The sequence below is a fragment of the Rhodoferax sp. GT1R46 genome, from assembly GCF_056521285.1.
This window is the reverse complement of record NZ_JBWMBC010000001.1, coordinates 284653-741457: the sequence shown is the minus strand read 5'-3', so window position 1 is coordinate 741457 and position 456805 is coordinate 284653. Positions and strand designations below refer to the sequence as shown.

General features: G+C 60.0%; 414 protein-coding genes, 1 tRNA gene and 4 pseudogenes (2 of these 419 running past the window's edge). 215 read left to right on the top strand and 204 right to left on the bottom strand.

Going from position 1 to position 456805, the window contains the following annotated elements:
- From speB to AC097W_RS03460, 3 genes are all read left to right on the top strand, one after another.
- Positions 1 to 316: the 3' end of an agmatinase gene (gene speB / locus AC097W_RS03470; RefSeq protein ID WP_479600921.1), read on the top strand. Its footprint begins 629 nt before the window's first position; the window shows 316 of its 945 coding nt (coding positions 630-945); the start codon falls outside the window, past its left edge; the stop codon is at positions 314 to 316.
- 45 nt (positions 317 to 361) lie between these two features.
- Positions 362 to 1840 (top strand): NAD-dependent succinate-semialdehyde dehydrogenase, encoded by a 1479-nt coding sequence (locus AC097W_RS03465; RefSeq protein WP_479600920.1) that lies wholly within the window; start codon positions 362 to 364, stop codon positions 1838 to 1840.
- A 133-nt stretch (positions 1841 to 1973) separates the two neighbouring features.
- On the top strand, positions 1974 to 2606 hold the full coding sequence (locus AC097W_RS03460; RefSeq protein WP_479600919.1) for a flavin reductase family protein: 633 nt from the start codon (positions 1974 to 1976) through the stop codon (positions 2604 to 2606).
- 10 nt (positions 2607 to 2616) lie between these two features.
- On the opposite strand, the gene AC097W_RS03455 is transcribed toward AC097W_RS03460, so the two are convergent.
- The 3 genes from AC097W_RS03455 to AC097W_RS03445 form a co-directional block, all read right to left on the bottom strand.
- Entirely contained in the window at positions 2617 to 3048 is a 432-nt protein-coding gene (locus AC097W_RS03455) for a hypothetical protein (RefSeq protein WP_479600918.1), read from the bottom strand.
- Between the two features lie 72 nt (positions 3049 to 3120).
- Complete coding sequence (locus tag AC097W_RS03450; protein ID WP_479600917.1) at positions 3121 to 3759, bottom strand: 3-oxoacid CoA-transferase subunit B; 639 nt, start codon at positions 3757 to 3759, stop codon at positions 3121 to 3123.
- Between the two features lie 2 nt (positions 3760 to 3761).
- Positions 3762 to 4469 carry a CoA transferase subunit A gene (locus AC097W_RS03445; RefSeq protein WP_479600916.1) on the bottom strand — a complete coding sequence of 236 codons (708 nt, stop codon included), beginning with the start codon at positions 4467 to 4469 and terminating at the stop codon, positions 3762 to 3764.
- Between the two features lie 80 nt (positions 4470 to 4549).
- Here AC097W_RS03445 and AC097W_RS03440 point away from each other — a divergent pair, with 80 nt between their 5' ends.
- From AC097W_RS03440 to AC097W_RS03415, 6 genes are all read left to right on the top strand, one after another.
- Entirely contained in the window at positions 4550 to 5110 is a 561-nt protein-coding gene (locus tag AC097W_RS03440) for a helix-turn-helix transcriptional regulator (RefSeq protein WP_479600915.1), read from the top strand.
- A 72-nt stretch (positions 5111 to 5182) separates the two neighbouring features.
- Positions 5183 to 5893: a CerR family C-terminal domain-containing protein gene (locus AC097W_RS03435; protein ID WP_479600914.1), complete on the top strand. Its 711-nt coding sequence runs from the start codon at positions 5183 to 5185 to the stop codon at positions 5891 to 5893.
- Positions 5890 to 7290, top strand: a complete 1401-nt coding sequence (locus tag AC097W_RS03430) for an efflux transporter outer membrane subunit (RefSeq protein WP_479600913.1) — start codon at positions 5890 to 5892, stop codon at positions 7288 to 7290. Before AC097W_RS03435 ends, AC097W_RS03430 begins: the two co-directional genes overlap by 4 nt.
- Before the next feature lie 49 nt (positions 7291 to 7339).
- The gene (locus AC097W_RS03425) at positions 7340 to 8542 is read left to right on the top strand and encodes an efflux RND transporter periplasmic adaptor subunit (RefSeq protein ID WP_479600912.1); all 1203 of its coding nucleotides are present in this window, start codon (positions 7340 to 7342) and stop codon (positions 8540 to 8542) included.
- Between the two features lie 12 nt (positions 8543 to 8554).
- On the top strand, positions 8555 to 11611 hold the full coding sequence (locus tag AC097W_RS03420; RefSeq protein ID WP_479600911.1) for an efflux RND transporter permease subunit: 3057 nt from the start codon (positions 8555 to 8557) through the stop codon (positions 11609 to 11611).
- 77 nt (positions 11612 to 11688) lie between these two features.
- Positions 11689 to 12210 (top strand): hypothetical protein, encoded by a 522-nt coding sequence (locus AC097W_RS03415; protein ID WP_479600910.1) that lies wholly within the window; start codon positions 11689 to 11691, stop codon positions 12208 to 12210.
- Between the two features lie 8 nt (positions 12211 to 12218).
- Here the strand turns inward: AC097W_RS03415 and AC097W_RS03410 are convergent, their stop codons facing one another.
- The gene (locus tag AC097W_RS03410) at positions 12219 to 12635 is read right to left on the bottom strand and encodes a carboxymuconolactone decarboxylase family protein (RefSeq protein ID WP_479600909.1); all 417 of its coding nucleotides are present in this window, start codon (positions 12633 to 12635) and stop codon (positions 12219 to 12221) included.
- Between the two features lie 192 nt (positions 12636 to 12827).
- Between AC097W_RS03410 and katG the strand changes: the two genes are divergently transcribed.
- Positions 12828 to 15026 carry a catalase/peroxidase HPI gene (gene katG / locus AC097W_RS03405; RefSeq protein WP_479600908.1) on the top strand — a complete coding sequence of 733 codons (2199 nt, stop codon included), beginning with the start codon at positions 12828 to 12830 and terminating at the stop codon, positions 15024 to 15026.
- A 14-nt stretch (positions 15027 to 15040) separates the two neighbouring features.
- Positions 15041 to 15622 (top strand): peroxidase-related enzyme, encoded by a 582-nt coding sequence (locus AC097W_RS03400; RefSeq protein WP_479600907.1) that lies wholly within the window; start codon positions 15041 to 15043, stop codon positions 15620 to 15622.
- Positions 15623 to 15647: 25 nt separating this feature from the next.
- Here the strand turns inward: AC097W_RS03400 and AC097W_RS03395 are convergent, their stop codons facing one another.
- Both AC097W_RS03395 and ggt read right to left on the bottom strand, forming a co-directional pair.
- Positions 15648 to 16460 carry a phytochelatin synthase family protein gene (locus tag AC097W_RS03395; RefSeq protein WP_479600906.1) on the bottom strand — a complete coding sequence of 271 codons (813 nt, stop codon included), beginning with the start codon at positions 16458 to 16460 and terminating at the stop codon, positions 15648 to 15650.
- Between the two features lie 14 nt (positions 16461 to 16474).
- A complete protein-coding gene (gene ggt / locus AC097W_RS03390) occupies positions 16475 to 18154 on the bottom strand; it encodes a gamma-glutamyltransferase (RefSeq protein WP_479601290.1) in 1680 nt (559 codons plus the stop codon).
- A gap of 349 nt (positions 18155 to 18503) precedes the next feature.
- On the opposite strand from ggt, the gene dnaG reads away from it, so the two are divergent.
- The gene (gene dnaG / locus AC097W_RS03385; RefSeq protein WP_479600905.1) at positions 18504 to 20414 is read left to right on the top strand and encodes a DNA primase; all 1911 of its coding nucleotides are present in this window, start codon (positions 18504 to 18506) and stop codon (positions 20412 to 20414) included.
- A 250-nt stretch (positions 20415 to 20664) separates the two neighbouring features.
- Positions 20665 to 22965: an RNA polymerase sigma factor RpoD gene (gene rpoD / locus AC097W_RS03380; RefSeq protein WP_479600904.1), complete on the top strand. Its 2301-nt coding sequence runs from the start codon at positions 20665 to 20667 to the stop codon at positions 22963 to 22965.
- A 168-nt stretch (positions 22966 to 23133) separates the two neighbouring features.
- Here rpoD and AC097W_RS03375 read toward each other — a convergent pair whose 3' ends face one another.
- On the bottom strand, positions 23134 to 23415 hold the full coding sequence (locus tag AC097W_RS03375) for a late competence development ComFB family protein (RefSeq protein ID WP_479600903.1): 282 nt from the start codon (positions 23413 to 23415) through the stop codon (positions 23134 to 23136).
- A gap of 227 nt (positions 23416 to 23642) precedes the next feature.
- On the opposite strand from AC097W_RS03375, the gene AC097W_RS03370 reads away from it, so the two are divergent.
- From AC097W_RS03370 to AC097W_RS03335, 8 genes are all read left to right on the top strand, one after another.
- A complete protein-coding gene (locus AC097W_RS03370; RefSeq protein ID WP_479600902.1) occupies positions 23643 to 23954 on the top strand; it encodes a winged helix-turn-helix transcriptional regulator in 312 nt (103 codons plus the stop codon).
- 153 nt (positions 23955 to 24107) lie between these two features.
- Positions 24108 to 24461: an FKBP-type peptidyl-prolyl cis-trans isomerase gene (locus AC097W_RS03365; RefSeq protein WP_479600901.1), complete on the top strand. Its 354-nt coding sequence runs from the start codon at positions 24108 to 24110 to the stop codon at positions 24459 to 24461.
- 120 nt (positions 24462 to 24581) lie between these two features.
- Positions 24582 to 25148, top strand: a complete 567-nt coding sequence (gene grpE, locus AC097W_RS03360; protein ID WP_479600900.1) for a nucleotide exchange factor GrpE — start codon at positions 24582 to 24584, stop codon at positions 25146 to 25148.
- 129 nt (positions 25149 to 25277) lie between these two features.
- Positions 25278 to 27230, top strand: a complete 1953-nt coding sequence (dnaK, locus tag AC097W_RS03355) for a molecular chaperone DnaK (RefSeq protein ID WP_479600899.1) — start codon at positions 25278 to 25280, stop codon at positions 27228 to 27230.
- Between the two features lie 121 nt (positions 27231 to 27351).
- Complete coding sequence (gene dnaJ, locus AC097W_RS03350; protein WP_479600898.1) at positions 27352 to 28488, top strand: molecular chaperone DnaJ; 1137 nt, start codon at positions 27352 to 27354, stop codon at positions 28486 to 28488.
- A gap of 117 nt (positions 28489 to 28605) precedes the next feature.
- Positions 28606 to 29970 (top strand): MBL fold metallo-hydrolase RNA specificity domain-containing protein, encoded by a 1365-nt coding sequence (locus AC097W_RS03345; RefSeq protein WP_479600897.1) that lies wholly within the window; start codon positions 28606 to 28608, stop codon positions 29968 to 29970.
- Positions 29971 to 29986: 16 nt separating this feature from the next.
- Positions 29987 to 30937: an oxygen-dependent tRNA uridine(34) hydroxylase TrhO gene (trhO, locus tag AC097W_RS03340; RefSeq protein ID WP_479600896.1), complete on the top strand. Its 951-nt coding sequence runs from the start codon at positions 29987 to 29989 to the stop codon at positions 30935 to 30937.
- On the top strand, positions 30937 to 31611 hold the full coding sequence (locus tag AC097W_RS03335) for a glutathione S-transferase (RefSeq protein WP_479600895.1): 675 nt from the start codon (positions 30937 to 30939) through the stop codon (positions 31609 to 31611). Before trhO ends, AC097W_RS03335 begins: the two co-directional genes overlap by 1 nt.
- Before the next feature lie 35 nt (positions 31612 to 31646).
- Here the strand turns inward: AC097W_RS03335 and AC097W_RS03330 are convergent, their stop codons facing one another.
- The 6 genes from AC097W_RS03330 to AC097W_RS03305 form a co-directional block, all read right to left on the bottom strand.
- Positions 31647 to 32612 carry an NAD(P)H-dependent flavin oxidoreductase gene (locus AC097W_RS03330; RefSeq protein WP_479600894.1) on the bottom strand — a complete coding sequence of 322 codons (966 nt, stop codon included), beginning with the start codon at positions 32610 to 32612 and terminating at the stop codon, positions 31647 to 31649.
- A 12-nt stretch (positions 32613 to 32624) separates the two neighbouring features.
- Positions 32625 to 34415 (bottom strand): acyl-CoA dehydrogenase, encoded by a 1791-nt coding sequence (locus tag AC097W_RS03325; RefSeq protein WP_479600893.1) that lies wholly within the window; start codon positions 34413 to 34415, stop codon positions 32625 to 32627.
- A 120-nt stretch (positions 34416 to 34535) separates the two neighbouring features.
- Positions 34536 to 35468, bottom strand: coding sequence for an electron transfer flavoprotein subunit alpha/FixB family protein (locus AC097W_RS03320; RefSeq protein WP_479600892.1), 933 nt, complete (start codon positions 35466 to 35468; stop codon positions 34536 to 34538).
- A 2-nt stretch (positions 35469 to 35470) separates the two neighbouring features.
- Positions 35471 to 36220, bottom strand: coding sequence for an electron transfer flavoprotein subunit beta/FixA family protein (locus AC097W_RS03315; RefSeq protein WP_479600891.1), 750 nt, complete (start codon positions 36218 to 36220; stop codon positions 35471 to 35473).
- A gap of 194 nt (positions 36221 to 36414) precedes the next feature.
- The gene (locus AC097W_RS03310) at positions 36415 to 37695 is read right to left on the bottom strand and encodes a mechanosensitive ion channel family protein (RefSeq protein WP_479600890.1); all 1281 of its coding nucleotides are present in this window, start codon (positions 37693 to 37695) and stop codon (positions 36415 to 36417) included.
- Complete coding sequence (locus tag AC097W_RS03305; protein WP_479600889.1) at positions 37695 to 38648, bottom strand: histone deacetylase family protein; 954 nt, start codon at positions 38646 to 38648, stop codon at positions 37695 to 37697. Before AC097W_RS03305 ends, AC097W_RS03310 begins: the two co-directional genes overlap by 1 nt.
- Before the next feature lie 51 nt (positions 38649 to 38699).
- Between AC097W_RS03305 and AC097W_RS03300 the strand changes: the two genes are divergently transcribed.
- Genes AC097W_RS03300 through AC097W_RS03280 form a run of 5 tightly spaced genes read left to right on the top strand, consistent with a single transcriptional unit; the run spans position 38700 to position 44709 of the window.
- Positions 38700 to 39620, top strand: coding sequence for an AAA family ATPase (locus AC097W_RS03300; protein ID WP_479600888.1), 921 nt, complete (start codon positions 38700 to 38702; stop codon positions 39618 to 39620).
- The gene (locus AC097W_RS03295) at positions 39620 to 40585 is read left to right on the top strand and encodes a DUF58 domain-containing protein (RefSeq protein ID WP_479600887.1); all 966 of its coding nucleotides are present in this window, start codon (positions 39620 to 39622) and stop codon (positions 40583 to 40585) included. The genes AC097W_RS03300 and AC097W_RS03295 overlap by 1 nt, the downstream gene beginning before the upstream one ends.
- 30 nt (positions 40586 to 40615) lie before the next feature.
- On the top strand, positions 40616 to 42658 hold the full coding sequence (locus AC097W_RS03290; protein ID WP_479600886.1) for a transglutaminase TgpA family protein: 2043 nt from the start codon (positions 40616 to 40618) through the stop codon (positions 42656 to 42658).
- Between the two features lie 47 nt (positions 42659 to 42705).
- Complete coding sequence (gene mltB / locus AC097W_RS03285; RefSeq protein WP_479600885.1) at positions 42706 to 43755, top strand: lytic murein transglycosylase B; 1050 nt, start codon at positions 42706 to 42708, stop codon at positions 43753 to 43755.
- Positions 43756 to 43758: 3 nt separating this feature from the next.
- Positions 43759 to 44709, top strand: coding sequence for an SPOR domain-containing protein (locus tag AC097W_RS03280; protein WP_479600884.1), 951 nt, complete (start codon positions 43759 to 43761; stop codon positions 44707 to 44709).
- Here AC097W_RS03280 and AC097W_RS03275 read toward each other — a convergent pair.
- The 7 genes from AC097W_RS03275 to AC097W_RS03245 all read right to left on the bottom strand — a co-directional run bounded on the left by AC097W_RS03275 (position 44696) and on the right by AC097W_RS03245 (position 57706).
- Positions 44696 to 46384 (bottom strand): sensor domain-containing protein, encoded by a 1689-nt coding sequence (locus AC097W_RS03275; protein ID WP_479600883.1) that lies wholly within the window; start codon positions 46382 to 46384, stop codon positions 44696 to 44698. The genes AC097W_RS03280 and AC097W_RS03275 overlap by 14 nt on opposite strands.
- A gap of 5 nt (positions 46385 to 46389) precedes the next feature.
- Positions 46390 to 47283: an HDOD domain-containing protein gene (locus AC097W_RS03270; protein WP_479600882.1), complete on the bottom strand. Its 894-nt coding sequence runs from the start codon at positions 47281 to 47283 to the stop codon at positions 46390 to 46392.
- A gap of 22 nt (positions 47284 to 47305) precedes the next feature.
- Complete coding sequence (locus tag AC097W_RS03265) at positions 47306 to 49396, bottom strand: putative bifunctional diguanylate cyclase/phosphodiesterase (RefSeq protein ID WP_479600881.1); 2091 nt, start codon at positions 49394 to 49396, stop codon at positions 47306 to 47308.
- A gap of 67 nt (positions 49397 to 49463) precedes the next feature.
- Positions 49464 to 52685 carry a bifunctional diguanylate cyclase/phosphodiesterase gene (locus AC097W_RS03260; protein WP_479600880.1) on the bottom strand — a complete coding sequence of 1074 codons (3222 nt, stop codon included), beginning with the start codon at positions 52683 to 52685 and terminating at the stop codon, positions 49464 to 49466.
- A gap of 31 nt (positions 52686 to 52716) precedes the next feature.
- Entirely contained in the window at positions 52717 to 53676 is a 960-nt protein-coding gene (locus AC097W_RS03255) for an alpha-E domain-containing protein (protein WP_479600879.1), read from the bottom strand.
- Positions 53677 to 53688: 12 nt separating this feature from the next.
- Positions 53689 to 55212 (bottom strand): circularly permuted type 2 ATP-grasp protein, encoded by a 1524-nt coding sequence (locus AC097W_RS03250; protein ID WP_479600878.1) that lies wholly within the window; start codon positions 55210 to 55212, stop codon positions 53689 to 53691.
- A 130-nt stretch (positions 55213 to 55342) separates the two neighbouring features.
- Positions 55343 to 57706, bottom strand: a complete 2364-nt coding sequence (locus AC097W_RS03245) for a DNA internalization-related competence protein ComEC/Rec2 (RefSeq protein ID WP_479601289.1) — start codon at positions 57704 to 57706, stop codon at positions 55343 to 55345.
- A gap of 214 nt (positions 57707 to 57920) precedes the next feature.
- Between AC097W_RS03245 and AC097W_RS03240 the strand changes: the two genes are divergently transcribed.
- Together AC097W_RS03240 and AC097W_RS03235 are read left to right on the top strand one after the other, a co-directional pair.
- Complete coding sequence (locus AC097W_RS03240) at positions 57921 to 61556, top strand: transglutaminase family protein (RefSeq protein ID WP_479600877.1); 3636 nt, start codon at positions 57921 to 57923, stop codon at positions 61554 to 61556.
- Between the two features lie 111 nt (positions 61557 to 61667).
- On the top strand, positions 61668 to 63284 hold the full coding sequence (locus AC097W_RS03235) for an STAS domain-containing protein (RefSeq protein WP_479600876.1): 1617 nt from the start codon (positions 61668 to 61670) through the stop codon (positions 63282 to 63284).
- A 17-nt stretch (positions 63285 to 63301) separates the two neighbouring features.
- Here the strand turns inward: AC097W_RS03235 and AC097W_RS03230 are convergent, their stop codons facing one another.
- The gene (locus tag AC097W_RS03230; protein WP_479600875.1) at positions 63302 to 65110 is read right to left on the bottom strand and encodes a sensor domain-containing diguanylate cyclase; all 1809 of its coding nucleotides are present in this window, start codon (positions 65108 to 65110) and stop codon (positions 63302 to 63304) included.
- Between the two features lie 64 nt (positions 65111 to 65174).
- Here AC097W_RS03230 and AC097W_RS03225 point away from each other — a divergent pair, with 64 nt between their 5' ends.
- From AC097W_RS03225 to AC097W_RS03215, 3 genes are all read left to right on the top strand, one after another.
- Complete coding sequence (locus tag AC097W_RS03225) at positions 65175 to 67826, top strand: circularly permuted type 2 ATP-grasp protein (RefSeq protein ID WP_479600874.1); 2652 nt, start codon at positions 65175 to 65177, stop codon at positions 67824 to 67826.
- Positions 67826 to 68788: a transglutaminase family protein gene (locus AC097W_RS03220; RefSeq protein ID WP_479600873.1), complete on the top strand. Its 963-nt coding sequence runs from the start codon at positions 67826 to 67828 to the stop codon at positions 68786 to 68788. The genes AC097W_RS03225 and AC097W_RS03220 overlap by 1 nt, the downstream gene beginning before the upstream one ends.
- A 73-nt stretch (positions 68789 to 68861) precedes the next feature.
- Entirely contained in the window at positions 68862 to 69320 is a 459-nt protein-coding gene (locus tag AC097W_RS03215; protein ID WP_479600872.1) for a RidA family protein, read from the top strand.
- Here AC097W_RS03215 and AC097W_RS03210 read toward each other — a convergent pair.
- Positions 69317 to 69649 (bottom strand): sensor histidine kinase, encoded by a 333-nt coding sequence (locus AC097W_RS03210; RefSeq protein WP_479600871.1) that lies wholly within the window; start codon positions 69647 to 69649, stop codon positions 69317 to 69319. The two genes, AC097W_RS03215 and AC097W_RS03210, sit on opposite strands and share 4 nt — an antisense overlap.
- On the opposite strand from AC097W_RS03210, the gene AC097W_RS03205 reads away from it, so the two are divergent.
- Positions 69650 to 69958 (top strand): winged helix-turn-helix domain-containing protein, encoded by a 309-nt coding sequence (locus AC097W_RS03205; RefSeq protein WP_479600870.1) that lies wholly within the window; start codon positions 69650 to 69652, stop codon positions 69956 to 69958. It begins immediately after the preceding gene.
- Here AC097W_RS03205 and folK read toward each other — a convergent pair.
- From folK to AC097W_RS03180, 5 genes are read right to left on the bottom strand one after another with little or no spacing between them, the layout of a single operon-like run.
- Positions 69947 to 70417: a 2-amino-4-hydroxy-6-hydroxymethyldihydropteridine diphosphokinase gene (folK, locus tag AC097W_RS03200; protein ID WP_479600869.1), complete on the bottom strand. Its 471-nt coding sequence runs from the start codon at positions 70415 to 70417 to the stop codon at positions 69947 to 69949. The genes AC097W_RS03205 and folK overlap by 12 nt on opposite strands.
- Positions 70418 to 70433: 16 nt before the next feature.
- Positions 70434 to 72008, bottom strand: a complete 1575-nt coding sequence (pcnB, locus tag AC097W_RS03195) for a polynucleotide adenylyltransferase PcnB (RefSeq protein WP_479600868.1) — start codon at positions 72006 to 72008, stop codon at positions 70434 to 70436.
- A 53-nt stretch (positions 72009 to 72061) separates the two neighbouring features.
- Positions 72062 to 72760 (bottom strand): HAD family hydrolase, encoded by a 699-nt coding sequence (locus tag AC097W_RS03190; protein WP_479600867.1) that lies wholly within the window; start codon positions 72758 to 72760, stop codon positions 72062 to 72064.
- Entirely contained in the window at positions 72760 to 73458 is a 699-nt protein-coding gene (gene hda, locus AC097W_RS03185; protein WP_479601288.1) for a DnaA regulatory inactivator Hda, read from the bottom strand. Before hda ends, AC097W_RS03190 begins: the two co-directional genes overlap by 1 nt.
- Before the next feature lie 2 nt (positions 73459 to 73460).
- Positions 73461 to 74552, bottom strand: a complete 1092-nt coding sequence (locus AC097W_RS03180; RefSeq protein ID WP_479600866.1) for an AI-2E family transporter — start codon at positions 74550 to 74552, stop codon at positions 73461 to 73463.
- 81 nt (positions 74553 to 74633) lie between these two features.
- Between AC097W_RS03180 and purM the strand changes: the two genes are divergently transcribed.
- Entirely contained in the window at positions 74634 to 75677 is a 1044-nt protein-coding gene (purM, locus tag AC097W_RS03175; RefSeq protein WP_479600865.1) for a phosphoribosylformylglycinamidine cyclo-ligase, read from the top strand.
- Positions 75678 to 75889: 212 nt separating this feature from the next.
- On the opposite strand, the gene AC097W_RS03170 is transcribed toward purM, so the two are convergent.
- The gene (locus AC097W_RS03170) at positions 75890 to 77125 is read right to left on the bottom strand and encodes a helix-turn-helix domain-containing protein (protein WP_479600864.1); all 1236 of its coding nucleotides are present in this window, start codon (positions 77123 to 77125) and stop codon (positions 75890 to 75892) included.
- Positions 77126 to 77359: 234 nt separating this feature from the next.
- Between AC097W_RS03170 and AC097W_RS03165 the strand changes: the two genes are divergently transcribed.
- The 3 genes from AC097W_RS03165 to AC097W_RS03155 are packed head-to-tail and all read left to right on the top strand — an operon-like array spanning position 77360 to position 80320.
- The gene (locus AC097W_RS03165) at positions 77360 to 79027 is read left to right on the top strand and encodes a PQQ-dependent dehydrogenase, methanol/ethanol family (RefSeq protein ID WP_479600863.1); all 1668 of its coding nucleotides are present in this window, start codon (positions 77360 to 77362) and stop codon (positions 79025 to 79027) included.
- On the top strand, positions 79027 to 79386 hold the full coding sequence (locus AC097W_RS03160; RefSeq protein ID WP_479600862.1) for a c-type cytochrome: 360 nt from the start codon (positions 79027 to 79029) through the stop codon (positions 79384 to 79386). The genes AC097W_RS03165 and AC097W_RS03160 overlap by 1 nt, the downstream gene beginning before the upstream one ends.
- A gap of 1 nt (position 79387) precedes the next feature.
- On the top strand, positions 79388 to 80320 hold the full coding sequence (locus AC097W_RS03155) for a substrate-binding periplasmic protein (protein WP_479600861.1): 933 nt from the start codon (positions 79388 to 79390) through the stop codon (positions 80318 to 80320).
- Between the two features lie 606 nt (positions 80321 to 80926).
- On the opposite strand, the gene AC097W_RS03150 is transcribed toward AC097W_RS03155, so the two are convergent.
- On the bottom strand, positions 80927 to 81802 hold the full coding sequence (locus tag AC097W_RS03150; protein ID WP_479600860.1) for an alpha/beta fold hydrolase: 876 nt from the start codon (positions 81800 to 81802) through the stop codon (positions 80927 to 80929).
- A gap of 158 nt (positions 81803 to 81960) precedes the next feature.
- Between AC097W_RS03150 and pqqA the strand changes: the two genes are divergently transcribed.
- The 5 genes from pqqA to pqqE all read left to right on the top strand — a co-directional run bounded on the left by pqqA (position 81961) and on the right by pqqE (position 85233).
- The gene (gene pqqA, locus AC097W_RS03145) at positions 81961 to 82035 is read left to right on the top strand and encodes a pyrroloquinoline quinone precursor peptide PqqA (RefSeq protein ID WP_479601287.1); all 75 of its coding nucleotides are present in this window, start codon (positions 81961 to 81963) and stop codon (positions 82033 to 82035) included.
- A 112-nt stretch (positions 82036 to 82147) separates the two neighbouring features.
- Positions 82148 to 83068, top strand: a complete 921-nt coding sequence (pqqB, locus tag AC097W_RS03140) for a pyrroloquinoline quinone biosynthesis protein PqqB (protein WP_479600859.1) — start codon at positions 82148 to 82150, stop codon at positions 83066 to 83068.
- Positions 83065 to 83820 carry a pyrroloquinoline-quinone synthase PqqC gene (gene pqqC / locus AC097W_RS03135; protein ID WP_479600858.1) on the top strand — a complete coding sequence of 252 codons (756 nt, stop codon included), beginning with the start codon at positions 83065 to 83067 and terminating at the stop codon, positions 83818 to 83820. The genes pqqB and pqqC overlap by 4 nt, the downstream gene beginning before the upstream one ends.
- Positions 83817 to 84092, top strand: coding sequence for a pyrroloquinoline quinone biosynthesis peptide chaperone PqqD (gene pqqD, locus AC097W_RS03130; protein WP_479600857.1), 276 nt, complete (start codon positions 83817 to 83819; stop codon positions 84090 to 84092). The genes pqqC and pqqD overlap by 4 nt, the downstream gene beginning before the upstream one ends.
- A 4-nt stretch (positions 84093 to 84096) precedes the next feature.
- Positions 84097 to 85233 carry a pyrroloquinoline quinone biosynthesis protein PqqE gene (gene pqqE, locus AC097W_RS03125; RefSeq protein ID WP_479600856.1) on the top strand — a complete coding sequence of 379 codons (1137 nt, stop codon included), beginning with the start codon at positions 84097 to 84099 and terminating at the stop codon, positions 85231 to 85233.
- Between the two features lie 118 nt (positions 85234 to 85351).
- Here pqqE and AC097W_RS03120 read toward each other — a convergent pair whose 3' ends face one another.
- Together AC097W_RS03120 and murJ are read right to left on the bottom strand one after the other, a co-directional pair.
- Complete coding sequence (locus AC097W_RS03120) at positions 85352 to 86203, bottom strand: SirB1 family protein (RefSeq protein ID WP_479600855.1); 852 nt, start codon at positions 86201 to 86203, stop codon at positions 85352 to 85354.
- 19 nt (positions 86204 to 86222) lie between these two features.
- Positions 86223 to 87788 (bottom strand): murein biosynthesis integral membrane protein MurJ, encoded by a 1566-nt coding sequence (gene murJ / locus AC097W_RS03115; protein WP_479600854.1) that lies wholly within the window; start codon positions 87786 to 87788, stop codon positions 86223 to 86225.
- Positions 87789 to 87856: 68 nt separating this feature from the next.
- On the opposite strand from murJ, the gene rpsT reads away from it, so the two are divergent.
- Complete coding sequence (rpsT, locus tag AC097W_RS03110) at positions 87857 to 88156, top strand: 30S ribosomal protein S20 (RefSeq protein ID WP_479600853.1); 300 nt, start codon at positions 87857 to 87859, stop codon at positions 88154 to 88156.
- Between the two features lie 113 nt (positions 88157 to 88269).
- On the opposite strand, the gene AC097W_RS03105 is transcribed toward rpsT, so the two are convergent.
- The gene (locus tag AC097W_RS03105; protein ID WP_479600852.1) at positions 88270 to 88575 is read right to left on the bottom strand and encodes a DUF3579 domain-containing protein; all 306 of its coding nucleotides are present in this window, start codon (positions 88573 to 88575) and stop codon (positions 88270 to 88272) included.
- A gap of 114 nt (positions 88576 to 88689) precedes the next feature.
- Complete coding sequence (locus tag AC097W_RS03100; protein ID WP_479600851.1) at positions 88690 to 89415, bottom strand: hypothetical protein; 726 nt, start codon at positions 89413 to 89415, stop codon at positions 88690 to 88692.
- A 192-nt stretch (positions 89416 to 89607) separates the two neighbouring features.
- Between AC097W_RS03100 and AC097W_RS03095 the strand changes: the two genes are divergently transcribed.
- Together AC097W_RS03095 and argF (AC097W_RS03090) are read left to right on the top strand one after the other, a co-directional pair.
- Positions 89608 to 90828 (top strand): acetylornithine/succinylornithine family transaminase, encoded by a 1221-nt coding sequence (locus AC097W_RS03095; protein WP_479600850.1) that lies wholly within the window; start codon positions 89608 to 89610, stop codon positions 90826 to 90828.
- Positions 90825 to 91823, top strand: a complete 999-nt coding sequence (argF, locus tag AC097W_RS03090) for an ornithine carbamoyltransferase (protein WP_479600849.1) — start codon at positions 90825 to 90827, stop codon at positions 91821 to 91823. The genes AC097W_RS03095 and argF (AC097W_RS03090) overlap by 4 nt, the downstream gene beginning before the upstream one ends.
- Here argF (AC097W_RS03090) and AC097W_RS03085 read toward each other — a convergent pair.
- The 4 genes from AC097W_RS03085 to AC097W_RS03070 are packed head-to-tail and all read right to left on the bottom strand — an operon-like array spanning position 91814 to position 95110.
- A complete protein-coding gene (locus tag AC097W_RS03085; protein ID WP_479600848.1) occupies positions 91814 to 92566 on the bottom strand; it encodes an ABC transporter ATP-binding protein in 753 nt (250 codons plus the stop codon). The genes argF (AC097W_RS03090) and AC097W_RS03085 overlap by 10 nt on opposite strands.
- Entirely contained in the window at positions 92563 to 93273 is a 711-nt protein-coding gene (locus tag AC097W_RS03080) for an ABC transporter permease (RefSeq protein ID WP_479600847.1), read from the bottom strand. The genes AC097W_RS03085 and AC097W_RS03080 overlap by 4 nt, the downstream gene beginning before the upstream one ends.
- Before the next feature lie 53 nt (positions 93274 to 93326).
- On the bottom strand, positions 93327 to 94376 hold the full coding sequence (locus tag AC097W_RS03075; RefSeq protein WP_479600846.1) for an ABC transporter substrate-binding protein: 1050 nt from the start codon (positions 94374 to 94376) through the stop codon (positions 93327 to 93329).
- A 2-nt stretch (positions 94377 to 94378) separates the two neighbouring features.
- Complete coding sequence (locus AC097W_RS03070; RefSeq protein ID WP_479600845.1) at positions 94379 to 95110, bottom strand: ATP-binding cassette domain-containing protein; 732 nt, start codon at positions 95108 to 95110, stop codon at positions 94379 to 94381.
- Positions 95111 to 95241: 131 nt separating this feature from the next.
- Here AC097W_RS03070 and AC097W_RS03065 point away from each other — a divergent pair, with 131 nt between their 5' ends.
- The 6 genes from AC097W_RS03065 to kynA all read left to right on the top strand — a co-directional run bounded on the left by AC097W_RS03065 (position 95242) and on the right by kynA (position 100919).
- The gene (locus AC097W_RS03065; protein WP_479600844.1) at positions 95242 to 96279 is read left to right on the top strand and encodes a YVTN family beta-propeller repeat protein; all 1038 of its coding nucleotides are present in this window, start codon (positions 95242 to 95244) and stop codon (positions 96277 to 96279) included.
- Positions 96280 to 96293: 14 nt separating this feature from the next.
- The gene (locus AC097W_RS03060; RefSeq protein ID WP_479600843.1) at positions 96294 to 97511 is read left to right on the top strand and encodes a type 1 periplasmic-binding domain-containing protein; all 1218 of its coding nucleotides are present in this window, start codon (positions 96294 to 96296) and stop codon (positions 97509 to 97511) included.
- The gene (locus tag AC097W_RS03055) at positions 97493 to 98311 is read left to right on the top strand and encodes an ABC transporter permease (RefSeq protein WP_479600842.1); all 819 of its coding nucleotides are present in this window, start codon (positions 97493 to 97495) and stop codon (positions 98309 to 98311) included. Before AC097W_RS03060 ends, AC097W_RS03055 begins: the two co-directional genes overlap by 19 nt.
- A 178-nt stretch (positions 98312 to 98489) precedes the next feature.
- Positions 98490 to 98684 carry a hypothetical protein gene (locus AC097W_RS03050; protein WP_479600841.1) on the top strand — a complete coding sequence of 65 codons (195 nt, stop codon included), beginning with the start codon at positions 98490 to 98492 and terminating at the stop codon, positions 98682 to 98684.
- A 90-nt stretch (positions 98685 to 98774) separates the two neighbouring features.
- Positions 98775 to 100064: a kynureninase gene (gene kynU, locus AC097W_RS03045; RefSeq protein WP_479600840.1), complete on the top strand. Its 1290-nt coding sequence runs from the start codon at positions 98775 to 98777 to the stop codon at positions 100062 to 100064.
- Between the two features lie 15 nt (positions 100065 to 100079).
- The gene (gene kynA, locus AC097W_RS03040; RefSeq protein ID WP_479600839.1) at positions 100080 to 100919 is read left to right on the top strand and encodes a tryptophan 2,3-dioxygenase; all 840 of its coding nucleotides are present in this window, start codon (positions 100080 to 100082) and stop codon (positions 100917 to 100919) included.
- 5 nt (positions 100920 to 100924) lie between these two features.
- Here kynA and AC097W_RS03035 read toward each other — a convergent pair whose 3' ends face one another.
- From AC097W_RS03035 to AC097W_RS03025, 3 genes are all read right to left on the bottom strand, one after another.
- The gene (locus tag AC097W_RS03035; RefSeq protein WP_479600838.1) at positions 100925 to 101362 is read right to left on the bottom strand and encodes a DUF302 domain-containing protein; all 438 of its coding nucleotides are present in this window, start codon (positions 101360 to 101362) and stop codon (positions 100925 to 100927) included.
- A gap of 81 nt (positions 101363 to 101443) precedes the next feature.
- On the bottom strand, positions 101444 to 102439 hold the full coding sequence (locus tag AC097W_RS03030; RefSeq protein ID WP_479600837.1) for a Bug family tripartite tricarboxylate transporter substrate binding protein: 996 nt from the start codon (positions 102437 to 102439) through the stop codon (positions 101444 to 101446).
- A gap of 14 nt (positions 102440 to 102453) precedes the next feature.
- Positions 102454 to 103647, bottom strand: coding sequence for an FAD-dependent monooxygenase (locus AC097W_RS03025; protein WP_479600836.1), 1194 nt, complete (start codon positions 103645 to 103647; stop codon positions 102454 to 102456).
- A gap of 102 nt (positions 103648 to 103749) precedes the next feature.
- Between AC097W_RS03025 and trhP the strand changes: the two genes are divergently transcribed.
- Complete coding sequence (gene trhP / locus AC097W_RS03020) at positions 103750 to 105135, top strand: prephenate-dependent tRNA uridine(34) hydroxylase TrhP (protein ID WP_479600835.1); 1386 nt, start codon at positions 103750 to 103752, stop codon at positions 105133 to 105135.
- A gap of 1 nt (position 105136) precedes the next feature.
- Here the strand turns inward: trhP and AC097W_RS03015 are convergent, their stop codons facing one another.
- Complete coding sequence (locus tag AC097W_RS03015) at positions 105137 to 105448, bottom strand: hypothetical protein (RefSeq protein ID WP_479600834.1); 312 nt, start codon at positions 105446 to 105448, stop codon at positions 105137 to 105139.
- A 163-nt stretch (positions 105449 to 105611) separates the two neighbouring features.
- On the opposite strand from AC097W_RS03015, the gene AC097W_RS03010 reads away from it, so the two are divergent.
- On the top strand, positions 105612 to 107360 hold the full coding sequence (locus tag AC097W_RS03010; RefSeq protein ID WP_479600833.1) for a sensor domain-containing diguanylate cyclase: 1749 nt from the start codon (positions 105612 to 105614) through the stop codon (positions 107358 to 107360).
- A gap of 10 nt (positions 107361 to 107370) precedes the next feature.
- On the opposite strand, the gene AC097W_RS03005 is transcribed toward AC097W_RS03010, so the two are convergent.
- Together AC097W_RS03005 and AC097W_RS03000 are read right to left on the bottom strand one after the other, a co-directional pair.
- Positions 107371 to 110283 (bottom strand): aconitate hydratase, encoded by a 2913-nt coding sequence (locus AC097W_RS03005; RefSeq protein ID WP_479600832.1) that lies wholly within the window; start codon positions 110281 to 110283, stop codon positions 107371 to 107373.
- 106 nt (positions 110284 to 110389) lie between these two features.
- The gene (locus tag AC097W_RS03000) at positions 110390 to 111754 is read right to left on the bottom strand and encodes a class I SAM-dependent methyltransferase (protein WP_479600831.1); all 1365 of its coding nucleotides are present in this window, start codon (positions 111752 to 111754) and stop codon (positions 110390 to 110392) included.
- Positions 111755 to 112005: 251 nt separating this feature from the next.
- Here AC097W_RS03000 and AC097W_RS02995 point away from each other — a divergent pair, with 251 nt between their 5' ends.
- From AC097W_RS02995 to AC097W_RS02970, 6 genes are all read left to right on the top strand, one after another.
- On the top strand, positions 112006 to 112410 hold the full coding sequence (locus AC097W_RS02995) for an Hsp20/alpha crystallin family protein (protein ID WP_479600830.1): 405 nt from the start codon (positions 112006 to 112008) through the stop codon (positions 112408 to 112410).
- A complete protein-coding gene (gene lon / locus AC097W_RS02990; RefSeq protein ID WP_479600829.1) occupies positions 112407 to 114848 on the top strand; it encodes an endopeptidase La in 2442 nt (813 codons plus the stop codon). The genes AC097W_RS02995 and lon overlap by 4 nt, the downstream gene beginning before the upstream one ends.
- A gap of 24 nt (positions 114849 to 114872) precedes the next feature.
- Positions 114873 to 115331, top strand: a complete 459-nt coding sequence (locus tag AC097W_RS02985; RefSeq protein WP_479600828.1) for a host attachment protein — start codon at positions 114873 to 114875, stop codon at positions 115329 to 115331.
- A 70-nt stretch (positions 115332 to 115401) separates the two neighbouring features.
- A complete protein-coding gene (locus AC097W_RS02980; protein ID WP_479600827.1) occupies positions 115402 to 115830 on the top strand; it encodes a universal stress protein in 429 nt (142 codons plus the stop codon).
- Positions 115831 to 115940: 110 nt separating this feature from the next.
- On the top strand, positions 115941 to 118160 hold the full coding sequence (locus tag AC097W_RS02975; protein ID WP_479600826.1) for a molybdopterin-dependent oxidoreductase: 2220 nt from the start codon (positions 115941 to 115943) through the stop codon (positions 118158 to 118160).
- Positions 118161 to 118343: 183 nt separating this feature from the next.
- Positions 118344 to 119924, top strand: a complete 1581-nt coding sequence (locus AC097W_RS02970) for a hypothetical protein (RefSeq protein WP_479600825.1) — start codon at positions 118344 to 118346, stop codon at positions 119922 to 119924.
- Positions 119925 to 119940: 16 nt separating this feature from the next.
- Here AC097W_RS02970 and AC097W_RS02965 read toward each other — a convergent pair whose 3' ends face one another.
- Positions 119941 to 121104: a DUF5666 domain-containing protein gene (locus AC097W_RS02965; protein WP_479600824.1), complete on the bottom strand. Its 1164-nt coding sequence runs from the start codon at positions 121102 to 121104 to the stop codon at positions 119941 to 119943.
- Positions 121101 to 121982, bottom strand: coding sequence for a DUF6502 family protein (locus AC097W_RS02960; RefSeq protein ID WP_479600823.1), 882 nt, complete (start codon positions 121980 to 121982; stop codon positions 121101 to 121103). Before AC097W_RS02960 ends, AC097W_RS02965 begins: the two co-directional genes overlap by 4 nt.
- Before the next feature lie 241 nt (positions 121983 to 122223).
- On the opposite strand from AC097W_RS02960, the gene AC097W_RS02955 reads away from it, so the two are divergent.
- Together AC097W_RS02955 and AC097W_RS02950 are read left to right on the top strand one after the other, a co-directional pair.
- Positions 122224 to 122706, top strand: a complete 483-nt coding sequence (locus tag AC097W_RS02955) for a hypothetical protein (protein ID WP_479600822.1) — start codon at positions 122224 to 122226, stop codon at positions 122704 to 122706.
- A gap of 118 nt (positions 122707 to 122824) precedes the next feature.
- Positions 122825 to 123139: a hypothetical protein gene (locus AC097W_RS02950; RefSeq protein WP_479600821.1), complete on the top strand. Its 315-nt coding sequence runs from the start codon at positions 122825 to 122827 to the stop codon at positions 123137 to 123139.
- Positions 123140 to 123227: 88 nt separating this feature from the next.
- On the opposite strand, the gene AC097W_RS02945 is transcribed toward AC097W_RS02950, so the two are convergent.
- A complete protein-coding gene (locus AC097W_RS02945; RefSeq protein WP_479600820.1) occupies positions 123228 to 123869 on the bottom strand; it encodes a TetR family transcriptional regulator in 642 nt (213 codons plus the stop codon).
- Between the two features lie 160 nt (positions 123870 to 124029).
- On the opposite strand from AC097W_RS02945, the gene AC097W_RS02940 reads away from it, so the two are divergent.
- The 4 genes from AC097W_RS02940 to AC097W_RS02925 all read left to right on the top strand — a co-directional run bounded on the left by AC097W_RS02940 (position 124030) and on the right by AC097W_RS02925 (position 130803).
- The gene (locus tag AC097W_RS02940) at positions 124030 to 125259 is read left to right on the top strand and encodes an efflux RND transporter periplasmic adaptor subunit (RefSeq protein ID WP_479600819.1); all 1230 of its coding nucleotides are present in this window, start codon (positions 124030 to 124032) and stop codon (positions 125257 to 125259) included.
- Positions 125260 to 125271: 12 nt separating this feature from the next.
- Positions 125272 to 128427, top strand: coding sequence for an efflux RND transporter permease subunit (locus tag AC097W_RS02935; RefSeq protein WP_479600818.1), 3156 nt, complete (start codon positions 125272 to 125274; stop codon positions 128425 to 128427).
- Complete coding sequence (locus AC097W_RS02930) at positions 128420 to 129844, top strand: efflux transporter outer membrane subunit (protein ID WP_479600817.1); 1425 nt, start codon at positions 128420 to 128422, stop codon at positions 129842 to 129844. Before AC097W_RS02935 ends, AC097W_RS02930 begins: the two co-directional genes overlap by 8 nt.
- Before the next feature lie 101 nt (positions 129845 to 129945).
- On the top strand, positions 129946 to 130803 hold the full coding sequence (locus AC097W_RS02925) for a DMT family transporter (protein ID WP_479600816.1): 858 nt from the start codon (positions 129946 to 129948) through the stop codon (positions 130801 to 130803).
- 25 nt (positions 130804 to 130828) lie between these two features.
- Here AC097W_RS02925 and parC read toward each other — a convergent pair whose 3' ends face one another.
- Together parC and AC097W_RS02915 are read right to left on the bottom strand one after the other, a co-directional pair.
- Positions 130829 to 133216, bottom strand: coding sequence for a DNA topoisomerase IV subunit A (gene parC / locus AC097W_RS02920; protein WP_479600815.1), 2388 nt, complete (start codon positions 133214 to 133216; stop codon positions 130829 to 130831).
- Positions 133217 to 133387: 171 nt separating this feature from the next.
- Positions 133388 to 135358 (bottom strand): DNA topoisomerase IV subunit B, encoded by a 1971-nt coding sequence (locus AC097W_RS02915; RefSeq protein ID WP_479600814.1) that lies wholly within the window; start codon positions 135356 to 135358, stop codon positions 133388 to 133390.
- A 114-nt stretch (positions 135359 to 135472) separates the two neighbouring features.
- Between AC097W_RS02915 and AC097W_RS02910 the strand changes: the two genes are divergently transcribed.
- The 4 genes from AC097W_RS02910 (at position 135473) to bamC (ending at position 139410) form a co-directional block, all read left to right on the top strand.
- Complete coding sequence (locus AC097W_RS02910) at positions 135473 to 136693, top strand: MFS transporter (protein ID WP_479601286.1); 1221 nt, start codon at positions 135473 to 135475, stop codon at positions 136691 to 136693.
- Positions 136694 to 136813: 120 nt separating this feature from the next.
- Complete coding sequence (locus AC097W_RS02905; RefSeq protein ID WP_479600813.1) at positions 136814 to 137368, top strand: class I SAM-dependent methyltransferase; 555 nt, start codon at positions 136814 to 136816, stop codon at positions 137366 to 137368.
- Positions 137369 to 137401: 33 nt separating this feature from the next.
- Positions 137402 to 138295, top strand: coding sequence for a 4-hydroxy-tetrahydrodipicolinate synthase (dapA, locus tag AC097W_RS02900; RefSeq protein ID WP_479600812.1), 894 nt, complete (start codon positions 137402 to 137404; stop codon positions 138293 to 138295).
- A gap of 26 nt (positions 138296 to 138321) precedes the next feature.
- A complete protein-coding gene (bamC, locus tag AC097W_RS02895; protein ID WP_479600811.1) occupies positions 138322 to 139410 on the top strand; it encodes an outer membrane protein assembly factor BamC in 1089 nt (362 codons plus the stop codon).
- Positions 139411 to 139493: 83 nt separating this feature from the next.
- On the opposite strand, the gene AC097W_RS02890 is transcribed toward bamC, so the two are convergent.
- From AC097W_RS02890 to AC097W_RS02880, 3 genes are all read right to left on the bottom strand, one after another.
- Positions 139494 to 139736 (bottom strand): hypothetical protein, encoded by a 243-nt coding sequence (locus AC097W_RS02890; protein ID WP_479600810.1) that lies wholly within the window; start codon positions 139734 to 139736, stop codon positions 139494 to 139496.
- A gap of 187 nt (positions 139737 to 139923) precedes the next feature.
- Positions 139924 to 140427: a hypothetical protein gene (locus AC097W_RS02885; protein WP_479600809.1), complete on the bottom strand. Its 504-nt coding sequence runs from the start codon at positions 140425 to 140427 to the stop codon at positions 139924 to 139926.
- A complete protein-coding gene (locus tag AC097W_RS02880; RefSeq protein ID WP_479600808.1) occupies positions 140414 to 141550 on the bottom strand; it encodes a JmjC domain-containing protein in 1137 nt (378 codons plus the stop codon). Before AC097W_RS02880 ends, AC097W_RS02885 begins: the two co-directional genes overlap by 14 nt.
- Positions 141551 to 141564: 14 nt before the next feature.
- On the opposite strand from AC097W_RS02880, the gene AC097W_RS02875 reads away from it, so the two are divergent.
- Entirely contained in the window at positions 141565 to 142101 is a 537-nt protein-coding gene (locus AC097W_RS02875) for an FKBP-type peptidyl-prolyl cis-trans isomerase (RefSeq protein ID WP_479600807.1), read from the top strand.
- 3 nt (positions 142102 to 142104) lie between these two features.
- Here AC097W_RS02875 and dut read toward each other — a convergent pair whose 3' ends face one another.
- Both dut and coaBC read right to left on the bottom strand, forming a co-directional pair.
- Positions 142105 to 142551 (bottom strand): dUTP diphosphatase, encoded by a 447-nt coding sequence (gene dut, locus AC097W_RS02870; RefSeq protein WP_479600806.1) that lies wholly within the window; start codon positions 142549 to 142551, stop codon positions 142105 to 142107.
- A 27-nt stretch (positions 142552 to 142578) separates the two neighbouring features.
- Positions 142579 to 143802 (bottom strand): bifunctional phosphopantothenoylcysteine decarboxylase/phosphopantothenate--cysteine ligase CoaBC, encoded by a 1224-nt coding sequence (coaBC, locus tag AC097W_RS02865; protein WP_479600805.1) that lies wholly within the window; start codon positions 143800 to 143802, stop codon positions 142579 to 142581.
- A gap of 76 nt (positions 143803 to 143878) precedes the next feature.
- Between coaBC and AC097W_RS02860 the strand changes: the two genes are divergently transcribed.
- Genes AC097W_RS02860 through AC097W_RS02840 form a run of 5 tightly spaced genes read left to right on the top strand, consistent with a single transcriptional unit; the run spans position 143879 to position 148573 of the window.
- Entirely contained in the window at positions 143879 to 145546 is a 1668-nt protein-coding gene (locus tag AC097W_RS02860; protein WP_479600804.1) for a CTP synthase, read from the top strand.
- 1 nt (position 145547) lies between these two features.
- Positions 145548 to 146405: a 3-deoxy-8-phosphooctulonate synthase gene (gene kdsA / locus AC097W_RS02855; RefSeq protein ID WP_479600803.1), complete on the top strand. Its 858-nt coding sequence runs from the start codon at positions 145548 to 145550 to the stop codon at positions 146403 to 146405.
- A gap of 59 nt (positions 146406 to 146464) precedes the next feature.
- Complete coding sequence (gene eno, locus AC097W_RS02850) at positions 146465 to 147748, top strand: phosphopyruvate hydratase (protein ID WP_479600802.1); 1284 nt, start codon at positions 146465 to 146467, stop codon at positions 147746 to 147748.
- Positions 147749 to 147756: 8 nt separating this feature from the next.
- Positions 147757 to 148032, top strand: a complete 276-nt coding sequence (locus tag AC097W_RS02845; protein ID WP_479600801.1) for a septum formation initiator family protein — start codon at positions 147757 to 147759, stop codon at positions 148030 to 148032.
- Positions 148033 to 148051: 19 nt separating this feature from the next.
- Positions 148052 to 148573 carry a hypothetical protein gene (locus AC097W_RS02840; protein WP_479600800.1) on the top strand — a complete coding sequence of 174 codons (522 nt, stop codon included), beginning with the start codon at positions 148052 to 148054 and terminating at the stop codon, positions 148571 to 148573.
- 8 nt (positions 148574 to 148581) lie between these two features.
- Here the strand turns inward: AC097W_RS02840 and hslO are convergent, their stop codons facing one another.
- Complete coding sequence (gene hslO, locus AC097W_RS02835; protein ID WP_479600799.1) at positions 148582 to 149571, bottom strand: Hsp33 family molecular chaperone HslO; 990 nt, start codon at positions 149569 to 149571, stop codon at positions 148582 to 148584.
- A 13-nt stretch (positions 149572 to 149584) separates the two neighbouring features.
- Positions 149585 to 150109, bottom strand: a complete 525-nt coding sequence (locus tag AC097W_RS02830) for a gamma carbonic anhydrase family protein (protein WP_479600798.1) — start codon at positions 150107 to 150109, stop codon at positions 149585 to 149587.
- Between the two features lie 38 nt (positions 150110 to 150147).
- On the opposite strand from AC097W_RS02830, the gene AC097W_RS02825 reads away from it, so the two are divergent.
- From AC097W_RS02825 to AC097W_RS02775, 11 genes are all read left to right on the top strand, one after another.
- Positions 150148 to 150945, top strand: coding sequence for a ferritin-like domain-containing protein (locus AC097W_RS02825; protein WP_479600797.1), 798 nt, complete (start codon positions 150148 to 150150; stop codon positions 150943 to 150945).
- A 124-nt stretch (positions 150946 to 151069) separates the two neighbouring features.
- Positions 151070 to 152812: a methyl-accepting chemotaxis protein gene (locus AC097W_RS02820; RefSeq protein WP_479600796.1), complete on the top strand. Its 1743-nt coding sequence runs from the start codon at positions 151070 to 151072 to the stop codon at positions 152810 to 152812.
- 16 nt (positions 152813 to 152828) lie between these two features.
- Complete coding sequence (locus AC097W_RS02815) at positions 152829 to 154394, top strand: methyl-accepting chemotaxis protein (protein WP_479600795.1); 1566 nt, start codon at positions 152829 to 152831, stop codon at positions 154392 to 154394.
- A 34-nt stretch (positions 154395 to 154428) separates the two neighbouring features.
- Positions 154429 to 154851, top strand: coding sequence for a hypothetical protein (locus AC097W_RS02810; RefSeq protein WP_479600794.1), 423 nt, complete (start codon positions 154429 to 154431; stop codon positions 154849 to 154851).
- 56 nt (positions 154852 to 154907) lie between these two features.
- Positions 154908 to 155318 carry a hypothetical protein gene (locus AC097W_RS02805; RefSeq protein WP_479600793.1) on the top strand — a complete coding sequence of 137 codons (411 nt, stop codon included), beginning with the start codon at positions 154908 to 154910 and terminating at the stop codon, positions 155316 to 155318.
- Entirely contained in the window at positions 155315 to 156676 is a 1362-nt protein-coding gene (locus AC097W_RS02800) for a TolC family protein (RefSeq protein ID WP_479600792.1), read from the top strand. The genes AC097W_RS02805 and AC097W_RS02800 overlap by 4 nt, the downstream gene beginning before the upstream one ends.
- On the top strand, positions 156673 to 158094 hold the full coding sequence (locus AC097W_RS02795; protein WP_479600791.1) for a multicopper oxidase family protein: 1422 nt from the start codon (positions 156673 to 156675) through the stop codon (positions 158092 to 158094). The genes AC097W_RS02800 and AC097W_RS02795 overlap by 4 nt, the downstream gene beginning before the upstream one ends.
- A gap of 21 nt (positions 158095 to 158115) precedes the next feature.
- Positions 158116 to 158634 carry a cupredoxin domain-containing protein gene (locus AC097W_RS02790; protein ID WP_479600790.1) on the top strand — a complete coding sequence of 173 codons (519 nt, stop codon included), beginning with the start codon at positions 158116 to 158118 and terminating at the stop codon, positions 158632 to 158634.
- A 19-nt stretch (positions 158635 to 158653) separates the two neighbouring features.
- Entirely contained in the window at positions 158654 to 158962 is a 309-nt protein-coding gene (locus AC097W_RS02785) for a copper-binding protein (RefSeq protein WP_479600789.1), read from the top strand.
- A gap of 22 nt (positions 158963 to 158984) precedes the next feature.
- A complete protein-coding gene (locus AC097W_RS02780; RefSeq protein WP_479600788.1) occupies positions 158985 to 159452 on the top strand; it encodes a DUF411 domain-containing protein in 468 nt (155 codons plus the stop codon).
- Positions 159453 to 159456: 4 nt separating this feature from the next.
- Complete coding sequence (locus tag AC097W_RS02775) at positions 159457 to 159918, top strand: hypothetical protein (protein ID WP_479600787.1); 462 nt, start codon at positions 159457 to 159459, stop codon at positions 159916 to 159918.
- Here the strand turns inward: AC097W_RS02775 and AC097W_RS02770 are convergent.
- Positions 159900 to 160943, bottom strand: coding sequence for a DMT family transporter (locus AC097W_RS02770; RefSeq protein ID WP_479600786.1), 1044 nt, complete (start codon positions 160941 to 160943; stop codon positions 159900 to 159902). The genes AC097W_RS02775 and AC097W_RS02770 overlap by 19 nt on opposite strands.
- 65 nt (positions 160944 to 161008) lie before the next feature.
- Between AC097W_RS02770 and AC097W_RS02765 the strand changes: the two genes are divergently transcribed.
- On the top strand, positions 161009 to 163969 hold the full coding sequence (locus AC097W_RS02765; protein WP_479600785.1) for a bifunctional diguanylate cyclase/phosphodiesterase: 2961 nt from the start codon (positions 161009 to 161011) through the stop codon (positions 163967 to 163969).
- Between the two features lie 12 nt (positions 163970 to 163981).
- A complete protein-coding gene (locus AC097W_RS02760; RefSeq protein WP_479600784.1) occupies positions 163982 to 165232 on the top strand; it encodes an EAL and HDOD domain-containing protein in 1251 nt (416 codons plus the stop codon).
- Positions 165233 to 165247: 15 nt separating this feature from the next.
- Here AC097W_RS02760 and xerD read toward each other — a convergent pair whose 3' ends face one another.
- The gene (xerD, locus tag AC097W_RS02755; protein ID WP_479601285.1) at positions 165248 to 166153 is read right to left on the bottom strand and encodes a site-specific tyrosine recombinase XerD; all 906 of its coding nucleotides are present in this window, start codon (positions 166151 to 166153) and stop codon (positions 165248 to 165250) included.
- 14 nt (positions 166154 to 166167) lie between these two features.
- Positions 166168 to 167130 carry a tripartite tricarboxylate transporter substrate binding protein BugE gene (locus AC097W_RS02750; protein ID WP_479600783.1) on the bottom strand — a complete coding sequence of 321 codons (963 nt, stop codon included), beginning with the start codon at positions 167128 to 167130 and terminating at the stop codon, positions 166168 to 166170.
- A 70-nt stretch (positions 167131 to 167200) separates the two neighbouring features.
- Between AC097W_RS02750 and AC097W_RS02745 the strand changes: the two genes are divergently transcribed.
- The 3 genes from AC097W_RS02745 (at position 167201) to AC097W_RS02735 (ending at position 168881) form a co-directional block, all read left to right on the top strand.
- On the top strand, positions 167201 to 168112 hold the full coding sequence (locus tag AC097W_RS02745; RefSeq protein ID WP_479600782.1) for an AEC family transporter: 912 nt from the start codon (positions 167201 to 167203) through the stop codon (positions 168110 to 168112).
- A 156-nt stretch (positions 168113 to 168268) separates the two neighbouring features.
- Positions 168269 to 168472 (top strand): hypothetical protein, encoded by a 204-nt coding sequence (locus tag AC097W_RS02740; protein WP_479600781.1) that lies wholly within the window; start codon positions 168269 to 168271, stop codon positions 168470 to 168472.
- Positions 168453 to 168881, top strand: a complete 429-nt coding sequence (locus AC097W_RS02735) for a hypothetical protein (RefSeq protein ID WP_479600780.1) — start codon at positions 168453 to 168455, stop codon at positions 168879 to 168881. Before AC097W_RS02740 ends, AC097W_RS02735 begins: the two co-directional genes overlap by 20 nt.
- Before the next feature lie 5 nt (positions 168882 to 168886).
- On the opposite strand, the gene queG is transcribed toward AC097W_RS02735, so the two are convergent.
- On the bottom strand, positions 168887 to 169957 hold the full coding sequence (queG, locus tag AC097W_RS02730; RefSeq protein WP_479601284.1) for a tRNA epoxyqueuosine(34) reductase QueG: 1071 nt from the start codon (positions 169955 to 169957) through the stop codon (positions 168887 to 168889).
- A 27-nt stretch (positions 169958 to 169984) separates the two neighbouring features.
- Between queG and tsaE the strand changes: the two genes are divergently transcribed.
- Both tsaE and AC097W_RS02720 read left to right on the top strand, forming a co-directional pair.
- Entirely contained in the window at positions 169985 to 170491 is a 507-nt protein-coding gene (gene tsaE / locus AC097W_RS02725) for a tRNA (adenosine(37)-N6)-threonylcarbamoyltransferase complex ATPase subunit type 1 TsaE (protein ID WP_479600779.1), read from the top strand.
- Positions 170488 to 171825, top strand: a complete 1338-nt coding sequence (locus AC097W_RS02720) for an N-acetylmuramoyl-L-alanine amidase (RefSeq protein ID WP_479600778.1) — start codon at positions 170488 to 170490, stop codon at positions 171823 to 171825. Before tsaE ends, AC097W_RS02720 begins: the two co-directional genes overlap by 4 nt.
- Here the strand turns inward: AC097W_RS02720 and AC097W_RS02715 are convergent.
- From AC097W_RS02715 to AC097W_RS02655, 13 genes are all read right to left on the bottom strand, one after another.
- Complete coding sequence (locus AC097W_RS02715; RefSeq protein ID WP_479600777.1) at positions 171815 to 172414, bottom strand: chemotaxis protein CheB; 600 nt, start codon at positions 172412 to 172414, stop codon at positions 171815 to 171817. The two genes, AC097W_RS02720 and AC097W_RS02715, sit on opposite strands and share 11 nt — an antisense overlap.
- Positions 172411 to 174249 (bottom strand): hybrid sensor histidine kinase/response regulator, encoded by a 1839-nt coding sequence (locus tag AC097W_RS02710; protein WP_479600776.1) that lies wholly within the window; start codon positions 174247 to 174249, stop codon positions 172411 to 172413. Before AC097W_RS02710 ends, AC097W_RS02715 begins: the two co-directional genes overlap by 4 nt.
- 148 nt (positions 174250 to 174397) lie before the next feature.
- On the bottom strand, positions 174398 to 176635 hold the full coding sequence (locus AC097W_RS02705; RefSeq protein ID WP_479600775.1) for a putative bifunctional diguanylate cyclase/phosphodiesterase: 2238 nt from the start codon (positions 176633 to 176635) through the stop codon (positions 174398 to 174400).
- Between the two features lie 32 nt (positions 176636 to 176667).
- On the bottom strand, positions 176668 to 179685 hold the full coding sequence (locus tag AC097W_RS02700; protein WP_479600774.1) for a chemotaxis protein CheB: 3018 nt from the start codon (positions 179683 to 179685) through the stop codon (positions 176668 to 176670).
- A 53-nt stretch (positions 179686 to 179738) separates the two neighbouring features.
- Entirely contained in the window at positions 179739 to 180395 is a 657-nt protein-coding gene (locus tag AC097W_RS02695) for a VTT domain-containing protein (protein WP_479600773.1), read from the bottom strand.
- Between the two features lie 30 nt (positions 180396 to 180425).
- On the bottom strand, positions 180426 to 181130 hold the full coding sequence (locus AC097W_RS02690) for an ABC transporter ATP-binding protein (protein WP_479600772.1): 705 nt from the start codon (positions 181128 to 181130) through the stop codon (positions 180426 to 180428).
- Between the two features lie 9 nt (positions 181131 to 181139).
- Positions 181140 to 181886: an ABC transporter ATP-binding protein gene (locus AC097W_RS02685; protein WP_479600771.1), complete on the bottom strand. Its 747-nt coding sequence runs from the start codon at positions 181884 to 181886 to the stop codon at positions 181140 to 181142.
- The gene (locus AC097W_RS02680) at positions 181883 to 182866 is read right to left on the bottom strand and encodes a branched-chain amino acid ABC transporter permease (RefSeq protein WP_479600770.1); all 984 of its coding nucleotides are present in this window, start codon (positions 182864 to 182866) and stop codon (positions 181883 to 181885) included. The genes AC097W_RS02685 and AC097W_RS02680 overlap by 4 nt, the downstream gene beginning before the upstream one ends.
- A 9-nt stretch (positions 182867 to 182875) precedes the next feature.
- Positions 182876 to 183760, bottom strand: a complete 885-nt coding sequence (locus tag AC097W_RS02675; protein WP_479600769.1) for a branched-chain amino acid ABC transporter permease — start codon at positions 183758 to 183760, stop codon at positions 182876 to 182878.
- Between the two features lie 14 nt (positions 183761 to 183774).
- Positions 183775 to 185022 carry an ABC transporter substrate-binding protein gene (locus AC097W_RS02670; protein WP_479600768.1) on the bottom strand — a complete coding sequence of 416 codons (1248 nt, stop codon included), beginning with the start codon at positions 185020 to 185022 and terminating at the stop codon, positions 183775 to 183777.
- A gap of 19 nt (positions 185023 to 185041) precedes the next feature.
- A complete protein-coding gene (locus AC097W_RS02665; protein ID WP_479600767.1) occupies positions 185042 to 186286 on the bottom strand; it encodes an FAD binding domain-containing protein in 1245 nt (414 codons plus the stop codon).
- Position 186287: 1 nt separating this feature from the next.
- Positions 186288 to 186755 (bottom strand): VOC family protein, encoded by a 468-nt coding sequence (locus AC097W_RS02660; RefSeq protein WP_479600766.1) that lies wholly within the window; start codon positions 186753 to 186755, stop codon positions 186288 to 186290.
- Complete coding sequence (locus AC097W_RS02655; protein ID WP_479600765.1) at positions 186740 to 187489, bottom strand: TetR/AcrR family transcriptional regulator; 750 nt, start codon at positions 187487 to 187489, stop codon at positions 186740 to 186742. Before AC097W_RS02655 ends, AC097W_RS02660 begins: the two co-directional genes overlap by 16 nt.
- Before the next feature lie 106 nt (positions 187490 to 187595).
- On the opposite strand from AC097W_RS02655, the gene AC097W_RS02650 reads away from it, so the two are divergent.
- From AC097W_RS02650 to AC097W_RS02635, 4 genes are read left to right on the top strand one after another with little or no spacing between them, the layout of a single operon-like run.
- Complete coding sequence (locus tag AC097W_RS02650) at positions 187596 to 188231, top strand: SRPBCC family protein (protein WP_479600764.1); 636 nt, start codon at positions 187596 to 187598, stop codon at positions 188229 to 188231.
- A gap of 43 nt (positions 188232 to 188274) precedes the next feature.
- Positions 188275 to 189165 (top strand): FAD binding domain-containing protein, encoded by an 891-nt coding sequence (locus tag AC097W_RS02645; protein ID WP_479600763.1) that lies wholly within the window; start codon positions 188275 to 188277, stop codon positions 189163 to 189165.
- A 27-nt stretch (positions 189166 to 189192) separates the two neighbouring features.
- A complete protein-coding gene (locus AC097W_RS02640) occupies positions 189193 to 189726 on the top strand; it encodes a (2Fe-2S)-binding protein (protein ID WP_479600762.1) in 534 nt (177 codons plus the stop codon).
- Positions 189723 to 192137, top strand: a complete 2415-nt coding sequence (locus AC097W_RS02635; RefSeq protein WP_479600761.1) for a xanthine dehydrogenase family protein molybdopterin-binding subunit — start codon at positions 189723 to 189725, stop codon at positions 192135 to 192137. The genes AC097W_RS02640 and AC097W_RS02635 overlap by 4 nt, the downstream gene beginning before the upstream one ends.
- A gap of 14 nt (positions 192138 to 192151) precedes the next feature.
- Here AC097W_RS02635 and AC097W_RS02630 read toward each other — a convergent pair whose 3' ends face one another.
- Positions 192152 to 193030, bottom strand: a complete 879-nt coding sequence (locus AC097W_RS02630) for a transglutaminase-like domain-containing protein (RefSeq protein ID WP_479600760.1) — start codon at positions 193028 to 193030, stop codon at positions 192152 to 192154.
- 128 nt (positions 193031 to 193158) lie between these two features.
- On the opposite strand from AC097W_RS02630, the gene AC097W_RS02625 reads away from it, so the two are divergent.
- Positions 193159 to 193377, top strand: coding sequence for a hypothetical protein (locus AC097W_RS02625; protein ID WP_479600759.1), 219 nt, complete (start codon positions 193159 to 193161; stop codon positions 193375 to 193377).
- A gap of 26 nt (positions 193378 to 193403) precedes the next feature.
- On the opposite strand, the gene AC097W_RS02620 is transcribed toward AC097W_RS02625, so the two are convergent.
- Positions 193404 to 194624 carry a polyhydroxyalkanoate depolymerase gene (locus AC097W_RS02620; RefSeq protein ID WP_479600758.1) on the bottom strand — a complete coding sequence of 407 codons (1221 nt, stop codon included), beginning with the start codon at positions 194622 to 194624 and terminating at the stop codon, positions 193404 to 193406.
- Positions 194625 to 194765: 141 nt separating this feature from the next.
- On the opposite strand from AC097W_RS02620, the gene AC097W_RS02615 reads away from it, so the two are divergent.
- Positions 194766 to 195422 (top strand): glutathione S-transferase, encoded by a 657-nt coding sequence (locus AC097W_RS02615; protein WP_479600757.1) that lies wholly within the window; start codon positions 194766 to 194768, stop codon positions 195420 to 195422.
- On the opposite strand, the gene AC097W_RS02610 is transcribed toward AC097W_RS02615, so the two are convergent.
- A complete protein-coding gene (locus AC097W_RS02610) occupies positions 195323 to 195742 on the bottom strand; it encodes a cupin domain-containing protein (protein WP_479600756.1) in 420 nt (139 codons plus the stop codon). The genes AC097W_RS02615 and AC097W_RS02610 overlap by 100 nt on opposite strands.
- 123 nt (positions 195743 to 195865) lie before the next feature.
- Between AC097W_RS02610 and mutL the strand changes: the two genes are divergently transcribed.
- The 9 genes from mutL to AC097W_RS02565 all read left to right on the top strand — a co-directional run bounded on the left by mutL (position 195866) and on the right by AC097W_RS02565 (position 206269).
- Entirely contained in the window at positions 195866 to 197866 is a 2001-nt protein-coding gene (gene mutL / locus AC097W_RS02605) for a DNA mismatch repair endonuclease MutL (RefSeq protein ID WP_479600755.1), read from the top strand.
- Positions 197867 to 197918: 52 nt separating this feature from the next.
- Positions 197919 to 198731 carry an MlaE family ABC transporter permease gene (locus AC097W_RS02600; RefSeq protein WP_479600754.1) on the top strand — a complete coding sequence of 271 codons (813 nt, stop codon included), beginning with the start codon at positions 197919 to 197921 and terminating at the stop codon, positions 198729 to 198731.
- 31 nt (positions 198732 to 198762) lie between these two features.
- A complete protein-coding gene (locus AC097W_RS02595) occupies positions 198763 to 199734 on the top strand; it encodes an MlaD family protein (protein ID WP_479600753.1) in 972 nt (323 codons plus the stop codon).
- 101 nt (positions 199735 to 199835) lie between these two features.
- A complete protein-coding gene (locus tag AC097W_RS02590) occupies positions 199836 to 200519 on the top strand; it encodes a hypothetical protein (RefSeq protein ID WP_479601283.1) in 684 nt (227 codons plus the stop codon).
- Positions 200516 to 201409, top strand: coding sequence for a DMT family transporter (locus AC097W_RS02585; RefSeq protein WP_479600752.1), 894 nt, complete (start codon positions 200516 to 200518; stop codon positions 201407 to 201409). Before AC097W_RS02590 ends, AC097W_RS02585 begins: the two co-directional genes overlap by 4 nt.
- Before the next feature lie 24 nt (positions 201410 to 201433).
- Positions 201434 to 202864: an MATE family efflux transporter gene (locus tag AC097W_RS02580; protein WP_479600751.1), complete on the top strand. Its 1431-nt coding sequence runs from the start codon at positions 201434 to 201436 to the stop codon at positions 202862 to 202864.
- Positions 202865 to 202867: 3 nt separating this feature from the next.
- Positions 202868 to 204085 (top strand): multidrug effflux MFS transporter, encoded by a 1218-nt coding sequence (locus tag AC097W_RS02575; protein ID WP_479600750.1) that lies wholly within the window; start codon positions 202868 to 202870, stop codon positions 204083 to 204085.
- Position 204086: 1 nt separating this feature from the next.
- Positions 204087 to 205052, top strand: a complete 966-nt coding sequence (gene miaA / locus AC097W_RS02570) for a tRNA (adenosine(37)-N6)-dimethylallyltransferase MiaA (protein ID WP_479600749.1) — start codon at positions 204087 to 204089, stop codon at positions 205050 to 205052.
- Positions 205053 to 205405: 353 nt separating this feature from the next.
- The gene (locus tag AC097W_RS02565) at positions 205406 to 206269 is read left to right on the top strand and encodes a class I SAM-dependent methyltransferase (RefSeq protein ID WP_479600748.1); all 864 of its coding nucleotides are present in this window, start codon (positions 205406 to 205408) and stop codon (positions 206267 to 206269) included.
- Between the two features lie 115 nt (positions 206270 to 206384).
- On the opposite strand, the gene AC097W_RS02560 is transcribed toward AC097W_RS02565, so the two are convergent.
- Complete coding sequence (locus AC097W_RS02560; protein WP_479600747.1) at positions 206385 to 207320, bottom strand: LysR family transcriptional regulator; 936 nt, start codon at positions 207318 to 207320, stop codon at positions 206385 to 206387.
- Between the two features lie 134 nt (positions 207321 to 207454).
- Here AC097W_RS02560 and AC097W_RS02555 point away from each other — a divergent pair, with 134 nt between their 5' ends.
- A complete protein-coding gene (locus AC097W_RS02555; protein ID WP_479600746.1) occupies positions 207455 to 208351 on the top strand; it encodes a DMT family transporter in 897 nt (298 codons plus the stop codon).
- A gap of 312 nt (positions 208352 to 208663) precedes the next feature.
- On the opposite strand, the gene AC097W_RS02550 is transcribed toward AC097W_RS02555, so the two are convergent.
- From AC097W_RS02550 to AC097W_RS02535, 4 genes are all read right to left on the bottom strand, one after another.
- On the bottom strand, positions 208664 to 209284 hold the full coding sequence (locus AC097W_RS02550; RefSeq protein WP_479600745.1) for a DUF3313 family protein: 621 nt from the start codon (positions 209282 to 209284) through the stop codon (positions 208664 to 208666).
- A 39-nt stretch (positions 209285 to 209323) separates the two neighbouring features.
- On the bottom strand, positions 209324 to 209761 hold the full coding sequence (locus AC097W_RS02545) for a hypothetical protein (protein ID WP_479600744.1): 438 nt from the start codon (positions 209759 to 209761) through the stop codon (positions 209324 to 209326).
- Between the two features lie 20 nt (positions 209762 to 209781).
- On the bottom strand, positions 209782 to 210417 hold the full coding sequence (locus tag AC097W_RS02540; RefSeq protein ID WP_479600743.1) for a DUF2306 domain-containing protein: 636 nt from the start codon (positions 210415 to 210417) through the stop codon (positions 209782 to 209784).
- A 129-nt stretch (positions 210418 to 210546) separates the two neighbouring features.
- Positions 210547 to 213189, bottom strand: a complete 2643-nt coding sequence (locus AC097W_RS02535) for a winged helix-turn-helix domain-containing protein (RefSeq protein WP_479600742.1) — start codon at positions 213187 to 213189, stop codon at positions 210547 to 210549.
- A 232-nt stretch (positions 213190 to 213421) separates the two neighbouring features.
- Here AC097W_RS02535 and AC097W_RS02530 point away from each other — a divergent pair.
- A pseudogene (locus tag AC097W_RS02530) lies at positions 213422 to 213697 on the top strand (tRNA (adenosine(37)-N6)-dimethylallyltransferase MiaA); the annotation flags it as partial.
- Positions 213698 to 213831: 134 nt separating this feature from the next.
- Entirely contained in the window at positions 213832 to 214224 is a 393-nt protein-coding gene (locus AC097W_RS02525; RefSeq protein ID WP_479600741.1) for a cupin domain-containing protein, read from the top strand.
- A 131-nt stretch (positions 214225 to 214355) separates the two neighbouring features.
- On the opposite strand, the gene AC097W_RS02520 is transcribed toward AC097W_RS02525, so the two are convergent.
- Complete coding sequence (locus AC097W_RS02520; protein WP_479600740.1) at positions 214356 to 216524, bottom strand: multiheme c-type cytochrome; 2169 nt, start codon at positions 216522 to 216524, stop codon at positions 214356 to 214358.
- 981 nt (positions 216525 to 217505) lie between these two features.
- Here AC097W_RS02520 and AC097W_RS02515 point away from each other — a divergent pair.
- From AC097W_RS02515 to AC097W_RS02505, 3 genes are all read left to right on the top strand, one after another.
- The gene (locus AC097W_RS02515) at positions 217506 to 218165 is read left to right on the top strand and encodes an ABC transporter ATP-binding protein (protein ID WP_479601282.1); all 660 of its coding nucleotides are present in this window, start codon (positions 217506 to 217508) and stop codon (positions 218163 to 218165) included.
- A gap of 10 nt (positions 218166 to 218175) precedes the next feature.
- Positions 218176 to 220539, top strand: coding sequence for an ABC transporter permease (locus AC097W_RS02510; RefSeq protein ID WP_479600739.1), 2364 nt, complete (start codon positions 218176 to 218178; stop codon positions 220537 to 220539).
- 199 nt (positions 220540 to 220738) lie between these two features.
- Positions 220739 to 221845, top strand: coding sequence for an efflux RND transporter periplasmic adaptor subunit (locus tag AC097W_RS02505; RefSeq protein WP_479600738.1), 1107 nt, complete (start codon positions 220739 to 220741; stop codon positions 221843 to 221845).
- Positions 221846 to 222205: 360 nt separating this feature from the next.
- On the opposite strand, the gene fghA is transcribed toward AC097W_RS02505, so the two are convergent.
- Both fghA and AC097W_RS02495 read right to left on the bottom strand, forming a co-directional pair.
- A complete protein-coding gene (fghA, locus tag AC097W_RS02500) occupies positions 222206 to 223072 on the bottom strand; it encodes an S-formylglutathione hydrolase (protein WP_479600737.1) in 867 nt (288 codons plus the stop codon).
- 59 nt (positions 223073 to 223131) lie between these two features.
- Entirely contained in the window at positions 223132 to 224250 is a 1119-nt protein-coding gene (locus AC097W_RS02495) for an S-(hydroxymethyl)glutathione dehydrogenase/class III alcohol dehydrogenase (protein WP_479600736.1), read from the bottom strand.
- 65 nt (positions 224251 to 224315) lie between these two features.
- On the opposite strand from AC097W_RS02495, the gene AC097W_RS02490 reads away from it, so the two are divergent.
- Positions 224316 to 224966, top strand: a complete 651-nt coding sequence (locus AC097W_RS02490; RefSeq protein WP_479600735.1) for an ABC transporter ATP-binding protein — start codon at positions 224316 to 224318, stop codon at positions 224964 to 224966.
- On the opposite strand, the gene eutC is transcribed toward AC097W_RS02490, so the two are convergent.
- From eutC to AC097W_RS02475, 3 genes are all read right to left on the bottom strand, one after another.
- Entirely contained in the window at positions 224932 to 225741 is an 810-nt protein-coding gene (gene eutC / locus AC097W_RS02485) for an ethanolamine ammonia-lyase subunit EutC (protein WP_479600734.1), read from the bottom strand. The genes AC097W_RS02490 and eutC overlap by 35 nt on opposite strands.
- Positions 225738 to 227153, bottom strand: coding sequence for an ethanolamine ammonia-lyase subunit EutB (locus tag AC097W_RS02480; RefSeq protein ID WP_479600733.1), 1416 nt, complete (start codon positions 227151 to 227153; stop codon positions 225738 to 225740). The genes eutC and AC097W_RS02480 overlap by 4 nt, the downstream gene beginning before the upstream one ends.
- Positions 227154 to 227429: 276 nt before the next feature.
- Positions 227430 to 228950 (bottom strand): APC family permease, encoded by a 1521-nt coding sequence (locus AC097W_RS02475; RefSeq protein ID WP_479600732.1) that lies wholly within the window; start codon positions 228948 to 228950, stop codon positions 227430 to 227432.
- 146 nt (positions 228951 to 229096) lie between these two features.
- On the opposite strand from AC097W_RS02475, the gene AC097W_RS02470 reads away from it, so the two are divergent.
- The 7 genes from AC097W_RS02470 (at position 229097) to AC097W_RS02440 (ending at position 238939) form a co-directional block, all read left to right on the top strand.
- Positions 229097 to 230146, top strand: coding sequence for a helix-turn-helix domain-containing protein (locus AC097W_RS02470; protein WP_479600731.1), 1050 nt, complete (start codon positions 229097 to 229099; stop codon positions 230144 to 230146).
- Positions 230147 to 230254: 108 nt separating this feature from the next.
- Positions 230255 to 231322, top strand: coding sequence for an extracellular solute-binding protein (locus AC097W_RS02465; protein ID WP_479600730.1), 1068 nt, complete (start codon positions 230255 to 230257; stop codon positions 231320 to 231322).
- A gap of 8 nt (positions 231323 to 231330) precedes the next feature.
- A complete protein-coding gene (locus AC097W_RS02460) occupies positions 231331 to 232470 on the top strand; it encodes an ABC transporter ATP-binding protein (RefSeq protein WP_479600729.1) in 1140 nt (379 codons plus the stop codon).
- On the top strand, positions 232460 to 233338 hold the full coding sequence (locus AC097W_RS02455; protein WP_479600728.1) for an ABC transporter permease: 879 nt from the start codon (positions 232460 to 232462) through the stop codon (positions 233336 to 233338). Before AC097W_RS02460 ends, AC097W_RS02455 begins: the two co-directional genes overlap by 11 nt.
- Entirely contained in the window at positions 233335 to 234207 is an 873-nt protein-coding gene (locus AC097W_RS02450) for an ABC transporter permease (protein ID WP_479600727.1), read from the top strand. Before AC097W_RS02455 ends, AC097W_RS02450 begins: the two co-directional genes overlap by 4 nt.
- Before the next feature lie 30 nt (positions 234208 to 234237).
- A complete protein-coding gene (locus AC097W_RS02445; protein WP_479600726.1) occupies positions 234238 to 236865 on the top strand; it encodes an FtsX-like permease family protein in 2628 nt (875 codons plus the stop codon).
- A gap of 13 nt (positions 236866 to 236878) precedes the next feature.
- Positions 236879 to 238939, top strand: a complete 2061-nt coding sequence (locus AC097W_RS02440) for a putative bifunctional diguanylate cyclase/phosphodiesterase (protein ID WP_479600725.1) — start codon at positions 236879 to 236881, stop codon at positions 238937 to 238939.
- 15 nt (positions 238940 to 238954) lie between these two features.
- Here the strand turns inward: AC097W_RS02440 and AC097W_RS02435 are convergent, their stop codons facing one another.
- Genes AC097W_RS02435 through AC097W_RS02420 form a run of 4 tightly spaced genes read right to left on the bottom strand, consistent with a single transcriptional unit; the run spans position 238955 to position 243760 of the window.
- Complete coding sequence (locus AC097W_RS02435) at positions 238955 to 240163, bottom strand: ABC transporter permease (protein ID WP_479600724.1); 1209 nt, start codon at positions 240161 to 240163, stop codon at positions 238955 to 238957.
- Entirely contained in the window at positions 240163 to 240921 is a 759-nt protein-coding gene (locus AC097W_RS02430) for an ABC transporter ATP-binding protein (protein ID WP_479600723.1), read from the bottom strand. Before AC097W_RS02430 ends, AC097W_RS02435 begins: the two co-directional genes overlap by 1 nt.
- Positions 240918 to 242246 (bottom strand): efflux RND transporter periplasmic adaptor subunit, encoded by a 1329-nt coding sequence (locus AC097W_RS02425; protein ID WP_479600722.1) that lies wholly within the window; start codon positions 242244 to 242246, stop codon positions 240918 to 240920. The genes AC097W_RS02430 and AC097W_RS02425 overlap by 4 nt, the downstream gene beginning before the upstream one ends.
- 44 nt (positions 242247 to 242290) lie before the next feature.
- Positions 242291 to 243760 carry an efflux transporter outer membrane subunit gene (locus tag AC097W_RS02420; RefSeq protein WP_479600721.1) on the bottom strand — a complete coding sequence of 490 codons (1470 nt, stop codon included), beginning with the start codon at positions 243758 to 243760 and terminating at the stop codon, positions 242291 to 242293.
- Between the two features lie 152 nt (positions 243761 to 243912).
- Here AC097W_RS02420 and AC097W_RS02415 point away from each other — a divergent pair, with 152 nt between their 5' ends.
- A complete protein-coding gene (locus tag AC097W_RS02415; protein WP_479600720.1) occupies positions 243913 to 245007 on the top strand; it encodes a lipocalin-like domain-containing protein in 1095 nt (364 codons plus the stop codon).
- A gap of 50 nt (positions 245008 to 245057) precedes the next feature.
- On the opposite strand, the gene AC097W_RS02410 is transcribed toward AC097W_RS02415, so the two are convergent.
- Positions 245058 to 245372, bottom strand: a complete 315-nt coding sequence (locus AC097W_RS02410; protein WP_479600719.1) for a c-type cytochrome — start codon at positions 245370 to 245372, stop codon at positions 245058 to 245060.
- 218 nt (positions 245373 to 245590) lie between these two features.
- Here AC097W_RS02410 and AC097W_RS02405 point away from each other — a divergent pair, with 218 nt between their 5' ends.
- Positions 245591 to 247366, top strand: a complete 1776-nt coding sequence (locus AC097W_RS02405; protein ID WP_479600718.1) for an ABC transporter transmembrane domain-containing protein — start codon at positions 245591 to 245593, stop codon at positions 247364 to 247366.
- Positions 247367 to 247511: 145 nt separating this feature from the next.
- Positions 247512 to 248843: a Glu/Leu/Phe/Val family dehydrogenase gene (locus tag AC097W_RS02400; RefSeq protein ID WP_479600717.1), complete on the top strand. Its 1332-nt coding sequence runs from the start codon at positions 247512 to 247514 to the stop codon at positions 248841 to 248843.
- 7 nt (positions 248844 to 248850) lie between these two features.
- Here AC097W_RS02400 and AC097W_RS02395 read toward each other — a convergent pair whose 3' ends face one another.
- The 24 genes from AC097W_RS02395 to AC097W_RS02280 all read right to left on the bottom strand — a co-directional run bounded on the left by AC097W_RS02395 (position 248851) and on the right by AC097W_RS02280 (position 271184).
- Positions 248851 to 249300, bottom strand: coding sequence for a DUF1178 family protein (locus AC097W_RS02395; RefSeq protein WP_479600716.1), 450 nt, complete (start codon positions 249298 to 249300; stop codon positions 248851 to 248853).
- On the bottom strand, positions 249297 to 249914 hold the full coding sequence (locus AC097W_RS02390) for an NUDIX domain-containing protein (RefSeq protein ID WP_479600715.1): 618 nt from the start codon (positions 249912 to 249914) through the stop codon (positions 249297 to 249299). The genes AC097W_RS02395 and AC097W_RS02390 overlap by 4 nt, the downstream gene beginning before the upstream one ends.
- Positions 249915 to 249929: 15 nt before the next feature.
- Positions 249930 to 250232 carry a DUF2818 family protein gene (locus tag AC097W_RS02385; RefSeq protein WP_479600714.1) on the bottom strand — a complete coding sequence of 101 codons (303 nt, stop codon included), beginning with the start codon at positions 250230 to 250232 and terminating at the stop codon, positions 249930 to 249932.
- Between the two features lie 5 nt (positions 250233 to 250237).
- Entirely contained in the window at positions 250238 to 251728 is a 1491-nt protein-coding gene (gene nuoN, locus AC097W_RS02380; protein WP_479600712.1) for an NADH-quinone oxidoreductase subunit NuoN, read from the bottom strand.
- A 24-nt stretch (positions 251729 to 251752) separates the two neighbouring features.
- Complete coding sequence (locus AC097W_RS02375; protein WP_479600709.1) at positions 251753 to 253228, bottom strand: NADH-quinone oxidoreductase subunit M; 1476 nt, start codon at positions 253226 to 253228, stop codon at positions 251753 to 251755.
- Positions 253229 to 253240: 12 nt separating this feature from the next.
- Complete coding sequence (gene nuoL, locus AC097W_RS02370; protein ID WP_479600707.1) at positions 253241 to 255259, bottom strand: NADH-quinone oxidoreductase subunit L; 2019 nt, start codon at positions 255257 to 255259, stop codon at positions 253241 to 253243.
- A gap of 5 nt (positions 255260 to 255264) precedes the next feature.
- The gene (gene nuoK, locus AC097W_RS02365; RefSeq protein ID WP_479600703.1) at positions 255265 to 255573 is read right to left on the bottom strand and encodes an NADH-quinone oxidoreductase subunit NuoK; all 309 of its coding nucleotides are present in this window, start codon (positions 255571 to 255573) and stop codon (positions 255265 to 255267) included.
- Complete coding sequence (locus AC097W_RS02360) at positions 255570 to 256229, bottom strand: NADH-quinone oxidoreductase subunit J (protein WP_479600700.1); 660 nt, start codon at positions 256227 to 256229, stop codon at positions 255570 to 255572. Before AC097W_RS02360 ends, nuoK begins: the two co-directional genes overlap by 4 nt.
- A gap of 25 nt (positions 256230 to 256254) precedes the next feature.
- Positions 256255 to 256752 carry an NADH-quinone oxidoreductase subunit NuoI gene (nuoI, locus tag AC097W_RS02355; RefSeq protein WP_479601281.1) on the bottom strand — a complete coding sequence of 166 codons (498 nt, stop codon included), beginning with the start codon at positions 256750 to 256752 and terminating at the stop codon, positions 256255 to 256257.
- A gap of 36 nt (positions 256753 to 256788) precedes the next feature.
- Positions 256789 to 257871, bottom strand: a complete 1083-nt coding sequence (nuoH, locus tag AC097W_RS02350; protein WP_479600697.1) for an NADH-quinone oxidoreductase subunit NuoH — start codon at positions 257869 to 257871, stop codon at positions 256789 to 256791.
- Positions 257868 to 260012 (bottom strand): NADH-quinone oxidoreductase subunit NuoG, encoded by a 2145-nt coding sequence (gene nuoG, locus AC097W_RS02345; RefSeq protein ID WP_479600694.1) that lies wholly within the window; start codon positions 260010 to 260012, stop codon positions 257868 to 257870. Before nuoG ends, nuoH begins: the two co-directional genes overlap by 4 nt.
- Positions 260013 to 260024: 12 nt before the next feature.
- Positions 260025 to 261398, bottom strand: coding sequence for an NADH-quinone oxidoreductase subunit NuoF (gene nuoF, locus AC097W_RS02340; RefSeq protein ID WP_479600691.1), 1374 nt, complete (start codon positions 261396 to 261398; stop codon positions 260025 to 260027).
- Positions 261395 to 261886 (bottom strand): NADH-quinone oxidoreductase subunit NuoE, encoded by a 492-nt coding sequence (nuoE, locus tag AC097W_RS02335; RefSeq protein ID WP_479600689.1) that lies wholly within the window; start codon positions 261884 to 261886, stop codon positions 261395 to 261397. Before nuoE ends, nuoF begins: the two co-directional genes overlap by 4 nt.
- Complete coding sequence (locus AC097W_RS02330; protein WP_479600686.1) at positions 261883 to 263136, bottom strand: NADH-quinone oxidoreductase subunit D; 1254 nt, start codon at positions 263134 to 263136, stop codon at positions 261883 to 261885. The genes nuoE and AC097W_RS02330 overlap by 4 nt, the downstream gene beginning before the upstream one ends.
- Positions 263137 to 263148: 12 nt before the next feature.
- On the bottom strand, positions 263149 to 263757 hold the full coding sequence (locus AC097W_RS02325) for an NADH-quinone oxidoreductase subunit C (protein ID WP_479600684.1): 609 nt from the start codon (positions 263755 to 263757) through the stop codon (positions 263149 to 263151).
- A gap of 10 nt (positions 263758 to 263767) precedes the next feature.
- Complete coding sequence (locus tag AC097W_RS02320) at positions 263768 to 264247, bottom strand: NuoB/complex I 20 kDa subunit family protein (protein WP_094478019.1); 480 nt, start codon at positions 264245 to 264247, stop codon at positions 263768 to 263770.
- A gap of 4 nt (positions 264248 to 264251) precedes the next feature.
- Entirely contained in the window at positions 264252 to 264611 is a 360-nt protein-coding gene (locus AC097W_RS02315) for an NADH-quinone oxidoreductase subunit A (protein ID WP_479600682.1), read from the bottom strand.
- Positions 264612 to 264672: 61 nt separating this feature from the next.
- A tRNA-Leu gene (locus AC097W_RS02310) sits at positions 264673 to 264757 on the bottom strand.
- A 117-nt stretch (positions 264758 to 264874) separates the two neighbouring features.
- Entirely contained in the window at positions 264875 to 265231 is a 357-nt protein-coding gene (gene secG / locus AC097W_RS02305; RefSeq protein WP_479600680.1) for a preprotein translocase subunit SecG, read from the bottom strand.
- Positions 265232 to 265268: 37 nt separating this feature from the next.
- Entirely contained in the window at positions 265269 to 266012 is a 744-nt protein-coding gene (gene tpiA / locus AC097W_RS02300) for a triose-phosphate isomerase (RefSeq protein ID WP_479600678.1), read from the bottom strand.
- Entirely contained in the window at positions 266009 to 267028 is a 1020-nt protein-coding gene (locus AC097W_RS02295) for an NAD(P)H-quinone oxidoreductase (protein WP_479600676.1), read from the bottom strand. Before AC097W_RS02295 ends, tpiA begins: the two co-directional genes overlap by 4 nt.
- 70 nt (positions 267029 to 267098) lie before the next feature.
- A complete protein-coding gene (pnp, locus tag AC097W_RS02290; protein ID WP_479600673.1) occupies positions 267099 to 269216 on the bottom strand; it encodes a polyribonucleotide nucleotidyltransferase in 2118 nt (705 codons plus the stop codon).
- A gap of 220 nt (positions 269217 to 269436) precedes the next feature.
- Positions 269437 to 269703, bottom strand: a complete 267-nt coding sequence (gene rpsO, locus AC097W_RS02285; protein ID WP_479600670.1) for a 30S ribosomal protein S15 — start codon at positions 269701 to 269703, stop codon at positions 269437 to 269439.
- Positions 269704 to 269867: 164 nt separating this feature from the next.
- Positions 269868 to 271184, bottom strand: coding sequence for a branched-chain amino acid ABC transporter substrate-binding protein (locus AC097W_RS02280; protein ID WP_479600668.1), 1317 nt, complete (start codon positions 271182 to 271184; stop codon positions 269868 to 269870).
- Between the two features lie 94 nt (positions 271185 to 271278).
- On the opposite strand from AC097W_RS02280, the gene AC097W_RS02275 reads away from it, so the two are divergent.
- Entirely contained in the window at positions 271279 to 271659 is a 381-nt protein-coding gene (locus AC097W_RS02275) for an Hsp20/alpha crystallin family protein (protein WP_479600666.1), read from the top strand.
- On the opposite strand, the gene tsaD is transcribed toward AC097W_RS02275, so the two are convergent.
- Complete coding sequence (tsaD, locus tag AC097W_RS02270; protein ID WP_479601280.1) at positions 271653 to 272753, bottom strand: tRNA (adenosine(37)-N6)-threonylcarbamoyltransferase complex transferase subunit TsaD; 1101 nt, start codon at positions 272751 to 272753, stop codon at positions 271653 to 271655. The genes AC097W_RS02275 and tsaD overlap by 7 nt on opposite strands.
- An 89-nt stretch (positions 272754 to 272842) precedes the next feature.
- On the opposite strand from tsaD, the gene AC097W_RS02265 reads away from it, so the two are divergent.
- From AC097W_RS02265 to AC097W_RS02240, 6 genes are all read left to right on the top strand, one after another.
- Entirely contained in the window at positions 272843 to 273490 is a 648-nt protein-coding gene (locus AC097W_RS02265) for an ANTAR domain-containing response regulator (RefSeq protein WP_479600662.1), read from the top strand.
- A 10-nt stretch (positions 273491 to 273500) separates the two neighbouring features.
- Positions 273501 to 273899, top strand: coding sequence for a phage holin family protein (locus tag AC097W_RS02260; RefSeq protein ID WP_479600658.1), 399 nt, complete (start codon positions 273501 to 273503; stop codon positions 273897 to 273899).
- A 29-nt stretch (positions 273900 to 273928) separates the two neighbouring features.
- On the top strand, positions 273929 to 275332 hold the full coding sequence (locus AC097W_RS02255) for a phospholipase D-like domain-containing protein (protein ID WP_479600655.1): 1404 nt from the start codon (positions 273929 to 273931) through the stop codon (positions 275330 to 275332).
- A gap of 412 nt (positions 275333 to 275744) precedes the next feature.
- On the top strand, positions 275745 to 276989 hold the full coding sequence (locus AC097W_RS02250; protein ID WP_479600651.1) for a CmpA/NrtA family ABC transporter substrate-binding protein: 1245 nt from the start codon (positions 275745 to 275747) through the stop codon (positions 276987 to 276989).
- A 24-nt stretch (positions 276990 to 277013) separates the two neighbouring features.
- Complete coding sequence (gene ntrB, locus AC097W_RS02245) at positions 277014 to 277946, top strand: nitrate ABC transporter permease (RefSeq protein WP_479600647.1); 933 nt, start codon at positions 277014 to 277016, stop codon at positions 277944 to 277946.
- On the top strand, positions 277943 to 278779 hold the full coding sequence (locus AC097W_RS02240; protein WP_479600645.1) for an ABC transporter ATP-binding protein: 837 nt from the start codon (positions 277943 to 277945) through the stop codon (positions 278777 to 278779). Before ntrB ends, AC097W_RS02240 begins: the two co-directional genes overlap by 4 nt.
- A 3-nt stretch (positions 278780 to 278782) precedes the next feature.
- Here the strand turns inward: AC097W_RS02240 and arsA are convergent, their stop codons facing one another.
- The 4 genes and pseudogenes from arsA to AC097W_RS02220 all read right to left on the bottom strand — a co-directional run.
- Complete coding sequence (gene arsA, locus AC097W_RS02235; protein ID WP_479600640.1) at positions 278783 to 280783, bottom strand: arsenical pump-driving ATPase; 2001 nt, start codon at positions 280781 to 280783, stop codon at positions 278783 to 278785.
- Positions 280784 to 280886: 103 nt separating this feature from the next.
- Positions 280887 to 281906 (bottom strand): ACR3 family arsenite efflux transporter, encoded by a 1020-nt coding sequence (arsB, locus tag AC097W_RS02230; RefSeq protein WP_479600637.1) that lies wholly within the window; start codon positions 281904 to 281906, stop codon positions 280887 to 280889.
- 12 nt (positions 281907 to 281918) lie between these two features.
- Positions 281919 to 282467 (bottom strand): arsenate reductase ArsC, encoded by a 549-nt coding sequence (locus AC097W_RS02225; protein WP_479601279.1) that lies wholly within the window; start codon positions 282465 to 282467, stop codon positions 281919 to 281921.
- A gap of 66 nt (positions 282468 to 282533) precedes the next feature.
- Positions 282534 to 282716 (bottom strand): annotated as a pseudogene (locus tag AC097W_RS02220) (ArsR/SmtB family transcription factor); the annotation flags it as partial.
- A 68-nt stretch (positions 282717 to 282784) separates the two neighbouring features.
- Here AC097W_RS02220 and arsC point away from each other — a divergent pair.
- Together arsC and arsH are read left to right on the top strand one after the other, a co-directional pair.
- Complete coding sequence (gene arsC, locus AC097W_RS02215; protein ID WP_479600632.1) at positions 282785 to 283240, top strand: arsenate reductase (glutaredoxin); 456 nt, start codon at positions 282785 to 282787, stop codon at positions 283238 to 283240.
- Positions 283237 to 283947: an arsenical resistance protein ArsH gene (arsH, locus tag AC097W_RS02210; RefSeq protein WP_479600628.1), complete on the top strand. Its 711-nt coding sequence runs from the start codon at positions 283237 to 283239 to the stop codon at positions 283945 to 283947. The genes arsC and arsH overlap by 4 nt, the downstream gene beginning before the upstream one ends.
- Before the next feature lie 49 nt (positions 283948 to 283996).
- On the opposite strand, the gene AC097W_RS02205 is transcribed toward arsH, so the two are convergent.
- Entirely contained in the window at positions 283997 to 284443 is a 447-nt protein-coding gene (locus AC097W_RS02205; RefSeq protein WP_479600623.1) for an SRPBCC family protein, read from the bottom strand.
- 154 nt (positions 284444 to 284597) lie between these two features.
- Here AC097W_RS02205 and AC097W_RS02200 point away from each other — a divergent pair, with 154 nt between their 5' ends.
- The 5 genes from AC097W_RS02200 to AC097W_RS02180 all read left to right on the top strand — a co-directional run bounded on the left by AC097W_RS02200 (position 284598) and on the right by AC097W_RS02180 (position 287762).
- Positions 284598 to 285341, top strand: a complete 744-nt coding sequence (locus AC097W_RS02200) for a sulfurtransferase (protein ID WP_479600619.1) — start codon at positions 284598 to 284600, stop codon at positions 285339 to 285341.
- The gene (locus AC097W_RS02195; protein ID WP_479600617.1) at positions 285331 to 285543 is read left to right on the top strand and encodes a sulfurtransferase; all 213 of its coding nucleotides are present in this window, start codon (positions 285331 to 285333) and stop codon (positions 285541 to 285543) included. Before AC097W_RS02200 ends, AC097W_RS02195 begins: the two co-directional genes overlap by 11 nt.
- Positions 285544 to 285655: 112 nt before the next feature.
- Complete coding sequence (locus AC097W_RS02190; protein ID WP_479600616.1) at positions 285656 to 286393, top strand: hypothetical protein; 738 nt, start codon at positions 285656 to 285658, stop codon at positions 286391 to 286393.
- Between the two features lie 107 nt (positions 286394 to 286500).
- Positions 286501 to 287109, top strand: coding sequence for a methyltransferase (locus tag AC097W_RS02185; RefSeq protein ID WP_479600615.1), 609 nt, complete (start codon positions 286501 to 286503; stop codon positions 287107 to 287109).
- Between the two features lie 263 nt (positions 287110 to 287372).
- On the top strand, positions 287373 to 287762 hold the full coding sequence (locus AC097W_RS02180; RefSeq protein WP_479600614.1) for an RNA recognition motif domain-containing protein: 390 nt from the start codon (positions 287373 to 287375) through the stop codon (positions 287760 to 287762).
- A 67-nt stretch (positions 287763 to 287829) separates the two neighbouring features.
- Here AC097W_RS02180 and AC097W_RS02175 read toward each other — a convergent pair.
- The 3 genes and pseudogenes from AC097W_RS02175 to AC097W_RS02165 all read right to left on the bottom strand — a co-directional run.
- Positions 287830 to 288213, bottom strand: a pseudogene (locus AC097W_RS02175) (bifunctional protein-serine/threonine kinase/phosphatase); the annotation flags it as partial.
- 192 nt (positions 288214 to 288405) lie between these two features.
- On the bottom strand, positions 288406 to 289026 hold the full coding sequence (locus tag AC097W_RS02170) for a PP2C family protein-serine/threonine phosphatase (RefSeq protein ID WP_479600613.1): 621 nt from the start codon (positions 289024 to 289026) through the stop codon (positions 288406 to 288408).
- A gap of 69 nt (positions 289027 to 289095) precedes the next feature.
- Positions 289096 to 290424 (bottom strand): type IV pili methyl-accepting chemotaxis transducer N-terminal domain-containing protein, encoded by a 1329-nt coding sequence (locus AC097W_RS02165; protein ID WP_479600612.1) that lies wholly within the window; start codon positions 290422 to 290424, stop codon positions 289096 to 289098.
- 344 nt (positions 290425 to 290768) lie between these two features.
- On the opposite strand from AC097W_RS02165, the gene nirB reads away from it, so the two are divergent.
- From nirB to AC097W_RS02115, 10 genes are all read left to right on the top strand, one after another.
- The gene (nirB, locus tag AC097W_RS02160) at positions 290769 to 293225 is read left to right on the top strand and encodes a nitrite reductase large subunit NirB (protein ID WP_479600611.1); all 2457 of its coding nucleotides are present in this window, start codon (positions 290769 to 290771) and stop codon (positions 293223 to 293225) included.
- Between the two features lie 83 nt (positions 293226 to 293308).
- Positions 293309 to 293695, top strand: a complete 387-nt coding sequence (gene nirD, locus AC097W_RS02155) for a nitrite reductase small subunit NirD (protein WP_479600610.1) — start codon at positions 293309 to 293311, stop codon at positions 293693 to 293695.
- A gap of 34 nt (positions 293696 to 293729) precedes the next feature.
- Positions 293730 to 296543, top strand: coding sequence for a nitrate reductase (locus tag AC097W_RS02150; protein WP_479600609.1), 2814 nt, complete (start codon positions 293730 to 293732; stop codon positions 296541 to 296543).
- A 42-nt stretch (positions 296544 to 296585) separates the two neighbouring features.
- The gene (gene ybiB / locus AC097W_RS02145; RefSeq protein ID WP_479600608.1) at positions 296586 to 297491 is read left to right on the top strand and encodes a DNA-binding protein YbiB; all 906 of its coding nucleotides are present in this window, start codon (positions 296586 to 296588) and stop codon (positions 297489 to 297491) included.
- Positions 297488 to 298285 (top strand): uroporphyrinogen-III C-methyltransferase, encoded by a 798-nt coding sequence (gene cobA, locus AC097W_RS02140; RefSeq protein ID WP_479600607.1) that lies wholly within the window; start codon positions 297488 to 297490, stop codon positions 298283 to 298285. The genes ybiB and cobA overlap by 4 nt, the downstream gene beginning before the upstream one ends.
- 102 nt (positions 298286 to 298387) lie before the next feature.
- On the top strand, positions 298388 to 300805 hold the full coding sequence (locus AC097W_RS02135) for a penicillin acylase family protein (protein ID WP_479600606.1): 2418 nt from the start codon (positions 298388 to 298390) through the stop codon (positions 300803 to 300805).
- A gap of 67 nt (positions 300806 to 300872) precedes the next feature.
- The gene (locus tag AC097W_RS02130; protein ID WP_479600605.1) at positions 300873 to 301904 is read left to right on the top strand and encodes a potassium channel family protein; all 1032 of its coding nucleotides are present in this window, start codon (positions 300873 to 300875) and stop codon (positions 301902 to 301904) included.
- 31 nt (positions 301905 to 301935) lie between these two features.
- Positions 301936 to 303183: a BaiN/RdsA family NAD(P)/FAD-dependent oxidoreductase gene (locus AC097W_RS02125; RefSeq protein WP_479600604.1), complete on the top strand. Its 1248-nt coding sequence runs from the start codon at positions 301936 to 301938 to the stop codon at positions 303181 to 303183.
- 159 nt (positions 303184 to 303342) lie between these two features.
- A complete protein-coding gene (gene rpsU, locus AC097W_RS02120; protein ID WP_105262375.1) occupies positions 303343 to 303555 on the top strand; it encodes a 30S ribosomal protein S21 in 213 nt (70 codons plus the stop codon).
- A gap of 101 nt (positions 303556 to 303656) precedes the next feature.
- Positions 303657 to 304118, top strand: a complete 462-nt coding sequence (locus AC097W_RS02115) for a GatB/YqeY domain-containing protein (RefSeq protein WP_479600603.1) — start codon at positions 303657 to 303659, stop codon at positions 304116 to 304118.
- 24 nt (positions 304119 to 304142) lie between these two features.
- Here the strand turns inward: AC097W_RS02115 and pmbA are convergent, their stop codons facing one another.
- Complete coding sequence (pmbA, locus tag AC097W_RS02110) at positions 304143 to 305561, bottom strand: metalloprotease PmbA (protein ID WP_479600602.1); 1419 nt, start codon at positions 305559 to 305561, stop codon at positions 304143 to 304145.
- Between the two features lie 25 nt (positions 305562 to 305586).
- Between pmbA and yjgA the strand changes: the two genes are divergently transcribed.
- Positions 305587 to 306249 (top strand): ribosome biogenesis factor YjgA, encoded by a 663-nt coding sequence (gene yjgA / locus AC097W_RS02105; protein WP_479600601.1) that lies wholly within the window; start codon positions 305587 to 305589, stop codon positions 306247 to 306249.
- Positions 306246 to 306857 carry a molybdopterin adenylyltransferase gene (gene mog, locus AC097W_RS02100; protein ID WP_479600600.1) on the top strand — a complete coding sequence of 204 codons (612 nt, stop codon included), beginning with the start codon at positions 306246 to 306248 and terminating at the stop codon, positions 306855 to 306857. Before yjgA ends, mog begins: the two co-directional genes overlap by 4 nt.
- 2 nt (positions 306858 to 306859) lie before the next feature.
- Here the strand turns inward: mog and cysE are convergent, their stop codons facing one another.
- Entirely contained in the window at positions 306860 to 307633 is a 774-nt protein-coding gene (gene cysE, locus AC097W_RS02095; RefSeq protein ID WP_479600599.1) for a serine O-acetyltransferase, read from the bottom strand.
- A 10-nt stretch (positions 307634 to 307643) separates the two neighbouring features.
- Positions 307644 to 308432, bottom strand: a complete 789-nt coding sequence (locus tag AC097W_RS02090; protein WP_479600598.1) for an RNA methyltransferase — start codon at positions 308430 to 308432, stop codon at positions 307644 to 307646.
- A gap of 74 nt (positions 308433 to 308506) precedes the next feature.
- On the opposite strand from AC097W_RS02090, the gene AC097W_RS02085 reads away from it, so the two are divergent.
- Positions 308507 to 309439 (top strand): inositol monophosphatase family protein, encoded by a 933-nt coding sequence (locus AC097W_RS02085; protein ID WP_479600597.1) that lies wholly within the window; start codon positions 308507 to 308509, stop codon positions 309437 to 309439.
- Between the two features lie 17 nt (positions 309440 to 309456).
- On the opposite strand, the gene AC097W_RS02080 is transcribed toward AC097W_RS02085, so the two are convergent.
- From AC097W_RS02080 to AC097W_RS02055, 6 genes are all read right to left on the bottom strand, one after another.
- A complete protein-coding gene (locus tag AC097W_RS02080; RefSeq protein ID WP_479600596.1) occupies positions 309457 to 311925 on the bottom strand; it encodes a sensor domain-containing protein in 2469 nt (822 codons plus the stop codon).
- A 115-nt stretch (positions 311926 to 312040) separates the two neighbouring features.
- Positions 312041 to 312691, bottom strand: coding sequence for a tRNA-uridine aminocarboxypropyltransferase (locus AC097W_RS02075; RefSeq protein ID WP_479600595.1), 651 nt, complete (start codon positions 312689 to 312691; stop codon positions 312041 to 312043).
- A gap of 12 nt (positions 312692 to 312703) precedes the next feature.
- Complete coding sequence (locus AC097W_RS02070; RefSeq protein WP_479600594.1) at positions 312704 to 313279, bottom strand: BON domain-containing protein; 576 nt, start codon at positions 313277 to 313279, stop codon at positions 312704 to 312706.
- Between the two features lie 235 nt (positions 313280 to 313514).
- Positions 313515 to 313976, bottom strand: coding sequence for a glycine zipper 2TM domain-containing protein (locus AC097W_RS02065; protein ID WP_479600593.1), 462 nt, complete (start codon positions 313974 to 313976; stop codon positions 313515 to 313517).
- Positions 313977 to 314104: 128 nt separating this feature from the next.
- The gene (locus AC097W_RS02060) at positions 314105 to 314947 is read right to left on the bottom strand and encodes an OmpA family protein (protein ID WP_479600592.1); all 843 of its coding nucleotides are present in this window, start codon (positions 314945 to 314947) and stop codon (positions 314105 to 314107) included.
- Between the two features lie 18 nt (positions 314948 to 314965).
- Positions 314966 to 315361: a DUF4398 domain-containing protein gene (locus AC097W_RS02055; RefSeq protein WP_479600591.1), complete on the bottom strand. Its 396-nt coding sequence runs from the start codon at positions 315359 to 315361 to the stop codon at positions 314966 to 314968.
- Between the two features lie 212 nt (positions 315362 to 315573).
- Between AC097W_RS02055 and arcD the strand changes: the two genes are divergently transcribed.
- Genes arcD through arcC form a run of 4 tightly spaced genes read left to right on the top strand, consistent with a single transcriptional unit; the run spans position 315574 to position 320197 of the window.
- Positions 315574 to 317010 (top strand): arginine-ornithine antiporter, encoded by a 1437-nt coding sequence (gene arcD / locus AC097W_RS02050; protein WP_479600590.1) that lies wholly within the window; start codon positions 315574 to 315576, stop codon positions 317008 to 317010.
- Positions 317011 to 317026: 16 nt separating this feature from the next.
- Positions 317027 to 318244: an arginine deiminase gene (gene arcA, locus AC097W_RS02045; RefSeq protein ID WP_479600589.1), complete on the top strand. Its 1218-nt coding sequence runs from the start codon at positions 317027 to 317029 to the stop codon at positions 318242 to 318244.
- Between the two features lie 24 nt (positions 318245 to 318268).
- On the top strand, positions 318269 to 319267 hold the full coding sequence (argF, locus tag AC097W_RS02040; RefSeq protein WP_479600588.1) for an ornithine carbamoyltransferase: 999 nt from the start codon (positions 318269 to 318271) through the stop codon (positions 319265 to 319267).
- 18 nt (positions 319268 to 319285) lie between these two features.
- Positions 319286 to 320197 (top strand): carbamate kinase, encoded by a 912-nt coding sequence (gene arcC / locus AC097W_RS02035; protein WP_479600587.1) that lies wholly within the window; start codon positions 319286 to 319288, stop codon positions 320195 to 320197.
- A 43-nt stretch (positions 320198 to 320240) separates the two neighbouring features.
- On the opposite strand, the gene AC097W_RS02030 is transcribed toward arcC, so the two are convergent.
- Positions 320241 to 320717: a hypothetical protein gene (locus AC097W_RS02030; RefSeq protein ID WP_479600586.1), complete on the bottom strand. Its 477-nt coding sequence runs from the start codon at positions 320715 to 320717 to the stop codon at positions 320241 to 320243.
- Between the two features lie 381 nt (positions 320718 to 321098).
- Between AC097W_RS02030 and AC097W_RS02025 the strand changes: the two genes are divergently transcribed.
- The 5 genes from AC097W_RS02025 to AC097W_RS02005 all read left to right on the top strand — a co-directional run bounded on the left by AC097W_RS02025 (position 321099) and on the right by AC097W_RS02005 (position 334884).
- Positions 321099 to 323708 carry a cation-translocating P-type ATPase gene (locus AC097W_RS02025; protein WP_479600585.1) on the top strand — a complete coding sequence of 870 codons (2610 nt, stop codon included), beginning with the start codon at positions 321099 to 321101 and terminating at the stop codon, positions 323706 to 323708.
- A gap of 150 nt (positions 323709 to 323858) precedes the next feature.
- On the top strand, positions 323859 to 324914 hold the full coding sequence (locus AC097W_RS02020) for an OmpA family protein (protein WP_479600584.1): 1056 nt from the start codon (positions 323859 to 323861) through the stop codon (positions 324912 to 324914).
- Positions 324915 to 325099: 185 nt separating this feature from the next.
- Positions 325100 to 325384 carry a sll1863 family stress response protein gene (locus tag AC097W_RS02015; RefSeq protein WP_479600583.1) on the top strand — a complete coding sequence of 95 codons (285 nt, stop codon included), beginning with the start codon at positions 325100 to 325102 and terminating at the stop codon, positions 325382 to 325384.
- A 191-nt stretch (positions 325385 to 325575) separates the two neighbouring features.
- Entirely contained in the window at positions 325576 to 334428 is an 8853-nt protein-coding gene (locus AC097W_RS02010; protein WP_479600582.1) for a glycoside hydrolase family 94 protein, read from the top strand.
- Between the two features lie 153 nt (positions 334429 to 334581).
- Positions 334582 to 334884 carry a collagen-like protein gene (locus AC097W_RS02005; RefSeq protein WP_479600581.1) on the top strand — a complete coding sequence of 101 codons (303 nt, stop codon included), beginning with the start codon at positions 334582 to 334584 and terminating at the stop codon, positions 334882 to 334884.
- An 18-nt stretch (positions 334885 to 334902) separates the two neighbouring features.
- On the opposite strand, the gene AC097W_RS02000 is transcribed toward AC097W_RS02005, so the two are convergent.
- Both AC097W_RS02000 and AC097W_RS01995 read right to left on the bottom strand, forming a co-directional pair.
- Positions 334903 to 336855 carry an AsmA family protein gene (locus AC097W_RS02000; RefSeq protein WP_479600580.1) on the bottom strand — a complete coding sequence of 651 codons (1953 nt, stop codon included), beginning with the start codon at positions 336853 to 336855 and terminating at the stop codon, positions 334903 to 334905.
- A 15-nt stretch (positions 336856 to 336870) separates the two neighbouring features.
- On the bottom strand, positions 336871 to 337317 hold the full coding sequence (locus tag AC097W_RS01995) for a hypothetical protein (RefSeq protein WP_479600579.1): 447 nt from the start codon (positions 337315 to 337317) through the stop codon (positions 336871 to 336873).
- 255 nt (positions 337318 to 337572) lie between these two features.
- Here AC097W_RS01995 and AC097W_RS01990 point away from each other — a divergent pair, with 255 nt between their 5' ends.
- On the top strand, positions 337573 to 338511 hold the full coding sequence (locus tag AC097W_RS01990; RefSeq protein WP_479600578.1) for a hypothetical protein: 939 nt from the start codon (positions 337573 to 337575) through the stop codon (positions 338509 to 338511).
- Positions 338512 to 338936: 425 nt separating this feature from the next.
- On the opposite strand, the gene AC097W_RS01985 is transcribed toward AC097W_RS01990, so the two are convergent.
- The 3 genes from AC097W_RS01985 to AC097W_RS01975 form a co-directional block, all read right to left on the bottom strand.
- Positions 338937 to 339467: a response regulator gene (locus AC097W_RS01985; protein ID WP_479600577.1), complete on the bottom strand. Its 531-nt coding sequence runs from the start codon at positions 339465 to 339467 to the stop codon at positions 338937 to 338939.
- A gap of 148 nt (positions 339468 to 339615) precedes the next feature.
- The gene (locus AC097W_RS01980) at positions 339616 to 339774 is read right to left on the bottom strand and encodes a DUF3309 domain-containing protein (protein ID WP_479600576.1); all 159 of its coding nucleotides are present in this window, start codon (positions 339772 to 339774) and stop codon (positions 339616 to 339618) included.
- 40 nt (positions 339775 to 339814) lie between these two features.
- Positions 339815 to 340396: a ferritin-like domain-containing protein gene (locus tag AC097W_RS01975; protein WP_479600575.1), complete on the bottom strand. Its 582-nt coding sequence runs from the start codon at positions 340394 to 340396 to the stop codon at positions 339815 to 339817.
- A 260-nt stretch (positions 340397 to 340656) separates the two neighbouring features.
- On the opposite strand from AC097W_RS01975, the gene AC097W_RS01970 reads away from it, so the two are divergent.
- Complete coding sequence (locus AC097W_RS01970; RefSeq protein ID WP_479601278.1) at positions 340657 to 340872, top strand: lipocalin family protein; 216 nt, start codon at positions 340657 to 340659, stop codon at positions 340870 to 340872.
- A 28-nt stretch (positions 340873 to 340900) separates the two neighbouring features.
- Entirely contained in the window at positions 340901 to 342286 is a 1386-nt protein-coding gene (gene fumC, locus AC097W_RS01965; protein WP_479600574.1) for a class II fumarate hydratase, read from the top strand.
- A gap of 22 nt (positions 342287 to 342308) precedes the next feature.
- Here fumC and AC097W_RS01960 read toward each other — a convergent pair whose 3' ends face one another.
- On the bottom strand, positions 342309 to 343016 hold the full coding sequence (locus tag AC097W_RS01960; protein ID WP_479600573.1) for a diguanylate cyclase domain-containing protein: 708 nt from the start codon (positions 343014 to 343016) through the stop codon (positions 342309 to 342311).
- 193 nt (positions 343017 to 343209) lie between these two features.
- On the opposite strand from AC097W_RS01960, the gene AC097W_RS01955 reads away from it, so the two are divergent.
- On the top strand, positions 343210 to 343488 hold the full coding sequence (locus AC097W_RS01955) for a hypothetical protein (protein WP_479600572.1): 279 nt from the start codon (positions 343210 to 343212) through the stop codon (positions 343486 to 343488).
- On the top strand, positions 343472 to 344068 hold the full coding sequence (locus AC097W_RS01950) for a hypothetical protein (protein ID WP_479600571.1): 597 nt from the start codon (positions 343472 to 343474) through the stop codon (positions 344066 to 344068). Before AC097W_RS01955 ends, AC097W_RS01950 begins: the two co-directional genes overlap by 17 nt.
- 108 nt (positions 344069 to 344176) lie before the next feature.
- On the opposite strand, the gene AC097W_RS01945 is transcribed toward AC097W_RS01950, so the two are convergent.
- The 3 genes from AC097W_RS01945 to AC097W_RS01935 form a co-directional block, all read right to left on the bottom strand.
- Positions 344177 to 344314, bottom strand: coding sequence for a hypothetical protein (locus AC097W_RS01945; RefSeq protein ID WP_479600570.1), 138 nt, complete (start codon positions 344312 to 344314; stop codon positions 344177 to 344179).
- 161 nt (positions 344315 to 344475) lie between these two features.
- The gene (locus AC097W_RS01940) at positions 344476 to 345546 is read right to left on the bottom strand and encodes a flavodoxin family protein (protein WP_479600569.1); all 1071 of its coding nucleotides are present in this window, start codon (positions 345544 to 345546) and stop codon (positions 344476 to 344478) included.
- 30 nt (positions 345547 to 345576) lie between these two features.
- Positions 345577 to 346923, bottom strand: coding sequence for a PQQ-dependent sugar dehydrogenase (locus AC097W_RS01935; protein WP_479600568.1), 1347 nt, complete (start codon positions 346921 to 346923; stop codon positions 345577 to 345579).
- A 135-nt stretch (positions 346924 to 347058) separates the two neighbouring features.
- Here AC097W_RS01935 and AC097W_RS01930 point away from each other — a divergent pair, with 135 nt between their 5' ends.
- Positions 347059 to 347310 (top strand): hypothetical protein, encoded by a 252-nt coding sequence (locus tag AC097W_RS01930; RefSeq protein ID WP_479600567.1) that lies wholly within the window; start codon positions 347059 to 347061, stop codon positions 347308 to 347310.
- An 18-nt stretch (positions 347311 to 347328) separates the two neighbouring features.
- Here AC097W_RS01930 and AC097W_RS01925 read toward each other — a convergent pair whose 3' ends face one another.
- The 4 genes from AC097W_RS01925 to AC097W_RS01910 are packed head-to-tail and all read right to left on the bottom strand — an operon-like array spanning position 347329 to position 350888.
- The gene (locus AC097W_RS01925; protein WP_479600566.1) at positions 347329 to 347973 is read right to left on the bottom strand and encodes an ABC-type transport auxiliary lipoprotein family protein; all 645 of its coding nucleotides are present in this window, start codon (positions 347971 to 347973) and stop codon (positions 347329 to 347331) included.
- Entirely contained in the window at positions 347970 to 348854 is an 885-nt protein-coding gene (locus AC097W_RS01920) for an MlaD family protein (RefSeq protein ID WP_479600565.1), read from the bottom strand. The genes AC097W_RS01925 and AC097W_RS01920 overlap by 4 nt, the downstream gene beginning before the upstream one ends.
- A 41-nt stretch (positions 348855 to 348895) precedes the next feature.
- Entirely contained in the window at positions 348896 to 349750 is an 855-nt protein-coding gene (locus AC097W_RS01915; protein ID WP_479600564.1) for an ABC transporter ATP-binding protein, read from the bottom strand.
- Between the two features lies 1 nt (position 349751).
- Positions 349752 to 350888 (bottom strand): ABC transporter permease, encoded by a 1137-nt coding sequence (locus tag AC097W_RS01910; protein ID WP_479600563.1) that lies wholly within the window; start codon positions 350886 to 350888, stop codon positions 349752 to 349754.
- 131 nt (positions 350889 to 351019) lie between these two features.
- On the opposite strand from AC097W_RS01910, the gene AC097W_RS01905 reads away from it, so the two are divergent.
- The 3 genes from AC097W_RS01905 to AC097W_RS01895 all read left to right on the top strand — a co-directional run bounded on the left by AC097W_RS01905 (position 351020) and on the right by AC097W_RS01895 (position 354534).
- Positions 351020 to 351412 carry a hypothetical protein gene (locus tag AC097W_RS01905; protein ID WP_479600562.1) on the top strand — a complete coding sequence of 131 codons (393 nt, stop codon included), beginning with the start codon at positions 351020 to 351022 and terminating at the stop codon, positions 351410 to 351412.
- A 21-nt stretch (positions 351413 to 351433) separates the two neighbouring features.
- On the top strand, positions 351434 to 353518 hold the full coding sequence (locus tag AC097W_RS01900; protein WP_479600561.1) for a putative bifunctional diguanylate cyclase/phosphodiesterase: 2085 nt from the start codon (positions 351434 to 351436) through the stop codon (positions 353516 to 353518).
- 116 nt (positions 353519 to 353634) lie between these two features.
- Complete coding sequence (locus tag AC097W_RS01895) at positions 353635 to 354534, top strand: tetratricopeptide repeat protein (protein WP_479600560.1); 900 nt, start codon at positions 353635 to 353637, stop codon at positions 354532 to 354534.
- 21 nt (positions 354535 to 354555) lie between these two features.
- On the opposite strand, the gene rsmH is transcribed toward AC097W_RS01895, so the two are convergent.
- Positions 354556 to 355614: a 16S rRNA (cytosine(1402)-N(4))-methyltransferase RsmH gene (gene rsmH / locus AC097W_RS01890; RefSeq protein ID WP_479600559.1), complete on the bottom strand. Its 1059-nt coding sequence runs from the start codon at positions 355612 to 355614 to the stop codon at positions 354556 to 354558.
- 77 nt (positions 355615 to 355691) lie between these two features.
- Between rsmH and AC097W_RS01885 the strand changes: the two genes are divergently transcribed.
- The 7 genes and pseudogenes from AC097W_RS01885 to AC097W_RS01855 all read left to right on the top strand — a co-directional run bounded on the left by AC097W_RS01885 (position 355692) and on the right by AC097W_RS01855 (position 363373).
- Positions 355692 to 355940, top strand: a complete 249-nt coding sequence (locus tag AC097W_RS01885; protein WP_479600558.1) for a DUF3297 family protein — start codon at positions 355692 to 355694, stop codon at positions 355938 to 355940.
- Between the two features lie 18 nt (positions 355941 to 355958).
- The gene (gene otnI / locus AC097W_RS01880; RefSeq protein ID WP_479600557.1) at positions 355959 to 356756 is read left to right on the top strand and encodes a 2-oxo-tetronate isomerase; all 798 of its coding nucleotides are present in this window, start codon (positions 355959 to 355961) and stop codon (positions 356754 to 356756) included.
- A 209-nt stretch (positions 356757 to 356965) separates the two neighbouring features.
- Positions 356966 to 358081: an HPP family protein gene (locus AC097W_RS01875; RefSeq protein ID WP_479600556.1), complete on the top strand. Its 1116-nt coding sequence runs from the start codon at positions 356966 to 356968 to the stop codon at positions 358079 to 358081.
- A 170-nt stretch (positions 358082 to 358251) separates the two neighbouring features.
- A pseudogene (locus AC097W_RS01870) lies at positions 358252 to 358539 on the top strand (transposase); the annotation flags it as partial.
- A gap of 427 nt (positions 358540 to 358966) precedes the next feature.
- Positions 358967 to 361573 (top strand): DNA mismatch repair protein MutS, encoded by a 2607-nt coding sequence (gene mutS, locus AC097W_RS01865; protein ID WP_479600555.1) that lies wholly within the window; start codon positions 358967 to 358969, stop codon positions 361571 to 361573.
- Positions 361574 to 361718: 145 nt separating this feature from the next.
- Positions 361719 to 362546 (top strand): proteasome-type protease, encoded by an 828-nt coding sequence (locus AC097W_RS01860; protein WP_479600554.1) that lies wholly within the window; start codon positions 361719 to 361721, stop codon positions 362544 to 362546.
- 11 nt (positions 362547 to 362557) lie between these two features.
- Complete coding sequence (locus AC097W_RS01855) at positions 362558 to 363373, top strand: alpha/beta fold hydrolase (protein ID WP_479600553.1); 816 nt, start codon at positions 362558 to 362560, stop codon at positions 363371 to 363373.
- A 6-nt stretch (positions 363374 to 363379) separates the two neighbouring features.
- On the opposite strand, the gene AC097W_RS01850 is transcribed toward AC097W_RS01855, so the two are convergent.
- From AC097W_RS01850 to AC097W_RS01815, 8 genes are all read right to left on the bottom strand, one after another.
- Positions 363380 to 364213 (bottom strand): undecaprenyl-diphosphate phosphatase, encoded by an 834-nt coding sequence (locus AC097W_RS01850; protein WP_479600552.1) that lies wholly within the window; start codon positions 364211 to 364213, stop codon positions 363380 to 363382.
- Positions 364214 to 364273: 60 nt separating this feature from the next.
- The gene (locus AC097W_RS01845; protein WP_479600551.1) at positions 364274 to 365509 is read right to left on the bottom strand and encodes an ABC transporter permease; all 1236 of its coding nucleotides are present in this window, start codon (positions 365507 to 365509) and stop codon (positions 364274 to 364276) included.
- Complete coding sequence (locus tag AC097W_RS01840) at positions 365506 to 366228, bottom strand: ABC transporter ATP-binding protein (RefSeq protein WP_479600550.1); 723 nt, start codon at positions 366226 to 366228, stop codon at positions 365506 to 365508. Before AC097W_RS01840 ends, AC097W_RS01845 begins: the two co-directional genes overlap by 4 nt.
- A gap of 6 nt (positions 366229 to 366234) precedes the next feature.
- Complete coding sequence (locus tag AC097W_RS01835; protein WP_479600549.1) at positions 366235 to 367590, bottom strand: efflux RND transporter periplasmic adaptor subunit; 1356 nt, start codon at positions 367588 to 367590, stop codon at positions 366235 to 366237.
- Positions 367591 to 367608: 18 nt separating this feature from the next.
- Complete coding sequence (locus AC097W_RS01830) at positions 367609 to 367992, bottom strand: hypothetical protein (RefSeq protein ID WP_479600548.1); 384 nt, start codon at positions 367990 to 367992, stop codon at positions 367609 to 367611.
- A gap of 64 nt (positions 367993 to 368056) precedes the next feature.
- Positions 368057 to 368659: a DUF4337 domain-containing protein gene (locus tag AC097W_RS01825; RefSeq protein ID WP_479600547.1), complete on the bottom strand. Its 603-nt coding sequence runs from the start codon at positions 368657 to 368659 to the stop codon at positions 368057 to 368059.
- 134 nt (positions 368660 to 368793) lie between these two features.
- Positions 368794 to 369213 carry a hypothetical protein gene (locus AC097W_RS01820; protein ID WP_479600546.1) on the bottom strand — a complete coding sequence of 140 codons (420 nt, stop codon included), beginning with the start codon at positions 369211 to 369213 and terminating at the stop codon, positions 368794 to 368796.
- A 36-nt stretch (positions 369214 to 369249) separates the two neighbouring features.
- Positions 369250 to 370527: an NRAMP family divalent metal transporter gene (locus AC097W_RS01815; RefSeq protein WP_479600545.1), complete on the bottom strand. Its 1278-nt coding sequence runs from the start codon at positions 370525 to 370527 to the stop codon at positions 369250 to 369252.
- Between the two features lie 368 nt (positions 370528 to 370895).
- On the opposite strand from AC097W_RS01815, the gene AC097W_RS01810 reads away from it, so the two are divergent.
- Complete coding sequence (locus tag AC097W_RS01810) at positions 370896 to 371066, top strand: hypothetical protein (RefSeq protein ID WP_479600544.1); 171 nt, start codon at positions 370896 to 370898, stop codon at positions 371064 to 371066.
- 24 nt (positions 371067 to 371090) lie between these two features.
- On the opposite strand, the gene AC097W_RS01805 is transcribed toward AC097W_RS01810, so the two are convergent.
- The 10 genes from AC097W_RS01805 to AC097W_RS01760 all read right to left on the bottom strand — a co-directional run bounded on the left by AC097W_RS01805 (position 371091) and on the right by AC097W_RS01760 (position 379880).
- Positions 371091 to 371639, bottom strand: coding sequence for a DUF2059 domain-containing protein (locus AC097W_RS01805; protein ID WP_479600543.1), 549 nt, complete (start codon positions 371637 to 371639; stop codon positions 371091 to 371093).
- Between the two features lie 13 nt (positions 371640 to 371652).
- Positions 371653 to 373284 carry an OmpP1/FadL family transporter gene (locus AC097W_RS01800; protein WP_479600542.1) on the bottom strand — a complete coding sequence of 544 codons (1632 nt, stop codon included), beginning with the start codon at positions 373282 to 373284 and terminating at the stop codon, positions 371653 to 371655.
- A 10-nt stretch (positions 373285 to 373294) separates the two neighbouring features.
- Positions 373295 to 374341, bottom strand: coding sequence for a transporter (locus tag AC097W_RS01795; protein WP_479600541.1), 1047 nt, complete (start codon positions 374339 to 374341; stop codon positions 373295 to 373297).
- Between the two features lie 32 nt (positions 374342 to 374373).
- On the bottom strand, positions 374374 to 375135 hold the full coding sequence (locus tag AC097W_RS01790) for a C39 family peptidase (protein ID WP_479600540.1): 762 nt from the start codon (positions 375133 to 375135) through the stop codon (positions 374374 to 374376).
- 23 nt (positions 375136 to 375158) lie between these two features.
- Positions 375159 to 375641: a hypothetical protein gene (locus tag AC097W_RS01785; protein ID WP_479600539.1), complete on the bottom strand. Its 483-nt coding sequence runs from the start codon at positions 375639 to 375641 to the stop codon at positions 375159 to 375161.
- Between the two features lies 1 nt (position 375642).
- Entirely contained in the window at positions 375643 to 376569 is a 927-nt protein-coding gene (locus AC097W_RS01780; protein ID WP_479600538.1) for a hypothetical protein, read from the bottom strand.
- 5 nt (positions 376570 to 376574) lie between these two features.
- On the bottom strand, positions 376575 to 377369 hold the full coding sequence (locus AC097W_RS01775; RefSeq protein ID WP_479600537.1) for a hypothetical protein: 795 nt from the start codon (positions 377367 to 377369) through the stop codon (positions 376575 to 376577).
- Positions 377370 to 377479: 110 nt separating this feature from the next.
- On the bottom strand, positions 377480 to 377998 hold the full coding sequence (locus tag AC097W_RS01770; protein WP_479600536.1) for a DUF6160 family protein: 519 nt from the start codon (positions 377996 to 377998) through the stop codon (positions 377480 to 377482).
- Between the two features lie 213 nt (positions 377999 to 378211).
- Positions 378212 to 379198, bottom strand: coding sequence for an AraC family transcriptional regulator (locus tag AC097W_RS01765; RefSeq protein ID WP_479600535.1), 987 nt, complete (start codon positions 379196 to 379198; stop codon positions 378212 to 378214).
- Between the two features lie 220 nt (positions 379199 to 379418).
- The gene (locus tag AC097W_RS01760; RefSeq protein WP_479600534.1) at positions 379419 to 379880 is read right to left on the bottom strand and encodes a YidB family protein; all 462 of its coding nucleotides are present in this window, start codon (positions 379878 to 379880) and stop codon (positions 379419 to 379421) included.
- Positions 379881 to 380122: 242 nt separating this feature from the next.
- On the opposite strand from AC097W_RS01760, the gene AC097W_RS01755 reads away from it, so the two are divergent.
- From AC097W_RS01755 to AC097W_RS01740, 4 genes are all read left to right on the top strand, one after another.
- A complete protein-coding gene (locus tag AC097W_RS01755) occupies positions 380123 to 380419 on the top strand; it encodes a 2TM domain-containing protein (RefSeq protein ID WP_479600533.1) in 297 nt (98 codons plus the stop codon).
- 6 nt (positions 380420 to 380425) lie between these two features.
- Positions 380426 to 381475: a sensor histidine kinase gene (locus tag AC097W_RS01750; RefSeq protein WP_479600532.1), complete on the top strand. Its 1050-nt coding sequence runs from the start codon at positions 380426 to 380428 to the stop codon at positions 381473 to 381475.
- Positions 381472 to 382290 (top strand): LytR/AlgR family response regulator transcription factor, encoded by an 819-nt coding sequence (locus tag AC097W_RS01745; RefSeq protein ID WP_479600531.1) that lies wholly within the window; start codon positions 381472 to 381474, stop codon positions 382288 to 382290. The genes AC097W_RS01750 and AC097W_RS01745 overlap by 4 nt, the downstream gene beginning before the upstream one ends.
- Before the next feature lie 89 nt (positions 382291 to 382379).
- Complete coding sequence (locus AC097W_RS01740; RefSeq protein ID WP_479600530.1) at positions 382380 to 382970, top strand: hypothetical protein; 591 nt, start codon at positions 382380 to 382382, stop codon at positions 382968 to 382970.
- On the opposite strand, the gene AC097W_RS01735 is transcribed toward AC097W_RS01740, so the two are convergent.
- On the bottom strand, positions 382939 to 384090 hold the full coding sequence (locus tag AC097W_RS01735) for a DUF2157 domain-containing protein (RefSeq protein ID WP_479600529.1): 1152 nt from the start codon (positions 384088 to 384090) through the stop codon (positions 382939 to 382941). The genes AC097W_RS01740 and AC097W_RS01735 overlap by 32 nt on opposite strands.
- Positions 384091 to 384168: 78 nt before the next feature.
- On the opposite strand from AC097W_RS01735, the gene AC097W_RS01730 reads away from it, so the two are divergent.
- The 5 genes from AC097W_RS01730 to AC097W_RS01710 all read left to right on the top strand — a co-directional run bounded on the left by AC097W_RS01730 (position 384169) and on the right by AC097W_RS01710 (position 389132).
- On the top strand, positions 384169 to 385983 hold the full coding sequence (locus tag AC097W_RS01730) for a glutamine--tRNA ligase/YqeY domain fusion protein (RefSeq protein WP_479600528.1): 1815 nt from the start codon (positions 384169 to 384171) through the stop codon (positions 385981 to 385983).
- A gap of 131 nt (positions 385984 to 386114) precedes the next feature.
- Positions 386115 to 387374, top strand: coding sequence for an AAA family ATPase (locus tag AC097W_RS01725; protein WP_479600527.1), 1260 nt, complete (start codon positions 386115 to 386117; stop codon positions 387372 to 387374).
- Between the two features lie 29 nt (positions 387375 to 387403).
- On the top strand, positions 387404 to 388273 hold the full coding sequence (locus AC097W_RS01720; protein ID WP_479600526.1) for a GIY-YIG nuclease family protein: 870 nt from the start codon (positions 387404 to 387406) through the stop codon (positions 388271 to 388273).
- 163 nt (positions 388274 to 388436) lie between these two features.
- Complete coding sequence (locus tag AC097W_RS01715; RefSeq protein ID WP_479600525.1) at positions 388437 to 388652, top strand: hypothetical protein; 216 nt, start codon at positions 388437 to 388439, stop codon at positions 388650 to 388652.
- 153 nt (positions 388653 to 388805) lie between these two features.
- Positions 388806 to 389132: a hypothetical protein gene (locus tag AC097W_RS01710; protein ID WP_479600524.1), complete on the top strand. Its 327-nt coding sequence runs from the start codon at positions 388806 to 388808 to the stop codon at positions 389130 to 389132.
- A 43-nt stretch (positions 389133 to 389175) separates the two neighbouring features.
- On the opposite strand, the gene gorA is transcribed toward AC097W_RS01710, so the two are convergent.
- Positions 389176 to 390540: a glutathione-disulfide reductase gene (gene gorA / locus AC097W_RS01705; RefSeq protein WP_479600523.1), complete on the bottom strand. Its 1365-nt coding sequence runs from the start codon at positions 390538 to 390540 to the stop codon at positions 389176 to 389178.
- Between the two features lie 354 nt (positions 390541 to 390894).
- Between gorA and AC097W_RS01700 the strand changes: the two genes are divergently transcribed.
- Entirely contained in the window at positions 390895 to 391794 is a 900-nt protein-coding gene (locus AC097W_RS01700; RefSeq protein ID WP_479600522.1) for a radical SAM protein, read from the top strand.
- Between the two features lie 12 nt (positions 391795 to 391806).
- Here AC097W_RS01700 and AC097W_RS01695 read toward each other — a convergent pair whose 3' ends face one another.
- Together AC097W_RS01695 and AC097W_RS01690 are read right to left on the bottom strand one after the other, a co-directional pair.
- Entirely contained in the window at positions 391807 to 392745 is a 939-nt protein-coding gene (locus AC097W_RS01695) for a DUF6910 family protein (RefSeq protein ID WP_479600521.1), read from the bottom strand.
- A gap of 58 nt (positions 392746 to 392803) precedes the next feature.
- Positions 392804 to 393223, bottom strand: coding sequence for a cold-shock protein (locus tag AC097W_RS01690; RefSeq protein WP_479600520.1), 420 nt, complete (start codon positions 393221 to 393223; stop codon positions 392804 to 392806).
- 123 nt (positions 393224 to 393346) lie between these two features.
- Between AC097W_RS01690 and AC097W_RS01685 the strand changes: the two genes are divergently transcribed.
- Positions 393347 to 393970 carry a glutathione S-transferase gene (locus AC097W_RS01685; protein WP_479600519.1) on the top strand — a complete coding sequence of 208 codons (624 nt, stop codon included), beginning with the start codon at positions 393347 to 393349 and terminating at the stop codon, positions 393968 to 393970.
- A 266-nt stretch (positions 393971 to 394236) separates the two neighbouring features.
- A complete protein-coding gene (locus AC097W_RS01680) occupies positions 394237 to 395292 on the top strand; it encodes an alkene reductase (RefSeq protein ID WP_479600518.1) in 1056 nt (351 codons plus the stop codon).
- An 8-nt stretch (positions 395293 to 395300) separates the two neighbouring features.
- Here AC097W_RS01680 and AC097W_RS01675 read toward each other — a convergent pair whose 3' ends face one another.
- Entirely contained in the window at positions 395301 to 396224 is a 924-nt protein-coding gene (locus AC097W_RS01675; protein ID WP_479600517.1) for a hypothetical protein, read from the bottom strand.
- Between the two features lie 161 nt (positions 396225 to 396385).
- Here AC097W_RS01675 and AC097W_RS01670 point away from each other — a divergent pair, with 161 nt between their 5' ends.
- A complete protein-coding gene (locus AC097W_RS01670) occupies positions 396386 to 396634 on the top strand; it encodes a hypothetical protein (protein WP_479600516.1) in 249 nt (82 codons plus the stop codon).
- Here AC097W_RS01670 and AC097W_RS01665 read toward each other — a convergent pair.
- The 3 genes from AC097W_RS01665 to AC097W_RS01655 all read right to left on the bottom strand — a co-directional run bounded on the left by AC097W_RS01665 (position 396621) and on the right by AC097W_RS01655 (position 399219).
- A complete protein-coding gene (locus tag AC097W_RS01665; protein WP_479600515.1) occupies positions 396621 to 397304 on the bottom strand; it encodes a type 1 glutamine amidotransferase domain-containing protein in 684 nt (227 codons plus the stop codon). The genes AC097W_RS01670 and AC097W_RS01665 overlap by 14 nt on opposite strands.
- A 41-nt stretch (positions 397305 to 397345) precedes the next feature.
- Positions 397346 to 398506, bottom strand: a complete 1161-nt coding sequence (locus AC097W_RS01660) for an iron-containing alcohol dehydrogenase (RefSeq protein WP_479600514.1) — start codon at positions 398504 to 398506, stop codon at positions 397346 to 397348.
- A 104-nt stretch (positions 398507 to 398610) separates the two neighbouring features.
- On the bottom strand, positions 398611 to 399219 hold the full coding sequence (locus AC097W_RS01655) for a TetR/AcrR family transcriptional regulator (RefSeq protein WP_479600513.1): 609 nt from the start codon (positions 399217 to 399219) through the stop codon (positions 398611 to 398613).
- 551 nt (positions 399220 to 399770) lie between these two features.
- On the opposite strand from AC097W_RS01655, the gene AC097W_RS01650 reads away from it, so the two are divergent.
- The 7 genes from AC097W_RS01650 (at position 399771) to AC097W_RS01620 (ending at position 405766) form a co-directional block, all read left to right on the top strand.
- Positions 399771 to 400358 carry a restriction endonuclease gene (locus AC097W_RS01650; RefSeq protein ID WP_479600512.1) on the top strand — a complete coding sequence of 196 codons (588 nt, stop codon included), beginning with the start codon at positions 399771 to 399773 and terminating at the stop codon, positions 400356 to 400358.
- A gap of 80 nt (positions 400359 to 400438) precedes the next feature.
- A complete protein-coding gene (locus AC097W_RS01645) occupies positions 400439 to 401554 on the top strand; it encodes a phage tail sheath family protein (RefSeq protein WP_479600511.1) in 1116 nt (371 codons plus the stop codon).
- A gap of 50 nt (positions 401555 to 401604) precedes the next feature.
- Positions 401605 to 401853 carry a hypothetical protein gene (locus AC097W_RS01640; RefSeq protein WP_479600510.1) on the top strand — a complete coding sequence of 83 codons (249 nt, stop codon included), beginning with the start codon at positions 401605 to 401607 and terminating at the stop codon, positions 401851 to 401853.
- A 33-nt stretch (positions 401854 to 401886) separates the two neighbouring features.
- Complete coding sequence (locus tag AC097W_RS01635; RefSeq protein ID WP_479600509.1) at positions 401887 to 402426, top strand: DUF924 family protein; 540 nt, start codon at positions 401887 to 401889, stop codon at positions 402424 to 402426.
- 34 nt (positions 402427 to 402460) lie between these two features.
- Positions 402461 to 402883: a DsrE family protein gene (locus tag AC097W_RS01630; RefSeq protein ID WP_479600508.1), complete on the top strand. Its 423-nt coding sequence runs from the start codon at positions 402461 to 402463 to the stop codon at positions 402881 to 402883.
- Positions 402883 to 403734 carry a DMT family transporter gene (locus AC097W_RS01625; protein WP_479600507.1) on the top strand — a complete coding sequence of 284 codons (852 nt, stop codon included), beginning with the start codon at positions 402883 to 402885 and terminating at the stop codon, positions 403732 to 403734. Before AC097W_RS01630 ends, AC097W_RS01625 begins: the two co-directional genes overlap by 1 nt.
- A gap of 73 nt (positions 403735 to 403807) precedes the next feature.
- Complete coding sequence (locus tag AC097W_RS01620) at positions 403808 to 405766, top strand: pyruvate kinase (protein ID WP_479600506.1); 1959 nt, start codon at positions 403808 to 403810, stop codon at positions 405764 to 405766.
- Here the strand turns inward: AC097W_RS01620 and AC097W_RS01615 are convergent.
- A complete protein-coding gene (locus tag AC097W_RS01615) occupies positions 405763 to 407064 on the bottom strand; it encodes a leucine-rich repeat-containing protein kinase family protein (RefSeq protein WP_479600505.1) in 1302 nt (433 codons plus the stop codon). The genes AC097W_RS01620 and AC097W_RS01615 overlap by 4 nt on opposite strands.
- Before the next feature lie 443 nt (positions 407065 to 407507).
- On the bottom strand, positions 407508 to 408722 hold the full coding sequence (locus tag AC097W_RS01610; protein WP_479600504.1) for a 6-phosphofructokinase: 1215 nt from the start codon (positions 408720 to 408722) through the stop codon (positions 407508 to 407510).
- A gap of 202 nt (positions 408723 to 408924) precedes the next feature.
- On the opposite strand from AC097W_RS01610, the gene AC097W_RS01605 reads away from it, so the two are divergent.
- Positions 408925 to 409548, top strand: a complete 624-nt coding sequence (locus tag AC097W_RS01605; protein WP_479600503.1) for a DUF938 domain-containing protein — start codon at positions 408925 to 408927, stop codon at positions 409546 to 409548.
- 14 nt (positions 409549 to 409562) lie between these two features.
- Here AC097W_RS01605 and AC097W_RS01600 read toward each other — a convergent pair whose 3' ends face one another.
- On the bottom strand, positions 409563 to 410945 hold the full coding sequence (locus tag AC097W_RS01600; RefSeq protein ID WP_479600502.1) for a GGDEF domain-containing protein: 1383 nt from the start codon (positions 410943 to 410945) through the stop codon (positions 409563 to 409565).
- A 231-nt stretch (positions 410946 to 411176) separates the two neighbouring features.
- Between AC097W_RS01600 and AC097W_RS01595 the strand changes: the two genes are divergently transcribed.
- On the top strand, positions 411177 to 411590 hold the full coding sequence (locus AC097W_RS01595; protein WP_479600501.1) for an RcnB family protein: 414 nt from the start codon (positions 411177 to 411179) through the stop codon (positions 411588 to 411590).
- Between the two features lie 417 nt (positions 411591 to 412007).
- Positions 412008 to 413276: a cation:proton antiporter gene (locus tag AC097W_RS01590; protein WP_479600500.1), complete on the top strand. Its 1269-nt coding sequence runs from the start codon at positions 412008 to 412010 to the stop codon at positions 413274 to 413276.
- A gap of 22 nt (positions 413277 to 413298) precedes the next feature.
- On the opposite strand, the gene AC097W_RS01585 is transcribed toward AC097W_RS01590, so the two are convergent.
- Complete coding sequence (locus tag AC097W_RS01585; protein WP_479600499.1) at positions 413299 to 413739, bottom strand: universal stress protein; 441 nt, start codon at positions 413737 to 413739, stop codon at positions 413299 to 413301.
- Between the two features lie 193 nt (positions 413740 to 413932).
- Between AC097W_RS01585 and AC097W_RS01580 the strand changes: the two genes are divergently transcribed.
- Together AC097W_RS01580 and AC097W_RS01575 are read left to right on the top strand one after the other, a co-directional pair.
- Positions 413933 to 414073 carry a hypothetical protein gene (locus AC097W_RS01580; protein WP_479600498.1) on the top strand — a complete coding sequence of 47 codons (141 nt, stop codon included), beginning with the start codon at positions 413933 to 413935 and terminating at the stop codon, positions 414071 to 414073.
- A gap of 43 nt (positions 414074 to 414116) precedes the next feature.
- Complete coding sequence (locus AC097W_RS01575) at positions 414117 to 414752, top strand: class I SAM-dependent methyltransferase (RefSeq protein WP_479600497.1); 636 nt, start codon at positions 414117 to 414119, stop codon at positions 414750 to 414752.
- Here AC097W_RS01575 and AC097W_RS01570 read toward each other — a convergent pair.
- The 3 genes from AC097W_RS01570 to ylqF form a co-directional block, all read right to left on the bottom strand.
- The gene (locus AC097W_RS01570) at positions 414749 to 415672 is read right to left on the bottom strand and encodes a DHH family phosphoesterase (protein WP_479600496.1); all 924 of its coding nucleotides are present in this window, start codon (positions 415670 to 415672) and stop codon (positions 414749 to 414751) included. The genes AC097W_RS01575 and AC097W_RS01570 overlap by 4 nt on opposite strands.
- Positions 415673 to 415708: 36 nt before the next feature.
- Positions 415709 to 416299 (bottom strand): NAD(P)H-dependent oxidoreductase, encoded by a 591-nt coding sequence (locus AC097W_RS01565; protein ID WP_479600495.1) that lies wholly within the window; start codon positions 416297 to 416299, stop codon positions 415709 to 415711.
- Between the two features lie 84 nt (positions 416300 to 416383).
- The gene (gene ylqF, locus AC097W_RS01560) at positions 416384 to 417361 is read right to left on the bottom strand and encodes a ribosome biogenesis GTPase YlqF (RefSeq protein ID WP_479600494.1); all 978 of its coding nucleotides are present in this window, start codon (positions 417359 to 417361) and stop codon (positions 416384 to 416386) included.
- A 191-nt stretch (positions 417362 to 417552) separates the two neighbouring features.
- On the opposite strand from ylqF, the gene AC097W_RS01555 reads away from it, so the two are divergent.
- Entirely contained in the window at positions 417553 to 418083 is a 531-nt protein-coding gene (locus tag AC097W_RS01555) for a hypothetical protein (RefSeq protein WP_479600493.1), read from the top strand.
- Between the two features lie 66 nt (positions 418084 to 418149).
- On the opposite strand, the gene AC097W_RS01550 is transcribed toward AC097W_RS01555, so the two are convergent.
- A complete protein-coding gene (locus tag AC097W_RS01550; RefSeq protein WP_479600492.1) occupies positions 418150 to 419121 on the bottom strand; it encodes a sodium-dependent bicarbonate transport family permease in 972 nt (323 codons plus the stop codon).
- Positions 419122 to 419195: 74 nt separating this feature from the next.
- On the opposite strand from AC097W_RS01550, the gene AC097W_RS01545 reads away from it, so the two are divergent.
- Positions 419196 to 420074 (top strand): LysR family transcriptional regulator, encoded by an 879-nt coding sequence (locus AC097W_RS01545; protein WP_479600491.1) that lies wholly within the window; start codon positions 419196 to 419198, stop codon positions 420072 to 420074.
- Positions 420075 to 420144: 70 nt separating this feature from the next.
- Here AC097W_RS01545 and gshA read toward each other — a convergent pair whose 3' ends face one another.
- The gene (gshA, locus tag AC097W_RS01540) at positions 420145 to 421677 is read right to left on the bottom strand and encodes a glutamate--cysteine ligase (RefSeq protein WP_479600490.1); all 1533 of its coding nucleotides are present in this window, start codon (positions 421675 to 421677) and stop codon (positions 420145 to 420147) included.
- Positions 421678 to 421764: 87 nt separating this feature from the next.
- Here gshA and AC097W_RS01535 point away from each other — a divergent pair, with 87 nt between their 5' ends.
- Entirely contained in the window at positions 421765 to 422946 is a 1182-nt protein-coding gene (locus AC097W_RS01535) for a diguanylate cyclase domain-containing protein (protein ID WP_479600489.1), read from the top strand.
- On the opposite strand, the gene AC097W_RS01530 is transcribed toward AC097W_RS01535, so the two are convergent.
- Positions 422938 to 423852 carry an SDR family oxidoreductase gene (locus AC097W_RS01530; RefSeq protein WP_479600488.1) on the bottom strand — a complete coding sequence of 305 codons (915 nt, stop codon included), beginning with the start codon at positions 423850 to 423852 and terminating at the stop codon, positions 422938 to 422940. The two genes, AC097W_RS01535 and AC097W_RS01530, sit on opposite strands and share 9 nt — an antisense overlap.
- A gap of 117 nt (positions 423853 to 423969) precedes the next feature.
- On the opposite strand from AC097W_RS01530, the gene AC097W_RS01525 reads away from it, so the two are divergent.
- Positions 423970 to 424836, top strand: coding sequence for an NUDIX hydrolase (locus AC097W_RS01525; RefSeq protein WP_479600487.1), 867 nt, complete (start codon positions 423970 to 423972; stop codon positions 424834 to 424836).
- Positions 424833 to 425834, top strand: a complete 1002-nt coding sequence (locus AC097W_RS01520; protein WP_479600486.1) for a 2-dehydropantoate 2-reductase — start codon at positions 424833 to 424835, stop codon at positions 425832 to 425834. Before AC097W_RS01525 ends, AC097W_RS01520 begins: the two co-directional genes overlap by 4 nt.
- On the opposite strand, the gene AC097W_RS01515 is transcribed toward AC097W_RS01520, so the two are convergent.
- The 10 genes from AC097W_RS01515 to AC097W_RS01470 form a co-directional block, all read right to left on the bottom strand.
- Positions 425789 to 426799, bottom strand: a complete 1011-nt coding sequence (locus tag AC097W_RS01515) for a tRNA-dihydrouridine synthase (RefSeq protein ID WP_479600485.1) — start codon at positions 426797 to 426799, stop codon at positions 425789 to 425791. The genes AC097W_RS01520 and AC097W_RS01515 overlap by 46 nt on opposite strands.
- Positions 426800 to 428374, bottom strand: a complete 1575-nt coding sequence (ahpF, locus tag AC097W_RS01510; RefSeq protein ID WP_479600484.1) for an alkyl hydroperoxide reductase subunit F — start codon at positions 428372 to 428374, stop codon at positions 426800 to 426802.
- 169 nt (positions 428375 to 428543) lie between these two features.
- Positions 428544 to 429107, bottom strand: coding sequence for an alkyl hydroperoxide reductase subunit C (gene ahpC, locus AC097W_RS01505; RefSeq protein WP_479600483.1), 564 nt, complete (start codon positions 429105 to 429107; stop codon positions 428544 to 428546).
- Between the two features lie 126 nt (positions 429108 to 429233).
- Positions 429234 to 430745 carry a tripartite tricarboxylate transporter permease gene (locus AC097W_RS01500; RefSeq protein ID WP_479600482.1) on the bottom strand — a complete coding sequence of 504 codons (1512 nt, stop codon included), beginning with the start codon at positions 430743 to 430745 and terminating at the stop codon, positions 429234 to 429236.
- 11 nt (positions 430746 to 430756) lie between these two features.
- Complete coding sequence (locus AC097W_RS01495) at positions 430757 to 431245, bottom strand: tripartite tricarboxylate transporter TctB family protein (protein WP_479600481.1); 489 nt, start codon at positions 431243 to 431245, stop codon at positions 430757 to 430759.
- Positions 431246 to 431313: 68 nt separating this feature from the next.
- Positions 431314 to 433101, bottom strand: coding sequence for a type IV pilus assembly ATPase TfpB (gene tfpB, locus AC097W_RS01490; RefSeq protein ID WP_479600480.1), 1788 nt, complete (start codon positions 433099 to 433101; stop codon positions 431314 to 431316).
- Complete coding sequence (locus tag AC097W_RS01485; protein ID WP_479600479.1) at positions 433098 to 433856, bottom strand: class I SAM-dependent methyltransferase; 759 nt, start codon at positions 433854 to 433856, stop codon at positions 433098 to 433100. Before AC097W_RS01485 ends, tfpB begins: the two co-directional genes overlap by 4 nt.
- A 6-nt stretch (positions 433857 to 433862) precedes the next feature.
- Positions 433863 to 434714 carry a TatD family hydrolase gene (locus AC097W_RS01480; protein WP_479600478.1) on the bottom strand — a complete coding sequence of 284 codons (852 nt, stop codon included), beginning with the start codon at positions 434712 to 434714 and terminating at the stop codon, positions 433863 to 433865.
- Positions 434715 to 434742: 28 nt separating this feature from the next.
- Positions 434743 to 435426, bottom strand: a complete 684-nt coding sequence (gene lolD, locus AC097W_RS01475) for a lipoprotein-releasing ABC transporter ATP-binding protein LolD (protein WP_479600477.1) — start codon at positions 435424 to 435426, stop codon at positions 434743 to 434745.
- Positions 435419 to 436687, bottom strand: a complete 1269-nt coding sequence (locus AC097W_RS01470; protein ID WP_479600476.1) for a lipoprotein-releasing ABC transporter permease subunit — start codon at positions 436685 to 436687, stop codon at positions 435419 to 435421. Before AC097W_RS01470 ends, lolD begins: the two co-directional genes overlap by 8 nt.
- Before the next feature lie 36 nt (positions 436688 to 436723).
- On the opposite strand from AC097W_RS01470, the gene AC097W_RS01465 reads away from it, so the two are divergent.
- From AC097W_RS01465 to bktB, 4 genes are all read left to right on the top strand, one after another.
- Positions 436724 to 437704 (top strand): hypothetical protein, encoded by a 981-nt coding sequence (locus AC097W_RS01465; RefSeq protein ID WP_479600475.1) that lies wholly within the window; start codon positions 436724 to 436726, stop codon positions 437702 to 437704.
- 7 nt (positions 437705 to 437711) lie between these two features.
- A complete protein-coding gene (recJ, locus tag AC097W_RS01460) occupies positions 437712 to 439421 on the top strand; it encodes a single-stranded-DNA-specific exonuclease RecJ (protein WP_479600474.1) in 1710 nt (569 codons plus the stop codon).
- Positions 439418 to 440173, top strand: a complete 756-nt coding sequence (locus AC097W_RS01455; RefSeq protein ID WP_479600473.1) for an SDR family NAD(P)-dependent oxidoreductase — start codon at positions 439418 to 439420, stop codon at positions 440171 to 440173. The genes recJ and AC097W_RS01455 overlap by 4 nt, the downstream gene beginning before the upstream one ends.
- A 110-nt stretch (positions 440174 to 440283) precedes the next feature.
- Complete coding sequence (gene bktB / locus AC097W_RS01450) at positions 440284 to 441468, top strand: beta-ketothiolase BktB (RefSeq protein ID WP_479600472.1); 1185 nt, start codon at positions 440284 to 440286, stop codon at positions 441466 to 441468.
- Here bktB and AC097W_RS01445 read toward each other — a convergent pair.
- The gene (locus tag AC097W_RS01445; RefSeq protein WP_479600471.1) at positions 441465 to 443003 is read right to left on the bottom strand and encodes an acetyl-CoA hydrolase/transferase family protein; all 1539 of its coding nucleotides are present in this window, start codon (positions 443001 to 443003) and stop codon (positions 441465 to 441467) included. The genes bktB and AC097W_RS01445 overlap by 4 nt on opposite strands.
- A gap of 232 nt (positions 443004 to 443235) precedes the next feature.
- On the opposite strand from AC097W_RS01445, the gene AC097W_RS01440 reads away from it, so the two are divergent.
- The 3 genes from AC097W_RS01440 to AC097W_RS01430 all read left to right on the top strand — a co-directional run bounded on the left by AC097W_RS01440 (position 443236) and on the right by AC097W_RS01430 (position 447468).
- Entirely contained in the window at positions 443236 to 444162 is a 927-nt protein-coding gene (locus AC097W_RS01440) for a histone deacetylase family protein (RefSeq protein WP_479600470.1), read from the top strand.
- Positions 444163 to 444169: 7 nt separating this feature from the next.
- Positions 444170 to 446860: a bifunctional acetate--CoA ligase family protein/GNAT family N-acetyltransferase gene (locus AC097W_RS01435; protein WP_479600469.1), complete on the top strand. Its 2691-nt coding sequence runs from the start codon at positions 444170 to 444172 to the stop codon at positions 446858 to 446860.
- Between the two features lie 86 nt (positions 446861 to 446946).
- Positions 446947 to 447468, top strand: coding sequence for a hemerythrin domain-containing protein (locus AC097W_RS01430; RefSeq protein WP_479600468.1), 522 nt, complete (start codon positions 446947 to 446949; stop codon positions 447466 to 447468).
- A gap of 26 nt (positions 447469 to 447494) precedes the next feature.
- Here AC097W_RS01430 and AC097W_RS01425 read toward each other — a convergent pair whose 3' ends face one another.
- The 5 genes from AC097W_RS01425 to AC097W_RS01405 are packed head-to-tail and all read right to left on the bottom strand — an operon-like array spanning position 447495 to position 452312.
- Entirely contained in the window at positions 447495 to 449105 is a 1611-nt protein-coding gene (locus tag AC097W_RS01425) for a GGDEF domain-containing response regulator (protein WP_479600467.1), read from the bottom strand.
- A gap of 36 nt (positions 449106 to 449141) precedes the next feature.
- Complete coding sequence (locus AC097W_RS01420; protein ID WP_479600466.1) at positions 449142 to 449900, bottom strand: 2OG-Fe dioxygenase family protein; 759 nt, start codon at positions 449898 to 449900, stop codon at positions 449142 to 449144.
- A gap of 36 nt (positions 449901 to 449936) precedes the next feature.
- Positions 449937 to 450218 (bottom strand): DUF427 domain-containing protein, encoded by a 282-nt coding sequence (locus AC097W_RS01415; RefSeq protein ID WP_479600465.1) that lies wholly within the window; start codon positions 450216 to 450218, stop codon positions 449937 to 449939.
- 27 nt (positions 450219 to 450245) lie between these two features.
- Positions 450246 to 451061, bottom strand: coding sequence for an SDR family NAD(P)-dependent oxidoreductase (locus AC097W_RS01410; RefSeq protein ID WP_479600464.1), 816 nt, complete (start codon positions 451059 to 451061; stop codon positions 450246 to 450248).
- Positions 451062 to 451067: 6 nt separating this feature from the next.
- A complete protein-coding gene (locus AC097W_RS01405; protein WP_479600463.1) occupies positions 451068 to 452312 on the bottom strand; it encodes a saccharopine dehydrogenase family protein in 1245 nt (414 codons plus the stop codon).
- 142 nt (positions 452313 to 452454) lie between these two features.
- Between AC097W_RS01405 and AC097W_RS01400 the strand changes: the two genes are divergently transcribed.
- The gene (locus AC097W_RS01400; RefSeq protein WP_479600462.1) at positions 452455 to 453504 is read left to right on the top strand and encodes an NADP-dependent oxidoreductase; all 1050 of its coding nucleotides are present in this window, start codon (positions 452455 to 452457) and stop codon (positions 453502 to 453504) included.
- A 92-nt stretch (positions 453505 to 453596) separates the two neighbouring features.
- Here AC097W_RS01400 and AC097W_RS01395 read toward each other — a convergent pair whose 3' ends face one another.
- The 4 genes in view from AC097W_RS01395 to AC097W_RS01380 are tightly spaced (each overlapping or abutting the next) and all read right to left on the bottom strand, a layout consistent with a single transcriptional unit that may run on beyond the window.
- Positions 453597 to 454814, bottom strand: coding sequence for a serine hydrolase domain-containing protein (locus AC097W_RS01395; RefSeq protein WP_479600461.1), 1218 nt, complete (start codon positions 454812 to 454814; stop codon positions 453597 to 453599).
- On the bottom strand, positions 454814 to 455851 hold the full coding sequence (locus tag AC097W_RS01390; protein ID WP_479600460.1) for a methionine synthase: 1038 nt from the start codon (positions 455849 to 455851) through the stop codon (positions 454814 to 454816). Before AC097W_RS01390 ends, AC097W_RS01395 begins: the two co-directional genes overlap by 1 nt.
- Positions 455844 to 456737, bottom strand: coding sequence for an ion transporter (locus tag AC097W_RS01385; RefSeq protein WP_479600459.1), 894 nt, complete (start codon positions 456735 to 456737; stop codon positions 455844 to 455846). The genes AC097W_RS01390 and AC097W_RS01385 overlap by 8 nt, the downstream gene beginning before the upstream one ends.
- On the bottom strand, positions 456737 to 456805 hold the 3' portion of the coding sequence (locus tag AC097W_RS01380; RefSeq protein WP_479600458.1) for a long-chain fatty acid--CoA ligase. 1620 nt of this gene lie beyond the right edge of the window; the window shows 69 of its 1689 coding nt (coding positions 1621-1689); its start codon lies off the right edge, out of view — the gene reads right to left on this strand; it ends in the stop codon at positions 456737 to 456739. Before AC097W_RS01380 ends, AC097W_RS01385 begins: the two co-directional genes overlap by 1 nt.

The window sequence follows — 456805 nt, the reverse complement described above, 5'->3', positions numbered from 1 at the left end:
CGAAGTCTGGTACCAGTCGCTGGCCCCACTGATGGCACAGATTCGTGAGGCCATCGGCCAAGCCCCCTGCTATTTAAGTTTTGATATTGACGGCATTGACCCCGCGTTCGCAGGAGGCACCGGCACCCCTGAAATTGGGGGTTTGACCGTGCCGCAGGCGCTGGAAATCATTCGCGGCTGCCGTGGTCTGAACCTGGTAGGCGGCGATCTTGTGGAAGTGTCACCTCCGTATGACCCCAATGGAAACACGGCTTTGCTAGGTGCTAACCTCCTGTTTGAAATGCTGTGCGTACTGCCTGGCGTACGCTACCGCTGATAGTCAACTTCACTTTTTCCTGCGCACTGATCTGGAGCCAATCCCATGGACATGAAAACATCCCCCCTCGCCCTGCTAAACGACCCGACCATTTTCAAAACCGATGCCCTGATCAACGGCCAATGGGTTGCGGGCGCCAGTCGCTTTGACGTGCTGGACCCCGCCACCGGACTCAAGCTGGCAGATGTAGCCAATCTGGGATCTGCCGAGGCCGAAGCTGCCATTGCCGCCGCCAATGCTGCCTGGCCGGCATGGCGCGCAAAGACCGCCAAAGAGCGCAGTCTTATTCTGCGCAAGTGGTTTGACCTGTTGATGGCCAACCAGGAGGACCTGGGACGCATCATGACCGCAGAGCAAGGCAAACCCTTTGCCGAAGCCAAAGGCGAAGTCGCCTACGGCGCCAGCTTTGTGGAATGGTTTGCCGAAGAAGCCAAGCGCTTGAACGGCGAAACCCTGCCCCAGTTTGACAACAACCGCCGGCTGATGGTCATCAAGCAACCCATCGGAGTGTGTGCCGCCATTACCCCATGGAACTTCCCATTGGCCATGATCACCCGTAAGGTCGCGCCTGCGCTGGCCGCTGGCTGCCCGGTCATCATCAAGCCTGCTGAGTTGACTCCCTTGACCGCTCTGGCGGCAGCAGAGCTGGCCATCCGTGCGGGCATTCCAGCGGGTGTGCTCAATATGCTGAGCGCCGACGGCAGCAATTCGATTGCGATTGGCAAAGTGCTGTGCGCCAGTGACGTGGTGCGCCACATCAGCTTCACCGGTTCCACCGAAGTGGGGCGCATTCTGATGGCCCAATCCGCCCCTACCGTCAAGAAGTTGTCTCTGGAACTGGGTGGCAACGCACCCTTCATCGTGTTTGATGATGCCGACATTGACAGCGCCGTGGAAGGTGCGTTTGCCAGCAAATACCGCAACGCCGGCCAGACCTGCGTGTGCTCCAACCGCTTCTACGTACAAGAAGGCGTGTACGACCAGTTCGTCGAAAAGTTTGCTGCAAAAGTACGCACGGCCAAGGTCGGCAATGGATTCGAAGACGGTGTCAACCAGGGCCCGCTGATTGAAGAAGCGGCCCTTGAAAAAGTGCAGCGCCATGTGGATGATGCAGTAGCCAAGGGCGGCCGCGTGCTGGTGGGTGGCAAACGCCTGGCCGGTCAGTTCTTCGAGCCCACCGTCGTGGCCGATGCCACGCCCGATATGCTCTGTGCCCGCGAAGAAACCTTTGGACCGTTTGCGCCAGTGTTCAAGTTCAAGACCGAGAAGGAAGCCATTGACGCGGCCAACGACACGGAGTTTGGCTTGGCCAGCTACTTCTACAGCCGCGATATCGGCCGCATCTACCGCGTGGGCGAGGCGCTGGAGTACGGCATGGTCGGCATCAACGTGGGCATTCTGGCCACCGAACACGTGCCGTTCGGCGGCGTCAAGCAATCCGGCCTGGGCCGCGAGGGTTCGCACTTTGGCATGGACGACTACGTTGAGATCAAGTACCTCTGCATTGGTGACATTCAGAAGTAGAAGCAATCGGGGGTTGACCCATGGCGGTGCAATTCAGAGCTTGAACCACTGCTGTCTGGCAAGCAGCATGGCTCCATTGGCTAGCAGCTGCGCTAAGTGAGCGATGATGTTGGCGCCGAATCAACTGAATCCCATGGAGCTACCCTTGTCTGACGAAATTCATTTCTACGAACCCCGCAACGGCCATGGCCTGCCGCATGACCCCTTTAACGCCATCGTGGGGCCACGCCCTATCGGCTGGATTTCTTCGCGTAGCGCGGCGGGCGCGTTGAACCTGGCGCCATACAGCTTTTTCAACGCTTTTAACTACACGCCACCTATCGTTGGCTTTGCCAGCATTGGCTACAAGGATACGGTCCGCAACATAGAAGAGACGGGCGAGTTCGGGTGGAACCTCACCACGCGCGCATTGGCCGAAGCCATGAACCAGACCTGCGCCCCGGTACCGCCCGATGTCAGCGAATTCACATTGGCAGGGCTTACGCCCGTCGCCTCTCGCGTCATTGCTGTGCCGCGGGTGGCCGAGAGCCCGGTGTCGTTTGAATGCCGCCTGACGCAAATTCTGCAGTTGCAGGGAGCCGATGGCGAAAAGGTGCCCACTTGGCTGGTGCTGGGCGAAGTGGTGGCGGTGCATATTGCCAAAGCCCTGCTGATAGGCGGGGTGTACAACACCGCCGGGGCCGGTCACGTGTTGCGCGGTGGCGGCCCGGCCGATTATTTTTCAGTGGGTCCGGAGCAATTGTTTCGCATGGTCCGGCCCGGCTGAAAAATCGAGCTTATTTGGAACTACCGCTGTTGTTCACCGACCAGGGAATGACCGTGGCAGCAACATCCAGAGGCTTGGCCTTGGTAAAAAGCGCCTGCCAGAAAAAGCCACTCTGAAAAGCAATGACTTCAAACAAGATGTAGCTTTGCGAGCTGCTGGAGAGCCACAGGTTATAGGTCGGGTAAAAAACAACGGGGGAAACCAGCAGAGGCAGCACGATACGCTCCACCTGCACCGATTCCAGCCCCCGGCCCATATTGAACAGATCCCAGTAGTAATTCGAGAACATGCCCATCGTCATCCAGCACGCCAGGTGCCACACGAACACGATGCCGTGGTTGCGGGCCAGCAGGCCAATCCAGTAAGGCGATGCCTCATCCGCGTTCACGATCAGTACCATGAACGCCCCCGTAGTGACGAACACCACGAAGTAGATGAACATTAAAACTTTGAGCGCTCTGGACATGTTTTCCCCGGGTAATGTCGAAGCATCTTACCCGCAGTGGGACGTCGGCTAAACCAGTTGTACGCCGGTTTTAGACTGCAGTTCTTCTGCGGTGACACCCGGTGCCATTTCAACCACTTTGAGTCCGTGCGGCGTCACGTCCAACACGGCCAGATCGGTGATGATGCGGTCCACCACACCCACGCCCGTCAATGGCAGCGTGCAGCTGGGCAGGATTTTGAGGTCGATGGTGCCGTCCTTCTTTTTGGCGACGTGCTCCATCAGCACCACTACGCTCTTGACGCCCGCCACCAGGTCCATGGCGCCGCCCATGCCCTTGACCATCTTGCCAGGAATCATCCAGTTGGCCAGATCGCCCTTTTCACTGACCTGCATGGCACCCAGAATGCTCAGGTTGATCTTGCCACCGCGAATCATGGCAAAGCTGTCATGGCTACCAAAAATGCTGGAGCCGGGAATGGTGGTGACGGTTTGCTTGCCGGCGTTGATAAGGTCGGCATCGACCGCGTCTTCGGTGGGGAACGGGCCAATGCCGAGCATGCCGTTTTCACTCTGCAGCCAGACTTCAATATCGGGATTCACAAAGTTGGCCACGAGGGTTGGCAAGCCAATACCCAGGTTGACGTAAAACCCGTCGTGCAGTTCGCGTGCAGCAATCGCTGCCATTTGGTCGTGTGTCCAGGCCATGATCAGACTCCTGCTTTTTCTGTGATGGTGCGCTTTTCAATGCGCTTTTCGGGGTTCGCGTTCAGCACGATCCGGTGCACATAGATACCGGGCAGGTGCACTGCGTCGGGATCAAAAGTACCGGTCTCCACGATTTCTTCCACCTCCACCACCGTCACCTTGCCGGCCATGGCAACGGCCGGGTTGAAGTTGCGCGCAGTGCGACGGAAGATCAGGTTGCCGCTCTTGTCGGCCTTCCAGGCCTTGACCAGCGACACATCAGGCAGCAGCGCAAGCTCCATGACGTGCACATGGCCATTGAACTCCCGTGTTTCCTTGCCTTCGGCCACCAGCGTGCCCACGCCCGTGCGGGTGTAGAACGCCGGAATGCCGGCACCGCCCGCACGCAGCTTTTCTGCCAGCGTGCCCTGAGGCGTGAATTCCAGCTGCAGTTCACCGGCCAGGTACTGGCGCTCAAACTCCTTGTTCTCGCCCACGTAGCTGGAAATCATTTTTTTGATCTGGCGGGTTTCCAGCAGCTTACCCAGGCCAAAGCCATCAACACCTGCGTTGTTGGAGATAACTGTCAGGTCCTTGACGCCGCTGTCACGCAGCGCATCGATCAGCGCTTCGGGAATGCCGCACAGGCCAAAACCACCCACCGCCATGAGCTGGCCGTCGTGGACAATGCCTTGCAGCGCCTGGGCTGCACTGGGAAAAATCTTGTTCATTGAAACAGTCTCCTGTGAAGAATCAATCGCCCTACGATACTACCTATCCCTGTACGTAGTTTTTCGTAAAGCCAAACCCTATGCCCACGGATATTGACTACCAGCTGGCGTTTGACCTGGCCCCGGTGGGCCTGGCGCTCTCGCGCAACCGCACCATCATGGACTGCAACCAGCGCCTGTGCGAGATGTTTGGCACGACACGGGAGCAGCTGATCGGCCAATCCTTTCAGGTGCTGTACCCCAGCGCGGACGAGTTCGAGCGCACCGGCGCACGCATCAGCCCCATCCTGAACCGCAGTGGCACCTATGCCGATGACCGCATCATGCGCCGCCTGGATGGTCGCCTCAGGGGCGAAGCCTTTTGGTGCCACGTGACGGGACGGGCGCTGAACCGCGAAGCGCCGCACGAAGCGGGCATCTGGTCATTTGAAGACCTGAGCGCGCGCCGCCCCGTCAAGGCCGAACTGACCCCGCGCGAGCGCGAAGTGGCGGCCCACCTGATGCAGGGCCTGACCTCCAAGCAAATCGGCAAGACGCTCGCCATCAGCCACCGCACCGTCGAAATCTACCGCGCACGCCTGATGCGCAAGTACAAATCGTCCACCACCGGGGATCTGGTTCACAAGCTGATGGCCGGATAGCCCGCCATAGCCCCACACTGCGTACGGCTTAGTTAAATCAAACGTTTGATTTAACTCGATAGAATCGTGCCCATGCCAACTTCAGTCTTATCCCCCACTGCGGCCAAGCCGCTGCGCAGCGATGGCGCCGAGGCGCGCAACCGCCTGCTGGAAGCAGCCCTGGCGTTATTCGCAGAAAAAGGATTCACCAAGACCTCCACCCGCGAGATTGCGCTGGCCGCACAAGTCAACATCGCCTCCATCAGCTACTATTTTGGCGACAAGGCCGGCCTGTACCGCGCGGTCTGGCTCGATCCGCGCTGCAATCCGGATGTATCGACCCAGATCATGGATGGCGCCGCCTTAAGCCTTGAGCAGGCCATTGCAGGCATGTTTCGGGGGTTTGTGGAGCCGCTCAAACAGGGGCAAGTGATGCAGCAGTGCATGAAACTGCACTTTCGCGAAATGCTGGAACCCACGGGGGTCTGGCAGGAAGAAATTGACACCCACATCAAGCCCGCACACATGGCACTGGTGGGCGTTCTGTGCCGCCACCTGAATGCCACTGAAGCGGACGACGACATCCACCGGCTGGCTTTCTCCATCGCGGGCCTGGGCATGATGCTGCACGTCGGCAGCGATGTGATCAACGCTGTTCGCCCGCAGCTGATGGCCGCACCCGGCGCCCTGGATCAGTATGGCGATCGGCTGGTGTCCTACGCGATGGCTTTGGTCGACGCCGAAACACGACGTCGCACGGCACAGATGCCCCCTTCCCACTCAACCCGCAAGTCCCTCCCATGATCTCGCACCCCTTTCACAAACTCGCATCCCTGGCAGCCATGCTGGCACTGTCCGCCTGCTCCACCCTGATGCCGCCCACCCGGGTGAGCCCGGTGGTTGCGCCGCAGTGGCAGGCGCCCTTGCCTCACCAGGGCACAGTCGGCGCACTGGCCCAGTGGTGGCAACAGCAAGGTGACCCCTTGCTGGCAGAACTGATCACCGCCGCCCAGGGCGTGAACCCTTCGGTGGCGCAGGCACTGTCGCGGATTGAGGCGGCCCGTTCACAGCAAGCCACGGCCCATGCCGCGCTGCTACCCGGCGTGAGTGCCCAGATGAGCGCCAGCCGCGGCGTCAGCCTGCCCAACGAGCCGGTGGCAACAACCCAGCAAATAGGATTGCAGGCCGCGTGGGAACTGGACCTGGTCGGCGCCAACCGCGCGGTCAGCAATGCAGCACAAGCCCAGGTGCAGGGCACGCAGGCCCAATGGCACGACGCACGGGTGTCGGTGGCCGCCGAGGTGGCCAACCTCTACTACAACCTGTCCACCTGCAACCAGCAGTTGGCTGTAGCGCAACGCGATGCGGCATCCCGCCAGGAGACTGCGCGGCTGACGGCCATCAACGCCCGGGTCGGATTTGTGGCGCCCTCGCTGGCCGCTATGGCACGCGCCAGCGCCGCTGACAGCAGCAGCCGCCTCACTCAGCAGGCCGGGCAGTGCGATCTGTTCACGAAAGGCCTGGTGGCGCTGACGGCCCTCCCCGAGCCAGAATTGCGGTCAAAACTGGCTGCAGCCCTCGTAAAACCTGCGCAGGCAGCTCCTGTTTCGATAGCAAGTGTGCCCGCCCAGACCATCTCCCAACGCCCTGATGTGTTTGCCGCCGAACGCGATGTGGTGGTGGCCAGCGCCCAGGTGGGCAGCGCGAAGGCACAGCGCTTGCCACGCCTGAGCCTTAACGGCTCCATTGGCGCGCTGCGGGTGAGCAGCGGCGCAGGCGAACAAAACCTGACCACCTGGTCGTTCGGACCCCTGTCACTGAGTGTTCCCCTGTTCGATGGCGGCCAGCGGGTGGCGGCCGTGCAGGCAGCCGAGGCCAACTACCAATCGGTGGTGGCGGTGTACCAGGGCAAGGTACGCCAGGCCGTACGGGAGGTGGAAGTGGCGCTGGTCAATCTGAATACGACCGACCTTCGCAGCGCGGATGCCACCATTTCATCGCAGGGCTATGCCGAATCACTGGCGGCCACCCAGGCGCGTTTTGGCCAGGGCTTGGCCAGCCTGATCGAGTTGGAGGACGCGCGCCGCAACGCACTGACTTTCGAGTCCACCGTGCTCACACTGGCACTGGAGCGCAATCTGGCATGGGTTGCCCTGTACCGCGCACTCGGTGGCGGCTTTGAACCCGACGCCACTCCCTGATTTTTGACACCGACCCCAACACCCCGGATCGACCCGACGCGAGCACACCATGAACCTTTTTATGAACCGATTTGCAATCAAACCCCTGACCCTGGGCCTGGCGTACGCCAGCCTGATCACGCTGGCCGCACTGGGTCTTTTTGTGACCCACTCCCAGGCGGCTGACACCGCCAAACAAGGGGCAGCAGCCCCCAAGGCAGCGCTGACGGTGACAGGGTCACACGCCACCGCCGGCTCGCTGCCCATCAAGCTGGCCGCCAACGGCGGCGTGGCAGCATGGCAGGAAGCCAGCGTGGGCTCCGAAGTCGCAGGCCTGCGGGTGCTGGAACTCAAAGCCCAGATCGGTGATGTGGTGCGGCGTGGCCAGGTTCTGGCGACGTTTGCCGCCGAAAGCGTGCAGGCCGATGTGGCTCTGGCCCGCGCGAGCTTTGCCGAAGCGCAAGCCAACGCCGCCGAGGCCACCGCCAACGCCGACCGCGCCCGCGCAGTGCAAGGCAGTGGTGCCATCAGTGCCCAGCAAGTCACCCAGTACCTGACCCAGGAACAAACCGCCCGGGCCCGGGTGGAGTCCGCCAAAGCGCAACTGGACTCCCAGTTGCTGCGCCTGAAACACACCCAGCTACTGGCCCCGGACAGCGGCATCATCTCCGCGCGCAATGCCACCGTGGGATCGGTGGTGGGCGCAGGGACCGAGATGTTCAAGCTCATCCGCCAGGGCCGGCTGGAGTGGCGCGGTGAGGTCACCTCCAGCGAGCTCGCCCGCGTGACCCCGGGCACCGTGGTCACCGTGACCGCGCCCGGCGGCGCGCAAACCAAAGGCCGCGTGCGCCTGGTGTCGCCCACGGTGGATGTGGCCACCCGCAACGGTTTGGTCTATGTGGATCTGGATACGCGGCAAGTGTCCGCCGGGTCGCTCCAGGGCAAAAGCGTCGGGGCCAGTTTCAAGCCAGGCATGTTTGCCCGCGGGGAGTTCGAGCTGGGCAGTTCGCAGGCCCTTACCGTGCCACAAACCGCAGTCGTGGTGCGTGACGGTTTCAGCTATGTCTATCGCATCGGCACCGACAACCGGGTGAACCAGCTCAAGGTCCAGACCGGCCGTGTGGTGGGTGACCAAGTTGAGGTGCTCAGCGGCGTAAAGCCCGAAGACACGCTGGTCACCAGCGGCGGCAGTTTTCTGAGCGATGGTGATCTGGTTCGTGTAGTCAATAGTGCTGTAGCCCCCGCAAAGCCTGCGCAAGCTGCTAGCAAATAAGGAGCACGCACCATGAATGTTTCCGCGTGGTCCATCAAAAACCCGATTCCGGCGGTGATGCTGTTTGTCCTGCTGACCTTTGCGGGTCTGCTGTCGTTTCAAGCCATGAAGGTGCAGCAATTCCCCGATCTGGAGTTGCCGACCGTCACCGTCAGCGCGTCCCTCCCCGGCGCGGCTCCCGCGCAATTGGAGACCGAAGTTGCCCGCAAGCTGGAGAACGCCATTGCTCCGCTGCAAGGGCTCAAGAATATCTACACCAAGGTGCAGGACGGTGGCGTCACCGTTACCGCGGAATTTCGTCTGGAGAAACCCACCCAGGAAGCCATCGACGATGTGCGCAGTGCCGTGCAGGGCGTGCGCAGCGACCTGCCCAGTGACGTGCGCGACCCGGTGGTCAGCAAGATCAATCTGTCGGGGGCACCGATTCTGGCGCTCACCATCCGGTCCACCCAAATGGACGACGAGGCCCTGAGCTGGTTTGTGGACAACACCGTGGCGCGCCGCCTGCTGGGCGTCAAGGGCGTGGGCTCGGTGGTACGCGTGGGCGGTGTGACCCGCCAGGTCGACGTGGCACTGGATCCGCTCAAGCTGCAATCCCTGGGGGCCAGCGCGGCAGATATTTCACGCCAGTTGCGCCAGGTACAAACCGAGAGCGCAGGCGGGCGGGCGGATCTGGGTGGCAGCGAGCAGCCCATGCGTACGCTGGCAACGGTCAAATCCGCGGACGAACTGGCCCGACTGGAACTGAACCTGAGCAACGGCCAGCGCGTGCGCCTGAGCGACGTCGCCACCATCAAGGACACGGTGGCCGAGCCGCGGGCCATTGCCCTGCTCAACGGCGTGCCCGTGGTGGGCTTTGAGATCACCCGCAGCAAGGGCGCCAGCGAAGTGGAGGTGGGCGCCGCTGTGAAAGTGGCTCTGGACGAGCTCAAAGCCCAGCACCCCGACATTGAACTCACCCAGGCGTTTGACTTTGTGGCACCGGTGGCCGAAGAGTTTGATGCCTCCATGACGATGCTGCTGGAAGGTGCGGTGCTGGCGGTGGTGGTGGTGTGGCTGTTTTTGCGCAACTGGCGCTCCACGCTGGTGTCAGCCGTGGCCCTGCCCCTGTCCGTGATTCCCGCCTTCATCGGCATTCACTACCTGGGCTTTTCAATCAACACGGTGACACTGCTGGCCTTGTCTTTGGTCATTGGCGTGCTGGTGGATGATGCCATCGTGGAAGTGGAGAACATCGAGCGTCACCTGAACATGGGCAAGACGCCCTACCAGGCGGCCATGGAAGCAGCCGACGAAATCGGGCTGGCCGTGGTGGCCACCACCTTCACGCTGATTGCCGTGTTTCTGCCCACCGCGTTCATGGCGGGCATTCCGGGCAAATTCTTCAAACAGTTTGGCTGGACTGCGGCGCTAGCCGTGTTTGCCTCGCTGGTGGTTGCCCGGGTGCTGACGCCCATGATGGCCGCCTACGTGATGAAACGCAGCCCCCGCGCGCACCAGGACCCTTTCTGGATGGGCATCTACCTCAAAGCCAGTCAGTGGGCGCTGAGCCACCGCTGGCTGACGGTGGCGGCCGCCGGTGTATTTTTTGTGGGCTCCATCCTGCTCATTCCGCTGTTGCCCCAGGGGTTTATTCCGCCAGACGACAACTCGCAGACGCAGGTCTACATCGAGTTGCCTCCGGGCTCCACGCTGACCCAGACCCGCGACGCAGCCGAACACGCGCGCCAGCTGCTGACCAAGGTGGACCATATCCGCAGCGTCTACACCACCGTGGGCGGCGGCGCGGCGGGTTCTGACCCCTTCGCCCCGGCGGGCACCACGGAAGTCCGCAAGGCCACCCTCACCGTGCTGCTGACCGAGCGCGGCCAGCGCCCGCGCAAGCAGGGCATCGAGAATGCGATTCGCACCGCCATGGCCGAGTTGCCCGGCGTGCGCAGCAAGGTGGGCCTGGGTGGGTCGGGTGAAAAATACCAGTTGGTGCTGACTGGCGAGGATCCAAACGCCCTTGCCACTGCCGCCGCCGCCGTGGAGAAAGACCTGCGAACCATCCCCAACCTGGGCAGCATCACGTCCAGCGCCAGCCTGATCCGCTCGGAGATTGCCGTACGACCCGACTTTGCGCGCGCGGCTGACCTGGGCGTTACCAGCTCGGCTATTGGTGAAACCTTGCGCATTGCCACGGTCGGCGACTACGACACCGCATTGGCCAAGCTCAACCTGAGCCAGCGGCAGGTGCCTATCGTGGTGAAGCTGGCTGACTCGGCCCGCCAGGACCTGGAGGTGCTCGGCCGCCTCGCCGTGCCCGGCGCGAAAGGCCCGGTGATGCTGAGCCAGGTTGCCACACTGGAAATGTCCGGCGGCCCGGCGGTGATTGACCGGCTTAACCGCGCGCGCAACATCACGTTCGAAGTGGAGCTATCGGGTGCCCCTCTGGGTGATGTGACCGCTGCCGTGCAGAAGCTCCCCAGCATCCAGAACCTGCCAGCGGGAGTAAAACAACTCGAACTCGGCGATGCCGAGGTGATGGGCGAGCTGTTTGCCAGCTTCGGCCTGGCGATGCTGACCGGAGTGATCTGCATCTACATCGTGCTGGTGCTGCTGTTCAAAAGCTTGTTGCACCCGGTGACCATTCTGGCCGCCCTGCCCTTGTCCCTCGGGGGGGCTTTTGTCGCGCTGCTGCTGACGGGGAAAAGCTTTTCAATGCCTTCGCTGATCGGCCTGATCATGCTGATGGGCATTGCCACCAAGAATTCCATTTTACTGGTGGAGTACGCCATCGTGGCGCGTCGGGACCATGGTCTGAGCCGCATGGACGCCCTGCTGGATGCCTGCCACAAGCGGGCCCGCCCCATCGTCATGACCACCCTGGCGATGGGCGCCGGCATGCTTCCGCTGGCCGTGGGCTGGGGCGCTGCCGACAGCAGCTTCCGAAGTCCCATGGCGGTGGCGGTTATTGGTGGACTGATCACATCGACGCTTTTGAGTCTGCTGGTGATTCCTGCCGTGTTCACCCTCATCGATGACATGGGCCAGTGGTTTGGCAGGCTGGTCAAACGTAAAACCTGACCCCCCTGCTTGGTGACCGATGGGTGTCAGCTACACTCGTGTTCACCAATTTTCCAGGCAAGACGGGAGCACACTGCATGTTTGAATTTTTTGGCCTTGGCCGTTCCAAGCCGGGGGTAGCGGATGGGGCGGCGGGACCGTCGGCGGAAACGGACCAGATCAGCTCTACCCAGCGCGAGATGGTGCGCCTGACCCTGCACAACGTCTTGCGGCGTCAGGGCATTCCGTCCAGCTGGATTGCGGGTGAAGTCGCCCCCATGCTGCTGTCGGACCAGCGCGAAGCACTGTTGCTGCAGCTGGTGGTTCTCAAATGGCATGACGGGCTGATGCAATACGCGCCGGCGATCCAGAAGGAACTGCTCGACGGCTTCCGGCGCATTGACCCTGCAGCAGACGCAAACAGGTACCAGTTTTCCTGGAAATTTGCGCCGGACTGTGGATGCCCGCATACCCAACTGCCGGGACCCAGCTTCTGGAGTGCGGGCGCAAAGGCAGACGGGAAGCAAGCTTCCAAAAAAGCCGCGCTGGTGCAACCTGAACTGGACGACGAGGATGAAGACACGGGATTTGCGCCCACGCAGATTCACGACAACCGCTAGACGCCTGTTTAGCCCTTTGCTGCGGCGCCTACCACCTCATTGGCGGTACGAAAGGCCTCGACCGCCGCAGGCACGCCGCAGTACACCGTGGCGTGCAGCAACACTTCCTGAATTTCTTCTACCGTGGCGCCGTTGTTGAGCGCGCCGCGCACGTGTCCTTTGAGCTCGTTTTGTTTGCCCAGGGCGGTCAGCATGGCCACGGTGATCAGACTGCGGGTCTTCAGATCCAGCCCCGGGCGCTGCCACACGTCGCCCCATGCCGCACGCGTGATGTGCTCCTGAATGGGCTGGGTAAATGGTGTGGCGTTGGCAAAGGCCGTTGCCACAAAGTCGTCGCCCATGACCAGTTTGCGCGTGGCCAGGCCCTTATCAAAGGCAGATTCGGGCGGGAGCTTGTGCGTATTAGCAGGCACGGGGGAGTTCATGGTTACGCCTTTCAGAAAAAAGCGTCATGTTAACCAGCTTGCCGCAGCCCCAAAGTAGTCGGCAGGCGCAGGGCTCCGGCGGCTTCATTGTTCCTCGCTATAGGTGCTATTGGCAGAATTGGCTTGTTCAATGGCGCCCCAAACTCTAGACTGGTATTCATTAGAAATAGTTGATAACCCAAGGAGAGATTCATGTCCAACGAAGCCCAATGCCCGTTCTCGGGTGACGCACGCAAACACACTGTGGCGGGTGCCCCGGGAAATGCCAACTGGTGGCCGAACCAGCTGAACCTGAAAATCCTGCACCAGCACTCTGCCAAGTCCGATCCCATGGGCACGGACTTCAACTACGCCGCCGAATTCAAGAGCCTTGACCTGAACGCCGTGGTCAAGGACCTGCATGCCCTGATGACGGACTCACAGGACTGGTGGCCCGCAGACTACGGCCACTACGGGCCCTTCTTTATCCGCCTGTCCTGGCATTCGGCGGGCACCTACCGCATTGCCGATGGGCGCGGGGGCGCAGGCAACGGCGCGCAGCGGTTCGCGCCCCTCAACAGCTGGCCAGACAATGTCAGCCTCGACAAGGCGCGTCGCCTGCTGTGGCCCATCAAGCAAAAATACGGCCGCAAGATTTCGTGGGCCGACCTGATCGTCCTGACCGGCACCGTCGCACTGGATTCGATGGGCTTCAAAACCTTCGGTTTCGCCGGTGGCCGCGAAGACATCTGGGAGCCCGAGGAAGACACGTACTGGGGCCCCGAGGGCAAGTGGCTGGACGACCAGCGCTACAGCGGTGACCGTGATCTTGACAACCCGCTCGCTGCCGTGCAGATGGGCCTGATTTACGTAAACCCAGAAGGCCCGAATGGCAAGCCGGATCCACTCGGGTCGGCGCGCGACATCCGCGAAACCTTCGCCCGCATGGCGATGGACGACGAGGAGACCGTGGCGCTGACCGCTGGCGGCCACACCTTTGGCAAGACCCACGGCGCGGCTGATCCGGGCCAGTACGTTGGCCCCGAGCCGGAAGCCGCAGGCATTGAGGAGCAGGGACTGGGCTGGAAGAACAGCTTTGGCAGCGGCAAGGGCGTCCACACGATCAGCAGCGGCCTGGAAGGCGCCTGGACCCCCACCCCCATCCAGTGGGACAACAGCTATTTCGAGACCCTGTTCGGATACGAGTGGGAGCTGACCAAGAGCCCCGCCGGCGCACAGCAATGGAAGCCCAAAGGCGGGGCAGGCGCCGGCACCGTGCCGGACGCGCATGACCCCACCCAGCGCCACGCGCCGATGATGTCCACCGCCGACATGGCGATGCGCATGGACCCGGTCTACGAAAAAATCTCGCGCCGCTTCATGGCCAACCCCGCGGAGTTCGCCGATGCGTTCGCCCGCGCCTGGTTCAAGCTGACGCACCGCGACATGGGCCCGCTCGCCCGCTACCTCGGCCCGTTGGTGCCACAAGAAGTGCTGATCTGGCAGGACCCGGTCCCCGAAGTGGACCATGCGCTGGTCAACGCGCAGGACATCGCAGACCTGAAAACCAAGGTTCTCGCGTCCGGCCTTTCCATCTCCCAACTGGTCACAACCGCTTGGGCTTCGGCAGCCACGTTCCGTGGCAGCGACAAACGCGGCGGAGCCAACGGGGCGCGCATCCGCCTGGCACCGCAAAAAGACTGGGAAGTCAACCAGCCAACCGAACTGGCCAAAGTGCTGACCCAGCTGGACGCGATCCAGCACGCATTCAACGGCGCGCAATCCAACGGCAAAAAGATCTCGCTGGCTGACCTGATCGTTCTGGGCGGCTGCGCCGCTGTCGAGGCTGCGGCAAAGAAAGCCGGTGTTTCGGTGACCGTTCCCTTTGCGCCGGGGCGCACGGACACGTCGCAAGAGCAGACCGATGTTCACGCGTTCGCGGTCCTGGAGCCGACCGCAGACGGCTTCCGCAACTACGTCCGCAAAGGGCTTGACGGTGCACAGGCCGAGTTGCTGGTGGACAAGGCGCAATTGATGACGTTGACGGCCCCCGAGATGACCGTATTGATTGGTGGCCTGCGCGTGCTGAACGCGAACGTCGGCCAGGTGCAGCACGGCGTGTTCACCCAACGCCCAGAGACCCTGAGCAATGACTTTTTTGTGAACCTGCTCGACATGAATACACAGTGGCAAAAGTCCGCCACGTCTGAGGGCATGATGGAAGGTCGCGACCGCAAGACGGGTGCGCCCCGGTGGACCGGTACCGTTATCGATCTCGTGTTTGGCTCAAACTCCCAGCTCCGGGCGCTGGCAGAAGTCTATGCCTGCGGCGACTCGCAAGAGGCCTTCGTGCGTGATTTTGTGGCGGCCTGGAACAAGGTGATGAATCTGGATCGCTTCGACTTGGCATAATTTCAGCCCATACCATGACCCAAACACCACGCTATCCCCTGCCCGACCTGAACACCTTGCCTGAGGACATTCGCACCAAGATTCTGGAGGTGCAAGAGAAGTCAGGCTTTGTGCCCAATGTGTTTCTGGCCTTTGCCCGCCGCCCGGCCGAGTGGCGCGCATTTTTTGCGTACCACGATGCGGTGATGCTGCGCGAGGGCTCCAGCCTTAGCAAGGGCGACCGCGAGATGATCGTCACCACCACCAGCGCTGCCAACCACTGCCTGTATTGCGTGGTGGCCCACGGTGCGATTCTGCGCATTTACGAGAAGAAACCGTTGGTCGCAGACCAGGTAAGCGTGAACTACCGCAAGGCCGACATCACGCCGCGCCAGCGCGCCATGCTGGACTTTGCGATGAAGGTATGCCTGCACTCCGACGAAATCGAAGAAGGTGACTTCACCGCCCTGCATGCGCATGGCTTTGACGACGAAGACATCTGGGACATCGGCGCCATCACCGCGTTCTTTGGCCTGTCCAACCGCATGGCCAATATGTCGGGCATGCTGCCCAACCCCGAGTTCTATTTGATGGGGCGCGTGCCGAAGCAGAAATAGTGTGCTGCGGGGTGTCGGCCGCGCATCAACGCGAATCGATCAGGATGTAGCCGCGGTTCTCCACCGTATCAAAGGTGCGCATGCCTTTGATCAGCGTGGCTGCGGGCATCCAGACCCAGCCCGCGCTGGCAGGGTTCACATCCAGCACCAGGAAGGAGTCAGACAGCGCGTCGTAGGCACCCAATGGGGAAATATGCCCGCCACCCGGCTGACCCACGGCCTCACGCCGGTAAGTCACGATGACGTAATCACCGGGGCGGGTGAGGTTCTCGATCAAATCCGTACGTATTTCTTGCTCGGGCTTGCCGTCGTCAACGATTTTCAGGCGCGTGACCAGCCCATTGGCACTGAGCATTTCGTCGAGTTGGCGGGTCTGATAGCCAAAATCCTTGATCTGCTTGCCGTTGATCGTTACCGGTTCCCCCAGCACTTGCGCACGGGTCTTTTTGCCTTGGGGAATCACGTTGTCCTGGGTAAAACGGGGAACGCTGAGATCGGCACTGGCCGGCATGAATTGCAGGTCTTCCGGGCGCAAGCGGCTGCGGTCACGGGGCAGTTCGCTGCTGCGCCCCCGGACCGTGTTCAGCACGATGGCCGCCGAGGTGGGGCCGCAGAAGGCACCGTTGGACTGGGCTTCAAACTGGTTGGCCAGCGCCCCAAAATCACTCCGGGCTGTGGACCGCGCCAAGCGGGCAAGCCCCTCGTCCGATGCGAAGGGAACCAACACCGGTGGCACCACTTGCACCGCGTTGGCGGGCGTGTCCGTCAAGGCGAACGCAGTAGGGAGTTGGGCTACCGACAGGACAAGGGCCAGAGCCCAGCGTTTGAAAAGTGACACGGTTAACTCCTGGTTCAGTAGCCCAGCGCCTGGCCCGTGTTGCGACGGGGATCATTGGCACCATAGAAGCGATTATTGCCAACCGGCTTGCCGCCGATGGATGGCGCACCGACCAGAATAGCTGCCAGGTGATTGGCTGGCTGCGGCGCGCCCAGCTTGTGGCCCATCTCCGTCAACCGTTGGGCCGTATCCGGTGACAGGGCATAGGGCTCGATATTGGTCACATCGGGCAGCCATTGCTGGTGAAACCGCGGCGCATCGACGGCCTCCTGCACATTCATCCGGTAGTCAATGGTGTTGATGATGGTTTGCAACACGGCGGTGATGATGCGGCTGCCACCGGGTGTGCCCAGTACCAGCACCGGTTTGCCGTCCTGGGTCACGATGGTCGGGCTCATGGAGGACAAGGGCCGCTTGCCGGGGGCAATGGCATTGGTGGCACCCTGCACCAAACCATAGAGGTTGGGCACGCCGGGCTTGACGGTGAAGTCGTCCATTTCGTTGTTGAGCAGCACCCCGGTTGTGGGCACCATGACTTTGGCGCCGAACCAGTCGTTCAAGGTGTAGGTGACGGACGCCGCATTGCCCCAGTGGTCGACGATCGAGTAGTGGGTGGTGTTGGAACCTTCATGCGGCGCGGTGCCGGGCCTGATCTCACTGGAGACGCCGGCTTTATGGGGATCAATCACCGCGCGGATCTGCTCGGCATATGCGCTACTGAGCAAACGCGCCAGCGGGTTCTGCACGAAGTCGGGGTCACCCAGGGTGCTGTTGCGGTCCACATAGGCATGGCGCATGGCCTCGATCTGGTAGTGCACAGCTTGCGCCGAGTGGTAACCCAACTCCGTCAGCGGATAGCCCTCGAGGATGTTGAGCATCTCGCAAATCACCACGCCGCCGGAACTGGGCGGCGGTGCAGACACTATATGAAACCCCCGGTAGTCGCATTCAACTGGCGCCAATTCGCGGGTCTGGTACTGGTCCAGATCAGCCTGGGTGATCAGACCATTGCCCGCGTGGCTGGACGCCACAAGGGAACGGCCGACCCAGCCTTTGTAAAAACCGTCCGCACCTCGTTGGCTGATCGTCCGGAGCGTCTTGGCCAAGTCCTTTTGCACCAATTTTTGCCCCACAGCAAAGGCTTCGCCTTTGTTCAGGAAGACACCAGCGCTGGCCGGGTCCTTTTTAAAGCTATCCGTAGCCGTGCGCAGAAGGTCGACATCGCCTTGCTCCAGCACAAAACCGCGGTCGGCCAACGCAATGGCGGGCGCCAGCAGGGCAGACCGCCCCATCGTGCCGTACTGCACACGGGCCCATTCCATTCCCGAGACCGTGCCGGGAACCCCCACCGCCAGGTGGCCGGTGGTGCTCAAACCCTTGATGACATTACCCGCCGGGTCCAGATACATGTTGGCACTGGCAGACAAGGGCGCCTTTTCCCGAAAATCGAGAAAGGTCTTGCGCCCATCCGCCAATTGCAGGGTCATGAACCCGCCACCGCCCAGGTTGCCCGCCGCGGGGTAGACCACGGCCAGCGCATAGCCCACCGCGACGGCCGCGTCGATGGCGTTGCCGCCCTTCTTCAGCACATCGACACCCACCCGGGAAGCCAGATGCTGCGCGGTGACCACCATGCCGCGCTCGGCGGCCACCGGGGCCAGCGAGGCAGCCCTGCACGGCACTTGCACCGTCATCGCGATTGCGCCGAGCAGCAGTGCGGCATGCAGGTTGGGGGTCCAAATCCGATGGCGCATGCGTGAAATCTCCTGTTTGAACCGGCGATGTTCCGCAGCCGGTTGGCTCAGTCTAACTGTGTGAAGTCGTCAATCGAATCAAGGTATCCGGTGGCTTTGGCAGGTCGACGCCCACTGAAGAAAAAATGCAGGAAAGCATTGGCGGCAAAAATTTTCGATCAAATGGGCCTGCAGCCCCCGTATTCATTGCGAAGGCAGCTATTCAATTCATAGCAAATCATACGCCGGTACTCCGTCACCTGCCCTGAAACCGTACGGACACGGGCACCCTTGTTTCTACAATCACCCCATGGCCATCCCCCAAACGTTCATCCAGGAACTGCTCGCCCGCACTGACGTGGTGGAGATAGTGGGTCGCTATGTGCAGCTCAAGAAGGGGGGCGCCAACTTCATGGGGCTATGCCCGTTTCATGGGGAAAAGTCACCCTCGTTCTCGGTCAGCCCTACCAAACAGTTCTACCACTGCTTTGGCTGCGGAAAGAACGGCAATGCCATCAGCTTTTTGATGGATCACGCGGGTATGACCTTTGTGGAAGCAGTCAAGGATCTGGCGCAGCAATACGGAATGCAGATTCCCGAGGACGATGCCTCGCCCGAAGACCGTGCCCGTGCACTAGAGCATCGCCAAAAGCAGAACACCCTCACTGACGTGCTGGAAAAGGCCGGGGAAGCCTACCGCCACCAGCTCAAAATTTCCCCAAAAGCGGTGCAATACCTGAAAGGGCGCGGCCTGTCGGGCGAGATTGCCAAGCAGTTTGGCCTGGGCTATGCGCCCGAAGGCTGGCGCAGTCTGGCCAGCGTGTTCCCCCACTACGACGACCCGCTGCTGGTGGAAAGCGGCCTGGTCATCGCCCATGCCGAAGAAGGCGTAACCGAAGAAAAGCGCTACGACCGGTTTCGTGACCGCGTCATGTTTCCCATTCGCAACATCAAGGGCGAATGCATCGGTTTTGGTGGCCGCGTGCTGGGCGACGAGAAGCCGAAGTACCTCAACTCGCCTGAAACCCCGGTGTTCAGCAAAGGGCGCGAGCTCTACGGCTTGTTTGAAGCGCGCAACGCCTTGCGTGAACAGGGTTATGCGCTGGTAACCGAAGGCTATATGGACGTGGTGGCGCTGGCGCAGCTGGGTTTCCCCAACGCCGTAGCCACGCTGGGCACCGCCTGCACCAATGACCATGTGCACAAGCTGTTCCGGTTTACGGATGCCGTCGTATTCAGCTTTGACGGCGACGCCGCCGGGCGGCGCGCCGCCCGCAAGGCGCTGGACGCGGCCCTGCCCTATGCCACCGATGTGCGCAGCATCAAGTTTCTTTTTTTGCCGGCTGAGCACGACCCCGACAGTTACATACGCGCCAACGGCAAAGAGGCTTTCGCACGCTACGTGAGCGAAGCCACTCCCTTAAGCCGTTTTTTGATCGACGCAGCACGCGAAGACTGTGACCTGACGACCGCCGAGGGTCGCGCCCACATGGCTGCTAACGCCAAGCCGCTATGGCTGCTGCTGCCCGAGGGTGCGCTGAAGATGCAGCTGCTGTCCGAATTGGCAACCCAGGTACAACTAGGCAGCCAGGAACTCACCGCACTGTGGATGCCTGCGGCACCCGTACCCAGAAGCAGTGGCAATGGCTTCGCCGCCGAGCCCACCTGGCACAAGGACGGTGCGCCCGAAGACGGGGGCAAGCCCAAGCGCTACGGTCAATGGAAGGACCGCGATAGCTACCGGGCCACGCGCCTGCGCGCACCCGGGCGCGCCCTGCCCGCCAGCCGCGCCGACCACGCCACACGTATCCTGCTGGGCCACACGGAGCTATGGGAGACGCTATCCAGTGAAGACCACAGCCTGCTGTGCGAGCTCCCAGCGCCCCACGGGCCTTTGTTTACCTGGCTGGAAAGCCAGTTGCATGAGCACGGTCCACTGACATGGTCGGCCTGGCGCGAAGCACTTCAGGGCCATCTGGCAGAAGAACTGGCCCTGCGGCTGATGTCGGACTCGGCACTCGCCGCGCAACCCGCCGGTGAACCTTCAAACGAGGCCGGCCCCGAGTTGCGGGACCTCCTCAACCGCATGCTGATGGACCGGATCAAGCTGCAGCAAAACGAAGCCATAGCGGCCTCCGGGACCGACCCGACAGCCCTGAAACGCTACCAGGAATTGAAGGAGCGCGGGCTTCAATTGGCGTTGCAGCTGGAAAAATCCTGATTCAACGCTATAATCCAAGGTTGTATAGGCAAGTGCGACAGCAGCACCTCCGGTCCAGGCCAAGCGTTGACAAGATCACAACCGGCCACCTTACCGCAAGGATTGCATTCCAAATGTTCGCCCTCACATCTTGCCAGTGGGAAATGTAATTCCCTGCCATGCCAGCAACATTCGCTAAGCAAGCGATGTTTGAGGCCTAAGTGGCACTTGTTCTGTTCGCCTGTTTTTTTTGATGTTCCGAGGTTTTCGCATGCCTGCTCAAAAGTCCGTCAAAGCTGTTCAGCCTCCGCCGAAGTCCGATAAGAAAGCCCATTCCGTGCCCGCATCCAAGCCACCTGTGACCAAATCAAAAGCCCAACAATTGAAGGAAGCGGCAGACGCCCTTTTGAATGCGGGTGCGACCGTCAAGAAGAAGCCAGGACGCCCACCCAAGGCAGCGGCGGCAGAATCTGATGCCCCGGCAAAAACTGGCGCCAAGCGTGGACGCAAGCCCAAGGGCGCGGTCGAGTCGACAGGTGACGATATGGACATGTCGGACATCGAGTCCGATTTGGTAGGCGAGCCGGAAGCAGTCGTGACCACGCCCACCGGCGAAAAGGTCAAACCCCTGCGCATGAAGATCAGCAAGGCGAAAGAACGCGCCTTGATGAAAGAGTTTGGCCTGGACGAAACCGTCCTCTCCGAAGAAGACATCGCCAAGCGCCGGGCGCGCCTCAAAGCCCTGATTACGCTGGGAAAAACCCGTGGCTACCTCACGCACGGCGAAATCTCCGACCACTTGCCCGACAAGCTGGTCGATGCGGAAACGCTGGAAGTGGTGATCTCCATGTTGAACGACATGGGCGTGGCGGTATACGAACAAACGCCTGACGCGGAAACCCTGTTGCTCAACAACAATGTCTCCACGGCGGCCACCGCCGAAGAAGCCGAAGAAGAAGCCGAAGCCGCGCTGTCCACGGTGGACAGCGAGTTTGGCCGCACCACGGACCCGGTGCGTATGTACATGCGCGAAATGGGCACGGTTGAACTGCTGACGCGTGAAGGCGAGATCGAGATTGCCAAGCGCATCGAAGGCGGCTTGATGGCGATGATGGAGGCCATCAGCGCGTCGCCTGCCACCATTGCTGAAATCTTGCGGCTGGGCGAAGACATCCGCGAAGGCAAGGTGGTTATCACTACCATTGTGGACGGATTCTCCAACCCCAACGAAGCCGATGACTACGTGGCGGAAGAGGACTTCGACGAATTCGACGAGGCCGATGACGACGACGGCAAGGGCGGCTCCAAAGCGCTGACCAAGAAGCTGGAAGAACTCAAAAAGCAAGCCCTAGAGCGTTTTGACCGCTTGCGCGAGTATTTTGAAAAGATCCACAAGATTTATGACAAGGAAGGCTACGGTACGCCGAGCTACACCAAAGCACAGAAGTCATTGAGCGAAGAGTTGATGTCCATCCGCTTCACGGCCAAGGCCATTGAGAAGCTGTGCGACATGGTTCGCGGCCAAGTGGACGACGTCCGCAAGAAAGAGCGCGAATTGCGTCGCATTATCGTGGACAAGTGCGGTTACCCCCAGGAAAACTTCATTGCGGACTTCAGCGGCCGCGACAAGAACGGCAACAAGGTTGCTTCGCAGTTGTTGAACCTGAAATGGATTGAGAAGCAAGCCGCAGCCGGCAAATCGTGGAGCGCGGTCATGGGCCGCAATATCCCGCCTGTGCAGGACTTGCAGCAAAAACTCACAGACCTGCAATCCCGCGTGGTGGTGCCGCTTGACCAGCTCAAGGACATCAACAAGCGCATGAATGCTGGCGAATACGCGTCACGTGCTGCCAAGAAGGAAATGATCGAGGCCAATTTGCGCCTGGTTATCTCCATTGCCAAGAAATACACGAACCGCGGTCTGCAGTTCCTGGATCTGATCCAGGAAGGCAATATCGGTTTGATGAAAGCGGTAGACAAGTTCGAATACCGTCGCGGCTACAAGTTCTCGACCTACGCCACCTGGTGGATTCGCCAGGCCATCACCCGCTCCATTGCAGACCAGGCCCGCACCATCCGTATCCCGGTGCATATGATCGAAACCATCAACAAGATGAACCGCATCAGCCGTCAGCACTTGCAGGAGTTTGGCTTTGAGCCCGACGCCAGCGTATTGGCCGAGCGCATGGAGATTCCGGAAGACAAGATCCGCAAGATCATGAAGATCGCCAAAGAGCCGATTTCCATGGAAACACCCATTGGTGATGATGACGACAGCCACTTGGGCGACTTCATTGAAGACGGTGCCAACACCGCGCCCATGGAAGCCGCAATGCAAGCGGGCCTGCGCGATGTGGTCAAGGACATTCTGGATAGCCTGACGCCACGCGAAGCCAAGGTACTGCGCATGCGCTTTGGTATCGAGATGACCAGCGACCACACACTGGAAGAAGTCGGAAAGCAGTTTGACGTGACGCGCGAGCGCATTCGCCAGATTGAGGCCAAGGCGCTGCGCAAACTCAAACACCCCAGCCGCTCGGACAAGCTGCGCAGCTTCACCGACAACCTGTAAGGGCGCCAAACCCGTGGCGACCACGCCTGGCATGCAGGTGCTGGCTGGGTCACGGGTTGGCCGGTGGCGCGTTGGCGCTCACAGGTTGCCACTTACCGTTGGAACGGGATGGGGCGGTACCGGACGTGCAGTAGTCGTTGGCCTGACGGCCAAATTGCACGCAACCTTTCAACGTCCCGCTTTGGTCGCCCGCTCCTTTACGAAGCCAAATGCGAACTGCAGAACCTCCTCCAGGGAGAGCTCAATGGCGTGGCGCTCCTGTTCAGTCAAATAGAACATCAGATCGACATCATGGCGCACGTACCGCGCGGGAAGACGATTGAGAGCAACGCAGGCCACATCTCCCAGCATATCGGCGGTGAAGTCAGGAAAGCCCTCAGCGCGGCGAGCCACCTCTTCAAATACGAGGCGCTCGTAGTAGTTGTGGACTTGCTCAAAATTAAACACCATGAAAGTCTCCAAAGGGCGCCACATGGCGCCGACCTGCGCAACCTTAGCATCTCCATCGTTTGCTGACAAGGCGCCAACGGCCAATAAAGTCAGCTATGAAACTTGTAGCATGAAGAAAACTGCGATATAGTTTCGACTGATTTAATATGCTGAGCGATAAACTGCCACAGCGGTCAGATGGGCCGCTCAGTTGGCCGGCCAGAAACCGCATTGAGGAGAGGTAGTTAATGAGTTTGAAAGAATCGGCCGTGATTGGCCAGTTGCTAAGTTTGCTGGAATCACGCTATGCCATGCGTGTCCTTTGGGCGCTACGCGATGGGCACGCCCAGACATTCCGTTTGCTTCAGGACAGCGTTGGAGGCATCACTCCCAACACCCTGAACACGCGAATCAAGGAACTGCGCGAAGCGGGCCTGATGACGCACGGTAGCGATGGCTACTCGGTAACCCCCATGGGCACAGATTTACTCAAGCGATTGGGCGACCTGCAGGCGTTTGCGGCCAAATGGGCGAGCGGGCAAGCCAAGAAAATCAAGTAACTCCTCCCATTAAGGCCATTCAGGCCTCACAGGAAGCAAAGACAGGCAGAGCCTGTCTTTTTTTGTCTGCGGCATAATTTAACGTTTTCGAGAATGCTGCTCGGCCATTCGCGTCGCCGCATTCCACCCCACTTTCAGCACAAAGGATCTGCAATGCAAACTACCGCCACTGGACTCCAGTACACAGACACCACCGAAGGCACGGGCCCAGTCGCGACCAAGGGGCAAAGCGTCACCGTGCATTACACCGGCTGGCTGTACAACAATGACGTACAAGGTGCCAAGTTTGATTCCAGCAAAGACCGCAATGATCCATTTGTGTTCAGCTTGGGTGCCGGCATGGTGATCCGTGGCTGGGACGAAGGTGTTGCGGGCATGAAGGTTGGCGGTGCACGTACCCTGATCATTCCGGCAGCGCTGGGTTACGGCGCGCGTGGCGCCGGTGGCGTGATTCCCCCTAACGCAACCTTGAAGTTCGACGTGGAATTGCTGGCCGTCGCGGGCTGATCCCTGACACATTCAGGATTGCCTGTGCAATCTGGCGCGACAAAAACGTCGCGCGCCCCTTGAACTGCATTTTTGAGCCCCCACTTCCAGTGGACAAGTTCAACACCCGACGCACCACGCATGTCTGACAACCAATCCCAACCCAATCAAGCCGCCGCTGGCGCAGCCCAGTACCAAAGCACTGAAGACCTGGCGGCCGCACAGGCCTCTCATGGCGTCGACGCATTGGTCGATGCCCAGGCGGAACTCGCCGCGCTAAAGGCCAAAAGCAGCGACTTGGCAGACCAGTATCTGCGTGCCAAAGCGGAAGCTGAGAACGCACGCCGACGCGCGGAGGAAGAAATATCCAAGGCGCGCAAGTTCGCCGTGGAAAGCTTCGCCGAAAGCCTGCTGCCCGTAGCCGACAGTCTGGAAGCGGGTCTCATCATCAAGGACGCGACGCCCGAGCAGATCCGTGAAGGTGCGCAAGCGACCCTTCGGCAGTTGACCGCCGCACTGGAGCGCAACAAGGTGGTTGCCATCAACCCGGCGGCAGGTACGAAATTTGACCCACACCAGCACCAGGCCATCAGCATGGTGCCGTCGGAGTTGGAAGCCAATACCGTTGTCAGCCTGCTGCAAAAGGGTTATTCAATCGCGGACCGCGTTCTGCGCCCCGCCTTGGTAACTGTTTCGGCCCCCAAATAAGCGGATCAGCCAGCTTGAGTGCCAACCCGCTTGGCCACAGGCAGTCTGTTACCCAATCGGTACTTGAAATCCACAAAACTGTCTTCAAGTTACCACCATCTGAATTTTTCAAAATAGCAGGAGTAAATCATGGGAAGAATCATCGGCATCGACCTCGGTACCACCAATTCGTGCGTAGCCATCATGGAGGGCAATACGCCCAAGGTTATTGAGAATTCTGAGGGCGCGCGCACGACGCCGTCCATCATTGCCTACCAGGAAAACGGTGAGGTTCTGGTTGGTGCGTCGGCCAAGCGCCAGTCGGTGACCAATCCCAAGAATACTTTGTACGCAGTCAAGCGCCTGATCGGCCGTAAATACGCGGAAAAAGAAGTACAAAAAGACATCGATCTGATGCCGTACAAGATTGCCGCTGCCGACAACGGCGACGCATGGGTTGAAGTGCGCGGTAACCGCATGGCGCCCCAGCAAGTTAGTGCGGACATTCTGCGCAAGATGAAGAAGACTGCGGAAGATTACCTCGGTGAAGAAGTGACCGAGGCCGTCATTACAGTGCCTGCGTACTTCAATGACGCACAACGTCAAGCCACGAAGGATGCAGGCCGCATTGCCGGTCTGGATGTCAAGCGCATCATCAACGAACCTACCGCTGCGGCCCTGGCGTTTGGCTTGGACAAAAACGAAAAAGGTGATCGCAAGATTGCTGTGTATGACTTGGGCGGCGGAACCTTTGACGTGTCCATCATCGAAATCGCCGATGTTGACGGCGAAAAGCAGTTCGAAGTGTTGTCTACCAACGGTGACACCTTCCTGGGCGGCGAAGACTTCGACCAGCGCATCATCGACTACATCATTGCCGAGTTCAAGAAGGAACAAGGCGTGGATCTGGGCAAAGACGTATTGGCACTGCAGCGTCTGAAAGAAGCCGCCGAGAAAGCCAAGATCGAACTCTCCAGCAGCGCGCAGACCGACATCAACCTGCCTTACGTGACAGCCGATGCGTCGGGTCCGAAGCACTTGAGCGTCAAGCTGACCCGTGCCAAGCTTGAATCCCTGGTGGAAGAACTGATTGAGCGCACCATTGCGCCGTGCCGCACAGCCATCAAGGATGCGGGTGTCAACGTGGCCGACATCCACGACGTGATTCTGGTCGGCGGCATGACCCGCATGCCCAAAGTGCAGGAGAAGGTCAAGGAGCTGTTCGGCAAGGAGCCACGCAAGGACGTGAACCCGGATGAAGCCGTTGCCGTAGGCGCTGCGATTCAGGGCCAGGTGCTGGCGGGTGACCGCAAGGACGTGTTGTTGCTGGACGTGACACCGCTGAGCCTGGGTATTGAGACCATGGGTGGCGTAATGACCAAGATGATCACCAAGAACACCACGATTCCCACCAAGTTTGCACAGACGTTCTCGACGGCTGACGATAACCAGCCTGCCGTGACGATCAAGGTGTTTCAGGGTGAGCGGGAGATTGCTGCCGGCAACAAAATGCTCGGTGAGTTCAACCTCGAAGGCATTCCACCGGCAGCCCGTGGCACGCCACAGATTGAAGTGTCGTTTGACATTGATGCCAACGGCATCCTGCATGTGGGCGCGAAGGACAAGGGCACAGGCAAAGAGAACAAGATCACGATCAAGGCCAACTCGGGTCTGACGGAAGCCGAGATTCAGCAGATGGTGAAAGATGCTGAACTCAATGCCGCTGATGACAAGAAAAAACTGGAACTCGTCCAGTCCAAGAACCAGGCAGATGCCAGCGTGCACAGTGTTCGCAAGAGCCTGACCGAGTACGGTGACAAGCTCGAAGCCGGCGAGAAGGAAAAAATCGAAACGGCCATCAAGGACCTGGAAGACGCCCTCAAGGGTGACGACAAGGCCTCGATTGATGAGAAGAACACCGCACTGATGACGGCCAGCCAGAAACTAGGCGAAAAGATGTACGCCGACATGCAGGCCAAGGAAGCCGCTGCGGGTGCATCTGCAGGCGGCGAGCAGCCGCAGGCAGGTGCTGGCGGGTCGGCAGCCCAGGCGGCCGACGACAATGTGGTGGACGCGGAAGTCAAGGAAGTCAAAAAAGGCTAAACGCACGCACTGCGGTGCTGTTTAGTCCCGCCGCGCCAGCAAGATTCTTACCGGATCTTCGGCGCGGCGTTTTACTTCAAGTTTGCGCAATTAATCAAAGACCAACAAATGTCTGGCAACCATGGCTAAAAGAGATTTTTACGAGATTCTTGGCGTTCCCAAAAATGCCTCCGACGAAGATATCAAAAAGTCTTATCGCAAACTTGCGATGAAGCACCACCCTGACCGCAATCAGGGAGAGCCCGGCAAAGTAGCCGAGGAAAAATTCAAGGAAGCCAAGGAAGCCTACGAAATGCTGTCGGACCCGCAGAAGCGCGCGGCCTATGACCAGCATGGCCACGCCGGCGTGGACCCCAACATGCGTGGCGGCGCCGGTGGTGAGGGCTACGGAGGCTTCGCTGAAGCCTTTGGCGACATTTTTGGTGACATGTTTGGCCAGCAGCGCGGCCGGCCTGGTGGTGGTGGGCGCCAGGTGTTCCGCGGCGCAGATCTGAGTTACGCCATGGACATCACGCTGGAAGAGGCGGCACGTGGCAAGGATGCCCAGATTCGGATTCCAAGCTGGGATTCCTGCGAAATTTGCCACGGCAGCGGTGCCAAACCCGGCACCCAGGCCAAAACTTGCACCACCTGCACAGGTTCTGGCTCGGTGCAGATGCGCCAAGGATTTTTCAGTGTGCAGCAGACCTGTCCCACGTGTCGCGGCACCGGCAAAGTGATTCCCGAGCCTTGCACTGCCTGCCATGGTCAAGGCAGAGTCAAGAAGCAGAAAACACTGGAAGTCAAAATCCCCAGCGGAATTGACGGCGGCATGCGCATACGCAGCGCGGGCAATGGCGAGCCTGGCACCAACGGCGGACCCGCAGGTGACCTGTACATCGAGATCCGCCTCAAGAAGCACGATATTTTTGAGCGTGATGGCGACGACCTGCATTGCTCCGTGCCCATCAGCATGGTGACAGCCGCGCTGGGGGGAGAAATCGATGTGCCCACCCTGGCAGGAAAGGCCGCCATTGACATCCCGGAAGGTACCCAAACGGGCAAGCAGTTCAGGCTGCGCGGCAAAGGCATCAAGGGTGTGCGGGCCAGCTACCCCGGCGATCTGTACTGCCACATTGCCATAGAAACGCCCGTCAAACTCACGGAACACCAGCGCCGTTTGCTGCGTGAACTCGACGAGTCGTTCAAAAAGGGGGGCAGCAAACACTCACCTTCCGGTGATAGCTGGGCGGACCGCCTCAAGAGCCTCTTTACTTGATGCACATCAACATGTGAGGATGGCTTCATCCAAATCATGCCGCTACGGTCTATAAATGGCCCAGCGGCATTTTTTTGTCCCGTATGTATTACGCCGCCAGGAACACGGAGTCACCGTATGAGCGTCACCATCACATTTCTGGGCGGAGCGGACACGGTCACCGGCTCCAAATATCTGATTCGCCACGACGGGCGCAGCCTGCTGGTGGATTGTGGGTTGTTCCAGGGCTACAAGCAGCTGCGTTTGCGCAACTGGGCACCACTACCGATTGCACCCCATGTTGTCGACGCCGTAGTCCTGACCCATGCCCACCTGGATCACAGTGGCTATTTGCCGCTTCTGGTCAAAGAGGGGTTTTCTGGCCACGTCTATGCATCGCCGGGCACCCAGGCGCTGTGCAAGATCCTGCTGCCTGACAGTGGCCACATCCAGGAAGAGGATGCTGCGTTTGCCAACCGCCACGGCTTTTCCAAGCATGCCCCCGCCCTGCCCCTCTACACCCGGCAAGATGCCCTGGACTGCCTGCCCCTGATTAAAGCGGTAGACATGGGAAAGACATTCCAGCCTATTCCCGGCTGGCGCATCACGTTCAGTTCTGCGGGCCACATTCTGGGCGCGTCGAGCGTGCTGCTGGAAGTGGCGGGCCGGCGTATCCTTTTCTCTGGCGACCTGGGCAGACCAGACGACTCCCTCATGTTCCCGCCTGACCGGCCACCGTCGGCGGACACGGTATTGATTGAATCCACTTACGGAGACCGTCTGCATCCTGCTGAAAATTTGCTAGCCGAGCTGGGGCCTGCGTTGCACAAGCTGGCTGGGCGAGGTGGCGTGGCAGTCGTGCCGGTATTTGCCGTGGGGCGGGCGCAGGCCTTGTTGCATGCGATTTCGCAACTCAAAGACCGCGGCGAGATACCGCGGTCGCTACCCGTGTTTCTGGACAGTCCGATGGCCGTACACACGACCCACCTTTTTGAGCACCATTTGGGGGAGCATCGACTGACCGCGAAAGAAGCGCATGCGCTGACCCGCACTGCAACCATGATCAACAGCCCCGAGGAATCCAAGGCTCTTGCGTCGCGACATGGGCCCATGGTGATCCTTTCGGCAAGCGGCATGGCCACGGGCGGCCGGGTGTTGCATCACATCGAGCAGCGTGCGGGCAACCACCGCAATATGATCATTCTGACCGGATACCAGGCGCCTGGTACCCGGGGTGCCACCCTGGCAAGCAAGGCCAAATCGGTCCGCATCCATGGGCACGACGTGGAAGTCAATGCGGAAGTGGTTCAACTGGAATCTGCTTCGGCGCATGCCGATGCGGAGCAACTGATGCAGTGGCTGCGCAGCATGCCGCACAGCCCGGATCAGGTCTACGTGGTGCATGGCGAGATGCAGGCCTCTGATGCCCTGCGCGCGCGCATCAAGCGCGATCTGGGCTGGAGGGCCCTGGTACCGGAACAAGGCTCCACGTGGCCTTGCTGAAAGGCACAATGGAGGCATGTCTGCCACCCCATTTTTAACCGCTGCCTTTTATAAATTTGTTGACCTGCCCGACTTCGAACTGCGCAAGGACCCCTTGCTCGCCTTGTGCCAGCAGCACCATGTCAAAGGCCTGATTCTGCTGGCCCGCGAAGGCATCAACAGCACGATTGCCGGCGCGCCGGACGACGTGCGTTCTGTGCTGGCCGCTCTGCGGCAAGACCCGCTTCTGGCTGACCTGCAACACAAGGAGTCCTTTTCCGACAAAGCGCCTTTCCATCGCATGAAAGTGCGCCTGAAAAAGGAAATTGTCACAATGGGCGTGCTTGGCATCAGCCCCACCCACATGGCAGGAACCTACGTCAAGTCGGCCGACTGGAATGCCCTGATCGCCGACCCGGATGTGGTGCTGGTTGACACGCGCAACGACTACGAAGTGGCGCTTGGCACCTTCACGGGGGCCATCAACCCGCATATCAAAAGCTTTTCCGAGTTGCCCGATTGGGTGGCGCATCGGCCAGAGCTGCATGGGGAGGCGGGCAAAAAACCCAAAGTAGCCATGTTTTGCACTGGCGGTATTCGCTGCGAAAAATCCACGGCGCTCATGCGCGCCCGTGGTTATGACGAGGTCTACCACCTGGAAGGCGGCATCCTCAAATACCTGGAAACGGTACTACCCGAGCAAAGTCAGTGGTCTGGAGAATGCTTTGTCTTTGACGAACGTGTGTCAGTCGGCCACGGCCTGGTACCCGGCCACCACGGCCTGTGCCGTGCGTGCCGGCAACCCCTCGAAGCGGGAGCGCAGGACTCACCCCTGTATGAAGCCGGTGTGAGTTGCCCCCGCTGCCATGGATCGACATCGGAAGTCCAGAAAAACAGTGCGCGTGAACGCCAGCGTCAATGGGAGCTGGCCAAGGCACGCAACCAGGTCCACATTGGAGCCCAGTTTCCCAAGCCTGCGGCGACCTGATGACAGACTCCTACCCGGTTCTGTATTCCTTTAGGCGTTGCCCCTTCGCCATGCGCGCCCGGTTGGCGCTGGCGGCGGGCGAACAGGTCTGTGACTTGCGTGAAGTGGTGCTGGCCAGCAAGCCTGCTGAACTGCTGCAAGCGTCACCCAAAGGAACGGTGCCTGTGCTGGTGCTGCCCCATGGCGCGGTGCTGGAGCAAAGCCTGGACATCATGCTGTGGGCTTTGCGCTGCAATGATCCACAGCATTGGTTGCCCGCAAACGCGGTTGATCTGGAAGTCGCCCTGGGTCTCATCGCACAATGCGACGCTGGCTTTAAACACAACCTGGACCGGTACAAGTACCCCCATCGGTACGCGCTGCCGGATGGGCTTGGCCACCGGGCGTTAGGCGCAAACTTTGTGGATGTGCTGAATCAGCAACTCACGGAAACTGCATATTTGCACGGTGAGCGCACCGGTCTGGCAGACGCCGCCATTGCGCCTTTTGTGCGGCAGTTTGCGCACACCGACCCCACCTGGTTTGCCGGCCAGCGGTGGCCTGCGCTACAAGCCTGGCTGGCTGCATTTGAGCACTCTGAAAGCTACCAGACGGTGATGGGCAAATATGCCGCTTGGACCCCAGGTCAAGCTAGGCAATTATTCCCACCCAGTCTGACGCTATCAATTAAATAGCTGCCTACGCATATTCTGCGGGGGCTAGAGGCCAATCAGGCGTAATTTTTCGCCATCAAGCCGGCTTTGGCCTCTGCATACTGCCGTTTGAGCTGAGCCACAAAGTCCGCGGTGGTTTGCACCTTCGTAATGGCGCCGATGCCCTGTCCACAGCCCCAGATTTCTTTCCACGCTTTGACTGAGTTGCCACCAAAATTCATTTTGCTCGGGTCACTCTCGGGCAGATTGGCGGGGTCCAGACCGGCCGCTCGGATACTGGGAGCCAGGTAGTTACCGTGCACTCCGGTGAACAGGTTGCTGTAAACGATTTCATCCGAATCTGCATCGACGATGGCCTGCTTGTAAGCGTCCACCGCACGGGCTTCTTCAGTCGCAATGAAAGCCGAACCGATGTAGGCAAAGTCGGCACCCATGGCCTGCGCAGCCAGCACCGCTGCGCCGGTGGCGATGGAGCCACTCAACGCGACCGGGCCGTCAAACCACTGGCGAATCTCCTGAATCAGTGCGAAGGGGCTCTTCACGCCGGCATGGCCGCCAGCGCCTGCCGCCACGGCGATCAGGCCATCCGCGCCCTTTTCAATCGCCTTGTGGGCATGCTTGTTGTTGATGACGTCATGCAGCACCACGCCGCCATAGCTGTGCGCAGCGGCGTTGATCTCTTCGCGCGCACCCAGGCTGGTGATGATGATGGGGACCTTGTACTTCACGCACATGGCCATATCGTGCTCCAGGCGGTCGTTGCTCTTGTGCACGATCTGGTTGATGGCAAACGGGGCAGCGGGCTTGTCGGGGTTCGCCTTGTTGTAGGCAGCCAGTGTTTCGGTGATTTCAATCAGCCATTCTTCCAACTGCTCGGCCGGGCGGGCGTTGAGCGCGGGCATGGCGCCCACCACACCGGCAATGCACTGGGCAATGACCAGTTTGGGGGTGCTGATGATGAACAGCGGTGAGCCGATGACCGGGAACGGCAAATGATCAAGAGGTGCAGGTAATTTGGACATGGTGTCTCCTGCTCAGAATGATTCGAGTGCCAGCGCAGTCACGCTGTCGGCACCTTCGACAATGCTGTCACGCATGCCGGGGGCCTTGCTCAGCAGATGGTCCGCATAGAAGCGGGCGGTGGTGATCTTGGCTTGCATGAAGGCGACATCGCTACCAGCGGCCAGTTGCTCCTGCGCAACCAGCAGGGCGCGCGCCATTTGCCAACCCGCCATGACATTGCCGGCGAGCATGAGATAGGGCACGCTGCCAGCAAACACCGCATTGGGGCTTGCTTTCGTGTTGCCAGCCACGAAATTGACCACATCGACAAATGCTTCACGTGCCGCTTTCAGGCGTTTGGCCATACCCAGCGCGTCAGGGGTTCCACTGGCCAGCAAGGCCGCTTCAGTGGTTTCAATTTGTGCAGCAATGCCCTTGGCGGTCTGACCACCGTCGCGCGCGGTCTTGCGACCCACCAGGTCATTGGCCTGGATGGCGGTAGTGCCTTCGTAAATGGTCAGGATCTTGGCGTCGCGGTAATACTGGGCCACGCCGGTTTCTTCAATGAATCCCATACCGCCGTGCACCTGCACGGCGAGCGAGGCCACTTCCAGGCTCATCTCGGTGCTGTAGCCCTTGATAAGCGGCACCAGAAATTCATAGAACGCCTGGTTGGGTTTACGCACCGCGGCGTCCGGATGGTGGTGGGCAGCGTCGTAGGCCGAAGCCGCCACGCTGGCCATGGCACGGCAGCCTTCCACATAGGCACGCATCGTCATCAGCATGCGGCGCACATCGGGATGGTGAATGATGGGCGCGCTGGCGGCAATGGAGCCATCCACCGGGCGGCTTTGCACGCGGTCTTTGGCAAACCGAACGGCTGTCTGGTAAGCGCGCTCGGCGATGGCAATGCCCTGCACGCCCACACCGTAGCGCGCGGCGTTCATCATGATGAACATGTACTCCAGACCCCGGTTTTCCTGACCGACCAGGTAACCCACGGCACCGCCATGGTCGCCATACTGCAGCACCGCCGTCGGGCTGGCCTTGATCCCCATCTTGTGCTCAATGCTCACGCAGTGCACATCGTTGCGGGCACCCAGAGAACCATCGGTGTTGACCATGAATTTCGGGACCACGAACAGGCTGATGCCCTTCACCCCCTCCGGCGCGCCCTGCACGCGGGCCAGCACCAGGTGGACGATGTTCTCGGCCATATCGTGCTCACCCCAGGTGATGTAGATTTTGGTGCCAAACACTTTATAGGTGCCGTCTGGCTGGGGTTCGGCACGCGTGCGCACGGCTGCCAGATCGCTGCCAGCCTGTGGCTCGGTCAGGTTCATGGTACCGGTCCATTTACCGCTCACCAGGTTCTCCAGATAGGTGGCCTTGAGTTCGTCCGACCCTGCGGTCAGCAAGGCTTCAATGGCGCCATCGCTCAGCAGCGGGCACAGCGCAAAGCTCATGTTGGCGGAGTTTTGCATCTCCCCCACGGCAGATCCAATCGTCTTGGGCAGGCCCTGGCCGCCAAAATCGGCGGGATGCTGCAAACCCTGCCAGCCTGCGTCGGTGAATTGCTTGAATGCTTCCTTGAAGCCGGGTGTGGCGGTGACCACGCCATCCTTCCAGCTCGATGGGTTTTTGTCGCCCTCCCAGTTCAGGGGGGCCAGCACGCCTTCGTTGAATTTGGCCGCCTCTTCCAGAACGGCTTGCGCGGTATCGAGACCGGCATCTTCAAAGCCCGGAATGTGTGCGATCTGGTCAATCTGGGCCAGATGCTGAATATTGAACAGCATGTCTTTGACGGGGGCGATGTAGCTCATGGGGATACTCCGGAGAAAGGCGTTAAATAGCGGGGGCGTTGTTCAATCAGTCGTGCACAGTGTGCAGCAAGAACACGAAAAAAAAGGGCATCGCAAGCGATGCCCTTTTTATCGTCTGCGTCAGAGTGCTGCGATCAGTTCAGGCACTGCCACAAACAAGTCAGCTTCCAGGCCGTAATCGGCCACGCTGAAAATCGGTGCCTCAGGGTCCTTGTTGATGGCCACGATGACCTTGCTGTCCTTCATGCCAGCCAAGTGCTGGATGGCACCGCTGATACCGACGGCCACGTACAACTGGGGGGCCACGATCTTGCCGGTCTGTCCCACTTGCCAGTCGTTGGGCGCATAACCGGCGTCCACCGCAGCGCGGGATGCACCCAATGCTGCACCGAGCTTGTCGGCCAGGGGCGTCATGACGTCCATGAACTTTTCGCTGGAACCCAGCGCACGACCACCGGACACGATGATCTTGGCGGCCGTCAACTCGGGGCGGTCGTTCTTGGCAATTTCGGATCCCATGAATGCCGATTGGGCGCTGGCGCCGACCGCTGCCAGCGTTTCCACTGCGGCGCTACCGCCGGTGGCTGCCGCAGGATCAAAACCGGTGGTGCGCACGGTCACGACCTTGGTGGCGTCCAGGCTTTGCACAGTCGCCATGGCGTTGCCGGCGTAGATGGGGCGCTCAAACGTGTCGGGGCTTTCCACTTTGGTGATATCGGAAATCTGGCCTACATCCAGCTTGGCGGCAACGCGGGGCGCCACGTTCTTGCCCGAAGCGGTAGCCGGGAACAGGATGTGGCTGTAGCTGGCAGCAACGGCCACCACCTGGGCGGTCACGTTTTCGGCCAGTCCGTGGGCGAAGCCTTCCCCGTCAGCATGCAGCACTTTGCTGACGCCGACAATTTGCGCTGCGGCAGCGGCAGCGGCGGCTGCATTGGAGCCCGCTACCAGCACATGCACGTCGCCGCCACACTGGAGCGCGGCAGTGACGGTGTTGAGGGTGGCACCCTTGATGGATGCGTTGTCGTGTTCTGCAATTACGAGAGCGGTCATGGTCAGATTACCTTTGCAACATTCTTCAGTTTTTCCACCAGCGTAGCCACATCGGGCACCTTGATACCCGCGCTGCGCTTGGGTGGCTCGACCACTTTGAGTGTCTTGATGCGGGGAGTGACATCCACGCCCAGTGCTTCGGGGGTGAAGGTGTCGAGCTGCTTCTTCTTGGCCTTCATGATGTTGGGCAGCGTCACATAACGCGGCTCATTCAGGCGCAAGTCGGTGGTAATGACAGCGGGAATGCTCAGCGACAGGGTCTCGGAACCGCCATCGACTTCACGGGTCACCACAGCCTTGCCGTCGACGATTTCCACCTTGCTGGCAAATGTTGCCTGGGGCAGATCGGTCAACGCCGCCAGCATCTGGCCGGTCTGGTTGCAGTCATCATCAATGGCTTGCTTGCCCAGAATGATCAGGCCGGGCTGCTCCTTGTCGACCAGTGCCTTGAGCAATTTGGCGACCGCCAGGGGCTGCAGTTCTTCGGTGGTTTCCACCAGAATGGCACGGTCCGCACCAATGGCCATGGCCGTGCGCAGGGTTTCCTGGCATTGGGCCACGCCGCAGGACACTGCGATGACCTCGGTGACCACGCCCTTTTCCCGCAGGCGCACCGCCTCTTCCACGGCGATCTCGTCAAAGGGGTTCATGCTCATCTTGACGTTGGCGATATCCACACCGCTGCCGTCCGACTTGACTCGAACCTTCACGTTGTAATCGACCACACGCTTAACGGGTACCAGGACTTTCATTACTGCCACTCCAGATAGTTATAAATTGGATTGTCTGACTTGACGTACACGTCAACTCAGCGATTCTATGCGGCAGCAAGCTCCAGGAAGCTGACTGCACGCAAACTCTGCATAAAACACAAAAAAGAACGACCGTGCTTTTTTTGAATTATACCGGCACAAATCAGAAGGGTGCAACGTGGTGTCACCCATGTTCAGCGGTTGTAGATGACCCTTTGCGGAAAGGGAATCTCGATATTGTGGGCACGCAGCGCCGCCAGGATAGCCAGGTTCACGAGCGACTTGAGGTTTCCCTGACCATTCTCGGGGTCGCCAAGCCAATACCCAACCGTCATTTCAAGGCCATCCGCACCAAAGGCAGACAGGGTTACTGCCGGTGCGGGGTCACGCAAAACACGCTCCTGCGCAAGAGCTGCATCCAGCAGCAACTTCATCACCAGCTCCACGTTGCTGTCGTAGCCAATGGACACGACCGTCGATTGCCAAATCTGCGTATCCGCCAACGACAAATTCTCGACGCGGCTGGTGATCAACAGTTCATTGGGGACAATGGACTCCCGCCCCACCAACGAGCGTATGACGGTGTAGCGTGCCTTGATGTCCGTGATCCGCCCTTCAAATCCATCGACCCGCACGTTGTCACCGATGCGCATGCTGCGTTCGGCCAGGATGACAAAGCCGCTGATGTAATTGGCCGCTAATTTTTGCAGACCAAAGCCGATTCCTACGCCGATCGCACCCCCCAATACGGACAGGGCGGTCAGGTCTATTCCCACCGCCGTCAAGGCCAGCATCAGCCCGACAAACATCAGCAGCGCGCGCGTGGCGTTGCTCACCGCCTTGCGCAACGACAACTCGCCGCCGGTGGCCGACCGCAGCAGGCGGGTCTCGAACGCAGAAGAGATCCAGAGGGTGATGATGAGCACGGCACCCGCCGTGAGCAGACCTTCAATCAGGGTACGCACTGACAGGGTGCTCCCTCCCACCTTCCAGGTAATCTGGTCCAGCTCATTCAGAATGACTGGCAGCAAGCCACTGACCCACAGCACCATCGCCAGCCAGGCCACCCAGGAAATGGTGTGCTCCAGGGTGCGGGCCCAGCGCGCCTGGGTGAACGCAGCCCTCAACACATTGACGCCGACACGGATGACCACCAGGGAAACCAGCACCGGAATGGCGACCCTGAAAGCCGCTATCGCGATGTATCGGTCCAGCAAGGCCCGCGCGCCATATCCCAGACACAGCAATACGAGCGGAAACAAGACACCATCCACTTCGCGGCGGCCAAACCAGATGGAGCGCTCATCCTGCTGTCCCAACGCCCTGCGCAGCAATCGGACCAGCCCCCAGGCCAAGCCCACGCACACCGCCAGCGAGAGCAACTCCAGCAATACCGTGGGCTGGGTCAGCGCCGACAGCCATCCTTCCAGGTCATCGATCGGCTGCGGGGCGGGAACATGGCTGAAAGATGCCATCAGAGATCCGCCAGCACGCGAATATGCGCTTCCACGCTGCGCGCCAGGGCATCCAGGTTGTAGCCGCCTTCGAGGCACGACACGATGCGCCCCTTGGCGTGGCGCAGCGCCACATCCTTGATGCGCTGGGTGATCCAGGTGTAGTCCAGCTCCGTCAGACCCATCTGACCCATGTCGTCATCGCGGTGGGCGTCGAAGCCCGCACTGATGAAGATCATCTCCGGCCGGTAGGCTTCCAGGCGTGGCAGCCAATGGGCCTCAATCAGCTCGCGCACGTGCGGACCCTTGGTATAGGCCGGCACCGGCATATTCACCAGGTTGCTGGCGTGCGAGCGCACACCGCCTTCGGGATAAAAAGGGTGCTGAAAGAAGCTCACCATCAGAACCCGCTGGTCGCCAGCGATGATATTTTCCGTGCCGTTGCCATGGTGCACATCAAAATCCACGATGGCGACCCGTTTGAGACCATGGCGCTCCAGGGCATAGCGTGCGGCAATGGCCACGTTATTGAAGAAACAAAAGCCCATGGCCTTGTCGCGGCAGGCGTGGTGACCGGGCGGGCGCACCGCGCAAAAGGCATTCTCCATTTCGCCGGCCATCACCGCGTCGGTGGCTGCCAGCGCGGCCCCGGCGGCGCGCAGGGCGGCGTCCCAAGTGTGCATATTGATGGACGTGTCCGGGTCAATCTGGGCGTGCTTCGGACCGCCAGCGGCTATTTCTTCGCGCAGACCGTCGGTCAAGCCGCGCAGCGCGGCCACATGCATGCGGCCGTGCGCCAGTTCAATATCGGTGATCGGTGCCTCCGGCGCTTCACGGCGGTCCAGCGCGTCGCCCACGCCACTGGTCAGCAGACGGTCTTCAATCGCGTCCAGCCGCTCGGGGCATTCGGGGTGACCCGCGCCCATTTCGTGTTTCCAGCAGTCGCGGTGGGTAAAGTATCCGGTCTTGTTCACCAAAGCACTCGCCTAACAAAATTATTGAAAATTTTCGGGTAACGTCCAGTCATGGACGCACAATACAAGCTTAAATCTTTGCTCAATCAGCTTAACACGGTGATTGTGGGCAAGCCATCGCAGATTCAGGATTGCGTGGCCTGCCTGCTGGCCGGTGGCCACCTGCTGATTGATGATGTTCCGGGTGTTGGCAAAACCACCCTTGCACACGCACTGGCCCGCACCTTTGGACTGCAGTTCTCCCGCGTGCAATTCACCTCGGACCTGATGCCCAGCGACCTCTCCGGCGTGTCCATTTACGAGCGCGGCAAAGAAGCCTTCGTCTTCCACCCTGGCCCCATCTTTGCCCAGGTGTTGCTGGCGGACGAAATCAACCGTGCCAGCCCCAAGACGCAGAGTGCCTTGCTCGAAGCCATGGAAGAGAAGCAGGTCACCATCGAAGGGGAGACCCGCCCCCTGCCCCAGCCCTTCTTTGTGATTGCCACGCAGAACCCGCTGGATCAGCTGGGCACCTACGCCCTGCCCGAGTCGCAACTGGATCGCTTCCTGATGCGCATCTCACTGGGCTACCCGGACCGCATCGCCGAGCGTGAGTTGCTGGCCGGGCACGACCGGCGCGAACTGGTGGAGCAGTTGCCCAGCCTGCTGTCACAGGTGGAACTGCACCAACTGCAACAGCAAGTGCTCAACGTTCATGCGGCGGGGCCCCTGCTGGACTACGTGCAGGACCTGATTGCCGCCACCCGCTCGGGCCAGTGGTTCCTGCAGGGCCTGAGCCCACGGGCCGGCATTGCGGTCGTGCGGGCGGCCAAGGCGCAGGCCCTGCTCAGCGGGCGCGACTATGTGGCCCCCGACGACGTGCAGGCCATCCTGCCGCAGACCATTGCCCACCGCCTCATTCCCGTGGGTGACTCGGGGCGCGGCGCGGTGGAACAAGTGCAGGCCCTGCTGCTGGCAGTGCCACTGCCTTGATGGGCCTTCGTCAACGTTTTCAGACGTGGTTTCAGTCGCGTATACCGCTGCGCGACAGCACCACGCTGACCCAGCGCAACGTCTACATCCTGCCCACAGCCCCGGGTTTCATGCTGGGAGCCACTTTGCTGGTGCTGCTGGTTGCGTCCATCAACTACCAGCTCAATCTGGGCTATGTGCTGACCTTCCTGCTCACCGGCAGCGCCGTCGTAGGCATGAATGTATGCCACGGCACCCTGCGTGGAATTACTATGAATTTGATAGCGCCTGACGCACAGTTCGCGGGGGCTAACGTCACTATTGGCATCAACGTTTTGAGCAAACGCCGTTCCGTTCGCCACGGCATTGGACTGGCGGTGCTGGGCACCGACCACTGGAGCTGGACCGATGTACCCGCCCAGGGCAGCGCCAAAGTGCAGATCGCCTTTCAGCCGCAACGCCGTGGTTTGCACCGGGTGCCGCCTCTCACCGCCGAAACCCGCTTTCCGCTGGGCACGTTTCGGGTCTGGACCGTGTGGCGCCCGGCGGCGCAAGTCCTGGTCTACCCGGCACCCGAGCTGCACCCGCCCCCCCTGCCGCCCGGTGAGCCCCGGGCGGGCGGCGCTGCCGCGACCCACCAGCAAAGCACAGGTGAATTTGATGGCGTGCGCGCCTACCGCCGGGGCGATCCACTCAAACTGGTGGTCTGGAAGAAGGCCGCCAAGGCGGATGAACTGGTCAGTCGTGATGCCCAGCAGGTGCAGCGGTTCGAGTTGTGGCTGGACCTGGCTCAGGCGGGCAAGGCCCGCACGGCGGGGGCAGGCAGTGCACCGCAGGAACATGCCTTGTCCCGCCTGTGTGCCTGGGTGCTACTGGCGGAGCGGCAGGGCCTGCAATACGGGCTGCGCCTGCCCGGGCAGGAAATCTTGCCTGGCAGTGGCGAAGCCCACAAAAAGAACTGCCTGCAAGCGCTGGCCATGGCCTGAGCCCATCCGGTCGCCCTAAACCCTTACCCCATGCTTGAACGCCTGCACAACCTGCCCCGCGACGCCCGCGACACGCTTTTTCTGTTGGCGGTCATCGCCTGGATCATCGCGCCACAGGTTCCCCACCTCCCGGTGTGGTGCAGTGCCATGGCCGCCGCCATTCTGTTGTGGCGCGGCATGATTGCGGTGCGCGGACACACCTTGCCGTCACGCTGGTGGCTCATGGCACTGTTGCTGCTGGCCACCGCGGCTACGTTTTACACCTACCGCACGTTGCTGGGACGGGATGCCGGTGTCACGTTTATCGTCGTGTTGCTTGCGCTCAAGACGCTGGAACTGCGGGCCCGGCGGGATGCCTTTGTGGTCTTCTTCCTGGGCTTCTTCACGCTGCTCAGCAACTTCTTTTTTTCACAAAGCCTGGTCACCGCCGCCGCCATGATGCTGGGCCTGCTGGGCTTGCTCACGGCGCTGGTCAACAGCCACATGCCGGTGGGTCGTCCACCGCTGATGCAGGCGGCCAAAACGGCGGGCAAGATGGCCCTTCTGGGGGCACCCATCATGGCCGTTTTATTTGTACTGTTTCCCCGTGTTGCCCCTCTCTGGGGCGTGCCATCGGATGCCATGACCGGGCGCAGTGGCCTGTCCGCCAGCATGCAGGTGGGCAGCATCGCCAGTCTGGCGCTGGACGACAGCATTGCCATGCGCATCCGCTTCGAGGGCCCGCCGCCACGCCAAAGCGACCTGTATTTCCGGGGGCCGGTTCTCTCCACTTTTGACGGCCGCGAGTGGCGCCCCCTGGTTTCGATCTTTCCGCCCCGCATGCAGCCGGCGGCCGACCTGCAGGTCCAGGGCGACCCCATCCGTTACCAAGTGACGCTGGAGGCCAACAACCGGCCGTGGTTGCTGCTGCTCGACGCCGGATCTGTGCCCCCCGTCCTCAGCGGCTACACACCCGGCATGACGCCCGACCTGCAATGGGTGGCCGACCGCCCCCTGGCCGATCTGGTGCGTTACAGCGCCCAAAGCCACACGGTGTTTCGCCACGGCCCAACGCGGCTGGTCACCGGGCTGCAAGACTATCTGGAGTTGCCCGCCAACTTCAACCCCCGCACCCTGCAACTGGCGGCCAACATGCGCCGCGACCCGCGCTACGCCAGGGCCGATGCCAGCACGCTGGTGGGTGCCGTGCTGGATCGTCTGCGCACGGGGGGCTACACCTACACGCTGGAACCCGGCGTGTATGGCACCCACACCGCCGACGAGTTCTGGTTTGACCGCAAAGAGGGGTTTTGCGAACACATTGCGTCGGGCTTCGTGCTGCTCATGCGTGCGCTCGACGTTCCGGCGCGGGTGGTCACGGGCTACCAGGGCGGCGAAGCCAACAGCGTGAACGGTTTCTGGACGGTACGCCAAAGCGACGCCCATGCCTGGGCCGAGGTCTGGATAGCAGGCCAGGGCTGGGTGCGGGTAGACCCCACGTCCGCCGTGGCGCCAGGGCGCACCGGCAGCCTGCAGCGGCTGCAAGCACCCCGTAATGCCATTGCCCAGGCGCTGGGCGCAGTGAGTCCGCAATTTGCCCTCAATCTGCGCGCCCTGTGGGATGCGGCCAACAACGGCTGGAACCAGTGGGTGCTGAACTACACGCAAAGCAAGCAGCTCAATCTGCTGCGCAATCTCGGGTTCGAATCCCCCAGTTGGGAGGACTTGAGCTATGTGCTCATTGGCATCATCGTCTTCGCCAGTCTCGTGGGCGCGGCATGGACCCTGTGGGAACGGCACCGCCAGGACCCCTGGCTGCGCCTGCTGCACCGGGCCACGCTTGCGCTGCAGCGCGCCGGGTTTGCGGTGCCCGCGCAGACGCCCCCCCGCCAGATGGCCGTGCTCCTGCGGAACCACGCACCACTAAACGATGCGGCCACTGCAGCCTTGAGTGACTGGCTTTTGCGGCTGGAAGCATGGCGCTACGCCCCCCGTCACGGATCGAACGCAGACCTGGCACTGGGTACACTGGCGCGAGAATTCAGACACCTGCCCTGGCCCCCACACATTCCCCAACGCCCCGACCCGACGTGACACCTTTCCATCTTTCAATTGCTACACTTTTTATAGCTGCCTGCGCAATGAATGCCGGGGCTACAGCCCATAAACACCATAAAAGCAAGAAGAAGGCGGCTCCGACGGCTTCGGAAAAATCCCCTGCAGAACCCACCGGACCGCTATACGCCATGCGCCCGGAAGTCATGCTGGTGGCCGACGACATTGCGACCCGACGCGATCTGGACCGTGACTGGGTGCGCCAGGCGATCGGCCAGGCGCACTACATGCCGTCTGTTGCCCGGGCGGTTACGCCACCCTCCGTGGGCACCGCCAAGAACTGGGCGGTTTACCGCAGCCGCTTCATTGACCCGGTGCGCATCCGTGCCGGTGTCAAGTTCTGGCAGACCAACCGCGAAACCCTGGAGCGGGCCGAGCGGGAGACGGGTGTGCCTGCTGCCATTATTGTGGGCGTCGTGGGCGTCGAGACCATTTACGGCCAGCAAACCGGCAACTACCGGGTCATCGACGCACTGTCCACTTTGGCTTTTGATTTTCCGGCCGTGCATCCCAAGGCCACCGCACGCGCCGCTTTTTTTCTGTCGGAGCTGGAAGCCTATCTGAGCCTGACCCACCGCACCAGCACCGACCCAATGGCGCTGCGTGGCAGCTACGCGGGCGCCATGGGCATGCCGCAATTCATGCCCTCGAGCTGGAGCAAATACGCGGTGGATTTTGATGGCGACAGCCGGGTTGACCTCTTCAACAGCCCTGCTGATGTAATTGGCTCCGTCGCCAACTACTTCAAGTCGTTTAATTGGCAGCGCAACATGCCCACCCATTACCCCGTGCGGCTGAGCGCTGAAGGCGCAGACAAGGCTGCACTTCTGGCCCCTGACATTCTGCCCACGTTCACGCCAGCGGCATTTGCGGCCCAGGGTGCCGAGCTGGATGGCGCAGCCCTGCAACACGCGGGCCCGCTGGCCCTGGTGGAACTGCAGAACGGCGATGCCCCGCCGCTGTATCTTGCTGGAACCGAGAATTTTTACGCCATAACACGCTACAACTGGAGCAGCTACTACGCCCTTTCGGTCATTGAACTGGGCCAGGAAATCGCCGCCGCCATGCCAAAATAAACCATGCCTGCTGAAACCACTGCCCCGAACGTAGAAAGCGACGTTACCTCCGCGCTCTACCGCGCGGCGATCGGCCCGATCAGAACGGACCATTACCTGCGCCTGTTCACGCACTTTGAAGCGGCGGACCGCCCCGGCATCCACTGGAATTGGGCGGCCAGCCTTTGCACACTGAACTGGATGGCCTTTCGCCGACTGTGGGGGGCCGCGCTAGCCTATATGGGCGCACTGGTGGGACTGGCCTTGCTCATTTTTGGCATTGGCCGCCTCGTATTTCAGTTGTCTGGCATGGCCGAATTCACGCTGATGCTGGTATTTTCCATACTGGCCTTTGTGGTGCCCGGCTTGTTTGGAGACGCTGCTTTCTACATCCATTGCAGAAAAAAGATGACACAGGCACTGCAAGCCAACGACCAGGTTGAAGACGCCTGCGCCCTTTTACAGCGCCGCGCAGGCACCAAGCGACGCCTGATCGGGCTGGCACTGGTCAATCTGGTGTTCCTGGGTGCGCTGGCTGGCCTCTACAGCGTGTTTACCGAAGTCAGCACCTTGGCGAACAGCGCCTTGCACCGGGACACACCCGGTAATCTGGCCATCGGCCGCGCGACGGAAGCCGTCCCGACACCGAATACGGCGCCGACACCCCTGGCTGCCGCGGTCTCGTCGCCCACCGTGCCGGCATCTGCACCCCAATTGCCGACAAAGGTACCGGCGAAAACTGCCGAGTCACACTATGTGATCAATGTCGGATTGTTCGCCAAAGACAACAACGCCCGCAACGCACACGCCAGGCTGGTGGATGCCGGACTGCCCTCTTTCACCCAGGTCCTGGAAACATCCAAAGGCAAACGCACCCGCGTGCGCGTGGGGCCCTTTGAAACCGAGGCACAAGCCCGGGAAGCGGTTGAAAAGATTCACGCGCTCAAGCTGGACGCCGTCATCATCCAGCAGTAGGCACTCCTGCGAGACCGTCGAAAAACTGGAAATTATTTTTCCCTTTTTCCTTGGCCGCGTACATCGCACGGTCGGCATTTTTCATGATGGACTGCTCGTCCCATGCTCCGGCCGAAACCATGCAGATTCCGATGCTGACTGACACACAGCAGGCGTGTCCGTTAAACGGCACAGGTTCGCTGGCCGCTGCCAGAATCTTGTGCGCCACCACGGCAACCTGATCCGAATCGCCCACATCCTGAATCAACACGACAAACTCGTCACCACCCAGGCGGGCTACCACGTCAGTGCCACGCAAACACTGATTCAAACGGCTGGCAAACTCCTTGAGCACAAGGTCGCCCGCATCGTGCCCCAAGGTGTCGTTGATCGCCTTGAAATGGTCCAGGTCAATGAAAAGAACGGCCAGCTTTCGGTCATTGCGGCGCGCTGATCGAACGGCAAGCCCAAGCATTTCATGAAACAGGACCCGGTTAGCCAAACCGGTCAGGCCGTCGTGTGTAGCCAGATGCTGAATGCGCTCTTCGGCCAGCTTCTCGCGCGTAATATCGCGTCCAACGCCACGGTAGCCGTTGAAGCCTCCATGGGCGTCCCGCAGTGTCTCTCCACTGACCCGTATCAGTCGCGCCGTGCCATCGGCACAGGTGCATCGCAACACCGCCTCCCGAAAAGGCTGGTGCTGTTGCAGCAGCGCGTTGTGAGCCGCTGCATCCCCGCTGACTTCAAACCCGAGCTCGCCAAACGTTTTGCCCATTTCGGAATCAAAGCTGGGCCCGTCACCGGTAATATGCTGCCCCTCCATGCGGGTGAAGCGCAGTTCGGCATCCTGCTCCCAAAACCAGTCCGACGATAACTCGGTCAAGCTGCGAAACCGTGCTTCGCTTTCCCGCAACGCACGCTCGGCACGCACGCGTTTCGTGACGTCGGTGTAAATGGTGACGAAGCCGCCGCCCGGAATGGGGCGTCCGCAGATGTCGATCACACTGCCATCGGGGCGATCGCGCTCAAACTGGTGCGCCTCGAACCGGCGCGCCAAGGCAACACGGCTACGCACCTGCTCTTCGACATCTCCTGGGCCGTAATCACCACGCTGGGCGTTGTAGAGAATGAAATCCGAGAAGTGGGCACCCGGAGCACACAACGCGAGCGGGAAATCCAGCAACTCCGCAAACCGGCGGTTGACGGCGAGCATATTCAGGTCACCGTCGACGATGCTGATGCCCTGATCCATGTGAGAGAAGGTGTTGTCCAGCAGGCTCTCGCTTTGCTGCAACGACAGCACCGCCTGTTTCGCGTCCGTGATGTCTTCAACCATCCATACTGTTCCACGGTCAGGGCGATTGGGTTCAACCGCCTTCGCGTAGACACTGCACCAGACCAGACTGCCGTCCCATTTGCGCAACTGGCAGTCGGCATGAAAAGAATCGCCTGCGTTGAGCAGCGCACCCGCATCGATTGCAAACCGTGCATAACTTTCCTCGTCCGCATGCATGATGCTCGCCGGTTTTCCCACCAGCTCGTCTGCCGCGCGGTAGCCAAAGATCTCTGCTGCACGCGGATTGCAGCGCAGGACGATCCGGTCGCGCGTAAAAACGATTCCAATGGAGGCGCTCTCCAGGATCGCAGTCAACTCATCGGCGCTGCGTTGAAGCGCTGCGATTGCAGCAGGGCCCATCTGGCTCATCCCAGGGCGACGTTCTCAAACAGTGTGTGCAGGGCGTCAGACCAGACTTCGACTTCAGCCTCCTCCACGCCCAGGTAGGCCAGACACGCCGCACCATGATCGGTCCACTCTTTTTGTGTATCCGCTTCCTCGTGCAAGGCCACCAGGTGCTCGGCCACCAAGCCCGCGCACACCAGCGTACGCACCTCGGCCGGGACGGTGTCGTCCCGCACGATGGTGAAGTCATGGTGCAGGCGCACCGCCTGATAGATCGGCGACGGCAAGCGCCAGGTCCGCGCGACAATGGCGCCCACCACGGCATGGTCGGTCTTGTGCGCTGCATTTTCAGTGGCCGTAAAGCTGCGATCCTGCCGCGCCAGCGCCTCTACCAGCGTGCCGGAATAGCCGCGAACGCCCTGCATCAAAATTGGAATGCCGACATGGCAAAACAGACCGCAGGTGTAGGCCAGCTCCGGATCCACGCCATACAACTGGCGTGCGATGTGCGCCATGGCCAGGGCCCTGCGGGTTGAGGTTTCCCAGAAATGCTCCAGCACCGGCGAGTTGATGCGAATGGCGGTACGCAGCAAAAAGGCCGTCAACAATTTCTCGGTCATGCGCACACCCAGCAGACCCAATGCCTCCGAAACCGAGGTAACGGGCCGGGAGCGGGCGTAAAAGGGGCTGTTGGCAGTCCGGATCAGCGATGCCGCCATGGCCACATCCCGACCGGCAATATCCGCAATGACCTGGGGATCAGGGTCTTCTTTATCCATCTCTGTACGCAGCGCCACCAGCAATTCAGGACACGAAGGAATATTGATATCACGCAACGAACCCGATGCAAGCGCCTGATCCAGCTCGCGGTCGGTGTCGTTGATGGAAAGCCTTGAAGGTGCCTTGGTGTGCATGCAGGTCCAGATTGGGGTGATGTCAATGGTCGCCGTTGGAACGGCGTAAAAAATCTTCAAACTCACTGAGCGGCATGGGCCTGGCATACAGGTAACCTTGGGCAAAGTCGCAATTTGCTGCGGACAGCAGGTCACGTTGCTCCACCGTTTCCACGCCTTCGGCAATTACTTTGAGGCCCAACTTGTGGGCCATGACAATGATGGCCTCTGCAATCGCCCGATCGCCTGCATCGGTGGTCATGTCGCGTATGAACGATCGATCAATTTTGAGATAGTCGATGTCAAACTTCTTCAGATAGGACATGGACGAGTAACCCGTACCAAAGTCGTCAAGGCTGATCTGAATCCCCACCTCGCGGAATTGAAAAAGCTTGTTTGCCACGTCCTGTCGGCTGTCCATCAACAGACCCTCCGTAATTTCGATACTGATCAGGCTGGGATGCAAATCGATCTCGCGCAAATACTCAATCCACTGCTCATGGGTACGTCCGGTCGCAAACTGCCGCGGCGACTTGTTCACCGCCACCTGGATACTTCCAACGCCCATGCCCTGCCACCGTTTGGCAGCTTGCGCGGCCTCGCGAAAAACCCAGTCACCGATCTGCTGGATAAGCCCCACTTCTTCTGCGATGGGAATAAAGTGGTCGGGTGGAACCATGCCGAGCACCGGATGCTTCCAACGCAGCAGGGCTTCAGCCTTCACCACCTGGCCATTGGTCATGTCAACAATGGGCTGAAAGTAGACTTCGAGTTGATGGGCAGCCAGCGCGCCGCGCAATTCGTTCGCCAGCTCCAAGCGATACCGTGATCGCTCCTGCAGGGCGGGTGTGAAATAGCTGAAGCAGGAGCGCCCCTGGGCCTTGGCGGCGTACATGGCCTGGTCGGCATACGACACCAGGGTGTCCATCTCCTGCGCATCATCAGGAAACAAGGCAATTCCGACACTGGCAGATACGTAGGCCATATGCCCGTTTACCTGAAAGGGCTGCATCAGCGATTCAATCACGTTCATCGCAACCTGTCCAAGCCCCGCAGGCTCGGTAATTTGCGGCAAGATCACCATGAACTCATCGCCACCCAGGCGTGACACACTGTCCGACTCGCGCACACTGGCGCTAATGCGTTTGGCGGCCTCCACGAGCAAGCGGTCGCCCGCCTCATGCCCCAGGGTGTCGTTGACTTCCTTGAAGCGATCCAGGTCCACCAGAAGCAGTGCGCAGCTTTCGCCCGTCCGATGGCTGCGTTTGATCTCCTCACTCAGGCGATTTCGGAACATGCGCCGGTTGGGCAACCCGGTGAGGGAGTCGTAGTTGGCCTCATCCCAAATGCGTTGCTCCATGCGCTTGCGCTCGGATATATCCAGCATGACGGTAACCAGGCCACCGACTGAGCCATCCGACTTGTTGAATGTGGCCTTGTAGAGCAGCATGTCACGCGCAGCTCCATCCATATGGGGCAATTGAGCCTCGGAAACCTCGATACCCGGGTTGTCCAGAAGCCGCTGGTCTGCTGCCTGCATTTTGTCGGCGACAGCACGATAGGTCGTGCCGTGCACCGTACGCCCCAGCAAGCGCTCGCGGGGCTTGCCAACCATTTCCTCAAATGCTTTATTGCAGCCCAGATACCGGCCGTGTTCGTCCTTGTAGGAAATCGGGCCGGGAATGGTGTCAATCAGCTGTTCAACAAAGTGCAATTGGTCGAGCAACTTGCGTTCAGCCGTCCTGCGGGCGGTAATATCAACCAGAGTGCCCACGATGGCAGGCTGGTCATCAATCGCCGTGGTCATGCCAAAGATTTCTACCTCAAATCGGGTCCCGTCTTTCTTCAGACCCAGAAACTTGTAGTGACCCGTTCTGGCTTCACCGCTGAGCCGGCTGGCGATACCCGCCGCGACGCGGGGCCAGTCTTCCGGTGCGACTACATCTCTGGGGCCGACCGGCCCGCACAAATCGGCCTGGGAATAGCCAAAAATCTCGGCGAACCGCGGATTGACGTACAAATATCTGTCGCCCTGAATCACATACAAGCCAACGATCTCATTGCTGGCGAAACCCCGTAGCAAGCTGCTGGCGGAGCCAAGAATACGATCGATATGGGCGTCGCCGTCAAGCATCAGTGGGGGCTGTGTTCATTTGATCGCCAGATGATAACCCGCGGCAACGGCTACGCCGGGACGGTCATTAAATCAGGTCTGCGGCACGCCGCCTGGGGTGCAACGCAGGCTCCTGCAACCACAATGCCAGTGCATCTGCGGTGAGGGGACGGGCAAACAGGTAGCCCTGCAGTTCGTCGCAACCCATATTCTTCAATTCGCGCGCTTCCTCTTCCCGCTCCACCCCTTCTGCAACCACCTGCAAACCCAGCGTATGCCCCAAGGCCACAATGGCGCGGGTAATGGCGAAATCGGTCGGATCCTCCAGCATGTCGTGCACAAACGACTTGTCAATTTTGAGCTTGTCGATGGAAAAGCGTTTGAGGTAGGCCAGACTCGAATAACCGGTTCCAAAATCATCAATGGACAACTTGACCCCCAGTGCCTTGAGGCTGGCCAGTTGCTGCTGCGCCGCATCCGCGTTGCCCATGAGCTGGGACTCGGTGATTTCCAGCTCAATACGGGCGGGATCAGCCGCACTGGACCGCAGACTCTCTTGCAGATGGGTACTCAGCGCCGGGTCCGCCAGCTGGGTCACCGACAGATTGATAGAGAGGTCCACCGGACCTATGGCACCATGGCTCCACCGAGACCACTGCGCACAGGCCTCATCAATGACCCATGCACCGATACCGCGAATCAGACCGGTTTCCTCAGCAATCGGAATGAACTGGTCGGGGCCGACCAACCCGAGCTCCTCGCTGTGCCAGCGCAGCAAGGCTTCGACGCCCAGAAACTCGCGGGTCTGCGCACTCACACGGGGCTGGTACAACAGCCTGAACTCGCCCCGCTCCAGCGCCCCGCGCAGACACCGCTCCATGGTCTGGCGCTGACGCACCACATCGTCGATTGCCGGCACGTAAAAACGGGCCCTGTCCCGCCCGGCTGATTTGGCTTCGTACATGGCGGCGTCCGCCCGGCGCATGAGTTCAGCCAGATCCGTACCGTCATCCGGACAAATGGCGACACCCACGCTGCAGGACACAGACAACTCATGGCCCTCCACATGATGACCCTGGCGAATGAGCGGTATCAGCCGGTTGTCCACCTGCTCGCGCACATCGTCGCCGTCTTTGACACCCCGCAAGAGAACGACGAACTCGTCCCCACCCAGCCGGCTGACCGTATCCCCTGCGCGTACCGCCTGGCTGAGCCGTGAGGCCACCGATCGCAGGAGGCCATCGCCAATGTGGTGGCCCAGCGTGTCGTTGATGATCTTGAAGCGATCCAGGTCGATGAACAGCACCGCCACCCGCTCCCCGCTGAGTTCGGCTGCCACCAGTGCGCTGCGCAGGTGCTCAACACACAAGGCGCGGTTGGGCAAGCCGGTGAGGACGTCGTGCTCTGCCAGGTACTGCACTCGGGCCTCGGTTCGCTTGCGGTCCGTGATATCAACCGAGATACCGATGTAATGCGAGATTGCGCCCTGGCGGGCCGACTCCCGCACCGCCGAAATCATGAGCCAGGCCGGATAGGTGTCACCCGAGCGCCGGCGCACCATCACCTCGCCCTGCCAGGCGTCCCGCTCCTGAATGGCCGCGCCGATACGGATTGTCAGCGCGCGGGCGTCCGGACTGTCCAGCAGCAGCGTCAACTGCTCACCGACCACTTCGTAATAGTCATACGACGTGCTGCGGCAAAACGCGCGGTTGACGCTCAGAATCCGTTGCGTCTCGTCCATGATGACGATGCTCTCGGACGATGCTTCAAACACTTTGGACCACAGTTCCAGGCGCTGCTCCATCAGCTTCAGCACATTGATGGGCGTGAAGGACGTCAGCACCGCGTCGCGCCCCTGGTACGTCAACCGCCGGGCAGAGAGTACGGCCCAGGACGGCTCCTCGCCACCCAGCCAGCGCACTTCGAATTCGTCGACCGAGTCCTTGTCTGCCAAGCGTTGAAAGAAGCGGTTGCGCACACCCGGCTCCAGACCGTTGCGCCAGGGGTCGCTGCGCTGCCCGCCCAGCCAGGGCATGGCCGGAGCGTTGGCGTGCAATACGTCGTGGTCGGGTACCGACGTCACCACCATGGCAATCGGCATGGACTCCAGCAGTTCCTGCTGCGCTACCGCTGCGCGGGCACTGGCGGCCATCTCCTGCTGGGTTAGTCGGTCCTGGTCCAGCTGTGCCAGCATGTCGTTGAAGGCGGTTACCAACTGCCCGATTTCGTCCTTGCTGTGCCATTGCGCGCGCCGGGTGTACTCGCCCGTCAGGCGCACAGCACTTGCCACCAACGCCAGACTCTTGAGCGGACGCGCTATTTGCTGTGCCACCACATAGACCAGGCTGAGAATGCAGCCCAGCAGCAGCAACGCGGTTCCCAAATGCAGCCACATGCGCGAAAATTGACCGTCCACCCGCGCCTGGAGCAGTTGATTCAGCTGCGTCAGGCCCGTGGTCCAGCTTGTGCCCAGAGCCTGCAACACACCGGTGTACGTCGCATCCAGCATGCGCGACTCGTCTGCTGTAGCCGGCTGGTCTACCATCTGGCGGATCACGGGTATGAATCTGCCCAGCTGCTCGTCCAGCTGCAATTGAACCGGCCTCAAAGCGGCTTGAAGCTGCGGAGACCCGGCCAGCGTGGCCTGGGCCGCGTCCGCACGCACACCCTCCGCCACCGCTTCGATGCGCCCCGCCAGAATCAGCAAACGGGTCCGCTGGTCCTGGCCTGGAAAGGCCTCTGAACGGTAGGTCTTTAGAAACTCCACCGTCTCGTGCATCACCTGCAGCAATTCCGGATAACGCAGCACCGTGAGGGACATCACGTAGTAGCTATCCAGATCGGGATCGAGAATCAGGTTGGACTGGTTGCCCACGGCCGTCACCAGCGTGCGTCCTTGCGCGAAAAGGGGTGACAGATCGGCCGAGCCCGCAGGGCGCGATGTACCGCTCTGTATCACCTGTACCGTCTCGATGATTTGCGGACTGACGGCCACGGTTCCCAAGTCCGGGTCCCATGCAGCGCGGGCCTGCGCCAGCCGCTGCAGAGACTGCCCACTCTCGCCCGGCTGGGCGGCGGCCGGCAGGGCACTGCCCATCATGACCTGGCGCACGGCATCGGTGTAATTGACACCCACAATTTCCTTGCGGGCGAAGTCAATCGCCAGGTATTTTTCGTGGATCAGAATGCCCGAGATGTAAATCACGGCCGTCAGATCCAGCAAGTAGATCAGGGTGAGCTTGCGGCTGACACTGAGCGTACCCAACCAGCCCAAGAACCGGCCCACCCAGCCTGGCGGCGCATTTTTCACACTGAAACCTGCCAACCCGGATAGTCAATAATCATGCGGTTGTGGCCACCAGAAACTCACGGCTGATGTGGGCACCCAGGTCGTTCACACGATCGAGGAACTGCGTCAGGTACGCATGCAAACCGGTGGCCAGAATTTCGTCAATGCGGCCATATTGAAGCTCTGCACGCAGCTTGCCTGCGCGGCGCAGTGTTTCACTGAGCGGGTCACTCGCCACCAGCCCCAGGTTGTTGACCACCTCGTTCAGGCTGGCGTGCAGGGAGCGCGGCATGTCGGGCCGCAAAATGAGCAAATCGGCCACGCGCTCGGGTTTGATGACATCGCGGTACACCTTGCGGTACACCTCAAAGCCCGAGACGCTGCGCAAAATGGCGCTCCAGTGGTAGAAGTCGTACTCCTGGTCTTTCCCGTTGGCCGTGCCAAAAAAGTCGCTTTGAACCGCGTGAAACTTCACATCGACCAGGCGAGCCGTGTTGTCGGCCCGCTCCAGGAAAGTGCCCAGGCGCATGAAGTGCAGTGCCTCGTCCATCAGCATGGTGCCTACGGTGACACCCCGTGAGAGATGCGAGCGAAACTTGACCCATTCAAAAAACTGCGCAGGGTCCTGCTCGAACTCGCCGGACTTGACCATGCGTTTGACTTCCAGCCAGGTCTGATTCTGGGTCTCCCACACCTCGGTCGTCAGCGTGCCGCGCACGGCGCGGGCGTTCTCTCGGGCAGCGCCCAGACACGACAGAATGGACGACGGATTGCTCTCGTCCTTGACCATGAAGTCCATCACATCGCGGGCTTCAATGGCACCAAAACGCTCGGTGTAAGTGGGCAACAGTTCGCTGATGCTCAGCAAACCTTGCCATCCCACTTGTGCCACCGCATCGGACTGGGGCAGCAGCGCGGTCTGGTAATTGACATCCAGCATCCGAGCGGTGTTTTCCGCGCGCTCGGTGTACCGGGACATCCAGAAGAGGTGATCGGCAGTGCGTGACAGCATGAATAGTCTCCTTCAGGATTGGGATTGCGTTGAAGTGGCAGCAAGAGCGATCGGGGCCACTGGGGCCACAGGCACTGCGTCGTCTTCAAGAATCCAGGTATCTTTGGTGCCGCCACCTTGTGAGGAATTCACCACCAACGAGCCGTCTTTCAGCGCCACACGGGTCAGGCCGCCCGGAACCATTTGCACCGTCTTGCCGCTGAGCACATAGGGGCGCAAATCGATATGGCGCGGTGCGATGCCGCTCTCCACAAACGTGGGGCAGGTTGACAGGCTGAGGGTTGGCTGGGCGATATAGCCGGCGGGGTTGGCCAGAATGGCTTTGCGGAAATCTTCAATCTCGGCGGTGGTGGAGGCCGGGCCCACCAGCATGCCGTAGCCACCCGCACCATGCACCTCTTTCACCACCAGGTCTTTCAGGTTGGCCAGGGTGTAGGCCAGGTCATCCTTGTTGCGGCACATGTAGGTGGGCACGTTGTTGAGGATGGGTTTTTCGCCCAGGTAGAACTCAATCATCTTGGGAACATAGGGGTAAATGGACTTGTCGTCCGCCACCCCGGTTCCCACGCCATTGCAGATGGTCACATGGCCTGCGCGGTAGGCGTTGAGCAGGCCGGCACAGCCCAGGGTAGATGTGGGCCGGAACGCAGTGGGGTCCAGAAAATCGTCGTCCACCCGGCGGTAAATCACATCCACACGCTTGGGGCCGCGCGTGGTGCGCATGTAGACAAAGTTGTCTTTGACGAAAAGGTCTTGCCCTTCCACCAGCTCCACGCCCATTTGCTGCGCCAAAAACGCGTGCTCAAAGTAGGCGCTGTTGTACATGCCGGGGGTGAGTACCACCACGGTGGGCTCAGCCGCAGTGGCCGGACTGCTGGCGCGCAGGGTCTCCAGCAACAAGTCGGGGTAGTGGGCGATGGGCGCCACGCGGTGCGCATTGAACAACCCGGGGAAAAGCCGCATCATCATTTTGCGGTCTTCCAGCATGTAGCTCACGCCGCTGGGCACGCGCAGGTTGTCTTCCAGCACGTAGTACTCGCCCTCCCCCTTGTCATTGGGGGCGCGCACGATGTCGATGCCCGAGATTTGCGAGTAGATGTTGTTGGGCACATCCACGCCCATCATCTCGGGGCGGAACTGGGCGTTTTGCTCAATCTGCTCTCGCGGAATGATGCCGGCCTTGAGGATTTCCTGATCGTGGTACACGTCATGAATGAAACGATTCAGTGCGGTGACCCGCTGCACCAGGCCTTTTTCCATGGTGGCCCACTCGTGCGCCGGGATGATGCGGGGAATCAGATCAAATGGAATCAGGCGTTCGGTGCCCGCGCCGTCTTCGTCTTTCTCGCCGTACACGGCAAAGGTGATGCCGACGCGGCGGAAGATCATCTCGGCTTCTTCGCGCCGCTTGGCCATCATGTCGCCGGGCTGGCGCGCCAGCCATTCGTCGTAAATCTTGTAGTGATCCCGAACCTGCTTGCCATGCGTAAAAAACGCGTACGGCAGGCTGGTGTACATCTCGTCAAATTTCCGCATACATCACCCTTTTGAAACTCTGCGGGACTGGCTGCTGCACAGCTCGGCCCCAGGTTGTTATTGACTTAGCAAGGTTCGCGCCACACCACGCAAATGACCACGGCACCAATAAGGCAACGGCACAGCACCACTATGGCACACGATGATGCCAGTACCGCTGCGCCTGAATCCGGGCGCACGCACTGTTTTGAGGCTTTTGAGGCTGCCACGACTGCCAGGTAAACGCACCACAATGAGGCGAATCCACCACCGCAATATTGCGCTCCAGGTAGCGCGCCAACACGGATGGCGCCGGGTGTCCAAAACGATTGCGGTAGCCCGACTGCACCACGGCCCGCTGCGGTGCCACGGCATCCAGAAAAGCGGCACTGCTGGACGTCTTGCTGCCGTGGTGCGGCACCAGCAATACGTTGGCTTTCAACGGCGCACCCGACGCCACCAGCCGCGCCTCTTGCGCCTGCTCAATATCGCCCACCAGCAAGGCCACCTGACCGGCCGCAGAAATACGCAGCACGCACGACATGGCGTTGGATTTGGCCCCCGCGTCATAGTCAGCGGCTTGTGGATGCAGCACCTCGAAGGCCACGCCATCCCACTCCCAGCGCTGCCCTGCCACACAGCGCTCGGCCGGACGCAGGGTCTGCAAGGCGTTGTCGGCCTCAATGGAACTGAGCAACACGGCCTGCGGCTGCATGGCCAGCACAGCGGACGCGCCGCCGACGTGATCCATATCCCGGTGGCTGAGCACCACCGTGTCCAGTCGGGTGTGCAGCGCCTGCAACAGCGGCACCAGCACGCGGTGGCCTGCATCACTCTCCAGACTGAAACGGGGGCCAGCGTCGTACAAAAGCGCATGGTGGGCGGTGCGCACCAGCACGGCGTTGCCCTGGCCGATATCCGCCGCCAGCAACTCAAACTGCCCGGGTGGTGGCAGCGGTGCTTGCCACAGCACAACCGGCAATAACAAAGGCAGGCCCAACACCCGCAGGGTCCAGGGCAGAGGCGCCACCAGCAACACGCCGCCCAGCACACCCGCCACGCCGGCCCATAGCGGCGGCATGGCCACGGAGATGGCAGCCCAGGGCCAGCTTGCGAGCCACTGCAAAACCCCCATCAACCAGCCGATGGCCCCAGCCGCCACATCCCACAGCACCGGTACCAGCACGCCCAGCATGGCCAGGGGCGTAACCACCAGCGTGATCCACGGTATGGCCAATGCGTTGGCCACCAGCCCCACGACCGACACCTGGCCGAACAACAACAGGGTCAATGGCGTCAGCGCCACCGTGATGACCCATTGCTCACGCAGGTTGGAGAGAATGTGACTCTTTAAGCCTTTTGTGCCTCTAGCCCCCGTGGCTACTGCGCTAGCCGCTCCTGAATCCGTAGCAAACAGCACGCCAACGGCGACAAAACTGAGCCAGAAACCCGGCTGCAGCAGGGCCCACGGGTCGCTGGCCACCACCACGGCGCAGGCCAGCATCCAGACGTGAGGCCAGGGCCAGCGCGCGCCCGACAGCCGCAGCACGGCCACCGTGGCCAGCATCAGGCAGGTGCGCTGCGCGGGCACGCCCCACCCCGAAAACACGGAATAGGCCGTGGCCAGCAAAACGCCGCCCAGCAAGGCTGCGCTGGGTGCCGGCAGCGCCAGGCACAAACGCCCGGAGCGCCGCCACAACCAGCCAATGGCCAAGGCCGCACCCCAGGCGAACATCGTGATGTGGAGGCCTGAAATGGAGACCAGATGTGCGACACCGGTGGCTCGGAACACATCCCAGTCGATGCGGTCGATGGCATTCTGGTCGCCCACTACCAAGGCCGCGATCATGCCGGCAAAGGGCCGCTGTGCCACGCGCGCAAAAATCCGGTCCCGCACCGTCTGGCGCGCCAGCGCAACCGGGTGGCGCCAGGTTTGCGCCAGCCGCACCGGCACCGGGTCCTTGGCGGTTGCCCGCACGTAGCCCGTGGCTTGCACGCCCTGCTCCCACAACCACAACTCGTAATCAAATCCATGGGGATTGCGGCTGCCGTGCGGCGCCTTGAAGCGCAGCGTCATTTGCCAGCGCTCACCCGCTTGGAGGTCGTCGGGCAACCGGTTCAGCCCCAGCAAGGCTTCGCCGGTTGCATAGGCACCGCCATACCAGCCCACATCCATCCGTGGCGGCACGCGCTGGGTTTGCCCATCCAACTGCGCCGACTCCACCTCCAGCCGGAACCGCAAACCCGCTTCATTGCGCTGCGGCAGGGTCGCCACCACGCCGGTCACCAGCAGGTCACTGCCCTCCAGCGCGGGGGCCAGCGCGTCGCTCTCGTAAAACGACGCACGCAAGCCCGTCACCCCGAAACCCAGCAGCGCAAACACCACCAACGCCATTCCAAGGCGTGCGGCGATTGCTATTTTTTTAGTAGCTATCAGCGCATAGAGCACGGGGGCTAGAAGCACAAATGATGCATAAACCAGCCAGGGTGACAGCTGCGATTGCTGCAACTGCATCGCGGTACCCGCCACAAAACCCAGCAAGGCCGGGAACAAAATCCGGGCCAATCCTGAGGGAAGGTAAGAAACAGCGTGCACTGAACCCATGCTAACCCGTCACCACGCCCCATTGACTCAGCAAAAACCCATGGCGCGGGAATTGCTTGTTACGATTCAAACCATGCGGCACCCGCCAGCTATTGAAATTTATTGAGCCCAACCGAGACAACCCATGTCCATTCATGCTGCGCTGAACCACGTTACCCACTACACCTACGACCGGCTGGTCAACCTGGGCCCCCAGGTGGTACGGCTGCGCCCCGCGCCGCATTGCCGCAGCCACATCATTTCGTACTCACTCAAGGTCGAGCCCGCCGCTGGACACTTCATCAACTGGCAGCAAGACCCGTTTGCCAACTACCAGGGCCGCCTCGTCTTCCCCAACAAGACCAAAGAATTCAAGGTCACTGTGGATCTGGTCGTGGAGATGGCGGTCTACAACCCATTCGACTTCTTTCTGGAGCCCTCGGCTGAAGAGTTTCCTTTTCAATACGCACCCCTGCTGCAGGAAGAGCTGTTGCCCTACCTGCTGGCCGATGCCCGCACGCCGCTGGTCGAGGCCTATCTGGCCAGAATCAACTACACCAAGCGCCGCACCATCGACTTTCTGGTGGACATCAACCAGATGCTCCACAACGACATCAAGTACCTGATCCGCATGGAGCCCGGCGTGCAAACGCCCGAAGAAACGCTGACCAAGGGCTCCGGCTCCTGTCGCGACTCGGGCTGGCTCCTGGTGCAGCTGCTGCGCCACTGCGGCCTGGCGGCGCGCTTTGTGTCGGGCTACCTGATTCAGCTCAAGCCCGACGTCAAGGCACTGGACGGCCCCAGCGGCACCGAAGTCGACTTCACCGACCTGCACGCCTGGTGCGAGGTCTATTTGCCCGGCGCGGGCTGGATCGGGCTGGACGCCACCTCGGGCCTGCTGGCCGGTGAGGGCCACATCCCGCTGGCCTGCACGCCGCAGCCCTCGGGCGCAGCCCCGATTGAAGGCAGCATGGACGAGTGCGAGGTGGAGTTCAGCCACCACATGGAAGTCACCCGCATTTTTGAGTCGCCCCGCGTCACCAAGCCCTATACCGAAGCGCAATGGCTTGACGTCATGGCGCTGGGCAATGCGGTCGACAAGGAACTGGTAGCCGGCGATGTGCGCCTGACCATGGGCGGCGAACCCACCTTTGTGGCCGTCAACGACCGCGACGCCGCCGAATGGAACACCGACGCGCTGGGCCCCACCAAGCGCGGCTTTGCCACGGCGCTGGTGCACAAGCTGCGCGCCGAATACGGCACCGGTGGCTTTTTGCACTTTGGCCAGGGCAAGTGGTACCCCGGTGAGCAATTACCCCGCTGGGCGCTCAACATCTACTGGCGCACCGACAAACAGCCCGTGTGGTCCGACCCCTCGTTGTTCACCGACGAGCGCGACCCCACCCACTACACCAGTGAAGACGCCCAGCGCTTCACCAAAACCCTGGCCAAACGCCTGGGCATGACCGACCAGTTTGTGCAGGCGGCTTTTGAGGACGCCTGGTACTACCTGTGGCGTGAACGCCGCCTGCCGGTCAACGTAGACCCGTTCAACTCCAAACTGGACGACGAAATGGAGCGCGCCCGCCTGCGCCGGGTGTTTGAGCAGAAGCTCGACACCGCCGTGGGTTACGTGCTACCCGTGAAGGCCGTTGAAAAGCCTGAGGTGTCGGGACCCAAATGGACCACTGGCCCCTGGTTCCTGCGCGACGAACGCATGTACCTCATGCCCGGCGACTCGCCTATGGGTTTGCGCCTGCCGCTGGACTCGCTGCCCTGGGTCAGCCAGGCTGATTTTCCGTACCTGATCGAGACGGACCCCAGCACGCCGCGGCAAGACTTGCCTGCGCACAGTGCCATGGCTGCACGGTACAGCGATCTTCCTGAAACCGGCGTATCGGCTCTGCCGGACTTTGGCGCAGCCGGCGGCGGCGTGCCTGCAAGCCCAGCCCCGACCCACACCCGCGGTGGCGTTCCCTACCTGAGCGGCAGCGGACGCGCACGGGAAGCGGCGCGCAAGTTTCAGAGTGCGCTCAAAAGCAAGAACGGCAAGTACAGCGCGAACGTGCTGGTGGCCGGGCCGGGACCTGTTCCGGTGCTCAGCGCCGCAACGGTGAAGGCGACGGTGAATCCAACCTACCCAGCCCAAATCGAGCCCGTGGATTTCGTGCGTGTGCCCGAGAAGCAGGAATCTGCCCATTGGGTGACCCGCACCGCCCTGTGCGTGGAAGTACGCGACCCGCGCCGTGCCAGTGGCCCCAAGGCCGAGGCCGTGGGCGAAAAATCTGGTGTGCTCTACATCTTCATGCCGCCGCTGGAAAAGCTGGAAGACTACCTGGACCTGCTGGCTGCCATTGAAGCCACCGCGAAGGAAACCGGGCTGAAGCTGGTGCTGGAGGGCTACCCGCCTCCCCGTGACCCACGCCTGAAATTGCTGCAAGTAACCCCGGACCCCGGCGTTATTGAAGTCAACATCCACCCCGTATCCACCTGGGTCGACTTGGTCAAAAACACCGAATTTTTGTACGACGCCGCGTTTGAATCGCGCTTGTCAGCCGAAAAATTCATGACCGACGGCCGCCACACTGGCACCGGTGGTGGCAACCATTTTGTAATGGGCGGCGCCACGCCGTCTGACAGCCCGTTTTTGCGCAAACCCGAGCTGCTGGCCAGCCTGCTGCTGTACTGGCACAACCACCCATCCTTGAGCTATTTGTTCAGCGGCATGTTTGTGGGCCCCACCAGCCAGGCCCCGCGCGTGGACGAAGCACGCAACGACCAGCTCTATGAGCTGGAAATTGCCATCGAGCAGATTTACGCCAACCGCGAACTCTACGGCGTGTCCATGCCGCCCTGGCTGGTGGACCGCACGCTGCGCAACATCCTGATTGACGCCACGGGCAACACGCACCGCAGTGAGTTTTCCATCGACAAGATGTACTCGCCCGATTCGGCTACCGGCCGCCTGGGCCTGCTGGAGCTGCGTGCGTTCGAGATGCCCCCGCACCCGCGCATGAGCATCGTGCAGCAACTGCTGCTGCGCGCACTGGTGGCCCGTTTCTGGAAAGCACCCTACAAAGCGCCCGCCACCCGCTGGGGCACCGAGCTGCACGACCGCTTCATGCTGCCCACCTTCATCAAGATGGACTTTGATGATGTGGTGGCCGACATGCAGACCGCAGGTTACGCCTTTGATCCGAGCTGGTTTGCGCCGCACGTGGAGTTCCGCTTCCCGATGGTGGGATCGGTCCAGTCCTGCGGCATTGAACTGACCCTGCGCAATGCGCTGGAACCCTGGCATGTGATGGGCGAAGAAGGCGCACCGGGCGGCACCGCACGCTATGTCGATTCATCGCTGGAGCGCATGGAGGTGCATGTGAAGGGCCTCAATGAGAGCCGCTACGTCATCACCTGCAACGGCAAGGCCCTGCCCCTGCAAAGCACCGGCACCGTGGGGGAGTTTGTGGCCGGTGTGCGCTACAAAGCCTGGAACCCGCCGAGCAGCCTGCACCCCACCATTGGCGTGCATGCACCCATCACCTTTGACATTGTGGACACCTGGATGAAGCGCTCGCTGGGCGGCTGCCAGTACCACGTCACCCACCCGGGTGGCCTGAGCTACGACAGCTTCCCGGTCAACTCGTACGAAGCCGAGAGCCGGCGCCTGACACGCTTCACCGCCATGGGCCACACCCCAGGGCTGATGAACATTCCTCCCGCCACCATCAACGTGGCGGGCAGCAAGGAGTTTCCGTTTACGCGGGATTTGCGACGGCTGTAGTACAGCCGCCCGCTGCCAACGCATGGAATCAGGCCCAGGTTCTGGCCGCTGCCGCACGTTGTAGACTGTGGCATGGAGCCAAAACAACCCACTTCCGGCTTGCTATCGAGGATGGCACGCCTTTTCCGCGAGTCCGAGTCGGGTCAGACTGACGCGCGCGAGTCCGTGCAGGGCCGCGGCGGCGAGGTAGAGAAGCACGCGCTGAAGACGCTAATTGAACGCAAGCGCAAGGATGACCATGTCCGGCGGCGTGAGTTCAACCATTTGCGCAAGGTGCGTGCACAGTCCCGGGGCGGCCGTGCGATTGGGACAGAGGCCTATGAGCGCACGTCGGTCTTTGCAGCAAGTTCGGGGTTCGATAGCAACGACCGTGCATCTACAGTGCAGAAGATTGACGCCATCGAAGCCCACATGATCCGAACTTGGGCAAAAGCCAGGGGCGCACCCGCCACTGTTCCACCGGTGCTGACGGAACGCTACACGGCACCAGGGGCGCTCCAGGCCGATGATGACCTTGATTTGGACTTCACCGCACTGTTGTCGAAGTCTGCCGCACTGGACACGGCTCCTGCAACGACGGTTCCCCCAGAATTGCCAGTCGCGCAGCCTGCGGTTCCGGAAACTGTGAACATCACAGAAGACGCTGCGGCAAGCCCCCTTGAAAGTGCCCTTCAAGACGCTGCCATGCGGTTTGCCGGGGGCGACAGTGTGTCAGCCGAGGCGGTGTTGCTGGGCTTGCTCCAGAGTGACAAAATTGATGCGGACGACGCCGATCGCCTCGCATTTGCGTTGTTTGACCTGTACCGTGCCACGGGGCAACAAGACGGTTTTGACGTGGTCGCCATGGACTACGCGGAACGCTTTGGCCGCTCGCCCGCCGAGTGGTTTTCTCTGCCGGAGATGCTGGGGCAACTTGCTGGGACGGCCGCGGTTACCGCGCCACCCCCGCCACTGGATGTGCAGGATCCGGACGCCGTTTGGGTCTGCCCAGCGGTTCTGGACGAAGCGGCGCTGGCCGCGCTCAGAGCCCGTTTTTCCGGCTCCAATAGTGCGTGGACGGTCGACTGGGGAGCGTTGTCGGAGATTGAACCGCTGGCCGCGTTGCCACTGTCTGACTTATTGGGCTACTGGAGTACCCATCCCGTCCATTTGCATTGGAGCAGTGTTGAGGCACTTTTGCGGGCTCTGGAATTGCACACGCCAGCCGACGACAACAGCGCAGACCCCTTGTGGTGGAGCCTTCGCCTGGATGCCTTGTGTATTCTCCAGCGCAGTGATGACTTTGAAAGTCTGGCGCTGGACTACTGTGTGGTCTACGAGGTATCGCCGCCCAGCTGGAAAGTCCCGCAATGCACTTTTGTTCAGGAAACTTCGCACAGCGCGTTCGCCAGCTTGGACGATGACCCCGCATCGGTGCTGCCATCGGACTCACCCGGCGTGCCAGCCCCCTATGTGACCTGTGAGCTAATCGGCATGCTGGAAGGCGAAGCCACCGAGGCGCTTGAGGGACTGCGCACGGCATCCCGTTCTGCCCCGCAGGTGATCGTGTCCTGCGCACTGCTGGGTCGGGTCGACTTCAGTGCAGCCAGTGCCATTCTGAATTGGGCCGCGGAGTGCGCCTCCGCGGGCTGCCAGATCCATTTCATTCAAACCCCCCACCTGGTAGCAGTATTTTTCAGGATGCTGGGGCTTGATCAGTACGCAAAAATATCCGTTCGGGCCAACTGACCCCGCCATGGGCGGGATCAGGGGAGAGGTTGCGCACCCGGATTGGCATTGAACAACTGGAACCGGTTGCGTCCGGCCTTTTTGGCCTGGTACATGGCATGGTCCGCATGACGCAGTAACTGCTGCGCGCACGCGCTATCACGGGGATACATCGCAACGCCCATACTGGCCGATACATAGAGCAGAGCGGCCCCCACCTTGACCGGATCTGCGGCAGCCTGCAATAGACGGTCCAGCACCGGTGCCGTGTCGTCCGCCTGTGCCAGATCCACCAGCACCGCCACGAACTCATCACCACCCACTCGCGCCAGTGTGTCGCCATCGCGCAGGGCGGCCTTCATGCGCTGCGACACGGCTATCAGCAATTCGTCCCCCACAGCGTGGCCGTGGTGGTCGTTGACGGCCTTGAAACCGTCCAGGTCCAGATACACCACTGCGATGGAGCCCGCACGCCGCTGCGCCTGGGCCATCGCCTGTTGCAGTCGGTCAGCCAGTAGCAACCGGTTGGGCAGTTGGGTCAGCGCATCAAAGTGGGCCATGCGTTCGAGGTGCTGCTGGTAATCCTTTATTTGCGTGATGTCACTGAACAGCGACACGTAATGCTGCAAGCGACCTTGCGCGTCTCTCACCTCGCTGATGTTCTGCAACTGGGCATACACCTCGCCGCTCTTGCGACGATTCCATATCTCGCCCACCCATTGGCCGTTGCGGGCCAGTTCGTCAAATAGCAAATCATAGAAGGACTTCTCTTGCCGCCCTGAACTCAGCATCCGCGGGTTGTGCCCCAGAACTTCCTCGCGGCCGTAGCCTGTTATCCGGCTGAACGCCGAATTGACATCGATGATCACTCCATCGGCAGTGGTCATCATGATGCCCTCCTGCGCATGCGTGAAGACGCTGGCGGCAAGCAGCGTGCTCCTTTCGGCCTGCTTGCGCCGGGTGATATCGCGGATGGAAACGTGAATGGCTGGCGCACCGTCGTAAACAATCGATGTACCCTGGACCTCCACGTCGATAGCGACCCCGTCCAGACGAAGAAACCGCGACTCCACCATGGGCTCGATGGCCAGGCTGGCGTTGATGCTGCGCATGCGCGCGGTCTGCTGGGCGCGGAAGTCCGGGTGAACGAGTTCGCTTGTCAGTTTGCCGACCAGTCCATGCGCGTCAGTCGCTCCAAAAACCTTGATCGCAGCCGAATTGACATACAGAATCGTCCCAAGCCGATGCACCAGAACCGGGTCAGGTGACCATTCCACCAAGGTCCGATACCGTTCCTCACTGTCCCTTAATTTCTGCGCTTCGGCGTCTTTTTCAATGGCAATGCTGGCCAGCGCAGCTGATTGGTCGATCAACGTCAGGTCCGCTGCAAGCGGCTCATGCCGGGTGCGGTGGTAGATGGCAAATGTGCCCAGAACTTTGCCGGAGGACGACCGAATCGGCTGTGACCAGCAAGCCCCCAGACTGGCTCTGGCGGCAAGGTCCCTGAAGTCCACCCAATAGGGATGGGTTGCAATATCTTCCACAATGACACATTCACCCGTGAACGCGGCGGTGCCGCAGGAGCCCACACCCGGTCCGATAGCAATGCCGACCAATGCAGAGTTATAAAAATCAGGGAGATGGGGAGCAAACGTTTTGCTGAAAGACGTGCCGTCCTCGCCCAGCAAAAGGATACTGCTCAACGCGTTCGGGCTGAGTTGCTCGACACCCGAGACGATGGATTCGAGGACCCTGGAGAGCGGCGCATTGCCTGCCAGCATTCCCAGAATGTGGCTGCGGAACTTTTCCGTTTGGTGGACCCGGTCCAGATCATCGTTGCCCCGCATCGTCGGCCTTGAAATGAATCGAGTCACGATGTTAGCCGATATGAACTCCAACAGGAATGGCGCAATGCCATTTGCGGCATACTTGACACCAGTGAAAAACGCCCCCGAATCCCCAATTTCCGAGACGGTTTTGCCCGTGACCGCGCAAGACCGGGCGCTGACTTCGCCTCTGGCCGTGGCAGGCCACTATGACGAGCTACGCGGACGAACCTCAACCGGTTCACCTCAGCCCGAATTTGCTACAAAGTTAATAGCGGACTACGCAAGTATTACGGGGGCTTGGGGTCAATTCTTTAAAAAATCAGAGGCCGACGGCCTGGGCGACCTGAACCAGCGCTCTGCCATTCTGGCGCGCCAGATCAGGGACAACGGCGTCACCTACAACGTGTATGCCGATGAAGGCGGTCCTCAGCGACCCTGGTCGCTGGGCCTTTTCCCACTCATCATCTCACCCCAAAACTGGCAAAAGATTGAGGCAGGTGTCACCCAGCGCGTGCGCTTGCTGGACAGGGTCATGGCGGACGTCTATGGCCCACAGGAATTACTGGTCCAGGGCCTGCTGCCTCCAGCGCTGGTGCAGGGTCACCCCGGCTACCTGCGCGCCATGCATGGCGTCGAGCCGGTGGGCGGCACCCACCTGCACATTGCTGCGTTTGACCTGGCCCATGGACCCGACGGCAACTGGTGGGTGGTGTCGCAGCGCACGCAGGCACCGTCCGGCCTGGGCTACCTGCTGGAGAACCGCCTGGCCGTGTCGCGGCTCTTTCCGCAGGCTTTCGAGAGCCTGCAGGTGCAGCGTCTGGGCGGCACCTACCGCGCGCTGATTGACAGCATGAAGCGCATGAGCCCGGCGGGTCAGGACGCGCACATCGCCCTGCTCACACCCGGCCCCTACAACGAAACCTATTTTGAGCATGCCTATCTGGCCCGCTACCTTGGCATCACGCTGGTGGAGGGCAATGATCTGATCGTACGCGATCAACGACTGTTCCTCAAGACACTGCGTGGACTGGTGCCTATTCACGGCCTGCTCAAACGATTGGACGACGAGTTTCTGGACCCACTGGAGCTGCGCGCCGACTCCACGCTGGGCGTTCCGGGGCTACTGCAAGTCATTCGCGCTGGCAACGTGCTGGTGGCCAACGCACCCGGCTCGGCGTTCCTGGAGTCGCCTGCGCTGTTGGGTTTTTTGCCCGCCTTGTCCAAACACTTGCTGGGCGAGGAACTGCAGCTTCCTGCGTTGCCAACCTGGTGGTGTGGTGAGCGTTCGGCGATGGAAGAGGTGTTGCCGCGGCTGGCCGACTGCGCCATCAAACCCACCTACCCCGGCTCTATAAACCATGGTAATTTTGATGCGGTGATGGGGCGCACGCTGAACCCGCGGGAGCTCGATGAATGGGCCGGACGCATCGTGCGGCAAAGCGACGACCACACGGTTCAGGCCTACGTGCCACTCTCCCAAATGCCAACCTGGCAAGACACAGGCATGGTGCCGCGCTCGGTCATCCTGCGGGTGTTTGCGGTGTCCGACGGTCCCCAGTCCTGGCGGGTGTTACCCGGCGGGCTGGCCCGTGTTGCCGGATCCACCGCCGAGATTGCATCCATGCAGTACGGTGGTAGCAGTGCCGACGTGTGGGCCATGACCACTGGCGCCGTGGACAAAACATCCTTGCTGCAACCGCCACTCACCCCGTCCGCGCTGGCCCAGCGCAAGCGACTGGTCACCAGTCGCGCGGCCGAAAACCTTTTCTGGCTGGGCCGCTACACCGAGCGGGCCGAAAACTCGGTGCGACTCGCACGATTGACACTGGAGTGTCTGAGTGGCGAAGACCAGTCGTCGCCTCCCTTGCTGGCCTGGTTGGGCCGCATGGCCCTGAACAACACGCTGGTGCTGCCTGGCGTGCCCGCCCTCACCCCCGTACCGCAGGCGCGCCGGGTGTTTGAGCGCTCGCTGATCGCCAGCCTGGGCAGCACCGACCAGGCTACCAGTGTGGGCTATATCCTGCGGGCAGTGCGCCTTGCCGGGGCATCGGTCCGCGAGCGGCTTTCCCAGGAACACTGGAATCTGATGCAACGGGCTGAAGAGAGTTTTTTCAGCAGCTGCTCGGCACATATGGACAGCGGCGACTATTCGTCGATGGAGGCCCTGGGCACCCTCAAAGCGGCGAGCGACCATCTGGCCGCCATCACCGGTTTGCAGACCGACCGAATGACCCGTGACGACGGTTGGCGCCTGCTGAGCATTGGTCGCCATATTGAACGCCTTGGTTTTCTGTCTACTGCGCTGCGGCTCGGTTTTGAGACCGGCTCCATCCACCACGACGGCGGGTTTGAGGCGATGGTGGCTTTGTTTGACAGCACCATTACCTTCCATGCGCAATACCAGCAGAGCCGGGATGTTGCCGCGCTCATCGACTTGCTGGTGCTGGACCGCGACAACCCCCGATCCCTTGGCTGGGTGGTGCATACGCTGCGTGGGCGGCTTGCCAAGCTTGCGGGGAGCCAGCCCGACCAACTCGGTTTGCTGTCGCACAGCGTACCCGACCCTGACCAGTGGCGCCTGGAGCCTCTGTGCGAAGCCGATGCTGACGTTACATTCAATGCGCTGGACCAATTGCTGGAAGACTGCGGCCAGGCGGCCTATCACGTCTCGGAAGAAATTGGTGCCACCTACTTCACCCATTCAGGCGATGCTGGCCTGAGTCTGGGGGCCTGATGAAGCTTCAGATCACCCACGAAACCTGCTACGACTACGTGCCCGCGGTAAGCATTGCCCAGCACGTGGCGTACCTGCAACCGCTCAATACAAACACCCAGCAGCTGCTGAGTCACAGCCTCTTGGTGCAACCCGAACCCGCGCAGCAAATTGCGATGCAGGACGTGTACGGCAACACGCGCCAGTTCTTCTCCCTGCAAACCGCCCATACCCAACTCAAGGTGGTGGCACGCAGCATCGTATCCACGCAAGCGCGACCCATGCCCGAGAGCTTGATGGCCTGGGAGGATGTGCGCGAGCGCTTTCGGTACTCCTCCAAAGGGACATTTGATGCGGCAGCCGAGTTTGTTTTTGCCTCACCCTACGTGCCACGCCACGCCGATTTCACCGCCTATGCACGACCCAGTTTTGCAGCCGGTGTTCCGTTGGTATCGGCCGCGCGGGACTTGATGCAGCGCATTCACCGTGATTTCACCTACGAGAGCCAAAGCACCCAGGTCAATACCCCGGCACTGGAGGCCCTGGCGCAGCGCAAGGGGGTGTGCCAGGACTTTGCCCACATCATGATTGCCTGCCTGCGGGCCTCTGGCCTGCCTGCCCGTTATGTAAGCGGTTACCTGCTCACCCACCCTGCTCCCGGTCAAGAGCGGCTGGTGGGCAGTGATGCATCCCATGCCTGGGTTTCGGTCTACCTGCCCGATTTGCCCGTGGGCAACCGCTGGTGCGACTTCGACCCTACTAACAACCGTGACGGCTGGGGCACACCTGGCGAAGACTACGTCACCCTGGCCCTTGGCCGGGACTATGCCGATGTGTCGCCCATTCGCGGCGTGATCCATGGTGGAACCAACCACACACTGAACGTGGGCGTCACCGTGGAACCGTTTCTCGACTACAGCTCGCCACGCCAGGGGATGAGCCAATCTCAAAGCCAATCACAAAGCCAGGGCGCTATCATTTAAATAGCTGCCTGCGCATTTTCCACGGGGGCTAGAGGCCTCTTCACCATAAATTTACTCCCAACCGAGCACCACCATGAATATCTACGAAACCCTCACCAGCCTCAACATCACCCTGCCCCCTGTGGCGATTCCGGCTGCCGCCTATGTGCCCTTTGTGCAGACCGGCAATCTGGTTTTTCTGAGCGGCCACATTGCCAAGAAAGACGGCAAACCGTGGGTGGGCCAGTTGGGCAAAGACACCACCACTGAAGAAGGCAAGGCCGCGGCCCGCGCCATCGCGATCGACCTGATGGGCACGCTGCATGCCGCCGTGGGCGACCTGAACCGCGTCAAACGCATCGTCAAGCTCATGTCGCTGGTCAACTCCACTGGCGACTTCACCGAGCAGCACCTGGTTACCAACGGCGCCAGCGAATTGATTGGTCAGGTGTTTGGCGCTGAAAAAGGCGCCCATGCACGCAGCGCCTTTGGTGTGGCGCAAATTCCGATGGGTGCCTGCGTTGAAATCGAGATGATTGCCGAGCTCGCCTAAGGGGTCGCGCTGGGCCGCTCACCCTTTAAGGACGGTATGGACAACGTGAATACGGCCCCACCGTGGGCGGCCTTGCCCAGCGTTACCGTGCCACCGTGCAGTGTGACAATGCGTTGAACCAAATAAAGCCCCAGACCGGCACCTGGGCGGTTCTGGGCGGAGCGCCCCCGAAAATACTTCTGAAAAACCTTCGCCCGCTCGTCCAAGGCAATGCGCAGCAGCGATGGATCGCAAACGAACGCGTCGGGCAAATCGTGCATTGTCAGCAACACACGCCCCTGCGGGCGCTCGGCTGCCGCTAGCTCCAGCACCTGGGCCAGATCACACACTTGCTTCTGCAAGCCTCGCCGCGACAACTCACCCCGCCTGGCTTTGCACCGATTGAACTTTCAGCCCAGGACTTTACCGTTCTGAAATCACTGTTTGATGCGCAGGTTGAATCCTCCGGTAGCGCCTCGCGCGAGGCCATTGTGGCGGCGCTGGGGGAAGACTTCTTTACCTGTGATCAACGCCGCCTGGACACCCAGATGCGGCGCTTGCGGCGCAAGGTAGAAGAAGCCTGTGGCATGAATCTACCGGTCAGCACGCTACGCGGCGTGGGCTACCACTTTCATGCAGAGATCACCTTACGGGTGTAGTTTTTCAAGCGCCTGCCCTTCCACCATTGCCAACTGTTCCGAACTTACCAAACCAGGGGCAATTTCTGCCAGGGGCATCAGTACAAAGGCACGCTGCGCCATGCGGGGGTGCGGCACGGTGAGATCAGGTTTGTCGATACGGGCGTTGCCAAAAAGCAGAATATCCAGATCCAGCGTGCGTGGTGCATTGCGGTAGGGCCGCTGGCGACCGGCAAGCAGCTCAATGGACTGCAATTGCGCCAGAAGCTGCGAGGCTTTCAGGCGGGTTCGCACCTCTACGACGGCATTAATGTAGTCTGGCCCACTGGAGTCCACAGGTGCCGTGGCATACAACGAAGACTGCCGGGTGAGCATCAGGCCATCGATATCGGCAATGGCTTGAATAGCCTGCAGGATGGCGGCGCGCGCATCCCCCAGATTGGCACCCAGACCGATGTAAGCGGTGACTGGGTCGCGCATGGCATCTACGCCCGGCTCAGGAGCCGGTATCGGCTCCGCCAGAAGAACCACCCTCTGCATTTCCCGCACCGCGGGCTGCACCGGACTTCCTGCGGCGACGGCGCTTGCGGGGGGCGCCATCGTCGCCCGCAGCCTCCAGTGCAGGCGCGTCGGCGTTTTCCTGTACGACCGCAGCGGGGGATGCGGCACGCGGCGCACGCGGTGCGCGCTGGCGCTTTTGCTGCTCTTCACGCACCTGGTCTACCAGATCCTGGCGCAAGGTGTCGTCCGCCATGCTGAACTCCTGCCACCAGTCGGCCAGAGCTTCGTCCACTTCTCCGATGTCAGCGCGCAGGCGCATGAAGTCGAAAGCGGCCCGAAAACGGGCCTGCTCAACCAGGCCAAACGGTGCACTGCCCACACGCTTCTCAAAGCGGGGCTGCATGACCCAGATTTCGCGCATGTCGCCCGCCAGCTTGCCGCCGCCTGACACATCACCGATGCGGGCATGGAAAACGTCGTCAATGGCATCCATCAACGCGGGGTGCGAATGATGGCGCTGCTCGATACGGCGTGCCCAGCCATCGCGCACGTCGGCCCACAGCACGCAGGCCAGCAGGAAGCTGGGTGCGACGGGTTTGCCTTCGCCTACACGGCGGTCGGTATCTTTCAAAGCGGCGTTGACAAAGGGCTGGTCGGCACGCTCCACCACCACATCCAGCAGCGGGTAGATGCCGGTGGACATACCCAGCTTCTTGAGTTGGGCGATGGATGCCAGCGCATGACCGGTCTGCAACAGCTTGAGCATTTCGTCAAACAGGCGGCTTTGCGGCACGTCCGCCAACAACTCTTGCGACTTGATCAGGGGTGCCGATGTTTTGGCTTCCAGCTCAAAGCCCAGCGGGCTGAGCTTGGCGGAAAACCGGATCGCACGGATGATGCGCACCGGGTCTTCACGGTAGCGCGTGGCGGCATCGCCAATCATGCGGATGGTGCGGTTTTTGACGTCCTTCATGCCGTTGTGGTAGTCCACCACCACCTGCGTGGTCGGGTCGTAATACATGGCGTTGATGGTGAAGTCGCGACGAACCGCGTCTTCTTCCTGCGGGCCCCAGACGTTATCGCGCAAAACCCGGCCGGTTGAGTCCACGGCGTGCTTCATGCCAGCGAGTTCGCTCTTGCTGGTCTTCTCGTTGCCCGCCACTTGCTCGGCAGCGGCATTGTCCAGGTAAGCGCGGAAGGTCGAGACCTCGATCACCTCATGCTCACGGCCGCGGCCATAGACCACGTGCACGATGCGAAAGCGCCGTCCGATGATGAAGGCACGGCGAAACAGGCCCTTGACCTGCTCGGGGGTGGCGTTGGTGGCCACGTCAAAGTCTTTGGGACGCAGGCCGACCAGCAAATCGCGCACTGCACCGCCCACCACATAGGCTTCAAACCCCGCTTGCTGCAGGGTGCGCACCACGTTGATTGCGCGTTCGTCCACCAGATTGGGATCAATGCCGTGAATCTGGACGGGTACGTCCACCCGTTTACCAAACTGGGGCTTTTTACGGGAAAGGGTGGTGCTGGATTTTCCCAGCAATTTATCGATGAATTTTTTAATCATTTTCTCTTTTGCGGGACCGTTGTTTGCGCCGAAGCGGAAAGCCCGGATCCCAACTAGCTAAACAGGTCAAGTATGCGCCATCCGCGGGTCTGGGCCAGCGCCCGCAAGCGGTCGTCCGGATTGGTTGCAACCGGCACGGCGGCTTTCTCCAGCAGCGGCAGGTCATTCATGGAATCGGAGTAGAAAGTGATCTCCACCGACTCCCAACCCAGGCCATGTGATTGCAACCACTGCTCCACCCGGGTGACCTTGCCTTCGCGAAACGAGGGGACACCGCGAATGGCGCCCGTAAACCAGCCCGAGCCGCCGGGCGTGGTGTCACGCTCCAGCTCCACGGCAATCAGCTCGGCCACACCGAAGGCCTCGGCAATGGGACGGGTGACAAACTCGTTGGTGGCCGTCACGATGGCCACCGCATCACCGGCCTGCTGGTGTTGGCGAACCAGCTCCAGCGCCTGCGGTTGTATGGCTTTTAGCACTACAGCCCGCATGAATTCTGCGTGGGCAGCTATGGATTTGGTAGCACCCTGACGGCAAACGGCTTCGGTAGCAAAGCGCACGTAGGATCTCACATCCAGTGTTCCTGCCGTGTATTGCGCATAAAACGCATCGTTCTGCTGTTTGAAAACCTGCGGATCGGTCCAGCCCAGCGCCGTGGTGAATTCACCCCAGGCGTAGTCCGAATCGATAGGTATCAGCGTGTGGTCCAGGTCAAAAAGAGCCACTCTGGCCCCCGTGCGTGGCTTCGGCATTAGTTGTTTTCCATCATGGATTTGATCAAGGGAATGGTGATGCTTCGCTTGGTCTGCAACGCATAGCCGTCCAGCAGTTCCAGCAGTTCCATCAGGCTGCCCAGGTCGCGGCTGAAGCGGGTGAGCATGAAATCCATCACGTCATCCCCCAAGAAAACGCCGCGGGCGTCTGCGGCCTGGCGCAGCACAGCGCGCCGCTCGGGCTCACTGAGCGGCTGCAAACTGAAAATATGTCCCCAGCCCAGGCGGGACCGCAGGTCATCGCGCAGTTTGAGGTCTACCGGTGCGAAGGCGCCAGCGGCCAACACGGGCCTCTGGTGGGTCTGCGCATTCACAAACCAGTTGAAGGCAGTGTGCTGCTGCTCGGCGGTGTACAGGTGCACATCATCGAGCAGCACAGCGGCCCAGGATTCGCTGAACTCGGGCGCCGCGTGCATGGACGGATCCAGCCAGCCCACACGGGCGCCCTGCTCGCGAAGCGCTTCGCGCGCCGCCTTGAGCAGGTGGGTTTTGCCGCTGCCGGTGGGACCCCAGAGGTAGGTAGGCACGGGTGAGCGGGTTGGCAAATCCGTATTCGCACCGGACTTGGCTCCAATCCACAACTCCATGTGGCGCAACGCTGCTTCGTTGGGCCCCGCGCAAAAATTGGCCATGGTGGGGCCTGCTGACAGACCGATATCGAGTGCGATTTGTTTCATGCTCATGGGGTTTCGCCCCCGTACAGGCGGCTGGTCAGATAACCCGCTTTGACGCGGCGCATCGCCACCAGCAACACTGCGCTGACTGGCAAGGCAATCAGCACGCCGACAAATCCGAACAACTGGCCAAATGCCAGCAAGGCAAATATGACGGCCAGCGGGTGCAGCCCGATGCGCTCACCGACCAGGCGGGGCGTCAGAAAAAGACTCTCCACCACCTGCCCGGCGCCAAACACGACGGCCACCATCAGGAACGCGTGTCCGACACCCGACGTGGACGAAAACTGCAGCAAGCCGGCCAGCGTGGCCAGCACCAGACCCAAGCCGAAGCCCACGTACGGCACAAAGATGGCCAGCCCGGTGAATATGCCAATCGGCAGGGCCAGATCCAGCCCGAAGAGGGCCAGCCCCGCGCTGTAAAAAACCGCCAGAATCAACATCACCACCAACTGGCCCCGCAAATACTGCCCCAGAACGGAGTCGGCCTCCAGCACAAAACTGGTGGTCGCTGCGCGCAGGCGCGGTGGGATCAGCTGACCCAGCTGGGTCACAAAATGCGCCCAATCCATTAGCAGGTAAAACAGGGCAACCGGAATCAGGATGGCGTTGCCAATCAGGGCGAACGCCACACTGCCACCGATTTTGAGCGACGTGAGGACCGAGGCAAACGTGTCCTCCACATTGGCGTTCAGGTACTTCATGGCAAAGGCCCGTGCACTGGCACCATCCAGCGAAAGATGAATGCCCCACTGCTCCAGCCACGGCTTGAGTGCCGTGTTCACACTGTCCATCACGGTGGGCAGTTGCTCACGCATGAGCGGCAGCTCTTTGGCCAGAATCGGAACCATCAGTAAAAAAATACCCAGCACGGCCAGGATAAATAGCAACTCCACCAGGACAACGGCCAGCAAACGAGGGATACGACCGCGCCCGAGATCGTCAAGACGGTCCACCAAAGGGGTCAGGGCATAGGCCAGCACAGCGGCCACCACGAAGGGGGCCAGAACCGGGGCGAGCAGCCACAGCACACAGGTCAGCAGCGTTGCAATCAGGCTCCAGGCGACAAAACTTTTTTGGGTGGACGTGAATTGCATACAGAAACGGGAGGGCAAACCTTTAAAATCTATGCAAATTCTATCGGGCTCTGCCTGTGCAGCGGCCGCACCCCACTTCAAATGACCCAATCAAGCTCCCCCACCCCCCTGTCCTACAAAGATGCCGGCGTTGATATCGTCGCTGGTGACGCGCTGGTTGAGCGCATCAAGCCGCTCGCCAAAAAAACCATGCGCGAAGGCGTGCTGGCGGGTATTGGCGGTTTTGGCGCCCTGTTTGAAGTGCCCAAGCGCTACAAAGAGCCGGTGCTGGTAAGTGGCACCGACGGCGTGGGCACCAAGCTCAAGTTGGCGTTCGAGTGGAACATGCACGACACCGTGGGCATCGATCTGGTGGCCATGAGCGTGAACGACGTGCTGGTGCAAGGCGCCGAGCCGCTGTTCTTCCTGGACTACTTTGCCTGCGGCAAGCTGGACATCGATACCGCTGCAGCGGTTGTGGGCGGCATTGCCAAAGGCTGCGAGCTCTCCGGCTGTGCGCTGATTGGCGGCGAAACCGCCGAAATGCCCGGCATGTACCCGGCTGGCGAATACGATCTGGCCGGTTTTGCCGTCGGCGCGGTCGAGAAATCCAAAATTCTCACCGGTGCTGATGTCAAGCCCGGCGATGTGGTGCTGGGTCTGGCTTCCAGTGGCGTGCATTCCAACGGCTTTAGCCTGGTGCGCAAGTGCATTGAGCGCGCGGGCAGCAATGCCCCCGCCGCGCTGGATGGCAAACCATTCAAAGAAGCCCTGATGGAGCCCACCCGCCTCTATGTGAAAAACGTGCTGGCGGCTCTGGCCGCCCACCCGATCAAGGCGCTGGCCCACATCACCGGCGGCGGCCTGCTGGAGAACATTCCCCGCGTGTTGCCCGAAGGCATGGCCGCGCACCTGATCAAAGGAAGTTGGCCCCAGACCGAACTCTTTGCCTGGCTGCAAAACACTGCGGGCATTGACGACACCGAGATGAACCGCACCTTCAACAACGGCATCGGCATGGTGGTTGTCATTGATGCGGCCAACGCAGTGGCCTGCGCCGACATGCTCAGTGCGGCTGGCGAAACCGTGCACACCATTGGCGTGATTGCACCGATCGGCCAGGGTGCTGCGGTCGTCGTGTCCTGATTGGATCGAAAGCTGTCCACTTGCCCGCCCGAGTGGCAGACTCGTATTCCAAGAATTGGTGAAATTCCTCCTAGAGCAAATATCAACGCGATTTCTTGCGCACCGATTCAAAGCCGTCTGTGACAATCCGAAGCATATCCTCGGCGTGAACTTCTCAATCTGTGACTGAGAGTGTCGCTATCAGACAGATTTCTTCCTGAGTTAAGGTCGTTTCATTTACGCATGTGGCGGTAGACCAAGCCGCGTGACACACCTAACAAACGCGCTGTTTTCGCGACATTACCGCGGTGCGCTTTCAGAGTCTCCCCGATCAGGCGTTGTTGTGATTCCGCCAGGGATGCAGCCCCGCACGCATCGCTCTCCGGAGCCGGGCGAAGCTCTATGGAGTCCTCTGCCCGCGACAAGGGGGAAGTCAAGGGTGCAACGCTGGGCGATGCGGTTGCGTGGTTTTGCGGTGGTTGTGCGATGGCAGAAGGATCAGCCATGCGAGGGTTTTTGGCGCCGTGGGCACCTTGCATGGAAGCCTTGGCCCAGATGCCCAGACCGCTGGGCAACTTTAAATGCTGTAGCCGGCTGGTTCCACACAAACCCACAAGTGCGTGCAATTCCATGCCTAGCACGTCATTAACGTGAAGCATCGCTGCTTGTTGACAGGCGCCCAGCAAGCTGTGTCCCACCCGGTTGATCCAGATGACACGCCCATGGGTGTCCACCCCCAGCAGACCTTCCATGGGGGTATCCAGTAGGCTGAGGGAGGTCTGGAAATGCAACACCAGCAACCCGCGCGATTGTGCAACTAGCAGCCGGTTGCCGATTGTGGTGGCAAACATGCCTACCACCGCAGCGGCGTCAAAACCAAAGTCACGCGCCTCGGTGGACAGATCCAGAACCCCTGCAAGCTGGCCATTGATATCGCGAATGGGCGCAGCTGCGCAACGCAGTTCCCGAAACAGGTTGTAAAAATGTTCGCCGCCCTGCACTTGGCTGGCTTGACCGGTGTGTACGACGATGCCAGGAGCGGCGGTACCCAGGCGGTTTTCAACCAGATTTACGCCCAACCGGGCGGCTTTGTCGAGCACTGCCTGGTTGGCCTCGTCAGCGTTTTGCGAGATGTGCACGATCACGCCGCGTTCGTCCGTCAGCAAGACCCGGCAATGGGTGCCGCTCAACGAAGCCTGGAGCTGATCGAGCTCCAGTCGGGCCGCTTGCATCAGGTCTTCATTGCGGGCCAGCGCTATGCTCAAGGCGGCTCGACCCACGGGGTCCAATGCTGGCAGCTTGTCGCGCCGGTAGCCGAGCTGACGGCACCGATCCCACGACTGGATCACCGTTTCGCTCACCAACCCGGATGGTCGTATGCCTTCTTCAAAGAATTGTTCTCGTGCCAGCGCCGTGCGCTGCTCCGGCGTACGAAAGAAGAGCTGTGAGGGCAGGTTCTGGGTGTTCATGTGGCGCGGGCTGTTCGACCATTTATGAGAACGCACAGCTTGGAAAAATGGCCGCGGTGTGGCAATAGAGTAAACCCTGATTCGTTGTCGCCTTGGTTGCCCATGTGTTCCGACGCGGAACAGATGGGACCAAGGGAAAACCCCGTGGTGCGCATGGTGGGCAAATTTTTTAACATGTGCAGGTTGCCAGCCCAGGAAAAGTAACCGGCAATAACCACCACAAGGATACTAAACATGTTTATCAATCGTACCCTTCTCGGCAGCGCGGTGCTGTTGGCAGCGCTGGGCTCGGCTCAAGCGCAAAACCTCGACGATTTGAAGCGCGACGCCGCCACACCTGGCGATGTGCTCACCTACGGCATGGGCTATAACAATCAGCGCTACAGCTCGCTGAAACAAATCAACACAGGCAATGCAGCCAAGCTTCGTCCGGTCTGGGCCTACAGTCTGAACAACCCGCAAAGCCAAGAATCACAACCCATCGTCTACAAGGGCGTAATGTATGTGACGACCCACAACACCACTGTGGCAATCAACCCCGTCACCGGCAAGCAAATCTGGAAACAGGAATTTGATTTGCCGCAAGACGTTTTCAAGATGGCTTGCTGTGGCATCTTGAATCGCGGCGTCGCGATCTACGACGGAAAGCTGTTCCGCTCCACGCTGGATGCGCACGTGGTGGCCATGGATGCCAAAACGGGCAAGCAACTCTGGAAGAGCAAAGCCGCCGACTATCAAAATGGTCAGGCCATGACCAGCGCGCCGCTGATTGCCAACGGCGTCGTGCTGACCGGCATCGCCGGCGGCGAATACGGCACGCGTGGCTTCATCGATGGGTGGGATCCGGAAACGGGCAAGCAGCTCTGGCGCTTCTACACCACCGCTGCGCCCGACCAGAAAGGTGGCGACACCTGGCCGGGAGATACCCACTCGAAGGGCGGCGCCCCCACATGGCTCACCGGCGCCTACGATCCCGATCTGGATCTCGTTTATTGGGGTACCGGCAACGGTGGTCCTTGGAACCCCAATGCACGCAAGGGCGACAACCTGTACATCGCCTCGGTTGTAGCGATTCGGCCAAAGACCGGAGAGCTGGTCTGGCACTATCAGTTCAGCCCCAACGACCCGTACGATTACGACGCGACAGAAGTGGGCATGTTGGTTGACATGAAGATCGGTGGCAAAGACCGCAAAGTCTTGACCCAAGCCAACCGCAATGGCTTCATGTACGTACTGGACCGCGCCAATGGCGAACTGCTGGCGGCCAACCCGTATGTGAAAGTCAACTGGGCTGACAGCATCGATCTCAAGACCGGTCGCCCGGTACACAGCGAGATCGACAAGAAAGCGCGCGCTGGTGAAGATGTGGAAATCTTCCCGTCGGTACTGGGTGGCAAGAACTGGAGCCCCATGTCGTGGAACCCGGCGACGGGCCTGGCCTATGCCAATACCCTCAACATTAGCTGGCCCTACCAACTGGCCAAGCCTGAATACAAGAAGGGCGAGTGGTATTTGGGGGTGAACTTTCGCGGCGTGAATATGCCCAAGAACGAGCCCCACGGCTATCTGAGCGCTATCGATCCGATGACGGGCAAGAGCAAGTGGCAGATGGCTTGGCCAGGTCAGCCCAGCATGGCGGGCACGATGTCTACCGCAGGCGGACTGGTCTTCACCGGCGCCGCCACGGGCGAGTTCATGGCGGTGGATGCCAGCAACGGTAAGAAGCTCTACGAGTTCCAGACCAGCTCTGGCATCATCGGTTTGCCGGTCACCTTTGAGCAAGATGGCAAGCAGTATGTGACTGTGGTGTCTGGCTCCGGCGGTGTCTGGGCATTGGTAGGTGATGAGCGCATGTCGCAAGTTCCTGCTGGCGGATCGGTCTGGACGTTCGCCCTCGATTGATGATGCGTGGCAGACAGATTTTGGTGATGTGTGCGGCTGCCACTTCGGTGGCGGTCTACGCACAGACCAGCATCAATCCCGCAATGATGCCCGTGCCCGGTCCACAGACGCAGGAGTTGGTGGACAAAGGGCGGACCCAGTTTGAGCGCACCTGCGCGCAGTGCCATGGGCGCAACATGGTGAACTCGGGGACCACGTCGTACGATCTGCGACGTTTTCCCACTGACGAATCTGACCGGTTTTTCAACTCGGTGGCCAACGGGAAAAACAACATGCCATCTTTCAAAGACGCACTGGACCCTGGTGCGATCCAGTGGTTGTGGGCCTATGTGTCGACGCGTGGTGGCAAGGAGATGTGACATGTTGAGTCGAATTTTCAAGTTACGGTGTGTGGTGCTGGCCACTGCCTTGAGCGGCCTTGCCGGTGCTGCTTTCGCCCAGGCAGAGGCCGGGAAGCCAGCGCTGTCGGTTTGCATGAGCGAAGACAACGCGCCTCTGTCGATGGCGCGCAAAGGTCAATTGAGTGGTTTTGATGTAAAGATGGCAGAGGCCGTAGCACAGGAGCTTGGTCGCTCCTTGCGTCTGGTGCCCTTCGAATCTGAGCTGGAACAGGATGCCAATTTCGCTGTTGAGGTCAATGCGCTGCTCTCGGCGGGTGTGTGCGATCTGGTCAGTGGATTCCCCTTGTTGGCAGCCGACCTCGGTCAGCCTGGTCGTCTCAAGGCCAAGCCGCCTGACTACCCCGGTGCAAAGCGGCCGCGCGATCGAGCAGACGTAGCCTTGGGCAATTTGGTGGCCAGCCACCCTTATCAAGGCATGGCCTTGCAGTTGGTGCAACGCGAGGATGCGCCTCGGGCCAATGGCCTAGGTGAGCTGCGTGGTCAGAAGATCGGCGCCATTGCCGGGACCTTGGAGGGCACCTTGATCGCCACCTACCAAGGCGGCGCGCTGGCACCCGACATGGTGTCGATGGGCAAGCTCGATGACCGCTGGGCCGCGCTGGAGAGCGGCAAAGTCGATGCAATGTTGATGCCCAGCACCGCGTGGGATGTGTATCGGAAGCGCGCTGCCTCGCCGTTGCCTTTGCGCGCGGGGCCACCCCAAAGTTTGGGTATCAACGTGGGCTGGGTAGCGTTGGCCGGCAAGCCAGAATTGATCGAGGCGGTCAATCGCGTGGTCGCGCGCGAAGCGCCGTTACAGCAATGGGCGCAAGAGGCGGGCCTGCAGCGCCTCACCCCGACCGAGCCTGCAGTCGTGCGGGCGCTCTCGCTGGCCGCATTGCTCAAGCCTTGACGCATGCCTGGGTCAACCGGCTGGAGGGAATAGGCTTTTCAAGCCTCCTATTTTCGGGCTCGATCGGAATGGCCAGCCCGCTTTGCGGCGGGAATGGGCGTGTCTTTGCTTGACCGAGCGCCGACTCGCCAGCGACTTCCTTCGGGCCCGTCGCAGCGCGTCATTGACTTCCATATTGGATGTCTTCGAGAGTTGCTGCCGGTCTTGGCCCGCGTCTTTCGGATGTACAAGCGGGTGGTCGGCATCCGCTAGCGTTAGCGCAACACCATCGCGGAACAGTACCAGCGAACCGTCAACAGAGTGGCCGGCAAAATGCTCGAATTCACATCATTCTGGAGCGCAACAAAACGGACCGCCAGACCCGGGGCTATGCACCTGATCGAGAACCGTCAGCGGTACTGCCTCAATGGACAGACTATGTCCGCTACCGAATAGTTCTATAGCCTGACTTACTGATCCTGGTGGGTATCGCTACGTCGCCACGCGCATCGCACACTATTGCGACACCACCCATTTGCCACGTAGCAGAACCGTGCCGCCGGTGAGTGCAACAATTCTCAAAGCAAAGGGCCAAAGCAAACACGCGATGGCTGATCTGTGCGTTAACTAGCAATGCTGCGCGATGTCGTCCAGTGCTTGCACCATCGCCCTTACCATGTCCGGATGGGTGGGGTCGTGGCCTGCACCGGGCACCACCGCAAGTGTGGAGTTGGGTAGTTTTGCAGCCAATTCCATAGCGCCTTGTACAAGGCACACGCGGTCTTCAGCCCCGTGCAACATCACTGTGCGAATGTTACGCAGGGGCTCTAAACGCTCCAATAGTGGTGGATCCTGTAGCCAGCAGCCATTGCGCAGATAGTGGCTCTGGATGCGGTAGCGATAGTGCATGACAGACAACGCGTCACCGCGCAGCGGTGCAGGTGTCCCTGTGGCACCGGTTCTGGAGTGCTCCCACTCAAACCACGATTGCACGACGTGTAGCGCCAGTTCAGGGGCCAGCTCCGGCAGTTGTCGCCAGCCGTCCAGAAGCAACTGGGGGCCGCCAGCAAAAAAACCATCGATGTCCTGTGGACGGGCCAGAAAGCTGGCGCGCAGCACGAGACCCGTCACCGATGCGGGATGTGCCAGTGCGGTCGCCAGCGCGAGCGTGGCACCCCAGGAGCCGCCCACAAGGAGCCAGCGATCGATACCCAGCTGCCGACGGATGCACTCCATATCGGCCACGAGGTGTACCGTGGTGTTGTTCTGGATATCGCCTGGCGGGCCGCTTTTCCCAGCGCCCCGCTGGTCTGGACTGATAACCCTGAAGACCTTTGGGTTAATGACGCGGCGCAGTAACGCGGATGATCCCGAACCCGGACCGCCATGCAGCAAAGCTACCGGAATGCCTTGGGGGTTGCCCCACTCCTGCACATGCAAGCTATGCCCCGTATCCGTCGGTAGGGTAAAGGTGCGTAGTGGCGCTTGTTCGGGGTACAGCACAGTGGATCAATTGCAGGTTTCTACTAGGGGTTTGCCCGGACTCTGTACACAAGTGATTGCAGAGGTTGGCGATACTCAATTACTATGTTCTTTGGGAAGACAAAAATCCCCGTGTGCATCAGCCGGTGTCGCGCTCAGTTTATTCAAGGAGTTATTCTATGCAATGGCAAAAACCAGCAGCAATTAATTTCCGCTTCGGCTTTGAAATTAACTTGTACGTTTCCGCTCGCTAATCGCGGGTTAACGGCAGACGGCGTCCGGGCGAAAGTCCGGACGCCGTTCTTCTTCCCAATCCCACTCATTGTTCATTGACTGACTATCGCGTCAGCCATCACTGCACACCTTATGCGCATCACCATTCTTGGCGCCGCAGCCGGCGGCGGATTTCCCCAGTGGAATTGCAACTGCCGAAACTGCGCAGGCGTGCGCAATGGCACAGTGCGTGCCAAGAGCCGCACCCAGTCTTCCATCTTTATCCGCAATGACACGGATGCTGACGGCATCCTGTTCAATGCATCCCCCGACATTCTGGAGCAGATACGTAACAGTGCAACGCTGCAACCCGGCCGCGCGGAACGGGACACGGCCATCGCCGGCATCGTGTTGATGGATGGCCAAATCGACCACACGACAGGTCTGTTCATGTTGCGTGAACGCGCCGCACCGCTGGCTATCTGGTGCACCGATCCAGTAGAGCAGGACCTGCAGCACGGCAACCCTGTCTTTCGTGTGCTCGGTCATTTTTGTGGTGTGCAACGCGAGCGCATTGCGCTTGACGGTACGCCGTTCCAGATTCCTGGAGTGCCCGGCATCTTGCTGCGGGCCTTACCCTTGCAAAGCAAGGCGGCGCCCTATTCTCCGCACCGCGAAGCGCCGGTGGATGGCGACAACATCGGACTGTTGATCACTGACACGGCCAACAACAAGACGCTGTTTTATGCGCCGGGCCTGGGCGAAATAACACAGCCGGTCATGGATGCCATGGCCAGCGCCGACTGCGTCATGGTGGATGGCACGTTCTGGACCGACGATGAAATGATCGCACTGGGCATGAGTAAAAAAACGGCCCGCAGCATCGGGCATCTACCCCAATCGGGGCCTGGCGGCATGGTGGAGACGCTGGCCAAGCTGCCGCCGCATGTGCGCCGCATGCTGATTCACATTAACAACACCAATCCCATCCTTGACGAAGATTCCCCACAACGTGCCGAGCTCACCCGTGCCGGCATTGCGTTGTGTGAAGACTGCGTCGAGATAACCCTATGACCATGCGAGCAGAAATCATCAAGGCCAGCACCAGTGTGGCCGCTTCTGAACCCACCTGGAGCGTGGAAGAATTTGAGGCCAAGCTGCGCGAGCGCGGCCGGGCTTATCACATTCACCATCCGTTCAACATCATGCTCAATGGCGGGCGCGCCACGCCGGAGCAGATTCGGGGCTGGGTGGCGAACCGTTTTTATTACCAGATTGCCATTCCTATCAAGGACGGTGCCGTGCTATCCAATTGCCCGGACTCCGAGGTACGCCGCGGCTGGGTGCAGCGCATCCTGGACCACGATGGATTCGAGATCGCGGGCGTCAAGGATGCGGGCGGTATCGAGGCCTGGTTGCGCCTGGCACAGGCGGTTGGGCTGACCCGCGACGAGGTGGTGGACCTGCGCCATGTGGCACCGGCAGTGCGCTTTGCGGTGGATGCCTATGTCAATTTCGCGCGTCGTGCACCATGGCAAGAGGCGGTGTGTTCATCGCTGACTGAGTTGTTTGCACCTGAGATCCACAAGCAAAGGCTGGCGACCTGGCCCGAGCATTACACGTGGATTGATTCAGACGGTCTGAGCTATTTCCGCAACCGCATCAGCCAGGCGCGCCGCGATGTGGACCAGGGCCTCGCTATTACTCTGGCGCACTTCAACACCCGCGCCCTGCAGGAACGCGCACTGGAAGTATTGCAGTTCAAGCTCGACATCCTTTGGGCGTTGAACGATGCGATCGGGCTGAAGTACGGAGTGGGGTCGTGAGCGCGCTCACTCTGCATTCGGTGCCGAGGGTTTCGTCGGGCTTTCGGTTGCAGTTCGAACCTGCGCAGGAATGCCATGTGCTGCTTTATCCCGAGGGTATGGTCAAACTCAACCAGGCCGCCGGCGAAATCATGACGCGCTGCGACGGCAAGCGCAGCGTGGCCGAAGTGGTGACGGAACTTGAAAAAGCGTTTTCTACCACCGGGCTGGAGGCTGATGTGATCGGCTTCATGAATGTGGCCAAAGAACAGCTGTGGCTGTGCTGGGAGTGAGGCCATGAGCGCCATACCCCACTCGTCCGCACCCTCCCGCCCGGGCCCACCGCTGTGGTTGCTGGCCGAGCTGACCTACCGCTGCCCACTGCACTGTGTGTTTTGCTACAACCCCGTGGACTTTGCCCGCCACGAGGACGAAATTTCCACCGAAGACTGGATTCGTGTGTTGCAGCAGGGCCGTGCCCTGGGTGCGGTGCAACTGGGGTTGTCGGGCGGCGAGCCCCTCTTGCGCGATGACCTGGAGGTGATTGTGGCCGAGGCCCACCGCCTGGGCTTCTACTCCAACCTGCTCACGTCGGGCGTCGGCCTGACCGAGGAGCGCGCCGCTGCCCTCAAAGCTGCCGGGCTGGACCATGTGCAGTTGTCGTTCCAGGATTCCACGCGGGAGATGAATGATTTTTTGTCCCACACAAAAACCTTCAGTCTGAAAAACAAAGTTGGCAAGATCATCAAGGACCAGGGCTGGCCGATGGTGATGAACGTGGTGATCCACCGGCTGAACATCGACCATATTGACCGGATCATCCGCATGGCCCACGAGATGGGCGCCGAATACCTGGAATTGGCGAATACGCAGTATTACTCGTGGGCGTTTGTGAACCGCTCGCAGCTGCTGCCAACGCATGCCCAGCTCAAGCACGCGGAGAGGGTCACAGAAGAATGGCGCAACAAACTGGGCGACGCGATGAAGATTTATTTTGTGGCGCCCGACTACCACGAGGGCAAGGCCAAGAAGTGCGTCAACGGTTGGGGCAGCATGTTCATGACGATCGCGCCCGATGGCTTCGCTTTGCCCTGCCACACAGCACGCCTGTTACCCGGCCTGACTTTCCCCAACGTGAAAGAGGCCAACTTGCGCGATATCTGGTTTGATTCCGACGGATTCAACCGCTACCGCGGCACAGGCTGGATGAAGGAGCCCTGCTCCAGTTGCGCCCACAAGGAAGAAGACTTGGGCGGTTGCCGTTGCCAAGCCTACATGCTCGCGCACGACGCCGAAGCCACCGACCCGGTGTGCCGCCTGAGCCCTCTTCACCACACGGTGCAGGCCGCCGTAGCCGAAGCAGCCACCGTCAAAGCCCAGGAACACCCGCTGGTATTTCGCGATCCTGCCAACTCGCGCCGCCTGAGCACTTGACTTCACTGAACACCATAAAGCCACTACAGATAAGATCCCATCAAACACCATTTTGCTATCAAAAAAATAGCTGCATGCGCAACAGAAACGGGGGCTAGGGCCTTATTTAGTCAAAAATCTAATGCCCGGTGCGGCGCAGTTCATCCACCCGGTCAGCAATGGCATCCACATCCACCAGATCGTCGGCATGCACCAGATAGCACTCCAGGTCAGCCAGCGCCTGCTCGGTGTGCCCCAACTCCGAGTGGGCCAAACCCCGGTCACGGTATTCAGGCCACGATTCGGGCAGCAACACAATCATGCGCTCCTGAATGGCCAACAGACGCTGCCAGTCCCGCTGGTTGCGATGGATTTCTTTCAGGTTGCGCAGCATGCGCGCGATGATGTCCCGGGGTGGTGCCGTCTGCAGGTAAAGCCCCAACGGCGCCTCGAATTCATCGAGCAGGCCGCTGCGCCCGCGGTAGGGTTCCAGCCGCTCGGCCAAGTCTTCACGGCTCAGGGATTTACCACTCAGGGGGTCGATCACGGCCTGCCCCATGGGCAGGGAAACCTTCACCATGAAATGCCCGGGAAACCCGACTCCCCGCACCGACAGACCCAGCCCCTGCGCCAATTCCATCCACAGCACCGCGAGCGTAATGGGAATTCCTCGGCGCGTGTGCAACATCTCACTGATGTAGCTGTTGTCCGGGTCGTAGTAGTCGTTGGCGTTACCGCCAAATTTCAGGTCCTGAAAAAAGAACTGGTTCAGAAGGCGCAGCTTCTGGATCGGCGCGGCATCGGCCGGAATGCGCCGGCGCAGGCGCGCCTGAAGCTGGTCCACCTCGCCCAGAACGGTTTGCACGTCCAGTTCGGGATATTCATCCTGCGCAAGGCTCACGGCCGCTTCAAACAGCGCAAAGTCGCTGTCGCCGTGCACCAGCGTGGCAAAGTAATCCAACGGAGTGGGCACGTCAAAAGACAGGTTCATGTTGATCCCCCCACAAATATCAGCGGCGCAGGAACTGCCGCAAATTCAGACCGGCGGCCCACACGGCCCCCAGATACACCACCCCGGACCCCACCAGCAACAGCGCCAGCAAGCCAATGCGCTTGAGGCTCTCGCTGCGCAACTCAAGCCAGGGAAACGCCTGCGCAGCCCATAACAGATAGATCACCAGCAAGGCGCCGCCGGCCAGCACCTGCGCGATAAACACGCCCCAGCCCGGCTCCGGCCGGTAGCGCTTGCGCCAGAGCAAACCTGCCAGCAACCACAAGGCGTTGATCAATGCGCCCAAACTGATAGATAGCGACAACCCCGCATGTTTAAAGATAGGCACCAATGCCAGATTAAGCAACTGCGTAATCACCAGCACCGCCACGGCAATGCGCACCGGGGTTTTGATGTCCTGATTGGCGTAATAGCCGGGTGCCAGCACCTTGATGGCAATGATACCCACCAGACCGGCGCCCCAGCCCATGAGGGCCACGGTGGTCTGCTGCACATCGAAGTCAGTGAAAGCACCGTAGTGGTACAGCACCGCAACCAGGGGCTTGGAAAATATCAGCAGTCCGATGGAGCACGGCACCGACAACAGCACCACGATGCGCAGGCCCCAATCCAGCAGTGCCGAGTATTTTTTGGCGTCGCCCGACGCACTGGCCAAAGCCAGCTGCGGCATCAGCACCACGCCCAGTGCCACACCCAGCATTGCGGTGGGGAATTCCATGAGGCGGTCTGCGTAGGTGAGCCAGCTCACGCTTCCACTGGGCAGGTGCGAGGCAATCTGCGTGTTGATCAAGGTAGATATCTGCGCAACGCTGACGCCCAGCAGTGCGGGCACCATGAGCCGGGCCACGTTTTTGGTGCCCGGATCGGCCCAGGCGGCGCGAATGGCGGTCAGGCGCCAATCCACGCGCGGCATCAAACCCATTTTGTGCAGGGCCACAAACTGGACGGTCAACTGCAAAACTCCGCCCGCCAATACCCCCGCACACAGGGCATAAATGGGCTCCAGCCCCATGGATTTGAACCACGGTCCGCCCAGCCAGGCGGCCATAATCATGCACAGATTCAACAAGACAGGCGTGACGGCAGGCACGGCAAAGCGCTTCCAGGTATTGAGCACCCCTGCTGCCAATGCCACCATCGACATGAAGCCGATGTAGGGAAACATCCAGCGGGTCATCACTACAGCCACCTCAAAGCCCCGGGGGTTTTGCTGCAATCCACTGGCCATGGCCCAGACCAGCAGAGGCGAACCGACCACCCCCAGCACACAGGTCAGCAACAGGGCCCAAGCCAGGACCGTTGCCACACGGTCTACCAGCAAATGGGTGTTTTCCTGCCCCTGTTGCGCGCGCGTAGCGGCCAGAACCGGCACAAAAGCCTGACTGAAGGCCCCTTCGCCAAACAGGCGGCGGAAAAAGTTGGGAATGCGAAATGCCACGTTGAACGCATCCGTCATGGCGCTGGCGCCGAACGTGGAAGCAATCAGCAGTTCACGCACCAGCCCGGTGATGCGCGATGCCAGGGTCAACAGGGAGACGGTAGAGGCGGATTTGAAGAGACTCACAGGCCAAGTGTAGCTGTTACAATAGTGGGCTTTGCTGGCATCATCCTCGAACACAAGGAACTATTACTATGGCATCTGGAAAACCCAAGAAAAAGAACCCGCGCCTTGCGTCGGGCCGTAAGCGCGTCCGTCAGGACGTCAAAATCAATGCAGCAAACACTTCTTTGCGTTCCAAGTACCGTACTGCGGTCAAGAACGTCGAGAAAGCAGTTATTGCCGGCGACAAGACAAAAGCCGCAGAACTGTTTGCGAAAATGCAAGCCGTGGTTGACACCGTGGCTGACAAAGGCATTTTCCACAAAAACAAGGCAGCACGCGACAAGAGCCGTTTGGCTACCAAGGTGAAAGCCTTGGCACTCGCAGCCTAATTTTTAGGCAAAAAGCACGCGCAGGGTCTTTAAAAACTCCGCGCGCCGTTTTGTAAGGGTGCGCTGCCAGCAAAGCAAAAATGCCGTTCAACTGAACGGCTTTTTTGTTTCTGCTACTGGTGAACAGGACGGGTTTCGCTGACCTGCAATTCGTTGTCTTTGGCAAAGTTCAGACAAAAATCCCACGCCATCACGTCATATTCACGCAGATCGGGGTGGACGATCACACACTTCACCTGGCCGATGGACGTTGGTACGCACCAGGGTGAATACCCCAGATGGCTGCCAGGTTGTGGGCCGCCAGGACGAAACTGGCTCATCACCCCCGCCAAACGCTCGGCCCAGTCGCTGGGGCGAAACGTCTTGCCTTGTCGGGTCAAACCCAGAATGTATAGCTCTTTGGAAGGTGTGGAAGCCATCGGATAGATGTTGGTCGCCGCGGCTGGTTTGCTGCAGCAATGGTATTGCTGCGCCGCAATACGATTCTATCTGACACCGCCTCCACTTTGCTGACACCCTCTCAGCGCGCGGCCTCAACCAAACTTCACAAACATCTTGCTGTACGCCCCCTTCAGCTTGCCGATAGCCGCTTTAACTGCCGCAGCATCTTGCGCCAGCAAGACCGCCTTCAGGTCAGCCACCGATCGCTGAACGGCATTAAGTTGCGCTTTGAACTCCGCATTTGCGACGTAGTCAGCCGGCGCCTGCGTGTCCAGCTGCCGAGCCAGATACTCCAGTGCACCGGTTTGTGCGGTGAGCTCCAGCAATCCCCTGGGTTGGTCAATCAATTTGACACCGTCCATCAATACGCGCTCCATTTGAGCGTGATAGGCATTCATATGGTCGCTGTACACGATCACATTGTTGCGGTGGCGCAGCCCGGCCATCACTTCGCGCGCATGCTCCAGAGTTTCGTGGGCGGCAGCGAGCTGGTTTTTGCTAATTTCATCCGCCGCTTTGGCATACACGCGGGCTACTTCGGCAAGCGACGCCGCGAATCCGGTGTCCCGGTCATAGGGCGCAGCCGGCTTACTGCCAAACTGGCTGATGATCTGCGTCCATGCCGCCTGTGCCTGACCGATCACCTGCTGCGAATCGGCTTGTGATCCTGTATTCGTCTTGAACAACGCGGCGCGGTAAGGTGCATAGGCCTGTTGCAAGGCATCGGTGACCGGGTCTGCGGCCCACAGGGAGGCGCTCGCAGCGAGTGACAGAGCCAATACAAGAGTGCGCGGAGTGAGGGTGGTGCGAAGCAGCATGAAAGCCTCCATATAAGTCCGGACTTAAATGCAAATATTAAACGGTTTGTGTTAACCGGCGGTGAAGCCCCAACGCATAGGCCCACCGACGGCCGATGGCCCTAGAATCACGGTTCAACGGCCCAACCCGCCCGGATCTGCCCGGGCTCGCATTGGGCCGACTTGTTTTTGAGCCAAAACTGGAGCCTTTACATGACCGCCGCCACGTCCCCTGCCACGCCGTCTTCACCCCACGTGATGAACACCTATGGACGCCTGCCCATTGCACTTTCGCATGGCCAGGGTTGCCGCGTATGGGATGTGAATGGCCGCGAGTACCTGGACGCTCTGGGTGGTATAGCCGTCAACACCGTGGGGCACAACCACCCCAAACTGGTAGCCGCCCTGCAGGATCAGGTGACCAAGCTGATCCACACGTCCAACTACTACCACGTACCCCTCCAGGAAGAGCTGGCTCGCCTTCTGGTGGAGCGCTCGGGAATGACCAATGTGTTCTTCTGCTCAACCGGGCTGGAGGCCAATGAAGCAGCGCTGAAACTGGCACGCAAGTTCGGCCACGACAAAGGTATTGAGCGTCCGGAGATCGTGGTGTACGAGAAGGCCTTTCATGGTCGCAGCATTGCCACACTCAGCGCTACCGGTAACCCCAAGGTACAGGCCGGCTTTGGCCCGCTGGTGGAAGGTTTTATCCGGGTACCGATCAACAACATCGACAGCCTGAGAGCGGCCACCGCCAACAACCCCAATGTGGTGGCCGTTTTCTTTGAAGCCATTCAAGGCGAAGGTGGCGTCAACCCCATGCACATGGACTACCTGCGCGACGTGCGCGCCCTGTGCGATGCGAACGACTGGCTGCTGATGATTGATGAGGTGCAATGCGGCATGGGCCGCACCGGCAAGTGGTTTGCGCACCAGTGGGCCGGTATCCAGCCCGACGTCATGCCGCTGGCTAAAGGCCTGGGCTCGGGGGTGCCCGTAGGTGCGGTAGTCGCTGGTCCCAAAGCCGCCCACATTTTTGCGCCAGGCAACCACGGCAGTACTTTTGGCGGCAACCCCTTGTCCATGCGCGCCGGGGTGGAAACCATCCGCATCATGGAAGAAGAAGGTCTGATGGCCAACGCAGCCCGCGTGGGCGCCCACCTGAAAGCTGCGCTGCAAACAGCATTGGCAACCGAGCTGGCAAGTGGTGCAGTCAAAGACATCCGTGGCGAGGGCTTGATGCTGGGCGTGGACCTTTCCAAACCCTGCGGCGCACTGGTACAACAGTGTGCGGACAACGGCCTGCTGATCAGCGTAACGGCTGACACGGTCATTCGCCTGGTACCACCGCTGATTCTGACCACGTCCGAGGCTGACCAGATCGTGGCCATTCTGTGCCCGCTGATATCCAGTCTATTGAAGGATGCGGCATGAGCACCGCATCCAAAGCCATCGCAAAAGCCACCGTAAAAGGCATTCCCAGCACCGTTCCCACCGGTGCGCCGCCTGTCAGGCACTACCTGCAATTCGCTGACTTCAGCACCGAAGAGTACGGCTACCTGCTGGAACGCGCCGCCTTCATCAAGGCCAAGTTCAAAACCTTTGAGCGCCACCACACGCTGGTGGACCGCACGCTGGCGATGATTTTCGAGAAAGCCTCGACCCGCACCCGTGTGAGCTTTGAGGCCGGCATGTACCAGCTGGGTGGCAGCGTGGTGCACCTGACGACCGGGGACAGCCAGCTGGGCCGCGCAGAGCCGATTGAAGACTCCGCCCGCGTCATCAGTCGCATGACCGACATCGTGATGATCCGCACCTACGAGCAAACCAAGATCGAGCGCTTCGCAGCGCACTCGCGCGTGCCGGTCATCAATGGCCTGACCAACGAGTTTCACCCCTGCCAGATCCTGGCAGACATCTTCACCTACATCGAGCACCGTGGCCCCATTGCAGGCAAGACCGTGACCTGGGTGGGCGATGGCAACAACATGGCCAACACCTGGTTGCAGGCAGCGGCACTGTTGGGCTTTCACTTGCGCGTGAGCACGCCAACCGGCTATGAACTGGATGAGAAAGTGGCCGTTACCCCCCGTGGAATGGGCGCAGGCAGCTATAAAACTTATAGCAACCCGCTAGAGGCGTGTACCGGTGCCGATCTGGTCACCACCGATGTCTGGACCAGCATGGGCTATGAGGCCGAAAACGAGGCACGGCGTACTGCGTTCGCGGCCTGGTGCGTCGATGCCAAAATGATGGCGGTGGCCAAGGCCGACGCCCTGTTTATGCACTGCCTGCCCGCCCACCGGGGGGAAGAAGTGGCCGCCGACGTAATCGATGGACCACAGTCAGTCGTCTGGGATGAAGCCGAAAACCGCATGCATGTGCAGAAAGCGCTGTTGGAATACCTGCTAGTGGGACGTCAGGAGTAGAGGACTCCGCTCAGGATCCGCGGGTATTGTGCAAGCAGGGCGTCATGCATTGCCTGCACCGCCGCGTCCTCTATGGCGCGCGGCTTCTTCAAAACGACCGGGTAATCCAGAATGACCGTGGACGGCCCGGCCGAGAGAAACAAAACGCGATCCGCCAGACTGAGCGCCTCGCGCAGACTGTGGGTAACAAACAGCACGGTAGGCTGGGTCCGTTCACACAGGTCGTGCAGCAGAGTTCGGAGCTGCTGCGCTGTGGGGGCATCCAGAGACTGAAACGGTTCGTCCATCAGCAGCACATCCGGTTTGACAATGAACGCGCGCAGCAAAGCCACCCTGCGCTGCATTCCACCCGATAGCTGACCAGGAAACAGCTGGGCACAGTCCGGCAAGCCCACCCGTTCCAGCCAATGCTGCAGTGGCACCGTTTGCCGCGCACGCGTGGCCGCTGGCAGAACCAACTCCAGATTTTGCTGAACGGTTAGCCAGGGCATCAGGCGCGGCTCCTGAAACATAAAGCCAATTCTGGGGCGCCCGCCGGGCAAACCTTCGGTGTCAAAACTGACCTGCCCCTCCATCTGAAGGTCCAGTCCGGCTATCAGGTTGAGCAACGTGGTCTTGCCCGACCCGGAGGGCCCCACAAGAGCGACGAACTCTCCCGGCTGAACACCAAAGGACAAATTCTCAATGGCGCAGCAGCCATTGGGATACGTCTTCTTGCGAATGTTCACCAACAGGGGCTTCATGGACGCCACCGGTTCAAACGCGTTTCAAGCGGGCGTAGAAACAGCGCCTCAATAGCAAAAATCACCAACGCGAACGCCAGCGTGTAGGCAAGGATTCCCGTGATATTAAAAAAATGAAACAGGCTGCCAATTTGAAAACCGACGCCGTCACTGCGCCCCAAAAGCTCTACCACCAGCACAATTTTCCAGATCAACGCCAGCCCGTTGCGGGCTGAACCCAGCAGGTACGGCGTGAGTTGGGGCAAATACACTTTGAAAAAAGTGTCCCAGCGCGAAAGGCGATAGACCCGTGCCACTTGCAGCAGGCTTTGGTCGACTGCACGGGCACCTTCGCGCAAGCTGATGGCAACGACCGGAACTTTGTTGAGCGTGACCGCCAGCACAGCGGCTGCTTCCGACAGGCCAAACCAGATGTAACAAAGGATGATCGTTACCAAGGCCGGTATGTTCAGGCCAAGAATCAGAAAATTATCGAGTAGACAATCCCAGCCTTTGTACCGCCCCATCAACAAGCCCAAGGCAATGCCGATGAGCATGGCGGCGGTAAAACTGATCGCCACCCGGCGCAATGTCATCCCCAGATGAAACAGCAGGTCACCGGTTTGAATCTCTTGCCACAGGGTGGTTAAAACCGCGCTGGGGGGCGGCAGTGTCTTACTTTCCAGCGCTGACGCTGCTATTTGCCAGATGCACAAAAAAAGCAGCATCGGAAGAACGCGGACCCAACGCCCTCGCACCCGTTCTCCGAATCGTTTGAACGTCAGTTGCGTGCTGGCAACACGAACCCGGGCCAAAAGGTGCCGCTCGCCAGGGTCTTCGATTTCCCCACCAGCTTCTCACCGCCGGTATCCGCCAAAATTTTGAACGTGGCGCTGACCGCAGCCATGGTGTCCTGATCCGAACAGACAGGAATGCCCGCGCGGTATCTGTCACGCAGCTCCCGGAACACGGCGTCGTTTTCAGCGCGCATCCTGGGCCGGATCAGGTCCCACTGTGCATCGGATTTGGCCAACAGGTTTTTTGCTTCATACGACGCGGTCAAAAAGCCCTTGACCGCTTCTGCATTGGCGTTAGCCCAATCTTCGCGGAACACCCAGCCGATCAGCGGTATCGGCTTGTCTATTCCGAGGCCTCTGAGAATTTCAGGCACTTCAATGAGCGGACGCATGCCCGCCGTTTCCAGCCGGGCCGCATAGTTCCAGAAGTTGAGAACGGCATCCACTTGCCCCCGCAACGCCAGTTCGTTCAGCAGCGGCGGCGCGGCATAGCTTGGCTGGGTGTATTGCGTCAAATCCACTCCAAGCTTGCGTTGCGCATACGCACGCAACAGAAGCCAGGTCTTGTCGGATGGCCCTCCCGCCACTCCCAGCTTTTTCCCCTGCAGGTCGGCCAGCTTCCTGATGCCGCTGTCGGACTTGACCATGACGGAGCCCACGGCATTGGAATACGGCGCAAAGGTGAACCGGTTCGACTCTGCGCGCTGTCGGGTGACCCATATCCAGTCAGAAACAATCATATCGACAGCACCCCCCTGCAGAGCAATAGTCGACGCATCACCCGATGCAAGCGGAACTATTTTCAAATCAACGCCGTGCTTCTTTGCGAGCTGGCGGCTTTGGATGACTTCCAGCTCCCAGTTCACCGTGCCGAACTCGAGAATACCGACCCGCAGAGGCAACAAGGGCTTCTCTGTTGCATGGAGAACTGTCAGTGTGAACACCAACAGCGCTGTGATCCAGATCCGGCGGTACAAGCGTGAGCGCAGGGGGCCGCTCCATCCAGGGAAAGTGATGGATCGAACGAGTTTCATACCTATTCCGGACTCAGTGCTTTGAGCAATTCTTCATGCAGGTCGTTACCCGTCGTCTGGGCCATGAAATCGTCCACGGAACCGACAAAACGCACAACACCTTTGCTCAGCAAAATCAACCGGTCGGCCACTTTGATTTCTTCCACCAGATGGGTGGCCCACAATACCGCAACACCATGGCTGCCCGTGAGACCGCGCACCGTAGTCAAAAGCTGTTGACGGGATGCTGGGTCCAGGCCCACAGTGGCCTCATCCATCAAAAGCACCTTGGGTTGATGCAACATGGCGCGCACCAGCTCAACCTTGCGACGCGTACCGCCCGACAGGTTGCGCACGACGCTATCGGCCTGTTCCGCCAACCCCATTGTTCCCAGCCCGCTGGCAATACGCTGACGGGCCAGCATGCGCGGCATGCCATGCAGGTCAGTGTGAAACAGGAGATTGGCCCGCACAGTCAAATCCAGGTCCAGCGCGCTTTGCTGGAACACCACACCCAGACCAGCCAGCGCCCGACTGGCATGGGTGCGCATGTCATGACCCAACACCTGTATCTGGCCCTTGTCCGGACTGAATAATCCAGTGAGAAGTTGCAGCAAAGTGGATTTGCCCGCACCATTGGAGCCCAGCAAAACCACCATTTCATCCGCATGCAATTCCACGCTGACACCGCTGAGCGCGGGTTTTCCCGAGTAGGACTTGTACAGGTCTTTCGCATTCAACAAAATATCGGTCATAACTGACTACGGGAGGGCCGCAATGGTGGAGTGAGGATTTGCATGTTTATTCTAGACAGCGTTGTAACATCTCGCGGAGCCTGACGGTGTTGAATCACTGTTCCAAAAATGCCAAACACGAGACACCACCCATGAAACCTATGCAAGCTGCAGGCCAGAGAATGGCAGCCATCAATTCCTCCCCCCGGCTTCAGTCGTTGTTACGTAGCGTTTTGGTGGCCTTGCTGGCTGTGTGGAGCAGCGTGGTCATGGCGCAGCCGTCCACAGGCGGCCGGGTTTATGTATCCAGTGAGAAAGACAACAATATCTACGTTTTCGATCTCGATGGAAAGCGGCTCTCCGCCGTTGAGGTGTGTCAGCGACCGCGCAACATGATGTTTGCCGCCAACAGCAAGCAGATCTACGTGACCTGCGGCGACAGCAACCAGCTGGGCGTAGTGGATATTGCCAGCGGAAAAATGGTGGGCAATGTGCCGGTTGGCGACAGCCCTGAAATGTTTGACCTCAGCCCGGACGGCAAAACTGCTTATGTAACGATTGAGGAGGAAAGCGGCATGTCGGCCTACAACCTGGAGACCAAGGCCAAGTTGTTCGATGTAAAAACGGGTGGCCAACCCGAGGGCATTCTGGTCATGCCCGACGGAAAGCACGCCTATGTGACATCCGAGGTTGCCAACGTGGTACACCTTGTTGACTTGGCGCAGCACAAGGTGATCAAAAACATCCGCGTCGGCAAGCGCCCGCGCCGCTTTGTACTTGCGGCAGGTGGCAAGGAGTTGTGGGTTACCAATGAGTTGGGGGCCAGCGTCAGTGTGGTCAGCACGGAAGACCAAAACGTCAAACACACGCTGGAGTTCAAGATCAAAGGCATGCGGGCTTCTGACATCACACCCGTAGGCATGACCCTCAGCCCGGACGGAAAAACCGTATGGATCGGTTTGGGCCGCGCCAACCATGTGGCCGAAGTCGACGTGGTAAGCCGCCAGGTGAAGCGCCAAATTCTGGTTGGAAAGCGCGCATGGGGCCTCACCATGCACCCCAACGGCCAGACTTTGTATGTAGCCAACGGCCTGTCGGACGACATGACTCTGATTGACACGGCCTCCGGCAAAGCGTTGCGCACCGTACCCGCAGGCCGAGTACCGCACAGCATCCTGGTGCAACCCTGATGGCGTGCAAGCCAATGAATGAACGCCTCCGGAGCGCAGCACTTCGGTGGAGTCGGGTGTGGGCTCTGGCCTGGCTGGGAGCCAGCACGGTAGTGGCACACGCAGCATCCAGCAAGAATGTCACCGTGGCGGTCATTTCATTGGCCAACGATGCACGCTACGCCCCGCGCCGTCTTGAACGGGCCTACCCCGGGCACCCCCAAGGGCGGGCTCTGGACGCCGTGAAACTGGCCGCTGAAGATTCCGCAATGGAGTTGCAGACCGCGGGTCTGGAGTTGACCGTTCGTGACATTGTGCTTCCCGACATGCAGGCATTGCCAAAAATACTGGCTGACCTCAAGGCCCAGCACGTGCAGCACCTGATTGCCGACCTGCCGGCCACCGAGTTGCGCCAGCTGGTGCTCTCTGCTCCTGCGGCCTTGGGCGGAGCCATCGTGTTCAACACAGGCCTGGATGACGATGCCCTGCGTGCCGAGCAATGTGCAGCCCACTTGCTGCACACTTACCCGAGTCGCCAAATGTTTTCAGACGCGTTGGCTCAGTACCTGGCCGCGCGCTCCTGGCGCAAAGTACTGATGCTGCAGGGACCTTTGGCGGGTGACCAGTTGCAAGCCGATGCCATGAACCGATCAGCGCGCCGCTATGGGCTCACCATCACGCAGACGCGCCCCTTCAAGCTCTCCACCGATCCACGCGACCGCGATCTCGCCAACAACCGTCTGTTGACCGGTGACCGGGAACACGAAGTCGTGGCCATCATGGACAGCCAGGGCGAGTTCGCCCGGACCCTGCCTTACGCCACCCAGTGGCCTCGCCCGGTCGTTGGCGCCAATGGACTGGTCGCAACGGCCTGGCATCCCCAATGGGATCGCAGCGGTGGACCCCAGATTTCACGGAGCTTTCAACGCCTGGCCAAGCGCCCGATGCAGAGCGCCGACTGGGCTGCCTGGGCAGCGGTCAAAGCGGTGGCAGCGGTGCTGGTGGACGACCCCCGTGCGATCATCGCCCAACAGCTCAAAGCCCTGCGCAGTGGCGCGGTTTATTTTGATGGATTCAAGGGCCCTCGGTTGTCATTTCGACCCTGGGACGGCCAGTTGCGCCAACCCCTGTTCCTGAGCCACGTTGACGGTGTGGTGGGCATCGCGCCGCTTGACGGCGTGCTCCACCCCACCGAGGTAATGGACACGCTTGGCGTGGACGAGAAGGAAAGTAAATGCAAGCAACGCCCTTGAGCCTGCACATTGCCCGGGCCATGCGTGCAGTGGTTGGCCGCGAAATACGCAAGTTTTTGCGACAACCCTCGCGACTGGGCTCCGCTCTGGTGCGCCCCCTGCTGTGGTTCGTGGTTTTTTCGGCAGGCTTTAACAATGTTTTTGGCGTTTCCATTGTCCCCCCCTACGAGACCTATGTGGAGTATCAGGTGTACATGGTGCCGGGGCTTTTGGGCATGGTGGCCTTGTTCAACGGCATGCAAAGTTCGCTGTCAATGGTGTATGACCGTGAAATGGGCGTGATGCGACTGCTGCTAACCGCCCCCCTGCCCCGCGGCTGGTTGCTGGCCTTCAAGCTGATGGGTGGAACCAGCCTGTCCGTACTGCAAATGGTCGTTTTTCTGGTGATTGCATGGGCTTTTGGCGTGCGCTTCGAGTTGCGGAACCTGCCGTTATTGTTCCTTGCCATGCTGAGCGGAGCCACCTTGCTGGCTGCCTTGGGACTGGTGTTGTCGGTGTACATCAAACAACTGGAGAATTTTGCAGGCACCATGAACTTTGTGATTTTTCCGATGTTCTTCATCAGCCCGGCGCTGTATCCCTTGTGGAAACTCGAAGAGTCTGGGGCGTGGTGGCTGCTGACCCTGGCGCAGTGGAACCCTTTCACGCATGCAGTGGAGGCGATCCGCTTCGCCATGTACGGCCAGGTCAACGGTCTGTCCTGGGCTGTCGTCATCGCGGGGACGTGCCTGTTTTTTGGACTCGCATGGTGGGGCTATGACCCACAGCGCGGGTGGATCAAACAACGCGGGGCGGCCTGAACTCACATCAGATGGACTTCGGGTGGGGAGGCTGCTGCGACGACAGCACCGGTACTGCAGCGTGCATGGGTGGTAATCTTCGTCCCCCAAGGCAACGGTTGAACCTGAGTCCGTTGACCTGAACCTCCACTACTATTTTTTGCCGAAGCAAACATTTAACACGGCAATCGGAACAAGCATGAAAAAGAACAACGAACCCAAGGTGTGGGTCACCGTCGTGAAACTGGTGTTGGGGGCGGTCATTCTCATCGGCGGGGTGGGCCTCGCGCTGTGGTTTGCCGCGCGCGACGAAATGCAGGGCACGGCACCCAGGGCCTCCTCATCAGACTCCTGGGGCATCACCCATGACTCTCCCACGCGCATGAAGCGCTAATACCATTCGATTTTCCAGGTGTTGGAAATAACCGACACCACACGGTTTTGAGCGGTGTTACCTTCGCGGCCAGCCAAGAAAAGGACCGCCATGATCACCCTGCAAGACTGCCAACAGCGCGACACCGCAGACCCGCTGCGCTCCCTGCGCGACCTGTTCTCCGTTCCCGTTGGCGTTATTTATCTCGACGGCAACTCACTGGGCGTCATGCCCAAAACAGCCGCAGCACGCGCTGCCGAGGTGGTGACCCAGGAGTGGGGCCAGGGCCTGATCCGATCCTGGAACACTGCCGGCTGGTTTAATCTGCCGCAGCGGCTGGGCAACCGCATTGCGCCGCTGATCGGTGCGGGTCAGGACGAAGTGGTGGTCACCGACACCACCTCCATCAACCTCTACAAAGTACTGTCCGCAGCGCTCTCCATTGCTGCGCAGTATGCGCCCCAGCGCCGCGTTATCGTGAGCGAGCGGAGCAACTTCCCGACCGATCTGTACATTGCCGAAGGCCTGTGCAAGGAACGGGGCTACACACTGAAACTGGTGGAACCCCACGAGATTGCCGCCGCCCTGACGCCCGATGTGGCGATCTTGATGCTCACCCATGTGAACTACCGCACCGGCGCCATGCACGACATGACCGCGGTGACCGCTGCTGCCCATGCTGCCGGCGCTTTGACGGTGTGGGACCTGGCACACAGCGCGGGTGCCGTACCGGTAAACCTGCGCGGCGCTGGCGCCGATTTTTCCATTGGCTGCGGCTACAAATACCTCAACGGGGGCCCTGGCGCCCCGGCCTTCGTGTGGGTGAACCCCCAGCATGCCGACCGGTTCTGGCAGCCCCTGTCCGGCTGGTGGGGCCACGCAGCGCCCTTTGAATTCACCCCCGATTACCAGCCCGCACCCGGCATCACCCGCTACCTGTGTGGCACCCAACCGATTGTCAGCCTGTCCTTGCTGGAATGCGGGCTGGACGGATTCAAAGCCTCCGAAGCAATGGGCGGCATGGCGGCATTGCGCGCCAAATCGCTCGCCTTGACGGACCTTTTCATTGCGCTGGTGGAAGAACGCTGCCAAGGCTTTGGCCTGGGTCTGGCCACACCGCGCGAACACGCCCAACGCGGCTCACAAGTCTGCCTGACGCGTGAGCACGCAGTGGGTGGATCGGGGGCCTTTGCCATCGTGCAAGCCTTGATCGCACGCGGTGTGATTGGCGACTACCGCGCAGGCGACGGCGGTGTGCACAAGGACATCCTGCGTTTTGGCCTGACACCGCTATACATCGGCTATGAAGACGTGTGGAACGCGGTGGAGCACCTGCGCTTGGTGCTGGAAACCAAAGAATGGAAGCAGCCCCAGTTCAACCAGAAACACGCGGTGACCTGAAAGGCAAAGCCAACCATGACCACACCCGAAAACATCGTTGCCGAAGAAAAGGCCCAGCTCGATTTCAGCAAGAGCATGAGCTATGGCGACTACCTGCAGATCGACACCATCCTGTCGGCCCAAAAGCCCCTCTCGCCTGCGCATGACGAGATGCTGTTCATCATCCAGCACCAGACCAGCGAGCTGTGGATGAAACTGATGCTGCATGAGCTGGGGGCCGCTATCGCGTGCATTCGCAACGACGAACTCGGCGCGGCTTTCAAAATGCTGGCGCGCGTCAGCAAGATCATGGAGCAGCTCGTACACGCCTGGGACGTGCTGGCCACTATGACCCCGCCGGAGTACAGCGCCATGCGGCCGTATTTGGGCCAGTCCAGCGGCTTTCAGAGCTTTCAATACCGCTGTATCGAGTTTTCACTGGGCAACAAAAACGCCACCATGCTCAAGCCCCACGCCCATGCGCCTGCGCGGCTGGCGCTGGTGCAGGCAGCCTTTGAGGCGCCCTCCCTCTACGACGAGGCCTTGCGCCTGCTGCAGCGCCGTGGCCTGAGCCTGCCCACCAGCCACACCCAGCGCGACTGGACCCAACCCTATGCCGCGAGCACCGAGGTCGAGCAAGCCTGGCTGCAGGTCTACCGTAACCCCCAGGAGCACTGGGACCTGTACCAACTGGGCGAAGAACTCACCGATCTGGAAGACGCCTTTCGCCTGTGGCGCTTTCGCCATGTGACAACGGTCGAGCGCGTGATTGGCTTCAAACGTGGCACCGGTGGCACGGGCGGGGTGAGCTACTTGCGCAAGATGCTCGATGTGGTGCTGTTCCCCGAGATCTGGAGCCTGCGCACCGAGTTATGAGGGAGTCAGGCCACCAGTGCTGACCGTACTTTCTCCAGGCGACTGCGCACCTCGGTAGCGACCTTTGCCACTTCCGGGTCGTCGGTCATCTGCATCACGGCGACCGGATCCATGAAGCCGACGGTCTGGTTGCCGTTGTCCTCCGCCCGCACAATCACGTTGCAAGGCAACAGGAGTCCGATGTCTGGTTGGGCCGTCAGTGCGCGATGCGCCAAGGGCGGATTGCACGCCCCAAGAATGCGGTAGGCGGGCACATCGATGTTGAGCTTGGTTTTCATCGTCGCCTGGACGTCAATGTCCGTCAGCACACCGAAGCCTTCGGTCTTGAGCGCGTCGGTAACCCGGGTGACCGCATCGGCAAAGGTCAGACCCTTCAAGGTGCAATAAAAACCGTATCCGGCACCTTGTGGTGTAACGGCAGGGGATGCATTCGCGGCGTTCATATTTCTTCCTTCATGGTGTGCGCTATTTTTGGCGCATACCCATCATCGATGCATGCCGGGCCCGCGTCAACCCGGGCCCATTCACTCCATCGTGATCTTTTGCTGTGCAATCACGGCACCCATGGCGGCGGTGTCTTGCCGAATGCGAATGGCCAGCCCTTCGGGCGACGAGCCCACCGCCTGCCAGCCCTGGCTGAACAGCTTCTGGCGCATGTCGGGGCTGCGCACGATCTCGCTGATGAGCGCCGACAAACGGGCCACGACCGGTTTGGGCATGCTGGCCGGCGCGGCCACCGCGTTCCAGATTTCCAGCTCGAACCCCTGCACACCGGCGTCTGACAGGCTGGGTAGCTCAGGCACCAGCGTGCTGCGGCCGGCTGAGGTCACACCAATGGCCTTGAGCCTGCCCGCCTTCACCTGCGCCATGCTCAGTCCGGGCGGCAACAGGGCCAGCTGAATCTGGCCACCCATCATGGCGTTCATGACCTGTGGGTTGCCGGCGTATGGCACATGCACCGGGGTCAGGCCCGTGCGGGCCTTCAGCATTTCCATGCCCAGGTGCGCCACGGTGCCCTGACCCGGCGAACCATAACTCCACGTATCTCCCGCTTGCAGACCGGCCTTGATGAAATCCCTGGGTTGGCCGGTGTAGCTGGCGGGCACCACCAGCACCAAGGGCGCAGTGCCTACCAATGCAATGGATGCCAGATCCCTGACCGGGTCGTAAGGGGTTTTGGGGTTGAGCAAGCGGGCAATAGTGAGGTTGCCATTGATCATCAAGCCCAGCGTGTGATCGTCGGTCGCTTTGGCCACCAGATCGGCGGCAATGTTTCCGCCCGCGCCCGGCCGGTTGTCCACAATCACCGGCTGACCCAGCGCTTTGCTCAGGGGTTCTGCCAGTGCGCGGGCGGTCAGGTCGGGGCTGGATCCACCGGGAAAGCCCACGATGATCCGGATCGGCTTGGTCGGCCAGACCGCCACTTTGGCAGCCGGCTGTGCCAGTGCCGTGCACACGGGTGCCAGCGTGATGGCCACGGTAACGGCCAGGCCGCCCAGGGTTAGCAGTTTGCGTCGCACGTTCAATGTCCCGTTCAGGGTAGTTCTCCAGCACCCGGGCCTCGATACAGCCACGGCACGTCGAGCAAGCGCTCGCCCAGCAGCCGCATGGACAGGTCACGGCCCCAGCGAAACGGCCCCCTGGCATGAAAAATTTTACCGTTGCGGATGGACCGCGCCTGCACCCGCGCATTGCGCTGCCAGCGCTGCTGCGCATAGCGCTCCAGGCGCTGTGTCATGGGCATATCCGATGGCGTCAGCACCTGCTGCAGGCACGCTGCGTCTTCAATCGCCATGCCAGCGCCCTGCGCCATATAGGGCCGCATGGGATGGGCCGCATCGCCCAGCAGCGCCACCCGGCCCTGGGCCTGCTCGCGTGCGCCACGCATAGGCGGGCGATCACACAGCGGCCACAGGCGCCATTGCTCGATGGCACCGATCAGGTCCCGCAACGGACTGCAGGTGGACGCCAGTGCGGCGTAAATATCCAGGGCATTGGCATTGTGGTCCCAGTCCTCCATGCTGCCAGCCACACGACCCTGCACGATAGCGACCACATTGAGCCACTGCCCGCGGCGCACCGGGTACTGAACCACATGCATTCGGGGCCCTAGCCAGACCGTGATGTGCTGGCTGCGCAGCCTCTCAGGCAAGTCCACCTGCGCCACCATGGCCCGATAGGCCAGATGACCCGTTACACGTGGCCTGGCGTCATTCAGCAGCTGTTGGCGTACCCGGCTCCACAGCCCGTCTGCGCCCACCAGTGCATCTGCTTGCAGCATCCTCCCATCCAGCGACTGCACATGCACGCCGTCATCGGTCTGAACAAAAGACTGCAGCCCCTGATTCAGGTGCAGTTGCACCTCGGGCTGCTGCTGCACCGCCTTGAGCAGCACTTGGTGCATATCGGCCCGGTGAATGGTGGCATAGGGTGCGCCATAGAGCGTGCGGGTGCGCTCACCCAGGCGCAGCCGCCCCAGCTCGGCGCTCGTGGCCGCACTGCGCACCTGCAGCAGTTCGGGATAAGCCGCTACCCGGCTCAATGCTTGCCCCAGTCCCCAGTCGTGCAGCACCCGCACCACGTTCGGACCCAGCTGAATGCCCGCTCCCACCTCGGCGAATGCGCTGGCTTGCTCCAGCAATTGGACCGGCCAGCCGGCCCTGGAGCAGGCCAGCGCGGTGGCCAAGCCGCCGATGCCGCCACCGGCAATTAAGATTTGTCGAGACATGGCGCCATTGTCCGGCAAATAAATCTGCAACTCTTGACTTGCGTCAGATCTCGGTAACCGCCCGGACCGGCGAGACGCCTGCGCTGCGGGACAATCCTGCCCATGAGCCTCAAGAAACCTGAACTGCTGCTGCCCGCCGGGTCGCTGGACAAAATGCGCGCCGCTTTCGACTTTGGCGCCGATGCCATCTACGCCGGCCAGCCCCGGTACTCGCTGCGCGCGCGCAACAACGAATTCAGGCTGGAACAGATCGAAACCGGCATCCAGGAGGCCCACGCCCGGGGCAAGAAGTTCTTTGTTACCAGCAACCTGCTGCCGCACAACGACAAGGTGCGCACCTACCTGCGCGATATCGAACCCGTGATTGCCATGCGTCCTGACGCACTCATCATGGCCGACCCCGGCCTGATCATGATGGTGCGTGAAGGCATGGACAAGGGCAACCTGAACGATGTACCGATTCACCTCTCAGTACAGGCCAACACGGTCAACTATGCGGCAGTCAAGTTCTGGCAAAAGGTGGGCGTTACGCGCATCATTTTGTCGCGCGAATTGAGTCTGGACGAGATCGAGAAAATCCGCCAGGAATGCCCCGATGTGGAGTTGGAAGTGTTCGTTCACGGTGCGCTGTGCATTGCCTACTCGGGCCGCTGCCTGCTCTCGGGCTACTTCAACCGGCGCGACTCCAACCAAGGCACCTGCACCAACGCCTGCCGCTGGAACTACAGCACCCAGCCAAGCAGCGAGGACCCCCACACCGGAGAGGCAATTGCAGTCCAGATGGACACCGGCTTCAACTTCAATGAAGCCCAGCAAGAGGCCGAGTCCGCGTTTGCAGCCTGTGGCGGCAGTGCGCGCCACCCCGAGGCCGACAAGGTGTACCTGCTGGAGGAAGCCGGCCGCCCCGGCCAGCTCCTGCCCATCATGGAAGACGAGCACGGCACCTACATCATGAACAGCAAGGACCTGCGCGCCGTGGAGCACGTGGAACGGCTGGTCGAGATTGGTGTGGACTCACTCAAGATCGAAGGCCGCACCAAGAGCCTGTACTACGTGGCCCGCACTGCGCAAACCTACCGCCGCGCGATTGACGATGCGGTGGCCGGCAAGGCGTTTAACCCGGAGCTGATCACCGAACTGGAAGGTCTGGCCAACCGCGGCTTTACCAGTGGTTTTCTGGAGCGCCGTCCGTCACAGGACTACCAGAACTACGAGACCGGTCACTCCGACATCGGCCACAGCCATTTTGTGGGTGAGGTGCGGGGCGTGAGCGACGGCTGGGCCGAGGTGGAAGTAAAAAACAAGTTTCTGGTGGGCGACCAGATCGAGGTCATTCACCCCAGCGGCAACCACACCGTCACATTGGAGCAGATGTGCAATCTGGAGGGCGAGGCCATCACGGTGGCGCCCGGCAGCCCGCTGCAGGTGCGCATTCCGCTGGAAGCGCGCTACGCTGGCGCGCTGCTGGCGCGGCGGATGCCCGCCTGATTCAATAGGTGATGCTCAACGCATCGGCATCCACATTCACCACGGGCTTGCCCAACGCCGCGCTGGTGGCCTGGGCAAACGCCAGTGCCCAATCGGCATCTGAAAATTTGGCGGGACCTGCGGCCTGCGCCACCACCACAACCCGGTCTGCCATCAGCAATTTGCCGGTTGCACGCAGGGGCTCGCATTCCAGCGCGAGGAACTGCTCGTCCAGCCATTTGCTTGCCAGCTCGCGCAGCATGGGCTGATCGGGATCGAGGTCAATCCGCACGGGTGGTTGATTCTTGAAAGTAACGCTGACTTGACTTCGCATAGTGGACTCCGGTTGGTCCAATGATAGAAGCAAAACGGCACCGCTGAGCTGCGCCGCCTCCGTATAATTCTTCGCTTCTGCGTTACCAGGCCCTGCAGGCAAGCCAACCTGAATGGCCGCTTTGCACTCCCCACATACCGACATGCGATTGACCCGACTTTTCATGTTGACCACTGCCGTCCTTTTGACGCTGGTGTCGGTCATGCTGGCGCGATCTGTTTTGCAGGAATGGGCCACCGTCAGTGCGGCGCAAAGGGGCCTCCAGACCATGGAGCTCGCATTTCAGGCGATCCGGATTGCCGAGAAGGCTTCATTCGAACGCGGTCCCGCGAACGCCATATTGGGCGACGCTGACCAGCCCGACCCTGCCAAGCGCCAGCGCCTGATGGATGTGCGCAACGCGAGCGACGCTGCATTTGCAACCGCCCTGCAGTCTCTGGCAGGCACCACGCGTGCGCCGCACGAGGCCGCCGCAAAGCAGATTACTCATGCACAAGATCAGCTCACCCAGGCGCGACAGGAAGTCGACCGGGTCGCTAAACTGACACTTGCCGAACGCACCGCGGGCACAGGCCGGACCACCAAAATACCGATTGAGCAGATGTTTGGCGTCATTGATACCACGCTGGAAGCGGTGACGCTTTTGTCCACAGACGCCGAACGCGCTTACCCGGAACTTTCGCTCTCGCTGGCGGGTGCGCGGCTCGCGGCCGAGCTGCGGGAATATGCCGGGCGCGTCGGCTCCAAATTTACTGCGGCGGTGGCCGCGCAAGCGCCGCTGGGTGATGAAGAGCGACGCGACATTCCGATCCTCATTGGCCGCATCGAGCAGCTGCGAAAAATGATCGAAGTGCAGACACGTGCCAACCCTGCCGCAGCACGCGTGGCCAGCGCCATTGACGGTATGGAGGGCCACTACTTTGCCATCGGCCTGCCCTTTATTGCAGACATGACTGCGGAGGGCCTGGTCCGGGGATCGTACGGTGTCGACACGGCTCAGTTCGCCGCACGGTACGTGCCGGAGATGGCCTCCATCGTGACTCTGCGAGACACCCTGTTCGATGTGGCGCGCGAGGATGCCGCCGCAAGCTACGCGCAGGCGCGGCACGACCTGGCCGTCGACGCTGCCATTGGCCTGACGGTGCTGACCATCGAAATAGGTGTATTCGTGTTGTTGCGCCGCCGGGTATTGAGACCGCTGCTCGCAAACACCCGTGCCGTCGTGAAAATAGCCGAAGGCAAACTTGACACGCCACTGCTACCCACCACCCGCAAGGATGAAATTGGCGACATGCAGAACGCGATCGCTGCCTTGAAAAAGACCAGCCAGGCCAAGCAACTGCTGGAAGTGGAGCGCGAAAACCTGATCGAACAATTGAAGTACGCGTCGAGCACCGACTTCATGACCGGTCTGCTCAACCGCCGCGAATTTGCGCAACGCGCGGAGCAGCAAATGGCACTCGCCAGGCGCCAGGATTGGTCGGTGTCATTGATCCTCTTCGACATTGACCACTTCAAGGCGATCAATGATCAGTATGGGCACCTGTCGGGGGACATGACCCTCCTGAAAATCGCCGGCATTGCCCGCCATGAGTTTCGGGTAACGGACAACCTGGCCCGCTACGGGGGCGAAGAGTTCATAGCGTTGCTTGTGGACAGCAAACAGGAGGCCGCCGTCTTGCTGGCTGAACGGGTGCGTGCGGCCATCGCCAGCAAACCCTTTGTCGCGGTGAACGGTCAACCGTTTTGCGTCACGGCCAGCTTTGGACTAGCGACCGCCAAAGCCAGGGAAATCCATGACATGGACGCTTTTTTCCAATTGGCGGACCACGCGCTTTACCAGGCAAAAACGGGCGGACGCAACCAGGTCAGCACCGGCGACACCCTTGTCGCGGACAGCCAGTTCGCCTGATCTTCAGCCTTCAATCCTGCAACAGCTGCCGCAACACAAAGGGCAGAATGCCGCCCGCGCGGTAGTAATCCACCTCAATCGGGGTATCAATGCGCAATCGCAGCGTCGTGGTAGTGCGGCTGCCATCCGCGCGGGTCACCACCAGCTGGGCGTCGCTTTGGGGGCGCAAATCGGGGTCCGGCACGATCGTGATCTGCTCGTTCCCGGTCAGGCGCAGGGTCTGCCAGCTCTCACTGTCCTTGAACTGCAGCGGCAACACACCCATACCCACCAGGTTGCTGCGGTGAATGCGCTCAAAACTTTGTGCCACAACGGCCTTGATACCCAGCAACTGCGTGCCCTTGGCCGCCCAGTCGCGGCTCGACCCGGTGCCATATTCCTCGCCGGCAAACACCACGGTTGGGGTGCCCTGCGCCATGTAGCGCATGGCGGCGTCATAAATGGACAGTTTCTCCATGGGAGCGCCGTCTTGCCCGGTCTGGAACAGCGTCACGCCGCCCTCCTCGCGCGAACCGCCCGCGTCCGGTGGAATCATCAGGTTCTTGATGCGCACATTGGCAAAGGTGCCGCGCACCATCACGTCATGGTTGCCACGGCGCGCGCCATAGGAATTGAAGTCGGCTTTCTGCACGCCGTTGTGCACCAGCCATTGACCGGCAGGGGAGCTTTCCTTGATCGAACCGGCAGGCGAGATGTGGTCCGTGGTGATGGAATCACCAAACAGGGCCATGATCCGGGCGTCCGTCACAATTTCAGTGCCAATTGGGCTTTTAGCCCCCGTATCCATTGCGCGAGCAGCTCCTGATTTCATAGCAAAATCTTTGAAGAACGGTGGCTCGGCAATGTAGGTGCTGTGCGGCCAGGTGTAGGTTCGTCCGGCTACGCCTTGGATGTCTTCCCAGAGCTTGCCGGGCTCGGTTTTGACCTTGCCGTAATTGGCACGAAACGCCTTGCCGTTCATGGCGAACTTCAACAAGGCATAAATCTCGTCGCTGCTGGGCCAGATGTCGCCCAGGTAGACATCGCGCGGCTTGCCATCTTTGTCCTTGCCCTGGCCCACAGGCTCGGTCATGAGGTCGCGCATCACGTTGCCCGCAATGGCGTAAGCCACCACCAGCGGCGGGCTGGCCAAAAAGTTGGCTTTGAGGTTGGGGTGAATGCGCGCCTCAAAGTTGCGGTTGCCCGATAGCACGGCGGCACAGATCAGGTCGTTTTTCGCAATGGCGGCGTTGAGCTCGGGCGTCAGGTCACCGGCATTCCCGATGCAGGTGGTGCAGCCGTAACCTGCCAGTGCAAAACCGAGCTTTTCCAGGTAGGGCATCAGCCCGGTGGCGGTCAGGTATTCGGTGACGATGCGCGAGCCCGGCGCCAGCGAGGTCTTGATGTGCGGCGCCACGGTCAACCCGGCCTCCACCGCCTTTTTGGCCAGCAGACCGGCGGCCAGCAGCACGCTGGGATTGGAGGTGTTGGTACAACTGGTGATGGCGGCTATCAGCACATCGCCATGGCCCACCGTCAACGGCGTTTGGGCGGGCCCGTGAATTTCACACACCTCGGATGGGCCGTCTGCAACCACCAGCGCGGGACGGTTACCGACCATTTCAACGACGTCACGCGCAGCGCCGGGCTTGAGCGGCGGCGCCTCGGGCGGCAGCGCTGCCGAGCCGCAGTCCACGGCAACCCGCAGCCCCAGGCGCTGGGCTGGCTGATTAAAACCGTTTTCTGCACTGGACTTGCTGAACAGCGATTCAAACTGACTGGCCACCTGGCCCAGTTCAATGCGGTCCTGCGGGCGCTTGGGTCCGGCCATGCTGGGCGTCACCGCGCCCAGGTCAAGCGTAACCACCTCCGAGTAGTCAATGTCGCCAGACTGGGGCACGCCAAACAGCCCCTGTGCCTTGAAGTAAGCCTCAAACGCTTCGATCTCTTCCTGGGTGCGGCCCGTGCCTTTGAAGTACGCAAGGGTCTTCTCGTCCACCGGGAAGAAGCCCATGGTGGCGCCATATTCGGGCGCCATGTTGGCAATGGTGGCGCGGTCCGGCAGGGCCAGGGTGCGCGTGCCTTCGCCGAAGAATTCCACGAACTTGCCCACCACCTTGTGCTGGCGCAATATCTCGGTCACCGTGAGTACCAGGTCGGTGGCGGTGACCCCTTCGCGCATGCGGCCGGTGAGCTCGAAACCCACCACGTCGGGGGTCAGCATGTAGACCGGCTGGCCCAGCATGGCCGCTTCGGCTTCAATGCCGCCCACACCCCAGCCCACCACGCCAATGCCGTTGATCATGGTGGTGTGGCTGTCGGTGCCCACCAGGGTGTCGGGGTAATACAGCTGGTCTTTGGTTTGGTGCACGCCGCGCGCCAGATACTCCAGATTCACCTGGTGCACGATGCCAAAGCCCGGCGGCACGACGCCAAAGGTGTCAAAAGCCTGCATGCCCCATTTCATGAACTCGTAGCGCTCGCGGTTGCGCTGAAACTCCAGCTTCATGTTGATGTCCAGCGAGTCCTTCTGGCCGTAGGAATCGACCATCACCGAGTGGTCCACCACCAGATCCACCGGAACCAGGGGCTCAATGCGCTTGGGGTCCTTGCCCAGTTTGACCGCCACACTGCGCATCGCCGCCAGATCCGCCAGCAGTGGCACACCGGTAAAGTCCTGCAGCACCACGCGAGAGACGACAAACGGAATTTCGTCGGTGCGCTCAGCGTTGGGCCACCAGTTGGCGAGCTGCGCCACATGGTCGGGGGTGACCTTCTTCCCGTCACAGTTGCGCAGCACGGATTCGAGCACGATGCGAATCGACACCGGCAGCCGCGCCACTTTGGGAAACTGCCGGGTCAGCGCAGGCAGGGAATACAGCTGCCCGGTCTTGCCGGATGCGGTTGTGAACGGCTTGACGGTGGAGGCAAAGGCGTGGCGCATGGTGAACTCCTGTGATGGCAAAGACTCGCCTCATTCTGGCACCAGGGGATTTCCCTGTGATCCCAAGTGGCATGCAGGGCTTTTGACTCACCACAAGCCTTGCTATTCAAGGGTACATGTACTTCCTGGTCAATGGCATGGAACCGTTTCTGCCACCGCGCCGGGTCGCCAGTATCTGGTAGACGCCCAACTCACCGGTTTCGAACTCCATCGCGCACGCCGCCATATAGAGCCGCCAGACGCGAAACGTGGCCTCATTGACGAACTCCAGCGCCTGCGTATGCTGCTGCTCCAGCCGCTGGACCCAATGGCGCAGGGTTCTGGCGTAGTGGGGCCGAAGGCCCTCCACGTCCACAATCTCGAACTTGGATTGCTCCATTACGCGCTGGATGTTGCTGACGGTGTCGAGCTCGCCATCCGGAAAAACATAGCGATTGATGAAGCGCGACGAAATGGCTTCGCCCCACCCTTCGTCCTCGTGTGTGATGCCGTGGTTCAGGAAAAGCCCGTGGGGCTTCAACAACCGTTGCACGGTGTCGAAATACACGGGCAGGTTTTTCAGGCCCACATGCTCAAACATGCCGACACTGGCAATCTTGTCAAAGCGGGCATCACCCGCCATGTCACGGTAGTCCCGCAACTCGACAGTGACCCGCTCGCCCAGACCCGCCGCCTGGATGCGCGCGCGGGCCAGATCAAACTGGCGTTCACTCAGGGTAATGCCATGCGCTTGCACGCCATAGTGCTGGGCCGAATGCATGACCAGCGCGCCCCACCCGCACCCGACATCCAGAAACATCTCACCGGGAGCCAGGCGCAACTTTCTGCAAATGTGGTCCAGCTTGGCGAACTGCGCTTGTTCCAGCGTGTTATCAGGCGCCTCGAAATAGGCGCAGGAATAGACCATGCGTTCACCCAGCCACAGCCGGTAGAAGGCGTTGGAGAGATCGTAATGAAAGGAAATCGCGTCCCGGTTTTCTTCCCGCGTGTGGTGCCTGACATCACTGGCGCGCGACGGCGCGGGAATGGCTTCAGAGGGTGCCGGCTGCGGCATCGCCCGGGTCGCCAGCAGGCGCAGGAGCAAGACCCATCGCCTGCCCATCGGCAACTGCAGGGAATGCAGATAGTCTTTCAGGGAGAGCGCGGCAAAGAGATCTCCCTCTACATCCATATCGCCGCGAAAATAGGCCTCGGCAAACCGTAACGGGTCTTTCCCCAACAGCAAGGTCCGCACGGCAGCCCCGTTGCGAACGCAGAGCGTAAACGCGGGTTCTGCTCCTGTGTGCGCGCCACGCCCAAAAACGCCGGAACTGCCGTCCGGCAGTTGCACGGCCATGGTGCCATCAAAAACGGCCAGCAATTCATCCAGCGCTTTTGCCCAGTGATCGATTTCCCGCGCGCGCCCTTGCCAGTTGCCGCCGGCAATTTCCATCCCTTGTGCTATTTCATTTTTCTTCAAAAACAAGCGCATAGCTCCCCCCTCGAAATTACCCGTAACGCCGACCAGGACACAGGCTGATTTGAAAGATGTTCGTCCTACTGCACTTGCGAAAAATCAATGCGGGCTATCGCACCCGGCCCGATCGCATCATGGAACTTGATTTTTCGCAATACCGGGGAAATCGGCCTATGCAGAATGATTTAAGCAGCCGTGATCGCCCCGCAGAGGGTCTGACTATCCGATTTTTCACGGCGTTTTTTTCGCAACCGGAGAAGCACGGCATGAGACGTCAAGACCCCATGGTGTGGATGCTGGCCGATGCAGTGGAGTTGCTCAGTCGTGCTGATCGCCTGCGGCGCCAACTTCACCGTGCTGACCAGGCCGCTGCCGTTGCCTGCTGGGAGCCGCCGGTGGACATGTATGAGAACGCGCATGGGCTCCTTGTGCTGATCGCACTGCCTGGCGTCGTGCCAGAGCGCGTTCAGGTCTCACTGGAAGATGATTTCATCCGCGTGAGTGGTGATCGGCCCGTTGGCGCCGGGTTTGCAGTAGGCGAAATTCTTCGACTGGAAATACCCTACGGCCGGTTCGAGCGGCAAATCAGGATGCCCGCGGGCCGCTATCAACTTGCCGACATGCAGCTGAACCACGGCTGTTTGAAACTAACGATCGACAGACTCGCATGAACCAACCCCATGAATTGCTTGACGGCGATGCCCCTAACTCGGAGGCGATCGCGCCCGGCGGGTCCGGACCGTCTGTAGCCGCAGATGACGCGAAGCCGATTCCGTCTGACGCCCTGATCATCGTGCCCGTGCGCAACATGGTTTTGTTTCCTGGCATGGTGGCTCCGATTGCCATTGGCCGAAAAAGCTCCATCGCTGCAGCACAGCAGGCGGTAAAAAGCGAACTGCCCATTGGCATCCTGCTGCAAAGCGACCCGCATGCCGACGCGCCCGCGCCAGCGGACTTGACAACCATGGGCACGATGGCCGCCATCCTGCGGTACGTAACCACCCCCGACGGCGAACACCACATCATTTGCCAGGGCCAGCAACGTTTTCGCGTCTTGGGCTACCTGGATGGTTTTCCGTTCATCGTCGCCACGGTTGAGCGGATTGATGAACCTTCAGTGACTGGCAACACCGAGATCGAAGCGCGCTTCCTTCAATTGAAGGAACGTGCGGTCGAGGTTCTGCAACTGCTGCCCCAGGTGCCGCAGGAAATGGTGCACGCGGTGCAAAACATTGACGCACCCGGCACGCTGGCCGATCTGGTGGCCGGATATGTGGACATCAAACCGGCAGAGAAGCAGACCCTTCTGGAAGAGGTTGACCTGCAACGGCGGATGGACCGACTGTTGGACGTGCTGGCGCACCGCATCGAGGTGATGCAGATCTCGCGTGATATTGACAAGCGCACCAAGGCCAGTGTGGGGCGCAGGGAGCGTGAGTTCCTGTTGCGCGAGCAATTGAAAGCCATTCAAAGCGAGTTGGGGGAAGGTGCGGGTGACAACGCCGCCGAGATCGAAGAACTGCGTCAGCAAATCGCTGATGCAGGCATGCCCGACGACGTCGCCGCGCAGGCGACCAAAGAGCTCAAACGGCTGGAGCGCATGTCGGACGCGTCAGCAGAATATTCGATGGTGCGTACCTACCTCGACTGGCTGGTTGAAATACCCTGGAAAGCACCCGAGCCCGATACCATTGACGTGGCGCAGGCGCGCCAGGTGCTGGATGCCGATCACTTTGGTCTGGACAAGGTCAAGAAACGCATTCTCGAATTTCTGGCGGTGCGCAAGCTCAAGCCCGGTGGACAGGGTCCCATTCTCTGTCTGGTGGGCCCTCCCGGAGTCGGAAAAACGTCGCTGGGACAGTCGATCGCCAAAGCGCTGGGCCGCAAGTTTGTCCGCGTGTCGCTGGGAGGCGTGCATGACGAGGCCGAAATCCGCGGGCATCGACGCACCTACGTGGGGGCTTTGCCCGGCAACATCCTTCAAGCGCTCAAGAAGGCCGGCACACGAGGCTGCGTGATGATGCTCGACGAGATCGACAAGCTCGGAGCGGGTGCGCACGGTGACCCGTCTGCCGCCTTGCTGGAGGTTTTGGACCCGGAGCAAAACAACACCTTCCGGGACAACTATCTGGCCGTGCCCTACGACCTGTCGCAGGTGCTTTTCATCGCCACCGCCAATGTGCTGGACCCGGTGCCGGGGCCTTTGCGTGATCGCATGGAGGTGCTGCAACTCTCAGGCTACACGCGCGAAGAAAAACTGGCGATTGCCCGGAAATACCTGGTGGCGCGCCAGCTGGATGCGTGCGGCCTGAAGACGGAGCAACTGGAATTTACCGATGCAGCCCTGGCCGGCATCATTCGCGATTACACCCGCGAGGCGGGCGTGCGGGGGCTGGAGCGCCAGATTGGCGCTGCATGCCGCCGGGCTGCCATGCGCATCGCAGAAGGTGAAGCACAAAACGTGCGCGTGGATGCGCACGATTTGGCGGAGATGCTCGGTTCCCCCAAATTTGAAGATGAAGTGGCTTTGCGTGCCGGAATGCCGGGTGTTGCCACCGGGCTGGCGTGGACACCGGTGGGTGGCGACATTCTGTTCATTGAAGCCAGCCGCACGGCAGGCACCGGTCGGCTCATCTTGACGGGCCAGTTGGGCGACGTGATGAAGGAGTCCGCCCAGGCGGCGCTGACCTTGGTTAAATCACGGTCGCAGACGCTCGGACTGAACACGGTCGTATTCGAGAAAACCGATGTGCATGTGCACGTACCTGCGGGCGCCATTCCCAAGGATGGTCCCAGCGCGGGAGTGGCCATGTTCATCGCGTTGGCCTCGCTCTTCATGGACCGGCCTGTTCGGGTGGATGCCGCCATGACCGGTGAAATCAGTTTGCGCGGTCTGGTGCTGCCAGTTGGGGGCATCAAGGAAAAAGTTCTTGCTGCGGCCGCAGCCGGAATCAAACGCATTCTTTTGCCCGCGCGCAACCGAAAGGATCTGGACGAGTTGCCGCCATCAGCGCTGCAGCAGCTTGAATTCATCTTTCTGGATGACGTGGATCAGGCGGTGTCTGAGGCCATCGGCCAACGCGCGTCTACCTTCGAGCTCCATCTTTGAGAAAACCCTAACTGGAGAGCCACCATGCCCAACACATGGATTCTTGTATCTAACAACCGGCATGCGCGCTTCCTTCAGCGCAATGCAGAAAGCTACGCACTGGATGAGTTGGCTGATTTCATCTACCCCCATTCCAGCATGGCCAGCGAAACTCCTGCGGGTGATATCAGCGGGGATGCCGGAAAAGGCCACGGCCGTACCGCGCACAGCGGCACGCAGTTCGAGCCAAAAACCAGTGAACCTGAAAAGGAGCGTCACAGCTTTGCGCGGCAACTGGCGGACTACGTCAACAAGGGCGTGTCTGATCAGCGCTGCGACAGGCTGGTGCTGATTGCAAGCAGCCAGATGCTGGGGGAACTCCGCCCCTTGCTGACCCAGGCTGCACACAAAATGTTGTACCGCACCGTTGCGGCTGACTTGACCAAATACCAGGGAGAGGAACTGAGGCAACGGGTGAAAGAAGCCATGGCGCCGCCCGGCTGACGTTGCGCCGTCCCTGTTCATTCCTGTTGGGTATCGCGGTTGTTCCCGTTAATAGAAAGAAGAGTTCACTATGTTGAAAATTCTGATTGCAGTGGACGGGTCTGACCACGCTGAACGGGCGATCGAAGCGGTTGCAAAAATGGCCCGCTCGTCCTTGGATCTTGAAGCAACGTTGTGCTGCATCAGCCCCGAGCCGCTTCTTTACGGTGGGTACACAGCAGCCACCATCCAGAAAATCGAAGAAGACCAAAATAGGCAGCAGGACACCATACTGGACAAGGCCACGGCGCTGGCAAAAGCACAAGGGCTCAAGCTGGGCGAACCCGCCCGGGCCCATGGCGTCATTGCCCACGAGATCGTGCGCATCGCCACGGAGCGGCTGGTGGACCAGATTGCCATGGGCACGCGTGGCATGGGTTCCATGGGCAACATGTTGCTGGGATCTGTGGCACAACGGGTCCTCCACCAGGCGCACGTGCCCGTATTGCTGACCAAATAGTCTGGTGCGGGGTTGGCAATCCCATGGCGGTGTTGTCACCTGCGTTCTCGACAGCCTTTGGGCTGGCGTGTCAAATCCCGCATTGCGTTCAACTACCCTGCGAGAATTCCATGTCTGAGACAACCCACCACCGCATTTGCCCCCTGTGTGAAGCCTGCTGCGGTTTGGAGATCAAAGTTGCCAGCGGCAAAGTCATCAGCATCCGCGGGCATGACGCCGATGTGTTCAGCGCGGGCTATATCTGCCCCAAGGGCGTGGCGCTGAAAGACCTGCACGAAGACCCCGACCGCCTGCGCACGCCGCTCATCAAGCGCAACGGGGTGTTTGAACAAGCAACCTGGGGTGAAGCGTTTGCCGAGATCGAACGCCGCCTGCCGCCGCTGATGGCCGCGCACGGGCGCAACGCCACAGCCGTGGTGGTGGGCAACCCTTCGGCCCACAAGATCGGCCTGCTGACCTACTTCGGCAAGCTGGCGCGCGCGCTGGGTACGAAAAATGTGTTCTCTGCCTCCACCCTGGACCAGATGCCCAAGCAGCTCGCCAGCGGCCTGATGTTTGGCCACTGGATATCGGTGGCACTGCCCGACATTGCTCGCACCGACCTGCTGCTGGTGCTGGGTGCCAACCCGCTGGCCAGCAACGGCAGCATGTGGACCGTGCCCGACTTCAAGGGCAAGGCCAAAGCCATGCAGGCCCGCGGCGGCAAACTGATCGTGATTGATCCGCGGCGCACCGAGACCGCAGCGATGGCCGACGCACACCACTTCATACGTCCGGGTGCCGATGTGTTTTTGCTGGCCGCCATGGTGCACACCCTGTTTGCAGAGGGGCTTGCCACACTGGGTACGGTAGCCCCGTGGGTCAACGGCGTGAGTGAAGTGCAGCAGGCGGTGCTCCCCTTCACGCCCGAGGCGGTGGCCTCCCGCTGCGGCATGACGGCCGACACCATTCGCAGCCTGGCCCGCACACTGGCAAGCACGCCGCGCGCTGCCGTGTATGCCCGAATCGGCACTTGCACGCAAGAGTACGGCACCCTGGCCAGCTGGCTGGTGGATGTGCTCAATGTGCTCACCGGCCATCTGGACGTGCCCGGCGGTGCGATGTTCGCCAAGTCGGCTGCATTTGCGTCCAACACCGCGGGCAAGCCGGGTATTGGCAAAGGCGTAGCCACTGGTCGACACCACGCACGGGTCAGTGGTGCGCCAGAGGTATACGGCGAATTGCCCATGACCTGCCTGGCAGAAGAAATCGAGACCCCTGGCGAGGGCCAGATTCGCGCGCTCGTCACCGTGGCAACCAACCCGGTGCTCTCCAGCCCCAACGGCCCCCGGCTGGCAAAGGCACTGGACACGCTGGATTTCATGGTCAGCATGGACATCTACCTGAACGAGACCACGCGCCATGCCGACGTGATCCTGCCGGGTGTCTCTCCGCTGGAAGACATACACTACGACGTCGCCTTCCCGCAGCTTTCATGGCGCAACCACGCGCGCTACAGCCCACCCGTACTGCCGCGCGCAGTGGGCGAACCCGAAGAATGGCAAACCCTGCTCAAGCTCGCGGCCATTGCGCAAGGCAAGGGCGCGCAGGCAGATGCCAACGCGCTGGATGACGCGCAGTTTGCCGAAGATGCCCAACGCCTGTTTGGGGCACACGCCGATGCAGTCATAGCCGCCACCGCTGCCTACAAAGGCCCGCAGCGTGGACTGGAGGTCGCTTTGCGCACCGGCCCCTATGGCGACGGCTTTGGCACCCGGCCCGAGGGTCTGACGCTGGCAAAAGTCATGGCGTCCAACGCCACCGGCGGTATCGACCTGGGCGAGTTGCAACCCCGCGTCCCCGAGATGCTGCGCACCCCCAGCGGAAAAATTGAGCTGGCTCCGCCCAGCCTTCTAGCCGACCTGGCGCGGCCCCTGGCCGACCTCTCGCGCCCTGCTCCGGATCTGGTCATCATCGGGCGGCGCGATGTGCGCACCAACAACAGCTGGATGCACAACCTGCCCATATTGGCCAAAGGCCCCTTCCGCTGCACGGCACTGGTTCACCCCGCTGACGCAACGCGCCTGGGCTTGCAGGATGGCGCACAAGCCCGCATTGCCAATGGCGCACTCAGCGTGCAGGCCCAAGTGCAAATAAGTAGCGAGATGATGCCCGGCGTGGTCAGCCTGCCACACGGCTGGGGTCACAACCTGCCCGGCGCACAACTGCATCTGGCCGCAGAGCGCCCGGGCGCCAACCTCAATGCGCTGCTCAACGATCAACTGCGCGATCCGCTGTCAGGCAATGCGGTTCTGGGGGGTGTGGCGATTACGATGTGCGCGGCATCTTGAGCCCGGCGATATGAATGAAAATGACCGCCAGCCCACGCCGATATTGCCCAGGAAGCTATTGATTTCATAGCATACTAGAGGCACTCCATGCCAATCAGCACACACTCCGGTCAAATGCGCCGCACATACGCCAACTGGCGTGACGGCGCTGTCCTGATCGCATTGTGGCTGTTTTGCACCGCCTTGAATTTCGACAAGGCATTTCACATTGATGACGCCGGCCATCTGGTGATCGCGCAATGGATTGCCCACAACCCCTTGCACCCTATGAGTGGAGAATTGTTCTGGGGCAATGTGCCAGAACCTATCTACGTTACGAACCAGCCGCATCTCTACTTTTACGCAATGGCCGGATGGGGTTCAGTCTTTGGCTGGTCAGAAAGGGCGATGCACGCGCTCCAGTCAATTTTCTGTCTGCTGGCGCTGGTTGGCATGTACCGGTTGTCTGTGCGCTTCGTTCCTCGCTGGCCCCTTGTACCGACCGCACTGCTGGCCTTCAGCCCCGCTTTCGTTGTCAATCAAAACTCGATGGTGGAGATTCCCTTGCTGGCGCTGTGGCTGGGTTTCTTTGTTGCGTTGTGCGGCACGCAGAAAAGTGCTTCCAATCTGTTGAATGCATCTATCTGGTGCTCAGCCGCGCTGTTGACCAAGTACACCAGCCTGGTACTCCTCTTGGTGCTCTTTCTCGAGGTTTTCCGCAGGCAACGGTTGCGTGATGCCGCAGTGCTGCTGGTACCACTGGCGACCGTGCTGGCGTGGTCCATCTTCAACTATTGGGACTACGGTGGGATCCATATCGCGCAACGCAAGCCAGGCGGAACCGCTACGAACGCATCAGCGCATTGGTTCGCAACCCAGGCCTATGGCTGGCTGCTTGCTTTGGGCGCTATTGCCCCAGCGGGAATAGGCCTGGTCGCTGTAGGTCATATTCAGTCCAGTATTCGGTTGAAGCCGCTGAAAATTAGTCTTATTGCTCTCACCGCAATCGTCGCTATGGGTGCTGCGGCAACCACAGCGAATGTCGCGTTCAGCGAGACGACGGTTTACCGTTTGACGAAGCTGTTCTTTCTTGTTGGTGGGATCGTGCTGGTTGCGGCTTCGGCTGGCAGACTGCTCAAGGAACGTTCGCGCGCGCGGGCGACCCATACAACAGTCGATCCCGGACTAGCACTACTGGCGGTTTGGGCATTGGGGGCATTCACCTTCATCGTGGCATTGGCGCCATTCATGGCCACGCGCCATGTCTTGCTTGCATTGCCTCCGCTGCTGCTGCTTGCGTCGCGCTGGCTGACATCCGGAGCATCAAAACGATGGCTTGTAGGTGTTGTCGCCGTGTCCTCGCTGTTTGCCACCAGCATCGCTATGGCCGATCGTTGGTACGCAGACATTTACCGGACTCAAGCGGTCGAAATACGCCAATCATTGCCGCCAGATGCCACGGTCTGGTTTGCGGGGCATTGGGGTTGGCAATGGTACGCAACCCAGGTGGGGATGCTTCCATTTGACCCCAGCCTCCATAAGCATAAGGCGGGCGACTATCTGGTCTACCCTGAGTCCGTCTCCAGGCAGGATTTACCCACAGATATTCCGATGACTCCCGTGCGTGAAGTCGTGATCAACCCGGATAGCTGGTTCACTCCGTTTGCAATGCCGAGTGCAAGCATGTACATCTCTTCAATGTGGACATTGCCGTGGGCCGTTAACTTTGGCAACACCGAAGTTTTTCATGTTGTTTATTTGGGCAGTGCCATGCAGCGAAAGTGAATCTGACGCCTTGCCCTTACATATCGATTTGAAGAAGGTTGACCATCAGGACGCTACCGCTGATGGTGCCTGTCACTTTGATCTGGGAGCCGACCTTGAGGTCTGATGCCCGTCCATTGCTGATAACCGCGTTGGTCGCATCACAGACCTGTCCGCGCATCACGAAATTGGCCAAGCTGGTGAACTGCTCAATTTTGGCTTCTATTTCTGTTGCGTTGACCGTTTGTTGGGACTCATTTTCCACGGTGGTGGCTTTGATGATTGCGCCCTGCCAACTGCCCTTCACCTCGACGCGCAAGCCGACCTTCATCGGTATTGCGGGCGAACTGAATACTGCGCTGGATGCGTCGACCTCCAGGTTCCCGAGCATGAAACGTTTGGTTGGCAGAACGGCGGTCACGAAACCCTCGATCTCCAGTTCGCCTTGGCGTGCAACACCACCGGGTAGACCTGCCAAATCAACCCGGTCAATATGCAGGGAACCACTGCCTGAATAAAGGGTTCCCAGTGCCCGGACCAACTGCCCCTGGACAAGACCGGAAGCCAAACCGCCGGTGAGGACTAACCCGTTGAGGGTGGGTTGCAAGTTCGTGATCACCACCAGACCCGTGCTGACGGTTGGCACAGCAGACACGACGGCCACACGGGTGACAGTCCAGCTGCGGGCGTCCGCCCCCGCTTGCAGTCCCCAGACAGCCACGCGAAGGCCGGTTGACAGACCTGCAGCAGAACTGACCCCGTCAAACACGGTCGAACTATTGGTTTGCAACACCATGCCCGCCACGTTGAAGGACCCTGCCTGCACCTGTGTCACCAAGCCCTGCGCAATGGACCACACTTCAATTTGACTGGCTACGCCCGAAGTGAGGGTCGCACCGCGCTGGCCCTGGACGCTGGCCACCATGCCCAGGCGCAGGTCCGCTGATCCAGTGGTGACGCCGTCCAGACGCACCGTCGCACCGATGTCGTCAAACTTGATGCCATTGAGAATCACACTGCCAAAACCGGATATCGAACCCATCGCATAGATGCCGGTGCCACCGGTACCTGGTGCACCCGCAACTCCTCCTCCTCCGCTTCCCAAGGTATCGCCTCCACCACAACCGGAAAGGGTCGAAATTGCCAGCATGACCCAGCTGCGTCGTGTAATGGCGGCGTTCAAATGATTACCTTGGCTCATGATTTGGATTTCCGAATACTTTTGCGCGCCGCGGTAGAGGAATCGACCGGCCCAACCTGCTCCAGTTGTGGAGTTTCAAAGAAATAGACACCGAATCGAACCCGAAATTTGGGCTGATCAACCGCCTGGCTGCGCTGCTCTGCCACGGTTGCAGTTTGTAAAAACTGCTGTAAGGCACCTGACCACAAACGGCGGGCCACTTGCTGCAACTGCCCGGCTTGCTCGGCGGACAGATCCTGCGAAAAGGCGCTTTGCTCCAGCATGGGCGGACTCCGCCGGTCCGGCGCCAGGTTGTGCGCGGCAGCCGCCAAGTGGTCGCTGACATTTCCAGCCAGCAGGCGAAAGGACTCACCGAGGCCTTTCTGGGGGACGAAAGCATTGGATTTCAGAGCGACGAACCCATCGTCGCGGAGTTCAACCACCCCTAGACGTTCGAGCTCGTCCAAAACTGCGCGGGCACTCACGTCGCGGCTTACTTCGGCGACCAGTGTCGTGAAGTCAGGCTCACCCGGGATACTGCGCCGCGGGGTTCGTGCCAGCAGGCGAGCCGTTTGATCGGCCTTCAAAAAGCGCGGCTCGCTAATCCACCGGGCCACGACAGACGCCGCCACAGAAACCATGGGCATGTCGCTTTCCGGCGCTCTGGGTTCGTCTCGCAGACGCTTCACATCCTTGCGGTGCACGCCAGTCAAAACGGCAATGCGACTGTCTGAGCTGCCTTTGTCAGCCAGCGCATAGGTCGCAGCCGCTTCATCAACCAACGCACGCTTGAGCAACTCAACCATCGCGGGCAATTGCAAACCGTGGTCAATCATCAATCGTGCCATGGGCTGCAAAACCTGCGCAATGGCCGCCGCCGCCAAGGAAGGCTCTGGCAATCCAGCCGAAGGCGGTAAGTCTGAATCTAAGGTAAGTGGGGGGGGGGACATTGCTTTGCAGGGGTCTCGGTTCTCAAAAGCGCAGAGCGATCGTACAAACAATCCCTGATTTTTTGGGTATTTTTACCTTTTTTTACACGGGCGCTTGACGCAATCGACAAGATGCATGACATTTATGGGAATATTTCCCATATTAATACGTTTTGGAATACCACTTGCTCACCATGCTGGCCCGCCATCCATGACAAACACGGTTACGAAACTCTCTGCACAAGTTGTCCATACCGGCCATGAGTCGCCAGACTTTGGATCGCCAAATCTGGGCAGTTTTGGCTGGACGGTTCGCGCGTCTTCATTGGGCGTCACTGACGGTGCTCCCCGCATCCCACTAAGAATTCACACTGGACTGCTCTGCAGTCGCGGGGATTTTGACACCAGTTCAGCATCGGCGGCTCACAACGCTCCAGATGAAACTGCGTTGCAGCGGCAGGAACGCCGGTACGAATTGTGTCGACGACTGGCCATTGAAACCTGGCAACGTATGCCTGAGACCGATTTTGAACCGTTGCCTCGGGGCATCAAAAGGCTGGCTGAAATTGAGAATATTTCAACGTCAGCCTTCTCCAAGGACGTGAAGAAACACATCAAAACCCAGAGCGAAAACAAGGAAAAAATCGGTGCGCTAAAGGTACACGCCTCACTATTGGGGGCGGAGCTCAAGTGACCCCTACATGGGGGTGAAGCCTGCTGTCCTGTCACGAAACCTAAATACATCCTCCGGATAATCGGCTCCGACATACGGTAAATCAAACCGATGCATAAATTTACAAGTCGTTGGTGGAATGCGTTTACGTAACAGTTTTTGGGCCTTCATTGGCCGCGATGTATCTAAAACGCCCGAAGTGGTTATCGAGACGATCCGCAATGCCATGCTGCTCGCGCTGGATAGAAACTGCGATGCTGGTCATTTCGAGCTTCATCTCAGGATCAATTTTGCCAGTGACATTTCTGCCTTGTGGTACCTGCGCATAGACCTTATGCAAGCGATTTGCTCCTGTCGCGAAGAGTCTTTTGCGCGCAGGGTTCTGGTCGATGTCACAACGATGTTTCAAGGCCATCACTCTGGCACGACTCAATCCCGTTTCTCGCAGCTTTAGCGGGTTGTCTCTTGTCCTTCCCTGACGTTTCTTCAACCAGAATGCGAAAGAAATAGCTCTCCAGCCCCCGCCAATAGTGCGCAAGCAGCTATCGTATCGATAGCAATGAGAGATCGGTTACGGCCAGCCCGGCCAGATAAGTATCCAGCGTTTGGGCACCAAGCACCTCCAGATCGAAGGCTTGTGGGTCCAGAAGCCAGTTGTGCATCAAGCCATCGATTAGTGCATGCAAACCCACAGATGCGACGAGCGTCGACGTGCCGCTACGGAGTCGCCCTTGCACAGCGGCCAGCGCCAACAGGCGCTCCAGGTCAGACAGGCAACCGGCGCGCTCAGAGATATGCCGGTCACGCCCCGACAGAAGATCATCCACATACTCCACTTTGTGCGACGCAATCTCAAACACTCGGCGCACCTGCGCGTCATGCACGATTAACCGAAACGCGGTTGCGACGTTCTGACGCAGATGGTCAAGCGGATTTCCGGACTCCGCTTCAGGCTGGTTGTTGAGGCTGGCCACCATCGGCGCGGTGACGCGCAGCATCATCGCGTCAAATACATCGGCCTTGTTCTTGAAGTGCCAGTAAATAGCGCCCCGCGTCAGGCCAGCTTCCTGGGCAACCTCCTGAAGCGAGGTCCGTGAAACACCCCGGATCTGAAACACACGCTCAGCCGCATCCAGGATCAAATCTCGGGTAACAAGGGCTTCTTCTTTGCTGCTACGGGCCATGGTTTTTTACGGGTGCTTTACGAAGGTTTGCTGCATACATTCACTCTTGTATGTATACTAAATCATATTTTTAGAATTAGCAGCTTAAGTTGTGTTGTAGCTTGCGCTGCAGCAAAAGTCGGCTTCGTTTACCCCCCCTTTTTCACCGCAAGGATTGCTCATGTCCTCCACCCGCTCCACCCGCTCGCTCCTTCTGCCACTTATTCCCCTTGTGGCTCTCTTAGCGGCCTGCGGCGCCAAAGAGGCCCCCCCCGCAGCGGGTGGAGCGCCCGGCGGGCCGCCGCCTGCCACCGTGGGAGTGGTGACCGTTTCCAACCAGGTCGTGGCACTGCAAACCGAATTGCCCGGCCGTGTGAGCCCGGTGCGGGTGGCGCAGGTGCGGGCCCGGGTGAACGGCGTCGTGTTGCAACGGCTGTTTCGCGAAGGCAGTGAGGTCAAGGCGGGTCAGGTGCTTTACCAGATTGATGCCGCGCCCTACCGGGCGGCCTTCGAGAGCGCCCAAGCCAGCGTGGCCAAGAGCCAGGCCAATCTGGCCCAGGCCACGGCACAGTTGGAACGCAACAAGCCGCTGGTGGAAGCCAATGCGATCAGCAAGCAGGAGTACACCACGCTGGTTACCGCACAAAAGCAGGCCGAGGCCGATCTGGCCACGGCCAAGGCGGCTGTGCAGACAGCACAGATCAACCTGAACTACGCTACGGTGACCGCCCCGATATCCGGGCGCATTGGTCAGTCTCTGGTGACCGAAGGCGCACTGGTGAGCCAAGCCGAGGCGACCCAGCTCGCCGTCATCCAGCAAACGGGTACGGTATACGTGAACTTCACCCAGTCCACCACCGATGTGCTGCGCCTGCGAAAGGCCATTGCATCCAAACAACTGCGCGCGTCAGGCGACGGATCAGTGCCCGTGCGGGTGGTGCTGGAAGACGGCAGTGAATTGCCGCGCGCCGGCAAACTGCTGTTCACCGATTTGACAGTAGATGCCACCTCGGGCCAGATCACGCTGCGCGCCGAAGTGCCAAACTCCGACGGCTTGCTCCTGCCGGGCCAGTACGTGCGGGTACGTTTGTCGCAAGCCGAGCTGCCTTCAGCCATGTTGTTGCCACAACAGGCGGTAACCCGCACCAGCCAAGGCGACACCGTGCTGGTGGTGGGTTCCGATGGAAAACCTGCACCGCGCCCGGTCAAGGTCGGCAACGCACAGAACAACCAGTGGGTGATTCTGGATGGACTCAAACCCGGTGACCAGGTCATTGCGGATGGCTTCCAGAAAATGATGGCGCCCGGCGCGCCGGTCAAGACGGTGCCGTGGACCGGCGCTACGCCGACCGCTTCGGCGCCCGCAGCTTCGGCCTCCGCGCCAGCTGCCGCTGCGTCCGCCAGCAAATAAGGGGCACATTCCATGGCACAATTTTTTATCGATCGCCCCATCTTTGCGTGGGTGATCTCGCTGTTCATTCTGGTTATGGGCGGCGTAGCCATCACGCAGCTGCCCATCTCGCAATACCCGCCAGTGGCGCCCCCGTCCATCGTGATCACCGCCGGTTACCCCGGCGCATCGGCACAGACGCTGGAAGACAGTGTGCTGAGCGTGATCGAACGGGAAATGAATGGATCACCCGGCTTGATCTATATGGAGTCAGTGGCCCAAGCCAACGGAACAGGCACCATTACGGTCTTCTTTGAGACAGGCACCAACCCCGATCTGGCGCAGGTGGATGTGCAGAACCGCCTCTCGCGCGCTTCGCCACGCTTGCCTGCCGCAGTTACGCAGGCCGGTGTGCGGGTGGACAAGGCGCGCTCCAACTTCCTGCTGTTCACCATGCTGTCATCGGACAATCCCGACATTGACATCGTGGCACTGGGTGACTACGCGTCGCGCAATGTACTGCCCGAGTTGCAGCGCCTCCCGGGCATCGGTCAAGCCCAGTTGTTCGGCACCGAACGCGCCATGCGTATCTGGATCGACCCGGCCAAACTGGCGGGTTACAGCCTGTCTGCTGCGGATGTCAACAACGCCATTCGCGCTCAAAACGCCCAGGTGTCATCCGGCGCCATTGGCGACCTGCCCAACATCACCGGCCAGTCGATTGCGGCCACAGTAGTGGTCAATGGCCAGCTCAGCAATGTCGCGCAATTCGGCAACATTCTGCTGCGCGCCAATGCCGACGGCTCTGCTGTTCGCCTGAAAGATGTGGCGCGCATTGAACTCGGTGCGCAGACCTACGCGACGTCGGCCAGGCTGAATGGCAATCCAGCGGCGGGCATTGGTGTCCAGCTGTCACCCAGCGGCAACGCACTGGCAGCGGCCAAAGCGGTGCGCGAGCGCATGACGCAACTGGAAGCCTACTTCCCCAAGGGCGTGCATTGGAGCATCCCCTATGACAGCTCACGCTTCGTCAAGATCTCGATCTCGCAGGTAGCGGAAACCTTGCTGGAGGCCATCGTACTGGTGTTTCTGGTGATATTTTTGTTTCTGCAAAACTTCCGCTACACCATCATTCCCACCATCGTGGTACCGGTGGCCTTGATGGGCACCTTTGCCGTGCTGCTGGCACTGGGCTTCTCGATCAACGTGCTGACCATGTTCGGCATGGTGCTGGTGATCGGCATTGTGGTGGACGATGCCATTGTGGTGGTGGAAAACGTGGAGCGCATCATGAGCGAAGAAGGCTTGCCCCCACTGCAGGCCACACGCAAGGCCATGGGGCAAATCTCGGGCGCCATCATCGGCGTGACGGTGGTGCTGATTGCGGTGTTTGTGCCACTGGCATTTTTCAAGGGCTCGGTGGGCAACATCTACCGGCAGTTCTCGGCAGTGATGGTCAGTTCCATCGGGTTCTCCGCCTTCATGGCACTGTCGCTGACGCCCGCGCTGTGCGCCACCCTGCTCAAGCCAGTGGAGGCCGGGCACCACCATGCCAAGACCGGCTTCTTTGGCTGGTTCAACCGGGGCTTCTCGCGCACCGCCAAGAACTATGAAGGCCTGGTGGCCCGCGTGCTCAAGCGTGCGGGTCGCTACCTGGTCATTTATGCCGCCATCATCGCGGCCGTGGTGGTGGTCTATATTCGCATGCCGATCTCGTTCCTTCCAGGCGAAGACCAGGGCACCATACTGGTCAATACCCAGTTGCCGCCCGGCGCCACCCAGGAGCGCACTCTCAACGTGATGCAACAGGTGGAGGGTTACATCCTGAAGCAACCTGAAGTACAAAGCATGGTCAGTGTGCTGGGCTTCAGCTTCTCGGGGCAAGGGCAAAACGCCGCACTCGGGTTTGTGACACTCAAAGACTGGTCGGAACGCTCGGGGCCTGAGCACTCTGCACAAACGCTGGCGGGGCGTGCATTTGGCGCCCTCATGGGCGTGCGCGATGCATTCATCTTTCCTCTTAGCCCGCCACCCATTCCGGAGTTGGGCAATGCCGCAGGCTTTACCTTCCGTTTGCAGGACCGGGGTGGCAATGGGCACGATGCCCTGGTTGCCGCACGCAACCAGTTGCTGGGTATGGCGTCCAAGAGCAAGGTGTTGACCCAGGTGCGGCCGGACGGACTGGAAGACGCACCCCAACTACAGATCGATGTGGATCGGGACAAGGCCAGCGCGCTGGGCGTGAACTTTGATTCGATCAACACCACCCTGTCGACCGCATTGGGCTCCTCGTATATCAACGACTTCCCGAACCAGGGCCGCCTGCAGCGGGTTGTGGTGCAAGCCGATGCGACCTCGCGCATGCAGCCCGACGATTTGCTGAAGCTCAACGTATCCAATGCACAGGGCAAGCCAGTGCCACTCTCCAGCTTCGCCAGCACGCGTTGGGTCAAAGGTGCCATGCAGACCGTGCGCTACAACGGATATCCTGCTGTGCGTATCGGTGGTTCAGCGGCGCCCGGCTTCAGCACCGGTGCGGCCATGGATGAAATGGAAAAACTGGCAGGCCAGCTCCCCGCAGGATTCGGCTTTGAGTGGACCGGCCAGTCCCGTGAAGAAAAACTGGCAGGCTCGCAAGCCATGGTCTTGTACGGCTTTGCCATTCTGGCTGTGTTTCTGTGCCTGGCCGCGTTGTATGAAAGCTGGTCCATTCCGATGGCGGTGGTGATGGTGGTGCCTTTAGGCGTGTTGGGCGTACTGCTGGCTACGTTGCTGCGCGGCTATGCCAATGACGTGTACTTTCAGGTCGGACTGATCACGATCATCGGACTGTCCGCTAAAAACGCCATTCTGATCATCGAGTTTGCCAAAGACCTGCAGGCCCAAGGCAAGAGCGTGATCGAGTCGGCGTTGGCCGCTGCGCACATGCGCTTCAGGCCCATTGTGATGACGTCCGTGGCCTTCATGCTGGGCGTTCTGCCCTTGGCCATGTCTTCCGGCGCAGGCTCGGCGAGCCAGCGCGCCATTGGTACCGGCGTGATTGGCGGTATGGCACTGGGAACGGTGCTGGCCGTGTTCTTCGTGCCTATTTTCTTCGTGGTGGTGCGCGGCCTCTTCAAAGGCAGCGAACGCCAGCACCAGTTTGATGCACACCACGGTCACCAGATCGGAGTCGATAGCCATGAATAAATTGACCATCCCTGCCTCCAAACCGGTGCAACCCATCCAGCGCCTGACTGTTCTGGCCGCCGCCCTGTGGCTTGGCGGTTGCAGCTTCATACCAACCTACGAGCGCCCTGCTGCCCCCGTAGCCGGCAACTTTGCGGCTGCACCGGCCGTCCAAGCGGGACCCGACAGCACAGCCCGCCTGGCGGCAGACATCGACTGGCAGGACTTCTTCAAGGACGCGCGCCTCAAGTGCCTGATCGAGCTGTCTCTGCAAAACAACCGCGATCTGCGTGTGGCCGTGCTCAACATCGAGCAGACCCGCGCCCAGTTGCAAGTGCGCCGCGCAGACGAGTTGCCTACCGTGGGCGCGGGCATTGCCGGATCACGCGGGCCCATTGCCTACGGCGCCATCAGCAGCACCTACACCGCGGGCTTGAGCGTCACGTCCTACGAGCTGGCTTTCTTTGGGCGCGTGCGCGCCCTGAGCCAGGCGGCACAGGCCCAGTTGCTCGGCACCGAAGAGGCCCGCAAAACCGTGCAAATCGCGCTGATTGCCTCGGTCGCGACCACCTACCTGAACCTGCTGGCTGATGACGAACTGCTGCGCGTTACCCGGGGCACCCTGGGCACGCGCCAGGATTCACTGAAACTCACACAGCTCAAGTTCGACAACGAAGCCGCATCCAAACTGGACCTCAGCCAGTCGCAGTCCCTGCTGGAAGGCGCCAAGGTCACGCTGGCCCAACTCACCCGCCAGCGCGCACAAGACGAAAACGCCCTGGTGCTCCTGCTGGGCCAGGCGCTGCCGAACGACCTGCCCCCCGGATTGCCCGTAACAGGCCAGGGGCTGCTACCCGACCTGCCCGCCGGCGTGCCGTCCGAGCTGCTGACACGCCGGCCCGACGTGCGCCAGGCCGAGCAACAACTGCTAGCCAACAACGCCAACATTGGCGCCGCGCGCGCCGCCTTCTTTCCGCGCATCACGCTGACTGGCAGTGCGGGCGTGGCCAGTAGCGACCTGGACACCCTGTTCAGCAACGGCTCGTCGGCCTGGACTTTTGTGCCCCAGTTGTTGATACCCCTCTTCGATGCCGGACGCAACAAGGCCAACCTGGAAGCTGCCAAGGTCAATAAAGACATTGCGGTGGCGCAGTATGAAAAAGCCATACAGACCGGGTTCAGGGAAGTGTCCGATGCGCTGGCAGGGCGCGCTACGCTGGATGAGCAATTGCGTGCGCAAACCGCACAACTGGATGCGGAGCAAACCCGCATGAATCTGACGGATCTGCGTTTCAAGAACGGCGCTGCCAATTCGTTTGACGTACTGGATGCGCAACGCTCCCTGTTTGCGGCGCAACAGGCTGTGGTGCAAGTGCAGGTGCAGCAGGTGCAGAACCGGGTGACGCTGTACAAGGTGCTGGGTGGCGGCTGGAAATAATGGAGAAATCAGGCTGTAGCCCCAGTCTGTATTGCAATGGAAGCTATTGATTTGATAGCACTCCGGCAAGCTGCCCCTGTGAACCCCGTAAACTGCAGCCAATGACCTCTTACCAAGCCCGTATCTTTCCCCTTCTTTTTGTACTGCTCTGGTCAACCGGCTTCATCGGCGCGAGACTCGGTTTGCCGCACATCGAACCGCTGGTCTTTCTGCTGATTCGCTATATCGCGGTTATTGGTTGCATGACCTTGATATCACTAGCCACGCGCGCGCCCTGGCCCCGATCTGCCCGGCAGTGGCTGCACATTGGCATTGCGGGCCTGCTGGTGCATGGTGTGTATCTGGGCGGTGTGTTTATCGCCATCTCCAAGGGCTTGCCCGCTGGAGTTGCCAGCCTGGTCGTGGGAGTGCAACCCCTGCTGACGGCCGTTGGCGCAGGCTGGCTACTGGGCGCGAAAGTGTCGAAGAGCCAATGGTTTGGACTGTTGCTAGGCTTCTTGGGTGTTGGGCTGGTGGTGTTCGGCAAGCTGGGGGCGGAATTTGGAGCCCTAGCCGTTGTGCCTGCCATCATCGCCCTGCTGGGCATCACCGCTGGCACGCTCTACCAAAAACGGTTCTGTCCAGCGTTCGACTGGCGCACCGGCTCTGTAGCCCAATTCCTGCCCACCGCTATAGCCACGGGAGCGCTGGCATGGATGACCGAGAGCTTTCGCATTGAGTGGACGGGTGAGCTGTTTTTTGCGCTGGGCTGGCTGGTACTGGTTCTGTCCATAGGCGCCATCAGCCTGTTGAACTGGCTAATCCGCCACAGCAACGCAGTGAATGTGGCCAGCCTGTTTTATCTGGTTCCGCCCTGCACGGCCCTGTTCGCCTGGATGTTATTCGGCGACACCTTCTCAGGCATCGCACTTTTCGGAATGGCGCTCACGGTCGGTGGCGTCTACCTGGCGCGCAAGTAAACGCCAGGTTTGACTACAAAAACGGCTATTCAACGCGCGTGATGCGCGCGGGCTTGAAGCCCAGGTCTGCCGCCTTGCCCTTGCGACCGCGTGCCGCACGGGCGTTGTTCAGGCTGCGGATTTCCAGCGTTTCTTCGCGCTCTTTTCCGCCACGGCCAATACCTTCAATGCGGATGCTGCGGGTGTAGGCTGCGGCACCCGCCAGTATGTCTTTGGCTTCCAGGTCAATCAGCATCAAACCACGGCCACCATTGACCATGGATTTGAGCTCGCTGAGCTCGAATGTCAGGATGCGGCCACCGGTAGAGGCACACGCGACGTGGGTCGCAGGTGCCACGGGAACAGCGGGTGTGCCCGCAACCGTAACCCTGCCATGCGCACCCGACACCAGCGATGGCTGACACAGCGTTTCGCCCGCATTGCAACCGACAAAGGCCTTGCCCGCCTTTTGGCGCGACACCATGTTCTCTACCGTGGCCATAAAGCCATAGCCCCCCGTGCTGCTGAGCAAGAGAGTGGCGGCAGCAGGCCCGGCAAAGTAATACAGCAGTTGGGTGCCGGCTTCCAACTCCAGCAGCGTGGTAACCGGTTGACCATCACCGCGCCCACCGGGCAGCAAGGACACGGCCACGGAGTAAATGCGCCCGTTGGATCCAAATGCCAGCAGCGTGTCCACACTGCGACACTCAAAGGTGCCATAGAGGCCATCGCCTGCCTTGAAGGCGAAGCTGCTGGCCTCATGACCATGGCCGGTGCGGGTGCGCACCCAGCCTTTTTGACTGACCACCACGGTGACCGGCTCGTCCACCACCTTGATCTCCAGCACCGCTTTTTTCTCGGTCTGAATCAGCGTGCGGCGGGGGTCGGCAAAGGTTTTGGCATCTGCCTCAATTTCCTTGATCATCAGGCGCCGCAAAATGGCGGGGTTGCCCAGAATTTCGTCCAGCCTAGCCTGCTCGCTGCGCAGCTCCGACAGCTCCTGCTCGATCTTGATGGCTTCCAGCCGCGCCAGTTGGCGCAGGCGAATCTCCAGAATGTCTTCAGCCTGGCGGTCCGACAATTGGAAGCGCTCCATGAGTGCCATTTTTGGATCGTCCGACTGACGGATGATGGCAATCACCTCGTCGATATTGAGCAGAACGAGCTGGCGACCTTCGAGTATGTGAATGCGGTCAAGCACCTTGCCCAGGCGGTGGCGCGAACGCTTCTCGATGGTGATCTGGCGAAACGCAATCCACTCCGTCAACATCTGCCGCAGCGATTTTTGTGTGGGCCGGCCGTCCAGCCCGATCATGGTCAGGTTGATGGGTGACGAGGTTTCCAGGCTGGTGTGGGCCAGCAGTGCGGTGATAAGCTCCTGCTGTTCGATCCGGCTGGTTTTGGGCTCAAACACCAGACGCACGGCCGCGTCTTTGTTGGACTCGTCACGCACCACGTCCAGCACCGACAGGATGCTGGCCTTGAGCTGGTTCTGGTCTTGCGACAGGGCTTTTTTACCCGCCTTGATCTTGGGGTTGGTCAGCTCTTCAATTTCTTCCAGCACGCGCTGGCTGCTCACCCCGGGTGGTAACTCGGTCACCACCAATTGCCACTGGCCGCGGGCCAGGTCTTCAATCTTCCAGCGGGCACGCACTTTGAGCGAGCCGCGCCCGGTGCGGTAGGCGTCCGCAATGTCCGTTGCGCTGCTAATGATTTGGGCGCCACCGGGGTAATCGGGTCCGGGAATGATTTCCCATAACGCGGCATCGGCCAGTGCCGGGGTTTTGATCAGCGCCACGCAGGCGTCGGCAATTTCGCGCAGATTGTGGCTGGGGATCTCGGTAGCCAGGCCCACGGCAATGCCGCTGGCACCATTGAGCAGTGCAAACGGCAGGCGCGCGGGGAGCTGGCGCGGTTCCTCCGTGGAGCCGTCGTAGTTGGGCTGAAAATCCACCGTGCCCTGGTCAATTTCGTCGAGCAGCAGGCTGGTGATTTTGGCCAGACGCGCTTCGGTGTACCGCATCGCTGCCGCACCGTCGCCATCGCGGCTACCAAAATTACCCTGACCGTCAATCAGCGGGTAGCGCTGCGAAAAATCTTGTGCCATGCGCACCAGCGCGTCATAGGCGGCTTGGTCGCCATGCGGGTGAAAGCGGCCCAGCACATCACCCACCACGCGGGCGCATTTGACAGGGCGTGCGCCGGTGTTGCCATTGGCGCCACCAAAGCCCAGCCCCATGCGCGACATGGAATACAAAATGCGCCGTTGCACGGGTTTTTGGCCATCGCACACGTCGGGCAAGGCGCGGCCTTTAACCACGCTGAGGGCGTATTCGAGGTAGGCTCGCTGGGCGTAGGTCGCCAGGTTCAATTGGTCATCTCCGCCGTCATGGGGAGGTTCGGGAGCCAGGTCAAGAATGGGTTGGTCGGTCATGAATCAATCTTTTGTTTCAGATGTGTGTGTTCTTGGGGCAGATTGGCTTGGTTTGTCGCGCTACGCTGCGCCGGGTTTGCGGCTTGGCAGCGCCAAATGCAGGCCGGAAATTTAAACCAAATAGGCCTCTAGCCCCCGTATTAACTGCGCGAGCAGCTATCAATTCCATAGCTAAACGTCAATTTCAACCGAGTCGCCGTGCAGCTCCATCAGCTCGCGCCGGGCGGCCGCTTCACCCTTGCCCATGAGCTTGGTGATCAGCGCTTCGGTCGCGCCAAAGTCGATGGCGCCCAGCATCACGGGCAACAGGCGGCGGGTGTCGGGGTTGAGCGTGGTGTCCCACAGCTGCTCGGCGTTCATCTCGCCCAGGCCTTTGAAGCGGCTGATGCTCCAGGCACCCTCACGCACGCCTTCTTTGCGCAGCTTGTCCAGAATGGCGGTGAGCTCGCCATCGTCCAGCGCATAGGCCTTGGATGCGGGCTTTTTGCCGCGCGCGGGTGCATCGACGCGGAACAGCGGTGGACGGGCTACATACACATGGCCGGTTTCGATCAGCTTGGGGAAGTGACGGAAGAACAGCGTGAGCAGCAAAACCTGAATATGCGAGCCGTCCACGTCCGCATCGCTCAGGATGCAGACCTTGCCGTAACGCAAACCGGACATATCGGGTGTGTCATTGGGGCCGTGTGGGTCCACGCCGATCGCAACAGAGATGTCGTGAATTTCGGTGTTGGCAAACAGGCGGTCGCGGTCCACCTCCCAGGTGTTGAGCACCTTGCCGCGCAGGGGCAGGACGGCCTGATTTTCTTTGTCGCGGCCCATCTTGGCGCTACCGCCGGCAGAGTCTCCCTCGACCAGAAACACCTCGTTATAGGCGATGTCGCGGCTTTCGCAATCGGTCAGCTTGCCGGGCAGCACCGCCACGCCAGAACTCTTGCGCTTCTCCACTTTTTGACCGGCTTTTTGTCGGGTTTGGGCCGCCTTAATAGCCAGCTCGGCCAGTTTTTTGCCGTATTCCACATGTTGGTTCAGCCACAGTTCCAGCGCAGGGCGCACGAAGCTGGACACCAGGCGCACGGCGTCGCGGGAATTGAGACGCTCTTTGATCTGGCCCTGAAACTGCGGGTCCAGCACCTTGGTGGACAACACGTAGCTGGCGCGAGAAAACACGTCTTCGGGCATCAGCTTTACACCCTTGGGCAAGAGTGAATGCAGTTCGATAAAACTTTTGACGGCCGTAAACAGGCCATCGCGCAAGCCGCTTTCGTGCGTGCCGCCGGCGCTGGTGGGAATCAGATTGACGTAGCTTTCGCGCACCGGCTGGCCGTCTTCGGTAAAGGCCACGCACCAGGATGCACCCTCGCCTTCGGCAAAATTATCGCTTTGGGCATCGGCAAAGCCTTCGCCTTCAAACAGCGGAATGACCGGCTCGCCATGCAGTGTTTGCATCAGGTAGTCGCGCAGACCGCCTTTGTAAAGCCAGGTTTGAACGTCTTTGGTTTTTTCGACCATCAGCGTCACGCTCACACCGGGCATCAGCACGGCCTTGCTGCGCAGCAAGTGGGTGAGCTCGTTCATCGGCAGCACCGCCGACTCAAAATATTTGGCATCCGGCCAGACGCGCACCGTGGTGCCGGATTTGCGGTCGCCGTCACCAATCTTGCGGGTCTGCAAGGGCTGGGTTACGTCGCCATTCTCAAACACCAGCCCCGCGACCATGCCTTCCCGGTACGAAGTGGCCTCCAGACGCGTGGCCAGCGCATTGGTCACGCTGACGCCCACACCGTGCAGTCCACCTGAGAAGCTGTAGGCGCCGCCTTTGCCTTTGTCGAACTTGCCGCCCGCGTGCAAGCGGGTGAAAACCAGTTCAATCACGGGTGCTTTTTCTTCCGGGTGCATGCCAAACGGGATGCCGCGGCCATCGTCTTCAATCGTGACGGAGCCATCGGTGTGCACCGTGACCTTGATTTTTTTGCCGTAGCCGCCCAGCGCTTCATCGGCCGCGTTGTCCAGCACTTCCTGGATCACGTGCAGCGGGTTGTCGGTGCGGGTGTACATGCCCGGACGTTGTTTGACGGGCTCCAGGCCCTTGAGGACCCGGATGGAGCCTTCGGAATATTCGGGGGTTGGTTTGACGGACATAGCCGGTCATTGTAGTCGTGCAATAAAAATAAGCTGTACAAAAGCCCAGCCATTTCCATGACATCCGTCACCCCTGGCACAGGAGACGTCGCCCGGATTGGCTACATTAAACAGATGCACCAGTCACCCAAAACCCTGTCCCTCACCCAATTGCTGATCTGCGGAGCTGCCATCGTCACCTTGTCGATGGGCATCCGCCACGGCTTTGGGCTCTGGCTGCAACCCATTACCCAGCAGCAAGACTGGAGTCGTGAAACTTTTGCGTTTGCCATTGCCATCCAGAACCTCGCGTGGGGCGTGTCCGGCATTTTTGTGGGCATGCTGGCCGACCGGTTTGGGGCCTTTCGCGTCATCGTCGTGGGTGCAGTGCTGTATGCCCTGGGCTTGGCAGGCATGGCCCATGCGCCAACGCCCCTGCTCTTCACCATGGCCACCGGTGTCCTGATCGGCGTTGCCCAGGCAGGAACCACCTATGCCGTGGTTTACGGCGTGATTGGCCGCAATGTGTCTGCCGAGCGGCGTTCATGGGCGATGGGCATTACTGCGGCAGCGGGCTCGTTTGGCCAGTTCCTGATGGTGCCGACCGAGGGCTTTCTGATTACCAGCCTGGGCTGGCAACAGGCTCTGGTGGTACTGGGTTTTGCGGCCCTGCTGATGGCGCCGCTGGCTTGGGGCCTGCGCGAACCCGGCTTTGGCGCCAGTGCGCACCACCAACGCGAGCAAACCATTTTGCAGGCACTCCAGGAGGCATTCAAGTACCCCAGCTTTCAACTGCTGATGGCAGGGTACTTTGTCTGCGGCTTTCAGGTCGTCTTTATTGGTGTCCACATGCCCAGCTACCTGAAGGACAAAGGGCTATCGCCGCAGGTGGCCAGCTATGCATTGGCTCTGATAGGCCTGTTTAACGTGTTTGGCACCTATGCGGCTGGCGTTTTGGGGCAAAAATTGCCCAAGCGCAATATTCTGGCCTTCATCTACCTGGCGCGTGCGTTGGCCATCAGTGTCTTTTTGCTGGTACCGCTTTCACCCGCCAGCGTTTACATTTTTGCCAGCGTGATGGGCTTGTTGTGGTTGTCCACCGTGCCGGTCACCAATGCCACCGTGGCCCAGATATTTGGCGTGGCCCACCTCTCCATGCTCAGCGGATTTGTGTTCTTCAGCCACCAGATTGGCTCTTTCCTGGGCGTGTGGCTGGGTGGCTACCTGTACGACCGCACAGGCAGCTACGACCTTGTGTGGTACATCGCCATTGGCCTGGGAGTTCTGGCAGCACTGGTAAATTTGCCCATCAAGGAAATTGCCATCGCCCGCCCCACTCCGCAGGCCGCACACTGACACCATGAAACCAACAAGACAGCTACTGACCGGCACGGTGGCCATTGCCGTGCTGGCAGGCATCTTTTTCCTCTACACACGGCCCGACTTTCTGATGCAGATGGCCAATTAGCTATGGTCATGCTTTTGAAACCGTCCCCCTGGATTGCTCGCTGGTCGCATCTACTCGAACCCGGATCGTCAGTTCTGGATGTCGCTTGCGGGTCCGGGCGCCACCTTGCCTGGTTTGCCGGACGGGGGCATCCGGTAACCGGTGTTGATCGCGAGGTAGACCAGGCAGGCCTTGGGTTGCCAACCGCCACACTGGTTTGTGCAGACATTGAAAACGGCCCCTGGCCCTTGCTTGCGGACGCTGCCCCATGCCAGTTTGGCGCGGTAATTGTCACGAACTACCTGTGGCGACCGCTACTGCAGACCCTCGTTCTGAGCGTAGCACCCGGCGGAGTGTTCCTGTATGAAACTTTTGCAGCCGGAAATGAGACCGTAGGCAGACCCGCCCGCCCCGACTTTCTGTTGCAACCCGGGGAACTTTTGCAGGCTTGCCGAACCCTTAACGTGGTGGCGTATGAAAACGGCTTCTTGAACAACCCGGATCGTTTTGTGCAACGCATCGTAGCTGTGCGACCACCGCTGGATGCCGCAACACGGCGCGAACCCCAGCGACACCCACTCTAGGTAAAATGCGCGCTTACCTTACAAATTACCGACATGAACTCACCTCAAGGTCAAATCAAAGGCAGCATCGTGGCTCTCATCACTCCGATGCACGACGATGGCTCCGTGGACTATCCAGCCCTGCGCAAACTGATCGACTGGCACATTGCCGAAGGCACTGACTGCGTTGGGGTCGTCGGCACCACAGGCGAGTCTCCCACCGTCAACGTCGATGAACACTGCGAAATCATCCGCGTTTCGGTCGAGCAGGCCCGCGGACGGGTGCCCATCATGGCTGGGTGCGGTGCGAACTCCACGTCTGAAGCCATTGAACTGGCCCGCTTTGCCAAAAAGGTGGGCGCTGATTGCCAACTGCAGGTCGTGCCGTACTACAACAAGCCTACCCAGGAAGGTCAGTACCTGCATTTCAAGGCCATTGCCGAGGCCGTGGATTTGCCCCTGGTTTTGTACAACGTACCCGGCCGCTCGGTTGCTGACATGGCGCACGACACCGTCATGCGTCTGGCGCAGGTGCCCGGCATTGTCGGCATCAAGGAAGCCACAGGCAATATCGAACGTGCACAATGGTTGATAAAAGAAGCGCCCAAGGGCTTTGCCATCTATTCCGGCGATGACCCGACTGCTGTGGCGCTGATGCTGTGCGGCGGTCACGGCAACGTCAGCGTGACTGCCAACGTGGCTCCACGCCTCATGCATGAGCTGTGCATGGCCGCCATTGCCGGCAATGTGCAGCGTGCCATGGAGATTCAATTGCAGTTGCTGCCACTGCACAAGGCTTTGTTCGTGGAGTCCAACCCCATTCCGGTCAAGTGGGCAGTAGCGCGCATGGGCTTGTGCAAACAAGCCTTGCGCCTTCCCCTGACCGTGTTAACAGAAGCCAACCAGCCCGCATTGGAGCGCGTGATGCACGCCTCGGGGCTGATTTGACTATCCATTCCCTTTTTAGGATTTCCGTGAACCCATTTTCCAAAGTAACACTGCTGACTGCGGCAATATCATTGTCGGCATGTACCGTGCTTGAAACCGACAAGGTGGATTACCGCAGCGCGACAAACTCAAAAGCACCGTCGTTAAGCGTCCCACCCGATCTCACCCAACTCTCCAAAGATACGCGCTACACGGTCATCGGCGGCGCAGTTTCTGCTTCAGGTTATCAGGCGGGCCAAGTGGCTGCCGCCCAAACGCCCATCGCCGCAGCGTCCGTCGGAGACGTACGAATCGAGCGTTCGGGCAACCAGCGGTGGCTGGTTGTGAGCCGTCCTCCCGAAAAGCTGTGGGAGCCGGTCAAGGACTTTTGGCAGGAAAACGGCTTCTTGCTGGCCATGGACCAAAATAGCCTGGGCATTATGGAAACAGACTGGGCTGAGAACCGTGCCAAGATTCCAATGGACATCATCCGGGCCTCGCTCGGAAAACTGCTGGATTCCGTTTACTCCACGGCCGAACGCGACAAATTCCGTACCCGACTGGAGCGCAGTGGGGAAGGCAGTACCGAAATTTTCATCAGCCACCGCGGCATGATTGAAGTCTACGCGTCTGAAGGCAAGGGAAGCACGGTGTGGCAACCCCGACCCACAGACCCTGAACTGGAAGCCGAATTTTTGCGTCGCCTGATGGTGAAACTGGGTGCGACCCCGGAACAGGCCAAGACACTTGTGGCCAACAGCGTCGCAAAGAGTACCGCCGCAGTTGCCACCGAAAATGGGCAGCCGGTCGTGCGCATCGAAGAGGGGTTCGATCGCGCCTGGCGCCGCGTGGGGCTGGCACTGGATCGCACGGGCTTTACCGTGGAAGACCGCGACCGCAAACAGGGGATTTACTTTGTACGGTATGTACCGCCCCAGACAGAGAGCTCTGAGCCCGGCTTTTTCAGCAAGCTGTTCAGCGGGTCTGCCAAAAGCAATGAAGCATCCAAATTCCAGATTGCCGTACGCAGCCTGGCAGACGTGACTACCGTTTCCGTTTTGGACGCCAAAGGGGCTCCTGAAACATCGGCCAGTGCGCAACGTATCGTCAAAGTGATCGCCGACGACATCAAATAGCGTGCTTTTGGGGCTTGGCCCCAAAAGCACGGACGAAAAAAAACCACCTTCCGGTGGTTTTTTTTCGAAGCAATTAGCCGGGGCTAATTATTTCTTTGGAGCAGCGTCAGCGGCAGCTTTGGCAGCGGCTTCAGCAGCAGCTTTTGCAGCGTCAGCAGTAGCGTCAGCAGCACCTTTGACGGCATCAGCAGCAGCCGTTGCAGCAGAAGCAGCACCAGCGGAAGCGGAAGCAGCAGCTTCCAGAGCAGGAGCGACGGCAGCAGCAGGAGCAGCAACAGGAGCAGCTTCTTCTTTTTTACCGCAAGCAACCAGGGCAGCAGCAGCAATAACAGCTGCCAAAACGAGAGATTTGTTCATTTTTAAAAACTAGAGTGAGTTAACGAAACAATTTCCGGAAATCGTCAAAGCAGCGCGCCGCCTGGACTCAGACAAAAAGCATTCGATCTCTTTCTGCCCGGGAGAAATTATACAGGATGCAATCCGTTGCACTCGGGTAAACCCTCTCACAATTCGTTACAACCCAAGTGTCGACGCCGGAAACCCCGGCGAACTTTGCCGCCTGCACTCATCCATCAACTCCCTCAGTTGCACCCGGCGCTGGCTCTCGAATCCCGCCATACCGATGCTGCGCACCAGATCAAGCCGACGCATCGCCCAGTGCGGGCTCCACAGCGCGCTGGGTATTTGACTGGCTTCCAGACCTTTGACGATCCGACATTCAACAATGTGGTCCCACTGCTTGCGCCAGGCCACAAAGCGCGGGTGATGGCGCAAGACTTCGTCATAGCGCTGTGCAAGAATAACCAGACGACGACCACTGCGGGACCAGGCTTGCAGGGAATCCACAACGGCCTTTTCACGCAAAGGCCAGTCCTCAAACGTTGCGTCGCTCCAGACCATTTCGGGCCAACCTTCCCGCGCGGCACACGCCAGTGCATCCCGCACCAACTGCGCGAATACCGGTAGCCCCGCAAAAGGCCCTTCCAACAACTCGCCGGCAGGTTCACTGGTCGACATACAACCACCCCGCTTCCATCCAGTCCGCCAGCAAATCGCGGGCGTCGGCGCTCAGGCGCTTGACGTCGGTGGCCTTCAAATTCCGCTCGTCTGCCAGCAGTCGCATCAACTGGGCATCGCGACCCGCCGCCCGAAAACTCTCACCATTTACAAAAACATGATGGATGTCATACATCATCCGGGTGCGTCGATCCAACCTGACGGGGCCATCGGCCTCCCCGGACGCCTCGCCCCCGTCGAAACTCACATGGGCTTTGGGCTCGCTCAGGTACTCGCCCAAAGCGCGCGGCACCGCCAGCGGATCGCGCAGCGCAGCGGCCAGCGCATCCCGCGCAAACTCCACCATGTCGGCAGGAATTTCGCCGCACCCTGACACGGCAGGTTGCTTGGGATCGCGGTACAAAGCAGCACCCGCTTCATCCATGGCGTCTTCCGCCAGACGTTGCAGAAGCTCACCCGCCAACTCGCCGCGACTGGGCGACCGGAAGCCGACGGAATACGTCATGCACTCCCCCACGGCGATGCCATCATGTGCGTAACGCGGTGGCAGGTAGAGCATGTCACCCGCATCCAATACAAACTCCATCTCTGGCTCAAAGTTGGCCAGAATCTTGAGCGGCATGCCTGGCTGCAAACTGAGGTCTTTTTGACGCCCAATGCGCCAGCGGCGCTGCCCATGGGCCTGTAGCAAAAATACGTCGTAGCTGTCAAAGTGCGGCCCTACGCCACCCCCATCGGTGGCGTAGCTGACCATCAAATCATCCAGGCGCGCATCGGGCACAAAGCGGAACTGGTTCATCAGCGCGTGTGCCCGCTCGTCGAGCAAATCCACGCCCTGCACCAACAGCGTCCAGCCTGGCTGTTTGAACGGAGGCAGCGCCCTGCGGGTAAATGGCCCGTGCCGAAACCGCCAGTCCTGCTTGGCATCAGGATTAGCCTGAATCACCAGACGCGATTGCACCTCCTCCTGGGCTGCGAGGTCCACCAGATCGGCGCGGTCCAACGGCGGCTGAAAGCCGGGAATCGCCTGGCGAATAACCAGCGGCTTCTTCTGCCAGTGGCGCTGCATGAAGGTCTTGGGAGTCAGTCCGCCCAACAGTTGCAAAGGTTCATTGATGTTCATGGGACAATTCTCCTATGGAAATCACACAACAATGCGTCGTCGCCCTCACTTGGACGCTGAAAGATACTTTAGGCGAAGAACTGGACGTGCTGGACGATCCGGTGGAATTTTTGATTGGTGGCAACGACCTGTTACCCCCGATTGAAGAGGCGCTGCAGGGCCACAGCGCGGGCGCCAGCGTTCTGCTGCAGATCGAACCCGCAGAGGCTTTTGGCGACTTCAATGACCAACTGCTGTTTCTGGAGCCCCGCGAACTGTTCCCGACGGATTTGGAAGTCGGGCTGACCATGGAAGGCTCAGCACTGCCCGTTGGCTGCAACCCGAAGGCCCCCAAAGACGCCCTGTACGCCGTAACCGACATCTACCCGGAGCATGTGGTTCTGGACGGCAACCACCCGCTGGCGGGCATTGCCATTCGCATCAGCATCAAGGTGGAATCGGTACGCGAAGCCACTGACGAAGAAATCGAACGCGGCACCTGTGGCTCCGGTTTCTTCAAGGTTCAGATCGCGTCAGATGATGATGCGCCGTCGGATCGCACGCTGCACTAAAACTCAATGCTTGCCGGTTGAGCCATAGCCACTCTCGCCGCGTTGTGTGGCCACAAACTCGGTCACCACATTGAACCGGGCTTGCACCACCGGCACGATCACCAGTTGGGCGATGCGCTCCATGGGCGCGATGGTGAACGCCACATCACTGCGATTCCAGGCACTGACCATGAGCTGGCCCTGGTAATCACTGTCAATCAAGCCCACCAGATTACCCAGCACGATGCCGTGCTTGTGGCCCAGTCCTGAGCGCGGCAGAATCATGGCCGCAAACCCCGGGTCTTCCAGATAAATGGCCATACCCGTAGGCACCAGCTGCCACGCATTGGGTGCCAGAGTGAGCGGCTCACTGAGGCAAGCCCGCAAGTCCAGCCCGGCACTGCCTGGAGTGGCGTAGGCGGGAAGCTGGTCGATCAGCCGGTTGTCCAAGATCTTGACGTCAATTTTCATTTTGCAATGTCGTGTTGTTTTGAGGAATCAGTGCGGGGAGGGCTGCAGGCGTTTGCCAATTTCAGCCACCAGCTGACGGGCCAAAGCCAATTTGGAGTTGCGGGGGATTTCCCGGGCGCCATCCGCATCGACCAGCAGCAAGGCGTTGTCATCCTGACCAAACGTTGCGGGGCCGATATTACCCACCAACAGAGGGACGTTTTTTTTGATGCGCTTGGCCGTGGCATGCATCAACAAATCGTGGCTCTCCGCGGCAAACCCCACGCAATACAGCGCGCCACTCTGCGCGCGGGGCATTTGGGCCACGGTGGCCAGAATATCGGTGTTCTCCATAAAGGTCAGCGCAGGCGGCTGCCCCGAGCCGTCCTTTTTAATTTTCTGGTCTGAGGCCTGCGCCGGCCGCCAGTCGGCCACCGCCGCCGTTGCTATGAATATGCTAGCTACCTTCGCAGCATCCACGGTGGCTTCCAGCATATTCTGTGCTGATTGAACGTCCATGCGCTGCACGCCTCGGGGTGTGGGAAGGCTCACCGGCCCGGCCACCAGCGTCACCTGCGCACCCGCCTCGTGAGCAGCGCGGGCGATGGCAAAACCCATCTTTCCGCTGGACCGGTTGGTGATACCACGCACGGGGTCAATCGCTTCAAAGGTGGGGCCGGCAGTCACAAGCACATGCTGGCCCGCCAGCACTTTGGGCTGGAAAAAGGCGATCACGTCCTGCAGCAGTTCCTGCGGCTCCAGCATGCGGCCATCACCGGTTTCGCCGCAGGCCTGGTCGCCATTGCCGACATCCAGCACCGTGCAGCCGTCGGCTTTGAGTTGCACCAGATTGCGCCGGGTCGCAGGATGCGCCCACATTTCGCGGTTCATAGCCGGGGCAATCAGCAGCGGCACCGTGTCGATGGGCCGCGCCAAGCACATCAGGCTCAGCAAATCATCGGCCCGGCCGTGCAGCAGTTTGGCCATGAAATCGGCACTGCAGGGGGCAATCAAAATGGCATCGGCCTCCCGGCTGAGATTGATGTGGGCCATATTGTTAGGCTCACGGGCATCCCACTGCGAGGCGTAAACCGGCCGGTTGCTCAGGGCCTGCATGGTTACCGGGGTGATGAACTGGGTGGCCGCCTCGGTCATGACCACCTGCACCGTGGCGCCCTCTTTTATCAAGGCTCGGCACAACTCGGCCGCCTTGTAGCAGGCAATGCCGCCCGTGAGTCCCAGAACAATGTGTTTTCCAGCAAGATCATTCATGGGCCGCAATGTAGCAGAGCCGGACCTTTATAATCTCGCTTTACCACCTCCCCGAGCGTTAATAGCTCCCTCTGACATGACCAAATTTGTCTTCGTCACCGGCGGTGTGGTGTCCTCCCTTGGCAAGGGAATCGCCTCAGCCTCCCTCGCTGCGATTTTGGAATCGCGGGGCCTCACAGTCACTTTAATCAAGCTCGACCCCTATCTCAACGTGGATCCAGGGACGATGTCGCCTCTGCAACACGGCGAGGTTTTTGTCACCGACGACGGGGCCGAAACCGATCTGGACCTGGGTCACTACGAGCGCTTCGTGGAAACACGCATGCGCAAGGCCAACAACTTCACCACCGGTCAGATCTACAAAAGCGTGCTCGACAAGGAGCGTCGCGGCGACTACCTGGGCAAGACCGTGCAGGTCATTCCCCATGTCACCAATGAAATCCAGGAATTTGTGAAACGCGGTGCGCGTTTTGGCGAGCCTGATGCAGTCGACGTGGCGATTGTGGAAATTGGTGGCACGGTAGGCGACATTGAGTCGCTGCCTTTCCTGGAAGCCGTGCGACAGATGAGCCTCAAGCTCGGCCCCAACAACACGGCATTTGTGCATTTGAGCTACGTGCCCTGGATTGCCGCAGCGGGCGAACTCAAGACCAAACCCACCCAGCACACCGCCAAACAACTGCGCGAAATCGGCATCCAGGCCGACGCCCTGATTTGCCGCGCCGACCGACCGATCCCCCAGGAAGAGCGTTCCAAAATTTCCCTGTTCTCCAACGTGGCCGAATGGGGCGTCATCAGCATGTGGGACGTGGACACCATCTACAAAGTGCCGCGCATGCTGCACGAGCAAGGTTTGGACGGCCTGATTTGCGACAAGCTGCGCCTGAACACCCCACCGGCCAACCTCAAGCGCTGGGACGACCTGGTCTACGAGACCGAGCATCCGCAAGGCGATGTCACCATCGCCATGGTCGGCAAGTATGTGGACCTGAGCGACAGCTACAAGTCACTCAACGAAGCCTTGCGCCACGCCGGCATGAAGAACCATGTCAAGGTCAAAATCGAGTACATCGACTCGGAAACCATTACGCCTGACAGCGTGACCCGGCTCGCCAAGTTTGACGCCGTGCTAGTGCCCGGCGGCTTTGGCAAGCGCGGCATTGAAGGAAAAATCTGCGCCGCCCGTTTTGCACGCGAAAACAAGGTTCCCTACCTTGGCATTTGCCTGGGCATGCAGGTGGCCACCATTGAATTCGCCCGCCATGTGGCCGGCCTGACAGACGCCAACAGCACCGAGTTCGAACCCGATTGCGCCAACCCGGTCATCGCCCTCATCACCGAGTGGAAAGATGCGGACGGCACCATCAAGACCCGCGATAGAAACTCGAATCTGGGCGGCACCATGCGCTTGGGCGCACAAAGTTCTGATGTCGCCCCTGGCACATTGGCGCACCAGATCTATGGCGACGTGGTCACCGAACGGCATCGCCACCGGTACGAAGCCAACGTCAACTTTCTGGAGCCCTTGCGCAAGGCCGGGCTGGTCATTTCCGCACTGACCCAGCGCGAGCAGCTCACCGAAATGATTGAGTTGCCGCAGGCGACGCACCCCTGGTTTGTCGGCGTGCAGTTTCACCCGGAATTCAAGTCCACACCCTGGAATGGCCACCCGCTGTTCAATGCGTTTATCAAGGCGGCACTGGACCACCAGACCGCTGGCAAAAACCTGAAGGCGGTTGCGTAACATGAAGCTTTGCGGATTTGACATCGGTCTGGAGCACCGCTTCTTTTTGATCGCAGGACCCTGCGTCATCGAATCAGAACAACTGCAAATGGACACAGCGGGCACCCTCAAGGAAATTACCACTTCCCTGGGCATTCCCTTCATTTTCAAAAGCAGTTTTGACAAGGCCAACCGCTCCAGCGGCAGCACCTTTCGCGGCCCGGGTATCGACAAGGGTCTGGAGATTCTGGCCAAGATCAAGCGCGAGTTGGGCCTGCCCATCCTCACCGACATCCACTCGGAAGACCAGATTGCACAGGTCGCCTCGGTAGTCGATGTGTTGCAGACACCCGCGTTCCTGTGCCGCCAGACCGACTTCATCCGTGCGGTGGCCCAAAGTGGCAAGCCGGTGAACATCAAGAAGGGCCAGTTTCTTGCGCCGCACGACATGAAAAATGTCATCGACAAGGCGCGGGCCGCAGCCAAAGAAGCCGGTCTGTTGGAAGACAACTTCATGGCCTGCGAACGCGGTGCGAGCTTTGGCTACAACAACCTCGTGAGCGACATGCGGTCACTTGCCATCATGCGTGAAACCGGTGCGCCGGTGGTGTTTGACGCGACGCATTCGGTGCAACTGCCCGGCGGGCAAGGTACCAGCAGCGGCGGCCAGCGCGAGATGGTTCCCGTGCTCGCCCGTGCGGCTGTCGCCGTGGGCGTGGCGGGCCTTTTCATGGAAACCCACCCTGACCCGTCCAAAGCCATGAGCGACGGCCCTAACGCGGTGCCGCTGAAGCACATGAAAGCGCTGCTGGAAACCCTGCTGGAACTGGACCGTGTGACCAAAAAGAACGGGTTTCTGGAAAACAGTTTCGGCGTTTGATTTTTTGTGTGTGACCGGCTACGACCGGCCTCTTGTTTTTTGTTTGAGAAAGAAATGAAATGAGTGCAATTGTTGATATCGTCGGCCGCGAAATTCTGGATTCCCGCGGCAACCCTACCGTCGAATGCGACGTGCTGCTGGAGTCCGGCACCATGGGCCGCGCCGCGGTGCCGTCAGGCGCATCCACCGGCTCGCGTGAAGCCATTGAGCTGCGCGACGGCGACATGAAGCGTTACCTGGGCAAGGGCGTGCTAAAGGCAGTTGAGCACATCAACACCGAAATCTCCGAAGCCGTGCTGGGGCTCGACGCCTCCGAGCAGGCCTTTCTGGACAAGACCCTGATTGACCTGGACGGCACCGACAACAAGAGCCGCCTGGGTGCCAACGCCATGTTGGCGGTATCCATGGCCGTGGCCCGTGCAGCCGCTGAAGAGTCTGGCCTGCCCCTGTACCGCTACTTTGGCGGCATGGGCCGCATGCAGATGCCCGTGCCCATGATGAACGTCATCAACGGTGGCGAGCATGCCAACAACAACCTCGATCTGCAAGAGTTGATGATCATCCCCGTGGGGGCACCCAGCTTCCGTGAAGCCCTGCGCTATGGCGCCGAAGTGTTCCACGCCCTGAAGAAAATCCTGCACGACAAGGGCATCAGCACCGCTGTGGGTGACGAAGGCGGCTTTGCACCCAATGTGCCCAACCATGAAGCAGCTATCCAGATGATTCTGGAAGCCATCGACAAGGCAGGCTTTGTGGCCGGCGAGCAAATCGCGCTGGGTCTGGACTGTGCTGCCTCCGAGTTCTACAAAGACGGCAAGTACGTATTGGCTGGCGAAGGCTTGACCCTGAATGCCGAAGAGTGGACCAATATTCTGGCTACCTGGGTCGACAAGTACCCCATCATCAGCATTGAAGATGGCATGGCAGAAAACGACTGGGACGGCTGGAAGCTTCTGACCGACCGTCTGGGCAAAAAGGTTCAGATCGTGGGCGACGACCTGTTCGTCACCAACACCAAGATTCTGAAAGAAGGCATCGACAAGGGTATTGCCAATTCGATCTTGATCAAGATCAACCAGATCGGCACGCTGACCGAGACTTTTGAAGCCATCGAGATGGCCAAACGTGCTGGCTACACCGCCGTCATCAGCCACCGCTCCGGTGAAACCGAAGACTCCACCATTGCCGACATCGCCGTGGGCTGCAACGCAGGCCAGATCAAGACGGGCTCACTCAGCCGCTCGGATCGCATGGCCAAGTACAACCAGTTGCTGCGCATTGAAGAGGATCTGGGTGACGTGGCCAGCTACCCCGGCCGCGCTGCGTTCTACAACCTGCGGTAATTTCTGGCGTGGGCAACCGCATCGTCCCTGCTGCCTTAATCGCCTTGCTGGTGATCTTGCACGGCCAGCTATGGTTCGGCAGGGGCAGTGTGCCAAGCGTCACCCGCATGACCGGGCAGCTTGATGTGCAGAAGCGAAGCAATGCACAAGCTGCCCTGGCCAACGACCGCCTTTCTGCGGAAATAAGCGATCTGCGCGAAGGTCTGGAGATCGTTGAAGAAAAAGCCCGCTCCGAATTGGGCATGGTTAAGGCTAACGAGATTTACGTCCAGGTTGCGAAGTAGCGCAAACCATGGTCGCCCGATGAAGATTGCCATCCTCGGGGCACCAGGCACCGGAAAAACCTGGCTAGCCCAGGCCTTGCGCCTTGCACTGGAACAGAGCACGACTGCAAGCAGCATCCACATTGCGGACTCACCGCCGCTCATGGCAGTAATCCTGGCCGCTAGCATCAGCGACCCTCGTCTTCCAGACACGCAGCTCACCCTCCTTGCACGGGAGCACCACCGCAGTTTTGATCTGACCCTGATCACCGGCTTGGATCTTCCATGGCTGACCACGGGGGCGCCAACCCAAGAGGCGCGTACGCGCAAACAAATTGACAAGCGCCTGCGCGAGATTCTCGATGAGCATGCCGTCTACTTCACCGTGGTGTATGGCACAGGACAAGCCCGCACCGACTGTGCGCTTCAGGCCATTGCCCACCACAGCGGGCTGCCACTGACAGGCACCGGATCAGGCAATCCGGCGTGGCAGTGGAGTTGTGAAAAGTGCTCGGATGCCGATTGCGAACACCGGCTGTTCAGCGTGTTGCTGAAAGCCTGAAGGCCGGCTCAATGGGGCTCTAGACCACCCGGCGCCTGCTGCACCGGCGCCGTGAAAAGCTGCGCTGCATCCACCGCATCAAAGCGGTATTGCACGCCGCAAAACTCACACGCCACCTCAATATCCGCCCGCTCGGAAAGAATGCTTTCGGCTTCTTCGCGGCCCAGGCTCACAATCATGCGGCCCACCCGTTCACGGCTGCAACTGCAGGCAAAATGCGGCGCGGTGTCCCCCTGCATAGGCTCAAACCGGGTGATCTGCTCTTCCCAGAATAGCCGGTGCAAAATGGTTTCCACATCCAGCGTGAGCAACTCTTCCTTCTTCAGGCTGCCAGCCAGGATGGCGATGCGGTTGTAGTGCTCATTGAGGCCGATTTCGTCCTCGTTTTCCTTGCTGACCATGCTGCCCGCCAGGTTGCCCGTACCCTGCATGGGCAGGCGTTGAATCAGCAAGCCCGCGGCAATCTGGTCATTGGCCGCGAGGACCAGGGTGGTGTCGAGCTGTTCGCTTTGCAGCATGTAATGCTCCAGTACGGAGCTGAGTTTTTCTATTTTTCGACCCTGGTCATCAAACAAAGGCACAACCCCCTGGTAAGGCTGCTGGCCGGGGAATTTGCTGTTCGGGTCAAGGGTAATGGCGCAACGCCCCTCGTTGGACACATTGACCATCTGACTCAGCGTGGCCGCCGCATCCACCTGCCCCACCACCGTGGCCGTCGCGCGCAGCGCCAGATTCGGCTCCACTTCGACCACGGCCAGCTTGACCGGGCCATCCCCAAATATCTGCAGTACCAGTGAACCGTCAAACTTGATGTTGGACTGCATCAGGGCCGCTGCAGCCACCATCTCGCCCAGCATGTCGCGCACGGGCACGGCATACGCACCGGTTGTGCTGTTGGATGCCCGCCTGCGCAGGATCTCGGTCCAGGTATCGGTCAGCCGCACCACCATGCCGCGCACAGGCAAACCATCAAACAAAAATTTATGAAGTTCAGACACGATTGAATCCCGTCTATGCGATTTTGTGAAGCCCGGCCTTGAAGCGGCGGGCGTTTTCGATGTAATGAAGGGCACTCATCTGGAGACCCGCCTGCTGCTCTGCGGTCAGCTCACGCACCACTTTGGCGGGACTTCCAATGATCATGGAGCCATCGGCAAACTCCTTGCCCTCCGTCACCAGAGCCCCGGCGCCCACAATGCAACCCTTGCCGATTTTGGCGCCGTTGAGCACCACCGCGCCAATGCCAATCAGCGAACCGTCGCCAATGGTGCAACCGTGCAGCATCACCTTGTGCCCCACCGTCACGTTGTCGCCCACGGTGATCGGTTTGCCAATGTCGGCATGCATCACGCTGCCGTCCTGAATATTGGAGCCCTTGCCGATGCGAATCACTTCGGTATCGCCGCGGATGACCACACCAAACCAGACGCTGGAATTTTCGGCCAGCTCCACATTGCCCATCACCTGCGCGCTGTCAGCCACCCATGCCGAATCCGCGATTCGGGGGCTGATATTGTCGAGTTCATAAATTGCCATGGTATTTCCTGAATGTCGGACTACCTAGAATTGTAGGGATGGAACTTAGACAACGCGCCCTTGCAGCCTTTTGCACCACCGACCCGGGCCTGAAAGTGGCCGCCGCGGGAGCCCTGTGGAACGAATCTCCTGCCTTGGAGCCGGACTGCCACGCCCGTCTGAGCCCCCCGAATCAGCCGGGCCGCCCGGTCAAGCCGGAACTGGTGCACCCCCAGCAGGTGCCCCGGCGCTCACCCTACACGGCCGAGGGACACTGCGCCCTGGTGCACTCCATTGCCCATATTGAGTTCAACGCCATCAACCTGGCGCTCGATGCCATCTGGCGCTTTGCCGACATGCCAGCGGCGTATTACCGCGACTGGTTGCGCGTGGCAGCAGAAGAAGCCAAACACTTCGGGCTACTGAGAGCCCACCTGCAAACCCAGGGACACGACTACGGCGACTTTGTAGCCCACGACGGCTTGTGGACCATGTGTGAAAACACCTGCCATGACGTTATTGCCCGCATGGCCCTGGTCCCACGCACGCTAGAGGCGCGGGGACTGGACGCGACGCCCATCATCCAGGCCAAGCTGCGCAAGGTGGGCACTCCCCGTGCATTGGAGACCGTTGTGATACTTGACGTCATACTGCAGGAAGAAGTGGGCCACGTTGCCATTGGCAACCACTGGTACCACTGGCTTTGCGAGCGCGACGGTCTGGATGCAATTGCGTTCCACGCCGAAGCCGCAGCCCGGCACGGTGCGCCCCGACTCAAACCACCTTTCAATCTGGCGGCCCGCAGACTCGCTGGATTTACGGACGACGAGATCAATTCCCTGCCCAAACCAGTATGACTAATGATTGACACACATCAAGCCTGCAAGCAAGCACAGCTTGGTTCCAACACGTATCATGTTCTCGTTGTTGCGCCCACGGGTTTGCAGACAGCACAATAACTACCGCCTGGCCGAAGATCCCATGAACAACTTTAAAATTTCGACCCGGCTAGCGCTGCTGGTCAGCACACTATGCATCATGCTTGTCGCAGGTGCAGCGATGGGGCTGTACGGAATCACCAAAGCGAATGACGCCCTTCAATCGGTTTATCAGGACCGGACGATACCGTTGGCACAACTGGACGACGTTTTGCGGGTTACCCTGCGCAACCAGCTACTCGTCGCATACTCCCTGGCGGAATCCAACCCGGAAAATATCAATAAGTACCTGGCAGAAATTGATGTCAACTCCAAGGAGAGCACTCGGCAATGGGAGGCATACGCGGCATCCAGCCTGAGCCCTGAGGAGGCTGCGCTTGCCAAAGCCTTTGCGACGGAGCGCTCCCGAGCACTGCAGGAAGGGCTTGCGCCGACCACCAGTGCCATTCGGGAAATGAACCTGATTGAGGGGCGACGCCTCAGCAGCGAGGTCATGGCGCCGCTGTATGAAAAAGTGCGTATCAGCCTGGCGCCATTGCAAAAGCTGCAACTGGATATAGCAAAAACAGAATATGACACGGCGGTCCAGCGCTACACCATCATCCGTTTTGCTGCCCTGGCTTCACTGGCTATTGGATTGCCGTTGGTCGTCCTGTTCAGTATCTTTCTCATTCGCAACCTGTCGCAGTCTTTGGCACGCGCCATTGAAGTGGCCAATGCGGTCGCTCAGGGCGACCTGAGCCAATCCATCCAGGTTCAAGGCAAGGATGAAGTGGCCTCGCTGATGCAGGCGCTCGCGGCCATGGGCCAGTCTTTGGTCACGGTGGTATCCAGCGTTCGCCAGGGCTCTGAAGGTGTCGCCACGGCCAGCGCAGAGATTGCCCAGGGCAACAACGACCTGTCCGCCCGCACCGAACAACAGGCCAGCGCACTGGAGCAAACGGCTGCGTCCATGGAAGAATTGAGCTCCACCGTCAAACAGAACGCCGACAGCGCCCGACAGGCCAACCAATTGGCGGCCAGTGCGTCCACCGTGGCCGTAAAAGGCGGCGAGGTGGTGTCCCAAGTGGTGGACACCATGAAGGGCATCAACGAGTCATCCCGCAAGATTGCCGACATCATCAGTGTCATCGACGGCATTGCCTTTCAGACCAACATCCTGGCCTTGAATGCTGCGGTGGAAGCGGCACGCGCTGGCGAGCAGGGGCGCGGGTTTGCGGTCGTGGCGTCGGAGGTGCGCTCACTGGCCGGACGCAGTGCTGAAGCGGCCAAAGAGATCAAGAACCTGATTGGCGCCAGCGTGGAGCGGGTGGAACATGGCACCGCATTGGTGGATCAAGCGGGCGCCACCATGACCGAGGTGGTCAGCAGCATCAAGCGGGTCACCGACATCATGGGCGAGATCAGTGCGGCCAGCAATGAGCAAGCTATGGGTGTGGCCCAAGTTGGCGAAGCCGTAACCCAGATGGACCAGGCCACCCAGCAAAACGCGGCACTTGTGGAAGAAATGGCGGCGGCGGCGAGCAGCCTGAAGTCGCAGGCACAGGAACTTGTGCAAACGGTTGCCGTGTTCAAGCTGGCTGGCGGCAACTACGGCGGCGCCCAGAGATCAGCCCCTCCGAGAGCGTCGGTGCGGTCGAGTACACCCAAAACCACCCCGTTCAAAGGCATCGAACGGCGGGCACAAGGTGTGGCGGGTTCGCCCTCGCAGCGCGCCATGTCGGTACCCAGGGGCAGCAACCCATCCAAACCGGCTGGGGGTGATGCGGATTGGGAAAACTTTTGATTTTTCTGGAATGAACATGAACGCAATCCGCAATCTTCGAATCGGCACGCGCCTGGGTCTGGCCTTCGGCATCATTTTGGTGATCTTGACGATCAGCATCGGCGTGGGGGTCTGGCGCCTCCAGGAACTGGCCTCTACTACGCGCGTACTGGGCACCACCGACAACGAAAAGTTGCAGCTCGCGCTGGAATGGCGACAAACCACCGAGCTGAACTGGATACGTACCAAGGCGCTGCTACTGGGGACAGATCCGAGTCGCGTGCCCATGTGGCAGGCCGAAATGGACAAATCATCGGCATCCGTGGAACGGGCCCGCAAACGCCTGGTGGAACTGGTGCAATCCGAAGAAGGAAAGGGCTTGATTGCCAAGGTGGATGCAGCCCGCGAGACCTATCGAACCCCCCGCGCCAATCTTCTCAAGAAGCGGGCGGCCGGTGAAGACGTTCAGGCGGCCATGGACAAGGAGCTTCTGCCTCTGGCAGACGCTTATATCGATTCGATTCGCCAGATGGAAAAGAGGCAGCAGGCCAATTACGAAAAATCCCTCGCCGTTGCAGAAATGAAGGCGGCTGCCGGGCGACAGATTCTGATGGCCAGCGGCGCTCTGGCGTTGCTATTGGGAACTTACCTGGCGTTCATGCTCACCCGCTCGATCGTCATCCCCCTCCAACAGGCCTCCACCGCGGCCCGGTTCATATCGGATGGCGACCTCACCCAGGAGATTCACAGTTCTGGACGCGATGAAGCCACGGAACTGCTGAATTCCCTCAATGACATGCAGACCAACTTGTCGAGTGTGGTCTCGGGCGTGCGGCAGGGCTCCGAGAGCGTCGCGACCGCCAGCGCGGAAATCGCACAAGGAAACCATGATCTCTCTGCCCGCACTGAGCAGCAGGCCAGCGCGCTGGAAGAAACAGCGGCGTCCATGGAGGAACTCAGCTCAACCGTGAAGCAGAACGCCGATTCTGCGCGACAGGCGAACCAGTTGGCGTTGAGCGCTTCTTCCGTTGCGGTGCGGGGTGGCACTGTGGTCGGGCAGGTCGTGGAAACGATGAAGGGCATCAATGAGTCGTCAAGGAAAATTTCCGACATCATCAGCGTGATTGACGGCATTGCCTTTCAAACCAACATCCTGGCCCTGAACGCGGCCGTGGAAGCGGCGCGTGCGGGCGAGCAGGGACGCGGGTTTGCCGTAGTGGCCTCGGAAGTGCGCTCACTGGCCGGCCGCAGTGCCGAAGCGGCCAAAGAGATCAAGAGCCTGATTGGCGCCAGCGTGGAGCGGGTCGAACATGGCACCACACTGGTCGATCAGGCGGGCTCCACTATGGCAGAGGTGGTGGCCAGCATCAAACGTGTGACCGACATCATGGGTGAAATCAGCGCCGCCAGCAATGAGCAGGCGTCCGGGGTTGCCCAAGTGGGTGAAGCGGTCACGCAAATGGACCAGGCCACGCAGCAAAATGCGGCGCTGGTCGAAGAAATGGCAGCAGCAGCCTCCAGCCTCAAGTCGCAGGCACTGGAGCTGGTGCAATCCGTCGCCGTCTTCAAACTCGATGGTGCGGCCACCGTATTCCTCAGGTAAAGGAACTTTGCTGCAGCCAAAGTATCATCTGTCTATGCGCTTTTTTCTCCTCGCCCTCATGATCGTCCTGCTGCCGTTGCGCAGCTGGGCGGGTGACGTGATGGCGCTGGAGATGGCGCAGCAGCAGTTGGTCGCTACAAAATCAGGAGCGGTTCACGCAATATCTACGGGGGCTACAGCCCTTTTTTCCTCGAACGCAACGCCAAATGACCGTAGCCATTGCCCGGATCATGCGCAAGCCAATGTGGGTGTACCAGCGGCGACGGGTGTCTCCCAAGATACCGCCCAGGACCATTGCAACACCTGCACCACGTGTCAGGTATGCCACTCGGTAGCGATGGCGTCAGAGGTGCAATGGCAGGTTGCTCGCCAATTGCCGCATTACGTACCGATTCCGTCCTCCACGGCGTTCACCAGCGCAGCGCCTGCGCCCGGCTTCAAACCACCGATTTCCTGACTCCCAATCCCGTAGTCCGTCCGCAGTGAACAGATAACGCCTGTTTGCAGTGGGATATGTCTCGTTTTTTGGAGTTTTTCGTGCACCTTCGCTACTTTTCTTGGCGCGCTTGCCCCTTTGGCATTTATCGCGCCGGTCTCACCACGCTGCAGGGCACGCTTTTGCTTGCCACTGCAAGCGCTGGAGCGCAAACCGCTGCTATTCCTACACCTGACACCGCCGCTATCGCCGCAGTAGTGTCCCCGACTGCTTTGGTGCCCCCGGTGCTTTACCGCTCCGTCTTTATCGACACACCCACAGGCGTCGAGACCGAAGAAGCCGACTGGAAACGCGCCAACGCCGAGGTCGGCCAGTTCAAACGCGGCCATATGGACATTCTGCGCTGGGAAGAGGCCCAGGCCGCCAAAGTCCCTGACGCTACAAAAAACATAGCGCCTCGCGCAGGTAGTACGGGGGCTACACCATGAAATCATTCAAACAATTGGCTTGTGCTGCTGCGGTGGTCGCCCTGCTGGCGGGTTGCGCCACCGTGTCACCCGATGGCGGCATAGGTGATGTGCAAGCCCTCACCCAGGGCAAGACCGCCGGTGTGGACGGCACGCTCAGCCGTGGTCCCACACCGGAGGGCGACAAAGCCATCGCCGACCTGCTGGCGCAACCGGTGAGTGACGCGTCCGCGGTACGCATTGCCATGCTCAACAACCCCGGCCTGCACGCCTCCCTGGCCACGCTGGGCCTGAGCGATGCCGACCGTGTGCAGATGGGAAGTCTGCCCAATCCAACCCTGGCACTGGGCCGTCTGACCCAGGGAGATACGGTTGAAATCGAGCGTGTGCTGCGCTTCGACGTGATCGGTCTGCTCACCCTGCCTTGGCGCAGCCAGTGGGCTGGGCGACAAGCCGAGTTGGCCAAACTGCAGGCTGCGCAAGAGGTGGTGAAGCTGGCCGCAGACACCCGCAAGGCCTGGATCAACGCCGTGGCCGCCCAGCAAACCGCCCGCTACATGCGCGACGTGAAAGAAGCCGCTGAAGCGGGCGCCGAGCTTGCGCGGCGACTTGCCAAAGTGGGTAACTGGAGCCGCCTGAACCAGGCCCGTGAGCAGGTTTTTCTGGTCGATGCCACCGCGCAACTGGCGCGCGCCGAGCAATCCGCTTTTTCCAGCCGTGAGCAACTCACCCGGTTAATGGGTTTGTGGGGCACGCAGACCACCTACCAGCTGCCCGAGCGCCTGCCCGACCTTCCCAAAGTGGCGCGCGACATGCAGGACGTCGAAGCGCAGGCTATTCGCCAGCGGCTGGACGTCAAGAGCGCCGTCAGCGAAGCCGCCTACGTGGCGGACTCAGCCGGTTTTGTGAAGCTCAATGGCTTTATCAACGCACTGGACGTGAGCATCACCCACAACACCATTACCGACAACGCAGCGGGCACTTCGGAGGTCAAACGCGGCGTGGGTATTGAGTTGCCCTTGCCCATTTTTGACTGGGGCAACGCCCGCAGTGCGCGTGCGCAAAACCTGTATTTGCAGTCGGTTGCGCGTGTACGCGAGGTGGGTGTGCGTGCCCGCAGTGAGGCGCGCGAGGCCTATCACGGCTACCGCACCGCCTATGACCTGGCGCGCTATTACCGCGATGAGGTGGTGCCGCTGCACCAGTTCATCAACTCGGAAATGTTGTTGCGCTACAGCGGGATGATCTCCAGCATTTTTGAAGTGCTGGCCGACGCCCGTGCCAACGTCATGGCAGTGAACGCCAGTATTGATGCCCAACGCGACTTCTGGCTCACCGATGCTGACCTGCAAACCGCCCTGAGCGGAACTTCAAAATGAATATGAAACCCGACACCCTCAACCGCCGCCGCTTCTTTGCCGGTGCAGCTACCGCGGTCACCGCCGCAGCCGTCAGCCGCGTGGCCATGGCCGCTCTGCCCGAGCCCGTCATCCAGGCCAAGCCCGACACCATGCCTCCGCTGGTGCCCAGCACCGGCCGGCCCTACAACCCGGTCGTCACCCTGAACGGCTGGACATTGCCCTGGCGCATGAACGCGGGGGTGAAAGAGTTCCACCTGGTAGCTGAGCCCGTGGTGCGCGAAATGGCGCCCGGCTTCAAAGCCAACATGTGGGGCTACAACGGCCAGAGCCCCGGCCCTACCATCGAGGTGGTAGAAGGCGACCGGGTGCGCATTTTTGTGACGAACAAACTGCCCGAGCACACCAGCGTGCACTGGCACGGCCAGCGGCTGCCCAATGGCATGGATGGCGTCTCCGGCCTCACCCAGCCGTCCATCCAGCCGGGCAAGACCTTTGTCTATGAATTTGTGGCACGCCGCCCCGGCACCTTCATGTACCACCCGCATGCGGATGAGATGACGCAAATGGCCATGGGCATGATGGGCTTCTGGGTCACCCACCCCAAGCTCAAGAACCCGCTCATAGACGAAGTCAACCGCGACTTCTGCTTCCTGCTCAATGCCTATGATATTGACCCCGGCAGCAAGACGCCCAAGATCATGACCATGCTGGACCACAACCTGTGGTCCTGGAACAGCCGCCTGTTCCCCGGCATCGACTCGCTCAATGTGCGCCTGGGTGACAAGGTGCGCATCCGGGTGGGCAACCTCACCATGACCAACCACCCCATTCACCTGCACGGCCACGAATTCAAGGTAACCGGCAGTGACGGCGGACCGTGGCCTTTGAGCGCGCGCGTGCCCGAGGTCACCACCGACATTGCGGTGGGCCAGATGCGGCAATTTGAGTTTTTGGCCGACGAGGAAGGCGACTGGGCATTCCATTGCCACAAGAGCCACCACACCATGAACGCCATGGGCCATGACGTGCCCACCATGATTGGCGTGGACCACAAAGGCCTGGTCAAGCAGATGCAAAAAGTGCTGCCCGATTACATGGTGATGGGTGAGCGCGGCATGGCTGACATGGGTGAGATGGAAATGCAGATTCCCGACAACACCGCCCCCATGATGACGGGTAGCGGCCCCTACGGTGGCGTAGAAATGGGTGGCATGTTCAGCGTGCTCAAGGTGCGCAAAGACCAGAAGCCCGGCGACTACAGCAACCCCGGTTGGTACAAGCAGCCCGCCGGGACCCAGGCGTTCGAGTGGACGGGGGCATTGCCGGACCCGGCCCGCTTCCAGTCAGAAAGCCAGGGCTCCATGCCACGGGCGCAAACGCCCGCCAAAGCCACCGAAGTTCAGATCCGCAAACCCATGGGCTCGATGGCCCACTGATTTCACCCACAAGGAAACACCATGAAAAACACTATCAAATTCATAGCTGCCTGCGCACTATTGGCGGGGGCTAGCAGCTCGTTTGCCACAGGAAACCATGCCGGAGGCCATACCCATGCCGACGGCGACGCCACGATCGGCAAGGCGGGCGTGGCAGCCCAGGTCACCCGCACCATTGAAATCGACATGAGCGACGCCATGCGCTTCACCCCCTCCAACATCAAGGCCAAGCAGGGCGAGACCATCCGCTTTGTCGTCAAGAATTCCGGTCAGTTGAGCCACGAATTCGTGCTGGGCACCGCCAAAGACCTGAAGGACCACTACGAGGTGATGAAGAAGTTCCCCGAAATGGAGCATGCCGACGACAACATGCTCACCGTCAAGCCCGGCCAGACCCGCGAGATGGTGTGGCAGTTCACCAAAGCCGGCACCATCAGCTTTGCCTGCCTGCACCCCGGGCACTATGACGCGGGCATGAAAGGCAGCATTGCCGTTGCATCGACAAAATCAAAGGCAAAAGCACAAGTTGCCTCCAATTAACCGTAACCAGGAACCCACCATGACCCACCTCAAACGCTTCGCCATCGCCGCTCTGCTCGCGACCACCACCCTGGCTTCCACCGCTCTGCTGGCACAGACCGCCCCGGACATGGCCGCTGGCGAGGTCAAGAAAATTGACAAGGAAGCCCAGAAAATCACGCTCAAACACGGTGAGATCAAAAACATGGAAATGCCCCCCATGACCATGGTTTTCAAAGCGCTGGACCCGGCCCTGCTCGACAGGGTCAAGGTCGGTGACAAGGTGAATTTCAGCGCTGAAAAGCGTGATGGCGCTATCGTCATCACCACGATCGAAGTAGCGAAGTAATCGCCCCCATAAGGAGAGCACCATGCAAAGAAGACACCTTGTTCAGGCCCTCGCGACCCTGGTTGGCAGTGCAGTCATCGCACCGGGTTTGCTGGCCCAGAGCAAACCGCAAGTCGAGGTCTGGAAAGACCCAAGTTGCGGCTGCTGCAAAGACTGGGTCAGCCACCTGGAATCCAACGGCTTTGCCGTGCGGGTGTTTGAAACCGGCAATGACGCAGCCCGCACCCGGCTGGGTGTGCCCGACAAACTGGGTTCGTGCCACACCGCGCTAGTGGGTGGCTACGCCATTGAAGGGCATGTACCCGCCCGCGAGATTCACCGCTTGTTGAAAGAGCGGCCTGCTGCCATTGGCCTGTCCGTGCCGGGCATGCCGGTGGGCTCACCCGGCATGGATGGTGCCATTTACGGCGGACGCAAAGACCCGTATGCGGTGTTGCTCATCCAGCGCGACGGCAGCACGCGGGTTTACCACTCCTACAAAGCAGCTTGAAGCCATGAGCGCCCACGCCACTGGCGGGGATACGTTGAGAGACCTGGGCGCGATATTCCTGGTAGCCGTGGCGCTCAATTACCCGTGGGAACTTGCCCACGGCCCGCTGTTCGTTGGCATGGATTCCTTCCGGGCCATGGGGTGGCATTGCTTTGTTGCTGCTCTGGGAGACGGCGTTCTGGTGTGGATCATTCACGCTACGGGCTGTGCCGCATTCCAGCGTGCAGACTGGTTTGAACGCCCTGGCTTGGCGGGCTACGCCGTCATGCTGGGCATGGGCCTTGCGTTGGCTGTCGGGGTAGAGTGGATTGCGGTGCACACGCTGCATCGCTGGGCCTACACCGCCCGGATGCCCCTGATTCCCGGGCTTGGCATCGGGGTCACACCCGTTTTGCAGATGCTGGTATTGCCGCCCCTTGTCTTTTACCTTGCCGCTAAAACCGTGATTCAGTGCCGATGGCGGTGATGTGCGTCAGGAAAGTGCGCATGGCTATGGCTGAGCGGCAGGTGGCTGTGCCGATGCTGGTGTTGCACACCGGGCGCAACGGGCTGCAAATGGGCATGTTCATGGTGCGGGTCATCGCCATGCGAGTGCATGTGGTCGTGCTCCAGCGGCGCATGGTCGTGGCTGTGCGCATGCCGCTCTGTCAAATGCAGGACGACGCCGACGGCCATCAGTGCGCCACCCACCAGCAGCGGACCCGTCAATGGCTCACCAAGCCACACCACCGACAGCAGGGCCCCCGCGAACGGTGCCACAGAAAAGTACGCGCCGGTGCGCGCTGCGCCCAGGTGGCGCAGTGCCAGCACAAACAACACCAGACTGACCCCATAGCTGCCAAAACCCAAAAACGCCGCCTTGGCCACTACGCTCAGCGCAGGCACTGTCGCACCTGACAGCAAAGCCAGCCCCAGGCTCACTAGGCCTGCAGCCAGGCCCTTGCTCATGGCAATGAATCCTGCATCCAGAAGCGCAATTTTTCTTGTGAGATTGTTGTCTATCGCCCAAGCCAGGCAGGCCAGCACAATGAGTGAAGCAGACACCAGACTACCGCCCTGCACATCACCACTGGCCGGCCAACTCAACACGACCGCACCGATGGCAATGACCAGCATGCCCAGCGCAACCTGGCGGTTCAGGTTCTCCCTGAACACAAACCAGGCCAGCAATGCGGTAAGAACCCCTTCACTGTTGAGCAACAGCGAAGCCCCTGACGCACTGAAGCCGCTCAGACCCAGCATCAGCAGCACGGGGCCGAACACACCCCCGGCAAGTACGGCGCCCGCCAGCCACAGCCACTGGGTGCCCTGCGGCAAGGCACTGCGTTCGCGCCGCAACATCCGAACCAGTGCCAGTCCAAAGCCAGAGCCCAGGTACAGCAGCGCCGCCAGCATCAGCGGATGAACGTCCAGCAACAACACCTTGGCCAGTGGCGTAGCCATACCAAACAGCAGCGCTGCCCCCATTGCATACATAACCCCTGCCCGCATGACAAACTCCTTGCAAAACCAAGTAATATCAAAAAACCCATGCACACCAGAGACAAACCACACCGATGAACCACCGCGTCCCCACGCCAGCGCCGAGCATGGGTCGCCCATGGGTGGTGGCCTTCGCTGTCTTTCTGGTGGGTGCGATGGCGTCTTTCGCAGTGATCTGGAACCTGGAACAACGCACGGTGCAGGACGAGCGCCTGCGCATTGCATACCTCACCAGCGACCATGCGCACTCGATTCAGACCGCCATGGAGCGCGCCTTGTCAGCCGCCTATGCAGTTGCCGCCATGGTACGCCAAGGCAAAGGCAACGTGCCTGACTTTGAAGGTGTGGCAACCGAGATGGTGAAGCTGTACCCGGGCGTGTCCCATTTAACCCTGTCACCCGGTGGCGTCGTGCAGCGTGTGGCCCCTCTGGCCGGTAATGAAAAGTCGATCGGCTTCGATCAACTCAACAGTGTTACGCAAGGGCGGGAGGCCCGTTTGGCACGCGACACCGGCCAGCTGACGCTGGCAGGGCCACTTGAACTGGTTCAGGGCGGTCTGGGCGCCGTAGGACGGCTGCCTATCTTTCTGGACGATGCGCAAGGCAAGCCGGAATTTTGGGGCTTGGCCTCGGTGACCATCCGGTTTCCTCAGGCGCTGGCAAGCAGCCGCCTTGCCCAATTGGCGGACCTGGGGCTGGGATATACCCTGTGGCGCCCTGACCCCGCCACGGGCGCCCGGCAAGTCATTGCCTCTTCGTCAGCCACTGAACTGGACAACCCCGTCGAGCAAAAGCTGGACGTGCCCAACGGGCAGTGGACGCTCAGCATCGCCCCGGTCAAAGGATGGGGAGGCGCACCTGGTTTGATGCTCCAGATTGTGGTTGGCCTGGCGTTTAGCCTGACACTGGCCTACACCGCCCATTTGCTGGTGCGACAGCGAAACCGGGGTGAACAACAGGAAATCCTGATTGCGGAACGCACACGGGAAATAGCCGCTTCACAACGCCGGCTGCAGGCCACCCTGGACGCCATTCCCGACCTGATTCTGGAAATTGGGCTCGATGGAACCTACTATGAGTACCACGCCTCGCGGTCCGACACCACCTCTCCCTCTGCTGAGCATTTTTTAGGAAAAAAGGTCGCTGACGTCCTGCCTCCGGACGCAGCCCACACGGTAATGACGTCCGTGCGGGAGGCGCTGAAGCTCGGTCATTCGCAGGGTGGCGAGTTCATGGTGGAGACATCCCGAAGCCGCCGGTGGTATGAGATTTCAGTGACACTCAAACCCGGTGGAACAGAAGATGAACCGCGTTTCATCGTATTGTCGAGGGACATCACCCAGCGCAAGCAAGCCGAATCCGACCTGCGCATAGCGGCCACCGCGTTCAACTCCCAAGAAGGCGTGGCCATCACCGGGGCCGACGAGCGTATTCTGCGTATCAATCCGGCGTTCACGGAAATTACCGGCTACAACGCGGACGAAGTCGTTGGCAAAAAACTCGATTTTCTCAACTCGGGCCGCCATGCTGCCGGTTTTTACGAGGCGATGTGGGCTGGCGTTCAGCAATCAGACGCATGGCGCGGCGAAATCTGGAATCAGCGCAAGAACGGCGATGTCTTCCCGAGCTATTGCGCCGTGACAGCGGTCAAGGGTGACGACGGCACCATTACCCATTACGTCAATAGCCTGACGGACATTACCCAGCGCAAAGCCACCGAAGAAGAGATCAATAAGCTGGCCTTTTATGATCCGCTGACGGCATTGCCCAACCGCCGCCTCTTGCTGGATCGGCTGCGTCAGGCCCTGTCCTTGAGTGCGCGCAGTGGCCGCACCGGCGCACTGCAATTCATCGACCTCGACAACTTCAAAACCCTCAACGACACCCTGGGCCATGACATGGGTGACCGGCTGTTGCAGCAAGTGGCTCGCCGGCTAACCCAGTGCATGCGCCAGGGCGACACGGTGGCCCGCCTGGGAGGAGACGAATTTGTGGTGTTGCTGGAGGAGCTGAGCAAGAGCCCGGAAGAAGCCGCAGCCATGGCCAAAGCAGTGGGAGAAAAGACGCTGGCAGCCATCAACCAGCCGTACCGGCTCACGGGGCTGGAATACCACATCACTCCGAGCATTGGCATCACGCTGTACAACGACCACCACGAGTCGACCGACGAACTGCTCAAACAGGCCGACCTGGCCATGTACCAATCCAAGGCTGCGGGCCGCAACACGCTGCGCTTTTTTGACCCCACCATGCAGGCCATTGTCACGGCGCGGGCGTCGCTGGAGGCCGACATTCGACAGGGCATTCACAAAGCCCAGTTTCTGCTCCACTACCAGCCCCAGATTGATCGTGATGGCAATACCCTGGGTGCCGAGGTTTTACTCCGCTGGCCGCATCCGCAACGCGGCATGGTGTCTCCGGGCGAATTTATTCCCCTTGCGGAAGACACCGGGCTGATCATTCCACTGGGTAACTGGGTACTGGAAACAGCCTGCTCCCAGTTGGTGCAATGGGCCCGTCAATCCCGCATGGCGAACCTGGCACTGTCGGTGAATGTGAGCGCCCGTCAGTTCCGCCAGCCGGACTTTGTATCCTATGTGCTGGATTTGCTGGATTACACCGGTGCCAATCCGCGCCGCCTCAAGCTGGAACTCACCGAGAGCTTGCTGGTCAACGACGTCGAAGAAACCATTGAGAAGATGGCCACGCTCAAAAACCGTGGCGTAGGCTTCTCGCTGGATGACTTCGGCACCGGGTACTCTTCCCTGTCCTACCTCAAACGCTTGCCGCTGGACCAGTTGAAAATTGACCAGTCCTTTGTGCGCGATCTGATGACGGACGCCAACGACGCGTCCATCGCCCGTACGGTGATCACCCTGGGCCACAGTCTGGGGCTGTCGGTCATTGCCGAGGGCGTTGAGACAGAAGATCAGAAAAATTTCCTGGCCCAGCAAGGCTGTGACGCCTACCAGGGCTACCTCTTGGGTCGGCCCATGCCGCTGGCCGAATTCGAGCAACGCGTGCTGGACCTTTGATTGACCCGACCCATGCCAGCCTCCCCGACATTTCCAATTCCGCACGAGCCGGCGGTGCCAGGGGCCATCGCGCGCCAGGCCATCCTCGACAGTCAACGATCCGTTTTCGGCTACGAACTATTTGACCGCTCCGTGCTTGCCAGCGAGCACACCGCCGCCAGCGATGCCCAGTTGCTCTTCAACATGCTGTCGTCTGCGGACCACGAAGCACTTATCGGCAACAAGACCCTCTTCATCAATTGCACCCATGACAGCCTGGCCGGTGCGCATCTTGATTTGATTGCGCCTGAGCGGGTGGTGCTGGAGATACCGCCCCTTCCCCTGTCCCAGATAGACCAGATTCAGGACCGCGTGCCCAGCCTGCAGGATGCCCGCAGACGCGGCTTTCGCCTGGCTTTCGATTACTCGGTGTTGACGCATTCCTATGCACCATGGCTGGCGCTGGCATCCTTCATCAAGTTCGATCTGTCGGTACTCAAGCCCCAGACGGTGGGCTCCTTTGTCAAACTGGCCCGGGAGAAATCTGCTGCCCGGCTGATTGCCGAAAAGGTGGAAACGGCTGCCCAGCATGCGCTGGTATCGGAGTTGGGTGTCGATCTGTTTCAAGGCTACTGGTTTGCCAAGCCGGTGCTGGTGCAAGGGCAAACGGTGCGTCCCGCGCAGGCGACGATTCTCCAGCTCATCAACCTGGTACGCCAGCAGGCCAGCACCGCAGAAATTGAAGAAGTGCTCAAGCGCGACCCGACCCTGTCCTTCAACCTGCTGCGCTTTATCAACTCCGCCGGGTTTGGCCTGGCGGCCGAGGTCACCTCGTTCAAACACGCCGTCATGCTCCTGGGTTTGAAACGCCTGTTCAAATGGGCGGTGCTGCTGATGACCACCTCGTGCGCAGGCAACACCCCGCCAGCTGTTGGCACCACCGCCGTGGTTCGGGGGCGACTCATGGAGCTGCTGGGTGCCGAAATTTTGACGCCCGATGAATGCGACAACGCGTTTGTCGTAGGCGTTTTCTCGCTTCTCGACACCATGCTGGGCATGTCCATGGAAGCGGCACTGGATACGGTTTTGCTGCCCGATACGGTGACGCAAGCCCTGCTGCACCGCACGGGGCCACTGGCGTTATTTCTGGAACTCACCATCGCCTGTGAAACCGGGGACGACGCCGCATTTGCCCACGCCGCCAACCTGCTGGGACTCAGCAGCAATCAGGTCAACTGGGCGCACCTGCAAGCCCTGGCCTGGGCCGAAACGCTGGGGGAATAGCGCAGCGGGCCGCTTTTAGCCGCGCGGATGGTGTTGCGCGTGCAAGGCCGCCAGCCGCTCCCGTGCAACGTGGGTGTAAATAGTGGTGGTTGAAATGTCGGCATGGCCCAGCAAGAGCTGCACCGCGCGCAAGTCTGCACCATGGTTGAGCAAATGTGTGGCGAACGCGTGGCGCAGCGTGTGGGGTGACATGGGCACCCGAATGCCTGCCGCCAGGGCATATTTTTTCACCACCATCCAGAACATCACCCGCGACATGGCACTGCCCGCTGTAGCCCCCCGGACGGTGATAAACAGATCGTCGGTCTGCTTGCCTGCCAGCAATTCCGTGCGGGCGGCACCCAAGTACTGGCGCAGCCAACTGCTCGCCACTTCACCAAACGGCACCAGGCGCTCCTTGCTGCCTTTGCCCAGTACGCGCAAGACGTTGTCGTTAAGGCTCAGATTGAACGTTTTCAGCGTGACCAGCTCGCTCACCCGCAGCCCGCTGGCGTACATCAGCTCCAGCATGGTGCGATCGCGCACGCCCAGCGCCTGTGCAGTGTCTGGCGCGGCCAGCAAGGCCTCCACCTGGGCCTCGCTCAGGGTTTTCGGTACCCTCAGGGCCTGCCTTGCCGACTGCAGCTTCAAGGTGGGGTCGGCCTGCGTCAGGTGCTCACGCAGCGCCCAGCGGAAATAGCGTTTTAAAACCGTCAAACGCCGGTTGGCCGTAGTCGCTTTGGTGAGCGCATGCCGTTCGGCGAAATAATGTTGCAAGTCCAGCTCGGTGGTCTCGTTCAGGCTGCGCGAGCGTCTTGCCAGCCAGTGGGCGAAGAGGGTCAGATCGCGCCGGTACGCCGCCAGGGTATTTTTCGACAACCCCTCTTCCAGCCAAAGCGCATCGATGAAGGTGTCGATGCCAGACTGGCTGGCGGCCGTCATCTCTATCGGGTCCGTCATTCCAGGCGCAGTTTGGCAGAATCCACCACCTGTTTGTACACCTCGTACTCGGCCTTGATCTGGGCAGAAAACTGCTCGGGTGTGTTGGCTACCACCAGTGAACCGGTCTCTTCAATGCGTTTTTTCACCGCCGGGTCTTCCAGCACCTTGCGCACCGCTGCGTTGATTTTTTCCACCACGTCCTTGGACATTCCCTTGGGGCCGTATATGCCGTAGAAGGCCATGCGATTGACCGCCTCCAGACCTACTTCCTTGAAAGTCGGCACATTGGGCATCTGGGCCGACCGCTGCGGCGCAGCCACCACAATGGGAATCAACTTGCCAGCCTGAATGAACGGCATGGCTGAGGGCATATTGTCAAAAATCATGGGCACTTGGCCAGCCACGGTGTCATTCAACGCAGGACCCGCACCGCGGTAAGGTATGTGGGTGATGAAGACACCGGTCAGGCTCTTGAACAGCTCCGTCTGCAGATGCCCAATGCCGCCTGTGCCCGATGTGGCATACGAATACTTGCCGGGATTTTTCTTCAGCTCGGCCATGAAACTCTTGTAGTCGCGGGCCGGGAAACTGGGGTGCACCGCAATGACATTGGGTGTGGCTGCTACGTTGATGATGGGCGTGAAATCAGTCAGCGGGTTGTAGGGGTTTTTGGGGTTGATGGCCGGGTTGGCCGCGACCGTGGACACGGTTGCCATGCCCAGGGAATATCCGTCGGGCGTGGCCTTGGCGGTCTCGTTCGCGCCCACCACACCACCGCCACCCGCCTTGTTTTCCACGATCACGCTTTGACCCAGCACTTTCCCAAGGGGGTCGGCAATGGTGCGGGCAATGATGTCGGTGGTACCACCCGGTGCGAAGGGCACCTGCAACTTGATGATCCGGTTGGGGTAGCCCTGCGCCAGCGCAACGCTGGAAGCCGCCAGAAGGCTCAGTGCAAAGAGGGTACGAAGGCGCATGGTGGTGTTCTCCTGTAATTCGATTGAACTTGTCTTCCGCTGCAATCTTACCGGCTGGTATCCTCTTCGCGTGAATTACGCCCAACTGCTCTTCCCCGATTTCTCCCTTATCTTGTGCGGCTATCTGGTCTGCCGGTACACCGCGCTGAACAGGGCTGTCTGGGAACAGGTTGAAGCACTGGTGTACTTCTTCCTGTTTCCGGTACTGCTGTTTCATTCCATCGTGAAAAGCCCACTGGACTTGGGCGCAGCGTCCCGGTTGATGGCCTCCGGCTGGGCCATGGGGCTGGCGGGTATCGCCATGGCCTACGCCTTGCCCCACATTCCCCTGCTCAAGCGGTGGATCAACCTTCGCGACCATGCCAGCAGCGCGCAGGTGGCATTTCGCTTCAACTCGTTCATCGGTCTGGCGATTGCCGAGCGCCTGGCGGGCCCCCAAGGCCTGCAACTCATTGCCGTACTGATTGGCGTGTGCGTGCCCCTCATGAATGTGGGTGCGGTATGGCCCATGGCCCGCCATGCGCAACGGGGTTTTGTGCGCGAACTGGTGCGCAACCCGCTGATCATCGGGACGGCGTCGGGACTGGTTGCCAACCTGCTGGGGTTCACCATGCCGTACTGGCTGGAGCCCACGGTGACCCGCATTGGAGCGGCATCACTGGCATTGGGCCTCATGGCCGCCGGTGCGGGAATGCAGTTGAGCGCGTTGGCGAGGGCCAAGACGCTGGCGGTCTCGGTGTTGACCATCCGCCACCTGCTGCTGCCACTGGTGGCGCTGGGGGTATCGCAGGTCTTCGGGTTGAACGCGGTAGAGACCACCGTTTTGCTCGCTTTCTCGGCTCTGCCCACCGCGTCCAGTTGCTACGTGCTGGCCAGTCGCATGGGCTACGACGGCGCCTATGTCGCAGGGTTGGTCACATTGTCCACCTTGCTGGGCATGGTCAGCCTGCCGTTTGCGCTGGGCGTTTTGCGACAGGGCTAGGTGCGCTTCTGCGCTATGTGCGTCACCGCACGGAATCGCGCGCGGTCTTTTACTAACCTTGACCTGTCTACATGGTGAATTGACCGTGTGAACCGGGAGCCGCCGTGCATGCGTCTGGTATCCCGACCCCCACCACCCGCATGCAGGGAAACCACCATGATCCTCGACCCGCTCAACAACCGATTCGACGAGCCCAGTGGCAAAACAGAGGAAGTCGCCGACAAGTTTGGCGGCGGCAGAGCCTTGGTCGACAAAGGTTGGGTCAAGCGAAGGATTGGCAGCTTCCAGTCCACCCGCGTCGATGCTGTGCCGGGCCACACCATCACCGGAGCTGATGATCTTGACCGTACTCAGTCATGAACTAGCCGAAGGCTTCGGGCCGGTTGAAATCAGGCATGTTCTCGCGGCGCTTGCGGAGGATGTCGCAGCCCTGCCACAGGCTGCGGTTCCCCTGGTGGGGGCATTCATCGCCACACAACCGGGTCTCGCTCCATGGCTCTACTCCTGGGTCATGGCCCAGCTTGGCACGCGAACGTATCTGGGTGCCGTGTCGCCAGCCGCTGAGGCGATCATGCGCATCTGTGAATTCTCCAAATACAAGGAACTGGAATTCGCCCAGGACGAAATCAATGCCCAGTTTGCGCTGCTCAAGGCGCTGGAGCTGGAAAGCGCCTTGCGTGCTGCCGTCGCGTTCATGGTGAGATTCGCAGACCGGCTTGCGATGGCACGTGACCTCCTAAAGAACTATCAGCCAGAGATGGTTTCGTGACAGCGTCATTGCTGCAATGCCCACGCCACGTGCTCGCGCACCAGTGCGCTGGGGTACTCGGACCGGCTCTGCAGGGCCGCCTTCACCGCGTTGATCGCCTCGTCTACCGCACCCTGCCCGACCCGCAGTGCCCGAAGTGCCCGCCTTTCATTGCCCAGCGCCACCGCAATATTGCGCAGCCAGCGTTCGTGGCCAATGCGCCGAATCGGGCTGCCCTCGGTGCGTTGTAAAAACTCGGCTTCCGTCCAGCCAAACAATTGCACCAGTTGCTCGCCGCTCAAGCCCTCACGGGGATCAAAGTCCGCAAGCGGGCTGCGCTGCGCAAACTTGTTCCAGGGACACACCAGCTGGCAGTCATCGCAGCCATAAATACGGTTGCCCAACAGCGGGCGCAACTCCAGTGCAATAGGCCCGGCATGCTCAATGGTCAGATACGAAATGCAGCGCCGCGCATCCAGCCGGTGGGGGGCCACGATGGCCTGCGTGGGGCAGACGGCAATGCAGGCGTTGCAGGTACCGCAGTGCTCCTGCACCGGCTCGCTGGCGGGCAGCGCAACATCCACATAAATCTCGCCCAGAAAAAACATCGACCCCGCCTCGCGGTTGAGCAGCAGCGTGTGCTTGCCACGCCAGCCCTGTCCGCTGCGCGCAGCCAACTCGGCTTCCAGTACGGGCGCCGAGTCGGTGAACACACGGTAGCCAAAAGGGCCAATCGCGGTGGCAATGCGGTCGCTGAGCTTTTGCAGGCGGCTGCGCAAGACCTTGTGGTAATCCCGCCCCCGGGCATACATCGACACAATGCCCTCGCCCGGACGCTGCAGGCGCTCCAGCTCTACCGTCTGCCAGCCCTCGGGCGTGGTCCGGGGCAGGTAGTCCATGCGCGCCGTGATCACACAGACGGTGCCGGGCACCAGCTCAGCGGGCCGCGCGCGTTTGAGGCCATGGTTTTCCATATAGGCCATGTCACCGTGGAAACCACGCGACAACCAGGCCACCAAACCGGCCTCGGCGGAAGACAAATCCACACCGGTCACGCCAATTTGGGAGAATCCCAGTTCCCGGGCCCACGCCTGCATTTGCGAAACCAGTTGGTTGCTATCGAATTGAATGCTGTTGATCGTCACACCCCTATTGTAAAAACACTGCTATGGCCCCACGAGGAGGCCACGCAGGCGTTTGCCATGCGTCTGGCCGCACAGCCGTCCATCCGGAATGCCTTCATTGCGCTGCATGGCGATCTGGGAGCCGGCAAGACCACGCTGGTGCGCCATCTGTTGCACGCACTGGGTGAGCGCGGGCGCGTCAAAAGCCCCACCTATGCGGTGGTAGAGCCCTACGAACTGCCCGGTTTGAACGTGTGGCATTTCGACTTTTACCGCTTTGCCGACCCACGCGAGTGGGAAGACGCGGGCTTTCGGGACCTCTTTGCCAGCGCCGGCCTCAAACTCGCCGAATGGACTGAAAATGCGGGCCCCATGCTGCCCCAAGCCGATCTGGAAATAACCCTGCTCACCACCCTTGACGCCGCGCGGCAGGTGACCCTGACCGCCCACACCCCCACGGGCCTGGCCTTGCTGCACGCAGCAGAACCGAACGGAGCCCCTGCGTGAAGCGCCGCACCCTCCTGCAAACCGGCAGCATCGTGCTGGCATTGGGCCTGCCCCATCTGGCACGCGGTGCCACCATCCTGACGGTGCGCGTATGGCCTGCACCGGAATACTCACGCGTCACCATTGAATCCGATGGTGCGCTCACAGCCAGGCCCCAGTTTGTGCCCAGCCCACCGCGCCTGGCCGTGGACATCGAGGGCATTACCCTAAACCCGGCGCTCAAGGAACTGGTAGCCAAGGTCCGTGCTGATGACCCCAACATTGCCGGCATTCGCGTGGGGCAGTTCGCGCCCGATGTGGTGCGACTGGTCATCGACCTGAAGCTGCCCATTCGCCCTCAGGTGTTCAAGCTGACACCCGTAGCGGCCTACCAGCACCGGCTGGTTTTTGACCTCTACCCCTTGCAGGAAATTGACCCGCTGGAGGCCCTGATTGCCCAGCGCCTGGGTGACAGCACACCCGCCCTGCCCGCCTCCGCGCCCGCCCACTCTGGGGCGGACCCTCTGGGTGACCTTATCACCCAGCAAGCACAAAAACCAGGCTCAAGCGCTCCTAAATCTGTAGCAGGTAGCGGAGCATCCACGGGGTCTAGCGGCCAGAATGGCACTGACAGACTCATCATCGTCGCGCTGGACCCCGGCCACGGCGGCGAAGACCCCGGTGCAATTGGCCCGGCCGGTACCCGCGAGAAGGACGTGGTGTTGCGCCTGGCCCACCTGCTGCGCGACCGCATCAACGCCACCACGGTCAATGGCAACACCATGCGCGCCTACCTGACTCGCGATGCCGACTTTTTTGTGCCCTTGCAGGTGCGCGTGCAAAAAGCCCGCCGGGTGCAGGCGGACCTTTTTGTGAGCCTGCACGCCGACGCGTTTTTCACACCCGACCCGCAAGGCGCCAGCGTGTTTGCCCTGAGCCAGGGCGGCGCGTCCAGCAGCGCCGCACGCTGGATGGCCGCCAAGGAGAACAAGGCCGACCAGATTGGCGGGCTCAACATCAAGGCCAAAGACGCCTCGGTGCTGCGCGCCATGCTGGACATGAGCACCACCGCACAAATCAACGACAGCCTCAAGCTGGGCAAAACACTGCTGGGGGAAATTGGCCGCGTGGGCAAGCTGCACAAACCACGGGTGGAGCAGGCGGCCTTTGCCGTGCTGAAGGCGCCCGACATTCCCAGCGTGCTGGTGGAAGCTGCCTTCATCAGCAACCCCACGGAAGAAGCCAAACTCAACAGCGAGGCCTACCAGCACCAGCTGGCCGACGCACTGATGCGCGGTATTGAAGGTTATTTCAGCAAAAACCCGCCACTGGCGCGCAACCGCATCAGCAGTTAGTTTCGGGATGGGGGGCAGTCCCCTCGCTTTGGCGGGCAATGCGCACAATTTCCTTGGCGATATCTTCTGGCGACAGAATGAAATCGATGCACCCACTGGCAATGGCGCTCTCGGGCATGTCGGGCTGGCTCGCGGTATCCAGTTTTTGTGCGATGGTAATGCCGCCCACTTGCTGGATTCCGCACATTGCGACCGCGCCGTCCCCATCGTAGCCAGAGACAATCACCGCAATCAGCTTGCCGTCCCAGTGTTCGGTGAGTGAGCGCAAGAAAACCGTGATCACATCCGGCCAGCCGCGCGGCTTGGAGATCGGCAGCAACTGAAACGATTCACCATCGACGTGCAGGTCCCGGTTAGCCGGGATGATGAACACACGGTTGGGCTCAATCAGCAGATTTTCCGTAATGAGATCGACCGGCATGGTGGTGTAACGCGGCAACACTTCATGCAGTTGGGTCGGCATGAGGGTGATGTGGTTCACGATGACGATGGCCACACCCATGTCACACGGCAGGTTTTGCAACAAGCGTATGTACGCGTCCAGCCCACCAGCGGAGCCACCCACGCACACTATCGGGAAATTTCTCATAGGGAAGCTGCTTCGTGATCACTGGGTACAGCCGGCTCTTGTGCCAACTCCAGCGCGTGCTCCAGCACCAACAGGAACTCAGTGATCCTGATCGGCTTGGTGACGTAACAGAAAAAACCCGCTTGCAAGCCTTCAGTAATATCGCCGGGCATTGCGTTGGCGCTCAGGGCCATCACGGGAATGTGCCGGGTCGTGGCGTCTCCCTGCAAAATCTTCAACGCCTCCAGGCCACTGATGCCCGGAAGATTGATGTCCATCAGAATGACATCGGGCTGGTGGGCCTGCGCCAGCGCGATGCCTTGCAACGCGTCTGCGGCAGTCAACAAGCGCACGTTGGACAGACGTGCCACCAGCTCCTCGACCAGCTGGAGGTTGGCGGGGTTGTCCTCCACACACAGCAAGGTCTTCGGCACTGCGTTGGGCAGCGTCACCCGATGGCGCACCGTCTCTGCCTCTTCCCTACCCACGATTGCCTGGGGTGCCGCCACGGTATTGATTTCGATCCAGAACACACTGCCTTCGCCGACGGTGCTTTGCACCCCAATTTCGCCCCCCATCAATTGGATCAACCGTTTGCTCACCACCAGGCCGATACCGGTGCCTTCTACCTTGGTGGCCTCCTGGCCCAGGCGGTTGAACGGCTGGAACAACTGCGCCAGTTTGTCCTCGGACAGCCCTTCGCCCTTGTCGCGCACGCTGATGCGCAGCCGGTTCGATGGCCGCAGGCTGTACGCCACTTCAACCGCTCCGCCGGCGCGGTTGTATTTGACTGCGTTGGAGAGCAGATTGATCAGCACCTGCTTGAGGTGTATCCGGTCGGCATGGACAAACGGCGTGGTCTCGAATGTGGGGAAACTGATGGCGATGCCGCTCTTTTGCGCCAGCGCCTCAATCATGGCCTGGCAGTCAATCAGCAGATCAGGCAAGGGCACCGGCTCCATGCACAGGGACAGCTTGCCCGACTCGATCACCGCGAGATCCAGAATTTCGTTGACCAGCTCCAGCAAATACCACCCAGCCTTGAGAATCTGGTCGATTCTGGCCTTTTGCGTGAGCGTGGGCGGCGGTGTGCCTGCCTCAATCAACTGGGCAAAACCGAGAATCGCATTGAGCGGGGTGCGCAGTTCGTGGCTCATGCTGGACAGAAATTGCGATTTGGCCAGGTTGGCCTTGTCGGCTACGCGCTTGGCACCTTCCAGCTCGGTATTCTTGGCTTGGAGATCATCTTCCATCCGCTTGCGGTTCGAGATGTCGCTTAGCACCACGCGGTGCACCACCATGCCCTCGGCGTCTTGCGTGTCCGTCGCCACCACGTGGGTCCACAGCGGTGTTCCATCGGGCTTGACGATGCGGATTTCGCACGATTGCGCTTCGCCCAGCTCCAGAAGTTTTTTGCGATGCAGGTGGTAGGTGTCCTGGTCGGCCATCAGGACGAAGCGGGAGATGGGCTGGTTGATCAGCCTCTGGCGGGTTACGCCCAGCAGGTTGGCCGCGGTGAGATTGGCCTCCAATATCAATCCCTGCGCACTGAGGGTGCAATAACCCACGGGAGCCAGGTCATACAGGTCGAAATAGCGAGACCGGGCAGCGTCGAGTTCCAGCTGAGCCCGGCGCAACTCCTCGTTCTGCATTTCCAGCTCAATCTGGTGCACGCGCAGGTCGTGCAGGATGGCCTGGATTTCTTCGGGAGACAGGGTTGCCAAACTATCAAGAGGCCGAGTGTCTTGGGCTGAAGCTATCGCGTCAGCGCGTCGGCGCCGAATCGGCTCAATGGCCGCATGATCACCCTGCATCCGTGGCAGAGCGCAAGTGGGGCGGTAATTCTGCGGACTCATATTCATGACTCACTCTGAAAAACGCACACAAATCATGGTACCGCAAAAGGATTTCACAAAAATTGCCCCCTTACGAACTGTTACGGGAATATCACGGGACTGTTGATTAATATCAATTCAATAGCTGTCAACGCAGTTCTGCCGGGGGCTAAGCCAGGTTTTTGTCGCTGAAGTGGGCAATATCGCTGACGGGTGCCGCGCGGCCAAAGTAGTCGCCCTGGTAGCCATCGCACCCGATGCTTGCCAGGGAATGCTGCTGCTCGGCGGTCTCAACGCCCTCGGCAATCACCTTCAGGCCGAGGCTGTGACCCAGTGCGATGACTGCGCCTGCGATCACCGCGTCGTTGGGGTCGGTCAGCAGGTCACGTACAAACGACTGGTCAATCTTCAGTTGGTCCAGCGGCAACCGTTTGAGGTACGAGAGTGACGAATACCCGGTGCCAAAGTCATCCAGCGAGAAGCCAATGCCATGCACCTTCAGGGCATTCATTTTGGCAATGACCGTCTCCACGTTGTTGATCAGCAAGCCTTCGGTCAGCTCCAGTTTGAGCTGCAGCGGACTGGCCCCGCTGTGCGCCAGCGCGGACAGCACCTGGTCTACAAAATTGCCCTGGTGGAACTGATGGGCACTGACATTCACTGCAATCGTCAAATGCGCCCTTTCGGGCTGCGCCGCCCATTCGGCCAATTGGGCGCAGGCCGCCTCCAACACCCATTGACCCAGCGGCAGAATCAACCCGGTTTCCTCCGCCAGCCCAATGAACTCGACGGGCGGCACCAGTCCGCGTTGCGGATGCTGCCAGCGCACCAGCGCCTCCACCCCGGTGAGATGCCCTTGGTGGGACACCTGGACCTGGTAGTGCAGCAGAAACTGCCCCTCCCGGAGAGCACCGCGCAAATCCAGTTCCAGTGCCGCTCGGGCCGTGACCACCGCCTGCATCTGGGGGTCGAAAAAGCGCAAGGTGTTGCGGCCCGCGGCCTTGGCCTGGTACATCGCCAGATCAGCCCGCTTCAGCAGTTCATCAATGCTCACTTGTTGATTGGCAAACAGGGTGATGCCAATGCTGGGGGTGCAGTGGTATTCGTGGTTGCCCAGCTGGTAGGGCAGATTCAGTGCGGCCTGGATTTTTTCCCCCACGGTTTCGGCCTGGTTGGCGGCGTCCTGTGCGTTTTCGCTCAGGTCCTCCAGCATCACCACAAATTCATCTCCGCCCAGGCGGGCCACAGTGCCAGCGTCGCCGATGCAGGTGGTCAGGCGACTGGCCACCTGCTCCAGCATCTGGTCACCCTGGTAATGACCCAGGGTGTCGTTCAGCGTCTTGAAGTGGTCCAGGTCGATAAACATCAGCGCGCCCTGGCGCCGGTGCCGGGCACCGGCCGTCAGTGCCTGGGCCAGCCGGTCCATCAGGAGGCGCCGGTTGGGAAGACCGGTCAGCGGGTCCAGGAAGGCGAGCCGGCTGATTTGCTCGGCAGCCGTCTTGCGCACCGTAATGTCGGTGAAACTGGCCACATAGTGCGTCGTCAGCCCGGCGCTGTCTTTCACGGCCGTAATGGTGAGCCATTCGGGGAACAACTCGCCACCCTTGCGCCGGTTCCAGAGTTCGCCTTGCCACATGCCGATCGACGTCAGGCTGCGCCACATGTCCGCATAAAAAGCCGCATCGTGACGACCTGAACTCAGAATGCGTGACGTTTTGCCGACAGCCTCCTGAGCCGTGTAGTCGGTAATCGCGGTGAACGCCTGGTTGGTCCGCAGGATGACGCCCGCGCTGTCCGTGATGAAGATGCCTTCCTGTGACTCGAAGGCGGTGGCCGCAATGCGAAGCTCATCATCCAACCGTCTGCGCGCGGTCACATCGTTCAGCACCATGCGCAGCACTGGCGCACCGTTTTCTGCGTTCGCGGCAATCACTTGTAGATGGGCCCAAAACCAGGTGCCATCGCTTTTGTTCATTCGCAACTCGCACCCTTCTGCACCATCCGCATCCCGAAGCTGCTTGCGGAACAGGTAATAGACGTCCTGATCATCTTTATGGATGAGGCGAGAGATGGGCCGGTCGATCAGCTTCGCACGGGCAATGCCCAGCAGCTTGGCCGCGGTAAGGTTGGCCTCCAGAATCAGTCCCTGCTCGTCCAGCGTGCAATAGCCCACCGGCGCCAGGTCATACAGATCGAAATAGCGATCCCGAAGCGCATCCACCTCCAGCTGCGTTCGGCGCAGCTCTTCGTTTTGCAACTCCAGCTCAATCTGGTGCACCTGCAGCTCGTGCAGCATGTCCTGGGCTTCCTTCGGGAACTGGCTTTCCAGACTGCCAGGGTACCGGGCGGCATGGTCCGCAACCCGGGTTTGTGCCCGGCGGCGTTGATCGAGGCGTCTTTCAATCATGGTTTGCTATACCTTTTATAGCTACTCACGCACTAAGCACCGGGGCTAGCAGAATGTAAGCGCTCTGTCGTGGCGATGGCATACACCTGCCCGGTCTCGTTAACCAGGGCGGTCGCGGTGATCTGGACCAGCAGCGTTGCACCGGCTTTGGTCAGCCGCTCTGTCGGATAGGGCACCAGCGTGTCGCCTCGTCCCAGCTGCTGCAATTGATCCAGGGCGTTTGCACGCAGGGCAGCTGGAATGCGATCCTGTACGTTCATCAACAGCGCCTCGGCCTCGCTCCAGCCATACATGCGCACAGCGCCAGGGTTCCAGGCGATGGTGCGGCCACTCAGATCCTGCACCGTGATGGCATCGCGCGCATCGCGCACCACCACAGCCAGGCGGAGCAGCTCATTGGCTTTGTGCAAGGTCTCACGCGACTTGACCATCTCGGTAATGTCCAGAAACGACAGCACAGCCCCCTCGATGACGTTTTCCAGCGTTCGGTAGGGCTGGATGCGCATCAAATACGACTTGCCCGCCACCGTCTGCACCTCAACCTCTTTGGGCACCAGCCTGTCCAGCACAGCCTGGGTGTCCGCTTCCAGACGGTCGTAGCCAACCAGATTGGCGACAATGTGGCCCACCGGCCGACCCACATCGGTTTGAATCAGGTTGATGATCTGGGTCACCGCCGGGGTGAAGCGCAGGATGCGCAGATCGTGGTTGACAAAAACGGTGCCTACGCCGGTGCCCGCCAGCAGGTTGTTCATGTCGTTGTTGGCCCGCGACAAGTCCATCACCTTGGTTTGCAGCTCGGAATTGACTGTGGCCAGCTCCTCGTTGACGGACTGCAATTCTTCCTTGGAAGTCTCCAGTTCCTCGTTGGTGGACTGCAGTTCTTCGTTGACGGACTGCATTTCCTCGTTGGACGATTTCAGCTCTTCATTGGATGTCTCCAGCTCTTCATGGCTGGTCTGCAGGTACTCGTCCTTGGTCCGCAGTTCGTGCTGGAGTGCGGCAATGCGGGCTTCGGCCTGCGACTCAGCCTTCTGGTCCACCGCCACATCACCGACGCTGGCGTCCTGAGGGGCAGCTGCTTTCGCTGCAACGTCCGGGATCGTTGCCTCTTGCAACAGTACCAGATACAGAGACGACTCCGCTGTGGCTCCCACACCCACGCTTACCGGGCAAACGCTCACGTCGACACCGGTGACGTGGTCGTTGGTTTTAACTCGCAAACCATGCGCATGCGCGGCTTCCTGGGTACTTGCGGCTTTGCGCAGCGCGCCATCCAGACCGGGCCGCAACCCGTCACGGGCCATTTTCAGGATGTTGTTGATGCCGGCTTCGCCCGATGCAGGCTCCAGATAATTGCCCGTGCGGCCATACAGGTAAAGAATGTCACCCTGGCGGTTAACGAGCGCGCTGGGCGGCGCCACCTGCTTCAAGAGCGCCTGCTCGGTCACCTCCCGCAGAGGGAGCTTGGCGGGAAAGACCGCCTTGGTGTCGTTTGCAGTAGGCACAGTGTGGGTCAATTCCATTGGGGTCATAAAGCGGCTGGCAGTGGCGCGCGCCAGACCATGTACATCCGGCTTGCGCCGGTACAGCTTGGCCTTGCGGTCCAGCACGGTAAACAGGTCGTGAAAATCACCGATGCTTTCCGAGCTGCCCAGAAAAAGCATGCCCCCTGGATTGAGCGCATAGTGAAACAGGGGGATCAGCCGCTTTTGCAGGTCTGCATCCATGTAAATCAGCAGATTGCGGCAAGTGAGCAGGTCAAGCCGGGAGAACGGAGGGTCCTTGAGAACATCCTGCTCCGAGAAAACCAGCATATCCCGAATGCCCTTGACCACACGGTAGCCGCTGCCATCGGGTTCAGGCGTAAAGAAGCGCGCCAGCCTTTGCGGGGAAATGTCAGCGGCGATGCCTGCCGGATAAAAACCCGCACGCGCCGTCGCGATGGCCCGGCTATCGATGTCGGTGGCAAATACCTGCGCTGCGCAGCTTTGCTGAAGCCCATCCATGAACTCCTGCAAAAGGATGGCTATCGAATAAGCTTCCTCGCCGGTCGAGCACCCGGTGGACCAGACCCGCACCGGGCTTCCAGGCGCCTTGCTATCGAATAGTTTGGGAATGATCTGCTCTTCCAGTTCCTTGAAGAGGTCCGGATCGCGAAAGAAATTGGTGACGCCGATCAGCAGGTCGCGAAACAGGGCTTCCACCTCGGTTGGCGTTTGCTGCAGGTACTTGACGTAGCTCGCTATTCCTTGAATCTGGTGAACCGCCAGGCGGCGTTCAATGCGCCGGTTGATGGTGCTGGGTTTGTATTGCGAAAAATCGTGCCCGGTCTGGGCACGCAGCAGGACAAATATCTTTTTGAGCGCGTTCTCGGTTTTGGGCGCGTCAGGATGGGCGATCTGCGGGAGTTTGCCGTAGGCATGGGTCGCGTAAGCGATGAGCTGGACGGCCATCTCGGCTGGCAACAATTCGTAGTCCACCACACCCGTGCCCAGCGCACTGCGGGGCATGCCATCGAACTCGGTGGACTCAGGCGTCTGCACCATGACCATGCCACCCACGTCCTTGATGGCCCGCACGCCCAGCGTGCCGTCACTGCCCGTGCCGGACAGAACAATGCCAATGGACCGCTCGCACTGGTCTTGTGCCAGTGAACGAAACAAAAAATCGACGGGCAACCGCTGACCGCGCGGCGCAGAGGGTTCCAGCAAGTGCAGACAGCCACGCAGGAACGCCATGTCACGGTTTGGCGGAATGATGTAGACGTGGTTGGGCTGAACCGCCATGCCGTCTTCTACCTCCAATACCTGCATGCGGGTGCTGCGCTGAATCAAGGCGGTAAGGATGCTCTTGTGGTCCGGGGCCAGATGCTGCACCAATACAAAAGCCATGCCAGGATCAGTGTCGGTGGGCATTCCCGAAAAGAAGGCCTCAAATGCCGTCAGACCGCCGGCTGATGCGCCGATGCCAACAACCGGGAACCCAGCACCGTGCGCTTGGGAGGCCGCCTCGGTTGCCTTGGCTTTGGTCCTCTTTTCGTCTGTCATGCGGGTCTCCGATAGCAACACCGAGTCGCTTGGAGTCCATTGTCGACTATTACCTATGCCCGTGCCGAAACGGCACCCTTGCGCCGGGACTTCCAGGCGCCAAACACAATCACCAGACCGGGAATCAGGATCATCGCCCAGATGATCTTGTCCAGGTGCGCCTTCACCCAGGGAAAGTTGCCAAAGAAATAGCCGATGGTGACGATGCCGCCGACCCACAGAGCCCCACCCAATACGTCGAAAAATATGAAACGGGTACGCGTCATTCGGGCGACCCCGGCAACAAAGGGCGCGAAGGTGCGCAAAAATGGCATGAACCGCGCCGCCACGATGGTGATACCGCCATAGCGCTCGTAAAAAGCATGCGCAGCGTCAAAGGCAGCCCGGTTGAAAAAGCGCGAGTCTTCCCACTGGAACACCTTGGGGCCGAAATAGCGCCCAATGTGGTAGTTGGACTGATTGCCCAGCACCGCTGCGGCAAACAGCAGACCCACCGAGAGTGGGTAGCTCATCAGGCCGACGCCGCACATGGCGCCCACCACAAACAAAAGGGAGTCACCCGGCAAAAAGGGCATGACCACCACGCCGGTTTCCACAAAAATGATCAGAAAAAGCAGTGCGTAAACCCACAGGCCGTACTGGGTGACAAACGCCTCCAGGTATTTGTCTACGTGCAGGATGAAGTCGATGAGATAAGTAACAAGTTCCATGGGAGGAGATTATCTCCGCCCTTTCACCCATCACACTGCGCAGTATTTCTCCTGAATTTCCGCATTCTCCAGCAACTCCTGGGCGTCGCCCTGGTGAACGATGCGACCCTGGTCCAGGATGTAGGCCCGGTCCGATATGGACAGGGCGCGTTCCACGTTTTGCTCCACCAGCAAGATGGTGGTGCCCTTTTCCTTCATGCGGGAAAACAATTCAAACATCTCGTGCACCAGCAGCGGCATGATGCCCTCGGAGGGCTCGTCGAGCAGGATCATGCGGGGGCGCGCCATCATGGCCCGCGCAATAGCCAGCATCTGTTGTTCGCCACCCGACAGTGAAGTTCCTTCCTGGTGCAGGCGTTCCTTGAGACGGGGAAAGGTCTCCGCTATTTCATCGATCATTTCGGCCATCTCGCCCCTGCGGTTGCTGGCCAGCAATCCCAGCTGAAGATTCTCAAGAACCGACAATCCCGGCACAATGCGGCGCTCTTCAGGCACGTAGGCCAAGCCCCGGTGGTAACGCACATGGGGCGGCAAACCAAGCAGGTCCTCACCGTCGAAAAGCACCTGCCCCTTGCACTTGTTCAACAGGCCCATAATCGTGCGCAAGGTCGTGGTTTTTCCGGCACCGTTGCGGCCCATCAGCGTCACAATTTCACCGCGGCGCACTTCAAAGCTCAAGCCCTGGATCACGTGGCTTTGGTCATACCAGGCATTGAGTTGTTCAACTTTCAGCATGATGCCCTTTCAATTTTGGCCGAGGTAGACACGTCGGACCTCGGCATTGGCCCGAATCTCGTCGGGGTTGCCATCGACCAGTAACTCACCATGGTGCAGCACGATCAGCCGATTGCACAAGCCCATCACCAGCTTCATCTTGTGCTCCACCAGAATCACGGTGCGCTCCTGTGAAAGTTGCTGGATCAGCCCCATCATGACCCGGGTTTCTTCGGGTGACATACCCGCAGTGGGTTCATCCATCAACAGCAGCTTGGGGTCGCACGCCAGCGCCATGGCAACTTCAAGGGAGCGTTGCTGGCCGTGCGCAAGGTCGCCCGCCAGCTTGCGGCGGATGTCGGCCAGGCCCACCCGCTCCAGCAGTGCATCGGCACGCTCCATCAGCGCGACATACGCACTGCGTGGGCGCAGCAGCTGGAACCGGGAGACCTGCATTTGCAGCGCGACCCGAACGTTCTCATGCGCACTGAGTTGCTTGAAGACGTTGGTGATCTGAAAGCTCTTGGCAATACCGATGCGCGCGAAATCGTGGGGAGCAATCTGCGTGATATCACGGCCTTCAAACAATACCTGGCCCGAACTGGGTGGCACCCCGCCGCTGATGACATTGAAAAAAGTGCTTTTGCCCGCGCCATTGGGGCCAATGATGGCCGTCAGTTCGCCGGCGCGGAAGGCCACACTGACGTTGTTAAGCGCACGGAAGTTTCCAAACGTGCGCGACACCGCGCGAACTTCGAGAATAGGTACCGCGCTCATAGGGCTCTCCCCTGGCGGTTCTGCCAGCGGTCCAGCTGGTACAGCAAGGTGCCCCATATTCCTTTGGGAAAGAACAGCACGAAGAACATGAAAACCAGGCCCACCACGCCCATCCAGTAGCGCGTGAGATTGGTCACCACATCTTCCAGGAGCAGAAACACGGCTGCACCGACAAAGGGACCAAAGAATGTCCCCATTCCGCCAAGCAGACACATCATGACGGCCTGACCCGACTGCAAATAGTGCAGCGAATCAATGGGCACAACCGACAGGTGCAGCGCCCGCAGCGCACCCGCCAGCCCACAGATGCCCGCCGACAGCACAAAGACCAGAAGCTTGGCCCTTGCGACGTTGTAGCCGCAGGCGGCCGCACGCTTTTCGTTCTCGCGAATTGCTTCAATCACGGCACCAAAAGGCGAGTTCAGGACGCGGGAAACAAACCACAGCGCCAGGGCCACGAACGCCAGGATGACGTAGTACTTGTTCAGCGGATTCAGAAAGTCGATACGGATGCCCGGCAACTCGATGGCATCCACCTTGACGCCCCGCAAGCCGTTTTCGCCACCCGTCCAGCGTTCCGATTTGTAGAAAATGTAGTAGACGATTTGCGCAAGGGCCAGGGTCACCATCGAAAAATAGATGCCCCTGGTTCGAATGGCCAAAAATCCGATGACCAGTCCGGCAAGGCACGACGATGCCACGCCCACCCCAATGGCTGCCCACCAGGGCCATCCCGCAGACACGACCGAGATGCCCGCAAGGTAAGACCCCACCCCCAGAAAGGCAGCATGTCCGAAGGACAGCATTCCGGTGTAGCCAAACAACAGGTTGAAACCGACGGCGTAAAGGCCAAAGATCAGGATGTTGACCGACAAGGCGTCATAGGGCATCAGGAACGGGAAAATGAGCAAAAAGAGCAGCGCAGTGGCCACCCGATGCCCGCGCGCGAAAACCAGGGCTGAAACAAGAAAATTTTTCATAGTGATCGGTCAGCTCATGAGTCCGGCTTTGCCAAAAAAGCCTTGCGGCCGAATCAGCAGCACCACCGCCATCAAAACAAATATCGACAGCTCGCCATACTCGGGTGCCACCAGGGATGTCATGGCAAACACGACGCCCACCAGCAAGCCCGCCACGACCGCCCCGGGCAGAGACCCCATACCGCCAACGACGGTGACGACGAAGGACTCCGCTAGCAGCGGTATGCCCATCTCCGGGTTGACTGCGCGTGTCGGGGCCGCCAGCAAGCCCGACAGACCTGCAATGGCGGTGCCGATACCAAACACCAGCAACCAGACTTTGGAGATGTCAATGCCAAGCACTTTCACGATTTCTGCATCGCGCGAGCCGGCCCGAATGATCAGCCCGTAGCGTGTCTTCTCTATGAACAGCCACAAGCCCAGCACAATCACCGCGGTTGCGGCGATCAGGAACAGGCGGTACAGCGGAAAGTAGCCAAAGCCCAAAAACACGGACCCCCGTAACTCGGGCGGCGTGGAGCTGGGCAGACCTTCAATACCGAAGGTAAACCGCATCACATCAATCAAGACATACGACAACCCGAAGGTCAACAACAACGGGTAGTCAATACCCCGGCCGTACAGCGGCCGCACCAGAAAGCGCTCGCACAGCAGGCCAATGGCACCGGTGGCCAGCGGCACCAGCAACAAACTGAACCAGAAGCTGCCCGTCAGGCCCATGCTGTAGACACCCAGAAAGGCGCCCACCATAAAGAAGGCACCGTGGGCGAAATTCACCACGGTCAGCATGCCGAAAATCAGGGAAAGACCAATCGCCAGGAGCGCATAAATGGCTCCCAGCGCGATGCCCGTCATCAACTGCAAGGCAAACAGTTGGGGTGTGATGTCAAACATGCGAGCGCTTTCGGTTAGATCGAAACCTTGTGGCCCATTTCTTCACAGGTCCGCAGATTTTTTTCATCGGGTGCTTCGATGGCCAACACATTGAAGACGTCGTATTTGTCTTTCATGTTCTTGGACTTGGACTCGACGATCACCACCGACTGCACCGACTGGTGGTCGCACTTGCGGTAGAACTGGTCGCCTTTGTACCAGTTGTAGCGCATCTGGCGCAGCGCAATGCTGACCTTCATCGACTCCGTGGACTTGGCATCACGCACCGCTTGCAGCACGCTGCGCACACCCGCATAGCCCAGAGCGCCGTAGTCCGACGGCACCGAACCACCGTACGCCTTGCGGAATTTGTCATTGAATGCCTTGGCCGCCGGGATCTTGTCTTCCATGCCCCAGTAGTACGAGGTTCCGCCCAGTATTCCGTCGAATGCATCGGCACCACCTGCCTGGCGCGAGGTGTACAGCAGCACGGGCGCAATGATCTTGGTGTTGGCCTTCAGACCGAAGTCTGTCGCCTGTTTGGCAGAGTTCACCAGATCGCGACCGAAATTGCAGAGCACCAGAATATCGGGCTTCAGCGCCTGGATGCGCGGCAAGAATGCGGAGTAGTCGGCTGCGCCCAGGGGGTGACGAATATCGGCAAGCGTTTGCGCCCCCAAAGACTGCCCTGCCCGCTGAAAGCCGCGCACCATTTCGTGCCCATACGCATAGTCCGCCGTCAGGTAAACCACCTTTTTTCCGAACTTGGGAAAAGCGTAGCGTGCCACTGCGCCTGCCGTGAGGTGTGGATTCAGTGCCTCGTGAAAGGTGTACATGCTCCAGTCCTTGGCATCATTGATGGCATCGGACTGGCTGATGGAATTGAACAGTACCTTGCGGTCGCGGCACACCGCATTGATGGACAACTGGGTTGCTGCAGAAAGAGAGCCCACGACAAAGTCCACCTTGTCTTTTTCAATCAGCTCCAGCGTGCGGGTGGCCGCCTCTCCGGGGTTGAGCTTGTCATCACGGACCAGCAACTCCGCCATGCGCCCATTAAAGCCGCCACTCTCATTGAACTCCTTGACGGCTATTTCAGCCGCACGTACCTGGTCCTGTGCCTCAGCGGAAAAGGCTCCCGTCAGCGGCACCGGAAATCCGATCTTGATCGGATTGGTTTGTGCCCGCGCAAGACTCATCCATGCGGGTGTGGCGGCAATGGCTGCCGCACCGACTATCAATGCGCGGCGACCCGGGTTATTGGGGTTTTTATTTGCAGTCATGGTTGTCTCCGGTGGTTTTTCAGGGGGTGAGGGAAAGGGTATGCGTCGACTCGTGTCGAGGCGGCACTATGGACAAATCAATCGCTGTTTCCAGCATCACCGCGCGTGCATCACGCGCGAGCGTTTCAGCAACAGCGCCCGGTGATGCCGAAGCCTGCATATAGGCTCCGAGCCTGCGCGCCCGATCAACAGCGGCTTGACCCGGCAGAAGACGCAACGCCTCAAAAGCCGTCAACGCTGTGGCATTGGCACCATGGGCTGCGATGCAATCGGTCAGCGCCATGGCATCTTGGGCGGCTTTGGTAACACCCATGCCCACATGGGGCCGAGCCACAAAAGCGGCGTCACCCATCAGGGCGATACGGTTGAACGCCATTTGCGCGCTGCGCAAGTCATAGATGGGTTGTAGAAAGGGCTGGGCCGTTTTTTCCAGCATCTCGGCAAACTGCGGGGCCAGGCGTTCGCGGGCTGCCAACCGGACTGCCGCCACCTGCTTCCAGGAAACTTTGTTGGGCGGCAGACCCAGCGGGTAGTGCTGGCCGTCGTCGTCCGTCATGAGGGATTGCAGGGTTCCGTCGTCGGGTGCGGGGCGGTACCAGACAAAGTTGTAACGGCGTTGCCCGGCCTGTACCGAATTGCCTGCTCCGGCTACCGGATAGCCGATGAGTTGCTCACCGGGGGGCAATCCAAACCCGAATGTCTCAAACACGGAATCACGCGTCCGGCGAGAAAGCGCCGACTCCTCACACACGCCGCGCCAGGCGACATACCCTGCATAGGCGACCGGAATCACCGGCGCCAGCCCCCGCCGTACAACCGAGCGGATGCCGTCCGAAGCCACTACGAGTTCAGCGCTAAAAGTGCGGCCATCCTCGCACGCCACTGAAACGCCATCGCTGTTCTGCATCACCTGCTTCACCGACGCACCCTGCACATAGCGATTGGCGGGAAATGCCGCCAGAAGCAGCGCGTACAGCCGACTCCAGGACGTCAGCACCTGCGCAATCATGGCTTTCTCGACCACCGCCCCATTGGTGTCCAGCACCACGCGCTGATCAATGGAGACACCCAGACGGGCATCGTCGGCGATGCCGCAGCGGGCCAAGGCAGTAACCAGCGGCCGATGGCTCACAATGCCTGCGCCCCGGCCATCCAGCGAGTGCACCGTTTTCTCCAGTACGGTCACATCGTGGCCGGCCCGATACAGCATATTGCCAGCCATGAGACCGCCGAGCGAGCCACCGATGACGACAATCCGCGCCATATCAGGCGCTCAATCCCGATAGCCGGGCATCCAGGCTGCTTTTCTCTTCGGCCGGGTAGTTCAACTCGATGACCAGCCCTGCGGGGTCATCCAGAAACAACTGGTGCAAGCCGATCGCCGGTACGGTGCGCTCCCGGCAGGGAACACCCAGCTGTCTGAGATGGGCCAGCATTGCTTCCAGCCCGGTTGTCATCAGGGCGATGTGGTCTACCGCGCCGGTTCCTTGCAGCGAACCGACATCCCGGTCACCCAGGTACTGCTTCAAGCCTTCCGGATCGTTTTTGTCGATCCCGATCACATGCACCATCGCGTTCGCCACGATGGAAGGATCACCGTTGTACATCCACAGGCCTGGAAAAGGGAATGGTGGACGCGGGCCCACCGACAGGCCCAATACGGTCTCGTAGAACGCCCGGGTCGCATCCAGATCGGTTGTCCGGATCGAGAAATGATTCAATGAATAGGCCAAGATAAGTTCTCCTTTGTGGAAAGACCGGGCAGGGTCATGCTTTTGGGGGCTGCGCTCTGCGCAATGACCGCTTCTATGGACCGCAGGTAGCCGCGGACCCGGTCATGAATAAAGACTTCATCAAAAGGCTCTGTCTGCTGGTCGAACGGGGCCAGTCCATAGACCCATCGGCGCATGCCCATGTAGAAAATGCCGCCGTGCAGACCCATGATCAATTCAAGTTCGCGCGCGGTCGGCTTGCCGCGATTGGGTCGACCCAGGTATCGGCGACTCTCGCGTACCAGGCGGGGAAAGAGTTTTTCACCCAGCAAAGCGAAATAGCGGTCCGTGATGTACCGGTCGCTCAGTCCGGAAAAAACAAACACGCGAACCCAGTCGCGCTCCAGAATCAACTTGGCATATTCGGTATAAAACCGCGTCAACTTGGATTCAACATCCAGCGCTTTGTCATCCAGCAGCCCCTCCCACTCGGTATTCCAGCGCGCAGCAAACAGGTCGGTATAGACCCGCTCAATCAACGCCTGCTTGGTCGGAAAGTAGTGGTACAGCAGGGTGTGCGTAATGCCCAGTTCCCGGGCCAGGTCACGCAACTGTCCATCGAGCCCGTGCTGCGAGAAAAAACGGACAGCACCTTCCACGATCAAGCGCTCGCGCTCTGCTGGCGGCAGACGCCGTCGCGGTGACGTTTTGTCGCTGCTCGTGTCCAGTGCAGGGTTTTTACCGATGGAAGTCATGGAGCCGTTGATTAATAGTTGACGCTAATTTAACGCTTGGTCAATAAGCTTCAAATCGGGACAAACCCGAAGACGCCAACCCCATCCGAATTCACAAGGCACACACATGGAACTCAAAGGCAGCGTCATTCTTCCTGCAGGATCAGAGCCGGTCTGGCTGGCACTCAACGATCCCGACGTTTTGCGGCTGTGCATTCCAGGGTGTGAGGAAGTACGTCAAATCTCCCCGGATGAGATGCATGCACGGGTGATGCTCCGACTGGGACCGGTGCGGGCCAACTTTGTCGGCAAAGTGCTGATGACCGACGTTCGCCCCCTGCTGGGCTGCACGCTGAACTTTGAAGGCTCCGGCGGTAGCGCCGGTTTTGCCCGTGGCAGCTCGGTGATCGAACTCACCACCGTTCCAGAAGGCACGCGGCTGGACTACACCGCGCAGGCATCGGTGGCCGGCAAGCTGGGCCAGATCGGTGGCCGCCTGATGGATGCCTCTGCCAAGCAACTGGCAGACCGCTTCTTTGTCGCGTTCAGAACCCACATAACGGCAGGCGAAGAAGCGGCTTCGCTGGCAACGCAGGTCCCCTCGGCTATCCCGGCCATGGTTGCGACAGCCCCGACAGTGCGCACGCCGTCTGATTCACAGGCGTCCTGGTTCGAGAAGGAAAAGCCCCGTCTGCTCTGGTTTGCGGCCGGCATTGGAGCCACTGCATTGGGCGTCTGGATGGGCGCTCACTGGCTGCGTTGACATTGATGCACTCCGCCCTCCACTCTCCTGAAGGCACTACCCCATGAAAGCTCCCGCGTTTTCCTACGCACGACCCAGTCGGCTTGTCGATGCGCTGGCGCTGCTTGAAAAGCATGGCGACGAGGCCCGGCTGCTTGCCGGTGGCCAGACACTGATGGCCACACTCAACATGCGGCTGTCGGAACCCTCCCTGCTGATCGACCTGCAATCGGTGGCCGAACTCCGGGGCATGGGGGTCACAGCGACCCATTTGCGCATCGGAGCCATGGTGACCCACAGCGATATTGAATCGTCTGCTCTGGTCGCACAGCACGCGCCGCTGCTGGCCATGGCGGCGCCCCATATTGCCCACCGGGCCATCCGCAACCTGGGTACTTTTGGCGGATCGATTGCCTATGGCGACCCGGCAGCCGAATGGCCCGCCTGTTTGCTGGCCCTCGATGGTGTGGTGATTGCGCGCAGCCTCGCGGGGGAACGCCGCATTGCCGCCAAGGATTTCTTTGTGGGTCTGTACACCACAACGCTGGCGGCTCATGAGGTCATTGCGGCGTGTGAGGTCCCTCTGGCGCAGGCATCACAGCGGTTTGCTTTCAGTGAACTGGCGCGCCGCCATGGGGACTATGCCGTGGTGGGCCTTGCCGCGTCAGCCCACTGGTCTGACGGTTTGTTCAATTCCGTGCGGCTGGCCTGGCTGGGTGTTGGCAACATGCCATTGCGTACCCTTGCAACCGAACAGGTTCTGCAGGGGCAGCGTCTTTCCGACACGCTGCTGGCGCAGGTGTTGCAGGCACTGCGAGACGAACTGAATCCGGAGGCGGACCTGACCCACAGTGCCGCCGCCAAGCTGCACCTCGCGGGCGTCATGCTCAAGCGCACCTTGCACACGCTGGCCGGAAATCAGCCTGTGCCAGCGGCCCATTCGAACGCCGCATAACCAAATAGCCAGCCACGAAGGAAGACCATGAATCAACAGGAACTGCCTGCCGACGAATTGACGACTGCAGCCCGGCCCGTCAGCATCACGGTCAACGGGACATGCGGTCAGCACCATGTGCAGCCCCGAACCCATTTGGTTGATTTTTTGCGTGAAGACCTGGGGCTCAAGGGCTCCCATCTGGGGTGCGAACACGGTGTCTGCGGTGCCTGCACCGTGCAACTCGACGGGAAGATCGTGCGGGGCTGCCTGGTGCTGGCGGTTCAGGCCGACGGCCGACGCGTGGACACCATCGAAGGCCTGAGCGACAGCGGCACCATCCGCGACCTGCAGCAGGCATTTGTGCGACACAACGCGCTCCAGTGCGGCTTCTGCACCTCGGGCATGCTGATGGCCGCCAGCGAACTGCTGGAGCACAAGCCGCATGCCAGCCGCGAGGAAGTGCGCGAATGGATCTCCGGCAACTATTGCCGCTGTACCGGCTACCAGGCCATCGTCAATGCCATTTGCGAAGTACTGGCCGCGCGCAACACGGCACGCACCGCAGGAGCCACGGCATGAACGCACCCGACCACCGCCATCTGCACGACTCGCCCAAAGCAGCACCGTTTACCGGTGACCTCCAGGATGCACGTCATATCGGGCAGGCTATTCCCCGTCCCAATATCGAGCGACTGGCCGAAGGCCGCGGACAGTACGTGGACGATATGGAGCTGCCGCGCATGGCGCATGTGGTGTTCTGGCGCTCACCCGTGGCACACGCCCGTATCACCCGCATTGAGCGCGACTTTGCCCGCATGATGCCCGGCGTGCTGGCCGTCTACGATGGCAAGGATTTGGCCACCGTCTGCAAGCCCTGGGTCGCAACCCTCACGCACCTTGCAGGCATGAAGTCGGCACCGCAGTACCCCATGGCGATCGACCGGGCCTGCTGGCAGGGCGAGCCCGTGGTTGCGGTGGTTGCCAAAACACGCGCAGAAGCGGAGGACGCGCTGCAATATGTGCAGGTCGAGTGGGAAGATTTGCCCGCCGCGCTGGACATGAACACGGCGCTGGACCCGAACACACCCGTGATTCACCCGGAACTGGGTGACAACCTGTGCTTTACCCGTAGCCTGGACACGGGTGGTGTGGACGAGGCTTTTGCCCGCGCGGATGTGGTCGCAGAGGCCACCTTCGACTTTGGCCGGCACACCGGGGTGACGCTGGAGTCGCGCTGCCAGATCGCCGACTACAACCCGGCCTCCGGCCAGCTGACCGTGCACCACTCGCAACAGGCCCCGCACATGATGCAGGACCTGTACTCGCGCCAGTTCGGCTTGCCCGAAGCCTCGGTGCGGGTGGTCTGCAAAGACGTGGGTGGCTCGTTTGGCATCAAGGTCCACGCCTACCCGGACGACTTTGCGACCGTGGCCATGTCCATTCTGCTCAAGCGCCCGGTGAAGTTTGTGGCAGACCGGCTGGAGTCGTTTGTGAGCGACATCCATGCGCGGGAGCACCGGATCAAAGGGCGCATTGCCGCGAGCAAGGACGGCGATATTCTGGCGTTCGAAATCGACGACGTGACCGGCATTGGTCCGTTCTCCATGTTTCCGCGCACCAGTGGCATTGAAGGCAACCAGGTGGTCAACCTGACCGGCGGACCCTACAAGCACAAGGCCTACCGGGCAAAACTCAACGTCGTTTTCCTCAACAAGACGCCCACGTGCCAGTACCGGGGCGTGGGCCACCCGATTGCCTGCGCGGTGACGGAAGGCCTTGTCGATCTGGCTGCTGCCCAGCTGGGCATGGACCCACTGGCATTTCGCCAGCGCAATGTGATTGCGGACGACGCCTACCCTACTACAGGCGCTTCGGGCATCCGGCTGGAAGTGCTCTCCCATGAGGCCTGCCTTCGCAAAATTTCGACATTGATGGACTATCCTGCACTGCGCGCCGAGCAGGTGTCCTTGCGGGCCAAAGGTATATACCGTGGCATCGGTTTTGCCACCCTGATCGAACTCACCAACCCGGGCGCTGCGTTCTACGGCGTGGGCGGTGCGCGCATTTCGTCGCAAGACGGGGCCACCATGCGACTAGAGCCCGGTGGCGGTGTGGCCGTCATGGTCAGCGTGGGCGAACAGGGCCAGGGCACGGAGGCCATCTATGCCCAGATTGCAGCCGATGCGGTCGGCGTGCCCATGAATCAGGTCCGACTGCTGACGGGCGACACCGACGCCGTGCCGTACGGCGGTGGTACCTGGGCCTCACGCGGAGCCGGTATTGGGGGTGAAGCCGTGTTGCAGGCCGGCCTGGCGTTGCGCGCAAACATTCTCAAAGTGGCCGAGGCCATTCTCAACCGGGAGGCCAGCGGCCTGCGACTCATGGATGGCGTCGTCGTGGATGCGTTGAGTGGCGAGGCACTGCTGCCGCTACCGGAGCTGGGTCGCATCACCTATTACCGGCCCGACACGTTGCCAGCGGGTTTCACCTCGGAGTTGATGGTGACCCGCCATTACGCCCAGCGCGACTACCCCTTCATCTTTACCAACGGCGTTCAGGCTTCGTATGTGGAGGTGGACACTGAGACCGGCTTCGTGAAGCTACTTAAACACTGGGCGGTGGAAGACTGCGGCCGCGTCATCAACCCGATGCTGGTGGACGAGCAGATTCGCGGCGCCATTGTGCAGGGCATTGGCGGCGCGCTATTTGAAGAGTGCCTGTACGACGATGCCGGCCTCATGAAAAATGGCAGCATGGCCGACTACCTGGTGCCCATGGCTGGTGAGATGCCCGACATCGTGGTGGCACACGTCGAGACACCGACGCGCAGCTCGCTTCTTGGTGCCAAGGGCGCGGGTGAGGCGGGTACGGCGGGGGCTCCTGGTGCCGTGGTCAATGCCATCAACGATGCCCTGCGCCCCCTGAAAGCCGAAGTATGGTCTCAGCCCGTAACGCCTGAAAAGATACTGCGGGCACTGGGACATATTTGAGAAAACCGGTGCCGTCAAACGCCCCGTGCGCCACTGTCGGTTGACAAGGCATCCCGGCAGTGGTGCGGGAGCTTGGCCCCCAATGAAACGTCCTGCACGGCCCAGGCCCGGATCACCGGTGCGTGCGACTGCACATTGCCGAAAATCGTGGCAAAGGCCACGTCTGCGGCATCGCGACCGGTACCAAACCGCACCAGGCCCATGGGAATGGCGGTGCCCGATGGATCAAAGATATACCAGCGGTCCCCCACATACGCTTCCACGTAGGCGTGGAAGTCAGGCGGACCCAGCACCGGGTCAGCGCCATAGTCGGTCCCGGTGGTGAAGCGCGCCGGAATGTTGAGCGCGCGACACAGCGCAATCATCAGGTGGGCAAAGTCGCGGCAAATGCCGACCCGCTCGATAAGAGTGTCCACCGCCGACGTGTTGGCGGTTGAACTGTTGGAGGTAAAGGTGACATGCCTGAGCACCCAGTCCCGAATCGCCTGCACACGGCTATAGCCCTGTGGAAGGTGACCAAATTCATTGTTCGCCAGCTTGAGAAGCCGATCGGACTGGCAATAGCGACTGGGGTAGATGTACCCCATCACCTCGGGCGGCAGACTGCGCACGGGCACTTCCGCAATCTGGCTCGGCTCAGCGTAGTGGTGAGTCAGGTCGACTGTGGCGGCATACGACACGTTCAGTTCTCCGGGCAAGCCATGCAGGCGCATGTAGCGATTGCCACTCAGGGGGTCTGTATGGATCTGCGGATCAACCGCCTGGCTCAGTTGCAGGTTCTCAAAAACAATGTTCTGGCTGGCTGTATGGGCCGCGTGGATGTTGAATACGAAGTCAGCGCCTTGCTGATCAATCTGGTAATTCAACGCAATTTGTAGTTCAATACGAATCATTCTTCAGACCTCACGTTTATCGTCGCCAGTACGATCGCACATCGGGCAAAGGGTGTCCGTGTGCTGGCGCACGGACGGCGTGGTTTGCATTCCATCAAAATTGCCTCTCAAACCACAAAGGAGACTCCATGAACGCAACAAAAATAGTGGCCATGCTGCTGATAGCCGGCGGTGCACTCGGCCTCATCTACGGCGGCTTCAGCTACACCCAGGAAAAGAGCAGTGCCGACATTGGCCCCCTGCACTTGCAAGTCAATGAGACCAAGCGCGTCAACATCCCCCTGTGGGCCGGTCTGGGCGCCATCGTGGGCGGCGTGCTGCTGCTGGCGACATCGCGCAAATCCTGACTCGACAGGGCTGGCGCACGCCACGGTCAGCCGACGCTGGCGTGAATCATCTCCCGCACGCGCGGGTAGATTTGCAGGTTCCATTTTTTCCCGCTGAACACGCCGTAATGCCCTACTCCAGTTTGTACATGGTGGGTTTTCCTGTAGGGGCGGATGCTGCTGCACAGGTCTTGTGCCGCGACGGTCTGGCCCACTGAGCAAATGTCGTCGCGCTCGCCTTCCACCGTCATGAGCGCCGTGCGCCGGATGGCGTCAGGGTTCACGGTGCGGCTCCGGTATTGCAGCTTGCCCATGGGCAGGTCGTAGGTCTGAAAGACCTTTTCCACCGTCTCCAGATAGAACTCGGCCGGCAAATCATTGACGGCCAGATACTCATCGTAAAACGCGCGCAGTGTTTCATCTTTTTCCAGGTCGCCCTCCACGCGGTACTGGTACATGTCCCGAAACGACTTCTTGTGGCGGTCCGGGTTCATGCTCAAAAAGGCGCTGAGCTGCACAAAGCCGGGATACACACGGCGCATGTAACCTTTGTGGGGCAGTGGCACGCGACTGATCAGGTTTTTCTCGAACCATTCAATCGGTTTGCTGGTCGCCAGCTTGTTAACTTCCGTCGGGTTCACGCGGCAGTCCACCGGCCCGGCCATCAGGGTCAGGCTCAGGGGCTGCGCCGGGTCGTCATCCTCAGCCATGATGGCGGTCGCCGCCAGCGCTGCCACGCAAGGCTGGCAAACTGCCACCACATGCGTGCCCGGACCCATGGTCTGGGTGAAACGGATCATGTGGTCAATGTAGTCGTCCAGGCCAAATGGCCCGTGCTGCAACGACACATCCCGCGCGTTGTGCCAGTCGGTAATGTAGACGTCATGGTCCTGCAGCAGAGTTTTGGCCGTCTCCCGCAGAAGGGTCGCGAAATGGCCCGACAGCGGCGCCACCAGTAGCACTGGTGGTTGATAGGGCAGGTCGCCTGCGCCTTCCTTTTTGAAGCGCAAAAGAGTACCGAAAGGCATCGAAAGAATGGCTTCTTCCGTCACCGCAAAATCGCGCTCCCCCACTTTGACCGAGTGAATGGCGTAAGGGGGCCGCGAGTGCGTCAGCCGCATGCGAGAGAACACTTCCAGGGACGCCGACAGCTTGCGCAGCAAGCTGCCCTCGGTGTTCCCCATCCACAGCGCCGCACTGCTGCTTTGTGCCAGCAGCCGGAACGGTGAGAGCAGATCGGATTGAAGTTGATAGGCTTGGTACAGCATAGGTTTCCTGACGTTGAGCGGGCATGCCTGGTTAGGTTTCTTGCCTGATAAGAGGAGTGCAGGCAATTTACGGGCCAGCGTTCTGGTTGGCACAACCCTTGCAAAGGTGCGGTACCACTTGTCCGGTTTGAGGAGACCCCCATGGCCAAAGCCATCCTGACCATCAGCAGTAAAAACTACGGCGCCTGGGCCTTGCGCGGCTGGCTCACAGCCCGCCTGGCGGGGCTGGAGTTCACGGAACACATCATTTCCCCCGATGACCCGGCGATGAAGGCCGAAATGCTGTTGCTGTCGAGCAGCATGCTGGTGCCCTCCCTGCTACACAACGGCGTGAAGGTGTGGGACACCCTGGCCATTGCCGAATACCTCAACGAGATCAAGCCCAAAGCGCACCTGCTCCCGGCCGACATCGCAGCCCGCGCGCACTGCCGCGCCATCTGCGGTGAGATGCACCATGGTTTTGCCTCCCTGCGCGCGTCGCTGCCCATGAATATCAAGGCCCATTTCCCGAAGTTCAAAATCTGGTCACGTGCACAGACCGACATTGACTGCATCGTGGAAATCTGGGGCGAGTGCCTGGCAACCTACGGCGGCCCCTACCTGTTTGGCAAGCAGCCCACGGTTGCTGATGCCATGTATGCCCCCGTGGTGACGCGGTTTCTGACCTACGACGTCGCCCTGAACAAGCCCTGCGCGGCTTATTGCAAACGCATCATGGAGCTGCCCGCCATGAAGGAGTGGGTGGCCGACGCCCAAAAAGAGCCCGACGACATTGAAGAACTCGAAGCCGAGTTCTGACGCACCCCCAGTGACTCCCTATTTCCAGGGCGCTGGTGCACCACGTCGCCGGCTTCGACCAGGGTCTCCTTGTCTTTGTACATGAAGCGGGCCCAGCCCTTGACCATGATCACGATCTGGAAATCCGCCTCATGCCGGTGCCATCCGGTGCCCGTTTCTGGTGCCATATTGGCCTTGACCAGGTGCGCAATCACTTTTCCGTGCGTGGCTTCCCCGATACCCAGGTCGCGGTACAGAAAAAAGTCCCGCAATCCGCCTGGCACAAACTGCGTGTCGACGGGCTTTACGTGGGAAAACTGGGTGGCAGTGCGGTCGAGCATGGCGTACTCCTGAAAATAATCAAACCAAGAAGCAAATGTTGCAGCGCAGCACCTAGCAGGAACTGTTCCAGCCACCACCCGGTGCGCGACTGCCATCTGGCCTCTGCCACCTAAAATACGCCGGTGAACGCTGCACCCAACCCCACTACCTCCAATTTGTCCTCCGATTTATCCTCCCATGTGCCCGCCGCGCGCCGGCCCATCCGCGAACTCTCTGACGAGCTGATCAGCCAGATCGCCGCCGGCGAGGTGGTGGAGCGCCCGGCCTCGGTGGTGCGCGAACTGGTGGACAACGCGCTGGACGCCGGCGCCACCCAGGTCACCGTGCGCCTGCTGGCGGGCGGCGTGCGCCTCATCAGCGTGGAAGACGATGGTCTTGGCATCCTGATGGCGGAGTTGCCCATGGCCTTCAAGCGCCACGCCACCAGCAAGATCGGCAACCTGCACGACCTGGAATCCGTTGCCACCATGGGTTTTCGGGGAGAAGCACTGGCCGCTATTAATTCAATAGCTGACTGCGCAATACTGTCGCGGGCTAACGGCCTGAATGAGGCTTTTCTTCTGGACGGCCGCACCGGGGAGCTGAAACCCGTTGCTCGCAGCCAGGGCACCACGGTGGAGGTGAAAGAGCTGTTCTACAGCACGCCGGCACGGCGCAAATTCCTCAAGACCGACGCGACCGAGCTGGCCCATTGCATTGAGGCCGTGCGCCGCCACGCCCTGGCGCGCCCGGATGTGGGCTTTGCCATCTGGCACGAGGGCAAGCTGGTAGAGCAGTGGCGCCGCTGTGACAACGCCGATGCCACACAGGCCCTGGACCAGCGCCTGGCCGATGTGCTGGGGGCCGACTTCATCAAGCAGTCCATTGCCGTGGATTGGCGCAGCACCCGGACCGATGTCGCCATGGGCTTGCGCGTGTGGGGCCGCGTGGGCATTCCCGACGCCGCCCGCTCCCGCGCCGACCAGCAGTTTTGCTATGTCAATGGCCGCTTTGTGCGAGACAAGGTGTTGACCCACGCCGCCCGCAGCGCCTATGAAGACGTGCTGCACGGCCACCGCCAGCCGGTGTATGCGCTTTACCTCTCCATGGACCCGGCCCGGGTGGATGTGAACGTGCACCCCACCAAGATTGAAGTGCGCTTTCGGGACAGCCGCGAAGTGCACCAGGGCGTGCGCCATGCGGTGGAAGACGCGCTGGCAGCACCGCGGGCAGGCACTCTGACCGCAAACGCAGCAACCGACGCATTAACCGACACATCGCCGGACGCGGCACCGCACGCACCCGCGCTGGGGTTTTATGCACCCAAAATGCCTCTAGCCCCCATGTACTCTGCGCAACCAGCTATCAATTTCGGAGCACCCCCCGCGTTGAGCGGGCACCGGGTGAGCGACCTGGGCGCACTGTGGCAGCCGGACCCGGCACGCACGGGCTCTGCCGCAGGGCTCCCGGCGACACCATTCTGCGAGACCGCTTCCACCGAAGTGCCGACCTCGCCGCTACCCGCTGGCGACTGGCCTTTGGGCCGTGCGCTGGCCCAACTGCAGGGCATTTACATCCTGGCCGAGAACGCACAGGGCCTGGTGATTGTGGACATGCATGCCGCGCACGAGCGCATCGTCTATGAGCGGCTGAAAAACCAGCTGGAAGCACTGGGCGCTGGCGGCAATGCGCCGTCCATTGCGCACTTGGCCAGCCAGCCACTGCTGATTCCTGCCACCTTTGCCGCCACGCCGCACGAGGTGGCCACGGCCGAGGCCCACACCGACACGCTGCGCACCCTGGGGCTGGAAATTACCCCGTTTTCGCCCAAAACGCTGGCCGTGCGGGCAGTGCCCACCACGCTGGTACAGGGCGATGCCGTGGAACTGGCCCGCAGCGTACTGGCCGAGCTCAGCCAGCATGAGGCCAGCACGGTCATCCAGCGCGCGCAAAACGAGCTACTGGCCACCATGGCCTGCCACGGCGCCGTGCGCGCCAACCGCCGCCTGAACATTGACGAGATGAACGGTCTGCTGCGCCAGATGGAAGCCACCGAGCGCAGTGACCAGTGCAACCATGGCCGCCCCACCTGGCGTCAGCTCAAGCTCAAAGACCTGGACGCACTGTTTCTGCGCGGCCGGTAAAAAGGTGCCATCCCGCACCAATGGGTGCTGGGCCCTTCGCTATGATGTGCGGATGACCTCCCGAGATCCGTTTCAGAGGCGTCTCACGCAAACCAGCCGCATTGCGCTGCAATGGCTCACCGAATGGTGGCGCCTGGCGCACTTGGGCGCCGTCCTTCTGGTGCTGGCACTCTCACCTTCGAGCTACAACCCGGCGAGCCGCAGGATACTGACCCAGCAGATCTATCTCAACACCGCACCGATACTGGTGGGCTTCAGCGTGGTGTGCGCGCTGGTGACGGTGGTGCTCACCCGCATCGTGCTGGTCACCGCGCAGAGCTATGGTTTGTCGCAATACGCATTGCAGGTTGTGATTCGGGTGCTGATTCTGGAGCTGATTCCACTGACCGCTGCGCTGTTTGTCGCCTTGCGCTGCACCATTCCCGATGGTGCCGAACTCACCGCCATGCAAGCCAGTGGCGAACTCGACGACATGCGTCGCCAGGGGCAGGACCCGGTGCGCCGGGAAGTGCTGCCGCGCGTGGTGGCGGGCATGTTTTCCGGCATCACGCTGGCCGCTCTGAGCAGCATGGTGGCGCTGGTGGTGGCCTACATAGCCGGGTACGGCTTCACTACCTCTGGCATCGAGGCCTACGTCCGACTTTCGGGCCAGGTGTTCAGCCCTGCAGTTTCCTTGATCTTCATTCTCAAGACCCTGTTGTTCTCCCTGGCTGTCGCATTGATTCCCATGGCCTCGGCCCTGTACGGCATGCGCGGCCTGCACGGCTCCAGCGTGCGCACCAGTACCGAGATGCGCGCGCTGGTTCGCATGTTTGCCGTGATACTGCTGATCGAAGTGGCTTCACTGGTCGGCAACTACTATTGACGTCGACCCCTCACCCTGACGCGCCACCCCCATGAGCACCCCTCCCCCACCACTCTTGCCAACCCCACCTGAGCCAGTCGCCAATCTGGAGATCAAGGCCCGGCTGCTGCTGCTGCTCATGCTGCTGCTGGTCTGCGGCTCCGTTCTGTTTGTCCTGTACGCCCGTGGTGCGTTCGATGCCACCCAGCGGCTGATACTGATGGCCGACGACTCCGAAGGCGTGGTGGTCGGCATGGACATCACCTTTTCCGGTTTCCCCATTGGCCGGGTGCGGCGCATTGAACTGGCCGACGACGGACGCGCCCGCATTCTGGTGGACCTGTCGGCCAAAGACGCGCACTGGCTGCGCACGAGCAGCATGTTCACCCTGGTACGCGGCATTGTGGGCAGCCCCAACATTCGCGCCTACACCGGCATGCTGAACGACCCACCCTTGCCAGACGGAGCGGAGCGCACCGTGCTGCAGGGTGATGCCAACGCTGAAATCCCCAAGGTCATTTCCGCGGCCAAGGAGCTGATCGACAACCTCAACGCATTGACACGCAGCAGCGGCTCGGTGGGTACCACGCTGGAAAACCTGCAAACCCTGACCGCACGACTCAATGGCCCCGGTGGCGCACTTACCGTGCTACTGGGAAGCGAACAGGAAGCCAAGAAAATCACCGTCACGCTGGACCGCGCCAATGCGCTATTGGGCCGGCTGGACACCATCGCGGCCAAAACCGACACCCAGGTTTTTGGCGAAAAAGGCGTTCTGCCAGAAACCCGGGCCACCATCGTGCAGCTCAACGCCCTGCTGGGTGATGCCCGCACCAGCATGAAGAAAGTGGATGCGGTTCTGCAGGACGCGCAGGCCATCACCACCAATGCGAAAGACGCCACAGCCGACCTGGGGGCCCTGCGTGCCGATGTCGATGCCAACCTGCGCAAGATCGACGGCCTGATCAACGAGATCAACCGCAAATGGCCTTTTGCCCGGGATACGGAAATCAAACTGCCATGAGATGCACTGCGAGGACCACCATGCCAACACCCCTCTTGAAAGCACCCGCGACTCTCCGTGGGATTGGCCATGCGATCACCCAGGCAGGTGCCAGCGCCGTGATGCTGTGCGCGGCCCTTCTGGCGGGCTGCTCCAGCGCGCCCAAAGCGCCAGATTGGCAAATGGAAGCCAAAGGCACGATGGACCGCTCCGTGGCCGCCTACCTGGAGGGCAACGCCCGGGTCGAGGCAGCCGAGCTGGCCCGCGCGCGCACCCAGATTGGCAGCACCGGCCGCCCCGACCTGCTGGCGACCGCCGAGCTGCTGCGCTGTGCGACCCGCGTGGCCAGCGCTGTGTTTGAGACCTGCCCCGGGTTTGAGGCGCTGCGCCAGGATGCCTCCGCCGCCCAGCGGGCCTATGCCGATTACCTGCGAGGTCAGGTCACGCCGCTGTCCATACCCTTGCTACCGGCCAACCAACGCGCCGCCGCTGCCCTTGGTGCCGGCGACGCCAGTGCCTTGCAGGGCATAGACGATCCGCTGTCGAGGCTGGTGGCGGCAGGCGTATTGCTGCAAACCGGCAAAGCCAGTCCGGCCGTCATTGCCCAGGCAGCGGATACTGCGTCCAGCCAGGGCTGGCGCCGGCCCCTGCTGGCCTGGCTGGGCGTGCAAGTCCAGCGCGCCGAGCGGGCGGGCCAGGTGGAAGAAGCGGCCCGACTGCGCCGGCGCATCGCCATTACGCAGGGAACCCAGGGAACCCAGGGTACCCAGGGTCAAGGGCAGGCACCCGGGCAAGGCAGCCCTTGAAAGCCAAACACTTCGCACAACTGGTTGCGCTGTCGGCCCTGTGGGGCGCATCGTTCATGCTGATCCGCATTGCCAGCCCCGTGCTGGGGCCCAATGTGCTGGCAGCCCTGCGCATTGGCATGGCCACACTCACACTCGCCGTGCTGATGCGCAGCATGCGCCACCCATGGCCCACGGGGCACTGGCGTGAACTGGCGCTCATCGGCGCGCTGTCGGTTGCGGCACCCTTTCTGCTGTTTGCCTGGGCAGCCCTGCAATTGCCCGCGGGCTACAGCGCTTTGCTGAACTCCACTGCCGTGGTGTTCGGCATCTTTGCGTCGGCCTGGCTCAAGGAAGACACGCTGACGGTGCGCAAACTGCTGGGCTGCGTATGTGGTTTTGCGGGAGTCGCGCTGATCGTGGGGCTGGGGCCGGTCGAAGTGTCATTCAAAGTCGTGGTGGCAGCGCTGGCCTGCATTGCGGCATCCGCCTGCTACGGCATCTCCACCCCCTTGATGAAGCGGGCCATCAGCCGCATGGAACCCTTGCAGATTGCAGCCGGCATTCATGCGGTGTCGCTGTTGATGCTGATCCCCGGTGCGGTCTGGAGCTGGCCGCAGGCCCATTTCACCCCGGTGGCGCTGGGCGCGGTGGCCGTCATGGGCATCGTGACATCCGGTCTGGCGTACTGGGTGCACATCCGCATCCTGGCGCATGTGTCGCCGGTTGCAGCCATGAGCCCGACCTTCATGATTCCGGTGTTCGGCGTGACCTGGGGGCACCTGTTTCTGGGGGAGCAGGTGAGCACCGGCATTTTTGCGGGCGGTGCCCTGGTGCTGCTGGCCAGCGCCCTCATCACCGGGTTCAACCCGTGGCAACGCTGGCTGGATGCGGTGGACGCCAAACCCTGACAGCCCCGTAGAATCCACGGGCTGATGTCCGACGCCCTACTCCCCGCTTTTACCCCCACACGACGCACCCGAGTCCTTGCAGAAACACAGGCCCTGTGGCTGCTGGCATGGCCTATTCTGATTGGGCAACTGGCCAACGTGGGCATGGCCGTCGTCGATGTCGCCATGGCGGGTCACGCCTCGGCACAAGACTTGGCCGGTGTGGGTCTGGGCGTGTCGATCTGGAACATGGTCATCATCACCCTCATGGGCATCATGATGTCCGTCAACCCCATCGTGGCCCAGTATGTCGGCGCAAAAGAGTTCAACAAGGTGCCGCATGTCGTGCGCCAGGCCTTATGGAAAGCGCTGGGCATCGGCCTGATCGCCTTTGTACTGGCCAACCTGTCCACGGTGGTGTTTGACCACCTGGAGCTGGAACCCGTGGTGCGCGACATGGCCAAGAACTTTGTGCACATCACCAGCTTTGCCCTGCCTGCCTTTGCCTGCTACCGCGTGCTGTACGGCTACAGCGCCAGCCTGAACCAGACCAAGCCGATGATGGTAATTGCCCTGGGCGCCCTGTTGCTCAACGCAGTCATCAACTGGCTGCTGGTGTTTGGCAACGGGGGCTTCCCGCGGCTGGGCGGCCTGGGCTGCGCGTGGTCGACCCTGCTGTGCGTGTGGTTCAACCTGGGCGGCCTGCTGTGGTGGATGCGCGCCAGCCCGGCCTACCGCAGCACCTGGCCGTTTGACCGGTTTGAAGCCCCCCACCGCGAAAAGGTGCGGGGTCTGCTCAAGCTGGGTTTGCCGATTGGCGTTACCTTTTTTGCAGAGACCAGCGCCTTTGGCCTGATTGCCCTGCTGATCGCAAAATTTGGCAGCACCCAGGTGGGAGCGCACCAGATCGCGCTGAACTTCACATCGCTGGTATTCATGGTGCCGTTGAGCCTGGGCGTGGCCCTGCTCACGCGGGTGGGGCAATCGCTGGGGGCGGGTGACCCGGTCGCCGCGCGCTTTCGGGCCTGGGTGGGCCTGGGGGGTGCACTGGTTTTTGCGGTGGTTTCCGCGGCCGGCATGGCCCTTTTCAGTTACCAGATTGCCACGGCCTACACCACGGATGCAGCGGTGGCATCCGCCGCATCGCAACTGTTGTTTTTGGCGGCCCTTTTTCAGGTGTCGGATGCCGCGCAAGTGGTGACGGCCTGTGCCATTCGCGGCTACAAGGTCACGCGCGCGCCGATGCTGATTCAGCTCACAGCCTTCTGGGTTTTTGCGCTGCCCCTGGGTTGTGCACTGGGCCTGGCGCCGGACTGGCTGCCCTGGCGCCCCGCGCAACCCCTGCAGGCGCAGGGCTTCTGGATTGCGCTGGTGGTGGGCCTGACCGTTGCCGCACTCGGACTGGTGGTGGTGCTGCGCATCGTTGCACGCGACCACCTGAAAAATCGGGCCATCCAGGCTCTTACTTCCCCCTAATTGATGCGCTCACCTTCTACCACCCCCGTCGTCGCCGCCATGCCAGCCGGCTTGCTGGTCGTGATTCTGTCCGTGCTGTTGGGACTGCAACCCGTCACCACCGACTTGTACCTGCCGGCTCTGCCGGGACTGACCCAGGAGTTGGGCGCCACCATGGCGCAGGCGCAGCTCACGCTCACGGCCCTGTTGCTGGCATTTGGTGTGTCGCAACTGATCTGGGGCCCGCTGTCGGATCGCTTTGGCAGGCGCCCCGTGCTACTAATGGGCATGGCGGCGTATGTGCTCGCGTCCCTGGGGAGCGCTGTGTCCACGACGATGGACCAGCTGATCCTCTGGCGCGTGGTCCAGGGCGCGGCCATGGGTGCAGGCGTGATGTGCGCACGCGCCATCGTGCGTGACCTGTACACACCCGTGCAGGGTGCCAGCGTCATGTCCAAAGGCCTGAGCGGGCTGGGCGTAATTGCCTGCGCAGCCGCGCCTCTGGGCGGCTTGCTGACGGCGCTGTTCAGCTGGCACGCCGCACTGCTGGCGCTGGCCGTGTTTGGCGCCATCTGCCTGGGCTTGATTGCCCTGCGATTTGAAGAAACCGTGCCGCACAAAAACCCCAAGGCCCTGCAACCTGCCACGCTGGCCCGTACCTGGTTCGGTATTGTGCGCAACCCCACGTTTCTCGCGTTTTCCGTTTTATCGGTGTGCTCGTATAGCGGCTTGTTCACCTTTCTGGCCTCGTCCTCGTTTGTCTTCATTCGTGTGCTGGGTTTCAGCACACCGCAATATGGCCTGGTGATGTTCGCCAACTCGTTTATCTACCTGCTGGGCACCTTTTTATGCAGACGCCTGTTGGTGCGCTTTGGCGTGCGCCGCACCGTCGCCCTTGCGGGTGTTTTGACCTTCACGGGCGGCACCCTCATGGGCATCCTGGCGCTTGCAGGGGTGGTGTCGGCCTGGGCCATCCTGCTGCCGTTTGGCCTGTTCATGCTGGGGCATGGCATCCACCAGCCGTGCGGACAAAGTGGTGCGGTGGGGCCGTTTCCGCAAGCGGCGGGTGCCGCATCTGCGCTCAATGGTTTTCTGATGATGGTCAGCGCTTTTGCGACCGGACAGTGGCTGGGTACCCATATGGATGGCACAGCAAACCCCCTGATCTTTGGCATCTGGTTCTGGAGCGTGCTCATTGCCCTGAGCGCCTGGACACTGGTGCAGCGCTTTGGCAGGCCCTGACGTGTTGCCCGAAAGGCTGCCTTACCACCTGTGCCTGGCCGGCCCCACGGCCGCCGGAAAAACCGCCGCCGCGCTGGCCATTGCGCGGGAGCACCCGTGCGAGATCATCAGCGTGGACTCGGCCCTGGTGTACCGGGGTATGGACATTGGCACCGCCAAACCCAACGCCGCCGAACTGGCCGCTGTACCGCACCATCTGATCAACATTCGCGATCCGCTGCAGCCTTATAGCGCCGCCGAATTTGTGACCGACGCGAGCGCACTGATCACCGACATTGCATCGCGCGGCAAGCTGCCCCTGCTGGTGGGCGGCACGATGTTGTATTTCAAGGCCCTGTTTGACGGCATTGACCCCATGCCCGCGGCCGACCCCGCCGTGCGCGCCCAGCTGGAAGCTGAGGCGCAGGCCAAAGGTTGGCCCGCGATGCATGCCGAGTTGGCACAAGTAGACCCCGTAACCGCTGCGCGCCTGGCAGCGGCAGACAGCCAGCGCATTCAGCGGGCGCTGGAGGTGTACCGGGTGTCAGGCTTGCCCTTGTCACACTTTCACATCCGCAATAATGCTATTAAAACAATAGCTACATCCGCAGGTTCTACGGGGGCTACTGCCCTTATTTCCCTGGAACCCGAGAATCGCAGCTGGCTGCATGCACGCATTGCCCAGCGCCTGGACGCGATGTGGGAGCAAGGCTTCATGGACGAAGTGAAGGCGCTGCGGGCGCGGGGCGACCTGAACCCCGATTTGCCCTCCATGCGCTGCGTGGGCTACCGCCAGACCTGGGAGGCTCTGGATGGCACCCTTCCGATGGCCGAGTTGCGCGAACGCTGCGTCTTCGCCACCCGCCAGCTCGCCAAACGCCAGATCACCTGGTTGCGCTCCATGCCAGAGCGTCAGGTGATGGCCTGTGATGCGCCGGGGGCGTTGGATGCGGTGTTGAAACTGGCCCGCACAGCGCTGCGCAGGTGAAGTGCGTTGCGAGACAAGTTGCGACCAGATCCTGCCCGTAGTGGTCGTCAAAAATACTGCGAAAACGGTCCGTCGCGGACCAGCGGCCATTGGGTCTTGCCGATCAAGAGCGGCTGTTTGTCTCTTTGCTCGAAAACCGGCTTAGGGCAAGTCTCTAAAACCACTGATATTCGCAACTGAGACCGGATTTACGGCACACTTTGGGCATGCGCGCTAAATGCTTGGCAGTCGATCCGCCGAACGTGCAAAGCCAAAATAGCGCGCGCGGAAAACGGGGTTTTTTACAGCCTCGTTAGCAGTCTTAGTGCCGCAAAGCGAAGCAACATCAACGTCTAGCCGAGAGGAGAACTTGCATGGCCGAACCACAACCCTCATTCGACGCAGCCAAGTACAAGAACGCGCAGCGCGAGCAATGGAACAAGGATGGTGCAGCATGGCGGCGCTGGACTCCCACTCTGGATCGTTGGTATGGCGTAGCTACCCGCCATATGCTCGACTTGGCCCGCATTCAGCCAGGTCAGCGCATCCTGGACGTCGCCGCCGGCGCAGGTGAACCGGCTGTCAGTGCCGCCCAACGAGTTGGCCCTAGCGGTTACGTGCTGGCGACCGACATCTCGGAGGGGATCGTTGAGCTGGCGCACCAGGTCGCCCGCGAGCGGGGACTCAAACAGGTTGAGACCCGCGCCATGGACGGCGAGAAACTGGATCTCCCTGACGCTTCCTTTGATGCGGTGCTGTGTCGGCTGGGTCTGATGTATATGCCGCACCCCGTGACAGCGCTACGCGAGTGGCGCCGTGCACTGATACCGGGCGGTCGGGTCGCCGTCGCTGTCTTTTCCACGCCCGATCGAAACAGTTGGGGTGCTCTGCCCGCTTCCATCATCCGCCGGCGCGCGCAACTCCCGCCTCCCGGTTTGGGGCAGCCCGGCCCGTTTAGCCTTGGCGGTGCCGGGGTGCTCGAAGACGTCTTGCGTCAAGCCGGATTTGCCAACCCCGAGGTTCTCGTTGTGCCGGTGCCCCATAGAGCGGCCAGTGCTGCCGAGTACGTGCGCGTCGCCCGAGAGGCCTTCGGTGGATTCAATGCCATGATGGCTGACCTGCCCCCTCAAGAACGCGAGTCCGTGTGGAACGAAGTGGAAGACTCAATGCGTAGTTTCGAATCGCCTGGTGGGTTCGAGGTGCCGGGTGAGTGCCTTGTTGGCGCGGCTACGAAGTGATCGTACGCAGACTGCTAACCATCAGTGCTGACGATCGCGCAAATTCAGGGAGTACCCGCTTCCACACGCAGTGCAGTCACAGAAATCGAGACCGGGAGCACCGGCAACAACACCCCTAGGGGGCTGTCTTCGAGTCCGCCTGGCAAATGTTACGAACATGTTGGCGAAGCCAACGGTGTACCGGATCGACATGATGGCGTACGTGCCATGTTTGGGTCACTTCGACGGTGGGAGTCTCTATTGGCAACTTGAACATATGCAATCGATGATGCGCTATTGCCCATTGAACAAACGGCTCTGGCACGGTGGCGATGAAGTCAGATGTCGCCACCATCACCAGTGCCGCCTGAAAGCCCGGCGCAACAATGATCACTTGACGGCTTAAACCCACCTTGCTGAGTGCTTCATCGATACGACTAGACGTGGGACCTCGCCTTGGTGCGGCTATGTGTGGCCACGCCACAAAGCTCTCTGGACTGACATGCCCATCAGGCTTTTTGCGAAACAAGGGATGCTTTTCTCTTACCACTCCGACAAAGGAAGCTACGAATAGTTGTTCGCTGTAAATTTCGGACTCTGGTGGTCCCGGAACTCCGATGTCTAAATCAACGACACCGCTTCGCAATGGTTCAATGTCCTTGCCCGCTCGGGGTATGAAATTCAAAGATACGCCTGGTGCCTCTACTGCCAGAGCTGACGCCAACCGGGTCGCCCAAACGCCCAAAAATCCATCATTTGCGCGCAAGGTAAAAGTGCGTTGAAGCGTTGAGAAGTCCACATCCTCAGGTGTGAAAACCCCACGCACCTCCTCTATCGTCGCTTGGACCCGCTGCTTTAGGTCGAGCGCGCGCTGGGTAGGCACCAGGCCCCGTCCGGCGGGAACAAATAGAGGGTCTCCGAGGGCGTCACGCAGTCGTGTCAACCGCCGACTCATCGCAGGTGGACTCAGATGCAGCGCACGCGCAGCACCCACCACGCTGCCCTCACGCAGCAATGCATCCAAGTCCAACAGCAAATTGAAATCAAGATGGCTTAAGGAAGGGCTTTTCATCTGTGTCTTTCGTGAGTATTGATCTCATAGCTGCGTTTGGTGCATCAATAGATTGCAAACATGTCACTTTACGCAACTGTTTGATTGTCGGACTATAGCGGCCACCCAACACGCAGACCCAAAAGGAGCCCTTCATGCAAACCCAAACAAAGGCCGTAACGCCTCCCTCCACCGCGGATTTCTCCATCTTTCCTGTGCTTGCCGTCCTGATATGGACCGGCAACACCCTCGTCACCAAGATGGCCGCCGGAGCAATTGAACCCGCTGCCATTACTTTCTATCGTTGGCTGCTGGCAGGCACGGTACTGACACCCTTTGTGTTGCGCACAGTGTGGCAGCAACGCGCCATTGTGGCTGCGCACTGGCCCAAGCTGGCGTTCTTAGGACTTCTGGGCATGGGTATGTACCAGGGCCTGGCCTATGAGGCAGCCAAGACCACGTCCGCCATCAACATGGGCGTTGTCGTCGCATTGATGCCATTGATGTCCGCCATGTTGGCGAGCATCTTTGCGGCTGAAGCGATAACGGCTTCGCGCATTGGCGGTGCCTTGCTGTCACTTGCAGGCCTGGTGTTTCTAAGCACCCATGGTCACCCCACTGAATTGCTCAATGGTGCTGCGCACATTGGTGATGCCATCATGTTGATCGCGGTGGCCTCCAATGCACTCTATGGCGTATTACTTAAACGCTGGGCTGTCCCCCTGTCGACATGGCAACAGCTTTATGTGCAGATTGGCTTTGGCTTGTTGGTGATCTTGCCGTTCTGGGTAATGGCGCCATCCTCGCCCATTGAAGCGCACAACGCTCTACTCGTTCTTTACGCTGGGATCGCTGCTTCCATCGGTGCTCCTTTTTGCTGGATGAGCGGCATCAAAAAGCTTGGGCCAGCACGTGCCAGCTTGTTCATGAACCTGCTCCCTATTTTTGTGGCCTTGGCAGCATCCACTTTTCTGGGTGAAGAGTTGCACAGCTTCCACGCCGTCGGCGGTTTGCTCGCCTTGGCAGGGGTGTGGTGGGGACAACGCAAATGATCGATCTCTATTTTTGGAAAACCCCAAACGGGCACAAGCTTGAGTCGGCTGCGATTCTTCAATACCTCGCGGACAAGTTTGAGACCTTGCTTCCACGGGAAGGCGTTGCGGGGTACGAGGTTTTGCAGGGGTTGTTCTGGCAGGTCGGAGGGCTGGTTCCCATGGCTGGGCAGACCCCCATTTTGTGAAGCACGCACCGCAGTCCATAACTTATGCAATCGATCGCTATGTTGGAGAAACGACAAGGCTCGACCGCTGGTGGTCGCCAACAGCGGGCCTATCCGAGGCCAAGGCGTACATGGTGCTTTTCAATCAGCGCAGTGCTGTCTTCTTCCCGGCATCAGACACCGGTTGCAGCAGGGGCACAAAATCGGCAGCAGCCTTGCGCACAGCGATCTCAGCCGGTGCCAGCTTGCTGAAGCGCGCCTTCAGTTCGGACAGGGGTGCGAAGTAGCCCTGTGTCAATGCTGCCAGCTGGCGCCCGGTCTTTGGGTCCACGGCCTCGATCTCTACGGCCGCGCCGCCGCGGTCCAGCGGAACAGTCAGGAGCAGCGCACTAAGTGCGTTGAGCGCAGGAGACACCGTTTCTACCCGTGTGATCGCGGCGCGCAGCACGGCCGGGCGGCCCTGTGGCTGGGCAGGTAGCGCCCGTACTTGCCGCTGCAGTTCACCGTGCAACTGGGTCAGCAAGGCATCGCGCTCGTCCGTGCTGATGTCGACGCTGCTCGTCACGCGCCAGGTCACGGCGTCGATGCTCACGCGAGCCGGGTCGATGGGGTCTGCCGAAGCACGACTCGCAGATGCGTCATCTGAAGGCTGAGCCAGAGCCGTGTAGTCGCTGAGGAAGCCGCTCTGCGCGGTGGGCATGACCGTGCTGCATGCCGCAAGCGAGGCGGCGGCGGTGGCGGCAATGAGGAGGCAAAATCTGTTCATGGGGAAGTCCTTTGAGGCAATGGGTAATGAAGGTGAGCGCTAAAGCATGCGCATTTCCTGGCTGACGAAGACGGAGGCCTTGCCCTCAACCGCTTCACACTTCACCGTGTAGGTGTAGCCCGCCTTCACAGAGATTTCGAAGGTGGGCCGAAAGGTGGGCCTGGTCAGCGACTTGAAGCAGTACAGCGCGAGTGCATAGGTGCCGGGGTTCAGCCGGATCTCTCGCGGATAGTCGGTGAAGCCTCGCAAACCCAAGCGCTTGACTACTGACGGGCCCGCCTCGGGCTTGTAGGAGTAGCCTGAAATCGTTGCGTGGTACTCGTCTCCCAGTGGGTTGCCGTGGTAGCTCTGAATCACGGCGATCTCGGACATGTCCTTTCGATCACCGGCGTACTGTTGAGCAGGAGTCATGAATCCGCAGGAGCAGAGCAACACGCTCAGCGGGACGGCAACAAATAGTAGAAGCGAATTGCGCATGGGATTCTCTCGTGGTGAATTCATATGGATGGCAGGTGGCGCCGAATGATCCATTCGGCGAAGAGCACGTTCAGACCCCAGGCCGAAGCCATGAGGACATCGCGGAAAAAAAATGTCGGTGCGCCGGCTATCAAGGTCACCGGCAACAAGATGAATACCTGCGTGCCTGCGCCTTGACCCAACGCGTAGGCGCGGACCATCCAGGCTCTGTGTTGGGCGATGCGACCCCGAAGGACCGCCCGTACCGACACCATGATGGCCAGCGCCATGGACAGCGCGACCACGATACGTACCCCGTACAAGAGGCCGCCTTGCAGTTCCTCAGGAATGGCATACGCGGCGGTCATCCACAGACCCGTCAACGCAGCCAGGATGCCGCAGGGCACCACCACCCGACCGGCTACGCGATGCAGGCCCGGCGCGCGCCGCCGAAACGCCGAATCGAACTGAAACGCCCCCAGCAGACAAAACAAGGTGGCGCTGACAATGTGCAAGACCACTGGCGTAGGCATCGCCATGAAGCGCGCATTCTCGGGCGTCACGATGCCGACTCTGGCCATCCCGGCGAGGCGCACCGCGCCAGCCACCACGGGCACCAGGCTCAGCAGCAAGAGCGACGTCAGGAGTTTCCAGGAAGGTCGTGGCAAGGACAACATGGCGAGGGGGCACGATCGGAGGGTGGTTGCGGCGCCAACCCCATGTCGAGCGCCTGGCAGGCAGTGTCGACCAATAGACCTAGCCAGGTCGCCGCACTTAAGTACGGTTCTTCCAAACCACCCCGTGGCTCACAACAGTTTCAGTTCCCGTGCCCGCGCAACGGCCTCCGTGCGCCTCTGCACGTCCAGCTTGTCGAAAATGTTCTGGTTGTGCCACTTCACTGTGCTCAGCGACACGAAGATCTGTTGGGCGATTTCCTGGTTGGAAAGACCTTTGCAAATCAACGTCAATATCTGCAGCTCGCGCTCGCTCAAGGGATCCGCCAGGCCAGGGGGCGTATTCGGTTGCTCTTGCGCCGGCGCGTTGCCGGGTGAAACAGGCGCCATCGCGATCAGTTGTCGCTGCATGGCGTCGAGCAGCATGGCCGTGTACCGCGGCCGCGTGCCGTGCGTTGCCTTGTCCAAGAGGCGATGCATCGGCCCGCCCAGGTCGACGAAAGCGCGCACGCAGCCCTGTGGCTCCGCCAGCGCCATGGCCTCTTCCAGCACGGTCAGTGCAGCGTCGGACGAGTCCAAGGCATCCAACGCCAGCGCCTTGAGCAGCAGCGCGCGCAAGACTTCAGCGGTCGAAGCGCCACCCCGCGAATCAACCCGTGACGCCTCCAGGAAAGCGGTCAGAGACTCATGCGCCTGCAGTGCCTGCCCGCTGGCAAGCAAGACCCAGGAATGCGCCAGAGGCAGCGCCTGGGCTTGCGCGATCTGAGCGGCGGCGATGACCTGACCGGTCTGCAACAACGCTTGCACCTGTACTTCTGCGATAGAGAGCCTGCCACCCTGCTGGTTTCTGGTCTGTGCTGCGGTGCTGGCCTGGGTTAGCAGCGTCAGCGCCGCATCGGCCTGGGCGCGGGACAACAGGATCTGTGCGCGCAATGCGTCAGCGCCCAGTGCGGAGTCGCATTCCAGCAGCGCCGCGAGGCGGCTGCTTTTGTCTGCGTGCATCGCTGCGGCGTCGAGGTCGTTCCACTGGTAGTGGATGCGCGCCAAGCCCAGATGAACCTCGCAGGCAACCAGGTGTGGCTGATCGCCCAATACCTGCAGCGCCCGTGCGTAGGTACGTGCCGCCAGGTGCAGGTGGTTGTCGTCCTCCTGCAGGTGCCCCAGCGCAATGCAGGCGACGATAGTGAACATGCGGTTGCCGCAGGACTCGGCTATCGGAACGACCTCGCCATAGACGCGTTTGGCCGCCACGCGGTTGCCGCTGAACTGGTGCGCCACCCCAAGCGCACACTGGCACGTTATGCGCACGGCAAGGTTGTCATGGGGCAGCCACTCCAGCGCCAAGGTGGCTTCCCGCTCGATCGCAACCGGGTCGCAAAGGGCCACCGCCTCCCAGGCGCGAACCGCATTCAATTCACCGCGCCAGCTCCGATAGGCGGGATGATGCAAGGCGGATTCGATCGCCGTTTCGGCACCGATGATGGGGGCCCGCATCCGGCTGTGTTGACTGGTCGCAAGATACGACCAAGCCAGCATCAGCCACAGGGGCGGGTGGGCGTCCAGATACGGCGGTGTCTGGTCCTGCAACCACTGCAACACAGGCTCGGCGTCCTCCAGAAAATACAGCGGCATGCCATGCCCTTGGACCACCTGAAAGGCGCGCGACGTGTCGCCGGCAGCCACCGCGTGGTGTAAAGCCTGACTGACCATGCCCTGGCTCTCAAACCAGGCACTGGCTCGCAAATGCAAGGGCGCCACCGCTTCGCTCTCAAGCAGGCGTTGTTGCAACATCGCACCAAAGAGATGCTGGTACCGGTACCAACGGCGATCGTCGTCAAGCGGCACCACAAACAGGTTGCTCAGATCCAGTTTGCGCAGGGATTCGCAGCCCCCCTCGGCCAGCGTAACGGCATCACAGAGCTCTGGACACATGCGTTCCAGAACCGACGTTCGCAAAAGGAACGCCTGAACGTCTGCGGGCAGGCGCTGCAGCACTTCTTCGAGCAGGTAGTCCTGCACCAACCGATGGCTGCCGGTGAACGACTGGATGAACGACTCCGCATCGCTTTGCTTGGCCAGCGCCATGGCCGCCATGTGCAAGCCTGCGGGCCAACCTTCGGTGCGCGCTTCCAATGCTTGAACTTGGAGTTCGGTCAACCCCAGCGCCATCGACTGGTTCAGAAAAAGCCTGGTTTCATCGGCAACGAAACGCAGATCGTGCGGGCCTATGTCGAGCACTTGGCCCCGCGCGCGCAACCGCGCCAACGGGATGGCCGGCGCTTCACGCGACACGACCACCAGATACAGTTGCGCAGGCAGATTGCCTATCAGGAAAGCCAGCAATGCGTCAACTTCCAAGCTGCTGGCGAACTGGTAATCGTCCAATACCAGCACCAGCTTGCCGCGCCGCATGACAAGTCGGTTAATCAGATGGATCAGCACCGCTTCTGGAGTCGGCCTGGGTCTGGCTTGGGCCAGCGCCAACGCACCATCGCCCAGATCGCCGGAGATGGACCGCAAGCTGGCGGTCAAGTACGCCGCAAACTGGTTCGGATCCCGATCCCCCGCATCAAGTGAAAGCCAGGCGCTCGGGTGCTCGCAGGTCTGGGCCCAGGCGCCCACAAGGGTCGACTTGCCGAAACCAGCCGGCGCACACACCAACGTCAACTTGCCCTGCAGACCCGCGTCCAAGCGTTGCATCAACCGCTGACGTTCCACGCTGCGCAATGGCGGCGGCGGCGCGAAAAGCTTGGTGGTTAGCAAGTGGGTGACCATGGTTGACTATACAAGTTGCCCGGGGCCAAGTGTGCGGCAGTATGCGGCGTGAGATGGCGCGCTACCTGTGACAGGTAGGCTGCAACCCTTGCCAGCGTGAGGTTTCGTGCGCCCGGTGCGGGCTGGCCCAACTGCGCCAACGTCATGGTGCGACGGCAGGACCTCGACAGCAGGTGACTGCTTCCGGGCGCCGTTGTCGATCGGGTGAAGTCCCAGCTAGAAAAGGTGTGACCCGGTGACCGCTGCAAGGCTGACACCGGCAGACCGCCAGCGCATTCAGCGCGCGCTGGAGGTGTACCGGATGCCGGGCCTGCCCCTGCCGCATTTTCACGCCCAAAAAAATGCTATTAAAACAATAGCTACCCCCGCAGGTTCTACGGGGGCTAGTACCCCTATTTTCTTAGAACCCGAGAATCGCAGCTGGTTGCGCTCCTTGCCAGAGCGTCAGGTGGTGGCAAAGCATCTCGATAGCGGGTCATTGACCTCCCAACGGAGGGTCAGTTCTTGAATGCGTTGACATATCGCAAATATGGCCTCTCGGTGTTCGAGCTAAAGTTCTTGCAATGAAAACGCTCAAGAACCTGATCCATCATGCACATCGGGAACACAGCACTCTGGCAAACAAACGAAACGAGAGCTGTCATGAAAGGCTATGTGCAAGACATTGAGGGCATCGCTGTCAAGAATGAAGAGTTTCGCCAAGTGCTTTACACGGCTAAGAACTACCAACTCGTCGTCATGGCGTTAAAACCCAAAGAGGAGATAGGGGCTGAGGTCCACAAGCTCGACCAGTTCTTTCTCGTCGAGGAAGGGACGGGGGAGGCGGTTCTTGATGAGGTTCGCACGGCGATCAGCGCGGGCTTTGCTGTGCTGGTCCCTGCCGGGACGAAACACAACATCATCAACACCGGCACCGTTCCGCTGAAGCCCTATACGCTTTATGCGCCGCCAAATCATCGAGACGGCGCCGTCCACCCTACCCGCGATGCGGCGGAGGCGGACAACGAACACTTTGATGGAAAAACGACGGAATAGCGGGTCGGCTTTCAGCGGTGACCGGCTTCAATGCTTTCCTTCGAAGTAAATTGGTCACTAGCCCTGATAGATCGTGGGTAGCACGCTCATGTTTTAGTAGCGTATCGTATCAACCATCCGCCCGCTGCGTCTTAGGGCCTGGGTCCGTTGTGGCAGTCGTAGCAGCCCACCTTCTGCCCAGCGGTGTAGTTGTAGCTGCGTCCGTTGTCGATGATGTAAGTACGGGCCACCTTCACCTGCGCCAGGGGGCTACCCCGGTAGTCACTGCCGTGGCAGTAGCTGCATTGCGCCGAGTTTGCCTCCGCAAAATCACCATGTCCGCGTACCCAGGCTGCTCCAATGGTGTGCATGCCATGGGGCCCGCCCGTGGCGGTCATTGGCGGCGTCGCGTGGCAGACCGTGCACTCGCGCACCGTTCCCGCATACCCCTGCAACGCGATGCTTTGCAGGTTGTCGTTGACCTCCGAACTGGGGTACTCGGCATGCGTGGAGCCGTGGCAAGATTCGCACTGCATGGCGCCGTGCCCCTTGCTGAAGCGGAACAGGCTAAAGCCCGTTCCCGGAGTGTTCGGGTTGGTGGCGAACCGGGTGTCGGCAGGCTTGATCAAATTGCCCGACGCATCAACCGCAGTCAGAGTGCGCTTGCCGTCGAAGTGACAGGCCTGGCAATTGGGCTGTTGCAGCCAGCCCACCCGCTTAGGGTCGCCAACCTTGGTCAGGTTGCCGTGGCAGCTTTGGCAGCCCATTTCCATATTTCCATTGGCATCAAGCGCATTGCCCATCGCGCCGCGCAGACATTTGGTCACCGAGCCGGGGTGGCATGCGTAGCAGGAACTTCGATTGGTACTGGCGTCCAGTGTGAGCATGGTGGCTGGCTCAATGACCTTGGCATGGCGCGTATGCAGTGCGCTGGTGAGCGCAGAGACGCCGGCAATTCCTGTGCCCGGCAGTGCGTTGGAGGCGTGGCAGGTTGCGCACAGCGCCGGTGTGCCCGCCAGAGCCGAGGCATACAGACCTGCCGTCAATCCTTTGGCAGACAACGCGGACTGGTACTTGGCGTTGCCTGCCTGCATCTGGTCGTGCAGACGAAGGATGTTCTTCTTCCAATCGGTCTCTGTGTTGGCGTCATTCACCCAACCCGCTTTGGGCTTTGCCGCAAGACGCGCGGTGTTGGTTTCCGTCACCGGGCGCGAGGCGTGGCATGCGGCGCAGGTCATCTCATCGCTCACAGGAAGGACGGTTGTGGTCGTCGCAAGGACCTTGCCGGTAGCGTCTTTTGCCGTGACTTTCACGGTCGGGTAGAAATTCTTGGCGCCGATGTCGTCCACCGGCGTGATGGGGATGCCGGTGGCTTCGAACCAACCGTTGGCCACGTTCAGTGACAGCGGCTTGGCGGTACGCGAAGGGGTGGAAAATCCGGTCAGGCCGACATCCGGGGCCGGTGACGCGCCATAGATTGTCTTGGCGAAGGCCCAGAAATTCGTTTTACCTACGCTGGTGGTATTGATCGAGCCGGACGGGTCGGCAACCGCCTCGTAGGTTAACGTCACGCCCGTGGTCACCGCCTTGCCAGTGGATGCATTGACAAGTTGCGCGTGCAGGTTGTTAAACGGCGGCAGGATCGAGAATACCGAATAGTCCTTGCCATCCACGCAATGCATGCCAAGGTCATTCCAAGCAAGAAGCGAGAATTTCCCGCCACTGCCAGCCCCACCGGAGGCTGTCACCGTCACCGGCACGTTAACCGTGGTCTTGCCATCTTTCACCGCCACCAGCGCACTGCCGGCGGCACTACCCTTGACGGTAACCACATTGCCGGAAACCGATACCGAGGCAACCGTCGCATTCGACGAACTGGCCGAAAGCGTGCCCGATACCCTGCTGGCGGTGAGGATGCCGTTGCCTCCAGCCACCAACGAGAGCGTTGTCGGAGCCACAGTCATCGTCGTGGCCGCCACAACCGTGACTGACAAGCTGACGATTTGCGACGTGCCATCTCGAATGAGAACCTGGGTGTTTCCAGCGCCCTTGCCGAATACATTCAAGGTTGCGCCGCTCTGGCCAACGTTCGACAGCGACACCGTCGCCACCGCAGTGTTTTTCGATTCGGCCTGGACCTCGCCACTTGCACCACTGATCTTGACCGTGGAATAGGTGCCAGCCGAAAGGGCGACCGTGGTGGGCGACAAGCTGAGCGCCGCCGAGGCCTGGCCGACCATCGCGAACAGGCACAAAAATGCCCATGTCACGAATATCTGAATACTGCCGAAGGCAGTGAATCTGACCGTTGACTGATTCATAACGTCTCCAATCTGTGTCGCCAAACCGCGCTCCTGAGCAGAAACGTTGTCCAGAAATTTGGGCCTTCACTGCTGGCCGCAACAGGCCCACCCGGTTAGCCTGGGTCAATAGCCATCCAGGGCACATGGGTAATATATAAAGATTCAGTGATAAAGCAAATTGTTTTATGTAACTTTTTCGTAACTGATCAGGTTGCTATTCGTTCAGCGGCCGCTTAGTTCGGCATTGCTGCCATCGCTTATGACCCAGAGCTGGTGCACATCGCCGCCCATGTGCAGGATGTGACCGAGGGCAACATACGGTTGTATTTCGAACACGCTCCGAACTCAGGAAAACGTAGTTGCTGGTGCAACGAATACAGCGACTATTCAAACGAAGTCTGGGCGTATCCGATTGGCTGATCGTGCGTATTTGAATCCCAGCCTGTTGCGCGTGACGACTGTAAAGCCGTGCTCAATGGCTGTGGCTTCAATGAAAGAGCCCGCTAGTGGACTGTTCTGCGGCCCACCTGCGCACTTCTGAAATCACATTGGTATCGAGAATGGACATCCGTACCTGTCCGTACCTATTAGTGAAATTCAGCAGGCGGGCTCTGAAAATCGAGTCGCAGTGGACTGAACTCGATACCGGCTCGGCCAGGAACGCCGTCCATGACGCTCAGAAATGTTGGTTCGCCATGGGTTTTTAGCGTTCAATGGGGTGGTCTTGTACTTCACTTTTAAGCGCGCAGGGCTGCGCGGCTTTTTGATTTCCGTGTGGCCTCCACTGTGCGTTAGCGAACATACGCTTGGGGCGGCGAGCCTGCACACTCGCTATTTCAAGCCACATCACCAAACGAGGGGCTTATGCCTGATGTATTGGCTACTACTCCCGCCACGGCCGCACCGGCTGCGGTTACAGCCGCTGACCCTGCTACGCCATCTGACGCATCCGGCAGAGCGGCCGTATTCCAAGCCAAAGGCCTGTCCAAGACCTACGACATGGGTGAGGTCAAGGTCAATGCGCTGTTGGACGTGGAACTGACCATCTACAAGGGCGAGTTCATTGTGTTGCTGGGTGCCTCGGGCAGCGGCAAATCTACCTTGCTCAACATATTGGGCGGGCTGGACCGCCCCACCAGTGGCACCGCGCAGTTTGCCGACCACGACCTGACCCACGCCACAGACGACGAGCTGACGCTGTACCGTCGCGACCATGTGGGCTTTGTATTCCAGTTTTACAACCTGATTCCCAGCCTGACGGTGCGGGAAAACGTAGAGCTGGTGACCGACATTGCAAAGGACCCGATGCCCGCCGTAGAGGCGCTCACGTTGGTGGGTTTGGCCGAGCGGGTCGATCACTTTCCGTCCCAACTCTCGGGCGGAGAGCAGCAGCGCGTAGCCATAGCGCGCGCCATTGTAAAAAAACCGGAAGTCTTGTTGTGCGACGAACCCACGGGCGCGCTGGACTACCAGACGGGTAAGTTGGTGCTGGAGGTCATTGCCCGCATCAACCGCGAAATGGGTACTACCGCCATTGTGATCACGCACAACGCCGCCATTGCGGGCATGGCAGACCGCGTGCTGTATCTGAGCGGCGGGCGCATTGAGCGCATCGAGCAAAACGACCACAAGGTCGCGCCCTCCGAGCTGGCGTGGTGAGCCCCACGCCATGAAAACCCTCGACCGCAAACTGCTGCGTGATTTGCGTCTGATGTGGAGCCAGGCGCTCACAATCGCTCTGGTGGTTGCCAGCGGGGTGGGCGGCTTTGTCACCAGCTTCAGCGCGTTCGACTCGCTGTCGTGGTCGCGCGACAGGTACTACGCCGAGTCGCGCTTTGCCGATGTGTTCAGCAGCCTGAAAAGCGCACCCATGGCCTTGCAGCGCCAACTTGAAATGATAGAGGGTGCGGCGCACGTAGAGACCGGGCTGGCACAGGTGGTACCCATCACCATTCCGGATGTGTCGGACCCCATTGCAGGCCAGCTCATCGGCCTGGACCCCCTTGCGCCGCAGCAGCTCAACGTCGTAACCCTGCGCAGCGGGCGCATGGTGGAGGTACACGGCAGTGGGGCGATTGACGCTCTGGTGTCAGAGGCCTTTGCCGAGGCCCACCAGCTCAAAGCGGGGGACGAGGTAACCGCGCTCATCAACGGCAAACGTGAACGCCTGCGCCTGGTGGGCATCGGCTTGTCGCCCGAGTACGTCTTTGCGGGGTTGGGTGGGTCGCCGGATCAGCGTGGCTTTGGCATCTTCTGGATTGACCGCCAGGCCTTGGCCACGGCTTACAACATGGAAGGCGCCTTTAACCAGGTGACGGTGCGCCTGAGCCCCGGGGCCAGCGAGGGCGCAGTCATCGACCAGTTGGACCGGCTGCTCGCGCCCTACGGCGGTGTCAGCGCGCACGGGCGCGACCAGCAGATGTCGAATGTCATTCTCAGTTCCGAGATCAAGCAGCAGCGGGTGATGGGTACGGTGTTGCCCAGCATCTTTCTGGCGGTCGCCGCGTTTTTGCTCAATGTGGTGCTGGGCCGCCAGATCGCCAGCCAGCGTGAGCAGGTAGCCGCGTTGAAAGCACTGGGCTACGGCAACCGCGCCATTGGCTGGCACTACCTCAAGATGGTGCTGGTGATCGTGGTACTGGGCTTGGCCGTGGGGCTCGCGCTGGGCGGTTTTTTGGGCAACGCGTTCGTGGGCTTGTATGCCAAGACATTCCGCTTTCCAGGCTTGAACTACCGCCTGGCACCGGGGCTGATGCTGGTAGCCGCCGGGGTCGCTATTGCAGCGGCTGTGCTGGCCACCATCAGCGCCATTCGCGCCACCGTGCTGCTGGCTCCGGCAGAAGCCATGCGCCCACCATCGCCCGGTATTTACAAGCCCATGCTGCTGGAGCGTTGGGGCATGAAGGCGTGGTTCTCTCCGCCGCTGCGCATGATTTTGCGCACCATGGAGCGCCACCGTCTGCGTACGCTGCTGACCATATTGGGCGTGGCCATGGCCATGGCCACGGTGATCACCGGTGCGTTCATGCGCGATGCGGTGGTGGTGCTGATGGATACGCAGTTCAGCCAGGTGCTGCGGGGAGATGTGTCCATCAACTTGCTGGAAGTCACGCCAGCCCGTGCACTGCAAGCCGCTGCCCATTTGCCGCATGTGACGGCGGTGGAAGGCGGCCGCAATGTGGCAGTGCGGCTGGTCAACGCCAATCACCATCACCGCGGCTTCATTCAGGGCAAAGCAGAGGTGCCCGAGCTGTTTCGCATTGTCAACATGGACAAGCAGGCTTTGAATGCACCCCGCAACGGGCTGCTATTGACCGACCGCCTTGCGAAGAAGCTGGAGGTCAAGCCCGGTGACCTGGTGCGTGTGGAGTTGCAAGAGGGCCGGCGTGAAATATTCAGTCTGCCCGTCACCGGCACGGTGCACGAGCTCTTGGGCATGAACGCCTACATGGAGCGCACTGCGCTCAACACCCTGCTGCGCGAGGGCGACCTGGTTAACCAGATCATGGTCGCGGTGGAGCGCGGCCATGAGCCGGAGCTGCTGAACCGCCTGAAGGAGTTGCCGCGCGTGGGTGTGGCCGTCAGCAAGCGGGTGATGGCGCGCAACATCACCGATGTGACAGCCCGCAACATCCTCGTCTTCAGCCTGGTGCTGACGGTATTTGCCACCATCATCGCCGTAGGGGTGGTTTACAACAACGCGCGCATTGCGCTGGCCGAACGCTCCTGGGAACTCGCCAGCTTGCGCGTGTTGGGCTTCACCCGCACCGAGGTGTCTGCCATTTTGCTGGGCGAGCTGGGCATTGAAATTGTGCTGGCGCTGCCCCTGGGCATGGGCCTGGGTTACCTGTTGGCGCTAGGCATTGTCACGATGATTCGCAGCGACGAGTTTTCGTTTCCATTTGCCATTCAGCCAGCCACCTATGCCTTTGCAGTGGTCTGTGTGGTGGTGGCCGGTGTCGTCAGCGCCTTGATCGTGCGCCGCCGTATCGACCAGCTCGACCTGGTCAGCGTACTCAAAACTCGCGAGTGAACCAAACATGAACCAAGAAACAAGCCAAGCGCCAAAACAAGCACCAAGCCAACCAAAAGACAAGCCGGTTACTGACCAGCCTCAATCGGTTGGTAAGGGCCTGAAATTCAAACTCATTGTGGGAGCTGTTATTCTGGCTCTTGTCGCCGGGCTGGTATGGGCGTTTTGGCCAAGTCCCTTGGAAGTGGAGGTAGCGCTTGTGACCCAAGGCCGATTTGAGCGCGCCGTGCAAGAGGACGGTAAAACCCGCGTGCGCGAGCGCTATGTGGTGTCCACCACGGTGGCGGGCCGCCTGTCGCGCATTTTGCTGGTGCAGGGCGACAGCGTAGTGCAAGGCGGTGCGGTGGCAGTCATCTCGCCACTGACCCCGGCCTTGCTGGATGCCCGCAGCCAAGCCGAACAGGCTGCCCGCGTGGGCTCCGCGCAAGCCGCAGTGGCGCAGGCACAGGCCAATGTGGCGGCTGCCACTGCAGCGCTGGCGCAAAGCCGCCAGGATGTGCAGCGCAACAGCGCACTGGTACGTCAGGGCTTCATCTCAGCCGTCCAAAGCGAGACAACGCGCTTGGCTGAGCAGCTGCGGGGGACCGAGCTGGAAGTCGCCCGGCAGGCACAAACTGCCGCCCTTTTTGTTTTGGAACAGGCCCGCGCACCTTTGCGCGAATACGTCGGCTCACGCGCAATCGCAGGCCGGGGCACCAAAGATGAAGTGGTCGTGCGCTCGCCTGTGGCGGGAAGGGTGCTCAAGATCATGTTGCAGAGCGAAGGCGTGGTGCAAGCGGGCACCGGCTTGGTGGAGATCGGTGACCCTGCAGGCTTGGAAGTGGTGGTGGACATCTTGACCCAGGAGGCCGCGCAAGTGGTGCCCGGCACGCTGGTGCAACTCCTGAACTGGGGTGGCCCTGGCGTTCTTCAGGGCAAGGTGCGTTATGTAGAGCCTGCGGCGTTTACCAAAGTGTCGGCGTTGGGTGTGGAGGAGCAGCGAGTCAACGTCATTGCCGACATCACCACCCCAACGGATACCTGGAAGGGCCTGGGTGACGGGTTCAAGGTGGATGTGCGCTTGCTGGTGCAGGTAGAGGAGAACGCGGTCATGGTGCCGGTGAGTGCGCTGTTTCCCATCGGGTCACGTTCGGGTGTGTTTGTGTTGGACAGTGGACATGTGCGCTTGCAGGAAGTGACTGTGCAGGCACGCAACGGCACGCAAGCCTGGGTTCCCGAAGGGCTGGTGCTGAACACGCAGGTCGTGGTGTACCCCGATATCAAGCTTAAAGACGGTGCCAAGGTCAAAGCGCGGCAGCAAAAATAGGCAGTGCCGCCCTGGCCTAGGAAGGCACTGGCCACCAGCGGCCATCAGGCCCACGGATGTGCTGTACCGCACAAACCGTTCAGGTGCGAATGAATACAGTCACAACCTGTATGCAACAACAAAAACCTGAAGAAATGAAATACCTAGCCTTCAAAACATGCCAGCACGCCATTGGCGATACCCAAATGGGCCGGCCCGTATTTTGTGGGCGGCATGTGGCACCGGGCGTGGGCTATTGCGGCGGACACGTCACCCCCAGCAATGAAACGTCCTGCCATGACAGGCACGTCTTCCAGAAAAGCCCTGCACAGGCTGCGCAAATGCAACTTTGCTGATATCCGCCTGCGAGCAGCGAAATAGCTACAAAATTGCCGCATGGTGCGCGATGTGGTCCGCCATGAAAGTCGAGATGAAGTAGTAGCCATGGTCGTAACCCGCATGGCGGCGCAGCGTCAAAGGCTGACGGACCGCTTCGCAAGCCGCTTCAAACAACTGCGGATGCAACTGCTCTGCCAGAAACTTATCGCCCAACCCCTGGTCAATCAGAATGCCTCCTGGGTAGGGCGCTGACAATTGGGCCGCCATCAGGCCCACGCTGTCGTGCGCCGCCCAGGTGCTGGGGTCCGCACCCAAATAGCCGTTAAAAGCTTTCTGGCCCCACGGGCATTGGGTGGGCGCGCAGATCGGCGCAAAGGCGGACACTGACTTAAACAGGGCGGGGTGTTTGAGTGCCAGCGACAGCGCGCCGTGCCCGCCCATGGAATGCCCGGTGATGCCGATGCGCTTGGCGTCAATCGGCAAGTGCGCAGCAACCAGCGGCAGCAACTCCTGCGTGATGTAGCTCTCCATGCGGTAGTGGGTGGCCCACGGTGCCTGTGTGGCGTCCAGATAGAACCCGGCCCCTGCGCCAAAGTCCCAGCTGTCAGTCTCACCGGGCACGTTGGCACCACGCGGGCTGGTGTCCGGCGCAATCAATGCCATGCCATGCTGCGCGGCAAACTGCTGCGCTCCGGCCTTGGTCATGAAGGTTTCGTCATTGCAGGTGAGCCCGGCCAGATAGACCAGCGCAGGCACGGGTTGCAATGCCGCACCCAAGGTGGCAAGTGGCGGCAGAAACACCGAGAACTTCATCGGCAAGCCGATTTCTGTGGAGGCATGCTGGTAGAAGCGTTGCACGCCGCCAAAGCAGGTGTGTTCGCTCAGCAGGGTCAATGGGTTTGGATGCATTTCACTATTCATTTGATAGCTACCCGCGCATATTGCACGCGGGCTAGAGGCCGATTTGACTAGTAAATGACGACGCCACGGATCGACTCGCCGCTCTTCATCAGGTCAAACCCTTTGTTGATGTCTTCCAGCGGCATGGTGTGGGTAATCAGATCGTCGATGTTGATCTTGCCTTCCATATACCAGTCCACAATTTTGGGCACGTCGGTGCGGCCCCGGGCGCCGCCAAAGGCCGAGCCTTCCCACTTGCGACCGGTCACCAGCTGGAACGGCCGGGTGCTGATTTCAGCGCCCGCTTCGGCCACGCCGATGATGATTGAGCGGCCCCAGCCTTTGTGCGTGCACTCCAGCGCCTGGCGCATGACCTGGGTGTTGCCGATGCACTCGAAGCTGTAGTCGGCGCCGCCGTCGGTCAGCTGCACGATGGCGTCAACAATATTGCCGCCTGCGGCTTCAATGGCTTTGGGGTTCAAGAAGTGCGTCATGCCGAACTTGCGCGCCATGGCTTCACGCGCCGGGTTCAGGTCTACGCCAATGATCTTGTCGGCGCCCACCATTTTGGCGCCCTGAATCACGTTCAGGCCGATACCGCCCAGACCAAACACCACCACGTTGGCGCCCGCTTCGACCTTGGCGGTGAAGAGGACGGCACCAATGCCGGTGGTAACACCGCAGCCGATGTAGCAGACCTTGTCAAACGGCGCGTCTTCGCGGATCTTAGCCAGCGAAATCTCGGGAGCCACGGTGTAGTTGCTGAAGGTGCTGGTGCCCATGTAGTGAAAAATGGGCTGGCCATCCAGGCTGAAGCGGCTGGTGCCGTCGGGCATGACGCCCTTGCCTTGGGTGCCACGAATCAACTGGCACAAATTGGTCTTGCGCGAGAGGCAAAACTTGCACTGGCGGCACTCGGGGGTGTACAGCGGAATGACGTGGTCACCCTTTTTGAGCGTAGTGACGCCGGGGCCCACATCCACCACAATGCCTGCACCTTCGTGGCCCAGGATGGCGGGGAAGATGCCTTCGGGGTCCGCACCGCTCAGGGTGTAGTAGTCGGTGTGGCAGATGCCGGTGGCCTTGATTTCAATCAGCACTTCGCCAAAACGCGGGCCTTCCAGGTCCACTGTTTCAATGGTCAGGGGGGCGCCGGCTTTCCAGGCGACTGCAGCTTTTGTTTTCATGGGGTTTTGGTGGATTAAAAGGGAGTGCTCTGCATTGTGCCTATATCATCGTTTGCAGGAGAACCATGAGCCTCAATATCCACCAACTCAGCAAGCGCTATGACGGAAACGCCGTGTTTTCCAATGTCTCGCTCGACGTGGCGCCCGGCGAGTTCGTGGCCATTGTCGGCGAGTCCGGCGTGGGCAAATCAACGCTGCTCAACTGCATGGCGGGCCTGGACCACTGGGACAGCGGCACCGTGCATCTGGACGGCACCGACATGGGCCAACTGGACGACGATGCCCGCGCTTTACTGCGCCGCCAAAAGGTGGGCTTTGTGTTCCAGGCCTTCCATGTGCTGGGGCATCTGGACGTCGCACAAAACGTGGCCCTGCCTTTGCTGCTGCTGGGCACACCTGACGACGCGCGGGTGCAGGCCATGCTGGAGGCCGTGGGTCTGGACGGACTGGGCAGGCGCCTGCCGCAGCAGCTCAGCGGCGGGCAATTGCAGCGCGTGGCCATTGCCCGTGCGCTGATTCACCGCCCCACCCTGTTGCTGGCCGACGAGCCCACCGGCAATCTGGACCCCACTACCGCTGCCAAAGTGATGGATGCGCTAGTGGCGCAGACCCGCCTGCACGGCACCTCACTGGTGCTGGTAACCCACTCGGTGGCCGCTACCGCAAAAGCGGATCGGGTGCTCAGGCTGCAGGTGGATGGGATAGCGCCAAGCTAGCGGGGTCGTCGGTCTCATCCTTGAGGCCAATACCCGTCAATTGCAGCGCGCGTGCTTGCGTCAGCAGGTGGTGCAATTTGGCGGCTGCAGCGTCTACCGAAAGCCCTGCCGGGCGCACATTGGATATGCAGTTGCGCTGGGCATCGGTCGTTCCGGGCCGGGGGGCCCAAGTGATGTAAATGCCCAGGCTGTCAGGCGAGCTCAGCCCGGGGCGCTCGCCAATGAACACGACCACCACGCTGGCATGCAGAGCCAGTCCCACTTCGTCACCGATGGCAACGCGTCCCTGCTGCACCAACGCTACGGGAGCAATCGACCACGCCTGTGCCGCGCCACCACGCAGGCGCGCTACCACCGCGGCCAGCAAGGGCGCGGCGTTCTGGTGAATAGCCAAAGCAGAGAGTCCATCCACGATCACAAACGCCACGTCTGACCGTTCTTGGCCCGATGTCGATGCCGACCACTGCGCCAGCGCTTGCCGCGAGTCTTCGTCCAGGCGCCGGCCCAAGTCGGGACGCTGCAGATAGGTGGTCCGGTCTACCGCTGCGCTGTGCAGTTGCAGCGTCTGCAAGCCCGTCGCCTCAATCGAATCGGCCACGCCCAATGCGTCCAGTGGCAAATGCACGGCATCTCGGGCCTGCGCATGGGCGAGTTGAAAATTCAGGTGCGCCACAGTAGGCAGGCTGTGGCCGGCGCGCCCAAGTGCAATGCGCGCATCGGTGAAGCGCTTGAGCGAATCCCAGAGCGCTAGCGTCACCAGGGGCTTGTCGGTCATGCGGAGGCCTCCAGCCTTTTGAGCGCTGCCGCAAAGGGTGCAGGCAACCGGTCCATCAGACGGGAGGCATTGCCCGGCTCAAACACCTCCATGGTCTGAAGCCATTCCTCAAACTCCGGTGATGCGCGCAGCCCCATGACCTGGCGCATGACCAGCGCGTCATGGAACGATGTGCTCTGGTAGTTCAGCATGATGTCATCCGCACCGGGAATGCCCATGATGAAGTTGCAACCCGCGGCGCACAGCAGGGTCAGCAGCGCATCCATGTCGTCGGAGTCGGCCTCTGCATGGTTGGTGTAGCAGACATCGCAGCCCATGGGAACGCCCAGCAGCTTGCCGCAAAAGTGGTCCTCCAGACCGGCCCGGATGATCTGCTTGCCGTCGAACAAATACTCGGGTCCGATGAATCCCACCACCGTGTTGACCAGCAGTGGCTTGAAAGCCCGCGCTACCGCGTAGGCGCGGGCCTCGATGGTTTGCTGGTCACACCCGTGGTGGGCGCCCGCCGACAGCGCACTGCCCTGCCCGGTTTCAAAATACATCACATGCTCACCGCGCAGGCCGTCCGTGAACATGGCACCGCGCTGCATGGCCAGAGCTGCCTGGCGGGCTTCACCCAGCAAAGCCAGGTTAATACCGAAACTGCGGTTGGTGCCCTCGGTGCCACCAATGGACTGAAACACCAGATCGACCGGTGCGCCGCGCTCCATGGCCTGCAAGGTATTGGTGACGTGGGTGAGGATGCACGACTGGGTGGGAATGCGGTAGCCCGAGATCACCTCATCGAGCATGTGCAGCAGCCGCACCACCTGCGGCACGTTGTCGGTGGCGGGGTTGATGCCAATCACTGCGTCGCCGCTGCCATGCAGCAAGCCATCGAGCAGGCTGGCCGCAATGCCCGCTGCATCGTCTGTGGGGTGGTTGGGCTGCAAGCGGGTTGCCAGCCGCCCCGCCAGTCCGATGGTGCCGCGAAAACGCGTGACCACACGGCACTTGCGGGCAATCAGCACCAGGTCTTGCACACGGCACAGTTTGCTCACCGCCGCCACCATCTCGGGGGTCAGTCCGGGGGCCAGTGCAGCCAGCGACTGTTCGTTGGCCGCATCACCTAAAAGCCAGTTACGAAAATCACCCACCGTGAGATGCGACACCGGTGCAAAGGCTGCAGCGTCATGGGTATCGATGATCAGCCGGGTAACCTCGTCGGTCTCGTACGGCACCACCGCTTCGTTGAGAAAGGTGGCAAGCGGCACGTCGGCCAGCGCCATCTGCGCTGCCACGCGCTCCTGCGCATTCTCCGCAATGACACCTGCAAGGCGATCCCCCGAGCGTGCTGGGCTGGCGCGACCCAGCAAGGTCCGCAAGTCATCGAACCGGTAGCGGTGTGAACCAATGGTGTGTGAGTAATGCATGTCAGAAATAGAACATCATGACCAACCTTAGATGGCGGTGAATCCATTGTCAACAAAGAGATGCGTCCCGGTACGCGACCGCAATGGCACGTGCAAACCTGTGGCAGGCACCTTGGGCAGTCTCATAAAACACGTCCATGGGTGTACCCGCTACCGCCTCTGCCCGGCGGTTCGTTCTGCTACCTCGGCATCGATGTCTACAAAAGCAACACATGCACCTTCGGTGGCAACCTGGTGGGCAAGAGGTTCACCCATGTTGCTTACCCCTGTTTGCGTTCACGCGTTAGCCAGCAGGGCTTTTTCTGCTGCGGCGATTTCGGCCCGGCGACTTGCAACGTCAGTGCCCATCGGCGGGCCTTTGAAACGGCGGCGCTCAAAACCAAACCACACGACAGCGGTAATAGCCAGAAACACGAGAGTGATCATCAAGGCCGCATCGTTGGGCGGTTGCACGCCCAGATAGAACACCAGCGCGGTGGCTGCAATGGCAAGAACGCCCACCACACGGTACATCGGCCCCATGTCCCACGGACCCATCTTGGTCCAGCTGCGCCCGTAGGCAAACAAGCCCGCAATCACCGGCAAGCCATAGGACATGAACATGAAAATTACCGTGACCGACACGATGGTGGTGTAGGCCGGGGTGTAGAGCGTGAAGGCAATCGAGATGAGTGCGGCAGTCCAGATGGCGGCGACCGGCGTGCGGAAGGCGGGGTGTACCCGCTTGAGGACATTGGATGCCGGCAGACCCCCATCACGGGAAAAAGCAAAGATCATGCGTGAGGCCGATGTCACGGTAGCCAGACCACATAAAAACTGACAGATCAAAATGCCCACATACAAAGTCACCTTCAGCGGGGCCGGCAACACAGCATCGAGGGTGAAAAAGAACACGTTCCAGCCACTGGCGGCCGCTTTGTCCATATCAGGAATGGCCAGGACAATGGCGTACAACATGACGCCGCCTGCCAGCGCCGACCACAGGACCGAGTTGACAATGCCTTTGGGCACTGCACGCGCAGCGTCGTGGGTTTCTTCAGCGGTGTGGGCCGAGGCATCGAAGCCGGTAATGGTGTAGATCGGCAGCAACAAGCCCAAGCCAAACAGAAGCCACATGCTGTCTGTGGCGGGCCAGACATCACCACCGGTCGGGCCACTGTAGTTTTTGAACGTCCACAGGCGTGAAACATCCAGCGACGGTGCATAGAACAGCAAGGCCAGGGTCAGTATGAGGGCTACGGCAAAGATCAGATAGCCCGACAAGTCTGTGAGCTTGGCAGTGAACTTGATCCCCACGTGGTTACAGATGGCTTGCACCAAGGTAATACTCACCACAAAGGCCGCTTGCAAGGCAAAGCCAGCCTCCCAACCCAAAGAGCCGCCAAAGGCGCCAAGAAAAAAGTTGAAGGTACCCACATTGATGGCGCCCAGCACGGTGACCAGGCCAATCAGGTTTAACCAGGCTGTCAACCAGCCCCAGCCGCGCCCACCCAGAATGGAACCCCAATGGTACAAACCACCCGCAGTTGGGTAGGCTGAACCAATTTGCGCCATGCCCAATGCAAAAACCAGACTCACACCGCAGCCCAGAATCCAGCCGATACCGATGGCAGCACCGCCCACCCCGCTAATGCCTTGCCCCAGCGAGTTGATACCGCCCGACAAAATGCAGATGATAGAAAAGGAAATAGCGAAGTTTTGAAAGCCTTTCATGGTGCGCGCAAGCTCTTGGGCATAGCCCATGCTGTGCAGCAACTTCAAGTCTTCATCGGCTGTTTTATGCGGTTGGTCTGACATGGTTTTCTCCGGAGTGGATGAACGAAAAAGTACGCATTTCAGCGTGCGTGCACGCATGTTAGAGAGCCGGCCGCTGCCCGCGCTATCCCAAATCGGCAATTGAAAAAACAATTTCCCCAATGGCATAGAACTTGCAGAATGCGGAGGTGGCTTCGCTTAGACATCCCATTCCGGTGCAACACATCGAGGGCGCACAGGCGCGCTTCGACGGCGTGTCCGCTTCTCTTTTTGACGATATTGATGAGCAGGCCGCCAGTCTCAACGGGTGGAACCAAAATTACCTGCAGTTGTCCGCCGGAATTTTTCAAGGGAGCGTTGACCGTCTGAAACTGGAAGGCGTCAGCCTGTTCATTGAGGACCTGCACCAGGCGGTGCACCAAACAGGGAAAGTGCGGCCCGACGTCGTGGCCTTCGGCGTTCCTCTGCTGCTCACCGGTGACGCGCTGTTTTGCGGACACGTAGGCACAGGGTGCGAACTCCACGTTTTCTCTGGCACTGAAGGATTCGAATTTCGTTCACCCCAGCGGCATGTCATGCTGGGCATTGAAATTGACTTGCCGCTATTCCATGCCCTGTTTTGTGATGACACGCTGGACCGGGCCAACGCCATTACTGAGAAGGCACGTCTGCATTTTGGTGAGCCCACAGCGATTGAAGCATTGCGTAATTGTGCCCAAGAGCTTTTTTCTGCTGCAAGGCAAAGCCCGGCATGGCTGGCATCTGCCGTGCAATCAGGCCATGTGCACGACGGATTGCTGGACAAGCTTATCGCGGTATTGGGAGACTGCACGGGCCATTCCAGCCCCGAACACGACCGGCGCGGAACATCTGCTTCACATGCTGCTCTGGAGCGGCGCGCACATGAACTGGTGATGTCCCAACTGGATGAACCACCTACGGTCGCCGAGTTATGCAAGATGCTGGGCGTCAGCCGCCGAACGCTACAGAATTGTTTTCAGGCGACATGGGGTATGGGTCCTCTGGCCTGGCTTAACACGCTGCGCTTGAATGCAGTACGGCTCAGGCTGAAGTCCGCCGCAACGGTTACCGAGGCTGCCACACAGTTTGGCTTCTGGCATTTTGGGCACTTCGCATCCGACTACCACGCGCTGTTCGGCGAGTTGCCTTCTGACACGCTGTGCAAGCACCGGAGCCGAAATGCCCGCGCCACGCACAGCCGCACCCGCACCGGGTAAACCATAGGACTGCACCCTTTGAATTGACATAAAAATGTCATTTGGTTGTCTTAGCCTCTCATCTGTTGCTATTTTCAGCTTCAACTCCAACCTGAACAGGGATACACCATGAAATTCAAACGTGCACTCATCGCGGCGGCTGTCACAGCCATCGGCTTGGCCGGCTCCGCCATGGCCCAAGAGAAAACCCTGCGTCTGCTGACCTGGGCCGACTACGCACCCGCAGCCGTGGTGGCGCAGTTTGAACAGGAGACCGGCTACAAGGTGGAGCTGACCCTGTCCAACAACGAAGAGATGATCTCCAAGCTGCGTGCCACTGGCGGCGCAGGCTTTGACCTGGCACAGCCCTCGCAAGACCGCATCACCGGACCACAGGCAGAGTTCGGCATATACAAGCCCATGGACCTGAGCAAGCTCAAAGCCGAGCTGTTCATTCCCTCCATGCTGGAAGCCACCAAGGGCAACACCACGTTGGCTGGCAAGGTGTACGGCCTGCCACACATCTGGGGCACCGATGGCCTGGTGGTCAACACCAAGCTGACTCAAATGGCCGACTACCCCGACCTGTGCCGAGCCGATGTGAAAGGCAAAGTGGCCGTGCGCCTGAAGCGCCCTACGCTGCTGGCCTTTGCGTTTGCATCCGGCAAGAACCCCTTCGCCCTGTACAACGACCCCAAGGCCTATGGCGCCTTGATGGACGAAGTGGGCAAGACCATGATTGCCTGCAAGGGCAATGTGAAGTTCTATTGGGACAACAAGGACCAGTTGCTCAACGGCATGCGCACGGGTGAAATCGTGGGCGCCATGATGTGGGACACGGGCGGCTGGAAACTCAACGGCGAAAAGCCAGAGATTCAATTCATCGCCCCCAAGTCTGGCGCACTGGGCTGGATTGACACCTTTGCTATCCCTGCCAAAGGCAAGAACGATGCAGCGGCTTACGCCTGGATCAACTTCAACATGCGCCCCGAGATTGCCGCCAAAGTGGCTGGCTCTGCCGGTAATTTCACCGCATCCAAAGGTGCGGACCAGTTGATGGATGCCAAGCTCAAGGCCCAGTTTGCGGCCAGCTTCCCTGAAGCCGCGCTGAAAAACGTAAAGTGGTACCCCGCTGTACCCGCTGGTGTGGAAGAAATCGAAGGCCGCGTGCTGGACCGCATCAAAGCGGCCAACTAAGCGATTCCTTGAGCACATCGCAACCCGACCTCGAAGCCGCAGGCGTTGGAAAACGCTACGGCGGCTTTATGGCGGTGGACGACCTGTCGTTCACCGTCGAGCGGGGCAGTTTCTTCTCCATCCTCGGCCCCTCGGGCTGTGGCAAAACCACGCTTCTGCGCATGGTGGCGGGCTTTTTAGGGCCCGATTCCGGCGAGATTCGCATCGGTGGCAAAGCCATGAACGGCGTGCCACCCAACCAGCGCCCGGTGAACATGGTGTTCCAGCACCTGGCCTTGTTCCCCATGATGAATGTCGGCGAGAACGTGGCCTATGGTCTGGCGCGGCGCGGCATTGCGCGCGACGAGATCAAACGCCGCGTCGGCGAGATGCTGGAGCGCGTGAGCCTGCCCGGAGCGCAGGACAAGCGGGTGGACCAGCTCTCGGGCGGGCAAAAGCAGCGCGTGGCCATCGCCCGCAGCCTGGTGCTGGAGCCCACCCTGCTGTTGCTGGACGAACCGCTGGGCGCGCTGGACTTGAAGCTGCGCGAGCACATGAAAATTGAGCTCAAGCAACTGCAGGCTGCCTTTGGCACCACCTTTGTCTACATTACCCACGACCAGTCGGAAGCACTGGTGCTGTCCGACCATGTGGCGGTCATGAACCATGGCCGGTTTGAGCAACTGGGCACGCCCCAGAGTTTGTACTACCAGCCGCAAACACCGTTTGTGGCGGGCTTTGTCGGTGCCAACAACCGGGTGCAGGGCAAGGCAACCGGTGTGGACGGCGAGGTGGTGGCAATCACCAGTGCCCATGGACTGGAAATGCACGCGCGCCATGCGCAGGTGCAAGGCACCATCAAGGTGGGCGATGCCGTAGAGGCTTTTGTGCGCCCAGAGGTTGCCCGGCTTGCGCGAACCGCTACCGAATTCATAGCAACCGGCCAACCCCACTACACCGGCAGGATTGAAAGCCTGCTGTTTGACGGCGCCAACTCCGCGGTGCTGCTGCGCGAAAAAGCCACCCAGGCCGAGTTCCGCATAGCCCTGCCGCAAACCGGTCAGTTTGCGGACCTGCGCGCGGGTGAAGACGTGGTGTTTGGTTTTGATCCGCAACGTGCCGTGTGCTTTGCCGCACCGGCAAAGAGCGACAGCAGCGATGTCAGCTAACGCCAAAACCGGGCAGGCCAGGCTGATGGCCATGCTGCTGCTGGCGCCCGCGCTGCTGTGGCTGGTGGGTTTGATTGTGCTGCCGCATGCCGAGCTAGCGGTGCTGTCGCTGCGCGCGCGGGTGGCACCCCGGGTGTATGAGCCCAGCCTTGCGCAATACCTGACGTTTATTGACGAGCCCTTGTACTGGCGCACCTTTGTGCGCACGGCGCTCATGTCGATACTCGCCACAGCCATCACGCTGCTCATGGCTTTTCCCATTGCCTGGACGATTGCCAAGATTGCACGCGGGCGGGCCCAATCGATGCTGTTCATTTTGTGCCTGATTCCGTTTTGGGTGAGCGAGACGGTGCGCACCTTGGGCTGGATGATTCTGCTGCGCGAGTCCGGCGTGTTGCCGGGGCTGATGGTGTGGCTGGGCCTGACGCCAGCTCCCGTGGAGCTGCTCTACCACGACGCCACCATTCTGGTGGGGCTGGTCTACACCTCGATGCTGTTCATGGTGATTCCGCTCATCAGCGCGCTGGAGAGTCTGGACGATTCGCTCATTGAGGCGGCCTACGACCTGGGCGGCAATGGCTGGTCCATCCTGCGCCACATCATCATTCCGCACGCCGCGCCGGGGATGGTGGCGGGCTGCATTGTGGTGTTCATGCTCACGCTGGGCAACTACCTGACGCCTACGCTGTTGGGCGGGAAGAATTCACTCTGGTTTACCGAGCAAATTTATACCCAGTTCATCACCCGCTTCAACTGGGAGCAGGGTGCCGCGTTTGGCTTTTTGCTGCTGGGCCTGTCCACCGCCATCGTGTGGCTGGGGCTCAAACTCTCGGGCCAGAAGTTTGGTGAAGTGATGCAGCGCTCATGATCCCCTCACTCCCCCGTCCTGCCTGGCTGCGCGCCAGCACCGTGGTGTACGGTGTGCTGTTCTTTGCATTCCTGTTTTTGCCTCTCGCCGTGGTGGCCGTGTTTGCGTTCAATGACGCGCCCTACCCCGCACCGCCGTGGAACGGCTTTACGCTGGACTGGTTTATGGGCAGCGCGTCCACCGCAACCACTAGCGCACGCCGCGGGTTGTTTGCCGACACTGCACTGCTGGGCAGCCTGTGGACCAGCGTGGTGGTGGCCTGCTGGGTCACGGTGCTGTCAGTGACAGTAGGCACCGCCAACGCATTCCTGATAGAACGAACGCAGTTCCGCGGCAAGCAGGCGCTGTCGATGCTGATGCTGGCGCCGCTGGTCATTCCCGGGGTGATTCTGGGTATCTCCATCCTGGCCTTTGCCAGCCGCATTGCCAACCTGGCTGACGACCTGTGGGGCTTGGAGCTGAACTTTCTGCGCCCTGGATTGCCGCTGGTGGTGCTGGGCCAGTTTTCCTACATTGTGTCGATTGCCACGCTCACCATCACCGCGCGGCTCAAGCGCGTTGACACCACGCTGGAAGACGCCGCCTACAACCTGGGTGCGTCCAAAGCCGCTGTGCTGGCCACCATCACGCTGCCCTACCTGCAACCTGCGCTGATAGGGGCTGCCGCCATTTCCTTCCTGATGTCGTTTGAGAACTTCAACACCACCCTGATGCTGGTCGGCTCGGACGCGCCACTCACGGTCATGATGTACGGCCGCATGCGCGAGGGCGCCACGCCCGTGCTCAACGCCGTGAGCCTGTTTTTGATGGTGGCGTCGGCATTGCTGGCCCTCACCCTGCTGCGAAGCGATAGAAAACAACCATCCTGACGCCAGGCCGGGTTGTCACAATCGACCACCATGGCATCATCTTCGGTATCTTTTAGGGCCTCTCCCCTCTGGCCCCTTCTTCGCACGTTTTCCTGGCAAGAGTTGCGCAACCACCCGTGGCGCAACGCCGCTGCGGTGGTGTCGGTGATGCTGGGCGTCGCCCTGGCGCTCTCGGTGCATTTGATCAACGCGTCGGCATTGGACGAGTTCGCACAGGCCGTGCGATCCGTGGGTGGACAACCAGATCTGGAATTGCGGGCGGGCAGCGGGTTGGCTGAGGGCATTGACGACGCGCTGTATGCGCGCCTGGCCCACCACCCCGACGTGGTATTGGCCAGCCCGGTGCTGGAGCTCAGTACCTACGCGCTGGGCACCGGAGACGCCAGCCGCGTGTTGTTGCGCATCATCGGCATTGACGCCTTGCAAGTGGCCCAGGTGGTGCCTGACCTGATGCCTCTGCCTTCTGCGAACGCGGACCGACTGGATATCTTCGCTCCCGACACCGTGTTTTTGAACCCCAGTGCGCAAAGCCGCCTCACCGGGAACACGCTCCAGCTGCAACACGGCCTGCAGCTCAAAACGGTGCGCGTAGCAGGCACCGTGCGTGCCAGTGGCGGCCCGCTGGCCGTGATGGACATCGCCGCTGCACAGGAGTTGTTTGAAAAGCCGGGAAGCCTCTCCCGGGTAGATGTGCGCCTGCGCGCCGGCGTGGACCGCACGGCCTTTGTGCGCGGTCTGCAGGGAGCCCCCGACTGGCCAGCCCATGCCAGACTGGTGGAACCCGGTGACGCGCTGCAACGCATGGACACGCTCTCGCGCGCCTACCGGGTCAACCTGACCGTGCTGGCGCTGGTAGCTTTGTTCACGGGTGGATTTCTAGTGTTCTCGGTACTGGCCCTGAGCGTGAGCCGCCGGGCTCCGCAACTGGCCTTGCTGGGGGTTCTGGGGCTGACGGGCCGCCAGCGCCTGCAGCTGGTGTTGCTGGAAGCGGGTGCTCTGGGTGCCTGCGGGAGCGCGCTGGGAATTGGCCTGGGTGTGGGCCTGGCCGCCGCCGCATTGCGCCTGCTGGGGGGCGATTTGGGTGGGGGATACTTTTCGGGAGGTGCACCCGCGCTCCAATGGAATGGGGGAGCCGCTCTGGTGTTTGGTGCCTTGGGGGTGCTGGCCGCGCTGCTGGGCGCATGGTGGCCCGCACGCTGGGCACAGAATCTGCCTGCGGCGCAAACCCTCAAAGGCTTGGGCACCCTGCAACCGAAAAAAAGCCGGGCCTGGCTGGGCGCGGGCTTGCTGCTGGGCGGTTTTCTGCTGGCGTTGATGCCACCGGTGTGGGGCATTCCGCTGGCGGCCTACGCCAGCGTGGCGCTGATTCTGGTGGGTGGCATTGTCGGCCTGCCCTGGCTGGTGGGCGCGGTGCTGGACCGCGTGGCACCCTTTGTGTCGCATCAGGCACTACCCCTGCTGGCGGTGGAGCGGGCACGCCGCGTCAGGGAGAGCGCAGCAGTGGCCGTGAGTGGCGTGGTAGCGTCGCTCAGCTTGGCCGTCGCCCTGACGGTGATGGTGGCGAGCTTTCGCACCTCGGTAACCGACTGGCTGGACACCGTGCTGCCCGCTGCGCTGTACGTGCGCAGCGCCAGCAGCGGCAGCGCCAATGACGCAGCCTACTTTGAACCGGCCTTTGTACAGGCGGCCGCAAAGCTGCCCGGTGTGCAGCGCCTGACCACCCAGCGCAACCAGCAATTGCTGCCAGACCCTTCCCAGCCACCCGTGACCCTGATCGCCCGGCCACTGCAGGGCCCCGATGGAAAAGGCATCAACTTGCCGCTGGTCGGCGAGGCCTTGCCCGTGCCACCGGGCCAGATCGGCATCTACGTGAGCGAAGCCATGGTGGATTTGCATGGCGCCCGCCCCGGCACCACTTATCCCCCACTTTCAGAGCATTTCAGGCCTCTAGCCCTCGCGGAACCTGCGCAGGCAGCTACGTTTTTCATAGCAGGGGTGTGGCGCGACTACGCCCGCCAGTTTGGCACCATTGCCATGGACCAGGCAGACTTTGAGCGTCTGAGCGGCGACAAGCGCGTGAACGACCTGGCGCTGTGGCTGGAGCCCGACGCCGATCTGGCGCAAACGCAACAGACGCTGCGCGATCTCGCCGATCGGCAGGCAGGAACCCCGGGAGGTGCAGCGGGGCGCTTGATGGAGTTTGGCTCTGCGCGGGAAATTCGCGCCACCACCCTGAAGATTTTTGACCGCAGCTTTGCGGTGACCTACTGGCTGCAGGCGGTCGCCATCGGAATCGGCCTGTTTGGCGTGGCGGCATCCTTCAGCGCACAGGTGCTGGCGCGGCGCAAGGAGTTTGGCTTGCTGGTGCATCTGGGCCTGACCCGTCGCCAGGTGCTGCGCGTCGTGGCCGCAGAGGGCGCCGCGTGGACCACGCTGGGAACCATCGCCGGCATGGGGCTGGGGCTGGCTGTTGCGGTGGTGCTTGTGCATGTGGTCAACCCGCAGAGCTTTCACTGGACCATGGAGATGACGCTGCCCACGTTGCGGCTGGTGGCATTGGGTATTTCCGTCGTGCTGGCGGGCACACTCACCGCCTGGCTGGCGGGGCGTGCCGCCGCAGGGCATGACGCGGTGATGGCCGTCAAGGAAGACTGGTAAGGTAGCGATCTGCATGTCAACACTATTTGAGTTTCTACCTATTGGGGCCTACCGAACCGACGCTTCGGGAATGTTGCTGCGTGCCAACGCGGCCTTGGTGCGCATCGACGGCTTCGATACCGAAGAGGAACTGCTCGCCACCTTCAATGACGACGCCACCGAGTGGTACGTCGACCCAGACCGAAGATCGCAATTCAGGCGACTCATGGCAGAGGATGGCCATGTGGTGAACTTCGTGTCAGAAACCTATCGCCACAAGACGGGCGAGCGCATCTGGATTCGGGAGGCCGCGCACGTGGTGCGGGACGCCCAGGGCGCGCTGCTGTATTACGAGGGCACGGTGGAGGACATCACCGCGACCCACCGGGCGCATCTCACCCTGCAGGAAAACGAAGAACGCTGGAAGCGCGCCCTGGAAAGCACAGGCGACGGCGTTTGGGACTGGTACATACAGACCGGTGAAGAGTTTTATTCGGCGCGTTGCAAACAGATTTATGGTTTTGGTGAGGATGAAATTCCCAACCGGGCCGACGCATTGGACGGACGCACCCACCCCGACGACCTGGCGCAGATGCAGCGTGACCGAGAAGCGCACTTGAGCGGACAGACACCCACCTACCACAACGAGCACCGCATCCTTTGCAAGGACAACAGCTGGAAATGGGTACTCACGCGTGGCATGGTCATCAGCCGCGATGCGCAGGGCCGGCCTTTGCGCATGATCGGCACCCATACTGACATCACCGACCGAAAAGAATCGGACGCGCTGATATGGAGGCAAGCCAACTTCGACCCCTTGACCGGTCTTCCCAACCGGCGGATGCTGCGCCAGCAACTGGAAGACGATATTCTGCGCAGCGGGCAACTGAATCAGGGGATTGCCATTGTCTTCATCGACCTCGATCACTTCAAGGAGGTGAACGACACCCTGGGGCACAACAGTGGTGACCTGTTGCTGGTCAAGGCCGCACAGCGCATCAAGGCACACCTGGGGCCCCTGGACCGTGTTGCACGCATGGGCGGCGATGAATTCACAGTGGTGGTGTGTGACGTGCAGGACATCGGGGAACTGGAGGGCCTGCTTCAGTCCCTTCTCTACAGCCTGTCTGACGCCTTCCAACTTCAAAACGAACAAGTGTTTGTATCGGCCAGCCTGGGGGTTGCAATGTACCCCGGCGACGCCACGCTGGTGGAAGATTTATTCAAGCATGCGGACCAGGCGCTGTATGTCGCCAAGGCCGCAGGACGCAATCGCTTCAGTTTCTTCACGCCGGCCTTGCAGGAGGCTGCGCAAACCCGACTGCGCCTGGCTACGGATATGAGGCTCGCACTCGATCGGCAGCAGTTTGAAGTGGTGTACCAGCCAATTATTGAATTGACCAGTGGACGCATCTTCAAGGCTGAGGCGCTACTGCGCTGGCACCACCCCCAGCGCGGTCTTGTCAACCCGGCGCAGTTCATCGGCATCGCAGAGTCGACCGGCTTGATCATTGATATCGGTGAATGGGTGTTTCAACAGGCCGCACAGCAGGTCAAACACTGGCGAGCCGTGTACGGGGATGATTTCCAGATCAGCGTCAACAAATCCCCAGTCCAATTTCACCGCGCCAGCAGCGCCAGCGAGCCGTGGATCAAACACCTGCAGACGCTCGGTCTGCCCGGCTCCAGCATCGCCATTGAAATCACGGAAGGCTTGCTGCTCGATAGCGGTACCGCCGTATCACAGCAACTATTGGCACTGCGGGAGGCCGGAATTCCCCTTTCGCTGGATGATTTCGGAACCGGGTATTCCTCGCTAACCTACCTGCAGCGATTCACGATGGATTTTGTCAAAATTGACCAGTCCTTCGTTCGCAATCTCACCAAGGGATCGACCGACCTGGCGCTGTGCAAGGCCATCATCGTGATGGCCCATGAACTGGGCATGCAAGTCGTGGCCGAAGGGGTTGAAACCATGGAACAGCGGGACTTGCTGATGTGCGCAGGATGCGACTTCGGTCAGGGCTACCTGTTTGCAAAACCCTTGAAGGTCCGTGATTTTGAAGCGTTCATGCAGTGGGATGCCGGCGTGTAGCTTCAGCCCTTTGGTCTACTCGTGGCGCAGGGCCTCAATCGGGTCCATCCGTGCGGCACGTCGGGCCGGAAAGTAGCCAAACAACACTCCGATAGCGGCCGAGAACACAAACGACAGCAGATTCACGTTCAGGTTGAAGGTGTAGGGTATGTCCATCAGAATCGCCAATCCGATGGAGGCACCGGTGGCCAGCACGATGCCAATCAATCCACCCAACGCCGCCAGCACCACCGCTTCAATCAGAAACTGCAGCAGCACTTCGCGCTCCAGCGCACCAATGGCCAGGCGCAAGCCAATCTCGCGCGTGCGTTCGGTCACACTCACCAGCATAATATTCATGATGCCAATGCCACCCACCAGCAAGCTCACGGCGGCGACCGCGCCCAGCAGCGTGGTGAGCACCTTGGTGGTGCCCGACAGGGTGTCCGCCAGCTGCTTGGTGTCGAGCACATTGAAGTTGTCTTCATCGGTGCTGGCCAGCTTGCGGCGCTCGCGCAGAAGTTGCGTGATACCGGCCGTGACGCGGGATGCGTCGCTGCCGTCATTCATGGACACCAGCAGCGTGTTCACACGGATGTTGCCGGTAATGCGGCGCTGCAGCGTCTTGATGGGCAGCAGCACCATATCGTCCTGGTCGTTGCCAAAAGCGCCCTGGCCTTTGGAGGCCAGCAGGCCGACGATCTCGCAGGAGATTTGCTTCACCCGCAGCTGCGCACCCAGCGCCGCAGTCTTGCCGTAGAGCTCGCGGCGAACGGTTTCACCAATCAGGCACACGGCCGCACCGCCGCGCATTTCGTCATCGGAAAACTCCCGGCCACTGGCCAGCTTCCAGTTGCCGGTTTGCAGCCAGTCGTTGGTACTGCCAATGATGCTACTCGTCCAGTTGCGGCCGTTGGCCACCACGGTGGAACCGGTGCGCGCCTCGGGTGCCACAGCGGCGATGCCTCCAATCTGGGTGGCTATAGCCTCCGCGTCTGACTCCTTGAAGGCGGGTGCACCGCCACCGCCGCTGCCCGGACCCAGGCGCTGGCCGGGGCGCACTTGCAGCAGATTGGTGCCCAGACCAGAAATCTGGTTTTGGATGGCCAGCGTGGCGCCATTGCCCAGCGTCACCATGGTGATCACGGCACTCACGCCAATCACGATGCCCAGGATGGTCAGAAAGGACCGCATCAAATTGCGCCGGATGGAGCGCAGTGCGAGTAGCAGTGTGTTGAGGAGCATCAGTGGACCTCTGATACGGCTGAGGCTGGAACATGCGCGGCGTCTTTTCCCTGCAAGCCGACGGGATGCGCATTGCGCTCGTCGCTGGCCACGACCCCATCCACAAAACGCACGATGCGCCGGGCGTAGGCGGCCATGTCGGACTCGTGTGTCACCATCAGCACAGTGATGCCATGGTCCACATTCAAACCCCATAGCAGTTGCATGATCTCGCGGCTGCGCTGGGTGTCCAGGTTGCCAGTCGGCTCATCGGCCAGCAGCACCGCGGGCTCGGTGACGATGGCGCGCGCAATCGCAACGCGCTGCTGCTGCCCACCCGACAATTCGGACGGCGTATGGTGCTCCCACCCCTTGAGCCCGACCGATTCCAGCGCCTTGGCCGCCGCCGCATGGCGTGCAGAGGCCGACTCACCGCGGTAAAGCAGCGGCAGCTCCACATTTTCTTGCGCAGAGGTACGCGCCAGCAAGTTAAAGCCCTGAAACACAAAGCCGAAATACTGCCGTCGCAAACGCGCGCGCTGGTCACGGGTAAGCGACTCCACATGGGCCCCTTTGAACAGGTATTCACCGGTGGTGGGCGTGTCCAGACCACCCAGGGTATTCATGGCGGTGGACTTTCCCGACCCGCTGGGCCCCATGATGGCCACAAAATCGCCGGCTTCAATATCCAGGTTCACCCCTTTGAGTGCCTGCAGCGCGGTGGCGCCTTCGCCGTACACCTTGGTGATGCCACGCAGGCGGATCAGGGGCTCGCTCACGGGGCTGCTCCAGCAGCGCGCTGATCGGTAATGACGGCCATGCCCGCCTGCAGATCGCCGCCGATGATCTCGGTCATGCGGCCATCGCTGATGCCGGCCCTCACCGCCACCGCCACCGCCTGTCCGTCCTTCAAAATCCAGACCTGCTTGGCGGCCGCGCCACCGCCGCCTGCCTTGCGCGCACCGGTTCGCGGCATGCGCGGCATCAGCTTGGATAGCATGCTGCCGCTCGGTTGAGCTGCCGCATCGGCGCCCGCTGCGGAAGGTGAAAAGCGCAATGCCGTATTCGGAACCAGCAGCACGTCGGTGCGCTCGGTGGAAACAATGGTGGCTGCGGCCGTCATGCCCGGGCGCAAACTGAGATCGGTGTTGTCCACATCCAGATTAGCGGTGTAGGTGACCACGTTATCGGTCTTGGTAGAGCCAAAGGCGACGCGGGCGACGCTTGCTGGGTAGCGGCGCGCGGGGTAGGCGCTGACGGTAAACGTGGCTTTCTGGCCGTCCTTGACCGAGCCCACATCGGCTTCATCGACGCTCACATCCAGTCGCAGCTTGGTGAGGTCTTCTGCCACCGAGAACAGCGTAACCGCCTGGAGAGAGGCGGCCACTGCATTGCCGGGATCGACCGTACGGGAAAGAACGACTCCGTTAATAGGGGAGCGAATGGAGGCCTTGGCAAGGTTGGTCGCATCGGTGGACAGGGTTGCCCGTGCCACATTCACATTGGCACTGGCACTGGCCTCTGCTGCTATGGCGCGGGCCACATTGGCGCGCGCACTGTCCAGCTCAGTCGCCGACGGCACCTTGCCCCCCGACAACCGGGCCACTTCTTCGAATCGGCCCAAACCAGCCTGGAACTCCTTGACCGTCGCCTTGCTTTGAGCCTCCTGGGCCTGCGCGGCCAGCAAGGACGCCCGCGAGCGTGTCACCTGGTCCACCAGCTTGGCTGTGTCGAGCTCGACCAGAATTTGTCCGATCTTGATGCGGTCATTCACATCCACCAGGACGCGCTTGACCGTACCGGAAAGCTCACTGCCAATGTTCACCGCCCGCGTGGGCTGCAGCGTACCGTTGGCCGAGACGGTGAGCGTCAGATTGCCCTTGCCCACGGTTTCCGTCACATACGTCGGCAACGCGCTGCTGCTCTTTTGCGCCTGCCAGTAATACCAGCCGGCAGGTAGCAGAACCACGGCGGCAGCGGCGCCCCAGACCAGCGGGCGCTGCCACCAGCGGCGCGGCGGATCCGCGCCCAAAAGAGCCTGTAAATCGGCAGGAGGCTGGGCAATGGTCGGGGCAACGGCGGGGGTGGGCGTGGGGGTAGTCATGGCGTGTGAGGAAATCAGGTTAGAGCATGGTGTGCGGGGCAGGATCAGGGCACAGAGGTCTGCGTATCCGGAATCCATCCACCGCCCAGGGCTTTGTAAAGTCGAACGTGGTCCGCACTCAGGCTTGCGCGGGTGGTCTCCACGCTGTCCTGCGCAGACAACAGCGTACGCTGTGTGTCGAGAACAGTGCGAAAGTCGATCAGCCCGCTGCTGTAGCGCTGACGGGCCAACAGATCCGCATTCGCGGCAGCAACTGTTGCCGATTGCAGCCGCGCCAGACGTTCGCGATCGCCCTGCAGCGCAATCAGTGCATCTTCCACATCCTTCAAGGCGGTCAGCACCGTGGCTTGATAACCCACGCGGGCCTGCTCCAGCGCGGCCTCCTGCGCGCGCACCTGCGCTCTGGCGGCGCCACCATCAAACAGCGGCACGGAAACACTGGCCAGCAAGGCGTTGACAACCGAAGCGCCGCTACTGACTGTGGCCAGCGTCAGCGCACGCAATCCCAACGAGCCTGAAATCTGGAAACCGGGGTACCGGGCCGCGTCAGCCTGCGCCACGCGCGAGAGCGCTGCGCTGATACGGTACTCGGCAACGCGCACATCCGGTCGCTGGCGCAGCGTTTGCGCGGGTATGGCCAGAACGAGGTCGCCGGGTGCCTGCGGCACTTGCACTGGCGGAGAAGTGATCACCCCCAGGGTGCCCTGCAACGCCCCGGGTGCCTGACCGGTCAGCACCGCCAGACTATTCAGATTTTGGGTCACGCTGGTGATCAAAGAAGGGATCTGGGCACTGGTCTGCTCACTGGCGGCAACGGCCTGCTCCACATCCAGCGAAGACACCAAGCCTGCCTGCGCACGCCAGCGGGTTATCTGCAGCGTTTCACTTTGCGTGGCCAGGCTGTTGCGCGCAATGGCCAGCCGGCTCTGCAAGCCACGCAGTTCAATGTAGGTCACCGCCACCTCGGCGGCCAGGGACACCTGAACATTGGCCAGACTGGCTTCAGCGGCCTGGGCATCGGCTTGCGCCGCATTCAAAGTGCTGCGTTGTCCGCCAAACACGTCTGGTTCCCAACTGGCATCGAAGCCAGCCTGAAAGCTATTGGTGGCATCGTTGCTGTCCGTCTGGTTGCGTTGCGCAGAAGCGGAGCCCTTGAGGGTGGGCCCCAGGTTCGCCAGTTTGCCGTCACGCAGCGCCCGTGATTGCTGTAATGCGGCTTGCGCAGTGCGCACGTCGGTACTGGCCAGCAATGCCTGCATCACCAGAGCACCAAGTGCCGGGTCGTCGAAGCGCTGCCACCATTGGGCTAGCGACACGACAGAACCCGCACCCATTGGCAAAATCGGCGATCGGGACCATGCGGAGGGAACCGGTGTTTCAGGCAGCGAAGCATGCTGGGGCAAAAGCGATGTACACCCGGACAACATGGCCGCCACCGCAAAAGTCGCCGGTAACAAGCGGAAACGGACCGCCGTTAAGCGAAGCTGGAGGGGATCGGGGATTTGAGTGGTCATCAATTTATATTGCACAAGGCTTTTGACAGGTCGATTGTGGGGTGGCTGCGTATCACCGGGATTGACATACGTTAATTCTTGTAAAGTTGACAATGCCAAATTGACGCATCGCAGTCTGTGGACTGGCGCACGTAAACGAAAAAGGGATTGACATGAACCGCCGCAGCATTTTGAGCGCAGGGCTGGGGGCGAGTCTGGTCTTGGGCGCGAGCCCATTCGCCAGGGCCTTGGAGCGCAAGCAACTGGAGTTTCCACGTGACCACGGAGCCCACCCGGACTTCCGCACCGAATGGTGGTACGTCACCGGCTATGCCAACGTGGCCGGCGGCCCTGCAGCCTTTGGTTTTCAGGTCACCTTCTTTCGCAGCCGCGTGGCGCAGACGCAAGGGATGCATTCCAGCTTTGCCGCCAAACAACTGGTATTCGCGCATGCGGCACTGACCGATGTGCGGGGGCGAAAGCTGTGGCACGACCAGCGCATTGCGCGATCCTCGGGCGATGAACCTGGCCAGAACGCTGTGGATATGGCGTCTGCCAGTATCGAGGACACGGCCGTGCGGCTGCGCGATTGGTCTCTGCAACGCAATAAAGGAGTCATCGAGGCGACGGTTCGATGCGCCGATTTTTCTTTGGATCTCACACTGTCACCCAGCCAGTCAGTGCTGTTGCAAGGAGACCAGGGCCTGTCGCGCAAAGGTCCTGAGCCAAAGCAAAGCAGCTATTACTACAGCCAACCTCAACTGCAGGCCCATGGCGAACTCGTATTACAGAACGAGCGCCACACCCTGACGGCAGGCAGCACCGCCTGGCTGGACCACGAATGGAGCCAGGAGCTACTGCATCCGCTGGCGGTCGGGTGGGACTGGATCGGCATCAACCTGCTTGATGGCAGCGCCCTTACAGCCTTTCGTCTGCGCGACAAGGCCGGAAATGCGTTGTGGGACGGCGGTTCCTTCCGCACCGGTGAAAAGCTGTTCGCCTTCCGCCCTGGCGAGGTGCTGTTCAAACCGCTGCGCAACTGGAAAAGCCCGCTGAGCCAGGCCAGCTACCCGGTGGAGTGGATCGTACGCACCCCCGCGGACTTCTACACCGTGCGTGCCGTGGTGGACAACCAGGAACTGGATAGCCGCACGTCCACGGGTGCCATTTACTGGGAGGGCCTGTGCGAAGTGTGGGACAGCAATAACCGGCTGGTCGGGCGTGGCTACCTGGAGATGACCGGGTATGCGGCGCCTATGCGGCTTTGACGGACAACAAAAAACCCGCCAACAGCGGGTTTTTGCTAGAGCATTGAAGCTTACTTGAGCGACAAAACCCACGCAGCCAGTTTCTTGGAGTCTGCTTCATTAACCTGCGCATTGGCCGGCATCGGCACAGGACCCCAAACGCCTGAACCACCTTTAATGATCTTGGCAGCGAGCATATCGGCCGCCTTCGCGTCGCCAGCGTATTTCTTGGCGACGTCCTTGTAAGCCGGGCCCACCAATTTCTTGTCCACAGCATGGCAGGCCATGCAGTTTTTGGAAGTGGCCAACGCCAGATCGGCAAAGGCGGGCGTCGTCACCGCAAATGTGGCAACGACTGACAAAGCGGCCAAAAGAGTACGTTTCATTGATATTCCTCGTGGATGGATGATGGATGACTTGAGCGGATGCGTCACAGCCCTTAAACGGTTGAGTGGCAACTCTGGTTGACCACAACTGCGGCGTGAGAATAGCAGAACCCGCTGGCGATGTAATTGAACTACATTAGTTCAGGGCACGTTCTTTGCACCACTGGAAGGCAGGACATTCCTTCAGCAACTCCACGCTTTACCCCCACCTGACACTTATGATTACTGAGCGCGCCAAGTCGCAAAACACCAAATCACTGTCCGGGCTGATGCCCTTTTTACGACCCTACCGCGTACGCATTGGGTTTGCGCTGGTATTCCTGGTCATGGCGGCTGTCGCCACACTGGCATTCCCACTGGCATTACGTAGCCTGATTGACGGGGGTTTGGTGCAAACCGACAAGGGTCAGCAGGTGATGGCTTTGCGCGAGCATTTTGCCGCCCTGTTTGGCGTGGCCGTGGCACTCGGCCTGTTTTCTGCCGGGCGTTTTTATATGGTGAGCTGGCTGGGCGAACGCGTAACCGCTGACCTGCGCAACGCGGTCTACAGCCATGTACTGGACCAAAGCCCCGAATTTTTTGAAACCACCCAAACTGGTGAGGTGCTGTCGCGCCTCTCCGCCGACACCACACTGGTGCAAACCGTGGTGGGCTCGTCTTTGAGCATGGGGCTGCGCAACCTGGTCATGGGAATAGGCGCGCTGGGCATACTGGTGTGGACCAACCCCTATGTGATGTTCCAGGTGCTGGGAGTGCTGGTACTGATCGTGTTGCCCAGCCTGTGGTTTGGCCGCCGGGTGCGCAAACTGTCTCGCGCCAGCCAGGATCGCATTGCCGACTCCAGCTCGATCGCCGCTGAAGTGCTCAACGCCATTCCTGTGGTGCAAAGCTACACGGCTGAGGCACGCGAAGCCAAACGATTCATCACCTCGACTGACAACGCGTTTGACACCGCCGTGCGGCGTTCCAAGGCACGCTCGGTGCTGGTCGCCTTCATCATCATTGCCACCTCAGCCGCGCTGCTGTGGGGTCTGTACCAGGGAACCCAGGCGGTCGTAGCGGGACGCATTTCTGCCGGGCACCTGGGGCAAACCGTGGTGTACGTCATCATTCTGGCGAGTGCTTTCGCCATCCTGGGCGAGGTGTACGGCGACTTGCTGCGCGCCGCCGGCGCCACCGAGCGACTGATGGAGTTGCTGAATACCCAATCGCCCATCGTTTCACCGGATAATCCGGCTGTAGCCCCCGTCCCTGTTGCGGGAAGCGCTATCAAATTCGAAGCAATCCAGTTTCATTACCCGTCCCGTCCGCAGCAGCCCGCCTTGTCGGACTTCTCGCTGGACATCCAGCCGGGTCAAACCGTTGCCATTGTCGGCCCCAGCGGTGCAGGCAAGAGCACGGTGTTTCAGTTGCTGCTGCGCTTTTACGATCCGCAGTCCGGGCGCATTGTGCTGGACGGAACGAGCACACGCGACATGTCGCTGGGTGACCTGCGCCAGCGGGTTGGAATCGTGCCCCAGGATGCGGTTATTTTTTCCAGTAGTGCGATGGACAACATTCGTTACGGCAAGCCCGAGGCCACCGATGCCGAGGTCATGGCCGCGGCCCACTCAGCCTTTGCCCACGAGTTCATTACCGACCTGCCAGAGGGGTACAACACCTTCCTGGGTGAGCGCGGACTGCGGCTCTCAGGCGGGCAACGCCAGCGCGTCGCCATTGCGCGGGCCATGCTGAAGAACCCCCCGCTGCTCCTACTTGACGAAGCCACCAGCGCGCTGGACGCCGAGAGCGAGCGCATGGTGCAGGCCGCACTGGAATCGGCCATGCGGGACCGCACCACACTCGTCATTGCGCACCGGCTGGCCACCGTTCAAAAGGCAGACCTGATCGTGGTGCTGGACCACGGACGGTTGGTGGAACAAGGTACCCACGCCGAGCTGGTGGCCCGCGGTGGCGTCTACGCAGGGCTGGCGGCCTTGCAATTCAACGCGTGATCGACAAACGGCTGGCGATAGGTAGCATCGCCAACCTCAGCGCGTAACTATTAATTTATTGCATAACCCAAGAATATCTTGGCCTTAGACAGGGTGACCGGCCAAGCCTACAGTGCGAGGCTTGAACCCCTCCACAAGGAAACCCATGTCGAACAGCCCCCAACCTTCCGGCTCCATTGCCGCATTGCCCGCGTCCCAGACAAGCCATGCGCTGCCTTCTTACTTGCAGGCCGACAATCTGGGGCCCTGGGGCATTTATCTGCAACAAGTCGATCGTGTCATCCCCTACCTCGGACATCTCGCACGCTGGGCAGAAACACTCAAACGCCCCAAACGCGCGCTGATCGTGGATGTACCGATCAATATGGACAACGGCACCGTGGCTCACTTTGAAGGCTACCGGGTTCAACACAACACCTCGCGCGGACCCGGCAAAGGTGGCGTTCGCTTTCACCAAGATGTCACGCTGTCGGAAGTGATGGCGCTCTCTGCATGGATGTCCATCAAGAATGCAGCGGTGAATGTACCTTATGGCGGCGCCAAGGGTGGTATTCGTGTGGACCCCAAGACCCTCTCCATGGGCGAACTGGAGCGCATGACGCGACGCTACACCAGCGAAATTGGCATCATCATTGGACCGACCAAGGACATTCCCGCGCCCGACGTCAACACCAATGAGCAAATTATGGCCTGGATGATGGACACCTACTCCATGAATGAAGGTGCCACATCCACTGGCGTAGTGACTGGCAAACCCGTTGATCTGGGTGGCTCGCTGGGCCGACGGGATGCAACCGGACGTGGCGTGTTTACCGTAGGCATGGAGGCGGCCCAGCACATTGGCCTGGATATAGCTACCTCCAAGGTGGCCGTGCAGGGCTTTGGCAATGTGGGCGGCGTGGCTGCGCGCCTGTTTTCCGAGGCCGGCGCGCGGGTGGTCGCGGTGCAAGACCATGGCGGCACCCTCTACCGGGAAGCGGGGCTCGATGTGTCAGCGTTGCTGGCCCATGTGGCGGCGTATGGGTCTGTGGCCGGCTTCGCGCAGGCGGAAGTGATTCCGAATGACACGTTTTGGGACGTGGCGTGCGACATTCTGATCCCTGCAGCGCTGGAGCAACAAATCACCGCGGCCAATGCCGGGCGCATCCGGGCTCGACTCATCATCGAAGGTGCCAATGGACCGACAACACCCGCCGCCGACGACATCCTGCAGGAACGCAACATTCTGGTGCTGCCCGATGTGATTGCGAATGCCGGTGGGGTCACTGTCAGTTATTTTGAATGGGTGCAGGATTTCTCAAGCTTCTTCTGGAGCGAAGACGAGATCAACGCCCGGCTGGTGCGAATCATGAAAGAAGCCTTTGCAGGCGTGTGGCAGGTGTCGCAAGACCAAAAGGTCACGCTGCGGACGGCGACGTTTATCGTAGCCTGCAAACGCATTCTCCACGCCAGAGAGCTTCGCGGTCTCTATCCTTGAGCCGCGACTACTGAAGAGGGCCTTTCAAGGCCTCCGGTAGGACAAAGGGCACGACATCAATGCCCTCTTCCATGAGCGAGAGCGCCTCGTCGCGGGTCGTTGTGCCGCGGATGGCGCGTTCGTCCGCCTCCTGGTAGTGCATTTTTCGGGCTTCATCTGCGAACCGGTTGCCAACGTCCGTGGTGTTGGCCACCACTTGCCGGGCCAGTGCAAACCACGCTGCGGCGAGCACAGAGTCTGCGTTGGCGGACAACTGGTTCTGCTGCATATCGTCTGAAAGAGCCCGGCTTCCTGAGAGATTCAAACGCGGTGCGCTCAGTTTTTTGACGATGGAAACATCCCCGCATACCGGGCACTGCACCATCGATTTTTCACACTGCGCCAGGAAATCTTCCTCAGAACCAAACCAGCCTTCAAACGCATGGCCGTGGTCACATTGCAAGTCCAGGACTTTCATGGGCTGGATTGTGAGCGATCCGAAGGAACCGCAGCCTGCTGCCAGTCCAGCGCCCACGCGCCACTGAGCACGTTTTGCAACCAGAGTGCACCAGTAAGCGTTTTTGCATCGGTCACCTTGCCTTCCTTGCACCACTGAAGCAGTTCGGCAGGTGTGGCACTGAAGACATCCAGGAACTCACCATCGTCCAGATTGTGCTCGCCCAAAGCAAGGTGCCGGGCAAACCAGATATCGATGAATTCTGTGGAATAGGAAATAACCGGGTGCATTACCCCCGCACGTGCCCACTCCCGGGCGCTGTAGCCGGTTTCTTCCTGCAACTCCCGTTGGGCGCATGCCAGAACAGACTCCCCGGAGTCCAGTTTTCCCGCAGGAAACTCAATCATGACCTGGCCAACCGGGTAGCGGAATTGTCGCTCCAGCACCACGCGCAAGTTGCCCTGCTTGTCAGCCAGCAAGGGAATGATCATCACCGCACCTGGGTGAACCACGAACTCCCGGGTCGCAGATCCACCATCAGGCAGTACCACCGTGTCCCTAAACGCGTGTAAAAACTCGCCTTTGAGAATTTCCTGGCGTGAAACTCTGTGCTCGACCAAGTGCTGATCGCTCATAGCAAGTGACCCACCCTACCGGTTGCGCATGACCAGATATCGGTACACGAACCCGGGGAAGGCAAAGGTCAGAAACAAAAATACTGTAATGGCATAGAACTCCCAAGTCTGGGGAGCAATCTCACCGGCGCGCCGTTCAAACGCAAGGCCCACCAAGCCAGCTAACAGATAGCAAACCAGCAGCTCAAGCGCACGCAACCCCAATGTTTTCGGCTTCTGCAAAGGTATGACGCCCAAACCACGCAGCGTCAAAAATGGCAGGTTGGCCAAAGCCAACGCCAAGAACACGACAACCCAAACCGAGAACGGAGTATTCACAGAGGTCAAGTACCCAGCATTTGCCGGATCGCGTTCCCGCACAGCGCCAGCAATCCACTCGGGAACAAGCCCAACACAAGAATCAGGGCGCCATTGACGCACAGCACGACACGTACATCCAGAGGCGCGACCACAGTGCTTGCGGTAATGGGCGCGTCAAAATACATGACTTTGATTACGCGCAAGTAGTAAAACGCGCCAATAAGCGACATCATGACGGCGAAAACTGCCAATGTGATGGAGAACACCTGCCCGGAAGCGATCAAGGCCTGAAGCACCGCAAGCTTGGCGTAAAAACCCACCAGTGGAGGAATGCCAGCCAGCGAAAGCAGGCTGACCGCCATCACTGCGGCGTACAAGGGACTGCGCTGATTCAGACCCGCAAGATCCGCGATCTCTTCGCTTTCAAACCCTTCTTGCGACAGGAGCAGCAAGATGCCAAAACTGGCAAGCGTCGTCAACACATAGGTAATGACGTAAAACATGGCCGAGCTGTAGGCGTTGGCAGCAAAAGACAAGGCATCACCATTGACCACGCCAGACATCACGCCCAGCAAGACGAAACCCATTTGAGAAATGGTGGAGAACGCCAGCATGCGCTTGACGTTGGTTTGCGCGATTGCGGCCAGATTGCCCACCAGCAATGAACCAACGGACAACACCATCAACATTTGCTGCCAATCAACTGCCAGTGGCAACATGCCTTCCACCAAAAGACGCATCGTGATGGCGAACGCGGCAAGCTTTGGGGCGCCACCGATCATCAATGTGACTGCTGTGGGTGCACCCTGATAGACATCGGGAATCCACATGTGAAACGGAACGACACCCAGCTTGAACGCGAGGCCGGCAACCATGAACACCAGACCAAACACCAGAACCTGATGGCGGACCTGACCCGAGGCAATCGCGCGAAACACCGCGTTGACATCCAGAGAACCGGTCGCCCCATACATCATCGACATACCGTACAGCAGGAAGCCTGAAGCCATGGCACCCAGGACAAAGTACTTCATAGCCGCTTCAGTAGCGGTCGTGTTGTCACGGCGCAATGCAACCAGGGCATAACTGGAAAGGGTCAACAACTCCAGACCCATGTAGATCACCAGGAAGTTGTTCCCGGAAATCATGACAAACATGCCCAACAGCGCAAACAGACTGAGGGTGAACAGTTCGCCTCCGCGCAACATGTCGCGGTGTGCTGCGTAGGGCCGCCCATAGACCAAGGTGACCATGACGGCAAGCGTAGCGAAGCACTTAAGCCAGTTCCCCATGGAATCACTCACCACCATGTTCCCAAAACCGTAATGGGTCGCCGCACTCAATGCCAGATCGCCTTGCAGCAATGCCACCACAGCCAGCGTCAGCAGCGTGAGCGCATAGGTCAATCCGCGCATCGGCGTCTTTACCCCAAGGTCAATGAGTGCGATCGCGCAGGCCATGACCATCAGAATCATTTCAGGATAGGCAGTGATCCAACTGAGTTTGTCAATCATCGTTCGTCTCTCGCTTCAGTTTGATCAGTTCAGTTTGGAAATTGCAACATGCTTGAGCAATTGCGCTACTGAAACATCCATCACATCAGTAAATGGCTTGGGGTAGACACCCATCCACAATACAGCGGCAGCAAGAAGTCCCAACATCAGGAATTCACGCGCATTGATGTCGACAAGTGCCTTGACGTCATCATTGGCCACTGGACCCAGGTAGACCCGTTTGAACATCCACAGGGTATAAGCAGCACCAAATATCAGGGCACTAGCGGCTGCAAACCCGATCCAGAAATTGAACTTTACGGCACCCAGAATTACCATCCACTCACCTACAAATCCAGCGGTTCCCGGCAAGCCGCAATTGGCCATTGCAAAGAACAGCGCGAAAGCGGCAAACTTTGGCATGGTGTTCACAACACCGCCATAGCTGGCAATCTCGCGGGAGTGCACACGGTCATACAACACACCAATCGAAAGGAACATGGCGGCCGACACAAATCCGTGGGCAATCATTTGTACAACGCCACCGGCCACGCCGAGGTCGTTGAAAATAAAGAAGCCAAGTGTCACAAACCCCATGTGCGCAACGGATGAGTAAGCGACGAGTTTCTTCATGTCTTGCTGAACCAGCGCGACCAAGCCCACATAGACCACAGCAATGATAGAAAGCGTAATCATCAGCCATGCCCACTCATGGGCCGCATCGGGGGCGATGGGCAACGAAAACCGCAGGAAGCCGTATGCGCCGAGCTTCAGCATGATGGCCGCCAAAACCGCAGAACCACCTGTCGGAGCCTCGACGTGTACATCCGGCAACCAGGTGTGTACCGGCCACATGGGAACTTTGACAGCGAATGCCGCAAAGAAGGCGAAGAATAGCAGCGTCTGAGTCCGACCGTCCAGAGGCATTGCGTGCCAAACCGACAAATCAAAACTGCCACCCGACTTGGTGTACAGAAAGATGAGCGCGATCAACATCAACAACGAGCCAAGCAACGTATACAAGAAAAACTTGAACGCCGCGTAAATCTTGTTGGGCCCGCCCCAGATGCCGATGATCAGGTACATCGGAATCAGCGTAGCCTCAAAAAATACATAGAACAGCAGTCCGTCCAAAGCGCAAAAGACACCAATCATCAAGCCACTCAGTATGAGAAAGGCGCCCATGTATTGGTTCACGCGCCGGGTAATGACTTCCCAGCCAGCGATGATCACGACTACATTGATAAATGCGGTCAATAAGACAAACCAAAAGGATATCCCGTCTAAGCCAAGGTGGTAATTCACATTGAATCGCTCGATCCAGGGCGCCTTTTCAACAAACTGCATCGCTGCAGTCGCCGTATTGAACTGTCCATACAGTGGCAATGTCACCAGGAAACTGACGATCGCACCGATCAGAGCGACCCACCGAACCGAACGCGCCTGGTCATCACGACCCAGTGCCAGCAAGACAACGCCGAACGCAATAGGCGTCCAGATCGCAAGGCTCAACAATCCCATATTCTTTTTCTCCTACTTGAGCCAGACAAAATACGTCATGAGCACAAAAATGCCCAAGATCATGGCAAGCGCGTAGTGGTAGAGATAGCCAGTCTGCACCTTGCGCACTACGCCTGAAACCCAGCCCACCAACTTCCATGATCCGTTGACCAGGGTTCCATCAATGATCGCCTGGTCTCCAACTTTCCATAGGCCCATACCCAGAGCGCGCGCTCCTCGCGCAAGGACGTTTTCATTGAACCAGTCGAGGTAGTATTTATTTTCCAACAGCGTGAAAAGGGGCATCGCATTGCGCTTGATCGCGGTCGGCAACGCAGGATTGACCATGTACATGTAGTACGCCGTCGCCACGCCTGACACCGCAAGCCAAAGGGGCAAGCTGGTGAAAGCATGCACTGCCATCTGAAGCGGACCGTGGAAAACATGGGCCAATTCTTCCATGGCTGGATGCTTTTCCAGGTTCACGAAAATCGCATCTTTAAAGAAGTCACCAAACAGCATGGGGCCGATGGTCAGGTAACCAATTACCACCGACGGAATCGCGAGAAGAATCAGTGGCACCGTAACCACCCAAGGGGACTCGTGTGGCCCGTCATGTGCGTCGTGATGACCATGGTCATCATGGTGGTGGTGCACATCGGGGTTCTGATCGAAACGCTCCTTGCCATGGAACACCAGAAAATACATGCGAAACGAATAGAACGCCGTTACAAACACGCCCGCAAGCACCGCGAAGGATGCGAAACCAGCAGCAGGCAAATGGCTTTCGTGAACCGCTTCAATGATGCTGTCTTTCGAATAGAACCCGGAGAACAGTGGCGTGCCAATGAGCGCAAGGGAGCCCAGTAGGGAGGTAATCCAGGTAATGGGCATGTACTTCTTCAGACCACCCATCCAGCGGATGTCCTGGTTATGGTGAACGCCCATAATGACGGAGCCAGCCGCAAGGAACAACAAGGCCTTAAAGAAGGCGTGCGTCATCAGGTGGAAAACGGCCACCGAGTACGCGGACGCGCCGAGTGCCACCGTCATGTAGCCCAACTGGGAAAGTGTCGAATAGGCAACTACGCGCTTGATGTCATTCTGGATAATTCCCAAAAAGCCCATGAAAAGCGCTGTGATCGACCCAATGATCAGAATGAAGTTCAGTGCCGTATCGCTGAGTTCAAACAATGGCGACATACGTGCCACCATAAAAATACCTGCCGTCACCATGGTTGCGGCATGAATCAATGCAGAGATAGGCGTGGGGCCTTCCATCGAGTCCGGTAACCAGACGTGCAACGGAAACTGCGCCGACTTGCCCATGGCGCCAATAAACAAGCAAATACAAATCACGGTCACCAACATCCAGTCAGTACCAGGGAAACTCATTTGGGCTAGCTCTGCAGCCTTCGCAAAAGCCTCCGTGTAATTCAGCGTTCCTGCAAATGCAGCAATCAATCCGATACCAAGGATGAATCCAAAATCGCCCACCCGATTGACAAGGAAGGCCTTCATGTTGGCAAAAATGGCTGTCGGCTTGTTGAACCAGAATCCGATCAGCAGGTAAGACACGAGTCCTACCGCTTCCCACCCGAAAAACAACTGCAGCATGTTGTTGCTCATGACCAGCATCAACATCGAGAAAGTGAATAGGGAGATATAGGAAAAGAAGCGGTTATACCCTTCGTCCTCTTCCATGTAGCCGATGGTGTAGAGGTGAACCATCAGGGACACAAAGGTCACCACACACATCATCATGGCGGTCAAACCGTCCACCAAAAAGCCCACTTCCATTTTGAGACCACCAACGACCATCCAGGTATAGAGGGTCTCATTGAACCGGGCCCCGTCAAGCGCCACTGATTTCAAGGTCATTGCCGACACGATGAAGGCAACCAGAACACCGAGGATGGTCAACGAATGACTCAGACGTCGTCCAATCCAGTTACCCCCGAATTGGGTCCCAAACACGCCAGCCAGTACCGACCCCAGCAGCGGGGCCAAAGGGACGATCAGCAGCGTTGAAGCAGAAAGGGTTTGACTCATCTTGATTAACCCTTGAGCGTATTGAGTTCGTCCACACTGATGCTGGACTTGTTGCGAAACAGAAGCACCAGAATGGCTAATCCAATAGCCGACTCAGCCGCAGCAACTGTCAATATAAAAAACACAAATATCTGACCCTGCATGTCATGCAGGTAATAAGAAAAAGCCACAAAGTTCGTGTTGACGGCAAGCAGCATCAGCTCAATAGCCATCAGCAACACGATGAGATTGCGTCGATTCAAAAAGATACCAACCACCGACAATGCAAAGAGCATTGCTCCCAGCGACAAGAAGTGTCCTAGTGTCAAAGTCATGCTTTTTTCTCCCCTTCAGATACCGCTGCGGCAGGCTCAGCCACGGCAGCCTGGGTCGCCCCCATCTTGAGAACGGTCATTCGGTCACGGGCTTTTACCTTCACCTGATCACCAGGGCTGACGTACTTGCTGTCTTTTCGAGCCCGTAAGGTCAATGCAATAGCGGCGATCATTGCAACCAGCAAAATTGCAGCTGCCACTTCAAGCGGGTAGATGTACTGGGTGTACAACAACTTACCAAGCTCCTGCGTGTTAGAGACTTGCGTCATCCCGGGTGCAACACCCACAACGATGCGGGGGTCATCCACTACCCGGAATCCACCCATCAGCACGCCCGCCATTTCAAGCGCGATGACCACACCAACGACGGCAGCGAGAGGAAAATGATTCCAGAAACCAATGCGCAAATTTTCCACATTGATGTCCATCATCATCACGACAAACAAGAAAAGCACCATAACCGCCCCAACGTAGACCAATACGAGGGTGATAGACAAAAACTCCGCTTTCAACAGCATCCAGATCATGGCTGCCTGAAAGAAGGTCAATACTAAAAACAGGGCAGCGTGCACAGGATTGCGCGCTGTTATGACGCGAAACGCAGCAAACAGCAACACCGCTGAAAACGCGTAAAACAGACCGGTCGTGACACTCATGATTCAAATTCTTTCTTGCGACGGATCAGCGGTATTTGGCATCAGCCTGCTTGCTGGCTGCGATCTCGCTCTCGTAACGGTCGCCCACCGCCAACAGCATGTCCTTGGTGAAATACAAATCACCCCGTTTCTCACCGTGGTACTCAAGGATGTGCGTTTCCACAATGGAGTCCACGGGACAACTCTCTTCGCAGAATCCGCAAAAAATACACTTGGTCAGATCGATGTCGTAACGGGTAGTGCGACGGGAACCGTCTTCCCTGACGTCTGATTCGATGGTGATAGCCATCGCGGGGCAGACTGCCTCACACAACTTGCAGGCAATACAACGTTCTTCACCATTTTCATAGCGGCGCAGGGCATGCAGACCACGAAACCGGGGCGATAGCGGCGTCTTTTCTTCAGGAAATTGGACTGTCACCTTTCGGCGAAACGCATAACGTCCTGTCAGCGCCAGGCCTTTGAGCAACTCCACCAGCAGGAAGCTGTAGAGAAAGTCCTTGATTGAAAACGCAGAAGGCATACGGGTCACAGTGTTTGTAGACATGGTCGAATTTCCCTACTTCCAGATATTGAAGGAAGTCTGCATCCACGCGCCCACTACGACCAGCCAGACGAGGGTAACCGGAATAAAAACCTTCCAGCCCAAACGCATGATCTGGTCGTAACGGAAACGTGGGAAAGTCGCCCGAACCCAAATGAACAAGCTCACGACTGCACAGGTTTTGAGACCCAACCAGATCCAGCCAGGGATCCAATTCACCAGCTCACTGTCGATAGGCGAAATCCATCCACCGAGGAACATGATCGCAGCCAAAATGGACACGAGCCACATGTTGGCGTACTCCGCGAGATAAAACATTGCGTAGGACATACCCGAATACTCGACCATATGTCCGGCAACGATTTCGGCTTCGCCCTCAACAACGTCAAAAGGGTGGCGGTTCGTTTCGGCCATACCCGAGATGACATACACCACAAAGATGGGCAACAGGGGTAACCAGTTCCAGGACAGGAAGTTCAGGCCCATGTGGGCAAAATATCCTTTGCCCTGACCCGTGACGATGTCCGTCATATTCATGCTTGCAGATACCATCAGGACCACAATCAGGCAAAAGCCCATTGCGATTTCATAGCTGACCATCTGCGCAGACGCCCGCAGTGCGCCCAGAAAAGCGTACTTGGAGTTGGATGCCCACCCCGAAATTACGACGCCGTAAACTTCCATGGAAGTGATAGCCATCACAAACAGCAGGCCAGCATTGACATTTGCAAGTGCCACATCCGGCCCAAAAGGAATAACAACCCATGCCGCCATAGCGGGCATGATGGTCAATACCGGGCCAATAAAAAACAGGCCCTTATTGGCAGCTGCCGGAACCAGAATCTCTTTCGTCAACAGCTTTAAAGCATCCGCGATAGGCTGCAAAAGCCCCCAGGGACCCACGCGATTAGGGCCTATACGAACCTGAATCCAGCCCAGAAACTTTCGTTCCCACAAGGTCAAATAGGCTACTGCGCCCATCAAGGGTAAAACCACGACCACGATCTTGATCAATGTCCACAGGACGGGCCAGACAACCCCGGTCCACCATGCAGCCGCAACCAGCCCGACGCCAGCGTTATAAAACGCGTCAATCATGACAATACCCCCTCACCTGATGAGACATTCGTTTGCGCACGTGCATCTGCCGTCAATTGCAAAGACGACGCACGGCGCACGATGCCATCGAGTTGGTAAATACCAGCGACCGCAGGCTCTCCAGCACAAACCGTGAGATCCACAGAAACCTGACAGGCATTGCTCAATCGTTTCTCGGGCGCTGTTGCGGGACCACCATCGCCCTTGGTGTGCATGTGTTCCAAGACTTCTTGCGAAGACTCGTACGCCATCCCCGGTACATCCAGCATGTTGGCTAAAACCCGCAAGACCTTCCATGCGGGACGGGTGTCCCCCAAGGGCTTAACCACCGCATGGAAGCTCTGTGCACGCCCCTCGGCATTCACAAATGTTCCAGAAGTCTCGGTGAATGGAGCAATCGGAAGCAGAACATCGCTGAACTGCATATTGGCTTTGAACGGGCTCAAGGTGACAACCATCTCGCAACGCCCTAAGGACTTCACAGCCTGCACACCCAGTGCTGAGTCAAACTCAGGCTCGTTATTGAGAAGAATCGCTGCCTTCAAACCCCCAGACAACATCTGCCCGGCATTCAAACCATTCTTGCCAGGCACAGCAGCTGCCAATTGAGCGCCGACCGTGTTAGATGCCTCTGTAAGGTACCCGACGGTGGCGCTGACCTGCTCACCGATCCAGTTCGCCAACGAAAGCAGGCTGGACGCCTTCTCGTGATGGGCTGCAGCATTGCCGAGCAAAATGGCTTTGCGCTCGCCACTCAGGAGCGACTTTGCAATGGCTTGAGCGACGGCTGTGGCGGTTCCGGTCGCCGGTGGCGACACACCCTTTTCAATCGCCACCGCCGCAGCGATATCCGCAAGAGCCTGAACCCAGCTTGTTGATGGGGTCTGCAGGCTATTGGCAATGGGCATTGCCCAGTCCACCGCTGCCGCGCTAACCACATTCACTGCGCAACCCAGCCGGCCCGCTTGACGAACGCGTTGTGCAAACAGGGGATGGTCTTTGCGCAAATTTGAGCCAACGATCAAAACGCGCTGCAATTCTGACAGCGCCGCGACAGACATACCCAGATAACGGGCCCCGGTAGCGGAGTCAAACTCCGCGTTGCGCAAACGGTAGTCGATGTTTTCACTGCCCATGCCGCGCACCAAAGATCCTGCCAAGTAAAGCTCTTCAAGCGTGCTGTGAGGACTCACCAAAGCGCCGATGGCGGCCGCTCCGTGATTGGACTTGATGCTCTTCAGTCCATTGGCCACATACTCCAACGCGGTTTGCCAATCGACGCTCTTCCATTCACCGCCCTGCTTGAGCATGGGTGTTGTGAGGCGCTCATCACTGTTGAGCGCTTCATACGAAAAACGGTCCCGATCCGCAATCCAGCACTCATTGACCGCTTCATTTTCCAGCGGCACCACACGCATGACCTTGTTGTTCTTGACCTGCACAATCAAATTCGCGCCGGTCGAATCATGGGGGCTCACCGACTTGCGACGCGACAACTCCCATGTTCGGGCGCTGTAGCGGAAAGGCTTACTGGTTAAGGCACCGACGGGGCAGATATCGATCATGTTGCCCGAGAGTTCCGAGTCAATCGAGTGACCAACAAATGTTTCAATTTCGGCATGCTCCCCGCGATGGGACATGCCCAACTCCATCACGCCTGCGATTTCTTGTCCAAAACGTACACAACGGGTGCAGTGGATGCAACGACTCATTTCTTCCATGGAAACGAGCGGGCCCGCATCCTTGTGAAACACCACGCGCTTCTCTTCTTCGTATCGTGAAGTGGAACCACCATATCCGACCGCCAAATCCTGCAACTGGCACTCACCGCCCTGGTCGCAAATAGGGCAATCAAGCGGATGATTGATCAGCAAGAACTCCATTACTGATTTTTGCGCCTTAATGGCCTTGTCGCTTTTGGTGCGAACAATCATGCCCTGCGTGACAGGTGTTGCACAGGCCGGCATTGGTTTTGGCATCTTTTCCACGTCCACCAGGCACATGCGGCAATTTGCTGCAATGCTCAACTTCTTGTGGTAGCAGAAATGCGGGATGTAGGTACCGGCCTTGTCTGCAGCGTGCATGATCATGCTGCCTTCAACAATGTCAACCTTCTTGCCGTCGAGTTCGATTTCAATCATCTTGGGACTCGCTCAAACGTAGGCTGGGACCATGCAGGTCTTGTGCTCAACGTGGTATTCAAATTCGTGTCTGAAATGCTTGATCATGGCGCGCACCGGCATGGCCGCCGCGTCGCCCAGGGCGCATATGGTGCGGCCCTGGATGTTTTCGGCCACGTTATCCAGCAAGGCCAGATCGCTTTCACGCCCCTGTCCGTTCTCAATTCGATCCACAACCCGGGACAACCACCCCGTGCCTTCACGGCATGGCGTGCATTGCCCACACGACTCATGCATGTAGAAATAGCTCAAGCGCTGCAAGCTCTTCACCATGCAACGGCTGTCATCCAGCACGATGACGGCGCCTGAACCGAGCATGGAACCCGCCTTGGCAATGGAGTCGTAATCCATCGTGCATTCCATCATGATGGCTGCCGGCAAAATCGGAGAAGACGAACCACCAGGTATTACCGCTTTCAATTGGCGACCGGCGCGTACACCACCAGCCAACTCCAGTAAAGTGGCAAACGGGGTTCCCATGGGAATTTCATAATTCCCGGGACGCTCTACGTCACCACTTATGGAGTAGATTTTGGTGCCCCCATTATTGGGCTTGCCACATTCCAGATACGCCTGTCCACCATTGCGAATGATCCACGGCACGGCGGCAAACGTCTCGGTATTGTTGATCGTGGTGGGCTTTCCGTACAAACCAAAACTGGCAGGAAACGGTGGTTTGAAACGGGGCTGACCCTTCTTGCCCTCCAATGACTCCAGAAGCGCAGTCTCTTCACCGCAAATATAGGCACCAAACCCGTGCGCAGCATGCAACTGGAAGCTGAAGTTACTGCCAAGGATGTTGTTTCCCAGCAAACCCGCTGCACGGGCCTCTTCCAGCGCTTCTTCGAAACGGTCGTATGCAGAAAAAATCTCGCCGTGGATATAGTTGTATCCAACCGTAATTCCCATTGCATAGGCCGCAATGACCATGCCTTCGATAACGATGTGCGGATTGAATTCCAGAATATCGCGGTCTTTACAGGTTCCCGGCTCGCCTTCATCCGAATTGCACACCAGATACTTTTGACCCGGGAACTGGCGTGGCATGAAGCTCCACTTCAATCCGGTTGGAAACCCGGCGCCACCGCGTCCACGTAACGCAGACTCCTTGACGGTGGCAATCACCTGGTCCTGCGTCATACCCACAACGCCTGCCTCACTTTCAGGCGCGCCATCCTTACCCAGGATTTTGCGCAAAGCCTGGTATCCACCACGCGTTTCGTAGTCTTTAAGGCGCCAGTTAGCGCCATTCAACCCCGCATAGATTTGCGGCTTGATGTGTCGATCATGGAAACAGGTTTGAACACCGGTGGCCTGAAACTGCGACAGGATGTTGTTCACGTTCATGCCTTGTCTCCTACCGCACGCAGTCCATCCACCAGTTGATCCAGTTTCTCTGGCGACATGAAACTGCACATGGAACGGTCATTCACCAACAACACAGGGGAGTCTGCACACGCACCCAGACATTCGCTTTGTTGCAGCGTGAACATGCCGTCTGGCGTGGTCTCACCCATGGAGATACCCAGCTTCTGCTCCAAGTACCGCAATGTCTTGACGCCATCGCGCAACTGGCACGGCAGGTTGGTGCAAACATTGAGCTTGTACTTCCCAACAGGTTGCTGGTTGTACATGTTGTAAAACGTAGTCACCTCGTGCACAGCAATGGCTGCCATGCCGAGGTAGTCGGCAATCTGTTGCTCGCTGTCGGTGCTGACATGACCCAACTCCTGCTGAACGATTGCCAGGCAAGCCATAACAGCAGACTGCGCCTGATCGGCAGGATACTTGGCCACTTCCTTGGCGAAGCGCACTTTTGTAGCGTCAGAGATCATCGGTCAATCTCTCCAAAAACAATGTCCATAGTGCCAATGATTGACACCGCATCGGCAATCATGTGTCCACTAGCCATTTCATTCAGACTTGCCAGATGGGCAAATCCTGGTGGGCGAATTTTTAAACGGTACGGCTTATTGGCCCCATCGCTAACGATGTAGATACCAAACTCACCCTTGGGATGCTCGACGGCGGCGTAGGCTTCACCTTCTGGCACATGAAATCCTTCCGTAAAGAGCTTGAAATGGTGAATCAGCTCTTCCATGTTGGTCTTCATGGATTCCCGTGACGGCGCCGCCACTTTGTGATTGTCTGTAATGACCGGACCAGGATTGACCCGGAGCCAATCGACACACTGCTTGATGATGCGATTGGACTGCTTCATCTCTTCCATACGCACGAGGTAGCGGTCATAGACATCGCCCGTTTTACCGACGGGAATATCAAAGTCCATCTGATCGTAAACGTCATACGGCTGCTTCTTGCGCAAATCCCATGCAATACCAGACCCCCGCAGCATCGGGCCAGAAAATCCCAGGTTCAACGCGCGTTCAGGCGTTACAACACCGATGTTGACCGTCCGCTGCTTCCAGATGCGGTTGTCCGTCAGCAAGGTGTGATATTCATCCAGACAAGCGGGAAACCGCTGCGAGAAATCATCAATGAAATCCAGCATAGAACCCTGGCGATTGCTATTGAGTTCTGCCACACCTTTGGCGTTGCGCACACGACTTGCCTTGTACTGAGGCATGCTGTCCGGCAGATCGCGATACACACCACCTGGTCGGAAATAGGCAGCGTGCATGCGCGCGCCGCTAGCCGCCTCATACATGTCAAACAGATCTTCGCGCTCGCGAAATGTGTAGATCAGAATCGTCGAGCTACCGCAATCATTGCCGTGTGATCCCAGCCACATCAGGTGGTTGAGCAAGCGCGTAATTTCAGCAAACATCACCCGGATGTACTGAGCACGCACTGGTACCTCAATACCCAGCAACTTTTCAATAGCCAGGCAGTAAGCGTGCTCGTTACACATCATGGACACATAATCCAGGCGATCCATGTAAGGCAGGGCCTGAATATAGGTCTTACTCTCCGCCAACTTTTCAGTGGCACGGTGCAAAAGACCGATGTGCGGATCAGCACGCTGGATGACCTCTCCATCAAGCTCGAGCACCAACCGCAACACGCCGTGTGCAGCAGGATGCTGCGGCCCAAAATTAAGGGTGTAGTTCTTTATCTCAGCCATGAATCAAACCGCTCACTGCAAGCCCCCGTAGTTGTCTTCACGGATGATGCGCGGCGTAATTTCGCGCGCCTCGATGGTGACCGGTTGATAGATGACACGCGCCTGCTCCGCGTCATAACGCATTTCCACATGCCCCGTGGTCGGAAAATCCTTGCGAAAGGGATGACCGATGAACCCATAGTCCGTCAGAATTCGGCGCAAATCGTTGTGACCGTCGAAAACGATACCAAAAAGATCAAACGCTTCCCGCTCAAACCAGTCGGCAGAGTTCCAGATATCTGTCACAGACGCCAACACTGGCATTGCATCATCCGTCGCAAACACCTTCAATCGCACGCGCTGGTTTAACGCGATAGACAGCAGGTGACTGACCACACAAAAACGCGAACCTTCATAGGCTCCATCCCTGTACTCAGAATAGTCAACGCCACACAGATCCATCAGTTGCTCAAACTGGCAACCCGGAGTGTCACGCAAAGCCAAGGCCGATACATGGTAATCCGCGGCACCAACCTCGACACAAACTTCCCCCAACTTAACGGAGATCCGCTTGACTTTGTCACCCAGAGCAGCCTGTACGGCATCACGAGTCACCTCAGGGGATATTGCAAATAACGTCATAACCCCTCTCTCACGCCCGCGCGATGGTTTCAGTACGGCGAATCTTCTGCTGCAACTGCAAAATACCGTAGACCAGAGCCTCAGCAGTCGGAGGACAACCGGGAACATAGACATCCACCGGCACAATGCGATCACAACCGCGAACCACGGAATAGCTGTAGTGATAGTAACCACCACCGTTGGCACACGAGCCCATGCTGATCACCCAACGGGGCTCCGACATCTGGTCGTAGACCTTGCGCAGTGCGGGAGCCATTTTGTTGCACAGTGTGCCCGCAACAATCATCAAATCCGACTGACGGGGACTGGCCCGGAATACCTCTGAACCAAAACGACTCAAGTCGTAGCGCGCGGCCGCAGCGTGCATCATTTCTACAGCACAACATGCCAACCCAAAAGTCATGGGCCAAATGGAGCCGGTCTTTGCCCAATTCATCACCGAGTCGTAACTGGTGGTGACGAAGCCCTCTTTAAGAACACCTTCAATCATTACATTACTCCCAGTCCAAGGCGCCCTTTTGCCACATATAGGCAAAACCGAGGGTAAGCACACCGACAAACTCGACACCGATCAAGAAACCGAAAAAGCCGGTCTCCTTGAGCGTTACAGCCCACGGAAACAAAAAGGCAGTCTCCAGATCGAACAAGATGAACAAAATAGCAACCAAGTAATAGCGTACGTCGAACTTCATCCGAGCATCTTCAAACGCCTCAAAGCCACACTCATAGGGGGAGTTTTTTGCCGCATCAGGTCGGTTGGGACCCAAGATGTAGCCGAGCACTTGCGGGACTACGCCAATCGCAACGCCGACCAAGATGAACAAAAGAACGGGTAGATACTGATCGAGGTTCATCTTGAGATTCTGATCACTGTGTGTGGTTACCCAAGGTCAACCCTGAGCAAACACAATTGTCTGGTGCGGTCGGCGAGACTCGAACTCGCACAGCTTTCGCCACTACCCCCTCAAGATAGCGTGTCTACCAATTTCACCACGACCGCGGTTCTCATTTTCTGGATAGCGTGAGGAACCTCGCGGTTATTTGCCTTCCAGAATGCCTTAGAGTTTACCCTGAATTTCATCCCTTCCCGGGCGAGAAGGGGCAATTAAAACAGCAATTATTTTGCAGGAATCTGCGCGGCACCTGAAGCCGGGACCGCAGGCGCTGACGCTGCTTCAGCTACGAGTGGAGCAACTGCGGCTGCACCCTCCAGAACACTGCCCGAAGACACCGGACGCAAGTTACCAAAATACGCCAGCGCCAGAGTGGATATAAAAAATATCGTTGCCAGAACGGCCGTCGTGCGCGACAGAAAGTTTGCGCTTCCGCTCGCACCAAACAGACTGCCAGAACCGCCGCTACCAAAGGCGGCTCCCATGTCTGCACCCTTGCCGTGTTGCACCAGGATCAGGCCAATCATGGACAGTGCCGCAAGCATCTGAACCGTCAAAATAATCGTCAACACAATGTTCATTCTTAACTCCTAATTGAAAATCAGCCGCAACTACCGGTTAGCGGGCTGCTGCGATGATGGATAAAAAATCGGCGGCCTTGAGGGACGCGCCCCCGACCAGGCCGCCATCGATGTCTGCCTGACCCAGCAATTGGGCCGCATTGGCAGCGTTCATGCTGCCGCCATAAATAATGTGGACGCGGTCGGCCTGTGCAGTTGCCGCACGCAACTGACCACGCAACACCGCATGCACCTGCTGTGCTTCTTCAGGTGAGGCCGTCTTGCCGGTCCCAATCGCCCAAACCGGCTCATAAGCCACGACGATCTCACTGATGCAATGCCCGTTGGTATGGATAACGGCGGCGAGTTGGCGCTTGACAACCTCTTCGGTATGACCTGCCTCACGCTCAGCCAGTGTCTCACCTACGCAAACGATGGGAGTGATGCCGGCGGCCAGTGCACTTTGCGCCTTTGCAGCCACCACCACATCGGTTTCACCGTGGTACTGACGACGCTCCGAATGCCCGACAATGGCATACCGGGCACCGAACTCTCGCAGCATCTCTGCGGAGACTTCGCCTGTAAATGCACCGAAAGCGTGCTGGGAGACATCCTGAGCACCCAGGTCGATTCCGCTACCGGAGGCCAGTCGCTGTACCTGCGCCAAATAGGGCGCGGGTACACAAACCGCAACCAGGCACTTCCAGTTTGCAGATCCAGCTATGAGCGCCTGCACCAGCGTTTCGTTGGCTGCCATGGAGCCGTTCATCTTCCAGTTACCTGCAATCAGTTTTTTCTTCATGCTGTACCCCAAGTCAAAACAATCTTGCCTACATGCTGGTTGGATTCCATCAAGGCATGGGCACGCGACGCGCCACTACCACTGGCATGTTCCGCATCCTGCGCGTTGAACACACTGTGCACCACCGGCTTGATGCGGCCTGCGGCAATCAATGGCCAAACGCGCTGCAAACAGGCCTGGGCAATCGCTTGCTTGAACGCAATCGGTCGCGGTCGCAACGTGGATCCCGTGAGGGTCAGACGCTTGCGCATCACCAGACCCGCGTTGATCTCGCCCTGAACGCCACCCTGCACGGCAATGATGACCAGGCGGCCATCTTCTGCCATACAAGCCAGCTCCTTGGCGATGTAGTCACCAGCCACCATATCCAGCACCACATTCACACCACGGCCATCCGTCAGGCGCAAAACCTCGCTCTGGAAGTCCTGCGTTTTATAGTTGATGGCGTGATCCGCTCCCAAGGCCAGGCAGGCTTGGCATTTGGCATCACTGCCAGCAGTCACAATCACGGTCGCACCAAAGGCTTTGGCCAGCTGAATTGCCGTCACGCCGATGCCGCTGGAGCCACCCTGAATCAGCAGTGTTTCGCCGCTTTGCAGGCGTCCCCGGTCAAAAACATTGCTCCAGACGGTGAAAAAAGTTTCCGGCAACGAGGCCGCCTCAATGTCACTCAGTCCACCCGGTACCGGCAGGCACTGAGCCACGGGTGCGACGCAGAACTCCGCGTACCCACCACCCGCAACCAAGGCACACACCCGGTCACCCACCTGGAGATTGGCATGCTTCAGGGCCCCGGCATCGCCAGCAGCAATGATGCCTGCGATTTCGAGTCCGAGAATATCCGACGCGCCCGGAGGCGCCGGATAAAGTCCTGATCGCTGCAAGACATCAGGACGATTGACGCCGCTGGCGCTAACGCGAATAAGAACCTCGCCTGGACCCGCGACAGGCACAGGACGCTGTCCCAGACGCAGAACTTCCGGCCCGCCAAAGGATGCAATTTCAATAACGTTCATAGCATATTCAACCGATAGCCCCCGCCGCCGCTGCATGTGCAGCTATCGATTTACTAGCAGTAGTATTAAATCAACCTTGATCCGAAGACTGGGCAGGACGGTCCATCAGGGCTTTCATGGACAACTTGATACGACCTTTTTCGTCGGTTTCCATCACCTTGACCTTGACGATCTGACCTTCCGACAGGTAGTCGGAAACCTTCTCGACGCGCTCATGGGCGATCTGGCTGATGTGCAGCAAGCCGTCTTTGCCTGGCAGCAGGTTAACCAGTGCGCCGAAGTCCAGAATCTTGGTGATCGGGCCTTCGTAGACCTTGCCAATTTCCACTTCAGCCGTGATCTGCTCGATGCGGCGCTTGGCTTCTTCCGCCTTGGCTGGGTCAGCCGATGCGATGGTGATCGTGCCGTCTTCGTCGATGTTGATCTGCGTGCCGGTCTCTTCGGTCAACGCACGGATCACGGAGCCACCCTTGCCGATCACGTCACGGATCTTCTCGGGGTTGATCTTCATGGTGAACAGACGCGGTGCAAAAGTGGAAACTTCGGTCTTGGCTTCGGCCATGGCTTCCTGCATCTTGCCCAGAATGTGCATGCGCGCTTCTTTGGCCTGGGCCAGAGCGACCTGCATGATTTCCTTGGTGATGCCCTGGATCTTGATGTCCATCTGCAGCGCGGTAATCCCGTTGGTGGTACCGGCTACCTTGAAGTCCATGTCGCCCAGGTGGTCTTCGTCACCCAGAATGTCGGTCAGTACCGCGAAGCGGTTGTCTTCCTTGATCAGGCCCATGGCAATACCCGCCACGTGCGCTTTCATGGGAACGCCAGCGTCCATCAGGGACAGGCAGCCGCCGCAGACCGAAGCCATCGACGAGGAGCCGTTGGACTCGGTGATTTCCGACACGACCCGCATGGTGTACGGGAATTCTTCCTTGCTTGGCAGCACCGCAATCAGCGCGCGCTTCGCCAGACGGCCATGGCCGATTTCACGGCGCTTGGGGGTACCGACACGGCCCGTTTCGCCGGTGGCGAACGGAGGCATGTTGTAGTGCAGCATGAAGCGGTCTTCGTACTCGCCCGACAGGGCGTCAATACGCTGCGCATCGCGCTCGGTGCCCAGTGTGGTGACGACCAAAGCCTGTGTTTCACCACGGGTGAACAAGGCAGAACCGTGGGTACGGGGCAACACGCTGTTGCGAATTTCAATGGCACGCACGGTGCGGGTGTCGCGGCCGTCAATGCGGGGCTCGCCTGCCAGAATCTGGCCGCGAACAATCTTGGCTTCGATGTCGAACAGCATGCCGTCCACCGCCACGCTGTCAAACTCAACGCCTTCAGCCTTCAGACCCATCTTGGTCCAGGTCGTCACTTCACGCGTCGCCTTGGTGCGCGCCTGTTTGTTGCGGATCTGATAAGCAGCGGCCAGCTTTTCCTGAGCGAGTGCGCCCACTTTGGCGATCAGCACTTCATCTTTTGCAGGTGCTTTCCAGTCCCACACGGGCTTGCCCGCGTCACGCACCAGTTCATGGATGGCGTTGATGGCGATGTTGCCTTGCTCATGGCCAAACACCACAGCGCCCAACATAATTTCTTCGGACAGTTGCTGCGCTTCCGACTCCACCATCAACACGGCAGCTTCGGTACCGGCAACGACCAGATCCAGGATGGAATCTTTGCGTGCGGTCTGACCCGGATTCAAAACATACTCGCCATTAACGTAGCCCACGCGCGCCGCACCAATAGGGCCGTTGAATGGGATTCCGCTGATGGACAGCGCAGCGCTGACCGCGATCAGGGCAGCAATGTCGGCATCCACTTCAGGATTCAGCGACACGGTGTGCACCACAACGTGCACCTCGTTGAAGAAACCTTCAGGGAACAGCGGACGAATGGGGCGGTCGATCAGACGGCTAGTGAGTGTTTCAAACTCGCTGGGGCGGCCTTCGCGCTTGAAAAAGCTGCCGGGGATCTTGCCTGCGGCGTAGGTCTTTTCCAGATAGTCAACCGTCAACGGGAAGAAATCCTGACCAGCCTTGCCTTCAGTCTTGGCGACCACAGTGGCCAGCACCACGGTGCCATCCATATCCAGCAGCACGGCGCCGGTGGACTGGCGGGCGATTTCGCCGGTTTCCATGGTGACCGTGTTTTGGCCCCATTGGAAGGTCTTGGTAACTTTATTGAAAATGCTCATCTGTAATCTCCATTGAGTTTGGGAGGTGCAGGCCACCTCACCCGAGCCCAGAGGCTGCAACACAGAACACGATGCCATTCCAGAGAAATCCAGAAAATTGATCGTTTTCTAGACCCAATTCCTCTGGAATGACACAGCTTCGCTCTGCTTTTGCCGTCTCCGAAGTAAAAAACGCCTGAGCTAGTGAACTAACTCAGGCGTCTGTCATTCGCTTTAACGCTTACTTACGCAGACCCAGTTTCGCGATCAGTGCCACGTAACGGTCGTGGTCAACACGGTTCAGGTATGTCAACAGGCTTTTGCGCGTGTTGACCATGCGCACCAGACCGCGACGACCATGGTGGTCTTTTGCGTGGGTCTTGAAGTGGGGCATGAGTTCATTGATGCGGGCGGTCAACAGTGCAACTTGCACTTCAGGACTGCCGGTATCGGTTGGGCTGCGCTGGTTGTCTTTGACAACAGATGCTTTGATGCTGGAAGCGATCATTTCAATTTCCTGTACTTTTTGGGCTTGCAAGCGGGGCTGCAGGCTCCGGTTTCTGAACTTGCGCCCAATGCTGGAACTGCTTTGGGCGTGCGCCTTGCCGAATGCAAAGCCGCTCGATTATAGCGTGGGCTTGGAAGACGCGCCCAACGGCCCACGCAAGCGGTTCAAGGACGCTGCATTTTGCAGGTGGTGGGCTGCTCCGCCGCCACGGGCGCAATGGTCTTGATCACCCGAAATCCGTAGCCCGAGCCTTCCACATCAAATTTGACGCCGGGCGCACCCTGGCGCTCCATGACGCCCACCACCAGTGGCTGCTGAAACTGGTGGTCGGAGGCCCGCATAACACCCGTTTGCCCACCCAATGTGACGTTAGCCCTCTCCAACTGTGCGCCGACCGCTACCAAATCAATAGCATGGTTCGCGGTGACGCCACCCCGTTGACCCGCGCTCTCGACCGCCTGCGCCAGTGATTCAATCATCAGCTGCATGCGCATGTGGACATAGTCGTCCGCTGGCTGAGGGTAGCGGGCGCGGAATGAACGGTAAAACGCTTCACTGCCAGCGGTCTGCACATTGGGCAACCACTCCGCCACGGCCACCACTTTGCCAATGCCTGCATCCCCAATCGCGGCCTGTGCGCCCAGCGCGTTGCCGTAAAACGTGTAGAACTTGCCTTCAAATCCGACGTCCTTGGCCGCTTTGATCAACAAGGTCAGGTCATTGCCCCAATTCCCGGTGATAACCGCCTGCGCGCCGCTGGCCTTGATCTTGGTGGTATAGGGCAAAAAGTCTTTTACCCGCGCCATGGGGTGCAACTCGTCACCCACAATTTGCACATCCGGGCGCTGCAGAGCCAACTGGCGCCTTGCCTCGCGCAAAACGCCCTGGCCAAAGCTGTAGTCTTGCCCGATCAGATAGACGCTTTTTATCGCCTTGTCGTCCTTGATGACATCCATGAGTGCCGCCATGCGCATATCGGCGTGGGCATCAAACCGGAAATGCCAGAAGCTGCATTTCTCGTTGGTCAGTGACGGGTCAACGGCCGAGTAATTCAGGAAGAGGACACGTCGGGCAGGATCGCGCTCGTTGTGCTTATTGATGGCGTCGATCAATGCCGCCGCGTTGGCGGAGGAGTTGCCCTGCAAAACAATGCGCACCCCGTTGTCGATGGCCGATCGCAATGCTGAAAGTGCTTCCTCGCTCTGACCCTTGCTGTCATAGCGTTCCAGCGCCATCAGCTGGTTGCCGCCTGCGGCTGCAGACAGCTTGACACCGCCGCGCGCATTGACGCGCTCAACTGCCCACACGATGTTGCGAAAAACCGCTTCACCCGCATTGGCATTGGGCCCGCTCAAGCCCTCAATCAGGGCCAGCTTGATCGTTGCGGGAGGGGCTTCGGCCCGCACGGTAGACAGCAACAAGGGTGCGACACATAGCGCCGCAGCACACGATTTCAAGGCCCAACGTGAAAGAATAAACATGCAGATATTTCTCTTGAAATGAGAGGGATGAGGCGCAGCTTAGGTGCATGCGGCGCTCGCTGTGAGAGCCGCGCAGTGTACTAGGAGTACCTCCATGTTTTTTGCTACGACCGCCCAGCCCCAGATTCGCCGCCAAGCCTATGCCAACCCCGGCCGAACGCTGGAGCGCTTCATGGATGATGCGCTGCGCTCCACCAGCAACCGTGCCTGCGCATACACCCAGGATGAGACTGCGTTCAACCTGACACTGGATGTGCCCGGCATCGCCAAAGACCAATTGAACATCGCCATTGAGGGCGCCATTGTTCGCATTACCAGTAAAGAAGGTGCGCCCCGCAGCTACAAAGCCGCATACGAGCTGCCGCAAGACATCGACACTGCGCAGAGCGCTGCCAAACTCGAAAACGGCGTTCTGAGCCTGAAGCTGGTCAAAAAAGTGCCCGTCAGCACCGCCACCGAACTGGCGATTCACTGACCCAGCGACTGCAACGGCCAGCGCGGCTTGACATCAAATGCGTAGCTTGTGGTCGCTTCCTGCAGACCACTCTGCAGGCGCATGGCAGCCGCCATGGCAATCATGGCGCCGTTGTCGGTGCACAAATGCAACTCCGGGTAATGCACCCGGATGTTGCGTTTGGCGCACTCGGCGTTGAGTTGTTCTCGCAGACTCCGGTTGGCCCCCACTCCGCCAGCCACCACCAAGCGCTTCAAACCGGTTTGCTTCAACGCAATCAGTGATTTTTTGATCAGCACGTCCACAATGGCCGCCTGCGTAGATGCGGCCAGATCACAGCGTGCGGCGAGTGGCAGCTTCTCAAAACCCGCAGCTGTGCTGGGCGTCGTTTGCTCCACGGGCGCACCGGCAGTGGCGTGCGCCACCACCATGCGCTGGGCCTGCACCAGCACGGCGGTCTTGAGCCCGGCAAATGAAAAATCGAGATTGCCACTGTGCAACAAGGGCCGCGGTAAGGCGAACGCCTTCGGATTGCCCTCTTCGGCCATGCGGGCCAACGCGGGCCCGCCCGGATAACCCAGCCCCATGAGCTTGGCCGACTTGTCAAAAGCCTCGCCAGCGGCATCATCGATCGTTTCACCCAACAGTTCGTAACGCCCTACCCCGTCCACCCGCATCAACTGGGTATGCCCACCGGAAACCAGCAGGGCCACAAAAGGGAATTGGGGGGGGTCTTCACTCAGAAAGGGCGAAAGCAGGTGCCCCTCAAGATGGTGCACACCCAGCACCGGCTTGCCCAAGGCTGCACCCAGCGCACACGCCACACCGGCACCGACCAGCAAGGCACCCGCCAGACCCGGACCCCGGGTGTAGGCGACCACATCCACATCCGCCAGTGTTCGGTCTGCCGCCGTCAACACCTCTTGCGTCAGCGGCAGCACCCGGCGAATATGGTCGCGGCTGGCAAGTTCCGGAACCACGCCGCCAAAAGCCTGGTGCATCTCAATCTGGCTATACAGCGCATGGGACAGCAAGGTGGGCACACCACGGTCGTGGGTTTGCACCAGGGCCACCCCTGTCTCATCGCAAGACGACTCAATTCCCAGCACCAGCATGTTGTTCACCATAGGGCATGGAGTTTACCCAAGCACAATAGCGATGGCAGACCCTTAAAATTGGCTTGATTTTTGCATCCACTATCCACATGAACGAAGCGTTGCGCATTGTTGTTATTTCTGCTGACCTGGCCATTCATGACCCGCAAGACACCCACGCCCTCGACCAGGCCGAGCGCTCACGCAGCCTGCGTATTGGTTTGCTGGAAAGCGGATTCAACCTGGTTGCTTCCCTGCCCGCTGACGTATTCTTGACTGAACGCCTGGCTCAGCTGCAACCCGACCTGATCATTGTGGATGCAGAGAGCGAGGCCCGCGACGCACTGGAACATGTCGTGATGGCCACCCGCGATGCGCGCCGCCCCATCGTCATGTTCACCAATGACAATGACACATCCAATGCACGGGCCGCCGTTGCCGCAGGCGTGTCGGCCTACATCGTGGCGGGTCTTTCAGCAGACCGCATTCGCCCCATTCTGGACGTGGCGCTGGCGCGTTTCCAGCACGAGCAGGCCTTGCGGGCCGAACTGGCCACCACGCGCAGCGAACTCAACGAGCTCAGTGCTGAACTCAGGGACCGCAAAGTCATAGACCGCGCCAAGGTCCTGCTGATGGAGCGCCAGCAGCTCACCGAAGAAGCGGCCTACTCCAAGCTGCGTAAGACGGCCATGGACAAGAACCTCAAGATTGTGGATGTTGCCCAGCGCATGCTGGACGTGGCGGACCTGCTGGGCTAGGATCAGCCGAATGGAAAATATTTCACCCTTCTTGCTGCACTGGGCCATTACGGCGGTCTCTCTCTGGGCCGCCAGTCATATTTTCAAGGGTCTGAAGTTTGACGACACTGCGTCACTCATCGTCTCGGCGCTACTGCTCGGCTTTGCCAACGCCATCATCAAGCCGCTGCTCATCGTTCTCACCCTGCCGTTGACCTTGTTGACGTTTGGTCTGTTTGTACTGGTCATCAATGCCTTGATGATTTTGCTGGTCGCGTGGCTCGTCAGGGGCTTCAAGGTCTCCGGCTTCTGGACTGCGTTCTTTGCCAGCATGTTTATCGGCCTGCTCAGTATCGTGATGGGATCTTTCGTCATCACAAGCAGCCCTGAAACAACCATCCAGATGCCCCAGCACGGGCGTTGGCTTTAGCCGTCTAAGGGAACACTTTAGCCTCTGAAATGCCCGGCATCCACTGGCTGACGTTGCACAGCGTTCTGGTGATCTTCGGTCTCACCATCTACGTTGTCGCATCGCACTCCCGGCGTCAGCGCCGACATCCATCCGCAGCCATTGCCTGGGTCGTTTCGCTGGCACTGCTGCCCTATCTGGCGCTTCCGCTCTACCTCCTGTTTGGCAGCCGAAAGATTCCTCGCGACCTGCTACTGCGGCACGCGACCGTTTTGCCGCTGGCGGGTCGACGGCTCAACACCCCGGCCGCCAATTTCCAGCAACTCGCTGCCGCGATGGGGGTAACAGCCGCGTCGACCTATCAACCACTGCGCATTCACGAAAACGGTCAGCAGGCCCTGCAAGCACTTCGGGAGGTGATGCAAGGATCCACCCGTACCCTGGACCTATGCACCTTTCTTCTGGGCCGGGACGCCTTGGGAGACGAAATAGCCAGCATGCTGATGCGCCAGGCACAGGCCGGTGTGCGGGTTCGCCTGCTGATCGACGGCGTCGGCGTTTACCTGGGGGGACGGCCGGACCTGAAGCGGCTGTCTGCGGCTGGCGTCCAGGTCGCACGGTTTGTCTCGCCCCTGCGATCGCCACTCCCCGGGCGCACCAACTTGCGCAATCACCGCAAAATGGTGATCGCTGATGGAGAGCGACTGTGGACGGGTGGCCGCAACCTGGCGGCTGAATACTTTGTCGGTGATTTGCTGGCAAAGCATCCGCAGGCTCCATGGACCGACTTGAGTTTTGACCTGGCCGGGGGTCTGGCGCGTCAGGCACAGGGCCAGTTCGATCTGGACTGGGCGTTCGCAACCCAGAGCCCGCAGCGCAGTGCAACAGAAACCCGCACTCCTCCAATCGATGCCGGCCTGGCGCAAGCACAATTCATCGCCAGCGGACCGGACCAAGCGGACGACACCTTGCATGCGCTGCTGGTATCGAGCTGTTTCACCGCACAAAACCGGATTCTGGCGATCACACCCTATTTCGTACCCGATGCGGCGCTGTTGATGGCACTCACGCTGGCCGCACGTCGCGGGGTCGCGGTGGACCTGGTTTTGCCACGGCGGTCGAACCATCGACTGGCCGATATGGCGCGCCACGCGGCCCTGCGCGAGCTGTCGGCGGCGGGTGCCCGCGTCTGGCTGACACCCGGGATGATGCATGCCAAAGCCATCATTGTTGATGATGAACTGGCCTTGGCAGGTTCGGCCAATATTGACGAACGCAGCCTGTTTCTGAATTACGAAATGATGGTGGCATTTTTTGACCCCACGGACGTCCAGCGATTCGCACACTGGATCGATCACCAGCGAATGGGCGCCATACCCTACCGTTCGCAGCCGCCGGGCATATTGCGCGGGCTGGCCGAGGGATCGATCCGGTTGCTGGCGTTTCAGCTCTGAGTCATCCTTCCACCTGATCGCAGGGGATGCCGGCTGGCCGGACCGGAAGCAGACCGGCGAAGCGGCTTGCATTTGGTGCGCCGCACAATTTCAGTGCCCCTGCCCAACGGCTGCAATGCCGTGATCGTTCGGCACAAAAAACCGCCTTAGCCCTCGTCAATACTGCGTATGCAGCTATAAAAACAGTAGCATATTGCATCCAGTCCATTCAGAAATCACCTGTCCAGCAACCTGGCACGCTCATTGCTTCACTCCCAACAAGACCACTGAGGGTCAACTGACAAGCTTTACCCAACGACGGGCAAGGCCTGTCAATCCGGACAAAGGCGTCCCCACCAGCACTTGGCTTCCATGAAGCGCCGTGCTGTGTGCGGACGCCTTTTTTTGTTTTTGCAACTGATGGAGCTTTGCCATGACTGATCTTCTCAAAACCAAACTCAGCCGCCGCGCCGTGCTGCAAACCGCCGCGGTGGGTGCCATTGGCATCAACCCCGCCCTGCGCGCCGCCGTGTATGCCGCAGGATCTGATGCCCCTGAGAAAACCGAGGTCAAGGTTGGCTTCATTCCCCTGACCGACTGCGCCAGCGTCGTGATGGCCTCGGTGCTGGGCATCGACAAGAAGTATGGCGTCAAGATCATCCCCAGCAAAGAGGCCTCCTGGGCTGGCGTGCGCGACAAGCTGGTCAACGGCGAGCTGGATTTCGCCCATGTGCTCTACGGTCTGATCTACGGGGTGCACCTGGGGGTCAGCGGCCCCAAGAAAGACATGGCCGTGCTGATGACGCTCAACCAGAATGGCCAGGCCATTACGCTGTCCAAAAAGCTGGCTGACAAAGGCGCTGTCGACGGTGCAGGCCTTGCCAAGCTGATGGCCCGCGAAAAGCGTGAATACACCTTTGCCCAGACCTTCCCCACCGGCACCCACGCCATGTGGCTGTACTACTGGATGGCAGCCAATGGCATTAACCCCATTACCGACGCCAAGGTCATCACGGTGCCACCACCGCAGATGGTGGCCAACATGCGTGTCGGCAATATGGACGGCTTTTGCGTGGGTGAGCCCTGGAACCACCGCGCCATCATTGACGGCATTGGCGTCACTGCCACCACCACGCAGGACATCTGGAAAGACCACCCCGAAAAGGTGCTGGGCACCACGGGTGACTTCGTCAAGAAATACCCCAACACCGCGCGTGCCGTGACCGCCGCCATCATCGAAGCCGGCCAGTGGATTGACGCCAGCCTGTCCAACAAGAACAAGATGGCAGAAACCATTGCCGACAAGAGCTATGTCAACACCAGCGTGGACGCCATCAACCAGCGCATTCTGGGCCGCTACCAGAACGGCATGGGCAAGACCTGGGACGACGCCAACCACATGAAGTTCTTCAACGAAGGCACCGTCAACTTCCCCTACCTGTCGGATGGCATGTGGTTCCTGACCCAGCAAAAACGCTGGGGCCTGCTCAAGGAACACCCTGACTACCTGGCTGTGGCCAAACAGATCAACCAGATCGACATCTACAAGCAGGCCGCTACCGCTGCCAAAACGCCCATTCCGAAGGACGCCATGCGCAGCGCCAAGCTGATGGACGGCGTGGTCTGGGACGGCAAGGACCCGAAAAAGTACGCCGACGGTTTCAAGATCAAAGCCTGAACACTTGCCCACTAGGAGAACACCATGGTCAGCGCCGTATTCCACTCGCCCCTGTCTGCTACGGCAGAGAGTCATGCTATCAAAAAAGAAGCTGCTAACGCATATTCCACGGGGGCTACAGGCATGAAAGATGCGCAAACTCCGGTCACGACCCCCGCGGGCAAGCCATCCTTCGACGGGCGCGGTCTGGTGTTGGCCGTGCTGCCGCCCGTACTCGGACTGGTCCTGCTGATTGGCATTTGGGCGCTGGTGAGCATCAGCACTTCCAGCAGCATTCCCAGCCCCTGGGAAACCTGGAAGCAGGCACTCACCATCTTCGCTGACCCGTTCTACCGCAAGGGCCCCAACGACCAGGGCGTGGGCTGGAATGTGCTGATGTCGCTGGAGCGCGTAGCGGTGGGTTTTGGCCTGGCCGCGGCGGTGGGCATTCCTGCGGGCTTTGTGATCGGGCGCTTTGACTTTTTGGGCCGCATGTTCAACCCACTGATCAGCCTGCTGCGCCCGGTCTCACCGCTGGCCTGGCTGCCGATTGGCCTGCTGGTGTTCAAGGGGGCCAACCCGGCCGCCATCTGGACCATTTTCATCTGCAGCATCTGGCCCATGATCATCAACACGGCGGTTGGCGTGCAACGCGTGCCACAGGACTACATGAACGTGGCACGTGTGCTCAACCTGAGCGAGTGGAAGATTTTTACCAAGATCCTCTTCCCTGCCGTGCTGCCCTACATGCTTACCGGTGTGCGTCTGGCCGTGGGCACTGCATGGCTGGTGATCGTGGCCGCCGAGATGCTGACCGGCGGCGTGGGCATTGGCTTCTGGGTGTGGGACGAGTGGAACAACCTGAACGTCAAGAACATCATCATCGCCATCTTCGTGATTGGCATCGTCGGACTGGTACTGGAGTACCTGTTGATCAAGGTCGCAACCGCATTTACGTTTGAAGAGGTGAAATCATGAACGAATCACTCACTACCAAATTCATCGAAGTCCAGAACGTCGAGCAGACTTTCAAAACCCGCAAAGGGCCGTTTTGCGCACTGCGCGACATCAATCTGACCATCGCCAAAGGCGAGTTTGTGGCGCTGATCGGCCACTCGGGCTGCGGCAAGTCCACGCTGCTCAACCTGATTGCCGGGCTGACGATGCCGACGCACGGCGCGCTGCTGTGTGCCAACCGCGAAATCGCTGGCCCCGGCCCCGAGCGCGCCGTGGTGTTCCAGAACCACTCGCTGCTGCCCTGGCTCACCTGCTTCGAGAACGTGTACCTGGGCGTGGAACGCGTGTTTGGCGCCGCCTCCAAAAGCACCGGTGCATCGGCAGAGAACAAGGCCCAGCTGATGGCCCGCACTGACGCGGCACTGGCGCTGGTAGGCCTCACACCCGCCGCGCAGAAACGCCCTGGCGAAATCTCGGGCGGCATGAAGCAGCGCGTGGGCATTGCCCGTGCGCTGGCCATGGAGCCCAAAGTACTGCTCATGGACGAGCCCTTTGGTGCGCTGGACGCCCTGACACGCGCCAAGCTGCAGGACGAACTGCTGGAAATTGTGGCCCGCACCCAGAGCACCGTGGTGATGGTGACCCACGATGTGGACGAAGCCGTGCTGCTGTCCGACAAGATCGTGATGATGACCAACGGCCCCTCGGCCACCATTGGCGAGGTGCTATCGGTGGATCTGCCCCGCCCCCGCAAGCGGGTGGAGCTGGCCGACAGCACCCAGTACCTGGGCTACCGCAAGGCCGTGATTGACTTTCTGTACACCCGCCAGGCGCACGTCGAAAAAGCGGCTTGACTTCTATGGGCTGGCTGCGGTCACCAGCTTGGTTAACTCTTCCACGCCAATGGGGGGGCGTGCCAGCCACGGCAAAACGTAGGTCTTCTTGGCAAGGCCGTCTGAGATACGCTCCAACTGGCGAACCTCACCACTCAGGCGGGCGCTCAGCAAGGGATCGTGGGTACCGGCTGCCAGAACACTCTTGTTGATCACCCACGCAAAGGGCTCAATGCTGGCTCTGCGCAGATCTTCCTGCAGTGCCTGTGCCTGCGATACGGGCGTGATCTCGGGCAGCGTAACCAGAATAATGCGGGTGTAGGCAGGGTCCTGCAAACGCATCAGCGGCGTGACCACATGACCTGCACCGTGCCCCTCAAACTCGCGCATCATTTGCCGGTGATAGGCCCCCGTGGCATCCATCAACAAGAGTGAATGGCCGGTGGGTGCGGTGTCCAGCACGACGAACGCGCTGCGCGCCTCACTCACCACCTTGGAGAAAGCGTGAAATACCGCAACCTCTTCGGTACAGGGCGAACGCAAGTCTTCCAGCATCAACGCACGCTCCTGTGCATCCAGCCCGGCACCTTTGGTTGCCATGATCTTGTCAACATACTTCTGTGTCTCGGCGATCGGATCAATACGGTCCACACGCAGGCCTTCAACCGCCCCGTCAAGGGTGCGCACCAGATGCGCGGCCGGATCCGTGGTGCTCAAATGCACGGTCTTGCCACGCTGAACCAGGCCGAGCGCCAGGGCCGCCGCAATCGTGGTCTTTCCGACTCCGCCTTTGCCCATGACCATGATCAAGCCACGGTCCGCATGGGCCAACTCGTCAGCCAGCGCATCCAGTCCCGCCACGGGCTTGAGCGTTTGGGGTAGCACCGCAATCTCACTGCCGTGTGACAGGCTTCCTTCAACCAGCAACGCACGCAAAGCCGGCAGACCCACGGTATCAAACGGACGCAATGGGACCTGGTCTTGGGGTAGCGCAAGAAGATTCTTGGGCATCGCATCCAGCGCCTGAGTGCCCACACCTTCAATGGCCACAGCGACTGCATCATTGCGATCGGTCGCATGAAATACGCCGTTGATCACCAGGCGCTGGTTGTGCAGGCCCAGGGTCTGCAACTCGTCGGAGGTGCGCGATGCCTCGCCAATTGCTCCCGCGTCGGCACGGGTCACCAGTACCACGGTGGTCAACGCCGGGTCGCAGAGCGCATCCAGAGCCGCCTTGAACCGAATCTCCTGCATCTTCAAGCCAGAGTGCGGGCCCAGGCAGGAGGCGCCCTGGTCGTTGTCAGCCAGGAACCCGCTCCAGGCTTTGGGCAAGCTGAGCAGCCGCAGCGTATGGCCCGTGGGCGCGGTATCAAAAACGATGTGATCGTAGTTCTGGTCTGTATCCGACAGGAGCGACGCAAATTCATCAAAGGAGGCAATCTCTGTGGTGCATGCGCCCGACAGTTGCTCTCGGACGGTTGCAATCTCCTTGTCGCTCGCATCAACGCCCATCTGGTCCACCACGCGTTGCCGGTAGGACTCTGCGGCGTTGTCAGGGTCAATATTCAAAACCGACAATCCGGCCGCGCCCGGAACGGGGGTGGGCTGGTTGCGCAGCGGAACGCCCAGCATTTCATCCAGGTTCGACGCCGCGTCGGTACTGACCAGCAGAACCTTCTTCCCGGAATCTGCAAGTCGCAAGGCCACGGCGGTCGAAAGCGATGTTTTGCCAACGCCGCCCTTACCCGTGAAAAACAGATGCCGGGTCGGGTGCGTCAGAAGGCCCAAGGATTGCAGCTGTAACCAGGATCGCACTTGCTCATGCGACGGAATGCCGCCAGCATGAACCACTTGCCCGTGGATGATGACAGCGGGTGTCGCCGTAACGCCATGGCTCTGGATCGCTTCGCGATCCTCTATTTTTTCCAGCTCCAGGGGCACGCCAAGATCTTTTGCCACCCGTTCGATCATCGCGGTCGTGCTCTGGCACTTGCTGCACCCCGGGCCCAGGACTTTAACTTTCATTGGTTTTCACTCGCAGAGAAAATATTTTCTTGAAAAAACATATTCAGTAGAGTCTCGCACTCCGGGGTTTAACTGGAATTGACCCACAGCAAGTCAAGCGCTCTTATGTTCGCTCGTACCAGGACTTGCTGTTATTGACCACGTACACCACCAGCAGCATGACCGGCACTTCAATCAACACACCGACTACCGTTGCCAGCGCAGCCCCCGAGTTGAAGCCAAACAAGCTGATGGCAGCGGCCACCGCCAACTCAAAGAAGTTGGAAGCGCCAATCAAGGCAGAGGGGCACGCAATGTTGTGCTTTTCGCCCACCGCCCGGTTCAGCCAGTACGCCAACGCCGAATTGAAGACCACCTGAATCAAAATTGGCACCGCCAACAAGGCAATCACCAACGGTTGTTTCAAAATAGCCTCCCCCTGGAAGGCAAACAGCAGCACCAGCGTGGCCAGCAAGGCGGCAATCGACCAGGGGCCGATTTGAGCCATCACCGCATCAAACGCGGCCGCCCCCTTGGCCAGCAATGACTTGCGCAGCAGTTGCGCCAGGATGACCGGAATGACGATGTACAGCACCACCGAGGTGAGCAAGGTATCCCAGGGCACCGTAATGGCAGAAAGACCCAGCAAGAACGCCACTAGAGGAGCGAACGCGATCACCATGATGCTGTCGTTCAGGGCCACTTGCGACAGCGTGAACAGCGGGTCGCCTCCCGTCAATCGGCTCCAGACAAATACCATGGCGGTGCAAGGCGCCGCCGCGAGCAGTATCAGCCCGGCTATGTAGCTGTCCAGCTGATCTGGTGGCAGCAGGGGCGCGAACCAATGCCGGATGAACAGCCAGCCCAGAAAAGCCATAGAGAAAGGCTTGACCAGCCAGTTGACGAACAGAGTGACTCCAATGCCCTTGATGTGCTTGCGCACTTCGCCCAAGGCGCCAAAGTCCACCTTCAACAGCATCGGAATGATCATCACCCAGATCAACAGGCCCACCGGCAAATTGACCTGGGCAATCTCCATGCGGCCAATGGTCTGAAATACACCGGGAAACATCTGCCCCAATGCGATACCTACGACGATGCACAAGAAAACCCAGGCCGTCAAAAAGCGCTCAAAACCGTTCATGGCTCCATCCGTCTATGTGTTGGCCAATTGGCGGGCGCTGGTTTGCAGCATGGATGCTTCCAGTTTGGCCTTGGGCAGGCTGCACAGCAATTCGAGCCGGTGCTTGATGGCGTGCATGGTTTTGCGGAAGGCTTCCCGCTTTTCTACCTCGGGCGCGTCACCCTCGGACGGATCGGGGTATCCCCAGTGGGCCGTGGCGGGATGCCCTGGCCAGAAAGGACACACTTCTCCAGCGGCGTTGTCACAAACCGTGATGATCAGATCCATGTGGGGCGCATCAGGCAGCGCAAATTCATCCCAGCTTTTGCTGTACAAACCTTCTGTAGAAATACCCGCCGCTTGCAGAACCTGCAAACCCAGAGGATTGGGTTTCTGGTTTTCGCGTGGGCTGCTCCCGGCGGAATACGCCTTGAAGCGGCCATCGGTCATGGCATTCAACAAGGCCTCGGCCAAAATACTTCGGGCCGAGTTGTGCGTGCACAAAAACAGGACGTTGATGGGCTGAGTGTCGGTCACTTCGCAGGACGCACCCTGGCAACATTGCTCGGTGAGATAGCCCATCAGTGCATTCATCGCCGCGAAGTTGGTCCGGTAAATCAGGTTGCGGCCACGCGGCTCCACATCCACCAAACCGGAATGCGCCAGCTCCTTCAAATGAAACGACAGGTTGCTCGGAGCCACTGCCAGTTGTTCGGCCAGGGTGGATGGGGTCAACCCGTCCTTGCCCGCAACAACGAGTGCGCGAAATGCCCGCAGACGCTGGGTTTGGGCCAGGGCGGCTAAAGCGACAGTCACTTGTGATTCATTCATGTTTCGATAATACAATGAATCTTGAATCAATTCATATTTTTTTTGTAGACCCACCCCCTCCACGCGCCATGACCACACCCTCACCCAACGACACCGCAAGCAACGTCGTGATTTATCACAACCCCCAATGCGGCACCTCGCGCAACACCCTGGCCATGATCCGCAATACCGGAGACGAGCCGCAAGTCATTCTCTACCTGGAGAACCCTCCATCGAAAGCTACCTTGCTTGAACTGATCTCGGCGATGGATATCACCCCGAGGGCGCTGCTGCGAAAAAAAGGAACCCCTTATGAGGAGCTGGGTCTGGACGACCTCCAGTGGACCGACGACCAACTGGTGGAGCACATGCTGACCCACCCGATACTGATCAACCGCCCCATCGTGGTCACCTCCTTGGGTGTGCGACTGTGCCGCCCCTCTGAGGTGGTCCTGGACATACTGCCCAAGCCGCAAACGGGGGCATTTGTCAAGGAAGACGGGGAGCGGGTGGTTGATGCACAAGGCCGCGGCGTCACACCATGACTGAACTGCCCAACATCGCCGTGGAACTGTTCGACATTCCGACCGCCAGCAAACTCTCCGTTGCCCGTCCATCCGACCACGCGCCCAGAATCCTGCTTCTGTACGGCTCTTTGCGTGAGCACTCGTACAGCAAGCTGCTGACGCTGGAAGCGCAGCGCCTGCTTCAGGCGATGGGCGCTGAAACACGGGTGTTTGATCCTGCGGGACTGCCCCAACCGGACGGCGCACCCGACAGCCATGCCAAGGTGCAAGAACTGCGGGCGCTTGCGGCCTGGTCCGAAGGTATGGTCTGGACTTCGCCCGAGCGCCACGGCGCCATGACCGGAATTCTGAAGTCACAAATCGACTGGATACCCCTGAGTGTGGGCGCGGTGAGGCCAACGCAAGGCAAGACCTTGGCGGTAATGCAAGTCTGCGGCGGCTCGCAGTCGTTCAACGCCGTGAACCAGCTGCGCGTACTGGGGCGCTGGATGCGCATGATCACCATCCCGAATCAGTCCTCGGTGGCCAAAGCGTTTCTGGAGTTTGACGATGCCGGGCGGATGAAACCCTCGTCGTACTTCGACCGGGTAGTGGATGTCATGGAGGAGCTGATGAAATTCACGTTACTCACCCGCGATGCGGCACCGTACCTGGTAGACCGTTACAGCGAGCGCAAGGAGGGCGCTGAAGCGCTTTCCACGCGGGTTAACCAGCGCAGCATTTGACCAGCAGAAAACCCATCAATCGACGCGGAGAGGGTGATCCGACACGGGGTTAATCCTGAATATCAGGCTCAACAAGATTCGCAAGCTGTGCCAGTGACTCCTGCCAACCAAGGTAGCACATCTCCACAGGAATCACTTCGGGCAATCCTTCCTGCACAATGTGCAACTCGGTGCCGCACGAGACTGCCTTCAAGGTTACCGTGACCTGAATTTCGCCAGGCAGGTTGGGATCATCGAATTTATCGGTGTAGCGAATGCGTTCGTTTGGCACCAGCTCCAGATACTCTCCGCCGAACGAGTGCCCGTGTCCTGTCGAAAAATTCTCGAACGACATCTTGAACGTACCGCCGACCCTGGCATCCAGGTGTTGAATCTTGCAGGTAAAACCATACGGTGGTATCCACTTGGCCATTGCGTCGGCATCCAAAAAGGCGCGGTACACCTTTTCTGGTTTTGTTCGAATGACGCGATGCAGCCGGACTGTACCCGTAGTCATAATAGTTCTCCTCGGTTAGGGTGTTGGGCATCGCGCGTTGGGTGCCCCGTCAACCCAAGGAAATTCTAATGAAGATTTCTGACGGCCGCTTATTTGCTGGAATCCAATAGAGATGCGTGGGTCAACTACAGAAATACGCCCGTTTGGCCTACCCATGTACCCCCCATCTCACCAACGCAATGTCCCTAGCGGGTTCCGCCACGATCTCATGCGCTGGCAGCAACTGGTCAGCGCAGTGTGGCTGGCAGCCTGGTTGCGGCGGGACCCCATTGAGGCCGCGCCCGCGGGCGAATGGCGGCTTCTGGAGATCGGCTGTGATGGCGCCAAAACATTTCTCTCCAGCCACATTCCGGGCGCGGGTTACCTCGACACCACCGAGCTGGAACAAGCGCCATTCTGGAACAAAGTGCACGACACGAAGCTGCTGCAACTTTTGCTGCGTCATGGAATTCGCCATGACACGACCGTGGTTTTATATAGCCGCAATACCCTGATCGCCGCCCGTGCGGCCCATTTTTTTCTGTATGCCGGGGTACGGGATGTGCGCCTGCTGGATGGTGGTTTTTCAGCCTGGTGCCAGGCAGGCTTGCCCCTGTCCACCGAGATGCCCAGCATGCCTGAGGCGGTCCGCTGTTTTGGAGCCCCCTTTCCCACAAACCCGGCTTACCTGATCGATACGCAGCAGGCCAGGGCCCTGCTGCAACAGACCAACGGGGTATTGGCGAGCATTCGCACCCGCAATGAATTCGTGGGCAAAACGTCAGGCTACAGCTACATCACGCCTGTGGGCGACATTGCGGGCGCGCGCTGGGGTCATGCCGGCAAAGGCAGTGATGTCAACAGCATGAGCGATTTCCAGCATGCCGACGGCACCCTGCGCGCAGCCCATGACATCTGAAGCGCTGTGGAAAAATGCGGGCATCCACCGCGACCAGCAGGTTGCGTTTTACTGCGGCACGGGCTGGCGCGCCCCGCTGGCGTTTTTCTATGCCTGGCTCATGGGGTGGAAGCAGATCAGTGTGTATGACGGCGGCTGGTTCGAATGGAGTGCGGACCCCGGCAATCCGGTCGCGCGGAGAACTGAGGCAGTATCCAATTGACTGCCCCTTCAATGGAAATCAGGCGCGCGTTCTGGTGGCCATTCAGGCTCCAAAGCATGACGACTAATCCTTGGCCTTTTTTTGGAACCCCAGCCTCACTACACTGACCCAGATGAGCCCTCATCCCAAACAGCATCGTGTGCACAACGACCTGACTTCCTATTTTTGGAGTGGCGATGCCATCCGCAGCCGAAGCGTCAGTGAAGTAGTGCTGTCAGGCAGGCTCGACGTGCCCATGCCCCCGGTCCGTCTCCATGCAGACTGGCAAAGGGAAATATCACGATTGAACCTGGAGCCCGGAATCGTCGAGGCATTGCCCTTGGCAAGAGCCCGCGCGCGCTGGCCGGACTACGCGTGCAGCGTTCAGGCGGTTTCCAATTGGATGCGTGCACTCGGGCTGCATGAAATAACCGCCTCCAATGATGTCGCCCTCATGGTCTGCCGCGGAGCGAATTACCACCACGATGGTGCGGACTATGGCGGAGCGGCCTTTTGCAATCTATTTCTGAGCGAGGACAGGGGCTTGGACTTGCATTTTCCATCCATAGGTCATCGAATCCCACTGACCCGGGGTACGGTTGTAATTTTCGACACTGGCCAGCCTCACGCCGTGATTCAACGCCATAGCAGCGGCTTTTCCGTAACCGACTTTCCACCCGAACAGGATTGGACTCAACTGTTCCTGACCTGGGAGCTTCCCATCGAAGATGCGCATGTTGCGCACGCACTCCAAGTCACCTTTGACGACGATTCTGCAACCTCGTCGCTACTGGGTGAAGAGCAAATCTGGATGGGCGGCGCACCAGCCGTTGTGTGCCCGAATTCTGGTCGGTGGTGCACGACGGACTGATCGGCGGGTCGCAATCCGGTGCGACAATGCCCGGGCAGCCGACACACCCTAGGCCATACTCACGACTAATGCCCAGCGATCGGGCACACCAGCAACAAGGAGCAGGCGTGAAGTCAGCAAGTGACCAATGGTTTGACGAGGCGTACTACCAGCGCTATTACTTCGACAAGAAGACCAGCGTGGTCGACCCTGAGCATGTTGAGCGACTGGGCGCTTTCGTGTGCAGCTACCTCAAGTACCTGCGCGTGCCCGTCAAGCGGGTGCTGGATGTAGGCTGCGGCATTGGCCTGTGGCAGGGTGCCGTGGCCAGGCACTTTCCAGACGCCAGTTACCACGGTGTGGAGTACAGCGAATACCTGTGCGGGCGCTTTGGGTGGGAGCGCGGATCGGTGGTGGACTACCCGTGCGACCAGCCGTTTGACCTGGTAATCTGCCAGGGCGTGCTGCCCTACCTGAGTGCGGCAGACCTGCAGCTTGCATTGCGCAACCTGGGCAAGCTCAGCCGGGGCGCGCTGTATGTCGAAGCCGTGGCGCGCGAGGACTATGAGCGCGGCACCCTCGACGAAGAGCTGACCGACCCCCGCCTGTTCCGCCACCGGGCACAGCTGTACCGGCGCGGCTTGTCGGAGGGCTTCCAGGAACTGGGTGGCGGCGTATGGCTGAGCCGCAAGGCCGAGGTGCCGTTATTCGAACTCGAATGCACGGGCGGCCGTTGACCATAGCCGATACATCCCTTACTCCGGGTATTGGCGTGACGAACGTGGCAACACACAAGCCTCCAAACAACGATTCCTGGTGCCAATGCAAATATAAATTCGCGAAAAATAGGCATGGCGTATCATCTACGGTGTATTGCTGAGTTATCAGTAACACTGGTTTGCGGTGAATGTCAGTCTCGCGTCTGCTTTAAGTCTTCATTGGTTTGTTGTTTTCGGTTTTGGACTCCATCGCGTTTTAAGTTATTTTTAGGAGTCCTATCATGGGCAACAAACTTTACGTAGGCAACCTGCCTTATTCTTTCCGTGACGAAGATCTGCAACAAGCATTCGGCGAACACGGTACCGTCACCAGTGCCAAGGTCATGATGGAACGTGACACCGGACGCTCCAAGGGTTTCGGCTTTGTGGAAATGGGTGATGACGCTCAAGCACAAACGGCCATCAACGCCATGAACGGCCAACAATTCGGCGGTCGCGGTCTCGTTGTGAACGAAGCCAAACCGATGGAAGCTCGTCCTCCCCGCAGTGGCGGCGGATTCGGCGGCGGCGGCTACGGCGGTGGCGGTGATCGCTCCGGCGGCGGCGGCTACGGCGGTGGCGGTGATCGCTCTGGCGGTGGTGGTTATGGCGGTGGCCGTAGCAGCTACTAAGCAGCGAACGGGTTCATCCCAGCAAAAAAAGGCCCTTCGGGGCCTTTTTTTACGCCAATCCATTGGCTTACTTGGGCAGGAATAGCAACCAGAAGACCAGCATCACATTGAACAGCAGGCTCAACCCCAACGCAAGTTTCCACACCGCCGTGGGGTCGCGTTGCAGCAATGGTGTGGATTGCGGTGCATTCAAGGGCCGCGCAGCCCCCCGCTCCAGCGCCAGCAGCAGTTCTTCGGCCGTCTCAAAGCGCTGACGTCTATCTCTGGTAGGGCAGCACATCGCCATAGGGGATTTTTCCGCCGCACAGCAGCTGGTGTCTACCACGCTGGCTTGGATGGCAAAGACCCATTACTCGGGGTTCATGTAGCTGGGACTGCCGGCATGCAGAAAACGGGCCGCCTCAAGCTCGCGCCCGCTCAGGGCCACGCCCAGGCCCAACGCGCGCGGCCTGCGTGGCCACGCCAACGGCCTGGGGCAGGCTGAAACGGTGGTGGCGGTCCAGCATCTGCTGCAGGGTTTCCCCGGCATGCCAGTCGTACAAAAGATAAAGCCGCTGGGCGATGTGGATACCGCTGTGCCTTGCGCCAATGCCACCAAGTTGCTGGATGCACGGCTGAACTGCATGCGCGTGGCCAGCCAGGCCTAGTGTGCCAGCATGGCGCGCTCTTCCACATCGCGGACGCGCTGGGGGTGCAGGGTTTTGATGGCATACAGCTTGCCACGGCACGCACCCTGCGCAGGGGCCAGCTCACTGACCTGGTAAACGATGTTGATGCCGTTGTCCGCCACCACAGCGGTGACGTTGTCCAGGCTGCCGTGTTTGAGGGCCTGCTCAATCAGGGCTTCACTCATGTTTGTTGCATCGGGCAGTTTTGCAAAGTCGGGGAGTCGTTTGGCCGGCACCTTGTTGTGTACGCCGTCGGTCAGCAGCACAAATACGTCTCCCACCTGCACATCGCCCTGGCTGTAGTCCACCACCAGCCGGTCTTCAATACCCACAGCGCGCAGCAGGTAGGCGCGGTTGTCCCTCTCGTGGGCCAGCGTATAGGACTGACCGCGTACCACCAGCGCAGTCAGGGTCGTGAGGCCCACCACAGGAGCGCGGCGGTGGTTGATACCCGCCAGCCACGCGTTTTGCGCGGCGATGGCGCCCAGGGCCTCTTGGCCAGGCTCGGGCAGCATGGCGGCCACGAAATCTTCGTTGCGGTCTTTTTTGCCCGCCTGTGAGGCGAAGGCGAAGCCGATGTCGATTTCAAATGCCATGCACCACGATACGCAAGTTTGGCACCCACTTTTGGTGCATCGCAATAAATCAGGCTGCGGTGCGATCGCTCAACTGCCCGCCAGCAGGTGCATGCCGCGCTCGTAATGGGCCGATAAGGCCTCAAACCCATCCAGCAGCTTTTCACTGGCCGCGCCAAGGCCTTCGAGCCGGGTCAACTGCTCCGGGGCCGCCACACGCCGTGCATCCTTGAAGGCCGCCAGCATCTGCAGCCAGCCAATGCCTGCGGCCTCCAGCAAGCTGCGTATCTCGGAGGTGCTCAGGGGCAAACCATTGAGGTAAGTCAGGGCCTGCTCAAAAGCGGCCCTGGACTCGGCCATGCCGGCCTCAGCGCGCTGCGCCAGCGGGTCATCATTGGGTGCTCCCAGCACCGCCAACACGGCATATTTGGCGAACCGCTGCGAGAGCATGCGCTGGCGCCCAGCAATATTGAGCACCTTCAGCGGCGCCGTCAAACCGGCACCCTCCAGACTGGCCGTGAGGCGCTCAGCGCCTTGCAGAAGAAGCTCGGCCAACTCATCCGCCAGCGTATAAGAAGCGGTATCTGAGCCCGCCTGCCCTGGCGATACGGTGCCCATCAGCACCGGCTTCAACCGCGCCCAGGTCTGTACGATTTGCGCCAGAAGGTCGCCATACGTGGGTTGCGAAAGAATTTTGCCCAGATGCGACAGATTGCCATCGACGCGCTGCACTGAATCCTGCAACTGGGCACTGGACTGGGCTGCATCGACTCCCGCCAGCCGCAACCAATGCAGCTTGACCAGCCGCTGTGACAGCATGCGCAGCTGCCCCGACCGGTTCACGGCCTCTGCAAAATGCGCTGAATGAATGATGTGCTGCGACACCTGGCCCAAGCGCTGGTTGGTGTGCATGGAGGCCGTGCGCAGAATCTGGAAGGCATCGTCGTCCGACACCCCGCGTGCGTGCATCAGGATGCCCTTGGCACGGTCCACCATCTTGCGTTCTTCAAATCGCACGGAGATGTCCTGCAAGGCATCGCGCTGCGCCTGCTCACGCCGAAACCGGGCCTGGGCCAGGTGAATCAGCGGGCGCAGGCGGTTGGCGCCATAGCCGTTGACCACATAGGCGTGGATGCCGGACTCGGTGGACTCGGCAATCGCGCCGGCGTCGGTGTCGCTGGTGAAAACGACTACAGGGCATGGCGCGGTCTGGACAATCACCTGGGTGGCAGCAAACAGCGCCGGACCGGACTGTGGCGCATCACAAATCACCACATCGGGTGCATGGAGCGCCACCGCCTGCACCAATTTGCTGCGGTCTTGCACCACGGCCAGTACCTCGATACCAGCCGCCGCCAGATCGGCTGCCAACATGGGGGCACCTTGGAGGCCATTCACATAGATCAACGCAGAAGTCATAAAAAACACATTTTGAGAGAGAAAAACCCGTCCTGCTGCATGCAAGTCGCGCACCAGACGCCAGGGGTCTCGCCGTGCAGCATGCCAGCCCGGCTGATCATATGGCACAGGTCTTGCGTAGAGTGTGGCGGGCGTAACGGAGCGTCCAATCTTAGCGATAGCACTGCGGGTTCTGCGTACAGCGACGTACGCAATGGTGTGCCTTACATCGGCTGCAAAGCCGGTTTGCCTGTTCTCAGGTGTGAGCATCATGTCGACCCCTATTTGGTGCACACCCCCTGTTTCTTTTTTTGGCTTGCAGCCTGCGCTCAAGCCATGGCGTATCGATATTTGGAGTGCCCACAATGAAGAAATCAAAATTGGTAATGATCGGCAATGGCATGGCGGGCGTTCGCACGCTGGAAGAGCTGTTGAAAATCTCGCCCGACCTGTATGACATCACCGTGTTCGGCACCGAGCCCTACCCCAACTACAACCGCATCCTGCTCTCCCCGGTGCTAGCCGGCGAGCAGACGCTCGACGAGATCGTTCTCAACTCCTGGGAGTGGTACACCGACAACCACATTACCCTGCACGCTGGCTGGACCGTCACCAGCGTGGACCGTGTGCGCCGCGTGGTGCACGCAGAAAACGCTGCTGGCGAAAAAATCAGCGCCGAATACGACCGCTTGCTGATTGCCACGGGCTCCAACCCCTTCATCCTGCCCATTCCGGGTAAAGACCTGGAAGGCGTTATCGCCTACCGCGACATCGCCGACACCAACGCGATGATTGATGCCAGCAAGAAGTACAAGCGCGCCGTGGTGATTGGCGGTGGGCTCTTGGGTCTGGAAGCGGCCAACGGCCTGATGCTGCGCGGCATGGATGTAAGCGTGATCCACGTGATGCCCACACTCATGGAGCGCCAACTGGACTCGGTTGCCGGCAAGATGCTGGAAAAATCACTACAGGAGCGCGGCCTTCGCTTCTTCATGGGCGGACAAACCCAGGCATTGATTGGCGACCAGGACGACGGCAAGGGTGGCCGCGTGATGGCGCTGCAGTTCAAAGACGGCACCGAAATCCCGACGGATCTGGTGGTGATGGCCGTGGGCATTCGCCCCAACACCGCCTTGGCAGAGGCCATGCGTCTGCATGTCAACCGTGGCATTGTGGTGACCGACACCATGCAAACCGTGACCGACGCACGCATTTACTCGGTGGGCGAATGCGCGGCGCACCGCGGCATTGCCTATGGGCTGGTAGCCCCTTTGTTTGAACAAGGCAAAGTGGCAGCCAACCACCTGGCGATGTTTGGCATTGGCCGCTACACCGGCTCCCTCACCTCCACCAAACTCAAGGTCACCGGTATCGACTTGTTCTCTGCGGGTGACTTCACCGGGGGCGAGGGCTATGAAGAAATCGTCATGAGCGACCCTTACGGCGGCGTCTACAAAAAGCTGGTACTCAAAGATGACAAGCTGGTGGGTGCCTGCCTGTATGGCGACACCGTGGACGGCAGCTACTACTTCAAGCTGCTGCGCGATGGCCGCAGCGTGGCCGACATCCGCGACAAGCTGATGTTTGGCGAAAGCAACATTGGCGATGTGGGCCATGAGGGCCACAGCAAGGCCGCCAGCATGCCCGACACTGCCGAAGTGTGCGGTTGCAATGGCGTGACCAAGGGTGCCATCTGCAAGGCGATCAAGGAAAAAGGTCTGTTCACACTGGACGAAGTGCGCAAGCACACAAAAGCCAGTGCATCGTGCGGCTCATGTACCGGTCTGGTGGAGCAGATTCTGATGTTCACTGCGGGTGGTGATTACTCGGCAACGCCCAAAACCAAGGCCATGTGCAGCTGCACCGACCACGGCCACCAGGCCGTGCGCGACGCCATCAAGACCAGCAAGTTGCTGACCATCGGCGATGTCTTCAAGTTCATGGACTGGAAGACCCCCAATGGTTGCGCCAGCTGCCGCCCGGCCGTTAACTACTACCTGATTTCCACTTGGCCCAAAGAGGCCAAAGACGACCCGCAAAGCCGCTTCATCAACGAGCGCAGCCACGCCAACATCCAGAAGGACGGCACCTACAGCGTCATCCCCCGCATGTGGGGGGGAGAGACCACGGCCGACGAGCTGCGCCGCATCGCGGACGCGGTGGACAAATACAAAATACCGACCGTCAAGGTAACGGGCGGGCAGCGCATCGACTTGCTGGGTGTGAAGAAAGAAGACCTGCAAAACGTCTGGAAAGACATTGGCATGCCCAGCGGACACGCCTACGCCAAGGCACTGCGCACGGTGAAGACCTGCGTGGGCTCTGAGTGGTGCCGCATGGGCACACAGGACAGTACGCAAATGGGCAAAGACCTGGAGCGCGCCATGTGGCGCATGTATGCACCGCACAAGGTGAAGTTTGCGGTTTCGGGCTGCCCGCGCAACTGCGCCGAGGCTGGCATCAAGGACGTGGGCGTGATCGGTGTGGACAGCGGCTGGGAAATGTATGTGGCCGGCAATGGCGGCATCAAGACCGAGGTGGCGCACTTTCTGGTGAAGGTGAAAACCGCCGCGGAGGTGCTGGAGTACACCGGCGCCTTTTGCGAGTTGTACCGCCAGGAAGGCTGGTACCTGGAGCGCACGGTGCATTACGTGAACCGCGTGGGTCTGGACTACGTGAAGAAGCGCATTCTCGAAGACCATGAAGGCCGCAAGGCCCTGTGGGAGAACCTGCAGTTTGCACTGGATGGTGAGCCCGATCCGTGGTTCGATTTCAAGGAAGCGTCTGTGGACACGCGCCAGTTCGACAAGCTGCCCGCTTGAGATCACCAGCCCCTAAAAATGTAACGAAATAGGCCGCTAGCCCCCGTGTGGATTGCGCTGGCAGCTATGAAAGGTATAGCAAGATGACTGAATGGAAAAAAATCTGCTTCGTGACCGACATTCCGGTACTGGGCTCGCGGCGCGTATCCCGCGCCCAGGGGATGGACGTCGCCGTGTTTCGCAACGACCAGGACCAGGTGTTTGCCCTGCTGGACCGCTGCCCACACAAAGGCGGCCCGCTGTCGCAAGGCATTGTGTTCGGCACCAGCGTGGCCTGCCCGCTGCACAACTGGACCATTGGCCTGAAAGACGGCTGCGCCAACGCACCTGACGAAGGCTGCACCCAAGCCTTCCAGGTGAAAGTGGTCGACGGCGCAGTGCACCTGCACAGCACCGAGCTGGCCACGCTGGCGATTGATCTGAAGCCCCCGGTTGCCGGACCGGCGCTCAAGCAAACAACCAGCGCGTGAGTTCAACAACCGTTCGGTCAATGGAATAGTCCTGATGCGCGAAACCAAATCTACCTGCCCTTACTGCGGTGTCGGCTGTGGCGTGATCATCGAATCGCAGGGTGCGCAGATTACGGGTGTACGTGGCGACCCGGATCATCCTGCCAACTTCGGCCGTCTGTGCACCAAAGGATCAACCCTGCACCTCACCGCCTCCAGCGCGGTGACGCAGCAGACCCGCTTGCTGCAACCCCTGCGCCGCATGGTGCGCGGTGAAAAGCCACAGGCAGTGGGCTGGGACGCGGCGCTGGACTTTGCCGCGCAATCGTTTGCCCGCATCATTCGCGACCATGGCCCGGACGCCGTGGGCTTTTATGTGTCAGGCCAGTTGCTCACCGAAGACTATTACGTCTTCAACAAGCTCGCCAAGGGCCTGATTGGCACCAACAATATCGACACCAACTCACGCCTGTGCATGAGTAGCGCGGTGGCCGGCTACAAACAGACGCTGGGCGCCGACGCTCCCCCGGCCTGCTACGACGATGTCAACCACGCCGAGTGCATCTTCATCGTCGGCTCCAACACGGCCTATGCACATCCCATTCTTTTCCGGCGGATTGAAGACGCCAAAAAGGCCAGCCCCGGTCTGAAGATCATCTTCTGCGATCCACGCAAGACCGACACGGCCGAGATTTCCGACCTGTACCTGCCCATTCAGCCCGGCACCGATGTGATGCTGTTCAACGGCATGTTGCACCTCATGCTGTGGGAAGGCTGGACCAGCGCCGCCTTCATCGCCGAACACACCAACGGTTTTGAGGCACTCAAGGCGACTGTGCGCGACTGCACGCCGGAGTTGGTCGCCCAAATCTGCGGCATCAGCAAAGACGCCCTGTTTGCCGCGGCCAAACTGTTTGCCACATCTAAAAGCACCCTCAGCCTGTATTGCCAGGGACTGAACCAGTCCAGCAGTGGCACGGCCAAAAATGCCGCGCTGATCAACCTGCACCTGGCTACCGGCCAGATTGGCAAGCCCGGTGCGGGCCCGTTCTCCTTGACCGGCCAACCCAACGCAATGGGTGGACGCGAAGTGGGTGGCCTGGCAAATTTGCTGAGCGCCCACCGCGATCTGGCCAACCCCGTGCACCGCGCCGAGGTGGCCGCACTGTGGGGCGTGCCCAGCGTGCCCGAGAAGCCCGGCAAGACCGCCGTGGAAATGTTTCAGGCCGCAGCCGATGGCGAGATCAAAGCCCTGTGGATTGCCTGCACCAACCCGGCGCAAAGCATGCCCGACCAGATCACCGTGCGCCGCGCCCTGGAGCGCGCCGAGCTGGTCATCGTGCAAGAAGCATTTGCCACTACCGCCACCTGTGCCTATGCCGACCTGCTGCTGCCCGCCACCACCTGGGGCGAAAAAGACGGCACCGTAACCAACAGCGAGCGGCGCATCAGCCGCGTGCGCACGGCCGTGGCCGCGCCCGGTGAAGCCCGCCACGACTGGTCGATAGCCGTGGACTTTGCGCACAAGTTGGCGGCCCTTTCGGCCGCATCGTCCGGCAAAACAATGTTCCCCTACCCCAGCCCCGAATCTGTCTGGAACGAACACCGCGAATCCACCCGCGGCCGCGATCTGGATATCACCGGCCTTAGCTACGCCCTGCTCGACGGCCAGGGCCCCCAGCAATGGCCGATGGCAGAAGGCCAAACGACGGGCAAAGCCAGGCTGTACGAAGACGGCGTGTTCCCCACGCCAGATGGCCGCGCCCGGTTCGTCAACACCACCTACAAACCCGTGGCCGAACCCCGCGAATCGCGCTACCCGTTTTCTCTCACGACTGGGCGCCTGCGCGACCAGTGGCACGGCATGAGCCGCACCGGCACACTGGGCAAGCTGTTTGGCCACGTGGCCGAACCGGCCATCCAGATGCACCCGCAGGACATGGTCAGGCGCCTGCTGAAAGACGGCGACCTGGCCTACGTCACCAGTAAGCGCGGCTCCATCGTCGTGCCCGTGCAGCCCAGCACCGAGTTGGGTCTGAGCCAGGTCTTTATGGCGATGCACTGGGGTGAAGAATTTTTGAGCGGCGCAAGTGCTACCGGCCAGCGGCTGGCGGGGGTCAACGCCCTGACCACCTCGGCCTATTGCCCGGACTCCAAACAACCCGAGTTCAAGCATGCCGCCGTGAAGGTGCTCAAAGCCGAAATGCCCTGGACTCTGTTGGCCATGGCTTGGCTGCCTGCCGACCAGGCCCTGGCGGCCCGCACCGCGCTGCAAGCGCTGATGGCCCAGTTTGCCTTTGCCACCTGCGTGCCGTTTGCCAACAACAACGTCAAGGACGCCAATGGCCAGGAGCGCACCGGCCTGCTGTTTCGCGCCGCCAACCATGAATCAGTGCCGGATGCAGTGCTGGCTCACATCGAAGCCTTGCTGCAGCTGAATGTCGCCCAGGCACTGCGCTACGCGGATCCCAAGCGGGGCCAGCGCCGCCTGGCATTGCTGCACAGGGGCGACACCACCACGACGCTGGACGGCTTCTTGCTGGCAGGCGACACCAGCGCCCAAAAATGGATTACCACGCTGCTGCAAGACGCCCTGCCCGCCCAAAGTTATGGCCGCGCCTTGCTGGTGCCGGGCGCGACACCGCCGCTACAGGTCGTATCGCGCGGCAAGCCGGTGTGCTCCTGCTTCAATGTGACTGACGTCGCCATCAATGCCCAGCTGAAGGACTGCCGGGGCACACCCAAGGAGCGGCTGGACACGTTGCAGGGTGCGCTGCAATGCGGCACCAACTGCGGCTCGTGCGTGCCGCAGCTGCAGCGCATGGTGCGTGACAGCATGGTGCCCGCGCCGCTGCCATTGGCGGCATAAGCTCATAGCCCAAAGTCATCAAGATTCACGGACAATCTGCCGATGGGCATTGGCAAATACATCAAGGAAATCGGGCGCGGCAAAGACGGCGCCCGTGCGCTCACGCGCGAGCAGGCGACTGATTTGTTCGGGCAGGTGCTCGACGGAGCGGTCACCGACCTGGAAATTGGCGCGTTCTGCCTGGCCATGCGCATCAAGGGTGAAACGGCGCAGGAGATGGCCGGCTTTCTGGACGCCACCCACCAGCGGCTGCACCGCATTCCTGCCGGTGACAAACCAATAGTCGTCATCCCCAGCTACAACGGCGCACGCAAGCTGCCGGTGCTGACGCCGCTGCTGGCCCTCTTGTTGGCGCGTGAAGGGCTGCCGGTTCTGGTGCACGGCACAGCCACCGAGTCCAGCCGGGTTTTCACGTCAGAAGTATTGCTAGCCCTCGCCATACCTGCGCAGACAGCTATCGAATCCATAGCACCAGGCAACGTGGCATTTGTTCCAACTGCGCTCCTGAGCCCCGGCCTGCAACGCCTGCTGGACGTGCGCCGCGTCGTCAACCTGCGCAACCCGGCCCACAGCCTGGTCAAGCTGATGAACCCCTGCGCGGGCAAGAGCCTGCTGGTGACCAGCTACACCCACCCCGAATACGCCGTGTCCATGGCCGAGACGCTGGCGTTGATGCAATCCAACGCCTTGCTGCTGCGCGGCACCGAGGGCGAAGCCGTGGCCGACCCCCGGCGCACACCCAAGATGCAGGGCTTTGTCAACGGCCAGGCCATTGAGCTGCAGGCCCACCAGGCTGGCACGCTGGCCACCCTGCCCGACTTGCCGCAGACCACCGATGCGGCCAGCACTGCCACCTATATTCGCAGTGTGTTGGACGGCACGCAGCCCATTCCCACGCCCATCGCACAACAGGTGGCCCACATCTTGCGTATGGTTGCATCACTATGAAACACGATTTCCCCTACGCCTCCCCCATGGGCCTGGTCACCCTGGTTGGCGCAGGCCCTGGCGACCCGGAACTGCTGACCCTCAAGGCCCTCAAAGCCATTCAGGCGGCCACCGTGCTGCTGGTGGACGACCTGGTAAATGACGCCATCGTGGCCTTTGCTTCACCCACCGCCCGTGTGGTGCATGTGGGTAAACGCGGCGGCTGCAAATCGACCCCGCAATCATTTATTGAAAAGCTGATGATTACCGCCGCACAGGAAGGCGAAACCGTGGTGCGCCTCAAGGGTGGCGACCCCTTCCTGTTTGGACGCGGCGGAGAAGAGGTGGAGCACTTGCAGGCCGCGGGCCTGCGGGTGCAGGTCGTCAACGGCATCACCGCGGGTCTGGCGGCTGTGACATCGCTGGGCGTGCCACTCACCCACCGCGAGCACGCACACGGCGTGGTGTTTGTCACCGGCCATGCCAAGCCGGGCGATACGGGTACCGACTGGCGTGCATTGGCAGCCACTGCCCGTCAAGCCAAATTGACCCTGGTCATCTACATGGGCGTCAGCGGCGCTGCACGTATTCAGAGCGAACTGCTGTCGGGTCTTGCGGCCAGCACGCCGGTGGCCATCATCCAGAACGCCAGCCTGCCGCACCAGCGCCACGCGGTGTGCACGCTGGCTGAGCTGCAAGCCACTATCGAGCGGGAACGCCTGGCCAGCCCCAGTGTGATTGTGGTGGGCGACGTCATTCAGGGCGTTGCGGCTGTGGGTCTGGAATCAGCACCCACGCTGGCACGCACGGCCTGATCCACGTCAACCTCACGCACCTCAAAAAGGCACGGTCGTTCGGTTCTTTGGTGGATACTCTGGTCGCGCTTAGCGCACCAGAAAAATACCAGGAGACCCACGATGCCAAAAATTCTGAAACGGGTAGCAGCCGCAGTGCTCGGACTGCTGCTGGTGGCCGCCCTCGGCGCCTACTGGATGGCGCGATCGTCTGGCCATCCGCAAGTCGACGGCAACATGCAACTCACGGGTCTGTCAGCCCCGGTCACCGTGTTGCGCGACGAGCTGGGCATACCCTACATCTTTGCCGCCAACACGCCCGACCTCATTCGTGCCCAGGGCTTTGTCACCACACAGAACCGGCTGCTGCAAATGGAGCTGTTTCGCGCCACCTGGCGTGGCGAACTGGCCGCCAGCTTTGGAGTCGATGCCCTGCCCAGCGACATCCGCATGCGGGTGCTGGGCATCCAGCGCAATGGGGAGCGCCACGCCGCCAAGCTGTCACCGGAATCCCGTGCTTTCTTCCAGTACTACGTGGATGGCATCAATGCCTACATCAGCAACCATTCGGGCGACCACCCCATTGAACTCAAGGTCGCAGGCCTGACCCCCCGGCCCTGGAGCGTGTCCGATCTGGTGGCGCTGGTGCATTACGTGCACTACACGCACTCGACTAATTTCAAGGCAGAAATCGTTGCGCAGAAGCTGATCGACAAACTGGGCGGCGAACGCGCGGCCGGGATCCTGCCGCTGACCATCAACCCCGACTGGAGCAGCCAGCCCGCAGCGCAGCCCGCGGGTAAAGTGCCGGGTGTGGCCGGACTCAACGTGCAATGGAGCGACCTGGCCATTGCGCCGGATGACCTGAACCACCAAGGGCTGGGTTCCAACAACTGGGCCGTAGGCCCCTCGCGCAGCCAATCGGGCAAAGCCATGGTGTCCAACGACCCGCATCTGGACAACCGCATCCTGCCCGGAACCTGGCACCCGGTGGGTCTGTTCACACCCGACATTCAGGCCGTGGGCGCCGCCCTGCCTGGCATGCCCGGCATCATGGTCGGGCGTACCAAGCACGTAGCCTTTGGTGTGACCAATGCCTATGGCGATGTGCAGGACGTGTACGTGGAAACCATCGACCCTGCCAACCCGGCCCACTACCTGGATGGCGGACGCAGCGTGCCCTTTGAGGTGACCACAGAGACCATCCGGATCAAGGACAAGGCCGCAACCGGTGGCATGCGCGAACAGACCCTCACCCTGCGCTTCACCAAACGCGGACCGGTCATCAGCGACCACGCTGGCATGGGCCCTCAAGGCGACAAGCTGCTGGTGCTGCGCTCCACCGACGCCGAGGTGCTGGGCCCGGTCATTGGTATCGAGGGCCTGCTGACGGCGCCTGATGCCACGGCTTTCGACCACGAGGTGCAAAAGATCGACCTGATGATGTTCAACTTTGTGTTCGCGGACGACAAGGGCACCATTGCGCACCGTGCCACCGGTGCCGTGCCCATTCGCTCCGGGCCTGATGGCGGCCTGCCGCGCTTGGCTCCCGCCGACGGCCGTGACGATTGGACCGGCTTCATCCCCAAGGACCGCATGCCGGGCATGGTCAACCCGGCGCGCGCCTGGGTGGGCACCGCCAACAACGACACGCGCCCCGAGGGCTACCCCTGGTACTACACCAACTATGTCTCCCCCCATTACCGCTACACCCGCATGGGCCAGGTGCTGGGCGCCGCCCAGAAGATGACGGTGGACGACCACCTGAAGCTGATGCAGGATGACCGCAACCTGCAAAGCGATGTCCTGCGCGGTGCCATCGTCGCCGCGCTGAAGGACGACCCCGCCCAGCGCGATCTGGCAGCCATCCTGCAGGCGTGGGACGGAGTGGACCGTGCCGAACAGGCCGCACCGCTGGTGTACCAGACGCTGTACCGCGAGATTGCCATCGGCACCTTCAAGGACGAGCTGGGCGACGCGGTGGTGAACGACATGCTGTCGACGTGGTACTTCTGGCAGCAACGGTTCGATGCCCTGGTGGCCACGCTCGACTCCGTCTGGTTTGACGATGTGAGCACCAAGGACAAGCGAGAGACTCTTGCTGATGTCATTCGGAGCGCCGCACCGCGCGCGCGGGCGCTGATCGAAGCCGAACAGGGCAAGGACCCGGCTGACTGGAAATGGGGTAAGGCCCACACCCTTCGGTTTGTCAGTCCGCTACGGCGCAATGGCACGGGGCAGGAACTGCTGGGCGGGTTCACACTGGAGCGCTCGGGCAGCGGCGAAACCCTGAACCGCGGTGTCTACGATTTTCAGAAGCCCTTTGCCGTCAACTTCTTCGCTTCCATGAAAATGGTGGCGGACCTGGGAGACCCCGACAAGATCGAGGCCATTCTGGCCGGCGGTGTAAGTGAACGCCACTTCCAGGCACACCAGAATGACCAGGCGAAGATCTGGGCAACAGGTGAACGACGGGCATGGTGGTTCAACCCGGCACAGGCCGAAAGCCACGCCAAGTCCCGCCTGACATTGGCACCCTGACGGACGCAATCGCGGCTGCGCGCGCTGGCTACAATTTGTGATGACTTCAAGCCGGGGACAACACACATTGAAAAAGGTCCTGCAGGGCAGGCACTTCTCGGGGCTGATCTACGGCGTGGGCCTGTTGATGCTGGTTCAACTGGTTGGCACGGTCGGGTACCACTTCATTGGGCGCCCCAACGCCACCTGGATTGACAGCTTCTACATGACCTTCATCACCATCGCCACGATTGGCTTTGGTGAAACCGTGGATTTGACCCACCACCCGATGGGCCGCCTGTTCACGGTGTTCATTGCCGTCATCGGCATTGGCACCCTGAGCTACCTGTTCTCCACCATGGTCGCCCTTCTGGTCGATTCGGATCTGAATGAAGGTTTGAGGAAAAATCGCATGGAAAAAACAATCAGCAGACTCTCCGGGCACTACATCGTGTGCGGTATCGGGCGCGTGGGGTCGAACGTTGCCCACGAGCTCGCAAAAACCGGTCGACCGTTTGTGGTGATCGAGAGCAATCGCGTGGTACTGGATGCCTGGCTGGAGCACCACCCGCATGCGCTGTACCTGCATGAAGATGCGGCCGATGACAATGCCCTGCACAAGGCGGGGGTAGCGGCAGCCGCAGGCGTTTTTGCCGTGACCGGTGACGACGGCCACAACCTGATGATTGCGCTCTCCGTCAAGCTGCTCAATCTCAAGGCGCGCGTGGTGGTGCGCTTGCACGACATTCGCAACGAAAGAAAGGCACGCCGCGCAGGAGCAGACGAGATCGTCTCGCCCGACTTCACCGGTGGCATGCGCATCGCCTCGGTCATGGTGCGCCCGCACGTCGTCAATTTCATGGACAAGATGCTGCACAGCGATGAAGGCTTGCGCGTGGAAGAAGTCACCATTCCTGAAAGCATCCCGGTCGCCAAGCTGGGCGAACTGCTTCCCAGGTCAAAGAATTACCTCCTGATGGCCGCCCATGAAAATGGTCAGTGGGTTTTCAATCCAGCCGACGACCACGCCGTCAGGGCCGGATCTGTCCTGGTGTTGATGGCCAGCCCGGGTGGCCGCGGCGAAGTGGAAAAACTGCTGGGCATAGCACCGCCCCCCTAAGTCCGGGGCGGCGGCCGAATACACTGCCCCCATGACTGTTAATGCATTTGATGTGGTGGTAATCGGAGCCGGCGCGGCCGGGCTTTTTTGTGCAGGCGTTGCCGGCCAGCTGGGATTGAAGGTTCTGGTGATCGACCGTGGCGACAAAGTCGCCGAAAAAATCCGCATCTCGGGCGGGGGCCGCTGCAATTTCACCAACCGGGACACCACACCTGCCAACTTTTTGAGTGATAACCCGCGCTTTTGCCGATCCGCACTGTCACGCTACAGTCCCGCCGATTTTCTGGCGCTGATGCACAAGCACCAGATTCCGTTTCACGAAAAGCACAAAGGCCAGCTATTTTGTGACCGATCGGCCGAGGACATCATCCAGATGCTGCTGGCCGAGTGCGAAGCCGGTGGCGTGACCCGCTGGCAGCCCTGCAGCGTCAAAAATATACGCTTTTCGGCCTCCAGCCCCCATGGAAACTGCGCAAGCAGCTATGAAATTGATAGTGACAGGGGCACCATTCACTGCGCCTCCATCGTGGTGGCCACCGGTGGATTGTCGATTCCAAAAATCGGTGCAACCGATTTTGGCTACCGCGTCGCCAAACAGTTCGACCTGCCCCTCATCGCGACACGACCTGCCCTGGTGCCGCTGACGTTTGACGCCGACACCTGGGCGCCCTTTGCCCAGCTGTCAGGCCTGTCGCTACCGGTGCAGATTGAAACCGGAAGCAAAAAAGACAAAGCCACATTTCTGGAAGACCTGCTCTTCACCCACAAGGGCTTGAGCGGCCCAGGTGTGCTGCAAATATCCAGCTACTGGCAACCGAACACGCCGATCCGGCTGAATCTGGCCCCCTCCACCGACGTGGCCGAGGTACTGCAACACGCCAAGGCCACATCCCGCAAGCTGATCGCCAACGAACTGTCCGCACTGGTACCGTCCCGCCTGGCGGATACCTGGGTCGCGCAAGGCGCGGCGCTGGGCCACAACTGGCAGCGCCCGGCCAATGAGGCATCCGACAAGGCCCTGGCGGCGCTGGCCGAGCGTCTGAGCCGTTGGGAACTCACGCCCACGGGCACCGAGGGCTATAAAAAAGCCGAGGTCACTGCGGGTGGCGTAGACACCCGTGCACTGTCCAGCCAGACCCTGGAGTCGCGCCAGCCTGGCCTGTATTTCATTGGAGAAGTGGTGGATGTGACCGGCTGGCTGGGAGGCTACAACTTCCAGTGGGCGTGGGCCAGTGCATTTGCCTGCGCGCAAGGACTGGCAGCAAAGCTAGCGCACTAACTGTGAATACGCCTCTGGAAACGCTATAATCCAAGGCTTTTCTGGCAAACCCTCGTCGGCCAATACTAGTTACAGACGGGGGACATCGCTGAAACGTGGCTTGTGGGGCTCGATCTCCCCACTTGACCAACGCCAGCACTTTTTGGACAACATTACGTAATGACAACCATCCGTGTTAAAGAAAACGAGCCGTTTGACGTCGCTCTGCGTCGCTTCAAGCGCACTATCGAGAAATTGGGCCTGTTGACTGACCTGCGCGCACGCGAGTTCTATGAAAAGCCAACAGCAGAGCGCAAGCGCAAGAAGGCAGCCGCCGTCAAGCGTAATTACAAGCGCATCCGCTCGATGCAATTGCCCAAGAAGCTGTTTTAATCGTCACTGATTAAGACGCCTCTCAAGGCCAAAAAGCTCGCTTGGGGACGCTCCAGCGGGCTTTTTTTCATTTAAGACCCCCACCTTTCAGGAATCACGCCATGTCACTCAAAGATCAGATCTCCGAAGATATGAAAACCGCCATGCGCGCCAAAGACAGCGAGCGACTGGGCACCATCCGCCTGCTGCTCGCTGCCTGTAAACAGCGTGAGGTCGATGAGCGCATCGTGCTGGATGATGTGGCCGTGGTCGCCATTGTCGACAAGCTGATCAAGCAGCGAAAAGACAGCATTGAAGCCTTCACCAAAGCCGAGCGCATGGATCTGGCCGACAAGGAAGCCTCCGAGATGCTGGTGCTGCAGGGCTATTTGCCCCAGCGCATGTCGGCCGAAGAAGTGCTGGCCGAAGTCAAAGCCATCGTGTCTGAACTGGGCGCAGAGCTGGGTCGCGTTGCAGGCCCCGGCGACATGGGCAAAGTGATGGGTGCTGTGAAAGCCAAGCTGGCCGGCAAGGCCGAAATGGGTACCGTGTCGGCCGCAGTCAAAGCGGCGCTGGCGGGCTAAGCCGCCCCAGCCAACCAAGCGGGATCAGCTTCCCGCAACCTTCATGCGGTTGACCAAAATCGAACCCACGGTTTTGGCCCCGTAGTTGTAGGTATCCGCACCCACCGCCTCAATGCCCTTGAGCATAGTCTTCATGTTGCCGGCGATGGTGATCTCGTGTACCGGGTAGGCGATGCGCCCGTTCTCGACCCAGAAGCCGCTGGCACCGCGCGAGTAGTCCCCAGTGACGTAGTTCGTACCCTGCCCCATCAACTCGGTAACAAACAGGCCGGTGCCCAGCTTTTGCAGCATGGCGTCCAGGTCATCCGTGGCCTGGGTCAGGCGCGAGGTGAATGTCAGGTTGTGCGAGCCCCCCGAATTGCCGGTGGTCTGCATGCCCAGCTTGCGCGCTGAATAGCTGCTCAAAAAGTAACCCTGCACCCGCCCGCCGTCGACCACCTGGCGGGCCTTGACGCTCACACCCTCGTCATCGAAGGGAGAGCTGCCTTTGCCGCGCAGAACAAACGGGTCTTCCCGAATGTCAATGTGGCGTGGCAGAACGATCTTGCCCAATGAATCCAGCAAGAACGAACTCTTGCGGTACAGCGATCCACCGCTGACGGCCTGCACAAAAGCACCCACCAGCCCGGCGGCCAGTGGCGACTCAAACAGCACCGGGCACTCGGTCGTGGCAATCTTGCGCGCCTTCAGGCGGCTCAGCGCCCGTTCGGCGGCGTAGCGGCCAATGGCTTGGGGGGAAGCCAGGGCATCGGGGTGGCGCATGGAGCTGTACCAGCTGTCGCGCTGCATATCTTTGCCCTTGCCCGCAATGGGCGACACCGACATCGAATGGCGCGAGCTGGCATAGCCGCCGCGAAAGCCGTGGGTGTGGGCACTGAAAAAATGCGATTGCTGCGCAGACACACCCGCGCCTTCGCTGTTGGTGATGCGTTTGCTGGTGGCCAGGGCTGCGGCTTCGCACTCCAGCCCCAGGCGCATGGCCTCTTCGCTGGTAATTGCCCAGGGGAAGAACAGATCCAGATCGCGCTCCCGGTCAGCGACTGGCGAAATGTCTTTTTCGTCCGGCAGGCTGGCAAACGGGTCTTCGGCGGTAAACCGGGCGATGTCGTACGCAGCGCGCACCGTCTGTTCAATGGCGGCATTGGAAAAATCAGAGGTACTGGCGTTGCCCCGGCGCTGGCCCACGTAAACGGTCACGCCCAACGACTTGTCGCGGTTGCGCTCCACGTTTTCCAGTTCGCCATTGCGCACCGACACGCTCAGGCCGCAGCCTTCGGACACTTCAGCCCCCGCGTCGGTGGCGCCCAGCTTCTTGGCTTGCGCCAGCGCGGTGTCCACCAAGGATTCAAAAAACGGGCGACTGTAGGCAAAACCACTGTCGGCCGGCTTGGTGGAGGAGGCGCCTTTTACGGCGGATTGGGAGGAAGAGTGGGGTTTCGTCATAGCGGAGGCTATGATACTTGGCTATATGAGCAAACTAAAAAAAGGCTATTTCGTCAAAGGTAAATTTGTCGCCGAGGGCAGCGAGCTTGATCTGGAACTCAAGCGCGAACTCAAAGGCACAGACGAGGCCAGCCGTACCGACTTGAAACGCGAAAGCACCGAGCTGCAAAAGCTCGGTGAAGATTTATTGAACCTGCGGGCCGAATTGCTGACGCGTCTGGCCTTGCCAGAACGACTGGTGGAAGCCATCGCCGAAGCCAAACGCATCACCAACTTTGAAGGCAAACGCCGCCAGATGCAGTTCATCGGCAAGCGCATGCGCCAGCTCACCCCGGAAGTGCTGGCCAACGTGCGCACCGCCTTGTCAGAGCAACACGGGCCTTCCGCACGCGAGACCCTGGCGCTGCACGAGGCCGAAACCTGGCGTGACCGCCTGGTTGCTGACGACGATGCCGTGGGCCAATGGGTCGGCGTCTGCCCTGAAACTGATACCCAACAGCTGCGTGCGCTGATCCGCCAGGCCCGCAAGGATGCCAAGCCGGAGCTACCCGGTCAAGCCGTGCGCCATGGCCGCGCCTACCGCGATATTTTCCAGATTGTGCGCGGGCACTTGCTGCACAAAGCCGATACGTCCGAAGCCATTACGGTACCGGGAAACCTGGCGGCCGATGCGGGAGACCCTGCTTGAGCAACACCCCATACGTGGCACCTGATCCTGTCAAGATTGGCATCGTGTCGATCAGCGACCGGGCCTCTACGGGTGTGTACGAGGACAAAGGCCTGCCAGCCCTCCAGGACTGGCTGACCCGAGCCCTGCAAAACACCATCAGCTTCGAAGCCCGGTTGATTCCGGACGAACAAGAAGCCATCAGCGCCACGCTGATTGAACTGGTGGATGCGGGTTGCAGCCTGGTGTTGACGACCGGTGGCACCGGCCCAGCGCTGCGAGACGTGACCCCGGAAGCCACGCTCGCCGTGTCGCATAAGGAAATGCCAGGGTTTGGTGAGCAAATGCGCCAGATCAGCCTGAAATTTGTGCCCACCGCCATCCTGTCGCGTCAGGTCGCGGTGATTCGGGACCAAAGCCTGATCATCAACCTGCCAGGTCAACCCAAGGCGATTGCTGAAACACTGGAAGGTCTGAAAGACGCCAACGGGCAGCAGTTGATAAACGGCATATTTGCTGCAGTGCCTTACTGCATCGATCTCATTGGCGGCCCCTACCTGGAAACGCAGGATGCAGTGTGCAAGGCATTCCGCCCCAAAACAGCCATCCGGCCACCCCGGGCCGCTTGAACCTACTTGCCGACCAGCTGGTTCAGGCGCTCGGCTTCAAAACACTCCTTGCGGGTCGCATCTCCAGGCACACAATCTGTGGCGGTCCGGTTGGCAGACAGGGTTTCAATGGCCTTCCACAGCAGTGCAATCTGGTGGTCCTGACCCGAGGCCGAGTCAATCAGGCCGCGCAGTGCCAGGCTCACCGGATCGTCCTCCTGGGTAATTCCGTAGGCCGTGAACTTGTGGTCGGTGGAGACTACGTCGGCACTTTCACCGGTTTTGGACGGAATGATGCGCGCGGGAATGCCCACCGCCGTGGCCCCTGCCGGAACCGGTTTGATCACCACTGCGTTGCTGCCGATCTTGGCACCATCACCCACCAAAAAACCACCCAGAACCTTGGCGCCCGCGCTGACGACCACATCTTTGCCCAAGGTGGGGTGCCGCTTCGTGCCCTTGTACAAGGAGGTACCCCCCAGGGTCACTCCCTGGTAAATGGTGCAGCCATCGCCAATTTCCGCCGTCTCGCCCACTACGACGCCCATTGCATGGTCAAAAAATACCCGCTCGCCGATGATGGCACCGGGATGAATTTCGATACCGGTCAGCCACCGCGCCATGTGTGAAATAAAACGCCCTGGCCATTTAAGTCCATGGGTCCAGCACCAGTGGGCACCACGATGCAATATCAGTGCGTGCAGGCCGGGGTAGCAAGTCAAGACCTCCCAAGCGCTGCGGGCAGCCGGGTCGCGGTCAAGAATGCACTGGATGTCGGAGCGTAGACGGGAAAACATAGGAGGAAGTCTATCCTCTCGACTCATCACCCGCCGAACGCGCGGCCATTTGCCCGATGGCCTTGGCAATTCCTCGCAAGATGTGAATTTCTTCTTCTTCCAGTCCGGCGCGGTTGAAAAGCTGGTTCAGGCGTGGCATCAACTTTTTGGGTGCCACAGGATCCAGAAAACCCAGCGCCACCAGCGACTGTTCCAAATGGGTCAGCATGCCACTCACCTGGGCGGCATCCGCCAGATGGGTGGGTGCAACGGGAAGCTCCACACCGAAACCACCCAACGCCAAACGCCATTCATAGGCCACAACCTGCAACGCCGCTCCAATATTGAGTGAGCCAAACTGCGGATTGCTGGGAATGCTCAGACACACATGGCAGCGGTACACATCTTCGTTGCGCATGCCAAAGCGCTCGGATCCGAACAGGAATCCAACGCCTTGTTGCCCTGCCAAATTACCCTCTAGCCCCCGTGGAATATGCGTAGGCAGCTGCGCTTTTGATAGCAATTCGAAATGTTCCCGCGGAGTGGTGGTGGCGGGTCCAAAGTCGCGAGGCGTCATGGCGGTGGCACACAAATGGGAAATCCCGTCCAAGGCCTCGTCGAGGGTGTCGACAATGCGGGCCTTGGCCAGAACATCCAGCGCGCCACTGGCCCGCTGAATGGTTTCTTCCCGACGCAGCACATTGGCCCAGCGTGGCGCAACCAGCACCAGGTCATCAAAACCCATGGTTTTCATGGCGCGGGCAGCTGCCCCGACGTTGCCGGCATGGCTGGTGTTGATCAGAATAAATCGGGTTTGCATGGGAGACGGTAAAATGTGCTTATTGTCGCCGCCTGCATCGCCAGCCGGATCCACTCAGCTCTTCAAAACAATTTATGTCGCTCAATCTGCACCCCATGATCAATGTGGCCGTCAAGGCTGCCCGCGCTGCCGGATCCATCATCAACCGCGCCGCACTCGATATTGAGTCTGTTCGTATTTCGCAAAAGAAAGCCAACGACTTTGTCACCGAGGTTGACCATGCTGCAGAGCAGGCGATCATTGAAACACTGACGACCGCCTACCCCGGCCACGGCATCTGGGCCGAAGAGTCCGGACGCGAGCACGGAGCCAAGGACTCGGACTTTGTCTGGATCATCGATCCGCTGGACGGCACCACCAACTTCATCCACGGCCTGCCGGTGTACTGCGTGAGCATCGCACTCGCGGTCAAAGGCAAGATTGAGCAAGCCGTGGTGTATGACCCCACCCGCAACGACCTGTTTACCGCCACCAAGGGCCGTGGCGCTTTCCTGAACGATCGGCGCCTGCGTGTCTCCAAACGCATCCACCTGAAGGAATCCCTCATCTCCACCGGATTTCCCTTCCGGCCCGGTGACGACTTCAACAACTACCTCAAGATGATGGGCGATGTCATGCAGCGCACCGCCGGCCTGCGCCGGCCTGGCGCCGCCGCGCTGGACCTTGCCTATGTGGCTGCAGGCTACACCGAAGGTTTTTTCGAAACGGGCCTTCAGCCCTGGGACGTGGCCGCAGGCTCACTACTGGTGACAGAAGCCGGCGGACTGGTGGGCAACTTCACGGGCGAGGCTGACTTTCTGGATCAGCAGGAATGCCTGGCAGGCAACCCGCGGGTGTATGGACAACTGATTGGCATTCTGGGCAAGTACAGCAAATTCGCCAGCGCTGGCGAAAAAGCGGCTTTGCGCCAAAGCGCAGGGCCTGTCGCCGAATCAAGTGCGTCGGATGGCACGTCCGACGCCGCCGATCCAGCAGTCGCTCCACCCGCAGGCGACGCGCTGCTCTAAGGCGTGTTGACGGTGGTTCAGGCCACCGGCAAGACCAACTGGTCCACGGGCACCGGCCGCCCGAACAGATAGCCCTGAAAGGCCTTGCAGCCACTGCGCCGTAAAAAGTCGCGCTGGCCTTCAGTTTCCACACCCTCGGCAACCGCACTCAGATCCAGGCTTTGGGCCAGGTTCAGAATCGTTCGGGCAATGACTGCGTCGTTGGGATCGGTCAAGACATCCCGTACAAAAGACTGGTCAATTTTCAATTGATCCAGCGGAAGACGTTTCAGGTAGGACAGTGATGAATATCCTGTCCCGAAATCGTCCAGTGCAAAGCCTACCCCGATAGAACGCAACTCGCTCATTTTGGCAATGGCATCTTCAATATCACTGAGCAGCAAACTCTCGGTCAGTTCCAGCTTCAGGCGATAGGGGTTGGCACCACTGAGGCGCAATAGGCCCAGTATTTGATCGGAGAAATCAGGGTGCCGAAACTGGCGCGCACTGACGTTCACCGCCATCGTCAAACGCTGGGTGGAACGCTGTGCGCTCCAGGCGACCAACTGTGCACACGCCACTTCCAGCACCCATTGCCCCAAGGGCAAAATCAAACCGGATTGCTCAGCCACCGGAATGAACTCGGCGGGCGACACCAACCCGCGTTGCGGGTGTTGCCAGCGCAGCAAGGCCTCGACACCGGTCATGCGACTGTTCTCATCCACGACTGGCTGGTAATGCAGCATGAACTCGTTGCGGTCCAGCCCCTGCCGAATATCCGCCTCCAGCGCTGCGCGCTGCGATGCCGCAGCCTGCATCACCGGATCAAAAAAACGCAGGGTGTTGCGCCCGGCTGCCTTGGCCTGGTACATGGCCAGATCCGCGCGTTGGAGCAGCTCGTCCACCGTCTGCTGGTGATCGTAAAACAGCGTCACGCCAATACTGGGGGAACTGTGGTGCTGTTGCCCGTCCAGCTCAAAATACTGGTTCAGCGCCGTGAGAATTTTCTTGCCCACCAGCTCAGCCTGCGCTGCGGCCAACGCTTGCGTTTCACTCAACTCCTCCAGCATCACGACAAACTCGTCTCCGCCCAACCGGGCCACGGTATCGATCGCCCTCACACATTCGCCCAAGCGCTGCGCAACCTGCTTGAGCAACGCGTCGCCCATCTGGTGCCCGAGTGTGTCGTTGAGCATCTTGAAATTGTCCAGATCAATGAACAGCAAGGCCCCGAAGCTGCCCCGTCGCGCGCTGGAAGCAACGGCCTGATTGAGCCGGTCAATCAGCAGGCGCCGGTTGGGCAAGCCTGTCAACACATCAAAAAAGGCCAGTCTTTCGATGTCTGCCTCAGCCTGCTTGCGGGCGCTGATCTCGCGGCCAGTACCCCGATAGCCGGCAAATACCCCCTGGCTGTCAAAGATCGGGGCTCCGCTGATGGAAACCCACATCAAGGAGCCGTCACTACGCGAGCGCTGCATTTCAAAATCATGAAAATTTTCGTGCGCCTCCAGCACTGCGCGGTGCGACACCCACTGGGCCGGGCTCACGCCTTGAACGCCTGAGTCCCACCGCGTAGCGCCAATGAAGCTCTCGGAGGGCACGCTTCTCGCGGCCTCAATGTCACCATCTACCCGGACGAATCGGAAGTTGACATCCTGCTCCCAATACCAGTCCGAAGTCAGCTCGGTCAGAGCCCGAAAACGTGCCTCGCTCTGTCGCGTGGCTGCCAGTTGGTTCGCCACCGCCTGCAAAGCCTCACGTTCACGCGAAATATCCTGCACGATGCCGTAGTCCGCCTTGAGTACACCGTTTTCCAGCTGTCGGTACATGCGTGAGCGAATCCAGATGACGACGCCATCGGGTCTGCGCCAGCGGTACTCCAGGGTTTCACCATCCATTTGCCTGAGTGCCTGCTTGACCATGGCGCGATCCTCATCCAGAACGTCCCGCAAATGGGCCCCCACGGGAACCAATTCAGAACCACCCAGATTGCCAATTTGCCGATAACCATGCGACAACTGCACGCCATTGCCGTCCGGATAAACCACCCAATGCCCCACTTTGGCCAGCGCTTCGGTCATCTCATAGAGTGTGACCTGCTGGTTGAGTTTTTCATTGGCTTGTTCCAGCGCTCTTTCGCTGGCCTTGAGCGCCTCTTGCGCGAGGCGTTCAGCGGTCACGTCGCGCAGATAGATTAAAACGTAAGAGTCAGATTGCACCGTCACCAAAACCGCATTGAGTCGCACCAGCCGTGGCAAGCCATCCTGCATGGCGAGCGTCACGTCCAGATCATTCACCCGACCAGTCGTTTTCAGTGGCTGCATCGCCAAATCACGCGCCGCTTCGTCTGCCCAGTGGCCTATCTCCACTGCGGTTCGCCCAACGGCTTGCTGCCGCGAAAAACCCGTCAGGTTGAGCCACTCCTGATTCACCTCGACGATCACACTGTCGCTGGCGCGCGTCAGCGCGATCGCCTCGGGACCGTGATCAAAGAAGACTTTGAACATTGCGCCGCCATCTGCACCGAAAATTTCGGGACGATCGCCCTGCGACGGCGCTTGGGCGGCGGGATTAGCGTTTTCCTGGTGGTGTTCCACTGAATTTTTCCGATGTTTTGCTATGTTAGCGGCTCTTGTGGTGCTCAGACTGCTGTGAAACAAATCCATCGAACGCAGCCAACAGGGGAAGCCACGCTTCAGCATTGCCGTCCATTTGGGCCAGCGCTGCACATGTTGCCTCCAGCGTGGACAACTGATCCGGCTTGTGGGCCTTGCGAATCCGGTAGTGGGACGCCGGCATGTCGCGCAGCGCCAGACGAGGCAGCTGCTGCAGTAACGGATTGAGATAGAGCATCTTGCGGCTCTTGCGCCACGTCCCGTCGAGCACGATCAGGCGCGTGCGGGACAAGTCCGGCACGTCCAAGGCCACCGCAGCAACCGGTGCAGGCATCCGGGTCATCGGAGCTTGCGGTGAGTCCGGGTACAGCAAAATGCTGCGCTTTGGAGCGAGCCCGGCGCTCTTCGAAGGTGTACGCAGCGGCTCAAAGATCAGGGACCGCAGCATCGCAGGGGCAAATTCTTCGCCAATGGCCAGTGTGCTGTTCGGCAAACTCAAATGCAGGAGCCGTGCACTCCCCTTCGCATGGCCCACCTCCAGCGGATGTTGCAAAACAACCACCTCAACTCCGTGGTCTGTTGGAGTGATCCACCTGCAAATACAAGTACTCAGCGGACGCAGGCAGTCCGCACAGGACAGGCGCTTAAGGGCTGGCACGGACTCGCGAAGTCATTTTTTGATACTCATTTCGTTTACCACTTTGCGCACACCTTCGATCGCACCGGCAACTGCAATGGCGCGATCAATCTGCATTTGATTGTCCAGGAAACCGCTCAGCTGCACTTCGCCTTTTCGGGTGACCACGGCAATTTGGGCGCTTTTGATGCTTGCGTCGGCAAGCAGTGCCGATTTTACTTTGGTGGTGACAATTCCATCATCCAGCTTGTTGCCAATGGTTGCAGCTCCGTCTTTAAGGGTCATTCTGTTCTCAACGTCCCGTACACCCTCGACGATACGTGTAACCGACATGACACGGTCAATCTGGCTCTGGTTGTCAACAAAGCCGCTCAACAAAACCATGCCCTTGTGCGTCTCCACCTTGATGTCAAAGCCCTTGATGTCCTGGTCAGCCAGCAACGCGGATTTGACGCGGGTGGTTATCACCGTATCGTCAAGCTCCGTGCCCACAGTGGTAGGACTTGCAGTCGCTGGCACTGGTTCCACGCGGTTGCAGCCGGCTATGAACGCCGCTGCGGTCACCGTGAGCGCCATGGTGATAGCAATGTTCGTCAGTTGATTGTTCATTGGGACTTTCCTTTGGATAGTTCTTTTCGCAAATAGGGGAGCGGGGCAAGAGCCCGCCAGTCATCTCAGTCCCGCGTTAGGCCCAGAGGTGAGGCGGCCAGAAGTCCAGCCCCGGCGATTACCAATATGAGCCCACAGGGCTCCGGCAAACAAAAACGGCGTGACGCCCATAGGGGAACCAATGGGCTGCCTTCCACATACGGATTTTGCTTGCCGAGTCAGGGTGAATGCGATCTCAATTGCGGTAGACGTGACCGTTTTCAACACGAACGCGGTTCCCGACCTGCATGCCGTCCAAGCTTTCTTGCTGAACGCTTTGGTACGTTCCATTGTCAAGTCGGACAGAGATCTGGTAGACATCGCGCGTGGCCACCCGGTTGCTCTGCTCAATCTTGTTGCCAACGACGGCGCCTCCAACAACACCCACAACCGTAGCGACGTCCTTGCCCGTGCCGCCGCCCACCTGATTGCCGAGGATGCCACCCACGACACCACCGACCACTGCACCGACACCAGGGCCGGTGGACCTGTTGGCTGCGACGACCTGGATCGACTCAATAAAACCAAAGCTCGACTGATAACCGGTCTGGCTGGCTGGGTAGTAAGGCGCACTGGTCTGCTGTGGAGGGCTACCGCAGGCGGTGAGAAAAACTGCCGAAGCCATTGCGACCGTAGTCGCGATAAGAGTTTTGTTCATGGTATTTCCTGTTCATTATTTCAAAGTTGCAATGCAAGGCTATTACTCACAGATCGATTTGTCAGTACGCCAACGCACGCAGTTGCGAAATGCGGCGAGTTCATCGTCGGTACCGTTATGCGTGGGCCCTACTGCGCGAGAATGCGGACGCTTTCCTGTGCGAAAACGATCTCCACGCGGCGGTTCATCTGGCGACCAGCGGGGGTATCGTTGCTGGCAACGGGATTGCCTTCACCGAAGGACTTGGCGCTCAATCGCATGGCTGGCACACCCTCGCTCACGAGCGCCGCCATGACGGCGTTGGCGCGACGGCTCGATAGTTCCAGGTTGGAACTGACTGATCCAACGTTGTCTGTGTAGCCTTCAATAGAGGCGGTGCGCTGCGGGTTGCGCTTGAAAACGTCCGCCAGTTTGGCCATATTGCCTTGGGCGCCTGGCAAAAGCTGCGACTTGCCACTGTCAAACAATATATCGCCCAGCGTTACCACCATGCCGCGGTCCGTTCGCCTGGCGTTCAGATCCTTGAGCTGCGCCTCCAGGTCGTTGACCTGCTCGTCCTTGCGTGCATTGCTTTGTTGCGACAGGGCCAACTGCTGTTGCGCTTTTTTTGCTTCCTCGGTACGTGCAGCAAGGCGCACTTGCTCACGTTTCGCGGCAGCGCCAGAGCTGATGCTCTGGTAGGCGGTGCTGGAGGCCGTCTCCCTGGCAATCGCCACCCGCTGACTGGCAATGTAAGCCAAGTGATCCACGGTGGCCCTGGGCGCACCGCTCGTCCATGACTGTTGTGCCTGCATGAGCGATTCATTGGCCAGCTTCAGCTCGGCGGGCGCCAACCCGAGAACCTCCGGGTCGTGCTCGGCCTGGTTGAAGTTGCCGCGAGCCTGATCAAGTGCCAGGTTGCGCTCGGGAACGGAACCGCATGCCACCAAAGCGGCAGTCAGCGTCAAAAGGGACATAAGTCGAATATTCATAAAAGGCTCCTGATGTAATTACTGGGCTGGCTTGCGATTAATTTCTTCGCTGAGCGCGCGTGCCGCATCTTTCGATTCGGCCGCGGCTTTACGCGAACGCTCCGATTGGGCGTGCAGTTCGGCCACTTGAGCATCCAGCACCACCTGTTCGGCGAGTTGAGCGGCCAGCTCGTTGTCCTTGTCAATCACCGCCTGGCGTGCACGCTCCAGCTTGGTGGTGGCTACCAGCAGTTGGCTGGCTGCGTTTTCGCTGGTTCCCGTGCTGTTGGCGCGCGCGACCGCCGCTTCAGCCACCGCCATGCGCTCGTTGGGAACGGGGGTGCTGGCACAGCCCCCCATGGAAAGCGCAAAGCCAAATGCGAGGGTGAGAGGTAGAACTTTGGTGGCTTGGTTGATCAACGGTGCAATCTTCATGACGAATCCTTGAAAGTTTCTTGGGGTCCAGAACGCGGATCGCCGGTTCCCCTGCGCACGTTCGGGAGCCAGTGTCTTCCCATCGCAGGGGGCAGGTCTGTCTGTTGGCGCACCGTTGGCTGTGTTCGGTACCGCACAGACGCACCCCGTACGCATACCAAGAATGAACTCATTCAGGTAAGCACGTCCAACACAACTTAGCGAGACACTGTATGACTCCAGAACCTGCTCCCGTCACGCGTGCCCCGGGGACCCTTGGTTTGGGGCTGCTGGTTGCGCTGGTCGTGGGATCGATCATCGGCAGCGGCATCTTCGGCCTGCCGCAGAACATGGCGGTGGGTGCAGGCGCCGGGGCCATCCTTATTGGCTGGACCATCAGCGGCATTGGCATGTTGATGCTGGCGCGCGTCTATCAGGTGCTCGCCATCCGCAAGCCGGAGCTCGACAACGGCGTTTACGCCTACGCGCGGGCGCTGTCTGGCGAGTATGTGGGCTTCAATTCCGCCTGGGGTTACTGGGTTAGTGCCTGGATCGGCAATGTGGGCTATCTGGTGGCCGCATTCGGTGCGCTGGGCTACTTTTTCCCGGCGTTTGGCGAAGGCAACACTTTTGCCGCGATTGCTGGTGCATCGATCGTGCTGTGGGTGGTCCATGCACTGGTGCTAAGGGGCATTCAGGGTGCTGCCGTGCTCAACGCGGTGGTCACGCTGGCAAAGATCGCACCGTTGTTGCTGTTTGTCGTGCTGGTTGCCATGGCATTTCAGTTCAGCACCTTCAAACTGGATTTTTGGGGTGACGCCAAATTGGGATCGGTACTGAACCAGGTCAAAAGCACGATGCTGGTGACGGTATGGGTGTTCATTGGCATTGAGGGTGCCAGTGTCTACTCGGCTCGCGCCCGCAAGCGGGAAGACGTGGGGCGTGCCACGGTGCTGGGTTTCCTGATTTGCCTGATGCTGTTAATGGCCGTGTCTTTGCTGTCTTTGGGCATCCACACGCAACCCGATTTGGCTGGCCTCAAAAATCCGTCTATGGCCGGAGTCCTTGAAAAAGCGGTCGGTACCTGGGGCGCCATAGTGGTCTATTTGGGGCTGATTGTGTCGGTGGGCGGCGGCTTCTTGGCTTGGACTCTGCTGGCTGCAGAGTCGCTCTTTACGCCCGCACAAGGCGGTGTAATGCCGGCCTGGCTGGGAAAACAAAACACCAAGGGCGTGCCCGCCCACGCCATGTGGATCACAAGCGCCATGGTGCAGATCTTTCTGATTCTGACGCTGGTTTCCAAGGCGTCCTATCTGGCCCTGATTTCCCTGTCCACGGCAATGATCCTCGTCCCCTACCTGTTCAGTGCCATCTATGGCCTCTCACTGGCATGGCGTGGCGAAGGTGCCGTCACCGCCAGAAGCCGCAGTGATATGCCGGTCGCCATGATCGCAACAGGTTATTGCCTCTGGTTGCTGTACGCAGCAGGGCTGAAATACCTGCTGCTCAGTGCGCTGCTCTATGCGCCCGGGGCCGCGCTCTACCTGCTCGCGAAAAAGCAGCTTTCCCGGAAACCGTTTTCGGGACACGAGTGGTTCGTCCTGGCGGGCGTTCTGATGCTGGCTTTGGCGGCTGCCTACCTGCTAGGCACTGGCCGGCTGGCTATGTAAAACAGGGAGAACCAACATGCCAAAAGGCCTCTATTCGGAAATAGGTCGGCTGCGCAAGGTCCTGGTGTGCCGTCCCGGCTTGGCGCAAAGGCGACTGACTCCGGCCAACTGCCGGGACCTTTTGTTTGACGATGTGCTTTGGGTTTCACAGGCGCGCAATGACCACGACGCGTTCACCAGTGCCATGGTGGAGCGTGGCGTCGAAGTTCTTGAGCTGCACGACCTGCTGGCCGAGACCGTAAGCAACCCCGTGGCCCGCAGCTGGTTACTGGACCGCAAACTGGGACACGGCTTTGTCGACCCGGAAGCCGCGCGGCAATTGCGCCCCTGGCTGGAAGCACTGTTGCCAGCACAACTTGCCGGATACCTGATCGGCGGTCTCACCAACGCCGAATTACCATTTGCAACGGAAGGCCTCGTAGCGCATTGCGCCGGCCCTGAGGACTTGTTGTTGCCGCCTCTACCCAACACCCTGTTCACGCGTGACAGCAGTTGCTGGATCTTCGATGGTGTAGTGCTGTGCCCCATGTACTGGCCAGCACGCCAACAGGAAACGCTGCTCACAACCGCCGTGTACCGTTTCCACCCAGCGTTCGCAAGCAACGCCAAAGTATGGTGGGGTGACCCGGATCAGAGCCACGGCATGGCATCGCTGGAAGGGGGTGATGTCATGCCTCTGTCCAAAGGCATTGTGCTGATCGGCATGGGCGAACGTACGTCGCCACAGGCCGTGAGCCAGTTGGCACGTGCGTTGTTCGCCAGCGGCGCCGCAACGCTGGTGCTGGCAGCGCAGATACCCAAATCCCGCGGTGCAATGCACCTCGATACTATCTTCACATTCTGCGACGTGGATCTGGTCACCATTTTTCCGGAAATGGTCGATGCCATCCGGGTGCACAGTATTCGCCCCGGCGCACAAGAGGGAACATTGGACGTGCGGACGGAGGCCAAACCTTTTCTGGACGTGATCGCACAGGCGCTTGGTCTGGCCAAGCTGCGGGTGGTGTCGACAGGCGGGGATGCCTTTGAAGCCGAGCGTGAACAGTGGGACGATGGCAACAACCTGCTTTGCCTGGCGCCTGGCGTTGTGGTGGCTTACGACCGCAACACATATACCAATACCCTGCTGCGCAAGGCGGGCGTCGAAGTCATCACGATTCCCGGCCGTGAGCTCGGCCGCGGCCGGGGTGGAAGCCATTGCATGAGCTGCCCCATTGAACGCGATGCCCTTTGAAACAATGCCATTCAGGACCACACCATGAGTTTTAACCTTCGCAATAGAAGCCTTCTGGACTTGAAGGATTTCCCCCCCCGGGGCATACGCTTTCTACTCGACCTTGCTGCCGAGCTCAAACGCTCAAAATACGCCGGAAACGAACATCCCCGCTTGAAGGGCAAGAACATTGCCCTGATCTTTGAGAAAGCCTCCACGCGAACGCGATGCGCATTTGAAGTGGCGGTACACGATCAAGGTGGCCATGTCACATACATTGACTCCACAGGGTCCCAAATGGGCCATAAGGAGTCCCTCAAAGACACAGCCCGGGTTCTGGGAAGGCTGTATGACGGTATAGAGTACCGGGGATTTCACCAGACCGTGGTCGAAGAGCTGGCGCGATTCTCGAGTGTTCCGGTCTGGAACGGGTTAACCGACGAGTCTCACCCGACACAAGTGCTCGCAGACCTGCTAACGATGGAAGAGTTTGGCGAAAAGCCTCTGCATGAGTTGTCTTTTTGCTATTTGGGTGACGCGCGATTCAACATGGGATGCTCGTTGCTGATTGGAGGCACCCAAATGGGCATGGATGTCCGCATTGCAGCCCCCGCCGGTCTGCAACCACCCAAAGAACTGGTAGCGCAGATGCGCGAACTGGCGCTCACCACAGGCGCCCGTATCTCCATCGAGACCGATCCACTGATCGCGGTTGCGGGAGCCGATTTTCTGTACACCGACGTCTGGGTTTCGATGGGCGAGCCAGAGGACACCTGGAAGGCCCGGATCGAACAACTATTACCCTACCAGGTAACCACATCACTCATGCGGGCCACCGGCAAGGCGCGGACCCGTTTCATGCACTGCCTACCCGCCTTTCACAATCTTGATACGGAGGTTGGCCGGCAGGTACATGAGCGCTACGGCCTGACCGAGATCGAAGTCACCGATGAAGTGTTTGAGTCTGAGGCCTCGGTTGTTTTCACCCAAGCCGAAAACCGCATGCACACCATCAAGGCGGTGCTTGTCGCCACCCTTGCATGACACAACAATGAGCGCACCATGAAGGTCGTTGTGGCACTTGGCGGCAATGCCCTGCTGCGGCGCGGGCAGGTTCTGAGTGCGCCCAACCAGCTGGAAAACATCCGCCGCGCCGCAGCACAGCTGGCGCGTATGGCGGCCTCGCACGAGCTTGTATTGACCCACGGCAACGGCCCCCAAGTGGGACTGCTGGCTCTGCAGGGAGTGGCTTACGACGCGGTGGAGCCGTATCCGATGGATGTGCTCGGCGCCGAAACCGAGGGCATGATTGGCTACCTGCTTGAGCAGGAACTGGCGAACCTGCTGCCCCCCGGACGCGCGATTGCCACGCTGTTGACGCGCGTGGAGGTCGATCCAGCCGACCCTGCATTTGCAAAACCCACGAAGCCCATCGGGCCCGTCTATTCCGATGAAGAAGCCACACGGGTTGCAGCGACCCGACATTGGTCCATTGCGCCCGACGGCGCGGGCTTTCGGCGTGTGGTTGCCTCACCGGTACCGCGTCGCATACTGAGTCTGGATCCGATCCGGTGGCTGCTGGAGCGTGGTGCCATAGTCATCGCGGCTGGTGGCGGGGGCATTCCCGTGGTGCGCGGTTCCGACGGCCACAATCTTCTCGGTATCGAGGCTGTCATCGACAAAGACCTGTGCAGTGCACTGCTGGCGCGAGAACTTCATGCTGACTGTCTGGTCATCGCAACCGATGTCGATGCGGTCTACCTTGACTGGGGACTTCCAGAACAGCGTCCACTTGGAAAGACATCGCCCCAAGCACTTGCGGGCAATGCGTTTGCAGCCGGATCGATGGGGCCGAAGGTACACGCAGCGGCTCAATTTGTGCAGGCCACAGGCAAAAGGGCCGTGATCGGAACGCTTGAACGGATCGAGGACATGCTGGCAGGCACTGCGGGTACCCAGATCGTTCCTGATTGACCGGATAGTCAAACCAGTCGGTCGGCCAGAGCACGCGTCGCGGCTATCCTTTTGCGATGAAACGATCGGCACGCGCAGCATCCAGCACTGCGCCCACGTCGATGGCCATTGTTTTGGCTGGCGTCGCACTACCAAGCCAGGCGTTGGGCAGGGCAAACCAAAGCACAAGCTCCGCCGAGTCCAGAGCCCCCGAGAGCTCAGAGCAGACCGAATGCATCCCCGCCCGAATGCACATTCGGTCCAGATCAAACTGAAAGAGCGGAATCAGAACGGTTGTTCGCCACGTAAATGTGACGACCTGCCGGGAAACAATCCAACGGGCTACACGCGAAATGGACTGATCAACCAGCGGTGAAAGTATCGCGGCGAGTTCGCTGCCCGTCGCGACGCCGCCGCTGGAGCGAAAAGCCTCTAAGAGGCATCCGTTTTCACATTGACTACCCGGTCCGGATTCCGTACGGCAACAGCCACCTGGCACGACCATCAGGTGCGCAGATTGCAAGGCATGCTTGACGCACATCAGCGACCCGTGAACAGCCAACGCAATCTGTCGAGATAACGTCCCGGTGTGGCTACCGGGACGAGCATAGGCATCGGCGTTGGGGGACGAAGCCGAAATTTCTTCTGCTTGGGAAGGTTGACGACAAGCGAGAGCTCAGTGCGGGAATTTCTGGCGAGCGACATGACGTTTCCTCCTGAACAAGACAATCTCGTGTTGGGTTACTGGTCCGAGAATAAGAGCAATAGGTGTGCACCGTCTGTGTGGTAACGAACACTGATCATCAGAAGCCTTTCCGGTCCATTGAACAGCACCACGTTCGTCCCAGGACATTGTTCGACGCCGCACAGACTCTACACAACGCGCCTGGCTAGACTGTTGCGTTAATGGGGAGAGCGCGACATGTCTACACTCGAAGAATCAACGGGTCTGAGCACTGCGGAGGCGGCCCAACGACTCATGGTCGACGGCCCGAATCTGCTACCCGGCAGCGCCCCCAAGTCGTCTGCGGCCATAGTCAGGGAGGTACTCACAGAGCCGATGTTCCTGATGCTCCTTGCGGCCGGGAGCATTTATCTGGCACTAGGCAGTCAGGCCGAAGCGCTGTTCCTGCTGGGCTTTGTATTTGTGGTTATCGGGATCACTCTCGCGCAAGAGCGACGAACGCAACGGGCACTGGAATCGCTGCGTGACTTGTCGGCTCCGCGCGCACTGGTAAGGCGTGACGGGAAGGAACTGCGCATCGCCAGCCGTGACGTCGTGTGCGGTGATTTGCTGGTGTTGCACGAGGGCGACCGCATACCCGCAGACGCGCTGATGCTCAGTGGGCAACTCTCGGTGAACGAATCACTGTTGACCGGTGAAGCTGTACCGGTAAGCAAGCGCCCGGATGCATTGGCGCCAAATGCCTTCGGCGAACCGGGCGGGGATGACACCCCTTTCTTGTTTGCCAGCACAGTGGTCACGCAGGGGGTTGGAATTGCCGAAGTGAAGAGCACAGCCAGCGCCACCGCCGTGGGACGCATAGGCGTAGCACTTGCCGCTACCGCAGAGCCACCGTCTGCACTGCAGACGGGATCCCGCCGGCTGGTTCGTCAATTGGGCCTAGGCGCCCTGATGACGGCTGGCGCCTTGGTCTTGCTGGGCTGGTTGTGGGACGGCCGATCTCTGCTGGATGCGCTGCTGTCCGGCATTGCGCTGGCTATGGCCATCCTGCCCGAGGAAATTCCGGTCATCCTCACGGTTTTCCTGTCGCTGGGTGCATGGCGCATCTCGCGCCAAAAGGTGCTGACACGCCGCGTATCGGCGGTCGAAGCACTGGGAGCCATTACCGTGCTGGCCGTCGACAAGACCGGAACTCTTACGCAAAACCGCATGGTTGTCTCCGAACTGGCAATCGAGGGCAAGAGCTTCAAGTCGGAGGGTGCGATCAGCACCAGCAATGTTGCAGCCCTGCCCGCGGCCTTCCACAATCTGGTCGAGATTTCCATGCTGGCCACGCCTGCCGACCCATTTGACCCGATGGAAAAGGCCATTCAAGCTTTTGGGCGCGCACGTCTGCCCGCTACCACACGTTTGCACGATGGGCAGCCGGTGGAGTTCGAGTACCCGCTGTCGAGTGAGATTTTGGCCATGACACGGATCTATTCCGGTGAGCAACCTCCGCCGCTCACTGCCTACCTACTTGCAACCAAAGGCGCTCCAGAAGCCGTGGCTGACCTGTGCCATCTGACAGACGAACGACGAGCCGCCGTTCGTCTCCAGGTGGAGGACTGCGCACAGCGCGGTCTGCGTGTTCTGGGTGTAGCGCAGGGGTACTGGAAAACGCCCTCCGTGGCGCATCCAACCGCATCACCGGCCTGGCCCAACAGCCAACATGATTTTGATTTCACCTTCCTGGGCCTCGTTGCGCTGGCAGACCCGCCGCGGGGTGACGTTCCCCCCGCCATCATCCAGTGCCGGCAGGCGGGCATCCGTTTGATCATGATGACCGGCGACCACCCTGCAACTGCGCGTGCAATCGCACGCCAAGTGGGGCTGAGTGAGCGGCCCGTCGTGCTGACCGGCACCGAAATTGAAACCCTGACAGACGAAGCACTGATCGAACGGCTTCGCCGCACCGACTTGTGCGCCAGACTTCAGCCGGCCCATAAGCTGCGCCTGGTTCAGGTGCTGCGGGCAGACGGAGAAGTGGTCGCGATGACCGGTGATGGCGTCAACGACGCGCCAGCACTGAAGGCGGCAGACGTGGGCATTGCGATGGGGGAGCGCGGCACTGACGTGGCGCGTGAAGCCGCGTCCATCGTACTGCTGGATGACAGCTTTGCCAGCATCGTGGCAGCCGTGCGCCAGGGCCGCCGCATCTACGACAACATCACCAAGGCCACGCGTTTCACCGTAGCGGTGCACATTCCCATCATTGCACTCGCACTGGTACCCGCACTGTTGCACTGGCCCATGCTGTTGTTGCCCGTCCATATCGTACTTCTTGAGTTACTCATCGACCCCGCCTGCTCAGTGGTATTCGAGGCCGAGCCGGAAGCCCGTGGAGCCATGCAGCGTCCGCCACGGGCTGCGGGTGACTCACCCTTTGCCGCAGCCAACCTGCTGTGCGGAATGTGGCAAGGCTTGGGCGTCGCTGCTATTTTGCTGGGTGGCCATGCACTGTTGTCGGAAACTGGCGAGGCGACGGCGCAAGGGCGTAGCGCCGTTTTTTCTGCGCTGGTGATAGGCGTTCTGCTGTTGACATTGGCCAATCGTGAGCGAATTTTTGGGTACGGGCCTGCAGATGGCGATGCAACTCAAAAGGCGCTGCAGACGCGCAACCCCTGGCTTCCGTGGATGGCTGCATTGATTGCTCTGATGCTGGCATCGGTGGTCGCCATTCCGGCGCTGCGGCAGATCATGGGATTGGCATGGCCGGACACTGCGGGCATGCAGGCCACAGCACTGATGGCTGCGCTCAGCGCAGCGTGGCTGATCGCGCTCAGATCGTTTTATCGCCGCTGGTAGTTGACACATTCGCCCCCTACGTCGGTACTCGGTTCGGCAGCGAACAGATAGAAGGCCGAAGAAAACATAACCTGCATTCCACGGCCGCGAAGCGATTCGAGAGCCGGTATTTTTACTCTGGCCGTCACGGCTTACTTACCAAGGCAACTTATGAATGATCTGAACAAAATTGCATTCGCAGTCACTATCATGGCTGGTGGAATCGCCGCAAGCGCTCAGGCACAAACAACCGAATTCAACCCCGCTTGGTACATCTCGCCAAGCGTCAACATTTCGCAACCCGACACACAAATGGGAACGGACAAGAATACGAACGGCGTGGGGCTGCGCGTTGGCAAGCCGATTTCCCAGAATTGGGATGTGCAAATGGGCATCACCGGAACCCGCACTTCGGACAACCTGCCCCGCTTTCGCCAGACAACATTGGGAGTCGATGGGCTGTATATGCTGTCGCGCAGTACCATTCGTCCGTTTCTCCTGGTTGGCACCGGCGTGCAATACGACGAACTCGAACGCACTACCGGCAACACTTCGCAGACATCCCCCTACCTGAGCCTAGGCGTGGGCGTTCAGGCAGCGCTGAACGATCAGTGGGCTGTGCAGGTCGACTACCGCCGCAACCACGGCTTTCGTGAAGGGAACAACCTGGGTGCCGACAGCTCCAACAGCAACTACCTGACCTTGAGCCTCAATTACGCCTTCGACAAACCGGCGCGTGAGCGCTCCGTAGTGGCAGCGGCACCTGTGATGGCGGCGGCACCGGCTCCATATATCGCACCGCCCGTACCGCCCGCACCCGTGGCAGTTCCGGCACCTGCACCGCGTTTTGAACGTTACACCCTGTCAGCCACCGAATTGTTTGGCTTTGACAGCGCGCAACTAAAAATGCCCCAGCCAAAACTGGATGAAATCGCAGCCGCCTTGACAGCCAATCGCGAGGTATCCAATGTGGTCATCACAGGTTACACCGATCGACTCGGTTCCGAAAAGTACAACCAGGCTCTGTCTGAACGCCGCGCCATCGCAGTAAAAGACTACCTCACAGCCAAGGGTCTGGACGCTACCCGACTGAACACTGTGGGCAAGGGTGAGGCGAATCCAGTCGTGATTTGCACCGAGAAAAAGATGGCCCAACTCATTGAGTGCCTGGAACCCAACCGTCGCGTTGAAGTAGAGCAGATTACTGTTCAGCGTCGCGTTCAGTAAAAAAGCTGAAAGCATCAACAAAAAGGTCGCTTCACAGCGGCCTTTTTCCATTATGTGTGACAACGCACAGACATCGCCCCTGCCTGGTTTTAGCCTCAGATCGCACGTGCTGTTGGGTGATTCGCATGCGCCTAAAAGCAACGTTGCGCTCCAGAAACATTCACCCTCTACAAAGGAAAACTCTCATGACAAAGCGCGAAGAATACACCGAAAAAATGAAACAACAACTGGACGAGTTGAACGCCAAAATGGACCTGCTTGAAGCCCGGACGAAGGAGGCCAAAGAGGATGCGCGGGAAAACTACAAGGCCGAAATGGCCAAGTTGCGCAATCAATCCAAACTGGCAGTTGCCAAGTACGAAGAACTCAAGGCATCAAGTGAAGATTCCTGGGATCGTATGGTGGCTGAGACGGAAAAAATTCGCGATGCCTTTGTCCATTCTTTCAGCTACTTCAAATCGCAGGTCTAGAGATTGCGAATGGATGCGGCCGGATGAACACGGCTGCGTCAATTGACAGTCTGAGCGGTGGGTTTACTTTATGTTCGCTCACGCACAGACGTTCTCGGTAGCCGTGTCTAAGCTCATCCCAAGCTTTAGCGGTTCGCGTCGTGATTCAAAGCGGATCACACAGACACCGCCACAACACGGAGCCACGACCATTGAACACCCGCATCCAAACCATTTACGCGGCCTTGCTGCGCAGTAGCGCAGCGCTGCTGGGGAAATACTCCGAAGGACAACACGCCCAGACTGAGCCACCTTTGCGCGCGGAGTTGTTCAGCGCCGACCAGATGGAACGGCATGGCAAGACGCTCGCGGACACGCATACCCTTCAGCCCGGTCGCGGTCGTGACCAATTGCTGGCGCGGCTCGCTGAAAACGAAGGCATTCTGGAACGCGCATGTGACCTGCTGATGGATGCAGTCAAGGCGAATCACCGGGTCACACCTGCAGGCGAATGGTTGCTGGACAATTTTTACCTCATCGAAGAGCAGATTCGCACCGCCAAAACGCACTTTCCGAAGGGTTACAGCCGCGAGTTGCCGCTCCTTGCCAATGGACCATCAAAAGGCCTCCCCCGTGTTTATGACATTGCGCTGGAGGTCATTTCCCACGGAGATGGACGGGTAGACCTCGGCAACCTCAACCGCTTCGTAGCCGCCTACCAAAAAGTCTCACTTCTGAATCTGGGTGAGTTGTGGGCCATCCCGATCATGCTGCGCCTAGCGCTGATTGAGAACCTGCGACGCATCAGCGTCGGGGTCGAAAAAGGAATGAACGACAGGGATCTGGCTGGTACCTGGGCCGACCAGATGATCGAAGTCGCAGAACATGATCCCAAGAGCCTGATTCTGGTGATTGCAGACATGGCACGGTCCAATCCACCCTTGGGCAACTCCTTCGTCGCAGAGCTCGCCCGACGCCTTCAGGGCCACAGTTCCGCCCTCGCCTTGCCACTGAACTGGATTGAGCAGCGCCTGTCCGAGTCGGGCCTGACGATTGAGCAGATGGTGCATTCGGAAACCCAGAGCCTGGCCGTCAATCAGGTATGCATCAGCAACACCATCGGCAGCCTTCGCTTTCTCGGCGCCATGGATTGGCGTGACTTTGTGGAATCCATGAGCACGGTCGAACACAAGCTGCGCGAAGACCCTGGCGAGGTATATGGCCGCATGGACTTCACTACGCGTGACCGCTACCGTCACGTGATCGAAAAGGTGGCCCGTCACAGCCGCCTGAGCGAGAGTGAAGTGGCACGCAAAGCCATCCAGCTGGCACATCAGAGCCTGATGCAGCCGGATGGTGAGACCGACGGCCTTCACGCCCACGTCGGCTACTACCTGATTGGCAAAGGTTTACCCGAGCTGGAGCGTGCCGCTGACGCCCGCCATTCAGCCGGGGAGTCTTTACACAGACTCATCCGCCAATACCCGCTACCGCTGTATTTGGGCGCCATCGGGCTGCTCACCGCATTGTTTTCCGGCGCTTTGATCGCCTATGCGCACACCCAGGGACTCTCGAACGGGGTACTTCTATCCATCGGAGTTGCCGGGCTGCTGGGCACAAGCCAGCTGGCAGTCACACTGGTAAATTGGACCGCGACCCTACTGGCAACCCCGCATGCTCTGCCACGCATGGATTTCTCCAAGGGTATCGCGCCAGAGGCGCGTACGCTGGTGATCGTACCGACCATGCTGACCAGTCCGCGTAGCGTCGACGACCTGGTCGAGGCACTGGAGGTCCGATTCCTCGCCAACCAAGACTCGCACCTGCATTTTGGCCTTCTGACCGACTTTCGTGATGCTGCGCAAGAAACCTTGCCGGACGACGAAACCCTGCTTCAACAGGCCAGCGAAAGGATCGAAGCGCTGAACCGCAAATACGACAGAGCCGACAGTGACATCTTCTTCCTGTTTCACCGTCCGCGTCGCTGGAACGGCCCGGAGCGGCTATGGATGGGGTACGAGCGCAAGCGGGGGAAACTGGCAGAGCTGAATGCCTTGTTGCGTGGCGGGTCAGACCAGGCCTTCTCCCATATCGTCGGAAATACGGCCATCCTGCGTCAGGTGCAGTATGTCATTACGCTGGACACCGACACCCAGTTGCAGCGTGATTCGGCACGGGCCTTTGCGGCGACCCTGGCGCACCCGCTGAACCGCCCCCGCTACGACGAGTCCCGGCAACGTGTCACTGAGGGTTACGGCATCCTTCAACCTCGCATGGCCGTCAGCCTGCCCAGTACCAACCGTTCGCGTTTCGCCCGCCTCTGCGCCAGCGAGGCCGGAGTCGACCCGTACACACGTGCCGTCTCGGATGTCTATCAGGACCTTTTTCACGAGGGGTCCTTCATCGGCAAAGGGATTTACGACGTGGATGCGTTTGAGCAATCCCTCAAGGATCGCTTTCCCGAAAACCGAATTCTCAGCCATGATCTGCTGGAAGGGTGCTACGCCCGGGCCGGTTTGTTGAGTGATGTACAACTCTATGACGACTACCCCGCCCGCTACGACGCCGACGTCAGCCGGCGCCAGCGCTGGATTCGTGGTGACTGGCAGATTGCGTCATGGTTGTTGCGACGCGTTCCCGGCCCAGGTGGCGCCAAACTGAAAAACCCCCTCTCCTTCCTGTCGCAATGGAAAATTCTGGACAATTTGCGGCGCAGCCTGGTCCCAACCGGTCTGGTTGTATTGTTTGCGCTGGGCTGGACTCTGGTTCCCTCATTCGGGGTCTGGACCTTGGCGATTCTGGCGGTCCTGTTCCTCGTACCCGTCATGACCGCCGGCCTGAACCTGCTGCGCAAGCCCAAAGACATACCCATACGCCAGCACTTGGCGGTAGCCGTGCAGTCCCTGGTCCGGCAAGTAGCACAAACCGCGCTCACCCTGAGCTGCCTGCCCCATGAGCTTTTTTTCAGCCTGGACGCCGTCGTTCGGACATCCCTGCGCGTCGTGTTCACGCACCATCGCCTGCTGGAATGGAATCCATCCCACGGCATTGCGCAACACCAGGAGCCGAAACGCGGACACACCCCGAGCCCAGGAGGTTTGGGCGACCTCGTCCGGTCGTGGGGCGCGATGTGGATTTCTCCGGCTGTGGCCGCGACCATCGCCATTACCCTGGCGGCAACCCGTCCAGCCGCGCTGCTGGTCGCCGCACCCGTGCTGGCCCTTTGGTTCTTTGCCCCTGTTATCACCTGGTGGATCAGTCGGCCATTGCCTGACCGTGCGGTAGAGCTACAACCCGGACAGACCGTTTTCCTGCACAAGTTGTCCAGACGAACCTGGCGCTTTTTCGAGACCTTCGTCACAGAAGAGGACCACTGGCTGCCGCCCGACAACTACCAGGAGCACCCGGTTGCGGTTGTCGCGCACCGCACCTCGCCTACCAATATGGGCATGGCGCTTCTCGCCAACCTCTCGGCTTTCGATTTCGGCTATATCCCTGCCGGAACACTTCTCATGCGCACAAAACGCACGCTGGCGACCATGCAGACCATGGATCGATATGAAGGCCACTTCTACAACTGGTATGACACGCTGTCTCTGGCAACCCTGTCACCCCAGTATGTTTCCTCCGTAGACAGTGGCAACCTTTCAGGCCATCTGCTGACTCTGCGGCCGGGCCTGCTGGCGCTGATCGATCAGAAGGTTCTTGGATCGAGAACGTTCGAGGGCTTGAGTGACGCGATGGGAAACCTGTCTGACGCGCTCACGAAAAGCGCGACCGTCGAAACCCTTGCAGCCGTATCCCGTCTGAAAAGCGACATCGATTCGGCGTGTGACGCAAGGCCGGCGACCGTAGCTTCTGCAAGGCGCTGGCTAGAGGGGATTGCCGCGTCATGCGGCACGCTGTCCGACTTGCAGAATACTGTGCCTATGGCCTCTACCAATGAGGAACTGGTGGCATGGATCGACCTGCTGCAGAAGCAGTGCCAGGACACATTGACAGACCTTGAATTCCTCGTTCCCTGGAGCAGTCTGCCAGCCTTGCCGGACTGGTTGCACGCGATTCCGGGCTTCGGTGCCGTTGCGACCCTGCGCGAGATGGCGGGATTGGAAATATCACTGAATCACGCAATGGCGCAACAGACCTTCCGCGGGACGCAAGTCAGCACCGAAGCCACCGACAGCACGCTGATTGCGACACTGACCCCCCTCGTCATTCTGGCGAGCGAGCGGGCGACTGAGCGGATTCAGGTTATCGGTGACCTTGCGCAACAGGCGGCTGATCTGGCCCGGGCTGACTACAGTTTCCTTTATGACCCTGCTCGGCATCTGATTGCCGTGGGCTACAACGTCGACGAACATCGACTTGACACCGGCTACTACGACCTGCTGGCATCGGAAGCCAGACTGTGCAGCTTTGTAGCAATCGCACAGGGCGAAGTGCCGCAGGAAAACTGGTTTGCACTGGGCAGACTTCTCACGGCAACTGGGGGCGACCCCATCCTGCTCTCTTGGAGCGGGTCGATGTTCGAGTATCTGATGCCCATGCTGGTTATGCCAACCTACCCCAACACCCTGCTCGATCAGACGCATCTGGCTGTGGTGAAGCGCCAGATCGCTTATGGCCACCAGCGCGGCATACCGTGGGGCATGTCCGAGTCGGGCTACAACACGGTTGATACCGCGATGAACTACCAGTACCGCGCCTTCGGCGTGCCGGGCCTTGGACTCAAGCGGGGACTTGCCGAGGATCTGGTTGTCGCGCCCTACGCTTCTGCACTGGCACTAATGGTGATACCTGACGCTGCATGTCAAAACCTGGAGCGCTTAACGGCCGATGGCCTGAAGGGCCCCTATGGCATGTATGAGGCGGTTGATTTCACACCGTCGCGCCTGCCGCGCGGGCAGTCAAGCGCAGTTATCCGATCGTTTATGGCGCACCACCAGGGTATGAGCCTGCTAGCCCTCGCCTATGTCCTGCTTGACCAGCCGATGCAAAAGCGGTTTTCGTCCGATCCACTTTTTCAGGCGACAACATTGCTGTTGCAGGAACGCATTCCAGCAACGGCGGTGTTTCATGTCCACGCACCTGACCTCTCCGACATTCGCGCGAAGGCTATGGGCCCTGAGATGCCCATGCGCGTGCTGCGCAACACCGACACCCCGATCCCTGAAGTGCAACTTCTGTCGAATGGCCGCTACCACGTGATGATCAGCCAGTCAGGCGGAGGCTACAGCCGCTGGAAGGATCTGGCCGTCACACGCTGGCGCGAAGACGGAACGCGCGACAACTGGGGCGGTTTCTGCTATCTACGCGATGTCGCAACAGGAAAATTCTGGTCGGCAGCGCATCAGCCAACACTGAGAAAAGCAGATGCCTATGAAGCGATATTCTCCGAAGGCCGGGCGGAATTTCGCCGTCGTGATCACGACTACGAGGCGCACACCGAGATCGTGGTGTCGCCGGAGGATGATATTGAACTGCGCCGTCTGCGCATTACCAACCGTTCGCGTACCCGGCGCACCATCGAGGTCACCAGCTACGCCGAGGTCGTGCTGGCCTCGGCGGCGGCCGATGCACTGCATCCCGCCTTCAGCAACCTGTTTGTTCAAACTGAAGTTTTGCGGGACCAGCAGGCCATTTTGTGTAACCGTCGACCACGCTCCGAAGGTGAGCATCTGCCGTGGATGTTCCACCTGATGGCGGTGCATGGCGCAGAGGCGGGCCCCGCTTCTTACGAGACTGACCGCATGCGCTTCATCGGTCGTACGCGCTCCGTCGATGCGCCACAGTCCATGAACGAATCCGGAAATCTCTCGGACAGTGAAGGGTCGGTATTGGACCCCATCGTGGCCATTCGCTACCGGATCACACTCGATCCCCAGCAGACAGTTACGATTGACGTGGTTTCCGGGATCGGAGAAACGCGCAATGCTGCACTGGAACTGATCGGAAAATACCGGGACCGGAATCTGTCCGATCGCGTTTTCGATCTGGCCTGGACACACAGCTGGGTCAACCTGCAACAAATCAATGCAACGGAATCTGACGCACAACTGTACGGGCGCCTGGCCGGCTCCGTCATCTACGCCAACGCCGCACAACGGGCCGAGCCCAGCCTGCTTGCCATCAACCGGCGCGGACAGTCCGGTATGTGGGGCTACGGCATATCGGGTGATCTGCCGATTGTTCTGTTGCAAATCGGAAACCAGGCGAACATCGAACTGGTCCGCCAACTGGTGCAGGCCCATGCCTATTGGCGCCTGAAAGGTCTGGCCGTAGATCTGGTGATCTGGAACGAAGACCACGCGGGCTACCGCCAGCTTCTGCAAGAGCAAATCATGGGCCTGATTGCCGCAGGCGTGGAAGCGAATTTCACGGACCGCCCCGGCGGCATTTTCGTCAGAGCAGCCGAGCAGATCTCCAACGAAGACCGGACCTTGTTCCAGACGGTCGCACGCGTCATCATCACCGATACCCGCGGCACGCTGGCCGACCAGGTGAACCGGCGTAGCCCCAGAGAAATTCCCGAATCTTCCTTCACACGTCTCCCTTCAACCCGGACACGCCGCAAAGACCCGATGCCAGCCAGTGCATTGCCGACCCGTGAACTCCTCTTCTTCAACGGTATTGGCGGATTTTCCAAGGATGGCCGCGAATACATCATCACCACAACCAAAGGACAACCCACGCCCGCTCCGTGGGTGAACGTCATTGCCAACGCCGGCTTCGGCACGGTCATCTCGGAGTCTGGAGCAGCCTACACCTGGAGTGAAAACGCCCACGAATTCCGCTTCACCCCCTGGGGTGACGATCCGGTGAGCGATGTGAGCGGTGAAGCCCTGTACCTCCGCGACGAAGAGACTGGCGCCTTCTGGTCCCCCACATCCCTGCCGTGTGGTGGCAATACGCCCTATGTCACCCGCCATGGTTTCGGCTACAGCGTGTTCGAGCACGAAGAGGACGGCATCCGGTCCGAGCTCACCGTGTTTGTGGATCTTGACGCTGCCGTCAAATTTTCCAAACTCAAGATTCGCAATAACTCGGGCCGCGGACGACAACTCTCTGTCACGGGTTATGTGGAGTGGGTCATGGGCGACCTTCACGCAAAGTCAGCAATGCATGTCACGACTGAAATCGACCTCTTGAGTGGGGCCATTTTGGCGCGTAACCCCTACAGTCCCGAATTTGGAGACCGAATCGCATTCTTTGATGCCGATGGCTTGACGCGATCGACGAACGTCAGCGTCAGCGGGGATCGCCGCGAGTTTCTGGGCCGCAATGGAACCATCCGAAGTCCGGCTGCAATGAGTCGATTGAAGTTGTCCAACAAGGTTGGTGCCGGCATGGATCCCTGCGCGGCCATACGGGTGCCTATCGAGCTGGCCGAGGGACAGGAACGTGAAGTCATCTTTCGACTCGGCGCAGCGGGTCGGCGGAGCATCGACGACGCAACCACTATGCTCCAGCACCTGCGCGAACCCGAAACCTTGCGCGGCTCACTTCAGGCCGTACGAACCTATTGGGCCCACACACTGGGCGCGGTCCAGGTGGAAACGCCCGATCCTGCGCTCGATGTGCTGGCCAATGGCTGGCTGCTGTACCAGACGATTGCATGCAGGCTGTGGGCGCGCAGCGGCTACTACCAGTCCGGTGGTGCCTTTGGCTTTCGCGATCAGTTGCAGGACACGATGGCTTTGGTGCATTCGGAGCCGCGTCTGCTGCGCGAGCACTTGCTGCGCTGCGCTGCGCGGCAGTTTTCCGAAGGCGACGTACAGCACTGGTGGCACCCGCCCAGGGGCCGGGGAGTTCGGACCCATTGCTCGGACGATTTCCTCTGGCTGCCGCAAGCGGCGTGCCGCTACGTTCTCGCCACCGGCGACACGGGTGTGCTGAGCGAATCCATTTCGTTCATTGAGGGCCGACCCGTCAATCCGGAAGACGATTCCTATTACGACCTGCCCGCCGAGTCCGCCGTCAGCGAAAGCCTCTACCAGCATTGCGTGCGCGCCATACGCAGGGGATTGCCCACTGGCGATCATGGCCTGCCTCTTATGGGGTCGGGCGACTGGAACGATGGCATGAATCTGGTCGGTATGCAAGGCAAGGGCGAAAGCGTTTGGCTTGGCTTTTTCCTCTACGACACTCTGGTGCGTTTCAGCGCCTTGGCGCGTGACCATGGCGATGCTGAATTTTCGAGTGAGTGCCTGAGCGCCGCCAGTGCGCTGCGCCACAACATTGACCAGCACGGATGGGACGGCGGCTGGTACCGGCGCGCCTACTTCGATGACGGAACACCTCTGGGTTCCACGGTCAATACAGAATGCCAGATCGACTCGATCTCGCAGAGCTGGTCGGTACTCTCCGGCGCCGGTGACCCGGAACGTTCGCGCATCGCAATGGACGCTCTGGACAAACGCCTGGTCCGTCGCGAAGACGGGTTAATCCAGCTACTCGAACCTCCGTTTGACACGTCCGCACTGAACCCGGGGTATATCAAGGGCTACGTACCGGGTGTCCGCGAAAACGGCGGACAGTACACGCACGCCGCCATCTGGGCCGCAATGGCTTTTGCTGCCTCAGGCGACTCGCGCCGGGCATGGGAGTGCTTTGACCTGATCAATCCGGTGCACCATGGAAGCTCTGCCAAAGCCGTCTCCACCTACAAAGTAGAGCCCTATGTAGTCGCAGCCGATGTGTATGCAGTTGCCCCCCACACGGGGCGCGGCGGTTGGACCTGGTACACGGGATCTGCCAGCTGGATGTACCGTCTGATTCTTGAATCACTACTGGGATTGCGTATAGAGGCTGGTCAATTGCGACTGGCGCCGTGTCTGCCGGCCGGGTGGCCTGGATTCAAGGTGAAATACCGCTACCGCCAGACGCTGTACGCCATCGCCATCACGCAAACGGAAGAGGTGGGTCAGGAAGTTCGATTTGTGCTGGACGGCGTCGCGCAACGCACGGCGGCAATTGATCTGATCGATGACCAACTTGGGCACACCGTCGAAGTGTGGCTTCCCGGCAAGAAACAAGACGCCACGACCGGTGAAGGCAGACAATGATCCCGACTCTTCTGCGGTGCTTTAAAACCCATCGCTATGTACTCCAACGAACAGATTTACAGGTCCAACTGGCGTAACTTCGCAGTTGCAGTCCCAGTGATCCAGAACTCTTTTCGGGTCACCTGTTTTGTCTATTCATCCAAAGGATTTTTTATGAAATATTCCATCATTTTTTCAGCAGTTCTTGTGTCCGCAGCCTTGACCGCATGTGACCGGCCGACCATCGTGACTCCTCCGGCCGTGGTCAATGTGCCGGTGCCAGGCCCAGCCGGCGCAACGGGCGCGACGGGTGCCACAGGGTCAACCGGATACACGGGCGCCACTGGCAGCACCGGAAATACGGGAAGCCCAGGAGATACCGGCGCAACAGGCTCCACGGGCAACACGGGTGCAACCGGTCAGCAAGGTAAAACCGGTGGTGACACGGTGGTCATCGTTCCTGCTCCAAAGAACTGATTTACCTCACCTGACCCGCTACTTTGCAGTAGCGGGTGCGAAAGCCCCTGAAGCGCTGCTCAGGGGCTTTTTTACGTTCTGGATCATCGTCTTGCATTGGTTCTCAATGCCTGGACCCATTTCCACCAGCGGGATCAATGCCAGAAGTGGATTGATCAGACCCAGCGCCACCGCTCCAATGCCACGCGCCGCAACACGCGCAGTGTCGAGTTGAATGTCGGGGTTCGAAAATGATCCCTTCACATGAATCGGGCTGCGCAGGGCAACCGGGCTCGTCGCCCTGGTTTTCGGCACAAGCGTCAAGTCCAGCGTTTCACTCCCGAGGTCTATGCGGCCACTGCCAATGATGGTGCTTACTTCGGTGTCGAGCGCCATCGCATTGACCTCCATGACGCCCGCTTTCACACCCAGATCGGCCACTCCACAGTTCAGCTTGACGGTCTTGTCGCCCGTCAGCGAAAGTTGCAGAATTTCAAGCAGGTGAAGGCCCAACTTTTCCATCAATAGCTTGCTGACCTCGCCATCAACGACCACCAGTCCGACTCGACCATCCGACGTCGCCAGCATGCTGCCTACCGAATCGCCATGACCGGACAGATCCAATTGCCCGTTGATCTCGCCGATGTTTGATCGCGCAATGGGAATCGTTGGAAACAACTTGGCAAGCCGGACTTTGCGAACACCGACAGTGGCATGAGCCTGAATCGGACTCTTGCGGCCATCCAGTGAGATGACGGCCTTGAGATGGCCCCCGGCAAAGCCAAAGTCCAGCGGTTCAAGGGTCAGCAACGCATTCTGCATTTTCAAATGCACAACGAGATTCTCCAACGGCACCTCCTTTGCACGCGACAGGGTCGCAGCGCTCAGAGTCACATCGGCATCCACGGTGTTCCACCGCTCGGTCTTGAACGGGATATCCGGCATGAACTTTGATTTGGAAACCGGGGTTGACGGCGATACGGCGTTTTTTTCTGTGGCGCCAATCAGGGGACCAAGATCGGCCAGATCCAGCCGCCGCGAGGTCAGTTCACCCGTGAGAAAAGGCCGTGGACCTGCGAGGTTGATCTGCATCGTTCCTGCAAGGTCACTCTGGCCGAAATGACCCGAAAACTTCTCGTATCTCCAAATATTCTCGCTACGTACGATGCGACCTTCAATGGCGTATGGCGTAGTTTGTGGCAAGGCAATTCCCAATATCGGAAAGAGCTGCGCCAGACTGTCGCCCCGTAGCGCCAGATTCAGGTCGGCGGCGACAAGCTTCAGCAGGCCGGTAACCGTGCCGTCTGCCTGGAAGCTGGTTCGACCGATGGACGCATCCACTTTCAATGGATAGGGCACACTTGTGTCATACAGACCGAGCACCGAACCACCGCGGCCCTTGGCTTTGAAAGCCTGCCCCAGATAGCTTCCGGTGGCGGAGAAAACCACGTCATTGACACCGGTTCCGCCAGTCAGCAAATTCTGGGTCGACAAGTCGGACCGAATGTGGGTTTTTTGACTCACGTCGTCGTACCCGACCAAGCCCTGATCCAGCGTCAGACGTCCGATGGGAATGAAGGCATTTTCACTGGACTGGGCCCGGTCCAGAAACCAGGTCTTGCGCCCATCCTTCGCCTGCTCCAGAAAAACCGTTGGGTGTTTCAGGTGCACCTCGGGGAACACCAGCTTCATGCTGAAAAGGGCGGGAACATCGACTGTGAGTTCGACCTCGTCCACTGCAACCATCTGCTTCTCGACCGCCCAGGGCGGGTTCGCAAATGTGACGGCTTTTGCCAGAACCCGCGGCGCGTGCCAACCGAGATCGACTTTCAGATCTCCCCCAATCACCAGCACGCGGCCAGTCCGGTTCAGAACCATGCGCTCCAGGGGGCTGCGCGCCCAATTCCAGCCAACAACCTCGACCCACAGAAAAACCAGCAAGGGCAACCCTACGAGCAGCCCGACCGACCACATCCACCAACGATTTCTCATGCCTGGATTCATACCCTATTTGACAGGCGCTGAAGGTGTGACCAACTCGCGCAAGATTCCGCCATCCTCCACGCTGCCCTGTTGGCTACCCTCGCCCTGCATGCGACGCACACATTCTTCGCGGTATTGCGGTGGCAGCGGCTCGCAGCGTATCAGACGGTTACTGCCATAGGACTGCTCGCCATCGGAATTGAACCTGCCTGCCCTGGCTTCCTGGTACGCCGCAGCGGCCTCACGCAAACAGGTGGAACGGTCCTGGTTAGAGCTGCCGTCATTGCAGGCAGCCCGTTCTGCCTGATAGCGCGCCTGTGCGGTAGGCGGATTCTGGTCAGCAGACATGACCGGAGACGCGAAAAGCAGTGCGCCCGCCACACCCATCATGTATGCTGAGAGACGAACAGCAAATCCACGGTTTGACAAGCGCTGGCTATGGGTCAATTGCTTTTGAACTTGAAATTGCATGGTTTTCTTTCATGTTTGTGGCTCGCCTGAGAGATCAGACGTGCTCCTGGCTTCAAAGGAAGTCTATGCAAGCGATCTCGTCAACGCATCACACCTCCAGTGCGTTTCAGTCTAGATACTGACAAGCAATTCGTCTGTTCGCTGGGGCACTGATGCCTCAATGTGATACGACGTACAGACAGACCCTGGGTCTTCAAAGCAAACTCACCTCAATGCCACCAACGTGTGGCCACCCGATCCATTGGAGTATCACCCATGCGCCACACCGCGCCTACTATCGACACTGGACAAATGCCCGACATGACTCGCCGCTTCGCGATTCCACATGCTCTGATCGGGATGCTGTTGGTCGTCTCGTCACAGCTTGCATTGGCGGTGCCCACCACCAGCACGGCCGGCTTGCTGGCCAAGCGCGTGGAGTACCAGAGCCAGTTACAGGCAAAGACCTTCGATGAGCCGCTCTATCTGACTTCACGCGAGGCGGGTGACCGCATGGAAGGCGATGTGTACGCTGAACTGGCAGTACCCTTTACTCGGGTCAGCACGGTTCTCAGCTCAGCAGAATCTGTCTGTTCGCTGCTCTTTCTGCATCTGAATATTCACTCTTGTGCACCTGCAGACAGTGCCAGTGGTGAGACATTGACCCTGTCGGTAGGGCCCAAACGAGCCGCTGCGGCCGGGGCCACTTACAGCATGACCTACAACATGCACGTGGATGTGGCTAACGCCACCTACCAAAAGGTAACGCTGATCGCCGCGGATGGCCCGTTGTCCACGAAAGACTACCGCATCGTTTTTGAATCCACTCCGATCGAGAACAACCGTACGTTTTTGCATTTTGGCTATGCCTATGGCACCGGTACCCTCGCCAAACTGGCTATGGGCGCCTACCTGGCGACGGCAGGTCGATCGAAAATCGGGTTTACCGTTACGGGTACCCAGTCAGATGGTCGGCCCCAGTACGTTCGGGGTGAACGCGCCTCGCTGGAACGCAACGTCATTCGCAACTACCTTGCCTTGCTGGCTTACAGCGGCGTCACTACTGGTACCCCACAAGCGCAGCGAGACGCGCGACTGCGTGCCTGGTTTGCATTGACCGAGCGTCACGCAGCGCAGCTGCATGAGCTTGATCTGGCCGAGTATCTGCAGGAAAAACAACATGACCTGGAACGCGCGGCCAGTCGCACCCCATAACGCAAATAGCCGGCCGCGACACAGCCCGTACCCATATGACCGGGGCGTTGAAGACACGCTCGTTAGGCCTGCGACGGCTGTTGCCGACGGGTCGGGCAGATGAAATGCGGTCATTCATACCCATGCCATTCAGGGAGTCGTAGCTTCCCTTGCGTAGCGATCGTTAAAGCCGCCCTGCTTGAAGTTGTTACCCTGTACCTTTTATGGCAGAGGCTTGGGTAGCCAGCCCGGCAGCAAACGCGACAACAGCCTTCACCATGCCCTCTGCCGCCAGAATCGTCCGCGCTCTTGCGCACCATTTTCCCACGAAAATTGGAACTATTTTGGCCTCTAGCCCTCGTGGAATATGCGTATGAAGCTATCAAAAAAATAGCAAATTGACGCCAGCGCTGGATTGCAACGCGATGGGCTCACCGTCACTGCACTTACCCTTTGGTACCCGACGCCTGCATATTCTCCACCCGGTCAAGCTGTGAAAAGCGCGCTTCGCTTTCATGCAATTCGGCTGTCCGCTGCTCAACCAGGCTTTCCAGCTCACGGTTGTAATTTTCCAGCGCCTTGTACAGCAGACGCACCTCAAGCATGTTGTGAATGCGCGTTTTGACCTCTGCCAGATTGAATGGCTTGCTGACAAAGTCCTTGGCACCAGCCTGCAAAGCCTGCAACTTGTGATCCGGCTGCGCAGTGACCACGATCACGGGCAGGTAGGCGTCGCCGTCATTGGCCTTGAGGGCCGCCATGACCTCGAAGCCGTCCATTTCCGGCATCTGCAGATCCAGCAAAATCAGGTCGTAGTCGTTATTTCGGTGCAGCGCTGATACCTCTTTGGGGTTCATGCTGACACTTACGCAGGTATAACCCGCATCCGCAAGAATGTGCTCCAGCAGGTTAACGTTTACTTCCTGGTCATCGACGATCAGGATGCGGGCATTGAGAATATCTTGCTCGGCAATCATGGGTTTGGCTCCTGTTGATTGATTCGATCTCTGATCGTTTCCGACAATGCCCGGCGATCGCCGTTGTACTCTGGGAAGAGTCCAGGGGCCGCGCACTTCGTGTCGGCTCTGACCTGACTCTCGCTCATCGGGAGATCCAACAAATCGGTCAAATCCGGCCCAGCACCAGCAAGATGATGAGGACGACCACAACCAGCCCCAAACCACCACTGGGCCCGTAGCCCCAGTTTCGGCTGTGCGGCCAGCTCGGAATAGCTCCGATCAGCATAAAAATCAAAACAATCAACAGTATGGTTCCAAGACTCATGGTGTCCTCCTTAGGGTATTTATTGGGTGGGTTGCCGAAGTCAGACAGACTGCAATTTCGGCGACGGCTGCGAGGGTTGGCCTGGCGACGGGACGAGTTGCAGAAGATCCGACAAATCATCCGCATGTTCCTCTTCTATCGCGAGGATGGACTCCAGCATGCGCCGAGTGGTCGGGTCCTTGTCACCCAGGTATTGGATGATGTGGCGGTAGCTGTCGATGGCAATGCGCTCGGCGACCAGGTTCTCCCGGATCATGTCGAAAAGGGTGACACCTTCTACATACTCTGCATGGCTGCGGTCAAGCAACGTCGCGGGGGAAAAATCCGGGTCACCACCGAGTTGCACAATACGCTCGGCAATCAGGTCTGCATGGCCCTGCTCTTCGTTTGAATGCGCCAGAAACTCACCGGCGACAGCCTGGGAATGAATTCCGCGCGCCATGAAGTGGTGGCGGCGGTAGCGCAGTACGCAAACCAGTTCAGTAGCCAGCGAGTCATTGAGCATTTTCAGCACGGTCGGCAGGTCTGCCGTGTATCCGGACGTCACTGCGCCTTTTTCCATGCCTTGCCGGGCACGTTGCCGCAACGCTTCAACGTTGATAGGTTCAGATGGTGTTTTCATTAATATGCCTCACAGATAGAGATAGAAAAGAAGAGGCCTGAGAATGGCGTAATTTCCGGACCCAGTCCGTTCGATAGCGCACATATCCGGCTCTGTTCGCCAACGAACTGATCAAACATCGGGGTTGTGTGATCATTGTCCGCATGCGGCGCAAAATGCGCGCCCTGCTGCACACGAGGAGCCTCACATGGTTTTCAAATCTGCCCTCGCCTTGGCTCTGGCTTTGGGCGCCACGGCGCCGGCCGAAGCTCAGCCCCCCGGTGGTCAGCGTGGCGGCTGTTGATTTCGATCGGTACGCAGGAAAGTGGTATGAAATTTCCAGCGTTCCCCTGTGTTTTCAGCGCAAATGCATTGGTGACACAACGGCCGACTCAAGGTGTCATTCTTTTGGCCGTTCAAGGCGGACTATTGGGTCATCGGACTCGATGCAGACTACCGCTGGGACCATGGAGGCCGGCGTTCAGTCGCCGCAGTAGACGGACCTGACAGAAATAGAGGTTTTCAATGCAATCCAATGAACGTCTGGAGCTCGACTCGATGGGGTCCATCGCCGTGTCCGCCAAAGCGCTATGGGGCGCCCAGACCCAGCGCTCGCTCGCACACTTTCACATTTCAACTGAGCGTATGCCTGACACCCTGCTGAGGGCACTGGCGCAGATCAAGGGCACGTGCGCTGTGATCAATGCGGAATTGGGATTGCTGGACAAAACCATAGCCGCTGCAATCAGCGAAGCGGCGGCCGAGGTGCTGGCAGGGGCCCACCCGGATGCGTTCCCACTCGTAGTGTGGCAAACCGGCTCTGGCACCCAGACCAACATGAACATGAATGAGGTTCTTGCGAATCGGGCATCCGAACTGCTGGGAGGAACCCGGGGCGCAAACCGGCGTGTCCATCCGAACGACCACGTCAACCTGGGGCAATCCTCAAACGACATCTTTCCAACGGCGATGCACCTGGCCGCGCTGATGGACATCACGCGCGACCTGTTGCCGGCGCTGCGTGCACTTTGCGCCAGCCTTGAAGAAAAGTCGACTGCGTTTTCCGGCATTGTGAAAATTGGGCGCACCCATCTGCAGGACGCAACGCCTCTTACGCTGGGGCAGGAAATATCGGGGTGGGCCGCACAGCTTCAACACGCGGATCGTGCCATCGTGTCGAGTCTGGTCCCGCTTGCAGAACTGGCCGTTGGCGGTACAGCGGTCGGCACTGGGCTCAACACCCACCCTCTATTTGGTGAAAGAGTTGCATTGAAGCTGGCGCAGGATACGGGACTTCCGCTGCGTTGTGCTGCCAACCGCTTCGCCGCGCTGGCCGCGCACGATGCGCTCGTGAGTGCTCACGGTGCGCTCAAGACACTGGCCGTTGCATTGATGAAAATAGCCAACGATGTCCGCTGGCTCGCATCGGGACCGCGATGTGGACTCGGTGAACTGCACATACCGGAGAACGAACCCGGCAGCTCGATCATGCCCGGCAAGGTAAACCCCACGCAGTGCGAAGCACTCACCATGGTGTGCTGTCAGGTAATGGGCAACGATGTTGCTCTCAGTCTGGGTGGTTCCATGGGGAATTTTGAACTCAATGTGTTCAAGCCACTGATCGCCTACAACTTCCTGCAAAGCGTGCGGCTTTTGACTGACGCGATGGTGAGCTTTGATACCTATTGCGCGCAGGGAATCGAAGCGGACCGCCCCCGAATATCCGAGCTGCTGGAAAAGTCATTGATGCTGGTCACCGCGCTGACCCCGCACATGGGCTACGACCGCGCGGCAGCCATCGCCAAACATGCGCAGGCCAACGGCATTTCCCTGAAGGCAGCCGCTGTGGCCATGGGGATGGTCACTGATGCGCAATTCGACCTTTGGGTAAAACCCGAACGTATGGTGTAGAACACAGGGCCACATGGACCCACTAGTCTGGCGTGAGGTCACCAAAAAAAGAATAACCCCCGCCCCCCGTGCGCTTGCACTCGTACATGGCTTCATCAGCCCGCCGGATCAGGGTTGAAGCATCCGTTCCATCATCGGGAAAAACGGCGATTCCTATGCTGACCGAAAGGTTCAGCGCAGGGTCGCACAACCTACTCTGTTCCGAAATTTCCTTGATTATTTTTTCGGCAATCAGCCCTGCACCTGCACTTTGCGAAAGCTCCGCCAGCAATACCAAAAACTCGTCTCCACCGTGCCGGCTGATCGTGTCGGACTCCCGGACAACCGATTCCAGGCTCCGTGCCACCAAACGCAAAACGTTGTCGCCAACGGCATGCCCCATGGTGTCATTGATCTGCTTGAATTTGTCAATATCCAGAAATGAGACCGCCAGACGGGTACCACGGCGCTGAGCCATGGTGATGGCGCTTTCCAGCCGCTCCAGCATGAGTACACGATTGGGTATTTTTGTCAGGTGATCGCGCTGGCTGGACCATGCCAACTGCTTCAAATCCTGAACTGCTTTCTCGGCGATGCGCTCAGACGCAAGAACAGCCAGCACCAAGCGCTCGTTTTCGGCCATCAGTTCAGCCAGTTGGCTCTTGTCAACCTCACTCCCAGCGTCTGTCAAACGGTTCCTCAAACGCAAGAGTTCGAGCTGCATCGCCTTACCCGGTGTGTTCGACTGCATTGGTGTCCTTCCATCCTCGCAGCAGATGCCGCGTGTGACTAATGTGCCGAAATGCATCCCTGCGGTCTGTGCGGTAAATCACTTAGCGCATACCGGACTTCGATTTCTTGCGTCGAAACGCAAGTTGCCAGCGGTTTGCCTGGAGCCATGGGTGTTCGCTTGTGTGTGATGCCGAACAGACTTATCTGTCCCCATGTTGAAGAATGGCACTGCAAGCTATCCGAAAATTTTATGCACCAAATGGGAGATCGGCATGGGAACGAAAGGAACTGTATGGCTATGGACGGCCAGCGTGGCGCTCTTCATATTCACGGTGCCAACGCTGATCATTGGCGAATCCGCAAGCCCTGCTGCATCCGGGACCTTTGCACCCCGCGCAGCAGAACAGCGCGTGGCGCGTGCCACGTTCGTCGGCACAGATAGTGTGCAAACCACCCAACTATCCAGAGGACATGATGAACATCTCAACTAACCAGAACGACACCGACATCACCATTAGCCCCGGTCTGACAGCAGAGCGATCGCCGCCGAGTCAACCCTACAGGGTGTCGGCAATTTATGCAACACGGGACGAAGCCGAGCATGTTCGACAGGACCTGATAAGGCACGGAATCGCAGCCGATGCAGTCGCACTGCTGGACGAACTTGCCCACGTGCCGATTGCGGGTGGCAGTGACGATGTGCTCAAGGACATGCTGGTGGACGGAGCGATCGGCACTGCAGTGGGGACGGGCGTAGGAGCGATCGGAACCGTGATGCTTTGGGCCGCGAGTGTGACCTTGTTTGTTGCCAGCCCTTTGGTTGCACCATTGGCCATGCTGGGCTGGTTTGCCAGTGTGGGGGGTATTGCCGGTGCTGTAGCCGGTGCGGCAAGTGACCAGGGGAAAAAGAGCAAGGAAGGAAAATTTTCTGAGCTGGTGATGGATGCCATTCATGGCGGCAATGTGGTTCTGGTCGTGCACACCCTTGGCGAAAGCGACAGGGAGCTTGCCAAGGTCATCATCGGAAAATCACTGACAGGTCACGGCTCGGCACCAACAGAGTCCACTTGATCAGCCATTAACGCAGAGCTACCGTAAGCTCCAGGCGCGGTACCGATACGCACGGGGTTAGTGGCTTCAGCCTGCTCCCCCATTTTCCTGCTTACTTACATGCGGCCATCAGAATAGGTCATCCCCCTTCTTGTTGTACACGTCATTGCCGATCAGGGTGTCGGCACCCATCAAAGTGGGCCCTGGGTCATTGCCAACCATATTGGTGGTGTACATGCTATAGGTGTCGCGTTCTGTGTAGTTCATTGCGTTTTCTCTTTCAGGAAATCATCTTGATAGTTGTGTGCAGTGTGGTGCCGAATTGCCCACATCACGAATCAATAGTAGGGATTGGAGCGACGCAGATCAGTGCCACAACGCACGCAAAAGTGAATGACCTGGAAAGGGATGAATCTCCTGGATCGGTATTATTTCGGACGTGGCCGTTGTATCGCAGGCCGGTCAGCTTTTAAGTGACCTGATCGCAGGGCCTGCACCGCATGGGCTACTGACAGGCCCACGTTGCGCGTTTCCTGCTGTAACGCGTCGTCACGGTCGAGGGTCTCGTGGCTGGTGGCATAAGGCTGGTAGTACCCAATGAACCGGTCCAGGCGGGCTTGCGCACCCGCATCTATAAAACCCATCCAGTCGAGCCAGTCTGAAAGCTCTCGCCGCACGCCCTCAATTCCTGCGACGTCACCATGCACAAGGACGCCGTAAGCACGGCCGGCCAGGTGCTGCGGATACGACCATCCTTTCATCTCCAGCGCCTTCGCCTTGGCCGGCTGCTTGCCCGACGTGGAAGTAGGATCCGGGTTGCCACCATCGGCGCACACCAGCCGGTCCATCATCAACTTCAATGGACTGGGGCTTTGATACCAGTAAACCGGGGTGATTATGACAACGGCGTGCGCTGCGACCCAGCGCGGGTAAATCTCCGCCATCCAGTCGTTGGTCTGGTTCAGTGCATGGTTCGGGTAGCAACTGCAGGGCCAGTGACACAGAGGCATGGCTGTTGAAACACAGCCTTTGCACGGGTAAATGTTCCGCCCATATTCAGAGGTGAGCAGGCTCAGGTCCAACAGGTCTATCTGCATGCCTTCGCCCTCCAGCGCCTCTCGCACCCATTGACTCATGCGAAATGATTTGGAGATTTCGCCCGGGCAGGTTCCATCATTTCTGGCCGAGCCACAAACCAATAAAACACGTGAAGGGCCAGCCGGGTCCGCCCAACCGGCCTGAGCCACCTCCAGTGCCTGCCGTGTGGCCAGCCAGTCCTCCGAGAGCTTGTAGGTGGGGTCCGCGTAGCCCGGCCCAGCCAGCCGGGTCACCGGAGCCTTACGGCCTTCAAAATAGGCCACCCAGGCAATTTCTTCGAGGCGCGCAATCGCCGTCTGCTCAGGCGCAAATGCCGGATCAAAAAATGAAGCGCGAAAGCGCTTGCCAAACTCTTCCCGGTCCAGACTGGCGGGTGCTTGCCCTTTTCGAACTTCCGTCATACCAATACCTCCTGCTATTGCCTCAACGATTCACTGCCCATCCGCAGGCTTGGAACTTGACGCGGTTGCGGCACTGACGCGCCAGATCACATTGCCCACATCGTCGGCCACGAGCAACGCGCCCCGTTTGTCAAGCGCGACCCCCACAGGCCGGCCGTAAGCCGCGCCGTCCGGACTCAGGAATCCTGTCAGCACATCGACGGGCGGGCCAGAGGGCTTTCCGGAAGTAAAAGGTACAAAGATAACCTTGTACCCACTATGGGGCCTGCGATTCCATGAGCCATGTTGACCGATGAACATGCCATTTCCATAAGCCGCAGGAAGCGTAGTTCCGGCAGACGATGCCAGCCCCAGCGAAGCGGTATGGGGCCCCAATGCATAGTCCGGCACGGTTGCTTTGGCCACCCGTTCCGGCTGGGACGGCTTTACGCGCTCGTCAACATGCTGGCCGTAGTAGCTGAAGGGCCATCCGAAAAATTCTCCCTTTCGCACGGATGTCAGGTAGTCAGGAACGAGGTCGCTGCCGAGTTCATCCCGCTCGTTGACCACGGTCCACAACGCGCCGCTGGATGCCTCCCAAGCCAGGCCATTCGGGTTGCGCAAGCCAGACGCGAAAACGCGGTGTGCACCGCTGGCAACATCGACCTCCCAAATGCCGGCTCTTTCTTCTTCCACCACCATACCCCGCTCAGCCACGTTGCTGTTCGAGCCGACTGTCACATAGAGCGTTTTTCCATCCGGTGTCGCAATGAGGTTCTTGGTCCAGTGGTGGTTGATCGGTCCCGCTGGCAGACCGGTTAGTTTGATGCCGGGCTCCGTAATGTGTGTGCTGCCAGCGGTGTAGGGAAACCGCAGAACAGCATCGGTATTGGCTACAAAAAGACTATCCCCCACCAAGGTCATGCCAAACGGAGAATTCAGCCCGTCCAAGAGCACGAAACGTGTGTCAACGACGCCATCACCATTGGTGTCTCGCAGCAGGGTTATCCGGTTGGCGCTGGGCACACCGGCCCCAGCCCGACTCATGATCAGCTTTGTCAGCCAGCCCTTGATACCTTTGGAGTCTTCGAGCTTGGGGGGCGCATTGGTCTCGGCCACCAGCACGTCACCATTGGGCAAGACATACAGCCAGCGCGGGTGATCCAACCCACTGGCAAAAGCTTCCACCCGCGTTCCCGGCGCGGCCAAAGGCATTGCTCCTTGCGACCACCCTTTGGCGGGCGCGATATGGACGGTCGGGATCAAGGTGGGACGCGGCGGCGGAAGCGTTGGGTGCGGGCCGGTACCGGCCTCCACCGGCAACTGGGCCATCTCACCACAGGCTGACAGGGTCAACGCCGTGGCCAGCATGACAAACATTAAGACTCTCTGGCTCATGCAAATATCCTTCACGGCATAGCAATCAAACGATGGGCAAGCATCAGACAAATTATTGCGTCTGTCAGTGCGACAGAGAACATACGGGGAACGGACCACGCATTAAGCTGGGCGTTGATCCAATGGAGAATTCCCATGAAAAAGCCGCTTCCTTTTTTCGTTTCTTGCACCGTGCTGGTTCTGGCTGTTGCAGGTTGCAGCAAGACCGAAGTACCTCAACCTCAACTCAGCGTGAGTTCACCCAGAGTACCGGACCCCATCGTTCCCAAGATGCCCGACCCGACCGTGCCGAAGGGGTCTGAGGCTCCATCCCCCTTGCCTGGCCAGGCCAACGACCATTCCAGTCCATCCTTCAAAGGTGGCGGCGCGGCCGATCCGCACCAATAGCTGGGATTTGTGCGCCCCTCATTGGGCGGTACGCATGGCATCCACACAGAAGGAAGATAGGTCTTCAACCACCTTTTGCACAATCTGGTTGGCGGCCACCACTCCGCCGTAAGGGTCTTCGCTGGTAGCCGCAACACTGCCATCAAACTCGCGCCACGCCACAACCCGGCGAGTCCGGTCTTCAACCAGAATGGCACGCAGCGTGAACCGCACCCGGCTCGGCTGGCTCTGAAACTCGTGCTGCAACCGGATGATCTCGGTATCCAGTCGCAGATCACCCGCAGCAGCACCGGGCGTCAGCACCACGGCCCCAAACGCGCCAGTGTTCGCAAGCGCGGCCACCAGCAGCGGCCCCAGCATGCGCGCTGGCGGGTCTACCCATTCGCTGTGCGCGAAGTACTCCAGCTTGTGGGAATCGCGAACATAAATGATGCGCGGGCTGTCAAAGCCGGCAGCTGCAATCGGTGGATTGACAATCAACGTCGGTCCTGAAGTCTTTGGGGGGATAGATGCCGTCACCCTTGCACTGTCAAGCAGATAGAAATCTGTTGTCGGCGTGGGAGCAGGACCCAGGGAACTGCAAGCGCACAGGGCCGTCACAGCCAACACACTGCCCAAGAGCCGCAGCGCCTTGATTGAAGCCTGTCTGTTGATTATTTTCATGGTTTGGCTCCGGTTTCTCCCGGGCCTTCCGGGACGGGCTTGCGCCCGAATAGCAAGCCGCGTGGATCACGCGTCGTCTGCTCACTCAGACGACGCAACGAACTCGACAGCGTCGTGAGTTCACCGAGCAGACGCTCCAGCTCGGGCAGGGTTTCCGTGCTGAAGCGTTTCACGTCTGCTCCGACAGCATCCACAGCCTTGCCCGCACTTGCGCTGGTGCGCGATACTTCGTTGCCCATTTTTTCCACTGCGTCGGCACTGCGTCCGATGCGATCCACCACAGCAGCCATTTGCGCTGTTGCCCGTGAGGTGTTTTCAAGCGTGCTGCCAGCATGGGTGATGCTGGCATCGATCGTGTCCTTGCGCGCGGCGACGGTGCGGGCCACGGTGGCGATGTCCGCCAACGCGCTCTTGAATGCTTTCTGATTGTCTTCGCTCAGCAACGCGTTGATGCTGTTGGATGTGCCGTCGAGTTTGGCTAACACGCTGGTGAGCACATTCTCCAGCCGTGCACTGAGGGAAGGCTTGGTACGAATCACCGGGTAGCGGCTCCCGGCGGTGGCAAGCAGAGGCGGCGAACCCACCGCACCACCGCTGAGCTCGACGTAGGCAATGCCCGTCAGGCCCTGCGTTTTCAGAACCGCGATGGTGTCCTCTTTGACGGGCGTTCCCTCCTCAATGGCGAACATCAGGTTCACCCGTTGCGGGTTGACCGCGTCAAGCTCTATATCCCGCACTTTTCCCACATCAACGCCGTTGTACTTGACTGGCGCATTCAGATTGAGGCCAGCTACTGATTCATCCATAGACGCCAGGTACAGCGCGTACTTTTTCTGCCATGCCCCGCCGGAAGCGAGCCACAGCACGCCGGCGATCAGCACCGCGCCAAGGGCGATGACAAATGCGCCGACGACCGCGTAATTTACTTTGGTTTCGATGATGACTCCTTGTACGGTTCAGCAAGACCGACTTCTTTCGTTTTCGCTGCCTGGTGTTGATCCTGCTGCTGGGCCGCGCGCGCCCGTGGCCCTTCAAAAAAAGGCCGTATCGCAGGGTTGTCCATCCGGGAAAGCTCCTTCATCGAACCGATGCCCTGCACCTTGCCGTCAGCCAGCACCGCAACGCGGTCGGCCACCTGCCACAACATATCAAGGTCATGGGTGATCATGATGATGGTCAAGCCAAACAGATCGCGCAACTTGAGCACCAGCTCGTCGACGCCGGCGGCGCTCTGCGGGTCAAGGCCGGCGGTAGGCTCATCGAGAAACAACAACTCTGGATCCAGCGCCAGCGCGCGGGCCAGCGATGCCCGCTTCATCATGCCGCCGCTGAGCTCGGACGGATACTGTTCCCCCACCTCCGGTTTGAGGCCGGTCATGGCCAGCTTCCACGCGGCAATATCATTGATCAGTGTATTGCGCAATGCGGTGTGCTCACGCAGGGGAAGACCCACATTTTCCGCGACGGTCAGTGAACCGAACAGGCCACCGTGCTGAAACATCACCCCCCAGCGCTGGCGCAGGGCCAGCGCATCGTCATCCGAGAGCGTGGCCAGGTCAACGCCAAGCACCCGTATCGTTCCAGAGTCAGGGCGCTGCAGCAAAATCATTTCACGCAACAAGGTCGACTTTCCGGACCCGCTTCCGCCAATCACGGCAAAGACCTCGGCGCGGCGAATCTCCAGGTCGATCCCGGAATGCACCACATGGTCACCAAAACGGGTGGTCACGTTCTGCATTTCAATGACGACTTGTGAGGGCGAGGCGGTGCGTGGCATGTCAAAGATCCAGTGCACTGAAGGCAACCGAAAAGAGGGCATCGGCCACGATCACCAGAAAGATCGATTGCACAACGCTGCGCGTGGTCTGGCGCCCGACGCTGTCAGCCCCACCCTGGGTGCGAAAACCCTGAAAGCAGCCGACCATGACAATGATGAAGGCGAACACTGGCGCCTTGCCGATGCCCACCAGATAAGCCGTGGTGCTGACGGCTTTGGTGAACCGTTCGAGAAACTCCACATAGCCCACACCCAGTTGCACGCGCGCCATGATCATGCCCCCAGCAACGCCCAGCACGTCTGCAAAAACTGTCAGCAGAGGCAAGGCAATGACCAGTGCAATGACCTTGGGCAACACCAGCAACTCCATCGGCGCAATGCCAAGGGTGTGCATCGCGTCTATCTCCTCGGTGACCGCCATGGTTCCAATCTGCGCGGCATAGGCAGACCCCGAACGGCCGGCAACAATGATGGCGGTAATCAGCGGCGCAAACTCGCGCAGCATGGACAGGCCGACCAAGTCAGCCACAAATATATTGGCACCGTATTGCCGGAGCTGATCAGCACCCTGGTAGGCCACAACAATGCCGAGCAAAAATGACAGCAGCCCGACAATCGGCAACGCATCAAAGCCTGCGCTGCGGATATTGAACAGAATGGGCCGCCAACGCCACTTCGCCGGGTGGGCGATGGATGCGCCAAAAGCCAGCGCGCTTTCGCCAATGAAGCTGAGCAGCGCAACGGCCTGCTCCCATGCCGCTGCGGTGCTTTGGCCAACAGCCGTCAGTGCGCTCGGTGGGCTGGCAGCCACCGGCTTGGGTAGGTGCGCCTGCTCGGAAACGTGTTGACCGACGACCTCCAGCAGGCGGGAGAAGGCCGGGTTCATGCCGCGCAGGGTCACGACCACGCCTGCGCCCCGCAAACGCAACAAGAGACCTTGCACGACCCAGGCTCCAGCCGTGTCCAGCGCATCGATGTGGGACGCATCCACCGCGACTGCGCTGGTGCCAGCGACCTGAAGTGAAGCCAGCCCCGGCTCCATGACGCCTAGGCCGCGCGCAGTCCACGACCCGGACAGGGTTATTTCCTGTGGGTTCGGATGGGCGAAAGCGGCAGGTAAGAGGGGCTCGTCTTTCATACGTGAGTGACAGTAGATGAAACACGTCACTTCGTATGTTCGCCGCCGAACATAGGCGCACCCGTGCGCCAGCGAACAGACTTAACAGCGGCCTCTTACTACGATGGAAATCTGATCACAAAGGACACGCTATGAAAACTCTGGACGAACTTAAAAAGGACTTTGGTGCTTTTTATCCTACGGGCTACATGGTCGTCGGATTCAATGACCCGGCAGATGCAAAGATGGTTTTACAGGACCTGATGGAGCAAGGGCAAAAGTCTGGCGAGAGTATGGAACTTTCGTCGCAGCAGATGATTGACTTTGCCGAAAGGAACCTGGCCGAAGCGGGAGTGATAGCGAATCTCGGTACCAGCCTCACGACAGTCCAGGCTTTTCTGGATGCCGCCAAAAAAGGGGCCCACTTCCTGATTCTTCCTACCCTCGACGAGCCGGCAGCTGAGCGCGTATTAGCGGCGATCCATCGCGTCCCCTTTGTACTGGCTGAGCGCTACCACCAGCTCGCCATTGAAACCGTCCGTTAGCTCACCAAGGCAAAGAATAATATGCAAAAGAAAATTCTCCTCGTGACTAGTTCCCGGTCTGACGCGGACTGTCTGGAGAAGGCGCTTGGAGACGCTACCGATGGACCTTTCAAGGTTGAATGGCTTGATCGACTCTCCAGGGCTCTCGAACGCATAGCAGTGGGCGACATCGATGCGATCCTGGTCGACTTGATGCTGCCCGATAGTCAGGGCATTGAAACATTCGACAAGCTGTCCAAAGCGGATCCGCTAATACCGATCCTGACGCTGAGCGCCGAGGAAGATGAGGCGATGGCCAAAGAGGCAGTACAGCGCGGCGCGCAAGGCTATCTTTCCAAGGGGCATTTCTCCAGCTACCTGGTACCGCAATCCTTGCGCAATATTATTGAACGCATGGCCGTCTCGCAATCCCTCCATCTGGAAAAAGTGCGCGCGGAGATTACCCTCAATTCGATCAGTGATGCGGTCATTGGGACCGATCTGCAGGGCAATGTCGATTACCTGAATACTGCAGGGGAACGCATGACCGGATGGTCAAAGGAAGAGGCGCGCGGGCATCACGTCAGCGAAGTCATGCCGCTCATCCACGGCGAGACGCGTGAACCCATGCGCAATCCACTCGAATTGGTGCTTGAACTGGATAAGCCGATCGGTTTGGCAGCCGATACCATCGTTCTGCGGCGCGGCGCAAGTGAAGCAGCCATTGAGGATTCGAATGCGCCGATTCATGACGCCCGCGGAAGGCTTGCTGGCGCAGTGATGGTATTCCACGACATTACGGCCTCCCAGGTAATCGTCAAAAGAATGGCGCATTTGGCCCAGCATGATTTTCTGACCAATCTGCCGAACCGGGTTTTGCTGAACGACCGTATCGCGCAGGCAATCGTTCACGCGAAACGTCGTGGCTCGACGCTTGCAGTCTTGTTTCTGGACCTGGACAAGTTCAAGCACATCAATGACTCCATCGGCCACGAGATGGGCGACAAGCTGCTGCAATCTGTTGCCAAGCGCTTGTCTGACAGTGTGCGCAGCTCGGATACCGTAAGCCGCATTGGCGGTGACGAGTTCCTGATCCTGGTGTCAGAAGCCCATAGCGCGGTCGACGCATCGCTGGCTGCCGAAAAAATCATCACCGCATTGGCTTCGCCCCACACCATTGGCGATCATGAACTCCATATAACGACCAGCATCGGCATCAGCATATTTCCGGGTGATGGCGACAACCCGGAGACGCTCATGCAGAACGCCGATACCGCGATGTACCAGGCCAAGGAGCATGGCCGCAACAACTATCAGTTCTTCAAGGAAGACATGAATGCGCGCGCAATCGAGCGCCAAGTGGTGGAAAGCAGTCTGCGCAACGCCCTGGCGCGCCAGGAATTTCTGTTGCATTACCAGCCCAAGGTCAACCTCGATACCGGCCGCATTACCGGCGCGGAAGCGTTGCTGCGCTGGAGCCATCCTGAATGGGGCATGACACAGCCGCTGCGCTTTGTTCAGATCGCAGAGGACTGTGGTCTGATTGTCCCCATTGGCAGATGGGTTCTGCGCGAGGCATGCGAACAAGTCAAGCGGTGGAAAGATGCAGGCCTGAACCCTGGCACGGTAGCGGTCAATGTCTCATCGCTGGAATTCCGGCACAGGGACTTCGTTGAAGGCGTGCGTTCAATCATCCGTGAAACGGGTCTGGCGCCAGGATCCTTGCAGCTGGAAATAACGGAAAGTGTCTTGATGCGGGATGTCGTGTGCACCGCTGAAGTGCTTGCGTCACTGAAAGATATGGGCGTTGAACTGGCTGTGGATGACTTTGGCACAGGCTATTCGAGTCTGAGCTACTTGATGCAGTTCCCGATTGATGTTCTAAAAATAGACCAGTCTTTCGTGCGCCACATTGCGGATGTGGAAAACAGCGGCATCATTGTCAGCGCGGTCATCAGCATGGGAAACAAACTCAAGCACCGCGTGATTGCCGAGGGCGTGGAAGACAAAGTTCAACTGGCGTTTCTGAAGGAACACCATTGTGACGAAGGACAGGGTTACATTTTCAGTCGCCCACTGGGTGCCGACCAGTTTGCCGCGCTGTTGAACACGGGTCTCCCCGGATGACCGGGATTTTTGGCGACGACAAACTTTACACAGCCAATCGTCATGCGCCACTTGCTTTCGGACAAGTTGGCGCAAGCTTGGGGCAAAGGAGCCATTCGGCTCTAGCCGCAAGATCTATGCAACACACATCTCTCGTCCAGCGCGCCGGAAAATGGCTCGTTGTCGTTTCGTTGCTGGCATTCGGATTCGCCATGGCGCAACCCGAACCCAGTCTGAATCAGGTCTATGCCACAGCGCAGGCTGGAAAGCTGGATGAGGCGCAGACCATGATTCAGCAGGTACTGATTTCGCACCCCAAGAGCTCCAAGGCGCATTTCGTCAGAGCAGAACTTTTTGCGCGCCAGGGCAACCTGAAGCTGGCCCGGGAAGCGCTGGCCACGGCCGAAAAGCTGTCTCCCGGATTGGCCTTTGCCAAGCCGGACGCGGTACAGGCTTTGCGTGCACAACTCGCGGCGAAGAGTACGCCGAAGTCCGTCAACACTGCTCCGGTCAGTTATGCGACTCCGGCCAACACGGCTTCCTCTTCTTCATGGACACTGCCACTGCTGTTGGCAGGTGGTGTGATGGTTGCTGGCTACTTCATCTTTCGCCGTAGAAACCCGCAGACCCTGCCCCAGCAGCCCATCTATTCCGGTCAGGGTGGCGGCCAGGGTGGTTTGGGTGGTCCGCAGACATTTGGCATGGGTAACGGTGCAGCTGCCATGCAGCCGGGTTACCCGCAACAGGCCGGCTATCCCCAGCAAGGCGGCAGTGGAATCGGCGGTCGCATCATGGGAGGCGTTGCCACCGGATTGGCGGTGGGTGCCGGTGTAATGGCTGCCGAGGCCATTGGCCGCAACCTCATGGGTAATCACAGCCAGCCACAAAACCCGCTTGAGGGGTCCGGTAAAAACGATTACCAGTCCATCAACGACAACCCGGATATGGGTGGCGCAAATTTTGGCGTGAACGACGCCAGTTCCTGGGACGACGGTGCAAGTGCTGATCTGGGCGGAGGCGGCGATTGGGACAACTGAGGGTCTCTCCCCGCCCTTGCTTCAGCCTGCGCGTACCGCCCAGCGCAGCTTGGCCGAGGTAGCCCGGGGGTTGGCCCTGCGCTCCTCGAATGAAGCGCGAATCGGATCGGGCGCCACTCTGGCGTAAGTTCCATCGCGTTCACCGGTCTGGAAGGCTTTCTTCACACGCCGGTCTTCGCCCGAGTGAAAGCTCAGAATCGCTACACGCCCGCCGGGGGCGAGGCAGTAGGGCAATTGCCCCAGCAGCGCGTCAAGCACCCCGAATTCGTTGTTGACTTCGATACGCAGCGCCTGAAAAGTGCGCTGCAACACCTTCTTGGTTTCGGCCAACCGCTCATCTTCTGGCATGCTTTTCTTGAAAGCAAGCGTCAGCGTGGCGCGCACCAGATCCGCAAGCTGCAGCGTCGTCTCCAGGTACTGGCCCTGCAAGGCCGCAGCAAGCACCGTGGCGTAGGGTTCATCGGAATTCTCGATCAGCAGCTCAGCCAGGTGCTTGCGGGTGACCGACTGCAACAACTCGCTGGCAGACTGACCCTGGCCGGGATCCAGCCGCAGGTCCAGGGGCCCGTCGGCCTTGAAGCTAAAGCCCCGCGTCGGGTTGTCAATTTGCATGGACGACACGCCCAGGTCGGCCAGCACAAAGTCAAAGCCTTTCCGGCCCTCAGGCACAAACCGCGCCAGTTCAGAAAAATTGCTGTGGTGCAGTACCAGCGCAGGAGGCTCAAAGCCCAGTGCCTGCATGCGCTCGCGGGTGCGGGGCAGCTCAATCGAATCGACATCCAGGCCGATCATGTGTCCGCCAGGCAACACCTTGGGCAGCAACGCGCGGGTATGGCCACCAAAACCCAGCGTGGCATCCAGCCCGCACTCGCCGGGTTGCGGGTTCAGTATGGCTAGAATTTCGTCCACACAAATCGACCGGTGCATGCCCGCTGGCGTTTGCCCGCGCTGCATGACCTTCTCTACCTCGTCCGCATGGGCGCCGGGGTTGAGTTCCTTGTATTTATCTTCAAACTGGCGCGGGTGGGTGCCGCTGTAGCGCACGCGGCGCTTGTGGGGTGGGGTTGCGCCGTCGGTCATGGGGCATTATGCCGCCCAGCGTCCGCCGAACACCCGATAATTGACCCCGATTCGCACTACTCAAAAAAATGACTCCTATGACCGAAGCCGCTCAACGCCCCACCCTGCCCGACCACCTGTCCATTGACCCGCGCAGCCCGCACCACATCGCGGCGGTATTCGAACACGACATTGGCATCCGGTTGAATGACAAGGAACGTCTGGATGTGGAGGAGTACTGCATCAGCGAGGGCTGGGTCAAGGTCCCCGCAGGCAAGACACTGGACCGCAAGGGCAAACCGCTGCTGATCAAACTCAAGGGCCGAGTGGAAGCCTTTTACCGGTAAGCGACTCTTACGAATCCTATGCCCCAATTTGCGGCCAACCTGTCCATGCTCTACCCGGAGCTTGCGTTTCTGGATCGTTTTGAAGCGGCTGCCAAGGACGGCTTCAAAGCGGTTGAGTACTTGTTCCCCTATGGATTCGAGGCCCGTGAAATCGCCGCCCGCCTGAAGGCACACGGCCTGCAGCAGGTGCTCTTCAATGCGCCGCCCGGCAACTGGGATGCGGGCGAGCGGGGTCTTGCCTGCCTGAGCGGGCGGGAGGCCGAGTTTCGCACCGGCATCGGCCAGGCACTGTCTTACGCCGCTGCGCTCGAATGCCCGCGCATTCATGTCATGGCAGGACTGCTGCCTTCTGGTATGGCCCGCGAAGCGCAGTACCCGACCTACGTGAGCCGGCTGCGCTGGGCCGCTGCCGAGGCGGCCCAACAGGGGGTGGATGTGCTGATCGAGCCGATCAACACCCGTGACATACCCGGCTTCTTTCTGAACCGCCAGGACCAGGCGCACGCGGTTGTCCAGGACGTTGGCGCATCCAACCTCAAGGTGCAGATGGACCTGTACCACTGCCAGATCGTGGAAGGCGATCTGGCCATGAAGCTGCGCCAATACCTGCCCACCGGTAATGTGGGCCATATCCAGATTGCGGGCGTTCCCGATCGGCATGAACCCGATGCAGGCGAGTTGAATTACCCCTACCTGTTTGCCGAGCTCGACGCGTTCGGCTACTCGGGTTGGATCGGCTGCGAATACCGCCCCCGTGCTGGCATGCAGCCTGGCGGTACGTCGGCCGGACTCGGCTGGCTCAAGCCCTATTTGTGAACCGTAGCGACGACCAAGTCACATGACTGGCTTTGAGAAACATTACAGCCGACTGGAGCCGGGCGGGCAGAGACCAGAGGAAGGCAATGAGTCAATTTACGCTCATTTGTGGCGACCGGTACACCAAAGCCCTCTCGCACATTGAATGGCGGATTTATGATGAACAGCTTGCGCTCAGCACTTTGATTTAAGCCCTTTTCCTAGCTAACGTGACATCACTTTCTTCCAACGAACGATTGCGATCTGCAGTCGGTGCCCTATTGGGCATTGGCCTGTGCGGATGGTTAGTCCATTTATCGCACGTCGATTCACACTGGCTGATCGCCCCGATAGGGGCGAGCGTAGTCATTCTCTTTGCCATCTCCCACAGCCCCCTCGCACAACCATGGTCAGTCATTGGCGGGTATGTGGTTGCAACGATGGCCGGACTGCTTAGTGTGAATACGATTCCCATTCCATTGGTGGCAGCAGCAGTTGCGGTTGCCACCAGCATTTGGATCATGGCCAAATTCAACTGTATTCACCCCCCAGCTGGCGCTGTAGCGATAATGATTGCGCTCGATGGGTCGCACTCATTCACGCAAATTGAACAGACCATATTTCTGGTTGGACAAAACGTAGCGGCACTTTTACTGGCCGCCGTGCTGATTAACAATCTCGTACTTCGACGCCGTTATCCCTACAGCGCCATGGCAAGCATTGCAAGTACACATAAAACACGCGATTCCACGCCTTTGAGTCGTACAAGCCTTAATCACGCCGATCTCGAGAGTGCAGTCAGAACACTGGACACGTTTGTCGATGTGCAGGAAGCTGAGCTGGTTCAACTTTATAACCTTGCAGTTGACCATGCATTTGAACGCCATGTTGGACTGACATGCAGAGAAATCATGTCCACCGATGTAGTCACTCTGCATTTCGACACTGCGCTGGAGCAAGGCTGGAACCTCTTGCGGCTGCACAAGGTAGGGGCACTGCCTGTGGTGGATAGTTTTGACCGATTGATTGGCATAGTGACCGTTGCCGACTATCTTCGCCAAATGGACACGACTTCGGCGGCCGGACTGGCAATACGCCTGCAAGGCTTATTACGGCCTACTCCAGGCGATAGCTCAGACAAAGCCGAAGTGGTGGGCCAAATCATGACATCGAAGGTGCACAGCGCTGGTGTTGACACACCTGTCTCGGAACTTGTGCATCAGATGATTGAACAGAGTCTTCCGCATATTCCCATTGTCGATGGGAAGAGCAGGGTGCTGGGAATCGTTACGCTCACCGACACAGTGGCCGCTTTGTACAAACGCATTGCCCTTTCAGCCGTCTGATACCTTGGCGCGCGGCGGTAGGCGGATGGACTGGACGGACACACTGTTGCGGGTGGGGCCGCTCCCTTTGTGCATAGCGGCAATGACGATTAAGTCTCAAGCTGGCGCGTGGTTTGCATGCTTGGAGTCATCACCAGCGAAAGCAGACGATGAAACAATAAACCCTTGTCATAGCAGCAGACCAGACCTTCGAGAACTACCGTAAACCCACGCGGCGTGACGAATTTCTCAAGACCATGGAGGCTGTCGTTCCGTGGTCAGCGCTGTGCGAAGTCATTGAGCCGCATTACCCCAAAGCGGGCAGTGTCCGCCCACCCATCGGGCTTGAGCGCATGTTGCGGATTCATTTCATCCCGCATTGGTGCACCCTGGCTGAATTGGCGTGTGGGGAGGCGCTGTACAACAGCGCCAGTCTGCGCAACTTTGTGGGAATGGATCTGGGGCGTGAGCGAGGGCCTGCTTGCCAGGGTCGGGCAGGAACTGCAGGCCCGAGGATTCAAGGGCAACACCGGCAACGTTGTGACAAAGTGGAACGTTGCTTTAACCACTTGAACTGAACGGGGTGCGTCCATAGGGGCGAGAACGGGGCCAACGGGCCCGGAAAACGACTCCCAGGGCTGCAAAACGGGGCTCATTTGGCCCCAAGTTCACAACATCAGGCACCATCCAATCGTGTTGGCGCCTTGGCGATACTTGTTCACGATAGCCCTAAGCCAAAGAGGAGCGTTATCACTCCGCTTTGAGGTTGCGGACCGACTGGTCTGAGGCGCCCGTTTGATGCCCTGTAAACCCAACCTTCGCGGCTGATTTGAACCCAGGCATTCAGTACCCCGCTGTGCAGCGTCCGGAGCACGTGGCGTTCCTGGAATTGATAGACTCCCCAGCATGACAGAAGCGACCACCAAGCCACATTCCCCCATGATGGCCCAGTACCTCGGCCTCAAAGCCGACTACCCCGACACACTGCTTTTTTACCGCATGGGGGATTTCTATGAAATGTTCTACGGCGACGCTGAAAAAGCATCTCGCCTGCTCGACATCACACTGACCCAGCGCGGCCAGTCGGGTGGCGAGCCCGTGGTGATGGCGGGGGTGCCTTTTCATGCCATGGAAGGCTACCTGGCCAAGCTGATTCGCCAGGGTGAATCGGTGGCCATTTGCGAGCAGGTGGGCGAGGTCACCGGCAAGGGGCCGGTCGAGCGAAAAGTGGTGCGCGTGGTGACCCCCGGCACGCTGACCGATTCCGAATTGCTGAGCGAGAAAACCGAATCGATTTTGATGGCCGTGCACCAGGGTGCCCGCAACCGTTGCGGCATGGCCTGGCTGAGCGTCACCCAAGGCGTGGTGCATCTGGCCGAATGCGCGCCCGATGAGCTGACCGCATGGATCGCACGCGTCAGCCCCAGCGAATTGACCTACAGCGCCGGGGTCACCCAGGCGTTTGAGGACCGCATCAAGCGCTTGCGCACGAACGCTGGCGTGGGCAATGCGCTCTACACCACCGCCCGCCCCGAATGGCAGTTTGACAGTGCCCTGGGCCAGCGCAAGCTGCTCGACGTGCTGGGCGCTGCTAGCCTTTCGAGCTGGAACGCACAGGACCTGACCCAGGCCCACGCCGCCTGCGCCGCCCTGCTGGGCTATGCCGAGCACACTCAGGGGCGCGCACTCAGCCACGTGAGCACCGTGCAAGTGCAGCGCAACGACGAGCTGATGGACCTGCCACCCAGCACCCGGCGCAACCTGGAGCTGATCCAGACGCTGCGCGGCGAGGACGCGCCCACCGTGTTCTCGCTGATGGACACCTGCATGACCGGCATGGGCAGCCGCCTTCTCAAAAACTGGCTGCTGGAACCCCGGCGGGACCGCGCTCAGGCACAGCAGCGGCTGGAAGCCATTGCCACCCTGCGCCCGGCCCTGTGGCACACGCTGCGCGCGCAACTTAAAGGCAGCGCCGATGTAGAGCGCATCACCGCCCGCGTGGCGCTGCGCCAGGTGCGCCCGCGCGAGCTTGTCGCCTTGGTGCAAACGCTACAAAAAACAGAGCAGCTTGCGCAGCATCTACGGGGGCTAGAGGCCTATTTGGCTACTATTTCTGAAGACTTGCATCCGCCCGCCGAATGTGCGCAATTGCTGCAGCAGGCCATAGCGCCCGAGCCCGCCGCGCTGGTGCGTGATGGCGGCGTGATTGCCACCGGCTTTGATGCCGAGCTGGACGAGTTGCGCGCCATCCAGACCAACTGCGATGCCTTTCTGGTGGACCTGGAAGTGCGCGAAAAAGCCCGCACCGGCATTGCCAACCTGCGGGTGCAGTTCAACCGGGTGCACGGCTTCTATATTGAAGTTTCGCAAGGCCAGGTGGACAAAGTTCCCGACGACTACCGCCGCCGCCAGACCCTGAAAAACGCCGAGCGCTTCATCACCCCCGAACTCAAAGCCTTTGAAGACAAGGCCCTGAGCGCGCAAGAGCGCGGCCTGGCCCGTGAAAAATGGCTGTTTGAGCAGGTGCTGGACCGCCTGCAACCCTTTGTGCCCATGCTGACCCGTACCGCGCGCGCGCTGGCTGCGCTGGACGTGTTGTGCACGCTGGCAGAGCGCTCGCTGACGCTGAACTGGTGCGCGCCGCAATTTGTAGTGGAGCCCTGCATTGACATCACCCAGGGCCGCCACCCCGTCGTGCAAGAGCGCCTGGCCAGCCTGAGCAGCGGCAACTTCATTGCCAACGACACGCGACTGGGCCCTAAACAGCGCATGCAGATCATCACCGGCCCCAACATGGGCGGCAAATCGACCTATATGCGCCAGGTGGCGCTGATTGTGTTGCTGGCCAGTGTGGGCAGCTACGTGCCGGCACAAGCCTGCCGCCTGGGGCCCATCGATGCCATCCACACCCGCATTGGCGCGGCCGATGACCTGGCCAACGCCCAGTCCACCTTCATGATGGAGATGACCGAGGCCGCGCAAATCTTGCACGCTGCCACGCCCAACTCGCTGGTGCTGATGGACGAAATTGGCCGTGGCACATCCACCTTTGACGGCCTGGCGCTGGCCTCTGCCATTGCCACCCAGTTGCATGACAAAACGCAGGCTTTCACGCTGTTTGCCACGCACTACTTTGAGCTGACCGAGTTTCCCGCCACGCACCACAGCGCGGTCAATGTGCATGTGAGCGCCGCCGAGTCGGGCCGCGACATTGTGTTCTTGCACGCCATCGAGAGCGGCCCAGCCAGCAAAAGCTACGGTATTCAGGTCGCCCGGCTGGCTGGCATGCCAGCTGCCGTGCTGAACCAGGCCCGCCGTGCACTGGAGGCATTGGAGTCGCAAGCCTCGGAGTCACAGCGCCAAGTAGATCTGTTTGCTGTGGCACCCGCTACAGAAACCATAGCTGCGAGCGCAATAGATACCTGGGTTACGGCGCTAAATCCTGATGCATTGAGCCCACGGGAAGCTTTGGAGGCTTTGTATCAGCTCAAGGCTCTGGCTGGTAAGGTCTGACGGCTTGGGGGATTTTCTCCGGGGGAGCGGGGGCGATTTTAAAAAGCGAAGCGCATGAGCCCCCGGCCTGCGCGCCCCAGCCCGCCCCGCGCAAGACACACCCCCACCCCGATACACTCTAGGGTTTGCACCTACTGATCAAAAAATGACCTACTGCGTCGCCATCAAACTCAACGCCGGGCTGGTGTTCCTCTCCGACTCCCGCACCAACGCCGGCCTCGACCAGATCAGCACCTTCCGCAAAATGATCGTGTACGAGAAGTCCGATGACCGCTTCATGGTCCTGCTGTCGGCGGGCAACCTCAGCATTTCGCAGGCCGTGCGTGAAATCCTGCAGGTTGAAAAGCTCAAGGACCACGACGAAGACGAAGGCATCACCATCTGGAACGCCAAGAGCATGTTCGACGCTGCGCGTGTGCTCGGCTCCACCATCCGCAAAGTCTACGACCGCGACGCCGTGTCGCTCAAGCAGGCGGGAGTCGACTTCAATGTATCGCTGATTTTCGGCGGCCAGATCAAGGGTGAGGCCATGCGCCTGTTTCAGGTGTACTCCGCGGGCAACTTCATTGAAGCCACGCCGGAAACCCCTTACTTCCAGGTAGGCGAGTCCAAATACGGCAAACCCGTTCTGGACCGGGTCATCACCCCCAATACCCCACTGGACGAAGCCGCAAAATGCGCGCTGGTGTCCATGGATTCGACCCTCAAATCGAACCTGTCAGTGGGTCTGCCGCTAGATATGGTGGTCTACGAGGTCAACCAGTTTCAGACCGACAAGGTGGTGTGCATTGACGAGCACAACCCCTACTTCCAGATGCTGCACGGTAGCTGGGGGCAGAAGCTGCGTGAAGTGTTTGACAGCATTGAAGACCCCATGTGGGATGGTGGCCAGACCAACGTGCCGCTGATGGTGCCCTCCAACCGCAGCCTGCCCTTGAAGAAAATTACCACACCGCAAGAAAAGCTGATCTAACTGCGCACACCATGACATTGATCGTTTTCTCTCACGCCAATAGCTTTCCCGCCAGCACCTACAAAGTGCTTTTCAAGAACCTGCGTTCGCGCGGCTTCACCGTCAAGGCGATCGAGAAACTGGGCCATGACCCGCGTTACCCGGTCAGTAATAACTGGCCCCACGTGGTGCAGCAGCTCATCGACTTCACAAAGGAAACAGTCACCAAGGCTGGCGAGCCTGCCTGGTTGGTCGGTCACTCGCTGGGCGGTTTTTTGAGCCTCATGGCTGCTGCCCGCAATCCGGAGCTGGCCAAGGGCGTCGTGTTGATTGACTCGCCCATTCTGGGCGGCTGGCGCTCCACCGCCGTCGGGGTGATGAAGACGACCCAGATGATGGGCTCATTCTCGCCCGGTGCAGTCAGCCGCGCCCGACGCAACAGCTGGCCCACGGTGCAGGCCGCCTACGAACACTTTCGTCACAAGAAGGCTTTTGCCAAGTGGGGCGACGCCATTTTGATGGACTACGTGACCTACGGAACCGTGGAGGCGGATGGCAAGCGGGTGCTGAGCTTTGACCGCCATGTGGAGACCCAGTTCTACAACACCCTGCCCGACAACCTGGACCAACTGTTGGCCCGCCACCCGGTGAAGTGTCCCGTATCATTCATCGGTGGGCGCGCCTCGCACGAGATGAAACAGGTTGGCATGGCCATGACCGAAAAAGTCACCAAAGGCCGCACCATGATGCTCGACGGCAGCCACCTGTTTCCCATGGAAAATCCGGTGGCCACCGCAGCAGCCATTGAGGCCTCAATCCTCAATATGGCGGGCAACACTGCCGTTTGAAGTTTCTCAAGCCACCCATTGCACGGCGCCGCTCCACGCGGTAGCCAGCACCACCACACCGAAGGCGATACGGTAGTAAGCAAAGCCCATAAAGCTGTGGGTGGCGATAAAGCGCAACAACCAGCGCACGCACAGCCAGGCGCTCAGAAACGAGAACACGAGTCCCACGGTGAACAGCGGCACGTCGGCCATGCTGAGCAAAGCGCGTTCCTTGTACAGGCTGTACACACCCGCCCCAATCAGCGTGGGAATGGCAAGATAGAAAGAAAAGTCGGTAGCCGCCTTGCGCGAGAGGCCCAGCAACATGCCGCCGATGATGGTTGCACCGCTGCGGCTCGTACCTGGAATCATGGCCAGACATTGCGCCAGACCCACTTTCAAGGCGTCTTTCCAGGTCATGTCATCGGCGTCGGTGACATGCACCGCATTGCCACCCGCCGCCTGCCGTTTTTCAGCCCACAAAATAATGAAGCCGCCCAGGATGAACGTCGTGGCCACAACGACCGGCGTGAACAGATGCGCCTTGATGGCCTTGCCAAACAACAGACCCAGCACGACGGCTGGAATGAAGGCGATCAGCACATTCAGTGCCAGTTTTTGTGCCGACTTCTGTGTGGGCAAACCCACCAGCGTCGAACGGATCTTTTGCCAGTACACCATCACCACAGCAAAAATGGCACCGGTCTGGATGGCGATATCAAACACCTTGGCCTTCTCGTCATCAAAGCCCAGCAAAGCGCCAGCCAGGATGAGGTGGCCCGTACTGGAGATGGGCAAAAATTCGGTCAGGCCCTCGACGATGCCCATGATGGCGGCCTTGATCAGCAAAACAGTTTCCAAAACAAATTCTCCAGGTTAAAAAGGGCCGTAGCCCCCGTATTATCTGCGTAAGCAGCTCACTTATTCATAGCGCAAAGCCTGAATCGGCAGCAACTTTGACGCCCGACGTGCGGGGTAGTAGCCAAAGAAAATTCCAACAAATCCAGCAAAGCCCACGGCCAGCACAACCGAGTTGGCGCTCAGGCTCACCTGCCAGCCCGCAAAGTTGCCCACAGCCCAGGTTGCCACCGCGCCCAGCACCACACCCAGCGCGCCGCCAATCAGGCTCAGCGTGACCGCCTCGACCAAAAACTGCGCAAGGATGTCGCGGCCCCTTGCACCCACCGCCATGCGCAGGCCGATCTCGCGGGTGCGCTCGGTCACGCTCACCAGCATGATGTTCATGATGCCTATGCCACCAATCACCAGGCTGATGCCGGCCACGGCGGCCAGCAGCAGCGTCATGATGCGGCTGGACTCTTCCTGGGCCTGCAAAATCTCGGTCAGGTTGCGCACCTGAAACGGGTCTTCGCCACCACTTTGCACCTTGAAGCGCTGGCGCAGCAGGTCTTTGATGCTTTCTTCCACGGCCTTCATGTCCTGCCCATCACGCACCTTCACCGAGATCGCACCCACCCGTTTCAGACGGCTGGTGGCGTCACCGCCCCAGATGCGGTTGCGCAGAGTCCCCAGCGGAATCATGATGGCGTCATCCTGGTCCTGGCCCATCGAGTTTTGCCCCTTGGCCGCCAGCACCCCAATCACGGTCATTGGAATGTTGCGCACGCGAATCATCTGGTCCACCGGGTCCTGATCGCCAAACAGCTCACGCGCCACGGTAGCGCCAATCCACGCCACTTTGGCCGATCCCGACAGCTCGGCCGCATCAAACAGGCGCCCGCTGGCCAGGGGCCAGTCCCGCGCTTCCAGATACTCGTTGTTGACGCCGATGATGCTGGTGCCCCAGTTGGTATTGCCAAACACCAGCTGACCGCTGGTGCGCGAGGTGGGCGCGGCCACCTGCACCTCGGGAATGTCCAGCGCAATGGCCAGCGCATCTTCCTCGGTCAGGCGCTGGCGGGTTTGTGCACCCAGACGCACACCGGCTTGTGAAACCCCACCGGGCAGCACCAGCATGATGTTGGAGCCCAGCCCCTTCATCTGTTCCTGCACGCGCTGCGTCGCACCGCCGCCCACGGCAATCATGGTGATGACGGCCGCCACGCCAATGATGATGCCCAGCATCGTCAAAATGCTGCGCAAGGTGTTGGCTGCCAGCGCGCGCAAGGCCAGCCGGACGGGTGCCCACAGGTTCATTGCCGCAGGTCCTCGACGATCCGGCCGTCCTTGAAGACCATCTTGCGGCGCGCCCAGGCGGCAATGTCGTTTTCATGGGTGACCAGCACGACCGTCATGCCCTGGGAATTGAGCTCGGTCAGCAGCGTCATGATGTCGTTGCTGGTCTGGGAGTCCAGCGCACCGGTGGGCTCGTCAGCCAGAATCAATTGCGGGCTGTTCACCAGCGCCCGCGCAATCGCCACGCGCTGCTGCTGCCCGCCCGACAGTTCGGAGGGCGTGTGCTGGCCGCGCTCCGCCAGGCCCACGCGTTCCAGCGCGGCCTGCCCACGTACGCGCCGCTCAACCGTCTTGATACCGGCGTACACCATGGGCAGCTCGACGTTTTCCAACGCACTGGTGCGTGGCAGCAAATTGAACTGCTGAAACACAAAGCCAATACGCCGGTTGCGAATAGAGGCCAGTTCGTCCGGCGCCAAATTCTCGACCTCTTCACCGGCCAGCCAGTAGCGGCCCTCGGTTGGCAAATCGAGGCACCCCAGAATGTTCATCAGCGTGGACTTGCCCGAACCCGACGCCCCCATGATGGCAACAAAATCACCCTTCTCGATCTCCAGCGACACATCGCGCAGGGCGTGCACCGTTTGCCCGCCACCTGCGGCATGCTGCGCGGGCGTGCCCATCCAATAGGTCTTGGTGAGGTTGCGCGCCTGAATCAGGGCGCTGCCACTGGGCTCCATAGCCTTTTAAAAGAGGGGCCGCGGGGTGGTACCGACAGGGCGCGCCGCAGAAGCCGGCGCCCCCGCCGTCTTCGTACCGATGATGATCTCTGCGCCCTCTTTCAACTCGCCAGCCAGTGCGCCATCACCCGCCACCTGCAGCTCGGTGGTGCTGCCGTCGCTAATACCCAGACGCACGTTCAAGGCCTTGGGCTTGCCCTCGCCATCGAGCACAAAAATGCGCCCACGGGTGGATGTGCGGCTGGCAGCCTTGGCTGGCACACTGGCCGAAGCCGAAGCAGAGACGGCAGGCTGTGGTGCCTGAGCGGGCTCCACACCCGCGATGCGCATGCGCAGGGCGGCATTGGGTACCTTCAGCACATTCTCGCGCTGGTCGGTCACCACGCGCACGTTCGCCGTCATACCGGGCAGCAGGCGACCGCCCTCGTTGGAGAAGCCCACCACCGCCACATAGGTCACCACATTCGCCACGTTGAGTGCGGCCTTGCGCACCTGACGAATGTCCCCCTCAAAAGTTTGTCCGGGGAAAGCGTCCACGGTAAAACTGGCTTTCTGCCCCGCGCGCAAGCGACCCACATCGCTTTCGTCAATACTGGCATCCACTTGCATGTCAGAAAGATTCTGGGCAATCACAAACAGTTCGGGCGCCTGCAGGCTGCTGGCCACGGTCTGGCCACGTTCAATGGCGCGCTTGATGACGATGCCATTCACAGGCGAGGTAATGCGGGTGCGGTCCAGGTCAATGCGGGCTTGCGCCAACGCGGCATCGCGCTGGGCCACGTTGGCCTGCGCCGTTTTGACCTGGGCTTGCGCTACGCCCACCTGGGCCTGCACCGCCTTGACGGCCTCCACGCTGGTGTTTACCAATGCGCGGGACTTGTCGGCCTCACTTTGGGCAATGAATTGCTTTTCGACCAGGCTTTGCTTGCGTTCATGGTCGCGCTGTGCCTCCATCAGATCCACTTGGGCGCGCGACACCTGGGCTTGCGCGGCAATCTGGTTGGCCTGCGCCGTCAACACGGCGGCACGGGCTGCATCCACATCGGCCTGCGCAGATCGCACGCGATATTCAAATGTTTCAGGATCAATCCGCGCCAGCAACTGCCCGGCTTTGACTTCGGAGTTGAAGTCCACCAGAAGATCACGTATCTGGCCGCTGACCTGTGTGCCCACCGACACCTGGGACACCGGGTTCACGGCGCCGCTGGCGGCAACTGCAGCCTGCAAGCTGCCGCGGGTCAGGGGTGCAGTGCGGTACTGCACGGCATCACTTGCCGCTTGTTGCTTCCACCACCACCACCACCCACCACCGACCAGAAGCAGCATCGCAACGCCGCCGGCAACCACATACGATTTTTTCATCAGATTCCGCAAAGACGATCAGGGAGCTGACGGCTTCACATTCACCACAAAATACTCGGTCTCGCCGAAGCAGGATGTAGGCAATCCCTTGTGCTGTTCGTACGTCAGGGTGACACGCGAGCCCATGGTCTTCTCGATGGCGGCGGCCACGGCAGAGTCGCGTACAGTGAAGAGGAATTTCTCGGGCGTCGTTCCAGGCATGGCCACCATGGAGAGTTCGCCTTCCCACGTTTTGCAGAGCCAGCCCTTGTGTGACATTTTTTGCATGAACCCGGCCCGCTCGCCACTGGAATAGCTCCAGCTCAGCGCAACCCACACGTAGGCCGCAGCCACAAGAGCGATCACCACGAGCGTTGCAACGACGTAGTAAATGGCGGATTTTTTTGCGGGCACAGGGGTCATTTGCATCTTTCAGGTTGGGCGTAGCGAGGATTCTAGTGGCTGCCTATGTCACCCGCGCGAACCTTCAACTCAGCAACTGGATCAGCCCGGTGGGATGAATGCTCCACCCAATCAGACCCGACAAACCCATCAGCACGCCAAAACCCGATGGAACCAGAGCCAGCGCATAAAGCCACGGCAGTTGCGTCAGTGACGCAACTGCCAGTAGCGAGATGGCAATCGCGATCAGCGCATCCGACAAATCAAATTGGTCATCACGAAAATTGAGTGCATCGTAAGTGGTCTGATCCTTCTCGGCCTGGGTTTTCAATTCATCCTTCTTCTGGCTCTGGTCTTTGGCAAGCGCTTCATAAATAGCGATCTGCTCCCTGTAGGCTGACTCCATCCTGGGTGGCGCTGCCATAGACTGCAACCGCAATTGCACCAACGATGACTTGGCAATTTCCTCGCGGATATTGCGTGCCTGATAGAACTGCCAGTGGTCCAGCTTGTCCGCCTGTGCCTGCTGCATGGCCTGCACAATGTTGTCGTCCTTGACCTTGCAGATCCCCATGAAGGTCGCCAACAAGGCGACCGTGATCGCCACAGCAGGATTGAGCCAACTTGACTTGCCGCGCCCGGCTTCCGCCCTGGCCGACTCCACCATCTCCAACGTATCAATTTCCATTTGTAGACTCCCGCCAGTTTCTGGCACGTAACCCATTGATACACAGTGCCGTCAAGGCTGCTGCTCCTGCGCTTGCACCGGTAGCCGCGCCGGCCAAGAAGTAATTCTTGATGCGCCCCAGCAAAAAGCCCGTGTCACGGTTGGCGCTCGCACGTGCGCTCGATCTGGCTTCCGTCGAGCAGGCGAATGCTCTTGGAATCGTCGTACACAATTTCAGTTGGCGGCATAAAGCCCAGCCTCCCAACCTGGCTGGGCGAACCTGACCACACAATTTTTCCGTTCAACAATTCACCGGTCAACGCTACCGAATCCGAGCGCAGTTCAACCACGTCCATTCCATGGCGAAACCGCATCGCAAACGGTTGTCCAATGCCTTTGCATTCGTACGTTATGAGCTGGGTTGGCTGCGGCAAAAATCCTTTGTTTCGAACAGACTTCACCACGATGAAGCCAATCACACTGATCACGACCACAGTGATGGCGGTAATGACGACGGCCGGGATGATAGCGCCGCTCGTCACCAGTTTTTTTACATCAAATTTTTTGGGATTCATAGAAGAGTCAACTGTTGAACGTTGTGCATGAGACGCCTAGAAACTGGTTGCCAACATAACGACGACGGCAACCGCCATGACCGCTGTCGCAGTCCAGCCAAAGAACCGATGGCGCGCCGTGATGGTGTGCTGTCCCATCAACCGCTCTGACTGCCCAATCCACATGAGTGCCGCCATGATCGGCACGGAGATAACGCCATTCACAATCGCGCTCCACACCAGCGCCTTGATGGGATCCAGTTCCAGATAACCCATGACCGTGCCGATGCCAGTCGCCGCCACGATGATGAGGTAGAAACCCTTGGCCTCACGAAACCCATGCGAGAGCCCCGCCTTCCAGCCATAGAGCTCACTGACAGCATAGGCCGCAGAGCCTGCCAACACGGGCACCGCCAGCAGACCGGTGCCGATAATTCCCAGCGCAAATACCAAAAATGCAAACTCACCCGCCACCGGCCTGAGCGCCTCGGCTGCTTGCGACGAGGTCTGAATGGTGGTGATGCCCTGCAGATTCAGGGTCACCGCGGTGGCAACGACGATGCACAGCGCAATCACGTTGGAAAACGTCATTCCCACAATCGTGTCCTGCTTGATGCGGGACAAATGCTCTGCCGCATATTCCGGATGCTCCCGCAGAGACTGTGCCTCGGGCCTGCGGTTGTTGTCTTCCACTTCTTGCGATGCTTGCCAGAAAAACAGATATGGGCTGATGGTGGTGCCCAACACGGCGACCACCATGGCGGCGTAGTCCTTAAACGAAGCATCCTTGGGAAAGAATGACCAAGGGTGAAGTGACTCCGAAATAGCCTGGCGCCAAGGCACCTGCACCGTCAGGATGACGGCCACGTAGGCAAACAGGCCCAGGGTCAGCCATTTAAGTATGCGCACGGTGCGCTCATAGGAGAAGAAAACCTGCGTTGCGATGCACAGCACGCCAAAGCCCACGACGTAAAGCGACAGTGGCCCGCCAACCAGCAGGCGAACGGCCTCGCCCATGGCGCCGATGTCGGCTGCAATATTGATGGTATTGGCAATCACCAGCAATCCCACCAGCGTGGTGGTCAACCAGCGTGGACACATTTTGTTGATGTTGGCGGCCAGACCCTCGCCAGTCACCCACCCGATGCGGGCGGACAGCATCTGGATACCGATCATCAGCGGCGTCGTGATCAGCAACGTCCAGACCAGCGCAAAGCGGAATTGCGAGCCGGCCTGAGAATAAGTGGCAATGCCGCTTGGGTCGTCGTCGGCTGCACCGGTGATGAGGCCTGGCCCGAGACGACGGACGAAATTTTTTGCGGTTTGAGTCACCATGGTAGATCCCCTGTTCCAACGCACATGCAAGCGTCGGCAATGGCGCCCGTGGGAGCGCCTATTCTGAAAAGCCTGGGATGGAACCGAACTTCAGGGCAATAGCCCATGGGGTTCGTGTTGCCTGCCAGGCACGTTGGGCATAAGCCTCCGTGCCGAGTCAGACAAGCGGTCGCGACAGTGGTGTCTACGCGCAAATCAGACTAACCGGAGGCCAGGAACTATCTGAGTCCATTGAATTGGCCGGTAGTTGAGATGGGTGGGATTGTAAAGAAGGACACCCCAGCCAGGGAACCCGTTCTGTGTAAATTACGGGTAAAGACGCATTCATCGTCTACGATGAGCACCCTACCAGCCACCAGACCCATGCAATGAGCGAAACCCAGGACCCCAATCCACGCAAGGAAATCACACCCCGGTTCGGGCGGCTGCTGTTGGTCTGCGGAGCCGCAGTGATTTTTTGTGGATTACTGGTCTGGCTAATGGGGGATCGCTTTTCTGAATGCTGCGATCTGTCCTGGATTGGCCGATTCATTCGCTGATTTGTTGGCAAGCGCCCGCGCTGGTTACGGCGCCACTACCGCAGCGCGCAATTTCAGGCCAATGTCCTTGGTGAGAATCTGAATCTTGGGATCAATGGCTTCACGGCTGCTTTCCACCACCTTTTCACCCAACGCGCGCTCGAATTGCGGGACTAGGGACTCAAATTTCTTTTTCACGGGCGACTCAAACAGCGCAACGAGCGCGCGCAGTTCCTCTTCGCTGAAGTTTTTCATCAGCAAGGGGCCCACGGTGGGTCCCTTCAATCGCAAGGCTTCTGCACGCACAATGGGTGTCGCTTCATTGATGTATTTCTGGACATCCGGAACAATGGCCTTGAGTGTGGCCTCCTGCTTCTCCGCATTGACACGCCCTTGCAGGGCAACCCGGGCCTGCAACAGCGCATCGGTTGCAGGCCTTTGCGTCATGGTGATGGCGGCATCTTCGATGTGCCACAGCGCAAGGACCCGCTGCACCAGGGCTTGTTTTGCATCGTCCGAGCTTTGTGCATGTACCAGGTTGGTAGCCACCAACGCAAGAAATACCAGCGCACAGGATTGAAGTATTTTTTTCATCGTTTGGAAGGGTCTAAAAGGCCTGGGTGAACTGGATGCCGAAATAGCGAATGCGGATGCCCCCGGAAACATCCAGCCCGGCATAGGGGTTGTAAATGGCGTTGAGAAAACCGCTGCAATTCATATTGCAACTGCTATCCGCCGGAACACTGAAATTGCCCTCGGCATAGCTGGCAGTTGCGTCAATGCGCAGCCCCTTGCGCGTCACGTAGCCCAGCCCAAGACTCTTTACGGCTAGGTCCGGCAAGGGCGCGATCAGATCCATGGCAGAACCAGGAATGGAACTGGGGCGTTGCTCATACCCCGCGCGAACGGTCAGTGCATCGGTCAACTGCAACTGCAGCCCGACGCCATAGGAAATGGTGTTGCGATAGCCACGCTTGAGGGTCAACTTGCTCGGGTCCTCCAGGCCAAACATGCGCGCCATCATCAGCATGTTGATGTTCTGGTCAAACTGCATGGTCAGCTTGTCCCACTTCTCCCAATTGCTCCATCCCGCGTCCAGATTGATCTGGACACGCTTGACGGGCTTGATCTTGACGCCAACCTGCACATGCTCCACAAAAGGCAATTTCATGGTCATATGGCCCGACTGCTCTGCGGGAATGGAGGTGGGCAGTCCCACAATCGACGCCGCAATAGGGCCGAACAGACTGGCATACATGCCCTGCACAAAATTGTTGAGCATGGGTTCGGCGCGAAAGGTATAGCGCCCGGTGAGCACGGTATCCGAGCCACCCTGGTACACGGCCCCCACAGCAAAACTCTCATTGGGCTCCCACAACACGCCCAGATTGATGGTGGGGTCCATGGGCGCCGTGGCTTCGAAGCTCGCTGAGGCTATTTTGTTGAAGGGGCGAAGCCGCCCCTCCTGACCGCCGCCGCAAAGTCCCAGGAAAAACACATCGACTGCGTTGCCGCTGTCGCCACACCACGCGTCCTGCAGCTTGCCCACAATGCCTAAAAATTTGTTAGGCATGCGCATATCGGTATCCAGCGCAAACCCCTGGTGTGCAACAGGAATGCCCACGCCGAAACTCAAGGTGTCCGTTGCCTTGTAGGCCACAGATGGTGACACGTACACCAGGCGCTGCATGATCACCTTGCGTCCGTCAAAGCGGGCTGGGTCGTCCTCGTCAGTGCGATTGAACCCCACGCCCTGCGTCACGTAGGTGCCGGTGGCAAACGTCCAGGGCGAACCCGGATCGTTGATGCTGAAGGCCAGGCTACCCCCCACTGCCGCAGGTAAAGGGGCTTTTAGCGGGCCGATACCAGGCAGATACACTGCGGCGCTGACATTGCCGGTGCTGGTACCGGCTACCGGATCGTCTTTAAATCCACCCACATCAAAACCTTCGGGCGCCGTGAAATGGGCCGTAGGCGACAGGGATGCGCCGTACACCGAATTCGAGAACCATTTGCCTTTCATCCGGGTCAGGCCCGCCGGATTAAAGTGAATGGCGTCCAGCCCCGGCGGATCCGCCGTGACCGCATTGCCCAGCGACATGGCCACCACGCTGGTGCCCAGGTTCTCGGAGAGCGCCGCATGGGAGCGATGAGAAAATCCGCCCAGTGCCACCAGCACGGTGGTGGCAGCAAAAGCCCCCCACCCTCGGGTCACCGCCCGACATTCATCGCGTTGCATCACGATGAATCTAGAAATTCAGCGGCATGTTCATGCCAAACGTGAAATCCGGGCTGTCTGAGGTAAGACCGATTCCCACCGAAAAGTTCACCGTCGTCAGCGGTGAGACGCGCACGCCCAGCCCGAGATTCATCATTGCGGAGGTCTGGCTGGCCGTCTTGTTTTCCACCGCCTTGCCGGTTGCATCGATGTACTTCAAACGCGTGCTGCCAGAGATGGATTCCTGAAAAGACAGCGTGGTGGTGATGTTGTACGACATGGCATAGGCAAATCCAACACCAAACCCCACCGTCTGCCCAGGCGACACTTCGTACAGGGTATTGCCATTGCTCTTCTGGTCCAGATTCTTGGCGGGTAATCCAAACGTCACGTTGGCCGAGCCAAAGATGGCAACCGGATCAATCACCTTCGAAGCATTCAACCCCAGCGTCGCGCTGGTGTAACCGGCGCCTGTGGACAGGCCTTGTCCTTCAATCACCTCAAAGGGACTGCGGCCGGTGGGAATCCGTACCGTGCCATTCACCGTGATGGACGGCAGGGTGCGGGACAACGGAAAAGGCTGTAGCCGCGCGCCGATGGAAACGTCACCAAACCCGTTCACCACCTGGTCGTTGGTGTCGGACTGCGAAAACTTGCTGACGATCGGCACGGTCAGGTTGAGGGTCAGGTTGTCTTTCAGCCCGTAATCTCCGGAGAAGGTGTTGGTCACCGTGTGTCCCCGCGTATTCTGAATGCTGAAGTTGGTCAACTTCGCGTCCGCAAAATTTGCGTTGATCAGTTGCTGACCAATGTAGGAATAGGTGAGGTCATAGGTGATCGCGCGCTTGCCCTCGCGCAACAGCGAATACTGCTTGTCCGTGGCGGACAAGGTTTCTTTCAGCACGGTGGCACTGTCCGCATCACCTTCCCGCTTGGCCAACGCATCCTTGGCTGCCTCCGTCGATACCGCCTGCGCAAACGCCTGCGTCGAGGGCAACACAGTCAACGCGGAAAGGAGTGCCAGGGCACCCAGGGTAGACAGACTCGCTCGGTGACGTTTCGTGGAATAGATTTTCATGGGTACTTTCATATCAAGTGGTTGCATCACTGCTATTTGCGTAAGGAAAAATTTCCGAGGTTGGACATGACGGCGCGTTGCAGCGCTTCGGTGCGGTCGAGCTGGGGCAGCGTGGCATCTGCGCGAATCAGGTCACGGTCGATCACGCCCAGCTCGCGCTCGCCCAGAGCGAGCAGCGCCAGCGTGGTCGTTCCCTTGGGTGGATTCAGGAGGAACAGGGTGTTGCGATCCCAGAGGCTGGTGAACTCCTCCACCGAAAAGACCACATGGCCCGCCGAGGGGTCTGCAATGTAGATCCGCCCTCCGCGCGTGCCGCGATAGACCACAAAATGCTTGAACCCGGCGTAATCAATGGGCACGACGGCCGGGGTTTGCAACTCCATCAGGTCCGAGATCGTTCCCCGAAATCCGTTGGCCTCCACGCCCAGGGTGGCGACATAGCGCTTCATGTCCAATAGCGAGAAGCCCCGGCGGGCCATGATCTTGTCGCGCTCCCCGTGCTCCAGCATGCCTTCCATCGCCTGCTGTTCTGTCACGGGGATGCCAAGGTAATTGTTGATAACCGTGACCAGCGCGGCAGAGCCGCAGCTGTAGTCGTAGGTCTGGTGAACGATGTTGCGAAACTTGGCGACCGACTGGGGCTCAATACCCACCCGCTCAGGTGGCGTGCCACCACCGGCCAGCACCATGGGCAATGCAAACTGATCTGCCGGTTGCTCTACAGGAGGCACTTGCGTGGCTACTCCAAAGCCACTAATGCCGGTCGCAATCACCAGGTAAACAATGGGCCACATACTCAAAGTCCTTTACCGACGCGCTACTTCGCCCACAGGTACAGGTGCCCTGTCTGGGTACCCAAACCGTGCAGCAAGACGCTGCCAAAATTCTGATCCGGCTGTACCGCCGCCTGGGCGTCGGTCTGCACACCGAACGACCGGAACCCAAACTGGTTCACCGCAACCACGCCCGGCAGGCCGATATCGATATAGCTTCCACCCGCAAGATCGGGACGGGGTGCCACGTCGATCGTCAGGCCCACCAGATCTATCACCCCCTTCAAACCTTGGGCCGTGGCATAGGTGGTCGTTCCGTTGACGTTGAAACTGTGAGTAAAGCTGGCTCCCAGGGCCTGGCTGCCCGCGTCCGACGTATTGACTTGCAGGTGCAGGACCATGCTGATGCCCTCTTGCCCCACCACCTCGGCAAGATCGTCATTGCTCAGGACGGCCGGCCCAGCCATCGCCGATGCACCGCCCATACCCAGGACGAGACATGCCGCAATAGAGGATCGAAACGTCATGTCAGAGCCCGGCCCGCAGCTTGATGTCGATGTACTGCAACTGCATGCTGGCAATGCGGCTGGCGCCCAGGTTGAGTGTGGAAGTCGCCAGCTGTGACACGGGGTCGGTAAAGGTCGCCCGATCGTTCCTGAATGTGATGTTGTCCACCACCACTCTGGCAGCCGGCACTTCGGCGGTGGGGTCCAGCGCCCAGCCAATGCCCAAGTGCAGGTACGAGCGCCCGCCTTCCGTGATGGCATTGAAAATCCCCGGCTGTGTGGTGACGTCCGCCAGCACCCAGGGAGACACGCCGTCCGCAGCACTCACATGCAACCCACTCAGGCGCAACTCATGGCTGGCGTCTTCACGCCCCCGCGGCCGCAGCACGAATGCGCTCAGGTCGGCATGGATAGTCTTGCCAAAGACGACACCCTCCACCCCCGGCGTGACGGGTGACGTGATGGAAAGCGTGCCGCCGTAGCTCGTGAGGTCTTGCACCAGCACCGCCCCGCCCTGAAAGATGCCGTCTGCGGTGCCCACCGTCCAGTCAGCGGCCCATTGCCACTTCAGGAGTCCGCTGGCATTGCGTGGCTCCGACAACTGAATCACATCTGGCAGACCTGGCCGGGCAACAATGGACAGGCTATAGGGGTCGGAAAACGTCGCCGCCGGATCGTCCGACCGCGACAGTGCAAGCTGGCTCCACGTAAAAGTTTGGGCCGGTACGTTCAGCCCGGTGGACCTGCCCACATAGGTCAGCGACAAGTCCCCGGAGAGGGAGTAATTGCGCAGGTTGAATGCCACGCCCGCGCCACGTACGACGGAAAGCTCTGCGTCTTCCAGCAGCGTCAGCGCCGACGCGGACAACGGTGCTAAGACACACCCGGCCAGCACCATCCAGCGCACCAGCAACACCCCGATCGACAAGGCACACGGCCGCTGCGTCATGGTGCTTACTTGGGCACAGCCAGATTGGAGGGCATGGCACCGACTACCCCACTGACACGGTCACGCAAATTCAGCCAGAAGCCCGCTGCCGCTTGTTGCGAGGTCAGTCCGGCAATGGACGGGTACGTCACATTCTGGGACTGCACCGCCAGAAAAAAATCACGCGTGGGCCTGCTGGCATCACCCAGCTTGAAGGTACCCACGGTTGGCAGCAAGCCCAGGCCGTTTGCGCGCTTGCCATCTGCGGACTCCATGGTGGCACCGCTCATCGAATCAAAATTGACTATGCCGCCGGCGGTCGAAATGTCCGCACGCAATGAGCCACTGAGTGCCCGAACCTGGGTTCCTACCAGGCCCTGCAGACCCTCAAACCCCATGCGCATGCCCACCACCTCACGTGTTGCGGCAGTGGTGCCTTGCTTGTAGACAAATTCGAAATAGGGATTGGTGGCACGCACATAGCGCGCACTCTCGCCATCGCCCAGCGCATAGCGACCCAACTGCAACGCCCCGATGTCCATATCAGCGCCCGCACCCAAACCGTTGGCGGGGCCATTGCGGGCTGCTGCATATTCCCCCAGCCGAATGTCTTTGAAGTTGGCGCTCAGGGTGACGTCGGCATTGAGCGTCATGCGCGTGAAGTCGTACCCCAGTGAACTGGTGTTGACGAGTTCGATCATGGCCTGACCCCATACCTGCGACAGATGCCCGTCGTCCAGCGCAATGCCCTGCGCGCGCGCGCCACCGGCGCACACCAATGTAACGACAAGCCCTGCGACACGAATGATCCAGTGGTGCATGGTGATGATCTCGAACGAATGCAAAAAAAGATCCCGCAGCCAAAGCCACGAGATCCTGGCGCAATGCAAAAGCAACGCCCCCTCCCTAAGAGAGCGTCACCTCTGTCGCATTAGTTGTGGCCAAACATCCAGACCTTGGTGCCGCCCACATCCAGCTTGGACAGCGCGATGCCGCCCATGGAAGCACCACCGTTGCCGGTTGTGATGGAGGCAACAGAAATGTTCAATCCGCCGGTGTTAGCCACGGCAGGGATAGCAAACTGGATCACGTCCTGGCCGGTGAAGCCCAACTGGAGGGCGGCTGAACCCAACACGGCTGGGACATTTGCCGGTGCGGTGCCAGCGGCCACCAATGCGCCAGCCAGGTCGCCCTGGAACTGAGCGCCAGAGATCACGTCGATGGAGGCACCAATCACACCGGTGATACCGATGTTGTTGAAGGACACGGTGTTACCGCTATCGGAGTAGGTGAACGAGCCGATGCCCACATGCAGATCCGCCACGATGGACACACCGTCCTGGCCGCTGACTTGCGCCAGACCTTCGTCGTTCACAAGGGTCATCGCCGAAGCGGAAAAAGCAAAGGAAGCAAGCAGTGCGGCAGCAGCAGACAATTTGAAAGTTTTCATGGTGGTTTCTCCTGAGTTGGTAAAGTTTTTTTGTGCTGACTTGCGCACCCGGCGCTTTGTTGTCAGTACGGGGCTAGTGTCAGATTCAGAACCCCATTCGTCACTGACTGCGCAGGCCAAACTATTGGCTTCCTGGGCCAAGAATTGGCTTCAAGGGAATACCCCTATGACGCCAAAACCAGACCAGCATGTCCCTGGTATTGCCCGACCTGGCTAGCGCAGCGTGGGCGTATGCCCAAACCAGCGCTTGCATGCACGGTAGAAATTACTCGGGTCGGAGAACCCCAATGCAAACGTGATTTCGGTGGGATTGAATCCACCTTGCTGGATGTAAGACTCCGCCATCTCACGGCGCACGGAATCGAGAAGATTGAGGTAGGTTGTCCCCTCCTCCGAGAGGCGACGGCACAGGGAACGCTCGCTCATGCCCAGGTGTGTAGCAATCTCCTTGCGATGCGCTTCGCCTTTGTGCAAGGACTTGACCAGTTCCCTGCGAATACGATCGCTGGTCACGCCCACCGTGCGCCGCTGCATCTGCTCCGCAATGCGCTCAGACAGCTCCAGAATGGCTGGGTTGGCCGTGGGGATGGGTAGCAACATGCTGGCGGTAACCAGTTCAATCGCGCAGCGCGGCGCACCAAATTCCACCACATCACCAAACGATTGATGCCACATAAGTGGATTCAATGGCGCATCTCCCGGGTGGTACATCTTCAAGATTTTTGCGCGCTTGCCGGAGACGATACGGGAGCCTGCTATCACCATGGATGCAAAGAAATCGAATATCGAAGAAGAAATACAACGTCTGCCCGGAACAATTCCCAAGACGAGCAGACTTCGGTCTGATGAAGTCTGAAAATCGACGGTTGCCATCGGCCAAAACAGCGGAAGGTACCGTGCCAGAAACTGCAGGCTCTCCTGCGGGTTGTTCGACGCAAACAACATATGCGACAGCACGCCCAGGGCACCCAGCGGGTGGCGCGCCATGCGCAGCCCGATATGGGGGTCGCCAGTTCTGGCGACGGCGATTTCGAAGGCCACGCTCATCGCATCACTCAGACCACCTGCCGGTAGTTGGTCGACCACTGCACTGTAAATACCCGCCTCAATACACAAAGCCGCACCGTCGAGCCCAATATTGTTGAAACCCGTGCACAGCGTTTTGTACCAGCTCAGATCAGCAATTGAATTGGAGTCCATCGGGTCGGTCATTCATCCAGAGAGTAGGTTGCGGGGCCCTTCCAACAGATCGCGATTATTGAAACGATCACCCCTCACCCACATTGGTGTTGACCCTAGGTGACGTGAAAAACGAGGGTGCCGTAGAAATCGAGCCCCTCAGCCGAAACAAAAAAAGCGGGGGCACAGGCCCCCGCTTTTTCTGAGTGTCCTGGTATCAGCACATCAGCGCATCAGCGCATCAGCGCATCAGCGAGCCCAGCATGCCCATCAAGTCGCTACCGTTGCCCAAACCACCTTCAGGTGCATGACCGTTTGGCGTCAGCTTGTCCACCAGACCCGGCAGGATGCTGGACAACTGGCCCGCCACTTCGCTGCTGTCCATGCCCATCTTGGCGGCCATGCCAGAGATGGCATCGCTACCCAGCACGTCGCTGATCTGGTCTGCCGAGATGGGCTGGTTCTGGCCGCTGCCCACCCACGAGCCGATCACATCGCCCATGCCCGCCTGCTGGAACTTTGCCATCAACCCGCCCAGACCGCCGCTCGCGCCGTCGTTGCCCAGCATGCCCGTAATGGCCTGCAGGATTTGGGGGTTGCTGGCAACCATGCCCATCAGGCCGCCGAGTCCGCCAGCGGCCGCGCCCTCGGTTTGCGTATTGTTGTTCAAGACCGATTGCAGCACTGAATCGAGTAAGCCCATGGTTTTTCTCCGAGGTTGGATGAATAGGAAATCGAGAACGAAATTGTGACCTATCGACGCAAAAAAAGGTACCGCCTGAGGCGCACTTAGCCGAACTTCACTCCACGATTCCGGCATTTCGTCACAAATTGGTGGTTGTCATAAAAGGCTGCAGGCAGAGTTCGTTCCATCGCAGCAAAACCGGAGAACGCACTCACTTCATTGAACCCGAATGACCCCTGTTAAGGCAGAATTGACTTCTCATGACAACACCTCTCACCCCTGAAGCCCTTGAAAAATTGGCCCGTAAGCGCGCAGGCGCCAAGCTGGGCTGGTATGCCCATGCCTGCGTGTTTGTGCTGGTGAACCTGTTTGTGTTCTCCCTGTCGGAATACGCGTTTGGCACCCGCGCCTGGTCCATCAAGCCGCTGCTGGGCTGGGGCCTTGGGCTGTGCCTGCATGGCATTGCGGTGTGGTTTCTGGGTGCTGGCGGCAACCTGCGCGAAGGCCTGGTGCAGCGCGAACGCGAACGCCTGCAACGCGAGCAAGACAAGCGCTGACCCGCCATGAAAATTGACTGGCTGAACAAGCTGCAATACTTTTTGCAGACCATGGCGTTTTGCCTGGCAGTGTCGGCCATTCAGTTCGCGTTTCAGCCGCAGTGGGCTTATGAGATTGCGCTGGTCTATTCGGTCTGCATCGGCACCTGTATCTGGGCGCTAACCGACTTTGGGCGCCATCTGGTGCCCTCGGCAGCAGAGACCGGTTGGCCCCAGGGCGCGGCCGGGTTTGCATTGCCCCTGGTTGCCACGGTGGTGGGCTATGTGCTGGGCACCCTGGCCGGTGATCAGGTGTTTGGCTGGTCGTCATGGAGCTTTCAGGCGGGCTCGAAGCTGCCCGCGTCCATCATCATCACCGCGCTGGCCGGCACCGCAGCCTCGTATTACTTCTACACCAGGACCCGGCATGGCTACCTGCAGCGCCGGGTGGAAGAAGCGCGCGGCCAGGCCATGGAGTCGCGCCTCAAGCTGCTGGAAACCCAGCTGGAGCCCCACATGCTGTTCAACACGCTGGCCAACCTGCGTGCGCTTATCGGCACAGACCCTACCCGCGCCCAGACCATGCTGGACCACATGGTGGCTTACCTGCGCGCCACGCTCAGCGCATCGCGCTCCAGCACGCACCCGCTGGAGCGCGAGTTTGAACGCCTGCAAGACTACCTGGAGCTGATGACCATCCGCATGGGGCCGCGCCTGCAGTTCACACTGGATCTACCCGACGACTTGCGCCAGCACCCCCTGCCGTCCTTGCTGCTGCAGCCGCTGGTGGAAAACAGCATTCAGCACGGCCTGGAGCCCAAGGTAGCCGGCGGCAGCATCACCGTGCGCGCCCGGCGCAGCGGCAACCGGCTGACGCTGGAGGTAGAAGACACCGGCTTGGGTTTTGATGCCACCCGTGCGGGCGCAGGCGGTGCCACGCAGGACGGCCGGGGCTTTGGCCTGAGCCAGGTGCGCGAGCGCCTGGCCACCACCTACGGCACAGAAGCCACTATCAATTTAATAGCTGGCAGCGCAGGTGGCACGAGGGCTAGCATCACTTTTCCTTACAAACCATGACACCCAAAGCCCCCACGGCCCTGATTGCTGAAGACGAGCCTCTGCTGGCCGCGGCCCTGCAGGCCGAACTGGCGCGCGCCTGGCCGGCGCTGCAGGTGGTGGCAACCGTGGGCGACGGCGCCTCGGCCGTGCAGCAGGCGCTGGCCCTGCAACCTGACGTGTTGTTTTTTGACATTCGCATGCCCGGCATGGGCGGGCTGGAGGCCGCTGCCGAGCTGGCCGACCTGTGGCCCACTGCGCCCGCCGCTGGCTTGCCAGCGCGGCCCTTCCCCGCACTGGTATTTGTGACCGCTTATGACCAATACGCCGTGCAGGCCTTTGAGGCCCAGGCGGTGGACTACCTGCTCAAGCCCGTGCAAGTTGCGCGACTGCAGAAAACAGTGGCAAAACTGCAGCTAGCCCTCGCCAAACCTGCGCAGGCTGCTATGGATTTGGAAGCAACACTGGGCCAGCTGCGCGGTCTGCTTGCGCCGCCACAAGCCCCCAGAGCGCTGCTGAAAATGATTCAGGTCAGCGTGGGCAGTGCCATCCGCATGGTGCCGCTGGACGACGTGGTGTACTTTGAAGCCGCCGACAAATACCTGCGCGTGCTCACCGCCGGGCACGAGTATTTGATCCGCACCCCCATCAAGGAACTGTTGCCCCAGCTCGATCCCCAGCTGTTCTGGCAAGTGCACCGGGGCACCGTGGTGCGCGTGGAGCAAATTGCCTCGGTGCACCGCGACGAGGCCGGCAAAACCAGCGTCAGCCTGCGGGACCGCGCCGAGAAGCTGGCCGTGAGCCGCCTTTACGCGCACCTGTTTCGGGCCATGTAGCCACGGGGGTCTAACCAGGTTTACTTTGCATGAAGCGCTGGTGCACACTACGATGGTGCCTATAAAGACTTCAAAAGAAAGAGACCAGCATGGCGATTCAATACACCTCGGTGGCCAACCACCTGCCCGAGAACAAAATGCGGCTGTATCCCACCAAGGTGATCAACGTCATTGGCGGGCCGGGTTGCGACAAATCGCTGGTCACCTCTGCCATCATCCTGTACCTGAAGCTGCATGAAAAAACCGTTGAGGTGATACCTGATTACGCCAAGTCCCTGGTGTGGCAGCAAAACTTTGAAGTGCTCAAAAACCAGTATTTCATTGCGCAGCGCCAGTACGAAATGCTGAACCTGCTGGACGGGCAAATCCAGTTCCTGATTACCGAGTGCTCCCTGCCCCAGGTGCTGTACTACAACGAAAACTACGCCGACAACATTTGCGACATCGGCAAAACCCGCACCCAGATTCTTAACTGGTACAAGCAGCACAACAACGTCAACGTGCTGGTGGAGCGGGGCGATCGCAAATACATTCACACCGGCCGTTTTCAGGATGAAGAACAGGCCAAGGGCATTGACCGCGGCCTGCGCGGCATACTGACCCGCGAAGGCCTGCGCTACACCGCCCTGCCGGGCAATGTGGAAGCCATTAACGCGTTTGCGCAAACCCTTCTGGAATAGGCCGCAAGCCTGCTGGCACATACCGCCCCAAGCGGGCGTTGATAGCGGCTTCGTGCCGCTGCCACCACACTCCCAGCCACACCACAGCCAAGCCCAGCAGCGTCAGCGCAAACGGGAACATCAGGCTGTCTTTGAACACCCGGTGCGACAGGTAGCCCAGGTACATGGCCACACCCAAAGCGCCCAGCACGGTAAACACCCGCCGCCCAATGGCTGCTCCCAGCAGCACCAGCGCCACGTTCAGCACCGCAAACAAAAACTTGCCCAGCTCGTCGCTACTGTCCCGCAGGCTCAGGCCGCACCAGAACATGATGGCGCCCAACATATACAGCCAATACGCGTAGTCTTGCCGCCACGCGGCCGTTTGGGCCTGGCGGCTGCGCACATCCACCCACATGGCCACCGCGCAGGTGCCCAGGCCAAACACCAGCGACACATCGCGGGTGAACTGCCAGTCAAACCCGGTGTTTTGCATCAGGCCATTGGCCACATCCATGCTCATGTACCAGACGGTTACCGCAATCGGCATCACCATGAAGGGCAGCCGGTAGCGCCACAGCATCACCACGCCTGCGGCCAGCGTGGCAAATTCAAGCGTCATCCACCGCCAGTCAATGTGCGTGTGGTAGGCCGAATAGCTGCTGGGGCCACCCGGCGGCCACAGGCCCATCAGGTTTTGCACGCACCACACCGCCAGCGGCACCAGGCACACCGCCAGGGTGGCCAATATGCCAGCGGGCACGGGCAGGCTGCGCGCCTTGAAGTGGTCGGCCACCTTCAGGCAGGCAAAACCATAGGCCAGGCTGATAGCCAGCAGCCCGCCCGGGCCAAACGACTCCCAGCCCAGCGTCATGAAAAGCGTCATGGCGCTGATGGCTACCATGCCGCCAAAGTAATACAGCACGTTCACAAAGCCAAATTGGGGCCCGGTGGCATGCACAGGCGCGCTGGCGGCCGCACCGGGGGCGCTGCTGCGCTGGTGGTCCCGCTGGTCCAGCCAGCGCCACAGGTCCAGCGCCTGCTGCTGGCTGACGATGCCCACAAGGGCCGCGTCCTTGACGTCCTGAAGGCGCAGGTCAATCACGCCCGGCGCGGTGTCGTTGAATTCTCTTTGGCTCATTTTTAGTCCTCAATCCCTCGAATGATCATACCGTTTGGGCCCTGCAGGCCGGTGCCTTGGCCGTCTAGAATCGTAAGGATGAGCTCCCCAATACCTGCCTCCCCCGACACCGCCCCCAAAGTCAGCAACTTTTTGCGCCAGATCATCGAAAAAGACCTGACTGAGGGCACCTACGCCACCCGCCGCTGGGCCGGCAGCCCCGGCGACGCCGCGCACCACGCTGCGGGCCAGCCAGACCCCGCCAAAATCCGCACCCGCTTTCCGCCCGAGCCCAATGGCTACCTGCACATTGGCCACGCCAAAAGCATCTGCATCAACTTTGGCCTGGCGCGCGACTACGGTGGCGTGTGCCACCTGCGCTTTGACGACACCAACCCCGAAAAAGAAGACACCGAGTATGTGAACAGCATCATCGACGCGGTGAAGTGGCTGGGCTTCGACTGGAACGGCAGCCCCGGTGACTACAGCGCCGCCCCCTACCAGGCCAGCGACTACTTTGGCTTTATGTACCGCGCAGCGGAACATTTGATTCAAGCCGACCTGGCCTATGTGGACGAGCAAACCGCCGAAGAAATGCGCCTGAACCGGGGCGACTTTGGCAAGCCCGGCATCGACAGCATCTTTCGCGGCCGTTCCCCGGCCGACAACCTGGCCCGCTTTCGTGAAATGCGCGATGGTAAGCATGAAGACGGCTCCATGGTGCTGCGCGCCAAGATCGACATGGCCAGCCCCAACATCAACATGCGCGACCCGGCCATCTACCGCATACGCCGCGCCACGCACCACAACACAGGCGACACCTGGTGCATTTACCCCATGTACACCTTTGCGCACCCCATCGAGGACGCGCTGGAGCAAATCACCCACAGCCTGTGCACGCTAGAGTTTGAAGACCAGCGCCCGTTTTACGACTGGCTGCTGGAGCGCCTGATTGAAGGCGGCCTGCTGGCCGCCCCCGCACCCAAGCAATATGAGTTTGCCCGCCTGAACCTCACCTATGTGATCACCAGCAAACGCAAGCTGGCGCAACTGGTGTACGACTACAAGGTCAACGGCTGGGACGACCCGCGCATGCCCACCATCGTCGGCCTGCGCCGCCGTGGCTACACGCCTGCAGCGTTGCAAATGTTTGCAGAGCGCATTGGCGTGACCAAGAGCGACAGCTGGATCGACTACAGCACGCTGGAAGGCTGCCTGCGCGAAGACCTGGAAGCCAAGGCCCACCGCGGCATGGCCGTGATCAACCCCGTCAAGCTCATCCTGACCAACTGGGACGACGTGATGGGGGCCGGTCATTTGGAGCCCTGCACCCAGCCCGCCCTGCCCCACCCGCCCGAGGGTTTGGAGCCACCACCCGCACGCCACTTCACCATAGGCAAAGAGGTGTGGATCGAACGCGAAGACTTTGAAGAAGTGCCACCCAAGGGCTACAAGCGCCTGTTCCCCGGCAACAAGGTGCGCCTGAAAGGCGGCTACGTAATCGAGTGCACCGGCTGCACCAAAGATGCCAACGGCGTCATCACCGAAGTGCTGGCCACCGTGGTGCCCGACACCAAGAGCGGCACCCCTGGCAGCGACCTGGTGAAGGTGAAAGCCGCCATCACCTGGGTGGGCGTGGCCAACGGCGTGAACGCCGAAGTGCGCATGTACGACCGCCTGTTTTTAGACGCCCAGCCGGATGCGGGTGGCAAAGATTTTATTGAGAGCCTGAACCCGAACAGCTTAAAAGTGGTGACTGCGATCGTTGAGCCGTCACTGGCGAATGCACAGGCCGGACAGCAGTTTCAGTTTGAGCGGCACGGGTACTTTGTGGCGGATCGGGTGGATCACGTGCAGGGAGTGAAGCCAGTGTTTAACTTGGCTGTGGGGTTGAAGGATAGTTGGGGAAAGTGATGGGATTTTGATTTTGGTCAGCCCTTTCGATCGTTGAAGCAAAAGACTCGGTTCCTCCATTAAGTGCTTAAAGTTCTAATAGTTTAGAAAAAGCAAACCCGCCGTTCAATACAAAAAATTCAGGAGAGAAAATGACAATAAGCAAACTAAAAATCAAAAATTTCAAAGGCGTAAACGAGGCGGTCGAATTCGATATCAAACCTATAACCCTTTTTATTGGCCCTAACTCTTCGGGGAAAAGTAGTTGCATTCACGCCTTGGCAGCCTTAGCACAAACGTCAAAATTGCCAAGCTCAGGGCGCCCGCTCGTGCTTGATGATGAATATGCGCAGGTTCATCTAGGTCGATTTATTGAAGTTATTCACTCCAAGTCTTACGTTGATGCAATTGGAATAGGTTTTGAAAGCACCAATCTTCGCCATACATTTCGAGGTCTTGGCAAACAACAAAAACTTGCTTCTAGCGATATTTTTGCGGCTGATTACAGTTTCAAAAGTACCAAACGAACGCAAGATATTTACTTGGACAGACTTTCTTACTCGTCCCCGTCAAGCAAGTTGAACTTCAAACTTAATAAGACAAAAGGTAATTACATCGTCGACTTCAACGGCAAAGCAGTGGTAGCGGGCTCAGCCTACGACAGCGCTCTATATGCAAGCTTGTTTCCAAAATCTGCGAAATCTGAAGGGGGCTTCGAAGCATTTCTCTACAACGAATCTTGCAAACAAATCGTTTCTGCAGAATTAGGCAGTGTTTTGTATCTCGGTCCATTTCGCCAGTCACCCTTGCGTCGTTACCCAACTCGGGGATCGAGTCCTACTGAAGTCGGCGCACAAGGGGAAAACGCGATAACTCTTTTGGCTAACGAATTTGTGCAAACCAAGGGGCGCCCGCATTTAAAGGAAATCGGCGGTTGGCTAAATCAGATGGGGTTGGCAAAAAAAGTTGATGTTTCACGTGTCGGCAAGTCAGATCTGTTTGATGTCACGGTGACACTGGCAGATGACGCAAACCTCCCCATTGCAGATTTGGGGTACGGTATGTCCCAAGTATTGCCCGTTTTGGCGCAGTGTAGTTTCGCCCCAGCCAAGGCAACTCTACTCTTTGAACAACCAGAGCTTCACTTGAATCACACCGCCGCGAAGTTATTGGCAGGCGTATTTGTCAAAGCGGCAAAGACAAAAGAACTACACATCGTCGCGGAAACACACTCGAGAGAATTGTTTTTGGGTCTTTTGGACGAAATTCGGGCTGGTCGATTGTCCCCCAATGACTTAGCCATTTATACGGTTGAAAGAAGTGAAGGCAGTAGCAAATTCAAAAAAGTTGATATCGAAGTCGACGCAAACGGAAAGCCCGATGTTTACGACCCATGGGATAGTGCACTTTGAACAGCTAAGGCAGATGAGTAAATTTAGGCATGTCCCGCCCGCAAACAATCCAAATCTTCCTCCCTGCCGGTGACCCGCGTGGCATGCGCGTGGCCGAGATCACAACGCGGATTGTTCGCGTGATCGAAGTGCCGCGCAGCCAGTTGGCAGACTTCCTCAAGATGCCGGAGGCGCAGCAAGTGGGTGTGTATTTTTTGCTGGGCGAATTGTCGGAGGCTGGCTTGCCACGCGCCTACATTGGCCAGTCTGGCAACGTCGGCACCCGGCTGGTGCAGCACAACCAGGGAAAAGACTTTTGGAACCGCGCGATGGTGGTCATCTCGCTCACCAACAGCATGACGCAAACGCATGCGCTATTTCTGGAGTGGTTTGCCATTGCAGAGGCCACCAAGACCGGGCGCTACAGCCTGGAGAACGGCAACACCGGCGCACGGCCCCACACGCCCGCCCCGCTGGAGGCAGATTGCCACGAGATTCATGAGACCGCCGCCACCCTGCTGGCGACGTTGGGCCAGCCCATTTTCGAGCCGTTGACCAATGCGCCCACCGCCAAGGGCGAGAAGGAATTGTTCTATTGCAAAGGCTCTGGCGCAGATGGCGTGGGCGAGTACACCACCGAGGGCTTTGTGGTGCACAAGGGCTCCAAGGGCCGCGCCGAAATCGTCGCCTCCATTCAGGGCACATCCAACGAGCGACTGCGCAACCAGTTAGTGCTGGACGGCATCCTCTCCGCGCAAAACGGCCTGCTGGTTTTCACCCGTGACCACCTGTTCACCAGCCCCAGCATGGCCGCCATGGCGGTGATGGGTCGCTCCGCCAACGGTTGGATCGAGTGGAAGGCGGCAAACGGCAAAACGCTGGACGAAGTGAAGCGGCAAGTGGTGGGTGTGGCGGGCTAGTTTTGCTACTTTTTTAGTAGCTGCTTGCGCATATTCCACGGGGGATAGAGGCTTATTTGACACATATTTTCCCGCGCGCGAGCCCTGGCAACCCCCCCACGGGTGTGCCACCACACAGACGACGGCACATTTCAGGCGTGCAATGCAGATTTAGGAGCCCGCCATGTCCCTGCACGCCACAATCCATCAACACGTGACCTACCGTCCCGGCGAAGGCGCTCCGATAGTCATTCCACCCGGCCCGGTGGAGGTGGACCTGAGTGCTGACAGCGCCACGCTTAGCTGGACCGAAACCAACGGCGCCGCAGGCCTGACGGCGATGCCGCTGGCGGAATACAACGAATACGTGCGCCAGAAGCAGATCACGCCTGCAAAGTAGTGAACCCACCGCAGCGCCACAAGGGGCCGCACCCTTGCGGCTGATGAGGTTTCCTTCTAACCTTGCGTTTTGATTTTTGCTACATTTTTTGTAGCTGCTTGCGCATATTCCACGGGGGCTAGAGGCCTATCTATTGCATAATTTATCCACACCATGCCCCGCCGCAAGCACCACCACGTTTATGTGGTCGAACTCTCCCCAGACGTACTCTTTGAGCCGCGCTTTCGCAAGAGCAACCCGGGCTACATCGAAGGCAAGCCCTGCGTGTACGTGGGCATGACCGGGCTGGACCCCGACGTGCGCTTTGACAAGCACAAGGCGGGCATCCAGGCCAACCGCTATGCGCAGCAATACGGTCTGCGGTTGCTGCCCGATCTGTATGAGGCCTTCAATCCCATGTGCTATGAGGATGCCGTGGACAAGGAGATCGAAATCGGCATCGACCTGCGCTCGGCGGGGTTTGGCGTGTGGCAGGCCTAAGGTCGGCCTAAGGTCGGCTTAGAGCGGGCTGGAGGCCCATTGCCTACACATTGTGCTGCCGCGTCGGCGTGCGCATGGTCACCAGTTCTTCGGCTGCCGTAGGGTGCACGGCCAGGGTGGCGTCGAGCGCGCTTTTGGTAGCCTGCATTTGCAGCGCCACGCCCATGAGCTGGGCCATTTCACCGGTGTCGGGGCCTACGCTATGAAAGCCCACTACACGGTCCGTTGCGCGATCCACCAACAGCTTCAAAAACGTCTTGGAATGGTGGCCTGACAAGGTGGCTTTCAGCGGGCGAAAGCTGGTGCTGTACACATCAAGCTGTGGAAAGCGCTTGAGCGCCTGCTCTTCCGTCAAGCCCACCACGCCCACCTCGGGGGTGGTGAAAACGCCCGTGGGGATCAAGGTGTAGTCCACCGAGCGCGGGCGTTTGCCAAACACGGTGTCGGCAAAGGCGTGGCCTTCGCGAATGGCCATGGGGGTGAGGTTGAACCGGTGGGTCACATCACCCACCGCATAGATGCCCGCCGCCGTGGTTTGCGAAAACGCATCGACCGCAATGGCACCCTGCGCATTCAGGGCGACGCCGGCATTTTCCAGACCCAGGTCTTGCGTGAGGGGTGCACGCCCGATGGCACGCAAGACACAGTCAGCAGGCAGCGTTTCGCCGTTGTCCAGCAGCACCTCCAGTCCCGCGGCGGACTTGGCCACCGCGTGCACTTCGCGCCCAAAGTGAAAATGCATGCCATTGGCTATCAGTTCGCCGGCCAGGTGCTTGCGGGTTTCGTCATCAAACCCCCGCAATATCTGGTCGCCCCGCACCACCACATGCACCGTGGCGCCCAACAGTTGCAACACGCAAGCCAGCTCCAGTGCGATGTATCCGGCCCCCTGCACCACCACTTGTTTGGGCATGTGCTCCAGGTCGAAAAATCCGTTGGAATCGATGGTCAAGTCGCTGCCCGGAAACGAAGGCCCGTTCACCGGCTTGCCGCCAGTCGCAATGAGGATGTGGCGTGTGGATAGTTGCTGCCCGTCAGACAGTGCCACGGTGGTGGCATTGGCCAGACGCGCGCGACCTGCAAAAATGTGGACCCCGGCTTTCACCAGATTGCTGCGGTAAATGCCCTCCAGGCGCGCCACTTCCGCATCGCGGTGGGTCTTGAGGGTGCTCCAGTCAAAACGTTTTTCCCCCAGGGTCCAGCCAAAGCCTTCAGCCTCTTCAAACTCCTGGACATAGCGCGAGGCATACACCATCAACTTCTTTGGCACGCAACCCCGAATAACGCAGGTGCCGCCCATGCGGTATTCCTCCACCAAGGCCACTTTGGCGCCGTAGCCTGCCGCGATGCGTGCCGCGCGCACGCCACCAGAACCACCGCCAATGACTACCAGATCAAATTCGTTCATCAAAAAATCCCCAAACGTGCCGGGTGAATGCCCGAAAAATCACATCAGTTCCAGGCTGATGAGCTTGCTCAAGGGTACAACGAAGCGTGCCGTGTTGCGCCCCGCAGCGACCTGCTGACTTCACCGACTGCAAATATTTCCAAAAAATACTTGCCCCTGCACTCTGTGGGCTTTGTTGTGGATAAGCATGTTCACAAGCCGCCAAACCCGCGCCAGCCTTGGTTCTGCAGACGCTGCCTTGTTTTTAAGCAGCACGGTGCAGTGCGGCTTTTGTCGCGTTGGCTTGTGGTAGGGGCCAGCAACCCCAGTGCAAAATGGCGCATCCCTCTGGAACCACACTCTGCAAGTCCACCCGTGCCACAAGAAATCCCCATCCGCTACATCAACCCGGTCTTTCGCCCGCCCAGTGAGGCGCAGTCGCTGATCCTTCCAGTGACCAACGGCTGCTCGTGGAACAAATGCACCTATTGCGAGATGTACACCGAGCCGCAAAAGAAGTTTGCGGTGCGCGAGGAGCAAGAAACCCTGGATGCCATTGCGCGTTGTGCAGCCCTGTACGGGGGCCAGTTGCAACGTGTCTTTCTGGGCGATGGCGACGCCATGGCGCTGTCCACACGGCGCCTGATGACCGTACTGGAAGCCATCAAAACCCACTTGCCCGCGGTGCGGCGGGTTTCAACCTACTGCCTGCCGCGCAACCTGCGCAACAAAACGGTGCAAGAGCTGACGGAGCTGCATGAAGCGGGTTTGACTCTGGCCTACATCGGCGCCGAGTCGGGTGACGACACCGTTTTGCAGCGGGTAAACAAAGGTGAAACCTTTGAGTCCACCTTTGAGGCGCTGGACAAGCTGCGCGCAGCTGGAATTACCCGCTCGGTGATGCTGCTCAACGGGCTGGGCGGCCGTGAACTCTCCCATCAACATGCGGAGAATTCGGCCCGGCTTATCAACGCCACGCAGCCCGAGTTTTTGGCGACCCTGGTGGTGAGCTTTCCGCAGGGCGAGGCGCGTTTTCGGCAAAACTTCCCCGAGTGGGAGCCGCTGGATCAAGCCGAATTATTTGTTGAAACAGCGCAATTTTTGCAGGCGCTGGAGTTGGAGCGTACGGTCTTTCGCAGCGACCATGCGTCCAACTGGCTGGCGCTTAAGGGCGTGCTGGGTGCTGAAAAGGCGCGTTTGCTGGCCGAGGTGCAGCATGCCATTGACAGCCCGCAATCGGCCCCATTGCGCCACGCATCGCAGCGCGGGTTATAGCGACAAGTTGTTTCAGTTACGCGGCACGCGCACCCGCAGCACCTGCGCGGGCAGCTCGGGGTCAGCCGGGTCGGCAACCAGCGTCACCAGCCACTGCGCACCGTCGGCCTGCGCGGCAATGCCTTCCACCTTGGGGGCTCCTTGCAATTGGTAGACGGTGCCCAACTCGCCTTCGGCGGATACCAGGCCAATGGAAGAGCCGATGCAGGGACCGTATTGGCCGTTGGCCTCCACGCGCTGGGCCACGGCGCAAAACATCCACGCCCCGCCTTCCAGCGCCGTAGCATCGGTCATGCTCAGGGGCACGCCGCTGACGTTGCCCAGCGGCAGCTTCTGCACGCTTTTGGCGGGGGGTGGCAGTGGCTGCAGGCCCGCCAGCCACGGGGCCATTTTGTTCCAGTCGTAACGAATGCAGGTGCTTTGCCCTCTGCTGCCCCGCTGCAGCAGGATCAGTTCGTCGCTGACAACCAGTGCGCCTTCAATGTTCAGGTCATCCATTTTTTTGCGCAAGGGCGCATAGAGCGGGGCCAGGTTAACGCTGGCCATGCGGCCGTTGGGCGCGCCCTGCACGTCCAGCACCGCCAGCACACCGGTGTCGTTGTTGCGTGTGATGCCAGAGCCCAGCGCCAGCAGCGCGCCCGCGGGGCAACCCGGCAGCGGCGGCAGCCGGGCCAGAGTGTCCAGAGGGCTCCCCAGAAGGGGAAGCAGGGTGCCCGGTGCGGCTTGGTTGTCTGGATTTTCCGGGTTGGCGCTGTCGGCGGCTTCTTCAAACAACCCCAGATGTACGGCATCATCGGCCACCACCACAAAGCGGCGCCCCCGGCGCACCAGACCGCTGGCCGCGCTCAGGTGACTTGGGTGGGCTTGTCCACCGGCTTGGTGCGGGGCATTGACCAACAGGTGTTGGATAAAAACGGGTTGCAGGGCGGAGTTGGGTGTGGTGTTTGCCATAGGGGTCTTGTTGACGGATGTCCCAATGGTACAGAGAGCGTGAATGAAGAAACAGCAGTCAAGCGTTGGGCAGGATTGCTGAAGGCGCTGGAAGTCCGGATTCAGACTGTACCGAGCGCGTCGCATAGTGGTTGTAGCCATACCAGGCCATCGCACCGATGAGTGCAACGCTGATGAGCTTGCCCAGGTAGCCTGAGGTCTGCACCTCCCGGCGATCGCGCTGCACGCTGCGCAGCGGCGCCGGTGCACTGGCCACATGCGCAGCGCTGGCGCGGCGCACCCGCACCGCACGCTTGTTGCCTTCGCGGTCGGGCTCCACTTCAAACGACAGTCGATCGCCGATCAGGGGCAACTGTCGATCGCGCGCAAACACTGAAATGTAGAAAAATAGTTCCTGCCCGTCATCGTCCGCAGCAATAAACCCAAAGCCGCGGTCGGCGTGCAACTTCTTCAAGGTGCCATCAAACCTCAATGCCATATCTGTCACTCCCGTTTCGCGGACCCTGTGGGCCAGCGCTATCTATATTTTGAAAATGATTTTAGCGGCACAATATTGCTGCGCTATTGATAGCGGTTCGCTCACCACCGGAAGGACATCAACATGACCCAACTCAAACTCACCTACTTCGATATGCACGGCGGCCGTGGCGAACCTGCAAGGCTGGCGATGCATATCGGCGGCATTGCGTTTGAAGACCGCCGCTTTGCCTTTCCCGAGTTTGCCGAGGTTCGCAAGACCACTCCTTTTGGCCAGGTTCCCACGCTGCATGTGGACGGCGTGCAGGTCACCCAAAGCGACGCCATCACGCGCTATGTGGGCAAGCTCACCGGCCTGTACCCGCTTGACCCCTACCAGGCCCTGCTGTGCGACGAAGTGCTGGACGTGCTGGAAGACGCCAACGTGAAGCTGGGCACCACTTTTGGCCTCACCGGCGACGCGCTCAAAGAGGCCCGCACCGCGCTGGTGGAAGGGCCGTTGCCCATGGTTCTGAGCTGGCTGCAAGCCCAACTGCAAGCCCATGGCGGTGCGTTTTTTGCCGACAGCCGCCTCACCATTGCCGACCTGAAAGTATTTGTTTTTGTGCGCGGGCTTGCCTCCGGCAAGCTGGACCACGTGCCTACCGATCTGGTGGAGAAGGTGGCACCCCATGTCAGTGCCCATGTGCAGCGCATTGCGCACATTCCGGCGGTGGTGCAGTACTACGCCAAATTTGGCGCAAGCTAAGCAAACCGCTTGCGAATATTTCCAAAAAATACTTGCCCCTGCGGTCTGTGGGCTTCCTTGTGGATAAGCCTGTTCACAAGCAACAAAAGCCCCGCCAGCCATGGCTTTGCAGAGGGCGCCTCTTTATTAAGCAAGGTGACTCAACGCGGTTTTTACTGCTACAGCGTGTGGTAAGGGCTATCGCGGGCGCGCATTTCAGAGACCCCGCCCACCCACGTGTATTCGTAGGGTGATACCTTGCGTCACCTTTCAATAACTGGATTCCCATGCTTTTTAATTCCCTGCAAGTCGGCGCGCTGAACATTCCCAACCGTATTCTTCTGGCTCCCCTCACCCGCACCCGCGCAGACGCCGGGCACCTGCCCAATGCGTTGATGGCCGAGTACTACTCCCAGCGCGCCAGCGGTGGCCTGTTGATCACCGAGTGCACCATGGTGGCACCCGGCACGTCGGCCTTCATCAATGAGCCCGGCATCTACTCCGCAGAACAGGTGGAGGCATGGAAGCCGGTGACCGCTGCTGTGCACGCCCAGGGCGGGCGCATCTTCATGCAGATATGGCATGCGGGCCGCGCCGCGCACCCGGCCATGAATGACGGCGCAGAAACCGTTTCGTCAACCGCCACCGCCATCGAAGGCGAGGTGCAAACCCCGCAAGGCAAGCTGCCCAATGCCGCGCCGCGCGCCCTCACAGCGGACGAGATTCCCGCCGTGGTGGCCGCCTATGTGCAGGGCGCCAAGAACGCGATTGCTGCGGGCTTTGACGGTGTGGAGGTGCATGGCGCCAATGGCTATCTGATCGACCAGTTTTTGCGTGATGGGGCCAATAAGCGCACCGATGCCTACGGCGGCTCCATGGAGAACCGCGCACGCTTTTTGTTTGATGTGCTGACTGCAGTGACTGCAGCCATTGGTGCTGACCGTGTCGGCCTGCGCCTGTCGCCCCTGAACAGCTACAACAGCATGATCGACAGCGACCCCCTTGCGCTGATCGGCTTCCTGGCCGAGAAACTCAACGCCTTCAACCTGGCCTACCTGCACGTGATGCGCTCGGACTTTTACCAGGTGCAAAAAGGCGATGTGATGACAGTGGTCCGCGAAAAATACAAGGGCGTGCTGATTGGCAATATGGGCTACACGTCTGCGGAGGCCGAGCAGGCCATTACCGACGGCAAGCTTGACGCTGTGGCCTTTGGCACCAGTTTCCTGGCCAACCCGGATCTGCCGGCGCGCATCCACGCCGGCGCGGCGCTCAATGTGCCGGATGCGAGCACGTTTTATACGCCGGGCGCCAAGGGATACACCGACTACCCGACACTCTAAGTTCTTCGCTACGGCTTCGGACAGATACTGCCCAGCTTGATGTTGATATCCGGCCCGGCTGGCAGAGGCAGCAAACCAAAAATGCGGATGATGGCCCCGACTACAGTAGACCCCGCTGGCAATGCAATGGGACTGACGACCGGACTCCACGTATTGATGGGGTAGAAGACGCGGTTGCCTTGCATGCCTTCTGCAAACAAGGCGAGGGTGCCGTCGGCCTTGCGCACGCGCAAGATGGACTGCACCTGCAAATTCAGATTCGTGTACCGGCTGGCGCTGATCCAGTATTGAATGCCGGTGGCTGTTTGCCACGCGGCATTTTTTTCCAGTGACGGAGACTGCACATCGGTTCTCCAAAGCGGCACGGTAGAACTGGCGCCCAAGGCGTTGGGGTGAATCAGCAGATCAAGCTGATTGTTCAAAGGGGAGAGTCCTGGAATGGCCGTTTGGCTGGCCAGCACATCGGTGTCGCCTACAAAAAACTGTGAGGCCGACCAACCCTGCGTGCTGGGCGTCCAGGCACCCGCACCGGGTGGCGGTGCGCCGAAATTAAACGTGAAACAACCGTCAGGCTCCAGCACTTGAAAGTCCACCGAGCTTGCATTGATGGTCTCAGGCGTGCCAGAAAAAATGCGTTGATAAGACCACTGCATATTTCCAAAATACCGGCCCGGCGGCAGCACGCCCAAGTCCGCTGGCGAACCGGGGTTTGAAAGGCGGATGCGATTGTTTGCCTGGTTGGGGTCCACCGGTCCCGTGATGAGCAAGCTGGACCCGAGAATGGTGGCGGTGTTGCTGTTGATTCCAGACTCCGCGCTGGCAGCGCCGCCAACGGGGGTATCGTCAATTTTCAAACTCGGGTTGAGTGGCGCGCAGCCGATGATTGCCAGAGGCAGGGCCAACAAGGTGGCGGTTCTGAACAGTTGAGACATGAGCGTACCCCCCAAAACAAGATCGTTATTGAAGGGAAATTCAACCACATCAAACGTGGTGCAGCAAGGCCTGTTCGCGTGCGCACCCGTTCCCTGTCAACCGTGACTGCAATACAAAGGGTGGTCGCTTGCTCCACGGGGGCTGGAAGTAAACTTGACCAATGCCCACAACCCTCACCCTCACCCCGGTCAACGCCGATGTGCAAAGCGTGCATCTGCCAGATGGTGCGCATGTGGGCAACCTCAAGCGCGTGGGCGGGGTGTGGAAGTTCAAGGCCGTGGGCTACGACGCCGCTGGTGCCGTGGAGCCCGGTGGCGGCCCGCTGACGGACCAGCACAACACGGTGTTTGCGCAGCCCGATGCAGCGGACGTCAACGCCCGGCTTGCGCCCTATCTCACAGCGTCTTGAGCAAGTCCAGCAGCGCATGCGCTGCCGGCTCGGAAGATGCCGGATTTTGTCCGGTGATCAACAATCCGTCGGTCAACACATAGGGTTGCCAGTCAGCACCTTTGGAGTAGTGACCGCCGTTGCCGGTCAGCATGTCTTCCACCAGAAAGGGAACGATGTCGGTCAGGCCCACTGCAGCCTCTTCGGTGTTGGTAAAGCCGGTCACGGACTTGCCGTGCACGACTGATTTGCCATCGACTTTAGGGTGACGCAACACGGCAGGCGCGTGGCACACGGCGGCCACCGGTTTGCCCGCGGTCAGCATGGCTTCAATCAGGGCAATGGAGTTTTTGTCTTCCGCCAGGTCCCACAGCGGGCCATGGCCACCGGGGTAGAACACGGCATCGAATTCAACCGCGCTCATGTCACTGAGTTTGTGGGTGCTGGCTAGCAGCGCTTGTGCATCGGCATCGGCTTTGAATCGGCGGGTGGCATCGGTCTGCGAAGCGGCGTCGTCACTCTTGGGGTCCAGCGGCGGCTGGCCACCCAGGGGCGATGCCAGCGTGATGGCGGCACCTGCGTCTTTGAACGCGTAATAGGGGGCAGCAAATTCTTCCAGCCAGAAGCCGGTTTTGGCGCCGGTGTTGCCGAGTTGGTCGTGCGAGGTCAGCACCATCAGGATTTTTTTCATGGGGTTTCTTTCAGTTGTGGGTAAATGGATTGGGGAAAGGTTCACAGCGCGGCTTCGAGCACGCGGCGGCTGACGGCGGGTGTGACGTCACGGTGTTCGCTCAGCTTCGTCATGCCATGGGCCTCCAGCTGTTTGATCACCACGTCAATGGCATCTGCGCCGAGCCCGTAGGCCGAGAGGCGGGTGGGAATGCCCATGCGCTCAAAGAAGTCGCGGGTTTTATCAATGGCGGCAGTAATGCGTTCGTCATCGGTTCCCGAGCGAATGCCCCAGACGCGCTCGCCGTACTGCAGCAGTTTGTCGTGTTTTTGAACCCGGCGCTCGTTGAGCATGGCGGGCAACACAATGGCCAGCGTGCGGGCGTGATCGATGTTGTGCAGGGCCGTCAGCTCGTGGCCAATCATGTGGGTAGCCCAGTCTTGCGGCACACCGGCGCCAATGAGGCCATTCAGGGCCTGGGTGGCCGCCCACATGAGGCTGGCGCGGTCGTCGTAGTTGGGTTCCTGGTCCGCCAGCAGGCGCGGGCCGATCTCAACCAGCGTTTGCAGCAGGCCTTCGGCGAAGCGGTCCTGCACGGGCGCGTTCACGGGGTAAGTGAGGTATTGCTCGACGGTGTGCACAAACGCATCGACTACGCCATTGCCCAGTTGCTGCAAAGGCAACGTGTAGGTTTTGGTTGGGTCCAAGAGCGAGAACTGGGGAAACACGAATCGGCTGCGAAACGGCAGCTTGGCACCAATGTCGCGGCGGGTGATGACGCCACCGTTGTTCATCTCGGAGCCCGTGGCTGGCAAGGTCAGCACCGTTCCGAATGGCAGGGCCGATGTGATGTTGCGCCCGCCCTGCAGCAGGATGTTCCAGGCATCGCCTTCAAACGGGACCGCTGCGGCGATGAACTTGGCGGCGTCAATGACCGAACCACCGCCCACGGCCAGAAGAAAGTCAAAGACCCCTTCGCGGACTTGGGCAACGGCTTTCATTGCGTTATCAAAGCTGGGGTTGGGCTCGATACCGGCAAACGTGCTGTGCTGGCGCGCACCCAGAGCCTGGCGCACTTCGGCGAGCGTGCCGTTCTTCTCGGCGCTGGCGCCGCCCACCAGAATCAACACTTTGGCCTGGGCCGGGACCAGAGTCGCCAAGTCGGCCATTCGGTCTTTGCCAAAAACGATGTGCGTGGGGTTGTAAAAGTCAAAATTCAGCATGAGAGTCCTTTGGGTTGAGGGTTTGTGGTTCAAATCAATAAAAAGTAGACCGGTCGGCTAGTAAATCAATAAATTAAGGTTGTAGAAAGTTTTCAATTGGGTGACTAACTGAGAAGCAACTCGGTGCTGCGGGTGGCGTGTTCAAACGGGCTGGCATCCCGGCGCAGCTTGGCCAGCAGGCTGGCACCCAGCCACAGTTGGTACAGGGTCAGCGCGGTGTCGTCGGCTTGCAGGGCACGGGGAATGGAGCCATCGGCGCGCCCCTCTTCAATGCACTGGGCAATGCGCTGGACCACGCGGTCCGTACCATCGCGCAGGGCCAGGCGCATGGTTTCCGAAATGTCGGCCACCTCGGCGCTGAGCTTGACGATCAGGCATTTGGAGCTCCCGGCGGACTCGGTACAACCCTCTTGGGCAATGCCGCACTGCGAAACATTCCAGTAAGACCAGTAGCGCATCAAGCGCGCGTGCGCAGAGGTGCCATCGGTCTTCAGCAACCCATCCAGGCGGGCCAGATACTGGTCGAGATAGCGCACCAGCAGCGCCTCGCCAAAGCGCTCTTTGGAACTGAAGTAGTGATAGAAGGAGCCCTTGGGAACGCCCGCAGCCGTCAAAATTTCAGCCAGCCCGACGCCCACAAAACCCTTGTTCGCAATCAGGCGCTCGCCGCAATCGAGGATGTGGTCTTTGGCGGTGGGTTGATCGACTGTCATACCCGAATTCTAGCCAAAGTAGACCAGTCGACTACAAACGGCGATAGATCCCTGGATTCGAACAGGGGCATTGTTGGCGCTGGCACGCAGCTGAATGCATCCGGAAATGGCTCTGCTATGTTTTATATAGCTACTTGCGCATACAGCACGGGGAATGGGGCCTGTTTTTGCTTAAAGTTACACTGTAATCAGATCGCAAAAATGCGGCAATAGCAACAGGGAAAACAGATGACCAGGCCAAACACCGGCAAGCGGAAGAACCGCGCGCTTCTCGACTTGCAGACCAAAGGCTTTGCTGCCCTTGCGATAGGTGCCGGGCTGTTGCTGCTCCCCGTTCTGGCTGGCTCGACACCTGCAATCCGGTCATTGGCTGGCATGCTTCGACCGCTGGGCGGGATCGTTTTGCTGCTCGGCGCGGTCCTGCTCGCCCTGCACCAAGTCTTGAAACCAAAGGCAGCAGGCGCAGCGGTGCGACCCAGGCGTCCTCGTTCTCATCCCTGACAGCGAGCGCGCCCCCACACAAGCTCACGAAAATATCCGAGACACCCAAGGTGCAAACTGCGGCACCCCGCGTGCGCAGCACGCACTGGAGCCCTGCGACATTTGCCGCCATCGAGTGGCGCCGGTTTGAAGCGGTGTGTGAGGCGCTCTTTGGGCAGGCCGGGTTTGAAACCCGATCCCAATCGCACGGTGCCGATGGCGGTGTGGACATCTGGTTGCACAGCCGCCATGCTAGAGGGCCGGTAGCGGTCGTGCAGTGCAAGCACTGGCAAGGCAAAGCCGTGAACGTAAAAGAACTGCGCGGGTTCTTGGGCGTGATGGCGTCGCACAAGCTCAAGCGCGGAACCTACGCCACCACGTCCACCTACACAGCCGACGCGGCACAATTTGCGAAAGACAACGGCATCAATGCAATGGACGGCAGAGCGCTGTTGGCGCTGATTGCCAAACGCACGCCCGAGCAGCAGCAAACCTTGCTGGATGTTGCCTTTGAAGGGGAATACTGGCGGCCAACCTGTGCCAGCTGCGGCGTAAAGATGGTGAAGCGCACGCCGGGCAAGGGAGGCTCGGAGTTTTGGGGCTGCAGCAACTACCCGCGTTGCAAATCCAGGTTGCCCATGGCAGCGGCGCTGCGTTGAAACCGCTATGCGTTTCGCAAAAGCAAATAGCTGGCAGAGCCACCCCATTTCTGCAAAAATCCCTGTGAAGGAGGTGTGCCATGCCCAACTACATTGCACCCGGCGTCCACGTGGAGGAAACGGGTGCGCGGTCCAGGAAGATCGACGGCGTGCTGACCAGCACCTGCGCCTTCGTCGGCCCCACCACCAAAGGGCCGGTGGGCGTTGCCTCGGGGCCTTTGACGAGTTTTGCTGACTACGAGCGCATCTATGGCGGCGTGAAGGACCTTCCGTTTGCCACTGACAAGAAAGCGCTACACCGCCGCAACTACCTCGCCCACGCGGCGCGGTCGTTTTTCGACAACGGCGGCATGCGGCTCCATGTTGTGCGCGTGGTGGCGGGCTTTCGTACCGGCAAAGGCGTCGTGCTCCCGGACGCCAACGAATACGCCGCGGCCTTCGCCAGCCTGGAAGGGCTTGGCGATATCTCCATCGTCGCAGCACCGGGCTATTCGGCTTTGTCTGACCTGAATCGAGGGGCGGTCTACCGCGCCATTCAGACAGCGATGCTCGCGCATGTGGCTGACCCCTTGCGCTACCGCATGGCGGTACTGGACTCGCCACCTGGCGCAACGCCGACCGAGATGCAAGCGTTGCCTGGGCTCATTGACTCCACACGCGCCGCCTTGTACTACCCGTGGGTCATCACGGCGAACCCGCTCGCAGGCCCAAAAAGCAGGCAGCCTGCGGAGATTGCGCTTGCGCCCTCGGGCTTCGTGTGTGGAACCTATGCACGCAGCGACATCGAGCGCGGCGTGCATCACTCACCTGCAAATGAAGAAGTGCTGGGCGCTTTGCGCTTCGAGCGCGAGCTGAACACGAGCGAACACGAACTACTGAACCCGGTGGGCGTGAACTGCCTGCGCGCGTGTACCGGCCGCGGCACCCAGTGGACGGTGTTCGAGCCCAATGGCGAAAACCTGTGGGCCGCCATGCGCCAGACGGTTTCTGACTTTCTCACTACCGAGTGGCAAAACGGCGGGCTGATCGGCAGCCAGCCGCCTGAGGCCTATTTTGTTCGCTGTGACCGCACGACGATGACCCAGGACGACCTGGACAACGGGCGGCTCGTCTGCCTGATCGGGGTGGCGCTGATGAAGCCCGCCGAGTTCATGATCCTGCGCATCGGTCAGCGGACGTCGGACCTCAGCCCATGACACTGCAGACTTCGGTTACCCTCCCCCACCTACAAACGAAAGAAATCACCATGAAAAAACTCAACGTCACCATCCAGCTGGAAATGTCCGTGCCGGACGATTGGGAGTTGGCCGAAACCTCTGAAGGTACTCCCGTAGTCAAGCTGCCCAATGGCCAGTTCATGGATATGGCCATCGAGCCGCTGTTCACCACCGACCCGGAAGAGACCTGGAGCAGCACCGAAGATGAAGACGTGCTCAACGACATCCTGGACATGGTGGAGAGCGAGGCCGTGGCGTACGAGTTCGTCACCCACTAAACCATCCATCAAGCCGATTGCCAGAGCACCTCCATGCAGGCCGCAGATATCCTCCACTTTTGGTTTGAAGAGCTGAGCGACAAGGATCACTTCATCAAAGACCCGGCGCTGGACGCGTCGATGCGCGCCCGATTCGGGCCGACCCTGGAGGCGGCGGAACGATGCGAACTGTTTGCGTGGCGCGCCACTGCAGAAGGCCGCCTGGCGGAGATACTGGTGCTGGACCAGTTTTCACGCAACATCTACCGCGACACGCCACGCGCATTTGCACAAGACCCGCTGGCGTTGGTGCTGGCCCAGGAACTGGTGGCTGGGCGGCATGACAGGGATTTAGCGACAGAGCACCGCGCATTCGCCTATATGCCCCACATGCACAGCGAGTCACGACTGATACACCAGGAGTCCGTGCACCTGTTCAGGCAACCCGGACTGGAAGGAAACTTGAGCTTTGCACTGCGACACAAGGCCATCATCGAGCGCTTTGACCGCTACCCCCACCGCAACCAGATCCTGGGGCGCACCTCCAGCGCGCTGGAAATCGCTTTTTTGAGCGAGCCAGGGTCTGCGTTTTAGAGAATACGAACCATGACAATCGGAGACAACAACTATGCGTCGCAATTCATTTATCCTCGCAGGCCTTCTCGCGCTTGGCGCACTGGTTACTGGCTGCGCCACGACACCACCTACCCGGGACCGCGTGGTTTTCCAGGTCAGTGATGACGACTCCAAGAAGTGGAACCTGGCGCTGAACAATGCAAAGAACGTGCAGGACAGCTTTGGCGCCGCCAATGTGGACATCGAAATCGTCGTTTATGGGCCCGGCATCGGCATGCTCAAGGCGGAGGCACCCATCGCCAACCGCGTCAGCGCCGCGGTCAAGAGCGGGGTGAACATTGTTGCGTGCGAAAACACGATGGCTGGCGCCAAGCTCACCAAGGCGGACATGAACGCTGACATTGGCTATGTGCCTGCGGGCGTCGTCGAATTGATGACGCGCCAAAAGCAGGGCTGGAGCTACATTCGGCCTTGATGGTGCCCCGCACCCCCCTGCTGATTGCACTGGCCATGCTGGCCTTTGCAGGCAATTCACTCTTGTGTCGCATGGCGCTGAAGCACACCACGATTGATGCTGCCAGCTTCACCACGGTACGGCTTGCGTCAGGCGCCTTCATGCTGTGGCTGCTGGTGCGTCTGCGTCGCGGCAGTAGCCAGCCGCGTGGTGGCGACTGGCTTTCGGCTCTGGCACTCTTTGCCTATGCCGCAGGGTTTTCGTTTGCCTATGTGGGCATGTCCGCAGCCACAGGCGCCTTGCTGCTGTTTGGCGCAGTTCAGGCCACCATGATTGGATATGGTGTTGCCCGGGGCGAGCGCATGCGTCCACTTCAGGTAACCGGTTTTGCATTGGCTCTGGCCGGGTTGGTGGTGCTGATGCTGCCGGGGTTGGCCACGCCCAGCCTGAGCGGCTCGCTGTCCATGCTGCTCGCCGGCGTGGCCTGGGGGGTGTATTCGCTGCGCGGCAAACACATGCAAATCGCCCGACCCAGTGACCCGACGCAGGTAACCGCCGGCAACTTTTTGCGCGCCGTGCCCATGGCTCTGGGCTTGAGTCTGGTGATGCACGGACATCAGTCGCTGGACGGCAAAGGCGTTGCTCTTGCCGTGGCATCGGGTGCAGTGGCTTCCGGTTTGGGTTATGCCGTTTGGTACCGGGTTCTGCCCGTGATTCAGGCCACCCACGCTGCCACCGTGCAACTCAGTGTGCCGGTCATTGCGGCTCTGGGCGGAGTCGTCTTGCTGGGCGAACCCTTGGCACTCTCCATGGTGCTGGCATCTGTCGCCATTTTGGGCGGTATTGCCCTGGTCATTCGAAACAGACAATAGCGGGCCAAAGGCAAACACCCCCCACGCCAGCCAGATTCATCAAAATGTCATGAATCAGGCGCAGTATTGCGCCATGCGCAATAGCAAAGATTCCAGCCAACATACCCCGGACAAAGTACTGCCTGATGAGGTTTGGAGCCAGGAGGTGTGCCTTTCGCTGATCCAGAGTCTATGGACCCTGCGCCAGACCATGCTGGACCTGGAACCTGTCTTTGCAACCGAGTTGCAGGAGGTGCAGCCCGGATACCAGCAGAGCGCCAGAAACCTGATTCATTACCTGGCCATGCGCAGCGTCGACATGCGCGACCTGCAAAACAAACTGGCCTGGCTGGGATTGTCCTCACTGGGGCGGTCTGAATCGCACGTGCTGGCAAACCTGGACAAGGTATTGGGGATATTGCACCGTTTGACGGGTCAACCCTGGCACGACCGGTCGCCCGAGGAACCAATTGGCAGCGTCAGCGGCCGCCAGCTCCTGCAACGGCACAGCGCCGCGTTGCTGGGTGCCCCCAACGCCGGCCGACCGGTGCGCATCATGGTCACACTGCCGAGCGAGGCCGCCCATGACGCCGAAGTGGTGCGCAATCTGGTGAAAGCAGGTATGGACATTGCCCGCATCAACTGCGCGCATGACGATGCGAAGGCGTGGCTGGCCATGGCGACCCACGTCAAACGCGCGGCCAAGTCGGCCCAGCGCGAGATTCGTATCCTGATGGATCTGGGGGGACCAAAAATCAGAACGGGCGAGGTGCAACCGCGCCCGGCGGTGCTGCGCCTGCGCCCGCACCGCGACGACTTCGGCAGGGTGTATCACCCTGCGCGGCTTGGACTTTTTTCAGGCGAATTACCGGGGGCAGTAGACGATGTGGATGCCTGCATTGCGGTGGATCCAGAATGGCTGAATCGCTTGAAAGTGGGGTCGCAAATTGACTACGCCGATGCACGCGGGGCAAGGCGCCACCTGATGGTGGTGTCCAGGGACGACGCACTGGTCATTGCTGAAAGCATCCAGACGGCCTACCTCACGCCGGATACCGCCCTGACGGTGACCAGCAGCGGTGGCAAGAAGAAGTTCCAGACGATAGTGGGCGCCATGGACGATGCGCCCGGGGTGGTGCAGCTGCACCGTGGCGAGATTCTGCGCCTGACCAAAGACGGGTTGGGGCATTCCGCCGTGCGGGAAGACGGTGCCGAGGACGAGATTCTGGAAACTGCGCGTATTGCCTGCACCTTGCCGCAAATCTTCAGCCAGGTTCACATCGGCGAGCGCATCTGGTTTGACGACGGCCGCATCGGTGGCGTGATTCGCCATGTGTCCGAAAAGTGGCTGGAGGTGGAGATCACGCAGGCCCGGCCGGGGGGCGAGCGGCTGGTCGCCGATAAAGGGATCAACCTGCCGGACAGCCAGCTTGATCTGCCCGCCTTGACTGAAAAAGACCTGGAGGACCTGGCCACCGTTGCCAGTTGCGCGGACATGGTGGGTTTGTCATTTGTACAAAAACCTGCAGACATTCATGCGCTGCGTGAGCACCTGAAGCGCCTGGAGCGCGAAGACATGGGCATTATTTTGAAAATTGAAACGCTACAGGGTTTTGAGAACCTTCCGGAACTCATGCTGGCCGCGATGGCAGCGTCATCCGCCGGCGTGATGATTGCGCGCGGCGACCTGGCCGTGGAATGCGGCTATGAGCGTTTAGCCGAAGTGCAGGAAGAAATTTTATGGTGCGCCGAGGCGGCACACTTGCCGGTGATCTGGGCCACGCAGGTTCTGGAAACGCTGGCCAAAACCGGCGTGCCCTCCAGGGCCGAGATTTCAGATGCCGGCTTGGGAGTGCGCGCCGAGTGCGTGATGCTCAACAAAGGCCCCTACATTACCGACGCGATCCGCTCGCTGGACGATATTTTGCAGCGCATGGGCGGGCATCAGGCCAAGAAGCGGCCCCTACTCAGAGCGTTACGCGCTTGGGGAGGCGCCCCGACCACGGCTGCCGATAAACGCTCGGCTGCAGCCAGACACCCGAAAAAAAGTTAGCGGCACAGTTGCCGCACCACCTCGCCCATGTCAGGCCGGTCAGCCGGCAAGGGGCTCAGGCATGCCTGCGCCAAAACATTGAATTCATTCATGAGCCCTGCATGGTCGACGTCGTACTCTGCATGCGAAGCCAGCTCGTCCAGCAAGCAGCCAAAGGCGCGCACTTCCAGCGCTTGCAGAGCGCGCCGTTGGCCGGACTGCCCTTGCGGCAACAAGGTTGCGGCGCCAAAGTCGCTTAGCAGGGCTTCGCCGTTGGCGGGGTTCCAAAGAATATTGTGGGCATACAGGTCACCATGCATTACGCCCTGCTGATGCAAATGGGCCACTGCAGCCGCCATTTGCCTTGCCACGTTCAACACGCTGCTGGCTGGAATGCGCAGGGTGGGCGGATACACATCGCGGGTGCAGCTTTCCAGACTGGGCGGCCCGGCCAGGTTGATGTGGGTGGGCGGTATCAGCGGCAGCAGCAGGCCGCGCGCGCCTTGCGGATGGCCCACCAATTCGCCGCTGGGGGTGCACAGCGCGGGGTGCTGGCCGGCGGCCAGACAGGCGGCCAGCTCGTGCTCGGGCAGGCCATCACTGGTGACCGCGCCTTTGAACACCTTGAGCGCCAGGCTCTCCCCGCTGCTGCGGTGCTGCGCCCGATAAATCAGCCCGGACGCGCCCTCGCCCAGCAGGGTGCCCACTTGCAGCTGGTGCCACGGTATGGCGTCCATGGGCGCGGGCGCGGCGCGGTGCCAGCCCAAGGGGTTGCCCGAAAGCGCCAACCAACTCAGGCGCGGCAGTTCAGTCAGCCAGCCTGGCAATTGCGACAACTGGTTGGCCGCCAGGCGTATCAGCTCCAGCTGGCGCGCCTGCGCCAGCCCCTGCGGCAAGCTGCGCAGCTGGTTACCTGCCAGCATCAGCTTTTGCAATGCAGCACGCTCGCCCAGTTCGGGTGGCAGGGTGGTGATGGCGTTGTCGGTGAGTATCAGCCAGCGCAGCAGGGGCGGCAGCGCTGCGCCAGGTACATGGGCGATGCGGTTGGCCTTGAAGCCCACCACTTGCAAAGCGGGGCAAGCGCCCAGCACCTCCGGCAACTGGGTGAAAGCATTGTCCGAACAAAAAATGACCTTCAGCCGGTGCAGGCGTGGCAGATCGTCTGGCAAGCTGCTGAGCTGGTTGCCCGACAGGTTGAGTACCTCCAGGGTGTCTGCCAGGGCAAATACTTCGGCGGGCACTGCCTTCAGGCCACAAGACAGGTCCAGGCGACGCGTGCCTGCCAGCGCGCCGCTACGCAGTTGTTCAAGGGTGTGCATGCAGGGTTAACGGAAGTGAGAAGGTCATCACGCGGTGCGTGCAACTTGGGTTGCTGATTATCGAGGCCAAAAAATAGTTGCCCCCGCAGACTGTGCGCCACGCTGTGGATAACCGCACTGGGAAGCCGCCAAACCCGCGCCAGTACTGGCTTGGCAGACCATGCCTAATAATTAATCACCATGCGCATCAGCGTGATCAAGTTTTAGTCGTTTCTCGAATGAGGCACTTTTTTGTGATAGCAGTTATAGCGGCAATGCATAGGGCACCCTGCCGGCCGCAGAGGCCCATTGTTAACCCTGATTTCTGTGGAGCACGCTGTGGATAACAATGTTCACAAGCCACCAAACCCGCGCCAGCAGGGGCTTTAAGCCGGGTGCCTTGCAAATGAGCAGCGGCACGACACAAGCCCTGATTGGGCATGGCCACGGCTGGAATGTTGGGGCTAGACCTTGAGGACCTTGGCCACCGGGTTGTGCCGTAGCCGGAACGCGTCGGGCATGCCCGAGCCCAGCAATGGGCGCAGGTACATGCGAAAAGCATCGGTCACATCGGTGCCACTGGGGGCAATGAATTCGTCGTCCATCACGCGGGTTTTACCGGCCACGGCGTCGAGCGGCAGCAGCTCGTAATCCGCCGAGTAGAAACCGGTGCGCTTGATGGCTACTGAACCATCGCGCCCGCCCCACATGGCGTACTGCACGGCCTTCTCGCCCACCTCGCGTGCCTCGCGCTGATCCACATCCGACACACAGCCGATGAAAGAGCGCTGCAGGTAGCCAAAGGTGTCGCCGCGCACGCGTTTGATGCCCAGCTTGGCTTTGATTTCTTCGCACAGCAGGTCGGCCAGCGCACCGTTGCCCGAGAGCTGCACGTTGCCATGGGCGTCGTGCTCCAGGTCTTTGGCCAGCATCGTGGCGATGGGCGCGCCACTGGCGTCATGAATGCCTTCTGATACGGCAATCACACAACGGCCATAGCGCGCGTAGGTGGCTTTGACGTCCGCCAGAAATTGCTCCAGCACAAAGGTGCGCTCGGGCAGGTAGATCAGGTGCGGGCCGTCATCCGGAAATTTTTTGCCCAAAGCCGAGGCCGCCGTCAAAAACCCCGCGTGACGGCCCATGACGACGCCCACGTAAACGCCGGGCAGCGCGGCGTTGTCCAGGTTGGCACCGGCAAAGGCCTGCGCTACAAAACGCGCGGCGGAGGGGTAGCCCGGGGTGTGGTCGTTACCCACCAGGTCGTTGTCAATGGTTTTGGGAATATGAATGCTGCGCAGCGGATAGCCCGCTTTTTGCGCCTCCAGGCTGACGATGCGTACGGTGTCGCTTGAATCGTTGCCGCCGATATAGAAGAAATGCTCAATCTCGTGTGCACGCAGTACCTTGAAGATTTCCTGGCAGTAGGCCAGGTCGGGCTTGTCACGGGTGGAGCCCAACGCGCTGGACGGTGTGTTAGCCACCAGTTCCAGGTTGTGGCTGGTTTCCTGGGTCAGGTCGACAAAGTTCTCATCCACGATGCCGCGTACGCCATGCAAGGCGCCGTAGATGCGCTCAATTCCACCAAAGCGTCGCGCTTCCAGCGCTACACCCACCAAAGACTGGTTGATCACCGCAGTGGGGCCACCCCCTTGGGCGACGAGTATTTTTCCGGATGCCATGGCGGGTTTCCTTGTCGAAGTGGAATGAGGCCGGGTGTCTATCTCATTGTGCATCGCCCAAACGGGCGCGGCTAGACCTGTGCGCGCAAGCGCGCATGGCTCACACGACCATTTCACTATCAAATAGATAGCTGCCTTCGCATATTCCACGGGGGCTAGCGGCCGTTTTTATCTATAGACTCCGGGTTTTGCCCATTTCACCATGCCACCACCTGATTTCAGCCCCGCAGCGGACCGCAACAAGCAGCCCATCCTCGAAGTGCTTCGGCAAGTCTTGCCGGCGCAGGGCAGCGCGTTGGAGATTGCGTCAGGCACCGGCCAGCATGTGGCGTGGTTTGCGGCCGGCCTGCCGCACTGGACCTGGCGGCCCACTGACGCACAGCCGGGCGGGCTGAGCAGCATTGCGGGCTGGGTAGCCCAACAGCACTTGAAGAATGTGCGTGCACCGCTGCTGCTGGATGTGATGGCACCGCGCTGGCTGCCGCAAGACGCCCAACGGGGCCCCATCGTGTTTGATGCCATCTACTGCGCCAACATGCTGCACATTGCGCCCTGGGCCACCTGCGCGGCCTTGATGCACGGGGCGGCTCGGCACCTTGCGACCAAGGGCGTGCTGATTACCTACGGCCCCTATCTGGAAGACGATGTATCCACATCCCCCGGAAATCAGTCGTTTGACCAAAGTCTGCGTGCCCAAAACCCGGCCTGGGGCATTCGTCGGCGTGAGGACGTGGAGCAAGAAGCCAGGCTGGCGGGGTTGCATCTGTTTGAGCGGCACACGATGCCCTCCAACAACCTATTACTGGTGTGGGCCAAGAAGGCCTGAGTGCAGCGCAGGACTCAGCTCGCCCGCGGCGGCGCGAGCACGACCCGCTGTTTGCCCGATTGCTTGGCAAGGTACATGGCCTGGTCTGCGGCAGCAGTCAGCGTCTTGAGGGTGTCGCCGCACTCCGGGTATAGCGCCACACCCACGCTGGCGGACACGGACACCTGGCAGTCGGCATAGGCCATGGAGAGCAGTGCGATGATGCGTTCAGCTGTCTCCAGCGCGCTTTCCTGGTTCACATCCGTGAGCATGATGATGAATTCGTCTCCGCCAATTCTGGCCGCAATGTCAGAGGCACGAATGACCTCCTGAATACGCTGGGCCACCGTTTTCAACACCGCATCACCTGCGGCGTGGCCATGCGTGTCGTTGACGCCCTTGAAGCCATCCAGATCCACGGCCAGCAAGGCCATGGTCTGACCTCGGCGTGAGGCAAATGCGAGGTCGTGCTCTGCCACCTCGTCAAACAGCAGGCGATTGGGCAGCTCGGTCAAGGCGTCGTGCTGGGCCAGAAATTTGACCTTTTTCATGGCCTGTGCAGCCTGCCGCATGGCGTGCCCCACAGCCTCGGCCTCTTCCAATTGCATGGTGGGCAGTTGCACATCCTCACCCTTGCTCAGCGAGAGGGCCGCGTCATTGAGCTCGCGCACCACCACACTCCATCGCCAGGCACCGGAGGTCGCATACCCCACAAACATGGCAATTCCTTCCCGGTTGCGGACCTGGATCTGGCCATCCCCATTTTGGGCAATGGCTTCCACCAGCTCGGGGACCGCCTTTTTCCCGACGTAAAGCTCGGCATCGCGCGAGCGCCCGACGATCGTGCCAGAGCTGTCACTCACTGCGGCCAGCCAGCCCCAAGGCAATTTCTGACGGTTGAGAATAGCGGTGATACGCCTGGGGTCAAGACCCATGTTCAGACTGTAGGCAATCTGCTTGTGAACCTCTACTGGAACGCCAATGGCAATGGCGGGCAATTGGGTGAGTTGTCCCGTGAACATATCGGTCAGTACGGTCGCATGGTCTGTAAAAACGCGCGCGATCTGCGGCGGTGTTCCGGTTGTGGGCAGCGCCTCACCATAAGGTTGGAGGGTATTCAGAATCTGTCGTCCCCTGCGGTCAGTGACGATGTAGTTGTGCGCGATGCCGGGCGCCAACGCATCGACGGCCCTTTGGTGGAAGCTGCGCAAGTCGCCGGCCGAAAGCTCGTTGGCGGTGGCCAGAATCTTGAGAGCGGACTCAATGGTCGCAATTTCACGCTCCAGATCAGCCAGGATGGTACGCGCCATCAGCACTGTCTGCTGCTCAACGTGGTCGCGCTGCAACCGGTAGTTGGAATAGGCCAATGTGGCACTAACCAGTGCGGCAGGAATCACGCAGACGATGACCAGCAGCATCAAATTGCGACGTAGTGAGGAGCGATGACTGGTTAACACCGAATTCAGCATGTGTTGTATTGCCGATTGTTTAGCCCCTGCCCTGAGGCGCACTATCGCAGATGCCGGGCGGCGGTGCAAATAGAGCGTTGCACACCCTGCAACCCTTCTTTGCACAAAAACCCCAGCCGTTTACACCGGGTACACATGGAAGCCACACGATGGAGGCTCTTTCAACACAAGGAGCTACTCATGAAATCCACTGCTATGGTCTTTGCCATCGCCGCAGCCAGTCTGGGGTTCAGTGCACTCTCTGTCGCGGAGGGCAATGACCGGCACGGCCCGCGGGAAGATCAGTTCAGGGGACACCAGCGCTATGAACGTCGTGATGAAGGTCGCACCGGGCGCTGGGATGATCGGCGCTTCGACCGTTACGACGACCGCCGCAACGACCGCCGCGCCTATTACAACGCCCGTGGCCCGGAATTCAGGCGCGGTGGCTATGTGCCACGCGAGTTCCACAACCACCGCTATGTGGTGACAGATTACCGCGCCTACCGCCTGAGCCCACCCCCTAGAGGCCATGAGTGGGTGCAGGTGGGGCCGGACTTTGTTTTGATCGCGATTGCCACTGGCCTGATCGCCCATATTGTGCTCAGCCAGTGAAACGACGGGCCATTTCATAAAATAGTTACCCCTGCGAGCTGTGGGCCAGGTTGTGGATAACTAGACTGACAAGGGCCCAACCCCGCACCAGTGCTGGCTTTGCAGCCCCTGCTTATTATTTAAGCATGTCAGCTTATGCACGCGTAGATTTTTTGACTGATTTGCCAATGAGAAGGAAATGTGTGATAGCAAAAAATAGTGATGGTCAATCTGCTGCAATGCAACACGTAGGAGTCCCCAGTTACCCCCGATTCCTGTGGGCCACGTTGTGGATAACTATGTTTATAAGCCTCAAAACCCGCACCACGACTGGCTTTGCCGACAGTGCCTTGTAATTGACCAGTGGGCTGGGCCTATGATGCAAGCCCGCCCTTGAGCAAGTGACAAGCGAGTGATCTATGAATCCGGACTCCATTAATGACTAACCCGCAGTGGTTCATGCTGGTCGGTGCACTGTTGCTGGTAATGGGGCTGACCTACACCGTGCTCAAGCGCTTGCCCATCACGGCAGCCATCATTTATCTGGCCGTGGGGCTGATCGTGGGGCCCAGTGGGCTCAATCTGTTCCACTTCAACCCGCTGAAGGAGTCTGCTTTACTGGAAACGCTGACGGAAGTGGTGGTGCTGATTTCGCTCTTTTCTGCAGGCGTCAAGATGCCGGTGCCCTTCAGCGCGGTCCGCTGGCGCACACCGGTTCTGCTGGCCACCGTTTCGATGACGATTACCGTGGCGATGGTGGCTGCGCTGGCGTATTTTGCGCTGGACCTGCCGCTGGGTGCCGCAGTGCTGCTCGGTGCCATTCTCGCGCCTACCGATCCGGTGCTGGCCACCGATGTGCAGATTCGCCATCCCGGTGACCGCGACCAGTTGCGCTTCACCCTGACATGCGAGGCCGGCATGAATGATGGCAGCGCATTCCCGTTTGTGATGCTGGGATTGGGTTTGCTGGGATTGCATGATCTGGGCGACTATGGCGTGAACTGGCTACTGGTTGACGTGTTGTGGGCTACGCTGGCCAGCATCGCCATTGGCGTCGCAGCGGGTGTTGCACTGGCCCGCTTGGGCTGGAAGCTTCGCCGTGCGCCCCACCAGCATGAATTACTGGACGACTTTTTGGGCCTGGGCCTGATTGGCGCGGTGTATGGCTTGACCGTCATGGCGCACGCCTGGGGGTTTCTGGCGGTCTTTTTTGCCGCCGTGGCGCTGCGCCAGACGGAACAAAAGCTGGCGAAGGCCACCCGCACGCCGGTGGATGCCAGTGGAGAAGCCGAGCCGGTACCCAAGGTGAGCGAAGGCGCATTGGTCTTCAAAGAACACCTGGAGCGACTCTCCGAATTGATGCTGATTCTGCTGGTTGGCGGCTCGCTCTTCCTCGACTCATGGAGCTGGGAGGCCGTGGGCTTGGCGCTATTTGTGTTTATCGTGGCGCGACCGGTGAGCGTATTGCTGGGCATGTGGGGCAGCAGCACCGCACAGCCCCTGCGCGGCATGATTGGCTGGTTTGGCGTGCGAGGCATTGGCTCGCTCTATTACCTGATGTACGCCATTCAGCAAGGCCTGCCTGAGCCACTGGCACTGAAGTTGATTCAGCTGACCCTGATCGTGGTGACGATGTCGATTTTTCTGCATGGCACCAGCGTCAAGCCCTTGATGGGGCATTTCTGGCCGCGAGGCAAAAAAGCCTGAGTTCGATGCGGCCCGCTCCCTGCTAGCGCGTAATCAGCACCGGCACGGTTGATTCAGCCACCACTTTGGTCGCCACGCTGCCAAGCATCAGCCGTGCAATACCTGTGCGGCCATGGGAACCCAGCACGATCAGATCTGCGCCTTCCGTTTGGGCCGTTTGCACAATGCCGCTGGCAGCGGTGACATCCTCCACCAGGCGTGCCTGCAAAGCGATGGGCGCGCCATCCTGCTTGCAAAGCGCCTCAACTTGCGCATGGGCCTGGGCTGCCAGATCTTGAGCCGCAGACATATACGCCTGAAAGCCCATGGGATTGATCTCACCCACGCCAATGTAAGGATAGGGATCGACGACATACACAGCCGTGAGCTTGGCGCCATGGGTGCGCGCCAGACTGACCGCCAGTTTGGCGGCGTGCTCGGATGCCGGAGATGCGTCGGTGGCGACCAGAATATGTTTGAACATGTGAATACCTCGTAAAAGAAATGTGTACCTGCGAATGCTGCACCCACGGCACGCTGAATTCCTTGACATATGTCAGTTTTGATGCATTTGCCCCAAACAGGCTCCATTGACACTTGCAGAGTAGCAAGTGAGCCATTTTGTGCCGTAATATCTGGTTATCGGGCTCCATTTCGGGGCCGAATATGGAGGACTTATGGCTAAAGGTGACCAGCGCAGTGAAAAGATGTCGAAGAAACCCAAGAAGGACAATTCGGAGCCAAAAAACTCCACGTCGGACCGCCCCATGGCTCCCGTGACTACGGTGATGCCACGCGGAAAAATCAAGACCAAGTGACCGGTTTGATGGGCATGCCTCCCGGGCAACGGATCAGGGCCGCATGACCCCATCCTGGTACGACAGGCACATCCTGCCACCCATGCTGGATTTCGCTTGCGGTTTGCCCATGGTAGGCCGCCAGCGCCAGCTGGTGGTTCCCTTGGCGCAGGGGCGTGTCCTCGAGGTCGGTATTGGTACCGGACTCAATATGCGCTACTACGATAAGACGCGCGTGACCCGGATCACGGGGCTGGACCCTGCCCTGCAACTACACCCCCTGGCGCGCGAGCGCATTGCGCAATCCGGGCTGGACGTGGATCTGGTGGGACTCTCAGCCGAGCAGATCCCCCTGCCCGACGCAAGCTTTGACACGGTGCTCATCACGTATACGCTGTGCACCATTCCTGACCCCTTGGCAGCACTAAAAGAGATGCGCAGGGTACTGGCGCCCCATGGTCGTTTACTATTTTGCGAACACGGTCGCGCACCCGATGCATCGGTACAACGCTGGCAAGACCGGTTGCAGCCACTGTGGGGCCCATTGGCGGGTGGCTGCCATCTGGGGCGCGACATTCCCGCTCTGTTGCACCAAGCCGGTTTTATCCAGCCAGACACACAAACGCGGTACCTGCCGGGCCCCAGGCCCTTCACATTTCACTATTGGGGCGAGGCGCTTCCGGGTCATCTACCCGTTTAAGAACCGGTAGCGTCGAACACGCCGCTCAGCAACTCGGGCAACCGGTCGGTTGGCATCTTGAAGCCGCAAGCTTGCGCGTGACCACCGCCCTGCATGCTCTCTGCCAGAGGAATGCAGTCAAAACCGGGTTGCGAACGCAGGCCGACCTTGATGACGCCCCCCTTGCCGGCACTCCACATGAGCGCAAAGGTACCGCTTTTTGCAGAAAGCAGATCGCCCACCAGGCTGTGGAACACGCCAGGCGCATTGACCATGAGACCGTGCTGTCCATTGAACGCGATGGGTTGCGCGCCCTCGGCGATGTCGGCTGCGAGTTTGCTGAATTTTTCGTCCATGGCCGCGCCCCGCGCCATGAAACTGGTCAGCTGGACGGGACTGAACATGGCGATCTCCGCCCAGCGGACAAAGTCAAACCGTTCCATATCCAGTGCCGCCAAAAAGCCCTTGCTTTCGGGGTATTGCCAAGCCCAGATGTCGCGGTCTTCCACAAAGCGCACCAAATCAGGCACGGGCTTGTCCGACTGAAAGAATTCCCAGGCGAGGCGTGCGCCCGACTTGCTCATGTCAAAGTGCACCACACCGCAGCGGCAAGAAAAACCAGTCAGCTTCTCGGCAGCACTCTTGTGGTGGTCCAGCATCACCAGCTTGGTCGCACGCTCTTCAATGCCCCGAAGAATCTCGGGAGAGAATGAAAAATCAAGGATGTACACCGCACGGCCACTGAGCGCGGGCAAGTCTTCCACGGATTTGATGTCACCGTGGTCCAGCCCCAAAAACTCGGCTTTGCCTTCGTAATACAACCAGGCAGCCAGTGCAGCGGCAAACCCATCAGGACAACTCCGACCATGGTACAAAACCAGTGGATTGGGGTCGGACTTTTCAGGGTGAACAAACAGTTGCAGAGGGAGTAGTGTCTTCATGGGCTCCATTGTCGCCTGTCAACGCCCGCCGAAAAACTACTCTGCTGCCGCACCCAGCTTGCGCAGCTTGTCGGTCCACTTGCGTACCCCCTCCACACCCAGCTTGTCTACCATGCCGATCAGCGTTTCGTTGACCGGCGCAATGCCGACGAATCCCAGCACATTGCGTTCCAGCGACTTGACGCTGTGGGCCCGAAAATACCAGCGGTATAGCAAGGCCGGCATTCCCATAGTGACGACAACGCGCGCAGAGCGACCTTTAAGACCCTTCTGCCCCATGGGGTTGTCGCCCTCCGCCTTGAAGGCAAAGCCGGGTCGGGCAACCTGCTCCAGAAAGCCTTTGAGCAACGCGGGCATGTCGCCCAGCCACAAGGGAAAAAACAGTACCAGGTGCTGGGCCCATTCAATATCCGCCTGCGCCTGCGCCAGAGAGGGAGGCAGAACGCCATCCTCCCAGTCTTGCTGGGTGCGCAGCAACGGAAATTCCAGCGCGGCTACGTCCACACGGCGCACCGTGTGACCAGCTTTCTGCGCACCGTCGGCATACGCATCGGCCAACAAGTGGCCCAAATGGATATTGATAGGGTCTGGGTGGCCCTGTACTAGCAAAATCCGCTTCGTGGTCATGAACGTCTCCTGAGGGCTTGAACCCAAAGGTTCATCGTGTCAGAGAGATCTCGTGCAAGTTTTGACAACCGTCAACAGGATGAATCAGTCTGAAATTTCTTCGTCAGGCGGCGGTACGCGCGGTGGCCGGGGCACCTTCTTAAAGCGGATTGCCCTATCGAGCTCAATGGCATCCTTCTTGACTTGTCGCTCGGCGTCCATTTTCTGACCGCGGGCCAGCCAATCTGCAAACTCTTCAGGGGTTTCCAGTGTCATCCGGCCCATGACGGCATGGCGAAAGTCGTGGATGACGATATCAGCGGCCTTTTGCAGGTTGATGCGCCCACCGCTCTGGATAGCGCCCCGTTTGCGGCCAATGGCTTCGAGCACCTGCTCGTCGGTCATCGCGGCCACGCCAGTGACTTTGTAACGGGCTTCCACCTCGGCCGAGTAGTTTTGGCGCAGATAGTCGAGCAGCTCCAGCGCCACCTCCTCTTCGTCAAATGCGTTGCGGCCAATGGCGCCACTGGCAGCCAGGTTGTAGCCACTCTTGGCCACAATAATCCGGGGCCACAGCACGCCCGGGGTATCAAACAAGTAGAAGCCATCGGCCAGCACAATGCGCTGCTCGAGCTTGGTCACACCGGCTTCGTCGCCCGTGAGGGTGGCGCGCTTGCCCTTCATGGTGTTGATGAGGGTCGACTTACCGACGTTGGGAATGCCGCAAATCAACACACGCATGGGCTTGACCATGGTGCCGCGGTTGGGCGCCAGCTCATAGCACGCCTTGATCAGTACCTTGGCAGGCGCGGTCATGCTCGCATCCAGCCCCAGCGCCCGCGTACCGGGCATGGCGTTGTAGTGCGCCAGCCACAGCGCAGTGCGCGCGGGATCGGCCAGGTCTTGCTTGTTCAGTACCTTCAAAGCCGGCTTGCCGGCCGTTAACTGCGCCAGCATGGGATTTGCGCTGGAGCCTGGCAGACGGGCATCCAGCAGCTCAATGACCACATCAATCTCCTTGATGCGCTCTTCGATCGCCTTGCGCGTCAGGTGCATGTGACCCGGGAACCACTGAATTGCCATGCCTTGAAGCCTTCGCATTGAAATAGGAAGCTCGCATTGTCGGGCAGTTTTCCCAGAACACCCTCAGGGACAGCGAGTCATGTAGACAGCTCGCTCTAGGAAAACACCTCGAATTAAGGTGCCGCCACTAGCGTGAACCGAGAGAATTCGACCCATTACTTATTCTTTTCAACTTTCTCAGGAGAATTTTCATGGCTGCACAAAAACTCGCGACTGTCACCAACGAACTGATTGCGTCCTACGGCAACACGGCCAAAAACGTCATCAACGCTTACCGCGTCGGCAACGAGCGCGCAGTTGGCTTCATGAACCACAGCTGGGCCGCTGCTGTGGCCCGCACGGGTACCCGCTTGAGCGCTGAAGTACGTGGCAACGCGGTGACGGCACAGAAAAAAATCACGGGACTCTACGCCAAGGGTGTTGAGCTGACCTCTGACGGCGCTGATGTCGCAGTCAACAAGGCGGTTGAGTTGGCTGGCAAGGGTGTGTCCCAAATGTCGGCCAATGCGAGCCGTTTCGAAAAAGCCACTGGCGTGAAGCTGGAGACGCTAGCTGTCGCCGTTGTTCCGGCGGCTCAGGCTGTGACCAAAGTCGCAGCCAAGCTGGAAGCCCAGTCCGGCGCACTGGCAAACAAGATTGCCGGCAGAAAAGCCAAGGTAAAGGTTGCTGCCGCCAAGCGCACCGTGGCCAAAAAAGTGCCTCGCGTGCGCAAGGCAGCTTAACGCGCACATATTTGCGCGCCAGGCTGACGAGGCGTCGATCGCGGGAGCGGTCGGCGCTTTTTTTGTTTACGGCACAACCCTCTGTGCAATCTGAACGTAGAGCGGAATGCCGATCAGAATATTGAACGGAAACGTAAGGCCCAGCGACATCCCGAAGTAAAGCGAAGGGTTTGCTTCCGGGATTGCATGCCGAATCACCGCGGGTACGGCGATGTAGGAAGCGCTGGCCGCCAGCACCATCAACAAGGCCACGTTACCGCTGGACATACCCAGCAGGTAGCCGAGCAGCAGCGCAATGGATGCGTGCGCAAGAGGACCGATGACGGCATACGCGAGCAGCCATATTGACTTGCCCCTGAGTTCCCCCATGTTGCGCGCGGCGAGCAAGCCCATATCCAGCAAAAAGAAGGCCAGCATGCCCTTGAACAGATCCACGGAAAACGGCTTCATCACAGTTTCACCGGACTGACCGGTGATCACACCGACCAGCATCGCGCCCATCAGCAACAGCTGCGCACCGTCCGTAAGTGACTCATGCAGGATACGTCCTACCGTCGGGCTTTTGGCGCTGGTCCTGTCGATTGCAGGGTCCTGACGGCGCACCAGGTTGGCCAGCAAAACAGCCATCACAATTGCCGGGGACTCCATCAATGCCATGGCCGCGGCCATGTGCCCGCCATAGGTGATTCCATGGGTGTCGAGGTACTGCACCGACGTGATGAACGTCACTGCACTAACAGAGCCATAAGTGGCTGCGATGGCTGCTGCGTCATAACCGCTCAAAAAGCGCCGCAGCAACAAGTAGCCCAGGGAGGGCACGATGATGGCCAATGCCATGGCGGCGCAAAGGCTCACCACCACGTCATTCGTCAGCCCTGATTTTGAAAGTGCAAACCCGCCCTTGAGCCCCAGTGCCATCAGAAGATAGAGTGACAGGAATCGGGAAATCTGCGGCGGTACTTCGAGGTTGGAACGCAACAATCCGGCGACGATTCCGAATATGAAGAAGAGTATGGCGGGGTCTAGAAAGCTTTGCATGGCCTCAGCATAGACGTCTTCAATATTCTGAAAAAGCAGATAATTCAGAATAAATAGTTCTGAATTATCTGAATATGAACATCCCCTTCAGCTACCGACACCTCTACTACTTCTGGGTTGTTGCCAAAGAAGGCGGTATGGCACGTGCTGCAGATCGCTTGGACATGGCCGTACAAACCGTGAGCACCCAGGTACGGGAACTGGAGAGATCTCTGGGCTATGCGTTGCTCAAGCCTGCGGGTCGCGGACTTGTCCTGACCGATGCAGGTGTGGCCGCGTTGAGGCAGGCAGATCTGATCTTCCAACTGGGAGAGCAGCTTCCTGCCCTCGTGCGCGATGCAAACAGCACGCCCACGGTTCGGCTTGCCGTAGGGATTTCGGACGGGCTCTCCAAACTGGTCGTACGCAGTCTCCTGCAGCCCGTGGTGCAAGAGCCGAATCTAAGGCTTCTATGCCACCAGAAGGCGTTCGATGACCTCCTCGGGGACCTCGCCCTGCATCGACTCGACGTTGTGCTGGCAGACCGGCCGGCACCACCCAACCCGAGTCTCAAGCTATACAGCCACCCAGTGGGTTCTTCCGCGGTGGCGTGGTACGCATCGCCATCATTGCTGGAGGCGGCACGACCGGGGTTTCCGGACTCATTGGCAACGGTTCCGGTATTGCTGCCAACCAGCCATACCGCAGTCAGGGATCGACTGGATATGTGGTTTGAGAAGCTCGGAGTCAGGCCAAAAATAGTGGGGGAATTCGAAGACAGCGCGCTGTTAAAAACATTCGGCGCCAGCGGCATGGGCGTCTTTCCCGCTGCAGCGATGGTCGATGACGAATTAACGTCCCACTATGCGGTCCATCAACTGGGGCCCTGTGAGGGTGTGCTGGAGCAGTTCTTTGCAATTGGCACTGAAAAGAAAGTCCAGCACCCCCTGGTCCAGCGCCTGCTGAATCAATAGCCAGAGGTTGCGCGGTGTAGGCCTTTTCGCCCCCGTTCACATCTACTTTGATTCCCGAACAAATCGCCTGCTAGTTCGCCGTCTTGCCTGTGGCCAGCCTTCTCGGAGACAGATATTCCTGGAGGTAAATGTCAAATGGCATGGTGTCTGCAGCCTCAATTTTGCGCTGATCGTCCCATGATACCTGCGATAGTTCGGCAAAATTCTGTCGCAAGGCGGGCTCAAGCGGGTTGTCGAGCATGGCCTTTTTTGTCAGTGCAGATTGCGCTTTGACAAAAGCCACGAATGATCCGTCAAAACGTTCTGTCACCTCCCGCAGTACGCGAGCCGATGGCAAGGTGTCCGGGTTGTGGAGCGCATGGACCGCAGCATCCACCGAAGCAGAATAATCGGTGCTGGCATGGGCTGCGTCCAGCTGGCGTGCAATGGGCGCCAACTGACTTACCAGCTCAAGCCCCCAATCGGTGAGGGAAATCATGCCGTCGCCTCGCTCCAACTCCAGCCCTGGCTCGCGTCCCCGCTCGGCCGCACCGTGCTGGTTGTGCGCCAGGGCAACGATTTCCTGTGGTGTGTCAGGTGGGCTCTCAGAAATCAGACAATGCAGCAAGAATACATCCAGGAAGCGCATGGTCTGGCTGTTGATGCCGACAGGCTCAAACGGGTCGAGGTCCATGAGGCGCACTTCCACATACTCCACACCCCGCTCCCGCAGCGCGTGCAAAGGCCGCTCGCCCGGGAAAATCACGCGCTTGGGGCGAATGGTGCCGTAAAACTCGTTTTCGATCTGCAGCAGGCTGGTAGCCAGTTGGCGGTACTCTCCCCCAGGCCCCCGAACACCAATGGCCTCATACGGCGGATACGGTCGGGTCAATGCATCCTGCAGCGAGTCACCATAACCCTTCAGGCTGTTGTAACTCACCGCCAGCGAAGCCTGCGCATCACTTTGGTAGCCCAAACGCCCCATGCGAAGCGACGTGGCATAAGGCCGGTACATAGTGTGCGCGTTGAGCGCCTGCAGCTGATGCTGGCGCCCGGCAACAAACGATGAGCAGACTGCAGGTGAAGCCCCAAACAGGTACAGCAGCAAAAACGCATGCCGGCGAAAGTTGCGGATCAGCCCAAAGTAGGCCTCGCTGGATACATCGGGCAAAGACCAGTTGTAGTGAATACCCGAAATAGTCTGCATACGCCGACCGTAACGGTTGCCCAGCCCCATGCGATACACGCTCTTGGAACGCCCGACGTTGGATGTTCCATATTGACCAATCGGAATCGCGTCATCTGCGGGCAGCCCACAGGGCATGCTGGAAACCCAGAGCATTTCATTGCCCAAGGCCTCGGTAGTGAACTTTTGCACCTGCATAAGCTCATCAAAGCAATCCTGCACCCCTGCGTGGACACCCGTGATCAACTCAACCTGCGATTCGCTGAAATCAGTCGTGATGTGAGGGTGGGTAAGCGCAGAACCGAGCGCCGCAGGATGCGGCGTCATGGCCAGCGCACCGCTTGGCTCTGCCCGCAAACTCTCTTTTTCAACCCCGCGGCGTATGCCTTGAAGCCGCTGAGGCGTCAGCGCACCGAGGGCCTCTTTAAAACTATCCATGCCTGTGGCCCTAATACTTTTTCGTGGGTGGCAAAGGTAACACAGCCCGGGATTTCCTGCAGGAACCACGTGCGCAATAATGCTGACGTGAATACCTACCAAATCGTAGTCTGGTCGGCCATGCTGGGCGGACTCCTGACGCTGGCCGCGACTTCCATGGCAGACGTCGTGATAAATCGCAACATCTCGTCGTGGCGTGGTTTGGTATTCATTGTGTTGACCGGCACGAGTTGCGTGCTCATGACGGGTTTGCTGGAGGTTTTGATTCCAGATTTGCCAACCACAGCGGTCCGGGTTCTCCAGTCCAGTCTGGGACCCCTGAGTGGCGCGCTGGCGCTCACCTACCTGGGTCTGTGGCTTGGTGTCGCAGCCGAAGACCCGCTCGTCCACTACACCATTGCATGGGGCTCTTACGCACTGGTATTGACCGCCCTACTAACGGCTGCTTTGGCGCTACTTGATCCATTGGAAGCCACGGTCCGACTGAACGTGTTGACAGCGCTGGTCAATAGCATTTCTGTGGCGCTGGTCACAGTGGCATCCGTTCGTGCGGCGATGCTGGGCGACCGACTTGCCCGATGGATGGTGCTGGCCTGCCTTTTCATGGCGGGCATGGTGGCAGGCTTATATGGGCACAACCTGCGCTGGGGAAAAATCGGACTAGGCATGTCCGCCCTGACAGCATTTTGTACCGTGGCGTATTTTCAAATCGTGATGGGACTGGGCATTCGCCGCAACCGTCTCAATCGCCGCCTTAAACGCCTCGCAGGTTTTGCCCAAGGGGCAGACCCGGCAACCGGCTTGCCCAAAGGCTCAGTCTTGCTATCCAAAGTGGATGATGCATTCTGGCGCAGTGCGCGTATCCACAGTGAATGCACGGTGGTGTGCCTGCATTTGCGCAACCTCTATGAGCTTGGCGAGGTTGCCGGTCATGGAGTAGACCAACAGATACTGTCAGCAATGGCGGCCCGGATTCGCAGAGCCGTCGGCTTTCGAAATGTGGTGGGGCTCTACCACCCGCGATGCTTTGTTGTGGTTTTGTCGGCCGTCAAACAGCCGAAACTGACTGAACGCGTATTGCAGCGGCTGACATACTTCACCAACAAACCCCTGAGCGTGGTCGGCGTGGATGAAGGTCACTATGTATTTACCCCCCACTTTGGCATCGGGACCGTCACTGTCATCGCAGCGAGCGCTGACCCGGCCGCCGTGATTGACCGGGCCGAGCGAATGGCACTGCGCTCGGTGAGCAACGCCAGCTCAGACTGACCCAAGTTGTGCCATTGCACGGGTAATTTCGTGCGTGCCTTGCGCCGCGCCACTTTGGGGTACTGTCTCGTCTGTTCGATCACACACTTGCTGTAATTGCGCCGCCAATCGCTCAGGCGACTCAACGTCCAGCCCAATCCAGCTGCCTTGCGTCAAAGTGATATGGGCCGCTTCAACGCTACCTGCACCGGCACACAAGATGGTTCGGGTTGGCGAATCGCTTGAGACCAGCACCAGCATAGCGGGCACCACCGCCTCTGGCTTGAGTGCTGCCAAAACCGCTGGCGGCATGAGATCTTCGGTCATCCGGGTTGCCGCTGTGGGCGCCAGGCAGTTGACCCGGATGTCATTCTTGGCACCTTCGATGGACAGGGTTTGCATCAGTCCGACCAGGGCCAATTTGGCAGCGCCGTAATTGGACTGCCCAAAATTGCCATACAGGCCAGAAGAGGACGTAGTCATCAAAATGCGGCCATATTTCTGCTCGGTCATATGGGGCCAGACCGCCTTGGTGCAATGCACTGCGCCCATGAGGTGCACATCCATCACCAGGCGAAAATCGGCAATATCCATTTTTGCAAAGCTTTTGTCTCGCAAAATTCCCGCGTTATTGACAAGAATGTCAACTCGTCCCCATGCATCTACGGCCTGCTGAACCATCGCTTGCACTGCATCCCAGTCAGTGACCGAAGCACCGTTGGCAATGGCTTCACCGCCTGCGGCCCTGATTTCATCCACAACCGATTGCGCTGCGGAGACGGAGCCGCCGGATCCATCACGGGCGCCACCCAGATCATTCACAACGACCTTCGCACCACGCGCTGCCAGGGCCAATGCGTGCTGGCGACCCAAACCACCTCCGGCACCCGTCACAATGGCAACACGCCCCTTGAATTCGATAGTCATACGTTTTTCCTGCAATATGAGAGACAAACACAACGCAAGGCATCTGTTAGCCTTTGCGCATCCACACGTACTGTAATTCAGGCGTTTGCCATTCCCATTACCCAAAGCGACAGTGCCATGGAATTGAACTCTGAAATCCCGACTGCTCCACCCCGTGATGCAGCTACCGTGATCATGCTGCGCGACACGCCGCTAGGCATGGAAGTGTTCCTGGTCAAGCGCCATGGTCTGTCTGACGTTCTGGGGGGTGCTTATGTGTTCCCCGGTGGAAAACTGGACGACAGTGACGCCAGGCTGGACACCTTGGCCCACCTGGATCAGCACCCAGAGCAACTGTATGCCGCCTTGGGAGAGCCTGATACGCCGGTCAGTACGGCAACAGGGCTTTACGTTGCAGCCCTGCGAGAGGCTTTTGAAGAATCTCGCGTGTTGTTCGCGCAAGATGCGCACACGGCACACACAGCGTTAGCGCAGCAGCCGGACCTGCCCTTTAACGAGATGCTCAGCCGCCTGTCCCTGCGCCTGCAAACCAGCCATGTGTTGCCCTGGTCCCGCTGGATCACCCCGCGCATGCCCTCGGTTACCAGCAAACGCTTTGACACCCGCTTTTTTGTCGCTGCCGTTCCACCCGATCAGGAAGCGCGCCACGATAACCACGAAGCCACCGAGAGCGTCTGGTTGCGCCCGCGCGCGGCCCTGGAGCAATACTGGAACAGCCGGATCGAATTGGCGCCGCCACAAATCATGACCCTTGCCCACCTGTCGCGCTTCGGCACCGTGGATAGCGTCATGCAAGGTGCGCGCAGCAGTTCCCCACCGCTGATCCTGCCAGAGGCTTTCAACGACGGTGGAGAAAGGGTGATCTGTTACCCCGGCGACGCCCGCCACCCGGTCAGCACGCGGGCTATGCCGGGCCCCACGCGGCTGTCGTACCGCAACAAGCGATTTGAACCTGCTGAGGGTTTTGAGGCACTATTTACATGAATTACGTCATTCTTGGCGCTGGCGCCATCGGCTGTTATCTGGGCGCGCGTCTTGCTTCAGCGGGTGAACAGGTCACGTTGATTGGTCGTCCAAAGATCATCGACACCATAGGCCGGGACGGTCTGACCGTGACCGATCTGGACGGTTTCAAAGCGCAAGTTCACCCCGACAAAATGCGTCTGGCAACGACAGTGGATGCGGACATGTTCACGTCGCCGACCGTCGTCCTGCTGTGCGTCAAAGGCGGCGGCACCGTGTCGGCCGTTCAGGAGCTGGCGACGGTATGTCCTGCACACACCATGGTCCTGTCGATGCAAAACGGTGTGGCCAATGTCGCACGCATCGCAACAGCGGCACCCCAATTGAGCGCAGTCGCAGGCATGGTTCCCTTCAATGTCGTGATGCTGAAAGCCAACCATGTGCACCGTGGCACCACGGGCCCGCTGCAATTAGGACGCAACCCGACGACTGAGCAGATTCGGCCCGCACTCATCGCAGCCGGCTTGCCGGTGGAACTGCCGGACGACATGCGCCCCATTCAGTGGGGCAAACTGTTGTTGAACCTCAACAATCCGGTTAACGCACTGTCTGACATGCCATTGCGCGCGCAACTGATGAACCGGGATTACCGCCGTGTCGTAGCGGCCATGCAACTCGAAGCATTGGCAGCATTGCAAGCGGCAGGCATTCATCCAGCCAAGGTTGCGACGGCTCCGCCCCATGTCCTGCCTTACATCCTGCGTTTGCCCAACTGGCTATTTAAGCGCGTAGCGGCGCGCATGCTGCGTATGGATGAAAATGCCCGGTCTTCCATGTGGGACGACGTTCAGCAGGGGCGCACCACGGAAATTGATGATCTGTGCGGTGCCGCAGTTCGGCTGGCAGCACAGGTTGGAGTGCCCACTCCGGTCAACACCAAAATGTGTGAACTCCTGGCCAGCCACCATGCCGGTCAGCGCATGTCAGGTCCGGAGTTGCTGCGCGCCACCGGACTGTGAGGCGAAAGCATGCCTTCGCGCACCAGCCACTGGGTAACCAGAATGGGGTCGTGAAGAGTGCGGAGTTCCACGTAAGCCCGCTCTGCCTGAACATGGCGGCGCCGCAGGAAATTGAGCCATTGCTTGAGTCGCCCGGCCTGCTGACGACGCTCCAGGCGGCTGCACACCAACACCCAGAATTCCCCTAGCAAAGGTTGCAGCATTTGCCATGTCACCGTATCAGCAACCTGGGTTGCATCGCTGTGTTTATCTTGGCGTATCGCCAAGGCCAGGCCTGGGTCCACGACGATCCCGCGCCCCACCATGATGCTGTTGCAGCCTGAGGCCTGCCGGCAGCGACGCGCGTCCTGCGCGGTCCATATCTCGCCATTGGCTACCACCGGAATGGACACAGCAAGCCGGATGTCGTTCACGCGCTCCCAGTACGCGGGCGGGCGGTACGCGTCGGCTTTGGTGCGGGCATGCACCACCACCTCGCTGGCACCCCCCAGCTCAATCGCCTGCGCACACTCCACCGCGCGCGCGTCGTCGTGATAACCCAGACGCATCTTGGCTGAAACCGGCATGTGGGCCGGCACGGCCCTGCGCACCGCTGCCACAATGCGGGTCAACAGCTCAGGATCTTCCAGCAGCGCGGCACCCCCCCCATGGCGATTCACCACGTTGGCCGGGCAGCCAAAATTCAGGTCAATGCCGTGCGGGCCCATAGCCGCCAGACGGGCCGCATTTTCGGCCAGGCAAACCGGATCAGACCCCAGCAGCTGCGCGCGTACGGGTGTACCCGACGGGGTCAACCCGCCATTGGCCAGCTCAGGGATGACCCGCAAGAAGGCCTTCTCCGGTAACAGGGTGTCGGTCACCCGGATGAACTCCGACACGCAGCGATCCACCCCGCCCACACGGGTCAGGATGTCGCGCAACACAAAGTCCAGCAGCCCCTCCATGGGGGCCAAAAGAATGGTCACTCAGGCGGCAACCTGTGCCGGTGAACGGATCAGATGGTCAAAGGCACTGAGCGCTGCTTTGGCGCCATCTCCAGCCGCGATCACGATTTGCTTGAAAGGCACCGTCGTGACGTCCCCGGCCGCAAACACGCCGGGAAGCGATGTCTGGCCTTTCACGTCAACCACGATCTCGCCGTGACGCGACAGCTCCAATGTGCCTTTAAGCCACTCCGCATTGGGAACCAGACCGATCTGCACGAACACTCCCTCGAGCCCGATATGGTGGATCTCATTCGTGGCGCGGTCGGTGTAGGTCAGCCCGTTCACCTTGCTTCCGTCTCCGGTGAACTCGGTCGTCAGCGCTTGCGTGTGAATATCCACATTGGGGAGGCTCTTCAGTTTATTGACCAGCACAGCATCCGCGCGCAGGGCTTCCGCAAATTCGAGCAGGGTGACATGGGCGACCACACCCGCCAGATCAATGGCGGCCTCCACGCCGGAGTTGCCACCACCGATGACCGCCACGCGCTTGCCCTTGAACAGGGGGCCGTCGCAATGCGGGCAATAGGCAACGCCGTGGTTGCGGTATTGTTTTTCACCCGGCACGTTGGCCTCACGCCAGCGGGCACCGGTGGACAAGATAACGGAGCGGCTTTTCAGCGAGCCCCCATTGACCAGTTGCACCTCGATCAAACCACCGGGTTCGGTAGCGGGCACCAACTTGGCCGCTTGCTGCAGATTCATGATGTCCACCCCGTAGTGCCTGACCTGTTGCTCCAGCGCCGCAGCAAATTTCGGTCCATCGGTTTCCAGTACCGATATGTAATTCTCAATAGCCAATGTATCCAGCGTCTGCCCGCCGAATCGTTCAGCCACGACACCGGTGCGAATGCCTTTGCGGGCGGCATACACCGCAGCGGCCGCGCCAGCGGGGCCCCCGCCGACGATCAGCACGTCATACGGCTCCTTGCCAGACAGCTTGGCAGCGTCCTTGGCCGCAGCACCGGTGTCGAGCTTGGCGACGATCTCTTCCACCAGCATGTGGCCGGAACTGAACATCTGGCCGTTGAGAAACACCATGGGCACGGCCATGATTTCGCGCTCGGTCACTTCCTGCTGGAAGGCGCCGCCTTCGATCACCGTGGTCTTGATACGGGGGTTGACGATGGCCATGAGTGCCAGCGCCTGCACCACGTCCGGGCAGTTGTGGCAGGTCAGGCTCATGTAGACCTCAAAGTTGAAGTCACCCTCCAAACCCTTGATCTGGTCAATCACGTCCTGCTCAACCTTGGGGGGATGCCCGCCAGTCCACAAGAGGGCCAGCACCAGGGACGTGAATTCATGGCCCAGCGGCAAGCCGGCAAATCGCAGGCTGGTGGCAGTGCCCGCACGCTGCAACGAAAAGGACGGTTTGCGGGCATCCTGGCCATCGGTGCGCAAGGTGATCTTGTCGCTACGCAGACTCTGAATGGTTTGCAACAGGTCGACCATCTCGCGGGAAGTCTCCGTGTCGTTGGTTGACGCCACCATCTCAAAAGGCTGCGACACGCGCTCCAGATAGCCTGCGAGTTGGGTTTTGAGTTCTTGGTCGAGCATGGCGGGATCCTGTTTTGCTACTATTTAGATAGCTGCTTGCGCACTATCTACGGGGGCTAGGGGCCGATTTGGCATATAAAAAGCCGGACGGCGAGGCGCAAGGCACCTCGGCACTGTCCGGCTGGGGGGCGTCGCCTGCGCGGCAACGCCCTCTGGCATACCGGCGGATTTAGATCTTGCCGACCAGGTCCAGTGAAGGTGTGATGGTCTTGGCGCCTTCATTCCACTTGGCAGGGCACACTTGGCCGGGATGCGCCGCAGTGTATTGAGCCGCTTTGAGCTTGCGCAGGGTTTCCTTGACATCGCGGGCGATTTCGTTGGAATGAACTTCCATCGTCTTGATCACGCCATCAGGATTGATCACAAAGGTGCCGCGCAGTGCCAGACCTTCCTCGTCGATATGCACGTCAAAACTGCGGGTCAGGGAGTGAGTGGGGTCACCGATCAACGGGAACTTGGCCTTGCCAACGGCAGGTGACGTTTCGTGCCACACCTTGTGGGCGAAGTGGGTGTCGGTGGTCACGATATAGACCTCGGCACCCGCCTTCTGGAACTCGGCGTAGTTGTCAGCAGCGTCTTCCACTTCGGTGGGGCAGTTGAAGGTGAAGGCTGCAGGCATGAAAATGAACACGTTCCACTTGCCCTTGAGGGTTTCGTTGGTGACGGTCACGAACTTGCCGTTGTGAAAGGCTTCGTTCTTGAAGGGCTTGATTTCGGTGTTGATCAAAGACATGGTGTTTTTCCTCGTGAAGTTGCTGTTCTGCGAATGAACAGCCTGCATCTTAGGCGCTTCACACCATGCTTTGGGTTGATTGATCCAATCAATCGGATTGTTAAATCCTATGACCACTCACCGCACTCAATCCTCGACGAAAGCTTCCTCGCGCTTGGATTTGACGGAGGGCATCAGCACGATAACCAGCAACAGGACCGCCGCTGCGAGCAGACCGGCGGAAAGCGGCCGGGTCAGGAATACGCTCCAGTCACCACGCGACAACAGCAGCGCACGGCGCAAATATTCTTCCATCATGGGTCCAAGAATGAAGCCCAGCAACAAAGGTGCAGGCTCGGTACCCAACTTGATAAACAGGTAACCGATGAAGCCAAAGAGGCCCACCATCCAGATGTCAAAGGTGTTGTTGTTGGTGGAATACACGCCGATGGCACAAAACAGCACGATGGACGGAAACAACCACCGGTAAGGCACGCTCAGCAACTTGATCCAGATGCCGATCAAGGGCAGGTTCAAGATCACCAGCATCAGGTTACCAATCCACATCGAGGCAATAAGGCCCCAGAACAGTTCCGGGTTGCTGGTCATTACTTGCGGCCCGGGCTGAATATTATGGATGGTCATCGCACCCACCATCAAGGCCATCACGGCGTTGGGCGGAATGCCCAGGGTAAGCAACGGAATGAAAGAGGTTTGCGCACCCGCATTGTTAGCCGCCTCAGGCGCTGCTACACCGCGAATATTGCCCTTGCCGAAGGGAACCTCACCCGGGCGCAGCTTGGTTTTCTTCTCAAGGGTGTAGGCTGCAAAAGCAGCCATAACCGCACCGCCACCCGGCAGTATTCCCAGCAATGAACCCAGCGCGGTACCGCGCAAAACGGCCGGGATCATATTCCTGAAATCTTCCCGGGTGGGCATCAATCCCGTCACGCTGGCGGTAAACACCTCGCGCTCGCTTTCGTGCTTGGAGAGATTGCTGATGATTTCACCGTAGCCGAAAACGCCCATGGCAATGACGATGAAGCCAATGCCATCGGTCAACTCAGGAATATCAAAACTGAAGCGAGCGACACCCGAATTGACATCGGTCCCAACCATGCCCAGAAGCAATCCCAGGACGATCATCGCAATGGCTTTGAGTAACGAGCCGGACGCCAGTACCACGGCACCAATCAGGCCCAGAATCATCAGGGAAAAATATTCTGCCGGACCGAATTTGAATGCCAGCTCGGTCAGTGGTCCGGCAAAAGCGGCCAGAATCAGCGTGCCGACGCTACCCGCAAAAAATGAACCCAAACCGGCTGCGGCCAACGCCGGACCCGCCCGGCCGTTGCGCGCCATCTGGTAGCCGTCAATCACCGTGACCACCGAGGAGGATTCGCCCGGCAGATTCACCAGTATGGCGGTGGTGGAGCCGCCATACTGCGCGCCGTAATATATGCCCGCCAGCATGATGAGCGCGGCCACGGGTGGCAGCGCGTACGTGGCGGGCAACAGCATGGCGATGGTGGCCAAGGGGCCAATGCCGGGCAGCACGCCAATGAGGGTTCCCAGCAGGCAGCCGATAAACGCATACATCAGGTTCTGCGACGTAAACGCCACACCGAAGCCAAGTGCCAGATTGTTGAATAGATCCATGGTGTGTATCCTCAAGCAGCAATGAAGGCAGGCCAGACGGGGAACTGCAACTTGAGCAGCACAATAAAAGCCAGATAGCTCAACAAAGCCAGCACGGTCGCCAGCACGATGATTTCCTTCAGCTTGAACTCGTCACCCGCAAAGCTGGCGATAAACGTCAGTGCATAAATGCCCACAATCAGACCCAGCGGTGGCATGTGCAGGCTGGGAAGGCCACCAATCATGGCACCAAACACCAGGTTGGCTGCGATGATGAAGAACAAGGGCTTCCATGCGAATTTGCCCACTTTGTCACCATCTACGGTTTCTACGACCAATGCCTTGAACGTGATGATGCCACCCAGAATGGCCAGCAAGATTCCCAAAGCCAACGGAAAATAACCGGGTCCCATGCGGGCACCGCTTCCGATGGCGTAGCTGCTGGCACCCCAAGCAAATGCCACTCCAACGCTCATGAACATGAGTCCAGAGAAAAAGTCTTTTTGACTTTTTATATTCATTATTTGTCTCCTCGAACCTCAAAAAAAAGGTTTCCCATTCTGCACGCAAACAAGGGGCACCCAACCATTCAACTCATGGGCGGCGTGGACGTCAGAACCTCCTCCATGACCGTCATGCCTTCGGCCACGCGCAACGCGCCGGCAAGCCGCAATGGACGCATGCCATCGGCAATCGCCTGGCGTCGCAAGGCATCGATACTGGGATCGGCGCTGACCCGCGCCTTGAAACCTTCTGACACTACCAACAACTCATACAGGCCCATGCGCCCCATGAAGCCGGTCATGCGACAGTCCACACAACCCACGGGTTTGTAGGGCTTGTAGCCCCCGTTGATTTGCCACGGCTTGATCAACTCGCCCAGCGCCTCGCGGGTCGTTTCCTCGTCGCGCACACGGCACTGCTTGCACAGCGTTCGCACCAGCCGCTGTGCCAGCACACCCAACAGCGTTGCGTTGATCAAATACGGAGGAATACCCAACTCCATCAGCCGCGTCACCGCCGAAGGTGCGTCGTTGGTATGCAGGGTGGAGAAAACCAGATGCCCGGTGAGCGCCGCCTGCACGGCCATCTCGGCCGTTTCGAGATCGCGGATTTCTCCCACCATGATGATGTCGGGGTCTTGGCGCATCAGCGCGCGCAGCCCCTGCGGAAACCCAAAATCGAGCTGCGGCTGCACCTGCGTCTGATTGAAGGCGGGCTCTATCATTTCGATAGGGTCTTCCACCGTGCTGACGTTGACCTCTTCCGTCGCCACCCGTTTGAGCGTGGAATAGAGCGTGGTCGTTTTGCCTGAACCGGTCGGACCCGTCACCAGAATGATGCCGTGTGGCCGCTTGACCAATGCCTCCCAACGTACGGCATCGTGATTGGAGAAGCCCAGGGCATCGAGATCTTTCACTGCGTTGTCAGGGTCAAAAATCCGCATCACCATCTTTTCGCCAAACGCCGTGGGCAGGGTGGAGATACGCATTTCGATCTCGTCACCCCGCGGGTTGCGGGTCTTGATGCGGCCATCCTGCGGGCGGCGTTTTTCAATAATGTCCATGCGCCCCAGCAGCTTGATGCGGGCCGTCATGGCGTTGAGCACGCCCATGGGCATCTGGTACACCGGGTGCAGCACGCCGTCAATGCGAAAACGGATCACGCCCTGCTCACGCCGGGGCTCCATGTGGATGTCACTGGCGCGCTGGTCAAAGGCGTACTGCCACAGCCAGTCCACCACCTGCACAACGCCCTGGTCATTGGCATCGAGTTGCTTATTGGTTTTGCCCAGTTCCACCAGCTGCTCAAAGCTCGCGCCGTTGTTGGTGCCGGCCTTGCTGGCCGCGCGCACCGACTTGGCCAGCGCGTAAAACTCGGCGGTGTACTTGTGGATTTCCTGCGGACTGGCCACGACCCGGCGCACACTGCGGCGGGACTGCCGTTCCACTTCTTCCACCCACCCGGTAATAAATGGCTCCGAGGTCGCGACCGTCACTTCAATGGCGGTCACCATGACCGGCAATATCTTGTGTCGCTCGGCATAGGCGGCTCCCATGGAGTCAGCCACTTTGCCCACATCGACCTTCAAGGGATCGATACGCAAGTAATCCAGTCCGGCACGCCCGGCCAGCCATTGCGTGAGGGATTCGACATCCAGCGGCTTGCCATCCGACGCACGGCGCATGGACACACTGGCCAGACGCACCAGCGGGTGCTGCGCGCTCTCGGCCTGCGAGCAGCGCCCCACGGTGCGCAGGGCTTCCTCATCCGAAATGACGCCGTCCGCCTGCAACCACTCCACGAGCCTGCGCCAGTCCACCGGGCCGATGTGCAGAGCTTTGGAGACTGGCGCCAGTTTCGAATGCGTGCTCATGGAGACACCGGTTTAAAAACGCGAACCCACTTGTCCGCAGGCAGACCCCACTGCCGCTGGATGGTGTCGGCCCGCTCCATCAGCACCGCACGGCTGGGCCGCACCGGTGTTCTCTGGGCCAGCACCACGGTGTTACCCTCACGCGTGGCCTTGAAAGCCCACAAGGCCTCCTTGCCGAAGGCCTCGGCCAGCTTGTCCACGGTTTTCTGAAAACTGGATGAGCGGCCAAACAGGTTCACGGTCATGCAGCCATCGTCGGTCAGCACCTTGCGGCAGCCGGCATAAAACTCTGCGCTGTCGAGCACGGGACCAGCCGCTTCCTGGTCATACAGGTCGACCTGCAGGGCGTCTACAGCGCCTTGCCAGCGGGGCAATTTGATTTCCTGGGCGGCATCCGCCAGCACCACCTGCAAGCGGCCATTGTCCTGGGGCAGTTTGAACCAGCCCCGGCATGCCGCCACAACCTGGGGGTTGATCTCTACCGCAGTCGTTTTCATGCGAACCACTTTGTGGCAAAACTTGGTGAGTGATGCCGCACCCAGCCCGAGTTGCAGAGCCTGGCGTTTCGACACGCTTGCAGGGTCCACAAACAGCAGCCAGGCCATCATGCGCTGGATGTACTCGTGCACCAGCACCGTGGGTGCATCCACCATCATGGAGCCCTGGATCCAGATACTGTCCAGATGCAGGTGGCGAATGGGGCCTTCGTCGGAAAAATTGACTTCGGGTAGGGTGATCGGTTGGTTTCTTGCCATGGGGATTTATACCAGCAGTGCCGAGAGCTTCGGCAAAGCCTGGCAGGCGTTGTGCGTGGTGGCCTGCGCCAGCGCCTCCAGGGTCATGCCACGCAGCTGCGCCACCACGCTGGCGATGCGGGGCAATTCACCCGGCTCATTGCGCCCCTGCCCGGCACCCTTCACGCGCTCTTGCGCGGTGGTGTACAGCCAATGCGGTGGCATGTCCGGTGAATCCGTTTCCATCACAATCGCGTCCAGCGGCAGCGTCTGCGCCAGGCGGCGCAACTGCAAGGCCCGCTCAAAGGTGACCGCACCTCCAAAACCCAGCTTGAACCCCAGCTTGATGAATTCCTGCGCCTGTGCCTCGCTTCCATTGAAGGCGTGGGCAATGCCGGTCCATGCACCGCCGCTCTGCCCCACTTCGCGTAAATGCTTGAGCAGACGGTCCGCTGAGCGGCGCACATGCAGCACCACTGGCAGCCCGTGTTTGCGCGCCAGCTTGAGTTGTTCGCGGTAGAAATGCTCTTGCTGTTCGCGCAGCGGGCTCTCGCACAGCTCGGGAACAAAGTAGTCCAAACCGATCTCGCCCACCGCCACCAGCCGCGGGTCATCGCGATGGGCCTGCAGACTCGCATCCAGCTCCGACAGGTCCGCCGGCCTGGCATGCTTTACAAACACCGGGTGAATGCCCAGGCAATAACTATCGCCACCCGCATGGGCAAGATTGCGAACCGCGTCGAAGTTGGAGACCTCAACGACAGGAATCACGCAATGCGCCACACCCAGCGCGCGGGCGCGTGCACGCACTACGCCGCTATCCGCGGTGAACTCGGCGGCATCCAGGTGGCAATGGGTGTCGATCCAGCGCAGGGGCATTCGGTTTCACTCTGCGGTCCGTCGCCGGCTAACCCGCCTCGCTCAGCTTGCCCGACACCAGCTTTAATTGCCTGCTGCACCGCGCAGCCAGGGTGGCGTCGTGCGTCACCAGCACAAACGCCGTGCCATGCACGCGAGCGAGTTCCAGCATCAGGTCAAACACGCCGTCGGCGGTGCTGCGGTCCAGGTTGCCTGTCGGCTCATCGGCCAGCACGCAATCGGGGCGGGTGACCAGCGCACGGGCAATGGCCACGCGCTGGCGCTCACCGCCAGACAGTTCCGCCGGCCGGTGGTTCACGCGACTCTCCAGCCCCACACTTGCTAGCATTTTCATAGCTGCTTGCGCAGCATCTGCGGGGGCTAAACGTCGAATGGTCAATGGCATGGCCACGTTGTCGAGTGCGCTGAACTCGGGCAGCAAATGGTGAAACTGGTACACAAAACCCAAATGGCTGTTGCGCAGGCGGCCCTGCTGGGCCGCGCTCAGACCCGCCAGATTCTGGCCAAACAGTTCGACCGAGCCGCTGGTTGGGGCATCCAGCCCACCCAGCAAATGCAGCAGCGTGCTCTTGCCGGAACCAGAGGTCCCCACGATGGCCAGCGTTTCACCGCGGTGCACCTGCAAGTCAACACCCTGCAATACCGTGACGTCGAGACTGCCTTCGTGAAAACGCTTGGTCAGACCCTGGGCCTTTAATACAACATCATTCATAGCGCAAGGCCTCCGCCGGGTTGACCTTGCTGGCGCGCCAGCTGGGGTACAAGGTGGCGACAAAGGCCATCACCAGGGCAATCACTGCAATCGGCAGGATGTCGGCCTGCTGCGGATCACTCGGCATGCGGCTGATCAGATAGATGTCTTTTGGCAAAAACGTGGCTCCCAGCAAGTGCTCCAGCGCGGGCACGATCACATCAATATTGAAGGCCACACCCAGCCCCAGCAGCAAACCCGCCAGCGTGCCGATCACGCCCACCATGGCGCCCTGCACCACAAATATGCCCATGATGCTGGCCGGGCTCGCGCCCAGCGTGCGCAGGATCGCAATGTCGGCGCGCTTGTCGGTCACTGTCATCACCAGCGTGCTCACCAGGTTGAAGGCGGCCACGGCCACGATGAGGGTGAGGATGATGAACATCATGCGTTTTTCGACCTGAACGGCAGCAAACCAGGTGCGGTTCTGGCGCGTCCAGTCGCGCAGATACAGGTCGCCGGTCAACGCGCGGCTGAGTTCATCGGCCACCTGGCGCGCCTGGTGCAGGTCGCGCAGCTTGAGCCGGATGCCCGATGGGCCTTCGAGCCGGAAGATTTTGGCCGCGTCTTCCCAATGCACCATGGCCAGAGTGGAATCGTATTCAAAATGGCCAGAATCAAAGGTGCCCACCACCGTCATCTGCTTGAGCCGGGGCACCACGCCCGCCGGCGTGACCTGGCCGCTCGGTGCCACCAGGGTCACCTTGTCTCCCGTGCGCACGCCCATGGAGCGGGCCAGTTCCGACCCCAGCACCACGCCAAAACCGCCTGGCACCAACTGCGCCAGCACTGCGGACTGCGCACCGGCAGCCAGGTCAGTCACCTCATGCTCCTGGGCCGGGTCAATGCCCCGCACCATCACGCCTTTCATGTCCTCACCCCGCGCCAACAGTGCCTGGGCTGCTATAAAAGGTGCAGCACCGACCACCTGCGGATTCGCCCGTGCCTGGCTCAGGGTCAGGTTGACATCGGGCAGCGCCTGGCCGCCTGCGGCGTACACCTCGATGTGCGACACCACGCCCAGCATGCGGTCGCGCACTTCTTTTTGAAAGCCGTTCATCACGCTCAGCACGATGATGAGTGCGGCCACCCCCAACGCAATGCCCAGCATGGAAACGCCTGAAATGAATGAAATGAAGCCGTTGCGCCGGGTGGTTCTGCCGGCCCGGGTGTACCGCCAGCCGATCAACAGCTCGTACGGAACCTGAGAAATATGAATCATCCCCGGATTGTGGCATCCATGCGGGACAATCACGCCATGCCCCACGTTTTGCACCCTGTTCACACCGTGATTACCCACGCGGCACCTTCCGGCCCCCGGTCTGTGGAAACGCTTTCCGCGCTTCAGCTTCCCAACCTGGTGCAACTGCTGCGCCAAATGAGCCTGTCCGCCACCCTGCATGGCCACCCTGACCAGCTCACGCCACTGCACGAACAGGTAGAGGCACGCCAGTTGGGGCTCGCTGATGCAGCGGATGGCCTGATCCCCTGGGCCGCGGCAGATGCCACCCGGCTCGGGCTCACCGCGCAGCATGGCAGCGACGCCTGGGCCTGGATCACCCCCTGCCAATGGAAGATTCACACCCACCACGTCGAGATGGCCGAGCCACAGCACCTGGCCCTGACCCCGGAAGAGGCAGATGCGCTGCACAGCGCCATGCAGCCTTACTTTGCTGAAGACGGCATCACCCTTTTCCCCCACCCACTGGGCCATGCCCACACCACCTGGCTGGCACAGGGCGACATCTTTCGCGATCTGCCCACCGCTTCATTGGACCGCGTGGCCGGACACACCGTGGACGCCTGGATGCCCCGCCAGGCGCAGGCCAAGACCCTGCGCCGCCTGCAAAACGAGATGCAGATGCTGCTCTACACCCACCCGGTCATCGACGCGCGCCACGCACAAGGTCAGCCCACGGTGAACTCTTTCTGGGTGAGCGGCACCGGCAATGCCACCCCCCAGCCCCACACTGCGGCCCCACCCTGCACCATCCTGCACACGCTGCGTGAACCGGCCCTGCACGACGACGGCGCCGGTTGGGCCCGCGCCTGGCAAACGCTGGACAGCACCGCCCTGGCCGACCTGCTGGTGCAGTTGCAAAGCGGCCACCCGGTGCAACTCACCCTCTGCGGCGACTTGCAGGCAAAAACACTCGACAGCCTGCCCGCCTCCTGGTGGGCGCGCATCCGCCAGCGCTTTGCAGCACCGCAACCCGCTGCGTTCTTGAAAATTCTCTAAAAAATCTATGCACATCGTCCCCCGCGACATTCCGCCCCGCTCCGTCTGGGCGCTTGAGCAAGCTGGCATTCACCCGCTGCTGGCCCGCCTGTACGCGGCGCGCGGCGTGACCGGCACCGAGGAACTGGACGACGCACTGGCCAAGCTGCTCCCGCCCTCCACCATGCGGGGCTTGCCCCAGGCCGCAACCCTGCTGGCCGATGCCATTGGGCAAAACAAACGCCTGTGCATCGTGGCCGACTATGACTGCGACGGTGCCACCGCCTGCGCCGTGGCCATCCGCGGGCTCAAGCTGCTGGGCGCGCAACACGTCAGCTACATCGTGCCCGACCGCATCATCGATGGCTATGGCCTGACGGCACCCATTTCGCAGCGGGTCAAAGACTCCGGCGCCGACGTGCTGATCACCGTGGACAACGGCATTGCCAGCATGGACGGTGTGGCCCACGCCCGCGCGCTGGGCCTGCAGGTGCTGGTAACCGACCACCACTTGCCTGCAGCCGAACTACCGAATGCGGACGTCATCGTCAACCCCAACCAGCCGGGTTGCCCGTTCGAGAGCAAATCCATCGCCGGAGTCGGCGTCATGTTTTACGTGCTGCTGGCACTGCGCAGCGAGTTGCGCACCCGCGGCGTCTTTGACGCGGCCACACAACCAAAACTGGACACCCTCTTGCCCCTCGTCGCCCTGGGCACCGTGGCCGATGTGGTCAAGCTAGACGCCAACAACCGCCGCCTTGTCGCCCAAGGGCTAAAACGCGTGCGCGCCGGCGCCCTTCCTGCGGGACTAGCTAGCCTTTTTATAGCAGCTGGGCGTGTGGCTGCGGTCGCCACCACCTTCGACTTTGGCTTTGCACTGGGCCCCCGCATCAACGCCGCCGGGCGTTTGAGCGATATGACCCTGGGCATTGAATGCCTGCTCACCGATGACCCTGCGCGGGCCGATGAATTGGCGAAAACACTGGACGGCATCAACCGCCAGCGCCGCGAGATCGAGGGCGACATGCGCGAGCAGGCCATGCTGATTGCCGAGTCGTTGTTTGAAGAGGGTGACGCGCCACCACCCGCCATCTGCGTGTTCGACCCCGACTTCCACGAGGGCGTGGTGGGCATCGTGGCCTCGCGCATCAAGGACAAGCTGCACCGCCCGGCCTTTGTGTTTGCCGCCAGTGCCGCACCGGGCAAGGAGCACGAACTCAAAGGCTCAGGCCGCTCCATTCCCGGCTTTCACCTGCGCGACGCGCTGGACCTGGTGGCCAAGCGCTACCCCGGCGTGCTGCTGCGTTTTGGTGGCCACGCCATGGCCGCGGGCTGCACCATTACCGAAGAGGGCCTGGACGACTTTGAGCAGGGCCTGATTCAGGTGGCACAAGAGTGGCTGGATGCTGCCACCCTTACCCGCCGAATGGACACCGACGGCCCGTTGGCTCCCGAATACCGCCGTGTGGAACTGGTCGATGCCCTGCACAAAGAGGTATGGGGCCAGGGCTTTGCTGCACCCACCTTCAGTGAAGAGGTCGAAGTGATCTCGCAGCGGCTGGTGGGAGAAAAACACCTGTCCCTCAAACTCAAGCACCAGGGCCAGCCCGTGGACGGCATCTGGTTTGGCCACACCGAACCGCTACCCGCCAAAGTAACGCTGGCCTTCCGGCTGGATGCGGACGAGTGGAATGGCGTGCGGCGGGTGCGGTTTCTGGTGGAAGGGGCATCGATATGAAACGTGATCTGTTCATCCTCACCGGTGCCTCACGCGGTATGGGGCTGGCTATGGCGCAGCAGTTGCTGTCGCCCTCAGTTGCGGTTGTGTGCCTCTCCCGCCAACCCAACGCAGCGCTGGCTGAACAGGCGGCGCAAAGCGGCGCCACGCTGGAGCAATGGGCCGTGGACCTGGCCGATGGTGCCGCAGCGGCGGCCCGCCTCTCGGAATGGCTGCAGATACAGGCTCCTGGCATGCTGGACAGCGCGACTCTGATCAACAATGCGGGCGTCATTCCGGCCTTGGTCCCTCTGAGCCAGTCGGACCCCACTGACCTGGCCCACGCCCTGCGCGTGGGGCTGGAGGCGCCCCTGCAGTTGTGTGCTGCCTTTCTGGGTGCTACTGAAAGCTGGCCACTGCCACGCAAGGTGCTGAACATTTCGTCGGGGCTGGGCCGCCGCGCCATGGCGTCCCAGGCGGGCTACTGCGCGGCCAAAGCGGGCATGGACCATTTCACCCGCTGCATGGCGCTGGATGAAGCACTCAAACCCAATGGTGCAAAAGTCTGCTCGCTCGCGCCCGGCGTTATTGATACCGACATGCAGGCACAGTTGCGCAGTGAAGACGCAAGCGGTTTCCCGGACCGTGGCGCCTTTGCGGCGATGCACCAGCAAGGCCAGCTCACCAGCCCCACGGAGGCAGCCCACCGCGTGCTGGCCTATCTGGCACGGCCAGATTTCGGCGCTGACGCTGTCGCAGATGTGCGCGGATAGCCCCCTGTTTTGATCAAAATACCCGTAAGGCCTGTGCAGCTTTTACGGCGCACACTGTTGGTCGACCTATCTTGGTAAAAACTGTTTTGTCTAATTAAAGGAGATTTTTCATGTCCCGTGAAGTTGTTGTTGTCAGCGCTGTGCGCACCGCTATTGGTACTTTTGGCGGTAGCCTGAAAGACATCCCCCCCACCGAACTGGCCGCCCAGGTCGTGCGCGAATCGCTGGTCCGTGCCAACGTGGACGGCAAGGATGTGGGCCATGTGGTGTTTGGCCATGTGGTCAACACCGAACCCAAAGACATGTACCTGTCCCGCGTAGCGGCCATCAACGGCGGCTGTGCGGAGGGCACACCGGCATTCAACGTCAACCGCCTGTGCGGCTCGGGCCTGCAGGCCATCATCTCGGCCAGCCAGAGCATCTTGCTGGGCGATGCCGACGTCGCCATCGGCGGCGGTGCCGAGAACATGAGCCGGGGCCCCTACGCGAGCCTCAACACCCGCTGGGGTGCCCGCATGGGTGACACCAAGATGATTGATATGGTGATCGGCGCATTGCACGACCCGTTTCACACCATCCACATGGGCGTGACCGCTGAAAACATCGCGGCCAAGTGGGGCATCACCCGTGAAGAGCAAGATGCGATTGCGGTCGAGAGCCACAACCGTGCCCAGCGCGCTACCGAGGCGGGCTACTTCAAGAGCCAGATCATGCCGGTGATCCTCAAGAGCAAAAAGGGCGATGTGTCCTATGCCACCGACGAGCACTTCCGCCCCAACTGCAGCATGGCTGACATGGCCAAGCTCAAGCCCGCTTTCCTGAAAGAAAACGGCACCGTGACGGCTGGCAACGCGTCGGGCATCAACGACGCAGCAGCAGCGGTTGTGCTGATGGAAGCCGCCACCGCCAAAGCGCGCGGCCTCAAGCCGCTGGCCCGTCTGGTGGCCTACGCGCATGCGGGTGTGGACCCCAAGTACATGGGAATCGGCCCCGTGCCTGCCACGCAACTCGCACTGAAAAAAGCGGGCTTGACGGTGAAGGATCTGGATGTGATTGAGGCCAATGAAGCCTTTGCCGCCCAAGCCTGTGCCGTAACGCGCGACCTGGGGCTGGACCCTGCCAAGGTCAACCCCAATGGCTCCGGCATCTCGCTGGGTCACCCCATTGGTGCGACCGGTGCGCTGATTACCGTCAAGGCCCTGTATGAGCTTGAGCGCATTGGCGGGCGCTACGCGCTGGTCACCATGTGCATTGGCGGCGGCCAGGGTATTGCCGCCATCTTCGAACGCGTTTAAGCCGCTACCACCGCAGTTGCGGGCAGCATCTGTCCGGTCTCGACATAGCGCGAGTGCCAGGACAGGGCTTCGTTCAGCAAGTGCGGCGTGTGTTTGCCCGGCGCATCGCGCAGGGCCCGTTCAAAATAATCACGCAAGGCCGGACGAAAATCCGGATGGGCGCACTTTTCAATCACCAGACGGGCCCGCTGTGTCGGCGACAGGCCACGCAAATCCGCCAAGCCCTGCTCTGTGACGATGATTTCCACATCGTGCTCGGTATGGTCCACATGCGAGACCATGGGCACGATGCAGGAGATGGCGCCATCCTTGGCCGTTGAGGGCGTCATGAAGAACGACAGGTAGGCATTGCGTGCAAAGTCGCCCGAGCCGCCAATGCCGTTCATGATGCCCGAGCCCATCACGTGCGTGGAGTTCACGTTGCCATAAATGTCGGCCTCGATCATGGCGTTCATCGCAATCAGGCCCAGACGGCGAATCACCTCGGGGTGGTTGCTGACCTCTTGCGGGCGCAGCACGATGCGCTCGCGGTAGAAGTCGATGTTTTCGTTGAAATCGGCCAGCGCCTTAGGACTGAATGACAACGCAGTGGCCGAGGCCATCGTCAGCTTGCCCGAGCGCAGCATGTCCAGCATGCCGTCCTGCAGCACCTCGGTGTAGGCCGTCAGGTTCTCGAACGGTCCCTCGTTCAGCCCCATCAGCACGGCATTGGCAATGTTGCCCACGCCAGATTGCAATGGCAGCAAATCGGCTGGCAAGCGGCCCAGCTTCACCTCCTGCTGCAGAAAGTCGATGATGTGACCCGCAATGCGCTGCGATGTCTCGTCCGGCGCGGCAAAGGCGGAGTTGCGGTCAGGCTGATTGGTCTCCACCACGGCGACCACTTTGCTGAGGTCGCAATGCAGGTAGTGCTCTCCGATGCGGTCGCCAGGACCGACCAATGGAATGGGCCGGCGCAAGGGCGGAAGGCGTGTGCCGTAATAAATGTCGTGCATGCCTTCCAGGCCCGCACTTTGCAGGGAGTTGACTTCCAGAATGATCTTGTCCGCCCGGTCCAGCCAGGTTTTGTTATTGCCGACCGACGACGAGGGGATCAGGCGCCCATCGGGCAGGATGCCCGCCACCTCCACCACAGCCACATCCAGTGGACCTAAAAACCCGAACCAGGCCAGTTGCGCCACATGCGAGAGGTGGATGTCCGTGTATTGCATCTGGCCGGCATTGATTTGCTTGCGCACCGTCGGGTCCGACTGGTAGGGCAGGCGCATGGAGATGCCGTCCACTTTGGCGAGCTCGCCATCCAGCTCGGGCGCCGTGGAGGCGCCGGTCCATAGGCCAATGCGGAAGTCCTCGCCCTGCGCGTGCAGACGCGCAATGCGTTGCGCCAGCGCCTTGGGCACCGCTTTGGGATAGCCCGCACCCGTAAAACCACTCATGCCGACATTGGCGCCGGCCGGAATCAGCTCGGCAGCCGCTTCGGCCGACATGATCCGGGATTTCAGGATGGGGTTCTGTACACGGTCGGCAATAGGCATATAAACAGCTTCGGGTAAGGTTAGGCAAGGAGAATCATGACGCTGGCGCGCGACAAAGGCGCGCCAAATCTTAGCAGGCAAATCCGTGCGGTTAAGGGTAAACCCTTATATCTCTTCGGGTGCCAGAAGGCTGCACTGGAATTGCTCTAGATCAAGACCGCGCGTCGCCGATCTGTCTAGACTCGTTCGGTGCCTTTGCCAATAGTTACTGGAATTGCACAAGGAGTTTGATTTGCTGCCCGCCTACATCACCCACGCCGATTGCGCCCGCCACGAAATGGGTCCCCATCACCCCGAGTGCCCCGAGCGGCTGGGTGCCATCAATGACCTGCTGCTGGTCAAGGGGCTGCTGGACTACATGAACAGCTACGACGCGCCATTGGCAACCCCCGAGCAGCTGGCCCATGCGCATTCGTCGCTCTATGTGAGTGAGCTCATGGACGCCTCACCCACGGAGGGCTACCACAAGGTGGATCCCGACACCGACATGAACCCCTTCACCATCAAAGCGGCCCTGCGCGCCGCTGGTGCGGCTGTGCTTGCGACGGACCTGGTGCTTTCGGGCGAGGTACCCACCGCCTTTTGCTGCGTGCGCCCCCCGGGCCACCATGCCGAGCGGGCCGCGGCCATGGGATTCTGTTTTTTCAACAACGTGGCAGTTGGCATGCGCCATGCCCTGACCGTGCATGGCGTGGAGCGCGTAGCGCTGATTGATTTTGACGTTCACCACGGCAACGGCAGTGAAGATATCTTTCGGGGCGATGACCGTGTGCTGATGTGCTCCATCTTCGAGCAGGGGCTGTACCCCTTCACCGGCGAGGACGCCACCGGACCCAACATGGTCAACGTGGGCTTGCCCTCGCGCTCGGGCAGCGACAAGTTTCGCGAAGCCGTTACCAACCACTGGCTACCCGCGCTCGATACCTTCGCGCCCCAGCTGATTTACATCTCGGCCGGCTTTGATGGCCACCGCGAGGACGATATGGGCAACCTCGGCCTGGTGGAGGCCGATTACGAATGGGTCACGCAGCAGCTGATGGCGGTTGCCCGGCGCCACTGCCAGGGCCGCGTCATCTCCTGCCTGGAAGGTGGCTATGTACTCAGCCCGCTGGCCCGTAGCGCTGCGGCCCATGTCAAGGTGCTGATTGGCGCCGACTGAAAATTCTATGGACAAACACTACCTCACCCCCCTCTTCTCCCCCGAGTCCATCGTCGTCTTTGCTGGCCAGGCGGACGACCCGGCCACGCAAACCACGCAGGCCAAAGCGCTGCACGAGGCCCTGCGCGCCCAGCGCTACACCGGCACACTGGTTTTTCTGGACATCCACACCAGCGGTACGCTGGCCGACCTGGCACAGACACGGGCCGACCTCGCCATCATTGCGCTGCCGCCACAAGATGTGGCCGCCGCACTGGAAATCGCGGGTCGTATGGCCTGTCGCACGGCGCTCATCATCTCCAGCGGGATCAATGCCGAGCTGGCCGCTGAGCTCAAGAAAATCGCCCGCCGAGAAGGCGTTCACCTGCTGGGTCCCAATTGCCTGGGGCTGCAACGCCCGCGGCTCTTGCTCAATGCCAGCGCAGCCGGACCGCTGGCCAAGCCGGGCTCACTTGCGCTGGTGTCACAGTCGGGGGCGCTCACCTCGTCCATTCTCGATTGGGCCAGCAACAACGCGGTGGGCTTTTCAAGCGTCGTTTCATTGGGGCCCAATACCTCGGTCGACATTGCCGAAGTGCTGGATTTTTTGGCTAACGACGCACAGACCCACAGCATCGTGGTGTATCTGGAAGGCATTTCCAGCGCCAGGCGTTTCATGAGTGCACTGCGCTCGGCAGCCAATGCGAAACCGGTCGTCGTCCTCAAGGCGGGCCGCAAACCCGCAGGAAACGAAGCCGCACAAACCCATAGCGGAACCATCGTCGGCAGCGACGATGTGTTCGACGCTGCCCTGCGCCGTGCCGGTGCGGTGCGGGTGCGCTCGTTTGTGGAGTTGTTCTCGGCAGCCAAGTGCCTGGCCTCGCGCTATCGCCCGGTGGGCAAGCGACTGGCCATCGTGACCAACGGCGGTGGGCCGGGTGTGCTCGCAGCCGATTGGGTCAATGAAATTTTTCTGCATCTGGGCAAACTCTCCGCCGATTCCGCGCGCGCGCTCAAACCACTGCTACCCGAGCTTGCATCCCTGTCGGATCTGATTGATTTGTCGGAAGACGCAGGCCCGGAGCACTACAAGGCGGCTGTGGAAGCGGCCGCAAAAGACAGTGCAATTGACGGCGTTCTGGCCATTTACTCACCCAAAGCCGGAGCCGACGCATCGAACGTCGCGCGCGCGCTGGCCGAGGTCAAACGCACCATGGGCAAGCCCTTACTTTCATGCTGGATGGGCGATGCCTCCGTGGGCGAGGCACGCAATATTCTGAACGAAGCCAGCATTCCAAGCTTTCGTACGCCCGAGGCGGCCGTCGGAGCCTTTGGCAACATTGCTTCGTTCTATCAAAACCAGCAACTGCTGTTGCAGACGCCACCGCCGCTGTCCACGCTAGCCAAACCGGATATTGAGGGTGCGCGTCTGGTGATTGAAAGTGTGCTGGCAGAGCGCCGCAAGGTACTGACCGAGATGGAATCCAAAACGCTGCTTGCAGCCTTTCATATTCCGGTCACCAAAACCATCCTTGCGCGCAGTGCCAATGAGGCCATGATGATCGCTACGCAACTGGGTTTCCCGATTGCCCTGAAGATTGATTCACCCGATATCAGCCACAAGTCCGATGTGCAGGGTGTGGTGCTCAACATCACGAATGCGGCCGGCGTGCGCGACGCATACAACGACATGGTGCAAACCGTGACGCGCCTGCAACCCAAAGCGCGCATCAATGGCGTGACGGTGCAAAACATGGCGAGTAACAAGCGGGGCCGCGAGATCTACATCGGCCTTGTGACCGACGATCCGTTTGGTCCGGTAATTGCGTTTGGCGCTGGCGGAACCATGATTGAACTCATCAACGACCGGGCGATGGAGCTGCCGCCACTCAACCAGTTTTTGGCTCGCCGGCTGATTGAGCGCTCGCGTGTGGCGGAAACCTTGGGTGAGTGGCGTGGAGCCAGCGCGGTGGACATGGACGCCCTGGAGCAAGTGCTGCTACGGGTGTCGGAAATGGTGTGCGAATTGCCTCAGTTGCGCGAGATGGATATCAACCCGATCATCGTGGACGAATCGGGCGCGGTAGCGGTGGATGCACGCATCGTCATCGACAACGCACCCCAGGCATCGAGCGGACGCGCCAACAACTACGGGCATCTGTCCATCTTGCCCTACCCTGCACGTTTTGAGCAAGTGTGGCCCTTGCCGGGCGGTGGCGAATACACCGTGCGACCCATCCACCCGGATGACGCCAAAATGCTGCAGGAATTGATGCACCACCTCTCACCCGAGAGCCGTTACTTCCGGTTTGTCTCCAGCATCACCGAGCTACCGCCGACCATGCTGGCACGCTTCACGCTGATTGATTACGACCGCGAAATGGCCTTGGTAGCCGTGGTCAAGGAACGCCGTGCAGGCCCGGATCGCGGAACCACCGAGAGCGAACGAATCGTGGGCGTGTCGCGCTACATCACCAACCCCGACCAGTCCAGCTGTGAATTTGCGCTGGTGATTGCGGACGACTTCAAGGGCAAGGGCCTGGGCTCGCGCATGATGCTGAGCATCATGGATGTGGCGCGCGAAAAAGGGCTGACCGAAATGGACGGCCTGGTGCTGGCGAACAACCCCGGCATGCTCAAACTCATGAGAAGCCTGGGGTTTGCCGTCAAGTCATTTCCTGAGGACGCTGATTTCAAGCTGGTGACGCACGCCTTGTAGGCATTCCATGACCTTCGTCAAGCTGCGGGGGCGCAAGCGCCCGTAAGCTCGGCCTCCTGTTTGGACATTTCCCAGGAGAACCCCGCATGCCCGCTCTCGTTTGGTCTGACGCTTTGTCGCTTGATCTGCCGTTGATGGACGACACCCACCAGGAATTCGTTGAGCTCCTGGCGGTGGTGGAAGCCGCATCGGACGCCGTCCTGATGCCCGCCTGGCAACAGCTGGTGGAACATACCGAAGACCACTTTGGCCGTGAAGACCGCTGGATGGCAGAGACACGTTTCGCCTCTGGCAACTGTCATAGCGTGCAGCACAAGGTGGTGCTGCAGGTCATGAAAGAAGGCGCCGTGGGCGGCCAGGCTGGCAACTTGGCCATGGTTCGCCAAATGGCCCGGGAACTGGCCCTGTGGTTTCCGCAGCACGCGCAGGCCATGGATGCGTCCCTGGCACTGCACCTGCGCCGCGTGGGCTACGACCCGGTCACTGGCGTCGTGCACTCACCCGATGCGTTACCTACCGCTGAAATCCACGGCTGCGGTGGCTCCACCTGCTCGACACCCGATTCGGAATCTGCTGCACTCACGCAGCCCTCAGAAGTCACTGCGTGAGCACTGCGTGAGCACTGCGTCGCCGTTCAGTCGCCCCCGCCGACAATCTGGTTACGCCCCTGGCGCTTGGCCTGGTACAAGGCTTCATCGGCCCGCTTGATCAGGGCTTGCACGCTTTGGCCTGGAGCTAGCTGGGCTATGCCACCCGAGAAGGTGCAGGCAAACGCAGTGTCCTGAGCGGGATGCTGAAACTGCGAAAAGTCAATCCGGATGCGTTCGAGCAATTGGTGTGCCCGTGATACATCAGCATGGGCCAGAATGACCAAAAATTCTTCCCCACCGTAACGCCCGACCGCATCGGACTTACGCAAGCGTTGCTTGAGAAGCCAGGCAATGCTGCGAATGACCTGGTCACCCATCGGATGGCCATACCGGTCGTTCACGTTCTTGAAATGGTCAATGTCGATCATGGCCACACACAGCGGCGCGCCACTGGCTACGGCAGACTGCACGGCTGTGTCGAGCCGCTGCTTGGAGGTGGTGTGGTTGAGCAGCCCGGTCAGGCTGTCCAGAGTCATCGACCGGCGCAGGATGCGGTAGCGGTCAATCTTGCTTTTCACCACGGCATTCAGAATCACCGGGTTGAACGGTTTGGTCAGAAAGTGGTCGCCACCCAGGCGCAGCGCATCCACTTGCAGTGAAATGCTGCTGTCACCCGACAAATACACCACGGGCGTGGAAAGAAATTCCTCGTGCTGGCGAATGACCCGCGTGACCTCCACACCCGTGCACCCGGGCATGAACATGTCCATCAGCACCAGATCCGGCTGGAACGAGACCAGACTGGTGAGCACCTCTTGCGGCTTGGCAATGGCCATAGACTCGATGCCGCTCTCCGACAGCGTACGCTGAATCATGCGGGCTGCGGTTCTGGAATCTTCCACCACCAGCACACGGTAGGGCAACTCTTCTTCATGGCCGCACAGCTTGACGATGCGCGCCATCACCACGGACAGCGGCGTATCGGCCGGGAAACAGTAATCGCATCCAGCACCCAGCGCCTGTGTGAAGGTTTCAAAACCGGATGTGAGGTTCAGACCGATGATGTTGCTCGCAGAAAAACGGCTGCGCAACGCCCGCACGGTTGCGACGAACGCCGCAGTCTCCAGGGAAACGGCGTCGACCAGCACAATCGCGGGCTCCAGCGCATCCGCCTGGTCATCGTCCGGACGGCGCAGTTCCGCCCGAATATTGAAGTGTCCCGCTTGCAGAACCAGATCTTTCCACTCAGCGGGATCGGGCGTCAGCACCCAGATTTTTTTGGCCTGCAGCAACTCCATCACCGCATCGCCTTCCTGGCGGGCGCGGCGCTCCACAAGAGGTTGTGTAACGCCCCGTAAAAAGGTGGCGACGCGGGCGCCCAAATCGGTAATATGGACATCCAGCTCATTCAGCGCGGCCACAGGCATCGCGCCGCCGGGCTCTTGATTGTCAAACAGCGACAAAACTTTCTGCTCCAGGGCGTGCGCAAGCTGGTGCAGACCAGAGAGGCCCTTGCTGTCCAGAAATGCCGTGAAACTGGAGACGGTGACCGCAAACTCGACAAACCCGTCAAAACTGAGCTGGTTTTTACCGGATTCCCATTTGGTCAGGAATTCGTCGCTTTTTTTCTGGAGTTCTACGGGAGAGCAAGACATTTTTTTCCTTGTGGCTAACGCAAACAGCAGGGTTTATCAGGCCGCGGTTTCGCTCTGAAACCCACCTGCACGCAGGGTGACGACCAGCGTATCGCGGTGTCCACCTTCGGCCAATGGTTGAATCGGCGTCGATTCGTGAATTACCCGTGCGTCGTCGAGCAGGAGCACCGACCACGGCTCGCTCAGCGTAAAGCGCTGTCCATTGGGTCCGGCTGCATCGAACACGCGGGTCTCACCACCCTTGACGCCCTGGCGGTCGACCATAAAAACAGCCACCAGGTCAACCCCGTCCCGGTGTGCGCCTTCGGGAGTCGGCCGGCCAATGCCGTCGGTGGTGTCAATACGAAACTGGTGCGCTTCCGCAAACCACGTCTGCGCACCCTTGAGCTGCGAACACACCGACGCCAGCGACAGCAACAGCTTCGGCCATGCTGCGCTGAAAACCGTAGCGGAGTCCATGGGCTCAAACCACCGCTGCATGCCGCCATGCAAGGCGTTGTAATCCACAGGCTGCCAATGGGCTCGGTGGGGAACCTGCTCTGCGGTGCCGTCCTTCATTACAAAGCAGGAATGGCGCCTGCGCCGGTAGCGACCACCATCCTTGAGGTATTCATCCGGCGGCAGCGCGTTCCAGCTAGGCACCAGCGCATAGAGGTCACTCAGGGGAACGCCTGAAAGAGTCGACACGGCTTGTGCGTCCAGCACGGCATAGCCCTGGCCGCACAGTGTGGCGATCAGGTCGGCAGGTGCAACGCAGGGGGGAGAGAGGTTGTCGGTCGGGGGCAGGATCTTCATGCCCGATAGCTTAACGCGGCCGACCGGCTGTTTGACTCATGGCGAGACGGTAACGCCCTTCCAGAATGCCACACGATCCCGCACGCTCTCGGCCTCTGGCTTGGGGTCTGCGTAGTACCAGACGGCATCCACATTCATTTCGCCATTCACCAGCAAGGAGTAGTAACTGGCCTGCCCTTTCCACGAGCACATGGTCTTGTGGTTGCTGAACTGCACGAAGTCCCGGTTGAGAGAACTCGCGGGGAAATAGTGGTTGCCCTCCACGGTAACGGTATCGTCACTTTGCGCAATGACTGCGCCATTCCACATGGCTTTCATAAGCTGGTCCTTCAAAAAAATAGGCAACTACAACGCTTTGCGACCCAGCAGGCCGCCAATACGGCGAATCAGCCATTTTGGCGCTCCACGCGAGGCGATCATGGCCGCCTGGTTGATAACCCCCGGCACGCAGATGGCATCGCCTTGCATGCAGGCGTCAAACGCGCTGGCAGCCACGTCACCAACGTCGCCCACCAAAAAGTCTGGAATGCGGGTGACCTTGGCGTTGGCGGTGGCTGCTTTGTCCAGCATGTGGGTGGCGGTAATGCCGGGGCACAGCGCGGTAACGGTGACCCCGGTGCCCTTGAGCTCTTCGGACAGCGATTCGGAGAGCGACAGCACATACGCCTTGCTGGCCGCATAGCTGGCCAGCAGCGGCACCGGCTGAAAGGCCCCGATGGACGCCACGTTCAACACCCGTCCACCGCCGCGCTCCACCATGGGTGGCACAAACACCGACAGCATGGCCGTCAGACCCGAAATATTGAGGTCAATGATTTGCTGGTGACTGCGCTGCGGTATGGCGGTAAAGGCACCCTGCTCCAGCACACCCGCGCAATTCACCAGCACGTCCACTTGGCAACCCTTGCGCTTGAGGGCGGCCATCAACCGGGCCGCCACGCCGGGTTGCGACAGATCTGCGGGCTGTACACGCACGGCTACGCCATGTTGCTCTGTAAGCGCTTGGGCCAGCGTGTTCAATTTATCTTCGCTGCGCGCAACCAGCACCAGATCAAAGTGGGCCGCAGCAAAGCAATGGGCCAAGGCCTCCCCAATGCCTGACGATGCACCGGTGATCAGCGCGGTCTGGGTGGCCGGTTTGCTTGGATTTTTTTTTGGCATGGTGATTCAGCGGTTGGTACTGGTGGGCACATCAACTTTAAGCGTCATGCCCGCCAGCCGCAAGCGCTGCACCAGCACATCGCCCAGGCCACTGGCGGGTGTGAGCAAGCCACCGTGGCTGCGGCCACCCGGCAGGTCGTCCAGCTGCAGTGCCAGCGCAAGAGCGGATTCACACAGCATCTTGGTGGTGGCACGGTTACCGGGGTCGCCCTGGTCGGAAATGGAACCCTTTACCCTTTTCCCGCCCGCGCTGTGGCCTACCCACTGACAGCGAAACGATCCCTTGTCCATGCTGTCTTCTGACGGGCCTTCGCCGGGCGCCGGAGCAAACCGTGCCGCCGCCTTGCGCACCAGTGACCACTGGAGCGCCGCCTGCGATGCCAGCGAGCCCGCGCTCAGCACCGTGGCCGCCACGGCCGCTGCAGGCCCTTTGCCCAATCGCAGGTATTCCTGATACGAAAAGTCTTCGCCGTAGCCCAGCAAAGCGGCGCTGCGGCGCACCACGCGGGTGTTGATGGGCGCCATGAAGAACGGCCCCAGCCAGGCAGAAAAATCAGCGTCATGCCGCGGGCCGATGGGGTCGGCATGGACTTGCGCGTTGGCGGGGCGCATTCGGTCGGGGTTGAGCAAAAACGGATCGGCCACCGCCTTGGCTTCCCCCGATGCAAACATATTGAGCATGGATGCTACCGTGCCGCCATTGAAACCACCCCGAATACTGAACGCCGTCTTCACGCTGCTGCAAGCCTCGCCATGCTGCGCCCACATGGCCTCCTGGGCCAGTCGGGCGCTCAGGTCGGACGGGATGGAATCAAACCCGCAAAACGGGATGATGCGCGCACCGGTGCGCTCGGCATCCTGGTGGTGGCGGTCAATCAATCCTTTGACCCACGGGGTCTCGCCCGTGATGTCTACGTAGTGCGTACCGTGGCGCACGCAGGCCGCCACCAGTTCGCTGCCATACAGCGCAAAGGGCCCGGCGGTGCTGAGTACCACCGTGGCGTTGCGCGCCAGTGCATCCATGGCCGCGGCATCATGGGCTTCGGCCACCACCATGCCCACGCTGGGCGCACCGCACGCTCTGCGCACCGCCTCCAGTTTGTCGGCCGAGCGACCCGCCAGCGCCCAGGTTACACCCATGGTTCTGACCTGAGGATGCCGGGCAAAGTAGGCTGCCGTCTGGCGCCCCACAAAGCCGCTGGCACCGTACAGAACCACATCGTATTTTCGGGATCGTTTGCTTGCGGCCATGGGGTGTTTCCTTCAAAGAGCCCACGGAGCATAGACGCAATCAAAACCCGGTACCACCCGAGGCCTGTCGCGTTGGCAACGCCCCAAAAATGCCGACCGCGCTACGATGCGCGGCTGTTTCCCCCACTGTGGAGTTATTCAAATGTCCCTTGCCAGCCTCAACAACCTCGTCAACCACCAAATCCGTCTGGCCGCCCGCCCGGTGGGAATGCCCAAGTCCAGCGACTGGAGCCACACCTCGGAGCCGGTCGCTGAACCCGCTGAGGGTGGCGTTTTGCTGAAAACCCTGGCGCTCTCGCTGGACCCGGCCATGCGCGGCTGGATGAACGAAGGCAAGAGCTACATCCCCCCCGTCGGCATTGGCGAAGTCATGCGCGCTGGCGGTGTAGGCCAGGTGATTGCGTCCAAAAACGACCAGTTTGCCGTGGGCGACTACGTGAGCGCCAGCTTCGGCGTGCAGGAATACACCACCATTGCCAAGGATGAAATCAAGCGCAATGGCCTGGCCAAGATCGACCTTCGCATGGGCAGCCTCACCCAGTGGCTCAACGTGCTGGGCATGCCCGGCATGACCGGCTACTTTGGACTCATGGACGTGGGCATGCCCAAAGCGGGTGAAACCGTGGTGGTGTCCGGTGCCGCGGGCGCCGTGGGTCAGACTGTGGGCCAGATTGCCAAACTCAAAGGCTGCCGCGTGGTCGGCATCGCCGGTGGCGCTGCCAAGTGCGAATGGGTAGTGAAAGAGCTGGGCTTTGACGCCTGCATTGACTACAAGGCCGGGCCCGGTGCGGTGCGCGCGGGTTTGAAGGAACATTGCCCCAAAGGCGTGGACATCTACTTTGACAACGTGGGCGGCGAAATTCTGGACGACGTGCTGGCCAAAATCACCCGTGGTGCGCGCATCATCATTTGCGGCGCCATCAGCCAGTACAACAACACCACCGCCGTGCAAGGCCCCAAGAACTACCTGAGCCTGCTGGTGAACCGCGCGCGCATGGAAGGCATTGTGGTGTTTGACTACGCCGACCGCTACCACCTGGCCATTGCCGAGATGGCGGGCTACATCAAGGATGGCCGCATGAAGAGCAAGGAAGACGTGGTGGTAGGCCTGCAGACCTTCCCCGAAACCCTGCTCAAGCTGTTCAACGGCGAGAATTTCGGCAAGCTGGTGCTGGAAGTAGCGAAAGCCTGACTGTATCCGGTTGACGGAATGCGCGAATTGCTATTGATTTTATAGCTGCTCGTGCATATTCCACCAGGGCTACAGCCCGATTTGGCTTGCAATTACTCCAGCAGCGCCGCGTACACCAGGTTCCTGAACAGCGGGCGGTAGTAGTCGCGCTGATTGGGGGCCTGGATCATCATCAGGGCGAAGAAGTCTTTGGCCGGGTCCACAAAGAACGTAGTGCCCGCAATACCACCCCAGAAGTACAAGCCCTTGGTGCCAGGCGCAGCGCCCACACCGTCCTCCAGGCGCACTGCAAAGCCCAGACCAAAGCCGTGGCCGGGTGCCAGCAACTCACCGGAACGCCCGGCGCGGTGTACGCCGATGCTCCCCAGGTGGTCGGCCGTCATGTAGCGCACGGTGTTCGGGCCCAGAATGCGCACGCCGTTCAGCGCACCCCCATTCAGCAGGCACTGCAAAAAGCGCGCGTAGTCTGCTGCGGTGGATGCCAGACCGGCGCCACCGGCTTCCATCGGTGCGGGTTTGCGAATGTCCATGAGGCGCATGGCCACGCCACCATCGGGATCTTTCTCGAACGGCTCGGCGATGCGGTGGTGCTTGTCGGGTGGCACAACAAACGACGTGTCCACCATGCCTAACGGGCCGAGGATGTTCTCGTGCAAAAACACGCCCAGCGTTTGGCCGCTGACCGCTTCCACCAGCGCGCCCAGCAGGTCGGTCGCACGGCTGTATTCCCACACGGTGCCGGGCTCAAACATCAGCGGGATGGCGGCCAACGCCTGGGAGAACTCGGCGTTGGTGTGCTCACGCGAACCCAGGCGCGCCTGCGCATACTGGCGCTGGATGGGCTCACTGCCCAAAATCTCGTAGGTCAAGCCGGAAGTGTGGCGCAGCAGGTCTTGCACCGTGGGGGCCGCTTTGGGGCTATGCAGCGTACTGTGGCCGCCCTGATGGTGGGCGACCTGCACACCGGCAAACTCGGGCAGGTGCCGGGCGACCGGGTCGCTGAGCAGCAGCTTGCCCTGCTCCATGAGCATCATGATCGCCACCGAGACGATGGGTTTGGTCATGGAGTAGATGCGAAAAATGGAATCCAGCGCCATGGGCGTGGCCCCTGTCGTCGCGTTTGCCGGGATCTGTTGGCCCACGCGCGCGTTCAGCAGCACCTGGCCTTTGCGCGCAATCAGGGCGACAGCACCGGGCAGGCGCTGGCTGTCCACCTCGGTCTGCAGCACGCGCATGAGGTTGGCGGTGCGGTCTGGGCAAAAACCCACGGTTTCAGGTTGGCCATCAGGCAAGGGTGTGTGGTGCTGCATCAAGCGCCTGCTCCCAGTTGGCCGTAGCGCTGGCGGGCCAGTGCCGCGCCTTGCGCCAGGGCTTCGAGTTTTTTCACTGCCACTTCGCGGCTCATCGGGGCCAGCCCGCAGTTGGTGCAGGGGAACAGGCGATTGCGGGGTACGTGCTGCAGTGCCAGGCCGATGGTGTCGGCCACCTGCTCAGGGGTTTCAATCACATCGCTGGCCACATCAATCACGCCGACCATCACGTCCTTGCCCTCCAGCAGCGCCATCAACTCGGGCGGCACATGCGAGTGGTAGCACTCCAGGCTCACCTGCTGGATGCTGCTTTTGGCCAGCGCGGGGAACACTTGCGCGTATTGGCGCCACTCCTGGCCCAGGGTTTCTTTCCAGTCGGTGTTGGCCTTGATGCCGTAGCCGTAGCAAATATGCACGGCGGTGGTGCAGGTCAAGCCTTGCGCTGCACGTTCCAGTGCCTTGACGCCCCAGTCTGCAGCGTCCTGCCCGTAGACATTGAAGGCGGGCTCATCAAACTGGATGATGTCCACGCCATCCGCCTGCAGCGCCAGCGCTTCCTGGTTGAGCAACTCGGCAAACGCGAATGCCATCTTCTGCTTGTCGCCATAGAAGCGGTCGGCCACCGTGTCCACAATCGTCAATGGGCCGGGCAGCGTGAACTTCAGTTTCTTTTTGGTGTGGGCGCGGGCCAGCTGCGCTTCAAAGGCGTGCACCCGGCCTTTGAAGCGCAGCGGCGCAATCACCTGCGGCACCTGGGCGTCGTAGCGGTTGTTGCGGATGCCCATGGTGACCTTGTTGTCAAAGTCAATGCCTTCGACCTGCTCCAGAAAGCCGTGCACAAAGTGCTGGCGGCTTTGCTCGCCATCGCCCACGATGTCGAGCCCTGCGTCCTCCTGGGCCTTGATCCACAGGAGCGTGGCGTCGGCCTTGGCCTGCTGCAATTCGGCTCCGGCCAGCGTCCACTGCGGCCAGAGTTTTTCGGTTTCAGACAGCCACGAGGGCTTGGGCAGGCTGCCGGCAATAGCGGTTTCAAACATGGGGGGACTCCGGTTGGTTGGTATGGGTTGCGTCGCGCTGGTACTGCGGCAGCTTGGCGCCGCAATGCAGACAAAAATTGGCCTCTGCCTGGTGGCCCTCGGTGAGGCATTCGTGGCAGGTGCGTGTAGTGGACGGCTCGTTGGCGCGGCGCAGGGTCATCTCGGCCGTGACGATGCCGGTCGGCACCGCCAGAGTGCCCCAGCCCAGCAGCATCATGACCGAGGCAATCAGGCGACCCAGGTCAGTCTTGGGGGTGATGTCGCCAAACCCGACCGTGGTCATGGTGGTGATGGCCCAGTACACCGAGGTCGGAATATTGGTGAAGCCATTGGCGGGGCCCTCCACCACATACATCAGCGTGCCCATGACCAGCACGATCATCAGCACCGCTGCCAAAAACACCAGAATCTTGCGCCGACTGGCGCTCAGGGCGCGCCCCAGAGACTGGTACTCCGACACATACGCTGTCAGCTTGAACACCCGAAACACCCGCAGCAGGCGCAGTACCCGCACATCAATCAACGCGTGCACTTCAGGCACCAGCAATGCAATGTAGGTGGGCAGCAGCGCGAGCAGGTCAATCACCCCGAAAAAGCTCCGGGCGTAGCGCAGCGGATGGCGCACACACAACAAGCGCGCCACGTACTCCAGCGTAAAGGCGACGGTGAAGACCCACTCACTGATGGCAAACGCCCTGTCAAACCCGGAGCCAGGGCTCTGCACGCTGTCGAGCACCACCGCCGCCACACTGGCCAGAATGATCGCGATCAGCCACTGGTCAAACAGACGCCCCGCCCGCGTGTCAGCCTCGAAAATGATGGTGTAGAGGCGCAGCCGCCAGCCGGCGAGTGGCTTGCCCAGCGCCTCTTCAAACGAAACTGCCATTACTTTCCTTCTGCTTCCTGCAAGGTACGCCACATGACTTTGCCTGTGCCACTCTTGGGCAAGGTTTG

What these genes read in the sequence shown, in the direction of transcription:
- AC097W_RS02930 (WP_479600817.1), top strand. Translation starts at nt 128,420, where the DNA reads ATGAATAAATTGACCATCCCTGCCTCCAAACCGGTGCAACCCATCCAG.
- parC (WP_479600815.1), bottom strand. Translation starts at nt 133,216, where the DNA reads ATGACCGACCAACCCATTCTTGACCTGGCTCCCGAACCTCCCCATGAC.
- AC097W_RS02395 (WP_479600716.1), bottom strand. Translation starts at nt 249,300, where the DNA reads ATGAAAGTCCTGGACTTGCAATGTGACCACGGCCATGCGTTTGAAGGC.
- AC097W_RS02975 (WP_479600826.1), top strand. Translation starts at nt 115,941, where the DNA reads ATGTCTGAGACAACCCACCACCGCATTTGCCCCCTGTGTGAAGCCTGC.
- AC097W_RS02815 (WP_479600795.1), top strand. Translation starts at nt 152,829, where the DNA reads ATGAACGCAATCCGCAATCTTCGAATCGGCACGCGCCTGGGTCTGGCC.
- nirB (WP_479600611.1), top strand. Translation starts at nt 290,769, where the DNA reads ATGAAGAAATCAAAATTGGTAATGATCGGCAATGGCATGGCGGGCGTT.
- AC097W_RS01980 (WP_479600576.1), bottom strand. Translation starts at nt 339,774, where the DNA reads ATGAGTCTTGGAACCATACTGTTGATTGTTTTGATTTTTATGCTGATC.
- AC097W_RS02640 (WP_479600762.1), top strand. Translation starts at nt 189,193, where the DNA reads ATGAATCAACAGGAACTGCCTGCCGACGAATTGACGACTGCAGCCCGG.
- AC097W_RS03100 (WP_479600851.1), bottom strand. Translation starts at nt 89,415, where the DNA reads ATGCTGCTTCGCACCACCCTCACTCCGCGCACTCTTGTATTGGCTCTG.
- katG (WP_479600908.1), top strand. Translation starts at nt 12,828, where the DNA reads ATGTCCAACGAAGCCCAATGCCCGTTCTCGGGTGACGCACGCAAACAC.
- AC097W_RS03095 (WP_479600850.1), top strand. Translation starts at nt 89,608, where the DNA reads ATGACCGCCGCCACGTCCCCTGCCACGCCGTCTTCACCCCACGTGATG.
- AC097W_RS03290 (WP_479600886.1), top strand. Translation starts at nt 40,616, where the DNA reads ATGCTTGAACGCCTGCACAACCTGCCCCGCGACGCCCGCGACACGCTT.
- arcC (WP_479600587.1), top strand. Translation starts at nt 319,286, where the DNA reads ATGAAGGTCGTTGTGGCACTTGGCGGCAATGCCCTGCTGCGGCGCGGG.
- bktB (WP_479600472.1), top strand. Translation starts at nt 440,284, where the DNA reads ATGTCCCGTGAAGTTGTTGTTGTCAGCGCTGTGCGCACCGCTATTGGT.
- AC097W_RS01715 (WP_479600525.1), top strand. Translation starts at nt 388,437, where the DNA reads ATGTCCCTGCACGCCACAATCCATCAACACGTGACCTACCGTCCCGGC.
- AC097W_RS01565 (WP_479600495.1), bottom strand. Translation starts at nt 416,299, where the DNA reads ATGACCACGAAGCGGATTTTGCTAGTACAGGGCCACCCAGACCCTATC.
- AC097W_RS02785 (WP_479600789.1), top strand. Translation starts at nt 158,654, where the DNA reads ATGACCCACCTCAAACGCTTCGCCATCGCCGCTCTGCTCGCGACCACC.
- AC097W_RS03420 (WP_479600911.1), top strand. Translation starts at nt 8,555, where the DNA reads ATGAATGTTTCCGCGTGGTCCATCAAAAACCCGATTCCGGCGGTGATG.
- AC097W_RS03455 (WP_479600918.1), bottom strand. Translation starts at nt 3,048, where the DNA reads ATGTTCATCTACTTCGTGGTGTTCGTCACTACGGGGGCGTTCATGGTA.
- rpsO (WP_479600670.1), bottom strand. Translation starts at nt 269,703, where the DNA reads ATGATCGCTTCCAGCATCAAAGCATCTGTTGTCAAAGACAACCAGCGC.
- kdsA (WP_479600803.1), top strand. Translation starts at nt 145,548, where the DNA reads ATGAAGCTTTGCGGATTTGACATCGGTCTGGAGCACCGCTTCTTTTTG.
- nuoE (WP_479600689.1), bottom strand. Translation starts at nt 261,886, where the DNA reads ATGATCTCTGACGCTACAAAAGTGCGCTTCGCCAAGGAAGTGGCCAAG.
- coaBC (WP_479600805.1), bottom strand. Translation starts at nt 143,802, where the DNA reads ATGAATGATCTTGCTGGAAAACACATTGTTCTGGGACTCACGGGCGGC.
- AC097W_RS01500 (WP_479600482.1), bottom strand. Translation starts at nt 430,745, where the DNA reads ATGGATCTATTCAACAATCTGGCACTTGGCTTCGGTGTGGCGTTTACG.
- AC097W_RS01425 (WP_479600467.1), bottom strand. Translation starts at nt 449,105, where the DNA reads ATGTCTTGCTCTCCCGTAGAACTCCAGAAAAAAAGCGACGAATTCCTG.
- AC097W_RS01665 (WP_479600515.1), bottom strand. Translation starts at nt 397,304, where the DNA reads ATGAAAAAAATCCTGATGGTGCTGACCTCGCACGACCAACTCGGCAAC.
- dnaK (WP_479600899.1), top strand. Translation starts at nt 25,278, where the DNA reads ATGGGAAGAATCATCGGCATCGACCTCGGTACCACCAATTCGTGCGTA.
- AC097W_RS02580 (WP_479600751.1), top strand. Translation starts at nt 201,434, where the DNA reads ATGTCCGACGCCCTACTCCCCGCTTTTACCCCCACACGACGCACCCGA.
- AC097W_RS02610 (WP_479600756.1), bottom strand. Translation starts at nt 195,742, where the DNA reads ATGCTCGACCGCACTGCCACCCAGTTTTCCCACGTAAAGCCCGTCGAC.
- AC097W_RS02170 (WP_479600613.1), bottom strand. Translation starts at nt 289,026, where the DNA reads ATGGCATTTGAAATCGACATCGGCTTCGCCTTCGCCTCACAGGCGGGC.
- AC097W_RS02005 (WP_479600581.1), top strand. Translation starts at nt 334,582, where the DNA reads ATGAAATATTCCATCATTTTTTCAGCAGTTCTTGTGTCCGCAGCCTTG.
- kynA (WP_479600839.1), top strand. Translation starts at nt 100,080, where the DNA reads ATGACCACACCCGAAAACATCGTTGCCGAAGAAAAGGCCCAGCTCGAT.
- AC097W_RS01785 (WP_479600539.1), bottom strand. Translation starts at nt 375,641, where the DNA reads ATGACGTTTCGATCCTCTATTGCGGCATGTCTCGTCCTGGGTATGGGC.
- AC097W_RS03085 (WP_479600848.1), bottom strand. Translation starts at nt 92,566, where the DNA reads ATGAAGCCCCTGTTGGTGAACATTCGCAAGAAGACGTATCCCAATGGC.
- AC097W_RS01725 (WP_479600527.1), top strand. Translation starts at nt 386,115, where the DNA reads ATGACAATAAGCAAACTAAAAATCAAAAATTTCAAAGGCGTAAACGAG.
- AC097W_RS02935 (WP_479600818.1), top strand. Translation starts at nt 125,272, where the DNA reads ATGGCACAATTTTTTATCGATCGCCCCATCTTTGCGTGGGTGATCTCG.
- AC097W_RS01685 (WP_479600519.1), top strand. Translation starts at nt 393,347, where the DNA reads ATGACCCAACTCAAACTCACCTACTTCGATATGCACGGCGGCCGTGGC.
- AC097W_RS02715 (WP_479600777.1), bottom strand. Translation starts at nt 172,414, where the DNA reads ATGAGAAATTTCCCGATAGTGTGCGTGGGTGGCTCCGCTGGTGGGCTG.
- AC097W_RS01615 (WP_479600505.1), bottom strand. Translation starts at nt 407,064, where the DNA reads ATGCACACCCTTGAACAACTGCGTAGCGGCGCGCTGGCAGGCACGCGT.
- AC097W_RS01755 (WP_479600533.1), top strand. Translation starts at nt 380,123, where the DNA reads ATGACAACACCTCTCACCCCTGAAGCCCTTGAAAAATTGGCCCGTAAG.
- AC097W_RS01585 (WP_479600499.1), bottom strand. Translation starts at nt 413,739, where the DNA reads ATGTTCAAACATATTCTGGTCGCCACCGACGCATCTCCGGCATCCGAG.
- AC097W_RS01610 (WP_479600504.1), bottom strand. Translation starts at nt 408,722, where the DNA reads ATGGCATCCGGAAAAATACTCGTCGCCCAAGGGGGTGGCCCCACTGCG.
- AC097W_RS02685 (WP_479600771.1), bottom strand. Translation starts at nt 181,886, where the DNA reads ATGAGCGCGGTACCTATTCTCGAAGTTCGCGCGGTGTCGCGCACGTTT.
- AC097W_RS02275 (WP_479600666.1), top strand. Translation starts at nt 271,279, where the DNA reads ATGTTTTTTGCTACGACCGCCCAGCCCCAGATTCGCCGCCAAGCCTAT.
- AC097W_RS03275 (WP_479600883.1), bottom strand. Translation starts at nt 46,384, where the DNA reads ATGGGCCCTGCTGCAATCGCAGCGCTTCAACGCAGCGCCGATGAGTTG.
- AC097W_RS01485 (WP_479600479.1), bottom strand. Translation starts at nt 433,856, where the DNA reads ATGGCAAGAAACCAACCGATCACCCTACCCGAAGTCAATTTTTCCGAC.
- AC097W_RS02510 (WP_479600739.1), top strand. Translation starts at nt 218,176, where the DNA reads ATGAAAACCCTCGACCGCAAACTGCTGCGTGATTTGCGTCTGATGTGG.
- nuoN (WP_479600712.1), bottom strand. Translation starts at nt 251,728, where the DNA reads ATGATTGACAAACTCAGTTGGATCACTGCCTATCCTGAAATGATTCTG.
- AC097W_RS02555 (WP_479600746.1), top strand. Translation starts at nt 207,455, where the DNA reads ATGCAAACCCAAACAAAGGCCGTAACGCCTCCCTCCACCGCGGATTTC.
- AC097W_RS03300 (WP_479600888.1), top strand. Translation starts at nt 38,700, where the DNA reads ATGGACGCACAATACAAGCTTAAATCTTTGCTCAATCAGCTTAACACG.
- AC097W_RS01635 (WP_479600509.1), top strand. Translation starts at nt 401,887, where the DNA reads ATGCAGGCCGCAGATATCCTCCACTTTTGGTTTGAAGAGCTGAGCGAC.
- cysE (WP_479600599.1), bottom strand. Translation starts at nt 307,633, where the DNA reads ATGTTTTCCCGTCTACGCTCCGACATCCAGTGCATTCTTGACCGCGAC.
- ahpC (WP_479600483.1), bottom strand. Translation starts at nt 429,107, where the DNA reads ATGTCTTTGATCAACACCGAAATCAAGCCCTTCAAGAACGAAGCCTTT.
- AC097W_RS02515 (WP_479601282.1), top strand. Translation starts at nt 217,506, where the DNA reads ATGGGTGAGGTCAAGGTCAATGCGCTGTTGGACGTGGAACTGACCATC.
- AC097W_RS02740 (WP_479600781.1), top strand. Translation starts at nt 168,269, where the DNA reads ATGATCCTCGACCCGCTCAACAACCGATTCGACGAGCCCAGTGGCAAA.
- AC097W_RS03375 (WP_479600903.1), bottom strand. Translation starts at nt 23,415, where the DNA reads ATGGTGTTTAATTTTGAGCAAGTCCACAACTACTACGAGCGCCTCGTA.
- AC097W_RS02590 (WP_479601283.1), top strand. Translation starts at nt 199,836, where the DNA reads ATGCTGTGCGCGGCCCTTCTGGCGGGCTGCTCCAGCGCGCCCAAAGCG.
- AC097W_RS03330 (WP_479600894.1), bottom strand. Translation starts at nt 32,612, where the DNA reads ATGTCCAAATTACCTGCACCTCTTGATCATTTGCCGTTCCCGGTCATC.
- AC097W_RS02255 (WP_479600655.1), top strand. Translation starts at nt 273,929, where the DNA reads ATGCCCGGCATCCACTGGCTGACGTTGCACAGCGTTCTGGTGATCTTC.
- AC097W_RS02330 (WP_479600686.1), bottom strand. Translation starts at nt 263,136, where the DNA reads ATGGCTGAGATAAAGAACTACACCCTTAATTTTGGGCCGCAGCATCCT.
- AC097W_RS03440 (WP_479600915.1), top strand. Translation starts at nt 4,550, where the DNA reads ATGCCCACGGATATTGACTACCAGCTGGCGTTTGACCTGGCCCCGGTG.
- AC097W_RS02495 (WP_479600736.1), bottom strand. Translation starts at nt 224,250, where the DNA reads ATGAAAACAAAAGCTGCAGTCGCCTGGAAAGCCGGCGCCCCCCTGACC.
- AC097W_RS02675 (WP_479600769.1), bottom strand. Translation starts at nt 183,760, where the DNA reads ATGTTTGACATCACACCCCAACTGTTTGCCTTGCAGTTGATGACGGGC.
- arcD (WP_479600590.1), top strand. Translation starts at nt 315,574, where the DNA reads ATGACTCCAGAACCTGCTCCCGTCACGCGTGCCCCGGGGACCCTTGGT.
- AC097W_RS03245 (WP_479601289.1), bottom strand. Translation starts at nt 57,706, where the DNA reads ATGCAGTTGCAGCAATCGCAGCTGTCACCCTGGCTGGTTTATGCATCA.
- AC097W_RS02025 (WP_479600585.1), top strand. Translation starts at nt 321,099, where the DNA reads ATGTCTACACTCGAAGAATCAACGGGTCTGAGCACTGCGGAGGCGGCC.
- AC097W_RS01420 (WP_479600466.1), bottom strand. Translation starts at nt 449,900, where the DNA reads ATGAAGATCCTGCCCCCGACCGACAACCTCTCTCCCCCCTGCGTTGCA.
- AC097W_RS03105 (WP_479600852.1), bottom strand. Translation starts at nt 88,575, where the DNA reads ATGGCTTCCACACCTTCCAAAGAGCTATACATTCTGGGTTTGACCCGA.
- gorA (WP_479600523.1), bottom strand. Translation starts at nt 390,540, where the DNA reads ATGAACGAATTTGATCTGGTAGTCATTGGCGGTGGTTCTGGTGGCGTG.
- AC097W_RS02475 (WP_479600732.1), bottom strand. Translation starts at nt 228,950, where the DNA reads ATGTCAGACCAACCGCATAAAACAGCCGATGAAGACTTGAAGTTGCTG.
- AC097W_RS02710 (WP_479600776.1), bottom strand. Translation starts at nt 174,249, where the DNA reads ATGAGTCCGCAGAATTACCGCCCCACTTGCGCTCTGCCACGGATGCAG.
- lon (WP_479600829.1), top strand. Translation starts at nt 112,407, where the DNA reads ATGAACCAACCCCATGAATTGCTTGACGGCGATGCCCCTAACTCGGAG.
- yjgA (WP_479600601.1), top strand. Translation starts at nt 305,587, where the DNA reads ATGAGCAAACTAAAAAAAGGCTATTTCGTCAAAGGTAAATTTGTCGCC.
- AC097W_RS02575 (WP_479600750.1), top strand. Translation starts at nt 202,868, where the DNA reads ATGCGCTCACCTTCTACCACCCCCGTCGTCGCCGCCATGCCAGCCGGC.
- AC097W_RS03225 (WP_479600874.1), top strand. Translation starts at nt 65,175, where the DNA reads ATGCCATTTGCGGCATACTTGACACCAGTGAAAAACGCCCCCGAATCC.
- AC097W_RS01945 (WP_479600570.1), bottom strand. Translation starts at nt 344,314, where the DNA reads ATGAACTACACAGAACGCGACACCTATAGCATGTACACCACCAATATG.
- AC097W_RS01795 (WP_479600541.1), bottom strand. Translation starts at nt 374,341, where the DNA reads ATGAAAATCTATTCCACGAAACGTCACCGAGCGAGTCTGTCTACCCTG.
- AC097W_RS01520 (WP_479600486.1), top strand. Translation starts at nt 424,833, where the DNA reads ATGAATTACGTCATTCTTGGCGCTGGCGCCATCGGCTGTTATCTGGGC.
- AC097W_RS02070 (WP_479600594.1), bottom strand. Translation starts at nt 313,279, where the DNA reads ATGAACAATCAACTGACGAACATTGCTATCACCATGGCGCTCACGGTG.
- AC097W_RS01780 (WP_479600538.1), bottom strand. Translation starts at nt 376,569, where the DNA reads ATGACGCAGCGGCCGTGTGCCTTGTCGATCGGGGTGTTGCTGGTGCGC.
- AC097W_RS01820 (WP_479600546.1), bottom strand. Translation starts at nt 369,213, where the DNA reads ATGAATCCCAAAAAATTTGATGTAAAAAAACTGGTGACGAGCGGCGCT.
- kynU (WP_479600840.1), top strand. Translation starts at nt 98,775, where the DNA reads ATGATCACCCTGCAAGACTGCCAACAGCGCGACACCGCAGACCCGCTG.
- AC097W_RS03220 (WP_479600873.1), top strand. Translation starts at nt 67,826, where the DNA reads ATGAAGCTTCAGATCACCCACGAAACCTGCTACGACTACGTGCCCGCG.
- AC097W_RS03295 (WP_479600887.1), top strand. Translation starts at nt 39,620, where the DNA reads ATGGGCCTTCGTCAACGTTTTCAGACGTGGTTTCAGTCGCGTATACCG.
- AC097W_RS02450 (WP_479600727.1), top strand. Translation starts at nt 233,335, where the DNA reads ATGATCCCCTCACTCCCCCGTCCTGCCTGGCTGCGCGCCAGCACCGTG.
- AC097W_RS03240 (WP_479600877.1), top strand. Translation starts at nt 57,921, where the DNA reads ATGTCCATTCATGCTGCGCTGAACCACGTTACCCACTACACCTACGAC.
- eutC (WP_479600734.1), bottom strand. Translation starts at nt 225,741, where the DNA reads ATGACCGACAAGCCCCTGGTGACGCTAGCGCTCTGGGATTCGCTCAAG.
- AC097W_RS02665 (WP_479600767.1), bottom strand. Translation starts at nt 186,286, where the DNA reads ATGGCGCGGATTGTCGTCATCGGTGGCTCGCTCGGCGGTCTCATGGCT.
- AC097W_RS02620 (WP_479600758.1), bottom strand. Translation starts at nt 194,624, where the DNA reads ATGCTGTACCAAGCCTATCAACTTCAATCCGATCTGCTCTCACCGTTC.
- AC097W_RS03445 (WP_479600916.1), bottom strand. Translation starts at nt 4,469, where the DNA reads ATGAACAAGATTTTTCCCAGTGCAGCCCAGGCGCTGCAAGGCATTGTC.
- pqqB (WP_479600859.1), top strand. Translation starts at nt 82,148, where the DNA reads ATGCGCATCACCATTCTTGGCGCCGCAGCCGGCGGCGGATTTCCCCAG.
- AC097W_RS02800 (WP_479600792.1), top strand. Translation starts at nt 155,315, where the DNA reads ATGAAATCATTCAAACAATTGGCTTGTGCTGCTGCGGTGGTCGCCCTG.
- rsmH (WP_479600559.1), bottom strand. Translation starts at nt 355,614, where the DNA reads ATGACCGACGGCGCAACCCCACCCCACAAGCGCCGCGTGCGCTACAGC.
- AC097W_RS02780 (WP_479600788.1), top strand. Translation starts at nt 158,985, where the DNA reads ATGCAAAGAAGACACCTTGTTCAGGCCCTCGCGACCCTGGTTGGCAGT.
- AC097W_RS03315 (WP_479600891.1), bottom strand. Translation starts at nt 36,220, where the DNA reads ATGAAAGTCCTGGTACCCGTTAAGCGTGTGGTCGATTACAACGTGAAG.
- AC097W_RS02790 (WP_479600790.1), top strand. Translation starts at nt 158,116, where the DNA reads ATGAAAAACACTATCAAATTCATAGCTGCCTGCGCACTATTGGCGGGG.
- AC097W_RS02760 (WP_479600784.1), top strand. Translation starts at nt 163,982, where the DNA reads ATGCCAGCCTCCCCGACATTTCCAATTCCGCACGAGCCGGCGGTGCCA.
- AC097W_RS02770 (WP_479600786.1), bottom strand. Translation starts at nt 160,943, where the DNA reads ATGCGGGCAGGGGTTATGTATGCAATGGGGGCAGCGCTGCTGTTTGGT.
- AC097W_RS02695 (WP_479600773.1), bottom strand. Translation starts at nt 180,395, where the DNA reads ATGGAACTTGTTACTTATCTCATCGACTTCATCCTGCACGTAGACAAA.
- AC097W_RS02425 (WP_479600722.1), bottom strand. Translation starts at nt 242,246, where the DNA reads ATGACTACCCCCACGCCCACCCCCGCCGTTGCCCCGACCATTGCCCAG.
- arsC (WP_479600632.1), top strand. Translation starts at nt 282,785, where the DNA reads ATGACCACACCCTCACCCAACGACACCGCAAGCAACGTCGTGATTTAT.
- AC097W_RS02060 (WP_479600592.1), bottom strand. Translation starts at nt 314,947, where the DNA reads ATGAATATTCGACTTATGTCCCTTTTGACGCTGACTGCCGCTTTGGTG.
- AC097W_RS02180 (WP_479600614.1), top strand. Translation starts at nt 287,373, where the DNA reads ATGGGCAACAAACTTTACGTAGGCAACCTGCCTTATTCTTTCCGTGAC.
- AC097W_RS02600 (WP_479600754.1), top strand. Translation starts at nt 197,919, where the DNA reads ATGACCTCCCGAGATCCGTTTCAGAGGCGTCTCACGCAAACCAGCCGC.
- AC097W_RS01960 (WP_479600573.1), bottom strand. Translation starts at nt 343,016, where the DNA reads ATGCAGTCGAACACACCGGGTAAGGCGATGCAGCTCGAACTCTTGCGT.
- ggt (WP_479601290.1), bottom strand. Translation starts at nt 18,154, where the DNA reads ATGACGGTGCAAGTGCCGTGCAGGGCTGCCTCGCTGGCCCCGGTGGCC.
- AC097W_RS02545 (WP_479600744.1), bottom strand. Translation starts at nt 209,761, where the DNA reads ATGCGCAATTCGCTTCTACTATTTGTTGCCGTCCCGCTGAGCGTGTTG.
- AC097W_RS01595 (WP_479600501.1), top strand. Translation starts at nt 411,177, where the DNA reads ATGAAATCCACTGCTATGGTCTTTGCCATCGCCGCAGCCAGTCTGGGG.
- AC097W_RS03255 (WP_479600879.1), bottom strand. Translation starts at nt 53,676, where the DNA reads ATGCTGTCACGCACTGCCGATCACCTCTTCTGGATGTCCCGGTACACC.
- AC097W_RS03080 (WP_479600847.1), bottom strand. Translation starts at nt 93,273, where the DNA reads ATGCTGCTTTTTTTGTGCATCTGGCAAATAGCAGCGTCAGCGCTGGAA.
- AC097W_RS01620 (WP_479600506.1), top strand. Translation starts at nt 403,808, where the DNA reads ATGCGCAATAGCAAAGATTCCAGCCAACATACCCCGGACAAAGTACTG.
- AC097W_RS02750 (WP_479600783.1), bottom strand. Translation starts at nt 167,130, where the DNA reads ATGCGCCTTCGTACCCTCTTTGCACTGAGCCTTCTGGCGGCTTCCAGC.
- AC097W_RS03400 (WP_479600907.1), top strand. Translation starts at nt 15,041, where the DNA reads ATGACCCAAACACCACGCTATCCCCTGCCCGACCTGAACACCTTGCCT.
- AC097W_RS02150 (WP_479600609.1), top strand. Translation starts at nt 293,730, where the DNA reads ATGCGCGAAACCAAATCTACCTGCCCTTACTGCGGTGTCGGCTGTGGC.
- AC097W_RS03425 (WP_479600912.1), top strand. Translation starts at nt 7,340, where the DNA reads ATGAACCTTTTTATGAACCGATTTGCAATCAAACCCCTGACCCTGGGC.
- AC097W_RS03180 (WP_479600866.1), bottom strand. Translation starts at nt 74,552, where the DNA reads ATGCAATTCACGTCCACCCAAAAAAGTTTTGTCGCCTGGAGCCTGATT.
- AC097W_RS02520 (WP_479600740.1), bottom strand. Translation starts at nt 216,524, where the DNA reads ATGAATCAGTCAACGGTCAGATTCACTGCCTTCGGCAGTATTCAGATA.
- AC097W_RS01740 (WP_479600530.1), top strand. Translation starts at nt 382,380, where the DNA reads ATGGCGATTCAATACACCTCGGTGGCCAACCACCTGCCCGAGAACAAA.
- AC097W_RS01815 (WP_479600545.1), bottom strand. Translation starts at nt 370,527, where the DNA reads ATGGTGACTCAAACCGCAAAAAATTTCGTCCGTCGTCTCGGGCCAGGC.
- arsA (WP_479600640.1), bottom strand. Translation starts at nt 280,783, where the DNA reads ATGAAAGTTAAAGTCCTGGGCCCGGGGTGCAGCAAGTGCCAGAGCACG.
- AC097W_RS01430 (WP_479600468.1), top strand. Translation starts at nt 446,947, where the DNA reads ATGCCCGCTCTCGTTTGGTCTGACGCTTTGTCGCTTGATCTGCCGTTG.
- AC097W_RS02080 (WP_479600596.1), bottom strand. Translation starts at nt 311,925, where the DNA reads ATGTTCAAAGTCTTCTTTGATCACGGTCCCGAGGCGATCGCGCTGACG.
- AC097W_RS02595 (WP_479600753.1), top strand. Translation starts at nt 198,763, where the DNA reads ATGAGCACCCCTCCCCCACCACTCTTGCCAACCCCACCTGAGCCAGTC.
- rpsT (WP_479600853.1), top strand. Translation starts at nt 87,857, where the DNA reads ATGGCATCTGGAAAACCCAAGAAAAAGAACCCGCGCCTTGCGTCGGGC.
- AC097W_RS02540 (WP_479600743.1), bottom strand. Translation starts at nt 210,417, where the DNA reads ATGTTGTCCTTGCCACGACCTTCCTGGAAACTCCTGACGTCGCTCTTG.
- AC097W_RS02400 (WP_479600717.1), top strand. Translation starts at nt 247,512, where the DNA reads ATGTCGAACAGCCCCCAACCTTCCGGCTCCATTGCCGCATTGCCCGCG.
- nirD (WP_479600610.1), top strand. Translation starts at nt 293,309, where the DNA reads ATGACTGAATGGAAAAAAATCTGCTTCGTGACCGACATTCCGGTACTG.
- AC097W_RS01950 (WP_479600571.1), top strand. Translation starts at nt 343,472, where the DNA reads ATGAACATCTCAACTAACCAGAACGACACCGACATCACCATTAGCCCC.
- AC097W_RS03060 (WP_479600843.1), top strand. Translation starts at nt 96,294, where the DNA reads ATGAATGAACGCCTCCGGAGCGCAGCACTTCGGTGGAGTCGGGTGTGG.
- AC097W_RS01975 (WP_479600575.1), bottom strand. Translation starts at nt 340,396, where the DNA reads ATGAAAACACCATCTGAACCTATCAACGTTGAAGCGTTGCGGCAACGT.
- AC097W_RS02560 (WP_479600747.1), bottom strand. Translation starts at nt 207,320, where the DNA reads ATGAAAAGCCCTTCCTTAAGCCATCTTGATTTCAATTTGCTGTTGGAC.
- AC097W_RS01670 (WP_479600516.1), top strand. Translation starts at nt 396,386, where the DNA reads ATGCCCACAACCCTCACCCTCACCCCGGTCAACGCCGATGTGCAAAGC.
- ntrB (WP_479600647.1), top strand. Translation starts at nt 277,014, where the DNA reads ATGGTCAGCGCCGTATTCCACTCGCCCCTGTCTGCTACGGCAGAGAGT.
- AC097W_RS01845 (WP_479600551.1), bottom strand. Translation starts at nt 365,509, where the DNA reads ATGAACCTGTGGGCACCCGTCCGGCTGGCCTTGCGCGCGCTGGCAGCC.
- AC097W_RS02875 (WP_479600807.1), top strand. Translation starts at nt 141,565, where the DNA reads ATGGAAATCACACAACAATGCGTCGTCGCCCTCACTTGGACGCTGAAA.
- AC097W_RS01445 (WP_479600471.1), bottom strand. Translation starts at nt 443,003, where the DNA reads ATGCCTATTGCCGACCGTGTACAGAACCCCATCCTGAAATCCCGGATC.
- AC097W_RS02065 (WP_479600593.1), bottom strand. Translation starts at nt 313,976, where the DNA reads ATGAACAAAACTCTTATCGCGACTACGGTCGCAATGGCTTCGGCAGTT.
- AC097W_RS02405 (WP_479600718.1), top strand. Translation starts at nt 245,591, where the DNA reads ATGATTACTGAGCGCGCCAAGTCGCAAAACACCAAATCACTGTCCGGG.
- AC097W_RS03165 (WP_479600863.1), top strand. Translation starts at nt 77,360, where the DNA reads ATGTTTATCAATCGTACCCTTCTCGGCAGCGCGGTGCTGTTGGCAGCG.
- nuoL (WP_479600707.1), bottom strand. Translation starts at nt 255,259, where the DNA reads ATGAGTCAAACCCTTTCTGCTTCAACGCTGCTGATCGTCCCTTTGGCC.
- AC097W_RS02295 (WP_479600676.1), bottom strand. Translation starts at nt 267,028, where the DNA reads ATGAACGTTATTGAAATTGCATCCTTTGGCGGGCCGGAAGTTCTGCGT.
- AC097W_RS02615 (WP_479600757.1), top strand. Translation starts at nt 194,766, where the DNA reads ATGGCCAAAGCCATCCTGACCATCAGCAGTAAAAACTACGGCGCCTGG.
- AC097W_RS02125 (WP_479600604.1), top strand. Translation starts at nt 301,936, where the DNA reads ATGACTGTTAATGCATTTGATGTGGTGGTAATCGGAGCCGGCGCGGCC.
- AC097W_RS01395 (WP_479600461.1), bottom strand. Translation starts at nt 454,814, where the DNA reads ATGCAGCACCACACACCCTTGCCTGATGGCCAACCTGAAACCGTGGGT.
- pcnB (WP_479600868.1), bottom strand. Translation starts at nt 72,008, where the DNA reads ATGATTAAAAAATTCATCGATAAATTGCTGGGAAAATCCAGCACCACC.
- mutS (WP_479600555.1), top strand. Translation starts at nt 358,967, where the DNA reads ATGACAGAAGCGACCACCAAGCCACATTCCCCCATGATGGCCCAGTAC.
- AC097W_RS01575 (WP_479600497.1), top strand. Translation starts at nt 414,117, where the DNA reads ATGACCCCATCCTGGTACGACAGGCACATCCTGCCACCCATGCTGGAT.
- AC097W_RS01660 (WP_479600514.1), bottom strand. Translation starts at nt 398,506, where the DNA reads ATGCTGAATTTTGACTTTTACAACCCCACGCACATCGTTTTTGGCAAA.
- AC097W_RS02915 (WP_479600814.1), bottom strand. Translation starts at nt 135,358, where the DNA reads ATGTCCGTCAAACCAACCCCCGAATATTCCGAAGGCTCCATCCGGGTC.
- AC097W_RS01465 (WP_479600475.1), top strand. Translation starts at nt 436,724, where the DNA reads ATGCCCCACGTTTTGCACCCTGTTCACACCGTGATTACCCACGCGGCA.
- AC097W_RS01680 (WP_479600518.1), top strand. Translation starts at nt 394,237, where the DNA reads ATGCTTTTTAATTCCCTGCAAGTCGGCGCGCTGAACATTCCCAACCGT.
- AC097W_RS02805 (WP_479600793.1), top strand. Translation starts at nt 154,908, where the DNA reads ATGTCTCGTTTTTTGGAGTTTTTCGTGCACCTTCGCTACTTTTCTTGG.
- AC097W_RS01985 (WP_479600577.1), bottom strand. Translation starts at nt 339,467, where the DNA reads ATGATTGCCGAGCAAGATATTCTCAATGCCCGCATCCTGATCGTCGAT.
- xerD (WP_479601285.1), bottom strand. Translation starts at nt 166,153, where the DNA reads ATGACGGCCGCCAGCCAGTCTGGCATCGACACCTTCATCGATGCGCTT.
- AC097W_RS01910 (WP_479600563.1), bottom strand. Translation starts at nt 350,888, where the DNA reads ATGAAAGACGAGCCCCTCTTACCTGCCGCTTTCGCCCATCCGAACCCA.
- AC097W_RS02670 (WP_479600768.1), bottom strand. Translation starts at nt 185,022, where the DNA reads ATGACTGCAAATAAAAACCCCAATAACCCGGGTCGCCGCGCATTGATA.
- dnaG (WP_479600905.1), top strand. Translation starts at nt 18,504, where the DNA reads ATGGCCATCCCCCAAACGTTCATCCAGGAACTGCTCGCCCGCACTGAC.
- AC097W_RS02490 (WP_479600735.1), top strand. Translation starts at nt 224,316, where the DNA reads ATGAGCCTCAATATCCACCAACTCAGCAAGCGCTATGACGGAAACGCC.
- AC097W_RS02880 (WP_479600808.1), bottom strand. Translation starts at nt 141,550, where the DNA reads ATGAACATCAATGAACCTTTGCAACTGTTGGGCGGACTGACTCCCAAG.
- AC097W_RS02265 (WP_479600662.1), top strand. Translation starts at nt 272,843, where the DNA reads ATGAACGAAGCGTTGCGCATTGTTGTTATTTCTGCTGACCTGGCCATT.
- AC097W_RS01825 (WP_479600547.1), bottom strand. Translation starts at nt 368,659, where the DNA reads ATGGAAATTGATACGTTGGAGATGGTGGAGTCGGCCAGGGCGGAAGCC.
- nuoF (WP_479600691.1), bottom strand. Translation starts at nt 261,398, where the DNA reads ATGAACGTGAACAACATCCTGTCGCAGTTTCAGGCCACCGGTGTTCAA.
- AC097W_RS01885 (WP_479600558.1), top strand. Translation starts at nt 355,692, where the DNA reads ATGACCGAAGCCGCTCAACGCCCCACCCTGCCCGACCACCTGTCCATT.
- AC097W_RS03215 (WP_479600872.1), top strand. Translation starts at nt 68,862, where the DNA reads ATGAATATCTACGAAACCCTCACCAGCCTCAACATCACCCTGCCCCCT.
- AC097W_RS01915 (WP_479600564.1), bottom strand. Translation starts at nt 349,750, where the DNA reads ATGCCACGCACCGCCTCGCCCTCACAAGTCGTCATTGAAATGCAGAAC.
- AC097W_RS02985 (WP_479600828.1), top strand. Translation starts at nt 114,873, where the DNA reads ATGCCCAACACATGGATTCTTGTATCTAACAACCGGCATGCGCGCTTC.
- AC097W_RS01720 (WP_479600526.1), top strand. Translation starts at nt 387,404, where the DNA reads ATGTCCCGCCCGCAAACAATCCAAATCTTCCTCCCTGCCGGTGACCCG.
- AC097W_RS01745 (WP_479600531.1), top strand. Translation starts at nt 381,472, where the DNA reads ATGACACCCAAAGCCCCCACGGCCCTGATTGCTGAAGACGAGCCTCTG.
- AC097W_RS03190 (WP_479600867.1), bottom strand. Translation starts at nt 72,760, where the DNA reads ATGCCGAAGCCACGCACGGGGGCCAGAGTGGCTCTTTTTGACCTGGAC.
- AC097W_RS01730 (WP_479600528.1), top strand. Translation starts at nt 384,169, where the DNA reads ATGAGCTCCCCAATACCTGCCTCCCCCGACACCGCCCCCAAAGTCAGC.
- AC097W_RS01455 (WP_479600473.1), top strand. Translation starts at nt 439,418, where the DNA reads ATGAAACGTGATCTGTTCATCCTCACCGGTGCCTCACGCGGTATGGGG.
- AC097W_RS02135 (WP_479600606.1), top strand. Translation starts at nt 298,388, where the DNA reads ATGCCAAAAATTCTGAAACGGGTAGCAGCCGCAGTGCTCGGACTGCTG.
- AC097W_RS02200 (WP_479600619.1), top strand. Translation starts at nt 284,598, where the DNA reads ATGTACCCCCCATCTCACCAACGCAATGTCCCTAGCGGGTTCCGCCAC.
- fghA (WP_479600737.1), bottom strand. Translation starts at nt 223,072, where the DNA reads ATGCATCCAAACCCATTGACCCTGCTGAGCGAACACACCTGCTTTGGC.
- AC097W_RS03325 (WP_479600893.1), bottom strand. Translation starts at nt 34,415, where the DNA reads ATGAGCTACATCGCCCCCGTCAAAGACATGCTGTTCAATATTCAGCAT.
- AC097W_RS01710 (WP_479600524.1), top strand. Translation starts at nt 388,806, where the DNA reads ATGCCCCGCCGCAAGCACCACCACGTTTATGTGGTCGAACTCTCCCCA.
- AC097W_RS03035 (WP_479600838.1), bottom strand. Translation starts at nt 101,362, where the DNA reads ATGAACGCCGCGAATGCATCCCCTGCCGTTACACCACAAGGTGCCGGA.
- nuoG (WP_479600694.1), bottom strand. Translation starts at nt 260,012, where the DNA reads ATGATTGAAATCGAACTCGACGGCAAGAAGGTTGACATTGTTGAAGGC.
- AC097W_RS03265 (WP_479600881.1), bottom strand. Translation starts at nt 49,396, where the DNA reads ATGCTTGACGGCGACGCCCATATCGATCGTATTCTTGGCTCCGCCAGC.
- fumC (WP_479600574.1), top strand. Translation starts at nt 340,901, where the DNA reads ATGCAATCCAATGAACGTCTGGAGCTCGACTCGATGGGGTCCATCGCC.
- AC097W_RS03170 (WP_479600864.1), bottom strand. Translation starts at nt 77,125, where the DNA reads ATGAACACCCAGAACCTGCCCTCACAGCTCTTCTTTCGTACGCCGGAG.
- AC097W_RS02885 (WP_479600809.1), bottom strand. Translation starts at nt 140,427, where the DNA reads ATGTCGACCAGTGAACCTGCCGGCGAGTTGTTGGAAGGGCCTTTTGCG.
- AC097W_RS03230 (WP_479600875.1), bottom strand. Translation starts at nt 65,110, where the DNA reads ATGCGGGGCAACGATGATCTGGACCGGGTCCACCAAACGGAAAAGTTC.
- AC097W_RS03465 (WP_479600920.1), top strand. Translation starts at nt 362, where the DNA reads ATGGACATGAAAACATCCCCCCTCGCCCTGCTAAACGACCCGACCATT.
- AC097W_RS02375 (WP_479600709.1), bottom strand. Translation starts at nt 253,228, where the DNA reads ATGGGATTGTTGAGCCTTGCGATCTGGACGCCTATTGCGTTCGGCGTT.
- AC097W_RS03055 (WP_479600842.1), top strand. Translation starts at nt 97,493, where the DNA reads ATGCAAGCAACGCCCTTGAGCCTGCACATTGCCCGGGCCATGCGTGCA.
- AC097W_RS02980 (WP_479600827.1), top strand. Translation starts at nt 115,402, where the DNA reads ATGTTGAAAATTCTGATTGCAGTGGACGGGTCTGACCACGCTGAACGG.
- AC097W_RS03310 (WP_479600890.1), bottom strand. Translation starts at nt 37,695, where the DNA reads ATGGCATCTTTCAGCCATGTTCCCGCCCCGCAGCCGATCGATGACCTG.
- lolD (WP_479600477.1), bottom strand. Translation starts at nt 435,426, where the DNA reads ATGAATGATGTTGTATTAAAGGCCCAGGGTCTGACCAAGCGTTTTCAC.
- ahpF (WP_479600484.1), bottom strand. Translation starts at nt 428,374, where the DNA reads ATGCTCGACCAAGAACTCAAAACCCAACTCGCAGGCTATCTGGAGCGC.
- AC097W_RS02280 (WP_479600668.1), bottom strand. Translation starts at nt 271,184, where the DNA reads ATGTTTATTCTTTCACGTTGGGCCTTGAAATCGTGTGCTGCGGCGCTA.
- AC097W_RS03000 (WP_479600831.1), bottom strand. Translation starts at nt 111,754, where the DNA reads ATGCGCTTGTTTTTGAAGAAAAATGAAATAGCACAAGGGATGGAAATT.
- AC097W_RS02955 (WP_479600822.1), top strand. Translation starts at nt 122,224, where the DNA reads ATGACAAACACGGTTACGAAACTCTCTGCACAAGTTGTCCATACCGGC.
- AC097W_RS01570 (WP_479600496.1), bottom strand. Translation starts at nt 415,672, where the DNA reads ATGAAGACACTACTCCCTCTGCAACTGTTTGTTCACCCTGAAAAGTCC.
- AC097W_RS02650 (WP_479600764.1), top strand. Translation starts at nt 187,596, where the DNA reads ATGGAACTCAAAGGCAGCGTCATTCTTCCTGCAGGATCAGAGCCGGTC.
- AC097W_RS02535 (WP_479600742.1), bottom strand. Translation starts at nt 213,189, where the DNA reads ATGGTCACCCACTTGCTAACCACCAAGCTTTTCGCGCCGCCGCCGCCA.
- AC097W_RS01545 (WP_479600491.1), top strand. Translation starts at nt 419,196, where the DNA reads ATGAACATCCCCTTCAGCTACCGACACCTCTACTACTTCTGGGTTGTT.
- AC097W_RS01905 (WP_479600562.1), top strand. Translation starts at nt 351,020, where the DNA reads ATGAAAACTCTGGACGAACTTAAAAAGGACTTTGGTGCTTTTTATCCT.
- AC097W_RS01990 (WP_479600578.1), top strand. Translation starts at nt 337,573, where the DNA reads ATGCGCCACACCGCGCCTACTATCGACACTGGACAAATGCCCGACATG.
- AC097W_RS03065 (WP_479600844.1), top strand. Translation starts at nt 95,242, where the DNA reads ATGAAACCTATGCAAGCTGCAGGCCAGAGAATGGCAGCCATCAATTCC.
- AC097W_RS02840 (WP_479600800.1), top strand. Translation starts at nt 148,052, where the DNA reads ATGAAGATTGCCATCCTCGGGGCACCAGGCACCGGAAAAACCTGGCTA.
- AC097W_RS01630 (WP_479600508.1), top strand. Translation starts at nt 402,461, where the DNA reads ATGCGTCGCAATTCATTTATCCTCGCAGGCCTTCTCGCGCTTGGCGCA.
- AC097W_RS01805 (WP_479600543.1), bottom strand. Translation starts at nt 371,639, where the DNA reads ATGAAAAAAATACTTCAATCCTGTGCGCTGGTATTTCTTGCGTTGGTG.
- AC097W_RS02950 (WP_479600821.1), top strand. Translation starts at nt 122,825, where the DNA reads ATGCGTTTACGTAACAGTTTTTGGGCCTTCATTGGCCGCGATGTATCT.
- rpsU (WP_105262375.1), top strand. Translation starts at nt 303,343, where the DNA reads ATGACAACCATCCGTGTTAAAGAAAACGAGCCGTTTGACGTCGCTCTG.
- AC097W_RS01675 (WP_479600517.1), bottom strand. Translation starts at nt 396,224, where the DNA reads ATGTCTCAACTGTTCAGAACCGCCACCTTGTTGGCCCTGCCTCTGGCA.
- AC097W_RS03250 (WP_479600878.1), bottom strand. Translation starts at nt 55,212, where the DNA reads ATGCGGAAATTTGACGAGATGTACACCAGCCTGCCGTACGCGTTTTTT.
- AC097W_RS02525 (WP_479600741.1), top strand. Translation starts at nt 213,832, where the DNA reads ATGAAAGGCTATGTGCAAGACATTGAGGGCATCGCTGTCAAGAATGAA.
- AC097W_RS02205 (WP_479600623.1), bottom strand. Translation starts at nt 284,443, where the DNA reads ATGACTACGGGTACAGTCCGGCTGCATCGCGTCATTCGAACAAAACCA.
- AC097W_RS02020 (WP_479600584.1), top strand. Translation starts at nt 323,859, where the DNA reads ATGAATGATCTGAACAAAATTGCATTCGCAGTCACTATCATGGCTGGT.
- AC097W_RS01555 (WP_479600493.1), top strand. Translation starts at nt 417,553, where the DNA reads ATGGCTGCACAAAAACTCGCGACTGTCACCAACGAACTGATTGCGTCC.
- arcA (WP_479600589.1), top strand. Translation starts at nt 317,027, where the DNA reads ATGCCAAAAGGCCTCTATTCGGAAATAGGTCGGCTGCGCAAGGTCCTG.
- AC097W_RS01640 (WP_479600510.1), top strand. Translation starts at nt 401,605, where the DNA reads ATGAAAAAACTCAACGTCACCATCCAGCTGGAAATGTCCGTGCCGGAC.
- AC097W_RS02925 (WP_479600816.1), top strand. Translation starts at nt 129,946, where the DNA reads ATGACCTCTTACCAAGCCCGTATCTTTCCCCTTCTTTTTGTACTGCTC.
- queG (WP_479601284.1), bottom strand. Translation starts at nt 169,957, where the DNA reads ATGCAGGCGTGGGCCCGGGAACTGGGATTCTCCCAAATTGGCGTGACC.
- tfpB (WP_479600480.1), bottom strand. Translation starts at nt 433,101, where the DNA reads ATGAGCACGCATTCGAAACTGGCGCCAGTCTCCAAAGCTCTGCACATC.
- ybiB (WP_479600608.1), top strand. Translation starts at nt 296,586, where the DNA reads ATGGGCATTGGCAAATACATCAAGGAAATCGGGCGCGGCAAAGACGGC.
- AC097W_RS03120 (WP_479600855.1), bottom strand. Translation starts at nt 86,203, where the DNA reads ATGAACCTGTCTTTTGACGTGCCCACTCCGTTGGATTACTTTGCCACG.
- AC097W_RS01835 (WP_479600549.1), bottom strand. Translation starts at nt 367,590, where the DNA reads ATGAAAAAATCGTATGTGGTTGCCGGCGGCGTTGCGATGCTGCTTCTG.
- AC097W_RS03320 (WP_479600892.1), bottom strand. Translation starts at nt 35,468, where the DNA reads ATGACCGCTCTCGTAATTGCAGAACACGACAACGCATCCATCAAGGGT.
- AC097W_RS01550 (WP_479600492.1), bottom strand. Translation starts at nt 419,121, where the DNA reads ATGCAAAGCTTTCTAGACCCCGCCATACTCTTCTTCATATTCGGAATC.
- AC097W_RS02420 (WP_479600721.1), bottom strand. Translation starts at nt 243,760, where the DNA reads ATGACCACTCAAATCCCCGATCCCCTCCAGCTTCGCTTAACGGCGGTC.
- AC097W_RS02090 (WP_479600598.1), bottom strand. Translation starts at nt 308,432, where the DNA reads ATGCAAACCCGATTTATTCTGATCAACACCAGCCATGCCGGCAACGTC.
- AC097W_RS01645 (WP_479600511.1), top strand. Translation starts at nt 400,439, where the DNA reads ATGCCCAACTACATTGCACCCGGCGTCCACGTGGAGGAAACGGGTGCG.
- AC097W_RS02030 (WP_479600586.1), bottom strand. Translation starts at nt 320,717, where the DNA reads ATGTGCGTCAAGCATGCCTTGCAATCTGCGCACCTGATGGTCGTGCCA.
- arsH (WP_479600628.1), top strand. Translation starts at nt 283,237, where the DNA reads ATGACTGAACTGCCCAACATCGCCGTGGAACTGTTCGACATTCCGACC.
- AC097W_RS03410 (WP_479600909.1), bottom strand. Translation starts at nt 12,635, where the DNA reads ATGAACTCCCCCGTGCCTGCTAATACGCACAAGCTCCCGCCCGAATCT.
- folK (WP_479600869.1), bottom strand. Translation starts at nt 70,417, where the DNA reads ATGCGCGACCCAGTCACCGCTTACATCGGTCTGGGTGCCAATCTGGGG.
- cobA (WP_479600607.1), top strand. Translation starts at nt 297,488, where the DNA reads ATGAAACACGATTTCCCCTACGCCTCCCCCATGGGCCTGGTCACCCTG.
- AC097W_RS01525 (WP_479600487.1), top strand. Translation starts at nt 423,970, where the DNA reads ATGGAATTGAACTCTGAAATCCCGACTGCTCCACCCCGTGATGCAGCT.
- AC097W_RS02700 (WP_479600774.1), bottom strand. Translation starts at nt 179,685, where the DNA reads ATGACAGACGAAAAGAGGACCAAAGCCAAGGCAACCGAGGCGGCCTCC.
- AC097W_RS01830 (WP_479600548.1), bottom strand. Translation starts at nt 367,992, where the DNA reads ATGACCCCTGTGCCCGCAAAAAAATCCGCCATTTACTACGTCGTTGCA.
- AC097W_RS03025 (WP_479600836.1), bottom strand. Translation starts at nt 103,647, where the DNA reads ATGTCTCGACAAATCTTAATTGCCGGTGGCGGCATCGGCGGCTTGGCC.
- AC097W_RS03015 (WP_479600834.1), bottom strand. Translation starts at nt 105,448, where the DNA reads ATGCGAAGTCAAGTCAGCGTTACTTTCAAGAATCAACCACCCGTGCGG.
- AC097W_RS02225 (WP_479601279.1), bottom strand. Translation starts at nt 282,467, where the DNA reads ATGGGCTATCTCACCGAGCAATGTTGCCAGGGTGCGTCCTGCGAAGTG.
- secG (WP_479600680.1), bottom strand. Translation starts at nt 265,231, where the DNA reads ATGAACATTGTGTTGACGATTATTTTGACGGTTCAGATGCTTGCGGCA.
- grpE (WP_479600900.1), top strand. Translation starts at nt 24,582, where the DNA reads ATGTCTGACAACCAATCCCAACCCAATCAAGCCGCCGCTGGCGCAGCC.
- AC097W_RS02445 (WP_479600726.1), top strand. Translation starts at nt 234,238, where the DNA reads ATGGCATCATCTTCGGTATCTTTTAGGGCCTCTCCCCTCTGGCCCCTT.
- AC097W_RS01400 (WP_479600462.1), top strand. Translation starts at nt 452,455, where the DNA reads ATGTCCCTTGCCAGCCTCAACAACCTCGTCAACCACCAAATCCGTCTG.
- dut (WP_479600806.1), bottom strand. Translation starts at nt 142,551, where the DNA reads ATGAAAATTGACGTCAAGATCTTGGACAACCGGCTGATCGACCAGCTT.
- AC097W_RS02000 (WP_479600580.1), bottom strand. Translation starts at nt 336,855, where the DNA reads ATGAGAAATCGTTGGTGGATGTGGTCGGTCGGGCTGCTCGTAGGGTTG.
- AC097W_RS01435 (WP_479600469.1), top strand. Translation starts at nt 444,170, where the DNA reads ATGGACAAACACTACCTCACCCCCCTCTTCTCCCCCGAGTCCATCGTC.
- AC097W_RS01470 (WP_479600476.1), bottom strand. Translation starts at nt 436,687, where the DNA reads ATGATTCATATTTCTCAGGTTCCGTACGAGCTGTTGATCGGCTGGCGG.
- AC097W_RS02240 (WP_479600645.1), top strand. Translation starts at nt 277,943, where the DNA reads ATGAACGAATCACTCACTACCAAATTCATCGAAGTCCAGAACGTCGAG.
- AC097W_RS03370 (WP_479600902.1), top strand. Translation starts at nt 23,643, where the DNA reads ATGAGTTTGAAAGAATCGGCCGTGATTGGCCAGTTGCTAAGTTTGCTG.
- argF (WP_479600588.1), top strand. Translation starts at nt 318,269, where the DNA reads ATGAGTTTTAACCTTCGCAATAGAAGCCTTCTGGACTTGAAGGATTTC.
- AC097W_RS03155 (WP_479600861.1), top strand. Translation starts at nt 79,388, where the DNA reads ATGTTGAGTCGAATTTTCAAGTTACGGTGTGTGGTGCTGGCCACTGCC.
- AC097W_RS01955 (WP_479600572.1), top strand. Translation starts at nt 343,210, where the DNA reads ATGTTGAAGAATGGCACTGCAAGCTATCCGAAAATTTTATGCACCAAA.
- AC097W_RS02565 (WP_479600748.1), top strand. Translation starts at nt 205,406, where the DNA reads ATGGCCGAACCACAACCCTCATTCGACGCAGCCAAGTACAAGAACGCG.
- AC097W_RS02315 (WP_479600682.1), bottom strand. Translation starts at nt 264,611, where the DNA reads ATGAACCTCGATCAGTATCTACCCGTTCTTTTGTTCATCTTGGTCGGC.
- AC097W_RS01625 (WP_479600507.1), top strand. Translation starts at nt 402,883, where the DNA reads ATGGTGCCCCGCACCCCCCTGCTGATTGCACTGGCCATGCTGGCCTTT.
- AC097W_RS02115 (WP_479600603.1), top strand. Translation starts at nt 303,657, where the DNA reads ATGTCACTCAAAGATCAGATCTCCGAAGATATGAAAACCGCCATGCGC.
- AC097W_RS02085 (WP_479600597.1), top strand. Translation starts at nt 308,507, where the DNA reads ATGTCGCTCAATCTGCACCCCATGATCAATGTGGCCGTCAAGGCTGCC.
- AC097W_RS02830 (WP_479600798.1), bottom strand. Translation starts at nt 150,109, where the DNA reads ATGGCAATTTATGAACTCGACAATATCAGCCCCCGAATCGCGGATTCG.
- AC097W_RS03160 (WP_479600862.1), top strand. Translation starts at nt 79,027, where the DNA reads ATGATGCGTGGCAGACAGATTTTGGTGATGTGTGCGGCTGCCACTTCG.
- AC097W_RS02165 (WP_479600612.1), bottom strand. Translation starts at nt 290,424, where the DNA reads ATGACTTCTGCGTTGATCTATGTGAATGGCCTCCAAGGTGCCCCCATG.
- AC097W_RS03335 (WP_479600895.1), top strand. Translation starts at nt 30,937, where the DNA reads ATGACAGACTCCTACCCGGTTCTGTATTCCTTTAGGCGTTGCCCCTTC.
- AC097W_RS01580 (WP_479600498.1), top strand. Translation starts at nt 413,933, where the DNA reads ATGGCTAAAGGTGACCAGCGCAGTGAAAAGATGTCGAAGAAACCCAAG.
- AC097W_RS02965 (WP_479600824.1), bottom strand. Translation starts at nt 121,104, where the DNA reads ATGAGCCAAGGTAATCATTTGAACGCCGCCATTACACGACGCAGCTGG.
- AC097W_RS01925 (WP_479600566.1), bottom strand. Translation starts at nt 347,973, where the DNA reads ATGAAAATAATCAACAGACAGGCTTCAATCAAGGCGCTGCGGCTCTTG.
- AC097W_RS02195 (WP_479600617.1), top strand. Translation starts at nt 285,331, where the DNA reads ATGACATCTGAAGCGCTGTGGAAAAATGCGGGCATCCACCGCGACCAG.
- ylqF (WP_479600494.1), bottom strand. Translation starts at nt 417,361, where the DNA reads ATGGCAATTCAGTGGTTCCCGGGTCACATGCACCTGACGCGCAAGGCG.
- AC097W_RS02645 (WP_479600763.1), top strand. Translation starts at nt 188,275, where the DNA reads ATGAAAGCTCCCGCGTTTTCCTACGCACGACCCAGTCGGCTTGTCGAT.
- AC097W_RS01735 (WP_479600529.1), bottom strand. Translation starts at nt 384,090, where the DNA reads ATGAGCCAAAGAGAATTCAACGACACCGCGCCGGGCGTGATTGACCTG.
- AC097W_RS03345 (WP_479600897.1), top strand. Translation starts at nt 28,606, where the DNA reads ATGAGCGTCACCATCACATTTCTGGGCGGAGCGGACACGGTCACCGGC.
- AC097W_RS02055 (WP_479600591.1), bottom strand. Translation starts at nt 315,361, where the DNA reads ATGAAGATTGCACCGTTGATCAACCAAGCCACCAAAGTTCTACCTCTC.
- AC097W_RS02625 (WP_479600759.1), top strand. Translation starts at nt 193,159, where the DNA reads ATGAACGCAACAAAAATAGTGGCCATGCTGCTGATAGCCGGCGGTGCA.
- AC097W_RS02435 (WP_479600724.1), bottom strand. Translation starts at nt 240,163, where the DNA reads ATGCTCCTCAACACACTGCTACTCGCACTGCGCTCCATCCGGCGCAAT.
- gshA (WP_479600490.1), bottom strand. Translation starts at nt 421,677, where the DNA reads ATGGATAGTTTTAAAGAGGCCCTCGGTGCGCTGACGCCTCAGCGGCTT.
- AC097W_RS02940 (WP_479600819.1), top strand. Translation starts at nt 124,030, where the DNA reads ATGTCCTCCACCCGCTCCACCCGCTCGCTCCTTCTGCCACTTATTCCC.
- tpiA (WP_479600678.1), bottom strand. Translation starts at nt 266,012, where the DNA reads ATGAAGAAAAAACTGATTGCAGGTAACTGGAAGATGAACGGCTCCATG.
- AC097W_RS02860 (WP_479600804.1), top strand. Translation starts at nt 143,879, where the DNA reads ATGACCAAATTTGTCTTCGTCACCGGCGGTGTGGTGTCCTCCCTTGGC.
- AC097W_RS02630 (WP_479600760.1), bottom strand. Translation starts at nt 193,030, where the DNA reads ATGATTCGTATTGAACTACAAATTGCGTTGAATTACCAGATTGATCAG.
- AC097W_RS03365 (WP_479600901.1), top strand. Translation starts at nt 24,108, where the DNA reads ATGCAAACTACCGCCACTGGACTCCAGTACACAGACACCACCGAAGGC.
- AC097W_RS01860 (WP_479600554.1), top strand. Translation starts at nt 361,719, where the DNA reads ATGACCTACTGCGTCGCCATCAAACTCAACGCCGGGCTGGTGTTCCTC.
- AC097W_RS02820 (WP_479600796.1), top strand. Translation starts at nt 151,070, where the DNA reads ATGAACAACTTTAAAATTTCGACCCGGCTAGCGCTGCTGGTCAGCACA.
- eno (WP_479600802.1), top strand. Translation starts at nt 146,465, where the DNA reads ATGAGTGCAATTGTTGATATCGTCGGCCGCGAAATTCTGGATTCCCGC.
- AC097W_RS03235 (WP_479600876.1), top strand. Translation starts at nt 61,668, where the DNA reads ATGGCACGCCTTTTCCGCGAGTCCGAGTCGGGTCAGACTGACGCGCGC.
- AC097W_RS01810 (WP_479600544.1), top strand. Translation starts at nt 370,896, where the DNA reads ATGAGCGAAACCCAGGACCCCAATCCACGCAAGGAAATCACACCCCGG.
- AC097W_RS02015 (WP_479600583.1), top strand. Translation starts at nt 325,100, where the DNA reads ATGACAAAGCGCGAAGAATACACCGAAAAAATGAAACAACAACTGGAC.
- arsB (WP_479600637.1), bottom strand. Translation starts at nt 281,906, where the DNA reads ATGAACGGTTTTGAGCGCTTTTTGACGGCCTGGGTTTTCTTGTGCATC.
- AC097W_RS02190 (WP_479600616.1), top strand. Translation starts at nt 285,656, where the DNA reads ATGAGCCCTCATCCCAAACAGCATCGTGTGCACAACGACCTGACTTCC.
- AC097W_RS03070 (WP_479600845.1), bottom strand. Translation starts at nt 95,110, where the DNA reads ATGACCGATATTTTGTTGAATGCGAAAGACCTGTACAAGTCCTACTCG.
- AC097W_RS01840 (WP_479600550.1), bottom strand. Translation starts at nt 366,228, where the DNA reads ATGGAGCCCAGTGGCAGCGCCCTGATTCAGGCGCGCAACCTCACCAAG.
- AC097W_RS01750 (WP_479600532.1), top strand. Translation starts at nt 380,426, where the DNA reads ATGAAAATTGACTGGCTGAACAAGCTGCAATACTTTTTGCAGACCATG.
- AC097W_RS02795 (WP_479600791.1), top strand. Translation starts at nt 156,673, where the DNA reads ATGAATATGAAACCCGACACCCTCAACCGCCGCCGCTTCTTTGCCGGT.
- AC097W_RS01530 (WP_479600488.1), bottom strand. Translation starts at nt 423,852, where the DNA reads ATGACTATCGAATTCAAGGGGCGTGTTGCCATTGTGACGGGTGCCGGA.
- AC097W_RS02995 (WP_479600830.1), top strand. Translation starts at nt 112,006, where the DNA reads ATGAGACGTCAAGACCCCATGGTGTGGATGCTGGCCGATGCAGTGGAG.
- AC097W_RS03415 (WP_479600910.1), top strand. Translation starts at nt 11,689, where the DNA reads ATGTTTGAATTTTTTGGCCTTGGCCGTTCCAAGCCGGGGGTAGCGGAT.
- AC097W_RS03010 (WP_479600833.1), top strand. Translation starts at nt 105,612, where the DNA reads ATGTTGACCACTGCCGTCCTTTTGACGCTGGTGTCGGTCATGCTGGCG.
- AC097W_RS02325 (WP_479600684.1), bottom strand. Translation starts at nt 263,757, where the DNA reads ATGACGTTATTTGCAATATCCCCTGAGGTGACTCGTGATGCCGTACAG.
- AC097W_RS01930 (WP_479600567.1), top strand. Translation starts at nt 347,059, where the DNA reads ATGAAAAAGCCGCTTCCTTTTTTCGTTTCTTGCACCGTGCTGGTTCTG.
- AC097W_RS03450 (WP_479600917.1), bottom strand. Translation starts at nt 3,759, where the DNA reads ATGGCCTGGACACACGACCAAATGGCAGCGATTGCTGCACGCGAACTG.
- AC097W_RS01495 (WP_479600481.1), bottom strand. Translation starts at nt 431,245, where the DNA reads ATGAATATAAAAAGTCAAAAAGACTTTTTCTCTGGACTCATGTTCATG.
- AC097W_RS01760 (WP_479600534.1), bottom strand. Translation starts at nt 379,880, where the DNA reads ATGGGCTTACTCGATTCAGTGCTGCAATCGGTCTTGAACAACAATACG.
- AC097W_RS03435 (WP_479600914.1), top strand. Translation starts at nt 5,183, where the DNA reads ATGCCAACTTCAGTCTTATCCCCCACTGCGGCCAAGCCGCTGCGCAGC.
- AC097W_RS01385 (WP_479600459.1), bottom strand. Translation starts at nt 456,737, where the DNA reads ATGGCAGTTTCGTTTGAAGAGGCGCTGGGCAAGCCACTCGCCGGCTGG.
- pqqE (WP_479600856.1), top strand. Translation starts at nt 84,097, where the DNA reads ATGAGCGCCATACCCCACTCGTCCGCACCCTCCCGCCCGGGCCCACCG.
- nuoH (WP_479600697.1), bottom strand. Translation starts at nt 257,871, where the DNA reads ATGATTGACGCGTTTTATAACGCTGGCGTCGGGCTGGTTGCGGCTGCA.
- AC097W_RS01900 (WP_479600561.1), top strand. Translation starts at nt 351,434, where the DNA reads ATGCAAAAGAAAATTCTCCTCGTGACTAGTTCCCGGTCTGACGCGGAC.
- dnaJ (WP_479600898.1), top strand. Translation starts at nt 27,352, where the DNA reads ATGGCTAAAAGAGATTTTTACGAGATTCTTGGCGTTCCCAAAAATGCC.
- AC097W_RS02250 (WP_479600651.1), top strand. Translation starts at nt 275,745, where the DNA reads ATGACTGATCTTCTCAAAACCAAACTCAGCCGCCGCGCCGTGCTGCAA.
- AC097W_RS02320 (WP_094478019.1), bottom strand. Translation starts at nt 264,247, where the DNA reads ATGATTGAAGGTGTTCTTAAAGAGGGCTTCGTCACCACCAGTTACGAC.
- AC097W_RS01895 (WP_479600560.1), top strand. Translation starts at nt 353,635, where the DNA reads ATGCAACACACATCTCTCGTCCAGCGCGCCGGAAAATGGCTCGTTGTC.
- AC097W_RS03005 (WP_479600832.1), bottom strand. Translation starts at nt 110,283, where the DNA reads ATGCGCCACGCCTTTGCCTCCACCGTCAAGCCGTTCACAACCGCATCC.
- AC097W_RS02680 (WP_479600770.1), bottom strand. Translation starts at nt 182,866, where the DNA reads ATGAAAAATTTTCTTGTTTCAGCCCTGGTTTTCGCGCGCGGGCATCGG.
- AC097W_RS01690 (WP_479600520.1), bottom strand. Translation starts at nt 393,223, where the DNA reads ATGGCATTGAGGTTTGATGGCACCTTGAAGAAGTTGCACGCCGACCGC.
- AC097W_RS01940 (WP_479600569.1), bottom strand. Translation starts at nt 345,546, where the DNA reads ATGACGGAAGTTCGAAAAGGGCAAGCACCCGCCAGTCTGGACCGGGAA.
- AC097W_RS01590 (WP_479600500.1), top strand. Translation starts at nt 412,008, where the DNA reads ATGACTAACCCGCAGTGGTTCATGCTGGTCGGTGCACTGTTGCTGGTA.
- AC097W_RS02825 (WP_479600797.1), top strand. Translation starts at nt 150,148, where the DNA reads ATGGAACTTAGACAACGCGCCCTTGCAGCCTTTTGCACCACCGACCCG.
- AC097W_RS02905 (WP_479600813.1), top strand. Translation starts at nt 136,814, where the DNA reads ATGCTTTTGAAACCGTCCCCCTGGATTGCTCGCTGGTCGCATCTACTC.
- AC097W_RS02415 (WP_479600720.1), top strand. Translation starts at nt 243,913, where the DNA reads ATGAACCGCCGCAGCATTTTGAGCGCAGGGCTGGGGGCGAGTCTGGTC.
- AC097W_RS01600 (WP_479600502.1), bottom strand. Translation starts at nt 410,945, where the DNA reads ATGCTGCTGGTCATCGTCTGCGTGATTCCTGCCGCACTGGTTAGTGCC.
- dapA (WP_479600812.1), top strand. Translation starts at nt 137,402, where the DNA reads ATGAACTCACCTCAAGGTCAAATCAAAGGCAGCATCGTGGCTCTCATC.
- AC097W_RS02360 (WP_479600700.1), bottom strand. Translation starts at nt 256,229, where the DNA reads ATGAGTGTCACGACCGGTCTGTTTTACGCGTTTTCAGCGGTGTTGCTG.
- AC097W_RS02260 (WP_479600658.1), top strand. Translation starts at nt 273,501, where the DNA reads ATGGAAAATATTTCACCCTTCTTGCTGCACTGGGCCATTACGGCGGTC.
- AC097W_RS02550 (WP_479600745.1), bottom strand. Translation starts at nt 209,284, where the DNA reads ATGAACAGATTTTGCCTCCTCATTGCCGCCACCGCCGCCGCCTCGCTT.
- AC097W_RS02655 (WP_479600765.1), bottom strand. Translation starts at nt 187,489, where the DNA reads ATGACTTCCATCGGTAAAAACCCTGCACTGGACACGAGCAGCGACAAA.
- nuoK (WP_479600703.1), bottom strand. Translation starts at nt 255,573, where the DNA reads ATGACTTTGACACTAGGACACTTCTTGTCGCTGGGAGCAATGCTCTTT.
- AC097W_RS02810 (WP_479600794.1), top strand. Translation starts at nt 154,429, where the DNA reads ATGCGCTTTTTTCTCCTCGCCCTCATGATCGTCCTGCTGCCGTTGCGC.
- argF (WP_479600849.1), top strand. Translation starts at nt 90,825, where the DNA reads ATGAGCACCGCATCCAAAGCCATCGCAAAAGCCACCGTAAAAGGCATT.
- trhP (WP_479600835.1), top strand. Translation starts at nt 103,750, where the DNA reads ATGAGCCTCAAGAAACCTGAACTGCTGCTGCCCGCCGGGTCGCTGGAC.
- AC097W_RS03050 (WP_479600841.1), top strand. Translation starts at nt 98,490, where the DNA reads ATGAAAAAGAACAACGAACCCAAGGTGTGGGTCACCGTCGTGAAACTG.
- AC097W_RS01765 (WP_479600535.1), bottom strand. Translation starts at nt 379,198, where the DNA reads ATGGACTCCAATTCAATTGCTGATCTGAGCTGGTACAAAACGCTGTGC.
- pmbA (WP_479600602.1), bottom strand. Translation starts at nt 305,561, where the DNA reads ATGACGAAACCCCACTCTTCCTCCCAATCCGCCGTAAAAGGCGCCTCC.
- AC097W_RS02690 (WP_479600772.1), bottom strand. Translation starts at nt 181,130, where the DNA reads ATGCTGAAAGTTGAACAACTCAATGCCTGGTATGACCAAAGCCACGTG.
- AC097W_RS03460 (WP_479600919.1), top strand. Translation starts at nt 1,974, where the DNA reads ATGGAGCTACCCTTGTCTGACGAAATTCATTTCTACGAACCCCGCAAC.
- AC097W_RS01935 (WP_479600568.1), bottom strand. Translation starts at nt 346,923, where the DNA reads ATGAGCCAGAGAGTCTTAATGTTTGTCATGCTGGCCACGGCGTTGACC.
- mltB (WP_479600885.1), top strand. Translation starts at nt 42,706, where the DNA reads ATGAATGCCGGGGCTACAGCCCATAAACACCATAAAAGCAAGAAGAAG.
- purM (WP_479600865.1), top strand. Translation starts at nt 74,634, where the DNA reads ATGACCCAATCAAGCTCCCCCACCCCCCTGTCCTACAAAGATGCCGGC.
- AC097W_RS01775 (WP_479600537.1), bottom strand. Translation starts at nt 377,369, where the DNA reads ATGCACCACTGGATCATTCGTGTCGCAGGGCTTGTCGTTACATTGGTG.
- AC097W_RS02440 (WP_479600725.1), top strand. Translation starts at nt 236,879, where the DNA reads ATGTCAACACTATTTGAGTTTCTACCTATTGGGGCCTACCGAACCGAC.
- AC097W_RS02945 (WP_479600820.1), bottom strand. Translation starts at nt 123,869, where the DNA reads ATGGCCCGTAGCAGCAAAGAAGAAGCCCTTGTTACCCGAGATTTGATC.
- AC097W_RS02765 (WP_479600785.1), top strand. Translation starts at nt 161,009, where the DNA reads ATGAACCACCGCGTCCCCACGCCAGCGCCGAGCATGGGTCGCCCATGG.
- pqqC (WP_479600858.1), top strand. Translation starts at nt 83,065, where the DNA reads ATGACCATGCGAGCAGAAATCATCAAGGCCAGCACCAGTGTGGCCGCT.
- tsaD (WP_479601280.1), bottom strand. Translation starts at nt 272,753, where the DNA reads ATGCTGGTGCTGGGAATTGAGTCGTCTTGCGATGAGACAGGGGTGGCC.
- AC097W_RS01995 (WP_479600579.1), bottom strand. Translation starts at nt 337,317, where the DNA reads ATGCAATTTCAAGTTCAAAAGCAATTGACCCATAGCCAGCGCTTGTCA.
- AC097W_RS02480 (WP_479600733.1), bottom strand. Translation starts at nt 227,153, where the DNA reads ATGCATTACTCACACACCATTGGTTCACACCGCTACCGGTTCGATGAC.
- AC097W_RS01480 (WP_479600478.1), bottom strand. Translation starts at nt 434,714, where the DNA reads ATGCCCCTGCGCTGGATCGACACCCATTGCCACCTGGATGCCGCCGAG.
- AC097W_RS02635 (WP_479600761.1), top strand. Translation starts at nt 189,723, where the DNA reads ATGAACGCACCCGACCACCGCCATCTGCACGACTCGCCCAAAGCAGCA.
- AC097W_RS02410 (WP_479600719.1), bottom strand. Translation starts at nt 245,372, where the DNA reads ATGAAACGTACTCTTTTGGCCGCTTTGTCAGTCGTTGCCACATTTGCG.
- AC097W_RS01390 (WP_479600460.1), bottom strand. Translation starts at nt 455,851, where the DNA reads ATGTTTGAAACCGCTATTGCCGGCAGCCTGCCCAAGCCCTCGTGGCTG.
- AC097W_RS02455 (WP_479600728.1), top strand. Translation starts at nt 232,460, where the DNA reads ATGTCAGCTAACGCCAAAACCGGGCAGGCCAGGCTGATGGCCATGCTG.
- nuoI (WP_479601281.1), bottom strand. Translation starts at nt 256,752, where the DNA reads ATGCCTTCTGCGTTTTCAATCAAGGACTTTCTCTACAGCTTCCTGCTG.
- AC097W_RS03430 (WP_479600913.1), top strand. Translation starts at nt 5,890, where the DNA reads ATGATCTCGCACCCCTTTCACAAACTCGCATCCCTGGCAGCCATGCTG.
- AC097W_RS01790 (WP_479600540.1), bottom strand. Translation starts at nt 375,135, where the DNA reads ATGTGGCCCATTGTTTACCTGGTGATTGCGACCGGCATTAGTGGCTTT.
- trhO (WP_479600896.1), top strand. Translation starts at nt 29,987, where the DNA reads ATGTCTGCCACCCCATTTTTAACCGCTGCCTTTTATAAATTTGTTGAC.
- AC097W_RS02390 (WP_479600715.1), bottom strand. Translation starts at nt 249,914, where the DNA reads ATGAGCGATCAGCACTTGGTCGAGCACAGAGTTTCACGCCAGGAAATT.
- AC097W_RS01405 (WP_479600463.1), bottom strand. Translation starts at nt 452,312, where the DNA reads ATGGCCGCAAGCAAACGATCCCGAAAATACGATGTGGTTCTGTACGGT.
- AC097W_RS03075 (WP_479600846.1), bottom strand. Translation starts at nt 94,376, where the DNA reads ATGAAACTCGTTCGATCCATCACTTTCCCTGGATGGAGCGGCCCCCTG.
- AC097W_RS03280 (WP_479600884.1), top strand. Translation starts at nt 43,759, where the DNA reads ATGCCTGCTGAAACCACTGCCCCGAACGTAGAAAGCGACGTTACCTCC.
- AC097W_RS01415 (WP_479600465.1), bottom strand. Translation starts at nt 450,218, where the DNA reads ATGAAAGCCATGTGGAATGGCGCAGTCATTGCGCAAAGTGACGATACC.
- AC097W_RS01410 (WP_479600464.1), bottom strand. Translation starts at nt 451,061, where the DNA reads ATGCCAAAAAAAAATCCAAGCAAACCGGCCACCCAGACCGCGCTGATC.
- AC097W_RS03270 (WP_479600882.1), bottom strand. Translation starts at nt 47,283, where the DNA reads ATGCACACCAAGGCACCTTCAAGGCTTTCCATCAACGACACCGACCGC.
- AC097W_RS01695 (WP_479600521.1), bottom strand. Translation starts at nt 392,745, where the DNA reads ATGGCAAACACCACACCCAACTCCGCCCTGCAACCCGTTTTTATCCAA.
- recJ (WP_479600474.1), top strand. Translation starts at nt 437,712, where the DNA reads ATGCACATCGTCCCCCGCGACATTCCGCCCCGCTCCGTCTGGGCGCTT.
- AC097W_RS02775 (WP_479600787.1), top strand. Translation starts at nt 159,457, where the DNA reads ATGAGCGCCCACGCCACTGGCGGGGATACGTTGAGAGACCTGGGCGCG.
- rpoD (WP_479600904.1), top strand. Translation starts at nt 20,665, where the DNA reads ATGCCTGCTCAAAAGTCCGTCAAAGCTGTTCAGCCTCCGCCGAAGTCC.
- AC097W_RS01855 (WP_479600553.1), top strand. Translation starts at nt 362,558, where the DNA reads ATGACATTGATCGTTTTCTCTCACGCCAATAGCTTTCCCGCCAGCACC.
- AC097W_RS01655 (WP_479600513.1), bottom strand. Translation starts at nt 399,219, where the DNA reads ATGACAGTCGATCAACCCACCGCCAAAGACCACATCCTCGATTGCGGC.
- AC097W_RS01800 (WP_479600542.1), bottom strand. Translation starts at nt 373,284, where the DNA reads ATGCAACGCGATGAATGTCGGGCGGTGACCCGAGGGTGGGGGGCTTTT.
- AC097W_RS01605 (WP_479600503.1), top strand. Translation starts at nt 408,925, where the DNA reads ATGCCACCACCTGATTTCAGCCCCGCAGCGGACCGCAACAAGCAGCCC.
- hda (WP_479601288.1), bottom strand. Translation starts at nt 73,458, where the DNA reads ATGAAACAAATCGCACTCGATATCGGTCTGTCAGCAGGCCCCACCATG.
- AC097W_RS02705 (WP_479600775.1), bottom strand. Translation starts at nt 176,635, where the DNA reads ATGATTGAAAGACGCCTCGATCAACGCCGCCGGGCACAAACCCGGGTT.
- AC097W_RS02465 (WP_479600730.1), top strand. Translation starts at nt 230,255, where the DNA reads ATGAAATTCAAACGTGCACTCATCGCGGCGGCTGTCACAGCCATCGGC.
- otnI (WP_479600557.1), top strand. Translation starts at nt 355,959, where the DNA reads ATGCCCCAATTTGCGGCCAACCTGTCCATGCTCTACCCGGAGCTTGCG.
- AC097W_RS01770 (WP_479600536.1), bottom strand. Translation starts at nt 377,998, where the DNA reads ATGAAAACTTTCAAATTGTCTGCTGCTGCCGCACTGCTTGCTTCCTTT.
- AC097W_RS02910 (WP_479601286.1), top strand. Translation starts at nt 135,473, where the DNA reads ATGCACCAGTCACCCAAAACCCTGTCCCTCACCCAATTGCTGATCTGC.
- pnp (WP_479600673.1), bottom strand. Translation starts at nt 269,216, where the DNA reads ATGAGCATTTTCAATAAAGTTACCAAGACCTTCCAATGGGGCCAAAAC.